The organism is Streptomyces malachitofuscus (assembly GCF_055571035.1).
In genome coordinates this window covers 1-369012 of sequence record NZ_JBVIGA010000006.1, presented here as the reverse complement: position 1 = coordinate 369012, position 369012 = coordinate 1, and the positions used below count along the sequence as shown (strand labels likewise).

Annotated in this window: 351 protein-coding genes, 3 tRNA genes, 6 pseudogenes and 1 riboswitch; of the genes and pseudogenes, 165 read left to right on the top strand and 195 right to left on the bottom strand. The window is 71.1% G+C overall.

Annotated elements, in window-relative coordinates; all coding sequences use genetic code 11:
- From ACZ44S_RS12075 to glgB, 3 genes are all read left to right on the top strand, one after another.
- The coding region (locus tag ACZ44S_RS12075) for an alpha-glucosidase C-terminal domain-containing protein (protein ID WP_356080066.1) at positions 1–254 on the top strand (254 nt) is incomplete at its 5' end.
- A gap of 112 nt (positions 255–366) precedes the next feature.
- Positions 367–1785: a maltokinase N-terminal cap-like domain-containing protein gene (locus ACZ44S_RS12070; RefSeq protein ID WP_466927452.1), complete on the top strand. Its 1419-nt coding sequence runs from the start codon at positions 367–369 to the stop codon at positions 1783–1785.
- Between the two features lie 31 nt (positions 1786–1816).
- Positions 1817–4363 carry a 1,4-alpha-glucan branching enzyme gene (glgB, locus tag ACZ44S_RS12065; RefSeq protein WP_466927449.1) on the top strand — a complete coding sequence of 849 codons (2547 nt, stop codon included), beginning with the start codon at positions 1817–1819 and terminating at the stop codon, positions 4361–4363.
- A gap of 15 nt (positions 4364–4378) precedes the next feature.
- Here the strand turns inward: glgB and ACZ44S_RS12060 are convergent, their stop codons facing one another.
- The 4 genes from ACZ44S_RS12060 to ACZ44S_RS12045 all read right to left on the bottom strand — a co-directional run bounded on the left by ACZ44S_RS12060 (position 4379) and on the right by ACZ44S_RS12045 (position 9130).
- Positions 4379–6658, bottom strand: a complete 2280-nt coding sequence (locus ACZ44S_RS12060; RefSeq protein ID WP_466927446.1) for a HelD family protein — start codon at positions 6656–6658, stop codon at positions 4379–4381.
- A 121-nt stretch (positions 6659–6779) separates the two neighbouring features.
- A complete protein-coding gene (locus ACZ44S_RS12055; RefSeq protein ID WP_466927443.1) occupies positions 6780–7103 on the bottom strand; it encodes a thioredoxin family protein in 324 nt (107 codons plus the stop codon).
- A complete protein-coding gene (locus ACZ44S_RS12050) occupies positions 7100–7528 on the bottom strand; it encodes a MerR family transcriptional regulator (protein ID WP_466927441.1) in 429 nt (142 codons plus the stop codon). The genes ACZ44S_RS12055 and ACZ44S_RS12050 overlap by 4 nt, the downstream gene beginning before the upstream one ends.
- 204 nt (positions 7529–7732) lie before the next feature.
- Positions 7733–9130 (bottom strand): cation:dicarboxylate symporter family transporter, encoded by a 1398-nt coding sequence (locus tag ACZ44S_RS12045; RefSeq protein WP_466927438.1) that lies wholly within the window; start codon positions 9128–9130, stop codon positions 7733–7735.
- A gap of 178 nt (positions 9131–9308) precedes the next feature.
- Here ACZ44S_RS12045 and ACZ44S_RS12040 point away from each other — a divergent pair, with 178 nt between their 5' ends.
- The 16 genes and pseudogenes from ACZ44S_RS12040 to ACZ44S_RS11965 all read left to right on the top strand — a co-directional run bounded on the left by ACZ44S_RS12040 (position 9309) and on the right by ACZ44S_RS11965 (position 25664).
- Complete coding sequence (locus tag ACZ44S_RS12040) at positions 9309–11051, top strand: sensor histidine kinase (RefSeq protein WP_466927435.1); 1743 nt, start codon at positions 9309–9311, stop codon at positions 11049–11051.
- Complete coding sequence (locus tag ACZ44S_RS12035; RefSeq protein ID WP_466927432.1) at positions 11048–11731, top strand: response regulator; 684 nt, start codon at positions 11048–11050, stop codon at positions 11729–11731. Before ACZ44S_RS12040 ends, ACZ44S_RS12035 begins: the two co-directional genes overlap by 4 nt.
- A gap of 30 nt (positions 11732–11761) precedes the next feature.
- Positions 11762–12504: pseudogene (locus ACZ44S_RS12030) on the top strand (carbohydrate ABC transporter permease).
- 293 nt (positions 12505–12797) lie between these two features.
- Positions 12798–13517, top strand: a complete 720-nt coding sequence (locus ACZ44S_RS12025; protein WP_466927429.1) for a helix-turn-helix domain-containing protein — start codon at positions 12798–12800, stop codon at positions 13515–13517.
- 485 nt (positions 13518–14002) lie between these two features.
- Positions 14003–15301, top strand: a complete 1299-nt coding sequence (locus ACZ44S_RS12020; RefSeq protein WP_466927427.1) for a sensor histidine kinase — start codon at positions 14003–14005, stop codon at positions 15299–15301.
- Positions 15298–15906, top strand: coding sequence for a response regulator (locus tag ACZ44S_RS12015; RefSeq protein WP_466927424.1), 609 nt, complete (start codon positions 15298–15300; stop codon positions 15904–15906). The genes ACZ44S_RS12020 and ACZ44S_RS12015 overlap by 4 nt, the downstream gene beginning before the upstream one ends.
- Before the next feature lie 295 nt (positions 15907–16201).
- A complete protein-coding gene (locus ACZ44S_RS12010) occupies positions 16202–17650 on the top strand; it encodes a phytoene desaturase family protein (protein WP_466927421.1) in 1449 nt (482 codons plus the stop codon).
- A gap of 425 nt (positions 17651–18075) precedes the next feature.
- Positions 18076–18246: a hypothetical protein gene (locus tag ACZ44S_RS12005; RefSeq protein WP_466927418.1), complete on the top strand. Its 171-nt coding sequence runs from the start codon at positions 18076–18078 to the stop codon at positions 18244–18246.
- A 42-nt stretch (positions 18247–18288) separates the two neighbouring features.
- A complete protein-coding gene (locus ACZ44S_RS12000) occupies positions 18289–18492 on the top strand; it encodes a hypothetical protein (RefSeq protein ID WP_190161679.1) in 204 nt (67 codons plus the stop codon).
- A 168-nt stretch (positions 18493–18660) separates the two neighbouring features.
- Positions 18661–20526, top strand: a complete 1866-nt coding sequence (locus ACZ44S_RS11995) for an alpha/beta fold hydrolase (protein WP_466927415.1) — start codon at positions 18661–18663, stop codon at positions 20524–20526.
- Positions 20523–21104, top strand: a complete 582-nt coding sequence (locus ACZ44S_RS11990; RefSeq protein WP_466927412.1) for a hypothetical protein — start codon at positions 20523–20525, stop codon at positions 21102–21104. The genes ACZ44S_RS11995 and ACZ44S_RS11990 overlap by 4 nt, the downstream gene beginning before the upstream one ends.
- A gap of 51 nt (positions 21105–21155) precedes the next feature.
- Positions 21156–21977, top strand: coding sequence for a nuclear transport factor 2 family protein (locus ACZ44S_RS11985; RefSeq protein WP_466927409.1), 822 nt, complete (start codon positions 21156–21158; stop codon positions 21975–21977).
- Positions 21978–22028: 51 nt separating this feature from the next.
- Complete coding sequence (locus tag ACZ44S_RS11980) at positions 22029–22784, top strand: class I SAM-dependent DNA methyltransferase (RefSeq protein WP_466927406.1); 756 nt, start codon at positions 22029–22031, stop codon at positions 22782–22784.
- 44 nt (positions 22785–22828) lie between these two features.
- A complete protein-coding gene (locus ACZ44S_RS11975) occupies positions 22829–23005 on the top strand; it encodes a hypothetical protein (protein ID WP_190161675.1) in 177 nt (58 codons plus the stop codon).
- On the top strand, positions 23002–24735 hold the full coding sequence (locus ACZ44S_RS11970) for an ABC transporter ATP-binding protein (protein WP_466927403.1): 1734 nt from the start codon (positions 23002–23004) through the stop codon (positions 24733–24735). The genes ACZ44S_RS11975 and ACZ44S_RS11970 overlap by 4 nt, the downstream gene beginning before the upstream one ends.
- A 74-nt stretch (positions 24736–24809) precedes the next feature.
- The gene (locus tag ACZ44S_RS11965; RefSeq protein ID WP_466927400.1) at positions 24810–25664 is read left to right on the top strand and encodes a M23 family metallopeptidase; all 855 of its coding nucleotides are present in this window, start codon (positions 24810–24812) and stop codon (positions 25662–25664) included.
- On the opposite strand, the gene ACZ44S_RS11960 is transcribed toward ACZ44S_RS11965, so the two are convergent.
- Positions 25661–26686 (bottom strand): ATP-dependent 6-phosphofructokinase, encoded by a 1026-nt coding sequence (locus ACZ44S_RS11960; RefSeq protein WP_466927397.1) that lies wholly within the window; start codon positions 26684–26686, stop codon positions 25661–25663. The genes ACZ44S_RS11965 and ACZ44S_RS11960 overlap by 4 nt on opposite strands.
- Positions 26687–26907: 221 nt before the next feature.
- On the opposite strand from ACZ44S_RS11960, the gene pta reads away from it, so the two are divergent.
- The 3 genes from pta (at position 26908) to pyk (ending at position 31722) form a co-directional block, all read left to right on the top strand.
- Positions 26908–29013 (top strand): phosphate acetyltransferase, encoded by a 2106-nt coding sequence (pta, locus tag ACZ44S_RS11955; protein WP_466927394.1) that lies wholly within the window; start codon positions 26908–26910, stop codon positions 29011–29013.
- Positions 29010–30221 carry an acetate kinase gene (locus ACZ44S_RS11950; RefSeq protein WP_466927391.1) on the top strand — a complete coding sequence of 404 codons (1212 nt, stop codon included), beginning with the start codon at positions 29010–29012 and terminating at the stop codon, positions 30219–30221. The genes pta and ACZ44S_RS11950 overlap by 4 nt, the downstream gene beginning before the upstream one ends.
- Positions 30222–30294: 73 nt before the next feature.
- Positions 30295–31722: a pyruvate kinase gene (gene pyk / locus ACZ44S_RS11945; protein ID WP_466927389.1), complete on the top strand. Its 1428-nt coding sequence runs from the start codon at positions 30295–30297 to the stop codon at positions 31720–31722.
- A 90-nt stretch (positions 31723–31812) separates the two neighbouring features.
- On the opposite strand, the gene ACZ44S_RS11940 is transcribed toward pyk, so the two are convergent.
- The 4 genes from ACZ44S_RS11940 to ACZ44S_RS11925 form a co-directional block, all read right to left on the bottom strand.
- Positions 31813–33168, bottom strand: coding sequence for a hypothetical protein (locus tag ACZ44S_RS11940; protein ID WP_466927386.1), 1356 nt, complete (start codon positions 33166–33168; stop codon positions 31813–31815).
- Positions 33158–33760, bottom strand: coding sequence for a DUF6114 domain-containing protein (locus ACZ44S_RS11935; protein ID WP_466927383.1), 603 nt, complete (start codon positions 33758–33760; stop codon positions 33158–33160). Before ACZ44S_RS11935 ends, ACZ44S_RS11940 begins: the two co-directional genes overlap by 11 nt.
- A 117-nt stretch (positions 33761–33877) precedes the next feature.
- On the bottom strand, positions 33878–34513 hold the full coding sequence (locus ACZ44S_RS11930) for a DUF6230 family protein (RefSeq protein ID WP_190161667.1): 636 nt from the start codon (positions 34511–34513) through the stop codon (positions 33878–33880).
- 656 nt (positions 34514–35169) lie between these two features.
- Positions 35170–36147, bottom strand: coding sequence for a tetratricopeptide repeat protein (locus tag ACZ44S_RS11925; RefSeq protein WP_466927380.1), 978 nt, complete (start codon positions 36145–36147; stop codon positions 35170–35172).
- Between the two features lie 236 nt (positions 36148–36383).
- Here ACZ44S_RS11925 and ACZ44S_RS11920 point away from each other — a divergent pair, with 236 nt between their 5' ends.
- From ACZ44S_RS11920 to ACZ44S_RS11900, 5 genes are all read left to right on the top strand, one after another.
- Complete coding sequence (locus ACZ44S_RS11920; RefSeq protein ID WP_466927377.1) at positions 36384–37010, top strand: TetR/AcrR family transcriptional regulator; 627 nt, start codon at positions 36384–36386, stop codon at positions 37008–37010.
- A gap of 203 nt (positions 37011–37213) precedes the next feature.
- Positions 37214–38026, top strand: coding sequence for an SAM-dependent methyltransferase (locus ACZ44S_RS11915; RefSeq protein ID WP_466927374.1), 813 nt, complete (start codon positions 37214–37216; stop codon positions 38024–38026).
- Between the two features lie 59 nt (positions 38027–38085).
- Positions 38086–38991: a LysR family transcriptional regulator gene (locus ACZ44S_RS11910; protein ID WP_466927371.1), complete on the top strand. Its 906-nt coding sequence runs from the start codon at positions 38086–38088 to the stop codon at positions 38989–38991.
- A 95-nt stretch (positions 38992–39086) separates the two neighbouring features.
- Positions 39087–39677, top strand: coding sequence for a cysteine dioxygenase family protein (locus ACZ44S_RS11905; RefSeq protein ID WP_466927369.1), 591 nt, complete (start codon positions 39087–39089; stop codon positions 39675–39677).
- A complete protein-coding gene (locus ACZ44S_RS11900; RefSeq protein WP_466927366.1) occupies positions 39677–40714 on the top strand; it encodes a YeiH family protein in 1038 nt (345 codons plus the stop codon). Before ACZ44S_RS11905 ends, ACZ44S_RS11900 begins: the two co-directional genes overlap by 1 nt.
- A gap of 69 nt (positions 40715–40783) precedes the next feature.
- On the opposite strand, the pseudogene ACZ44S_RS11895 reads toward ACZ44S_RS11900, so the two are convergent.
- The 8 genes and pseudogenes from ACZ44S_RS11895 to ACZ44S_RS11860 form a co-directional block, all read right to left on the bottom strand.
- A pseudogene (locus ACZ44S_RS11895) lies at positions 40784–40953 on the bottom strand (sugar ABC transporter permease); the annotation flags it as partial.
- Between the two features lie 103 nt (positions 40954–41056).
- Positions 41057–42757, bottom strand: coding sequence for an acyl-CoA mutase large subunit family protein (locus ACZ44S_RS11890; RefSeq protein ID WP_466927363.1), 1701 nt, complete (start codon positions 42755–42757; stop codon positions 41057–41059).
- A gap of 79 nt (positions 42758–42836) precedes the next feature.
- Complete coding sequence (locus tag ACZ44S_RS11885) at positions 42837–43169, bottom strand: DUF3817 domain-containing protein (protein WP_466927360.1); 333 nt, start codon at positions 43167–43169, stop codon at positions 42837–42839.
- A 102-nt stretch (positions 43170–43271) separates the two neighbouring features.
- Complete coding sequence (locus ACZ44S_RS11880; protein ID WP_466927357.1) at positions 43272–44378, bottom strand: methyltransferase domain-containing protein; 1107 nt, start codon at positions 44376–44378, stop codon at positions 43272–43274.
- A complete protein-coding gene (locus ACZ44S_RS11875) occupies positions 44375–44743 on the bottom strand; it encodes an MvdC/MvdD family ATP grasp protein (RefSeq protein ID WP_466927354.1) in 369 nt (122 codons plus the stop codon). The genes ACZ44S_RS11880 and ACZ44S_RS11875 overlap by 4 nt, the downstream gene beginning before the upstream one ends.
- Positions 44740–45351, bottom strand: coding sequence for an MvdC/MvdD family ATP grasp protein (locus ACZ44S_RS11870; RefSeq protein ID WP_466927351.1), 612 nt, complete (start codon positions 45349–45351; stop codon positions 44740–44742). The genes ACZ44S_RS11875 and ACZ44S_RS11870 overlap by 4 nt, the downstream gene beginning before the upstream one ends.
- A gap of 4 nt (positions 45352–45355) precedes the next feature.
- Complete coding sequence (locus tag ACZ44S_RS11865; RefSeq protein ID WP_466927348.1) at positions 45356–45631, bottom strand: hypothetical protein; 276 nt, start codon at positions 45629–45631, stop codon at positions 45356–45358.
- Positions 45632–45954: 323 nt separating this feature from the next.
- The gene (locus ACZ44S_RS11860) at positions 45955–46113 is read right to left on the bottom strand and encodes a hypothetical protein (RefSeq protein ID WP_466927346.1); all 159 of its coding nucleotides are present in this window, start codon (positions 46111–46113) and stop codon (positions 45955–45957) included.
- A 161-nt stretch (positions 46114–46274) separates the two neighbouring features.
- Between ACZ44S_RS11860 and ACZ44S_RS11855 the strand changes: the two genes are divergently transcribed.
- Positions 46275–47447: a helix-turn-helix domain-containing protein gene (locus ACZ44S_RS11855; protein WP_466927343.1), complete on the top strand. Its 1173-nt coding sequence runs from the start codon at positions 46275–46277 to the stop codon at positions 47445–47447.
- Between the two features lie 65 nt (positions 47448–47512).
- Here the strand turns inward: ACZ44S_RS11855 and ACZ44S_RS11850 are convergent, their stop codons facing one another.
- The 4 genes from ACZ44S_RS11850 to ACZ44S_RS11835 all read right to left on the bottom strand — a co-directional run bounded on the left by ACZ44S_RS11850 (position 47513) and on the right by ACZ44S_RS11835 (position 49178).
- Positions 47513–48022 (bottom strand): MarR family winged helix-turn-helix transcriptional regulator, encoded by a 510-nt coding sequence (locus tag ACZ44S_RS11850; RefSeq protein ID WP_466927340.1) that lies wholly within the window; start codon positions 48020–48022, stop codon positions 47513–47515.
- Between the two features lie 80 nt (positions 48023–48102).
- A complete protein-coding gene (locus ACZ44S_RS11845; protein WP_466927337.1) occupies positions 48103–48291 on the bottom strand; it encodes a GntR family transcriptional regulator in 189 nt (62 codons plus the stop codon).
- A 252-nt stretch (positions 48292–48543) separates the two neighbouring features.
- Positions 48544–48837: an MTH1187 family thiamine-binding protein gene (locus tag ACZ44S_RS11840; RefSeq protein WP_062715249.1), complete on the bottom strand. Its 294-nt coding sequence runs from the start codon at positions 48835–48837 to the stop codon at positions 48544–48546.
- Positions 48834–49178 (bottom strand): DUF3817 domain-containing protein, encoded by a 345-nt coding sequence (locus ACZ44S_RS11835; RefSeq protein WP_466927334.1) that lies wholly within the window; start codon positions 49176–49178, stop codon positions 48834–48836. The genes ACZ44S_RS11840 and ACZ44S_RS11835 overlap by 4 nt, the downstream gene beginning before the upstream one ends.
- Before the next feature lie 207 nt (positions 49179–49385).
- Between ACZ44S_RS11835 and ACZ44S_RS11830 the strand changes: the two genes are divergently transcribed.
- The 4 genes from ACZ44S_RS11830 (at position 49386) to ACZ44S_RS11815 (ending at position 52017) form a co-directional block, all read left to right on the top strand.
- Complete coding sequence (locus tag ACZ44S_RS11830; protein WP_466927493.1) at positions 49386–50018, top strand: AIM24 family protein; 633 nt, start codon at positions 49386–49388, stop codon at positions 50016–50018.
- A gap of 1 nt (position 50019) precedes the next feature.
- Complete coding sequence (locus ACZ44S_RS11825) at positions 50020–50670, top strand: AIM24 family protein (protein WP_190161655.1); 651 nt, start codon at positions 50020–50022, stop codon at positions 50668–50670.
- 20 nt (positions 50671–50690) lie between these two features.
- Positions 50691–51443, top strand: coding sequence for an AIM24 family protein (locus tag ACZ44S_RS11820; RefSeq protein ID WP_466927490.1), 753 nt, complete (start codon positions 50691–50693; stop codon positions 51441–51443).
- Between the two features lie 97 nt (positions 51444–51540).
- On the top strand, positions 51541–52017 hold the full coding sequence (locus tag ACZ44S_RS11815) for a MarR family winged helix-turn-helix transcriptional regulator (RefSeq protein WP_466927331.1): 477 nt from the start codon (positions 51541–51543) through the stop codon (positions 52015–52017).
- Positions 52018–52023: 6 nt separating this feature from the next.
- Here ACZ44S_RS11815 and ACZ44S_RS11810 read toward each other — a convergent pair whose 3' ends face one another.
- Positions 52024–53484 carry a sensor histidine kinase gene (locus ACZ44S_RS11810; protein WP_466927328.1) on the bottom strand — a complete coding sequence of 487 codons (1461 nt, stop codon included), beginning with the start codon at positions 53482–53484 and terminating at the stop codon, positions 52024–52026.
- Positions 53481–54197: a response regulator transcription factor gene (locus tag ACZ44S_RS11805; RefSeq protein WP_466927325.1), complete on the bottom strand. Its 717-nt coding sequence runs from the start codon at positions 54195–54197 to the stop codon at positions 53481–53483. The genes ACZ44S_RS11810 and ACZ44S_RS11805 overlap by 4 nt, the downstream gene beginning before the upstream one ends.
- A 115-nt stretch (positions 54198–54312) precedes the next feature.
- Here ACZ44S_RS11805 and ACZ44S_RS11800 point away from each other — a divergent pair, with 115 nt between their 5' ends.
- A complete protein-coding gene (locus ACZ44S_RS11800) occupies positions 54313–54921 on the top strand; it encodes a PepSY domain-containing protein (protein ID WP_466927321.1) in 609 nt (202 codons plus the stop codon).
- A 72-nt stretch (positions 54922–54993) separates the two neighbouring features.
- Positions 54994–55967: pseudogene (locus ACZ44S_RS11795) on the top strand (IS5 family transposase).
- 111 nt (positions 55968–56078) lie between these two features.
- Here the strand turns inward: ACZ44S_RS11795 and meaB are convergent.
- Together meaB and ACZ44S_RS11785 are read right to left on the bottom strand one after the other, a co-directional pair.
- Positions 56079–57083: a methylmalonyl Co-A mutase-associated GTPase MeaB gene (gene meaB, locus ACZ44S_RS11790; RefSeq protein WP_466927318.1), complete on the bottom strand. Its 1005-nt coding sequence runs from the start codon at positions 57081–57083 to the stop codon at positions 56079–56081.
- Between the two features lie 52 nt (positions 57084–57135).
- Positions 57136–58359: an acetyl-CoA C-acetyltransferase gene (locus tag ACZ44S_RS11785; protein ID WP_466927315.1), complete on the bottom strand. Its 1224-nt coding sequence runs from the start codon at positions 58357–58359 to the stop codon at positions 57136–57138.
- A 147-nt stretch (positions 58360–58506) separates the two neighbouring features.
- Here ACZ44S_RS11785 and mce point away from each other — a divergent pair, with 147 nt between their 5' ends.
- The 7 genes from mce (at position 58507) to ACZ44S_RS11750 (ending at position 68250) form a co-directional block, all read left to right on the top strand.
- A complete protein-coding gene (gene mce / locus ACZ44S_RS11780; RefSeq protein ID WP_466927313.1) occupies positions 58507–58947 on the top strand; it encodes a methylmalonyl-CoA epimerase in 441 nt (146 codons plus the stop codon).
- A 230-nt stretch (positions 58948–59177) separates the two neighbouring features.
- A complete protein-coding gene (scy, locus tag ACZ44S_RS11775) occupies positions 59178–63059 on the top strand; it encodes a polarized growth protein Scy (protein WP_466927310.1) in 3882 nt (1293 codons plus the stop codon).
- 183 nt (positions 63060–63242) lie between these two features.
- A complete protein-coding gene (locus tag ACZ44S_RS11770) occupies positions 63243–64181 on the top strand; it encodes a coiled-coil domain-containing protein (RefSeq protein ID WP_190161646.1) in 939 nt (312 codons plus the stop codon).
- A gap of 73 nt (positions 64182–64254) precedes the next feature.
- Complete coding sequence (locus ACZ44S_RS11765) at positions 64255–65223, top strand: ABC transporter ATP-binding protein (RefSeq protein ID WP_466927307.1); 969 nt, start codon at positions 64255–64257, stop codon at positions 65221–65223.
- A 5-nt stretch (positions 65224–65228) separates the two neighbouring features.
- Positions 65229–66002: an ABC transporter permease gene (locus tag ACZ44S_RS11760; protein ID WP_466927304.1), complete on the top strand. Its 774-nt coding sequence runs from the start codon at positions 65229–65231 to the stop codon at positions 66000–66002.
- 119 nt (positions 66003–66121) lie between these two features.
- Positions 66122–67381: an ABC transporter ATP-binding protein gene (locus tag ACZ44S_RS11755; RefSeq protein WP_466927301.1), complete on the top strand. Its 1260-nt coding sequence runs from the start codon at positions 66122–66124 to the stop codon at positions 67379–67381.
- Positions 67378–68250 (top strand): ABC-2 transporter permease, encoded by an 873-nt coding sequence (locus ACZ44S_RS11750; RefSeq protein ID WP_466927298.1) that lies wholly within the window; start codon positions 67378–67380, stop codon positions 68248–68250. The genes ACZ44S_RS11755 and ACZ44S_RS11750 overlap by 4 nt, the downstream gene beginning before the upstream one ends.
- Before the next feature lie 6 nt (positions 68251–68256).
- Here ACZ44S_RS11750 and ACZ44S_RS11745 read toward each other — a convergent pair whose 3' ends face one another.
- On the bottom strand, positions 68257–68589 hold the full coding sequence (locus ACZ44S_RS11745; protein ID WP_190161641.1) for an ATP/GTP-binding protein: 333 nt from the start codon (positions 68587–68589) through the stop codon (positions 68257–68259).
- Positions 68590–68832: 243 nt separating this feature from the next.
- Here ACZ44S_RS11745 and ACZ44S_RS11740 point away from each other — a divergent pair, with 243 nt between their 5' ends.
- Positions 68833–69861, top strand: coding sequence for an LLM class flavin-dependent oxidoreductase (locus ACZ44S_RS11740; RefSeq protein WP_466927295.1), 1029 nt, complete (start codon positions 68833–68835; stop codon positions 69859–69861).
- An 84-nt stretch (positions 69862–69945) separates the two neighbouring features.
- On the opposite strand, the gene ACZ44S_RS11735 is transcribed toward ACZ44S_RS11740, so the two are convergent.
- Positions 69946–70338 (bottom strand): SCO5389 family protein, encoded by a 393-nt coding sequence (locus tag ACZ44S_RS11735; RefSeq protein ID WP_466927293.1) that lies wholly within the window; start codon positions 70336–70338, stop codon positions 69946–69948.
- 300 nt (positions 70339–70638) lie between these two features.
- On the opposite strand from ACZ44S_RS11735, the gene nucS reads away from it, so the two are divergent.
- Positions 70639–71310, top strand: coding sequence for an endonuclease NucS (nucS, locus tag ACZ44S_RS11730; protein WP_466927290.1), 672 nt, complete (start codon positions 70639–70641; stop codon positions 71308–71310).
- 76 nt (positions 71311–71386) lie between these two features.
- Here the strand turns inward: nucS and ACZ44S_RS11725 are convergent, their stop codons facing one another.
- From ACZ44S_RS11725 to ACZ44S_RS11715, 3 genes are all read right to left on the bottom strand, one after another.
- Positions 71387–73918, bottom strand: coding sequence for an ATP-binding protein (locus ACZ44S_RS11725; RefSeq protein ID WP_466927287.1), 2532 nt, complete (start codon positions 73916–73918; stop codon positions 71387–71389).
- 260 nt (positions 73919–74178) lie between these two features.
- Positions 74179–74502: an STAS domain-containing protein gene (locus ACZ44S_RS11720; RefSeq protein ID WP_190161637.1), complete on the bottom strand. Its 324-nt coding sequence runs from the start codon at positions 74500–74502 to the stop codon at positions 74179–74181.
- Positions 74503–74666: 164 nt separating this feature from the next.
- The gene (locus ACZ44S_RS11715) at positions 74667–75515 is read right to left on the bottom strand and encodes a 3-hydroxyacyl-CoA dehydrogenase family protein (protein WP_466927284.1); all 849 of its coding nucleotides are present in this window, start codon (positions 75513–75515) and stop codon (positions 74667–74669) included.
- A 220-nt stretch (positions 75516–75735) separates the two neighbouring features.
- Here ACZ44S_RS11715 and ACZ44S_RS11710 point away from each other — a divergent pair, with 220 nt between their 5' ends.
- Positions 75736–76410 (top strand): maltokinase N-terminal cap-like domain-containing protein, encoded by a 675-nt coding sequence (locus tag ACZ44S_RS11710; protein WP_466927489.1) that lies wholly within the window; start codon positions 75736–75738, stop codon positions 76408–76410.
- Positions 76411–76416: 6 nt separating this feature from the next.
- On the opposite strand, the gene ACZ44S_RS11705 is transcribed toward ACZ44S_RS11710, so the two are convergent.
- Complete coding sequence (locus ACZ44S_RS11705) at positions 76417–77052, bottom strand: TetR/AcrR family transcriptional regulator (protein WP_466927281.1); 636 nt, start codon at positions 77050–77052, stop codon at positions 76417–76419.
- Between the two features lie 91 nt (positions 77053–77143).
- Between ACZ44S_RS11705 and ACZ44S_RS11700 the strand changes: the two genes are divergently transcribed.
- Genes ACZ44S_RS11700 through ACZ44S_RS11690 form a run of 3 tightly spaced genes read left to right on the top strand, consistent with a single transcriptional unit; the run spans position 77144 to position 79275 of the window.
- The gene (locus tag ACZ44S_RS11700) at positions 77144–77926 is read left to right on the top strand and encodes an ABC transporter ATP-binding protein (RefSeq protein ID WP_466927278.1); all 783 of its coding nucleotides are present in this window, start codon (positions 77144–77146) and stop codon (positions 77924–77926) included.
- 13 nt (positions 77927–77939) lie between these two features.
- Positions 77940–78689 (top strand): ABC transporter permease, encoded by a 750-nt coding sequence (locus ACZ44S_RS11695; protein WP_466927276.1) that lies wholly within the window; start codon positions 77940–77942, stop codon positions 78687–78689.
- A 13-nt stretch (positions 78690–78702) separates the two neighbouring features.
- Positions 78703–79275 carry a cob(I)yrinic acid a,c-diamide adenosyltransferase gene (locus ACZ44S_RS11690; protein WP_466927274.1) on the top strand — a complete coding sequence of 191 codons (573 nt, stop codon included), beginning with the start codon at positions 78703–78705 and terminating at the stop codon, positions 79273–79275.
- Positions 79276–79291: 16 nt separating this feature from the next.
- Here the strand turns inward: ACZ44S_RS11690 and ACZ44S_RS11685 are convergent, their stop codons facing one another.
- Positions 79292–79876 carry a hypothetical protein gene (locus ACZ44S_RS11685; protein ID WP_466927271.1) on the bottom strand — a complete coding sequence of 195 codons (585 nt, stop codon included), beginning with the start codon at positions 79874–79876 and terminating at the stop codon, positions 79292–79294.
- Positions 79877–80028: 152 nt separating this feature from the next.
- Here ACZ44S_RS11685 and ACZ44S_RS11680 point away from each other — a divergent pair, with 152 nt between their 5' ends.
- From ACZ44S_RS11680 to ACZ44S_RS11670, 3 genes are all read left to right on the top strand, one after another.
- A complete protein-coding gene (locus ACZ44S_RS11680; RefSeq protein ID WP_466927268.1) occupies positions 80029–81219 on the top strand; it encodes a sensor histidine kinase in 1191 nt (396 codons plus the stop codon).
- Positions 81219–81860 carry a response regulator gene (locus tag ACZ44S_RS11675; protein ID WP_190161632.1) on the top strand — a complete coding sequence of 214 codons (642 nt, stop codon included), beginning with the start codon at positions 81219–81221 and terminating at the stop codon, positions 81858–81860. The genes ACZ44S_RS11680 and ACZ44S_RS11675 overlap by 1 nt, the downstream gene beginning before the upstream one ends.
- Before the next feature lie 135 nt (positions 81861–81995).
- Positions 81996–83816 (top strand): glycosyl hydrolase family 18 protein, encoded by a 1821-nt coding sequence (locus tag ACZ44S_RS11670; RefSeq protein ID WP_466927264.1) that lies wholly within the window; start codon positions 81996–81998, stop codon positions 83814–83816.
- A gap of 71 nt (positions 83817–83887) precedes the next feature.
- Here the strand turns inward: ACZ44S_RS11670 and ACZ44S_RS11665 are convergent.
- From ACZ44S_RS11665 to ACZ44S_RS11540, 26 genes and pseudogenes are all read right to left on the bottom strand, one after another.
- Positions 83888–84013, bottom strand: a pseudogene (locus ACZ44S_RS11665) (nuclear transport factor 2 family protein); the annotation flags it as partial.
- 80 nt (positions 84014–84093) lie between these two features.
- Complete coding sequence (locus ACZ44S_RS11660; RefSeq protein WP_466927261.1) at positions 84094–84540, bottom strand: DUF2550 domain-containing protein; 447 nt, start codon at positions 84538–84540, stop codon at positions 84094–84096.
- A gap of 128 nt (positions 84541–84668) precedes the next feature.
- A complete protein-coding gene (locus tag ACZ44S_RS11655) occupies positions 84669–85046 on the bottom strand; it encodes a F0F1 ATP synthase subunit epsilon (protein WP_466927258.1) in 378 nt (125 codons plus the stop codon).
- Between the two features lie 128 nt (positions 85047–85174).
- On the bottom strand, positions 85175–86611 hold the full coding sequence (atpD, locus tag ACZ44S_RS11650; RefSeq protein WP_006130160.1) for a F0F1 ATP synthase subunit beta: 1437 nt from the start codon (positions 86609–86611) through the stop codon (positions 85175–85177).
- Positions 86611–87528 carry a F0F1 ATP synthase subunit gamma gene (locus ACZ44S_RS11645; protein WP_466927255.1) on the bottom strand — a complete coding sequence of 306 codons (918 nt, stop codon included), beginning with the start codon at positions 87526–87528 and terminating at the stop codon, positions 86611–86613. Before ACZ44S_RS11645 ends, atpD begins: the two co-directional genes overlap by 1 nt.
- Positions 87529–87549: 21 nt before the next feature.
- Positions 87550–89142: a F0F1 ATP synthase subunit alpha gene (gene atpA, locus ACZ44S_RS11640; protein WP_466927253.1), complete on the bottom strand. Its 1593-nt coding sequence runs from the start codon at positions 89140–89142 to the stop codon at positions 87550–87552.
- Between the two features lie 126 nt (positions 89143–89268).
- Positions 89269–90084, bottom strand: a complete 816-nt coding sequence (locus ACZ44S_RS11635) for a F0F1 ATP synthase subunit delta (RefSeq protein WP_466927250.1) — start codon at positions 90082–90084, stop codon at positions 89269–89271.
- Complete coding sequence (locus tag ACZ44S_RS11630) at positions 90081–90629, bottom strand: F0F1 ATP synthase subunit B (RefSeq protein ID WP_466927248.1); 549 nt, start codon at positions 90627–90629, stop codon at positions 90081–90083. The genes ACZ44S_RS11635 and ACZ44S_RS11630 overlap by 4 nt, the downstream gene beginning before the upstream one ends.
- 41 nt (positions 90630–90670) lie before the next feature.
- Positions 90671–90904: an ATP synthase F0 subunit C gene (atpE, locus tag ACZ44S_RS11625; RefSeq protein WP_466927246.1), complete on the bottom strand. Its 234-nt coding sequence runs from the start codon at positions 90902–90904 to the stop codon at positions 90671–90673.
- 75 nt (positions 90905–90979) lie between these two features.
- Entirely contained in the window at positions 90980–91750 is a 771-nt protein-coding gene (gene atpB, locus ACZ44S_RS11620) for a F0F1 ATP synthase subunit A (protein ID WP_466927487.1), read from the bottom strand.
- 273 nt (positions 91751–92023) lie between these two features.
- Positions 92024–92461, bottom strand: a complete 438-nt coding sequence (locus tag ACZ44S_RS11615) for a hypothetical protein (protein WP_466927243.1) — start codon at positions 92459–92461, stop codon at positions 92024–92026.
- 313 nt (positions 92462–92774) lie between these two features.
- A complete protein-coding gene (locus ACZ44S_RS11610; RefSeq protein WP_466927240.1) occupies positions 92775–94112 on the bottom strand; it encodes an MraY family glycosyltransferase in 1338 nt (445 codons plus the stop codon).
- Between the two features lie 137 nt (positions 94113–94249).
- On the bottom strand, positions 94250–95488 hold the full coding sequence (locus ACZ44S_RS11605; RefSeq protein ID WP_466927238.1) for a serine hydroxymethyltransferase: 1239 nt from the start codon (positions 95486–95488) through the stop codon (positions 94250–94252).
- Between the two features lie 248 nt (positions 95489–95736).
- On the bottom strand, positions 95737–96414 hold the full coding sequence (locus ACZ44S_RS11600; protein ID WP_466927236.1) for an arsenate reductase/protein-tyrosine-phosphatase family protein: 678 nt from the start codon (positions 96412–96414) through the stop codon (positions 95737–95739).
- Positions 96411–97058: an L-threonylcarbamoyladenylate synthase gene (locus ACZ44S_RS11595; protein ID WP_466927232.1), complete on the bottom strand. Its 648-nt coding sequence runs from the start codon at positions 97056–97058 to the stop codon at positions 96411–96413. The genes ACZ44S_RS11600 and ACZ44S_RS11595 overlap by 4 nt, the downstream gene beginning before the upstream one ends.
- 53 nt (positions 97059–97111) lie before the next feature.
- Complete coding sequence (prmC, locus tag ACZ44S_RS11590) at positions 97112–97957, bottom strand: peptide chain release factor N(5)-glutamine methyltransferase (RefSeq protein ID WP_190161617.1); 846 nt, start codon at positions 97955–97957, stop codon at positions 97112–97114.
- Between the two features lie 26 nt (positions 97958–97983).
- Complete coding sequence (gene prfA, locus ACZ44S_RS11585; RefSeq protein ID WP_190161616.1) at positions 97984–99051, bottom strand: peptide chain release factor 1; 1068 nt, start codon at positions 99049–99051, stop codon at positions 97984–97986.
- Between the two features lie 106 nt (positions 99052–99157).
- Positions 99158–99379, bottom strand: a complete 222-nt coding sequence (rpmE, locus tag ACZ44S_RS11580) for a 50S ribosomal protein L31 (protein ID WP_125504205.1) — start codon at positions 99377–99379, stop codon at positions 99158–99160.
- 171 nt (positions 99380–99550) lie between these two features.
- Complete coding sequence (locus tag ACZ44S_RS11575; RefSeq protein ID WP_466927229.1) at positions 99551–100690, bottom strand: LCP family protein; 1140 nt, start codon at positions 100688–100690, stop codon at positions 99551–99553.
- A 258-nt stretch (positions 100691–100948) separates the two neighbouring features.
- Positions 100949–103021, bottom strand: coding sequence for a transcription termination factor Rho (gene rho / locus ACZ44S_RS11570; RefSeq protein ID WP_466927226.1), 2073 nt, complete (start codon positions 103019–103021; stop codon positions 100949–100951).
- Between the two features lie 420 nt (positions 103022–103441).
- A complete protein-coding gene (gene thrB, locus ACZ44S_RS11565; RefSeq protein ID WP_466927223.1) occupies positions 103442–104359 on the bottom strand; it encodes a homoserine kinase in 918 nt (305 codons plus the stop codon).
- A gap of 397 nt (positions 104360–104756) precedes the next feature.
- Complete coding sequence (thrC, locus tag ACZ44S_RS11560; RefSeq protein WP_190161612.1) at positions 104757–105815, bottom strand: threonine synthase; 1059 nt, start codon at positions 105813–105815, stop codon at positions 104757–104759.
- Between the two features lie 6 nt (positions 105816–105821).
- Positions 105822–107114: a homoserine dehydrogenase gene (locus ACZ44S_RS11555; RefSeq protein ID WP_466927221.1), complete on the bottom strand. Its 1293-nt coding sequence runs from the start codon at positions 107112–107114 to the stop codon at positions 105822–105824.
- A gap of 214 nt (positions 107115–107328) precedes the next feature.
- Positions 107329–108720, bottom strand: a complete 1392-nt coding sequence (lysA, locus tag ACZ44S_RS11550) for a diaminopimelate decarboxylase (RefSeq protein WP_466927218.1) — start codon at positions 108718–108720, stop codon at positions 107329–107331.
- Between the two features lie 17 nt (positions 108721–108737).
- Entirely contained in the window at positions 108738–109775 is a 1038-nt protein-coding gene (nrtL, locus tag ACZ44S_RS11545; RefSeq protein ID WP_466927216.1) for an ArgS-related anticodon-binding protein NrtL, read from the bottom strand.
- An 87-nt stretch (positions 109776–109862) separates the two neighbouring features.
- The gene (locus tag ACZ44S_RS11540) at positions 109863–110345 is read right to left on the bottom strand and encodes a response regulator (protein ID WP_466927214.1); all 483 of its coding nucleotides are present in this window, start codon (positions 110343–110345) and stop codon (positions 109863–109865) included.
- A gap of 127 nt (positions 110346–110472) precedes the next feature.
- Here ACZ44S_RS11540 and ACZ44S_RS11535 point away from each other — a divergent pair.
- Positions 110473–110544 (top strand) — tRNA-Arg (locus ACZ44S_RS11535).
- A 592-nt stretch (positions 110545–111136) separates the two neighbouring features.
- A pseudogene (locus ACZ44S_RS11530) lies at positions 111137–111432 on the top strand (hypothetical protein); the annotation flags it as partial.
- A 118-nt stretch (positions 111433–111550) separates the two neighbouring features.
- Here the strand turns inward: ACZ44S_RS11530 and ACZ44S_RS11525 are convergent.
- Complete coding sequence (locus tag ACZ44S_RS11525; protein ID WP_466927212.1) at positions 111551–111979, bottom strand: winged helix-turn-helix transcriptional regulator; 429 nt, start codon at positions 111977–111979, stop codon at positions 111551–111553.
- A 63-nt stretch (positions 111980–112042) separates the two neighbouring features.
- Between ACZ44S_RS11525 and ACZ44S_RS11520 the strand changes: the two genes are divergently transcribed.
- On the top strand, positions 112043–112462 hold the full coding sequence (locus ACZ44S_RS11520; RefSeq protein WP_466927485.1) for a YybH family protein: 420 nt from the start codon (positions 112043–112045) through the stop codon (positions 112460–112462).
- Between the two features lie 148 nt (positions 112463–112610).
- Here ACZ44S_RS11520 and ACZ44S_RS11515 read toward each other — a convergent pair whose 3' ends face one another.
- Positions 112611–113021, bottom strand: coding sequence for an ATP-binding protein (locus ACZ44S_RS11515; protein ID WP_466927209.1), 411 nt, complete (start codon positions 113019–113021; stop codon positions 112611–112613).
- A 252-nt stretch (positions 113022–113273) separates the two neighbouring features.
- Between ACZ44S_RS11515 and ACZ44S_RS11510 the strand changes: the two genes are divergently transcribed.
- Both ACZ44S_RS11510 and ACZ44S_RS11505 read left to right on the top strand, forming a co-directional pair.
- Complete coding sequence (locus tag ACZ44S_RS11510; protein ID WP_466927207.1) at positions 113274–114125, top strand: helix-turn-helix domain-containing protein; 852 nt, start codon at positions 113274–113276, stop codon at positions 114123–114125.
- Positions 114126–114136: 11 nt separating this feature from the next.
- Positions 114137–114328, top strand: coding sequence for a hypothetical protein (locus tag ACZ44S_RS11505; RefSeq protein ID WP_466927204.1), 192 nt, complete (start codon positions 114137–114139; stop codon positions 114326–114328).
- A gap of 34 nt (positions 114329–114362) precedes the next feature.
- Here ACZ44S_RS11505 and ACZ44S_RS11500 read toward each other — a convergent pair whose 3' ends face one another.
- Positions 114363–115571, bottom strand: a complete 1209-nt coding sequence (locus tag ACZ44S_RS11500) for an HNH endonuclease (protein ID WP_466927202.1) — start codon at positions 115569–115571, stop codon at positions 114363–114365.
- Between the two features lie 160 nt (positions 115572–115731).
- Between ACZ44S_RS11500 and ACZ44S_RS11495 the strand changes: the two genes are divergently transcribed.
- The 3 genes from ACZ44S_RS11495 (at position 115732) to ACZ44S_RS11485 (ending at position 117032) form a co-directional block, all read left to right on the top strand.
- Entirely contained in the window at positions 115732–115995 is a 264-nt protein-coding gene (locus tag ACZ44S_RS11495; RefSeq protein ID WP_466927200.1) for a CopG family transcriptional regulator, read from the top strand.
- A complete protein-coding gene (locus ACZ44S_RS11490) occupies positions 115992–116405 on the top strand; it encodes a type II toxin-antitoxin system VapC family toxin (RefSeq protein WP_466927197.1) in 414 nt (137 codons plus the stop codon). The genes ACZ44S_RS11495 and ACZ44S_RS11490 overlap by 4 nt, the downstream gene beginning before the upstream one ends.
- A gap of 189 nt (positions 116406–116594) precedes the next feature.
- A complete protein-coding gene (locus tag ACZ44S_RS11485; protein ID WP_466927194.1) occupies positions 116595–117032 on the top strand; it encodes a DUF5980 family protein in 438 nt (145 codons plus the stop codon).
- A 52-nt stretch (positions 117033–117084) separates the two neighbouring features.
- On the opposite strand, the gene ACZ44S_RS11480 is transcribed toward ACZ44S_RS11485, so the two are convergent.
- Entirely contained in the window at positions 117085–117972 is an 888-nt protein-coding gene (locus tag ACZ44S_RS11480; protein WP_466927192.1) for a class I SAM-dependent methyltransferase, read from the bottom strand.
- A gap of 282 nt (positions 117973–118254) precedes the next feature.
- On the opposite strand from ACZ44S_RS11480, the gene ACZ44S_RS11475 reads away from it, so the two are divergent.
- Genes ACZ44S_RS11475 through ACZ44S_RS11465 form a run of 3 tightly spaced genes read left to right on the top strand, consistent with a single transcriptional unit; the run spans position 118255 to position 121276 of the window.
- Positions 118255–119472, top strand: a complete 1218-nt coding sequence (locus ACZ44S_RS11475; RefSeq protein ID WP_466927189.1) for a sugar ABC transporter substrate-binding protein — start codon at positions 118255–118257, stop codon at positions 119470–119472.
- Positions 119472–120419, top strand: coding sequence for a carbohydrate ABC transporter permease (locus ACZ44S_RS11470; protein WP_466927187.1), 948 nt, complete (start codon positions 119472–119474; stop codon positions 120417–120419). Before ACZ44S_RS11475 ends, ACZ44S_RS11470 begins: the two co-directional genes overlap by 1 nt.
- Positions 120416–121276: a carbohydrate ABC transporter permease gene (locus tag ACZ44S_RS11465; protein WP_466927184.1), complete on the top strand. Its 861-nt coding sequence runs from the start codon at positions 120416–120418 to the stop codon at positions 121274–121276. Before ACZ44S_RS11470 ends, ACZ44S_RS11465 begins: the two co-directional genes overlap by 4 nt.
- 76 nt (positions 121277–121352) lie before the next feature.
- On the opposite strand, the gene ACZ44S_RS11460 is transcribed toward ACZ44S_RS11465, so the two are convergent.
- The gene (locus ACZ44S_RS11460; protein WP_466927182.1) at positions 121353–121745 is read right to left on the bottom strand and encodes a hypothetical protein; all 393 of its coding nucleotides are present in this window, start codon (positions 121743–121745) and stop codon (positions 121353–121355) included.
- Between the two features lie 360 nt (positions 121746–122105).
- Here ACZ44S_RS11460 and ACZ44S_RS11455 point away from each other — a divergent pair, with 360 nt between their 5' ends.
- Genes ACZ44S_RS11455 through ACZ44S_RS11445 form a run of 3 tightly spaced genes read left to right on the top strand, consistent with a single transcriptional unit; the run spans position 122106 to position 124770 of the window.
- Positions 122106–122954, top strand: coding sequence for a lysostaphin resistance A-like protein (locus ACZ44S_RS11455; RefSeq protein ID WP_466927179.1), 849 nt, complete (start codon positions 122106–122108; stop codon positions 122952–122954).
- A complete protein-coding gene (locus ACZ44S_RS11450) occupies positions 122951–124111 on the top strand; it encodes a sensor histidine kinase (protein ID WP_466927176.1) in 1161 nt (386 codons plus the stop codon). The genes ACZ44S_RS11455 and ACZ44S_RS11450 overlap by 4 nt, the downstream gene beginning before the upstream one ends.
- A complete protein-coding gene (locus ACZ44S_RS11445; protein WP_466927174.1) occupies positions 124108–124770 on the top strand; it encodes a response regulator in 663 nt (220 codons plus the stop codon). Before ACZ44S_RS11450 ends, ACZ44S_RS11445 begins: the two co-directional genes overlap by 4 nt.
- On the opposite strand, the gene ACZ44S_RS11440 is transcribed toward ACZ44S_RS11445, so the two are convergent.
- Positions 124752–125588 (bottom strand): hypothetical protein, encoded by an 837-nt coding sequence (locus ACZ44S_RS11440; RefSeq protein ID WP_466927171.1) that lies wholly within the window; start codon positions 125586–125588, stop codon positions 124752–124754. The two genes, ACZ44S_RS11445 and ACZ44S_RS11440, sit on opposite strands and share 19 nt — an antisense overlap.
- Positions 125578–126093 (bottom strand): SigE family RNA polymerase sigma factor, encoded by a 516-nt coding sequence (locus tag ACZ44S_RS11435; RefSeq protein WP_190161591.1) that lies wholly within the window; start codon positions 126091–126093, stop codon positions 125578–125580. Before ACZ44S_RS11435 ends, ACZ44S_RS11440 begins: the two co-directional genes overlap by 11 nt.
- A gap of 104 nt (positions 126094–126197) precedes the next feature.
- Here ACZ44S_RS11435 and ACZ44S_RS11430 point away from each other — a divergent pair, with 104 nt between their 5' ends.
- The 3 genes from ACZ44S_RS11430 (at position 126198) to ACZ44S_RS11420 (ending at position 131103) form a co-directional block, all read left to right on the top strand.
- Positions 126198–127424: a sigma factor-like helix-turn-helix DNA-binding protein gene (locus ACZ44S_RS11430; RefSeq protein WP_466927167.1), complete on the top strand. Its 1227-nt coding sequence runs from the start codon at positions 126198–126200 to the stop codon at positions 127422–127424.
- 53 nt (positions 127425–127477) lie between these two features.
- A complete protein-coding gene (locus tag ACZ44S_RS11425) occupies positions 127478–129133 on the top strand; it encodes a transglycosylase domain-containing protein (protein ID WP_466927165.1) in 1656 nt (551 codons plus the stop codon).
- 200 nt (positions 129134–129333) lie between these two features.
- The gene (locus ACZ44S_RS11420) at positions 129334–131103 is read left to right on the top strand and encodes a beta-ketoacyl-[acyl-carrier-protein] synthase family protein (protein ID WP_466927163.1); all 1770 of its coding nucleotides are present in this window, start codon (positions 129334–129336) and stop codon (positions 131101–131103) included.
- Positions 131104–131501: 398 nt separating this feature from the next.
- On the opposite strand, the gene ku is transcribed toward ACZ44S_RS11420, so the two are convergent.
- Positions 131502–132503 (bottom strand): non-homologous end joining protein Ku, encoded by a 1002-nt coding sequence (gene ku, locus ACZ44S_RS11415; protein WP_466927161.1) that lies wholly within the window; start codon positions 132501–132503, stop codon positions 131502–131504.
- A gap of 62 nt (positions 132504–132565) precedes the next feature.
- Between ku and ligD the strand changes: the two genes are divergently transcribed.
- Complete coding sequence (gene ligD / locus ACZ44S_RS11410) at positions 132566–133447, top strand: non-homologous end-joining DNA ligase (RefSeq protein ID WP_466927158.1); 882 nt, start codon at positions 132566–132568, stop codon at positions 133445–133447.
- An 11-nt stretch (positions 133448–133458) separates the two neighbouring features.
- Here the strand turns inward: ligD and ACZ44S_RS11405 are convergent, their stop codons facing one another.
- A complete protein-coding gene (locus ACZ44S_RS11405; RefSeq protein ID WP_466927156.1) occupies positions 133459–134262 on the bottom strand; it encodes a nuclease-related domain-containing protein in 804 nt (267 codons plus the stop codon).
- 100 nt (positions 134263–134362) lie between these two features.
- Between ACZ44S_RS11405 and ACZ44S_RS11400 the strand changes: the two genes are divergently transcribed.
- The 9 genes from ACZ44S_RS11400 (at position 134363) to ACZ44S_RS11360 (ending at position 142337) form a co-directional block, all read left to right on the top strand.
- Positions 134363–134869 (top strand): protein-tyrosine phosphatase family protein, encoded by a 507-nt coding sequence (locus tag ACZ44S_RS11400; protein ID WP_466927154.1) that lies wholly within the window; start codon positions 134363–134365, stop codon positions 134867–134869.
- Positions 134870–134995: 126 nt separating this feature from the next.
- Positions 134996–135511, top strand: a complete 516-nt coding sequence (locus tag ACZ44S_RS11395) for an SH3 domain-containing protein (RefSeq protein WP_466927151.1) — start codon at positions 134996–134998, stop codon at positions 135509–135511.
- 40 nt (positions 135512–135551) lie between these two features.
- Positions 135552–136913 carry an FtsW/RodA/SpoVE family cell cycle protein gene (locus ACZ44S_RS11390; RefSeq protein ID WP_466927149.1) on the top strand — a complete coding sequence of 454 codons (1362 nt, stop codon included), beginning with the start codon at positions 135552–135554 and terminating at the stop codon, positions 136911–136913.
- Complete coding sequence (locus tag ACZ44S_RS11385) at positions 136910–138367, top strand: penicillin-binding transpeptidase domain-containing protein (protein WP_466927147.1); 1458 nt, start codon at positions 136910–136912, stop codon at positions 138365–138367. Before ACZ44S_RS11390 ends, ACZ44S_RS11385 begins: the two co-directional genes overlap by 4 nt.
- 66 nt (positions 138368–138433) lie before the next feature.
- Positions 138434–138937: a DUF3291 domain-containing protein gene (locus ACZ44S_RS11380; RefSeq protein WP_466927144.1), complete on the top strand. Its 504-nt coding sequence runs from the start codon at positions 138434–138436 to the stop codon at positions 138935–138937.
- Between the two features lie 111 nt (positions 138938–139048).
- Positions 139049–139987 carry an AurF N-oxygenase family protein gene (locus tag ACZ44S_RS11375; RefSeq protein ID WP_466927142.1) on the top strand — a complete coding sequence of 313 codons (939 nt, stop codon included), beginning with the start codon at positions 139049–139051 and terminating at the stop codon, positions 139985–139987.
- Between the two features lie 25 nt (positions 139988–140012).
- A complete protein-coding gene (locus ACZ44S_RS11370) occupies positions 140013–140666 on the top strand; it encodes a TetR/AcrR family transcriptional regulator (protein ID WP_466927139.1) in 654 nt (217 codons plus the stop codon).
- Positions 140667–140734: 68 nt separating this feature from the next.
- Complete coding sequence (locus tag ACZ44S_RS11365; protein ID WP_466927136.1) at positions 140735–141061, top strand: hypothetical protein; 327 nt, start codon at positions 140735–140737, stop codon at positions 141059–141061.
- Positions 141062–141164: 103 nt separating this feature from the next.
- Complete coding sequence (locus ACZ44S_RS11360; protein WP_466927134.1) at positions 141165–142337, top strand: C40 family peptidase; 1173 nt, start codon at positions 141165–141167, stop codon at positions 142335–142337.
- Here ACZ44S_RS11360 and ACZ44S_RS11355 read toward each other — a convergent pair.
- The 5 genes from ACZ44S_RS11355 to ACZ44S_RS11335 form a co-directional block, all read right to left on the bottom strand.
- A complete protein-coding gene (locus ACZ44S_RS11355; protein WP_466927131.1) occupies positions 142289–143563 on the bottom strand; it encodes a styrene monooxygenase/indole monooxygenase family protein in 1275 nt (424 codons plus the stop codon). The two genes, ACZ44S_RS11360 and ACZ44S_RS11355, sit on opposite strands and share 49 nt — an antisense overlap.
- Before the next feature lie 63 nt (positions 143564–143626).
- Positions 143627–144265 (bottom strand): GTP-binding protein, encoded by a 639-nt coding sequence (locus tag ACZ44S_RS11350; RefSeq protein WP_466927129.1) that lies wholly within the window; start codon positions 144263–144265, stop codon positions 143627–143629.
- A complete protein-coding gene (locus ACZ44S_RS11345) occupies positions 144246–144677 on the bottom strand; it encodes a DUF742 domain-containing protein (protein WP_190161574.1) in 432 nt (143 codons plus the stop codon). Before ACZ44S_RS11345 ends, ACZ44S_RS11350 begins: the two co-directional genes overlap by 20 nt.
- Complete coding sequence (locus ACZ44S_RS11340) at positions 144674–145177, bottom strand: roadblock/LC7 domain-containing protein (RefSeq protein WP_466927127.1); 504 nt, start codon at positions 145175–145177, stop codon at positions 144674–144676. The genes ACZ44S_RS11345 and ACZ44S_RS11340 overlap by 4 nt, the downstream gene beginning before the upstream one ends.
- Positions 145174–148455, bottom strand: a complete 3282-nt coding sequence (locus ACZ44S_RS11335) for a sensor histidine kinase (RefSeq protein ID WP_466927125.1) — start codon at positions 148453–148455, stop codon at positions 145174–145176. The genes ACZ44S_RS11340 and ACZ44S_RS11335 overlap by 4 nt, the downstream gene beginning before the upstream one ends.
- A 407-nt stretch (positions 148456–148862) precedes the next feature.
- Between ACZ44S_RS11335 and ACZ44S_RS11330 the strand changes: the two genes are divergently transcribed.
- The gene (locus tag ACZ44S_RS11330; protein WP_466927122.1) at positions 148863–149657 is read left to right on the top strand and encodes a protein phosphatase 2C domain-containing protein; all 795 of its coding nucleotides are present in this window, start codon (positions 148863–148865) and stop codon (positions 149655–149657) included.
- A gap of 22 nt (positions 149658–149679) precedes the next feature.
- On the opposite strand, the gene ACZ44S_RS11325 is transcribed toward ACZ44S_RS11330, so the two are convergent.
- Complete coding sequence (locus tag ACZ44S_RS11325) at positions 149680–150174, bottom strand: MarR family winged helix-turn-helix transcriptional regulator (protein ID WP_466927120.1); 495 nt, start codon at positions 150172–150174, stop codon at positions 149680–149682.
- 230 nt (positions 150175–150404) lie between these two features.
- Between ACZ44S_RS11325 and ACZ44S_RS11320 the strand changes: the two genes are divergently transcribed.
- Positions 150405–151229 (top strand): lysozyme, encoded by an 825-nt coding sequence (locus ACZ44S_RS11320; RefSeq protein ID WP_466927117.1) that lies wholly within the window; start codon positions 150405–150407, stop codon positions 151227–151229.
- 83 nt (positions 151230–151312) lie between these two features.
- Here ACZ44S_RS11320 and lon read toward each other — a convergent pair whose 3' ends face one another.
- Positions 151313–153727, bottom strand: coding sequence for an endopeptidase La (gene lon, locus ACZ44S_RS11315; RefSeq protein ID WP_466927115.1), 2415 nt, complete (start codon positions 153725–153727; stop codon positions 151313–151315).
- Between the two features lie 152 nt (positions 153728–153879).
- Between lon and ACZ44S_RS11310 the strand changes: the two genes are divergently transcribed.
- The 7 genes from ACZ44S_RS11310 to ACZ44S_RS11280 all read left to right on the top strand — a co-directional run bounded on the left by ACZ44S_RS11310 (position 153880) and on the right by ACZ44S_RS11280 (position 163111).
- Entirely contained in the window at positions 153880–154569 is a 690-nt protein-coding gene (locus ACZ44S_RS11310) for a spermidine synthase family protein (protein WP_466927112.1), read from the top strand.
- 125 nt (positions 154570–154694) lie between these two features.
- On the top strand, positions 154695–155435 hold the full coding sequence (locus ACZ44S_RS11305) for a response regulator transcription factor (protein ID WP_125504251.1): 741 nt from the start codon (positions 154695–154697) through the stop codon (positions 155433–155435).
- The gene (locus ACZ44S_RS11300; RefSeq protein ID WP_466927110.1) at positions 155432–156544 is read left to right on the top strand and encodes a HAMP domain-containing sensor histidine kinase; all 1113 of its coding nucleotides are present in this window, start codon (positions 155432–155434) and stop codon (positions 156542–156544) included. Before ACZ44S_RS11305 ends, ACZ44S_RS11300 begins: the two co-directional genes overlap by 4 nt.
- Positions 156545–156835: 291 nt before the next feature.
- Positions 156836–160624 (top strand): multifunctional oxoglutarate decarboxylase/oxoglutarate dehydrogenase thiamine pyrophosphate-binding subunit/dihydrolipoyllysine-residue succinyltransferase subunit, encoded by a 3789-nt coding sequence (locus ACZ44S_RS11295; protein ID WP_466927108.1) that lies wholly within the window; start codon positions 156836–156838, stop codon positions 160622–160624.
- Between the two features lie 82 nt (positions 160625–160706).
- Positions 160707–160886, top strand: a complete 180-nt coding sequence (locus ACZ44S_RS11290; protein ID WP_003992906.1) for a DUF6104 family protein — start codon at positions 160707–160709, stop codon at positions 160884–160886.
- Between the two features lie 289 nt (positions 160887–161175).
- Positions 161176–162048, top strand: a complete 873-nt coding sequence (locus tag ACZ44S_RS11285; protein ID WP_466927105.1) for a DUF4097 family beta strand repeat-containing protein — start codon at positions 161176–161178, stop codon at positions 162046–162048.
- A gap of 1 nt (position 162049) precedes the next feature.
- On the top strand, positions 162050–163111 hold the full coding sequence (locus ACZ44S_RS11280) for a helix-turn-helix transcriptional regulator (protein WP_466927103.1): 1062 nt from the start codon (positions 162050–162052) through the stop codon (positions 163109–163111).
- A 7-nt stretch (positions 163112–163118) separates the two neighbouring features.
- Here the strand turns inward: ACZ44S_RS11280 and ACZ44S_RS11275 are convergent, their stop codons facing one another.
- The 4 genes from ACZ44S_RS11275 to ACZ44S_RS11260 form a co-directional block, all read right to left on the bottom strand.
- On the bottom strand, positions 163119–163679 hold the full coding sequence (locus tag ACZ44S_RS11275; protein WP_466927101.1) for a Clp protease N-terminal domain-containing protein: 561 nt from the start codon (positions 163677–163679) through the stop codon (positions 163119–163121).
- Positions 163679–163888 (bottom strand): helix-turn-helix domain-containing protein, encoded by a 210-nt coding sequence (locus tag ACZ44S_RS11270; RefSeq protein WP_466927098.1) that lies wholly within the window; start codon positions 163886–163888, stop codon positions 163679–163681. Before ACZ44S_RS11270 ends, ACZ44S_RS11275 begins: the two co-directional genes overlap by 1 nt.
- Before the next feature lie 100 nt (positions 163889–163988).
- Positions 163989–164954, bottom strand: a complete 966-nt coding sequence (locus tag ACZ44S_RS11265; protein WP_466927095.1) for a zinc-binding dehydrogenase — start codon at positions 164952–164954, stop codon at positions 163989–163991.
- Between the two features lie 128 nt (positions 164955–165082).
- Positions 165083–166321 carry an NAD(P)-dependent malic enzyme gene (locus ACZ44S_RS11260; RefSeq protein ID WP_466927092.1) on the bottom strand — a complete coding sequence of 413 codons (1239 nt, stop codon included), beginning with the start codon at positions 166319–166321 and terminating at the stop codon, positions 165083–165085.
- Between the two features lie 580 nt (positions 166322–166901).
- On the opposite strand from ACZ44S_RS11260, the gene ACZ44S_RS11255 reads away from it, so the two are divergent.
- From ACZ44S_RS11255 to ACZ44S_RS11245, 3 genes are read left to right on the top strand one after another with little or no spacing between them, the layout of a single operon-like run.
- Positions 166902–167864, top strand: a complete 963-nt coding sequence (locus tag ACZ44S_RS11255; protein ID WP_466927090.1) for an ABC transporter substrate-binding protein — start codon at positions 166902–166904, stop codon at positions 167862–167864.
- 28 nt (positions 167865–167892) lie between these two features.
- Entirely contained in the window at positions 167893–168822 is a 930-nt protein-coding gene (locus tag ACZ44S_RS11250) for an amino acid ABC transporter permease (protein WP_466927089.1), read from the top strand.
- Entirely contained in the window at positions 168819–169619 is an 801-nt protein-coding gene (locus tag ACZ44S_RS11245) for an amino acid ABC transporter ATP-binding protein (RefSeq protein WP_466927086.1), read from the top strand. Before ACZ44S_RS11250 ends, ACZ44S_RS11245 begins: the two co-directional genes overlap by 4 nt.
- Positions 169620–169682: 63 nt before the next feature.
- On the opposite strand, the gene ACZ44S_RS11240 is transcribed toward ACZ44S_RS11245, so the two are convergent.
- A complete protein-coding gene (locus ACZ44S_RS11240; RefSeq protein ID WP_466927083.1) occupies positions 169683–170453 on the bottom strand; it encodes a class I SAM-dependent methyltransferase in 771 nt (256 codons plus the stop codon).
- A gap of 99 nt (positions 170454–170552) precedes the next feature.
- Between ACZ44S_RS11240 and ACZ44S_RS11235 the strand changes: the two genes are divergently transcribed.
- Positions 170553–171203, top strand: a complete 651-nt coding sequence (locus ACZ44S_RS11235; RefSeq protein WP_466927080.1) for a CGNR zinc finger domain-containing protein — start codon at positions 170553–170555, stop codon at positions 171201–171203.
- Here the strand turns inward: ACZ44S_RS11235 and sodX are convergent.
- Positions 171086–171520, bottom strand: a complete 435-nt coding sequence (gene sodX, locus ACZ44S_RS11230) for a nickel-type superoxide dismutase maturation protease (RefSeq protein ID WP_466927078.1) — start codon at positions 171518–171520, stop codon at positions 171086–171088. The two genes, ACZ44S_RS11235 and sodX, sit on opposite strands and share 118 nt — an antisense overlap.
- Positions 171521–171667: 147 nt before the next feature.
- Here sodX and sodN point away from each other — a divergent pair, with 147 nt between their 5' ends.
- The 4 genes from sodN to ACZ44S_RS11210 all read left to right on the top strand — a co-directional run bounded on the left by sodN (position 171668) and on the right by ACZ44S_RS11210 (position 173827).
- Positions 171668–172063, top strand: a complete 396-nt coding sequence (sodN, locus tag ACZ44S_RS11225) for a superoxide dismutase, Ni (RefSeq protein ID WP_255952223.1) — start codon at positions 171668–171670, stop codon at positions 172061–172063.
- Between the two features lie 166 nt (positions 172064–172229).
- The gene (locus ACZ44S_RS11220) at positions 172230–172652 is read left to right on the top strand and encodes a helix-turn-helix transcriptional regulator (protein ID WP_466927074.1); all 423 of its coding nucleotides are present in this window, start codon (positions 172230–172232) and stop codon (positions 172650–172652) included.
- A gap of 9 nt (positions 172653–172661) precedes the next feature.
- On the top strand, positions 172662–173087 hold the full coding sequence (locus ACZ44S_RS11215) for a VOC family protein (RefSeq protein ID WP_466927072.1): 426 nt from the start codon (positions 172662–172664) through the stop codon (positions 173085–173087).
- A complete protein-coding gene (locus tag ACZ44S_RS11210; RefSeq protein WP_466927069.1) occupies positions 173084–173827 on the top strand; it encodes a VOC family protein in 744 nt (247 codons plus the stop codon). The genes ACZ44S_RS11215 and ACZ44S_RS11210 overlap by 4 nt, the downstream gene beginning before the upstream one ends.
- Here ACZ44S_RS11210 and ACZ44S_RS11205 read toward each other — a convergent pair whose 3' ends face one another.
- From ACZ44S_RS11205 to ACZ44S_RS11180, 6 genes are all read right to left on the bottom strand, one after another.
- The gene (locus ACZ44S_RS11205; protein WP_466927067.1) at positions 173828–174097 is read right to left on the bottom strand and encodes a hypothetical protein; all 270 of its coding nucleotides are present in this window, start codon (positions 174095–174097) and stop codon (positions 173828–173830) included. It lies immediately after the preceding gene.
- A gap of 9 nt (positions 174098–174106) precedes the next feature.
- A complete protein-coding gene (locus ACZ44S_RS11200; RefSeq protein ID WP_466927064.1) occupies positions 174107–174322 on the bottom strand; it encodes a hypothetical protein in 216 nt (71 codons plus the stop codon).
- A gap of 26 nt (positions 174323–174348) precedes the next feature.
- Positions 174349–174933 (bottom strand): dihydrofolate reductase family protein, encoded by a 585-nt coding sequence (locus tag ACZ44S_RS11195; protein ID WP_466927482.1) that lies wholly within the window; start codon positions 174931–174933, stop codon positions 174349–174351.
- A 432-nt stretch (positions 174934–175365) separates the two neighbouring features.
- Positions 175366–176016, bottom strand: a complete 651-nt coding sequence (locus tag ACZ44S_RS11190) for a GNAT family N-acetyltransferase (RefSeq protein ID WP_466927062.1) — start codon at positions 176014–176016, stop codon at positions 175366–175368.
- Between the two features lie 191 nt (positions 176017–176207).
- Entirely contained in the window at positions 176208–177317 is a 1110-nt protein-coding gene (locus ACZ44S_RS11185) for a family 2 encapsulin nanocompartment cargo protein polyprenyl transferase (RefSeq protein ID WP_466927059.1), read from the bottom strand.
- Between the two features lie 133 nt (positions 177318–177450).
- Complete coding sequence (locus tag ACZ44S_RS11180; protein WP_466927057.1) at positions 177451–178860, bottom strand: family 2B encapsulin nanocompartment shell protein; 1410 nt, start codon at positions 178858–178860, stop codon at positions 177451–177453.
- A gap of 294 nt (positions 178861–179154) precedes the next feature.
- Between ACZ44S_RS11180 and ACZ44S_RS11175 the strand changes: the two genes are divergently transcribed.
- Both ACZ44S_RS11175 and ACZ44S_RS11170 read left to right on the top strand, forming a co-directional pair.
- Complete coding sequence (locus tag ACZ44S_RS11175; protein ID WP_466927055.1) at positions 179155–179745, top strand: N-acetylmuramoyl-L-alanine amidase; 591 nt, start codon at positions 179155–179157, stop codon at positions 179743–179745.
- A 74-nt stretch (positions 179746–179819) separates the two neighbouring features.
- Complete coding sequence (locus ACZ44S_RS11170) at positions 179820–180740, top strand: 1-aminocyclopropane-1-carboxylate deaminase/D-cysteine desulfhydrase (RefSeq protein WP_466927053.1); 921 nt, start codon at positions 179820–179822, stop codon at positions 180738–180740.
- Positions 180741–180759: 19 nt separating this feature from the next.
- Here ACZ44S_RS11170 and ACZ44S_RS11165 read toward each other — a convergent pair whose 3' ends face one another.
- The gene (locus tag ACZ44S_RS11165; RefSeq protein ID WP_466927050.1) at positions 180760–182352 is read right to left on the bottom strand and encodes a Na+/H+ antiporter; all 1593 of its coding nucleotides are present in this window, start codon (positions 182350–182352) and stop codon (positions 180760–180762) included.
- A 60-nt stretch (positions 182353–182412) separates the two neighbouring features.
- Here ACZ44S_RS11165 and ACZ44S_RS11160 point away from each other — a divergent pair, with 60 nt between their 5' ends.
- The 3 genes from ACZ44S_RS11160 to ACZ44S_RS11150 all read left to right on the top strand — a co-directional run bounded on the left by ACZ44S_RS11160 (position 182413) and on the right by ACZ44S_RS11150 (position 184490).
- On the top strand, positions 182413–182673 hold the full coding sequence (locus tag ACZ44S_RS11160; RefSeq protein ID WP_190161543.1) for a UBP-type zinc finger domain-containing protein: 261 nt from the start codon (positions 182413–182415) through the stop codon (positions 182671–182673).
- Between the two features lie 255 nt (positions 182674–182928).
- Positions 182929–183342 (top strand): ATP-binding protein, encoded by a 414-nt coding sequence (locus ACZ44S_RS11155; RefSeq protein ID WP_004925829.1) that lies wholly within the window; start codon positions 182929–182931, stop codon positions 183340–183342.
- A 17-nt stretch (positions 183343–183359) separates the two neighbouring features.
- Positions 183360–184490, top strand: coding sequence for an RNA polymerase sigma factor SigF (locus tag ACZ44S_RS11150; protein WP_466927479.1), 1131 nt, complete (start codon positions 183360–183362; stop codon positions 184488–184490).
- Between the two features lie 3 nt (positions 184491–184493).
- Here the strand turns inward: ACZ44S_RS11150 and ACZ44S_RS11145 are convergent, their stop codons facing one another.
- On the bottom strand, positions 184494–184937 hold the full coding sequence (locus ACZ44S_RS11145; protein WP_466927047.1) for a hypothetical protein: 444 nt from the start codon (positions 184935–184937) through the stop codon (positions 184494–184496).
- A 117-nt stretch (positions 184938–185054) separates the two neighbouring features.
- On the opposite strand from ACZ44S_RS11145, the gene ACZ44S_RS11140 reads away from it, so the two are divergent.
- Both ACZ44S_RS11140 and ACZ44S_RS11135 read left to right on the top strand, forming a co-directional pair.
- Entirely contained in the window at positions 185055–186023 is a 969-nt protein-coding gene (locus ACZ44S_RS11140) for a diacylglycerol/lipid kinase family protein (RefSeq protein ID WP_466927044.1), read from the top strand.
- Between the two features lie 317 nt (positions 186024–186340).
- Positions 186341–186598, top strand: a complete 258-nt coding sequence (locus ACZ44S_RS11135) for a WhiB family transcriptional regulator (RefSeq protein ID WP_037937783.1) — start codon at positions 186341–186343, stop codon at positions 186596–186598.
- A 213-nt stretch (positions 186599–186811) separates the two neighbouring features.
- Here ACZ44S_RS11135 and ACZ44S_RS11130 read toward each other — a convergent pair whose 3' ends face one another.
- The gene (locus ACZ44S_RS11130) at positions 186812–188287 is read right to left on the bottom strand and encodes a sensor histidine kinase (RefSeq protein WP_466927041.1); all 1476 of its coding nucleotides are present in this window, start codon (positions 188285–188287) and stop codon (positions 186812–186814) included.
- A gap of 517 nt (positions 188288–188804) precedes the next feature.
- Between ACZ44S_RS11130 and nagB the strand changes: the two genes are divergently transcribed.
- The 7 genes from nagB to ACZ44S_RS11095 all read left to right on the top strand — a co-directional run bounded on the left by nagB (position 188805) and on the right by ACZ44S_RS11095 (position 196865).
- Entirely contained in the window at positions 188805–189590 is a 786-nt protein-coding gene (gene nagB, locus ACZ44S_RS11125) for a glucosamine-6-phosphate deaminase (protein WP_466927039.1), read from the top strand.
- A 157-nt stretch (positions 189591–189747) separates the two neighbouring features.
- Positions 189748–190512 carry a GntR family transcriptional regulator gene (locus ACZ44S_RS11120; protein ID WP_466927037.1) on the top strand — a complete coding sequence of 255 codons (765 nt, stop codon included), beginning with the start codon at positions 189748–189750 and terminating at the stop codon, positions 190510–190512.
- Positions 190513–190705: 193 nt separating this feature from the next.
- Positions 190706–190972 (top strand): DUF3311 domain-containing protein, encoded by a 267-nt coding sequence (locus tag ACZ44S_RS11115; RefSeq protein WP_466927034.1) that lies wholly within the window; start codon positions 190706–190708, stop codon positions 190970–190972.
- The gene (gene mctP / locus ACZ44S_RS11110) at positions 190969–192600 is read left to right on the top strand and encodes a monocarboxylate uptake permease MctP (RefSeq protein ID WP_466927032.1); all 1632 of its coding nucleotides are present in this window, start codon (positions 190969–190971) and stop codon (positions 192598–192600) included. Before ACZ44S_RS11115 ends, mctP begins: the two co-directional genes overlap by 4 nt.
- Positions 192601–192678: 78 nt before the next feature.
- A complete protein-coding gene (locus ACZ44S_RS11105) occupies positions 192679–193185 on the top strand; it encodes a GNAT family N-acetyltransferase (protein WP_466927030.1) in 507 nt (168 codons plus the stop codon).
- Positions 193186–193200: 15 nt separating this feature from the next.
- A riboswitch (cobalamin riboswitch) is annotated at positions 193201–193370 on the top strand.
- Between the two features lie 124 nt (positions 193371–193494).
- The gene (locus tag ACZ44S_RS11100; RefSeq protein WP_466927028.1) at positions 193495–195858 is read left to right on the top strand and encodes a ribonucleoside-diphosphate reductase subunit alpha; all 2364 of its coding nucleotides are present in this window, start codon (positions 193495–193497) and stop codon (positions 195856–195858) included.
- Entirely contained in the window at positions 195858–196865 is a 1008-nt protein-coding gene (locus tag ACZ44S_RS11095; protein WP_466927025.1) for a ribonucleotide-diphosphate reductase subunit beta, read from the top strand. Before ACZ44S_RS11100 ends, ACZ44S_RS11095 begins: the two co-directional genes overlap by 1 nt.
- A gap of 36 nt (positions 196866–196901) precedes the next feature.
- Here ACZ44S_RS11095 and ACZ44S_RS11090 read toward each other — a convergent pair whose 3' ends face one another.
- Positions 196902–197126, bottom strand: coding sequence for a hypothetical protein (locus ACZ44S_RS11090; protein WP_466927023.1), 225 nt, complete (start codon positions 197124–197126; stop codon positions 196902–196904).
- Between the two features lie 92 nt (positions 197127–197218).
- On the opposite strand from ACZ44S_RS11090, the gene ACZ44S_RS11085 reads away from it, so the two are divergent.
- The gene (locus tag ACZ44S_RS11085; RefSeq protein WP_466927021.1) at positions 197219–198181 is read left to right on the top strand and encodes a GlxA family transcriptional regulator; all 963 of its coding nucleotides are present in this window, start codon (positions 197219–197221) and stop codon (positions 198179–198181) included.
- 21 nt (positions 198182–198202) lie between these two features.
- On the opposite strand, the gene ACZ44S_RS11080 is transcribed toward ACZ44S_RS11085, so the two are convergent.
- The 10 genes from ACZ44S_RS11080 to ACZ44S_RS11035 all read right to left on the bottom strand — a co-directional run bounded on the left by ACZ44S_RS11080 (position 198203) and on the right by ACZ44S_RS11035 (position 208230).
- Positions 198203–199573: a bifunctional albaflavenone monooxygenase/terpene synthase gene (locus tag ACZ44S_RS11080; RefSeq protein ID WP_466927019.1), complete on the bottom strand. Its 1371-nt coding sequence runs from the start codon at positions 199571–199573 to the stop codon at positions 198203–198205.
- Positions 199570–200655 carry an epi-isozizaene synthase gene (gene cyc1 / locus ACZ44S_RS11075; protein ID WP_466927017.1) on the bottom strand — a complete coding sequence of 362 codons (1086 nt, stop codon included), beginning with the start codon at positions 200653–200655 and terminating at the stop codon, positions 199570–199572. The genes ACZ44S_RS11080 and cyc1 overlap by 4 nt, the downstream gene beginning before the upstream one ends.
- Before the next feature lie 223 nt (positions 200656–200878).
- Positions 200879–201529, bottom strand: coding sequence for a peptide deformylase (gene def, locus ACZ44S_RS11070; protein ID WP_466927015.1), 651 nt, complete (start codon positions 201527–201529; stop codon positions 200879–200881).
- Positions 201530–201606: 77 nt separating this feature from the next.
- Positions 201607–202587: a hypothetical protein gene (locus tag ACZ44S_RS11065; protein ID WP_190161526.1), complete on the bottom strand. Its 981-nt coding sequence runs from the start codon at positions 202585–202587 to the stop codon at positions 201607–201609.
- 157 nt (positions 202588–202744) lie between these two features.
- Positions 202745–203992 carry an HD-GYP domain-containing protein gene (locus ACZ44S_RS11060; RefSeq protein ID WP_466927012.1) on the bottom strand — a complete coding sequence of 416 codons (1248 nt, stop codon included), beginning with the start codon at positions 203990–203992 and terminating at the stop codon, positions 202745–202747.
- Complete coding sequence (locus tag ACZ44S_RS11055; RefSeq protein ID WP_466927009.1) at positions 203989–205368, bottom strand: HD-GYP domain-containing protein; 1380 nt, start codon at positions 205366–205368, stop codon at positions 203989–203991. Before ACZ44S_RS11055 ends, ACZ44S_RS11060 begins: the two co-directional genes overlap by 4 nt.
- 143 nt (positions 205369–205511) lie before the next feature.
- Complete coding sequence (gene rsrA / locus ACZ44S_RS11050) at positions 205512–205823, bottom strand: mycothiol system anti-sigma-R factor (RefSeq protein ID WP_466927007.1); 312 nt, start codon at positions 205821–205823, stop codon at positions 205512–205514.
- Positions 205820–206506: an RNA polymerase sigma factor SigR gene (gene sigR / locus ACZ44S_RS11045; RefSeq protein ID WP_320588452.1), complete on the bottom strand. Its 687-nt coding sequence runs from the start codon at positions 206504–206506 to the stop codon at positions 205820–205822. The genes rsrA and sigR overlap by 4 nt, the downstream gene beginning before the upstream one ends.
- Positions 206507–206762: 256 nt before the next feature.
- Positions 206763–207413 (bottom strand): alpha/beta hydrolase family protein, encoded by a 651-nt coding sequence (locus ACZ44S_RS11040; protein ID WP_466927005.1) that lies wholly within the window; start codon positions 207411–207413, stop codon positions 206763–206765.
- Position 207414: 1 nt separating this feature from the next.
- Positions 207415–208230 (bottom strand): SOS response-associated peptidase, encoded by an 816-nt coding sequence (locus ACZ44S_RS11035; RefSeq protein ID WP_466927477.1) that lies wholly within the window; start codon positions 208228–208230, stop codon positions 207415–207417.
- A 180-nt stretch (positions 208231–208410) separates the two neighbouring features.
- Here ACZ44S_RS11035 and ACZ44S_RS11030 point away from each other — a divergent pair, with 180 nt between their 5' ends.
- The gene (locus ACZ44S_RS11030) at positions 208411–209199 is read left to right on the top strand and encodes an FHA domain-containing protein (RefSeq protein ID WP_466927003.1); all 789 of its coding nucleotides are present in this window, start codon (positions 208411–208413) and stop codon (positions 209197–209199) included.
- A 3-nt stretch (positions 209200–209202) separates the two neighbouring features.
- Here the strand turns inward: ACZ44S_RS11030 and ACZ44S_RS11025 are convergent, their stop codons facing one another.
- Entirely contained in the window at positions 209203–211137 is a 1935-nt protein-coding gene (locus ACZ44S_RS11025) for a serine/threonine-protein kinase (RefSeq protein ID WP_466927001.1), read from the bottom strand.
- A gap of 487 nt (positions 211138–211624) precedes the next feature.
- On the opposite strand from ACZ44S_RS11025, the gene ACZ44S_RS11020 reads away from it, so the two are divergent.
- The gene (locus ACZ44S_RS11020; RefSeq protein WP_466927000.1) at positions 211625–211963 is read left to right on the top strand and encodes a polysaccharide lyase family 7 protein; all 339 of its coding nucleotides are present in this window, start codon (positions 211625–211627) and stop codon (positions 211961–211963) included.
- 20 nt (positions 211964–211983) lie between these two features.
- Here ACZ44S_RS11020 and ACZ44S_RS11015 read toward each other — a convergent pair whose 3' ends face one another.
- Genes ACZ44S_RS11015 through ACZ44S_RS10990 form a run of 6 tightly spaced genes read right to left on the bottom strand, consistent with a single transcriptional unit; the run spans position 211984 to position 216961 of the window.
- Positions 211984–212868: a hypothetical protein gene (locus ACZ44S_RS11015; protein WP_466926999.1), complete on the bottom strand. Its 885-nt coding sequence runs from the start codon at positions 212866–212868 to the stop codon at positions 211984–211986.
- Positions 212869–212881: 13 nt separating this feature from the next.
- Positions 212882–213334 carry a hypothetical protein gene (locus ACZ44S_RS11010; RefSeq protein WP_466926997.1) on the bottom strand — a complete coding sequence of 151 codons (453 nt, stop codon included), beginning with the start codon at positions 213332–213334 and terminating at the stop codon, positions 212882–212884.
- Positions 213331–214041, bottom strand: a complete 711-nt coding sequence (locus ACZ44S_RS11005) for a vWA domain-containing protein (RefSeq protein ID WP_466926995.1) — start codon at positions 214039–214041, stop codon at positions 213331–213333. The genes ACZ44S_RS11010 and ACZ44S_RS11005 overlap by 4 nt, the downstream gene beginning before the upstream one ends.
- Before the next feature lie 12 nt (positions 214042–214053).
- Positions 214054–215136 carry a protein kinase domain-containing protein gene (locus ACZ44S_RS11000; RefSeq protein WP_466926993.1) on the bottom strand — a complete coding sequence of 361 codons (1083 nt, stop codon included), beginning with the start codon at positions 215134–215136 and terminating at the stop codon, positions 214054–214056.
- Complete coding sequence (locus ACZ44S_RS10995) at positions 215133–216206, bottom strand: serine/threonine protein phosphatase (RefSeq protein ID WP_466926991.1); 1074 nt, start codon at positions 216204–216206, stop codon at positions 215133–215135. Before ACZ44S_RS10995 ends, ACZ44S_RS11000 begins: the two co-directional genes overlap by 4 nt.
- Before the next feature lie 5 nt (positions 216207–216211).
- The gene (locus ACZ44S_RS10990; protein WP_466926989.1) at positions 216212–216961 is read right to left on the bottom strand and encodes a hypothetical protein; all 750 of its coding nucleotides are present in this window, start codon (positions 216959–216961) and stop codon (positions 216212–216214) included.
- 250 nt (positions 216962–217211) lie between these two features.
- Here ACZ44S_RS10990 and ACZ44S_RS10985 point away from each other — a divergent pair, with 250 nt between their 5' ends.
- The 4 genes from ACZ44S_RS10985 to ACZ44S_RS10970 all read left to right on the top strand — a co-directional run bounded on the left by ACZ44S_RS10985 (position 217212) and on the right by ACZ44S_RS10970 (position 220797).
- Positions 217212–217934 (top strand): M50 family metallopeptidase, encoded by a 723-nt coding sequence (locus ACZ44S_RS10985; protein WP_190161731.1) that lies wholly within the window; start codon positions 217212–217214, stop codon positions 217932–217934.
- 84 nt (positions 217935–218018) lie between these two features.
- Positions 218019–219335 (top strand): 3-phosphoshikimate 1-carboxyvinyltransferase, encoded by a 1317-nt coding sequence (aroA, locus tag ACZ44S_RS10980; RefSeq protein WP_466926987.1) that lies wholly within the window; start codon positions 218019–218021, stop codon positions 219333–219335.
- 9 nt (positions 219336–219344) lie between these two features.
- On the top strand, positions 219345–220355 hold the full coding sequence (gene rsgA / locus ACZ44S_RS10975) for a ribosome small subunit-dependent GTPase A (protein ID WP_190161512.1): 1011 nt from the start codon (positions 219345–219347) through the stop codon (positions 220353–220355).
- 118 nt (positions 220356–220473) lie between these two features.
- Positions 220474–220797 (top strand): DMT family transporter, encoded by a 324-nt coding sequence (locus ACZ44S_RS10970; RefSeq protein WP_125504317.1) that lies wholly within the window; start codon positions 220474–220476, stop codon positions 220795–220797.
- An 8-nt stretch (positions 220798–220805) separates the two neighbouring features.
- Here the strand turns inward: ACZ44S_RS10970 and ACZ44S_RS10965 are convergent, their stop codons facing one another.
- Entirely contained in the window at positions 220806–221426 is a 621-nt protein-coding gene (locus tag ACZ44S_RS10965) for a TetR/AcrR family transcriptional regulator (protein ID WP_466926983.1), read from the bottom strand.
- Between the two features lie 128 nt (positions 221427–221554).
- Between ACZ44S_RS10965 and hisN the strand changes: the two genes are divergently transcribed.
- The gene (hisN, locus tag ACZ44S_RS10960) at positions 221555–222355 is read left to right on the top strand and encodes a histidinol-phosphatase (RefSeq protein ID WP_466926980.1); all 801 of its coding nucleotides are present in this window, start codon (positions 221555–221557) and stop codon (positions 222353–222355) included.
- A 170-nt stretch (positions 222356–222525) separates the two neighbouring features.
- Positions 222526–222927, top strand: a complete 402-nt coding sequence (locus ACZ44S_RS10955) for a CBS domain-containing protein (protein WP_466926977.1) — start codon at positions 222526–222528, stop codon at positions 222925–222927.
- A gap of 71 nt (positions 222928–222998) precedes the next feature.
- On the opposite strand, the gene ACZ44S_RS10950 is transcribed toward ACZ44S_RS10955, so the two are convergent.
- Entirely contained in the window at positions 222999–224450 is a 1452-nt protein-coding gene (locus ACZ44S_RS10950) for a catalase (protein WP_466926975.1), read from the bottom strand.
- A 145-nt stretch (positions 224451–224595) separates the two neighbouring features.
- Here ACZ44S_RS10950 and ACZ44S_RS10945 point away from each other — a divergent pair, with 145 nt between their 5' ends.
- A complete protein-coding gene (locus ACZ44S_RS10945) occupies positions 224596–225012 on the top strand; it encodes a Fur family transcriptional regulator (RefSeq protein ID WP_190161507.1) in 417 nt (138 codons plus the stop codon).
- 101 nt (positions 225013–225113) lie between these two features.
- On the opposite strand, the gene ACZ44S_RS10940 is transcribed toward ACZ44S_RS10945, so the two are convergent.
- From ACZ44S_RS10940 to ACZ44S_RS10925, 4 genes are all read right to left on the bottom strand, one after another.
- Positions 225114–225187: transfer RNA gene (locus ACZ44S_RS10940), tRNA-Met, on the bottom strand.
- 213 nt (positions 225188–225400) lie between these two features.
- A complete protein-coding gene (locus ACZ44S_RS10935) occupies positions 225401–227218 on the bottom strand; it encodes a tetratricopeptide repeat protein (RefSeq protein WP_466926973.1) in 1818 nt (605 codons plus the stop codon).
- Between the two features lie 223 nt (positions 227219–227441).
- Positions 227442–227515, bottom strand: a tRNA-Met gene (locus ACZ44S_RS10930).
- 55 nt (positions 227516–227570) lie between these two features.
- Complete coding sequence (locus ACZ44S_RS10925) at positions 227571–230510, bottom strand: UPF0182 family membrane protein (protein WP_466927474.1); 2940 nt, start codon at positions 230508–230510, stop codon at positions 227571–227573.
- 163 nt (positions 230511–230673) lie between these two features.
- On the opposite strand from ACZ44S_RS10925, the gene ACZ44S_RS10920 reads away from it, so the two are divergent.
- Positions 230674–231216: a PPA1309 family protein gene (locus ACZ44S_RS10920; protein ID WP_466926970.1), complete on the top strand. Its 543-nt coding sequence runs from the start codon at positions 230674–230676 to the stop codon at positions 231214–231216.
- A gap of 36 nt (positions 231217–231252) precedes the next feature.
- Here ACZ44S_RS10920 and ACZ44S_RS10915 read toward each other — a convergent pair whose 3' ends face one another.
- The 4 genes from ACZ44S_RS10915 to ACZ44S_RS10900 all read right to left on the bottom strand — a co-directional run bounded on the left by ACZ44S_RS10915 (position 231253) and on the right by ACZ44S_RS10900 (position 234580).
- Positions 231253–232347 (bottom strand): YlbL family protein, encoded by a 1095-nt coding sequence (locus ACZ44S_RS10915; protein WP_466926967.1) that lies wholly within the window; start codon positions 232345–232347, stop codon positions 231253–231255.
- Between the two features lie 100 nt (positions 232348–232447).
- Positions 232448–232579, bottom strand: a complete 132-nt coding sequence (locus tag ACZ44S_RS10910) for a hypothetical protein (RefSeq protein ID WP_466927497.1) — start codon at positions 232577–232579, stop codon at positions 232448–232450.
- Positions 232580–232783: 204 nt separating this feature from the next.
- Positions 232784–233242, bottom strand: coding sequence for a molybdenum cofactor biosynthesis protein MoaE (locus ACZ44S_RS10905; RefSeq protein ID WP_466926964.1), 459 nt, complete (start codon positions 233240–233242; stop codon positions 232784–232786).
- A gap of 225 nt (positions 233243–233467) precedes the next feature.
- Positions 233468–234580 carry an SDR family oxidoreductase gene (locus ACZ44S_RS10900; RefSeq protein WP_466926961.1) on the bottom strand — a complete coding sequence of 371 codons (1113 nt, stop codon included), beginning with the start codon at positions 234578–234580 and terminating at the stop codon, positions 233468–233470.
- A 192-nt stretch (positions 234581–234772) separates the two neighbouring features.
- Here ACZ44S_RS10900 and ACZ44S_RS10895 point away from each other — a divergent pair, with 192 nt between their 5' ends.
- Together ACZ44S_RS10895 and ACZ44S_RS10890 are read left to right on the top strand one after the other, a co-directional pair.
- Entirely contained in the window at positions 234773–236212 is a 1440-nt protein-coding gene (locus ACZ44S_RS10895) for a zinc-dependent metalloprotease (protein ID WP_466926958.1), read from the top strand.
- Positions 236209–236736, top strand: coding sequence for an NUDIX hydrolase (locus ACZ44S_RS10890; protein WP_466926956.1), 528 nt, complete (start codon positions 236209–236211; stop codon positions 236734–236736). The genes ACZ44S_RS10895 and ACZ44S_RS10890 overlap by 4 nt, the downstream gene beginning before the upstream one ends.
- Before the next feature lie 63 nt (positions 236737–236799).
- Here ACZ44S_RS10890 and ACZ44S_RS10885 read toward each other — a convergent pair whose 3' ends face one another.
- From ACZ44S_RS10885 to ACZ44S_RS10870, 4 genes are all read right to left on the bottom strand, one after another.
- Positions 236800–237555: an AIM24 family protein gene (locus ACZ44S_RS10885; protein WP_466926954.1), complete on the bottom strand. Its 756-nt coding sequence runs from the start codon at positions 237553–237555 to the stop codon at positions 236800–236802.
- 17 nt (positions 237556–237572) lie between these two features.
- On the bottom strand, positions 237573–238253 hold the full coding sequence (locus tag ACZ44S_RS10880; protein WP_190161496.1) for an AIM24 family protein: 681 nt from the start codon (positions 238251–238253) through the stop codon (positions 237573–237575).
- Between the two features lie 11 nt (positions 238254–238264).
- Positions 238265–240001, bottom strand: a complete 1737-nt coding sequence (locus ACZ44S_RS10875) for a TerD family protein (protein ID WP_466926952.1) — start codon at positions 239999–240001, stop codon at positions 238265–238267.
- A gap of 136 nt (positions 240002–240137) precedes the next feature.
- Positions 240138–240731: a M48 metallopeptidase family protein gene (locus tag ACZ44S_RS10870; RefSeq protein ID WP_466926949.1), complete on the bottom strand. Its 594-nt coding sequence runs from the start codon at positions 240729–240731 to the stop codon at positions 240138–240140.
- 216 nt (positions 240732–240947) lie between these two features.
- On the opposite strand from ACZ44S_RS10870, the gene ACZ44S_RS10865 reads away from it, so the two are divergent.
- Entirely contained in the window at positions 240948–242213 is a 1266-nt protein-coding gene (locus tag ACZ44S_RS10865; protein WP_466926946.1) for a TOMM precursor leader peptide-binding protein, read from the top strand.
- A complete protein-coding gene (locus ACZ44S_RS10860) occupies positions 242206–243573 on the top strand; it encodes an ABC1 kinase family protein (RefSeq protein WP_466926943.1) in 1368 nt (455 codons plus the stop codon). Before ACZ44S_RS10865 ends, ACZ44S_RS10860 begins: the two co-directional genes overlap by 8 nt.
- A gap of 12 nt (positions 243574–243585) precedes the next feature.
- On the opposite strand, the gene ACZ44S_RS10855 is transcribed toward ACZ44S_RS10860, so the two are convergent.
- The 5 genes from ACZ44S_RS10855 to ACZ44S_RS10835 all read right to left on the bottom strand — a co-directional run bounded on the left by ACZ44S_RS10855 (position 243586) and on the right by ACZ44S_RS10835 (position 247476).
- Positions 243586–243792: a hypothetical protein gene (locus ACZ44S_RS10855; RefSeq protein WP_466926941.1), complete on the bottom strand. Its 207-nt coding sequence runs from the start codon at positions 243790–243792 to the stop codon at positions 243586–243588.
- 135 nt (positions 243793–243927) lie between these two features.
- A complete protein-coding gene (locus ACZ44S_RS10850) occupies positions 243928–244251 on the bottom strand; it encodes a hypothetical protein (protein ID WP_466926938.1) in 324 nt (107 codons plus the stop codon).
- Positions 244248–244616: a WhiB family transcriptional regulator gene (locus ACZ44S_RS10845; protein ID WP_125504338.1), complete on the bottom strand. Its 369-nt coding sequence runs from the start codon at positions 244614–244616 to the stop codon at positions 244248–244250. The genes ACZ44S_RS10850 and ACZ44S_RS10845 overlap by 4 nt, the downstream gene beginning before the upstream one ends.
- A gap of 173 nt (positions 244617–244789) precedes the next feature.
- Complete coding sequence (locus tag ACZ44S_RS10840) at positions 244790–245107, bottom strand: hypothetical protein (protein ID WP_361029182.1); 318 nt, start codon at positions 245105–245107, stop codon at positions 244790–244792.
- Positions 245108–245271: 164 nt separating this feature from the next.
- Positions 245272–247476: an ATP-dependent DNA helicase UvrD2 gene (locus ACZ44S_RS10835; protein ID WP_466926933.1), complete on the bottom strand. Its 2205-nt coding sequence runs from the start codon at positions 247474–247476 to the stop codon at positions 245272–245274.
- Between the two features lie 192 nt (positions 247477–247668).
- On the opposite strand from ACZ44S_RS10835, the gene ACZ44S_RS10830 reads away from it, so the two are divergent.
- Entirely contained in the window at positions 247669–247911 is a 243-nt protein-coding gene (locus tag ACZ44S_RS10830; protein ID WP_037937849.1) for a mycoredoxin, read from the top strand.
- Positions 247912–247987: 76 nt separating this feature from the next.
- Here the strand turns inward: ACZ44S_RS10830 and nudC are convergent, their stop codons facing one another.
- The 5 genes from nudC to ACZ44S_RS10805 form a co-directional block, all read right to left on the bottom strand.
- Positions 247988–248944, bottom strand: coding sequence for an NAD(+) diphosphatase (gene nudC / locus ACZ44S_RS10825; RefSeq protein ID WP_466926930.1), 957 nt, complete (start codon positions 248942–248944; stop codon positions 247988–247990).
- A 136-nt stretch (positions 248945–249080) separates the two neighbouring features.
- Positions 249081–250493 carry a dipeptidase gene (locus ACZ44S_RS10820; RefSeq protein WP_466926927.1) on the bottom strand — a complete coding sequence of 471 codons (1413 nt, stop codon included), beginning with the start codon at positions 250491–250493 and terminating at the stop codon, positions 249081–249083.
- Positions 250494–250503: 10 nt separating this feature from the next.
- Entirely contained in the window at positions 250504–253983 is a 3480-nt protein-coding gene (locus tag ACZ44S_RS10815; RefSeq protein ID WP_466926925.1) for a UvrD-helicase domain-containing protein, read from the bottom strand.
- Positions 253984–254084: 101 nt separating this feature from the next.
- Positions 254085–257408 (bottom strand): ATP-dependent helicase, encoded by a 3324-nt coding sequence (locus tag ACZ44S_RS10810; protein WP_466926923.1) that lies wholly within the window; start codon positions 257406–257408, stop codon positions 254085–254087.
- Between the two features lie 257 nt (positions 257409–257665).
- Complete coding sequence (locus ACZ44S_RS10805) at positions 257666–258052, bottom strand: MGMT family protein (RefSeq protein WP_190161484.1); 387 nt, start codon at positions 258050–258052, stop codon at positions 257666–257668.
- 186 nt (positions 258053–258238) lie between these two features.
- Here ACZ44S_RS10805 and ACZ44S_RS10800 point away from each other — a divergent pair, with 186 nt between their 5' ends.
- From ACZ44S_RS10800 to ACZ44S_RS10790, 3 genes are all read left to right on the top strand, one after another.
- Complete coding sequence (locus tag ACZ44S_RS10800; RefSeq protein ID WP_466927472.1) at positions 258239–260935, top strand: lysylphosphatidylglycerol synthase transmembrane domain-containing protein; 2697 nt, start codon at positions 258239–258241, stop codon at positions 260933–260935.
- A gap of 88 nt (positions 260936–261023) precedes the next feature.
- On the top strand, positions 261024–262583 hold the full coding sequence (locus ACZ44S_RS10795; protein WP_466926920.1) for an alpha/beta hydrolase: 1560 nt from the start codon (positions 261024–261026) through the stop codon (positions 262581–262583).
- A 150-nt stretch (positions 262584–262733) separates the two neighbouring features.
- On the top strand, positions 262734–264251 hold the full coding sequence (locus tag ACZ44S_RS10790) for an alpha/beta hydrolase (RefSeq protein ID WP_466926917.1): 1518 nt from the start codon (positions 262734–262736) through the stop codon (positions 264249–264251).
- Positions 264252–264327: 76 nt separating this feature from the next.
- On the opposite strand, the gene moeZ is transcribed toward ACZ44S_RS10790, so the two are convergent.
- The 7 genes from moeZ to ACZ44S_RS10755 form a co-directional block, all read right to left on the bottom strand.
- Positions 264328–265506, bottom strand: coding sequence for an adenylyltransferase/sulfurtransferase MoeZ (gene moeZ / locus ACZ44S_RS10785; protein ID WP_190161480.1), 1179 nt, complete (start codon positions 265504–265506; stop codon positions 264328–264330).
- Between the two features lie 63 nt (positions 265507–265569).
- On the bottom strand, positions 265570–266343 hold the full coding sequence (locus ACZ44S_RS10780; protein WP_466926914.1) for a spherulation-specific family 4 protein: 774 nt from the start codon (positions 266341–266343) through the stop codon (positions 265570–265572).
- The gene (locus ACZ44S_RS10775) at positions 266331–267377 is read right to left on the bottom strand and encodes an NAD-dependent epimerase/dehydratase (protein ID WP_466926912.1); all 1047 of its coding nucleotides are present in this window, start codon (positions 267375–267377) and stop codon (positions 266331–266333) included. Before ACZ44S_RS10775 ends, ACZ44S_RS10780 begins: the two co-directional genes overlap by 13 nt.
- Positions 267378–267728: 351 nt before the next feature.
- Complete coding sequence (locus tag ACZ44S_RS10770) at positions 267729–268844, bottom strand: hypothetical protein (protein WP_466926909.1); 1116 nt, start codon at positions 268842–268844, stop codon at positions 267729–267731.
- Positions 268841–270496, bottom strand: a complete 1656-nt coding sequence (locus ACZ44S_RS10765; RefSeq protein WP_466926906.1) for a DUF3492 domain-containing protein — start codon at positions 270494–270496, stop codon at positions 268841–268843. Before ACZ44S_RS10765 ends, ACZ44S_RS10770 begins: the two co-directional genes overlap by 4 nt.
- A gap of 258 nt (positions 270497–270754) precedes the next feature.
- Positions 270755–272248: a DUF3152 domain-containing protein gene (locus ACZ44S_RS10760; protein WP_466926903.1), complete on the bottom strand. Its 1494-nt coding sequence runs from the start codon at positions 272246–272248 to the stop codon at positions 270755–270757.
- A gap of 8 nt (positions 272249–272256) precedes the next feature.
- A complete protein-coding gene (locus ACZ44S_RS10755) occupies positions 272257–273312 on the bottom strand; it encodes an alpha/beta fold hydrolase (RefSeq protein WP_466926900.1) in 1056 nt (351 codons plus the stop codon).
- A 197-nt stretch (positions 273313–273509) separates the two neighbouring features.
- Here ACZ44S_RS10755 and ACZ44S_RS10750 point away from each other — a divergent pair, with 197 nt between their 5' ends.
- From ACZ44S_RS10750 to ACZ44S_RS10735, 4 genes are all read left to right on the top strand, one after another.
- On the top strand, positions 273510–273737 hold the full coding sequence (locus ACZ44S_RS10750; RefSeq protein ID WP_466926898.1) for a hypothetical protein: 228 nt from the start codon (positions 273510–273512) through the stop codon (positions 273735–273737).
- A 198-nt stretch (positions 273738–273935) separates the two neighbouring features.
- Positions 273936–274580 carry a TetR/AcrR family transcriptional regulator gene (locus ACZ44S_RS10745; protein ID WP_149547509.1) on the top strand — a complete coding sequence of 215 codons (645 nt, stop codon included), beginning with the start codon at positions 273936–273938 and terminating at the stop codon, positions 274578–274580.
- Positions 274581–274730: 150 nt separating this feature from the next.
- Positions 274731–274958, top strand: a complete 228-nt coding sequence (locus tag ACZ44S_RS10740) for a DUF3107 domain-containing protein (RefSeq protein ID WP_019522837.1) — start codon at positions 274731–274733, stop codon at positions 274956–274958.
- Positions 274959–275187: 229 nt separating this feature from the next.
- Positions 275188–275454 (top strand): hypothetical protein, encoded by a 267-nt coding sequence (locus ACZ44S_RS10735; RefSeq protein WP_466926895.1) that lies wholly within the window; start codon positions 275188–275190, stop codon positions 275452–275454.
- Positions 275455–275510: 56 nt separating this feature from the next.
- Here the strand turns inward: ACZ44S_RS10735 and ACZ44S_RS10730 are convergent, their stop codons facing one another.
- Complete coding sequence (locus ACZ44S_RS10730) at positions 275511–276266, bottom strand: ferritin-like domain-containing protein (RefSeq protein WP_466926892.1); 756 nt, start codon at positions 276264–276266, stop codon at positions 275511–275513.
- 306 nt (positions 276267–276572) lie between these two features.
- Between ACZ44S_RS10730 and ACZ44S_RS10725 the strand changes: the two genes are divergently transcribed.
- Entirely contained in the window at positions 276573–279047 is a 2475-nt protein-coding gene (locus tag ACZ44S_RS10725) for a DEAD/DEAH box helicase (RefSeq protein WP_466927469.1), read from the top strand.
- Between the two features lie 80 nt (positions 279048–279127).
- Positions 279128–280015: an alpha/beta fold hydrolase gene (locus tag ACZ44S_RS10720; protein ID WP_466926889.1), complete on the top strand. Its 888-nt coding sequence runs from the start codon at positions 279128–279130 to the stop codon at positions 280013–280015.
- Positions 280016–280079: 64 nt separating this feature from the next.
- On the opposite strand, the gene ACZ44S_RS10715 is transcribed toward ACZ44S_RS10720, so the two are convergent.
- The gene (locus tag ACZ44S_RS10715; protein WP_190161470.1) at positions 280080–280973 is read right to left on the bottom strand and encodes an NYN domain-containing protein; all 894 of its coding nucleotides are present in this window, start codon (positions 280971–280973) and stop codon (positions 280080–280082) included.
- A gap of 228 nt (positions 280974–281201) precedes the next feature.
- Between ACZ44S_RS10715 and ACZ44S_RS10710 the strand changes: the two genes are divergently transcribed.
- Positions 281202–281354 (top strand): hypothetical protein, encoded by a 153-nt coding sequence (locus ACZ44S_RS10710; protein WP_190161469.1) that lies wholly within the window; start codon positions 281202–281204, stop codon positions 281352–281354.
- A 115-nt stretch (positions 281355–281469) separates the two neighbouring features.
- On the opposite strand, the gene ACZ44S_RS10705 is transcribed toward ACZ44S_RS10710, so the two are convergent.
- From ACZ44S_RS10705 to ACZ44S_RS10690, 4 genes are all read right to left on the bottom strand, one after another.
- Positions 281470–282075 carry a MarC family protein gene (locus ACZ44S_RS10705; protein ID WP_466926885.1) on the bottom strand — a complete coding sequence of 202 codons (606 nt, stop codon included), beginning with the start codon at positions 282073–282075 and terminating at the stop codon, positions 281470–281472.
- Between the two features lie 49 nt (positions 282076–282124).
- A complete protein-coding gene (locus tag ACZ44S_RS10700; protein ID WP_466926883.1) occupies positions 282125–282982 on the bottom strand; it encodes a PHP domain-containing protein in 858 nt (285 codons plus the stop codon).
- Between the two features lie 117 nt (positions 282983–283099).
- The gene (locus tag ACZ44S_RS10695; protein ID WP_466926881.1) at positions 283100–283741 is read right to left on the bottom strand and encodes a DUF6758 family protein; all 642 of its coding nucleotides are present in this window, start codon (positions 283739–283741) and stop codon (positions 283100–283102) included.
- Positions 283742–283854: 113 nt separating this feature from the next.
- On the bottom strand, positions 283855–284439 hold the full coding sequence (locus ACZ44S_RS10690) for a suppressor of fused domain protein (protein ID WP_466926879.1): 585 nt from the start codon (positions 284437–284439) through the stop codon (positions 283855–283857).
- Positions 284440–284921: 482 nt separating this feature from the next.
- On the opposite strand from ACZ44S_RS10690, the gene ACZ44S_RS10685 reads away from it, so the two are divergent.
- Both ACZ44S_RS10685 and ACZ44S_RS10680 read left to right on the top strand, forming a co-directional pair.
- Positions 284922–286043 carry a magnesium and cobalt transport protein CorA gene (locus ACZ44S_RS10685; protein ID WP_466926876.1) on the top strand — a complete coding sequence of 374 codons (1122 nt, stop codon included), beginning with the start codon at positions 284922–284924 and terminating at the stop codon, positions 286041–286043.
- A gap of 23 nt (positions 286044–286066) precedes the next feature.
- Positions 286067–286582 (top strand): hypothetical protein, encoded by a 516-nt coding sequence (locus ACZ44S_RS10680; RefSeq protein ID WP_466926874.1) that lies wholly within the window; start codon positions 286067–286069, stop codon positions 286580–286582.
- A gap of 8 nt (positions 286583–286590) precedes the next feature.
- Here ACZ44S_RS10680 and ACZ44S_RS10675 read toward each other — a convergent pair whose 3' ends face one another.
- The gene (locus ACZ44S_RS10675; protein ID WP_466926872.1) at positions 286591–287355 is read right to left on the bottom strand and encodes a hypothetical protein; all 765 of its coding nucleotides are present in this window, start codon (positions 287353–287355) and stop codon (positions 286591–286593) included.
- A 215-nt stretch (positions 287356–287570) separates the two neighbouring features.
- Here ACZ44S_RS10675 and ACZ44S_RS10670 point away from each other — a divergent pair, with 215 nt between their 5' ends.
- Genes ACZ44S_RS10670 through ACZ44S_RS10660 form a run of 3 tightly spaced genes read left to right on the top strand, consistent with a single transcriptional unit; the run spans position 287571 to position 290629 of the window.
- Entirely contained in the window at positions 287571–288854 is a 1284-nt protein-coding gene (locus tag ACZ44S_RS10670; protein ID WP_466926870.1) for a magnesium transporter MgtE N-terminal domain-containing protein, read from the top strand.
- The gene (locus tag ACZ44S_RS10665) at positions 288844–289452 is read left to right on the top strand and encodes a DUF1003 domain-containing protein (RefSeq protein ID WP_466926868.1); all 609 of its coding nucleotides are present in this window, start codon (positions 288844–288846) and stop codon (positions 289450–289452) included. The genes ACZ44S_RS10670 and ACZ44S_RS10665 overlap by 11 nt, the downstream gene beginning before the upstream one ends.
- 43 nt (positions 289453–289495) lie before the next feature.
- Positions 289496–290629 carry an Mrp/NBP35 family ATP-binding protein gene (locus ACZ44S_RS10660; protein ID WP_466926866.1) on the top strand — a complete coding sequence of 378 codons (1134 nt, stop codon included), beginning with the start codon at positions 289496–289498 and terminating at the stop codon, positions 290627–290629.
- A gap of 55 nt (positions 290630–290684) precedes the next feature.
- Here ACZ44S_RS10660 and ACZ44S_RS10655 read toward each other — a convergent pair whose 3' ends face one another.
- From ACZ44S_RS10655 to sigE, 5 genes are all read right to left on the bottom strand, one after another.
- Positions 290685–291359: a hypothetical protein gene (locus tag ACZ44S_RS10655; RefSeq protein WP_466926864.1), complete on the bottom strand. Its 675-nt coding sequence runs from the start codon at positions 291357–291359 to the stop codon at positions 290685–290687.
- 225 nt (positions 291360–291584) lie between these two features.
- Positions 291585–292019 (bottom strand): sec-independent translocase, encoded by a 435-nt coding sequence (locus ACZ44S_RS10650; protein ID WP_466926862.1) that lies wholly within the window; start codon positions 292017–292019, stop codon positions 291585–291587.
- Between the two features lie 130 nt (positions 292020–292149).
- A complete protein-coding gene (locus tag ACZ44S_RS10645; protein WP_466926859.1) occupies positions 292150–293964 on the bottom strand; it encodes a S1C family serine protease in 1815 nt (604 codons plus the stop codon).
- Positions 293965–294066: 102 nt separating this feature from the next.
- Positions 294067–294975 (bottom strand): anti-sigma factor family protein, encoded by a 909-nt coding sequence (locus ACZ44S_RS10640; RefSeq protein ID WP_466926858.1) that lies wholly within the window; start codon positions 294973–294975, stop codon positions 294067–294069.
- Positions 294972–295631, bottom strand: coding sequence for an RNA polymerase sigma factor SigE (gene sigE, locus ACZ44S_RS10635; protein ID WP_190161454.1), 660 nt, complete (start codon positions 295629–295631; stop codon positions 294972–294974). Before sigE ends, ACZ44S_RS10640 begins: the two co-directional genes overlap by 4 nt.
- A gap of 276 nt (positions 295632–295907) precedes the next feature.
- Between sigE and ACZ44S_RS10630 the strand changes: the two genes are divergently transcribed.
- Positions 295908–296606, top strand: a complete 699-nt coding sequence (locus ACZ44S_RS10630) for an O-methyltransferase (protein ID WP_466927467.1) — start codon at positions 295908–295910, stop codon at positions 296604–296606.
- Positions 296607–296727: 121 nt separating this feature from the next.
- Here the strand turns inward: ACZ44S_RS10630 and ACZ44S_RS10625 are convergent, their stop codons facing one another.
- Positions 296728–296895, bottom strand: coding sequence for a DUF3117 domain-containing protein (locus ACZ44S_RS10625; protein WP_069086806.1), 168 nt, complete (start codon positions 296893–296895; stop codon positions 296728–296730).
- 380 nt (positions 296896–297275) lie between these two features.
- Between ACZ44S_RS10625 and chcB the strand changes: the two genes are divergently transcribed.
- Positions 297276–298079, top strand: coding sequence for a 2-cyclohexenylcarbonyl CoA isomerase (gene chcB, locus ACZ44S_RS10620; RefSeq protein WP_466926855.1), 804 nt, complete (start codon positions 297276–297278; stop codon positions 298077–298079).
- 34 nt (positions 298080–298113) lie between these two features.
- Here the strand turns inward: chcB and ACZ44S_RS10615 are convergent, their stop codons facing one another.
- A complete protein-coding gene (locus ACZ44S_RS10615) occupies positions 298114–298695 on the bottom strand; it encodes a DNA-3-methyladenine glycosylase I (protein ID WP_466927465.1) in 582 nt (193 codons plus the stop codon).
- A 32-nt stretch (positions 298696–298727) separates the two neighbouring features.
- Positions 298728–299084 (bottom strand): DivIVA domain-containing protein, encoded by a 357-nt coding sequence (locus ACZ44S_RS10610; RefSeq protein WP_466927462.1) that lies wholly within the window; start codon positions 299082–299084, stop codon positions 298728–298730.
- A gap of 139 nt (positions 299085–299223) precedes the next feature.
- On the opposite strand from ACZ44S_RS10610, the gene folP reads away from it, so the two are divergent.
- The gene (gene folP, locus ACZ44S_RS10605) at positions 299224–300084 is read left to right on the top strand and encodes a dihydropteroate synthase (RefSeq protein WP_466926852.1); all 861 of its coding nucleotides are present in this window, start codon (positions 299224–299226) and stop codon (positions 300082–300084) included.
- Positions 300085–300124: 40 nt separating this feature from the next.
- Here the strand turns inward: folP and ACZ44S_RS10600 are convergent, their stop codons facing one another.
- A complete protein-coding gene (locus ACZ44S_RS10600; protein WP_466926849.1) occupies positions 300125–300883 on the bottom strand; it encodes an LOG family protein in 759 nt (252 codons plus the stop codon).
- A 119-nt stretch (positions 300884–301002) separates the two neighbouring features.
- Positions 301003–302082: a succinyl-diaminopimelate desuccinylase gene (gene dapE, locus ACZ44S_RS10595; RefSeq protein WP_466926847.1), complete on the bottom strand. Its 1080-nt coding sequence runs from the start codon at positions 302080–302082 to the stop codon at positions 301003–301005.
- 84 nt (positions 302083–302166) lie between these two features.
- Here dapE and ACZ44S_RS10590 point away from each other — a divergent pair, with 84 nt between their 5' ends.
- Together ACZ44S_RS10590 and ACZ44S_RS10585 are read left to right on the top strand one after the other, a co-directional pair.
- Entirely contained in the window at positions 302167–303153 is a 987-nt protein-coding gene (locus tag ACZ44S_RS10590) for a VldE C-terminal domain-containing protein (RefSeq protein WP_466926845.1), read from the top strand.
- A gap of 191 nt (positions 303154–303344) precedes the next feature.
- Positions 303345–303677 (top strand): ATP-binding protein, encoded by a 333-nt coding sequence (locus ACZ44S_RS10585; RefSeq protein WP_466926843.1) that lies wholly within the window; start codon positions 303345–303347, stop codon positions 303675–303677.
- Positions 303678–303831: 154 nt separating this feature from the next.
- On the opposite strand, the gene ACZ44S_RS10580 is transcribed toward ACZ44S_RS10585, so the two are convergent.
- Both ACZ44S_RS10580 and fdxA read right to left on the bottom strand, forming a co-directional pair.
- Entirely contained in the window at positions 303832–304932 is a 1101-nt protein-coding gene (locus ACZ44S_RS10580) for a bifunctional succinyldiaminopimelate transaminase/glutamate-prephenate aminotransferase (protein WP_466926841.1), read from the bottom strand.
- A 115-nt stretch (positions 304933–305047) separates the two neighbouring features.
- Positions 305048–305365: a ferredoxin gene (gene fdxA / locus ACZ44S_RS10575; RefSeq protein ID WP_004926152.1), complete on the bottom strand. Its 318-nt coding sequence runs from the start codon at positions 305363–305365 to the stop codon at positions 305048–305050.
- A gap of 140 nt (positions 305366–305505) precedes the next feature.
- On the opposite strand from fdxA, the gene ACZ44S_RS10570 reads away from it, so the two are divergent.
- The gene (locus ACZ44S_RS10570) at positions 305506–306537 is read left to right on the top strand and encodes a GNAT family N-acetyltransferase (RefSeq protein ID WP_466926838.1); all 1032 of its coding nucleotides are present in this window, start codon (positions 305506–305508) and stop codon (positions 306535–306537) included.
- A 17-nt stretch (positions 306538–306554) separates the two neighbouring features.
- Entirely contained in the window at positions 306555–307415 is an 861-nt protein-coding gene (locus tag ACZ44S_RS10565) for a transglutaminase family protein (RefSeq protein WP_466926836.1), read from the top strand.
- Between the two features lie 57 nt (positions 307416–307472).
- Here ACZ44S_RS10565 and ACZ44S_RS10560 read toward each other — a convergent pair whose 3' ends face one another.
- The 6 genes from ACZ44S_RS10560 to ACZ44S_RS10535 form a co-directional block, all read right to left on the bottom strand.
- Positions 307473–309719, bottom strand: coding sequence for a hypothetical protein (locus ACZ44S_RS10560; RefSeq protein WP_466926833.1), 2247 nt, complete (start codon positions 309717–309719; stop codon positions 307473–307475).
- A gap of 194 nt (positions 309720–309913) precedes the next feature.
- Positions 309914–310327: a DUF6113 family protein gene (locus ACZ44S_RS10555; RefSeq protein WP_466926830.1), complete on the bottom strand. Its 414-nt coding sequence runs from the start codon at positions 310325–310327 to the stop codon at positions 309914–309916.
- Entirely contained in the window at positions 310324–311187 is an 864-nt protein-coding gene (gene mshB, locus ACZ44S_RS10550; protein ID WP_466926828.1) for an N-acetyl-1-D-myo-inositol-2-amino-2-deoxy-alpha-D-glucopyranoside deacetylase, read from the bottom strand. The genes ACZ44S_RS10555 and mshB overlap by 4 nt, the downstream gene beginning before the upstream one ends.
- Before the next feature lie 50 nt (positions 311188–311237).
- Positions 311238–311840, bottom strand: coding sequence for a Uma2 family endonuclease (locus ACZ44S_RS10545; RefSeq protein WP_466926826.1), 603 nt, complete (start codon positions 311838–311840; stop codon positions 311238–311240).
- A gap of 52 nt (positions 311841–311892) precedes the next feature.
- On the bottom strand, positions 311893–312780 hold the full coding sequence (locus ACZ44S_RS10540; protein WP_466926824.1) for a helix-turn-helix domain-containing protein: 888 nt from the start codon (positions 312778–312780) through the stop codon (positions 311893–311895).
- 228 nt (positions 312781–313008) lie between these two features.
- Complete coding sequence (locus ACZ44S_RS10535; protein ID WP_466926821.1) at positions 313009–313461, bottom strand: ATP-binding protein; 453 nt, start codon at positions 313459–313461, stop codon at positions 313009–313011.
- 154 nt (positions 313462–313615) lie between these two features.
- Between ACZ44S_RS10535 and ACZ44S_RS10530 the strand changes: the two genes are divergently transcribed.
- The 3 genes from ACZ44S_RS10530 (at position 313616) to ACZ44S_RS10520 (ending at position 315402) form a co-directional block, all read left to right on the top strand.
- Complete coding sequence (locus ACZ44S_RS10530) at positions 313616–314491, top strand: helix-turn-helix domain-containing protein (protein ID WP_466926819.1); 876 nt, start codon at positions 313616–313618, stop codon at positions 314489–314491.
- Complete coding sequence (locus ACZ44S_RS10525; protein WP_466926816.1) at positions 314488–314697, top strand: DUF397 domain-containing protein; 210 nt, start codon at positions 314488–314490, stop codon at positions 314695–314697. The genes ACZ44S_RS10530 and ACZ44S_RS10525 overlap by 4 nt, the downstream gene beginning before the upstream one ends.
- A 78-nt stretch (positions 314698–314775) precedes the next feature.
- Positions 314776–315402, top strand: coding sequence for a hypothetical protein (locus tag ACZ44S_RS10520; RefSeq protein WP_466926814.1), 627 nt, complete (start codon positions 314776–314778; stop codon positions 315400–315402).
- A gap of 10 nt (positions 315403–315412) precedes the next feature.
- Here ACZ44S_RS10520 and ACZ44S_RS10515 read toward each other — a convergent pair whose 3' ends face one another.
- Positions 315413–316864, bottom strand: a complete 1452-nt coding sequence (locus ACZ44S_RS10515) for an amidase (RefSeq protein ID WP_466926811.1) — start codon at positions 316862–316864, stop codon at positions 315413–315415.
- 86 nt (positions 316865–316950) lie between these two features.
- Positions 316951–317145, bottom strand: coding sequence for a hypothetical protein (locus tag ACZ44S_RS10510; protein ID WP_466926808.1), 195 nt, complete (start codon positions 317143–317145; stop codon positions 316951–316953).
- 174 nt (positions 317146–317319) lie between these two features.
- On the opposite strand from ACZ44S_RS10510, the gene ACZ44S_RS10505 reads away from it, so the two are divergent.
- Positions 317320–319458, top strand: coding sequence for a S9 family peptidase (locus ACZ44S_RS10505; protein ID WP_466926805.1), 2139 nt, complete (start codon positions 317320–317322; stop codon positions 319456–319458).
- Positions 319459–319592: 134 nt separating this feature from the next.
- Here the strand turns inward: ACZ44S_RS10505 and ACZ44S_RS10500 are convergent, their stop codons facing one another.
- Genes ACZ44S_RS10500 through ACZ44S_RS10480 form a run of 5 tightly spaced genes read right to left on the bottom strand, consistent with a single transcriptional unit; the run spans position 319593 to position 325117 of the window.
- Positions 319593–320615 carry an ABC transporter ATP-binding protein gene (locus ACZ44S_RS10500; RefSeq protein ID WP_466926803.1) on the bottom strand — a complete coding sequence of 341 codons (1023 nt, stop codon included), beginning with the start codon at positions 320613–320615 and terminating at the stop codon, positions 319593–319595.
- Positions 320608–321582 carry an ABC transporter ATP-binding protein gene (locus ACZ44S_RS10495; protein WP_466926800.1) on the bottom strand — a complete coding sequence of 325 codons (975 nt, stop codon included), beginning with the start codon at positions 321580–321582 and terminating at the stop codon, positions 320608–320610. Before ACZ44S_RS10495 ends, ACZ44S_RS10500 begins: the two co-directional genes overlap by 8 nt.
- A gap of 6 nt (positions 321583–321588) precedes the next feature.
- Complete coding sequence (locus tag ACZ44S_RS10490) at positions 321589–322569, bottom strand: ABC transporter permease (RefSeq protein WP_466926797.1); 981 nt, start codon at positions 322567–322569, stop codon at positions 321589–321591.
- Positions 322562–323485 (bottom strand): ABC transporter permease, encoded by a 924-nt coding sequence (locus ACZ44S_RS10485; RefSeq protein ID WP_466926795.1) that lies wholly within the window; start codon positions 323483–323485, stop codon positions 322562–322564. Before ACZ44S_RS10485 ends, ACZ44S_RS10490 begins: the two co-directional genes overlap by 8 nt.
- Positions 323486–323491: 6 nt before the next feature.
- Positions 323492–325117, bottom strand: coding sequence for a peptide ABC transporter substrate-binding protein (locus ACZ44S_RS10480; protein WP_466926792.1), 1626 nt, complete (start codon positions 325115–325117; stop codon positions 323492–323494).
- A 184-nt stretch (positions 325118–325301) separates the two neighbouring features.
- On the opposite strand from ACZ44S_RS10480, the gene ACZ44S_RS10475 reads away from it, so the two are divergent.
- Entirely contained in the window at positions 325302–325724 is a 423-nt protein-coding gene (locus ACZ44S_RS10475) for a YunG family protein (protein ID WP_466926790.1), read from the top strand.
- Positions 325725–325816: 92 nt separating this feature from the next.
- On the opposite strand, the gene ACZ44S_RS10470 is transcribed toward ACZ44S_RS10475, so the two are convergent.
- The 8 genes from ACZ44S_RS10470 to ACZ44S_RS10435 all read right to left on the bottom strand — a co-directional run bounded on the left by ACZ44S_RS10470 (position 325817) and on the right by ACZ44S_RS10435 (position 337385).
- On the bottom strand, positions 325817–326965 hold the full coding sequence (locus ACZ44S_RS10470; protein WP_466926789.1) for an ABC transporter ATP-binding protein: 1149 nt from the start codon (positions 326963–326965) through the stop codon (positions 325817–325819).
- Positions 326958–328016: an ABC transporter ATP-binding protein gene (locus ACZ44S_RS10465; RefSeq protein WP_466926787.1), complete on the bottom strand. Its 1059-nt coding sequence runs from the start codon at positions 328014–328016 to the stop codon at positions 326958–326960. Before ACZ44S_RS10465 ends, ACZ44S_RS10470 begins: the two co-directional genes overlap by 8 nt.
- An 11-nt stretch (positions 328017–328027) precedes the next feature.
- Positions 328028–328990: an ABC transporter permease gene (locus ACZ44S_RS10460; RefSeq protein ID WP_466926784.1), complete on the bottom strand. Its 963-nt coding sequence runs from the start codon at positions 328988–328990 to the stop codon at positions 328028–328030.
- Entirely contained in the window at positions 328983–329912 is a 930-nt protein-coding gene (locus ACZ44S_RS10455; RefSeq protein ID WP_466926782.1) for an ABC transporter permease, read from the bottom strand. Before ACZ44S_RS10455 ends, ACZ44S_RS10460 begins: the two co-directional genes overlap by 8 nt.
- Positions 329913–330045: 133 nt before the next feature.
- On the bottom strand, positions 330046–331662 hold the full coding sequence (locus ACZ44S_RS10450; RefSeq protein ID WP_466926779.1) for a peptide ABC transporter substrate-binding protein: 1617 nt from the start codon (positions 331660–331662) through the stop codon (positions 330046–330048).
- Between the two features lie 673 nt (positions 331663–332335).
- On the bottom strand, positions 332336–334243 hold the full coding sequence (gene typA, locus ACZ44S_RS10445) for a translational GTPase TypA (RefSeq protein WP_190161426.1): 1908 nt from the start codon (positions 334241–334243) through the stop codon (positions 332336–332338).
- Between the two features lie 150 nt (positions 334244–334393).
- Positions 334394–335035 carry a hypothetical protein gene (locus ACZ44S_RS10440; protein ID WP_466926776.1) on the bottom strand — a complete coding sequence of 214 codons (642 nt, stop codon included), beginning with the start codon at positions 335033–335035 and terminating at the stop codon, positions 334394–334396.
- 115 nt (positions 335036–335150) lie between these two features.
- The gene (locus ACZ44S_RS10435; RefSeq protein ID WP_466926773.1) at positions 335151–337385 is read right to left on the bottom strand and encodes an ABC transporter family substrate-binding protein; all 2235 of its coding nucleotides are present in this window, start codon (positions 337383–337385) and stop codon (positions 335151–335153) included.
- 290 nt (positions 337386–337675) lie between these two features.
- Here ACZ44S_RS10435 and ACZ44S_RS10430 point away from each other — a divergent pair, with 290 nt between their 5' ends.
- From ACZ44S_RS10430 to ACZ44S_RS10415, 4 genes are read left to right on the top strand one after another with little or no spacing between them, the layout of a single operon-like run.
- On the top strand, positions 337676–337969 hold the full coding sequence (locus tag ACZ44S_RS10430) for a hypothetical protein (protein WP_466926771.1): 294 nt from the start codon (positions 337676–337678) through the stop codon (positions 337967–337969).
- Between the two features lie 19 nt (positions 337970–337988).
- Entirely contained in the window at positions 337989–338825 is an 837-nt protein-coding gene (locus ACZ44S_RS10425) for a hypothetical protein (protein ID WP_466926769.1), read from the top strand.
- 16 nt (positions 338826–338841) lie between these two features.
- Positions 338842–340776 (top strand): fumarate reductase/succinate dehydrogenase flavoprotein subunit, encoded by a 1935-nt coding sequence (locus ACZ44S_RS10420; protein ID WP_466926766.1) that lies wholly within the window; start codon positions 338842–338844, stop codon positions 340774–340776.
- Positions 340773–341549 (top strand): succinate dehydrogenase/fumarate reductase iron-sulfur subunit, encoded by a 777-nt coding sequence (locus ACZ44S_RS10415; RefSeq protein WP_466926763.1) that lies wholly within the window; start codon positions 340773–340775, stop codon positions 341547–341549. Before ACZ44S_RS10420 ends, ACZ44S_RS10415 begins: the two co-directional genes overlap by 4 nt.
- 53 nt (positions 341550–341602) lie before the next feature.
- Here the strand turns inward: ACZ44S_RS10415 and ACZ44S_RS10410 are convergent, their stop codons facing one another.
- Positions 341603–342028: a MerR family transcriptional regulator gene (locus ACZ44S_RS10410; RefSeq protein ID WP_466927459.1), complete on the bottom strand. Its 426-nt coding sequence runs from the start codon at positions 342026–342028 to the stop codon at positions 341603–341605.
- Positions 342029–342098: 70 nt separating this feature from the next.
- On the opposite strand from ACZ44S_RS10410, the gene ACZ44S_RS10405 reads away from it, so the two are divergent.
- Positions 342099–343376: an MFS transporter gene (locus tag ACZ44S_RS10405; protein WP_466926760.1), complete on the top strand. Its 1278-nt coding sequence runs from the start codon at positions 342099–342101 to the stop codon at positions 343374–343376.
- A 99-nt stretch (positions 343377–343475) separates the two neighbouring features.
- On the opposite strand, the gene ACZ44S_RS10400 is transcribed toward ACZ44S_RS10405, so the two are convergent.
- The 11 genes and pseudogenes from ACZ44S_RS10400 to ACZ44S_RS10350 form a co-directional block, all read right to left on the bottom strand.
- Positions 343476–344771, bottom strand: coding sequence for a M48 family metallopeptidase (locus tag ACZ44S_RS10400; protein WP_466926758.1), 1296 nt, complete (start codon positions 344769–344771; stop codon positions 343476–343478).
- Between the two features lie 134 nt (positions 344772–344905).
- Positions 344906–346147, bottom strand: coding sequence for a glycoside hydrolase family 18 protein (locus ACZ44S_RS10395; RefSeq protein ID WP_466926756.1), 1242 nt, complete (start codon positions 346145–346147; stop codon positions 344906–344908).
- Between the two features lie 92 nt (positions 346148–346239).
- Positions 346240–346800 (bottom strand): GNAT family N-acetyltransferase, encoded by a 561-nt coding sequence (locus tag ACZ44S_RS10390; RefSeq protein ID WP_466926753.1) that lies wholly within the window; start codon positions 346798–346800, stop codon positions 346240–346242.
- Positions 346801–346833: 33 nt separating this feature from the next.
- Positions 346834–349473: a SpoIIE family protein phosphatase gene (locus tag ACZ44S_RS10385; protein ID WP_466926750.1), complete on the bottom strand. Its 2640-nt coding sequence runs from the start codon at positions 349471–349473 to the stop codon at positions 346834–346836.
- Between the two features lie 267 nt (positions 349474–349740).
- Positions 349741–350148 (bottom strand): ATP-binding protein, encoded by a 408-nt coding sequence (locus tag ACZ44S_RS10380; RefSeq protein ID WP_466927457.1) that lies wholly within the window; start codon positions 350146–350148, stop codon positions 349741–349743.
- Positions 350149–350332: 184 nt separating this feature from the next.
- The gene (locus ACZ44S_RS10375) at positions 350333–350746 is read right to left on the bottom strand and encodes a (deoxy)nucleoside triphosphate pyrophosphohydrolase (RefSeq protein ID WP_466926747.1); all 414 of its coding nucleotides are present in this window, start codon (positions 350744–350746) and stop codon (positions 350333–350335) included.
- 68 nt (positions 350747–350814) lie between these two features.
- Positions 350815–351036, bottom strand: a pseudogene (locus ACZ44S_RS10370) (hypothetical protein); the annotation flags it as partial.
- 330 nt (positions 351037–351366) lie between these two features.
- Positions 351367–352119, bottom strand: coding sequence for a GntR family transcriptional regulator (locus tag ACZ44S_RS10365; RefSeq protein ID WP_466926744.1), 753 nt, complete (start codon positions 352117–352119; stop codon positions 351367–351369).
- A gap of 147 nt (positions 352120–352266) precedes the next feature.
- Complete coding sequence (locus ACZ44S_RS10360; RefSeq protein ID WP_466926741.1) at positions 352267–353424, bottom strand: DUF4190 domain-containing protein; 1158 nt, start codon at positions 353422–353424, stop codon at positions 352267–352269.
- A 93-nt stretch (positions 353425–353517) separates the two neighbouring features.
- A complete protein-coding gene (locus ACZ44S_RS10355; RefSeq protein WP_466926738.1) occupies positions 353518–355098 on the bottom strand; it encodes a S8 family peptidase in 1581 nt (526 codons plus the stop codon).
- Between the two features lie 267 nt (positions 355099–355365).
- Positions 355366–356196, bottom strand: a complete 831-nt coding sequence (locus tag ACZ44S_RS10350) for an oxidoreductase (protein ID WP_466926735.1) — start codon at positions 356194–356196, stop codon at positions 355366–355368.
- Between the two features lie 90 nt (positions 356197–356286).
- On the opposite strand from ACZ44S_RS10350, the gene ACZ44S_RS10345 reads away from it, so the two are divergent.
- Entirely contained in the window at positions 356287–357201 is a 915-nt protein-coding gene (locus ACZ44S_RS10345) for a LysR family transcriptional regulator (protein ID WP_466926732.1), read from the top strand.
- 244 nt (positions 357202–357445) lie between these two features.
- Here the strand turns inward: ACZ44S_RS10345 and ACZ44S_RS10340 are convergent, their stop codons facing one another.
- Positions 357446–358864: an ATP-binding protein gene (locus tag ACZ44S_RS10340; protein ID WP_466927454.1), complete on the bottom strand. Its 1419-nt coding sequence runs from the start codon at positions 358862–358864 to the stop codon at positions 357446–357448.
- Positions 358865–359072: 208 nt separating this feature from the next.
- Between ACZ44S_RS10340 and ACZ44S_RS10335 the strand changes: the two genes are divergently transcribed.
- Both ACZ44S_RS10335 and ACZ44S_RS10330 read left to right on the top strand, forming a co-directional pair.
- Positions 359073–359324, top strand: a complete 252-nt coding sequence (locus ACZ44S_RS10335) for a hypothetical protein (protein WP_466926729.1) — start codon at positions 359073–359075, stop codon at positions 359322–359324.
- Positions 359324–359716, top strand: a complete 393-nt coding sequence (locus tag ACZ44S_RS10330; RefSeq protein WP_466926726.1) for a DNA-binding protein — start codon at positions 359324–359326, stop codon at positions 359714–359716. The genes ACZ44S_RS10335 and ACZ44S_RS10330 overlap by 1 nt, the downstream gene beginning before the upstream one ends.
- 229 nt (positions 359717–359945) lie before the next feature.
- On the opposite strand, the gene ACZ44S_RS10325 is transcribed toward ACZ44S_RS10330, so the two are convergent.
- Positions 359946–362129 (bottom strand): DEAD/DEAH box helicase, encoded by a 2184-nt coding sequence (locus tag ACZ44S_RS10325; RefSeq protein ID WP_466926723.1) that lies wholly within the window; start codon positions 362127–362129, stop codon positions 359946–359948.
- A gap of 108 nt (positions 362130–362237) precedes the next feature.
- Here ACZ44S_RS10325 and ACZ44S_RS10320 point away from each other — a divergent pair, with 108 nt between their 5' ends.
- Together ACZ44S_RS10320 and ACZ44S_RS10315 are read left to right on the top strand one after the other, a co-directional pair.
- Positions 362238–362507, top strand: coding sequence for a type II toxin-antitoxin system Phd/YefM family antitoxin (locus tag ACZ44S_RS10320; protein ID WP_060180502.1), 270 nt, complete (start codon positions 362238–362240; stop codon positions 362505–362507).
- A complete protein-coding gene (locus ACZ44S_RS10315) occupies positions 362500–362763 on the top strand; it encodes a type II toxin-antitoxin system RelE family toxin (RefSeq protein ID WP_030207783.1) in 264 nt (87 codons plus the stop codon). The genes ACZ44S_RS10320 and ACZ44S_RS10315 overlap by 8 nt, the downstream gene beginning before the upstream one ends.
- Before the next feature lie 84 nt (positions 362764–362847).
- Here ACZ44S_RS10315 and ychF read toward each other — a convergent pair whose 3' ends face one another.
- Positions 362848–363936 (bottom strand): redox-regulated ATPase YchF, encoded by a 1089-nt coding sequence (ychF, locus tag ACZ44S_RS10310; RefSeq protein WP_466926720.1) that lies wholly within the window; start codon positions 363934–363936, stop codon positions 362848–362850.
- Between the two features lie 366 nt (positions 363937–364302).
- Between ychF and ACZ44S_RS10305 the strand changes: the two genes are divergently transcribed.
- On the top strand, positions 364303–364776 hold the full coding sequence (locus ACZ44S_RS10305) for a DUF6542 domain-containing protein (protein ID WP_466926717.1): 474 nt from the start codon (positions 364303–364305) through the stop codon (positions 364774–364776).
- On the opposite strand, the gene ppgK is transcribed toward ACZ44S_RS10305, so the two are convergent.
- Together ppgK and ACZ44S_RS10295 are read right to left on the bottom strand one after the other, a co-directional pair.
- Positions 364773–365519, bottom strand: coding sequence for a polyphosphate--glucose phosphotransferase (gene ppgK, locus ACZ44S_RS10300; RefSeq protein ID WP_466926714.1), 747 nt, complete (start codon positions 365517–365519; stop codon positions 364773–364775). The two genes, ACZ44S_RS10305 and ppgK, sit on opposite strands and share 4 nt — an antisense overlap.
- 70 nt (positions 365520–365589) lie before the next feature.
- The gene (locus tag ACZ44S_RS10295; protein WP_466926712.1) at positions 365590–366615 is read right to left on the bottom strand and encodes a 4-hydroxy-3-methylbut-2-enyl diphosphate reductase; all 1026 of its coding nucleotides are present in this window, start codon (positions 366613–366615) and stop codon (positions 365590–365592) included.
- A gap of 66 nt (positions 366616–366681) precedes the next feature.
- Between ACZ44S_RS10295 and xseA the strand changes: the two genes are divergently transcribed.
- The 3 genes from xseA (at position 366682) to ACZ44S_RS10280 (ending at position 368899) form a co-directional block, all read left to right on the top strand.
- The gene (gene xseA / locus ACZ44S_RS10290; RefSeq protein WP_466926709.1) at positions 366682–367890 is read left to right on the top strand and encodes an exodeoxyribonuclease VII large subunit; all 1209 of its coding nucleotides are present in this window, start codon (positions 366682–366684) and stop codon (positions 367888–367890) included.
- Positions 367891–367900: 10 nt separating this feature from the next.
- Positions 367901–368155, top strand: a complete 255-nt coding sequence (locus ACZ44S_RS10285) for an exodeoxyribonuclease VII small subunit (protein WP_466926706.1) — start codon at positions 367901–367903, stop codon at positions 368153–368155.
- 153 nt (positions 368156–368308) lie between these two features.
- Entirely contained in the window at positions 368309–368899 is a 591-nt protein-coding gene (locus tag ACZ44S_RS10280) for a malonic semialdehyde reductase (protein ID WP_466926703.1), read from the top strand.
- Positions 368900–369012: the final 113 nt, after the last annotated feature.

The following is a 369012-nucleotide window of genomic DNA, read 5'->3' as shown; positions in this document are numbered from 1 at the left end:
ACACCGAGCTGCCCTCCTCCAACCCCGCGGTCCTCGCCTTCCTGCGCGAGTACGAGGACGACCTGGTGCTCTGCGTGAACAACTTCTCACGCTTCGCACAGCCCACGGAGCTGGATCTCAGCGCCTTCGAGGGGCGGCACCCGGTCGAGCTGTTCGGCGGGGTGCGCTTCCCGGCCGTCGGCGAGCTGCCGTATCTGCTGACCCTCGGGGGGCACGGCTTCTACTGGTTCCGGCTCCGCAAGGACGCCGCGTAGAACCCGGGGCGGGGCGGTTTTCACCGGCTCGCCCTGGGCACGCATCAGTAACACCCCGCCCACCGGCGGCGCCCCCTGCGGCGCGCCGAAAGAGGGGAAAGGACGCGACGCCATGTCGGAAGCCGTCACACGCACCGTCACGACACCGCCCGGCCTCCTTGCGTCACTGGATCCGCTGCTGAGGGAGTGGCTGCCGCGGCAGCGCTGGTTCGCGGGCAAGGGCCGTCCGGTCACCGGGTTCGACCTGGTCGCGGCCACCGAACTGTTGCCGCCCACCGCCAAGCTGGGCCTGTACCACCTGCTGGTGCGCGCCCACCAGCCGCTCCAGCCCGGCCACGGCGGCCACGAGTGGCCCGGCGACTGCTACCAGCTGCTCATAGGCGTGCGCGAGGCGCTGCCGCCCCGGCTGGCGCCCGCGCTGATCGGTCATGTGACCCGGGGCCCGCTGGCCGGACGGACGGTCTACGAGGCCCTGCACGACACCCGGCCCGCCGAACTGCTCCTGGAGGCCCTGCGCACCCAGGCCCGGATCGGCGGGCTTCGCTTCGAGCGGGACCCGCACCAGGAGATCCGCCCCGGCCTGGTACCGCGCCTGATGACCGCCGAGCAGTCGAACTCGTCGGTCGTCTACGGAGATACGTTCATTCTGAAACTGTTGCGCCGGGTCGTGCCCGGCATCAACCCCGATTTGGAGCTGCCGCTGGCGCTGGCCCGGGAGGGCTGCCCCCGGGTGCCGCCCCCGACGGCCTGGCTGGTCGCGGACCCGGACGCCTCCCCCGGTCCGCCGCCCTCGGCCGAGCCGTACGTCCTCGGGGTGCTGCAGCCGTTCGTGCAGGGCGCGACGGACGGCTGGGAACTGGCGCTGCGGGAGCTCGCCAAGGGCGAGGACTTCGTCGCCGAGGCGCGGGCCCTGGGGCGGGCCACCGCCGAGGTGCACACCGCGCTGGCCCGCGCGCTGCCGACGGTCACGCTCGGCCACACCCAGCTCCGCTCCATGGTCGACGGCATGCGGGAGCGGCTGGAGGCGGCGGTGCACGCGGTGCCGACGCTGCGGCCGTACGCGGACGGGCTCCGTTCCGCGTACACGGCGCTGGACGACCTGGCCGCCGAGGGCCGCACCTGGACGGCCCAGCGGGTGCACGGCGATCTGCACCTCGGGCAGTGTCTGCGCTCCCCGGCGGGGGAGTGGTCGCTGATCGACTTCGAGGGGGAGCCGGCCCGGCCGCTGGCCGAACGGCGGATGCCGCAGCCGGCGGTGCGCGACGTCGCCGGCATGCTGCGCTCCTTCGACTACGCGGCGCGTTCGGTGGACCCGCCGCAGCCGGAGTGGGCCGAGCACTGCCGGGCGGCGTACTGCTCCGGGTACGCGGAGGCCGCGGGCCGGGATCCGCGCACGGAACCGGTGCTGCTGCGGGCGTGCGAGACCGACAAGGCGGTCTACGAGGCGGTCTACGAGGCCCGGCACCGCCCCGACTGGCTCCCCGTTCCGATGGCCGCGGTGCACCGGCTCGCCGCGGCCGACCTGACCTGACCGTCCGACCTTCGCCCAGGAGGCTTCGCCCGTGACCCCCCGCCCCGAGTCCAGCGGTTCGCATCCGGAGCAGCCGGCCGAGCAGCGGCGCACCGAGCCGCCGGCGCCCGCACGGAAGAAGGCAGCCGTGAAGAAGGACAGCGCGAAGAAGACCCCGGCGAAGAAGAGCGCCGCGGCGGCGAAGGCCACGGCCAAGAAGGCGGCGACCGAGAAGACGACGGTGAAGAAGGCGACGAAGAAGGCGGCGAAGAAGGCAGCCGGGAGGACGGGCGCCGGGAGCCCGGTGCCGAAGGGCGCGACGAAGGCCCCGAGGAAGGCCGAGCCGGAGAGGACGGCCGTCGCCCCGGCGACCGCGGTGACGCAGTCCGCCCCGCCCGAGATGGAGATCGCGGTCTCCCCCGCCGTGGACGCGGCCGACCGTGAGCGGCTGCTGAACGGCACCCATCACGCCCCGCACTCCGTGCTCGGCGCGCATCCGGTGCCCGGCGGGGTCGTCTTCCGGGTGTTCCGGCCGTACGCCCAGGCGGTGACCGTGCTCTCCGGGGGACTGACCGTCGAGTTGCACGACGACGGTGACGGGTTCTTCTCGGGACTGCTGCCGCTGCGGGAGGTCCCGGCGTACCGGCTGCTGGTGACGTACGAGGGGACGGTCCAGGAGACCGAGGACGCCTACCGCTTCCTGCCGACGCTCGGCGAGCTCGATCTGCATCTGATCGGCGAGGGCCGGCACGAGGAGCTGTGGACGGTGCTGGGCGCGCACCCGATGACGCACCAGGACGTCACCGGCACCCGCTTCTCGGTGTGGGCGCCGAACGCGCGCGGCGTGCGGGTGGCGGGCTCCTTCAACTTCTGGGACGGCACCGGCTTCCCCATGCGGTCGCTGGGCTCGACCGGGGTGTGGGAGCTGTTCGTGCCGGGGATCGGTGAGGGCGAGCTGTACAAGTTCGAGATCACCCGCCCCGACGGTTCCCGTACCCTGCGCGCCGACCCGCTGGCCCGCCGCACGGAGGTGCCGCCGGCGACGTCGTCGGTCATCACCTCCTCGGCGTACGAGTGGGGCGACGCTCAGTGGCTGGAGCGGCGGGCGGAGGAGCCCGCGCACCGGGCGCCGTTCTCCGTGTACGAGGTTCATCTGCCGTCATGGCGACCGGGACTGACGTACCGTCAGCTGGCCGAGCAGCTCCCCGCCTACGTCAAGGACCTCGGCTTCACCCATGTCGAGCTGATGCCGGTCGCCGAGCATCCCTTCGGCGGCTCCTGGGGCTACCAGGTCACCGGGTTCTACGCGCCCACGGCCCGGCTCGGCACCCCCGACGACTTCCGGTACCTGGTCGACGCCCTGCACCGGGCCGGCATCGGGGTGCTGATGGACTGGGTGCCCGCGCACTTCCCGCGCGACGAGTGGGCGCTGGCGGAGTTCGACGGCCGGCCGCTGTACGAGCACGAGGATCCGCTGCGGGCCGCGCACCCCGACTGGGGCACCCTGGAGTTCGACTTCGGCCGGCGCGAGGTGCGCAACTTCCTGGTGGCCAATGCCCTGTACTGGTGTGAGGAGTTCCACATCGACGGGCTGCGGGTGGACGCCGTCGCCTCGATGCTCTACCTGGACTACTCGCGCGAGCCGGGCCAGTGGACGCCGAACGAGCACGGCGGCCGGGAGAACCTGGACGCGGTGGCGTTCCTGCAGGAGATGAACGCCACCGTGTACCGCAGGGTGCCGGGGGTCGTGACGATCGCGGAGGAGTCCACGGCCTGGGACGGCGTCACCCGGGCCACCCATCACAAGGGCCCGAGCGGCTTCGGCGGGCTGGGGTTCGGGCTGAAGTGGAACATGGGATGGATGCACGACTCGCTGCAGTACATGAGCCACGACCCGGTGCACCGCCGCCACCACCACGGCGAGATGACGTTCTCGATGGTGTACGCCTACAGCGAGAACTACGTGCTGCCGATCTCCCACGACGAGGTGGTGCACGGCAAGCGGTCCCTGGTGTCGAAGATGCCCGGCGACTGGTGGCAGCAGCGTGCGAACCTGCGCGCCTATCTGGCGTTCATGTGGGCCCACCCCGGCAAGCAGCTGCTCTTCATGGGGCAGGAGTTCGCGCAGGGAGCGGAGTGGTCGGAGGCGCACGGCCCCGACTGGTGGCTGCTGGACCCGCACTACGGTGCCGAGGCCGACCACCGCGGGGTGCGCGACCTGGTGCGCGACCTCAACACCGTCTACCGGAACACCCCGGCGCTGTGGCAGGGCGACACCGAGCCGTCCGGTTTCCGGTGGGTGACCGGGGACGCCGCCGAGGACAACGTGTTCGCCTTCCTGCGGTACGACGCGGACGGCTCTCCGCTGCTCGCGGTGTCCCACTTCGCGCCGGTGGTCCGGCAGGACTACCGGATCGGGGTGCCCGACGACGTTCCCGCCTGGCACGAGGCCGTGAACACCGACGCCGGCCGCTACGGCGGCGGTGACATCACGACCCCTGACCCGGTCAAGCCGGAGCCGCAGGGGTGGCACGGCTACCCGGCGAGCATCCGGCTGACCCTGCCGCCCCTGGCGACGGTGTGGCTGCGCCCGGCCTGAGTTCCGGGCTCCGGCTCAGCCCAGGGCCTCGGCCAGCGGCTCCGGCAGCGGCTCGGTGTGCAGGACGCCGAGCCGCTGGGTGGCGCGGGTGAGCGCCACGTACAGGTCGCTGGTGCCGTAGCGGCCCGGTTCCACCACGAGGACCGAGTCGAACTCCAGCCCCTTGGCCTGGCGCGGGTCGAGCAGGACGACGTCGTGGGTCAGATCCGGCTCGGCCCCGGCCGTGACGCCGTCCAGCCGCGCGGCCAGCGGCCTGTGCAGCTCCCGCGGGGCGATGACGGCGAGGCGCCCCTCGGCGGGGGTGAGCTCCGCGACGGCCTTGGCGGCGGCGCCGGGCAGGTCGTCGGTGGCGCGGGCCCAGGGGCGTACGCCGGTACTCCGTACCGAGCCGGGCGGCTCGAAGCCGGGGTGCTCGGCACGCACCACCGCGGGGGCGACGTCCATGATCTCGGCCGGGGTGCGGTAGTTGACGCCGAGCCGGGTGTGTTCCCAGCGGTCCTCGACGTAGGGGGTGAGGATGTCCGCCCAGGAGCCGACCCCACCCGCCTCCGAGGTCTGCGCCGGGTCGCCGACCAGGGTCATCGAGCGGGTGGGGCTGCGGCGCATGAGCAGCCGCCAGGCCATCGGGGAGAGTTCCTGCGCCTCGTCGACGATGATGTGCCCGAACGCCCATGTGCGGTCGGCGGCGGCGCGCTCGGCGGCGCTGCGGTGGTCGTCCTCCTCGTGCCGTTCGGCGAAGCGTTCCGCGTCGATGATGTCGTGCGCGGACAGCACCTCGGAGGAGTCGGGGTCGTCGTCCTCCTTGTCCTCGAACTCGAAGGTGCGGGAGGCGTAGGAGACGTCCAGCACGCCCTGGGCGTAGGCGATCTGCCGCTGCCGCTCGCGTTCGGCGCGCTCGCGGGCGAGCCGGTCGTCCTCGCCGAGGAGTTCGGCGGCCTCGTCGAGCAGGGGCACGTCGGAGACGGTCCAGTGCCGGGTGACGGGGCGGCGGATCGCGGCGGCTTCCTCCTCGGGCAGATGCCCCTCGGGGGCGGCGAGGAAGTCGGCGATCAGACGCTCCGGGGTGATCCGTGGCCACAGCCGGTCGATGGCGGACCAGACCTCGGGGTTCTCGGCGAGCTCGTCGCGGATCTGGGTGATGTCGCTGGGATCGAGCAGGTTGCTGCCGTCGTAGGGGTCGGTGCCGATGCGTTCGGCGACCATGTCGGTGAGCGCGTTGAGGATGTGGCCCTCGAAGTGCTCCCGGGCCACGTTGTGCGGCAGCTTGGCGGCGCGGGTGCGTTCCCGGGCGACGTTGACCAGGCCGTCGTCCAGCATGAGGATCTCGCGGTCGTGCTCGATCGCGATCACCGGATCGGGCAGCACCTGCCGGTCGCGTACGACGTCGGCGAGGACGTCGGCCATCCGCGCCGCGCCCTTGACGGCGGCGGCCTCGGGGGTGTCCGTGCGGGTGGTCCTCACGCCGGGGTACAGCTCGCCGACGGTGGCCAGCAGCACCCCGGTCTCGCCGAGGCTCGGGAGCACCTCGCCGATGTAGCCGAGGAACGCCGGGTTGGGGCCGACGATCAGGACGGCGCGGCGGGCCAGCAGCTCGCGGTGCTCGTAGAGCAGGAACGCGGCGCGGTGCAGGGCCACGGCGGTCTTGCCGGTGCCGGGGCCGCCCTCGACGACCATGACCCCGCGGTGCGGTGCGCGGATGATGCGGTCCTGGTCGGCCTGGATGGTGCGCACGATGTCGCCCATGCGTCCGGTGCGCGCGGAGTCGAGGGCGGCGAGCAGGACGGCGTCGCCGGTGGGGTCCTCGTGTCCGGTGCGGGTCTCGTCGCCGAGGTCGAGGATCTCGTCGTGCAGGGCGGTGACCCTGCGCCCCTCGGTGGCGATGTGCCGGCGGCGCCTGAGCCCCATCGTGGTGTGCCCGGTGGCCAGGTAGAAGGGGCGGGCGACCCGGGCGCGCCAGTCGATGAGGACCGGGGTGCGCTCCGCGTCGTCGGCGCGCAGTCCGATGCGGCCGATGTGGTGGGTCCCGCCCGAGGCGAGGTCGATCCGGCCGAAGCAGAGGGAGCCGTCCACCGCGTTCAGCGCGGCGAGCAGCCCGGAGCGCTCGGCGACCAGGATGTCCCGCTCCAGCCTGGCCTGCCGGGGGGTGTGGCCCTGCGCGAGCGCGTCCGTGACGCCGGCCTCGGCGTCACCGCGCAGGACGTCCACGCGTGCGTACAGTCCGTCGATGAATTCCTGTTCCTGCCGCAATTCATCGTCCGGAAATTCGGTGTTTGACAATTCCGCTCCCGCCCGCATATACTGTGCTCACTGAACTTCACCGCGCCTTCCTCCGTGCGAAGTCGCGAACCAATGAATATACGCAAGGAAAACCCCCGGACGCAATTGCCCGGGGGTTTATTCGTGTCCGGACCGCAGGTCAGAGCACTTCTTCCAGCTCCTGGCGCAGCCGCCGTCCGGGCCTGGCCCCCACCATCGACCGCAGCGGCTCGCCGTCGCGGAACACCATGAAGGTCGGCATCGACAGCACCTTGTACGCGTTGGTCGTATCGGGATTGGCGTCCACGTTCAGCTGGACGACCTTCAGCCGGCCCTCCTCCTCGGCGGCCAGCGCGCGGAGCACCGGGGCCATCTGCCGGCACGGCGGGCACCAGTCGGCCGTGAACTCCACCAGCACGGGCAGTTCCGCCCCGAGCACCTCTCGTCCGAAGTCCGCGTCGGTCACCTCGGGCACACCTCTCACCGCAGCTCCCCTCCCAGTTCGCACCCCGGCTCCGGACCTCCCGGAACCGCCGCGTCGGCGGCCAGCTCATCCCGGGCCCGCTCGGCCCGCGCCAGCTGCTCCCCGACCTTCTCCCGCACCGTCCGCAGCTCACCGATGAGCGCGTCGAGCTCGTCCAGCTTGCGCCGGTAGACCTGGAGCGAGGCGGGACACGAGTCGCCCTCGGGGTGCCCGGCGCGCAGACACTCCACGAAGGGGCGGGCCTCCTCCAGGTCGAACCCGAAGTCCTGGAGTGTGCGGATCTGCCGCAGCAGCTTCAGGTCGCCCTCGTCGTAGGTCCGGTAGCCGTTGGTGGCCCGCCGGGCCGGCAGCAGCCCGCGTGACTCGTAGTACCGCAGCGTCCGGGTGGTGGTCCCGGCCCGTGCGGCCAGCTCGCCGATTCGCATACCGACGAACGTAAGCCTTGACGTCGGCGTCAGGGGAAGGCCGACGGACGGGAAGGGCCGAGCGGCCGGTCTCACGGGGGAAGGAGCCCGGCCGCTCGGCCGTGGGGGGAGGCCCGGCAGCGTGTGCCGGGCCTCCGGTGCCGGGCGGCAGGGCTACGGGGGAGCGCCCGGCCGCCCGGGGTCCGCGGGGAGCGGTACCGGCCGTCAGGCCTTGGCCAGCTCCTTCTCGCCGCCCGGCTGGGCCGGCTCGGCGTGGGAGCCGTCGGCGTCGTCCGCGCCGTCGTGGTCGTCGAGGAGCGTCTGCTCGTCGAACGGGGCACGGCCGGTGAGGACCTCGTCCACCCGGTCCCGGTCGATCTCCTTGGTCCAGGTACCGATGAGGACGGTGGCGATGGCGTTGCCCGCGAAGTTGGTCAGGGCACGGGCCTCGCTCATGAAGCGGTCGATGCCGACGATGAGGCCGATGCCGTCCACCAGGGCGGGCTTGTGCGACTGCAGACCGCCGGCCAGCGTGGCCAGACCCGCGCCGGAGACACCGGCGGCGCCCTTCGAGGCGACCAGCAGGAAGAGCAGCAGCGGGATCTGCTCGCCGATCGACATCGGGGTGCCCATGGCATCGGCGATGAACAGCGAGGCCATGGTCATGTAGATCATGGTGCCGTCGAGGTTGAACGAGTAGCCGGTCGGGACGGTGATGCCGACCACCGGCTTGCTGACGCCCAGGTGCTCCATCTTCGCGATGAGGCGCGGCAGCGCCGACTCCGAGGAGGAGGTCGACAGGATCAGCAGGAACTCACGGCCCAGGTACTTGAAGAGCGAGAAGACGTTCACCCCTGCGATGACGCGCAGCATCGTGCCCAGCACCAGGAAGATGAACAGGACGCAGGTGACGTAGAAGCCGAGCATCAGCACGGCCAGGCTCTTGAGCGCGTCGACGCCGGCCGAGCCGGTGACCGCCGCGATGGCGCCGAAGGCGCCGACCGGCGCCGCCCACATGATCATCGCCAGGACGCGGAAGACCAGCCGCTGGATGTGCTCGATGCCGCGCAGCACGGGCTGACCGGCGGAGCCCATGGCCTGCAGGGCGAAGCCGCAGAGCAGCGCGATCAGCAGGGTCTGCAGGACCTCGCCCGCGGTGAAGGCGGAGACGATCGTGGTCGGGATGATGCCCATCAGGAAGTCGACGGTGCTCTTGGCCTCCGCGTCGACCTGCGCCTGGCCGGTCTCCTTGACGGCGTCGGTCACGGCGAGGCCCGTGCCCGGGTCCAGGATGTTGCCGACGATCAGACCGATGGCGAGGGCGACGACCGACATCACCAGGAAGTAGCCGAGCGCGATACCGCCGACGGCGCCGACCTTGGCGGCCTTCCGCACGGAGCCGATGCCCAGCACGATGGTGCAGAAGATGATCGGCGAGATCATCATCTTGATCAGGTTCACGAATCCGGTGCCGAGCGGCTTCAGCTCGGTCGCGAAGTCGGGTGCGATCAGACCGACGGCGATACCGAGGGCGACCGCGATGATCACCGCGATGTAGAGATAGTGCGTGCGGTCCCGCTTGGCTTTGGGTGCGGCAGGTGCCGTAGCGGCTGTGCTGGTCACGGCGGCCCTCCTTGACGACGTCGTCGGCATCACCGGCGTGCGGCTCACGTCCGGGGAGATGGGGGTCAGGGCCGGTGCTCGGGCCCTGGGGGAATGCCGTGACTATGTCCTGCCTTGTGAGCGCGGTCACCCTTCCGTTCATTTAGTTCATCGTGGAAGCGCCAGGCAGACTGACGGCATGCGCATCCCCCTCCCCCGGCCCCGCAGCCTCGCGGGACAGCTGTTCGCCATGCAGGCCGTGCTCATCGCGGTCGTCGTGGCCGGGTACGCGCTGTTCACCTACGTCGGCGACCGCAGCCAGGCCGAGGAGGCGGCGGGCCGCCAGGCGACCGCGGTGGCCCGTTCGGTCGCCGACTCGCCGTCCGTGCGGGAGGCGATCCGTACGCCCGACCCGTCGGCGAAGCTCCAGCCGTACGCGCTGGCGGTGGTGCGCGACACCGACGTGGACTTCGTCACCATCATGGATCCGCGGGGCATCCGCTGGACCCACCCGAACCCCGACCAGATCGGTCTGCTCTTCCAGGGCCACACGGCCCCGGCGCTGCGCGGCCGTACCTTCACCGAGACCTACACCGGTACCCTCGGGCCGTCGGTCCGGGCGGTCACCCCGATCCGGGACGGCGACCGCATCGTCGGCCTGGTCAGCGCCGGCATAAGGGTCGAGGAGATCAGCCAGCGCGCCCAGGGACAGCTGACCGCGCTGCTCGTGGTCGCGGCCGGAGCGCTCGGTCTTGGCGCGGTCGGCACCTACGTCATCAACGCCCGGCTGCGCCGTCACACCCACGGCATGAACGCGACCGAGCTGAGTCATATGCACGACTACCATCAGGCCGCGCTGCACGCCGTGCGCGAGGGTCTGCTGATGCTGGACGGCCAGTACCGGGTGGCGCTGATCAACGACGGCGGCCGGGAGCTGCTGGGCGTCGACCAGGAGGAGGACGTGGTGGGCAGGTCGGTGGCGGAGCTGGGTCTTCCGGCGCCGCTGACGGGTGCGCTGCTCGCCTCGGAGCCCCGGGTGGACGAGGTGCACCTGGCGGCGGACCGGGTGCTGGTGGTGAACACCTCGCCGGTCACCGGCGGCCAGCGGCGCGGCTCGGTGGTGACGCTGCGGGACGTGACCGAGCTCCAGTCGCTGATGGGCGAGCTGGACTCGGAGCGGGGCTTCACCCAGGCGCTGCGTTCGCAGGCGCACGAGGCGGCGAACCGGCTGCACACCGTGGTCTCGCTGATCGAGCTGGGCCGGGCGGAGGAGGCGGTGGACTTCGCGACGGCCGAGCTGGAGCTGGCGCAGGCGCTCACCGACCAGGTGGTCGCGGCGGTGAGTGAGCCGGTGCTGGCGGCGCTGCTCCTCGGCAAGACCGCGCAGGCCAACGAGCGGGGCGTGGAACTGGTGGTGTCGGCGGACAGCCGCCTGGACGACGGCCTGCTGCCGGACTCGCTGCCCGCCCGGGACCTGGTGACCATCCTCGGCAACCTGATCGACAACGCCGTGGACGCGGCGCAGGGCGGGGTGCGGCCCCGGGTGACGGTGACGGCGCTGACCGAGGAGGACGGCGCCGGGCTGGTCCTGCGGGTCTGCGACACCGGCCCGGGCGTCGATCCGGACCACGCGGAGGCGGTCTTCCGGCGGGGCTTCACGACCAAGCCGTCCGGCCCGGGCGGCCGGGGCCTGGGCCTCGCCCTGGTCCAGCAGGCGGTGGCCCGGCACGGCGGCGCCCTGTCGGTCACCTCCGGCGAGGAGGGCGGCGCGGTGTTCGAGGCACGGCTGCCGCTGAGGCCTCCGGCCCCGGGCACGCCGGCGGAAGAAGCCGAAGGGCCGGGACGCACGCCGGCCGGGACGGATGCGGGAAGCACGCGTGCCGACGCCGCCCGTGGCGTGGCTCCCGGCGCGGCCGCACAGGACCCAGGAGCCCGCACATGACCGAACGGCCCATCAGAGTGCTCGTCGTCGAGGACGATCCGGTCGCCGCGGACGCCCATGTGATGTACGTCGGCCGGGTGCCCGGGTTCGTCGCGGTCGGGAAGGCGCGCACGGGGACGGAGGCCCGCCGGGCCCTGGAGCGCACACCCGTCGACCTGCTCCTCCTCGACCTGCACCTGCCCGATGTGCACGGACTCCAGCTGGCCCGCTCGCTGCGGGCGGCCGGTCACCACGCCGACGTGATCGCGGTGACCTCCGCCCGGGACCTGGCGGTGGTGCGCGAGGGAGTGTCCCTCGGGGTCGTGCAGTACGTACTGAAACCGTTCACGTTCGCGACCCTGCGGGACCGTCTGGTGCGGTACGCGGAGTTCCACGCGGCCGTCGGCGAGGCCAGCGGCCAGGACGAGGTGGACCGGGCGCTGGCCGCCCTGCGCGCTCCCGGACCGGCCGCCCTGCCGAAGGGCCTGAGCGCACCGACCCTGGAGCGGGTGACGGTGGCCCTGCGGGACGCCGGGGAGGGCCTGACGGCCGCCGGCGTCGCGGAGGCGGTCGGCATCTCCCGCATCACGGCCCGCCGCTATCTGGAACACCTCGTCGACGCCGGCCGCGCGGCCCGCCGCCCCCAGTACGGGACGGTCGGGCGGCCGGAGTTGCAGTACCGGTGGGTGACCGGGAGCTGAGGCCCATCCTCGCGCCGCGGCACCCGGCGCCTGGCCGCCGACGCCGGGCTGCTCACCGTGGCCGCCGCGTTCGTCCTGCCGCTCGCCTGGGTGGTGCTCTCCGCGCTCGATCCGCACGCCGGTCTGCGGGTGCAGGCCCCCGACGGCCTGACCCTGGACCACTTCGACGCGATCCTCACCGACGAGATCACGTTCACCCCGCTGCTGAACAGCCTGATCCTGTGCGGGGGCGCGACCGCGCTCACCGTGGTGTGCGCCGCGCTCGCCGCGTATCCGCTCTCCCGGTTCCGTTCCCGGCTCAGCCGGCCGTTCCTGCTGACGATCCTCTTCGCGACGAGCCTGCCGATCACCGCGATCATGGTGCCGGTGTACGCGCTGTTCGTCCGGGTCGAACTGATCGACACCATGCGGGATGCGGGGCACGATCTTCTTCTTCGCCGCTTCCCAACTGCCGTTCGCCATCTGGCTGATGAAGAACTTCATGGACGGCGCTCCCAAGGAGCTGGAGGAGGCGGCCTGGACGGACGGGGCCTCGTCCCTGCAGTCCCTGGTGCGGATCGTGCTGCCGCTGATGGGGCCGGGGGTGGCCGGTGGTGACCGTCTTCTCCTTCGTGATGATGTGGGGAAACTTCTTCGGCAACCGCGGCATGGTGGCGTACGGGCAGCTCGCCGCGTTCTCGATCGTCTACTCGACGCCGGTGATCCTGCTGTACGTGCTGATCGCCCGACGGCTGGGCGGGGGCTTCGCGCTGGGCGGGGCGGTCAAGGGGTGAGCCGGGCGGTGGGTTTGCGCCGCGCGGGCGGCCGGTGCGCCGGCACTCGAGCGGGGCGTTTCTTCGTACGGAGGTTCGGACCCCGCACCTCCGCGCCCCAGCGACGGCTCACGCGACGTCAACGAGGGCTTACGCATATGCCCACTGAGCTTGCCGTTCACGGTCCGGCGGACGGCCGCCGCGCGGCGACTCCCCTCCCGCCCCCGCGCACCGACTCGCCGGTAGCCGTACCTTCCTACAATGAGTGATCCTGGCCGAACAGACCGTAGTCAGCCCCTGCGCGCGGGCCTAGCTTGTGGGCCGTGCACCGACGCTCCGCTCGTACCGACCGCCATCCGCCCCCGCCGTTCAACGCCCCCGCCGCACGCCGGCTGCGGGCCGCCCTGGGCATGGGCCCGGAGCATGTCGCCCACGCCCTGCGCGGCTCGTACGGGCTGCCGTACGTCACCCCGGCGCTCGTCGCCGCCTGGGAACGCGGGACCGCCACCCCCTCCCACCCCGAACTCACCGCCCTGGCCGGTGCGCTGTGGTGCTCGCCCGGCGAACTCATCGGCCGGCCACGCACCCTGCGTGAGCACCGGGTCGCGCGCGGCCTGGCGCCCGAGGACGTCGCCCGCACGGTCGGCCACGAACTGCACGCGTATCTGCGGATGGAGGAGACGGGCCAGTGGCACGGCACCGAGCGGCAGTCGGCCGCCCTGGCCCGGATGCTCGCCCTGACCCTGGCCGACGTCATCACCGTCACCGGCCGGGAGGAACGGCTCGCGGAGCTGCTCCGCAACGCGGCGACGACGCGCTGGCAGGCCTACGTCCGGCCGGTGTCGAAGATCGCCCCGCTGGAACGACGCGTGCTGGAGGAGGCGCTCCACCGCCTGCACCAGGACTACCAGGGCCACATGGCGGCCACCCTCAGCTGGGGCGGCGGCCACGGCGACGCGGGCGACAGCGGCCGCGAGTTCCTCGACCGCATCGTCGACCATTTCTGGACGGCGGTCGAGGAACACAGCCGGTGAACTCGCCGCTCCGGGGCAACGTCGGTAATCAGCCAAAGGGTTCACCCCCGTGTCCAGCGTGGACGGGCCGCCCTAGGATCAGTCTGTCACGGCCCTGACCAGACCACAGGTGTCCAGACGCTACGGGGGCATTATGCGAATCGAACCTGAACGACCGCACGCAATCCGGCCGACCCGCGCACTGCGCGCGCCGAGGACTCGCGAGACGGAAGCACCCTCTCCGCGGTGCCGCGCCCATCCGCCGGCGCACCGGCGCACCACCGCGCCGCAGCCCGTCCCGGCACGGCCCGTTCCTCCTCGCGGTTGAGCCGGCCGGCCAGCACCCGCGCAGTCACCCCCCCCCCACCCTCCCCCCACCCGCAGGGCGAGCGGCCCCACGCCTCTCACTGCCTCCAGAGCCGAGGCAGGCGACTGCCTGCACGCAGTCGCCGCAATGGGGCGGCCGAAACGTCCCTGCATGATGCACCCAGCTTGCGAGGCTCATCGTGCCCTACCTCTCCGAGTCCTTCCGGCACCCGCCCGCGGAGACTCCCGACTCCCCCCACCACGGCCTTCCGGCTCACGGGACCACCACGACACCGCCCGCCGCACCCTCCCACCGGGGGGCGCACCGGCCTACGCCGGGCTCCGCGCAACTGCGCGCCACGCGGCAGGACGCCGAGAAGCTCACGAGACAGACCCGGCGGCGACTGGCCGTGTGCCTGACCGCGCCCCCTCTGGCCTTCATCCTGCTCGCGGAAGTACCCGACCCGCACCCCGTCCTCGTCCTCGCGCTGGTCCTCTACGCCCTTCACCTGGGAGCGCTGCTGCGTCCGGTATGGACCGGACACCCGTACCCGGTCACGCCGTTCGTCCTGCTCGCCCCCGCCTTCCTGTGGCCGGCGTGCCTCTGGCTGCTCCCTTACGCCGGTGCGTTCGCACGGACGGAGGTCGTTCCGCTCGCCGGAATGGCCGTCGTGCCCGTGGCCCTCGTGGTGGCCGAGTCCGCGCTGCGCGTCCGGTCGGCCACCGCGGCCGTGTGCCTCGCGGTGGCCGCCGCCGTCAGCCCGCACGCGCCACTGGCCTCGGCCCTGACCGTCGGCGGGGTGTTCCTGGCCGTCGTCGCCGCCGTTCGCAGCGCGATGCGGCCGGTCTCCGTGATCTCCCGGCTGGAGATCGCCGCGGACGCGGCCGCCCAGCAGGCGGTGGCCGACGAGCGGCTGCGGATGTCCCGCGACCTGCACGACACGCTGGGACGGCATCTGGCCGTCATCGCGATCAAGTCCGAGCTCATCGCGCACACCGGAAAGCTGGAGGAGATAGAGCAGCTGCAGGTGCTGGCGAGAGCGTCGCAGAGCGAGCTGCGGGCGGTGGTGAACGCCGCCCGGACCACGTCGCTCGACGACGAGTTGGACGGCGCGCGCTCCCTGCTCGGGGCCTGCGGCATCCGGTGCGGGGTGACCTGGGAGAACCGCGGCCCGAGCCTGCCCCCGGAGGTGCGGGAGTCGCTCGGCTGGGCGGTGCGGGAAGCGGCCACGAACATCATGCGGCACGCCCCCGAGGCCACGACCTGCACCATCACGCTCACCAGGTCCGGCGCGGGCGGGGCGGACGAGTGCGTCCTGCGCGTGGTGAACGACGGTGTGCGCGATGTTCCGGGCCCGCGTCCGCAGTCCGGTACGGGCATGGACGGACTGGCGCAACGCGTCGCACCGCTGGGAGGACGGCTGGAGCACGGCCCCGGACCGCGCGGCACGTACCGCCTCCTGGTCACCGTCCCCCTCGCGCGGGGGAGGGCGGCGTGAGCATTCGGGTTCTCCTGTCGGACGACGAGAAACTGGTCCTCGGAGCGTTCTCCGTGCTGCTGGCTGCCGAGAACGACATCGACGTGGTCGGTGAGGCGGCCGGCGGCGTGGAAGCGGCCGAGCTGGCGAGGAATCTCGTCCCGGACGTCTGCGTCCTGGATCTGAGCATGCCCGACAAGAGCGGAATCAGCGTCATCCGCGACCTGCGGCTGACCCGGCCCTCCGTGCGGTGCCTCGTGGTCACCTCCCACACGGCGCCGGGGTATCTCACCTCGGCCCTGTCCGCGGGAGCCCGGGGTTTCGTGCCGAAAACGACGTCGGCGAAGGAACTGGCCGACATCATCAGGATGGTTCACCGCGGCGTCTCCTACGTCGATCCGGACGCGGCCGCACACGCGCTCGCTGCGGGAGAGTCCCCGCTGACCCGGCGGGAGGCGGACGTTCTGGCACTGTCCGCGGACGGGGCCCCCATCGAGACCGTGGCGCGGCGCGCGGTCCTCACCCCCGGGACCGTCCGCAACCACCTGTCGAGGATCGCCGGCAAACTGAAGGCGGCCAACCGGCACGAGGCCGCCCATGTGGCCCGCAAACAGGGCTGGATCTGACCTTGCGCGGCCTCGCGAGACGGTGTGACGTCGATCACACTTCTCCGGTCGGCCGCGTCCACGCACCGGTTCCGGCGGCGGATGCGCGGATCGAGGCGGGCAACTGCCCCACGGGCCATGGTGGCAACCGTCATGGGGGAACGGTGACGCATGTCAGCGGTTCGGAACGGAGAACTCCGATCACCGGTGTGATCCGCACCATATCGGTGGCTCCCGGGGGCTGTTTGTATCCACTGCGTGTGACCGACGGAGGCCTGTGCGCGAGTCTTCGTGAAACCGGCGGAAGAGGTGTCGCATGACGGACGCGGTGATCGTCGGTACGGGCCCCAACGGGCTCTCCGCCGCTGTCACGCTGCTACGGGCGGGCCTGAGCGTCGAGTTGTACGAGGCGCACGACACGTACGGCGGCGGCCTGCGCACCGAGCCGCTCTTCGACGCGGACGTGGTGCACGACATCTGTGCCGCCGTGCACCCCATGGCGGCCGCGTCCCGCTTCTTCCGGGAGTTCGATCTGCCCGCGCGCGGTGTCGACCTGCTCCAGCCCGAGATCCCCTACGCCCATCCGCTTCCCGGCGAGGACACCGTCCTCGCCCACCGCGATCTCGCCCGGACCAGCGCCGGACTCGGCGTGGACGGCGAACGCTGGCGGCGGCTCATGGCGCCGCTCGCCGCCCACAGTCAGGGCGTGGTCGATCTGATCCTGTCCGGTCAGCGCGCCGTTCCCGGAGATCTGGTGGCACCGCTGCTGATGGCGCCCAGAGTCCTCGCCCATGCCACCAGGCTGCCCTTCCGTACCGAGCGGGCCCGTGCCCTGCTCACAGGTGTCGCCGCGCACTCCGTCGGCAGACTCCCGTCGCTCGCCGCCGGCGCCGTCGCGCTGCTCCTCGGACACCTCGCCCACTCCACGGGATGGCCGCTGCCCCGGGGCGGCAGCGCCCGTATCGCCGACGCCCTCGCGGCCGACATCACCGCGCTGGGCGGCCGCATCCACACCGGGCAGCCCATCAAGGACCTCGGCGAACTCGGCGACGTGCCCCTGGTGCTGCTCGACACCAGCCCCAAGGGGCTCCTCCGACTCGCCGGGGACCGGCTCCCCGGGCGCTACCGCCGGGCCCTCGAGCGTTTCCGGTACGGCCCCGGGGCGTCCAAGGTCGACTTCCTGGTGTCCGAACCCATCCCATGGGCCGACCCCGCGACCGGCCGAGCGGGCACCGTCCACCTCGGCGGCACCCGCGCCGACATGTTCCGTACGGAGTCGGCGGCAGCGCGCGGCATCCAGGACCCCGAGCCGTTCGTGCTCCTCGTCGACCCCGCAGCGACCGATCCCGGCCGCGCCGTCGGCGGCAAGCGTCCCGTCTGGGCCTACGCCCACGTTCCTCACGGCGACCCGCGGGACCCCGTCGACCTCGTCCGTCGCCGGATCGAGCAGTACGCGCCCGGCTTCGGCGACACCGTCATCGCCGCGCGCGGCGTGAGCGCCGCGCAGTACGAGACGTACAACCCCAACTACGTCGGCGGCGACATCGGAGCCGGGGCCATGACCGTCCGCCAGTCGCTGCTGCGGCCCGCCGCGAAGTGGGATCCCTACCGGGTGCCGCTGCCCGGCCTGTACCTGTGCTCGGCGTCCACTCCGCCGGGTCCCAGCGTGCACGGGATGTCCGGCCATCTGGCCGCGCTCTCCGCACTGCGTCACGAGCACGGCATCCGTGTGCCCCCGCCGCTGGGCCCGCACAGCGGCAATTGAGCCCACAACGACAACAACGGACTTTTCTCCCTGCGCATCAGCCGTGACGTCGGCGGTCAAGGGTGCCCTGAGCCGTACGCCCGCCCGTCATGGTTGAATCCTGACCGAAATATTTGAGCCAGAGACACCTGCCTGAATTCCGCACCCCCCTCTTTGTTCTCACTGGTCAGCACAGAAAAGCATGACTTATGTCATCGTCATCTTGCGCCACCGTGTGATGCACGCCACATGAAATGTGCTTGATTTCAAGCTTCATATTATTCGTATAGTGATGCCCATGAGGGGGAGTCAATCGATCGTCGGCGGGGCAACAGCCGAGCAGCGAATTTCGCGCCCCGCCCATTTCATGGGCGGCCTTTCGTGAGCCTACCCCTTGTCCGACTGGAATCAGCAGGAGGAATGAAATGGGCAAGATCGCTTCGTTTATGAATCAGCAGGAGATGGGCTCGCTCGAGGACGGCATGACGAACACCAACGGTGTTCCCGTCATGGCCACCCCGGCCGTCGCGGTGCCGGTCTGCGTCAAGATCACGGCCGGGATCGTCGCCTTCACCGTTCCGGTGGGCGCGTACGTCGCCGGCCGGGTCGTCAACTAGCGGCCACCAGGCCTTTCGAAAATCTTCGAAGAGGGGATCAGGATGACTCACATCATCGACAGTGTGCGTGCGATCACGGAACCGGCTCTGACCGAGGGCCAGAAGGACCGGGTCACCCGCACCATGCCCGTCGCCTTCACTCCCGCCGTTCTCGTCACCTGCCCGTACGCGGGCGGGGGACTCGCGGCCGGCGCCGCCGTGGTCGGCGCCTACGAGCTCGGCCGGGCCGCCGGCGGCGGCAAGTAGGGAACACCGTCAGCAGCCCCTGACATGAGCGTGGGCTTCTGAACCCGCCCGGAGAGCGAAATCTGCGGGCATCGGGCGAGCTGTCGGGCCGCGCCGCAATCGCGGCCCGACAGCTTTCACATATTAGCTCACCCCATGGTTCATCGTGAGGAACCTTCTGTGAGACGAATGAAGAAACTTGTCTCGGCGCTTTTCTCCCCGATACCCATATCCCGGGACCGCGCCCTCGCCATATCCGAGCGACTTTCCGCGCTCACCACCCTCTCTTCCTCCCTCGAATATCTGCACCAGCACAAGCAGATGGATCCCGGTGGTCTCAACGACTGGGACATCATGAAGGAGGCGCCGGAGACCAAGAATCCGACGATCCGCCGTATTACCGAGGCTGTCAGCGGTAAAAAGGTGACGGTGGCGATACACGCCGCCCGGGCGGCTGTGAGTGTGGGACTTCTGGCCCCGGGAAACAGCAAATGGCGCGGGGCCGGAAGCCTTTTCCTCACCGCCTCCACCTCCCTGCTGCAGACCCGCCACCGTTATGGCACGGACGGTTCGGACCAGGTGGCCAATCTGGTGCAGACCGCCACCGGACTCGCTCGCCTCTCGAAGAATCCACAGACCAAGGACGCGTTCCTCTGGTACGTGGGAATGCAGGCGAGTCTGTCCTACGCGGCCTCCGGCTGGGTCAAGCTCCTCGGTGAGAAATGGCGTGACGGCTCGGCGCTTCCCGGGGTGATGCGCACCCGCACCTACGGCTTCGAGAGCGCCTACCGGCTCACCCAGCGCTACCCGCGGAGCGCGAAGTACCTGCAGCACAGCGTGCTCGCGATGGAGTGCCTCTTCCCCGTCGTGTACCTCGCCGGCGGCAGGCTCGCCCGCCCGATGATCGCGGCAGCGGGTGGCTTCCACGTCGCCAACGGCTTCGTCATGGGGCTCGGGCGCTTCATGACGGCGTTCCCCGCCATGCACCCCATGGTCGCCTACACCACGGCCCCCAGGTCGCACCCGCTGGTGGCGGGACGCGACGACCGCGCGGTGAAGGCCGCCGCCCTCCTGCTCGCCGGGGGCGTCGCGGCCGCCGCCGTGGTCGCCGCCCAGCGCCGCGCAGTGGTCCGCGAAGGCTGGCCCACGTCGCGGAAGTTCGTCACCCGGCACGGCAACGAGCTGGTGTACGAGACGGGCGGCCGTGACGACGGGACGGACGCCCCGGTGCTGGTCTTCTGCGCCGGACTCACCTCGACGTCCGAGCACTTCGCCTGGATCACCGAGCGGTTCGTGAACGACTCGGACTGCGCGGTCGTCTCCTACGCGCGAGCCGGGTACGCGGGCAGCGTCCGCCGGACCACCGCGCCCTTCACGCTGGACGAGTCGGTCGACGACCTGGAGGACCTGATCCGCGCCACGGTGCCCGGGCACCGCAAGGCGGTCCTGGTCGGCCACTCCCTGGGCGGCGAGCTGATCCGCCGGGTCTCGGCCCGTGTCCCGGACCGGATCGCCGGCCTCGTCTACCTCGACCCGTCCCACCCCGCCGAACTGCAGCGCTCCGAGCGCCAGAGCGACGGGGCGAAGGATCTGCGGGACAACATCGCGCACGCCGCCCGCTACATCTCCCTGGGCACCGGCATCCTCATGAGCCGCCCCGCGTGGCTCGACAGGCTCCCGGTGAACTACCGGGACAAGGTGTTCGCCCAGTACACCGACGCCCGGCTCTGGAAGGCCGGCAAGCGTGAATGGGCCGCGGTGGAGGAGGACTTCAGGTCCTTCGACGGCGACATGCCGCAGGTGGCGGCGCCCGCGCTGATCGTGGCCGCACAGCAGACCGTCGACCAGGACCCCGAGCAGCTTCTGATGTACAACGAGCTCGCCCGGGTCCACCCTCGCGGTGACGTCAGGATCGTCGAAGGGGCCGACCACGACTCCCTGCTGACCGACGTGCTGTTCGCCTACAGGACGGTGCAGCACATGACCGACTTCCTGCGCGCCACCGGCGGCGGGCACAGCGAGTCCGTCGCCGACGGGGAAGGAGCACAGAGGTGAATCCGACGGCCCTGTTCAAGGACACGTTCACCGGTCCCGGTTCCGTGGCGCGCATCGTGGGCGCGGGCATGCTGGTGGCGACCGTGGCCGCGCAGCACCCGCACCCGGCGTTCGACCGGGTCCGCTCCAGGGACCTGTTCTCCTTCGTCCCGAACTGGAAGTTCTTCGCCCCGAACCCGGCGACCCACGACTTCCACTACGTCTACCGCACCCTCGACCACGCCGGCGGGACGTCCGAGTGGAGCGAGATCGACATGATCGAGCCCCGCAGGATGTACCAGGCGTTCTGGTTCGCCACCCGCCGCCCGGAGAAGTCGGTGTTCGACCTGTGCACCGCCATCCTCCAGCAGGCCACCAAGTCCGGGGCGACGGAGGTGCAGAAGACGTCCTCCTACCGGGTCCTCGCCGAGTTCATCCGCAAGACGGTCCGGGAGCGGGAGGGCGCGGAACACGTCAAGGGCTTCCAGTTCGCGGTCGTACGCGCCGCGGGGCATGACACCAGCGAGGACCCCGAGCCCCTGTTCATCTCCCCGTACACCCCGATGCGCCCGGCCGGCCCCCACCTCACTCCGGCCTGAGCACCGCCGTCACACCGAGCACCATCCAGCACCAGTGTGGGAGAACGCACCATGACCATCGCCCCGAGGCCCGCCGACGACTTCGCCGGCTATCTCCGCACCTACACCGCCGACGCCTTCGCCGCCACGCAGAACCTCGAGGACGTCTGGGACCGCTACCACGTCCCGGACGCCACCCACCTGGTCAACCGGAAGCAGTGCGACCGGGCGACCGTGCTGAAGAACCTCGAGCAGTGGCGGGCGGACCGGACGCCGTACGAGCTGTGGATCCACGAGGTGGTGGTCGACGGCAACCGCGCCGCCGCCCGCTACACCGTCAGCAAGCCCCTGGTGATGCAGGTGCGGCACAACACCGAGTCGGTGATGTTCGCCGACCTCGCCGACGACGGACGTGTCGCGTCCACCGTCACCACCGCGCGGTCGACCTACGGATGGGGCGGCTCCGACTCCCCCACCTGGGACGGCGACGCGGGGTCCGCGGGCACACCGAACGGTGCGCCGACGGACCCCGCGGCCTACCTCACGACCTTCGCGGAGCTGGCCAACGACCCGGACGTGCCCCTCGAAGAGGCCTTCGACCGGTTCCACACCCCCGACTCCGTCCAGTACATCAACGGCACGCCGATGCAACGCCCGGCCGCCCTGCAGTCCCTCGCCGCGGCCCGCGGCAGCGGACCCGACTACGCCCTGGACGTCCACGCGGTGCTCACCCAGGGCAGCCGTTTCGCGGCCCGCTACTCCATGGTGCCCTCACCGCACGGACGCCGGGCGAGCGAGATGGAGGTCTTCACCTTCGGGGAGTTCGCCGACGACGGACGTGTGCGGCTCCTGCGCTCCGTGATGCAGACCAAGAGCGGCTACTGGCCCACCTGACCGGCCGGGCCCACCGCACCCGCACACCGCCAAAGGGAAGTGAGACCCCGCATGACCAGCGACGTCGCAGACATCGGTTACGGCACACAGTTCGCACAGTGGTACGACCGGGTCTTCCCCAAAGGCGCCGCCGGCCAGGCCGTGGCGGACGCCCTGGCCGGCCTGCACCCCGACCCCGACGCCGGCACCCTCGAGTTCGGAGTCGGCACCGGACGCATCGCCGTCCCGCTCTCCCGGAAGACCGGTCGGGTGACCGGCGTCGACTCGTCCCCGGAAATGCTCGCCCAACTGGCCGCCGCCCCGGGGAACGAGGACGTCGTCCCCGTGCACGCGGACATCCGCACCTACACCGACACCCGCGCCTACGGCCTGGTGTACATGGTGTGCGGGACGCTGTCGATGCTGCTCACTCCCGAGGACCAGGGGGAGGCGGTGCGCCGCGCCGCCGATCTGCTCGTCCCCGGCGGCCGGCTGGTGGTGGAGACCGGCAACCGGCCCGCGGTGGAGACGCTCCACGAGGGCCGGCTGCGCACCACCCTCTTCACGCCGTACCCCGAACCGGGGACGGGGCTCCAGACCCATTCCACGCTCACTCCCGAGATATGGCAGTGCTCCCACATCTGGTACGAGTCCGACGGCACCACCCGCGTGGGCACCGAACTGGCGCGCCTCACGGTCCCCGACGAGGTCGACGCGTACGCCACGGCCGCCGGGCTCACTCCCGAAGGCCGCTACGCGGACTGGAACCTGACCCCCTACGCCGAGCAGTACCCGATGTTCCTGACCACGTACACCAAGAGCGCCTGACGTCACCGCCGAGGTGAGCGAGCAGTTCGAAGGAGGAACCAGTCTTGACGGCTAACCGCGTGGTGTGGTTCGCGGTCGCGTTCGCCATCGCCGCACCGGGCATGTCCGCGGTGTTCCGCGAGCACGGACGGCTCACCGGACGAGCGATGGCCCTGGGCATCGTCTTCGCCACGAGCATCGCGGTGATCGTGGCCATCGCCGTCGGCCGGGGCGCGTCATGAACCTTTCCGCCATAGTCCGACGCCACCGGCTGCTCCTCGCCGTCGGCATCCTCCTCGGTCTCGGCGGCACCGCCGCGACCCTCGTACAGCCGCTCCTCATCGGCGACCTGATCGAGGCCGTCGCCCTCGACGAGTCGGTGGCCTGGCCGATCCTCTCGATCGCCGGCCTGTTCGTCGCGGACGCGGTGCTCGCCGCCACGCACTTCTACCTGATCGGCAAGGCGGGCGAGAACATCGTCCTCGACATGCGCTCCACGCTGACGGGGCGTCTGCTCCACTCCCGGATGCGGGCCTTCAACAAGCTCGAGCACGGTGACGTGTTCACCCGTACCGTGTCGGACACCTCTCTCGCCCGGATCGCCCTGTCCTCGTCCGTCGCCCAGATGATCACCTCCGGGTTCACCACGGTCGGCTGCGTCGCCGTCATGCTCTGGCTCGACTGGCGGCTGCTGCTGGTCACCGCGGGATGTCTCGGCGCCGCGTCCGCACTCGCGCTGTTCCTGGCCCGCGCGGTCCGCAGGGCGGCCGTCCAGAACCGCGAGGACACCAGCGCCTACGGTTCCGGACTCCTGCGGGTCCTCGGCGCGCTCACCACCGTCAAGGCCTCCGGCGCCGAGGGCCGGGAGGCCGAACGGATCGGGGCCCTCGCCGAGGCCGCACGCGGGAGCGGGATCAGGGTGACCCGGCTGTCGGCGATGCTGATGCCCGCGATGAACGTGGGCACCCAGGTGTCCCTCGCGGTGGTGATCACCTGGGGGATGGCCCGTACCGCCACGGGAGCCCTCCCGGCCGCGGACCTGACCTCGTTCATCATGTACCTCTTCTATCTCGTCTCCCCGCTGGTGATGTTCTTCATGTCGCTGGGCGAGTTCCAGCAGGGCCGGGCCGCCATCGACCGCGTCAGCGACCTCGCCGTCATCGACCAGGAGACCGTCCAGGCCCCGGCGGCGCCCGCGGCGGCCCCGGACCGGGACAGGGCGGAGGGCACCGCCGCCGTCGAGTTCCACCACGTCACCTTCGGTTACTCCGGCGCCGCGCCCCTCGCCCTCGACGACGTCACGTTCACGCTCCCCGCCACCGGTGTCACCGCGATCGTCGGGCCGTCGGGCGCGGGCAAGTCCACGCTGTTCCAGCTGATCGAGCGCTTCCACGACCCCGACGGGGGACAGATCCGGATCATGGGCGAGGACGTGTCCCGCCTGCCGCTGGCCGAGCTCCGGTCCCGTATCGGGCTGGTCGAGCAGGACTCCCCGCTCATGCGGGGCACGGTCCGCGAGAACCTCGTCTACGCCAGGCCCGGCGCCACGGCGGAAGAGATCACCCGGGCGCTGGAGGCGGCCCACCTCACCGACGTCGTCGCCGCCCTTCCGGACGGCCTCGACACCGATCTCGGGGAGGGCGGCATCGGCCTGTCCGGCGGTCAGCGGCAGCGTCTGGCCATCGCCCGGGCCCTGCTGACCCGCCCTGCCGTGCTCCTCCTGGACGAAGTCACGTCGAACCTCGACTCCGACTCCGAGACGGCGCTGCGTTCGGCCCTCACCACCATCGGCGCCCACTGTCAGGTACTCACGATCGCCCATCGCATCTCCACCACCGCGAGCGCCGACGACATCCTCGTGATGGAGGACGGCAGGCTGAGGGCCCGCGGCAGCCATCCGGAACTGATGGAGAGCGACGCCACCTACCGGCGCCTGGCCATCCAGCAGTTGACCCCTGTCGGCACCTCCTGAGGGCCGCCCCGGAGCGCACCGCTCCGGCGTGACAGGATGCGGACACCCCCACAACCGCCAGCGAAGAGGAACGCATGCACATGCTCACGATGCTGTGGAAGCGCTACGGCCTGGTGTTCGCCGCCGGCGCCCTGTGCATTGTGGTGAACGCGCAGGGAATAGGCCCCCTGTGGTACACCGGCGTGGCGCTGCTGATCGTCGGTCAGACCATGCGGGTGACGTTGATCCGCGCCCAGCGTCCGCCCCTGGACCGTGAACCGGTGCTCCTCCGCGTTCCCGTCACCGGGCGCTGGCTGGCGCTCAACGGGCCGGCCACGAAGGTCCCCAGTCACACCCACAGCCATGCGCAGACGTACGCCATCGATCTGAAGTACGTGCCCGCCGAGGACGGTGACGGCGAAGGGGCCGTGCCGTCGGCCCCGCCCTTCCGCTGGTTCTGGCCGCTCGCCAGAAGTGCCCGCCGCTACCCCACCTACGGCAGGCCGCTGCTCGCACCCGCCGACGGAGTGGTCGTCGCGACGGCGGAACGACAGCGGGACCATCTGTCGCGCATGTCCCTGCCCGCCTTCCTCTTCCTCTACCTGGAAGGCTTCGTCCGCAGTCTCGGCTGGCCGAGCCACCTGATGGGGAACCACATCGTCCTCGACCTCGGCAACGGCGTGTACGCGGCCTTCGCGCACCTGCGGCGCGGCTCGCTGAACGTGGCCGTGGGCGACCGGGTGTCGGCGGGCCAGAAGATCGCCGAGTGCGGCAACTCCGGCAACTCGTCCGAGCCGCACCTGCACTTCCAGCTCATGGACGGCCCCGACGTGATGACGGCACGCGGAGTGCCGTTCGCCTGGCACTACCGCGAGGACGACGGCGCGGAACGCACCGGTGTCCCCGAGGACACCACGCACTTCGTCGCCGTCGAGCCCCTGCCGGCCTAGAAGACCGACTCCGCCTCGTCCATCCGGTCCTTCGGGACCGTCTTCAGTTCGGTGACCGCCTCCGCCAGCGGGACCATCACGATGTCGGTCCCCCGCAGGGACGTCATCTTGCCGAACTCTCCCTGGTGCGCGGCCTCCACCGCGTGCCAGCCGAAGCGGGTCGCGAGGACGCGGTCGTACGCCGTCGGTACGCCGCCGCGCTGGACGTGGCCGAGGATGACCGGCTTGGCCTCCTTGCCGAGGCGGCGCTCCAGCTCGTGCGCCAGGGCCGTGCCGATGCCCTGGAAGCGCTCGTGGCCGAACTTGTCGATCTCGCCCTTGCCGTAGTCCATGCTGCCGTCGGCCGGGTGCGCGCCCTCGGCGACGCAGATCACCGCGAACTTCTTGCCGCGGGCGAAGCGTTCCTCGACCATCTTGACCAGCTGGGCCGGGTCGAAGGGACGTTCCGGCAGGCAGATGCCGTGGGCGCCGGCGGCCATGCCGGACTCCAGGGCGATCCAGCCGGCGTGCCGGCCCATGACCTCGACGACCATCACCCGCTGGTGGGACTCGGCGGTCGTCTTCAGGCGGTCCATCGCCTCGGTGGCGACACCGACCGCGGTGTCGAAGCCGAAGGTGCGGTCGGTGGAGGAGATGTCGTTGTCGATCGTCTTCGGGACGCCGACCACCGGCAGGCCCGCGTCGGACAGCATGTGGGCCGCGGTGAGCGTGCCCTCTCCGCCGATCGGGATCAGCGCGTCGATGCCGAAGTCACGGATCATGTCGGAGGCGTTCTCGCAGGCCTCGCGGAGCCGGTCGCGTTCCAGGCGGGCGGAGCCGAGGATGGTGCCGCCGCGGGCCAGGATGCCGCTGACCGCGTCGAGACCGAGGTCGCGGTAGCGTCCGTCCAGCAGGCCCGAGTAGCCGTCCTCGAAGCCGATGACCTCGTCGCCGTAGTTGTCGACCGCTCGGTGCACGACCGACCGGATCACTGCGTTCAGGCCGGGGCAGTCGCCGCCTGCGGTGAGAACTCCGATACGCATCGTGCTGTGTCTCCTGGTCCCTGTCGATACCGGTGAGCCAGTGCCGATTGTTTCACGTCCGCCGGAGCGGTGCCGACGCCGGACGGACGGGCGTCTTAGCCAGCGCCAGAGGTATTGTCAAGAGGGATCTGCTCACCTCGGTGGGCGATTTTTGTGGCCCCAGGGTGACATCTGCGGCCCGCCGACACCTCTTGCGGCCCCCGACGAAACGGAGAGCGCGCGTGACCCGCAGCGTGTACGTGACCGGCATCGACCGCGGCGACGGCCGGCAGGTCGTCGAACTCGGGGTCATGGAGCTCCTGACCCGGCAGGTCGACCGGGTGGGGGTGTTCCGTCCCCTGGTGCACGACGGGCCGGACCGGCTCTTCGAACTGCTGCGGGCCCGCTACCGGCTCACCCAGGACCCGGCGACCGTCTACGGCCTCGACTACCACGAGGCGTCCGCGCTCCAGGCCGAGCAGGGGACCGACGAGCTGGTGTCCACCCTCGTCGACCGGTTCCACCGGGTGGCCCGCGACTACGACGTCGTGCTCGTCCTCGGCACCGACTTCGCCGACACCCAGTTCCCCGACGAGCTGGCCCTGAACGCCCGCCTCGCCAACGAGTTCGGTGCCTCGGTGATCGGGGTCGTGGGCGGCCGCAAGCAGACCGCCGAGTCGGTGCGCGCCGAGACCCGCAACGCCTACCGTGCCTACGCCACCCTGGGCTGCGACGTGCTCGCCATGGCGGTCAACCGGGTCGCCCGCGAGGACCGGGACGACATCGCCGAGCGGCTCGCCAACCGGCTGCCCGTGCCCTGCTACGTGCTGCCCGACGAGCCGGCGCTCTCCGCCCCGACCGTCTCCCAGATCGCGCACACCCTCGGTGCCAAGGTGGTGCTCGGCGACGACTCCGGGCTCGCCCGCGACGCCCTGGACTTCCTCTTCGGCGGCGCGATGCTGCCGAACTTCCTCGCCGCGCTGACCCCGGGCTGCCTGGTGATCACCCCCGGCGACCGCGCCGACCTGGTCGTCGGCGCGCTGGCCGCGCACAGCGCCGGCACCCCGCCGATAGCCGGGGTTCTGCTGACCCTGGACGAGGTGCCGGCCGAGCACATCCTCACCCTCGCCGACCGGCTCGCCCCCGGCACCCCGGTGCTGTCGGTGCCCCGCACCAGCTTCCCCACCGCCGAGCAGCTCTTCTCCCTGGAGGGCAAGCTGAACGCGGCCACCCCGCGCAAGGCGGAGCGGGCGCTCGGCCTCTTCGAGCGGTACGCCGACACCGCGGAGCTCACCCGACGCGTCTCCGCGCCGAGCAGCGACCGGGTCACCCCGATGATGTTCGAGCACAAGCTGCTCGAACAGGCCCGCTCCGACCTGCGCCGGGTGGTGCTCCCCGAGGGCACCGAGGAACGGGTGCTGCACGCGGCGGAGGTGCTGCTGCGCCGGGGCGTGTGCGAGCTGACCCTGCTCGGCGACGTCGACCAGATCCGCAAGAAGGCCGCGGACCTCGGCGTCGATCTCGGCGACACCCAGCTGATCGACCCCGCCACCTCCGACCTGCGGGACTCCTTCGCCGAGCAGTACGCGGCGCTGCGCGCCCACCGCGGCGTCACCGTGGAGCTGGCGTACGACGTCGTCTCCGACGTGAACTACTTCGGCACGCTGATGGTGCAGGAGGGCCTCGCCGACGGCATGGTCTCCGGCTCGGTGCACTCCACGGCCGCGACGATCCGGCCGGCCTTCGAGATCATCAAGACCCGTGAGGACGCGCGGATCGTCTCGTCGGTCTTCTTCATGTGCCTGGCCGACAAGGTGCTCGTGTACGGCGACTGCGCGGTCAACCCGGACCCGGACGCCGAGCAGCTCGCCGACATCGCCGTGCAGTCGGCCGCCACGGCCGCACGGTTCGGCGTGGAGCCGCGCATCGCGATGCTGTCGTACTCGACGGGCACGTCCGGCTCCGGCGCCGACGTCGACAAGGTGCGCACCGCCACCGAGCTGGTGCGCTCCCGCCGGCCCGATCTGCGGATCGAGGGGCCGATCCAGTACGACGCGGCCGTGGAGCCGTCGGTCGCGGCGACCAAGCTGCCGGGCTCGGAGGTGGCGGGGCAGGCGACCGTGCTGGTCTTCCCCGACCTGAACACCGGCAACAACACCTACAAGGCCGTGCAGCGCTCGGCCGGCGCGATCGCGGTCGGCCCGGTCCTCCAGGGTCTGCGCAAGCCGGTCAACGACCTGTCCCGGGGCGCCCTGGTCCAGGACATCGTCAACACCGTCGCCATCACGGCGATCCAGGCCCAGTCCCCGGCCCCGAGTTCCCCGAGCGAGAAGGCAGCCGCCCCGTGAGCCCGTCCCGTGTCCTCGTCCTCAACTCCGGCTCCTCGTCGGTGAAGTACCAGCTGCTCGACATGGACGACAGCAGCCGGCTGGCCACCGGTCTGGTCGAGCGGATCGGCGAGCGGACCTCGCTGGTGCGGCACACCCCGCTCGCCTCCGGCGGGGAGACCCGGGAGCGGACCGGGCAGATCGCCGACCACGACGCCGCGCTGAAGGCGATGGCCGAGGAGCTGGCGGCCGACGGTCTTGGGCTCGACTCCCCCGAGCTGGCCGCGATCGGCCACCGGGTGGTGCACGGCGGGAAGCGCTTCACCGAGCCGACGGTGATCGACGGCCGGGTGCTGGCGGAGATCGAGCGGCTGATTCCGGTGGCGCCGCTGCACAACCCGGCCAACCTGACCGGCATCCGCACGGCCATGGCGCTCCGTCCCGACCTGCCGCAGGTCGCCGTCTTCGACACCGCCTTCCACACCTCGATGCCGGAGTCGGCCGCCCGGTACGCGATCGACGTGAAGACCGCCGACGCGCACCGCATCCGCCGCTACGGCTTCCACGGCACCTCGCACGCGTATGTCTCCCGGGCGACGGCGGCGCTGCTGGGCAGGGCGCCCGAGGAGGTGAACGTCATCGTGCTGCACCTGGGCAACGGGGCGTCCGCCTCGGCCGTGCGGGGCGGACGCTGCGTGGACACCTCCATGGGGCTGACGCCCTTGGAGGGGCTGGTGATGGGTACGCGGTCGGGAGACATGGATCCGGCCGTCATCTTCCATTTGATGCGTGTTGGCGGAATGTCCGCCGACGAGATCGACACTCTTCTCAACAAGAAGAGCGGTCTGGTCGGACTGTGCGGGGACAACGACATGAGGGAGATCCGGCGCCGGATCGACGAGGGCGACGAAGAGGCGCGGCTGGCGTTCGACATCTACATTCACCGTCTGAAGAAGTACATCGGTGCCTATTACGCCGTTCTCGGGCGGGTGGACGCGGTGGCCTTCACGGCCGGGGTCGGCGAGAACGCCGCTCCGGTGCGGGCGGCGGCCGTGGCGGGCCTGGAGGAGCTGGGCCTGGCGGTGGACGACGGGCGCAACGCCGTACGCGGCGGCGGACCGCGGCTGATCTCGCCCGAGGGCGCGCGGGTCGCGGTCGCGGTGGTACCGACGGACGAGGAAAGGGAGATCGCACAGCAGACATACGCACTGGTCGGAAAGAACAACTGAGCAGGGACTTCCTCATTTGTACATTCCGCCAGACGGAATATTCCGTAGCGAAACAAACCGATAGGATCGCCCCATGCGCCGTTCGAAAATCGTCTGTACTCTCGGCCCCGCGGTCGACTCCCACGAGCAGCTTGTCGCCCTGATCGAAGCCGGCATGAACGTGGCCCGCTTCAACTTCAGCCACGGCACGCACGCCGAGCACCAGGGCCGGTACGACCGGGTCCGTGCCGCCGCCAAGGAGACCGGCAGGGCCATCGGTGTCCTCGCCGACCTCCAGGGCCCCAAGATCCGCCTGGAGACCTTCGCCGAGGGTCCCGTCGAGCTGGTGCGCGGTGACGAGTTCACCATCACCACCGAGGACGTCCCGGGCGACAAGACGATCTGCGGGACGACCTACAAGGGCCTGCCGGGTGACGTCTCCCGCGGTGACCAGATCCTGATCAACGACGGCAACGTCGAGCTGAAGGTGCTGGACGTCGACGGCCCCCGGGTGAAGTCGATCGTCATCGAGGGCGGGGTCATCTCCGACCACAAGGGCATCAACCTGCCCGGCACGGCCGTGAACGTGCCGGCGCTGTCCGAGAAGGACGTCGAGGACCTGCGGTTCGCCCTGCGGATGGGCTGCGACCTGGTCGCCCTGTCCTTCGTCCGGGACGCCAAGGACGTCGCCGACGTCCACCGCGTGATGGACGAGGAGGGCCGCCGGGTCCCCGTCATCGCCAAGGTGGAGAAGCCGCAGGCGGTGGAGAACATGGAGGACGTCGTGATGGCGTTCGACGGTGTGATGGTCGCCCGCGGTGACCTCGCCGTCGAGTACCCGCTCGAGAAGGTCCCCATGGTGCAGAAGCGCCTGATCGAGCTGTGCCGGCGCAACGCCAAGCCGGTGATCGTGGCGACCCAGATGATGGAGTCGATGATCACCAACTCCCGGCCGACCCGCGCCGAGGCCTCCGACGTGGCCAACGCGATCCTGGACGGCGCCGACGCGGTGATGCTGTCCGCCGAGTCGAGCGTGGGCGCGTACCCGGTCGAGACCGTGCGGACCATGTCGAAGATCGTCCAGGCGGCCGAGCAGGAGCTGCTGTCCAAGGGCCTCCAGCCGCTGGTGCCCGGCAAGAAGCCGCGTACGCAGGGCGGTTCGGTGGCCCGTGCCGCCTGCGAGATCGCCGACTTCCTCGGCGGCAAGGGCCTGGTGGCCTTCACGCAGTCCGGCGACACGGCCCGTCGGCTGTGCCGCTACCGCGTCGCCCAGCCGATCCTGGCGTTCACCACCGACGAGTCCACCCGCAACCAGCTGGCGCTCAGCTGGGGCGTGGAGCCGCACGTCGTCCCGTTCGTGAACAGCACCGACGAGATGGTCGAGCTGGTGGAGCAGGAACTGGTCCGGCTGAGCCGGTTCAGCGAGGGCGACATCGTGGTGATCACGGCCGGCTCGCCGCCCGGCGTCCCGGGCACGACCAACATGGTCCGGGTGCACCACCTGGGCGGCGCGACCGCCTGACCCGCACCGCGCGTGCACGACGCCGAGGGCGCCCCCTGCGGAGGGGGGCGCCCTCGGCGCTGCGGCTCCCGGAAGGGTTCTGACGGGTGCTCAGTCGGTGACGTACTGGTGCAGCCCGGGCACGTGCAGGGTTCCGCCGAACTGGCCGGCCTGCTGCACCTTCACGTTGGTGAAGTAGATCAGCGGGATGTTGAGCGGCGGCGGGTGCTCCGGGTCGAACGTGATCGGGATCAGTCCGAGCAGGTTGCCGGAGATGCTCTCCGTGTACATCACGGTGTCGCCGTCGCGGATGGTGGACGTCGACCCCTTGGCGGCCTGCACGTGGTAGGTCTTGCCGGACTGCTCGTCCTTGACCGTCTGGTGCAGGTCCCCGATGTCGGTGCCGTCGGATATGACGTACTTCAGCACCTTCTTGACGGTGCCGTTGGCCGTCCGCACCTCGACGATGCCCTTGTAGTCGGCGCCCTTCAGCAGCAGCGAGCTGGCGTTCAGGAACCACGGGTCGTCGGGCAGCGGGACCTTGTTGTCGACGCCGCCCTCGGCGTCCGTGGCGACCGGGCAGTCCTCGAGGTCGACGCCGGGCGTCTCGGAGGGGCTCGGCGAGGCGGTGGCCCCCGGGGTGGCGGTCGCCTCCGCGGCGGGCTCCTCGGCCTGCTGCCCGGCGTCCTCGGCCGCCTGCGACGCCTTGTCGCCGGCGTCCTGCGCGACATCCTTCGCGGTGTCCGCCGGGGCCTCGGTGGCCGCCTTCCCGGCGGTCTCCTCGGCCGCGGCGGCCGTCTTGCCGGCGTCGTCGGCGGTCGGGGCGGAGGTGGACGGGGTGGGGCTCGGGGCCGCCTCCTGCTCCTGGTCCCCGGGCGTGAAGACGTCCTTGATGGCCTGCCCGATGTCCTCCAGCACATTGCCGTCGGTCTCCGAGGGGGCCGGCGCGGGCTCGGTCCGCTCCCCGGCGGCCTGGCCGCCCGCGGTCGCGGAGGGGCTCGGCGTGGGCTCGGGCTTGTCGTCGGAACCTGAATCCGGCGAAGAGTCCGAGCCGTTGTCCGTTCCCTGGTCCGATCCCGCGTCCGGGGCCTCCTGTGCGGGGGCCGAGGGGGTCGGCTCCGCCGAGGGCTTCTCGTCCGGCGAGGCGGTGTCGCTCGCCGTGGCGGACGGGGTGGGCGACGCGGTGGCGTCGTCCCCCTTCTCGGCCTTCTCGATGGCCTCCAGGCACTCCTTGAACTCGTCGGCCGTGAGGTTCTTGGACGACGGCTGGTCGTCGGCCTGGGCGAGCGTCGGGGTGAAGCCCATCCCCATGAGGACCGCGGTCGGCATCGCCGCGATGGCTATCGCCTTCCCGGCGGGCATGTGGAACCTGGTGAACAGCGGCTTCTTGGGTGCCGCGTGGCGCGGCCCGGTTCTCACACGGGACGTGTCCACCTCAGTCCCGTGGGTCACCTCGTCAGCCGGCACTGTGCCTCCCGTTCGCCCCGTTCGCCGGGCTCGTTCCTGACAGGTCGTTCTCTCCCGGCACCTTGGGGGCCTGGGAGTGATCCTCATCGCCCATCGGCGTGGTGCCGTCGACGGGGTCCAGGACCGTGGTGTCGGCGGTCGCGCCCTCCGGTGCCCCGCCGTGGCCGTCGCCGTCCGCCGAGGGCTCCTCGGCGGGCGGTGCGCCCGGCGCCCACGACACGGCCATCGCTCCGCCCACGAGGGAGAAGAGGAAGCCGATGAGGAAGCCGCCGAGGTTGGACACAGGGATGGACACGAGCGCCAGCAGGATCGCCGCGACACCCGCGAAGACCCGGACGTGCTTCTGGAACCAGAGGCTGACACCGAGGACGACGAGCAGCACACCGATGATCAGGGACCCGGCGCCCGCGGTGGTCGCCATGGCCAGCGTCAGATGCCCGATCTGGAGGTTCGCGTACGGGAAGTAGGCGATGGGGAGTCCGCCGAGCATGACGAACAGCCCGGCCCAGAACGGCCGCGCGCCCCGCCAGGCGCGGAACTGCTGCCTGCGGCGGGTGAACTGGCCGGAGGCGGCAGGAGTCTCGGCGCTCATGGAAAACAGCTCCCTGGTACGGCTTTGCTGTGGTGGTGATGTGCGCCGCGCGTGAAGGCGCGGCGGGAAGGTGGACGGGCGGGGGCGCCACCGGCTCCCCCGCCCGTCAGCGAGTGCTTAGTAGCACTCCTTGACACCCGTCGAGAGCGACATCTTCAGACCGCTGAGCTTGAAGGTTCCGGCGGTGGTCGCCCACGCCGTCTGCTTCACGTCCTTCAGCACGGCCTTGTCCGCCTGCTGGGCGAACCCGTAGGGGTTGGCCTGCTCGCCGCCGCCCTTCATGCCCGGACCCTTGTTGGCGTCCTTGGCGGCCACACCGATGTCGATGTTCGTGAACGTCGCGTCGGCGTTCAGGTCGGCGACGTCGATGTACAGGTTCTCGGCCTCGACCGGCTGGGCGCCGTCACCGGCGCGCAGGATCAGGCTGACGTTCCCGAGCACCGGAATGTTCGGGGTGACGACCGACTGGCACAGGCTCTTGATGGTCGCGGACTTGAACGCCGAGACCGCGACGGGGTGAACCGTCTTCTTGCCGGAGAGGGTGTACCCCTCGTCAAGGGCGCCGTACTGCGAGAAGCCCGTACCGACGAGCTCCTTCGTGGTGACCTTGAACGACTGCCCCGAAACGCTGAACGACGCCGCGAGGGCGCCCTGCGCGAGAGCGACGCCTATGCAAGCCGTGGCGGCAACGCTGGGCACCATGACCACAGCGAACCGCTTCCATCTGGTCCCGCCACGCACCTGGGACTCCATATTTCCTCCTTCTCGGACGTACATCTCCTGTCCTGACTCGCCGCCATGAACGGCGGACCGGCCGGGCAGGGATGGGAGAAGTGCTACGTCCTCGGGAAGGAGAGCGCCCGCACTCGGCGGCGCACACATGCGCCCGAATCACCGGCGATCACCCCCGAGCGACAACCACTGGTCGCGCCTGACACGCATCACGCACAACCCTGCTGGACAGGCTTCGCCGGGTGGGCGAAGACCCCCCTGTCCAAGAACCGGCGCCATGGGTGCCGGTTCTGCTCGGTGGGGACCCAGGAGTTCCCGCGGCCCGACCGGCTGTCGGGGTACGGGTAATGGACCGAGCGTCGCCGATCGTGGTGCATTCTCGCCGCCCGCACAAGGGGGTTCGTTACTCGCTAGTAACGGCCGGATAACCGTGCAACGACGCGCCGGCCCCACTCAGCGACGCTCGGTGCACCGAAGGGGCCGTACAAAACTATTGATCAGTGGACAGAATCCGACAGATCAACGCCTGCAACTTACTTGCAGTAACAGCGGCCGCGATTACCAAGATTTGGTAAAGCGCGGCCGCACCGGTCTCCATGAGCCAATCCGCAACTCGGGCACCACGCACCCGACCGACCGGCAAAACCGCCCGAATCAGGCACCCGCGCCCGGGGTGCTCAGAACAGGGCGCGCGCCAGCGCCCGGCGCGCGGCGATCACACGCGGGTCCTCGGCACCGACCACCTCGAACAGCTCCAGCAGCCGTACCCGCGCGGCGTCCCGGTCGTCGCCCGCGGTGCGCCCCACCGTCTCGATGAGCCGGCCGAAGGCGTCCTCGACATGACCGCCCACCAGGTCCAGGTCGGCGGCGGCGATCTGCGCGGCGGCGTCGTTCGGCTTCTCGGCCGCTTCTCCGCGCACCTTCGCCGGGTCCAGTCCCTGCACCCGCTGCAGCAGTTCGGCCTGCGCCAGGCCCAGCTTGGCCTCCGGGTTGCCCGGGTCGTCGGCGAGCACGTTCTTGTACGCCTGGACGGCACCGGCGAAGTCACCGCTGTCCAGCGCCTGCACGGCGGCCTCCAGCAGGGCGTCGTACGGCCCGGCGGCCTCGGCCGGGGCGGCGGCCGCGCCCCCGCCCGGCTCGGCGTCGGCGTCGACGGTGAGACCGGTCAGGCCGAAGCGCTGCTCGCCGACCTGCACCAGCTGGTCCAGGGTCTGGCGGATCTGCGCCTCGCCCGCGGCCCCCTGGAAGAGCGGCAGCGCCTGGCCGGCCACCACCGCGAAGACCGCCGGGATCCCCTGGATCCCGAACTGCTGCATCAGCATCTGGTTGGCGTCGACGTCGATCTTGGCGAGGAGGATGCGCCCGTTGTACTCGACGGTGAGCCGCTCCAGGAGGGGGCTCAGCTGCTTGCAGGGCTCGCACCACTCGGCCCAGAAGTCGATGACGACCGGGACCTCGGTGGACCGCTGCAGAACGTCGCGCTCGAAGCCGGCCTCGTCGACGTCGATAACGAGATCGGCCGGGGAGACGGCGCCCCCGCCGCCCTGCCGGGCCGTTTCGGCGCGCGCCTGCTCCGCCTTCGTCTTGGCCTCCTGGGCCGCCTTCACCGCGGCGAGGTCGACGACTCCGCTCATGGACATGTTCCGTGGCTGCATGCGCCTATCCTCCCCCGTACTCCGCGTGTGTGTGAAAAGCGCCCGGGAAACCCAGGCGTACGTGTGCGTTGGCGCCGGGTCCCCACCCCGCGCCGGTGGTCGTCGCTCGGGCACGCCGGTCACGCGTGCTTTCGCTACGAGCCGTAGCGTAATGCCGACCGGGGCTCCCGTGACATCCCGCCTCCGTGATCTCTCTCACCACGGACCGTCCGGTATCCGCCGGTTATGGTCGTGACATGCAGAGCCGCACCCCAGCCAGTCGCACCGGGCGCCCGCGCAGTGCCGCCGCGGACGCCGCGATCCTGGCCGCGACCCGTCAGGCTCTGGTCGAACTCGGCTGGTCCAAGCTCACCTTGGGAGACGTCGCGGTGCGCGCCGGGGTTGCGAAGACCACCCTCTACCGTCGCTGGGCGGGCAAGAACGAACTGGTCGTGGACGCGGTCGCGGAGCTCTTCGACGAGCTGAGCCTGCCCGACCGCGGCTCCCTGGCCGCCGACATAGAGGGTGTGGTGCTCCAGTTCGCCGCGATCCTGGCCCGTCCGGAGGCCAGGAGCGGGCTGATGGCGGTGATCGCCGAGGCCACCCGGGACGACCTCCTGCGCGAGCGCATCCGCGCCTCGATCGTCGAACGGCAGAAACGTCTCGTCCTCGCGGGCCGGGCCCGCGCCCAGGAGCGGGGCGAGCTGCCGCCCCAGCCCGACGCCGAGGCGGCGGCCCGCACGGTCGACCTGATCTTCGACATGGTGGCCGGCGCGGTGGTGCACCGCACGCTGGTCAGCGCGGAGCCGGCCGACGAGGAGTGGGCGCACGGCTTCACCCGCGTCCTGCTGTCGGGCCTCGCCGCCGCACCCGGCACCGTCTGACGCACGACGGCCCGCCCGACGCGATCGAGCCCGCCCGACCACGCACCCCAGCCCGACACGCGCCGGACCGCCCGACGCCGAGGCGGCCGCGAACCGGCCACGGTCGGCCGGTAGTCGCCTGTCGCCGCCCTTCGCGCCCTGCGAGGATCCTGATCATCCCCACCGGGGACATACGGGACACCGAGCGGCCAGGGAGGGCGCGCATGACCGGGACCGGACCCGTCACGGCACGGATCGACACCTCCAGGCCGCATCCGGCCCGGGTCTACGACTGGTTCCTCGGCGGCAAGGACAACTATCCCGTCGACGAGGAACTGGGCCGGCAGATCATGGGCGTCGACGGCACGGCCCGTCACATCGCCCGCACCAACCGCTGGTTCATGCAGCGCGTCACCCGGTGGCTGGCCGGCCCGGCGGGTGTTCGGCAGTACCTGGACGTCGGCACCGGCATTCCCACCGAACCCAACCTGCACCAGCTGGCCCAGCGCGTCGCGCCCGAGTCCCGCGTCGTCTACACCGACAACGATCCCATCGTGCTGAAGCACGCGGAGGCGCTGCTGCGCAGCACCCCCGAGGGCGTCACCGACTACGTCCAGGCCGATGTGCGCGAGCCGGAGCTCATCCTGCGCCGGGCCCGCGAGAGCCTGGACCTCGCCCGCCCCGTGGCCCTGTCCCTCGTGGCGCTGACGCACTTCCTCGGCGACGAGGACGACCCGTACGCCCTGGTGGCGCGACTCGTCGACGCCCTTCCCTCCGGCAGCTATCTGGTGCTGTCCCAGCTCACCGCCGACTTCGACCCCGAGGCGGTCGGCCGCGGGGTCGCGATGTACCGGGCGGGCGGTGTCACGCTCGCCCCCCGCGGCCGCGCGGAGGTCGCCCGCTTCTTCGAGGGGCTGGACTTCGTCGACCCCGGTCTCGTCCAGGTGACCGACTGGCATCCCGAGCTCGCCGTGGACGAGAGCACCGACGCCGGCGCCGTGATCTCGCTCTACGGGGCGGTGGCCCGCAAGCCGTGACGGGAACCGCCCCGGCGGCGGGCGACGGCGGCACCCCAAAAGCTGCTTATGATGCCCGGGTGTTCGATTCCCGGCACATCAAGACGTTCCACGAGGTCGTCAGGACCGGCTCCTACTCGGCCGCCGCCCGTGCCCTCGGCTACACCCAGCCGGCGATCACCCAGCAGATGAAGGCCCTGGAGCGGGACACCGGCTCCGCCCTGTTCGTCCGGGTGGGCCGCGGTCTGCGGCTCACCGAGGCCGGCGAGGCGCTGGCCCGGCACACCTCGGTCATTCTCGACGCCATGTCCGCCGCGCAGGAGCAGATGAACGCCCTCACGCGGCTGCGCGCCGGACGGGTCCGCCTGTGCGCCTTCCCGAGCGCCAACTCCACCCTGATCCCCGAGACCCTGGCCCGGCTGACCGTCGACCATCCCGCGCTCCGCGTCGACCTGCTGGAGAACGAGCCGCCCGAGTCGCTGCGGCGGCTCACCCGGGGCGAGTGCGACGTCTCGCTGGCGTTCACCTATCCCGGACTGCACGAACAGGTTCCGGAAGGGCTGGTGGAGATACCGCTGCTGGAGGACCAGCTGACCGTGCTGCTGCCGGCCGGGCACCCGCTGGCCCGTCGGCGGGCGGTCCGTCTCACGGATCTGGCCCAGGAGCGCTGGATCGCCGGCTGCCCGCGCTGCCGGGCCAATCTGCTCCACGAGTGCGCGGAGGAGGGGTTCGTCCCCGACATCGCGTTCATGACCGACGACAACCTCGCCGTGCAGAGCCTGGTCGCGGAGGGGCTGGGGGTCGCCATGCTCCCCTCGCTCGTCCTGAACTTCATGCGCCATCCGAAGGTCGCCGGCCGGCCGCTGCGGCCCGTCTCCCGGCGCAAGATCTCCGCCTACGTCCTGCCCGAGCACCTGCGGATACCGGCGACGGCGCGCGTCCTGGAGGGGCTGAAGGCGGTGGCGGCCGCGAAGGACGGCTGCTGAGTCCTTGCCGGACGGGCCCATCCATAAGCGGTGCTTGGGAAAGGCGAAGAAACTCGCGTTGGACGTGATGCGTCCTGGCGGCCGACGCTCCTGCCATGCCTCCCGCTCCCGGTGCCACGAGTCTCCCGGACGCCTTCACCGTCCCGCGCCCCACCGCACGCCTCGCCACCCTGATCGCGGACATCAGAGCCACCGTCGGCCGCGGACTGCCGCCCGACCCCACGGCCCATCTCGTCGGCGAGTGCCTCGCCCCGCACCTGGGCGCCCCCGACCTGCTCACCCCCGGGCAGTGCGAGAGCGACCCGGCGCACTACCGACAGCACCTGCTGCACGCCGAGCACGACGGCAGCTTCTCCGTCGTCGCCCTGGTCTGGCTGCCCGGCCAGGGCACCTCGGTGCACGACCACATCGCCTGGTGCACCACCGGCGTCCACGAGGGCCGGGAGCACGAGCGGCGCTACCGGCTGCTGCCCGCCGCCGGCCCGGACGACGGCGCACGGCTCGTCGCCACCGCCGACGTGGTCAACGAGCGCGGCGAGGTCTGCGGCTTCGCCCCGCCCGGGGACATCCACCGGGTCCGGAACGACGGGCCCGGCAGGGCGATATCCCTGCACGTCTACGGCGCCGACATATCCCGCTTCGGCACCAGCGTCCGCCGGGTCTATCCACAGCCGGCGGACCGCTGATGGCGCTGCTGGAGAAACGGCCGGCCGCACCCGCCCCGGGCGCCGCGGCCGCCACCCGCCGGCCCGGACTCGTCCTCGCGGCACTCGCGGTCGCGGCCGCCTGGTGCGTGCACCGGGTCCTGCCCGGCGTGCCGATGCTGACCGCCGCCGTCGTGCTGGGCGTCGTGGCCGCGCATCTGCCCCGGCTGCGGTCGGTCGTACGGACCTCCGCGCGGCCGGGGCTGTCGTTCGCCGGCAAGCGGCTGATGCGGGCCGGGATCGTGCTCCTCGGGCTGCGGCTCGCCTTCGCCGACATCCGCGCCCTGGGCTGGGCCGCCGTCCTCATGGTGCTGGGCGTCGTGACGGTCACGCTGCTGGGCACCTGGTGGCTCGGCAGACGCCTCGGCCTGCCCGGCGACCAGCCCCTGCTGATCGCCGCCGGGTACGCGGTGTGCGGGGCGTCGGCGATCGGCGCGGTGGGCGAGGCCCGCGGCAGCGACGAGCGGGACGCGGCCACCTCGGTCGCCCTGGTGACCCTCTGCGGGACGCTCGCCATCGCCGTGCTGCCGCTGCTGCAGGGCGTGCTCGGGCTGAGCGACGCCGAGTTCGGGCGCTGGGTCGGCGCGAGCGTGCACGACGTCGGGCAGGTGGTCGCCACCGCGCAGACGGCGGGCGGTGCGGCGCTCGGCGAGGCGGTGCTGGTGAAGCTGATGCGGGTGGCCCTGCTCGCCCCGATCGTCGCGGCGGTCGCCCTGGGCGTCCGGCGCGGCAAGGGCCGCGTCCCGGGTGCACCGCGTGTGCCGCTGGTCCCCCTGTTCGTCGTCGGCTTCCTCGCCGCCGTGGCGCTGCGCAGCACGGGCCTGCTGCCCGCACCGGCCCTGGAGGCGGCCCACATCGCCCAGGAACTCCTGCTCGCCGCCGCCCTGTTCGGCCTGGGCAGCGCGGTCGACCTGCCCGCCCTGACCCGCACGGGCGCCCGCGTCGCGGCCCTGGGCCTGGGGGCGTGGGTGGTCGTGGCCGGACTGTCGTACGCCGGGGTACTGCTGATCTCCGGCTGACCGACCGCTCCCACCCAGCGGCACGGCACCCTGCAACGGCGCACCGGCCGACGGCGGCTCGGCCGACCCGATACCCTGCGGGATCTCCCGCATCGCGGCCAGGTAGATCAGCGCGGTGCAGCCGGTCCAGCGCCAGATGCGTCCTGCCAGGCGATCGGGTCGACCCCGACGAAGTCCAGCGCCCAGTTGACACGGCCGTAGTCACGGCCGTGGAGCAGCACGAACACCAGCGTGGCGGCGATCTAGGTGGCGTACGGAGCGCCCGCACAACGCGGCCGGCAGGCACCGTGTCCGTCGACACCGTGCCTGCCGGGTTGCCGTGTGCGAGCCGCGTGCCGGGGTTCAGAAGCCGGCCGGCTCCGTGTACACGCCCCACTCGTCGCGCAGCACGCCGCAGATCTCGCCGAGCGTCGCCTCCGCGCGTACGGCGTCGAGCATGGGCTCGATCATGTTGGCGCCGGAGCGCGCCGCCGCGACCATGGCGTCGAGCGCGCCGCGCACCTTCGCGTCGTCGCGGGCGGCCTTGCGCTCGCCGAGCAGCCGGACCTGCTCGCGCTCCACCTCGTGGCTGACCCGCAGGATCTCCAGGTCCCCGGTGACCGACCCGGTGTGGACGTTGACGCCCACGACCCGCTTGTCGCCCTTCTCCAGCGCCTGCTGGTAGCGGAACGCCGACTCGGCGATCTCGCCGGTGAACCAGCCGTCCTCGATGCCGCGCAGGATGCCGGAGGTGATCGGCCCGACCGGGTGCTTGCCGTCCGGGTGGGCGCGCAGGCCCCGCTCCTTGATCTGCTCGAAGATCTTCTCGGCGTCCGCCTCGATCCGGTCCGTGAGCTGCTCGACGTACCAGGAACCGCCCAGCGGGTCCGCGACGTTGCCGACGCCGGTCTCCTCCATCAGCACCTGCTGGGTGCGCAGGGCGATCTCGGCGGCCTGCTCGCTGGGGAGGGCGAGGGTCTCGTCGAGGGCGTTGGTGTGCAGCGAGTTGGTCCCGCCGAGCACCGCGGCCAGCGCCTCCACGGCCGTGCGGACGACGTTGTTGTACGGCTGCTGCGCGGTCAGCGAGACACCGGCGGTCTGCGTGTGGAACCGCAGCCACTGCGCCTTCTCGCTCTGCGCGCCGTACACGTCCCGCATCCAGCGCGCCCAGATGCGCCGGGCGGCACGGAACTTGGCGATCTCCTCGAAGAAGTCGACGTGCGCGTCGAAGAAGAAGGACAGCCCGGGCGCGAAGACGTCGACGTCCAGCCCGCGGCTGAGCCCCAGTTCCACGTACCCGAAGCCGTCCGCCAGCGTGTACGCCAGCTCCTGCGCGGCCGTCGCCCCGGCCTCGCGGATGTGGTAGCCGGAGACCGACAGCGGCTTGTACGCGGGGATGCCGGCGGCGCAGTGCTCCATCAGGTCGCCGATGAGGCGCAGATGCGGCTCGGGCTGGAACAGCCACTCCTTCTGCGCGATGTACTCCTTGAAGATGTCCGTCTGCAGCGTGCCGTTGAGCACGCCCGGGTCGACGCCCTGCCGCTCGGCGGCGACGAGATACATGCAGAAGACGGGCACGGCGGGCCCGCTGATGGTCATCGAGGTGGTGACGTCACCGAGCGGGATGTCCCGGAACAGCACCTCCATGTCGGCCGCCGAGTCGATGGCCACCCCGCAGTGGCCGACCTCGCCCAGCGAGCGCGGGTCGTCGGAGTCGCGGCCCATGAGCGTCGGCATGTCGAAGGCGACGGAGAGGCCGCCCCCGCCGTTGCCGAGGATCATCTTGTAGCGCTCGTTGGTCTGCTCGGCGTTGCCGAACCCGGCGAACTGCCGGATGGTCCACGTCCGCCCCCGGTAGCCGGTCGGATACAGACCGCGGGTGAAGGGATACTCACCGGGCCAGCCGATCCGCTCGAACCCGTCATAGGTGTCCCCGGGCCGGGGACCGTACACCGGCTCCACGGGATCGCCGGAGAGCGTGGTGAAATCCGCGTCGCGCTTGCGTGCGGCGTCGTACCGGGCCTGCCAGCGTCGGCGGCCCTCGTCGATGGCGTCAGCGTCCATACCCTCGAATTTACTAGGACGTCCAAGTAAATGTCGATGGGAGACCGCCGTACGCTGCTCCGCACGGCGGTGAGACGCGTTACGCGACCGCGGGGGCCTCGTCGGCGACCTTGGCCTCCAGCTCACGGCTGACCTTGCGCTCCACGAAGAACGCGGCCGTGGGGACGGTCCCGGCCAGCAGCACCCAGAGCTGCTTCTTGACCGGCCACTTCGCCTTGGAACCGAGGTCGAACGCGAAGATCAGGTAGACGACGTAGAGCCATCCGTGGGCGATGCTGACCACCTGGGTGAAGTCGGCGGCCCCGCCCATGTCGAGCGCGTACTTGCCGATCATGCCAAAGGTCAACGCGACGAGGAGAACACCGGTCACGTAGGCCATGATCCGGTAGCGGGTGAACACGCTCTTCTTCATGCCTTTGAGCGTATCCGGCCGCTCCGGGAGATCTTGGCGGGGGTCGGCCCCGCTCCCGGAGCCGGCGGGTGGCACCCGAGCCCGCTCATGCACCTCCGAGGCTCAGGGCCGGCGACTCGGCCACTCCTGCGGCAGCCCCTGGCCGGGTTCGTCGAGCCAGTACGTCTGACCCTCGGGAGTGACGGTCACACCGAAACGTTCGCGCGAGGGGTGCCCGTGAGACTCGAACCACTCGTATGTGCGTTCGGCAATGTCCCACAGCCTGCGGGGACCGCTCTGGTGGACCGTGCCGTCCTGCACGTACGCCCACGATCCGTCGCCGGCCCACATGCGGTGGCCGGTGACCGTGCCGTCACTCATCTCCCGGGCTTCCCCGATCTCACCGACTACGAGGGAATGCACGAAGCGAAAACCGTCGTCGCCGAGATCGCGGGGGTCGACGACGGCGTTCCGGTGGGTGGGGTCGCCGGGCGGCCCCGGGTACGGGACGCCACCTGTGCCGTTCTCGTCGCGGGCCTTCATGAAGTAGGAGCCACCAGCAAGAAAACGCCCCAAGAGGGTGCCGTCCTCGCTGACGCTCATCCGAGCGTTGCCCCAGCCGAGGGGGCAGACGATGGCGCCTCCGGGCCTGACACTGCGCGCCAGAGCGTACGGGAAGGCGTCGAACCCGCAGGTGATGATCATCCGGTCCAACGGGGTGTCGGCCGGAAAGCCCGCCCGGGCGTCAGCCGTCCGCACCGTCGGGTGGTGGCCCACCTCGCCGAGGCGGGCCCTGGCCAGACGAGTGAGATGGGCGTCGACCTCCACGGTGATCAGGTTCTTGTCGCCCGACCGGTGACACATCAGGGCCGCGTTGTAGCCGGTTCCGGTGGCGACCTCCCCGATCGTGTCACCGTCCTCGACGCCGAGCGCTTCGAGCATCCGGAGCATGAGGCTGGGCTGGGACGAGGAGGAGGTGGCCACGCCGTCGGACACCTGCGTGGTCAGTGCGCGGTCGCTGTAGACCGCGTCGAAGTATCCGTCGTCGTCGGCCGTGACGACGGCCCACTCACCGTCCATCTGGCGGTGGAAGAGAGGGACGAACACATGGCGGGGCGTCTCGGCGACCGCTCTGTACCAGGCGGGATCGCGCAGGTGACCGTCGTCCGCGAGCCGTTGGGTCATGTCCTGTCGCAGGGCTTGTACGGCAGGAGGGTCCGCGTAGCTCAACTGATCGCTCCTCGCAGGAGAGAGGCGTGCGCCTCGGGGATGGGCAATCCGGTGGCCCGGGCGATGAACTGCCACTGGCCGGCCGGGTTGCACTCGTAGAAAACCCATTCACCGTCGGGCCGCACCGCGAAGTCGAAGGCCCCGTAGTTCATTTGGTAGAAGTTCATGAAGCGTCGCACTCGCCGGGCGACATCTTCGGGGATTCCGACAGGCTCGTACTCAAGGGCGTCGTAGTCGCTGCGCCAGTCGGCGCGTCCCCGTTCGCTCCTGGCATGAATGGCGACGGGGAACATGCGACCGCCGACGACGGTGAGGCGTACCTCGTACGCCTTGGGCACCCACTCCTGGAGATAGTGGGCCGTCAATTCCAGGGACTCGTCGAGGTCGCCGACGTCGAGCCTGCGGGTGGGATCATCAGAGCCGGGCGGCCGGCGAGGTCGAGAGAGGCTGCGGCGATGGGCTTGCACGCGAGTGGGCCACCGATGTCTTCGCCCCATGCACGTGCGGCGGCGAGGTCGTTGCCGATGTAGGACCGGGGCACGCGCAGGCCGCACACGGTGGCGGTGGTGAGCTGACCCGGCTTGTGGGCGGCGGCCCGGTAGACGTCGGGGTGGTTCATCCAGGTGACCGGCAGCGAAGTCAGGACTTGCACCATGCCGACGAGGGCCTGAGACAGCGCCCATTCGCGGTAGGCGTCATCCACCTGGGGAGAGAGGATGGGGAGGCCGGGCCGCCCGTAGTAGACGGCCCGGACCTCCTCCAACCGCACCGCGCGCCGGCTGGTCTCCAGTCTTCCGAGCCATCCGGGCGCCATGGCCCTGTGCTCGGCGGCCAGGACGACCTGCTGGGGAAACTCGGCCAGATCGAACCGCAACACAGGCGTTCCGCTCTCGGAGAGTGCGTGAACCACCAGGTCCGCGGTGGGATCGAGTTGCTCGGCGACGATCAGGACGTGCCCGCGCGGTGCAGTCACCGTGTTACCTCGCGACCTTGATCAGTCCGTGCCCGGCCGGTACCTGCTTGGGGTCTGGTTCCTCGAACAGGTACGGGTCCTTCGTCTCGTCCGCCGGCCCGTTGGAGTCGTTGTTGGTGCCGGTGGAGGAGGCCGCGATGGGCTCCAAGGCCCACAGCCCGCCGTCAGGAGTGACGTTGACCTGTCGGTCCGCGTCGTACCGGAACGAGTGGGGATCGATGGTGACGGTGTAGGCGGGCGCCGGTGCCTGAGCGCCGAGGGGTACGAGAGTCGTGGTCACGGATTGTCTCCTTGGGTGATGGATGTCGTCGTGCAGCCCGCCCCGGTGATGGTGCGAGGGGGAACCACCGAGACGGAAGTCGGGTGTTCAGGCGCGATCCCTCGCTGCGCAGTACTGCCACACCATGTGGTCCAGTTCGGCGATGCACATGGCGCAGCCGTATAGCGGCGCCTGTGCCCCGGACGAGACCACGGGACCGATCCAGGTCACGGTCACGTTCGAGCGACGGCAGTACAGCCAGCAGGTGCCGGTGATCCAAGGGCTGCCCGGGAGTCGGCGGCCCTCGGTGGCAGCGGGGTGGCACGCGATGTGCCCGTGAGTGCTCACCGGAGTGCGGCCGCGAGGTGACGGTGCCGAGTGCACCTGCACGGCGGCCAGTTGTCGGAGAGCGGGATCGTCCTGATCGGCGTCACCTCGTGCTCTTCGCGGATCACGATCTTCTTGCCGTCCGGAGTCACCCGGTACACCGTCATGGTCATCATGTCTGTCCTCAGCTCGCGGACATTCCCTTGTTCGCTGTCCGTAACCAGTCAACGACACTCCGCGTGAGCGAAGGTGCACAGGAAGTGCACAGGGCGGCGCGTGGGTAGTCGTGGACTGAGAGCATCAAGAGCAGGAGCATCCGACCGGGAAGACACCACGTATGAGCGCAGAGAGCACCACGCCCGGGCCGGGCGCCAACGTCAAGGTCCTGCGCGTGCAGCGCGGCTGGCTGCAGGACCACCTGGCCGCCAGGGCGGGCATGTCGAAGTCCATGCTCGGCAAGATCGAACGAGGTGAGCGCCCGCTGATCCAGGGCATGGGCGCGGCGCTGTCCAACGCTTTCGGAATCACGCTGGACGAATTGCTCGGACGGAGCCCTGTCGGCCCGGGTGACGAGGACCGGCTGAAGGAGCTGCGGAGTGCCATGCGGCGCTTCGATCTGCCTACGGATGAGCCGGTCCGCGGCGAGCTCCTGGAGCAGGACCTGACGGAACTCGTCCACCTTCGCGGCGACGCCGATCTGGCCGCCGTGACGCAGCGCCTGCCCGGCCTGCTGCGCCGGGCGCAGGACCGCGCGCACGCGACAGGTCTGCCGGAGCACTGGGCACAGGTGGCCGACGTCTACAGCACGACCTACTGGCTCGCCGCGCGGCACCGCTGGATGACGCTGGCGGAACTGGCGGTGGTCAAGCAGCAGCAGGCGGCGGAGCGGGCGAACCCGTTGACTCGCGCCGTCGCGGCCCGGGACGAGGCCGGTACGTTCCTCAACGGCGGAGACTTCGCGGGCGGTCTCGCAGTGGTGGACCAGGCGGTGGTGGAGGCCGAGTCGACCCTGTCGGGCCGGGCCCGCAGCCTCGGGCTCGGGCTGCTGCATCTGCGGGGGATGACGCTCGCCGGCCGGCTGGCGGACAAGAAGACGGCGCGGCGGCACATCGAGGCGGCGCGGAAGGCGGCCGAGGTCTTCGACACCGATGTGAACGTCAACGGTATCCATTTCGGGCCGGAGAACACGGCGACGCACGTGGTGGCGACCAACGCGGACCTGAACAGGCACGCGGATGCTCTGGAGGCCGGGGAGAGGTACCTACGAGAGGGCCCCACGCTGCCCGCCACGCGTATCGGACCACTGCACATGAACGTCGCACGCTCGAAGCTGGCGCTGGGCGACCGCGACGGGGCGGTGGACTCTCTCGCCGACGCGTGGAAGGCGACGCCGCAGATGGCGAAGGTGCACCCGACCTTCCAGGAACTGAGCCGGGTGCTCGTCTCGCTGCACAAGCGGAGCAACCCCAAGGTGACCGCGCTGGCGAAGCGGGCGGGGATCGCCCTGTAGGAGGCCGTCGCGCTCGCGCCCGCGCTTGGGCCGACCGGGGGGCGGCGCCCGCGGCCCGTCCGGCGTCAGCCCTCCTCGAAGTCTCCCGCCGCCAGGCGCAGGGGGCGGAGGATGGCGAAGAGTTCGGCGCATTCCTCGGCGTCGTAGGCGCCCAGGCCGAAGTCCATGGCCATCAGGTCGCGGGTGGCGGCCTCGACGACCTCGCGCCCCTTGTCGGTGATGGTCGCGAGGGTGCCGCGGCCGTCGTTGGGGTTGGGACGCTTGGCCACCAGGCCCGAGCGCACCAGGCGGTCCACGGTGTTCGTCACCGACGTGGGGTGCACCATGAGCCGCTCGCCGATCTTGGACATCGGCAGCTCACCCGACTTGGAGAAGGTCAGCAGCACCAGGGCCTCGTACCGCGCGAACGTGAGTCCGTACGGCTTGACCACCGCGTCGACCTCGGCCAGCAGGATCTGATGCGCCCGCATGATCGAGGTGATCGCGGCCATCGACGGCACACTTCCCCAGCGCTGCTTCCAGAGCTCGTCGGCGCGGGCGATGGGATCGAACGAGAGACTGAGCGGCTTCGGCACGGAGCAGACCCTACCGGCCGGTCATATGTCGGTCAGCCCTGTCTCACTCATCGGTACCGCCGCATTGCGCAGGGGAGCCGTCAGCGCAAGACATAGCTCCCCGCTCCCAGAACCGTACGCAGGCGTCCCTCCTCCCGGAGAGCGACGACGGCCTTCTGGACCGTCGACTGCGTCACCCCGTACTCCGCCGCCAGCGCGACCGTACCGGGGAAGCGCTCACCAGGCTCCCATTCACCCGAGTCCAGACGTCGACGGAGGTCGGCGGCCACCGCGACACCACCCAGCTTCGACGCCTGCCCCGGCGGGAGGGCGACCGGCCCGCGTTCGTCTCACCGGGCGACGGGATCGTCAACCGACTGGCCGACGCCCTGGAGGCCGAACTGATCGAGACCGCGCAGGCAGACGCCACTCGGGCACGAGGCCCGGCCGGTAGCAGCGGGCAGCGGATGCATGAAGGGACCCGGTGGGCCTGCCGGTAAACGCGGCGCCACTGGGTCCCGGGACGCGGCCCTTGCCCACGGCTACTCGGCCAGGTGCCGTTCCACCGTCTCCACCTTCGAGGTGAGGCCGTCCGTCACACCTGGGCGGATGTCCGCCTTGAGGACGAGCGAGACGCGCGGCGCGCGTGCCTCGACCGCGGCCACGGCGCGCTTCACCACGTCCATGACCTCGTCCCACTCGCCCTCGACCGAGGTGAACATCGCGTCGGTGCGGTTCGGCAGCCCCGACTCGCGGACCACCCGTACGGCGTCGGCGACGTACTCCCCCACGTCCTCGCCGACGCCCAGCGGCGTCACGGAGAAGGCGACGATCACGCGTTCACGACTCCCTCGGTGCGCGCACGGGAGGCGATCACCGCGTCCTCGGCCTCACGCTTGAGCCGGCGGTCGGCGAAGAAGCCGCCGGTGGGCAGGACCGACATGAGGAAGTAGAAGGCGGCGGTCTTCAACGGCCACTTGGCGCGGTTCCAGGCGTCCGCCCAGAAGAGCACGTACAGGACGAAGAGGAAACCGTGGACCGCGCCCATCACCGGGACGGCGTTGAAGTCCGTGGTCCGCTTCAGGACCGAGCAGACGAGCAGCAGCAGGAACGAGATCGCTTCGGGGCCCGAGACCAGGCGGAGTCGGCGGAGGGCGGTGGCGGTCTTGATGTCCACGGATCACCTTCGGTGGGAGAGACGTCGGCGTCGACGGTTCGGACGGCTTGTGAACACACGCACAAGCGCGCGTCCATTGTGGCAAACCCCGTACGCGATCACGGGAGGGGGTCCGTAAGGGGGACCATCGGGGTTCCCTCGGGGTGCGACTCCGCCTCGGGGATCTGTCGGCGGGGCAAAGGGGCCGCTACCGTCGCAACCGTGGCGATGTTCCGACTTCAGAGCAGCAAGGTGCTCGCCGTCGACATGACCGGGGATTCCGTGAAGGCGAAGAACGGCTCCATGGTCGCGTACGACGGCGAGATGGCCTTCAAGAAGCTCAGCGGTGGCGGTGAGGGCCTGCGGGGGATGGTGACCCGGCGGCTCACGGGTGAGCAGATGACACTGATGGAGGTGAAGGGGCACGGGACCTGCTTTTTCGCGGACCGGGCCTCCGAGATCAATCTGGTGGGGCTGCAGGGCGACAAGCTGTACGTGGAGTCCAGCAATCTGCTGGCGACGGACGGGGGGCTGCGCACCGGGACCACGTTCACCGGTCTGCGCGGGGCCTCGCAGGGCAACGGGCTGTTCACGACCACGATCGAGGGGCACGGCCAGGCGGCGATCATGTCCGACGGTCCGGCCGTGCTGCTCCGGGTCAGCCCGCAGTACCCGCTGACGGTGGATCCGGGAGCCTATGTGGCCCATCAGGGGAATCTGCGGCAGTCGTTCCAGTCGGGTGTGACCTTCCGCACGCTGATGGGCGAGGGCGGCGGCGAGGCCTTCCAGATCCGCTTCGAGGGCGACGGGGTGGTCTACGTCCAGCCCAGTGAGCGCAACACGATCGCGGGGGACGTCTGACATGGGCTTCCGGGAGATCAACTCCAAGATGATCGAGGCCACCGTGGCGCCCGGTCAGCGGCTGTTCAGCCAGCGCGGCGCGATGCTCGCGTACAAGGGCGAGGTCTCGTTCACCCCGAACACGGCCGGCGGCCAGGGCGGGGTGATGTCGATGATCGGCCGGCGCGTGGCCAACGAGGACACGCCCCTGATGACCGTCGAGGGCAGTGGCACGGTGCTGTTCGGGCACGGCGGCCATCACATCCAGGTGATCAGCCTCGCCGGGGACACGCTGTACGTCGAGGCCGACCGCCTGCTGGCCTTCGAGGGCACGCTGGAGCAGGGGACGGTGTTCCTCGGCTCCCAGGGCGGGGTGATGGGCATGGTCCGCGGGCAGGTCTCCGGGCAGGGGCTGTTCACCACGTCGCTGAAGGGGCACGGCGCCGTCGCCGTGATGGCCCACGGAGGAGTGATCGAGGTGCCGATCACCCCGCAGCGGCCCGTGCACGTCGACCCCCAGGCCTACGTCGCCCACCACGGCGACGTCCGCAACAAGCTGTCGACCGCCCTCGGCTGGCGGGACATGGTGGGCCGCGGCTCCGGCGAGGCCTTCCAGTTGGAGCTGAGCGGCAGCGGTGCCGTGTACGTCCAGGCATCGGAGGAGAAGCTGTGAGCAGCCCTGTGCACGACCCGATGACGCTGCCGTCCGACGACAACGTCGATCACTACACCTTCTGCGTGGAGCTCAAGGGCACCCAGTGGTTCATGCAGAAGGGGAAGATGATCGCCTACTACGGCTCGATCGAGTTCAACGGCATCGGACACGGGCGACTCGACCGACTTGTCCGTACGTCGTTCCATTCGCCTCTGCACGCGAGCGACTGGGTCGTGGCGGAGGGCTCGGGCAAGATGCTCCTCGCCGACCGGGCCTTCGATGTGAATTCGTACGACCTCGAGGACGGCAACCTGACCATTCGCTCGGGCAACTTGCTAGCTTTTCAGCCAAGTCTGTCGCTGAAGCAGTCGATCGTGCCGGGTTTTCTGACCCTGATCGGAACCGGGAAGTTCGTCGCCGCGTCCAACGGTCCGGTGGTGTTCATGGAGCCGCCGATCCGGGTGGACCCGCAGGCGCTGGTCGGCTGGGCGGACTGCCCGTCCCCGTGCCACCACTACGACCACGGCTACATGACCGGCGTCATGGGCGGTCTACGTGCGATGACGGGCCTGGGCGGGGCCTCCGGCGAGGAGCACCAGTTCGAGTTCGTGGGGGCGGGCACGGTGCTGCTCCAGTCGTCCGAGACGCTGATGGCGGAGCAGGCCACGGGCGTCACCCCGCACGAGCCGGGGGTACCCGGGAGCGGGGTTCCGGGCGGCCAGGGGCAGGGGGCAGGGGCACCGCGTCTTCCCGGACAGCTGGGAGACCTCCAGCGTCGCTTCGGGCTGTGAGCGGTAGTGTGCGGGGTGTGACATCGAACGCCTGACCGCGATGTCACACGGAAGCCCTATTAGTTCGCCTTTCAACTTCCTTAGGTAGACTTCATTCATGGAGACCGAGACGGCCACCCGCTGGCTGACCAATGCGGAGCAGTGCGCCTGGCGCACCCACCTGGAGGTCAACAAGCTGTTGACCTACCAGCTCGAGAAGGATCTGCAGCCGTTCGGCCTGACAATGAACGACTACGAGATCCTGGTGAACCTGTCCGAGTCGGAGGACCGGCGGATGCGGATGAGCGACCTCGCCTCCGCCACCATGCAGTCCAAGAGCCGCCTCTCGCACCAGATCACCCGCATGGAGAACGCGAACCTGGTCCGGCGCGAGAACTGCGAGTCCGACCGCCGCGGACTGTACGCGGTCCTCACCGAGCACGGCATGGAGACCATGCAGAAGGTCGCGCCGCACCACGTGGCGTCCGTGCGCCGGCACTTCATCGACCTGCTCGCCCCCGAGGCGCTCATCGAACTCGACAAGGCGCTGAAGCCCATCGCCGAGCATCTGCGGGGCCAGAGAGGGCGTTCCTGACGGCCCTCAGCCCGTGCGGGCGAGCGGCAGGCGGAGTTCGAACAGGGCTCCGCCGGCCGGCGCCGCACCCGCGGTGAGCGTCCCGCCGTGCCGTACGGCGACGTCCCTCGCGATCGCCAGCCCCAGTCCCGCGCCACCGTCGTCGCGACTGCGGGCCGCGTCCAGCCGTACGAACCGCTCGAAGATCCGCTCCCGGTCGGCCTCGGCCACACCCTCGCCGTCGTCGGCCACCCCGAGCACCGCCCACGCGCCCTCCCGCCGCACGGTCACGGTGACCCGCTCGCGGGCGTGCCGCCGGGCGTTGTCCAGCAGGTTGGCGAGCACACGGCCGAGCTGTCCCCGCGATCCGGTCACCTCCGCCGGCTCCGCGTCCACCGTCACACCCGGACGCCCGGCGGCCTCCTCACGGGCCAGTGCGGCCAGGTCCACCCGCGCGTCGGCGGGCCGCTCCCCCGCGTCCAGCCGGGCGAGCAGCAGCAGATCGGCGGCGAGCTGCTGGAGCCGCACGGTGTCCTCTACGGCGCCGTCCAGGTCGAGCAGCTCCGGGTGGGCCGCGGCCACCTCCAGCTGCGTCCGCAGCGACGCGATCGGGCTGCGCAGCTCGTGCGAGGCGTCGGCGACGAACCGCCGCTGCCGCTCCACGGACGCCTCCAGCGCGGTGAGCGTGGCGTTGGTGGTGCGGGCCAGGCGGGCGATCTCGTCGTGCGTCGCCGGTTCGGGCACGCGGCGGGCCAGATCCTCGGAGGCGGTGATCGCGGCCATCTCCCGGCGGATGCCCTCCACCGGACGCAGGGCACGCCCGGTGACCAGCCAGGTCACGCCGGCGACCACGCCGAGCAGGACGGGGAGGCCGATGAGCATCCCGGTCAGCGCGGTGCTCACCGCGCTGTGCTCGGCGGCGAGCGGGGCACCCGCGTGGACCGTCAGCCGGCCCCGGTCGGGGGTCTGCACCTCGACGGCGGCGAAGCGGTAGTCCTCGCTGTCGCCGTCGATCGTCGCGGAGCCGTTCTCGAAGGTGACCCCGCGGGCGATCTCTCCGACGTCCAGGGACTCGCCGGAGTCGTCGTCACCGGAGTCGTCACGCGAGTCGTCGCGGGAGTCGTCCGCGTCGTCGTCATCGTCGCCGTCATCGCCGGGCGGCGACGGCGCCGGCGTCACGTCTGGCGTCGCCGTGCCGGTGATCCGTTCCAGGTCCTCGGAGGCCGCGACCAGGGTGCCGTCCTCGTCGACGATCTGCACCGGCCGGCCCTCGGTGTCCAGGCCGGAGAGCTTGTCGTACGGCGTCCGGGCGGCGAGTTCGGCGGCGACCGCCCGCGCGGAGCGCTCCGCCTCGGTACCCGCCTCCCCGATCAGATTGGAGCGCAGCGACAGCAGCACGGCGGTGCCCGCCGCGACCAGGGCCACCGCGACGACGAGGACCGCACCGAGCGTCGCCCGTGCGCGGACCGAGCCGAACAGCCGGCTCACGGCGCCGACTCCAGCCGGTAGCCGGCACCGCGCACGGTACGGATGAGTCCGGCGCGCAGTTTGCGGCGCAGGGCGCTGACGTAGACCTCGACGATGTTGGGGTCGCCCTCATAGGCGAAGTCCCAGACGTGCTCCAGGATGTCGGCCTTGGACACCACCTCGCCGGCCCGCAGCACGAGGTGCTCCAGGACCGCGAACTCCTTGGCGGTCAGCGTCACTTCGTCCTCGCCCAGGTACACGCGGCGGGCGGCGGTGTCGACCTTGAGGTCGCCGTGCACATGGACCGGGGAGGCGCCGGGGCTCTGCCGGCGCAGCAGTGCCTTGATCCTGGCGACGAGGACGACGTAGGAGAACGGCTTGGTGAGGTAGTCGTCGGCGCCGGTGTCCAGGCCCTCGGCCTCGTCGTACTCGCCGTCCTTGGCCGTGAGCATCAGGATCGGCACGTCGTGTCCGGCGGCGCGCAGGGCGGCGCAGACGCGGTAGCCGTTCAGGCCGGGCAGCATGATGTCGAGGATCAGCAGGTCGTACGTGCCCTCCGTGGCCCGGTGCAGCCCCTCCCGGCCGTCGTGGACGACGTCCACGGCGTAGCCCTCGGCGGTGAGGCCCTTGGCCAGGGAGAGGGCGAGGCGTTTTTCGTCCTCGACGATCAAGAATCGAAAGGGGCGGCGCGAAGCGCCTCCGGCAGGGTGGTGGTGGGAGACGGGCGGGCGCATGGGTCCAGGGTGGCAAAGGGAAGCTGAAGATCACTTCAGGCGGCTTCAGGTTGCGCTCAGCGTCCGTCGGCGAGAGTGAAGTCGTCGAAAACCAAGCAGCTCGGGAGGAACCAGCATGAAGCGCAACATCGTGATCGCCGTCGTCACGGCCGCGGCTCTGGTCGGCGGCGGGACGGCGACAGCCATCGCGGTCTCGGGGGACGACGACACGTCGGCGCCTGTGACGCAGACGGAGACCCGGGCCGGGGACGACGACGCGCGGGACGACGACGGGCAGGACGACGACCGTGACGAGCGTGCCGTCTCCGGTGACGTGAGCGCCGCCGACGCCATCGCCGCCGCGCTGAAGCACACGCCGGGTACGGCCGTCTCCGCCGAGCTGGACGACGACGGAAGCTGGGAGGTCGAGGTTCTCGGCCGCGGCGACACCTGGCACAGCGTGCGCGTCGACCCGGGCAGCGGCAAGGTCCTCGGCGCCTCGCAGGACGACGAGGACGACGCCGGTGAGGTGCGGGCCGCGTTGAAGGGGGCCTCGGTGTCGGCCCAGGAGGCCGCGGAGGCGGCTGCCGCCAAGGGGACGGTGGTCTCCGTGGACCTCGATGACGACGGCGACCGGGGGTGGGAGGCCGAGACGCGGGCCTCCTCCGGTGACGAGCGGGACTGGCGGGTCGACGTGAGCAGCGGTGCGGTCAGCGCCGACCGGGGCGACTCCGACGACGACTAGGGCCTGTGTGGAGTTGTGATCTCGTGGGGCCCCGGCTCGGGAGGGTCGGGGCCTTTGGAGTAGAACGGTGGGGTGTCTCGACCTCAACTTTCGGATGCCGAGTGGGAGTTCATCTCCCCGTTCCTGCCGGTCGGTGAGTACGGGCCGTACCCGGAGAACCTGCGGGCGCACTTCGAGGGCGTCGTGTGGCGGTTCAGGAACGGGGCGAAATGGCGGGAGTTGCCCGAACGGTTCGGGCACTGGTCCACCGTTTACGGCCGGTTTCGGCAGTGGCGGGATGCCGGGGTGTTCACCGCGGTGTTCCAGGGGGCGATCGCCGAGGCGGCGAAGCGGGGCCTGGTGGACTTGTCGCTGGTCAGCGTGGACTCGACCACGGTCCGGGCCCATCATGATGCTGCCGGGATGATCGTGGAGCCCGAGACCCTTGACGCACTGGAGAAGGCCGCCGCGGAAAAAGGGGCGCCGGCCAGGAACAAGACGGGCAACTGGACCCGGAGCGGGAAGAACGACGACGCGTGAGGCGTCGCCGCCAGGCCCGACTCGCCGCCGCCGACCTGGGGCGTTCCCGCGGCGGACTGACCACGAAGACGCACCTGTCCTGCGTGCCGCAATGCCTGCCTCTCTCGCTGAAGATCACTGCGGGGCAGGCCGGGGACAGTCCGCAGTTCATCCCCGTCCTGAACAAGATCCGCGTCCCCGGCCCGGTCGGCCGGCCCCGCACCCGGCCGGTCGCAGTCGCGGGCGACAAGGCGTACTCGTCCCGCAAGAACCGTTCCCACCTGCGTAAACATGGAATCAAAGCGGTCATCCCCGAGAAGAAGGATCAGGCCGCCCACCGCAAGAACCGGGGCTCACGCGGCGGACGGCCCGTCACCTGGGACAAGCAGATGTACAAGCTCCGCAACAGCGTCGAACGCACCATCAACAAGATCAAGGACTGGCGTGGTCTCGCCGTCCGCTACGACAAGAAGCCTGAAAGCTACCAGGCCGGACTCGAATTATGCGCTGGCCTCCTCTGGATCCGATACCTCGGATCGCAGCCTTGATCACAACTCCACACAGACCCTAGGTGTTTTCGCCCCCGCCGCCCCTTCCCTCCCCTTCCGGTCCCTGGGGCTGCGCCCCAGACCCCCCTTTCGGCCCTTCGGGCCTCGTCCTCAGACGGACGGGCTGGGTGGGCCGGACGGGCTGGGTGGGGTGCCGGGCGGGGTGGTTGTCAGGCCCTCCACGAGCTCGTCCGCCGCGTGGTACGGGTCCAGCGTGCCGGCGATGATGCGTTCCGCCAGTGCGCCCAGGCGGCGGTCGCCGTGGAGGTCGCCGATGCGTTCGCGGAGGGCCGTGACCGCGATGGTCTCCACCTCGCGGGAGGCCCGGGCCAGCCGGCGCTCCGTCAGGACGCCCCGCTCCTCCATCCAGGCGCGGTGCTTCTCCAGGGCCTCGACGACCTCGTCGACGCCCTCCGCGCGGGCGGCGACCGTCTTGACGATCGGGGGGCGCCAGTCGCCCGGGGCGCGGGACTCGCCCAGGCCGAGCATGTGGTTCAGCTCCCGGGCGGTGGCGTCGGCGCCGTCGCGGTCGGCCTTGTTGACGACGTAGACGTCGCCGATCTCCAGGATTCCGGCCTTGGCGGCCTGGATGCCGTCGCCCATGCCGGGGGCCAGCAGCACCACGGAGGTGTCGGCCTGGGAGGCGATCTCCACCTCCGACTGGCCCACGCCCACCGTCTCCACCAGGATCACGTCGCAGCCGGCCGCGTCCAGGACGCGGATGGCCTGCGGCGCGGCCCAGGCGAGGCCGCCCAGGTGGCCGCGGGTGGCCATGGAGCGGATGTAGACGCCCGGGTCGGAGGCGTGCTCCGACATACGGACGCGGTCGCCCAGCAGGGCGCCTCCGGAGAACGGGGAGGACGGGTCGACGGCCAGGACGCCGACCCGCTTGCCCTGTTTGCGGTACGCGGTCACCAGGGCCGAGGTCGAGGTCGACTTGCCCACGCCCGGGGAGCCGGTGAGGCCGACCACGTAGGCGTTGCCGGTGAGCGGCGCCAGGGCCGCCATGACCTCCCTGAGCTGCGGGGACGCCCCCTCCACCAGGGAGATCAGCCGGGCCACGGCCCGTGGCCTGCCTTCCCTGGCCTGGGCGACCAGCGAGGAGACGTCCTGCATCACAGCTCCGTTCACGAGAGGAAACCAGAGGAAACCAGTAGGAAAACCGGGCTCAGGCCCTGGGTACCCGCACGATCAGCGCGTCACCCTGGCCGCCGCCGCCGCACAGCGCCGCCGCACCGACACCACCGCCGCGCCGCTTCAGCTCCAGCGCCAGGTGCAGCACGAGCCGCGCGCCGGACATCCCGATCGGGTGACCGAGGGCGATGGCGCCGCCGTTGACGTTCACCTTTTCGATGGAAACGCCCAGGTCCTTCATTGACTGGACGGCGACCGCGGCGAAAGCCTCGTTGATCTCGATGAGGTCGAGGTCGGAAACCTCCAGGCCCTCCTTCTTCAGCGCGTGCCGGATCGCGTTGGACGGCTGCGACTGGAGGGAGTTGTCGGGGCCGGCCACATTGCCGTGGGCGCCGATCTCGGCGATCCACTCCAGGCCCAGCTCCTGCGCCTTGGCCTTGCTCATCACGACCACGGCCGCCGCACCGTCCGAGATCTGCGAGGAGGAGCCCGCGGTGATGGTGCCGTCCTTCGAGAAGGCCGGGCGCAGCTTGCCGAGCGACTCGGCCGTGGTGTCGCCGCGGATGCCCTCGTCCTTGCTGAACAGGACGGGGTCGCCCTTGCGCTGGGGGATCTCGACCGGGGTGATCTCGGCCTCGTAGACGCCGTTCTTCTGCGCGGCGGCGGCACGCTGGTGGGACAGGGCGGCGATCTCGTCCTGCTCGGGACGCGCGATACCGAGACGGGTGTTGTGCTTCTCGGTGGACTCGCCCATGGCGATGTTCTCGAAGGAGTCCGTCAGACCGTCGTGCGCCATGGCGTCGAGCATCTGCACCGCGCCGTACTTGAAGCCCTCGCGGGACTTCGGCAGCAGGTGGGGGGCGTTGGTCATGGACTCCTGGCCGCCGGCGACGATCACGTCGAACTCGCCCGCGCGGATCAGCTGGTCCGCGAGCGCGATGGCGTCGAGACCGGAGAGGCACACCTTGTTGATCGTGAGCGCCGGGACGTTCATCGGGATGCCGGCCTTGACGGCTGCCTGGCGGGCCGGGATCTGCCCCGCCCCGGCCTGGAGCACCTGGCCCATGATCACGTACTGGACCTGGTCGCCACCGATCCCCGCACGGTCGAGGGCGGCCTTGATCGCGAAGCCGCCGAGGTCGGCTCCGGAGAATGACTTCAGCGAGCCGAGCAGCCGTCCCATGGGGGTGCGGGCGCCCGCGACGATGACGGAGGTCGTGCCGTTCGCTGCGGATGATGCGGAAGTTGCGGAAGACATGAGCTGCGATCCCCTTCCGGCTGCACAGCCGAGGAGTGAACGAGGGTTTACTTCGAATGTACTGACGTGCGGTGGACCCCGTCATCGGCCTTTCGGTGTGATCGCGCGCACGTTGCGTAACCGCCCCGGAGGCGCTGCACTGAATCCATGCTGACGCGAATCGACCACATCGGGATCGCCTGCTTCGACCTGGACAAGACAGTGGAGTTCTACCGGGCCACCTACGGCTTCGAGGTGTTCCACTCCGAGGTCAACGAGGAGCAGGGCGTGCGCGAGGCCATGCTCAAGATCAACGACACCCCGGACGGCGGGGCCTCCTACCTGCAGCTGCTCGAGCCGACCCGGGAGGACTCCACCGTCGCCAAGTGGCTGGCGAAGAACGGCGAGGGCGTCCACCACATCGCTTTCGGTACGGCGGATGTGGACGCGGAGTCGGCCGACATCAAGGAGAAGGGCGTACGCGTTCTGTACGAAGAGCCCCGGCGCGGCTCCATGGGGTCACGGATCACCTTCCTGCACCCCAAGGACTGCCATGGCGTACTGACAGAACTGGTCACTTCGGCGCCCGTTGAGTCGTCCGACCACTGACCCACGTACATAAGGGCCGGTAGGGTTGGGTCTGGTCGCCGCTCCATGCGTGGTGACCGAGTCCCGTCGTCCCTGACGGCGGGATCGCCGGGGTCCGGGTTTCGGGGGGCGAGCGCGGGGCAGCAGCCCATGCTCCGCCGTTGATCTGACACCATTCCCCCGGGGGCCCCGTTCGGCGGTTGGACGGAGCTCGGCCAAACTTGCGACCAGGGGACGGATGGGACCGCGCAGTGCGGGGCTACGAGAGCCAGGAGCGAGAGCCGGCGGCTGACGTCGACCACCTCTCTCGGTTCGAAGCCGAGATGAAGCGGCTGAAGACCGAGCGGGAAAAGGCGATCCAGCACGCCGAGGACCTCGGCTACCAGGTCGAGGTGCTGCGCGCCAAGCTGCACGAGGCGCGGCGCACCATCATGTCCCGGCCCGCGTACGACGGCGGCGACATCGGCTACCAGGCCGAGCAGTTGCTGCGCAACGCCCAGCTGCAGGCCGACCAGCTCCGTGCGGACGCCGAGCGGGAGCTGAGCCAGGCCCGGGCGCAGACCCAGCGGATCCTCCAGGAGCACGCGGAGCAGGCGGCCCGGCTGCAGGCGGAGCTGCACCAGGAGGCGGTGACCCGGCGCCAGCAGCTCGACCAGGAGCTGGCCGAGCGCAGGCAGACCGTCGAGTCGCACGTCAACGAGAACGTGGCGTGGGCGGAGCAGCTGCGGGCCCGCACCGAGGAGCAGGCCCGCCGGCTCATGGAGGAGACCCGCGCGGAGCGCGAGCAGGCCATGGCCGCCGCCCGCGAGGAGGCCGAGCGGCTGACGGCCGAGGCCCGTCGCCGGCTGCAGAGCGAGGCCGAGTCGGCCCGCGCGGAGGCCGAACAGCTGCTGCGCCGGGCCCGCGCGGACGCCGAACGGCTGCTGACCACCGCCACCACGGAGGCGCAGGAGGCCACCGAGCGCGCCGAGCAGGTACGGACGTCCACGGCCACCGAGTCGGAGTCGGCCCGCCGGGAGGCCCAGGAGCTCGCCAAGGCCGCCGAGCAGCGCATGACGGAGGCCGAGAGCGCGCTGCGCGAGGCGCGCGCCGAGGCGGAGAAGGTGGTCGCCGAGGCGAAGGAGGCCGCCGCCAAGGCGCTCGCCTCCGCCGAGGCCGCCAACGAGACCCGTACGCGCACCGCCAAGGAGCAGGTGGCCCGGCTGGTCAGCGAGGCCACCAAGGAGGCGGAGACCACCAAGGCGGACGCCGAGCAGCTGGTCGCCGACGCCCGCGCCGAGGCCGAGAAGATCGTCGCGGAGGCCGCCGAGAAGGCCCGCACGCTCACCGCCGAGGAGTCCGCCACCCAGCTGTCCAAGGCGGCCAAGACCGCCGAGGACGTGCTCAACAAGGCGTCCGAGGAGGCCAAGCAGACCACGAAGGCGGCGGCCGAGGAGGCCGAGCGCATCCGCAGGGAGGCCGAGGCCGAGGCCGACCGGCTGCGCGCGGAGGCGCACGACATCGCCCAGCAGCTCAAGGGCGCGGCGAAGGACGACACCAAGGAGTACCGCGCCAAGACGGTCGAGCTGCAGGAGGAGGCGCGCCGACTGCGCGGCGAGGCCGAGCAGCTGCGCGCGGACGCGGTCGCCGAGGGCGAGAGGATCCGCGCGGAGGCCCGCAAGGAGGCCGTGGCGCAGATCGAGGAGGCGGCGAAGTCCGCCGAGGAGCTCCTGGCCAAGGCGAAGGCGGACGCCGACGAGCTGCGCTCGACCGCGCAGACGGACAGCGAGAAGGTCCGCACCGAGGCCATCGAGCGCGCCACCACGCTGCGCCGGCAGGCCGAGGAGACGCTGGACCGCACGCGCAAGGAGGCCGAGCGGCACCGCGCGGAGGCCGTCGAGCAGGCCGACGCGCTCAGGGAGGACGCCTCGCGGGCCGCGCGCGAGCTGCGCGAGGAGACCGAGCGGGCCGTCGAGGCCCGCCGCGCGGAGGCCGCGGACGAACTGACCCGGCTGCACACGGAGGCCGAGGAGCGGCTCGCCGCCGCCGAGCAGGCGCTGAGCGACGCGCGCGAGGAGGCCGGCCGGATCCGCCGTGAGGCGGCCGAGGAGAGCGAGCGGCTGCGCGGCGAGGCCGCCGAGCGGATCCGTACGCTCCAGCAGCAGGCGGAGGCCGAGGCCGAGCGGCTGCGCGACGAGGCGGCCGCCGACGCGTCGGCCTCCCGCGCGGAGGGCGAGTCCGTCGCCGTACGGCTGCGTTCGGAGGCCGCGGCCGAGGCGGAGCGGCTGAAGTCGGAGGCGCAGGACAGCGCCGACCGGATGCGCGCGGAGGCGCAGGCCGCCGCCGAGCGGATCGGCGCGGAGGCGTCCGAGGCCCTGGCCGCCGCGCAGGAGGAGGCGGCCCGGCGGCGGCGCGAGGCCGAGGAACTCCTCGGCGCGGCCCGGCAGGAGGCCGACCAGGAGCGCGAGCGGGCGCGCGGGCAGAGCGAGGAGCTGCTGGCCTCGGCGCGCACCCGTGTGGAGGAGGCGCAGGCCGAGGCCGTGCGTCTGGTCGAGGAGGCGGACCGGCGCGCCACGGAGATGGTGTCGGCGGCCGAGCAGCACGCCCAGCAGGTGCGGGACTCCGTCGCGGGGCTGCACGAGCAGGCGCAGGAGGAGATCGCCGGGCTGCGCTCCGCCGCCGAGCACGCGGCGGACCGTACGCGCCGCGAGGCCGAGGAGGAGGCGGACCGGGTCCGCGCCGACGCCTACGCGGAGCGGGAGCGGGCGAGCGAGGACGCGGGCCGGCTGCGGCGCGAGGCGCACGAGGAGACGGAGGCCGCCAAGTCGCTGGCCGAGCGCACCGTCTCGGAGGCGATCACGGAGGCCGAACGGATCCGCGCGGAGGTGTCCGAGCACGCCCAGCGGTTGCGTACGGAGGCGTCGGACGCCGTCGCCGAGGCCGAGCAGGCCGCCGCGCGCACCCGGGCGGAGGCCCGCGAGGACGCCAACCGGATCCGTTCGGACGCGGCGACGCAGGCGGACACGCTCATCACGGAGGCCCGCGGCGAGGCCGAGCGGCTCACCGAGGACACCATCACGGAGACCGACCGGCTGCGGGCCGAGACGGCCGCCGAGGCGGAGCGGGTGCGCTCCGAGTCGGTCGCCAAGGCGGAGAAGCTGATCGCGGACGCGACCGGTGACGCGGAGCGGCTGCGGGCCGAGGCCGCGGAGACGGTGGGGTCGGCGCAGACGCACGCGGAGCGGCTCCGTCAGGACGCCGAGCGGGTCAGGTCCGAGGCGGAGTCGGACGCCGAGCGGCTGGTGGCCACCGCGCGCGAGGAGGCCGAGCGGACGCTGGACGAGGCCCGCAAGGAGGCCAACAAGCGGCGTTCGGAGGCGGCCGAGCAGGTCGACACGCTCATCACGGAGACCACCGCCGAGGCGGACAAGCTGCTCACCGAGGCGCAGCAGCAGGCGCAGAAGACGACGGCGGACGCCGAGTCGCAGGCGGACACGATGGTCGGTGCGGCCCGCACCGAGGCCGAGCGGCTGGTGTCCGAGGCGACCGTCGAGGGCAACGCGCGGGTGGAGAAGGCCCGTGCGGACGCGGACGAGCTGCTGGTCGGCGCGCGCCGGGACGCGACGCAGATCAGGGAGCGCGCCGAGGAGCTGCGCGACCGCATCACCGGTGAGATCGAGGAGCTGCACGAGCGGGCCCGCCGTGAGGCGTCGGAGACGATGAAGTCCACGGGCGACCGCTGCGACGCGCTCATCAAGGCCGCCGAGGAGCAGCTCGCCAAGGCGGAGGCGAAGGCCAAGGAGATCGTGTCCGAGGCCAACTCCGAGGCGGGCAAGGTGCGGATCGCCGCCGTGAAGAAGGCCGAGGGTCTGCTGAAGGAGGCGGAGCAGAAGAAGGCCACGCTCGTGAAGGAGGCCGAGGAGCTGAAGGCCGAGGCGGTCCGCGAGGCGCGGCGCACGGTCGAGGAGGGCAAGCGCGAGCTGGAGGTGCTGGTGCGGCGCCGCGAGGACATCAACGCGGAGATCTCCCGCGTGCAGGATGTGCTGGAGGCGCTGGAGTCCTTCGAGGCGCCGGCGGGCGGCAAGGACAACGGGGTCAAGGCGGGGGCCGCCGCGGGTGCTACCCGTACGAGTGGCAAGTCATCCGATAGCTAGCAAACCGGACCAAAACCCTTGTACGGTGAGGGCTTTGACCATGGCTTTGGCAAGCCTTCCGGCGGCGAGCCACTCAAAAGGGGTGTCATTCTCCGTATCAAACGTGCATCCGCTCGATGACACAGCGCTTCGGCCCCTAGGATTCCACCTATCACCTCACCGGTCTCATTCGACAGGAACCCCATGAGCGACACTTCCCCCTACGGCTTCGAGCTTGTGCGGCGTGGGTACGACCGCGCTCAGGTGGACGAACGTATCTCCAAGCTCGTCTCCGACCGTGACAGCGCTCTCGCCCGCATCACCGCTCTGGAAAAGCGCATCGAAGAGCTCCACCTCGAGACGCAGAACGCCCAGGCCCAGGTCAACGACGCCGAGCCGTCGTACGCGGGTCTCGGCGCGCGCGTGGAGAAGATCCTCCGACTCGCCGAGGAGGAGGCCAAGGACCTGCGCGAGGAGGCCCGGCGCGCGGCGGAGCAGCACCGCGAGCTCGCCGAGTCGGCCGCCCAGCAGGTGCGCAACGACGCCGAGTCGTACGCCGCCGAGCGCAAGGCCAAGGCGGAGGACGAGGGCGTCCGGATCGTCGAGAAGGCCAAGGGCGAGGCGTCCCAGCTGCGTTCCGAGGCGCAGAAGGACGCGCAGTCCAAGCGGGAGGAGGCGGACGCCCTCTTCGAGGAGACCCGCGCCAAGGCCGCGCAGGCCGCCGCCGACTTCGAGACGAACCTCGCCAAGCGCCGCGAGCAGTCCGAGCGTGACCTGGCCTCGCGTCAGGCCAAGGCCGAGAAGCGCCTGGCGGAGATCGAGCACCGCGCGGAGCAGCTGCGCCTGGAGGCCGAGAAGCTGCGCACCGACGCCGAGCGCCGCGCCCGCCAGACGGTGGAGACCGCGCAGCGCCAGGCCGAGGACATCGTGGCCGACGCCAACGCCAAGGCGGACCGGATCCGTTCGGAATCCGAGCGCGAGCTCGCGGCGCTGACCAACCGCCGCGACTCCATCAACGCCCAGCTGACGAACGTCCGCGAGATGCTGGCGACGCTCACCGGTGCCGCGGTGGCCGCGACCGGCGCGCCCGCCGCCGAGGACGAGCCGATCTCCCGCGGGGTTCCGGCCCAGCAGTCCCGGTAACGGCGACCGCACGTCGGCGAAGCCCTCTGCCACTGAGGTGGCAGAGGGCTTTGTCCCGTTCTAGCGTGGCCGCATGATCGAGCTCGAGGGGCTGACCAAGCGGTACGGCGAGAAGGTGGCGGTCGACGCCCTGACCTTCACCGTCCGGCCGGGCATCGTCACCGGCTTCCTCGGTCCGAACGGCGCCGGCAAGTCGACCACCATGCGGATGATCCTGGGCCTGGACCACCCGACCGCCGGGGATGTGCGGATCGACGGCACGCACTACCACCGGCTCAAGGACCCGCTGACGTACATCGGGGCGCTGCTGGAGGCGAAGGGCGTGCACCCGGGGCGCAGCGCCTACAACCATCTGCTGTGCCTCGCCCAGAGCAACGGCATCCCGCCGCGCCGGGTGCACGAGGTGCTGGACGCGGTCGGGCTGACGGCGGTGGCGCGGAAGAAGGCCAAGGGGTTCTCGCTCGGCATGGGCCAGCGGCTCGGCATCGCCGCCGCGCTGCTCGGCGACCCGCGCATCCTGATGTTCGACGAGCCGGTCAACGGCCTCGACCCCGAGGGCATCCACTGGATCCGCACGTTGATGAAGTCGCTCGCCGCCCAGGGCCGTACGGTCTTCGTCTCCTCCCATCTGATGAGCGAGATGGCGCTGACCGCCGACCACCTGGTGGTCATCGGGCAGGGCCGGCTGCTCGCCGACACCTCGATGGCCGACTTCATCGCGCGCAACTCACGCTCGTATGTGAGGGTGCGCAGTCCGCAGCGGGAGCGGCTGCTGGACGTGCTGCACGGGGGCGGGATGACGGCCGCGGAGAGCGGTGACGGGGCGCTGGAGGTGGACGGGTCCACGGCCGAGGCCGTCGGGGAGCTGGCGGCCCGCCACCAGCTGACGCTGCACGAGCTGAGCCCGCAGCAGGCCTCCCTGGAGGAGGCGTTCATGCAGTTGACCGCGGAGTCGGTGGAGTACCACGCGCACACCGGCACCGGCACCGGCACGCCCGCACCCCCGCAGCAGCAGTGGGGCGCGAGCTGGACGAAGGGCTGAGCGGCATGACGGCGACGCAGGTCGTACGGTCGGAGTGGACCAAGATCCGGTCGGTGGCGTCCACCGTGTGGACACTGTCGCTGGCTGTGGTGGTCACCATCGCGCTCGGCATGCTGATCTCGGCCCTGTCGAAGAACGAGTTCGACTCGCTGAGCGCGCAGGACCGGGCGGCCTTCGACCCGACGTTCATCAGCTTCGCGGGAATGAGTCTCGGTCAGCTGGCGATGATCGTGTTCGGGGTGCTGGTGGTCTCGAACGAGTACAGCACCGGCATGATCCGCGCCTCGCTGGCGGCCGTGCCGCAGCGCGGCACCTTCCTGTTCAGCAAGCTCGCGGTCGCCACCGCGCTCGCCCTCGTCGTCTCCATGGCCACCAGCTTCGCCGCCTTCTTCCTGGGCCAGGCCATGCTCGGCGAGCACAAGGCCTCCATCGGCGACGACGGGGTGCTGCGGGCGGTCATCGGCGGCGGTCTCTACATGACGCTGATCGCGCTGTTCTCCATGGGCGTCGCCGCGATGCTGCGCTCCCCCATGCTGTCGCTGGGCATCCTGATGCCGTTCTTCTTCCTGATCTCCAACATCCTCGGCAACGTCGACGCCACGAAGAAGGTCGGCCGGTTCCTGCCCGACCAGGCCGGCAGCAAGATCATGCAGGTGGTCCAGCCCCCGGACGACGACACCCCCTACGGTCCCTGGGGCGGGCTGGGCATCATGGCGCTGTGGGTGGCCGCCGCGCTCGTGGGCGGTTACGTGCTGCTGAAGAGGCGCGACGCCCAGTGAGTGACGCCCGGGGCCGGTTTTTACCCGGCCTTGGGCGGAACCGTCAGCGCCCGGATATCCTCCTAACCCTTACGGGGGCGTGCGCCCTGCTGTCCTGAACCTTTCGATGGGTGCGGAGCATGATCGAGGCAGTCGGCCTGACCAAGCGGTACGGCGACAAGACCGCTGTGTACAACCTTTCCTTCCAGGTGCGTCCCGGCGCCGTCACCGGTTTCCTGGGCCCCAACGGCTCGGGCAAGTCGACGACGATGCGGATGATCCTGGGCCTGGACAACCCCAGCGCGGGTCAGGTCACGATCGGCGGCTATCCGTACCGCAAGCTGCCCAACGCCCCCCGTCAGGTCGGTGCGCTGCTGGACGCCAAGGCGGTGCACGGCGGCCGGTCCGCCCGCAACCACCTGCTGAGCCTGGCCCAGCTGTCGGGCATCCCGGCCCGCCGCGTGGACGAGGTGCTGGGGGTCGTGGGCCTGCACGACGTGGCGCGCAGGCGGTCGAAGGGCTTCTCCCTGGGCATGGGCCAGCGGCTCGGCATCGCCGCCGCGCTGCTCGGCGACCCCCAGGTGCTGCTGTTCGACGAGCCCGTCAACGGCCTGGACCCCGAGGGCATCCTCTGGGTGCGCAACCTGATGAAGTCGCTGGCCGCGGAGGGCCGCACGGTCTTCGTCTCCTCCCATCTGATGAGCGAGATGGCCCTGACCGCCGACCACCTCATCGTCATCGGCCGGGGACAGCTGCTCGCCGACATGAGCGTGACGGACTTCATCTCCGCCAACTCCGCCGACTTCGCGCGGGTGCGCACGCCGGACTCCGAGCCGCAGCAGCGCGAGAAGCTGTCCGCCGCGATCACCGAGGCCGGCGGTCATGTGCTGCCGGAGCAGGACGGCGCGCTGCGGGTGACGGGACTGCCGCTGCCGCGCATCAGTGACATCGCCCACGACAGCGACGTACGGCTGTGGGAGCTGTCGCCGCACCAGGCGTCGCTGGAGGAGGCGTACATGCGGATGACGCAGGGCGCCGTCGACTACCGGTCGACCATCGACCAGAAGGCGGGGCTCCAGCAGCCCCTGCCGCCGGGCATGCAGCCGCCGATGCCGGTTCCGGGGCAGGGCCAGCCCGGCTGGTACGCGCCTCCTCCGCCGCCGCAGCAGGGCGGGCAGCCCTTCCCGGCTCCGGCACCGCAGGGCGCTCCGGTGCAGGCCCCCGCGGGCCCCTACGGCGCTCCGGGCGCCCCCGGGGCGGCCCCGGGCGTCCCCGCGCCCAACCCGTACGCGCAGTCCGCTCCGCAGGCGCCGCAGGGCCCGGCTCCGGCCGCGCCGCCGGCCGCCGCGCCCCCGTCCGCCCCCGCCGCCGACCTGACCAAGCCCGAGGACGCCCGATGAGCACGCCCCCGCCCCCGATGCCGCAGAGCGCCGCACCCGACTGGCAGGCGGCGCCCCACTCCCCGTACCCCGGTTACACCTCGCCGATCCCGGTGGTGCGCACGCACCTCGGGCACGCGCTCGCCTCCGAGTGGACGAAGATCAAGTCCGTGCGCTCCACGATGTGGACGCTGGGCGTGTTCGTCCTGCTGGTGGTCGGCATCGGTCTGCTGACCGGGCTCGTGGTCGCCAGTTCCGACCCGGACCTGGGCGGCGAGAGCCCGCTGTCCCTCGGCTTCTTCGGACTGTTGCTGGGCGCCATGTGCATCATCACGCTGGGCGTGCTGACCACCGCCTCGGAGTACGGCACGGGCATGATCCGCACCACGATGGTCGCCTGTCCCTCACGCGGACGCGTGCTGGCGGCGAAGGCCCTGGTGTTCTTCCTGATCGCCTTCGTGGTGACGCTGGTGTGCGCCACGCTCATCGGCTTCCTGCACGTGGCGATGCTGGAGGGGTACAACGCCAAGGACCCCTCCGGCGAGGAGTGGCTGAAGGGCACGGTCGGCGTCTCGCTCTACCTGGCGCTGCTCGGCACGCTGTCGCTGGCGATCGGCTCGGTCGTCCGGCACTCGGCGGGCGCCATCACCATCATGATCGGTGCCGTGCTCGCCCCGCTGGTGATCGCGCTGTTCATGTTCTCGTCCTCGCTCCAGGACGTGCAGCAGGCGCTGTTCGAGTACTCCATCCCGAACCAGATGAGCATCTTCTACGCCAATTCCCTCACCGAGTCCGGCCCGTCCGGCTGGGACCCGCTGTGGATCATGCTGGTCGTCACGGGGGCCGCGCTCGGCGGCGCCTTCGCGCTGCTGGAGAAGCGGGACGTCTAGGACCGGTCAGAACTTCGGCGCGTTACGGGACCGCTGCACCCGCGTGGTGCGGCGGTCCTTCGCGTTCCAGCACGCCTTGTGCCAGTGGCGGCGCTCGTCGACGCCCGAGTGCTCCGGCCAGGCCACCACGTGCGGCACTCCGTCCGGGATCAACTGGTCGCAGCCGGGGCAGCGGTAGGCCTTGCCCTGGGCGCTGGCGCCCGCCACGTGCCGCACGCTCCACTGCTCGCCCTGCCAGCTCTCCGCGGACTGCCAGCCGCCGTAGCGCCCGGAACGGTCCTCCTCGGCGCTCCGGCCGGACGAACCGGCTCCCTTCGGTCGGTTGCGACGCGGGGACACAGGACACCTCACGGGGCTATACAGGATGCTGGGGCCGCGTCCAGCCTACGCGGCACGGGCAGGGGTACGCGTACGCCACCAATCGTCACAAGTCCCCTTCGTGGCGATGCGGCGCCCCTCGGCAACGGCTCATTCTGCAGACAATCCGCAAAATCGCTCGCCCGGCCGTGTCCTCGGCACGTGTCGCGCGGTTATGCCCTGCGGGGGAGCTCCGCGTCGGAGCCAAGGAAGCAGGAAAAAGCAATGCGCGTTGGAAGTTTCGTGTTGGCCGCCCAGTTCCCCGGGCAGGGCGAGGGAGAGGCGCTGCACCGCGCGGTCCGCTCGGCGGAGGCCGCCGAGGAGGCGGGCCTCGACTCGGTCTGGCTGGCGGAGCACCACTTCGTGCCCTACGGCACGTGCCCGTCCGCCGTCACCCTGGCCGCGTTACTGCTCGGCCGCACCCAGAGGCTGCGCGTCGGTACGGCGGTCAGCGTGCTGCCCACCGTCCATCCCGTGGCCCTCGGCGAACAGGCCGCGCTGCTGCACATCGCGAGCGGCGGCCGGTTCTCCCTGGGTGTCGGGCGCGGCGGGCCGTGGGTCGACCTGGAGGTGTTCGGCGCCGGCCTCGAGGCGTACGAGAAGGCGTTCCCGGAATCACTCGATCTGCTGGTGCGCTGGCTGCGCGAACCGTCCGTCGGGGCGGACGGCGAGCGGTACCGCTTCCGTGAGGTGCCGGTCGTCCCGCGCCCGTCGGAGGCCCTGACCGAGACCGAGGGCCCGGAGGTGGTGGTCGCCTGCACCTCCCCGGCGAGCGTGCGGCTGGCCGCCGAGCGCGGGCTGCCGATGCTGCTGGGCATGCACATCGGGGACGAGGAGAAGGCCGAGATGGTCTCCCTGTGGCGGCAGCACGCGCGCGCGTGCGGACGGCCGGCCGGGGAGATCCACCGCGCGGCCCATGTCTCGGCCGGCGTCTGCCAGATCGCGGACCGGCGCACGGACGCGGCGGAGACCCTGCTGAAGGCCATGCCCGGCTGGCTGAAGCACGGGCTGGAGGCCCATGTCACCGTGGACGGGCGGCAGCGGCAGATGCGCGACCCGCTGGCGTACACCGAACTGCTCTGCGGGCTGCACCCGGTGGGCACACCCCGGCTGTGCGCCGACCGGCTCGCCGCGACCAGCGAGCGGACGGGCATCTCCCGCTTCGCCCTGCTCGTCGAGGGGTCCGGCGACCTGGCGGCCACGGAGGAGAACGTACGGCGGCTCGGGGCCGAGGTGCTTCCCCAACTCGCCTGAGCGAGCAGAGGTCCACGGAGGCTTGCCGCCCCGGTACAAAAACCGCACCTCCCGCGTACGGAGCGGCAAGCAAACGATGGCGCGTCAGCAGTCGCGCAGTTCCGGCGACTGGTTCAGCAGTTGATTGCGCACCGAGGTGAAGCGGGCCAGCGTCTCGTCGACCGAGGAGTCAACCGGGAACACGGCCACCCGGTGGCAGTTCTGGAAGGCCAGCCGTACACCGAAGTGCCGTTGCAGCGCGCCGCGTATCGCGTCACTCGCGAGCGCACGCAGCAGCTGACCGCGTGCCTGCTCGTCCGGCGGGGGCGTCTGGTTGTCGGCGAACTCGCCGCCGTCCACCTTCAGCTGGGCCACCAGGGAGCTGATCATCTCCCACGCGTAGGGCAGGGAGGTCCGGACGCAGTCGACGAAGTCAGCTTCGTCGACCTCGCCTCGCTCGGCCTGTTCGAGTAGGGCCGGTGAGACGTCGAGCGACATGGGTTCTCCTCTCGCACCCCCAACGAGCAGGGGTTGCCTGACAGATAGGGGAGTGCGCGACATCGGGCACGCTGCGTACACAGTTCGCGACCTCCCGTTCAATACCGTAAGCAACGGACCGTGACGGCACCAGGAGAATGCCCGGATGGGGAACTTCCTGTGGGCCGGTAATCGGCCACCGCCGAACACGCGTTTTCCAGGAGATTCAGGACGCGCCGCACGGGTCTCGGGGGGCTGCTGTGGAGGTGGCCCGGAGGGCGAATCGCCTCGACCCCGGTCGGTCGAGTAGCGTTGCCGACCATGCGTCTCGTCATTGCCCGCTGCTCCGTGGACTACGCCGGGCGGCTCACCGCGCACCTGCCGTCGGCACCCCGTCTGATCCTGGTCAAGGCGGACGGCAGCGTCTCGATCCACGCCGACGACCGGGCCTACAAGCCCCTGAACTGGATGTCGCCGCCCTGCACGCTGAAGGAGGGCACCGGCGAGGACGACGGCGTCTGGACCGTCGTCAACAAGGCGGGCGAGAAGCTCATCATCACGATGGAGGAAGTCCTCCACGACTCCTCGCACGAACTGGGCGTCGATCCCGGCCTGATCAAGGACGGCGTGGAAGCGCACCTCCAGGAGCTGCTCGCGGACCGTATCGAGATCCTGGGCGAGGGCTACACCCTCATCCGCCGCGAGTACATGACCGCGATCGGCCCGGTCGACATCCTGTGCCGGGACGCCGAGGGGCGGACCGTCGCGGTGGAGATCAAGCGGCGCGGCGAGATCGACGGCGTGGAACAGCTGACGCGCTATCTGGAGCTGCTCAACCGCGATCCCCATCTCGCCCCGGTGCGCGGTGTCTTCGCCGCCCAGGAGATCAAGCCGCAGGCCCGGGTCCTCGCCACCGACCGGGGCATCGGCTGCCAGGTGCTCGACTACGACGCGATGCGGGGCATCGAGGACGACAAGCTGCGCCTGTTCTGAGCGGTACGCCGCGGGGACATGGTCCGAGGGCCGGATTCCGTCACGGAATCCGGCCCTCGGGCATGACGGCGGCCGGTCACATCACCGACGGCGAGCCGCTGGGCGTCCCCGCGCCGCTGCTCTGCGGGGCACCGGCGGAGGTGCTCGTCTCCACGGGGGTGGAGGGGGCGGTGCCGCCGGCGGAGTCGCTGGTGGACGGCTCCTCGGGTGTCGTGGGCTCGGTCTCGGTCGGCTCCGGCGTGGGCTCGGTCTCGGTCGGCTCCGGCTCGGATTCGCTCGGATCGGGCGAGGTGGAGGTGGGCGGCTTCGTCGTCTTCGTGGGCTTCGACGTCGGGGACTTCGACGGCGACTTCGTCGGATCGCCCGGCTTCTTCGTGCCGCTCGGCTCGTCCGACGGCTCACCCGAGGTGTCGGCCGTGGGCGTCGGGTCGTCCGAGGTGCCCAGCGTGCCGTCCGGGCCCGGGTCGGTCGGCCGGCTGGTGGCCTCACCGGTGTCCCCCTCGTCCCCGGCCGCCGGGTCGGCGCCGAGGCTGCCGTCGTCGATGCCCTGGCTCGCGGACGGGTTGACGCCGACGTTCTCCGACGGCGTACCGGCGTCGTTCTCGGACGTGGCGCCCAGGGTGACCACGGTGCCCAGGACGGCGACGAGCAGCGCTCCCGCGCCGGCCGCCACCAGATTGCGCTTGGCCAGGCCCTTCAGGCCGCCGCCGGCCTTCGCCGCCGGCTGCGTGGCCGGCGAGGGCACCGTGCGGCTGATGATGTGGGCCGTGTCGGCGGGCGGCTGGAGTGCCGGGAACGCCGTGGGCACCCCGCGCGGCGGCGAGGCCGACTCCTCGACGTGGACCTCGGGCACCTCCTCCCCCGCGGTCGCCATGAGGGCCAGCGGGGTGCCGGAGCGGTCGGCGACCAGGGCGAGCGCCCTCCGCCCCGCCACGGTGCCGCGCTTGTCGGCGAGGGCGCCGCGCAGCCCGATCGACGCCTCCAGTTCGGCGCGCGACCGGTCGAGCTGTCCGGCGCACAGCGCGTGGATGCCGAGTTCGTGGTGGAAGTAGGCCTGTTCGCCGACGTCCCCGGCGAGCCGGGCGGCCTCCGCGCCGGCCCGCAGCGCCTTCTCCCAGGCGCTCCAGTGCAGCCCCGAGGCGAACGCGGGCGCGGCGGTGCGGGCGAGCTGCACGGCGGTGCTGGGCTCGCCCTCGGTGGTGGCCGAGGTGAGGGGCGACAGCACGGCGAGCGCGGCCAGTACCGCGTCGGCCTCGGCGCACACGCGTTCGGGGGTGACCGAGGGGTGCCCGGTCCACCAGGCGTAGTGCTGGGCGGCGGCGCGTGCCTGGGCCTCGGCCTCGGCGCCGTATGCGGCGGCCTCGAGCTGGGCCGGCACCCCGGCGGCGAGGCGGTAGCGGGCGCCGACCGGGGAGACCAGCCCGCAGGCGGCCAGTTCACCGAGGGCGGCGTCGGCATGGGTGTCGCCCACCAGGGCGGGCAGATGCGCCTGGTGGGGCACCTCGCCGCCGAGCGCGACGGCGAACCGCAGGGTGGCGCGGGCGGACGCGCTGAGCCGGGAGGCGAGCAGCGGGGCCGGCGCGGCGGCCTCGCCGAGCGAGGGCAGCGGCACCTCGTCGCCGTCGGCCGGGTCGAAGGGGGCCTCGTCGGGCCGTACGTCCTCGAAGACACCGAACTCGTCGACGGCGCTGGTGCCGGCCCGCAGCCGGTCACGCTGCCGGAGCAGGGCGCCGGCCTGGACGAAGCGCAGGGGCAGGCCCTCGGACTCGAACCAGAGGTCACCGGCCCAGTTCGACTCGTCCTCGGTGAGGCGGCGGCCCACGGCGTGCTCGAGCAGGTCGAGTCCGGCGGCGCGGTCGAGACCGGAGAGGGTGACCTCCTCGATGCCGGCGTCGGCGGAGGGCTCGGGCACGTCCGGGGTGGCGGCGAACAGGAACGCGCACTCGGGGGTGGCGTCCAGCAGCTCGTCGAGGGCGGCGGCGCCGAACTCCAGGTCGTCCACGACGACGACGGCACCGATCTCGCGCACGCAGCTGACGAGTTCGTCCCGCTCCGGGCGGTGCAGCGGCGCGCTGTACACGGCGTAGAAGAGGTCGTGCAGCAGGTCGTCGGCGGAGCGGCGGAGGCCGTTCAGCCGGACGACGCCGTCGGGCGCGAGGTCCGCGCAGTCCTCGGCGACGACGTCGAGGAGCCGGGTGCGGCCGGAACCGGCCGGGCCGACGAGGCGTACGGAGCGGCCCCGGGCGAGCAGCCGGACCAGCTTCTCACGCTCGTCCTGACGGGCGAGGAGCGGCAGCGTGGGCTGCGCGGGGCCCGGCGGGACGGGCGGCTGCGCGGCGCGCTCCACCTCGGCGCGCTCGGCCTCGGTCAGCTTCACCGGGCGGGCCGGCCGTTCGGCGGGCGGGCAGGGCTCGATCTCGCTGCCGTCGACGGGGTTGACGGTCAGCAGGAAGTCGCCGGAGACCAGCTGCACCGTGCGGGCGAGCGCGGGTGCGTGCTGTCCGAAGTCGGAGGTGAGGGATTCCCGGGGAGGACGCTGACGCGGCGCACTGCTGTCACTGTCGTGGCCGTGGCCGTACTCCTCGGGTCCCGTGTTGTTCGGGTCCATAGGTCCTAGCCCCCCAAAAGCGTCGTGGCTGAAGCCCTCCCCGGCCTCGCTGCACACCGCGCTGTCGCTTCTGGTCCGGGCCCGCTCGAGGGTTGCAAGGCAGCGGGCAGCCGAACCCTAAACCTTCGCTCAGTATCTACGACAGTCCGGGGTACCGCGCCGTCCGAGACGTCACAGTCTCGTGAGGATTGTGCACGCGTCGCACGGTTCGCCGAGGTCGGCACGGTTGTGCAGGCCGTCCGTCGCCCACCCGTACGGCCTCACACGCGGGGCAGCGTCTCCACCCCGATGCCCCCTTCGATCGCCAGGATCCGGTGCAGCCGGGTGGCCACCAACAGGCGCTGCATCTGCGGCGGCACGTCGCGCAGCACCAGGCGCCGGCCGCACCGGCCGGCCCGTCGGTGGGCTCCCATGATCACGCCGAGTCCGGTGGCGTCCCAGGAGTCCAGTTCGGACAGGTCCAGCACCAGGTCGCCGACTCCGTCGTCGACGGCCGAATGCAGGACCGTACGGGCGTCCGCCGCGCTGCGGACGTCGAGGCGGCCCCCGACGACCAGCTCGGCGTGGTCGCCCCTGATGTGCATATGCGCTCCCCGTGATACGTCTCGTGCTCCGCGTTTTCCGTGCTTTCCGTCAGGCCGGTGATGCAACCTCTGACTGCGTGGCACCCGCAGAGGTTGCTGCCTGTAAGCGAACCGATACCGAATTCACCCCGGCGTGTGATGCACGCCGGGGCGAGTGCGCGGTGTCAGTGCTCGTAGAAGCCCTGCCCGCTCTTGCGCCCGATGTCACCGGCATCAACCATCCGGCGCATCAGCTCGGGAGCGGCGAACTTCTCGTCCTGGGACTCGGTGTAGATGTTGTTCGTGGCGTGCAGCAGGATGTCGACGCCCGTGAGGTCGGCGGTGGCCAGCGGTCCCATGGCGTGGCCGAAGCCCAGCTTGCAGGCCAGGTCGATGTCCTCGGCGCTCGCGACGCCCGACTCGTGGAGCTTGGCGGCCTCGACGACGAGGGCGCAGATGAGGCGGGTGGTGACGAAGCCGGCGACGTCCCGGTTGACGACGATGCAGGTCTTGCCGACGGACTCGGCGAACTCCCGCGCCTTGGCGAGGGTTTCGTCGCTCGTCTTGTAGCCGCGGACCAGCTCGCACAGCTGCATCATCGGCACCGGCGAGAAGAAGTGGGTGCCGACGACCCGCTCCGGGCGCTCCGTCACGGCCGCGATCTTGGTGATCGGGATGGCGGAGGTGTTGGAGGCGAGCACGGCGTCCTCGCGCACGATCTTGTCGAGGGTGCGGAAGATCTCGTGCTTGACCTCGAGCTTCTCGAACACGGCCTCGACGACGACGTCCGCGTCCGCGCAGGCGTCCAGGTCGGTGGTCGCGGTGATCCGGGCCAGGGCGGCCTCGGCGTCCTTCGCCTCCAGCTTCCCCTTGTTCACGAACTTGTCGTACGACGCCTTGATCCCGTCGGTGCCCCGCGTCAGCGCCTCGTCGGTGACATCACGCAGAACGACGTCCCAGCCCGCCTGTGCGGAGACCTGGGCGATACCGGATCCCATGAGACCGGCCCCGATGACGGCGAGCTTGCGTGCCACTGTGCGACTCCCCTGATACGCGCTGTTGTTGTTCTCTACGGGCGGACACTAGCGGGCACCAGGGTCTCTGTGACTGACTTAGTAACGCGTTTCACGTCTCACGGAGTGAGACTCCCGTCACGTCCCGCATCCCACCCGCCTTGCGGAACACCAGGGTTGCGGGCACCGGCGGATGCCAGGGTGGGAGGGCATGACCGCCCGACCGGAGGAGACCCTCGGCATGGCCGTGATCCACCGCACCACCCTCGCACCCACCAAGCTGGAACTGCTGGCCTCCTGGCTGCCCTCGCGCCCCTGGTTCCACGGGGACGGCAAAGGGCCACGCCTGGCCAGGGCCGGCGGCTTCCGCCTCGACGACCCGAAGGGGGAGGTCGGCATCGAGTTCATGATTGTCACCGACTCCTCGGATCCCGGCTCCGGCTCCGCTCCGGACGCCTACCTGGTGCCGCTCACCTACCGCGGCGCTCCGCTCGCCGGAGCGGAGCACGCCCTGGTCGGCACCGCCGACCACGGTGTCCTCGGCCGGCGCTGGGTCTACGACGGCTGCCACGATCCGGTGGCCATGGTCGAGTTGGCCGCGCTGATCGAGGGCCGCGCCGAGGCCCAGGCCCAGAGCGTCAGCGACACCCCCGACCGGGAGGTCACCCACGCCTTCGCCGGTGAGGGCCCGGTCCCCGCCCACTTCGCCGCCGCCGAGGACACCCCGGAGCACACCGAACTGTCCGCGCCGGACGGCACGGCGCTGCGGGTCCTGCGCACGCTGCGGCCGGCTCCGGACGGCTCGCCGCTGCCCGGTCCGGGGGCGGCGGGTCATGTGGCGGGCGCCTGGGAACAGCCCGACGGCACCCGCGCCCGGGGCCTGCTGTGCGTCCTGCGGACCACTCCCGCGGCGTAGGCCGGCTCAGCCGCGCACCGCGTAGCCGAGCACCCGGTCGCTGAGCAGTTCCTCGATGTCGTCGACCAGGGTGAGCACCTCGCGCGAGACCTCGGCCGGTGCGCGGCCCTTCATCATCTCGCGGCCGATCGTGACGAACACGGTGCTGTGGATCCAGCAGATCTGACCCGCCACCAGCCCCGGCAGCGGGTCCTCGGGGGCGGCGCCCGTCTCCTCCCGGAGCGCCGTCTCCAGGGTGTCCTGGACCTCCTGCTGCAGGCTCCACAGGCGGGCGCGCAGCTGCGGGGAGTCGTGGATGACCCGCATGAAGCGGTCGTAGCCGTCCATGAGGCCGACCCGGGGGGACACCGCCTCGATGTCGGCGCGCAGTTCGCGCAGTACGGCATGAGCGGCCGACTCACCCGTGTCCCGGCCGCGGACCCAGCGGGCGAGCTGGTCGACGACACCGCTGGACCGGTCGAAGAAGAGGTCCTCCTTGGCCGGGAAGTAGTTGTAGACCGTGTTCACGGACACGTCGGCGGCCTCGGCCACCTCCGCCATCGTCACCGTCACGAAGCCGTGTTCCAGGAAGAGTCCGGTGGCGATGTCCGAGATCCGCTGCCTGGTCTCGCGCTTCTTCCGCTCCCTGAGTCCCTCTGCCATGGCCTCATCGTAGGCACGCCCGAGGACGAGTGACATCCATTGCAAACTTGGAGGCATTGAAAAATTTAAGTCCCTCTGTTTTTCTTGCTCCATGACCATCATCAGTACGGCCGGCCTGGCCCGTACCTTCCAGACCAAGCGCGGCCCGGTCGACGCGGTGCGCGGCATCGACCTGAGGGTTCGCGAAGGGGAGATCCTGGGCTTCCTCGGCCCCAACGGCGCCGGCAAGACCACCACCCTGCGGATGCTCACGACCCTGCTCGAGCCGACCGGCGGCGCCGCCACCGTCGCCGGCCACGACCTCGCGACCGACCCGGCCGGGGTGCGGCGCGTCTGCGGTTACGTGGCACAGTCCGGCGGCGTCGACCCGCAGATCACCGTGCGGGAGGAACTGGTCACCCAGGGGCGGCTCTACCGGCTCACCAGGGTTCGGGCAGCCGAGCGCGCGGAGGAGCTGGCTCGCGACCTGGACCTCACCGGACTGCTCGACCGCAAGTGCGCCGCGCTCTCCGGCGGCCAGCGGCGGCGCCTCGACATCGCGATGGCCCTCACCCACCGCCCGAAGGTGCTGTTCCTGGACGAACCGACGACCGGACTCGACCCCGGCAGCCGCGCCGACCTCTGGGCACTGGTGCGGCGGCTGCGCGACGAGCACGGCACCACCGTCCTCCTTACGACCCACTACCTCGACGAGGCGGACGCGCTCGCGGACCGGCTGGTCGTCGTCGACGGGGGCGTCGTGGTCGCCGAGGGCACACCGGCCGCCCTCAAGCTGCGGTACGGCGGCTCGGCCGACGCCTCGCTCCAGGACACCTTCCTCGCCATCACCGGGCGCAGCGCCTCCCCGGCCGACGCCGCCCCCGTAGCCGTATAGGACACCGACACCCATGCTGCTCCACGACACCGCGCTCATCTACGGGCGCTATCTGCGCCAGTCCCTGCGCTCCCGCTTCGCGCTGCTGTTCGGCGTGCTGATGCCGCTGCTGTACCTGCTGTTCTTCGGCCCGCTGCTGACCGGTCTGCCGCTCGGCGGGCAGGGCAGCTCCTGGCAACTGCTGGTGCCGGGGCTGCTGCTGCAACTCGGCCTGTTCGGGGCCTCGTTCGCCGGCTTCTCGATCATCATCGAGAAGGGCCAGGGGGTGGTCGAGCGGATGCGGGTCACGCCCGTCAGCCGCCTCGCCCTGCTGCTGGGCCGCGTCCTGCGGGACGCCACCGTGTTCGTCTTCCAGGCGGTGCTGCTGGTCCTGGCCGCGCTGGTGATGGGCCTGCGGGCTCCCCTCGCTGGGGTGCTGGTCGGCTTCGCCTTCGTCGCCCTGCTGACCGTGTCCTTGGCCGCGCTGTCCTACGCGCTCGCCATGCGAATGGACACCCCGCAGACGTTCGGGCCGACGATCAACGCCCTGACCATGCCGTCGATGCTGCTGTCGGGCCTCATGCTCCCCATGACGCTCGGTCCGGCCTGGCTCGACGTGCTGTCCCACCTGATGCCGTTCCGCTATCTGGTGGACGCGGTGCGGGACGCCTACGTCGGCATGTACGCGACGGCCCACATGCTGTACGGGGCGCTGGTGGCCGTCGCTTTCGCACTGCTCGCCGTGACAGTGGGCACACGCGTGTTCCGGACGGCCGGAGGATAACTAGGCTGACCTCATGGTCAACCTGACGCGTATCTACACGAGGACCGGCGACAAGGGCACCACCGCGCTCGGTGACATGTCCCGGGTCGCCAAGACCGATCTGCGGATCTCCGCCTACGCCGACGCCAACGAGGCGAACGCGGTGATCGGTACGGCGATCGCGCTGGGCGGTCTCCACGAGGAGGTCGTCGAGGTCCTCACCCGCGTGCAGAACGATCTGTTCGACGTCGGCGCGGACCTGTCGACCCCGGTGGTGGAGAACCCGGAGTACCCGCCGCTGCGGGTCGAGCAGTTCTACATCGACCGGCTGGAGGCGGACTGCGACCGCTTCAACGAGCAGCTGGAGAAGCTCCGCTCCTTCATCCTGCCCGGCGGTACCGCCGGTGCGGCCCTGCTGCACCAGGCCTGCACGGTCGTCCGCCGCGCCGAACGCTCCACCTGGGCCGCCATGGAGGCACACGGGGAGACCATGAACCCGCTCACCGCCACCTACCTCAACCGTCTCTCCGACCTGCTGTTCATCCTGGCGCGCATCGCGAACAAGGAGACGGGCGACGTGCTGTGGGTCCCGGGCGGGGAGCGCTGAGCCGGCGCTCCCCGGCTCAGCGCCGGACGCTCTCCTTCTCCCCCGCGGCCCGGCCCGCGAGCTCGCCGGCCGGGGCCCGCTTCGGCCAGATCCAGTAGGCCAGGGCCACCAGGCCGTGGATACCGGCCGCCCGCCAGGCCGTGAAGCGCCAGGCTTCGAGGGAGGTGGTGCGGCCCGGGTCGTCGACGTACCAGATGGCGAGCTGGAGCAGCACGGTCGCCACGACGGCGGCGGTCAGCGTGCCCAGCCAGACCTTGGTCTCGTGCCGGGCGCGCGCCATGCCGTAGCGCGGCGGGCCGAGCGGCTTGGGCGCACCGCCGAGGCGGTGGGCGGCGTGGCCGTCGAGCCACTTCACCGTGCGGTGGCCGTGGCCCACCGTGTAGCCGATGTAGAGCGCGGCCAGCCCGTGCGTCCAGTTCGGTTCCGCGCCGTTCTTCAGGTCGAGGGCGGTGACGATGAGCAGCACGACCTCCAGCAGCGGCTCGCACAGCAGCAGCGCCAGACCGGTGCGCGGCATCTTCAGCAGGTAGCGGCAGGCCAGTCCGGCCGCCAGCAGCACCCAGAAGCCGATCTCGCAGGCGGCGATCAAGGCGACGATCACGGTTCGCTCCTCTCGGTCACCCTTTCAGGCTCCCGTCCGGACCGGCCGGACGCGTCGCCCCCGCCGATGAACTCGCGGTACATCGAAAGATGCAGTCCAGGACCGTCCCCGCGGATCAGGCGCCGGGTGCGCGCACCGTGTTGGATGGTGCCATGGCCGTACGACTGCCCCGTCCTCCCCGCTTCGACGTGTGGGTCGCGCTCGCCGGGCTCGCCGGCGGGCTGCTGCTGTGGGGCTTCGGGCTGGGCGTGCGGCCGGACGACGATCCGGTCGTGCTCTTCGAAGGCCGCTGGCCGCTCCTCGTGCCGCTGGTGATGATCAGCGGCTGCGAGCTGCTGCGGCGCACCGCCCCGCGCACCGCGCTGGTGATCGGCACGTCGGCGCTGGCCGGGGACGTCATGACCCAGGGCAGTATCGCCACGATCGTGATGTACACCGACCTCATGTACGCCGCCGTCGTGTACGGCACGCCCGCCACCGCCCACCGTCTGCCACGGATCACGGGCGTCCTCACGGCCGCTGCGGCGCTGGTGCCCTATGCCGTGTGGCGAGTGCCGGAGGCGCTGCTGTTGGGTGTCGCCGTCGGGGCCGTGTCGTTCGCGCCCGCGTCGACCGGCCTCATCGTGCGCAACCACCGTGACGCCGCGGACGCGGCCCGGCTGCGGGCCGAACAGACCGCGCTGCTGGCGGAGATGGACCGCACCCAGGCGGTGACCGCGGAACGGGCGCGGATGGCACGCGAGTTGCACGACATGGTCGCCAACCACCTCTCCGCGATCGCCATCCACTCCACGGCCGCCCTCTCCCTGGACAGTCCCGGGACCTCCAAGGAGGCGCTCACGGTGATCCGGGAGAACAGCGTCCAGGGGCTGTCCGAAATGCGACGGCTCATCGGCATCCTGCGCGACGGGGCCGACGACCTGGAGCCCGCCGCGACCCCCACCCTCGACAGCCTCGCCACCCTGGTCGAGGGGGCCCGCGCCAACGGCCTCGACGTCACCCTGGACGCCGAGTACGACGCCGTCCCCGCGCCGGTCGGACTCGCCGCGTACAGGATGGTGCAGGAGTCGCTGACGAACGCGCTGAAGCACGGCGCGCCGGGGTGGGTCACCGTGTGGCTGCGCCGGCCGGAGGAAGCCCTGGTGCTCCGGGTGACCAGCCCCTACGGCGGCCGGGACACCCCCCGGGCGCCGGGGTCGGGGGCCGGTCTCGTGGGCATGCGGGAGCGGGCGGCCCTGCTGGACGGCACGTTCGAGGCCGGGCCGGAGAGCGGCCCGGAGGGCAAGCTGTGGGTGGTGCGTGCCACCCTCCCGGTCACCGACACCGTGCAAGGAGACACCTGATGATCCGCGTCCTGGTCGCCGAGGACCAGTCCGCAGTCCGCGCGGGACTCGTCCTGATCCTGCGCAGCGCGCCCGACATCGAGGTCGTGGGCGAGGCGGCGGACGGTGAACGGGCGGTGGCCCTCGCCCGCGAGCTCCGTCCCGACCTCGTACTGATGGACGTCCAGATGCCGCGGCTGGACGGGGTGTCGGCGACCCGGCAGGTGGTCGGGGAGGGGCTCGCCGATGTGCTGGTGCTGACCACGTTCGACCTCGACGAGTACGTGTTCGGGGCGCTCAGGGCGGGGGCCGCCGGATTCCTGCTGAAGAACACGGAGGCGAAGGACCTCATCACGGCGGTGCGCACGGTGGCGGGCGGCGAGGGCATCGTCGCCCCGGCCGTCACCCGGCGGCTGATCGCCGAGTTCGCCGCGAAGCCCGCACGGCCGGTGACGGGCGATCCGGCGGTGCTGGACTCCCTCACGCGGCGCGAGCGCGAGGTGTTGTCGTGTCTCGGCGAGGGGTTGTCCAACGCGGACATCGGCAGGCGGCTCGACATGGCCGAGGCGACGGTGAAAACGCACGTCAGCCGACTGCTGGGGAAGCTGGAGCTGCGCAGCCGGGTGCAAGCGGCGGTGCTGGCTCAGGAGTTGGGCGTCTAGCGGAGGACCGGGGAGACAACGAGGCAAGTGGTCCAGACCTATTGACCCGTGGTCCAGACCTTTCTATTCTCGCGGCACTGCGGATGTGATGGCTCAGTCGCATCCACAACGGCTTCTCCCCAAAGGAGGCGCAGCATGCGCTTCAGACACAGAGCCGCGGCGGGCTTCGCAACCCTGCTGCTCCCCCTCTCCGGCCTCGTCGCCCTCGCAACCCCCGCCCAGGCCGCGACCTCGGCGACCGCCACCTACGCCAAGACCCAGGACTGGGGCTCCGGCTTCGAGGGCAAGTGGACGGTCAAGAACACCGGTACGACGACGATCAACTCCTGGACCGTCGAGTGGGACTTCCCCTCCGGCACCAAGGTCACCTCCGCCTGGGACGCCACCGTCACCAACTCCGGTGACCACTGGACCGCCAAGAACGTCGGCTGGAACGGCACCCTCGCCCCCGGGGCGTCGGTCAGCTTCGGCTTCAACGGCAGCGGCTCCGGCTCCCCCTCCGGCTGCAAGCTCAACGGCGGCAGCTGCGACGGCACTTCCGTCCCCGGCGACGAGGCCCCCTCCGCGCCCGGCACCCCGACCGCCTCCAACGTCACCGACACGTCGGTGAAGCTGTCCTGGTCGGCGGCCACCGACGACAAGGGCATCAAGAACTACGACGTGCTGCGCGACGGCGCCAAGGTCGCCACGGTCACCGGCACCTCCCACACGGACAGCGGCCTGACCAAGGGCACCGACTACTCCTACACCGTCCAGGCCCGTGACACCGCCGACCAGACCGGTCCGGTCAGCGGCGCGGTGAAGGTCCGCACCACCGGTGAGACCGAGGAGCCGCCCCCCGGTGACAAGGTCAAGCTCGGCTACTTCACCGAGTGGGGCGTCTACGGCCGCAACTACCACGTGAAGAACCTGGTGACCTCCGGCTCGGCCGCCAAGATCACCCACATCAACTACGCGTTCGGCAACGTCGTGAACGGCCAGTGCAAGCTGGACGACTCCTACGCCGCCACCGACAGGGCGTACACCGCCGACCAGTCCGTCAGCGGCCAGGCCGACACCTGGGACCAGCCGCTGCGCGGCAACTTCAACCAGCTGCGCCAGCTGAAGGCGAAGTACCCGCACATCAAGGTGCTGTACTCCTTCGGCGGCTGGACCTACTCCGGCGGCTTCGGCCAGGCCGCGCAGAACCCGGCCGCGTTCGCCAAGTCCTGCAAGGCCGTGGTGGAGGACCCGCGCTGGGCCGATGTCTTCGACGGCATCGACATCGACTGGGAGTACCCGAACGCCTGCGGTCTGACCTGTGACACCAGCGGCCCCGCGGCCTTCAAGAACCTCTCGCAGGCCCTGCGTGCCGAGTTCGGCCAGGACTACCTGGTCACCGCCGCCATCACCGCCGACGGCTCGAACGGCGGCAAGCTCGACGCGGCCGACTACGGCGGCGCCGCCCAGTACCTCGACTGGTACAACGTGATGACGTACGACTACTTCGGTGCCTTCGACAAGGACGGCCCGACGGCGCCCCACTCGCCGCTGACGTCGTACAACGGCATCCCCCAGGAGGGCTTCAACTCGGCCGCCGCCATCGCCAAGCTGAAGGCGAAGGGCGTCCCGGCGAGCAAGCTGCTGCTCGGCATCGGCTTCTACGGCCGCGGCTGGACCGGCGTCACCCAGTCCGCCCCCGGCGGCTCGGCGACCGGAGCGGCCCCCGGCACCTACGAGGCCGGTATCGAGGACTACAAGGTCCTGAAGAGCTCCTGCCCCGCCACCGGCACCATCGCCGGCACGGCCTACGCCCACTGCGGCAACAACTGGTGGTCCTACGACACCCCGTCGACGATCGGCGGGAAGATGTCCTGGGCCAAGAACCAGGGCCTGGGCGGCGCCTTCTTCTGGGAGTTCAGCGGCGACACCGCGAGCGGTGAGCTGGTGAGCGCCATCGACAGCGGACTGAGGTAACCGGCACAGCCCCGCACCACCGTCACAGGACCGCCCCCGGACTCCTCCGTCCGGGGGCGGTTCCGTGTGCGTCAGAACATCCCGTTGGGGTTCGCCGAGGTGGCCGGAACGTCCTGGATGACGTCCCAGTGCTCCACTATTTTGCCGTTCTCCAGGCGGAAGAAGTCGGCGAGGGCGCGGCCAGGATCCACTGCCGTCCGGCAGCGATCTCCTGATGCACGGACGACCCCACCTCACCCCGGGGGTCACGCACGGTGCCCGGGACGGAGCCCCTGGCCTACGCCACGTTCACCCGCTGGCCGGGCGGTGCCGCCTCGAGCCAGGCGAGGAAACCGGTCAGCGCGTCCTCGCTCATGGCGAGCTCCAGACGCGTACCCCGGTGCAGACAGGCCAGGATCACCGCGTCGGACAGCAGCGCCAGCTCCTCCTCGCCCTCGGGGACGCGGCGGCCGGCCACCTCGATCGCGGAGCGCTCCAGGACGCGGCGCGGGCGGGGGGCGTAGGAGAACACCCGGAACCACTCGACCCGGTCACCGTTGTAACGTGCCACCCCGTACGCCCAGCCCTTGCCGCCGGAGTCGCCCGCTTCGGGGGCGTCCCAGCGCAGGCTGCAGTCGAACGTTCCGCCGGACCGCTGGATGAGGCGGCGGCGCAGACCGAAGACGAAGAGCCCCACCACTACGAGGGCCACGACGATTCCGCACACAGTCAGAGCGAGGACCATCGGCACCGACCTCCTCGTCTCCTAGATAACGGAACGGAAAAATCATCCAGATCTGCCTCAGCCGCGACCGGCTCCGGATCGCTCCGGTGCCGGCCGCGGCTGAGTGACGTCATCTCACCGCGCCGGAATCAGCGCCCCGCCGTCGCCGCCCGCAGACGGACATCCGCGCGGCGCTGGGCCTCGCTGTCGTCCTCCGCCTTCGCGCGGGCGAGTTCCTGCTCCGCCCGCTGGACGTCGATCTCGTCGGACAGCTCGGCGATCTCGGCCAGCAGCGACAGCTTGTTGTCGGCGAACGAGATGAAACCGCCGTGCACCGCGGCGACGACCGTCCCGCCCTCGCGCGTACGGATGGTCACCGGGCCCGACTCCAGCACACCGAGCAGCGGCTGGTGACCGGGCATGACGCCGATGTCGCCGGACGTGGTGCGCGCGACGACCAGAGTGGCCTCGCCGGACCAGACCTCTCGGTCGGCCGCGACCAGCGCGACGTGCAGCTCAGCAGCCAAGGTGGCTCCTCGGGTCACCACCCGGCGGTTGTGCCGGGTGTTGGTTACAAGTCTAGTAGTGGGAGAGGGGGCGGGACGCGCCCGCCCCCTCAAAGGTGAGCCGTGCGGCTCACATCAGAACCCGGGAGTCAGGAGACGCCCAGCTCCTTCGCGTTCTTCTTCAGGTCCTCGATGCCACCGCACATGAAGAACGCCTGCTCCGGGAAGTGGTCGTACTCACCGTCGCAGATCGCGTTGAACGCGGCGATCGACTCGTCCAGCGGCACGTCCGAACCGTCCACGCCGGTGAACTGCTTGGCGACGTGGGTGTTCTGGGACAGGAAGCGCTCCACGCGACGGGCACGGTGGACGACGAGCTTGTCCTCCTCGCCGAGCTCGTCGATACCGAGGATCGCGATGATGTCCTGCAGGTCCTTGTACTTCTGCAGGATGTTCTTCACGCGCATGGCCGCGTTGTAGTGGTCCTGCGCGATGTAGCGCGGGTCCAGGATCCGGGACGTCGAGTCCAGCGGGTCCACGGCCGGGTAGATGCCCTTCTCCGAGATCGGACGGGACAGAACCGTCGTCGCGTCGAGGTGGGCGAAGGTGGTGGCCGGGGCCGGGTCGGTCAGGTCGTCCGCGGGGACGTAGATCGCCTGCATCGAGGTGATCGAGTGACCACGGGTCGAGGTGATGCGCTCCTGGAGGAGACCCATCTCGTCGGCCAGGTTCGGCTGGTAGCCCACCGCGGAGGGCATACGGCCGAGCAGGGTCGACACCTCGGAACCGGCCTGGGTGAAGCGGAAGATGTTGTCGATGAAGAACAGCACGTCCTGCTTCTGGACGTCACGGAAGTACTCGGCCATGGTGAGGCCGGCCAGCGCGACGCGCAGACGGGTGCCCGGGGGCTCGTCCATCTGACCGAAGACCAGGGCGGTCTTGTCGATGACGCCGGACTCGCTCATCTCGTCGATGAGGTCGTTGCCCTCACGGGTGCGCTCACCGACACCGGCGAACACCGACACACCGTCGTGGTTGTTGGCGACGCGGTAGATCATCTCCTGGATGAGCACCGTCTTGCCGACGCCGGCACCACCGAACAGACCGATCTTTCCACCCTTGACGTACGGGGTGAGAAGGTCGATGACCTTGACGCCGGTCTCGAACATCTCGGTCTTCGACTCGAGCTCGTCGAAGTTCGGCGCCTTGCGGTGGATCGGCCAGCGCTCGCCGGTGTACTCCTCGTCGACGTTCAGCACCTCACCGAGGGTGTTGAACACCTTTCCGGTGGTGAAGTCGCCGACCGGCACGGAGATCGAGGCGCCCGTGTCGGTCACCGGGGCCTGGCGGACCAGACCGTCGGTGGGCTGCATGGAGATGGTGCGGACCAGGCCGTCACCGAGGTGCTGCGCGACCTCGAGGGTCAGCGTCTTGAGCTCGCCCTCCTTGGCCGGGTCGGCGACCTGGACGTGCAGCGCGTTGTAGATGTCCGGCATCGCGTCGACGGGGAACTCCACGTCGACGACCGGGCCGATGACCCGGGCGACGCGGCCCGTAGCCGTCGCGGTCTCAACAGTGGTGGTCATTAGTTGTCACTCCCCGCGTTCGCGTCGGCCAGGGCACTGGCGCCACCGACGATCTCGCTGATTTCCTGGGTGATTTCGGCCTGGCGGGCCGCGTTGGCAAGACGGGAGAGCGTGTTGATCAGCTCGCCCGCGTTGTCGGTGGCCGACTTCATCGCGCGCCGCGTGGCGGCGTGCTTCGAAGCGGCCGACTGGAGCAGCGCGTTGTAGATCCGGCTCTCCACGTACCGCGGCAGCAGGGCGTCGAGGACGTCCTCCGCCGAGGGCTCGAAGTCGTACAGCGGCAGGATCTCGCCCTTGGGGGCGCTCTCCTGCGCTACCTCTTCGAGACGCAGCGGAAGCATCCGGGAGTCGACTGCCGTCTGCGTCATCATCGAGACGAACTCGGTGTAGACGATGTGGAGCTCGTCCACGCCGCCGTCCGCCGTCTCGTTCCCGATGGCCTCGATCAGCGGGGCCGCGATCTTCTTGGCGTCCGCGTACGCCGGCTCGTCGGTGAAGCCCGTGAACGTCTCCGCGATCGTGCGCTCGCGGAAGTTGTAGTGGGCGACACCGCGCCGGCCGACGATGTACGTGTCGACCCGCTTGCCCTCGCGCTCCAGGCGCTCGGTCAGCTGCTCCGCCGCCTTGATGGCGTTGGAGTTGAAGGCGCCGGCCAGGCCGCGGTCGCTCGTGAGGAGCAGGACCGCGGCACGGGTCGGGTTGTCCGCCTCCGTGGTGAGCGGGTGCTTGGTGTTCGACCCGGTTCCGACCGCCGTGACCGCGCGGGTGAGCTCCTGCGCGTAGGGCGTGGAGGCCGCCACCTTGCGCTGCGCCTTGACGACGCGCGAGGCGGCGATCATCTCCATCGCCTTGGTGATCTTCTTGGTCGCGGTGACGGATCGGATGCGACGCTTGTAGACCCGGAGCTGAGCTCCCATGAGTCAGGTCCCTTCCTTACGTCACTTGGCGGCAGCGGCCGGGGCGTCCTCGCCGAGCAGCTTGCCGTCGCTCGTCTCGAACTGCTTCTTGAACTCCGCCACCGCGTCGGCGACCGCCTGGATCGTGTCGTCCGACATCTTGGCGCCCTCGCGGATGGAGGTCATGAGGCCCTGCTCCTTGCGGTGCAGGTACTCCAGGAGCTCCTTCTCGAAGCGGCGGATGTCGGCGACCGGCACCTCGTCCATCCTGCCGGTGGTGCCGGCCCAGATGGAGACGACCTGGTCCTCGGTGGCCATCGGCTCGTACTGGTTCTGCTTCAGCAGCTCGACCATGCGCTGACCGCGCTCCAGCTGCGCCTTCGACGCGGCGTCCAGGTCGGAACCGAAGGCGGCGAACGCCTCGAGCTCACGGAACTGGGCGAGGTCCACGCGCAGACGGCCGGAGACCTGTCGCATCGCCTTGTGCTGCGCGGAACCACCGACTCGGGAGACGGAGATACCGACGTTCAGCGCGGGGCGCTGACCGGCGTTGAACAGGTCCGACTCCAGGAAGCACTGGCCGTCGGTGATGGAGATGACGTTGGTCGGGATGAACGCCGAGACGTCGTTGGCCTTGGTCTCGACGATCGGCAGACCCGTCATCGAACCGGCGCCCATGTCGTCGGAGAGCTTCGCGCAGCGCTCCAGCAGACGGGAGTGCAGGTAGAAGACGTCACCCGGGTAGGCCTCACGGCCCGGCGGGCGGCGCAGCAGCAGGGACACGGCGCGGTAGGCGTCGGCCTGCTTCGACAGGTCGTCGAAGATGATCAGGACGTGCTTGCCCTCGTACATCCACTGCTGGCCGATGGCCGAGCCGGTGTACGGCGCCAGGTACTTGAAGCCGGCCGGGTCGGACGCCGGGGCGGCGACGATGGTCGTGTACTCCAGCGCGCCGTTCTCCTCCAGCGCGCGGCGGACCGACGCGATGGTGGAGCCCTTCTGGCCGATGGCGACGTAGATGCAGCGGACCTGCTTCTTCGGGTCGCCGGTGCGCCAGTTGTCACGCTGGTTGATGATCGTGTCGACGGCCAGGGCGGTCTTGCCGGTCTGGCGGTCGCCGATGATCAGCTGACGCTGACCACGGCCGATCGGGGTCATGGCGTCGACGGCCTTGTAGCCCGTCTCCATCGGCTCGTGCACCGACTTGCGCTGCATGACCGTGGGGGCCTGCAGTTCGAGGGCACGGCGGCCCTCGGTCTCGATCTCGCCGAGGCCGTCGATCGGGTTGCCGAGCGGGTCGACCACACGGCCGAGGTAGCCCTCGCCGACCGCGACGGACAGGACCTCGCCGGTGCGGGTGACCGGCTGGCCCTCCTCGATGCCGCTGAACTCACCGAGGACGATGGCACCGATCTCGCGCTCCTCGAGGTTGAGGGCGAGGCCGAGGGTGCCGTCCTCGAACTTCAGCAGCTCGTTGGCCATGGCCGAGGGAAGACCCTCGACCTTCGCGATGCCGTCGCCGGCAAGGGTGACCGTACCGACCTCCTCGCGCGAGGCCGCGTCCGGCTTGTACGACTGGACAAAGTTCTCCAGCGCGTCCCGGATCTCCTCCGGCCGGATCGTGAGCTCCGCCATCTGAGTTCCCTGCTCTCCTTGTTGGGCCCGAAGTTTCACTTGGGGGGTCTGGGGGCGACCCCCAGGAATCCTCTGCACGGCCCAACCAGGGCCGTAAGTACGTACTGCCTATTCAGATTGTGCTGCTCAGCTCGCCAGCCGGCGGCTCGCGTCCTCGAGCCGGTCCGCCATGGAGCCGTTGATGACCTCGTCACCGACCTGCACCCGGATCCCGCCGACGACCGCGGGGTCGACGTCGAGGTTGAGGTGCATCCGGCGGCCGTAGAGCTTCGCGAGGGCGTCGCCCAGGCGCTGCTTCTGCTGGTCGCTCAGCGGCACCGCGGAGGTGACGACGGCCACCATGCGGTCCCTGCGCTCGGCGGCGAGCTTGGACAGGGACTCCAGTCCCGACTCCAGGCTACGTCCCCGGGGCGCGCTCACAAGGCGCGTCACCAGACGCTCGGTGGCCGCGTTCGCCCTGCCTCCGAGCAGGCTGCGCAGCAGCTGGCTCTTGGAGGAGGCCGGGGCGCTCCGGTTGGTCAGTGCGGCGCGCAGCTCGGTGTTGGAGGAGATGATCCGGCCGAACCGGAACAGCTCGTCCTCGACGTCGTCGAGCGCGCCGGCCTTCTGGGCGGCGGTGAGGTCGGCGGTGCTCGCCAGCTCCTCCAGTGCGTCCACCAGGTCGCGGGACTGCGACCAGCGGGAGCGCACCATGCCGGCCACCAGGTCCACGGCCGGACCGCTGACCTGCGAGCCGAGCAGGCGCTGGGCCAGCTCCGCCTTGGCCTCACCGGCCTGCGCCGGGTCGGTGAGGACCCGACGCAGCGACACCTCGCGGTCGAGCAGCGCGGTGACGGCGGCCAGCTCGTCGGCGAGCGTCGCGGCGTCGACGGTCGTGCTGTCCGTCAGCGCGTCGAGACGCTCACGGGCGGCTGCCAGGGCCTCGCGGCTCGCTCCGTTCATCGTGCGGCCTCGGCCTTCTGGTCGAGGTCGTCCAGGAAGCGGTCGATCACGCGGCTCTGCCGGGCGTGGTCCTCGAGGGACTCGCCGACGAGCTTGCCGGCCAGGTCGGTGGCGAGCTTGCCGACGTCCTGACGCAGCGCGGACGCGGCGGCCTTGCGGTCGGCCTCGATCTGCGCGTGACCGGCGGCGACGATCTCCTCGCGCTGCCGCTGGCCCTCGGCCCGCATCTCGGCGATGAGCGCGGCACCCTGCTCCTGCGCCTCCTGGCGCAGACGCGCGGCCTCGTGCCGGGCCTCGGCGAGCTGGGCCTTGTACTGCTCAAGGACGCTCTGGGCCTCGACCTTCATGGTCTCGGCCTCTTCGATACCGCCTTCGATCGCCGCGCGGCGCTCCTCCAGAACCTTGTTGATGTTCGGAAGCAGCTTCTTCCAGAAGAAGAAGAACACGATGGCGAAGGCGATGGTGCCGACGAGCAGCTCGGGGCCCGGAGGAATAAGCGGGTTCTGCTTCTCCTCGGCCGCCAGCTGTACCAGGTTGGCGATCACATCAGTGCCTTTCGTCGAAAGGTTTGGCTCGTCGGGGTCCGTCAGTTGTAGACGAACGGCATGACGATGCCGATGAGAGCGAGCGCCTCACAGAAGGCGAAGCCGAGGATCTGGTTGGCACGGATCAGGCCGGCCGCCTCGGGCTGACGGGCGAGGGCCTGGGTGCCGTGACCGAAGATGATGCCGACGCCGACGCCGGGGCCGATGGCGGCGAGGCCGTAGCCGATGGAACCGATGTTGCCTTCGACGGCGGCGAGGGTCTCAAGGGCAGCCATGCTGATTCTTCCTTCTCTTTCAAGGACCGGCGGGGGTTGGCCGCCGGACGTTCATGGGGGTGCGGGCTGGGTGGCTCAGTGGTGCTCGGCGAGCGCGCCCTGGATGTACGAGCAGGCCAGCAGTACGAAGACGTATGCCTGGACGGCCTGCACGAAAAGTTCGAAGAGGATCATGACCATGGTCATGACGAAGGAGACTCCGGCTGCCGGAATCATCCAGCTGTTCAGCAGGTACCAGGAGGCGACAGTGAACATCACCAGCATGAGGTGACCGGCGAACATGTTGGCGAAGAGTCGTACGGCGTGGGTGAAGGGCCGGACCAGCAGGTTCGAGAAGAACTCGATGACCATGACCAGCGGCAGTACCGCGCCCAGCGACTTGTCGTAGCCGGTCACGTTCTTGAAGAAGCCGACGAAGCCGTGCCGCTTGAAGGTCAGCGACACCCAGAGCAGCCAGACGATCGCGGCGAGCACCATGGGGTACGCGATGATCGACGAGACCGGGAACTGGGCCAGCGGGATCACCGACCAGATGTTCATGATCCAGATGAAGAAGAACAGCGAGACCATGAAGGGGACGTACTTCTCGCCCTCCTTCTTGCCGAGGGTTTCGTAGACGATGCCACGGCGGACGAAGTCGTAACCCGCCTCACCGACCATCTGCATCTTGCCCGGGACCACCTTGGCCCTGCCGAAGGCCGCGTAGAACAGGCCGATGACGAGGACGGTGGTGATGAGGGCGAGAAGGATCACCTTGTTGAACTCGAACCCCCCCACCGTGGCGATCGGCTTGAAGAGGAACGAGTGGAGGCCCGGAGCCGGAAAGCCACACCCGTTGTCGGACATGATCCGACAGCTCCAGTCAAAGGCGAGCTGGGTCTGGTCAGCACTCACCGCGGGCTCCTTCGGCGTGACGCATAGGTTCGGCAACCTCGTTGTGTCGGCGCGGCACAATGCCGCGGGTCGGCACCGGACAGGTGTTACGGATGTGGGGGCGGCTGGGGGGCATCAAGCCTCGCGATTGAGCAGGCGTCAGCTCGGATGCCCGCGCCCGCGATGCCGCAGTTGGCACCGGACGATAGCAGGATCTCTCACGCGCCTTTATCCCGGGCCTACCCCTCACGACGAGTGCCCCGACTTGTCGGGCTTCCTGCCCGTCGTCGGATCGGGCTCGACGTAGAGGATTTTGGCCTTCATGTGAGCACGGGTCTGTGCGGCGATCCATGTCAAGGTGCCGGCGATCAGTGTGATCGCGAAGGCCTTCGGGTTGAAGAGCGTGGTGTCCTTGAACAACGTCAAGAAGATGAACAGCAGCAGGATCTGCGCCGCGTACAGCATCAAGCCCATCATCTGGAAGAGATGCGGAAGAGACCTGGCGGTGCGCTGCAGGACGTAGAGGCCGATCCCCATGAAGAGGATCACGACCGCGGTCGCGGCGACCGCCCCGATCGCCCCTTTGCCGCCGGCGACCACCGCGCTGACGACGGCGGCCACCGCACCGGCGGCAGCCGTGGGCACGGCGGCCTGGGCAAGGATCCGGACGTCGTTGGACGGCATGGCGGCAACTCCGCTTTTCACAGGGGGCAGGGGTGTCGTCATGGACGAGCGTAGACCCCCGGGCCGAGTGAGAATTCCTCGCACCGGTGAACCGTCGCACTGCGGTCCTTCGGCTCTATCCGGGGTTCTCGTGAACGGTATCACAAACTATTTGATGCAGTCTTTACCTGTCAGGTGTGCCCACGGTCACACATGAGAGTGAATCCGCGCGTCTGAGCAAGAAGCGGGCCGGTATGTCTGATATTGAGGCGCTTCGCACCCCCAACACCGTCCCATAGGGGACCCACGACTTGGCAATGCTCTAGTCGGATTCTTACCTTGACCGTGATCGGTCGGCCAGACGTGCGCGGGGGCCCACGGCGGTCGCTCCGTTGACGCCCGAGACACCGGCGGCCACCGGGGTCCGTTCGTCGTCCGGGGCCTGGGCGGGAGCGCCTCCGGCCGCCTCCGGCGCCGTTGCGTCCGCGACGGCCGCCGCGTCCCGGCGACGGCGGTAGCGCGGCGGCACGACCGCCTCCGCCCAGCGCGGGGCGCGGGGGGTGAACCGGGGCAGCAGAAGCAGGATGAGACCGAGCGTCGAGAGGATCACCACACTCAGCACGATCCACATCGACGCCGAGTTCACGGAGTACGTGAGCGCGCCGAAGGCGATCAGCGCCGACCAGAAGTACATGATCAGCACCGCCCGGCTGTGCGAGTGGCCGATCTCCAGCAGCCGGTGGTGCAGATGCCCCCGGTCCGCCGCGAACGGCGACTGACCGCGCCAGGTGCGCCGCACGATCGCCAGGATCAGGTCGGCGGCCGGCACCGCGATGATGGTCAGCGGCAGCAGCAGCGGGATGTACACCGGCACCGTCTGGTGCACGGCCTCCTTCTCCGAACCGGCGAACAGCTGCAGCGCGTCCGGGTCGACCTGCCCGGTGACGGAGATGGCGCCGGCGGCCAGCACCAGGCCGATGAGCATCGAACCGGAGTCGCCCATGAAGATGCGCGCGGGATGCATGTTGTGCGGCAGGAAGCCCAGGCACATGCCCATCAGGATGGCCGAGAACAGCGTCGCCGGGGCGGCCGCCTCGATGCCGTACGAGTACCAGATGCGGTAGGCGTACAGGAAGAACGCCGCCGCCGCGATGCACACCATGCCGGCCGCGAGACCGTCCAGGCCGTCCACGAAGTTGACCGCGTTGATGGTGATGACGACCAGCGCGACCGTGAGCAGCGTGCCCTGCCACTGGGTGAGCGCGACGGACCCGACGCCCGGGATCGGCAGCCACAGGATCGTCAGACCCTGCATGACCATCACACCGGCGGCGATCATCTGGCCGCCCAGCTTGATCAGGGCGTCGATCTCGAACTTGTCGTCCAGGACACCGATCAGCCAGATCAGCGCCGCCCCGGAAAGCAGGGCTCGCGGCTCGTTGGACTTCTCGAAGAGCTGGTTGAGGTTGGTGAGATGGTCGGCGACCAGCAGACCCGCGCACAGCCCGAAGAACATCGCGATACCGCCGAGCCGCGGAGTGGGTTCCCGGTGCACGTCGCGTGCCCGGATCTCCGGCATCGCCCCGGCCACGATCGCGAACTTCCGTACCGGCCCGGTCAGCAGGTACGTCACCGCGGCCGTGATGCAGAGCGTCAGCAGGTATTCACGCACGGGCTTCCCCACAGGTCTCGCTGGCCATCACAGCCCCACACCCTAGCGAGGCGCGCATACGAGTGGGGACTTCCGGGTAGCGACGATGGTTGCACGTGTGGCTGTGCATCCGGTGCGCCCACCCCCGTCCGGCCCGCTCAGCGCGGGTACGGCGGAAACGCCGCCGCCAGTTCCCGTACGTCCTCACGCGCCCGCGCGGGTTCCGTCCCGCCGCGCAGCACGCTCGCCAGCAGCCCCGCGACGAACGTCATCTCCCGGGCGCCCATGCCCTGCGTGGTCACCGCCGCCGTGCCCAGGCGCAGCCCGCGGTCGTCGTCGTGCGGCAGCGCGCAGCAGTCCAGCACGATGCCGGCCGCCGCGAGCCGGCCCCGCGCGGTGCGCCCGTCGACACCGAGCGGGGCCGGGTCGGCGGTGATCAGGTGGGTGTCCGTGCCGCCGGTGGTGACGATCAGCCCCTCGGCGGCCAGCGCGGCGGCCAGAGCCCGCGCGTTGACGACCACCTGGTGCGCGTACGCGGCGAACGCCGGGGTCGCCGCCTCCCCGAACGCGACGGCCTTCGCCGCGACGGAGTTCATCTGCGCGCCCCCCTGGGTGAAGGGGAACACGGCCCGGTCCACCCGCTCGGCCAGCTCACCGCCGCACAGGATCATCCCGCCGCGCGGGCCGCGCAGCACCTTGTGCGTCGTCGCGCACACGATGTCCGCGTACGGCACCGGGCTGGGCGCCACTCCCCCGGCGACCAGGCCCATGGGGTGCGCGGCGTCCGCGACGAGATGGGCACCGACCTCGTCGGCGACCTCGCGGAAGAAGGCGTAGTCGATGTGCCGGGGATAGGCGATGGAACCGCACACGATCGCCTTGGGGCGGTGCGCACGGGCGAGGGTGCGGACCTGCTCGTGGTCGATCAGACCGCTCTCCGCGTCCACGCCGTAGCCGACGAAGTCGAACCAGCGGCCGGAGAAGTTGGCGGGCGAGCCATGGGTGAGGTGACCGCCGTAGGGCAGGCCGAGGGCGAGCACGGTGTCGCCGGGGCGCAGCAGGGCGGCGTACGCGGCGAGCACGGCCGAGGAACCGGAGTGCGCCTGCACATTGACGTGCTCCGCGCCGAACAGTGCCTGCGCCCGCTCCACGGCGAGGCGCTCCGCCACGTCGACGATCTCGCAGCCGCCGTGGTACCGGTTGCCGGGGTACCCCTCGGCGTACTTGTTGGCGAGGGGCGAGCCGAGGGCGGCCAGCACGGCCGGCGACATGAAGTTCTCCGCGGCGATCAGCTGCAGCGTGCTCGACTGCCGCTCACGCTCCCCGAGCAGCACATCGGCCAGCTCGGGATCCTGCCGCCGCAGAACATCGGCCTCGAGGGCATGGCTGACCGTCATGATCCGCTCCCCGGCGTCGACACTGACGTACGCCCAATGTAGGCCGAACACCCCGAAAAGCGCCCCCGTTGCTGCGCCGCCCACCGCCGCGGCAGTCGTCCCGGCGTCGCCGTGGGCAGTCGTGCGGCGTCGCTGTGGGCAGTCGTTCCGCAGGGCGATGGGGGCACCTCCCATGCCTTTCGGGCAATGGGGGAGGGTGGGCACAGCGGAACAGCGCCGGGCGCCCTGAAAGCAACGCCCGCAGCCACCTACGTCCGCGCCGGAACCCCCGTCAGCGCCGTCACCACGGGATCCAGCGCCTGGTGTATCTCGTCCCCGATGGACCGGAAGAACGGCAACGGGGCCCCGTACGGGTCGTACACCTCGTCCGCCTCCGCCGTCGGCGCCAGCAGCCACCCGCGCAGCGCCGCGGCCGCCCGCACCAGCGCCCGCGCGCGCATCACCAGCCCCTCGTCCAGGGGCGGCAGCGTCGCGGGGTCGATCGCGTTGACCAGGCGGGTGAACTCCTTCAGCGTGAAGGTGCGCAGCCCCGCCGAATGCCCCATCGAGATGACCTGCGCCCGGTGGTCCCGCGTGGCCGTCAGCACCAGATCCGCCCGGATCACATGGTCGTCCAGCAGCTCACGCCCCACGAACCCGGAGGCGTCCGCACCGAACTCCGCCAGCACGGTCTCCGCGTGCGCCTCCATCGCCGCACCCTCGTGGCCCCACGTGCCCGCGCTCTCCACGATCAGCCCGCCGCCCAGAATGCCCAGCCGCTGACTCACGAAATGCCGGGTCAGCCGCTCGGTGATGGGCGAGCGGCACACATTTCCGGTACTGACGTGGAGGATGCGGAAGGTGTCGCGCGGAAACCCGAAGGTCGTCGTCGTCTCCGCGCTGGATTCCCCGTTGCCTATGCCACGCCCCGCCTCAGGGGCCGTCAATTCGCCACCTCGAGGTCGGGTACCACCTTGCGCAGCTCGTCCGGCGAGATCGCACCCTCGCGCAGCAGCACGGGCACGGGGCGCGTGACGTCGACGATGGAGGAGGGCACGTTCCCCGGGGTGGGCCCGCCGTCCAGGTACACGGAGACGGAGTCGCCGAGCATCTCCTGCGCGGCGTCGCAGTTCTCCGGCGCCGGATGACCGGTCAGGTTCGCCGACGACACGGCCATGGGACCGACCTCGGTGAGCAGCTCGATGGCGACCGGGTGCAGCGGCATCCGCACGGCCACCGTGCCCCGGGTGTCCCCGAGGTCCCACTGGAGCGACGGCTGGTGCCTGGCGACCAGCGTCAGCGCGCCCGGCCAGAAGGCGTCGACCAGTTCCCAGGCCATCTCGGAGAAGTCCGTGACCAGGCCGTGCAGGGTGTTCGGGGAGCCGATGAGGACGGGCGTGGGCATGTTGCGGCCCCGGCCCTTGGCCTCCAGCAGATCGGCGACGGCCTCCGAGGTGAACGCGTCGGCGCCGATGCCGTACACCGTGTCCGTCGGCAGCACCACGAGCTCGCCCCGGCGGACGGCGGACGCGGCTTCACGCAGACCGGTCGCGCGGTCGGTCGCGTCGTTGGTGTCGTATCGCCGAGCCATCTGGCGGGCCTCCTCGTACACGTGCTGCTGGGGGGATGAAGTATGCGGGACGCTCACGGCAGCGCCTTGCGGGCGGTGGCGAACCTCGGGCGGTTGTTCAGGTCGGGGTGGTCGGCGGCGTCCGCCCAGCCCCGTTCCTCGGCGAAGATCCACGGCACCTGTCCGCCCTGGGTGTCGGCGTGCTCCACGACGACCACGCCGCCGGGACGCAGCAGCCGGTGCGCGGTGCGCTCCAGACCGCGGATCAGTTCGAGGCCGTCCTCCCCGGAGAACAGCGCCAGATCGGGGTCGTAGTCGCGGGCCTCCGGCGCGACGTACTCCCACTCGGTGAGCGGGATGTATGGCGGGTTGGAGATCACCAGGTCGACCTGTCCGTCGAGGTCCGGGAAGGCCGTCAGGGCGTCTCCCTGGCGCAGTTCGACCCTGGACCCCTCCATGTTCTTGCGGGTCCACGTCAGGGCGTCCTCGGACAGCTCGACGGCGTACACGCGCGAACGCGGCACCTCCTGCGCGAGCGCCAGCGCGATGGCGCCCGAGCCGGTGCACAGGTCGACGATGCAGGGCTCGACGACGTCCATCGCGCGGACGGCGTCTATCGCCCAGCCGACGACCGACTCGGTCTCGGGGCGCGGGACGAACACCCCGGGGCCCACCTGGAGCTCCAGGTAGCGGAAGTACGCCCGCCCGGTGATGTGCTGGAGCGGCTCGCGGGCCTCGCGGCGGGCGATGACCTCCCAGTACCGGGCGTCGAAGTCGGAGTCCTTCACACCGTGCAGCTCGCCGCGCTTGACGCCGTGCACGAACGCGGCGAGCTCCTCCGCGTCGGTGCGCGGCGAGGGCACGCCCGCGTCGGCGAGCCGCTGGGTGGCCTGGGCCACCTCGGCGAGCAGCAGGTTCACTGGTCCTCCGGACTGTCTACGGGGGCTTACGCGGCGGCGAGCTTGGCGGCCGAGTCCGCGTCGACGCAGGCCTGGATCACCGCGGCGAGGTCGCCGTCCAGGACCTGGTCCAGGTTGTAGGCCTTGAAGCCGACGCGGTGGTCCGAGATGCGGTTCTCCGGGAAGTTGTACGTACGGATCTTCTCGGAGCGGTCGACGGTGCGGACCTGGCTGCGGCGGGCGTCGGCGGCCTCCCTCTCCGCCTCCTCCTGCGCCATGGCGAGCAGCCTGGAGCGCAGGATACGCAGTGCCTGCTCCTTGTTCTGCAGCTGGCTCTTCTCGTTCTGGCAGGAGGCGACGACTCCGGTCGGGATGTGCGTGATGCGCACGGCGGAGTCGGTGGTGTTGACGGACTGGCCGCCGGGCCCGGAGGAACGGTAGACGTCGATGCGCAGGTCGTTCGGATTGATCTCGACGTCGACCTCCTCCGCCTCGGGGGTCACCAGGACGCCCGCCGCGGAGGTGTGGATGCGCCCCTGGGACTCGGTGGCCGGCACACGCTGCACGCGGTGCACGCCGCCCTCGTACTTCAGCCGGGCCCACACGCCCTGACCGGGCTCGATCTGCCCGCGGGCCTTCACGGCGACCTGGACGTCCTTGTAGCCGCCCAGCTCGGACTCGGTGGCGTCGATGATCTCGGTCTTCCAGCCGACGCGCTCGGCGTAGCGCAGGTACATCCGCAGCAGGTCGCCGGCGAACAGGGCGGACTCGTCACCGCCGGCGCCCGCCTTGATCTCGAGGATGACGTCCTTGTCGTCGCTGGGGTCGCGGGGGACGAGGAGCAGACGGAGCTTCTCGGTGAGCTCCTCGCGCTGCTTCTCCAGGTCCTTGACCTCGGCGGCGAAGTCGGGGTCGTCGGCGGCCAGTTCGCGCGCGGTCTCGACGTCGTCGCCCGTCTGCTTCCAGGAGCGGTACGTGGCGACGATCGGGGTGAGCTCGGCGTAGCGCTTGTTCAGCTTGCGCGCGTTCGCCTGGTCGGCGTGGACCGACGGGTCGGCGAGCTTCTTCTCCAGGTCGGCGTGCTCGGCGACGAGTTCCTCGACGGCCTCGAACATCTTGGGCTCCTGCTGGTACGTGGGTGAAGGGGCGGGCGACCAAAAACGCCGGTCCCGGCCTGCCCCCGGGCGGGGGCGCGGCCGTGGACCGGCGGTTGGCGGCTCGCTACTTCTTGGAGCCGGCGGCCTTGCCGAAGCGGGCCTCGAAGCGGGCCACACGGCCACCGGTGTCGAGGATCTTCTGCTTGCCCGTGTAGAACGGGTGGCACTCGGAGCAGACCTCGGCACGGATGGTGCCGCCGGAGATCGTGCTGCGGGTGGTGAACGACGCGCCACAGGTGCAGCTGACCTGCGTCTCGACGTACTCGGGGTGGATGTCGCGCTTCAAGGTGTCTCCTAGGTTCGGGAGGGCGCCGGGTCGCTACCGCTGGGTGCGGGAGCGTGAACCGGGACCGACGTACCAGTCTGCCAGGACCGGCGTCTTCTCCCAAAACCGGGGGTTGCCGATTTTTGTTCCCTGCGGGCCCGGTGGGGGCCGGTCGCGCAGTTCCCCGCGCCCCTAGGCGGCGTTCACCACACCCCTGGCCTTACCGCTCGCCGTGTCTTCCGTGGCGCTCTCGGGAATCGGCCTGTCGTTCTTCAGGGCGTCCCAGACCAGCTGGGACTTGTCCTTCAGGGGGAGCACACGGTTGGCGTCGGCCGGGTCGTACTGGACCGGCATGGTGATCATGTGCATGCTGGACGGGCCGATGCCCTTCAGGCCGTTGGCGAAGGACATCAGGGAGTTCACCGAGCCGAGGTCGGAGTCGGTGGTGACGGCCTTGGTGGCGCTGTCGGCGAGGCTGTACAGCTTCTTCGGGCTGGTGAAGACGCCGACCTCCTTGACCTGCTGCACCAGGGCCTTGATGAACGCCTGCTGGAGCTGGATGCGGCCGAGGTCGGAGCCGTCGCCGACGCCGTGCCGGGTGCGGACCAGGCCGAGGGCCTGTTCACCGTCGAGGCGGTGGGTGCCGGCCGGGAGGTCGAGGTGGCTGTCGGGGTCCTTGATGTCCTCGGTGGTGGTGACCTCGACGCCGCCGAGTTCGTCGATCAGCTTCTGGAAGCCGGTGAAGTCGACCTCCAGGTAGTGGTCCATGCGCAGGGCGGTGAGGGACTCGACGGTCTTCACCGCGCAGGCCGCGCCGCCGGTGGAGTAGGCGGAGTTGAACATCACGCCGTTCGCGGCGGGGTGGGTGCCGCCCTCGGTGTCGGTGCACTCGGGGCGGTCGATGAGGGTGTCGCGCGGTATGGAGACGACGCTCGCCTTCTTGTGACCCTCGTACACGTGCACGATCATCGCGGTGTCGGAGCGGGCGCTGCCGTCGTCGGTGCCGCCGCCGAGGTCCTTGTTGCCGCCGGCGCGGGTGTCGGAGCCGAGGACGAGGATGTTCTCGGAGCCGTTGTCCGCCTTCTCGGGCCGGTCGGTGCCGAGGGCCTGGTCGATGTCGACGCTCTCGATGTTGCCGTTGAGCTTGAAGTACAGGTATCCGGCGCCGGTGCCGCCCAGCACGACGATGCCCGCCGCCGTCCAGGCCATGATCTTCAGGCCCTTGTGCCGCTTCTCGCGCGGTTTGCGGCGGTGCCCCTTGCTCCGCCCGCGTATGCCCGTTGGGTCGGACTCCCCCGGTGTCCCCGGGCCCGGTGTGCTGTCGGCAGACATGTGCTCCTCGGATCGTCTCCGGTCGGTTACCCCCTGTGCCCGGTGGCAGACATGGCCGTCACGGCCCGTACGCCACCATGGTCCCGCCGTCGGGTCAGACGGGGAAATCCGGCAAAGGGTTGCACAGCGCCCTTGTGGCAAAGATCTCGCTCACGCCCCGCCGGCCCCGGAACCACGCAAAGGGCCGCTTCCGTAACGGAAGCGGCCCTTTGCCACATCGGCCCTGCGTCGCAGCGACCTTGTGCAGGAAGCGGAACGTCAGTCGCCGTTGCCCGGCGTCGGCGTCGTCTTCTGGATCTGCATCAGGAACTCGGCGTTCGACTTCGTCTGCTTCATCTTGTCGAGGAGCAGTTCGACCGCCTGCTGCTGGTCGAGGGCGTGCAGCACCCGGCGCAGCTTCCAGACGATGGCGAGCTCGTCGCTGGCGAGCAGGATCTCTTCCTTACGGGTACCGGACGCGTCGACGTCCACCGCGGGGAAGATCCGCTTGTCGGCGAGCTTGCGGTCGAGCTTGAGCTCCGCGTTGCCCGTGCCCTTGAACTCCTCGAAGATCACCTCGTCCATGCGGGACCCGGTGTCCACCAGGGCGGTGGCGAGGATGGTCAGCGAGCCGCCGTCCTCGATGTTGCGGGCCGCACCGAAGAACCGCTTCGGCGGGTACAGGGCGGTCGAGTCGACACCACCGGACAGGATGCGGCCGGAGGCCGGGGCGGCGAGGTTGTACGCACGGCCCAGACGCGTGATCGAGTCGAGCAGGACGACGACGTCGTGACCCAGCTCCACCAGGCGCTTGGCGCGCTCGATGGCGAGCTCGGCGACCGTGGTGTGGTCCTCGGCCGGGCGGTCGAAGGTCGAGGAGATGACCTCGCCCTTGACCGACCGCTGCATGTCGGTGACCTCTTCCGGACGCTCGTCGACGAGGACGACCATCAGGTGGCACTCGGGGTTGTTGTGGGTGATCGCGTTGGCGATCGCCTGCATGATCATGGTCTTGCCGGTCTTCGGCGGGGCCACGATCAGACCGCGCTGGCCCTTGCCGATCGGCGACACGAGGTCGATGATCCGGGTGGTCAGCACGCCCGGGTCCGTCTCCAGACGGAGGCGGTCCTGCGGGTACAGCGGGGTGAGCTTGTTGAACTCCGGGCGGCCGCGGCCGTGTTCGGGCGCCATGCCGTTGACGGAGTCCAGGCGGACCAGCGCGTTGAACTTCTCGCGGCGCTCGCCCTCCTTGGGCTGGCGCACGGCGCCGGTGATGTGGTCGCCCTTGCGCAGGCCGTTCTTGCGGACCTGGGCGAGGGAGACGTACACGTCGTTGGGACCGGGCAGGTAGCCGGAGGTCCGGATGAAGGCGTAGTTGTCGAGGATGTCCAGGATGCCCGCGACCGGGATCAGGACGTCGTCCTCGGCGATCTGCGGCTCCTGCACGTCGTCGCGGCCACGGCGGCCACGGCGGTCGCGGTAGCGGCCGCGACGGCCACGGCGGCCGCCTCCGTCGTCGTCGTAACCGTCGTCCTGACGTCCGCCGCCCTGCTGGTTCTGCTGACGGCCGCCGCCCTGGTTCTGCTGGTCGTCGCCCTTGCTGCGGCGGTCGCCACGGTCGCCACGGTCACCGCGGTCGCCACGGTCACCGCGGTCGCCGCGGTCGCCGCGGTCGCCCCGGTCACGGTCGCGGCCGCGGTCACGGCGGTCGCGGCGACGGCCCTCGCCGCCCTCGTGGTCGGACTTGCCCTCGCCCTGCTGCGACTGCTGCTGGGCCGGGGTCTCGGCCTTGGAGTCCGTCTTCGCCTCGGCGGTGATCGTCTCGGTCGCGGCGGCCGGGGCTCCGGCCTCGGCGGTCGCGCGACGGCGGCGGCGCTCGGCGGGGGCGGCGTCCTCGGCCTGCTCGGCCGAGGCCTTCGGAGAGGGCTGGCCCGGGATCTCGATCTGCTGCTGGGCCGCGGCCTTCTCGGCGGGGGCCTCCTGCTCGGCCTTGGCGTCGGCCTTCTTCTCCGCGGTGTCACCCGTACGGGTCCGGGAGGTGGCGCGGCGCTTGGGCTTGGTCTCGGCGGCGGACTCGGCCTTGGCCGGGGCGGCTCCCCCGGAGGGGGCACCTCCGCCGGCGGCCTGCGCCTCCTTGATGACCTCGATCAGCTGGCTCTTGCGCATGCGCGCGGTGCCCCTGATTCCGAGACCGGATGCGACCTGTTGCAGCTCGGCCAGCACCATGCCCTCGAGGCCGGTACCGCGGCGCCGCCGGGAGCCGGCACCGGAGGCAGGCGCGGAAGCGTCCGTGGCGGGCGCGGCAGCGGTCTCCTCGACACGTGCGCCCATCAGATCGGTGGTGTCGCTCACGAAGGGTCCTTCCCTGGAGCGGACGTCGGCCTGTCTGGCTCGGCGACCGGTTGTGCTGTCCGGCATCGGTCCTTGCTGTGCGAACCGTGCCGGGGCGGTTGTCCGCCTGAGCGGCGGAAGAGATATCTGGTGATGGCGCTTCCTCGAGCCGTGGCACCCAGTGTCACGTGGCGTGGTCGCACCGGTTCCGGAGCTCCCCCAGAGGGGGTTGCCCCACCGTCGGGCCGTTCAGCGTCCGCGTACGACGTACTGCCCGCGTACGTAGCAGTGAACACAGTGCGGCTTGGGGGGCTCCCGGAAGAATGTCTGTCCCGGACGGGGACACGAGGCACCTCGCCATGGTGGGGTCGGGTGCAGACTTGAGGTTAACACTACCGGATCCAACAAACATTCCCCCTCTCCAAATCCGGCAACCGTGTGTCAGGTGGCGAGCGGAAGCACGCTCGCGCCCTGCACATCGAGACTGAGCCGATTGGCGGCCCAGTCGGTGCCGGCCAGTGCTTCGACCTTGTCGGCGCTGTCCGCGTCGGCCAGCGCCATGACCGTGGGCCCGGCGCCGGAGATCACCGCGGGGATGCCGTCCCCGCGCAGCCGCTCCACCAGGGCGGCGCTCTCGGGCATGGCCGGGGCGCGGTACTCCTGGTGCAGGCGGTCCTCGGTGGCGGGCAGCAGCAGCTCGGGGCGCCTGGTCAGGGCCTCGACGAGCAGGGCGGCACGGCCCGCGTTGGCGGCGGCGTCGACGTGCGGCACGGTGCGCGGGAGCAGTCCGCGCGCGGTCTCGGTGAGAACCGGCTTCCCGGGCACGAAAACCACCGGAACGATGGAATCGGCGGGCTCCATCCTGATCGCCCGGGCGGAGCCGCCCTCCATCCAGGACAGGGTGAATCCGCCCAGCAGACAGGCGGCGACATTGTCGGGGTGGCCCTCGATCTCGGTGGCCAGTTCGAGCAGTGCGGTGTCGTCGAGCTTGGCGTCGGCGCCTATCGTCACGGCGCGGGCGGCGACGATCCCGGCGCAGATGGCGGCGGAGGAGGAGCCCAGGCCCCGGCCGTGCGGAATCCGGTTGGCGCAGACGATCTCGAGGCCCCGCGGCTGTCCGCCGAGCAGGTCGAAGGCGGTGCGCAGGGACCGTACGAGCAGATGGCGCTCGTCGCGCGGGAGGTTCTCGCTTCCCTCACCGGCGATGTCGATGTGCAGCCCGGAGTCGGCCACCCGGACGACCACGTCGTCGTACAGCCCCAGCGCGAGGCCGAGGGCGTCGAAGCCCGGGCCGAGGTTGGCGCTGGTGGCGGGGACGCGCACCCGGACGGCGGCGGCTCGGAAGGCGGGACCGGCCATCGCTCGAAGACTCTCCTTGAGCTGCGTGACTGTCGAATGACATTCGAGGACATTCGACGACATCCGATGGACATTCGATGACGTACGAGACCCTGGGGCCGCCGCCGACCGGGGTGGCCGGCCGCTTTCCGGGTCGCTCCCGGCCGCTTTCCGGACCGTGGAGACGACGCACTGCCGCGGCATATGCGGCGGGCGGGTTCAGTACAGCCTATCGAAGGAAGGTTCAGTGGCGACATAGGGCGCACAGGCGGCGCACGATGCGTGTCGCGAGCCCCCTGTGCACCCCCTCCAGGTAACTTCCCCAGGTCGACGCGCCCTTACGCCGGTCCTGTGCATTCCGGCGGGCACTGGGATCCGTGACCGCCCCGGCCGTCCGGGGACCGGCCGGACCCGGCGGTCAGACGAGCCCGAGCCGCTGGGCGGCGGTCGCCGCGTCGACGGGAACGGTGACCGGCTGCGGCGCACCGGCGACGGCCCAGTCGGGGTCCTTCAGACCGTTGCCGGTGACCGTGCACACGATCTTCTGGCCCGGGTCGACCCTGCCCAGCTCGGCGGCCTTCAGCAGACCGGCCACCGACGCGGCGGACGCGGGCTCGACGAAGACGCCCTCCTGCGAGGCCAACAGCCGGTAGGCGCGCAGGATCTCACGGTCCGTCACCTCGTCGATGGCACCGCCGGACTCGTCCCGCGCGGCGAGCGCGAACTCCCAGGAGGCGGGGTTGCCGATCCGGATGGCGGTGGCGATGGTCGACGGGTCCTTGACGACCTCGCCGCGCACGATCGGCGCACTGCCGGAGGCCTGGAAGCCCCACATGCGCGGCGTCCTGGTGCTGACACCGTCGGCGGCGTACTCCTTGTACCCCTTCCAGTACGCGGTGATGTTGCCCGCGTTGCCCACCGGCAGCACATGGATGTCGGGGGCGTCACCCAGCATGTCCACGATCTCGAAGGCGGCGGTCTTCTGCCCCTCAATACGCACCGGGTTGACCGAATTGACCAGCGCCACAGGGTAGTTGTCGCTCAGCGCGCGGGCCAGCGTGAGGCAGTCGTCGAAGTTGCCGTCGACCTGGAGGATCTTCGCCCCGTGGACCAGCGCCTGGCCCATCTTGCCGAGCGCGATCTTGCCCTGCGGCACGAGCACGGCGGAGACCATGCCGGCCCGCACCCCGTACGCGGCGGCGGAGGCGGAGGTGTTGCCGGTGGAGGCGCAGATGACGGCCTTGGCCCCCTCCTCCTTGGCCCGGGAGATCGCCATCGTCATCCCGCGGTCCTTGAAGGACCCGGTGGGGTTCGCCCCCTCGACCTTGAGGTGCACCTCGCAGCCCGTGCGCTCGGAGAGCACCTGCGCGGGCACGAGCGGCGTACCGCCCTCACGGAGCGTCACGACCGGCGTGCTGTCGGATACCGGCAGCCGGTCCCGGTACTCCTCGATGATTCCGCGCCACTGGTGGGTCATTGCTGGTTACTCTCCTTCAACCCGCATGATGCTGGCGACACCACGCACGGTGTCGAGCTTGCGCAGCGCCTCGACGGTCCCGCCGAGGGCGGCGTCGGACGCACGGTGGGTGACGACGACGAGGGAGGCCTCACCGTCCTTGCCCGACTGGCGCACCGTGTCGATCGAGACACCGTGCTCCGCGAACACGGTCGCGACCTGGGCGAGAACACCCGGTTTGTCGGCCACGTCCAGGCTGATGTGGTAGCGGGTGACGACCTCGCCCATCGACGAGACGGGCAGCGCGGCGTACGCGGACTCACCCGGTCCGGTGGTCCCGCCGACCCGGTTGCGCCCCACGGCGACCAGGTCCCCGAGCACGGCGGAGGCGGTCGGCGCGCCGCCCGCGCCGGGACCGTAGAACATCAACTGCCCGGCGGCGTCCGACTCCACGAACACGGCGTTGTAGGCGCCCCGCACGGAGGCCAGCGGATGGCTGAGCGGGATCATCGCCGGATGCACCCGCGCGGTGACCGACGCCCCGTCCTCGGCCCGCTCGCAGATGGCGAGCAGCTTGATGGTGCAGCCCATCTCCTTGGCGGAGGCGAAGTCGGCGGCGGTGACCTCGGTCATCCCCTCGCGGTGGACGTCGTCGAGACGCACCCGCGTGTGGAAGGCGATCCCGGCGAGGATGGCCGCCTTGGCGGCGGCGTCGAAGCCCTCGACGTCGGCGGTCGGGTCGGCCTCGGCGTACCCGAGCGCGGTGGCCTCGTCGAGCGCCTCCTGGTAGCCGGCGCCCGTGGTGTCCATCTTGTCGAGGATGAAGTTGGTGGTGCCGTTGACGATGCCGAGCACCCGGTTGACCTTGTCACCGGCGAGGGACTCGCGCAGCGGCCGGATCAGCGGGATGGCGCCGGCGACGGCGGCCTCGTAGTAGAGGTCCTTGCCGTGCTCCTCGGCCGCGGCGTGCAGCGCGGCGCCGTCCTGGGCGAGCAGCGCCTTGTTCGCGGAGACGACGGAGGCGCCGTGCTCGAAGGCGGTGGTGATGAGCGTACGGGCGGGCTCGATGCCGCCGATGACCTCCACGACGATGTCGAGGTCGCCCCGTTTGACGAGCGCGGTGGCGTCGGTGGTCACCAGCTCGGGGTCGATCCCCTCACGCACCTTGTCGGGCCGCCGCACGGCCACGCCCGCCAGCTCCACCGGGGCCCCGATCCGGGCGGCGAGGTCGTCGGCGTGCGTCGTCATGATGCGCGCCACCTCTGAGCCGACCACTCCACAGCCCAGCAGCGCCACCTTCAGCGGACGCGTACGCATCATCCGACCTCGTTTCCTGATTACCGTCTCGGTTGCACCAGTCTCACTCACCGGACGGGAGTTTCTGCCCTTTGTCCGGATCGTGAGACATCTATTTCATTTACTCGGCCAGTAGGACCGAAGATCTTCCTGAGCTCTTCCCGAGTACTTCCCGAGACCTTCTGGAACGCCGACCACCTGGCCGGGGCGACGGGCGCCCCCTCCGACCAGCAGACCGCTACCCGACATCGAGCCGGAGCAGATCCTCCTCCGTCTCCCGCCGGACGATGACCCGCGCCTCGCCGCCGCGCACGGCGACGACCGGCGGACGGAGCACATGGTTGTAGTTGCTGGCCATGGACCGGCAGTACGCGCCGGTCGCCGGCACGGCGATGAGGTCGCCCGGCGCCAGGTCCCCCGGCAGGAAGGCGTCCTTCACCACGATGTCCCCGCTCTCGCAGTGCTTGCCGACGACCCGGCAGAGCATCGGCTCGGCGTCGGAGCTGCGGGAGACCAGGGAGACGCTGTACTGGGCGTCGTACAGGGCGGTGCGGATGTTGTCCGACATCCCCCCGTCGACGGAGACGTAGGTCCGCAGCCCGTCGAGCGGCTTGACCGTGCCGACCTCGTAGAGCGTGAACGCGGTCGGCCCGACGATGGCGCGCCCGGGCTCGACGGAGATCCGCGGCGTGCTCAGCCGTGCACTCTCGCACTCCCGGGTGACGATCTCGGTCAGCGCCTTGGCGATCTCGTGCGGCTCCCGGGGGTCGTCGTCACTGGTGTACGCGATCCCGAGGCCGCCCCCGAGGTCGATCTCGGGCAGCTCGACACCGTGCTCGTCACGAATGTCCTTGAGCAACCCGACCACGCGGTGCGCGGCGACCTCGAAGCCCGACATGTCGAAGATCTGCGACCCGATGTGCGAGTGGATTCCGATGAGCTCCAGCCCGTCGAGCTTCAGGGCCCGCCGCACGGCTTCGGCGGCCTGCCCGCCGGCCAGCGGAATCCCGAACTTCTGGTCCTCGTGCGCGGTGGCGATGAACTCGTGCGTGTGCGCCTCGACACCGACGGTGATACGAATCTGCACCCGCTGCCGCGTGCCGAGCTCCTGCGCGATGTGCGCGACCCGGACGATCTCCTGGAACGAGTCGAGCACGATCCGCCCGACCCCGGCCTCGACCGCCCGCCGGATCTCACCGACGGACTTGTTGTTCCCGTGGAAGGCGATCCGCTCGGCGGGCATCCCGGCGGAGAGCGCGGTGGCCAGCTCCCCACCCGAGCACACGTCCAGATTGAGCCCCTCCTCGTGCAGCCAGCGCACGACGGCCCGCGACAGGAACGCCTTGCCGGCGTAGAACACGTCGGCGTCGTTCCCGAACGCGGTGCGCCAGGCCCGCGCCCGGGCCCGGAAGTCGTCCTCGTCGAGGAAGTAGGCGGGGGTGCCGAACTCCTCGGCGAGCCGCTTGACGTCGATCCCGCCGACGGTGAGCACACCGTCGTCGGTACGGGTGACCGTCTCGGACCACACCTTGGGGTCGAGGGCGTTGAGATCGGCGGGCGGTGCGGAGTAGTGCCCCTCGGGGAGGACATCGGCGTGACGGGGCCCGGCGGGGTGTGCGGAACGGCTCATGACTGGTCTTGGGCTTCCTAGAGATGATCGGGTGCGTCGATGCCGAGCAGGGAAAGGCCACCGGCCAGCACCGTCCCGGCGGCTTCGGCGAGGGCGAGCCGGGCACGGTGGGCGGCCGAGGGTTTCTCCTCACCCAGGGGCAGCACGGCGGGAAGCAACGGCATGAGGGCATCGGCGACGGTGACGAGATGCCGGGCGAGCCGGTCGGGCGCACGGTGGGTGGCGGCGCTGAGAAGGACGCGGGGGTGGTCGGCGAGGGCCTGGTGCAGCGCGGACGCGTCGACGGCCCCCGGCTCGGGCCCGAACCCCAAATCTGCGGCATTACGCACCACCGCCCGGCTCCGGGCATGCGCGTACCGCACCCGGAACAACGGATTGCTCTCACGCTGCGCCAGATGCTCGTCCCCGATCCGGGGCCGGTCGTGGGGCGCGGGATGCAGCAGGGCCCAGCGGGCGGCGTCACGACCGAGGGGAAGCGGGTCGGAGGGCGCGGGAACGGGCCGAACGCCGACGTCGACGTTCGTCGCGTCGGAGACGCTGTCGACACGTACGCCCAGGACACTCTCCCACTCGGCGTGGAGCGGCCCCACGCACTCGGCGTGCACGAGGGCACCCTGCGACCGGAGAATCCGGGCCACAACATCGAGCTGAACGACAGCACGCACCTCGCGGGCCGCGACCAGCCGTACGACACCCTCCCCGGCAAGGGAGTCTCCGTGCCCGTACCGGCCCCCGCACCGCAGAACCTCACGCACGACCTCGACGGGCGCGGCACCCCCGAGGGAGATGTTGAGGAACCCGGGCCCGGTGACCACGACGTCGCTGATCCCGCCGGCGCCGAGCAGACGCTCGCGCAGCACTTCGGCGACGCGGTGCGCCGGCTTACCGGCCGGGCCGGCGAGCTGGAGGGCGACGTTGGTCGCGTAGTCCCCGCACCCCCCGGGCCCCGGAGGCGCGACGACGACCCGCTCGGGCGGCGCCACGTTCAGCTCTCCCTCGTCGACGGCACGGCGCACCGCGTGCAGCACGGTGCGGGAGAGCTCGACGGGGGTCACGGGACAAGCGTAGGGGAGGAGGGGGGTGGGTAGGCGAACGGGTTTGGCGGCGATTCCGGGATGTGGACGCCCGTGGACTGCCCGTCCTCACCCTCCGGCGTGCCCGGCGGCAGGGGCGGTGTCCCCTGGCCCGCGCACCCGCCCGTGAGGATCCACGATCAACCCCTGAACCAGCCGGACGAGTTCCTGAGGATCGAAGGGCTTGGCCAGCACGGCATCAACACCGACGTCCAGCCCCCTCTCCACCTCCTGCTGGGTGCAGGCACTGACGATGACGAGCGGAATGTCACGCGTCCGCGGATCGGCACGCAGCCGACCGGCGGTCCGCAGACCGTCGAGCCTCGGCATGACGACATCGAGGGTGACGAGGTCGGGCCGCACCTGATGAACGACTTCCAGACACTCGGCACCATCGGCCGCGGTCACGACCTCGATGCCCTCCAGCTCGAGGTTGACCCTGATCAACTGCCGGATGACCTTGTTGTCGTCCACAACAAGCACCCGGCCCGAAGTGCCTGGCACAACTCGAGAGTAGGTCGGGACCGGCCACCGCGTCCGGCGTTTCCCCACTTCCGCCCCGCACGAGCGACCCCCCGCCCTCCCGACCGACCCCGCCTGCTGCGAAAACGGGGTCCTGACCACCCCCGGGGAACTGGTAGTGTTCTACCCGTCGCCGCGATCACCGCGCGGGTGACACGCCCCCGTAGCTCAGGGGATAGAGCAACGGCCTCCGGAGCCGTGTGCGCAGGTTCGAATCCTGCCGGGGGCACACTGTGCAAGTGTGTCCAAGACCCCGTCACCAGCGGAACCCGCTGAGAACGGGGTCTTCGCGTATCTGCAGGCGTGTGGCGCTCGGTGCGGCGGTCGCAGGTGAGCCCCTACAGACAGGAAAGCTCCAGGCGTCGGGCACTCGGGTCGCTCGGAAGAGGGTGCGCTCGAATCCCGCCGTCGATTTCGATCTCTGCACACCCGGACGGGCGGCTTCGCTGTCATGCCAGAGCCTTCGCACCGCAATCCGGCTGTGCGAAGGCTCCGATAGCTAAGCAGTCCCCGGTAGTGCTGCACGTGTCCTGGAGTTCCAGTCGTCACCGTCACTCCGGTATCGCGCCGGCTTGCCGGGGGCCTACACCACATCCTGTCCAAGTCACTCCGCCGACTAGACGTCCTGATCGACTTTGTGGCTCTTCCGGTGTTATGGCTTACTCACCAGATTAATCCAGGTATGCACCGGGTCAATAGGTTTTGGACAAGATTCTCAGCATCCACCGCATGAAGGTGTGTGAGGGCCCCAAGGGTCCGGTGCGACAGCCACCCGGCAGGCAGGAGCCTGACGTCTCGGAGGCGTGCGCTTGGATGAGCGGGTGACCGTGCATGATGTTGCTCGACACCTGCCTGGGACAGCAGCCCTCCGGGAGCACTGCCGCTCCATGGCCGTCCTTGAGGCAGTCCTGAGCCCTGAGTGGGAGAGCCGTCGCCACTCCTTCGACGACCACTGGTCCCAGACGGAGTCGATGGCCGCGATGCCCAACGGATCGGGCGACGAGTACTCGATCGTATTCTCACCCGTCGGCGCCTACGTACGGGGATTCGATCACGCATCACCATGACCCCATACGCAGAGGGCGGTCCATGGCCCGGGGTGCTCGACGAGGTTCCTGTCCTACTGGATCTCTCGGAGGACATCGCAAAGATCGGCTATCCGAGGAGCTGAGACGCAGAGCACCAATGAGGCCTCAGGACGTGATAGCAGGAGCCTCTGAGGTGGGCAGGGGTGCCTATTCGTACTCGCGCCGCAAGTCTTCGATGCGCCGGTTGGCGACCTCCTGCCCGATGTCACGCGCCGACACCTCCGCTCCCCAGTCCCACAGAGCCTGGAGGACGGGGCCGAGGCGGTGGCCGCTCGGGGTGAGGGTGTAGCGCACTCGGGGTGGCCAGCCCGGTCGACGGTCGCGTTCGACGACTCCGGCCTCTGCAAGCTGCGCCAGGCGATCGGACAGCACCTTGTCCGACAGCGCGGGCAAGGCCGTACGCAGCTCGCTGTAGGAGCGGTCGCCACGCAGCAGTTCGCGGATTACCAGCGTCGTCCAGCGGCCTTGCAGTGCCGCCAGCGTGATCTCCACCGGGCACGCGGGGGTGGGTGCGGTGACATGCGCGCGCGGGTCGTCGGGCAGCCCTGCCGGGTAGCCAACCGTTCGGTGAGTCACGGAACCGCCTCCTAACGTGTGGGGCGCCTCGATTCTCCTGGCACGGAAGGACGTCTGTCGATCATGCGAACCTTGGCCGAACGGCCCGAAGAAGTGCCCGAGGTGTTCGCCGAGCGGTTCAACAGCGGTGACGCCGACGCACTCGCGCAGGTCTACGAGGAGGCGGCAGTGCTGGTGCCGCAGCCGGGAACACCTGCGACCGGTCCTGAACTGCATGCCGCAAACGGTCGGCTGCAAGAGCTCGGAGTGCCCATCGTGGTCCGTCCTCGACATGTGTATCAATGCGGAGACGTGGCGCTGCTGATAGTCGACTGGGTCATTGACGGGACCGGACGGCAGGGGCAGGCCGTGCATGTCGAGGGCACTGCCACCGACATCGCCCGGCGGGGTGCGGACGGCCGTTGGCGGTATGTCATCGACAATCCCTTCGGCACCGGCGCACAGCACCTCCCGACCGAGGACGCCGTGGAAGCGGGGTTCTGAGCGAGCTCGGGCACGGTCGGGTTGAGTACTGGCGCCGGATGGCTGAGCGGGGCCGCCGAGTAGGCCGGTGAAACCACTGCGGGTGTGGCCACGAGGCCGAGGCAGTGTCCACTTGAGTGAGCGGACTGGCTCGCGGTGGCCGGCCTGGTCATTTATGGCGGAAAGGGAGGCCCGCGATCACGGATGTTCCGCGGGTGGGGCGGGGACGGACGGTCCAGGCGGTGGCGAGGTGGTCGACGAGGAGCAGGCCCCGCCCGTTTTCGGAGTCCGTGTCCGGGTGGGTCAGTTCGGGCTTGCCGGTGCCGGGGTCGGAGACGGCCAGCCAGTAGTGTCCGTCGGCCGGCCACAGGACGAGTTCGATCAGGTCCTCGTCCTCCCGCAGGGTTCCGTGGCGGATGGCGTTGGTGACCAGTTCGGAGGTCAGCAGGCCCAAGTCGTCGCGCAGGTGCGGGCGGAGGGCGCGCGGCAGTGTTTCCGCGACGGCATGGCGGGCCCTCCGTACGGAGGTGGGGTGGGCGGGGAAGTGCCAGTGGGCGGGCACCAGGGGGATTTCGGCCATGGGGAACTCCAGTGCGGTGGGGAGGATTTGGGGAGCCGGTGGCCTGCCGCCCTGGTCGCGGGCGCACCCGTCCCAGGGCAGGCGGGCATGCTCGCGCGGTGCACTTCCGGCATCGCTTTGTGTAACTTGCGCGATACTGACAGTAGAGCAGGAGGGGCCACATTTGCCATGCGGCCCGAAATAATGGCCTCAGTGCGGTGCATTTGCGCTTATAGGACTTATCCGGACACCGCACCGTACGGAAGGAACGTCATGCCCCCGAGGACGATCCTCACTCAACGGCAAAAGCGTCTGGGTAGCGAGTTGCGCAGGATGCGCACCATGGCCGGCATGTCCGCGGAGTACGCCGCAGGGCTTCTCGGCGTCGACCGCAGCCGCATTTCCAACATGGAGTCCGGACTGCGCGGTATCAGCGCCGAACGGCTGCGCACGCTGGCCTGCAACTGCGACTGCACCGACGAGCGGTACCTCGATGCCCTCGCCGAGATGGCGGATCCCGGCCGGGCAGGATGGTGGGAACGCTACCGGGGCAGCTTGCCCCAGGGGTTACTGGACATCTCCGAGACCGAGGCCTACGCGGTACGTCTGCGGGGTGCGAACACCGTGCACGTACCGGGGCTGCTTCAGACGTCGGAGCACGCCATGGCCATCTTCCGCGCCGTGGTCCCGCAACTTCCGGAGCATGAGGTCGCTCTCCGTCTGGCCCACCGCTCCGAGCGCCAGAGTGTGATCACGCGCGACGATCCGGTGCCCTATGTGGCCGTGATCCACGAAGCGGCGCTTCGGATGCAGTTCGGTGGAGTGGATGTCGCCCGCGGGCAGTTGAAGTACCTGCTGGAAGTCTCCGAGTGGGACAACGTCACCGTGCTTGTGCTTCCCTTCGACCACGGCGCTTTCCCAGGAGCCGGGCAGACGGTTGTCTACGCCGAGGGGCCCGTGCCGCAGCTCGACACCGTGCAGATCGACAACTCCCATGGGCCGGACTTCCTCCACACCGACGGTCAGCTCGCGAAATACCGCGCCCAGCTCGACCTGTTGGAAGGTCTGGCACTGTCCCCGGAACGGTCCCGCGACTTCATCCGCGAGATCGCTCACCAACTATGAGGAGTGGCCACATGGCTGTCATCGCCTGGGAAGCCCCGTTCTGCGGCGAGGGAAGCTCCTGCTTCCGCCTCGGTATCGATACCGAGGGCAACGGGTACATAGCTGTTGCAGGTCAGGAGGAGAGCCCTCTTACCGACTCCCTCGAAGCCCTGCGCGCCCTCATCACCGACATCAAGGCCGGTAAGGCCGACCATCTGCTGTAGGGGCCTGTGACACTGCCGCCTGCGCATTCGGCGGTCAGCCACCTCGTGCATGGAGCATGCACAAGTCGCGGTGATAGCCGAAGTGCGCCTCGTCCAGCGGGTGTCCGGGGGCTCGGCGGAGGGGGAATGGGTCTCTGGCGTGGTTCGTCGCTCTCACCAGGCCGTCGGGGTCGACGTAGATCTCCAAGCCGTCGAAAGAGACATGGCAGTTGGCACACAGGCAGAGGAGGTTCTGTAGCTCGTCGGGGCCGTCGTGGGGTTTGCCCAGGCCTCTTATGTGCGCGGCCTCGCTGTACGGGCGGTTCAGGTAGCGGAGCGTCGTGTCGCAGATCTGGCACCGGTTGTCCTCGAGTTCCTTGACCTTCCTGGCCAGGTCCTCGTCGCGGACGATGACGGAGCGGGCCACGTCGCGGCGCGGTGCGGGGCCGCTCGCCCGCGCGTGCTCGTCCGGAGCGGCATCGGCGCTCTCCTCTGCCAGGCTGCCGGCTGTGGTGTATCCGGACAGGCCTATTCGCTTGAAGAGGGCCCGGCGGTCGACGTCCTCGAGATACGTCTCGCAGATCGTCGCGATGGCGTCGAGGCGGGTCACCGGGTCTCTGAGGAGGCTCGCGGTCCCTGCCGTGAAGCCGGCCTGTGGGTGGTGCGCGTCGAGGATGCCCATGTTCGGCATCTTCTTCGCCAGTTCGGTCGGGATGCCCTCGACCTCCCACAGTCCGCTGCCCCGGAGGTGCCAGAACGGGTACTGCGGTGTGGGCTTGGCGTTGGGAAGGCCGAAGTCGATCAGGAGCGGGCCGACCTCGTCGCGGAACTCCGGCCACGGAATCATGCGGGGTCGCTCGTCGACTTCGCGGGCTATCGCCCACAGGAGGCTCAACGGCTGGTGACGGCTCGGGGCCGGGTTGCCGGGGCCGCGGGAGACCTTGAGCTTACGGAGGCGCTCCATCAGGGCGGCACGGTTGCCGGATGGTTCCCCGGTCTCCACGATGAAGCCGAGCTCGCTCAGGCATCGCGCGACCGTGGCCGCTCCGCCGCTGAAGTCCCCCGCGCGCAGGAAGTCGCCGGTGGCGTAGCCGTGGGCCACACCGGCGATGGCCTTCGAGTCGTAGCGACGGCCGTCCAGGACCAACTCGTACGACGTGGCACGCCCGAAGCCGTACGTCTGGAGGAAGGTGTCCCGGCCCAGGCGGCGGAACTCTTCCGTCGCTGCGATGACGTCCTCATACCTGATGTCCCCAAGCCCCATACCCCGAAGGTTAGTCGGACAGTATGACAAGCCATGCGACACAGTGGGTGAGGGCGTTGAAGGCGTTCCCCCGCTCACCGACGAGGTCTGGCGCCCTGCTCCCTTCTCCCTGCGTACCGAGCCCGAGCATGGCAGTAGCATGAGAGGTAGCATGAAGGGCATGAGTGAGCCTACCCAGAAGTACTCGATCACGATGCCGCGGGACATCGCCGAAGCCGCTCGTGCCCGCAGCGGCCCTTCCGGCCTGTCCTCCTACGTCGCCGCAGCCGTTGCCCGCCAGATCGAGCGTGACAACCTCAACGACCTCATTCAGGTCGCCGAGGCGGAACACGGCCCCATCACCGAGGAGGAGGTCCAGGCCCTGCGCGATCAACTTCATGAGGCTCGCGCGCAGCAGACCGGTGATGAGGCGAGCGCAGCGTGACACGTTCCCCTGCTACACCCGGGGGCACCCTGGTACTCGACAGCGAGGGACTTGCCAAGGCTGTGCTCCGCGACCGTGCAGTCACCGCATGGCTGGCACTGGCGCGCGCCGATGACCAACGTGTCATCACGTCAGCGGCCACTCTGGTGGAAGTGGTGCACCCGCGCATCAACCGCCCAGCCCTGGAGTGGACGCTCTCCCGCCTGGTCGTGGAGCCCGTCACCGACGAGATCGCACGCCACGCCGCCGGCCTGCTCACCGACGCGGGCCTGCACGGCCACAAGTACGCCATCGATGCCATGCTCAGTGCGACCGCCCTCGCGGCTCCGGGACCCGTCACCGTGCTCACCTCCGATCCGGAAGACCTCATGACCCTGTGCGGAGCACGCGCCACCGTCATCAAGATCTGACACCGGGAGACAGCCCACCCAGCCGCAGTCACAGCCCCTGACAGCGTTATCAGGACACGGGTCTTTGAAAGTACAACAAGGCCTTGTTCGGGGGCGTAGGGCACGTGACACTCGTGGTGCTGCCGGTCCGCCGGAAGGACCGGGGGTTGTTTTCGTGCTGCCTTGTGTGCTTTCAACCAGGAGGTTTTCATGAGGAAGAGCTGCCGGAGGGCCGCGTTATTGGTCGGCCTGGTTTCCGCGGTCGCGCTGCCGCTCGTCGGTGCGGCGCCCGCGTCCGCCGACTCGGCGGAGGCGTGGACGCTGGCCGCCGAGGGGCAGCGGATCTGTGTGGATCCGGACCGCGGGTGGCCCTGGACGTATGCCTTCGCACCGGTGGAGGGGACCTGGTCCACCCCGATCGAGTACGGGATCCGGAAGTTGCCGCCCGGCTCGACCGGCCAGGGCGGCACGCTCGAGCCGGGTACCAATGAGCGCGACCCCGATGACGGTGGTCTGGCCGTCAACGGCTGGCTCGAGCTGTCGATCGCCCCTGCCCCGGCCGGTGAGTACCAGGCCGAGGTCTGGGCGTCCGACGGGAAGCAGACGGAGACCGATTCGTTGCTGCTCGTCTTCCGGGACGGGTGCTGACCTCAGCGTCTCAAGGGTCTCAAGCGTCTCGGCACGGTCGGTTTCCGTACGGTCATACGGCGTCCGCCACACCCGGCCAGGTGGCCGTGGCCAGCCAGTAGCGGGCCGTGAGGCGGACGCCGTCGTCCGTCGCGTAGGGGCGGAAGGCGTCGGCTGCCGCCTGACGGGCCCGGTCGACGGACTCCGGGGTGGCGTCGCGCAGCCAGTGGCGCATCGGGCCCCAGCCGAAGAGGAAGTCGGCGGCGTCCGTGGCGTCCGGGCCCCAGCGTTGGGACACCTCCAGCGGGGTGATGGTCACCTGCTCGAAGCCGGCTCCCGTCAGGACGCTCGTCGTGCGTTCCGGGTCCGCGAAGGCGGCGGGGCCGGTTTCGGTCTTCTCCGAGAAGTCCGGCAGGGTCACGTGCTCGGCCACGGCCTTGAAGATCGTCGACTGGTCCATCCTGTCGAGCGACTGGGGGCAGACGAAGGCCAGTCGGCCGCCTGGGCGGAGGGCGCGGCCCATGTTCGTGAACGCCGCCACCGGGTCGGCGAAGAACATGATGCCGAAGCGGCTCAGGGCGACGTCGAACGAGGCCGGTTCGAAGGGGTGGACCTGGGCGTCGGCCTGGATGTGGGTGACGTTGGTGAGGTGTTCCTCGGCGGCGGTCCGGCGGGCTCGTTCCAGCATGGGTGTGGACAGGTCGACGCCGACGGCCCGGCGTGCGGCGCGGGCGGCGAGCCTGGTCAGGCGGCCGTTGCCGCAGCCGATGTCCAGGACGCTGTCCGTGTCGTGGAGGCGTGCGGCGTCCAGGAGCGGGGCGTTGGCGGGGTCGTTGAGCGCGTCGTAGCGCGACTGGTGCTCGGCCCAGTGGCGGCCCTCGTAGCCGTTCCACGCCTCGAACTGGTGGGTGTTCGCGATCCGGTTCACGGTCGGGTTCACGATCTGGTTGTCGTCGGCCATGGGTTCCATGGTGCCGTGAGGGGCGCGTTCGTGGGGGACGAGCACCTCGTGTGTTCATGTATGTAAATTCTGTTCATTCTATTGATTCAGGCCATGTCTGTGCGTAGAGTCCGGCCACCTCGCCCGTACGCAATGGACGGAGCTCCCGTGTCGAAGCAACTCCGTAAATCAGAAGGAGCGCGGCGGTTGGGCGCCATCGCCGCCGTTCTCGCCGTAGCCGCCGCCACCGCCACCGCGTGTTCATCGGGTGGATCAGGTCAACAGCAGGATGATGCGCAGCCGTTGGAAGTCTGGATCCGGCAGGACGCCGGCAGTCCCGCCGCGGAGTCGGCCGAGGCACTCACCGAGGCGTTCACCAAGGAGAGCGGCATCGAGGCGAAGCTCGTCGCCGTCGGTGTGACGGACTTCGAGACCAAGCTGCAGCAGCGCACGGCGCAGAAGGACCTGCCGGACATCGTCATCAACGACACCGGTCAGCTGGGGAATCTGGTGACGCAGGGGCTGGTCCGTGAGGTGGACCGGGAGGGCGTGGCCGGGAGCGGTGACATCGCCGGCCGGGCGTGGGAGGCGGCGCAGGGGTACGACGGGAAGTATTACGGGGTTCCCTTCAATTCGCAGGCTTTCGCGCTGCTGATACGCAAGGACTGGCGGGAGAAGGTGGGGGCCGACCTTCCGAAGTCGTGGGACGAGTTGACGGAGCTCGCGGTCAAGTTCACCGAGGAGGACCCGGACGGGAACGGCAAGGACGACACCGCGGGCATGGTGGTGCCGGGGACCACGACGCGGGGATATCTGACCTGGTGGTTCTCGACCATGCTGTGGTCGGAGGGCGGTGACTTCGTCACGAAGCAGGGCGACGGTTACACGGCCGCGATCGACGAGCCCGGCTCGGTGCAGGCCGTCGAGAAGCTCCAGGCCATGTTCTGTGACTCCAAGGTCGTCCAGCCGGGGGCCAGTACGGCGGACTCCTCCACCACGCACACCGTCTTCGAGAGCGGCAAGGGCGGCATCTACCTGACCGGCCCCTACATGCTGCCGCGCTTCGACGGGACGCTCGGCAAGGACAAGTACGAGGTCGTCGCCGCCCCGCCCGGTGCCGAGGGGTCCGCTGCCCTCGCGGAGGGCGAGAACGTCTACCTGATGGCCGGCTCGGGGAATGAGAAGGGGCAGCAGAAGTTCGCGGAGTTCGCCGCCTCCCCGGCCGGGCAGAAGATCGGCCTCGGGGTCGACAACGGCGGCATCATCGTGCGGCTGCCGGTGAACACCACGGTGGACGGCGCCGCCGAGCGCAAGGACCCGCGCTGGGACGTCTTCCAGAAGGTGTACGACGACTCCGGACGCAACGCCCCCGCCCTGCCCAACTGGTCCACCGTCCGGCAGATCTCCTCCGAGGGCCTCAACGGCGTGGTCTCCGACTGCTCGCGCGACGTCGGCGACGCGATGGGCAAGCTCGCCGGGGAGATCGACGCCGAGCTCGAGAAGCAGGAGGCCAAGGGCTGATGGCGGTGACCGAGGCACGGGCGCCGCGCAAGGCGGACCTCCGGCGCCCGCCCCGTCGTACGGATCAGCCGGTGAAGACGCGGCTGCGCCGGGCCGCTACGCCCTGGTTGTTCCTGGCGCCCGCCCTGCTGCTCTTCCTCTACTTCAAGTTCATTCCCATGGCCCAGGCCGTGCAGATGAGCTTCCAGGAGGTCCGGCCGTTCCTCGGTAACACGTACGTCGGCGGTGAGAACTACTCCGAGATCGCGGGCAGCGCCGACTTCGGGGCGGCGGTGTGGCACACGGTGGTCCTGGCCGTGGCCACGACGGCCGGTTCGATCGTGCTCGGGCTGGCGCTGGCCCTGCTGCTGGAGGGCCAGAGCCGGTCCCTGTGGTTCATCCGGTCGGCGATCTTCCTGCCGGTGGTCACGGCCATGGCGGTGGTGGCCGAGGTGTGGCGGGTCATGTACTACCCGGCCGAGGGCGGTGCGCTGAATTCCGTGCTGTCCGTCTTCGGTATGGGGCCCAGCGAGTTCCTCAACTCGCCGGACAGCTCACTGGCGTCCATCGCCTTCGTCGGCATCTGGCGGGGCGCACCGTACGACATGATGATCTTCCTGGCGGGGCTGGCCGGTGTGGACCGGGTGCTCTACGAGGCGTCGGCGGTCGACGGTGCCTCGCGCTTCCGCCGGATCTGGCACGTCACGCTGCCCGGTCTGCGCCCGGTGTTCGCGATCCTGCTGACACTGGCCGCGATCCGGGGCCTGCGGATCTTCACCGAGGTGTTCCTGCTGACCAACGGTGGGCCCGACGGTTCCACGGAGGTGCTGTTGACCCTGACGTACAAGCTCGGTCTCGAACGCAACGAGCTGGGGGTCGCGGCGGCCGGAACCGTGTTGTTGTTCCTGATTCTGCTGGTGCTGACCATCGCGTCGCGCCTGCGCCGGAGGGAGGTGGGGGCCCGATGAGGAACGAGACGGCGCTCGGCCTCCAGGAAGCGCGCGGACCGTGGGCCCGGGTGCTGCGGTTCGTGCTGTACACCGCTCTGTTCGCGGTCTTCGCGGGGCCGCTGCTGGCGCTGATGATCGGCGCCTTCACCCCGACCGTGGACCCGACGCAGTTCACCCTGGTCCCCGACCGGCTGTCCCTGGACAACCTGGAACGGGCGATCGACCGGAACGTCCTGGACTATCTGCTGAACTCGTTCGTCGTGGTGGGCGGCGGGCTCGCCCTTCAGGTGCTGGTCAGTGTCTTCGCGGGGTACGCCCTGGCCCGCAAGAAGTTCCGCGGCTCGGCGGCGGTGCTGGTGCTCATCCTGGCGACGATGATGCTGCCGGAGGAGGTGCTGGCCGTACCGCTGTCGGTACTGCTGGCGGACCTGCCGGTGCTGCACATCAGTCTGGTCGGCTCGCTGGTCGGCATGATCGTGCCGGTGGCGGCGTGGGGCTTCTCCATCCTGGTGATGACCGAGTTCATGAAGGAGATTCCCAAGGAGCTGGAGGAGTCGGCGCGGCTGGACGGCGCGGGCGAGTTCCGTGTCTTCTGGCAGGTCGTCCTGCCGCTGTGCCGGCCCGCCCTGGGGGTGATCGGCATCTTCGGGTTCACGATGATCTGGGACCAGTACATGCTGCCGCTGCTGGTGGCCACCGACCCGGCGCAGTACACCCTGCCGCTGGCGCTGCGCTCCCTGCGCTCGGACGACCAGGTGGGCATCGGCGTGCTGCTCGTGGGCGCGTTCCTGGCGATGCTGCCTTCGGTGCTCGCCTTCCTGGCGTTGCAGCGCTCGTTCATCCGAGGACTGACGTCGGGGGCGGTGAAGGGATAGGAAGCGGTGAAGGGGTAGGGGGCGGTGAAGGGTAGGGGGCGGCGCAGGGACAAGGGGCGCCGGTTCCGGGGGTTTGTCAGCCCCCGACCAGGGCGACCAGCTTGATGAAGACCAGGTCGGGGGTCGCGGTGAGGTCCACGGTCTCGTCGAGGTCCTCGGCCTGGCGGTCGCCGGCCAGCAGGAAGAACGCGTTGGTCAGGAAGGCCCGCTCGGCGGTGTCCGCCTGGCGCCGCCAGTCGATCCGGCGGGGTTCGGGGAGGCGGTAGCCGTACGGGGCCGTCACCGCCTCGTCGGGGCGGACCAGCCCGTAGTAGCGGTCGCTCGGGCGGGCGTTGTGGCGGGCCACCTCCTCACGGACGCGCAGCCGGACGAGGTCGCGCACGGTCATGCGGTCGGGCAGTCCGGTGACCTGCCACTCGGTGAGGGTCCTGCCCGTGGCGGTCTCGTCCCGGAAGGTCACGGTGGCCATCAGGTACCTCGCTCGATCTGCGGAGTCCTCTGCCAGGTCGGGCTTCCCGACGGCGGCGGCGTCGCAGTGCGGGTCGGTCAGTGCGCGCATCAGGGCGGGCAGTGGGGGTCATCGGGTGTCCCGCTCGGCGCGGTGGTGGGTCCGGGCGTCGTGTGGCATGGCCGGATGGTCGCAGAGGGGTCCGACAACGCGGCCGGTTCCTCGGTGTCCCCCGTGCGAGCTACGTGGGGGTGTCCACCGTGAGGTGACGATTCCGGGGCGGCGGATCCGTAGCGTTCGGGACGGTCGCGGCAGGTCGCCGCGGGTCCTGAGGGTTCGGCGCGTTCGTCGCGTTCGGCGGGTTCGGTGGAGGAGTAAGTCGTGAGACTCGTCTGGCAGTTGCTGGCCGTGATGGTGGTGTCCATGATCGGCGGGCAGAGCGTCAACGCGGTGAAGGACAACCCGTGGCTCACCCTTGCCGTGGGTGCCCTGACGGTCGTGCTGTCCCTGCTGGCGTACGCCTGGGTGGTGCGGCGGACCGAGCGCCGGACGGTCACGGAGGTGGCCCGGGAGGGGGCGGTGTCCGCGGTCGTACGGGGTGTGCTGATCGGTGTCGTGATGTTCGGGTGCGTGATAGGGAACATCGCCCTGCTGGGGCACTACGAGGTCGACGGTCTGGGGGCGGTCACGGGTGCGGTGGGGCTGGCCGGGTTCATGGCCGCCGCCTCCGTCACGGAGGAACTGCTGTTCCGTGGCGTGTTGTTCCGGATCATCGAGGAACGGGCAGGTACGTGGCTCGCGCTGGTGCCGACCAGTGTGCTGTTCGGGCTGTGGCACATGGCCAACCCGGATGCGAGCCTGTGGGGTGTCGTGGTGATCACGCTGGGGGCCGGCACCATGCTGGCGGCCGCGTACGCCGCCACCCGCAACCTGTGGGTGCCGATCGGTGTGCACTTCGGCTGGAACTACGCCGCGTCCGGCATCTTCAGCACCGAGGTCTCCGGCAACGACACCCAGCAGGGGCTGCTGGACTCCGCGACGTCGGGGCCGACGCTGATCGGCGGCGGGGACTTCGGCCCCGAGGCGAGTGTGTACGCGCTGCTGTTCGGCGTGCTGTTGACGATCGCTTTCCTGTGGCTGGCCCGGCGGCGCGGGAACCTGGTGCCCCGTGGCGGGCGTGGCGGGCGTGACGGCCGGGTCGACTCCACCGTGGTTAGACTCCCTCGGTGATCAGTCTTCGGCGGGCCCGGGAGGCGTGGGGCCGATGGGACGTCACGCTCCGCGATCTCCCGCTCGGCGTGTTCTTCCTCGCCGCGTCGCTCCTGCCCGAGTTCCACAACCGTGGAACGCAGTTCGGCGGCCTGGCGGACCGTCCGTACGACGCGGTGGCCGTCGCCGCCATCGCGCTGCAGTCCCTTCCGCTGGCCGTGCGGCGGCGGCTGCCGGTGCTCTGCCTCGCCCTGGTGGCGCTCGGTTTCGCCGTGGACCAGCTGCGCGGCTACCACTCCCACGCGGGTACGGCCCTGCCCGTCGCGCTGCTGAGCGTGGGAGCGTATCTGGAACGGTACCGGCGGACGACCGCGGCCGGGTTCTCCGTGGCGTACGTGCTGCTGGTGGTCGAGTTCTTCCGGCGGGGGACGGAGGAGACGCCGGCCGACCTCGTGATGTTCTACCTGGCGATGTGCCTGGCGTGGGGCATCGGGGTGTGGCTGCGCTCCACGCGGCTCGCGGAGGCCGAACGGCGCCGCCGGGTCGCCGAGGAGACGCGTGCCGCCGAACGGTCGCGTATCGCCCGGGAGTTGCACGACGTCGTGACCCACCATGTGACGGCGATGGTCGTCCAGGCGGAGGCGGCACGGTATCTGATGGCCGCGCCCGACCGGCTCGACGAGACCCTGACCGCCGTCACCGACACGGGCCGGCGGGCCATCACCGATCTGCGCCATCTGCTCGACCTGCTCAACCCCGACCACGGCGGCGGCGACGCCAGGACACCACCCGTCGGCAGACTGCTCACGCTCGTGGAGCAGACGCGCCGGGCCGGCCAGCCGGTGGAGTTCACGGAGAAGGGAACCCCGGCGCCGTCGACCGGGAGCGCCGACCTCGTGGCGTACCGGGTGGTGCAGGAGGCTCTGACCAACGCGCTCAAGTACGCTCACGGCAGCCGTACTTCGGTACAGGTGCACCACAGCGAAAGGGACATCACCGTGGAGGTCAGCACGGACGGTGCCGGATCGCGGGCCGTCGGGTCGCCCGGCGGGAGCGGGCGGGGGCTCGCCGGTCTGCGCCAGCGGGTCGACGTCCTGGGCGGCGAGTTCAGCGCGGACGGACGTCCCGGCGGCGGCTTCGTCGTACGGGCGCGGATACCCTCCGGGAGTCCCGCGTGAGCGCGAGACCGATCCGGGTGCTGGTCTGCGACGACCAGATGCTGGTCCGCACCGGGCTGGTGACGATCATCGACGCCCAGCCCGATCTCGAGGTGGCGGGCGAGTGCGGGGACGGACGGGCCGCCGTCGACCTCGCCGCCACGGTGCGTCCGGACGTCGTGGTGATGGACGTACGGATGCCGGTGCTCGACGGCATCGAGGCCACCCGGCTGCTGGCCGGTGCCGGGGTGGCGGAGCCCGTCAAGGTGCTCGTGGTGACGACGTTCAACCTGGACGAGTACGTGTACGAGGCGCTGCGCGCCGGGGCGAGCGGGTTCCTGCTGAAGGACGCGCCGCCGGACCGGCTGCTGCACGGGATCCGGACCGTGGCCATGGGCGCGGCGCTGCTCGATCCGGAGGTGACACGGCAGCTCGTGGGCCGGTACGCCGCCCGGATCCGGCCCGCGGAGGGAGGGGCCCGGGAGATCCCGCTGACGCCGCGGGAGCTGGAGGTGCTCCGGCTCATCGCGGACGGGCTGTCGAACAGCGAGATCGCCGCGGCGCTGGTGATCAGCCAGGAGACGGTCAAGACGTTCGTCTCCCGCATCCTCACCAAGCTGCACCTCCGCGACCGGGTCCAGGCGGTCGTCTACGCCTACCGTCAGGGGCTGGTGACGTAGGGCTGCTCCGTCGGTGGGGTGGGTGTTCCCACAGCGGTGTCGTCGTCCTGCGGCGGGGTGGTCGCCGCCCCGGAGCCCGGTACGACGGCAGTGGCTCCGGAGCTCGGTACGGCGGCGCCGGCTTCCGCGCTCGGCACGGCGGCCGTGGCCCCGGCGTCCGGGGTCTCCGTCGACGTGAGTTCGATCCGGTCGCCCTCGCGGACCTGGTCGTGGAACCACCGCGCGTCCTCGAAGCTCATGCCGAGCCAGCCCGTGTCCTCCGACAGACCCGCGAGCACCTTGGCGTCGAACGCCAGGGCGCCCGCGTAGACGGGCTCCCCGTCGGGAGTGCGCAGCTCCACCAGGTACGGGACCTTGACCTCCTCGGTCTTCGGGTTGCCCTTGAGCGGCAGTACCGCGGTGTCGGCCTTGGAGACCACCGTCAGCGGGGTGCCGGGCGGGAACCGGCCGAAGGAGTGCGAGTCGACGCGCATCACCCGGTCCCGCACGGTGAGGGTGTGCAGGCCGAGGTCCAGCAGGGCGGACGGGGTGGGGGTGGGGGGCCGGGTCACCGCGCTCGGGGGCGCCGCGCTCGGAGCGGGCGTCCGCGAGGACGCGCCCGGCAGATGCCGCTTCCCGGCGGGGTGCTCGGTGTGCATCGTGAAGGCGGCCGCCGTCACCACACACACCGCCGTCGCCGCCGTGCCGAGGGCGACGGTCGCCCTGCGGCGGCGCGAGCGGCGCCGGGCGCGGGCTCGGATCTCCGCGGCGTCCACCCGCGGCGGGGTCTCGTGCTGTGCCGCCAACTCGCGTAGGGCATCGGCGAGTTCATCCGACACGGCCGCCCTCCCTCCAGGCCGGCTCCTCGGCCTCGTCCACCGCCAGCTGCCTGGCCAGTGCCGCCCGTCCGCGGGACAGTCTGGCCTTGACCGTCCCCACGGGCGCGCCGGTCTCGGAGGCTACCTGTTCGACACTGAGGTCGCACAGGTGGTGCAGCACGACCGCCATGCGCTGTGCCTCCGGGAGTTGCCGCAGGGCCGCGACGAGGGCGGCGCGGTCAGGGCCGGGGCCGGGCGTCGACTCGGGCGGCGGGGTGCGCCGTACCAGTTCCAGCCAGCGTCTCGCGCGACGCCAGCGGCTCACCGCCAGACGCATGGCGACGGTGCGTATCCAGGCCTCGGGAGCTTCGTCGGCCAGCAGCTTGTGGCGCCGGTCCCAGGCCCTCACGAACGCCTCCTGGACCACGTCCTGGGCCTCGCCGAGGTCCCCGGTGAAGGCGTAGAGCTGCCCGGTCAGACGGGGGAAAGCGGCCGCGTAGAAAGCGTCGAACTCGTCCTCGGTCATGCCCTCCACCGGAGTCTCGGATTTCCCCTGCAACCGGTCCGCCACCGCCACGCGTACAGGTTTCGCAGGTCGCGCACATCGAAGCACACCCCTGGAGGAAGACGATGAACACGGGTACCGGGATCCATCGACCCGTCGTGCGGGTGGGCGCGCACCGCAGAGGGACGGCGGCGAGAGAGGTGCGGTACCTCCCGCTCCGGTCGGGTTCCGCCTCCCAAGTGCGGGGTGTGGAGGGCGACTTCGACGTGTACGCCCGTGACGTGTGGCCGCGGCTGGTGGCCACCGCCCGGCTGCTCACCGAGGACGCCCGCGCCGGGGAGGAGTTGGCGCGGCGCACCCTGGTGCGGGTGTGTGCGCGGTGGCGGCGGATCCCGCGCAACGACGTCGACTTCCATGTACGGCGCTGCCTTGTCCGGGGTCATGTGCGGGCGCGTCGCATGGGCGGCCGACAGCGGGCGGTGCTGGTGCTGCGGTACTGGTCGGGGCTGGGAGAGCCCGAGATCGCGCAGGTGCTGGGGTGTTCGGTCGGTGCCGTGCGCGCGCTGCTGCGCCGGGCGGCGAAGGACGTCGCGCCCGAGGACAGGCAGGCGGGGTTCGCCGCGCTGATGGCCGGCTTCGTGCCGCCGGCCGTTCCGCTGGACGACATTCGGCGGGAGGGTGCTCGGCGGCGCCGCCGACGGGCGGGTGTCGTCGCCGCGGGGTGCGCGCTGCTGCTCGCGCCGCCCGCCGTGCTCGCCTCCGGTTCCCTCACGGGCGGTGACACCACCGGGGCGGCGGAGGCGCCCGACCGCACGGTGCCCGGCCCGGTGCGGATCGTCGCCCCCGGTGAGCGGGTGGCCGCCGCTCCGGGTGTGGAGGTCTGGCTGACTCCGGACGGCCACCACTGGTCCTCCGCGCAGACGCCGACCCGGTTCCGCCCGGTGAGCGACGGGAACCTGGATCACGGCAGGCCGGGGATCTCCGTCCAGGGCGAACAGTTGGACGAGGAGACGTACTTCCAGACGGGCGTGTACTACGGCCTGGACGGCGACCCCGCCCGCATCGAGATACGCACCGGCGGCCGGACCGTCACCGCCGATGTGCTGACGCTGGCGGGCAGTCCGGGGTGGGGGGTGTGGTATGCGAAGACGCCCGTCGGCGGGGGCGGGGGCGGGCAGGTTGTCACGGTGTACGACGCCGGTGGTGAGGTTCTGGTGCGGTCGGAGCTCGGGCCGGCGGTCGAGCGGGCGGTGCCCGTGGGGTCGGCGCCTGGGGGGACGGTGCCCGGGGGGACAGTGCCTGGGGAGACGGTGCCCGGGGAGACGGTGCCCGTGGGGGCGTGGCGGTCGTGAAACTGCCTTCTTTCGTCCGGTGGTTGCGTCGCCGGTCCCGGGAGCGGACTCGTGTGCCTCTTCGTGTCCGGCTCCGGCGCAACCGGGGGCGCTGGCTGCGGCGGCTGTTCGTGGCGTTCGTGGCGTTCCTCGCCGTCGTCTGCGGTGCGGCCGTGGTGGCGTACAAGCTGACCGTCATTCCCGAGCCGCATCCCGAGACGGTGGTGCAGAGCACGGTCTTCGTGGACGCCGAGGGCTCCTACCTGGGCCGGCGGGGTCCGGTGGACCGGCAGGAGGTGCCGCTGTCGCAGGTGCCCCGGCATGTCCAGGACGCGGTGATCGCGGCCGAGAACCGGTCGTTCCGTACGGACACCGGGGTGTCGCCGCGCGCCATCGCCCGCGCCGCGTGGGCCACGGTGTCCGGCGGCGCCCCGCAGGGCGGTTCCACCATCACGCAGCAGTATGTGAAGAACGCGCTGCTCAGCCCTGAGCGTTCGCTGTCCCGCAAGGCACGCGAGGCGCTGATCGCCATCAAGCTCGACCGCACGCGCGACAAGGACGAGATCCTCGAGGGCTACCTCAACACGGTGTACTTCGGCCGGGGGGCCGCCGGTGTCCAGGCCGCCGCCCGGAACTACTTCGACGTGGCGGCGAAGGACCTGAGCGTCTCCCAGGGCGCCGCGCTGGCCTCGATCGTCAACATCCCCTCGTACTACGAGAAGGCGGGCTCCGATCCGAAGGTGACCGCGAAGCTCCGGCACCGCTGGGAGTGGGTGCTCGACGCGATGGAGGCCGGCGGCAGCATCACGGCCGGGCAGAGGGCGGAGGCCCGTTTTCCGGCGTTCCGGTTCTATCCGCCGGGCGGGACGGAGGGGCAGCGGCAGTATCTGATCGACGTGGCGGCGAAGGAGGCCGCCGACCGGCTGGGGATCACCGGGGACCAACTGGCGCGCGGTGGGTACACCGTGCACACCACCTTCGATCTGGCGTTGCAGGACGCCACCGCCGAGTCGGCGAAGGAGCGCACGAAGGGCGGGAGCGGCAAGCCTGCGGGGGAGGGCGGGGTCCGGGTGCATACGGCCGTGGTGGGGGTCGAGCCCGGGGACGGGGCGGTGCGGGTGCTGTACGGCGGGGCGGACTACGCACGACAGCCGTTCAACGACGCGGTGAGCGGGGCGGTGGAGGCCGGTTCGGTACTCGATCCGTTCGCCGGGGTGCGGCTCGGGGAGCCGCTGCGCGGGCTGCGCGATGCGGCGGCGCCGACGCCGCTGCGGCTGGCGTCGGCGTACGCGGCGGTGGCCGCGGACGGGGTGCATGCGACTCCCCACACTGTGGCGCGGATCACTCGTGAGGGGCGGACGGTGCATACCGCGCGCCCGGAGACGCGGCGGGTGCTGGACGAGAAGGGCGCCTATGTGGTGACGGAGCAGGCGAAGGGGTCCGGCTTCGAGGGGTCGCCCGAGGGGGGATTTCCGGGCGTCGACCAGGCCGGCGTGCGGGGTGGGGGCGGCGCCTTCCTCACCGCCGGGGCCGGGGGTGGGATCACCCGGCGGACCGTGTGGTCCGTGGGGTACGACTCCCGACTCACGCTGGCCGTGGCGCTGTTCGCCGACCGGCCTGGTGCGAAGAAGGGCACCACTGTGCCCGCTCAACTGCCGAACGATCCGTCCCCGGCCGGGTATGCGGAGGAGCTGACGCGGCAGATCTGGGATCTGGCGGGGGCTTCGTGACGTTTTCCACATGGGGGATACGGGTGGGTAAGTGGGGTGGTTTGGTGATGATTTGGGGGTTGTGTCGCGTGTCACGTTGATGGTAGAGCGGGGCAAATCGGGCATGTCGTGGGTTCAACAATGGTCTGTTCGCTGTTCGTACAGAACACTCTTAAACGCCCTCAGTACGACAGTTCGGATCAAAGAGAGCATCCAGTCATATGACGCACGCCCCGGAAACTCCCGAAGTACCCATACGCCCGCACACGGTTACCGCCGCCGAGGTCGTCCCCGGCGACCTGTTCGCCCTGTCGCGCGAGGACGCGGAGCAGCACCGCTGGCATGTCGTCAAGCACACGCTGCCCGAGTCACCGGAGGTGATCCGGATCACCCTGCGTCCGCCACTCGGTGGCGTCGACCACGAGGAGGCGCTGCGGCGCGAGCAGCGGGTGACCGTCGCCGGGCGGCGGATGGACGTGGACGCGGTGCCGCTGGTGAGCTCGCCCGCCCTCGACGAGGTGGAGTTCCGCGACGGCGACCGGGTGCGCTCCCTGCGGGCGGTCGATCCGCTGGCCGAGGAGGTGACGTACGTCCGCCGCTGGGGTGCCTGGCACTGCGACGAGGACCCCGGCCTCGGCGGCGCGAGCGACGACGACGTGCGCCGCTGGGCCGCCGAGGCGGACCGTGCGGGCAACGTCGTACGGCACGAGCCGCGCCCCGTGCGGGCGGCGGAGGCGGCCGGGGCGCGGCGCGTCGTCGTCACCGGGCTCGGTGCCGTGACGCCGCTGGGTGTCGGTACGGGTGAGCTGTGGGACGGGCTGCTCGAAGGGCGGCACGGCATAAGGGAGTTGGCGGACGAGGAGTTCGACGGGCTGCCGGTGCGGATCGCCGGGACCGTGCCGGTGGACCCGGCCGGGCTGCTGCCCCGCCAGGCGGCGCGACGGATGAACCGGGCCGCGCAGTTCGCCGTGCTGGCGGCGCGGGAGGCGTGGGCCGACGCGGGGTACGCGGACGGCGGTACCCGCGAGAGCGGGCTGGACCCGGAGCGGGTCGGGGTGAGTCTCGGGGCGATTCTCGGAGACGCGTCGGTGCTGGTCGGGGGTGACCGGAAGCTGCGGGACCGGGGGCCTCGTGGGGTCTCGCCGCTGACGACGCCGATGACCGTGCCCTCGCAGGCGGCCTCTCAGGTCTCGCTCGACCTGCACATCACCGGTGAGGCGCGCACCGTCACCAGCGCCTGCGCCTCCGGGACCGAGGCGATCGGGCAGGCCGTCGACCGCATCCGGTACGGCCGGGTCGACGTGGCCCTCGCGGGCGGGGCCGAAGCCGTCGTGACGCCGGCGATCATGGCGTCCTTCGCGGCGATGCGGGCGCTGGCGGAAGGGGACCCTGCGGCGGGGTCGCCGTCGCATCCGTTTGCCAAGGACCGGGACGGGTTCGTCAACGGTGAGGGGGCGGGGGTGCTCGTCCTGGAGTCGGAGGAGCATGCGCGTGCCCGTGGGGCGCGGATCTATTGTGAGGCCGCCGGGTGGGGGCTGTCCGCCGACGCCCACCATGTCGCGGCGCCGGACCCCTCCGGGGACGGCATCGCGCTCGCGCTGCGGCGGGCCGTGCGGGACGCCGGGGGGCAGCCGGCGGACGTCGTCCACGTGAACGCGCACGCCACCGCCACGGTGGACGGTGACCTTGCCGAGGCACGGGCCCTGCGAGGCGTGCTGGGGCGGCGGGAGGTGCCGGTGACGGCGCTCAAGGGGCACCTGGGGCATCTCCAGGGTGCGGCGGGCGGGGTCGAGGCGGTCGCCGCGGTGCTCACGCTGCACCACCGGGTGGTACCGCCCACGGTGGGCTGCGCGGAGGTCGACGATGCGATCGACCTGGACGTCGTCCGTGACGCTCCGCGCGCGCTGCCGGACGCCGGTGACCTGGTCCTGAGCAACTCGTTCGGCTTCGGCGGGCACAACGCGGTGCTGGCACTGAGGCGCGTGGCGTAGGCGGCGGGCCCGGGGGTCGTATGCCTGCGGCGCCACTGTCCCTCCGGTGGGGGCTGGTGTAGCGCCCACGGTGGGTGGGTGGTGCGGGGCCGGGTCGGGGGTGTCCGTCCTCGGACTGGCGCGACTGCGTTTCTTGGTGGGGGTGGGGGCGCGGACGCGCCAGCCACTGCGGGCGAACACCCCCGCCCCGTCCCCTCCCGCAGACCGGCGGCTCTCCGCCGCTCCCGCGGGCAGTCGTGCTGCAGGGCGATCCCCCGCTCGAGCGAAGTCGAGAGTGGGGGAGGGTGGGCGACGGCACCCCGTTGGCGCCGGGCTGCGCAGACATCCCCCGGCCGGCCCCCACGCTGGCGCCGGTGGGGCGCAACCCACGCTCGGGCTCACCCGCACCGGTGCCCGTGTCAGGCCGAGCGTTTGCGGGACGCTGCCTTCTTCGCCGCCGTCTTTTTCGCGGGCGACTTCTTCGCCGTCGTCTTCTTCTCACCCTGCGCCGTCTTCGACGTCGACTTCCGGCTCGAGGATGCCTTCTTCTTCGCCGCCGTCGACGTCGACTTCTTCCCGCCCGTCTCCTTCGGCGCCGGACGCGACGTCTTGCGCTGCGGGAGGTCCTTGACCTCGGCCTCCTCGCCGCGGGACTCACGCGCCGCGCGGACGCTGTTCTCCAGCGCCGCCATCAGGTCCAGGACCTTGCCTCCCCGCTCCGGCTCGGGAGCCTCCGGCGGCGCCTCCCCGGAGGCCTTGGCCGCGATGACCTCCTCCACCGCCTCCCGGTACTCGTCGTGCAGGTCCTCCAGGTCGACCTCGCCGAGGGTGTCCATCAGGGCGTCCGCGAGGTCCAGCTCCTTGTCCCGGACCGTGACGTCCGCGTCGGGCGCGACCCCCTCGGGGGCGCGGACCTCGTCCGGCCAGAGCAGGCCGTGCATGGCGATCGCGTCACCGACCACACGGAGCATGCCCAGACGCTCCTTGCCGCGCAGGGCGAACTTCGCGATCGCCACCTTGTTGCTCCGCTTCAGCGCCTCCCGCAGCAGCGTGTACGGCTTGGCCGCCGGCGCCCCGCCCGCCGCCAGGTAGTACGCCGCGTCCATCTGGAGCGGGTCGATCCGGTCCTCGGGGACGAAGGCGACGATCTCGATCGTGCGTGCGGTCGGGATCGGCAGGCCGGCCAGGTCCTCGTCGGTGATCGGGATGATCGTGCCGTCCGCGTCCTCGTACCCCTTGCCGATCTCCTGGCCGGAGACCTCGCGGTCCTCCAGCTCGCAGAACTTGCGGTACCGGATCCGGCCGCCGTCCTCCGTGTGGATCTGGCGGAAGGAGATCGAGTGGTTCTCGGTGGCGTTCACCAGCTTGATCGGGATGCTGACCAGGCCGAACGAGATCGCGCCGTTCCAAATGGATCTCACGTGCAGCACCTCTCCGGTCACTGTCGGGGTGTTTGTCATGTTTTACGTGGGATTCTCATCGTATGGCGCCTATCACTGAGGTGGAGGGGCGACGGCTCGCGCTCAGCAATCTGGAGAAGGTGCTGTATCCCGCCACCGGTTTCACCAAGGCGGAGGTACTGCACTACTACGCGACCGTCGCCGATGTGCTGCTGCCCCATCTGCGGGAGCGGCCGGTGTCCTTCCTGCGGTATCCGGACGGGCCCGACGGACAGGTGTTCTTCACCAAGAACGTGCCTCCGGGTACGCCCGACTGGGTCACCACCGCCGAGGTGCCGAGGAGCGAGGGCCCGGCCCGCATGGTGCTGGTGCAGGACCTGCCGAGCCTGATGTGGGCGGCGAACCTGGTCGCCGAGTTCCATACGCATCAGTGGCTCATCGGGGACCCCGGGCAGGCCGACCGGATCGTGTTCGATCTGGATCCGGGGGCGCCGGCGACGATCGTGCACTGCTGCGAGGTCGCGGTGTGGCTGCGGGAGCGGCTGGCCGCGGACGGACTCGAGGCGTACGCCAAGACCTCCGGCTCGAAGGGGCTGCATCTGCTGGCGGCGGTGCGGGGCGCCTCCTCCGAGCAGGTGTCGGAGTACGCCAAGGCGCTGGCCGTGGAGGCGGAGAAGGCCATGCCCCGGCTGGTGCTGCACCGGATGACCCGGAGTCTGCGGCCGGGGAAGGTGTTCGTCGACTGGAGCCAGAACGCGGCCCGGAAGACCACGGCCACCCCGTACACACTGCGGGCGCGCGCCGAGCCGCTGGTGTCTGCGCCGGTGACCTGGGAGGAAGTGGAGGAGTGCCGGTCGCCGGACCGGATGGCGTTCCTGGCGCCCGACATCGGGCCGCGCGTGCAGGACTACGGCGATCTGCTGGCGCCGTTGTGTGAGCCGGGGAACGCGGGCCGGCTGCCGTAGCCGTCAGTTCCTCACAGGCGGGACCAGGTGTTCCGGTCCCTCGCCAGGGCGTGCAGGGCCTCGATGTCGGCCGGTTTCAGGACGCCGCCCGGGCGGGTGAGGGCGTCGAGGTCGCGGTCCGTCAGGACGCGCATCTCGAAGGGCGTGGCCTGGACGGTCACGGCCGACGCGCCGACCAGCACCAGGACCGCGCGGACCTCGGCCGTCAGGGCGTGGGAGGCGCGGTCGGCGTCGGCGCGGACGCGGTGGAGGAGGGTTACGGGTTCGTGGCGGCCGAGGGCGACCCGCGGGTCCGCGACCGTCACCCGCTGCTTGCGGGCGTACAGGGTGTGGACGGCGTACAGGCCGCCGTGCCCGATCAGCAGGTGATGGATGCGGTCGCCGCCGGGCAGCGGGATCGAGTGCAGGGTGTGCCAGCCGCCGCCCTCCAGGCGGTCCAGGGCCTCGCCCACCGTCTGCTCCGCGGCGAGCGCCCTGCGGCGCGGGTCGGGGCGGAGGCGGCGGACCGGGCCGGGATCGCGGTCGAGGGCGATCAGCAGCGCCTCGCCGGGACGGTTGGGCGCGAGGTCGTCGTCGGGGTGCAGGGTGAGGCGCGCCAGCTCGGCGGGGGTGGGGACCGGCGGCGGGCCGACCGAGACCGGGCCGGTGAGGTAGGGGCGCAGGGCAGTCAGCACCTCTTCCTCCTGGTCCTCACGGAGGAGGTTCACCCTGGCCGTCTCGCGGTCGTACCAGGCGAGGTTCCTGCCGTCCGGGAGGCAGACGTACAGCCTTTCCCGGCCGTGCTGCCAGGTCGGTATGACGCGCAGTCCGTTCATGCACCATCACCCCACGTCCATGGGAACAGGCGGGGTGCTCCAGGAGCAAGAAGCCGGTTACCTTGGAGAAGAGTTGGGCGGTGAGGGTGGGGAGGCGCCGTTGCGTACCCGCAGGAATCAACCCGACGTACCGGCTCCGGACGCTCCGTGGAACGAGGTCGTGCCCGGTCTGTGGATGGGCGGGCACGAGTTCCGGGGTCCGGCCGGGCAGCTGGAGTTCGCCGTGGTGGACCGGCAGTTCGATCTTGTGCAGACCCTGCTGCGGCTGCCCGGGCACGGCCCGGATCCCGGTGTCGAGCACCATGTCTGGCCCATCCCCGACGGACCCCTGGACGGGACGCAGCTCGCGGGCGTGATCCGGCTCGCCGAGGCGGCGTGCGAGGCGCTGGACGACGGCCGTACGGTCCTCGTCCGCTGTTACCACGGGTACAACCGTTCGGGTCTGGTCGTCGCGCACGCGCTGATGCGCCAGGGGCGCACCGCGGAGGCGGCGATCCGGCTGATCCGTTCCCGGCGGTCGTCGTGGGCGCTGCACAACGAGCTGTTCGTCGACTATCTGCGGGCCGGGCTCACCACGGCGCGGCTGCTGGAGGAGCTGACGGAGTAGCCGCCACCCGTAGGGCGGAGCGCCGTCCCCGATGGCGCAGCAGGGCGGGCGGGTGCCTGGGGGCGCTCCTAGTGTGGCGACAAGTCACCTTCGACCTGTTTTCTCCCCCTACATGGAGGTACTGCCATGGCTCCGCGTCCCCCGTTCTCCCACCGACTGCCCATAGCTCTCGCCGCCGGGGCCCTCGCGGTCGCGACCGCCGTCACTCCCGCCCTCGCCGCCGACGATCCGAACCAGGGCGACCAGGGGAACTGGAGCCAGCAGGGCGGAAACGGCGACAACAGCGGTGGCAACGGTTACGACTCCGGTGGCAACAACAGTGGCGGCAACGGCTACGACTCCGGTGGCAACGGCAACAACAGTGGCGGCAACGGGAATCAGCAGGCCGGCGGCGACCACGGCAACCAGGGCCGGTTCAAGGGCGTCGTCACGACGAACAGGCTCGCCCTGCGCACCGCCCCGGACCGGGGTGCGCGCGTCATCCGGTACGCCCACAAGGGCGAGGTCGTCTCGATCTTCTGCAAGGTCCCCGGCGACAGGGTGAACGGCAACCCCCTCTGGTACCTGCTCACGGACGGCACCTGGGCATGGGGCCCGGCCGCGCACATCGACAACATCGGCCCCGCGCCACGCTGGTGCTGATGAGCGAAACGCACACACCCCATATGGGTAAGTTCCGGACATGAGTAAGGCCGGTACCACCCTGGCGACGGCGGATCCGCCCACGCCCACCGTCCGCCTCCCCCGGCGCCGTGGCGTCGAGCTCGCCCTGATCGTCCTGGCCGTCCTGCTGTCGGTGTACGGATACTGCGCCGTCGGCCTCGCCAGGAACGGCACCGTCCCGCCCGGCGCCGCCGGTTACGGCGCCGGGCTCGGTGTGCTCGCCCTGGTCGCGCATCTGGCGGTGCGCTGGCGCGCCCCCTACGCCGACCCGCTGCCGCTGCCCATCGGGGTGCTGCTCAACGGCCTCGGCCTGGTGCTGATCTACCGGCTCGACCTGGAGGCGCCGGGCGAACCGGCCGCCCCCACCCAGCTGGTGTGGTCGACGCTGGGCGTGGCCCTGTTCACCGCGGTCGTCCTGGTGCTGCGCGACCACCGGGTGCTCCAGCGCTACACCTATGTGTGTGTCGTCGTCGCGCTCGTCCTGCTGACGGTGCCGATCCTCTTCCCGGCGGTCAACGGGGCCCGCATCTGGATCCGGGTCGCCGGATTCTCCATTCAGCCGGGCGAGTTCGCCAAGGTGCTGCTGGCGGTCTTCTTCGCCGCGTACCTCGCCGCGAACCGCAGCGCGCTCACCTACGCCGGCCGCCGGGTGTGGAGGCTGCAGCTGCCCACCGGGCGGGTGCTCGGACCGATCGTCGCCGTCTGGCTGGTCAGTGTGGGCGTCCTGGTGCTGGAGCGGGATCTCGGTACGTCGCTGCTGTTCTTCGGGCTGTTCGTGGTGCTGCTGTACGTCGCCACCGGGCGGACCGGCTGGATCGCGGTCGGGCTGCTGCTCGCCTCGCTGGGTGCGGTGGCCGTGGGCCGGCTGGAGCCGCATGTGCACCACCGGATCGAGACCTGGCTGCACCCCTTCGCCTCCATCGAGGCGGGCGAGGGCCCGAACCAGCTGGCCCAGTCGCTGTTCGCCTTCGCCGAGGGCGGCACCCTCGGCACCGGGCTGGGGCTCGGGCATTCCGTGCTCATCGGTTTCGCGGTCAAGTCGGACTTCATCCTGGCGACGGCCGGTGAGGAGCTGGGGCTGGCCGGGCTGTCCGCGATCTTCCTCCTGTACGGGCTGCTGGTGGAGCGCGGTTACCGGGCGGGACTCGCCCTGCGCGACCCGTTCGGGCGGCTGCTCGCGGTGGGGCTCGCCTCGATCGTGGCGCTCCAGGTGTTCGTGATCGCGGGCGGGGTGACCGGGCTGATCCCGCTGACCGGGATGGCGATGCCGTTCCTGGCACAGGGCGGTTCGTCGGTGGTGACCAACTGGACGATCGTGGCGCTGCTGGTCCGGCTGAGCGACAGCGCGCGGCGGCAGGGAGCCGGGGGTACCGCCCGGTGACCCGTCACATCCGGCACGCCGCGCTGTTCTGCGCCCTGCTGCTGGTCGCGCTGCTGGTCAACGCCGCCCGCGTGCAGGTCCTGCACGCCAAGGCCTACGAGGCGAATCCGGCCAACCGCCGTGACGTCATCTCCCGCTACCAGCAGCCGCGCGGCGACATCCTGGTCGGCGGCCGGCCGGTCACCGGCTCGCGGGACACGGGAGAGCATCTGCGCTACGAACGGACGTATCGCCACGGGCCGTTGTACGCGCCGGTGACCGGCTTCGCCTCGCAGGAGTACGGCACGACGCTGCTGGAGCGCACGGAGGACGGGCTGCTGTCCGGCGCCGCCCCGCTGCTGGCTCCGCTGCCGCTGTGGAACGAGTTCACCCGGTCCCGCAACGCGGGCGGACACGTGATGACCACGATCGACCCGGCGGCACAGCGCGCGGCGTACGAGGGACTGCGCTCGCGGAAGGGGGCGGTGGCGGCGGTCGAGCCGTCGACCGGCCGAGTCCTGGCGCTGGTGTCGGTCCCGTCGTACGACCCCGCGCTGCTGTCCGGGAACGGCAGGACGGCGCGGGAGGCCTGGGCGCGGCTGAACGCCGACCCGGACCGGCCGATGCTGAACCGGGCGGTGCAGCGGACGTACCCGCCGGGGTCGACGTTCAAGGTGGTGACGGCGGCGGCGGCGCTGGACGCGGGCGTGGTCAAGGGCCTGGACAAGCCGACGGACTCGCCCGACCCGTACACCCTGCCCGGCACGACGACCCGGCTGACCAACGGGTCCAAGGGCTGCAAGGACGCGACCCTGCGGGAGGCGTTCGTGTGGTCGTGCAACACGGTGTTCGCCAAGCTGGGGGTGTCCACGGGCGTGGCGAGCATGAGGTCGACGGCCGAGAGCTTCGGCTTCAACGACACCGGTGTACGGATTCCGTTCCGGGTGGCGCCCAGCACCTTCGACACCTCGGTGGACCGGGCGCAGCTCGCGCTGTCGTCGATCGGGCAGTACAACACCCGGGCCACACCGCTGCAGATGGCGATGGTCGCGGCGGCCGTGGCGGGCGGGGGGCAGGTGCGGGAGCCGTATCTGGTGGAGCGGACCACCCGGGCGGGCGGCGGCACGGTGTCCACGGCCGGCTCCCGTCCGGTGCGCCGGGCCATGCATCCGGCGACGGCGATGCGGATGCGGGAGCTGATGCGGGGCGTGGTGGAGGACGGCACCGGCAAGAAGGCCGCGATCCCCGGGGCCGTGGTCGGCGGCAAGACGGGCACGGCCCAGCACGGGCTGGGCAACTCCGGTACGCCGTACGCCTGGTTCATCTCCTGGGCGCAGGGCGGTGAGGACATGGAGGCGAAGGTGGCCGTGGCGGTGGTGGTGGAGGACGCGGCGGCGAACCGGCGGGAGATCAGCGGGGGCGGCACGGCGGCGCCGATCGCTCGGGCGGTGATGGAGGCGGTGCTGAAGTCGTAGTGGCGCGATACCACTTGGTGAGACGGGGGTGCCGGAGCGCCCCGTTCCCTACCTAACGTTCGGTACATGACCGAGACCGCGTACGAACTCGCCCAGGTGAACATCGCCCGCCTCAAGGCCCCGCTGGACTCCCCGCAGTTGAAGGACTTCGTCGACAACCTCGACCCGGTGAACGCGGACGCCGACGCCGCCGACGGTTTCGTCTGGCGGCTGCAGGGCGAGGAGGGCGACGCGACGGACATCGCCGTCTTCGGCGACTCCTGGCTGGTCATCAACATGTCGGTGTGGCGTGACACCGACGCCCTGACGGCCTACATGTACCAGGGCCGGCACCGGGAGATGCTGGCCCGGAGGAGGGAATGGTTCGAGCGGGTGGAGGAGGCGATGGTGGCCATGTGGTGGGTTCCGTCCGGCCACCGCCCGACGGTCGCGGAGGCCGAGTCCCGCCTCCTGCACCTGCGCACCAACGGTCCCACGCCGTACGCGTTCACCCTGCGCACCTCCTTCCCGCCGGGCGGCGCGGAGCCGCTGACCGGGGAGGTGCCGGCGGGGCTGGGCTGTTCGGTCTAGGCGGACCGGATTCAACAAGTCGGGTCGCAGGGATTGACGGGCTTGCTGACAGGCAGTCTCATAGCTGGGTGACCCGCTGGTAACCCGGACGCCCCATGAGGTGGAGCCGCCATGACGACCCTGTCGGAAGCCGAAGCCCTCGACGGTCTGCGGGACGCGCTCGGGCTGCTCAAGGACCGGGAGCAGGTGGCCCAGCGGCTGCTCGACTCCTCGGCCAGGCACTCTTTCGACCCGGACAAGGAGCTGGACTGGGAGGCGCCCTTCGAGGAGGGCAAGTGGTTCTGGCCGCCGGAGCTGGTGTCGCTGTACGGCACCCCGCTGTGGAAGCGGATGAGCGAGGAGCAGCGCATCGCGCTCTCGCAGCACGAGGCGGCGGCGCTGGCCTCACTGGGCATCTGGTTCGAGCTGATCCTGATGCAGCTGCTGGTGCGGCACATCTACGACAAGGCGGCCACGAGCGCGCATGTGCGGTACGCCCTCACCGAGATCGAGGACGAGTGCCGGCACTCGAAGATGTTCGCCCGGGTGATCACCCGGGGCGGCACCCCCTGGTACCCGGTGAGCCGGGTCCACCAGAACCTCGGCCGGCTGTTCAAGACGATCTCCACCACCCCCGGCTCCTTCACGGCCACCCTGCTCGGCGAGGAGGTCCTGGACTGGATGCAGCGGCTGACCTTCCCTGACGAGCGGGTCCAGCCGCTGATCCGGGGCGTCACGCGCATCCACGTGGTCGAGGAGGCGCGGCACGTGCGCTACGCCCGTGAGGAGCTGCGGCGCCAGATGGTGACCGCCCCGAAGTGGTCGCAGGAGTTCACCCGGGTCACCTCGGGGGAGTTCGCCCGGGTGTTCTCGGTGGCGTTCGTGAACCCCGAGGTGTACACGAACGTCGGTCTGGACCGGCGGGAGGCCGTCGCCCAGGTCCGGGCGAGCGGGCACCGGCGGGACGTGATGCAGCAGGGGTCGAAGCGGCTCACGGACTTCCTCGACGACATCGGTGTGCTGCGCGGCGTCGGGCGGCGGCTGTGGAAGTCGTCGGGACTGCTCGCGTAGCCGGACGGGCGGTTACCCTGCGGGCATGACCCCGCAGGCCCCCACCCCCGCCTACCGGCGGCTCAGTGTCGAGGAACGCCGCAGCCAGCTGCTCGAGGCCGCGCTGTCCCTCTTCGCCCACAGCGCCCCGGAGGACGTGTCCCTGGACGACGTGGCGGAGGCGGCCGGCGTGTCACGGCCGCTGGTCTACCGGTACTTCCCGGGCGGCAAGCAGCAGCTGTACGAGGCGGCCCTGATGTCCGCCGCCGACGAGCTGCGGAACTGCTTCGACGAGCCGCACGAGGGCCCGCTGCTCCCCCGGCTGTCCCGGGCGGTCGACCGCTATCTCGCGTTCGTCGACCAGCACGACGCCGGATTCAGCGCGCTGCTCCAGGGCGGGAGCGTGGTGGAGACCTCCCGGACGACCGCCATCGTGGACGGTGTGCGCCGGGCCGCCGCCGAGCACATCGTCAGCCATCTCGGGGTCACCGAGCCCGGGCCCCGGCTGCGGATGACGATCCGGATGTGGATCACCGCCGTGGAGGCGGCCTCGCTGATCTGGCTCGACGAGGACAAACAGCCGCCGCTGGAGGAACTGCGGGACTGGCTCGTGGAGCAGTTCGTGGCGGTGCTGGCGGTGACCGCGCGGCGCGACGCGCAGACCGATGCGCTGGTGCGGGTGCTGGCCGAGGATCTCTGACCGCCCGGCGCCGCCGGCACACCGCGGCCGGTTCCGCGCGCCGGTGCCCGGTGGCCGAGACTGGTGGTGTGAAGAGCGAAGACACCCCTTTCGAGGGCGGGCCCATGGACGGGCGCGTCCTGCCCGTGCTGCTGGGCATCACCGGGCATCCGCCCAAGACGTACCGCATCCCCGTCCCGGCTCCGGACGGCGGCCCGCCCACGGTGCTGGTCTACCGGCGGGTGCCCCGGGGCCGGAGCTCGCGGACCGGTCTGAACCGGGGGTGGAAGTACCTCCACGACCCGACGGGACAGGCCGGGCGCCGGCCCAGGTGGCCGTGGTCCAAGCCCGCGCCCGAGCCGGACGCCACGCCGGACGCCACGCCGAAGGGCAAGCCGGACGACGCCGACGGGTGACGCCGTTGCGCCGAACCGCGCACACTCGGCGAGCGGACCGCGCACACCCGCCGGATGCTCGCGATGCGGAGCGGACGGGCCGCCCCGCGTCGGAGGTGATGGTGTGTCAGGGATGCTCCTGCGTCTGGTGTGCACGGCGGCGCTGGCGGCCGGGACCGTGCTCGCGCCCGTGTCCGCGGCGGCCGTCCCGGAACCGGGTGGCGGCACCGCCGGGCCCGGCGGGCGTTCCGTCGCCGAGCTGCTGACGGAGCTTCAGACCCTGTACCGGCAGGCCGGGAAGGCCACCGAGGCCCACAACGCCATCGAGGAACGGCTGAAGAAGCAGCGCGCCGAGACCGTACGGCTCGAGCGCGCCCTCGCCCGCGCCCGGCTCTCCCTGCACGACAGCCGGGGCGCGGCCGGACGGCTCGCCCGCCAGCAGTACCAGAGCGTCACCGGCCTCTCCCCGTACGTGCGTCTGCTGCTGGCGCGCGATCCGCAGCGCGCACTCGAACAGGGACATGTGATCGGGCAGTTGGCGCGCGAGCGGGCGGAGACGGTGGGCCGGCTGACCGTCGGCGAGAAGGAGGCCCGCGAACTGGCGCGCCGGGCGCGCAAGGCACTCGCCGACCGGACGGCCCTCACCGAGCGGAGCCAGGAGCAGCGGGACGAGGTGCGACGACGGCTCCGTGAGGTGGAGGAGCTGCTCGCGTCGCTCACCGCCGAGCAGCTCGCCGCGCTGGCCGAACTGGAACGCGGCAGGATCGCCGAGGCACAGGAGGAGCTGATCTCCTCCGGCGCGCTGAGCAGCGGCAGCACTCCCCCGTCGGCGGCCGGCGAACGGGCCGTGCGGTACGCCGTGGAACAGCTCGGCAAGCCGTACGAGTGGGGAGCCGAGGGCCCGGCGACGTACGACTGCTCGGGGCTGACCTCCGAGGCGTGGGGTGCCGCCGGGACGCCGATCCCCCGGACCAGTCAGGAGCAGTGGGCCCGGCTGGAGCGGGTGCCGCTGGTGGAGCTGCGGCCGGGGGACCTCGTCGTGTACTTCCCGGAGGCCACGCACGTCGCCCTCTACCTCGGCGACGGCAAGGTGGTGCAGGCGCCCCGCCCGGGCGCCAGGATCAAGGTCTCCCCCATCGCGGCCAACCCGGTGCTCGGCGCCGTACGTCCCGATCCCGGCGGGGAGTCCCTGCGGCGGTTCGTGCCGCCGGAGCTCCCCGCGTGGGCCGCGGAGGGGTCCGACGCGGGCTACTCCGCCGCCGGTGCGCCGGCCGCGCCCGAGACCTCCGCCAGGTAGGCGCCGGTCTTCTCCGGGTCGTAGAAGAAGTTCTCGAAGTCCGCCGGGTCGTTGAAGCCGTTGGCGAAGCGGTCCGCGGCCGGCTGAAGCTGTCCGGCGGCGCCGATCAGGTTGAGGACGTGCTCGGGCGGCGGGGCGAGCATGGCGTTCGTCCACTTGGTGACGTGCCGGGCCGTCTCCCAGTAGCGGTCGAAGGTCGCCCGCATCCAGGTCTCGTCGAACTCCTTCTCACCGTGTTCGAGGATCGAGGCGAGGTAGGAGGCGGCGCACTTGGACGCGGAGTTGGAGCCCTGTCCGGTGATCGGGTCGTTGGCGACGACCACGTCGGCGACCCCGAGGACGAGACCGCCGGAGGGCAGTCGGCCGATCGGGTTGCGGACGGTGGGGGCGTAGCGGCCGGCCAGGGTGCCGCCGGCGTCGGTCAGTTCGACCTTGGTGGCCCGCGCGTACTCCCAAGGGAGGAACTTCTCCATGAGTTCCAGGGTCAGGGAGAGGTGCTCCGCCGGGTCCTTGACGTCCTTGAAGGCGTCCAGCGGGCCGCCGGGTATGCCCTCCCAGAACAAGATGTCGGCGCGGCCCGAGGTGGTGAACGTCGGCATGATGAACATCTCGCCGACACCCGGGACCAGGTTGCAGCGGACCGCCTCGGTGTCCGGGTGCTCCGGACGCGGTCCGAGCCCGTGGACGTAGGCGACGGCCAGGGCGCGCTGCGGCTCGCTGTACGGGGAGCGCTCCGGGTCACGGGCGAACATCTGCACGAGCTCGCCCTTGCCGGCCGAGACGAGCACGAGGTCGTACGTGCGGGAGAAGTAGTCGAGGTCGCCGACCGCCGCGCCGTGGATGACGAGCTGGCCGCCGCGCTGGGCGAAGGTCTCCATCCAGCCGGCCATCTTCACCCGCTGGTCGACCGACTGCGCGTACCCGTCGAGGCGGCCCAGCCAGTCGATGGCGCGCTGCGAGGGGCCCGGGTCGAAGGAGCCGGGGGCCGCGACCGAGACGCCGAGCCCCTCGATCTTCGGGGCCTGCGACTCCCAGAAGTTCAGCTGCAGGTCGCGCTCGTGCTGCAGGGCCGTGTGGAACATGCACTGCGTCGACATGACCCGCCCGGTACGGATCTCGTCCGCGGTCCGGTTGGACATCAGGGTGACCTCGTAGCCGTGCGACTGGAGGCCGAGGGCCAGCTGGAGACCGGACTGGCCGGCTCCGACGACGAGTATCTTCCGCATACGGGGGACGCTCCTAAGGGGACTGCTGGGGACTGCTGGGGAGTGCCGGGGACGGCTCGGGGACTACTCGGGGGTTTCGTCGAGCGCGTGGCCCACGAGGGACAAGAGGGTCTCGATGACCGAGATCCGGCGGCGCGCATCCATGATCATTACGGGTATGTGCGCGGGGATCGTCAACGCCTCCCGCACGTCCTCGGGGTCGAACCGCTCGCTGCCGTCGAAGTGGTTGACCGCGACGACGTACGGCAGTCCGCAGCTCTCGAAGTAGTCCAGCGCCGGCCAGCAGTCCTTCAGGCGGCGGGTGTCGGCGAGCACGACGGCACCGATCGCGCCGCGCACCAGGTCGTCCCACATGAACCAGAACCGCTGCTGCCCGGGTGTGCCGAAGACGTACAGCACCAGGTCGTCGTCGAGCGTGATACGGCCGAAGTCCATGGCCACGGTGGTGGTCAGCTTGCCCGGCGTGGCGGTGAGGTCGTCGTGCTCCTCGCTCGCCTCGGTCATCAGCGCCTCGGTCTCCAGGGGCGTGATCTCCGAAACGGTGGTGACCAGCGTGGTCTTGCCGACGCCGAAGCCGCCCGCCACCACTATCTTGGTGGCGATCGGTGCACGGGAGCGGTCCGTCTGCCAGGGCTGCAAGGGCTCGTCGTCCTCGACGAGCGGGGAGACACCGGGAGCGGCGTCAGAGACGACGGAGTCCACTCAGCACCCTTTCCAGCAGCGCACGGTCGGGCCGGCCCGTGCCGTGGCCGGTCCCCGTTCCATAGACACGGATCTTTCCCTGGTCCGCGAGGTCGCTCAGCAGGACGCGGACCACGCCGAGCGGCATCCTCAGCAGCGCGGCGATCTCGGCCACCGTCCGCATACGGCGGCACAGTTCCACGATGGCCCGCATCTCCGGCATGACCCGGGAGGTGAGGCCGCCGTTGGTCAGTTCCCTGCGCTCCTCGGCGGCGTCGAGCGCGGCGGTGCCGGCGGTGGCGCCGACGAACGTCTCGACGAGGAGGACGTGGCCGAAGCGGGTGCGGCCGCCGGTGAGCGAGTAGGGGCGGACCCGGGCGGGTCTGCGGTCGCCGCCACGGACCGGGAGGTGTTTCCTGGACGTGCTGCTCATGGGCGGCTCCCGGTGGGGTCGTTCTCCAGGTTCTGGCGCAGCTCGCTGCGGAGTTCGGGGGTCAGGACATGGCCGGCGCGGCCGACGAACAGGGCCATGTGGTACGCCACCACGCTCATGTCGCAGTCCTCGGAGCCGTGCACGCCGAGCAGCGAGCCGTCGCTGATCGACATCACGAAGAGGCTGCCCTCGTCCATCGCGACCATCGTGTGCTTGACCGGACCGGAGTCCATCAGCTTGGCGGCGCCGATCGTGAGGCTGCCGATGCCGGAGACGACGGTGGCGAGGTCGGCCGCGGAGCCGCGCGGGCCGGAGCGCCGGGCGCTCCGCGCGTCGCGGGCCTCGGTGTTGCGGTGGTCGTCGGAGGAGAGGAGCAGCAGGCCGTCGGAGGAGACCACGGCGACGGAGAGGATGCCGGGGACCTCCTCGACAAGGTTGGTCAGCAGCCAGTGCAGGTTGCGGGCCTCACTGCTCAGTCCGAAGGTACTGGGCGCGGTCAACTGCTTGCCTCCTCGACGGTGCCCCCCGTGGCTTCTTCGTTCTGTGCGCTGGTGGTGTCCGGGCCGGACGGTGTCCGGTGGTGGCCGGTCCGTTCGGCGATCTCCGCCTCGACGTCCCGGCGGCCGGCGTCCGCACCCCGGCGGAAGCCGCCGAGCCGCCGGCGCAGTGCCTCGGCGTCCACGGTCCCGGTACGCGGGCGCGGGACCTCGGCGGGCGCGGTGATCTTCGGCGTGCGCTTGGGCAGTCCCTTGGCGGTGACCTCTTCCTCGTCCCCGCCGCCGTCAGCGACGCGCGCGTGCTCGGCACCGGCGCCGTCCCCGGCGACCGGCCGGCGCGGCAGCACCCCCGGCGGGGGTACGGCGTCGGACGCGCCGACGACGGGTGCCTGCGGGCGGTCGGCGGGTGCCGACTCGGCACCGAAGGCATGGCCTGCGCCCGGCCGTGCGGCTTCGGGGTCCGGCAGGCCGGGGGTTCCGGACGGGTGCTGCCCGTGCCCGGACTCCGGCCGCTCGGGGGCCGGACGTGCGGGCGGCTCCTCCGCGCCGTCTGGCTGTGCCGGGATCAGCAGTTCCATGGTCGTCTCGGCGGGCCGCTCGGGCGGCACGTCCGCCGCCACGTTCCGTACGGTGCCGTCCGCGGACGATTCGGCATGACCGGCGACGGCGTCATCCGCGCGCTGTGCGTCCGCACCGGCGCCCTCGGGCTCGTCCCCACGTACCGCCGCGAGCCCGTCATTCCGGCCCGCCTCGGACACAGCCACGCCGCCGGAGGCCGGCGCGTCGCCGCGGCTCGGCCCGGACGGACCCTCGGGGCCCACCCCGGGCTCGTCCCCGTCGACCCGCTCGGGTGCGTCCGCGTGGGCGGAGGGCGGTGTGGCGACGTGGGAGGCCTCGGGGCGGTGGGCCGGGGCGGCGTCCGCGCCGTCGGCAGTGGGGGCCGGGTGGTCCGGAGTGGGACCGTCCGCGTCGTCGGCGACGGGCCGGCCGGTGAGGGCCGGCTCGGGCTCGTCCGTGTGGGTCGGGGTCGGGGCCGTCGTGGTGGTTGCGGCGTCCACCGCCTTCTCGGCCAGGGTGACCAGCGGGTCGCCGGCCTCCGCGCGGCCGTGCAGGACGTTGGAGTTGGCCTCGGCGTCGGCGCCCGGGAGGGAGACGGTGTGCGAGCCGGAGACCGACGCGGGCACGGCGGTGGGTGCGGCGGCGGCCAGCAGGGGGTCGGGGAGGACGACGACCGCCGCGATGCCGCCCTGCTTCTGCTCGCGCAGCTGGACCCGCACACCGTGCCGGTGGGCGAGCCGGGCCACGACGTACAGGCCGAGGCCGAGCCCGTCCTCGGCCTCCGCGTCGTACGTGACCTCCGGGTCGAACTCGGACAGGCGGGAGTTGAGCCGCTCCAGCCGGTCGGCGGCCATGCCGATGCCCTCGTCCTGGACGGAGAGCATGACCTCGCCGTTCTCCAGCAGCCAGCCGGAGATCTCGACGGGCAGGTCGGGCGGGGAGAACGCCGTGGCGTTCTCCATGAGCTCGGCCAGCAGATGGGAGAGGTCGTCCGCCGCGAACCCGGCGATGTGCGCGTGCGGCGGCAGCGCCGCGATCCGCACCCGCTCGTACCGCTCGATCTCGCTGACCGCGGCCCGTACGACGTCCACCAACGGCACCGGACCCGCCGTGTGCCGGCCGTGCTCGGCGCCGGCGAGGACGAGGAGGTTCTCGCTGTGCCGGCGCATGACGGTGGCGAAGTGGTCGAGCTTGAACAAGGTGGCCAGCCGGTCCGGGTCGTCCTCCCGCTCCTCCAGCCCCTCGATGACGCCGAGCTGCCGCTCGACCAGCCCGAGGGTACGCAGGGCGAGGTTGACGAACGTGCCGCCGATACCGGCCCGCAGCCGTTCCAGATGGGCCGCGGACTCGGCGAGTTCAGTGCGCAGTTCCTCGCGCGCGTCGGCCATCTTCTGCCGCTGGCCGACGAGATGCTTGCGGTCGGCCTCCAGCGTGGCGATCCGCTCGGCGAGTCCGGCGGCGTGCGCGTGCAGGGCGTTGACGGACCGGACGACCTGCGCGAACTCGTCGTTGCGGCCGGTGAAGGTGACCGGCTCCTGCGCACCGGGGTCCTCCGCCTCGGCGAGGCGGGCGGAGCCCCGGCGCAGCACCGACAGCGGCCGCGTGAGCGTGCGCGCCATCGCCGTGGCGATGCCGACGGCGAGCAGCATCAGGGCGCCGAGGACGGCGATCCGGATCTCCAGCTCGGTGACGTCGTCGTCGCGCAGCTGGGCGAGGTCCTTGGTGCGCTGGTCGAAGAGCGCGGACTCCACCCCGCGCATCGCGTCGATCCGCGCGGTGAGCGCGGCCGCGAGCTTCTTGGTGCTGGTGTCGAGTTCCCCGTCGGAGAGGGTCGGCTCGTCGGTGAGGCTCGCCAGGTACTTCTCGGCGGCGTCGACCTCGGGTCCGTTGACCGTGGAGTCGTAGGAGGCGCGGGCGGTCTCGGGCGCGCCCTCGCGGAAGTCGGCGAGGCCGGCGTCGGAGCGCAGCCGGGCCTGGAGGGCGGCGGCGGTGAGCTCGTCGCGCTGCCTGGTGTCGGCCTCCGAGGAGGTGGTGGACGTGGTCGGCAGGCCGGTGATCGGGTCGATCACGGTCTGCGTGGTGCGCGGCACGTTCAGCGCGGCGAGCAGCAGTCCCCGGGTGGCGGCGGCCTGCTGGACGGCGGCGTCCAGCTCGGCGAGCGCGTGGGCTCCGGAGCCGGCCCGGGGCGGGGTCCGCTCGGCGAGCTGTTCGGCGACCCGGTGCAGCTGGGTGATGGCGGTGGAGTACGCCCGATGCGCTTCGAGAGCAGTGCTCTTCCCGGAGAGCGCCGCTCTCCGTACGGCCGCGACGGCGTCGAGTTCGTCGCGCAGCGTCTGCGAGGTGTCGGTGTCGGCGCGCAGTTCCTCGACCTGCCGGTCGACCCGGGCGCTGTGCTGCTCGGAGGGCGCCTTGGACTTGGGGCGGCCGGCCGCGATGTAGGGGACGACCTCGTCGCGCTCGTCGGCGAGGGAGTGGGCGAGGGTGAGGGCGTCCTGGGTCTGCTCGGCGAGCGTCACCAGATCCTGCGAGTCGCCGAGCTGCCCGGAGGCGGCGACGACGGACGGGGCCCCGGCCCCGGCGATCGCGGCGGCCACCACGGCCACGGCGACGATCAGCCGGTTGCGTACACGGGTGGGGCGGCCCCTGCCGACGGTGGGCTTCTGCTCCGCGTCTCCCGTGGGGGCCGTCTGCTTGTCCTTGCGACGAGGCCGCGTCTTCTGCACCGGTGCTCGCATTCCTGACTCGTGTACCCGTGGGCCCGGGTGACGCTCCGTCAACGGGTGCGGGCGTTCACCCCGAGCCCGTGACCGTGCTCGGACAGCGAGGCGCCCCCAACGCTCCCCGACCCTCCCAGTGCCCGTGGACAGCGGATGCGCATCACCTGACCCGCCACTCGAAGGAGTGAACATCGGACGTGAGTTGGGGAGCAAGTCCCGCGAGGGCCCGCAGCCGCCGTGTGCGGCACGCCGGTTGGACGTCTGCGGCGGGCGGTGGCAGTATTCGCCGCCACGCCTTCCCGGAGGCCTGCAATCCCTCCCAAACCAGGCGCCTGACCTGCAAGGCTGCGGGGATCCGGCGACCGTTGCCGGTCTTTGACGGTCGTTGTGGAGGGCTCGTGCAGACTGGTGGGGTGCGTACTGAGCTGGTTTCGGAGCCGGGTGATCCGGGCCGCCCCAACGAGGACTTCGCGAGCGTCGGGCTCCCGGCCTCCGGGCAGGGCGGTTCGCTCGTGGTGCTGGACGGGGTCACACCACCGGGTGACGGGGGCGGCTGTCTGCATTCCGTGCCCTGGTTCACCGCCCGGCTGGGCGGCGCGCTGACCGAACTGACCGTTTCCCTCCCGGATGTTCCCCTCGCCGAGGTGCTGTCCCGCGCCCTCGCGCGTACCGCCGGGAGCCACGCGGCAACCTGTGACCTTTCTCACCCGCGCACACCGCAGGCAACGGTGGTGCTGGCCCGCTGGTCGCCCGACTCGGTGGAGTACCTGGTGCTGTCCGACTCGGCGCTGCTCGTCGAGGCGCCGGACGGCACGGTCACCGCGCTGCTGGACGACCGGCTGGACCGGCTGCCCCGCTCGGCCCTGGCCACCCACGCCCTGGTGGACAGCACGCTGCGCAACAAGGAGGGCGGCTTCTTCACGGCGGCGGCGGACCCCTCGGTGGCCTCCCGCGCGGTCACCGGTTCGCTGCCGCGTGGTGAGGTGCGCACGCTCGCCGCACTGACCGACGGTGCGGCACGCTGGGTGGAGAGGTTCCGGGAGGGCGACTGGACGGACTGCGTCACCCTGATCCGCAAGGAGGGCCCGCAGGCCCTGGTGGACCGCGTGCGTGCCCTGGAGCGGGCGGACGCGGACCGGGTGCCTGCGCGACGGGGCAAGACGCACGACGACGCCACCGTCGTCTACGTGGAGCTGTCACCCCGCTGACGAGGCCTCCGTCGCCCGCCGGTCACTTCTCCATCCCCCGGTTCAGCTGGTTGAGCAGCCGGGCGAGTTCCGTGACCTCGGCGGGGTCCCAGTCGGCCAGCCGGCCGGCGTAACGGGCACGGCGGGCCTCGCGGACCCTGCTCACCCGCTGCTGCCCCTCCTCGGTGAGGGCGACCAGCCAGGCGCGGCCGTCGGCGGGGTCCGGCTCGCGGCCGACGAGTCCGAGTTCCTCGAGCGCCCTCAGCTGGCGGGACATCGTGGCCTTGCCGACGCCGATGTAGGCGGCGAGCTCGGTCGCCCGCTGGCGTCCGCACTCATCCAGACGGACCAGCAGCCCGTAGGCGGACGGCTCCAGGTCGGGGTGGACCGCGCGGGCCATCTCCCCCTGGCTGGCGCGGGCGCGGCGCAGCAGCACCGTCAACTCGCGTTCCAGCGCGAGGAAGCCGGGCCGCTCCACATCGGACGCGGGCCCCGGGGAGGCGGCGGGTTCTCCGCCGCCGTTTGCGTCATCGTGCACGTCTGCCCCTGCCTCGGTTTCCCGTTCTGAAAGTTTCCCGCCAAGTGGCGACGTCGCCGCAGCTCCACCAGTATTTCGCAGGCGTAGACCAACGGCAGCGCGCGGCCCGGCCCGTGGCCGTCGTGGTCCGCGCGCACGATTTCTCTACCAGGCGATTACGTGGCATGCCCACTACATGCGATGTGGGTCACATTCCGGGTTCGCCCCCACCGACCTTTCGGAGATGCGTCATGCCTGTGCACAGATCCGGCCTCACCCGCATACCCGCGCTCGCGACCGCCGGGGCGGTCCTGCTCGCGGTCCTCTCCCTCCCCCGCGCGGCCGGCGCGGCCGAATCCGCCCCGACCGTCCCCCCGCGCGGCTCCGCCCACATGGGCATGGGCGTCGTCGCCCACGACGGCAGCGGCGGCCTGCCCACCTCACGCTCCACCCAGACGGAGGGCGTGGACGTCTCCAGTCACCAGGGCAACGTCGCCTGGCCGACGCTGTGGAAGAGCGGGGTCCGGTGGGCCTACGCCAAGGCCACGGAGGGGACGTACTACACCAACCCGTACCACTCCCAGCAGTACAACGGCTCCTACGACGTCGGCATGATCCGCGGTGCGTACCACTTCGCCACGCCCGACACGGCGAGCGGCGCCGCCCAGGCCGACTACTTCGTCGACCGGGGCGGCGCCTGGTCCGCCGACGGACGGACCCTCCCGGGCGTGCTGGACATCGAGTGGAACCCGTACGGCGACGCCTGCTACGGCAAGTCGCAGAGCTCCATGGTGAGCTGGATCCGTGACTTCCTGAACCAGTACCGGGCCCGCACCGGGCGAAGCGCCGTCATCTACACGGCCACGAGCTGGTGGAAGCAGTGCACCGGCAACTACGCCGGCTTCGCCGCCACCACTCCCCTGTGGATCGCCCGGTACGCCTCCACCGTGGGCGAACTGCCCGCCGGATGGGGGACGTACACGATGTGGCAGTACACCTCGACCGGTCCGACCGTCGGGGACCACGACCGCTTCAACGGCACCGTCGACCGGGTGCGGGCCTTCGCCCAAGGCTGACCGGCCCCGGCCGACCGGCGCGGGCACGGTGAAGGCCCGGGCCTCCCTCACGGGACCCGGGCCTTCCCCTCCGGCCACCTCCGTCACACGGCGACCGGAACCTCCGGCGCCGCGCCGTTCACGGCCGGCGTCAGCGCCAGCTCCAGGACCTGGCGGACATCGGTGACGGCATGGACGTCGAGCTTGTCCAGCACCTCCGCCGGGACGTCGTCCAGGTCGGGCTCGTTGCGCTTGGGGATGATCACGGTGGTGATCCCCGCGCGGTGCGCGGCGAGCAGCTTCTGCTTCACCCCGCCGATCGGCAGCACCCGCCCGGTCAGCGAGACCTCACCGGTCATCGCCACGTCCGTACGGACCAGCCGGCCGGAGAGCAGCGAGGCCAGGGCGGTGGTCATGGTGACGCCCGCGCTCGGGCCGTCCTTGGGCACCGCACCCGCCGGGAAGTGGATGTGCACGCCCCGGTCCTTGAGGTCGCCGACCGGGAGCTCCAGCTCGGCGCCGTGGCTGCGCAGGAAGCTCAGCGCGATCTGCGCCGACTCCTTCATCACGTCACCCAGCTGGCCGGTCAGGGTCAGCCCGGACGCGCCCGTCTCCGGGTCGGCCAGGGAGGCCTCGACGTAGAGGACGTCCCCGCCCGCGCCGGTCACCGCGAGACCGGTGGCGACACCGGGGACGGCGGTACGGCGCTCGGCCGGGTCCTGGGCGGACTCGGGCACGTGGTGCGGCCGGCCGATCAGGTCCCGCAGGTCACCCTCGGTCACGGTGAAGGGCAGTTCCCGCGCGCCCAGTTCGTGCTGGGCCGCGATCTTGCGCAGCAGCCGCGCGACGGACCGCTCCAGGGTGCGCACACCGGCCTCGCGCGTGTACTCGCCGGCCAGCTTGCGCAGCGCGCCCTCGTCGATCGTGACCTCGTCCTCGGCCAGTCCGGCACGCTCCAGCTGGCGCGGGAGCAGGTGGTCGCGGGCGATGACGACCTTCTCGTCCTCGGTGTAGCCGTCGAGGCGGACCAGCTCCATGCGGTCCAGCAGGGCCTCGGGGATGGCTTCGAGGACGTTGGCCGTCGCGAGGAACACCACGTCGGACAGGTCGAGCTCGACCTCCAGGTAGTGGTCACGGAAGGTGTGGTTCTGCGCCGGGTCCAGGACTTCCAGCAGGGCCGCGGCCGGGTCGCCGCGGAAGTCGGAGCCGACCTTGTCGATCTCGTCCAGCAGGACGACCGGGTTCATCGAACCGGCCTCCTTGATCGCGCGGACGATCCGGCCGGGCAGCGCGCCGACGTACGTGCGGCGGTGGCCGCGGATCTCGGCCTCGTCACGGACGCCGCCGAGGGCGACGCGGACGAACTTGCGGCCCATCGCGTGGGCGACGGACTCGCCGAGGCTGGTCTTGCCGACGCCGGGCGGGCCCACGAGGGCCAGTACGGCACCCCCGCGCCGTCCGCCGACGACCCCCAGACCCCGGTCGCTGCGCCGTTTGCGCACCGCCAGGTACTCGGTGATCCGCTCCTTCACGTCCTGCAGGCCCGAGTGCTCGGCGTCCAGTACGGCCTGGGCACCCTGGATGTCGTAGGCGTCCTCGGTGCGCTCGCGCCACGGCATCTCCAGGACCGTGTCGAGCCAGGTGCGGATCCAGGACCCCTCCGGGGACTGGTCGGAGGAGCGCTCCAGCTTGTCGACCTCCTTGAGCGCGGCCTCGCGGACCTTCTCGGGCAGGTCGGCGGCCTCGACGCGGGCGCGGTAGTCGTCGGACTCCTCGCCCTCCTGGTCGCCGTTCAGCTCGCGCAGCTCCTTGCGGACGGCCTCCAGCTGGCGGCGCAGCAGGAACTCGCGCTGCTGCTTGTCGACGCCCTCCTGGACGTCCTTGGCGATGGTCTCGGCGACGTCCTGCTCGGCGAGGTGGTCGCGCAGCTGCTGCGTGGCGAGCTTGAGCCGGGCCACCGGGTCGGTGGCCTCCAGCAGGGCGGTCTTCTGTTCGGTGGTGAGGAAGGGCGAGTAGCCGGAGTTGTCGGCGAGCGCGGAGACGTCGTCGATGGCCTGGACGCGGTCGACGACCTGCCAGGCGCCGCGCTTGCGCAGCCAGGCCGTGGCGAGCGCCTTGTACTCCTTGACGAGCTCGGTCACGTGCCCCGGCAGCGGCTCGGGCACGCTCTCGTCGATGCGGGTGCCTTCCACCCACAGGGCGGCGCCCGGCCCGGTGGTCCCGGCGCCGATGCGCACGCGGCCGCGGCCGCGGATCAGCGCGCCCGGGTCACCGTCGGCCAGCCTGCCGACCTGCTCGACCGTGCCCAGCACACCGGTACCGGCGTAGGTCCCGTCGACGCGCGGCACCAGGAGCACTCGTGGCTTTCCCGGTTCGGTACGGGCGGCGGCCTGGGCGGCCTCCACCGCGGCGCGCACCTCGGAATCGCTCAGGTCCAGCGGTACCACCATCCCGGGCAGCACGACCTCGTCGTCGAGCGGCAGCACAGGCAGGGCGAGCGGTGTGGACTCAGCAGCCATGATCTCCCCTTCGGCAGTCAAGTTGAGCTATGCCGACTCAATGCAGGGGAGCCGCCGAATGTTCCCGGTGCTCCGTTCGCTCTGAGCGATCACCGTCCCGGGGCCCTGAAGGACCGTGAACGGCACGGAAACACGGCTGTCAGGATGAACGCATGCCCACCCCGTACGACATTCCCGAAGCCCCCGAAGTCCTGGACCGCCGCGAGGGCCCGTACGGCGAGGTCGTACTGCGCAGGCACGGCGGCCTGCTGCAGATCATCGCCAACGGCTGCTTCCTGATGGACACCTCCGACGGCCGTTCGGAACGGCGGCTCGTCGACGCGGCCCTGGCCGCCCTCGGCGAGCGCACGGCTCACCCGCGGGTCCTGATCGGCGGTCTCGGGGTCGGCTTCTCGCTCGCACACGCCGCCGGCCAGTCACGCTGGGGAGGGATCACCGTGGTGGAGCGCGAACCGGCCATCATCGAGTGGCACCGCGCGGGGCCGCTGACCGGGCTCTCCGCGCGAGCCCTGGCCGACCCCCGCACGAAGATCGTCGAGGCGGACCTCGTCCGTTACCTCGCTGAGACGTCCGACACGTTCGACGCGCTGTGCCTCGATATCGACAACGGGCCCGACTGGACCGTCACCGAGGACAATGAAGGGCTCTATTCACCGGCCGGACTGGCAGCCTGCGCAAGGGTGTTGAAACCGCGCGGAGTGCTCGCGGTCTGGTCCGCAAAGCCCTCCCCGGAATTCGAGGGAACCTTGCGGAATGCCGGGTTCCGACAGGTGCGTACCGAAGAGATCCCCGTTGCCCGGGGCGTTCCGGACGTCGTGCACATCGGCGTCCGCCCTGGATAGCAAAGCCACGGTGAATCCCCGTACGCTGCTGCCCTGACGCCGATCATTCAAGCGTCAATCGCAGTGATGCGCAGACGACGGATCACCCCACGGATTCCGGAAAAAGCACACCTCAGGGGCGGGCGATGGAGCAGACACACACCTCCCACAACGGCACGGCGACGACCACCCCCGGCGCGCAGCGCCGGGTCCTGGTGGTCGAGGACGATGCGACGATCGTGGACGCCATCGCGACCCGCCTTCGCGCCGAGGGATTCCTGGTGCAAACGGCGAGCGACGGCCCGTCCGCGGTCGACACGGCGGAGGCCTGGCAGCCCGACCTGCTGATCCTCGACATCATGCTGCCGGGCTTCGACGGCCTGGAGGTCTGCCGCCGCGTGCAGGCCCAGCGTCCTGTGCCCGTGCTGATGCTCACCGCGCGGGACGACGAGACCGACATGCTGGTCGGGCTGGGCGTCGGCGCCGACGACTACATGACCAAACCGTTCTCCATGCGGGAGCTGGCGGCCCGCGTGCATGTGCTGCTGCGCCGCATGGAGCGCGCGGCGCTCGCCGCCACCACCCCGCGCAGCGGCATCCTGCGGCTGGGCGAGCTGGAGATCGACCACGCGCAGCGCAGGGTGCGCGTGCGCAGCGAGGACGTGCATCTGACGCCCACCGAGTTCGACCTCCTGGTGTGCCTGGCGAACACGCCCCGCGCGGTGCTCTCCCGTGAGCAGCTGCTGGCCGAGGTCTGGGACTGGGCGGACGCCTCCGGCACCCGGACCGTGGACAGCCACATCAAGGCGCTGCGCCGGAAGATCGGCGCCGAGCGCATCCGCACCGTGCACGGCGTGGGCTACGCCCTGGAGACGCCGACGCCATGAGCGAGGGTCCGGCCGGACGCAGAGGCCCCGGGGGTGCACAGCCCTGGGGCGGTGTACGCCCGTTCTCGATCAAGACCAAGCTGGGTGCGCTGGTCGTCGTCTCCGTGCTGATCACCACGGGACTGTCCGTGATCGCGGTGCACACCAAGACGGAGCTGCGCTTCATCACGGTCTTCTCGATGATCGCCACGCTGCTCATCACGCAGTTCGTGGCGCACTCGCTCACCGCGCCGCTGGACGACATGAACGCCGTGGCCCGGTCCATCTCGCACGGCGACTACACCCGCCGGGTGCGGGAGAACCGGCGGGACGAGCTGGGCGACCTGGCCCAGACGATCAACGTCATGGCCGACGAGCTGGAGGCCCAGGACCTCCAGCGCAAGGAGCTGGTGGCCAACGTCTCGCACGAGCTGCGCACCCCGATCGCGGGCCTGCGCGCGGTGCTGGAGAACATCGTCGACGGCGTCACCGAGGCCGATCCCGAGACGATGCGCACGGCCCTGAAGCAGACGGAGCGGCTCGGACGCCTGGTGGAGACGCTTCTGGACCTGTCCCGCCTGGACAACGGGGTCGTCCCGCTGAAGAAGCGCCGGTTCGAGGTGTGGCCGTATCTGTCGGGCGTGCTCAAGGAGGCCAACATGGTCTCCTCGGCCCGCGCGGGCATGGCCTCCGGATCCGGCAGCCACACCCGGACGGACGTACATCTGCACCTCGACGTGTCGCCGCCCGAGCTCACCGCGCACGCCGACCCCGAGCGCATCCACCAGGTCGTCGCCAATCTCATCGACAACGCGGTCAAGCACAGCCCGCCGCACGGCCGTGTGACGGTCCGGGCGCGGCGCGGCGCCCAGCCGGACTCGCTGGAGCTCGAGGTGCTGGACGAGGGCCCGGGCATTCCGCGGACGGAGTGGCGGCGGGTCTTCGAGCGGTTCAACCGCGGCAACGTCAACCGCCCGCACGGGCCGGGCAGCGACGGCGGCACGGGTCTCGGCCTGGCGATCGCCCGCTGGGCCGTCGATCTGCACGGCGGCCGGATCGGAGTGGCCGAATCCGAGCGGGGCTGCCGGATTCTGATCACTCTTCCGGGAGCACCATCCGTACCAAGTTGACGTAAAGTTCGAAGCGGAGCCGCAAGATCCAAACGTGTCGGCGCTGACGGACACGTGTGATCAGGCACAGGCCCGCGCGCACCGCGCGCCAGGCCGTGGCCGAGCGATGCCCGATGCCACCGGAAGTACCGGAACCTCGCTTGTTTCCCGCCATTTCCCGCGCCGAAACACGCGTGGGGATGTGACTTACACGACGATGAACGGGCCCGGCCTGACCTTCTCGCTCCGGGGGGCGTAGCCTTTATTTCCGCTGTCCATCATCTTGCGAAGCGGAAGAGGGCGGTTGACGCCGTGTCGCCACAGTCCCCCAGTAACTCGAGCATCTCGACCGACACCGACCAAGCGGGCAAGAACCCCGCTGCGGCCTTCGGTGCCAACGAATGGCTCGTCGACGAGATCTACCAGCAGTACCTCCAGGACCCGAACTCGGTGGACCGAGCCTGGTGGGACTTCTTCGCCGACTACAAGCCGGGCGCGCCTGCGACCTCGGCTCCGGCGGGTACCGCGGCCGCGGGGGCCGCGGGAACCACCACCCCCGCGGCCCAGCCCGCCGCGCCCGCCCCTGCGGCCGCGCGGCCCGCTGCCGCGGCACCGGCACCCGCCGCCCGGCCGGCCGCCGCCAAGGCCCCGGCGCAGGCCGCCGCGCCGGCGCAGGCCGCCGCGCCCGCCGCGAAGCCGGCTCCCAAGGCGGAGCCCGCCGGCGAGGCGAAGACCGGCCCCGAGCAGGTGACCCTGCGCGGTCCGTCCGCCGCCGTGGCGAAGAACATGGACGCCTCCCTGGAGCTGCCCACGGCCACGTCCGTGCGCGCGGTCCCGGTGAAGCTGCTGTTCGACAACCGCATCGTCATCAACAACCACCTCAAGCGGGCGCGCGGCGGGAAGATCTCCTTCACGCACCTCATCGGCTACGCCATGGTGCAGGCCATCAAGGCCATGCCGTCGATGAACCACTCGTTCGCCCGCGTGGACGGCAAGCCGACCCTGGTCAAGCCGGAGCACGTCAACCTCGGTCTGGCCATCGACCTGGTCAAGCCCAACGGCGACCGCCAGCTGGTCGTCGCGGCGATCAAGAAGGCCGAGACGCTGAACTTCTTCGAGTTCTGGCAGGCCTACGAGGACATCGTCCGTCGTGCCCGCGACAACAAGCTGACGATGGACGACTTCACCGGCGTCACGGTCTCCCTGACCAACCCCGGCGGCCTCGGCACCGTCCACTCCGTGCCGCGCCTGATGCCCGGCCAGTCGGTGATCCTGGGCGTCGGCTCGATGGACTACCCGGCGGAGTTCCAGGGCACCAGCCAGGACACCCTGAACAAGCTCGGCATCTCCAAGGTCATGACGCTCACGTCGACCTACGACCACCGGGTGATCCAGGGCGCCGCCTCCGGCGAGTTCCTCCGCTCGGTCGCGAACCTCCTCCTCGGCGAGAACGGCTTCTACGACGAGATCTTCGAGGCGCTGCGCATCCCCTACGAGCCGGTCCGCTGGCTCAAGGACATCGACGCCTCCCACGACGACGACGTCACCAAGGCCGCGCGGGTCTTCGACCTGATCCACTCCTACCGGGTCCGCGGCCACGTCATGGCCGACACCGACCCGCTGGAGTACAAGCAGCGCAAGCACCCCGACCTGGACATCGTCGAGCACGGCCTCACCCTGTGGGACCTGGAGCGCGAGTTCGCCGTCGGCGGCTTCGCCGGCAAGTCCCTGATGAAGCTGCGCGACATCCTGGGCGTGCTGCGCGACTCGTACTGCCGCACCACCGGCGTCGAGTTCATGCACATCCAGGACCCCAAGCAGCGCAAGTGGATCCAGGACCGCATCGAGCGCTCGCACACCAAGCCGGAGCGCGAGGAGCAGCTGCGCATCCTGCGCCGGCTGAACGCGGCGGAGGCCTTCGAGACCTTCCTGCAGACCAAGTACGTCGGCCAGAAGCGCTTCTCCCTGGAGGGCGGCGAGTCCGTCATCCCGCTGCTCGACGCGGTGCTGGACTCGGCCGCCGAGTCGCGTCTGGACGAGGTCGTCATCGGCATGGCCCACCGCGGCCGGCTGAACGTGCTGGCCAACATCGTCGGCAAGTCGTACGCGCAGATCTTCCGCGAGTTCGAGGGGAACCTCGACCCGAAGTCGATGCACGGCTCCGGCGACGTGAAGTACCACCTGGGCGCCGAGGGCACCTTCACCGGCCTGGACGGCGAGCAGATCAAGGTCTCGCTGGTCGCCAACCCCTCGCACCTGGAGGCGGTGGACCCGGTCCTCGAGGGCGTCGCCCGCGCCAAGCAGGACATCATCGGCAAGGGCGGCACGGACTTCACCGTCCTGCCGGTGGCCATCCACGGCGACGCGGCCTTCGCGGGCCAGGGCGTGGTGGCCGAGACCCTGAACATGTCGCAACTGCGCGGCTACCGCACCGGCGGCACGGTCCACGTCGTGATCAACAACCAGGTCGGCTTCACCGCCGCCCCGGAGTCGTCGCGCTCGTCGATGTACGCCACCGACGTGGCCCGCATGATCGAGGCGCCGATCTTCCACGTGAACGGCGACGACCCGGAGGCGGTCGTGCGCGTCGCGCGCCTGGCCTTCGAGTTCCGCCAGGCGTTCAACAAGGACGTGGTGATCGACCTCATCTGCTACCGCCGCCGCGGTCACAACGAGTCGGACAACCCGGCCTTCACCCAGCCGCTGATGTACGACCTGATCGACAAGAAGCGCTCGGTGCGCAAGCTCTACACCGAGTCCCTCATCGGTCGCGGCGACATCACCCTGGAAGAGGCCGAGCAGGCGCTGCAGGACTACCAGGGTCAGCTGGAGAAGGTCTTCACGGAGGTCCGTGAAGCCACCTCCCAGCCGACGACGGTCGAGCCCTCGGAGCCGCAGGCGGAGTTCCCGGTCGCCGTGAACACCGCGGTCACCACGGAGGTGGTCAAGCGGATCGCCGAGTCCCAGGTGAACATCCCCGACCACATCACCGTCCACCCGCGTCTGCTGCCGCAGCTGCAGCGCCGGGCGTCGATGGTCGAGGACGGCACGATCGACTGGGGCATGGGCGAGACCCTCGCGTTCGGCTCGCTGCTCCTCGAGGGCGTCCCGGTACGCCTCGCGGGCCAGGACTCCCAGCGCGGCACCTTCGGCCAGCGTCACGCGGTCATCATCGACCGCAGCACGGGCGACGAGTACACCCCGCTGCAGTACCTCTCCGAGGACCAGTCGCGGCTGAACGTCTACAACTCCCTGCTGTCCGAGTACGCGGCGATGGGCTTCGAGTACGGCTACTCGCTGGCCCGTCCCGACGCGCTCGTGCTGTGGGAGGCGCAGTTCGGCGACTTCGTGAACGGCGCGCAGACGGTCGTGGACGAGTTCATCTCGTCGGCGGAGCAGAAGTGGGCCCAGACCTCCGGTGTGGTCCTGCTCCTCCCGCACGGCTACGAGGGCCAGGGCCCGGACCACTCCTCGGCCCGTCCGGAGCGGTTCCTGCAGCTCTGCGCGCAGAACAACATGACGGTCGCGATGCCGACCTCGCCGTCGAACTACTTCCACCTCCTGCGGTGGCAGGTGCACAACCCGCACCACAAGCCGCTGGTCGTCTTCACCCCGAAGTCGATGCTGCGCCTGAAGGCCGCGGCCTCGAAGGCGGAGGAGTTCACCACGGGCCAGTTCCGCCCGGTGATCGGCGACGCCTCGGTCGACCCGGCCGCGGTCAAGAAGGTCGTCTTCACGGCCGGCAAGGTCTACTACGACCTCGAGGCCGAGCGGCAGAAGCGCGGCGCGACGGACACGGCGATCATCCGCATCGAGCGCCTGTACCCGCTTCCGGGTGCGGAGCTCCAGGCGGAGATCAAGAAGTACCCGAACGCCGAGAAGTACCTGTGGGCCCAGGAGGAGCCGGCGAACCAGGGTGCCTGGCCGTTCATCGCGCTCAACCTGATCGACCACCTCGACCTGGCGGTCGGCGCCGATCTGCCGCACGACGAGCGTCTGCGCCGCATCTCGCGGCCGCACGGCTCGTCCCCGGCGGTCGGCTCCGCGAAGCGCCACCAGGCCGAGCAGGAGCAGCTGGTGCGCGAGGTCTTCGAGGCCTGACCGGCGGCAGTACGCGCGCGGGCCGCACCCCTCTCACGGGGGGTGCGGCCCGCCCCGTTTTCCGGCACATATCCTTGTCCTCATGTACTTCACGGACCGTGGCATCGAGGAACTGGAGAAGCGGCGCGGCGAGGAGGAAGTCACATTCGAGTGGCTGGCCGAGCAGCTGAGGACGTTCGTCGACCTCAACCCCGACTTCGAGGTCCCGGTGGAACGCCTGGCCACCTGGCTCGCCCGCCTGGACGACGAGGACGACGAGTAGGCGGTAACTGCGGGCAGTCCTGCCGCTCCCGGCGCTCCCGCGGGCAGTCGTGCCTCCCCCAGTGCTGAAAGGCCTGGGAGGTGCCAGCACCAGCACCAGCACCAGCACCAGCACCAGCACCAGCACCAGCACCAGCACCAGTGCACATCACCTCGGCGCGCTCCCCATCCCAGCCGACGGATCCCCCGAACGAGTGTCTTGACTTTCCCCTGCCGCGATATATCGTGAATCACGAAAGACGCGATATGGCGCGTCGTCGGGGTACGCCCGTTCCCAGGAGGTCGTCACCATGCCCGAGTCGTCCGTGGCGGAGCCCACAAAGCTCACCTTCGACGCCCCCGTGACCGAACTCCACGTACGCATCGTCAACGGAACGGTGAACGTGGTGGGGACCGACGAGAGTTCCGCCCGCCTGGAGGTCTCCGAGATAGACGGACCACCCCTGGTGGTGACCCACAAGGACGGCACCCTCACGGTGGCCTACGAGGACCTGCCCTGGAAGGGCTTCCTCAAGTGGCTGGACCGCAAGGGCTGGCGTCGCAGCGCGGTCGTCTCCCTGGCCGTACCGGCACGGACCCGCGTCGAGGTCGGCGTGGTCGGCGCCGCCGCCGTCGTCTCCGGCATCCGGGGTCCCGCCGCCGTGAAGGGCGTCGCGGGCGACACCACCCTCGTCGCCCTCTCGGGGCCGGTCCGCGCGGACACCGTGTCGGGGAACGTGGAGGCCCAGGCCCTCACCGGCGACCTCCGCTTCGCCTCCGTCTCCGGCGACCTCACCGTCGTCGAGGGCTCCGGCTCCTCCGTACGGGCGGACACGGTCAGCGGTTCCATGATCGTGGACCTGGACACCGACGGCCCCACCGACGTGAAGCTGACCAGCGTCTCGGGCGAGATCGCCATCCGACTGCCCGACCCGGCGGACGCGGAGGTCGAGGCCAACACCGCCAGCGGCGCGATCTCCAACGCCTTCGACAACCTCCGTGTGCAGGGCCAGTGGGGCGCCCACAAGCTCACCGGCCGTCTGGGCACGGGCAGCGGCAAGCTGCGCGCCACCACCGTCTCCGGCTCCATCGCCCTGCTGCGCCGCCCGCCCGGTGAGGACCAGCCGGACCCTCGGGACGGCACGGGAGACAACGCCGGTACGACCGACAAGAAGGTGCTCTGACATGCCCCCCGTCTTCGCCCACGGACGCCTCCGCCTGTATCTGCTGAAGCTGCTGGACGAGGCACCGCGTCACGGTTACGAGGTGATCCGCCTGCTGGAAGAGCGCTTCCAGGGGCTGTACGCGCCCTCCGCGGGCACGGTCTACCCGCGGCTGGCCAAACTGGAGGCGGAGGGCCTGGTCACCCACACCACCGAGGGCGGCCGCAAGGTGTACTCCATCACGGACGCGGGCCGGGCCGAGCTGGCCGACCGCAGCGGCGAACTGGCCGATCTGGAGCTGGAGATCCGGGAATCGGTCGCCGAACTGGCCGCCGAGATCCGGGCCGACGTCAGCGGCGCGGCGGGCGATCTGCGCCGCGAGATGCGGGCCGCCGCCGGCAAGGCCCGCCAGTCCCGCGGCACCGGTACCGGCACCGGCACGTCCGACGACGAGGGTGGCCTGGGCGACTTCGCGGTCTTCGGCGACAAGGACGCCTGGCGCGCCGCCAAGGAGGAGATGCGCCGCGCCAAGCAGGAGTGGAAGGAACAGGCCCGGCGCGCCAAGGACGAGAGCCGGCGCTCCCGCGAGGAGGCCCAGCGCGCCCGCCGCCAGGCCAAGGAGGCCCAGGACAGGGCCCAGGAGGAGGTGCAGCGGATCATGCGCCAGGTCCAGGAACAGGTGCAGGACCACTTCGCCCGCGGTGACTGGCCGACCGGGCTGCGCGAGGGCCTGGGGGAACTGGCCAAGGGGATGGGTGAGTTCGGCAAGGACTTCGGTTTCGGCCGCACCGGCACGGGAGCCTCCGGCCCGGGCTCCTCCGGTGCCGGCTCCGAGCCGTCGTACTCCCGGACGCCCGAGGACTTCCCCGCCGAGTACGCCCCGGCGTGGGCCCACGAGGACGCATCGGACTCCACCGGTGACCCGGCGCGTGATCTGGACCGGCTGCTGGACCGCTTCCGGGACGACATCCGGGACGCGGCCCGCGACCACGGCGTCACCGGGGACCAGCTCCGCGACGCCCGCCGCCACCTGTCGACGGCGGCGGCGCACATCGGGGCGATATTGCGCGCCCCGAAGGCCTGAGCCGTCGTCAGCCCGCCTTGGCCTGTCCGCCGTTGCCGTAGAGCACCCGCGTCACGGACTCGTACGTCACCCCGTGGTCGGCGAGGACCTCGGCGGGGACGCCGGGGCGGACGGTGAGGGCGAGCAGGATGTGCTCGTCGCCGATGTGACGGTCCCTGCGGGCGGTGGCGGCGCGCAGGGCCCCGGTCAGGACGTCCTTGGCCCCCTGCTCGAAGGGACGGTGCCCCGGCCACCGGACACCGTCCTTCCCGCCGCGGGACAGGGCGTCGGCCCCGTGCGCCTCCTCCACCCGGGCGACGACCTCCGGCACGTCGATCCCCAGCCCGGCGAGGGCGTCGGTCTCGGCCTGGGTCAGTCCGCCCCGCCGCCGCGCCTGTTCCAGCGCCGCCCGGACCGGCTCCCGCCGCTCGGCGAGTACGCTCAGCGCGAAGGAGGCCCTGCTTCCCTCACTGTCGAGCAGGGCCAGCAGCAGATGCTCGGTGCCCACGCTGTGCGCACCCGCCCGCTGCGCCTGGGCGACCGCCCCCTTCACCACATCCCTGGCGTCCTGCTTGAACCGCTCGAACATCACTGCCTCCCGTACTTCTTGTGCACGGCCTGCCTGCTGTCCCCGAGCTCGGTGGCGATCTCCTGCCACGACCAGCCCTGCCGACGCGCTTGGCGCACCTGCACGGTCTCCAGTCGCTCCAGCAGCCGGCGCAGCGCGGCGACGGCCCGCAGGCCGACCCGCGGGTCGCCGTCGCCCGCCCGCTCGGCGAGGTCGGTTGCATCAGTCATATTGTCAACGTACATTGACATACCACTGACGTCAACTCCGGTTGACATGCCGACGGCCGGCCCGGAGACCCGGACCGGCCGTCGACGCGCTTCCCGCTCCTCAGGAACCGGTGAGCACGATCTTCCCGAACTGCCCCCCGGCCTCCATCCGTTCGAAGCCCTCCCGGGCGCGGTCCATCGGCAGCACCTCGTCGATGACGGGACGCACCCCCGTGGCGGCGCAGAAGGAGAGCAGGTCCTCCAGTTCGTCCTTGGTCCCCATCGTCGAACCGACGATCCTGAGCTCCAGGAAGAAGACGCGGGTCAGCTCGGCGTGCGAGGGGCGGTCACCGCTGGTGGCTCCGGAGATCACCAGCGTGCCGCCGGGGCGCAGCGACTTCACGGAGTGGGACCAGGTGGCGGCGCCCACCGTCTCGATGACGGCGTCGACCCGCTGCGGCAGCCGCGCCCCGGGCTCCACCGCCTCCACGGCGCCGAGCTCCAGCGCCCGCTTGCGCTTGGCCTCGTCCCGGCTGGTGGCGAAGACCCGCAGCCCCGCGGCCTTGCCGAGCACGATGGCGGCGGTCGCGACACCGCCCCCGGCGCCCTGCACCAGTACGGAGTCACCGGGCCGGACCCCGGCATTGGTGAACAGCATCCGGTAAGCCGTCAGCCAGGCGGTCGGCAGACAGGCGGCCTCCTCGAAGGAGAGCTCCTTCGGCTTGGGCAGGATGTTCCAGGTGGGTACGGCGACCTGCCCGGCGAAGGTGCCCTGGTAGCGCTCGGTCAGGATGGACCGCGGCTCCTTGGGCCCCACTCCGTGACCGCTCTGTCCGATCACCGAGTGCAGGACGACCTCGTTGCCGTCCGCGTCGACACCGGCGGCGTCGCAGCCGAGGATCATCGGCAGCTTGTCCTCCGCGAGGCCGACGCCCCGCAGGGACCAGAGGTCATGGTGGTTGAGGGAGGCGGCCTTGACCGTGACGGTGCTCCAGCCGGGCCGGGCCTCGGGAGCGGGGCGCTCCCCCAGCTCCAGACCGTTGAGCGGCTGGTCGCGGTCGATTCGGGCGGCGTAGACAGCGAACATGACCTTGACGATAGGTTCCCCGCCCCGCCGGGGGAACCGGGCCCCGCTGTGACACACACCCTCTTGCCACGCGCCAACGCCGTCGGCCCCGTCCGCGGGGACGGGGCCGACGGGGAAGCCTGTGCGCCTCAGCGGCGGGCGACACCCTCCGCCCGGGCGGCCGCGGCCACGGCCGCCGTCACCGCGGGGGCGACCCGCTCGTCGAACGGGGACGGGATGACGTAGTCGGCGGCGAGATCGTCGCCGACCACCGAGGCCAGCGCCTCGGCCGCCGCCAGCTTCATCCCCTCGGTGATCCGGGAGGCCCGCACCTGCAGGGCACCCGCGAAGATCCCGGGGAAGGCCAGCACGTTGTTGATCTGGTTCGGGAAGTCCGACCGCCCGGTGGCCACGACGGCCGCGTACTTGTGCGCGACCTCCGGGTGCACCTCGGGGTCGGGGTTGGCCATGGCGAAGACGAACGCGCCCTCGGCCATCGACGCCACCGCCGACTCCGGCACCGTGCCGCCGGAGACACCGATGAACACGTCGGCCCCGGCCAGCGCCGACTCCAGCGGCCCCGAGAGACCGGCCTTGTTGGTGAACGACGCCAGCTCCGCCTTGATCGGCGTGAGGTCGTCGCGGTCGCGCGACACGACGCCCTTGCGGTCGGCCACGGCGACATCCCCGATGCCGGCCTCCACCAGCATCTTGGCGATGGCGACGCCCGCGGCGCCCGCGCCCGAGATCACGGCCCGCAGCTCGCCCAGCGTGCGCCCGCTCAGCCGCGCCGCGTTCCGCAGCGCCGCCAGCGACACGACCGCCGTGCCGTGCTGGTCGTCGTGGAAGACCGGGATGTCCAGCCGCTCCTGCAGCCGGCGCTCGATCTCGAAGCACCGGGGTGCCGAAATGTCCTCCAGGTTCACTCCGCCGAAGGACGGCGCGAGCCGGACCACGGTCTCGACGATCTCGTCGACGTCGGTGCAGGCGAGGGCGATCGGCACCGCGTCCACACCGCCGAACTGCTTGAAGAGGATGGCCTTGCCCTCCATCACCGGGAGGGACGCCTCGGGACCGATGCCCCCGAGGCCGAGCACGGCCGTACCGTCCGTCACGACGGCGACGACCTGCGACTTCCACGTGTAGTCGTGGACGAGTTCCGGCTGCTCGGCGATCGCGCTGCACACCTTCGCGACCCCGGGCGTGTAAGCCAGGGACAGATCGTCCTTGTCGCGGACCGGCACGGTGGCCTGCACAGCCATCTTGCCGCCGCGGTGCAGCGCGAACGCCGGGTCGAAGGAGTCGAGGGGCTCTGCCCCGCTCTCGTGCTCCGTAAGACCGTTCCGGCTTTCGCTGTCGCTGCGAGGATTGACAATCTCCGCTGCCACTTGGTTTTACCCCTTAATTGTTCATGGTTTGAGGGTTGCCACTCCTGGTGAGGGGTGGGCGGGACCGCGCAAGGCCCGGAGGGTTGATGCGTTCGGGCCAAACACGACGGGCGCGCCGCACACGCGCCCTGAGCCCCGGATGAGGGGTGTAAAGAACCTTCTTACCGGACGGACGCCGTCGGCGACGAGTCCATAACGCGAAGGTCACATGCCGACACCCTGAACCATCGCCTGATAACAGGACAAGGCCTCGAGGAACTCCCAGCAAGCCCACAATCACAGCAAAGGCCACGGCGGCCACGGCCATAGCACGGGTCCAGCCGAAGATCTTCCGGCCAGAATGGAGGATTCCCGCAACCTGTCCGGCCATGGTGGAGCGGATTGGGCCGGTTCGAGTGCCACCTGTTATCCGATTTTGACATCGCCGCCCCCCTGAGTGGCGCAGTCCGAATGGCAAGATGCGGTAATCACACGAGGTCGCGACACTCGAAGGCGTGTGCTCTCGTCGACCCGCGGCGATGCCGTCCAGGCAGTCGCCGGCCCCATCGGCAACTCCACCCATCCGCCGGAGGAACCCACCATGACCGCAAGCACCACCCGTCGTACCACCGCCGCACGCTCCCGGATTGCAGCGGTCGGCGCGATCGCGGTCGCAGGCGCACTGATTCTCACCGGCTGCGGTGACCAGACGGACAAGAGCAGCAGCGACAGCAACACCGCCGACTCGTCCAACGCGCCGCTCGCCGACAAGCTCCCGGCCGACATCCGCAAGGCGGGCGTCATCAAGGTGGGCTCCGACATCGCGTACCCGCCGGTCGAGTTCATGAAGGACGGCAAGGCCGTCGGCATCGACCCCGACATCGCCGAGGCCCTCGGCAAGCAGCTCGGGGTGAAGTTCGACTTCCAGAACGGCAAGTTCGACCAGCTCATCGTGGGTCTGCAGTCCGACCGCTTCAACGTGATCATGTCCGCGATGAACGACACCAAGGACCGCCAGAACGGCATCGACTCGGACACCGGCAAGAAGGCCGGCGACGGCATCGACTTCGTCGACTACTTCACCGCCGGTACGTCGATCCTCGTTCAGAAGGGCAACCCCAAGGGCATCAAGTCCCTGGACGACCTCTGCGGCCAGGTGGTCGCGCTGCAGCGCGGCACCACCTCCGAGGGCATCGCCAACGCGCAGAACAAGAAGTGCACCGACGACGGCAAGCCCGCCATCAAGCTGCAGACCTACGACACCGACCCCGAGGCGCTGCTGCGTCTGAAGCAGGGCGCGTCCGTCGCCGACCTCAACGACTTCCCGGTCGCGGCCTACAACGCCAAGACCTCGGGCGGCGGCAAGGACTTCGAGGTCGTCGGCGAGCAGATCGAGGCCGGCCCGTACGGCATCGGCGTCAGCAAGCAGGACACCCAGCTGCGGGACGCCCTCCAGGCGGCCATGAACGCCATCATCGAGAACGGCGAGTACACCAAGATCCTCGAGAAGTGGAACGTCACGGACGGTGCGGTGACCGAGGCGAAGATCAACGGCGGTTCCTGAACCTCGGCAACACTGAAGGGCAGTCGCTGTGACAGACACGGTGGACAAGACTCCGGCGCCATCGGTGCCGCCGGAGCAGATCAAGGCGATCCCGGTGCGCCACTACGGCCGCTGGGTGGCCGGCGCGGTGGTCATCGCCATCCTGGTGCTGATCGGGATCGCCTTCTCGAACGCCAACATCAACTACGGCATCATCCCCGACTACCTCACGGACGGGACGATCCTGTCCGGCGCCTGGCACACGCTGTACATCTCCGTGCTGGCCATGGTGCTGGGTCTCGTCCTGGGCGTGATCCTCGCGGTCATGCGGATGTCGTCCAACCCGGTCACCAGCACGGTGGCCTACTTCTACGTCTGGTTCTTCCGCGGCACGCCGGTCCTGGTCCAGCTGCTCATCTGGTACAACATCGCGCTGGTGTTCCCCGTCCTCAACCTGGGGTTCTACAAGGACGAGATGAACCAGGTGATGACGCCGTTCCTGGCGGCACTGCTGGGTCTGGGCCTCAACGAGGCCGCGTACATGTCCGAGATCGTCCGCGCGGGCATCCAGTCCGTCGACGAGGGGCAGACGGAGGCGTCCCACGCCCTGGGCATGACCCAGTCCAAGACGCTGCGCCGGGTGGTGCTGCCGCAGGCGATGCGGGTGATCGTGCCGCCGACGGGCAACGAGTTCATCAACATGCTCAAGACCTCGTCGCTCGCCTACGCGGTGCAGTTCAACGAGCTCATCAAGCGGTCCACCGACGTCTCCAGCACCTCGCTGGCGGTGGTCGAGATGTACTTCGTGGCGTCCATCTGGTACCTGGCCCTCACCAGCGTCTTCAGCGTCGGCCAGTACTACCTGGAGCGCCGTTACGCCCGCGGTTCGACGCGTAACCTGCCGCCGACGCCGCTGCAGCGCCTGAAGAAGAACCTCCGCCTGTTCAACTCCTTCGGCCGCCCGGAGGTGACCCGATGAGCAAGATCAGCAAGGACGTCGTGAGCGTCCCGAGCGGTCAGCCGATGGTCAAGGCGGAGGGCGTGCACAAGTCCTTCGGTCTCGCGCACATCCTCAAGGGCATCGACCTGGAGGTGAACGCGCGGGAGGTGTTCTGCCTGATCGGCCCGTCCGGTTCCGGCAAGTCCACGTTCCTGCGGTGCATCAACCATCTGGAGAAGATCAGCGCCGGGCGGCTGTCCGTCGACGGTGAACTGGTCGGCTACCGGCAGAAGGGCGACAAGCTCTACGAGCTCAAGGAGAAGGAGGTCGCGGCGCAGCGGCGGGACATCGGCATGGTGTTCCAGCGCTTCAACCTCTTCCCCCACATGACGGCGCTGGAGAACGTCATGGAGGCTCCGGTCCAGGTCAAGCGGGAGACCAAGGCCGTGGCCCGGGAGCGTGCGGAGCGGCTGCTGGACCGGGTCGGTCTCGGCGACCGCCGGGGCCACTACCCCGCCCAGCTCTCCGGCGGTCAGCAGCAGCGCGTCGCCATCGCCCGGGCGCTGGCGATGCAGCCCAAGCTGATGCTCTTCGACGAGCCCACCTCGGCGCTCGACCCGGAGCTCGTCGGCGAGGTCCTCGACGTCATGCGCGACCTCGCCGAGGACGGCATGACGATGATCGTCGTCACCCATGAGATGGGCTTCGCCCGGGAGGTGGGCGACTCGCTGGTGTTCATGGACGACGGCGTGGTGGTCGAGTCCGGCCACCCGCGCGAGGTGCTCACCAACCCGCAGCACGACCGCACCAAGTCGTTCCTGTCCAAGGTGCTCTGACCGCGGTCCCGCGCACGGCGAGGGGGCGGTACGGATCTTCCGTACCGCCCCTTCGTCCGTGTGCTACTTCAGCGCCAGCAGCAGGGTGTCCGACGGCGAGCACCACACCGGCCGTGCCTCGCCGAACCCCTTCTCGCGCAGCACGCGCGCGTGCCACGCCGCCGACGGCATGTCGCCGTCCGCGTGCTCGCCGTAGATCTCGAACCGGCGGGCCGTCGGTCCGGCGAGGACCGGGTCCTTCGCGGCGAGCTGCCACCACTGTGCCCAGTCCAGGGCGCCGTCCGACGTGGCCTGATCCATACGGGCGTGCCGCTGGGACCGCTCCGCCGCGTTGATCCGGGGCGTCGAGTCGTCGATCATGTGGTCCGCGTTCATGAAGACACCGCCGTCGCGGACCAGGCCCGCGATGTGCCCGTAGAGGTCCGCGAGGGGTTCCCGGTGCAGCCAGTGCAGGGCCGTCGCGGTCAGGACGGCGTCGTAGGAGCCGTACGGCAGCTCCCGCGTCCACGCGGGGTCCTTGAGGTCGGAGGTGACGAACGAGACCCGCTCGTCGCCCGCGAAGGTGCCCTCGGCGATCGCGAGCAGCGCCGGGTCGAGATCGACGCCGGTGCTGGTGGCGTCCGGGAAGTGGGCGAGCAGCCGGGCGGTGATGCTGCCGGTGCCGCAGGCCAGGTCCAGCACGCGCGGGGCGGTGCCGACGAGCGCCTCGACCATGTCCAGCATGACCCGGAACCGCTCCTCGCGGTCGGGCATGTACCACTCCTGCTGCCGGTCCCAGCTCTCCTGCCAGGCGTGCCAGTCGGCGCCGGCCGTGGTGGTGTGCGCGTCCGTCATGAAGCCCTCCCTCGCCTACGTCACGTAATACCCTTGCAGCACGACCGTCTGTTACCCGACCGCATGCACGACCATAGAGCCCTTGCGTAAGGACTACAAGTGGAACTGGCCTATTACTCGGACTATGCCGTACGCCTCGTCAACACCGAGGAACCGGCCCGGGGGAAGGACACGCTGACCTCGGTCGAGGCCGTCCGCGACCTGTTCGGCGCGAACCAGTCGGCCGCCCGGCGCGCCACCGAGGCCGATGTGACGCGGTTCCGCTCGGTCCGGGCCAGGCTCCGCTCGGTGTTCGAGGCGGCGGACGGCGGCGACGAGACACTCGCCGTCGACCTGCTGAACTCGCTGCTGCTGGAGTTCCCCGTCAGCCCGCAGGTCTCCGGCCACGACTTCCGCGACGACGACGGCCGCCCGCTGTGGCACATGCACCTGGCCGACCACCCCTCCAACGCGACCGCCGGCTACGCCGCCATCGCCGCGATGGGCCTCGCCTTCCACCTCACGGAGTACGGCGTGGACCGACTCGGCCTGTGCCAGGCGGCGCCCTGCCGCAACGCCTACCTGGACACCTCGACCAACCGCTCCCGCCGCTACTGCTCCGACCGCTGCGCCACCCGTGCCAACGTGGCCGCCTACCGGGCGCGCAAACGCCTGGAGGCCGACCGGCCGGAGAGCACGGGCCGCGCCGCCGACAACGCCCAGGCCACCACCGCCAGCGGCGACCGCCGCTCGGAACTGCGCGGCCGGTAACGGAAGCGGACCCGGCCGAGCACCAGTTCGTCGGGCACCACCCCGTAGTCGGTGCTGTCCCCGCCCGCGTACGCGTTGTCCCCGAGCACCCACCAGCCGCCGTCGCGCCGCTCGGCGGCCCGCTTGACGACCAGCAGGTCCTGCTGGAACGGATGCCGCAGCACGATGACGTCACCGCGCCTGACACGGGCGCCGTAGTGCACCAGGAGCCGATCCCCGTGGTGCAGCGTGGGCACCATGGACGGCCCGGTCACCTCGGCCACCCCGAAGGGCAGCGGCGCCCTCGCCCGCTCGGCGTCCTGCGACAGCTCCGGCATCTCCCGGCACCTCCCCGGTTCCATCCTCCACCAGTCTCAGTCTGACCCCGGACTTTTGTCCTAAGCCCGTGGGGGCACCCGCGAAAAGCCGTCCGTCACGGAGTAATGTCCAGTGTGAGAAGACGATCACGAGGAAGGAAACGCTCCATGCTTTCCCGCCTGTTTGCCCCCAAGGTCAAGGTCAGCGCCCACTGCGACCTGCCCTGCGGCGTGTACGACCCGGCCCAGGCCCGCATCGAGGCGGAGTCGGTGAAGGCCGTCCAGGAGAAGATGGCCGGCAACGACGACCCGCACTTCCAGACCCGCGCCACGGTCATCAAGGAGCAGCGCGCCGAGCTGGCGAAGCACCACGTCTCCGTGCTGTGGAGCGACTACTTCAAGCCCCCGCACTTCGAGAAGTACCCGGAGCTGCACCAGCTGGTCAACGACACCCTGAAGGCCCTGTCGGCCGCCAAGGGCTCCACGGACCCGGCCACCGGCCAGAAGGCCCTGGACTACATCGCCCAGATCGACAAGATCTTCTGGGAGACCAAGAAGGCCTGACCCTTCACGCCTTCCGACCTGCGATTCCTCACGTTCTGCAGCGTCTCCCCCCACCGCACCCGGCCCCCGCGGACCGCCTCCCACGGCGTCCATGGCGGGCCGGGTGCGGCCCTTTTCCGGTCCTGCGGGAGCTCATGGACGGGGCGGGCCATGGGATGCTGGGCGGATGGAGCTGGAGGATCTGGTGCGGCTGCGGCGGGCCCGGGACCGGATGGACCGGGAGTACGCCGAGCCGCTCGACATCACGGAGCTCGCGCGGACCGCGCTGATGTCGGCCGGCCACTTCCAGCGCAGCTTCCGCGCGGCGTACGGGCAGACGCCGTACGCCTATCTCATGACCCGGCGCATCGAGCGGGCCAAGGCGCTGCTGCGGCGGGGCGACCTCTCGGTGACCGAGGTGTGTCTGGCGGTCGGCTGCACCTCGCTCGGCTCGTTCAGCTCGCGCTTCACCGAGCTGGTCGGAGAGACACCGAGCGCGTACCGGGCCCGGTCGCACGACGAGAGCGCGGTCATCCCGCCGTGTGTCGCGCGGACGTACACGCGCCCGGTCCGGGGCCGCCCCCGGGTCAACCCGAGCGAGACCTTCTAGCGTGGGCGTATGGATACAGGAACGGACGTGAAACTCGCCCAGTGCTTCATCGCCGTCGACGATCACGACAAGGCACTGGCCTTCTACTGTGACGTCCTGGGGCTCGAGGTCCGCAACGACGTGGGGTTCGAGGGGATGCGGTGGGTGACGGTCGCCTCGCCGGAGCAGGACGTGGAGATCGTGCTGGAGCCGCCCGCGGCGAACCCGGACGCCTCCCCCGGTGACAAGCAGGCGATGGCGGAGCTGCTGGCCAAGGGCATGCTGCGCGGCGTCAACTTCACCACCACCGACTGCGACGCCCTCTACGAGCGAGTGCTGGCCGCCGGCGGGGACGTACTCCAGGAGCCCACGGACCAGCCGTACGGGGTGCGCGACTGCGCGTTCCGCGACCCCGCGGGGAACATGCTGCGCTTCATGGAACGCCCGGGACGGTGAGCGTCCGCTGGACGTACGCCTTCATCGACCGGCCGGCCGCGGTGGCCGACCGGGCCGGAGACTTCTGGACGGCCGTCACGGGGACCCGGCTGTCCGAACCCACGGGTGACGACGGGGAGTTCGCGGTCCTGACGGCGGAGGGCGCCGACGCCTGCGTGGGGATGCAGCGCATCCGGTCCGGGGAGGGCGGCGTGCACCTCGACTTCTCCGTGGACGACATCGCGGGGTTCGCCTCGGCGGCGCGACGCCTGGGCGCGGAGACGGTCACCGAGCAGGAAGGGCTCCGCGTACTGCGGTCGCCCGCGGGGCAGTTGTTCTGCGCGGTGTCCTGGCAGGGGGAGTCGGTCCGGCCACCCGTCGTGGACGGCAGCCGGCTGGACCAGGTGTGCCTCGACGTGCCGCCGTCCCGCCACGAGGCCGAAGTCGCCTTCTGGAGCGGTCTGCTGAGCGAGTGGGACTCCGTGCCCGGCACCCTGCCCGAGTTCCATGTGGTGAAGCCGCCGGCCGGGCTGCCGGTACGCATCCTGCTCCAGCGCATGGCGGAGGAAGGCCCGGTGTCCGCACACCTGGATCTCGCCTGCGCCGACATCACAACGGTCAGGGCGCGGCACGAGGGGCTCGGGGCCGTGTTCGTGGCCGCGTTCGACCACTGGACGGTGATGCGGGACCCCACTGGTGGCGTCTACTGCCTCACCGGCCGCGACCCGGAGACGGGTGGCGTGCGGCGTCCGCCCAACTAGTCAGTCGGTGATGACGAGGCAGGCGGTGGCCACCAGCCCGTCCTCGACGCCCGGCGGGATCTCGGGAGGGGGACAGCGCGTTTCCCAGTCCGACGGGAGGCCGGGAGTGGGACTGGGCCGGGCGTCCTCCCAGCCGATCGGTGACGGCGGCTCGGCGGCGTCCCGCAGCCACAGCGTCAGCCCTCCGCCGAGGACGACGGCGGCCGTCCAGATGCCGATGACCCACCGCGTCCATAACGGGCGGCGGCGTCCGTCTCCCCTGCTCTCCATGCCGCAACGCTAGCGTGCCGTGGGGGCCTCGCCCTCGGTGGTCTCCGCGGACCCCGGAGGCACCGTGCCGGCTACGGCTTCATGGTCCGGGCACTTCTCGCACTCCCGGTTGCGGCATGGGCCGTGCACCCATACCGGGACCCAAGCGCCCAGCGTCTTGTGGCGCCGGACGACCGTCTCCACGGGCTGTCCGCAGGCGGGACAGACCGGTTGTTCGCTGCCCATGCCTTCAGGGTAGGCCCGGTGGCGGGTCAGCGCTTCCTGCTGTACGTCCGCACCACGACGCCGTTGCCGAACGTACGCACCGACTCCAGTGCGAAGTCCGTGATCGAGAAGCCGGCCTCGAACATCGGCATACCGGACCCCTGCACGATGGGGTACGTCTTGATGATCATTTCGTCGATCTCGTCGACCAGCGCGCCGGCGAGCTTGGCACCGCCGCACAGATAGATGTCGTGCGCGCTGTCCTCCGCCTTCAGCGCGCGCACCCGGCCGACCAGGTCGTCCGCGATGATCTCGACGTTCGGGTCGGGCGACTCCCCCAGTGTGCGGGAGGCGACGTATTCGCGCAGGTGTGCGTAGGGGCTGGTGATTCCCTCCTTGAGGGCCAGGTCGTAGCTGGCCCGGCCCTGGATGATCGTGTCGAACCGCTTGTTCGGCAGATCGTCCAGACCGAGCGGGCGGCGGCCGTGGGTGGGCAGGGTCTCCGGGTATTCCGTCGCGAGGAACTCCAAGAGCTCCTCGTCGACCAGGGAGATCATGGCCGACGCGTCGCCCTCCGGGTCACCGATGAAGCCGTCGATGGAGCAGGCGATGAAGTACGTGAGCTTTCGCAACGCGGTCTCTTCCCGTAGGTGGCACTCGTTTGAACAACTCCAGTTGTAGTACTTCATGCGTAGTGGTTGCAAGGGATTATCGGAACCGGGGCACAAGTGAGCAGCGAGGCTCCGGATGCTGCCCGGGCGGGGCACGCCCGGCCGCTGTCCGACGGGCAGTCCGCGGGAGGCGAGCGTGAGGAACAGGGCCGCCACCGTGACGGCGGCGGTGCCGCCCACGGCCGCCAGGGCGCCCGGCAGCCACCACACCGTGGCCACCATCAGTCCGCTCCGGCGCGCAGATCGGCGAGGGCCGGCAGGTACCGGACACAGCCGGCGCCGGTCACCGCCGCGCACCCCAGGGCGAGCACCGGCTGCGGCACGGCTCACCTCTCCGTCTCGAGCGCCGCGATCTCCTCCGGCCGGGGCGGCCGGACGTCCCCCGCCGAGGTATCAGCTCCGCGGGCCGGTCCGTGAGGTGGCGGGCGTGGCACGGGGCTCGCGCCACATGGGCCACATGGACGGACCGTCCGGAAGAGCAAGGGGCTCACCGGCCGCCTCGAAGCCGAGACGTGCGTACAGCAGGCGGCTGCGCTCGCTGCTCGCCTCGAGATACACCGCCCGCCCCTCCCGGTCGCAGCGCTCGAGGACGGAACCGATCAGCGCGGTGCCGAGCCCTTCGCCCTGCCGGCCGGGAACGACCCCGATCATCCACAGGTACTCATGGGCCCGGCCCGAGGGGTGGATACCGGCCGTGAGCCGCCCGATCAGCTCGACGCGCTCGTTGTCCGGGTCGACGGCCTCGCGCATCCGCACGAAGTCGTCGCCGTGCTCCTCGTCGGGGTGCCGGTCGTCGTGACCGGGGTCGTCCGCCGGTACGGACATCCACAGCGCGCAGGCCGAGCCGTCCTCGGTGATGTCGACCCGCCCGTCGGCGAGGACGACATCGGTGAAGGCCGCCATGAGCCGGTGATGCGTGGTGCGGCGGTACTCCTCGCCGGGGAAGACCCAGCCACTGACCGGGTCGTCCTGGAACGCCTGGTCGAGAAGCCGGACTATCAGCTCCCGGTCGTCGTCCCCAGCCGTCCGGATCGCCACTCCCATGTCCGCCCCTTCGTCCCAACCGTCGTTTTCCGTACGGGCGTTGACCCTATCGGGGGACGGTCTTGGGGAGGGCGGGCCCCGCACATCGTGGGGAAGTGCGGGACCCGCCGGCCGGAGCCACACGTGCCGCGCGGGTCAGGGTCCGCGCGGCTCGACGTGGCACCGGGGACACGGGGACGGCCGACGGGCCGTCAGGTGTTGCGCCGGGTCACGAACTCGGCCAGCGCCAGCAGCCCGCCCGCCGCCTCCGGGTCGGGCACCGCGCGGGCCACCTCCTGCATCGCCCGGGCCATCCGGTCGGCCGCCTGGGTCTGCGCCCAGTCACGGCCGCCCGCCCGCTCCACGATCCGCGCGATGTGTTCCAGGGTCTCCTTCCGGTGCGGAACGGCGTACAGCGCGGCGAGTTCCGCGGCCGCCGGCGTGCCGGACGTGAGCGCGGCGACCACCGGCAGTGACTTCTTGCGGGCGGCCAGATCCGCGCCGGCGGGCTTGCCGGTGCGGCGGGGGTCGCCCCATATGCCGATCACGTCGTCGATGAGCTGGAAGGCCAGCCCGGCCGCCCGGCCGAACGCGTCCATCGCCGCCACCTCCGCGTCCCCGGCGTCCGCGTACAGCGCCCCGATCGCGCAGGCGCAGCCGAGCAGCGCGCCGGTCTTGGCCTCGGCCATGGCGAGCGTCTCGGCGAGGGTGACCTCGCCGGGGGCGCTCCGCTCCATAGCCGTGTCCGCGTGCTGGCCCGCGCACAGTTCGATCACGCAGTCCGCGAGCCGGGCCACCGCCGCCCTGCCCGCCGGATGGGGGTCCTCGGCGAGCAGTCGCAGCGCGAGCGCCTGAAGGGCGTCCCCGGCGAGGATCGCGTCGGTGTCCCCGAAGACCGTCCAGACGGTGGGCCGGTGGCGGCGGGTGGTGTCCCGGTCCATCACGTCGTCGTGCAACAGCGTGAAGTTGTGGACCAGTTCCACGGCCGCCGCCGCCCGTACGGCCGCCGCGCGGGCCGCGGGACCGCCCGTCGCGGAGGCCGCGGCGAGCACCAGAGCGGGGCGGATCGCCTTGCCCGAGCCTCCCTGGGCCGGAGTGCCGTCCGCGTGTTCCCAGCCGAAGTGGTAGAGCGCGATCCGGCGCATCGGGTCGGGCAGCGAGCCGATGGCCGCCCGCAGCACCGGGTCGACCGCCGCCCGCGCCCGCTCCAGCAGTATCGTCGCCTCGTGTCCGTCACCGGGGCGCGGCTCCGGCTCCGTCGTGGCCCTGGTCGTGCGCTCCGTCGTACGCCCCGTCTTCGGCTCCGTGATGGACTCCGTCATCGGCTTCCCCCTGGGTACGACTCGGTGGAGGAGCGGAGGGATGGCGCTTCCGCACCCGTCGAACACGTACGTCCGAGGTGTACCCGCCCGGACGGGCGGGGACACGGCATGCGGCGAGGGAGCTCGCGAGCGGTCACCGCCAGCGGCCGATCTCGACGTTCTCCAGGACGCCGAGCGCGTCCGGTACCAGGACCGCGGCCGAGTAATAGGCCGTGACCAGGTACTTGATGATGGCCTGTTCGTTGATGCCCATGAAGCGCACGGACAGACTCGGCTCGATCTCGTCGGGGATGCCGGCGGCCCGCAGACCGATGACGCCCTGCTCCTCCTCTCCCGTTCGCAGGGCGATGACGGAGGTCGTCCGGGCGTCGGTCACCGGGATCTTGTTGCACGGGAAGATGGGCACGCCACGCCAGGTGGGAATGCGGTTGCCGCCCATGTCGACGGTCTCCGGGACCAGGCCCCGCTTGTTGAGCTCGCGGCCGAACGCGGCGATCGCGCGCGGGTGGGCGAGCAGCAGCCGGGTCCCGCGGCGCCTGCTGAGCAGCTCGTCCATGTCGTCGGGGCCCGGTACGCCGTCGTGCGGCTGGATCCGCTGGTCGTACTCGCAGTTGTGGAGCAGGCCGAAGTCGCGGTTGTTGACCAGTTCGTGCTCCTGGCGCTCCTTCAGCGCCTCCACGGTCAGCCGGATCTGCTGTTCCGTCTGGTTCATGGGCTGGTTGTAGAGGTCGGCCACGCGGGTGTGGATGCGCAGCACGGTCTGGGCGACGCTGAGTTCGTACTCGCGCGGCCTGGCCTCGTAGTCGACGAAGGTGTGCGGGATGTCCGGCTCGCCGCTGTGCCCGGCCGCGAGGTCGATCTCCTTCTCGCCGTACTTGTTGGTGCGCTGCCCGGGGACGGAGACCCTCCGGCTGCTCAGGTGCTCACGCAGGGTGTCCGACCGCTCGGCGACCTGTTCGACGGCCTCGCGGGGCAGCACCAGCACGGTGCACGCGGTGAGGGTGCGGGCCGTGTACTCCCAGATCGCGTCCTCACCCATCAGGGCCTGCTCGCCGAAGTAGGCGCCGTCGGCGAGGACGCCGAGGGACTCGTCGTCACCGTAGGGGCCGGTGCCGACCCGCTCCACCCTGCCGTGCGCCAGGAGGTACACCTCGTCGGCCGGGCTGCCGAAGGAGGCGATCACCTGGCCGGCCCCGATCTCCCGTTGGCGGCAGCGAGAGGCCAGTTCGGCCAGCACCTCCTCGTCCTCGTACGACCTCAGCGCCGGCAGCTCGCCCAGCTCCGCCGGGATGATCTCGACGCGGTCGCCGGTCTTCACGAACGTCATCCGGCCATCACCCACGGCGTAGGTCAGGCGGCGGTTGACCCGGTACGTACCGCCCTGCACATCGACCCAGGGCAGCATGCGCAGCAGCCAGCGTGAGCTGATCTCCTGCATCTGCGGCACGGACTTGGTCGTGGTGGCCAGGTTCCGCGCGGCGGCCGTACCGAGACTCTGCTGCTGCCTGGCCTGCTCCGTGCGGACCTCTTCGCCTACCGACATAGAGAACTGCCCTCCCCAATGGTGATCGAAAGCCCGGCCGCGCCGGGCATCGCTCTGCGTGATCAAGCGTTCCTCACCCAGCGTGCCCGCGCCATTACCCGATCGAGCGGGGTTGGATCTTGGGAGGGCTGGGCACACATGGGGCGCCGCCGAACGGCGCCATGGCGGAAGGAAGTTGTCCGGATCGGCTCGCACAGGGCCCGAACGAGTAGTTGAACTCCGTCCTTTTAGGTATAGGCCATGTACCAGGCGGTCGCGGACGGCGGCCGCCGTCCTGCACGAAGGAGGGCGGTCATGGCCCCACCCATGTCCGCAAGCGCGTTCCTGCGCGCTCTGAAGGCGGAGGGCCTCAAGGTCGTCGAGGTCGGCGACTGGCGCGACCACAACCGGAACCACAAGGGCCCCTGGGGCCCGGTGCACGGCGTGATGATCCACCACACGGTGACCAAGGGCAGCGCCAGAACGGTGGAGATCTGCCGCAAGGGCTACGAGGGTCTGCCGGGGCCGCTGTGCCACGGCGTGATCACCAAGGACGGCCGGGTCCACCTCGTCGGCTACGGCCGGGCCAACCACGCGGGGCTCGGCGACGACGACGTACTGCGCGCGGTGATCGCCGAGCGGAGCCTGCCGCCGGACAACGAGGCGAACACCGACGGCAACCGGCACTTCTACGGCTTCGAGTGCGAGAACCTCGGCGACGGCGAGGACCCCTGGCCGGCGGCCCAGCTGGAGGCGATCGAGAAGGCAGCGGCCGCGGTCTGCCGCCACCACGGCTGGAACGAGCGGTCCGTCATCGGGCACCGGGAGTGGCAGCCGGGGAAGGTGGACCCGCGCGGGTTCTCGATGACGTCGATGAGGAATCGGATCGGCGACCGGCTGAGGTGAGGCCCCGCCGGCGGCGCCGGACGCCGTGCCGGCCGCCGGTGCGGGGTGCGTGAGCGACAGGGGACAATGGCCCCGTGACCAGCTCCGACGCCCCCGGCTCCGACGCCCTCGCGGGCCTGCGGCCGCGGCTGCCCTCGCCGCTGCGGGAGGTCACGGACGAGCGGTTCGGCCGGCGCGGGGTCCGGCTCCTGCTGAAGCGGGACGATCTGATCCACCCGGAGCTGGTCGGCAACAAGTGGCGCAAGCTCGCGCCGAACCTCGCGGCGGCGGCCGGGCGGACCGTGCTCACCTTCGGCGGTGCCTACTCCAACCATCTGCGGGCCACGGCCGCCGCCGGCCGGCTGCTCGGCCTGCCCACGGTCGGCGTGGTGCGCGGCGAGGAACTCGCCGGCCGCCCGCTCAATCCGTCGCTGGCCCGCTGCGCGGCCGACGGCATGCGGCTGCACTTCGTCGAACGGTCGGCGTACCGCCGCAAGAGCGACCCGCAGACCCTGGCCGCCGTCCTGCGCGCGGCGGACGCCGTGGACGCGTACGTGGTGCCCGAGGGCGGCAGCAACTCCGCCGCGGTGCGCGGCTGCCGGGCCCTCGGCGAGGAACTCGCCGGTCACGCGGACGTGGCCGCCGTAGCCTGCGGCACCGGCGGCACGCTCGCGGGGCTGGCCGCCGGGGCCGGAGCCGGCATGCGCGTGCTGGGCATACCGGTCCTCAGGGGCGGCTTCCTGGCCGACGAGATACGGGCCCTGCAGACCGGGGCGTTCGGGGGTCCGCGCGGCGACTGGAGCCTCGACGACCGCTTCCACTTCGGCGGCTACGCGCGCACCACGCCCGAACTCGCGGCGTTCGCCGAGGACTTCGAGCACCGTCACGGTGTCCCCGTGGAACGCGTCTATGTCGCCAAACTGCTTTACGCCCTTGTCGCCCTGGCCGAGGAGAACGCCTTCCCGCGCGGGAGCACGGTCACCGCGGTGATCACAGGCCGGCCGTTCCCCGCGTGACACCCTCGAACGACAGGCCTCAGGTCGTCTCCCGGTACGCCGCCGCTTCCTCCAGGTCCAGGCGGCGCAGCAGGGTCCGGAGCATTTCGTCGTCGATGTAGCGGGCGTCGCGCAGCGTGACGAACACGTCTCGCTCCGCGCCGATCACCTGCCGGGACAGCCGCCGGTAGGTGTCGTCGACCGACTCCCCGGTGACGGGGTTGACCTGGCCGAGCCGTTCCCAGACGGCGTTGCGGCGGCGTTCCAGGACGGAGCGCAGGCGGTCGGCGAGCGGTCCCGGCAGGGCGTTGCGCTCGTCGGAGAGGAGCTCGTCGAGGCGTTGCTCGGCGGCTCTGGAGGCCTGCGCCTGGGCGTTGGCCTCCGCCAGGGTCTCGGCGCGCGTGTCGCGCCCCGGGAGCTTCAGCAGGCGGATCAGCGGGGGCAGTGTCAGGCCCTGCACGACCAGGGTGCCGATGACGGTGGTGAAGGTCAGGAAGAGCAGCAGGTTGCGGTGCGGGAAGTCCTCGCCCTCGGCGGTGAGGGGGATCGAGAAGGCGATGGCCAGCGAGACCACACCGCGCATGCCTGCCCACGCGATCACGAACGGGCCCTTCCAGCCGGGTTTCCCCTCGCGTTCGCGGATCCTCGCCGAGAGCATCGGCGGCAGCCAGGTCGCCGGGTACACCCAGAGGAACCGTACGGCGACGACCACCACGAAGACGACGAGGGCATACCAGGCGGAGTCCGCGCCCGCGTGCGGGCCGAGCCCTCCGAGGACGACGGGCAGTTGCAGCCCGATCAGCGCGAACACCGCGGACTCCAGGACGAACGCGACCATCTTCCACACCGCCTCCTCCTGGAGCCGGGTGGCGAAGTCGACCTCCGACGCGCGGTGCCCCAGGTAGAGGGCGACGACCACGACGGCGATCACACCGGAGGCGTGCACCTGCTCGGCGGTGGCGTACGCGACGAACGGGATCAGCAGGGAGAGCGTGTTCTGCAGCAGCGCCTCCTTCACATGAACGCGCAGCCAGTGCAACGGTGCCATCAGCACCAGGCCGACGGCCGCCCCGCCGACCGCCGCGAGCAGGAACTCCCCCACTCCCCCGGCCCAGGTCGCGCCCTCGCCGACGGCCGCCGCCAAGGCCACCCGGAACGCGGTGATCGCTGTGGCGTCGTTCAGCAAGGACTCGCCCTGGAGGATGGTGGTGATCCGGGACGGCAGGCCCACCCGGCGGGCCACCGCCGTCGCCGCGACCGCGTCCGGCGGGGCCACCACGGCGCCGAACACCAGCGCCGCGGTCAGCGGCAGCGCGGGCACCAGGAGATACAGCACCCAGCCGACGGCGAAGGTCGCGAACAGCACGTACCCCACGGACAGCAGCGCCACCGGCCGCAGCTGCGCCCGCAGATCGAGGTAGGAGCTCTCGGTCGCCGCCGTGTACAGCAGCGGCGGCAGGATGAGCGGCAGCACGATGTGCGGGTCGAGGGTGTACTCGGGCACACCCGGGAGATAGCTGACCGCCAGGCCGGCCGCGACCAGCAGCAGCGGCGCCGGTACCGGAGTGCGCCGGGCGGCGGCCGCGACCGCGGCACTGCCCGCCACCAGCAGCAGAAGGGGCATCACATCCATGTCCGGCCCACCCTCGTTTTTCCGCGCGGTCGCCCACGGGCGCGTCGTAATCTGGCAATCATGAAACAGTGCACGCACGCCGACGCGCTGCCGCACCCGGAACCCGTCCCGCTCGGTGAGACGTGTCCCGAGTGTGTGCGCGACGGTACCGATCCGGTGCAGCTGCGCCTCTGCCTCACCTGCGGCCACGTCGGATGCTGCGACTCCTCGCCGCGCCGGCACGCCACGGAGCACCACAGGGAAACCGGCCACCCCGTGATGCGGAGCCACGAGCCCGGCGAGGACTGGCGCTGGTGCTTCGTCGATCACGTACTGGTGTGACCGGAGGCGGTCCCGGTGCCGGACGGTTCGACCGTCTGACGTCTGGGTACGTCAATGCGGCGCGCGCTCTTCCCATTTGGGAGCCGCAGACCCCTAGCCACGGAGCGTATCCGTAGTTTTACTATGAGTGACAGCAACGGGTCGGGGTCCCGGGACAGGAGCGCCCGGAGCGCGATAGCGTCACCGCTGAACCACGTAGCGCGTTACCCGGGGGCGAACCGGCCCTGAAACGCTTGTACCACCTTGGAGGTGAGGGTGTCCCAGATCGCAGGCGAGCCCGCGACCCAGGACTTCGTGGAAGTCCGGCTGCCGGCCGCGGGGGCCTACCTGTCGGTGCTGCGTACGGCCACGGCCGGCCTCGCGGCCCGTTTGGACTTCACCCTCGACGAGATCGAGGACCTGCGCATCGCGGTCGACGAGGCCTGCGCGATCCTGCTGCAGCAGGCCGTGCCGGGGTCGGTGCTCAGCTGTGTCTTCCGGCTCGTCGACGACTCGCTCGAGGTGACCGTCTCGGCGCCGACCACGGACGGTCACGCGCCTTCGCGGGACACGTTCGCCTGGACCGTCCTGTCCGCGCTCGCGGGCAAGGTCTCCTCGGCCGTGGACGAGGACAAGACGGTGTCGATCAGCCTCTACAAACAGCGCGGCGCGGGACCCGGGCCGGCGTGAGGAGCGAGGACGGGCCGGTGCGGGACGACGAACGCGGCACACGGGAGCTGCCGGCCGAGCGGGTGCCGGACGGCATCGACGGCATCCCCGAGCAGGCCCGGCCGCATCCGGAGGACGACTCCGCGGAGACCGTCCTCCCGGGCGGCGGGCAGCCCGGCGGTGCCGTGCTGAACACGCCTCCGGCCGGGCATGCCGGGGCCGGTCCGGGCCACGGGGGCGCCCCCGCGCGGGCGACGGGGGACGAGGCGAGCGCTCGGGGAAGGGCGACGGGCGGGACGATGAGCGAGCACGAGCGACACGCCGAGGACGAGGCGCCGCAGGCGTCCGGCGCCCCGGGCGCGCGGAGCACACCGGGCGGGCGGGGCACTCACGGCGCGCACGCGCACCACGACCCGCAGGACCGCAGCGGGGCGCGCGCCCTGTTCCTCGAGCTGCGCACGCTGCAGGACGGCACTCCGGAGTACGCGGAGCTGCGCAACCGGCTGGTGCGCATGCATCTGCCGCTCGTCGAGCATCTGGCGCGCCGCTTCCGCAATCGCGGCGAGCCGCTGGACGATCTCACCCAGGTCGCCACCATCGGGCTGATCAAGTCGGTCGACCGCTTCGACCCGGACCGGGGCGTGGAGTTCTCGACGTACGCCACGCCGACGGTCGTGGGCGAGATCAAGCGGCACTTCCGCGACAAGGGCTGGGCGGTGCGGGTGCCGCGCCGGCTCCAGGAGCTCCGGCTGGCGCTGACCACGGCGACGGCGGAGCTGTCCCAGCTGCACGGCCGCTCCCCCACGGTGCACGAGCTGGCCGAGAAGCTGGCCATCTCGGAGGAGGAGGTCCTGGAGGGCCTGGAGTCGGCGAACGCCTACTCCACGCTGTCCCTGGACGTCCCCGACACCGATGACGAGTCCCCGGCGGTCGCCGACACCCTCGGCGCGGAGGACGAGGCACTGGAGGGCGTGGAGTACCGGGAGTCGCTGAAGCCGCTGCTGGAGGACCTGCCGCCGCGCGAGAAGCGGATCCTGCTGCTGCGCTTCTTCGGCAACATGACCCAGTCGCAGATCGCGCAGGAGGTCGGCATCTCGCAGATGCACGTCTCCCGGCTGCTGGCCCGCACCCTGGCCCAGCTGCGGGAGAAGCTGCTCGTGGAGGAGTAGGCGCTACTTCCCGGCGTTTCCGGGGCCCCGGATGCCGAGCGCCCGGGTCGTCTCCGCGTTGATCAGCAGGATGAGCGCGGTGACGGCCACGACGGCGAGCACGATCCCGGCGGGGATGGCCACACCGTCGGACCGCAGCATGTTGTAGGCCACCGGAAGCGCCATGAGCTGCGTGATGACGGCGGGCCCGCGGCTCCAGCTCCGGCAGGCGAACAGCCCCCGCGCGGCGAGCAGCGGCAGCAGGGCGAGCACGATCAGCGTCACTCCGCCGGTGACGGCCTGCCCGCGGTCGTCCGGTTCGCCGGCGAGTCCGAGGACCAGCAGCCACACCCCGCCGGCCACCAGGGCGAGCCCTTCGAGGGCGGCGAGCGCCGCGGCGTACGTCAGGCGGCGCGGGCGGGGGCCGGTGTCGTCCGAGGTGGTGGTGGGGGTCTGCTCACTGCTCACCCCTGAAGGGTAGCCGTCGCCGTACCGACCTCCCGTGGCGAGGTTCACGCCCCCGGTTCCCGCTCCGGTTCCGCCTCGGTCTGGGCCAGGTACCGCTCAGTAGGTACCCTGCACGTCATGCGTGCTCTTCTCGTGGTCAATCCGGCGGCAACCACCACAAGTGCGCGCACGCGCGATGTGCTGATCCACGCCCTCGCCAGCGAGATGAAGCTGGAGGCGGTCACCACCGAGTACCGCGGGCACGGGCGCGACCTGGGCCGGCAGGCCGCGGAGAGCGACGACATAGACCTGGTGGTGGCCCTCGGCGGGGACGGCACGGTCAACGAGGTCGTCAACGGCCTGCTGCACGCGGGCCCCGACCCGGAGCACCTGCCCGGCCTCGCCGTGGTGCCCGGCGGGTCCACCAATGTCTTCGCCCGCGCGCTGGGCCTGCCCAACCAGCCCGTGGAGGCCACCGGCGTCCTGCTGGACGCGCTGCGCGAGGGCCGGGAGCGCACCGTGGGCCTGGGTCTGACCTCGGGCACGCCGGGCTCGGAGGACGAGGCCGTGCCGTCCCGCTGGTTCACCTTCAACGCGGGGCTGGGCTTCGACGCCGGTGTGGTCGGCCGGGTGGAGCAGCAGCGGGAGCGCGGCAGGAAGTCCACGCACGCGCTGTACATGCGCCAGGTCGTCCGTCAGCTGCTCGGCGATCCGCACCGCCGGCACGGGGTGATCACCCTTGAGCACCCGGGCGAGGAACCGGTCACCGATCTGGTGCTGTCCATAGTCTCGAACACCTCGCCGTGGACGTTTCTCGGCAATCGCCCGATCTACGCGTCACCTAAGGCCTCGTTCGATACGGGCCTCGATCTCTTCGGCCTGAGCCGGATGTCCACCGCCGCGGTTGCCCGGTATGGCACGCAGTTGCTCACTTCGTCCCCGGAGCGCGGGCCGCGCGGCAAGCACGCGGTCTCCCGGCACGACCTGACCCGCTTCACCTTGCATTCGAAGGTGCCGCTGCCCCTCCAGATGGACGGTGACCACCTGGGGCTGCGAACCAGCGTGACGTTCACAGGCGTACGCCGTGCACTGCGTGTGATTGTGTGAGCAGAAAGGGCCAAAGTCCTTTCACTCGAACGTTTAGGCCAGGGTCCACCCCATGGAAGTACGGCTGTGACCTAGTCGACACCGAAGAATCAAAAAAAACTTTTCGGAAGGGGTTGTATCCGCCGCCGAGGTTTGCGAGTCTCTACATGGCGATCGGGACGGCCCGCAACACCGGCCTCCACAGATCACCGGAACCCCTCTTCAAACCCAAGGACCACGCCGGGCAACCTGGCGGTCGGCCCTTCCCTTGTTGAGGGATTCGTGAAAGCGTTCACATTCACAAGCACGTGCAGTTATACCAAGGAGAGGTAGCAGCCATGGACTGGCGTCACAACGCCGTTTGCCGCGAGGAAGACCCCGAGCTCTTCTTCCCCATCGGCAACACCGGTCCCGCGCTGCTGCAGATCGAGGAAGCCAAGGCCGTCTGCCGTCGCTGCCCGGTGATCGAGAACTGCCTCCAGTGGGCGCTCGAGTCCGGTCAGGACTCCGGCGTCTGGGGTGGTCTCAGCGAGGACGAGCGTCGCGCGATGAAGCGCCGCGCCGCCCGCAACCGGGCCCGTCAGGCCTCCGCCTGACACACCCCCTGCTGACAGCCTGAGCTTGGCGGCGCATACATCGCGTATGCATCTCCCGCCCCCGAGCCGCAGCGCGCAGTTCCCCCGCAGTGCTCGGCACAGCTCGAGCCGGGGGACCCCGAGGAACGAGCATCAGCCCCGGACCGCTTACCGGTCCGGGGTCTTTTGCTGTGCCGCGGATGCGACCGGTGCGCTCCGTGTGCGACCCCTGCGCTACTTCTGCGACCGCACCGGGATGTCCAGGATCACCCGGGTTCCCCGGTCCGGGGCCGGGACCATGTCGAAGGTGCCGCTCAACTCGCCCTCCACCAGCGTCCGCACGATCTGCAGGCCGAGGTTGCCCGCGGTGTGCGGGTCGAAGCCCTCGGGCAGACCCACGCCGTCGTCCTGCACGGTGACCAGCAGCCGGGCCTCCTTCGAGGTGCCGCCGCGGACCGCCGACACCTCGACGGTGCCGGTCTCCCCCTCGCCGAAGCCGTGCTCCAGGGCGTTCTGCAGGATCTCCGTCAGCACCATCGACAGCGGGGTGGCGACCTCGGCGTCGAGTATCCCGAAGCGGCCCGAGCGCCGGCCGGTGACCTTGCCCGGTGAGATCTCGGCGACCATCGCGAGGACCCGGTCCGCGATCTCGTCGAACTCCACCCGCTCGTCCAGGTTCTGGGACAGCGTCTCGTGCACGATCGCGATGGAGCCCACCCGCCGGACGGCCTCCTCCAGCGCCGCGCGGCCGCGCTCGGAACCGATGCGGCGGGCCTGGAGGCGCAGCAGCGCCGCGACCGTCTGCAGGTTGTTCTTCACCCGGTGGTGGATCTCCCGGATGGTCGCGTCCTTGGTGATCAACTCACGTTCACGGCGGCGAAGTTCCGTGACGTCCCGGAGCAGGACCAGCGACCCGATGCGGGTGCCCTTCGGCTTGAGCGGGATCGCCCGGAACTGGATCACCCCGTCGTGCGCCTCGATCTCGAACTCGCGCGGCGCCCAGCCGCTGGCCACCTTGGCCAGCGCCTCGTCCACCGGGCCGCGGGAAGGCGCCAGTTCGGCGGTCGTCCGCCCGAGGTGATGCCCCACCAGGTCGGCGGCGAGTCCCATGCGGTGATAGGCGGACAGGGCGTTCGGCGAGGCGTACTGGACGATGCCGTCGGCGTCGAGGCGGATCAGCCCGTCGCCCACGCGGGGCGATGCGTCCATCTCCAGCTGCTGGTTCGCGAACGGGAAGGCGCCGGCCGCGATCATCTGCGCGAGGTCGGAGGCGCTCTGGAGATAGGTGAGCTCCAGCCGGCTCGGGGTGCGCACGGTGAGAAGGTTGGTGTTGCGCGCGATGACGCCGAGGACGCGCCCCTCACGGCGTACGGGGATCGACTCGACCCGTACGGGCACCTCCTCGCGCCACTCCGGGTCGCCCTCGCGCACGATGCGGCCCTCGTCCAGGGCCGCGTCCAGCATGGGCCGTCGGCCGCGCGGCACGAGATGACCCACCATGTCGTCCTGGTACGAGGTCGGGCCGGTGTTGGGACGCATCTGGGCCACGGAGACGTAGCGGGTGCCGTCCCGGGTGGGGACCCACAGGACCAGGTCGGCGAAGGAGAGGTCGGAGAGCAGCTGCCACTCCGAGACCAGCAGATGGAGCCACTCGAGGTCGGTGTCGTCGAGGGCGGTGTGCTGGCGTACGAGCTCGTTCATGGAGGGCACGTCAGCGAGCGTACCCGGGGGTCGCCACCGCCCCGGAAAACACCCGCGGGCCGCGGCGCCTGAGAGGGACCCTCAACCCTCTTCGGCACCGCAGCCCGGAGCAATATCGGCCGTGGGGTGTGCGGTCCCGGTCGGCCGAAGGATGAGGAACCGGGGCAGTCAGGGCAGAGAGCTCCGGATCCTCGGTCCGCCTTCCTGTGCGGGGAAGGCAGGCTTACTGTGTCCCGCTACGCATTGTGGACTAGACCACTGCCCGTGTAAATGCGTCGGGACGCCGTTCTTTGCTGTCACTTCGGCGCCCACCCGAAGGCACAGGCGTCCACCGGGCAGCCTAACCCGTAGGAGTCCCCCGCGGGGACCGGACGGCCGGGGCAATTCGGCGGGCGGCTTCCGGGGCGGCGGCTTCGCCTGGGAGGGCGGGGACCTCTCTGCTAGATTGAGATTGGTCTAAACCACATGCCCCGGGGACCGGGGCGCCAGAACCAGTCGAGACCTCCTGAAGATCGGCAGGCCCACCGTGGAAGTTGTCATCGTTGCGGACGCCAAGGCGGGTGGCGAGCTCATCGCCGAGGCCATGGCACAGCTCCTGCGGCGCAAGCCCGGCGCCCTGCTGGGCGTCGCCACGGGTTCCACGCCGCTGCCCGTCTACGAGGCGCTGGCACACCGGGTGAAGTCCGGCACCGTGGACACCTCGCGCGCGCGGATCGCCCAGCTCGACGAGTACGTGGGACTGCCCGCCGATCATCCCGAGTCCTACCGCTCGGTGCTCCGACGCGAGGTCCTGGAGCCGCTCGGGATCGGGATGGACGCCTTCATGGGCCCGGACGGCACGGCCCAGGACGTACAGGGGGCCTGCGAGGCGTACGACCGGGAGCTGGCCGAGGCCGGCGGTGTGGATCTCCAGCTGCTCGGGATCGGCACGGACGGGCACATCGGGTTCAACGAGCCGTGCTCCTCGCTCGCCTCCCGGACCCGGATCAAGACGCTGACCGAGCAGACCCGGGTGGACAACGCGCGCTTCTTCGACGGCGACATCGAGCAGGTCCCCCACCACGTCATCACCCAGGGCATCGGCACCATCCTGGAGGCCCGCCACCTCGTGCTGCTGGCCACCGGCGAGGGCAAGGCCGACGCGGTCGCCGCGACCGTCGAGGGGCCGGTGGCGGCGGTGTGCCCGGCCTCCGCGCTGCAGCTGCACCCCCACGCCACGGTGGTCGTCGACGAGGCCGCCGCGTCCAAGCTGAAGCTCGCCGACTACTTCCGGCACACCTACGCGAACAAGCCGGGGTGGCAGGGCATCTGACCACCACCCGTGGTCTGGACCAGCCCCTTCCCCAGGGGTATACAAAGGGGATCACGGAGCGTGCGGGGCACACACCCGTCCCGAGCCGTGCCACGATGTCAGCCGTGGCCGATGGGGATGTCGGTCGTTTCGGCAGCCGGAGCCGGGAAGGCAGAGCATGAGCACCGACGTCAGCAGTGCGGAGAACGAGGGTGGGACTACGGTCCGTACGGCGCGTGTGCCCAAGTACTACCGGCTGAAGAAACACCTGCTCGACATGACCGAAACGGCGCCGCCCGGCACACCGGTCCCGCCCGAGCGCACGCTGGCGGCCGAGTTCGACACCTCGCGCACCACCGTGCGCCAGGCGCTCCAGGAGCTCGTGGTCGAGGGGCGCCTCGAGCGCATCCAGGGCAAGGGCACGTTCGTCGCCAAGCCCAAGGTCTCCCAGGCGCTCCAGCTCACCTCGTACACCGAGGACATGCGCGCCCAGGGGCTTGAACCCACCTCGCAGCTGCTCGACCTGGGCTACATCACGGCCGACGACCGGCTCGCCGGGCTGCTCGACATCACGACCGGCGGCCGGGTGCTGCGCATCGAGCGGCTGCGCATGGCCAACGGTGAGCCGATGGCCATCGAGACGACCCATCTGAGCGCGAAGCGCTTCCCCGCGCTGCGCCGCAGCCTGGCGAAGTACACCTCCCTCTACACCGCCCTCGCCGAGGTGTACGACGTCCATCTGGCGGAGGCCGAGGAGACCATCGAGACCTCCCTGGCCACCCCGCGGGAGGCCGGCCTGCTGGGCACCGACGTCGGTCTGCCGATGCTGATGCTGTCCCGGCACTCGCGGGACCGCGACGGCCAGCCGGTGGAGTGGGTGCGGTCGGTGTACCGGGGCGACCGGTACAAGTTCGTCGCGCGCCTGAAGCGCCCCCAGGACTGAGCCGCGGGACCTCTCGGAAGTGCTTCTATATCCAGACAAATTGGGTGGTTGACAAGGTTTTCGTTGCTGTTGCCTCTCGGTTGGGCGGCGCCTGAGTACCGCTCTGCGGGCGAGGGGTTACGACCGCGCCGCGCCCTGACCTACATTTCCGCGCATTACCGCCGGTGATCAGTGAGGGGACGGTAGCCGTCTGATGTCGCAAGCTCCAGAGAACCCGGGAGGGCCGGTGGTGACGCCCATGCGCGTCGTCATCGCCCTCTGTCTCGTCGCACCGTTCGTGGCCATGCTGTGGGTCGGTTCGTACGCGAAGACCGACCCCGTCGTCATCGGCATCCCGTTCTTCTACTGGTACCAGATGCTGTGGGTGCTGATCTCCACCGTGCTGACGATGATCGCCTACAAGCTGTGGCAGCGTGACCAGCGCGCCCGTTCGGCCTCGAAGGGCGGTGCGTCGCGGTGAACGACGGCGTGAACGGCGTGGCACTCGCCGTCTTCATCTTCTTCTTCCTGCTCGTCACGGCCATGGGGTTCATGGCCGCGCGCTGGCGCAAGGCCGAGAACGAGCACAGCCTCGACGAGTGGGGTCTGGGCGGCCGCTCCTTCGGAACCTGGGTCACCTGGTTCCTGCTCGGCGGCGACCTGTACACCGCCTACACCTTCGTCGCCGTACCGGCGGCGATCTACGCGGCGGGCGCGGCCGGCTTCTTCGCGGTGCCGTACACGATCCTGGTGTACCCCCTGATCTTCACCTTCCTGCCCCGGCTGTGGTCGGTGTCGCACAAGCACGGCTATGTGACGACATCCGACTTCGTGCGCGGCCGGTTCGGCTCGAAGGGCCTGTCGCTGGCCGTCGCGGTCACCGGCATCCTGGCGACGATGCCCTACATCGCGCTCCAGCTGGTCGGCATCCAGGCCGTGCTGGACGTGATGGGCGTCGGCGGCGGCGAGGACACCAACTGGTTCATCAAGGACCTGCCGATCCTGATCGCCTTCGGTGTGCTGGCCGCGTACACGTACTCGTCGGGTCTGCGCGCTCCCGCTCTGATCGCCTTCGTGAAGGACACGCTGATCTACATCGTCATCGCGGTGGCGATCATCTACATCCCGATCAAGCTGGGCGGCTTCGACGAGATCTTCGCCTCCGCGCGGGAGGCCTACAGCCAGACCAACCCGGCCACGGGCGCACCGCGCGGTGCGCTGGTACCGGGCGAGGCGAGCCAGTGGACGTACGCCACGCTGGCGCTCGGCTCAGCGCTCGCGCTGTTCATGTACCCGCACTCGATCACCGCGACGCTGTCCTCGCGCAGCCGTGAGGTGATCCGCCGCAACACCACGATCCTGCCGCTGTACTCGCTGATGCTGGGTCTGCTGGCGCTGCTCGGCTTCATGGCCATCGCGGCCGGGGTCAAGGTCAGCAACGGCCAGCTGGCCATTCCGCAGCTGTTCGAGAACATGTTCCCGGCCTGGTTCGCGGGCGTGGCCTTCGCGGCGATCGGCATCGGCGCACTGGTGCCGGCGGCGATCATGTCGATCGCGGCGGCGAACCTGTTCACCCGCAACATCTACAAGGACTTCATCAAGCCGGACGCGACGCCCAAGCAGGAGACCCAGGTCTCCAAGATCGTGTCCCTGCTGGTGAAGGTGGGCGCGCTGCTCTTCGTCCTGACCATGGACAAGACGGTCGCGATCAACTTCCAGCTCCTCGGCGGCATCTGGATCCTGCAGACCTTCCCGGCGCTGGTGGGCGGCCTGTTCACCCGCTGGTTCCACCGCTGGGCGCTGATCGGCGGCTGGGCCGTCGGCATGATCTACGGCACGGCCGCCGCGTACGGGGTGGCCTCGCCGACGCAGAAGCACTTCGGCGGGTCGTCGAAGGAGATCCCGGGCATCGGCGAGATCGGCTACATCGGTCTCACCGCCTTCGTGCTCAACGTCGTGGTCACGGTCGTCCTGACCTTCGTCCTGCGGGCCCTCAAGGCGCCCGAGGGCATCGACCAGACCAAGCCGGAGGACTACACGGCGGACGCGGGCGACCCCGGAGTCCAGGTGGAGCTTCCGCCGGCCACGGCCGGCAGCAGCAGCCACTGACGCCGTAGTCGCATCCGAGGACGGGCCGCCGGAGAAATCCGGCGGCCCGTCCTCGTACCCGTCCGGCACACTCCCCCCATGGACATCGTCATCAGGCCGGTGCAGCCCGGCGAGTACGAGCAGCTGGGTGAGATCACCGCGGGGGCCTATCTGCTGGACGGACTGCTGGACTTCGGGGAGAGCGACGCGTACCTCGGTGAGCTGCGCGACGTGGCGAAGCGGGCGGCCGCGGCCGAGGTGCTGGTCGCCGCGGAGCACGGAGTGGTGCTGGGCGGGGTGACGTTCGTGCCGGGCCCCGGGCCGATGGCCGACATAGCGGGGCCGGGCGAGGCGGAGATCCGGATGCTGGCGGTGGCCCGCGCGGGCCGGGGCCGCGGGGCCGGGGAGGCTCTGGTGCGCGCCTGTGTCGACCGGGCACGGGGGATCGAGGGGTGCAGGCGGATCGTGCTGTCGACCCAGCGCACCATGCACTCCGCCCACCGCATCTACGAACGGCTGGGCTTCACCCGCACCCCGGACCGGGACTGGAACCCGCTGCCGGAGCTGGACGACATCATGCTCCTCACCTACGAGTTGACGCTCTGACACCGGTCCGACACAACATATGGGGGTGCTGGCGGCACCCGGCACAAGATGTATGCTCATGCTCGCTGTCGCCGCAGGGGAATCCGGTGCGAATCCGGAACTGTCCCGCAACGGTGTACCCATGCCTGCCCGCCCGCGGGCGCATGGGCGTCAGTCCGAGGACCTGCCGACAGTGCGCCCGGCCGTCCGGTCCGGGTGCCCTGACGTCCGGGCCTCGCGGAATGGGCCGGTGGACGCGACGCCGCGTGCGCTCGTGTGCTGCCCCCTGCGCTCTTCGAGGCCCCCGTGCCGAGCGAGGGAGAGCCCCACGTGACCATCGCGCCAGCCGATCCGGCTTCAGCGATCGACGTGACCGAGGAGGGCGGCGGCCCCGGTGCCGCGCTGCTGCGGACCCTGACGGAGCTGACCGCCGACCTGCCCGACGCCGACCCCGGCCGGGTCGCCGCCGCGGCGCTGCGCGGCCGGTCCGCGGACGCCGACGAGGCGGAGCTGCGGGAACTGGCCACCGAGGCGGCGGCCGGGCTCATCTCCGAGGACCCGGCCTACTCCCGGCTGGCCGCCCGGCTGCTGACCATCGCCATCCGCGCGGAGGCCGCCTCCCAGGGCGTCACGTCGTTCACCCGGTCCGTCGCGACCGGGCACCGCGAGGGTCTCATCGCCGACCGGACCGCCGCGTTCGTCCGGCTGCACGGGGACCGGCTCGACGCGCTGATCGACACCCGCGCCGACGACCGCTTCGGCTACTTCGGCCTGCGCACCCTGCACAGCCGCTACCTGCTGCGGCATCCGGTCACCCGCAAGGTCGTCGAGACGCCCCAGCACTTCCTGCTGCGGGTCGCCGCCGGTCTCGCCGAGGACGACGGCGCCCGCGCGGTGGAGGAGGTCGCCGCGCTGTACACGCTGATGAGCCGCCTGGAGTACCTGCCCTCCTCCCCCACCCTGTTCAACTCCGGTACCCGGCACCCCCAGATGTCGTCCTGCTACCTGCTGGACTCCCCCAAGGACGAGCTGGACTCCATCTACGACCGCTACCACCAGGTCGCCCGGCTCTCCAAGCACGCCGGCGGCATCGGGCTGGCCTACTCCCGCATCCGCTCGCGGGGTTCGCTGATCCGCGGCACCAACGGGCACTCCAACGGCATCGTCCCGTTCCTGAAGACGCTGGACGCCTCGGTCGCGGCCGTGAACCAGGGCGGGCGGCGCAAGGGCGCGGCGGCGGTCTACCTGGAGACCTGGCACTCCGACATCGAGGAGTTCCTGGAGCTGCGCGACAACACCGGTGAGGACGCCCGCCGTACGCACAACCTGAACCTCGCGCACTGGGTGCCGGACGAGTTCATGCGCCGGGTTGACGCCGACGGGCAGTGGTCGCTCTTCTCCCCGGCGGACGTGCCGGAGCTGGTGGACCTGTGGGGCGAGGAGTTCGCTGCGGCGTACCGGGCCGCCGAGGCGAAGGGTCTGGAGCGCAGGACGCTCCCGGCGCGGGAGCTGTACGGCCGGATGATGCGCACCCTCGCACAGACCGGCAACGGCTGGATGACGTTCAAGGACACCGCCAACCGGACGGCCAACCAGACGGCGACCGCGGGCCACGTCATCCACTCCTCGAACCTCTGCACGGAGATCCTCGAGGTCACCGACGACGGGGAGACGGCGGTCTGCAACCTGGGGTCGGTCAACCTCGGCGCCTTCGTGGAGCGGGGAGACATCGACTGGGAGCGCCTCGACGCGACGGTGCGCACGGCCGTGACGTTCCTCGACCGGGTCGTCGACATCAACTTCTACCCGACCGAGCAGGCGGGCCGTTCCAACGCCAGGTGGCGCCCCGTGGGTCTCGGCGCCATGGGCCTGCAGGACGTCTTCTTCCGGCTGCGGCTGCCCTTCGACTCCCCGGAGGCGAAGGCCCTGTCCACGAAGATCGCCGAGCGGATCATGCTCGCCGCCTACGAGACCTCCGCCGACCTGGCCGAACGCGACGGCCCGCTGCCCGCGTGGGAGAAGACCCGCACCGCGCGGGGCGTGCTGCACCCCGACCACTACGACGTCGAGCCGGCCTGGCCGGAGCGGTGGGCGGCGCTGCGGACGCGGATCGCGGCCACCGGGATGCGCAACTCGCTGCTGCTGGCGATCGCGCCCACCGCCACCATCGCGTCGATCGCGGGGGTGTACGAGTGCATCGAGCCGCAGGTGTCCAACCTGTTCAAGCGCGAGACGCTGTCCGGGGAGTTCCTCCAGGTCAACTCGTACCTGGTGAACGATCTGAAGGCGCTCGGCGTGTGGGACGCGCGCACGCGCGAGGCACTGCGCGAGGCGGGCGGCTCGGTACAGGACTTCGCGTGGATCCCCGAGGAGGTGCGCCGGCTGTACCGCACGGCGTGGGAGATCCCGCAGCGCGGTCTGATCGACATGGCCGCCGCCCGCACCCCGTATCTGGACCAGGCGCAGTCGCTCAACCTGTTCCTGGAGACGCCGACCATCGGCAAGCTCTCCTCGATGTACGCGTACGCCTGGAAGCAGGGCCTGAAGACCACGTACTACCTGCGGTCCCGCCCGGCGACCCGGATCGCCCGGGCGGCGCGCGCCTCCGTCCCCGTCCCCGCCCGGCAGACGCCCGATCCCGAAGCGGTCGCCTGCTCCCTGGAAAACCCCGAGTCCTGCGAGGCCTGCCAGTGATGACCGACAAGAACCTGCTCGACCCCGGCTTCGAGCTGACTCTCCGCCCCATGCGCTACCCGGACTTCTACGAGCGCTACCGGGACGCCATCAAGAACACCTGGCACGTGGAGGAGGTGGACCTGCACTCGGACGTCGCCGACCTGGCGAAGCTCAGTCCGGAGGAGCAGCACCTGATCGGACGGCTGGTGGCGTTCTTCGCCACGGGCGACTCGATCGTGGCGAACAACCTGGTGCTGACGCTGTACAAGCACATCAACTCCCCCGAGGCGCGGCTGTATCTCTCGCGGCAGCTGTTCGAGGAGGCGGTGCATGTCCAGTTCTATCTGACGCTGCTGGACACCTATCTGCCCGACCCGGACGACCGGGCGGCGGCCTTCGCGGCCGTGGAGAACATCCCGTCCATCCGGGAGAAGGCCGAGTTCTGCTTCAGGTGGATGGACTCGGTGGAGAAGATCGACCGGTTGGAGACGCGCGGGGACCGCCGCCGCTTCCTGCTGAACCTGATCTGCTTCGCCGCCTGCATCGAGGGGCTGTTCTTCTACGGCGCCTTCGCCTACGTGTACTGGTTCCGCGGGCGGGGCCTGCTGCACGGGCTGGCGACCGGCACCAACTGGGTGTTCCGCGACGAGACGATGCACATGTCCTTCGCCTTCGACGTGGTCGACACCGTGCGCAAGGAGGAGCCGGAGCTCTTCGACGAGGAGCTCGGCCGGCAGGTCACCGACATGCTGCGCGAGGCGGTCGAGGCGGAACTGCAGTTCGCGCGCGACCTGTGCGGGGACGGGCTGCCGGGCATGAACACCGAGTCGATGCGGCAGTACCTGGAGTGCGTCGCCGACCAGCGGCTGGTGCGGCTGGGCTTCGCGCCGGTCCACGGCTCGGAGAACCCGTTCTCCTTCATGGAGCTCCAGGGCGTCCAGGAGCTCACCAACTTCTTCGAGCGGCGTCCGTCCGCGTACCAGGTCGCCGTGGAGGGCACGGTCGACCTGGACGAGGACTTCTGACGAGGACGTCCGGGGAACCGGGCCCCCGGTGCCGCCTCACGCCGCCCTTGCGGTGCGGTGTGAGGCGGCACCCTGCGCCGGGCGGGCCGGCGTCCGGTCGGCGGGGCGCTCGGCGGCCGCGCGGGCGGCCTCGGCACGCGCGATCTGCCGGTCGATCCGGCGGTCGTGCGCGATGCCGATCAGGGCGGGGAGGGTCACGAGGACGAGCAGGCCGAGAACGGCCACCAAGGCGATCAGCGCTTCCGTCTGGTTCGTATCCATGTCACCACTGTCGCGCGGAACACTCCTTACTGGCAGTGGCAGGACTGCCGTAGACCCTCGATTTACTGCCAACGTCGAGGCACACTGGAGCCATGCTGAAGAACGTGGCCGCCGTCCTCCTCGACGGCGTGAACCCCTTCGAACTCGGCGTCGTCTGCGAGGTCTTCGGCGTCGACCGCAGTGACGACGGGCTGCCGGTCTACGACTTCGCCGTCGTCTCGGCCGACGGCCCTACCGTGCGCAGCAACACGGGCTTCGCGCTGCAGCTCGAGCACGGCCTGGAGCGTCTGGAGACGGCCGACCTCGTGACCGTGCCCGCCGGTTCCTCCTACGTCTCCCGGGAGTTCCCGCCCGAGCTGCTGGACGCCCTGCGCCGGGCCGTGGACCGGGGCGCCCGGGTGCTCAGCGTCTGCTCCGGGGTGTTCGTCCTCGCCGCCGCCGGGCTCCTCGACGGCCGGCGGGTCACCTCCCACTGGAAGCACGCGGAGGAGCTGACCAGGCGGTATCCGCATCTGACCGTGGAACCGGACGTGCTCTACGTCGACGAGGACCCGGTGATCACCTCCGCCGGCACCGCCGCCGGGATCGACGCCTGTCTGCATCTGGTCCGCAAGGAGCAGGGTCCGGAGGTCGCCAACAAGATCGCCCGGCGTATGGTGGTCCCCCCGCACCGCGACGGCGGCCAGGCCCAGTACATCGAGCGCCCGCTGCCCCGGCCGGGGGGCGACACCGTCTCCGAGGTGCTGGTGTGGATGGAGCGGCACCTCGACGAGGAGGTCACCGTCGAGCAGCTCGCCGCCCGCGCCCACATGTCCCCGCGCACCTTCGCCCGCCGCTTCCAGCAGGAGACAGGCACCACGCCCTACCGCTGGATCCTGCGCCAGCGGGTCCTGCTGGCCCAGCAGCTGCTGGAGGCGACGGACGAGACCGTGGACGCGATCGCGGGCCGCACCGGCTTCGGCAACGCGGCGGCCCTGCGCCACCACTTCGTGCGGGCCGTGGGCACCACCCCGCAGGCCTACCGGCGCGCGTTCCGGGGCCCGGAGGCCGCCTGAACGCGCGCCGGTACGGGACGGTCAGCGGGGCAGCGCCCGCAGCATCAGCCGGCGTGGCCGGAGCGTGATGCCGATCCGGGGCCGGGCGTCGGAGCCGTGCGCGTGCTCGAACCGGTAGGCGGAGGCGACCGCCGCGGTGATGAGGGTGAGCTCGGCCATCGAGAAGTGGTCACTGGGGCACTTGCGGTTGCCCACGCTGAACGGGCTCATCGCGTACTTGGGCACGTCCTTGGCCCGTTCGGGAAGCCAGCGGTCCGGATCGAACTCCTCGTTCCGCTCGTAGGACCGCCGGTCGCGCTGGACGGCGTACGGGCTGTAGATGAGGTCCGCCCCCTTGGGAATGCGGTATCCGCCGAGTTCCGTGTCGGCCACCGCGCGGCGCGTCAATATCCAGACGGCCGGATGCAGGCGCAGGGTCTCGGTGACGACATTCGCGGTGTACGTCAGCTTTCGGACGTCCTCGAATGCGACGGGGCGGTCACCGACGACGGTTTTCACCTCGTCGCGGATCTTGTCGCCCAGTTCCGGGTGCTCGGTGAGAACCAGGAGGAGGGACATGACAGTGGATCCGACGGTTTCAGCGCCGGGGGTAAGGATGGCGATGACCTGATCGTGCACCTCCTGTTCCCCTATGGGCTCGCCATTGTCGTCCTTCGCCTCCAGCAAAGCCGTCAGCAAATCGTTCGGCTTTTGACCGCTTGCCCGTCGGTCGGCGACGATCTCGTCCACCAGGACATGCAAATCGGCCAGAGCCCGGTTGAATTCCCGGTTGGCCGGTAGTGGCACCTTGTAGAGCGGTCCGAGGGGCACCACCATGCGCTGGTACATGCCGCTGAACAGCGTGGCGAGGTCGGTGCAGATCCGCTCCGCCCGGTCGTCCATGTAGCTGCCGCGCATCAGGCAGCGGGCGGCGACCCGGACGGCCACACGGAAGGACTCCGCCGTGATGTCCAGCACCTCGCCCGAGCGCCAGCGCTCCACCAGCGCGTACGCCTCCTCCGCCATGATCGGCCCGTAGGCGGGGATCGCGTCGAGCCGGAAGGCGGGCTGGATGGTGCGGCGCTGGCGCCGGTGGAGCGGGCCGTTGGCGGTGGCGACGCCCTCCCTGCCGAGCAGGTCCTCCAGGGACTCCCACAGCGGTCCGGCGATGATGTAGTCGGGACTCAGGGCCACCGCCCCGGTGAGGGCGGGGGTGGTGACGGCGTACACCGTCTTCGGTCCCAGTTTCAGGCGCACGACCTCGCCGTGGTCGCGCAGCCCGGACAGGAAGGCCAACGGATCGCGGGCCAGCTTCCAGCCGTGGCCGAGGAGGGGGACTCCCCCGCCGGCCAGGGGCGGTTCGGACAGTGCGGTCGTCGCGGACGTCTCGGGTTTCACCGACTCGACGGTCATTTCCCACCTGCCGCTTCGTTGTTGACGTACGGGGGCGTGGACCGGTCGTCCCAGCTGTCGACCCGGTACCGGCCGGACTCGTGGTGGAACCAGTAGACGGAACTGAACCAGTTCCGCATGTTGCCGACACAGGTGCGAACGGCGGCGCTCGTTTCCTTTCCTCCGACGGTGCCGTCGTCGAGGGCGTCGGCGAATCGCAATGCATCGTGTTCCGCATTCTGGAATTCGCGGATGCATTCCTCGACGCGATTCCTCATCTCGACGATCGCCTCTTCGAGTGTCAGTCCCTCATGGGTGACGAGACTGATGCCGAGATTGTGCACCTCGCTGCCCGCGATTTCCTTCGGCAGCGAGCAGAGGTCGTTGTACCAGGCGGCGAATTCCTGACTGAGCAGCGCCGACTTCCGGTACGCCGGGTTCTTCCGTACCGGGTCCGGAAGTTCACTTCCCGCACTCGGTTCCAGGAGATCCGTCCAGATCCAGTGCGCGAAGGTGAGCCGGCGCAGTTCCAGGTATTCCTCCACGGTGGGGACGATTCCCTCCGTACGGTTGTGGAATTCCCGGTCGTACGCCTCGATCACCGCGTGGAAGTGCCGCGCGAACCGGGCGTTCCAGCTGCCCGGCAGGAAGGTGTAGAGCCGTCGCACGCTGTCCGCGAGCCCCGCGACCACCGGATCCTCGTGACGCAGGTGATCGGTGGGACTGTCGAGGGCCCTGTGCAGCAGGTCCTTCAACCGCCGCCAGGCGGTGGGCCGGCCGTGCACGATGTCGCGGTCGTGCCGGTCGTCCCAGACGAAGAACCACGCGCTGTAGTCCGCTATCGCCTGCAGGACCTCGTCGGGGGCGCCAATGTAGTACCCCGCCATAAGGTCGGTGTAGCACAGGCCATCGGCATATTCCTCCACCTTGTCCGCCGGCATGAGCCGCTTTTCGAGCAGCCACGCCCTGGTCGTTTCCTGAAGCTTCGGCCAATACGGGTGGAGTTGCCGGGGAAACGCCGTCTCGATCACCGGAAGAGACAGCGCCGGTGGAACCGCGATGGTGGTCGGTGTCGATGTGGTGCCGTGTGACAAAGCATGCACGAACAATCCCCTCTCAGCCGCCAGTTGGCGTGCGCCCGCCCCCCGAGCCGGGCGCACGCCGTGCGTATCCCCGCACCTCCATTCAGCACCACAACTGACCGTTCTGGGAACGGATTTGCTTCTTTCACTACCTTTCGGCACGCACAGACGAACGGCGCCCGACCGGAGAGGTGTCCGGTCGGGCGCCGTTCGGGAGGAAGCGGAAGGGCTCCGTCAGGGGCGGTCAGTCGTTGGCGACCACGGGGTAGCGCGGCTCGTTCTCGGCCATCTGCCGCAGCGCCGCCTTGCGCTCCCGCTTGGACAGCCGGTCGATGTACAGGTAGCCGTAGAGGTGGTCGGTCTCGTGCTGCAGACACCGCGCGAAGTAGCCGGTGCCGCGTACCCGGACCGGGTTGCCCTTCTCGTCCTGTCCGGTCACTTCGGCGTAGTCCGGGCGGGCCAGGGAAGCGTAGGCGGTCGGCACCGACAGACAGCCCTCGCTGCTGTCGTCGAGCCGGCGCTGCTCGGCGGGCAGTTCGACCGGCTTCGGGTTGCAGACCACGCCGACGTGGCGCACGCCCTCGTCGTCCGGGCAGTCGTAGACGAAGACCTTCAGGTCGACGCCGATCTGGTTGGCGGCCAGGCCCACGCCCTCGGCCGTGCGCTGGCTGGCGAACATGTCGGCGACCAACTGCTGGAACTCCTCGCCGAAGTCCGTGACGTCCTTGCACTCCTTGTGCAGCACCGGGTTGCCGACCACCGTGATCGGACGCGAGGTGCCACGCTCGCGCCAGGCCGCCTCGCGCTCCTCGCAGTCCTCCGTGTCGATGACGAACCCCTCGTCGTCGACGGGGAGCACGCCCGCCTGCTGCTGATCGGTGTCCTGCTGAGCCATGACCGAGGTGTGCCTTCCTGGGAAAATCCGGGGGTGATGCTGATACAGGGTACGGGGAACGATCTGCGCGCCCGCCCCTAACAGACCTCTTCGAGATCCCGCCAGTCCCGCGAGTCAGGGCTGTCCGCAACCCACCCGTCCAGTAGCCCCCGCACCAGCGAAGCCGGCGCAGCAAGACCGCACTCGCGCTCCGGGACCCACAACTGCCCGTCCGTGCGATGGCCCAGGGGACCGGGGTGCCCCGGCTCGCTGTGGTCGTGCGGGTCCAGGTGCTCGCCCTCGCCCTCGTCGGACGGCATCCGGGACTCGGAGCACATCCGGCACAGCAGCCGCACGGACGAGGACCAGTCCTCGGCGGCGAAACCGGCGTCGGAGGCCAGCTGTTCCAGGGCGTCCCGGTCCGTCTCGGACGCGGCCTCCAGCAGCACCACCCACGTCGGCACCGGCGACGGCGCCCACAACTCGATCTCGTCGAACACCGGGTAGGTGTGCCCGGCGGCGGTGCTGCGCTCGCCGTGCGGCACACCGTCGTGCAGGACGACCTCGCCCCAGCGGCGTCCGGAGGACGGCAGCGGAATGGACAGCACCTCGATCCGGGCGGGGTCCAGGCGCCGCCCCCACACGACCTCCGCCTCCCCCTCCGGGGACAGCCGTACGGCCGCACTGCCCAGGTCCATGCCGAGCGGCTCACCGGAGTCGGTGGCCGGTCCTGGCACCTTCAGCCCGTAGGCCTGCCAGGCCCGCCGGGCCAGCGGCCAGTCCTGCAGGGCGGTGGCGGCGATGCCGACGTTCCACCAGTCGGGAGCCCCGGTGTCGCGGTCGAGCAGCGCCACGGCGCGCAGGCCCGCCGACCGCGCCTGCTCCCAGTCGTGCCGGAACTTGTGCAGCAGCGCCAGATTGAACCAGGACTCCGAGAGCCAGGGCTCCAGATCGGCGGCACGTGTCAGCAGCGCGCCCGCGTCCTCGTACCGGCCGTCGCCGATGAGCGTGAACGCGCGATCCGTGGCCTGCCGCCAGGAGGCGGAGGGCCGGTGCCGTCCCTTGCCGAAGATCCTCACGATTCCCGCCTGCCAGTTCCGTTCGGTGGGCCGGCTGTACCGATCCGCGCCCCCGGACACCCTCTCCTTCGCATCCAACCACGTACGGCCACAAGGACGCTCATTACCCATGGGTTACCCAGCCTCGCACGGGGTCAGACAGTCCCGTGCGAGGCTCTCACCACGACCGGTCTCCATCCGCACGCGCCCCCTCCGTGTTCCGTGACAGCACCCGGGCCAGCGCCTCGACGACCTCCGGCGCGTACTCCCCGGCGGTAGCGAGCCGCAGTTCCTCCAGTGCGGTCAGCGGCCCGCCGGGACCTCCTTCCCGGGACTTCTCCTCGTACGCGTTCACCACCCGGACGATCCGCGCGGCGAGCGGCTGCTCCGGATGCGGGTCGGCCTGGCGTTCGACGATCCCGGCCACCCGGGGGTCGACCCCGGTCTGCCGCACCACGGCGCCGCCGAGCAGCGCGATCCGCCGCTGCTCGGAGACCGGCAGGCCGGCGGTGGCACCCGCGGGGACCGGGTCGACGAGGCTGAGCTGGCCGATGTCGTGCATCAGCGCCGCGTACTCCAGCACGGTCAGCTCGGGCTCGGTCAGCCCGAGGTCCCGGCCCACCGCCTGGCTGAGCGCGGCGACCCGGCGGGCATGGCCGGCGGGGGTGCACCCGGCGATCTCGGTGGCCCGCGCCAGGGACGCGATGGTCTGCCGGTAGGTGGCGCGGACGGCGGCGTACCGCCGGTAGGACAGCTGGGCCAGCAGCAGGGGCACGGAGAAGACGGGCAGCGCCCACAGCCCCACGACGGCGACCCCGAGCGCCATCACGGCACCGGTGGCGATGACGGCGGCCCCGATGCCGGGAACGGCCCGCAGTTCGTCACGGAGCATCGGCAGGAAGGGCCAGCCGGTGCGGGAGTGGGCCAGCGCGGCGGCGAGCACGGCGTCGCACAGAGCGGTGAGGGACAGCAGGGCGAGCAGCAGCATCGCGTGGGCGGAACCGCCCCAGTCGTCGAAGACCCCCCGGTTGTTGAGGGGCTGGAAGCACAGGGCGACGAAACCGACGGTCAGCACCCGGCGGGCCGCCGGGTCGAGGGCGGGTCCGTCGCCGCGCCCGACGTGCGGCACGCTGCCGAGCAGGGACGCGGCGAGCACCACGGTGACGACCTGGGCGGCGCCGTGGTGGGTGGGCCGCCCCGCGGTCTCGGCGAGCAGCGCGTACGACAGCGAGCCGGCGGCGGCCAGCGGAGCGGCCTGACGGATCCGGGTCCCGTTGCGCCGGGTGAGCTCGCCGACCGTGACGAGCACCCCGAACGCCAGGGCGGCTCCCCGTTCCTCGACGCCGTTGTAGAGGGTGCTGCCCAGGGAGCCCGTCGCGAGGACGGCGGCACAGAGGTGCACGACGGTGTGCAGCCGCGGCCTCACCGGCGCGCCCCGGACCGGTCGGTGAGCGGCGCTGCGGGCCCCGGAAGGGCGGTGGAGCGGTGGTCGTCGGCGGTCACCGCCGGGTGCCAGCCGGACCGGCCGATGGCGCGTACCAGTGCGCCGACCATCCGCGGGTCGAAGTGGGTGCCCGCGCACCGGCGGAGCTCCTCGAGCGCCGCGGGCACGGGCCGTGCCCTGCTGTAGGAGCGGTTGGAGGTCATCGCGTCGAAGGCGTCGGCGACCGCGACCACCCGGGCGGGTTCGGGGATCTGACCGCCCGCCAGCCCGTAGGGGTAGCCCGAGCCGTCCAGCCGCTCGTGGTGGTGCAGCACCGCCGCGCGGGCCTCGCCGAGGAAGGAGATGCCCCGCACCATCTCGTGCCCGTACTCGGGATGGAGTTCGATCACCCGGCGTTCCTCGGCGGTCAGCGGGCCGTTCTTGGTGAGCAGCCGGGTGGGGACACCGAGCTTGCCGACGTCGTGCAGGATGCCGGCGAAGCGCAGCATCTCGACCCGTTCGTCGTCCAGGCCCAGTTCCCGGGCGATCATCATCGACGCCCGTCCGACGCGCTCGCTGTGTCCGCGCGTGTAGCCGTCCTTGATGTCGACGGCCTGGACGAGCGCGCGGATCGTGGCCTGGTGGGCGGCCCGCTCCCGGTGGTACTGGGCGAACGCCCACCACGAGACGCCCATCGGCAGCAGCACCGGCAGCGCCGCCATGGGGCCGTAGGCGCTGCGCCACAGCAGCGCCATCATGAGCCCGGCCAGACCGTGCACGGTGAGCGGTGCCAGAGACCGCAGGAAGTGCCGCCACCACGCGGCGAGGGCCGTCATCGGCCGCCCGCGCGGGGATCTGCGGGACGCCGTCGCCGGGATGCCGCCGTCGAGCAGGGTGAGCACCAGGCAGAACGCCAGGACCGCGGCCCCGGCCGTCGCCAGCGCGCCCGGTACGTCGCAGTCCGCCACCGCGCCGGGCCCCCCGGCCGCCGCGTGGACCCGGCCGGCCGCCCACACGGCGAGCACCAGCTGAGCGGCCCGCCAGAGCCTGTGCGCCGGGTACGGCCGCTGCTCCACGGGAAGCAGAAGCGCCCCGGGCAGCGCGACCAGCGCGGCGGCGTACGGCGGCAGCAGGAAGGCCCCGGCGAGCAGAACGGGGTGGAAGGTGCCGCCCGGGTACGGGGCGGCGACGAGACGTGACCGGGCGAGGCGCTCGCATCCGGCGTACAGCGCGGCGAGCAGGACGACCGGCCACCAGGGGACGGGGACGTCCGGGAGGACTCCCGGTGCCGTCAGCACCGGCGGCGGAACCAGACAGAGCAGGCCCAGCAGGGTGACACCGGCGACATACGCCCTGGCCCGCGCCGGTAACGCCTCCATGAGCCCCACCCCCGACCGTGCCTGCGGCACTCGTCCGCCGTCTGCCAGGATCTGGAGCCTAGGCCGCAGGCAGGTGCCTCCACGGGCCGATAACCCGCGGATTAGCACGTACGAGTGACACGCGCCGGGAACACGGTGAGGTGTCAGGACTCCTGCGGCGTGGCCCCCGAGGCCGTGACGTCCTGGTCGGGCACGGCCTGGCCGGAGCGGATCAGGTCGATCCTGCCCATGACCTTGGAGCGCAGGTCACCGGGTACGTCGTCCTGCCCGCAGCAGCGCTTGACCAGCTTCTTCACCGCCTGCTCGAGCCCGTACTTCTCCAGGCACGGCGAGCATTCCTCGAAGTGGTGCTCGAACTTCACACAGTCGGAATCCGGCATCTCACGGTCGAGGAACTCGTAGAGATGATCGAGGATTTCGCTGCAATCCGTCTCGTGCGGCTCTCCGCAGCTCATGACCCCGAGCCTTTCGCTTCGTTCGACTCTCCGGCACCGGCCGGGACCAGTCCGCGCTCACGCGCGTAGTCCTCGAGCATGCCGCGCAGCTGGCGGCGGCCCCGGTGCAGCCGGGACATCACCGTACCGATGGGTGTCCCCATGATGTCCGCGATCTCCTTGTAGGCAAAGCCCTCGACATCGGCGAGATACACCGCGATGCGGAACTCCTCGGGGATCGCCTGCAGCGCTTCCTTGACGTCCGAGTCGGGCAGGTGGTCCAGCGCCTGCGACTCCGCTGAGCGCAGACCCGTGGACATGTGCGACTCGGCACGGGCGAGCTGCCAGTCCTCGATCTCCTCGGCCGCGCTGCGCTGGGGTTCGCGCTGCTTCTTGCGGTACGAGTTGATGAAGGTGTTGGTGAGGATCCGGTACAGCCACGCCTTGAGGTTGGTGCCTTCGCGGAACTGGTGGAAGGACGCGTACGCCTTGGCGTACGTCTCCTGCACCAGGTCCTCGGCGTCGGCCGGGTTGCGCGTCATGCGCAGCGCGGCCGAGTACATCTGGTCGAGGAACTCGAGCGCGTCCCGCTCGAAGCGCGCGCTGCGCTCCGCGGTCGACTCCGCGCCCGTGCCGCCCTGGCCCTCGGGCTGCTCCGCCTGGCCGTGTTCGGTCCCTGCGTCGGTACCGGGAACCGGACCCACCTCCTCCAGTGTTGTCGCGAGACCGAAACCGGTCTCGCCCGAATCGGAGGATAGACGACGATCCGGTCCGCCCGCCGCCCGAATCGGGGCGGTCTTGGCCGCGTGCAGCACCGTCCAGTCCAGGTCGGCGCGGGCACTGCGGCTCGGGCAGAACGTGGAACCCATGCGGCGGACTTCCTCTCCTACGACGGCGGTGCCGTTGACCGGCACATACGTCCGTCCCAACAGCGGAGGCCGCCCGGGCATTCCCGGCGTCTCAGCCGAGCGTGCCGGTCCACCGCACGACCGCGTCCGTGACGACCGCCACGGCCTCCTCCTGCGTGAGGCCCGCCCGTTTGGGCACGGCGAGGCCGTGATCGCCGTGGGGCACCTCCACGAGTTCGTAGGTCCCCTCGGGGAACTCCGCGGGCGTGCCGAACGGGTCGTTGCCGCCCTGGACGACGAGGGTGGGCACTCCGGCGCCCAGCAGCTCGTCGGCCCGGGACTTCTCCGGCTTCCCGGGCGGATGCAGGGGGAAGCTCAGGGCGAGCACCGCGTGGGCGCCGAGTTCCCCGGCGGTGCGGCAGGCCACGCGGGCGCCGGCGCTGCGTCCGCCCGCGATCACCGGCAGGCCGGGCCCGGTCAGGGCGGGCCAGACGCCCCGCCAGCCGGTGTCCAGGGTCTTCGGGGCGGGGGCGACCTTCTTGCCGGCCACCCGCCAGGGCTGCTCCACGAGGGCGACGGTCACGCCGTGGGCGGGCAGCTCGGCGGCGAGCGCCTGGAGGTCCCTGGCGCCGATGCCGCCGCCGGCGCCGTGGCTCAGCGCGAGGACGAGGCGGGCGCGGCGCACGGCGCGGTGCCAGGTGATGCGGGCGGTGCCGGCGTCCGTCTCGACGCTCTGCACCGTGTCTGTCGTGTCGGAGGTCACGTCAGAAGAGTGTGCCCTCTTCCGGCGCGGCCAGCTCCTTCAGCAGCTCCGGCCCGTTGTTGCGGACGTTGCTGACGGCCGTGGTGACCGGGTAGGCGCGCATCAGGCCCGGGGGCGGCGGGGCGAGCAGTGCGCGGAGCTCGTCGGCGTCCGTGCGGGACGGGTCCAGCCAGGCGTCCCAGCGGTCCGGGGTCAGCATCAGCGGCATCCGCGGGTGGATCTCGGCCAGGGCGTGCGGGCCGTCCGCGGGGGACACGGCGAGCGGGCCGGTCTCCGCCTCGGTGGTGATGACGGAGCATGTCACCCACCAGGCCCCCGGGTGGTCGTCCGGCAGCGTCCGGTCCCGCCAGAACTCGTACAGCCCGGCCATGGCGAAGACCGAGCCGTCGGCCGGCGTCACGAAGTAGGGCTGCTTGCGGGGCCGCTTCTTCTTCCCCTCGGCCTCCAGCTCCCGCTCCTGCTTGCCGGTGACCCACTCGTAGTAACCGTCGGCCGGGAGGATGCAGCGCCGGGAGGAGAAGGCGCGGCGGTAGGACGGCTTCTCGTGGACGGTCTCCGCGCGGGCGTTGATCATCCGGGCGCCGCCCTCGGGGGTCTTGGACCACGAGGGCACCAGTCCCCACTTCAGTTTCCGCAGCTGGCGGACCGGGCGCGGGTCCTGCGAGTCCTTCAGGGCGCGGTCGAGTACGGCGTAGACCTCCTTGGTCGGCGCCACGTTGTAGTCGGGCTCCAGGGTCTCCTCGGGCTCCCACTTCTCGATCTCGAAGATTCCGGCGAGATCCTCGGGCCTGCGACTGGCCGCGTACCGTCCGCACATGTCCATCCCCGTCCGCACCTGTGAAGCGACCCTCCTACCCTACGGAAGCGGCGTGGGCGATCCGGGGGGCGGCCGTGTTCCCGGTGCCCGTCCCGCGCGCGGACGTGGCCGGGGAGGGGTCCCGCGCCGGTCGCGGACACTGGTCAGTCGTACACGAGCACCGGACCGAGGAGACCAGCGATGCCCCTCTCCGCCAGCCTCGCGCGTGGTGTCGCGTCCGCCGCGCCGGGGACCCTGCATGCCCGTACGGTCACCGGGGAGCTCAGCGCTCCGCCCCGTCAGGGGCTGACGGTCCGCTTCGGGCGCGGTGAGGAACCGGACGTGGACCTCGGAGTGGGCGTGGACGACCTGCGGGTCAGCCGGCGGCACGGCGAGCTGACGTACCGGCGGGGGATGTGGTGGCTGCGCAACACCGGGCAGCAGCTCGTGCGGCTGCCCCGGGGCCGGATGCTGCACCTGAGCACCGAGCCGGTCCCGCTCGCCACCGGCTACACCCCGTTGTTCGTGAAGGGCTCCGGCTACCGGGAGCACCTGGTCGAACTGTATGTGGCCGGCCACGACGACCAGGGGCCGGTGTCGCGGCGGCGGGCGGAGACGGTCCGGCCGGAGACGTGGGCCCTCGACGACGACGAACGGCTGCTGCTGATCGTCCTCGGGCAGCGCTATCTGCTGTACGAGGAGGATCCGCGTCCCCTGTCGTACGCCATGGCCGCCAGGCAGCTCGCCTACCTCCGTCCGGACGACAACTGGACCGAGCGCAGGATCGAGCACCGGATCGAGGCCGTGCGCCGACGGCTGCATCACACCGGTTTCCGGTACCCGTTGCTGCACGACAAGTCGCAGGGCCGGCCCGCCGACAACAGCCTGCTGCACAACCTGATCAAGGGGCTGGTGGAGTCGACCACGCTGGTGCCGCCGGACCTGGACCTGATGGAGGACGACGCCGACTGGCCGGACTGCGCCCCCTGAGGGTCAGCGCGTGCGGAGTCCGGCGGCCGCGGAGCCGGCCAGGTCCTCCGCCGTCGCGCAGAGTTCGCCCGTGGGCCTGCGCCCGCCGACGTCCAGCCGCACCATCTCGGCCGCCGTCCGGGCGTCCTGGCCGCTGTATCTGCGGTACTCGACGAAGGCGGTGCACGAGTCGCCGTCGTCGTCCGGTGCGATGACCGTGCGGTAGCCGTTGAGTCCGACGGCCGTGGCGCCGTCCACCGCGGACTTGGGCTGATCGCGGAAGAAGCTCACCTCCGCCTCCAGCTCGTCGACGTCGCTCGACCACGCGCAGCTCCAGTTCGCGATGCCCACCTCCGGCACGTCGGCCTTGAGGCCGGGAACGGCGGACAGCGCCTCCGCGTCGAGCAGTGCGCAGGCGTCCGCCCAGGCCAGCGAGGTGCGCGGGTAGCCGGGCGAGCGGCGGGGGACGGGACCGGAGTCGAGGACCTCCGCCGCACTCCCGGCCGCCTCATAGGCGACCGTGCACAGCGTGGCGTTGCCGCCGACCACAGTGCCCTTGCCCATGTTGGCGCGGACCTCGACCAGTGCGTCCTCGGTGTCGCGGTCGGACGTGAGCAGCAGCTTGCACTCGTCGCTCTCCGCCTGCTCCTGGCGGATGCCGATGCTTCCGATCGTGCGGGAGGGCTCCGAGCCCTCGGGTCGCGGTCCGCGCAGCAGACCGACGGAGACGTCGATCCGCGTTTCGTCGTCGATGCCGACGAGCACGTCGCAGCGGTCGAAGTTCCCGTAGTCGACGTCCACGCGCACGTCGCCGTTGCCGAACCGGTCGAGGGCGGCGGGGTCGGTCAGGGCACACACGTCGGCCGTGTGCGGATCTCCGATGAGGGCCTGCGCTTCCCCGTCGGAGGCGTTCTCGTCCTGCCGGCTCTGGCCGGGCGGGGAGCCGGCCGCCGTCCCGTCGTCGCCGCGGCCGGGGAGGACGGCGAGGCCGAGGGCCAGCACGGCGCTGACGCCGAGCGCGCCGGCGATCAGGGGCCGGCGCCGTCTGCGCGGCCCGGGGACGGTGCCGGTGGCGGCCGGTCCGCGAGCGGGGTCCGGGCCGGTCCCGGCCGCTTCCTCCAGGAGCCGCTGGGCCTCGGCGTCGTCCGGGCGTTGCCGGGGGTCGCGGTGGAGCATGGCGGCGAGCACGGGATACAGCGGTCCCAGGGCGTCGGCGTCCAGCTCCACGACGCCGTGCTCGGCCTTCCAGTACCTCAGCCGCTCGGTGTCCGCGCCGTCCTCGCCCAGGGCGGGACGGGCGGCGTCCTCAGCCGCGTCACCGCGCGGCGGCGCTCCGGTGACCAGCGCGTGCAGGGTGGCGCCGAGGCAGAACACGTCCGAGGCCGGCCGTGGCACGTTGCCCCGGGCCAGTTCGGGGGCGGCGTAGTCCGGGGTGAAGCTGAACGGGCCGCCGACCGTGATCGTCTCGCTGCCGCCGACCCGGTGGGCGGCGCCGAAGTCCAGTAACTTCGCGGCCCCTTGCCGGGTGAGGCCGATGTTCGCGGGCTTGACGTCGCAGTGGACGATGCCCGCCTCGTGCAGGGCGCTCAGCGCGTCGGCGAGCTGGACGCCGATCCGGGCCGCCCGCGCGGGAGCGACCGGCGGCTGCCGGTCCAGGCCCCCGCCGGGCACGTACTCCATGACGAACCAGTACGTCCTCGGCCCGTCCCCGTCCTGCTCCACGGCCACCACGTCGTACAGCGTGACGACATGAGGATGCTCCCGGAACTTGGCCATGGCGCGCGGTTCGCCCAGCAGCCGCCGCACCGCCGCCTCGTCCGCGCTGTCCGTCCGCTCCCGTTTGAGTGCGACGTCCTGGCCCACCACCGTGTCGTGGGCCAGCCACACGTCGCCGCCGCGTCCCGCGCCGACGACCTCCTTCAGGACATAACGGCCGGCGAACAGCTCCCCCGAACGCACGGATCTTCCCCCCTCGGTCGGGTCCGGAACGCACACGGCGCAGGGCCGCGCTCAGGGACGAACCTACTGGGGCCCGCGGACCCTGTGCAGGCTCTCCCCAGAGCCTTCATCAGTCGCACGCGTGCGCGGAAGAGGGTGACGCCGCGAGGCTGCCGGGACCGGTCCCTGTGGCGGCGCCTACGGTACGCGCCGCCCCACCCCCCAACGAGGAGAGCCGTCATGCCGCGCACCCGGACCGTCGTACTCGCGGGCGTCACCGCCGCCGTCTCGGCCGCCGCGTTCACGCTGTCCGCCCGGGCCGTCACTCCGGCCCCGGACGAACGGACGGCCACCCGCTGCGCGTACCCGTCCGAGGTGCTCGACCTGACCGACTGGAAGCTGACGCTGCCCACCGGCGAGGAGGAGGACCCCACGGAGATCACCCAACCCGCTCTGGCGGCCTTCTCGCAGGGAGGCGTTCACGGCGCTGCCCGAGGCACGGCCGTACGTGGTCGGCGCCCAGGTGCACGGCGGGGACGACGACGTCACCGTCTTCCGTCTCGAGGGCCGCAGCCTCTACATCACCGACGGCGACGACCGTCATCACCACCTCGTCACCGACGACTACATGCTGGGCACGGAGTTCGAGGCCCGGTTCGTGGCGGGCGGCGGAAAGATCGACGCGTACTACGACGGCCGGCTCGAGACGACGATCCGTCACGAGGGCGCCACCAACTACTTCAAGGCGGGCGCCCATACGCAGGCCAACTGCGACAACTCCGAGCCGTGCGACGGCGACAACCACGGCGAGGTCCGCATGTCCCGCATCACGGTCACCCACTCCTGACCGCGGACCCGGCCGGGCCGTCACTCGACGGTCGCCTCGGGGACCAGGTCGCCGTTCCAGACCTCCTTGCCGTCCTCGTCGTAGGCCTTCAGCTCGCCGTCGCCGAAGTGGTAACTGGTCTTCTGGGGGAAGAAGTCGACCACGTAGGCCCCTTCGGACCTCTTCACCTCCGTGGGGTTGCCGTACGGCTCGCCGTTCTCCGGCTTGAAGAAGTAGTAGATCTTCCCCGTCTTCGCCCGGCAGAAGGCGTACCGCTCCTCCAGGTCCTCCCGGCTGTAGGCGGCGACGAGCGTCGCCCCGGCCCCCTCCGGGATCATCCCGGTCAGTTGCTTCGGGCAGGGGCCGCCCCAGGTCGGTGCCGGGGAGGGTTCCGAGGAGTCGGAGCCGGTCACGAACGATGTCACGGACGACCAGTTGGCGATCAGCAGGACGATGAGAGTCACCACGGCTGCCGCGAGGAACAGCAGACAGCCGCATGCCGTCGCGATCTCCCCTCGGGTCGGCTCCGGGGCGGTGGGCCGCACGGTGCCCGGCGCGCGCGGGGCGCCTCCGTGCACGGGGCTTCGGGTGGTCGTGGCGGAGCGCGACCAGAGCGTGCCGCAGGTGTCGCACCGGATCTCCTCGACCACGTAGCGGTGGCACACCGGGCACATCCACTCCAGTCCCGGCGCGTGCAGCCGGGGCAGTGGCGTGCCGACGACGCTGCCGGCGGCGGGGGTTGTGGTGGCCGGGGCCTTCTTGGCGGGGGTCGGCTTCTTCGCGGGGGTCGGCTTCTTCGGGGCGGTCGGCTTCCTGCCCGGCGGTGGTTCGGACGCGCCCCGTGGTGTGTCGCAGACGGTGCACACCCGCGCCCCGGCACCGTTGAACGTGTCGCAGTCCGAGCACTGCCACGTCGGCCCGGTCACACTGCCTCCCCGGTCACCCGTCCGCGGCGGTCAGGCGGGCCATGACCGAGCGGAAGAGGGTTTGTGTGGTCGGCGGGACGGGAGCGCTGAGCCAGTCCCGGGCCTCCTCCCGCTCCGCGGTGGCCGGCTCGGCGTCCCGCCAGGAGGCGGAGAGGTCCCCGACGCGGTACTCGTGCGCGAACCACTCGGCGGACCGCCAGGCCGCCTCCGCCCGTTCCGCGTCGACGACGATCTCCGCCACCACGTCGGCGCCGCTCCTCCCGCCGGGCCGGAACCGGAACGCCAGGCGCAGGCCGCCGTCGCGGGCGGACAGCCGGCCCCTGACCGAGACGCACCACTCGGGCGGCAGGTACAGACGGCCGCCGTGACCGGACGCCCGGTCGTTCCGGCGGCGCCACCAGGAGAACACCAGCCACGGCCCGTCGAAGTCGATCCGGGCGCCCGTGCCCTGGAGCCAGGGAGTCACAGACTGTTCGCGATCGTCTCGATGATCTCGTCCATCTCGAACTCCTCCAGGCCCTCTCCGGCCCTGGAAGGAAAGTGCAGGGTGAGATCCCACTCCTCCCCGATGGTCTCCTTCCACGGCTCCTCCTCGGGCGCGAAGAGGACCAGCCGCTTCGCCGACTGCTCCATCACCGCGGTCTGGCTGCGCGCGTATCCCCACTGCTCGAAGAGGTCGTCCATGGTGCGCGGGATGTTGCGCGGATAGGTCTGCGCGGCGACGCCCACCGTGCCGAGGGGGTGCGCGGGCGCGTCGGTGAACATGACGATGACGTGGCGCCGCCGGTCCAGCCCCTTCTCCCAGGGGGAGTTGATCGCCAGGGCCAGGGCCTCCAGGCCGGACTCGGGGATGTCCCCGCCGCCGCCCGCCTCGAGTCCGGTGACGAATCTCTCGAACTCCGCCACCTGCTGGGGCAGGCGCAGGAACTCGGTCTGCTCGATGGCGTCGGAGGGGTCGTCGCCGAAGTCCCGGAAGGCGATCACCTTCAGCCGCAGCTGGCTGATCTCCTTGCTCTTCCTGCCCATCACCTCGTTCAGCCGCTGGTGGAACTGCAGCGAGCTGTTCTTCACGAGGTCCAGAACGGGGTGCATGCTGCCCGTGGCGTCGATGCACATCACGATGTCGACGGCATACCGCAGATTCCCCTGGTACTTCTCGATCTCCGTGCTCATGCGTCTCCTCGGTTACGGGGTGGGACGGTCGGCGGCAGGGCCGTCTCGGCGGGGACCGAGATTGATCCTGACCCTGGACTTCCTCGGTTCGTCGCCGGCGGCGGCCGGCCGGTGGGCCGACCGGTCCGGCGGGGCCCCGGACCGGTTCGGCGGGTTGAACTGGACCCGGCTTCTGCCGGTTGTCGGGCGGGGCTGCGGTGTGCCGTGGAGGGTGCACGCCCCGGGGTCCTTCAGCGCCGTCAGGAAGTCGGCGACGGTGGGGCGGGCCGCGGGATCGGCGGACGTCGCGGCTGCGATCAGGGCCTGCGTCGCCGTGCCCAGCCGCTCGTCGACGGCCAGTGGCTCACCCGCGTTCACCGCGTCCGCCGGTGATCCGAAGCGGTCGGCGTGGGCGGGCAGCGCGCCGGTGAGGTACAGGTGCGTCATCAGCCCCAGCGCGAACATGTCCACGGCCGTCGTCAGGTCCCCGCTCGCCACGGACTCGTCGCCCTGCACATAGCGCCGCCATTCCGGCGCGCCGTACAAGGAGTCGCCCGCGACGTCCTCCCGGGCCGGCGGGCTGCCGGAGAGGTAGGAGTCGTCGAAGTCGATGAGCTTCGCCGTGTGGAACGCGGCCCCTTCGCGCTTCTGGACGAGCACGTTGGCCGGTTTCAGGTCGCCGTGCACCACGTCGATGTCGTGCAGCAGCCGCAGGCTGGTCGCCAGAGTCCTGAGCAGCACCGTCCTCTGTTTCGGGGCGAGCGAGTGGGGGCTGTCCAGACCGGCGGTGTCGATGCGTTCGGTGACCTTGTAGTAGGTGCTGCCCGCGTGGAAGAAGTCGGTGGCGAGCACCAGGTTGCCGGCACCGTCGGCGTCGGGCCGGAGCAGCTTCATGATGCTCCTGTGCCGCTCCTCGAACTCCCTGCACGTCTCCAGCCTGATGCGCCGGCTCGTCGCGCTGCCGGAGCCCTCACGAGGGCGCTTGGGTTCGAGGAACCGCTTGAGGAAGTACTCCTTGCCGTCCTTCTCGGCGAAGGCCCACATGCATTTGCCGCCGTCGGCGTTGGTCGGCTCGCTGACGACCCGGTACCCGCCGATCACGTCACCCGGCTTCACTCCCCCACCCCCGGCATGAACTTCTCGTACGCGTCCCGATAGGCCTGCCATGTCCGGTCCTGCCAGCCGCGCATCCCCTCCTGGTCGTCGTCCGGCGGTACGTCGAGGTACTCGCCCCCGGCGATGTCGGCGTACCGGCCGGCGAAGGCGGCACGCAGCCGGCCGAAGTCCTCGAAACCCAGCGCCGCCAGGGAGAGCGACGCGTCGTCACCCGTGGCCGGCTGGATCGCCCTGCGCAGCCTCTCGGCCCATTCGGCCACGTCGCCCGACTGCCCGAGCGTTTCGAGCAGGACGCACTCGAACTGCGCGGGCGTGTGCACATAGCCGAAGAAGCCGTCGGTGGCGGAGAGCAGGACGCAGGGCGCGCGGAACGCGCCGCGGTGGGTGGAGAGGGTGAAGTCGCGGTCGGCGCAGATGACGTTCGTCATCGGCGGGTCCTGCCGGAGCTGGGCGAGGGTGTCGTCCTCGTGCGTGTCGTCGCGGGTGAGCGCGTGCAGTCCGCTTCCGGGCAGCAGGGCGTACGACCGGGAGTCGCCGGCCCAGACGGCCTCCCAGCGGACGTCCTCGTCGACCGTGCGGTACCGGATCGCGGCCAGTGTCGTGGGCAGGACGCGGCGCATGGACCCGGTGATCTTGCTCCGGACCGTGGTGGGGGTGGCGTCCAGCATCCTCCGCAGCCAGCGCTTCAGCCGCTCGGGGCTGTCCGCCGTCCCCGGCCCGTTCCCGTGGGACGGGTGCTCCCCGGACGCGACGATGTGCTGGAACCAGCATTCCGTGGCCAGCCGGGCGATCCGGGCGCCGGTCCAGGCACTGGTGTACGTGGTGCCGTCGGGCGCGCGCCAGCCGGGAGCGGCTCCGGAGCCGCCCGAGCCGTCGAACACGGCCAGCAGTCCGTGCCCGGTGGGCCGGTGGTGGGCCGCGAGCGGTTCGGCGTCCTCGCCGTGGCCGGGACGGCACTCCGTCCACACCGCGAGGGCCTGGAGCCCGTCGTCCGCGGCCGACCAGGTCAGATGGCCGGGCCGGGAGAGCGGACGCTCCGGCGGACGGGCGGGTTCCGGCGGGATCGTCATGTCGTTCACCGCCTCCCCCCACCGTGTCGCCCGTCGCCCGGCGTCCCGGTGCCGCGGACCCTGCTGACCCGGCGCCCGGGCGCGGGCGGCGGCACTTCGGGAGGGCGGGAGGGCTTCGGCGGCAGCGGCTCCTCCTTGCGTGCCACCACCTCCCCCACAAGCACCTCCGACCCGTCATCCGCGGCCGCCGTTCCGGGCCGGAGCCGGGCCCCCCGTACCCGGCTCCGGCCCGGATTCCGGGAGGACCCGTCGTGGCCGAGCAGTGCGGCCCGGGCGCCGTACAGCCGGACGGCCGCGTCCCCGGTGACGTCCCGCAGCGCGGCGTTCAGCGCCCGCTCGGCCTCGCGGAGCTGTCCGGCGCCGTATCCCCGCGACACGTTCCGCAGCCGTTCCTCCAGGAGGCCGTGCCAGGCGGCACCCATGTCGCGGATGCCCCGTGCCACCACCGCGGCGGGGTCGGTGACCCGGCACATCAGCTCGACCCGGCAGCGCCACGAGGCGGACCCGTCCCGGCCGGGCGGCCGGAGGTCGAACACGAGCCGGTGCTCGGTGGTGTCCACCAGGAACAGCATCCGGTGCGGCCCGAACCAGCCGTCGGGCACCTGCTCGCCCGAGCGGACCGTTCGCACCGGCCCGGCGTCCGGCACCAGCACCAGCGCCCTCCCCAGGGGCGCGCGCAGAGGGCTCGGCGGCGGGACCGGCGGCAGCGGGCGGACGTCGACCACGGGGTCGTACGTCGACGGGTGCGTCGCCATCCTCTATTCCCCCTCTCGGTGCCGATCGCCGCCCTCCCCGCGCAGCGGGTCTCACGAACGGGCGGGTTCCTGAGTACCAGCGGCCGGCCGGGACCCCTCCCGAGGGCGTCGCAGGCTCCGCCCCCGGCCCGCCCGTTCGCCGTGCAGGAACGATCGCCGCTCCGCCGGCGTCTCAGACACCGACCGCACATTCGTGCAACACTGCTGGACCCCGTACGCCCAGAGGAGCGATCCGAAACGCATGGACAGCATGGTCAGCACCGCGGCCGCCTCGCTCGGCTCCCTCTGGGACGAGGTCTCCGGCACCCAGCCCGACCCCGACATGTGGGTGGTCGTCGCCACCCTGGTCGCCGCTGCCGCCGTCGTCGTACCGCACGGGCCGTGGCGGATCTCCCGCAACGCCATCACCATCGCCCACGAGGGCGGGCACGGCCTGGTGGCCCTGCTCACCGGCCGCACCCTGACGGGGATACGCCTGCACTCGGACACCAGCGGCCTGACGGTCAGCCGGGGCAAGCCGACCGGCATCGGCATGATCCTCACCGCCGCCTCCGGCTACACCGCACCTCCGCTGCTGGGCCTCGGCGGCGCCGCGCTGCTCGGCGCCGGGCGCATCACCCTGCTGCTGTGGCTGGCCACGGCGCTGCTCGTGGCGATGCTGGTGATGATCCGCAATGCCTACGGCGCGGTGACGGTGCTCGTCACGGGCGGCACGTTCGTCCTGGTGTCCTGGCTGGCCGGGCCCCAGGTGCAAGCGGCGTTCGCCTACGCCGTGGTGTGGTTCCTGCTGCTGGGAGGGGTGCGCCCGGCGTTCGAGCTCCAGTCCAAGCGGGCACGCGGCGGCGCGGGGGACTCGGACGCGGACCAGTTGTCACGGCTGACGCACGTCCCGGCGGGCCTGTGGCTGTTCCTCTTCCACGCGGTGTCGCTGTGCGCACTGCTGGGCGGCGGCAGGTGGCTCCTGGGGCTGTAGCTCCTGGACTGCGGGGCGACCAGCCGTGGCGCAGCCGCACCCGAAGGACGGCCTGTCCCCGGGCCTCCTTATAAAGTGGGCCCCATGGCCCCGAACACCGCACACACCGCCCTCTGGCCCGCCCCGCACGCGAGCGGAGCCGTCGACGCGACGGTCCACGTGCCCGGGTCCAAGTCGGTCACCAACCGTGCCCTCGTGCTCGCCGCCCTCGCCTCCGAGCCGGGCTGGCTGCGCCGCCCGCTGCGTTCCCGCGACACCCTGCTGATGGCGGGCGCCCTGCGCGCCATGGGCATCGAGATCGAGGAGGGCGTGGGCCCCGACGGCACCGGCGAGGCCTGGCGGGTGCTCCCCACGGGACTGCACGGCCCGGCCACCGTCGACGTCGGCAACGCCGGCACGGTGATGCGGTTCCTGCCTCCGGTCGCGACGCTGGCCGACGGCCCCGTCCGGTTCGACGGCGACCCCCGCTCCTACGAGCGTCCCCTGAACGGAGTCATCGACGCGTTGCGTCGGCTGGGCGCCCGGATCGACGACGACGACCGCGGCACGCTGCCGATGACGGTGCACGGCGGAGGCGCCCTGGACGGCGGCACGGTCGAGGTGGACGCGTCCTCGTCCTCCCAGTTCGTCAGCGCGCTGCTGCTCTCCGCGCCCCGGTTCAACCAGGGCGTCGAGGTCCGGCACACCGGTGCGACGCTGCCGTCGCTGCCGCACATCCGGATGACCGTCGACATGCTCCGCGCGGTGGGCGCCCAGGTCGACACCCCGGAGTCGGGCGGCGAGCCCAACGTCTGGCGGGTCACCCCGGGTGCCCTGCTGGGCCGGGACCTGACCGTCGAGCCGGACCTGTCCAACGCCCAGCCGTTCCTGGCGGCGGCGCTGGTGACCGGCGGCAAGGTCGTGATCCCGGACTGGCCGGCCCGCACCACCCAGCCCGGTGACCGGCTGCGCGAGATCTTCACCGAGATGGGCGGTTCCTGTGAGCTCACCGAGTTCGGGCTGGTGTTCACCGGCTCCGGGTCGGTCCACGGCATCGATGTGGACCTCGGCGAGGTCGGCGAGCTGACGCCCGGCATCGCGGCCGTCGCCGCGCTCGCGGACTCCCCGTCGACGCTGCGGGGCGTGGCGCATCTGCGGCTGCACGAGACGGACCGGCTGGCCGCGCTCACCAAGGAGATCAACGAACTCGGCGGCGACGTCACGGAGACCGCCGACGGTCTCCACATCCGCCCGCGCCGGCTGCACGGCGGGGTCTTCCACACCTACGAGGACCACCGCATGGCCACCGCCGGCGCGGTCATCGGCCTGGCGGTCGAGGGCGTGCAGATCGAGAACGTGGCGACCACGGCGAAGACGCTGCCGGACTTCCCCGACCTGTGGACCGGGATGCTCGGGGCGTAGGGGTCCGCCATGCGCCGCTACGGCAAGCACACCGACGAGGACGACATCCGTTCGCGCCCCAACCGCAAGGGCAACCGGCCGCGCACCCACATCCGGCCCAAGCACGAGGACGCCGCCGAGGGACTGGTCCTCACCGTCGACCGGGGCCGGCTCACCTGCCTCGTCGAGGACCGCACCGTGATCGCGATGAAGGCCCGCGAGCTGGGCCGCAAGGCGGCGGTGGTCGGTGACCGGGTGGCGATCGTGGGCGACCTGTCCGGGAAGAAGGACACCCTCGCGCGGATCGTGCGGATCGAGCCGCGCACCTCGGTGCTGCGCCGTACCGCCGATGACGACGACCCCTACGAGCGGGTGGTCGTCGCCAACGCCGACCAGCTCGCCGTCGTGACCGCCCTCGCCGATCCCGAACCCCGCCCGCGGCTGATCGACCGCTGTCTTGTCGCGGCGTTCGACGGCGGGCTCGAGCCGCTGCTGGTGCTGACCAAATCGGACCTCGCACCGGCCGACAAACTGCTGGAGCTGTACGGCGACCTGGACATCCCCTATGTCGTCACCAGTCGTGCGGAGCTGGAGAGCGGTGCGGCGGCGGACCGGGTGCGGGAGCAACTGGACGGCCGGATCACGGCGTTCGTCGGGCACTCCGGAGTCGGCAAGACGACCCTGGTGAACGCGCTGGTACCGCTGGAGCGGCGGCGCACGACCGGTCATGTCAACGCCGTGACCGGGCGGGGGCGGCACACGACGACCTCGGCGCTGGCGCTGCCGCTCTCGGGCGCGGAGGGCTGGGTGATCGACACCCCGGGAGTGCGGTCGTTCGGGCTCGCCCATGTCGACCCGTCCCGGGTCATCCACGCCTTCCCGGACCTGGAGCCGGGCACGGAGGGCTGTCCGCGCGCGTGCAGTCACGACGAGCCGGACTGCGCGCTGGACGCCTGGGTGGCCGACGGTCACGCGGACCAGGCCCGGCTGTACTCGCTGCGCCGGCTGCTGGCGACGCGGGAGCGGACGGAAGGCGACTGACCCTCGCGTGTTTGTCGTGGCGCGCGGACGGTAAGTGCATAATCGCACCGAGCCGGACCCGAACCTGCCGAACCTGGCGAAGCGGTCACTGTACGTGGGGAATGCGGGAGGACTACACATGGCGTGGCTGCTGGTCATAGTGGCCGGGTTGCTCGAGACCGGTTTCGCCGTGTGCCTGAAGCTGTCGCACGGCTTCACCCGGCTGTGGCCGACCGTCGCGTTCTGCGCGTTCGCGCTGGGCAGCTTCGGGCTGCTGACCCTGGCGCTGAAGAAGCTGGACGTGGGGCCGGCGTACGCGGTGTGGACGGGCATCGGGGCGGCGGGTACGGCCATCTACGGGATGGTGTTCCTGGGTGACCTGGTCTCGACGCTGAAGATCGTGTCGATCACTTTGGTGATCGTCGGGGTGATCGGGCTGCAGCTTTCGGGGTCGGCGCACTAGACGTTCCGCTACGGGACCCACCACGGGGCCGGCTGGCGGTGCAGGGCGCCGCGCACCAGGTCGGCGACACCGTTGTCGGCCGGTGGTGCGGCGACGCAGGACAGGGCGAGGCGGACCACGAGCTCGCAGGAGCGGGCCAGGTCGGCGGTGTCGTTCCTCGGGACGCCGGGGCCGGCCAGGACGGCGACGGCGCGGTCGCGGACGAGGGCGACGAAGTCGGCGGGTGAGGGCAGCGGGCCGTCGGCGCGGCGCTGGGCGGGCACCACGGAACCGGACGGTACGGCCGCGAGGGTCGGCATGGGCAGGCGTTCGCTCCAGCAGCCGGTGAGCATGGCGCGGACCAGGGCGTTGTCGCGGGCGCTCGAGGTCGTCCACTCGGCGGTCGCGGTCAGGCGCTCGCGGGGGTCGGTGGGGCCGGTGAGGGCGCGGTCGACGCCGGCCAGATAGCCGTCGGCCTCTCTGCGCACGAGGGCCCGGGCGAGGCCGTCCTTGCTGCCGAACTCGTTGTACAGCGTCTGCCGGGAGACCCCGGCCGCGGCGGCCACGTCCACCATGCGGACCGCGGACCACGGCCGACGTGCCAGTGCCGTGTAAGCGGCGTCCAGCAGAGATTCCCGCGCTGCAGGCATCTTCGCCTCCCTCGGGGCGAGCGGCCGGTCCTGCGGTTCAGATTTGACGCGGCGTCGGGCACTGTCAAGGGGTCTCGGGGCCCGCCCCCGGTAGCCCCGCACCGACCTCGGCAGATACCGTTCGTTGCATGCCCGACTACCTCAACGACCTGCGTCTGGCCCATGTCCTCGCGGACGCCGCCGACGCCGCGACGATGGACCGGTTCAAGGCCCTCGACCTCAAGGTGGAGACGAAACCGGACATGACGCCGGTGAGTGAGGCGGACAAGGCCGCCGAGGAGCTCATCCGCGGCCATCTGCAGCGCGCCCGGCCGCGGGACGCGGTCCTCGGCGAGGAGTACGGGGTGGAGGGCACGGGCCCGCGGCGCTGGGTGATCGACCCGATCGACGGGACCAAGAACTACGTCCGCGGTGTTCCCGTCTGGGCCTCGCTGATCTCGCTGATGGAGGCCGGTGAGGGCGGGTTCCAGCCGGTCGTGGGAGTGGTCTCGGCGCCCGCTCTCGGCCGCCGCTGGTGGGCCGCGCAGGGGCATGGCGCCTTCGCGGGCCGCAGTCTTTCGTCGGCCTCCCGGCTGCAGGTGTCGCGCGTCTCCACGATCTCCGACGCCTCCTTCGCGTACTCCTCGATCAGCGGCTGGGAGGAGCAGGGGCGGCTGGACGGCTTCCTCGACCTCACCCGCGAGGTGTGGCGCACGCGCGCGTACGGCGACTTCTGGCCGTACATGATGGTCGCCGAGGGGTCGGTCGACCTCTGCGCCGAACCCGAGCTCATGCTCTGGGACATGGCGGCCACCTCGATCGTGGTCACGGAGGCCGGCGGCTCGTTCACGGGCCTCGACGGCCGCCCGGGACCGCACAGCGGCAACGCGGCGGCGTCGAACGGGCTGCTCCACGACGAGCTGCTGGGGTACCTCAACCAGCGTTACTGAGCGGCGGAAGATCCGCGCGCACGCCCCCAACCCGCCGCACGCGCCCTCTTGTTGACCCCCGCTTTGCCTGCCACTCTGAGAGTCCCCCCACTTGTGAATTTGTGAAATCGCGAACGAGCGGGCACCGACGCCCGTGACCTCGCGTTTTCCGCTAGGAGGTGGCTCCATCCATGCTCGTCCGTGACGCCATGAGCACCGTGGTCCTCACCATCGGCCCTGCCCACACCCTCCGACAGGCCGCCGCCCTGATGTCCGCCCGCCGGGTGGGCGCGGCCGTGGTCCTCGATCCCGACGGCACCGGCATCGGCATCCTCACCGAGCGGGACGTCCTCAACTCCGTCGGGCTCGGCCAGGACCCGGACGTCGAGCGCGCCCACGCCCACACCACCACCGACGTCGTCTTCGCCACGCCGGCCTGGACCCTGGAGGAGGCCGCTGTCGCCATGACCCACGGCGGTTTCCGCCATCTGATCGTCCTCGACCGGGGCGAGCCCGCCGGCATCGTCTCGGTCCGCGACATCATCCGCTGCTGGGCACCGGAGCGGCAGCGGGCCCAGCAGGTACCGGCGTAGTGATACGCGGGACGGGCCGGACCCCCGAGGGGAGTCCGGCCCGTCGATCGACAAGCGGTCCAGCGCTGGAGTCAGCCGCGCAGGGCCTGGACCGCGGCCTCCAGCCGCTTGCCGAAGTCCTCGTCCGCCTGACGGAAGTTGTTGATCGCGCGATCGGCGATGTCGTCGCGCGTCACCCCGGAGATGGCGTTCGCCAGGTTGTTCACCAGGCGCTCCTTCTCGTCCTCCGACATCAGCCGGTACAGGTTGCCCGCCTGCACGAAGTCGTTGTCCTCGGCGTGGACGGGCGTGACCGACTCGCCGGTGACACCGCTGACCGGGATGGGCTGCCACGGCGAACGGTCCGTCTGGAACGGGCCGCCGAAGCTGTTCGGCTCGTAGTTCTTCGCGCCCTTGTGACGGCCGTCGTACAGGTAGCCGTCACGGGAGTGGGTGCGCGCCTCGGTGGCGTGCGGACGGTTCACCGGCAGGTGGTCGGCGTTGATGCCGACGCGGTAGCGGTGGGCGTCGCCGTACGCGAAGAGGCGGCCCTGGAGCATCTTGTCCGGGGAGGGACCGATGCCCGGCACGAAGTGCGCGGGGCTGAAGATCGACTGCTCGACCTCGGCGAAGATGTTCTCCGGGTTGCGGTTGAGCTCCAGCTTGCCGAACTCGATCAGCGGGTAGTCCGCGTGCGGCCAGACCTTGGTCAGGTCGAACGGGTTGAAGCGGTACGTGGCCGCCTCGGCCGCCGGCATCACCTGGACGTAGACGGTCCAGGACGGGAAGTCGCCGCGCTCGATGGCCTCGCGCAGGTCCCGCTGGTGGGAGTCGGGGTCCTTGCCCGCGAGGATCTCGGCCTCCTCGGCGGTCAGGTTCTTGATCCCCTGGTCCGTCTTGAAGTGGTACTTGACCCAGAAGACCTCGCCGGCCTCGTTGTTCCACTGGTAGGTGTGCGAACCGAAGCCGTCCATGTGGCGGTACGACGCCGGGATGCCGCGGTCGCCGAAGAGCCAGGTCACCTGGTGCGTGGACTCGGGCGACAGACCCCAGAAGTCGAAGACGTTGTCCGCCTCCTGCGAGCCGGTGTACGGGTCGCGCTTCTGGGTGTGGATGAAGTCGGGGAACTTGATCGCGTCCCGGATGAAGAAGACCGGGGTGTTGTTGCCGACGAGGTCGTAGTTGCCCTCCTCGGTGTAGAACTTCAGCGCGAAACCGCGCGGGTCGCGCACGGCGTCCGCGGCACCGAGGTTGCCGGCCACCGTGGAGAAGCGCAGGAAGGTCTCCGTCTCCTTGCCGACCTCGGAGAGGAACCTGGCGCGCGTGTACTTCGTGACGTCGGCGGTCACCGTGAAGGTGCCGTACGCACCGGCACCGCGGGCGTGCACCACACGCTCCGGGATGCGTTCACGGTTGAAGTGGGCCAGCTTCTCCAGAAGGAGCTGGTCCTGCACGAGGACCGGGCCACCGACGCCCGCGGTCTCGCTGTTCTGGTTGTCGGCAACCGGAGCACCGGCCTCCGTAGTAAGCGGTCCCTGCGTCACGTACGCCTCCTGCGTCATCTGCTGACCAACCTGTCCCTTGGCTAAAGCCGATCTCGATCCTACAATGGACATTGTCTAAGTCAAGTAAGGCTCCAAAGTCACACCCGTTCGGGACCTGGTTCCCCCTGCTGTTAGGCTGGTGCCTATGAGTGACCTTTTGGATCGGCTCCGCGGACGTGGATGGCGGATGACCGCGCAGCGCCGTGTCGTGGCCGAGGTCCTCGACGGCGAACACGTCCACCTGACGGCCGACGAGGTGCACGCCAGGGCTGTCGCCAAGCTGCCCGAGATCTCCCGGGCGACCGTCTACAACACGCTCGGCGAGCTGGTCTCGCTCGGCGAGGTGCTCGAGGTCGCCACGGACAAGCGGGCCAAGCGCTACGACCCCAACGCCCACCGCCCCCACCACCACCTGGTGTGCGCGCAGTGCGGGGCGATCCGCGACGTCCACCCGACCGGCAACCCGCTGGCCGACCTCCCCGACACGGAGCGCTTCGGCTTCACGGTCTCCGACGTGGAAGTGACCTACCGCGGCGTCTGCCCGAACTGCGCGGCGGCCTAGCGACGATCCCCGGCGGCGCCCGCGCCGGCCGGGGACGAGGAAAACACACAGCGAAAACACCGAGGGCCGGAACCCTTTCGGATTCCGGCCCTCGGTTTCAGTAGCGGGGACAGGATTTGAACCTGCGACCTCTGGGTTATGAGCCCAGCGAGCTACCGAGCTGCTCCACCCCGCGTCGACAACCGAAACACTACGTCAAGCACAACGACAGAAGCAAATCACGTCCGCGTAGCTGCGGGCACCGACGCCGCGTAGCTGCGGGTAGTCGTGCCTCCCCCAGTGCCTTGAAGGCCTGGGAGGTACCCCCAGCGGCACGGGTGGGCGCAGCGGCACCCCGCCAACGCCGGACTGCGCACCCACCCCCGCCCAGCCACCGCACCCCGCGGCGTCACGCCGACAGCTCCTCCCGCAACGCGTCCCGCAACCGCACAGCCCGCTCCGTCACCGCCGGAGGCCCCAGCACCGCCGCCCGGTCCGCCCACCGCTGCCCGTCCGCCAGCTCCCCCCGCCGCGCACAGACCAGCGCGAGCCGCAGCGCCGCACGCCCGTGCCCCGCGTCCGCCGCCCGCGTCCACCACACCGCCGCCTCGGGCTCGCTCCCCTCCCGCGCCAGCAGCAGCCCCAGATTGAACGCCCCGTTCCGCGACCCGGCCTCCGCCGCCTCCCGGTACCACCGCGCCGCCTCGACGACATCGCCCCGAGCCGCCGCGAGCATCCCGACCCGCACCTGCGCCCGCCGGTGCCCCTGCGAGGCCGCGCGCTCGTACCACTCCTCGCACTCGCTGCGCCGGTTCACCGGCTCCCCCAGCTCATGCGCCGGCTCCGGCGGCCTGCGGGCATCCAGCACCGTCGCCAGCCGGTACGCGGCCTCGGCGCTCCCGCCGCCCGCCGCACACCGCAGGAACCGCTCGGCCTCGCCCTCCTCGCCGTCCCGCAGTCGCGCCATACCGACCTGGAGCGCCGCCTCCGTGTGCCCGGCCGCCGCCGCCCGCTCGTACCAGCGCAGCGCCGCGTCGTCCTCGCCCCGGCCCGCGTGCAGGATGCCGAGGTTGAACGCGGCGTCCACGCTGCCGGCCTCCGCGGCCTTGGAGAACCACGGCTCGGCGCCGGTCTCGTCCCCGGCCCGCAGCAGCAGGATCGCCAGCGCGTTCGCCGCCTCGCGGTGCCCGGCATAGGCGGCCCGGCGGTACCACTGCTCGGCCGGGGCCGTGCGGCCCTGGTCGGCGCAGAGCAGGCCGAGGTTGTAGGCGCCGTTGATGTCACCGGCGTCCATGGCGGCCCGGTACCAGCGTTCGGCGGTCTGGGTCTCGCCCCGCTCGGCGTGCAGCGCGCCCAGCGCGTTGGCGGCGTTGCCGTCACCGTCCTGCGCGGCCCGCAGCCACCACACGGCGGCGTTCTCGGTGTCCCCGGCGTCGCGCAGCAGGAAGCCGAGCGCGCAGGCCGCCCGGGCCTCACCGTCCTTGGCGGACGTCAGATACCAGCGGCCGGCCTCCTTGAGCTCGCCGCGCTTCTCCAGGATCGCCCCGAGGTGCAGCGCGGCCCGGCGGTGTCCGCGCGCGGCGGCCTGCCGGTACCACTGCTCGGCCTCCTCCAGCAGCGGGGCGCCGCCGTCGTCGGACTGCCGCGCGGCCTTGCGGTCCAGCGCGCGGGCCAGCCGGTAGGCCCCTTCCCGGTGCCCCCGCTCGGCGGCGGCCCGCATCCAGCGCTCCGTCCCGGCCGTGTCCCCGCGGTGTTCGAGCAGGTCGGCAAGGGCGTAGGCGCCGAGCGCGTGCCCCTGCTCGGCGGACTGGCGCAGCCAGTACTCGGCGGCGGGCTCGTCGCCGCGCTCGCGGTGGTGACGGCCGAGGGCGTGCGCCGCAGCGGTGGAGCCGGCGACGGCGGCGATCCGCCACCAGCCGGCGGCCTCGTCGGCGTAACCCCGCTGATGCAGCAGGACGCCGAGGTTGTTGGCGGCGGCGCGGTCGCCCGCGGCGGTGGCGGCACGGAGATGGGGTTCGGCTCCGTCGAGATCACCGCGGCGCAGCAGCATGGCGCCGAGGACGCTCATCGCCTCGACGTCGCCGGCCTCTGCGGCGAGCCGTTGACGCAGCTCCTCCGCCGCCTCGTCGGCGGCCTCCCCCACCTCGTCGCGAGGTTCCTCCCGGCGGGAGGACTGCACAAAACGCCCTGTCTCGAACAGAGTTGCCTTGTCCCCCATACCATCCATCGTCGCACCACCTGCAACCTGGGTACACCTGGTATACCGCAGTCAGTGAGGTCACTACAGCGTTTTGTCGACATGCCCACAGAGAGACAAGTCAAACACACATCCCCCAACTCCCGTCGGCGGCACGACCGTCGCCCGTCCGGGCACATGCGTTCGCACACCACAAAGGCCCGGATTCCGTGAGGAATCCGGGCCTTTGGCGTCGCCTACTGCGCGACTTCAGTAGCGGGGACAGGATTTGAACCTGCGACCTCTGGGTTATGAGCCCAGCGAGCTACCGAGCTGCTCCACCCCGCGCCGTTGTGCTGCAACCGTAGCACGGCGCGGGGGGAGCCACTGACCAGCCTGGTCGTTAACTGCTCGGGCTCTCGTCGGGCTCGCGACCGTTCTCCCCGCCGCCGGCGCCGCCGCCTCCCGCGTCCGCCTGGGCCTCCTCGGCCTTGCGGAGCGCGTCCTCGAGGTCCTTCTGCGCCTTGCCGTAGGCCTCCCAGTCGTTGTTCTTCAGGGCTTCCTGTCCGGCCTCGAAGGCCTTCTGGGCGTCGTTCAGAGCCTCCTGGACCGTGGGGTTCTCAGTTGCGGGCGGTGGCTGGGTGCCCTCGTCCTCACCCGTTCCCTCGTCCTCGCCCGGTGGCGGCTCGACGGGCGTGCCCTCTCCGCCGAAGACCTTGTTCAGCGCCTCCTCGAGGGTGTCCTCGAACGCCGTCTGGCCGCCGTAGGTCACCAGCACCTTCCGCAGCAGCGGGTACTTCAGCCCACCACCGCGTACGTAGACCGGCTCCACGTAGAGCAGTCCTCCGTCGAGCGGCACGGCCAGGAGGTTGCCGTACTCGACCTCCGAGTCGCCGCCTCTCAGCAGCCTGATCGACTCGGCGATGTCCTGTTCGGAGTTGAACTGGCTCTGCACCTGTTTGGGCCCGGCGACCGTCGTACTCGTCGGCAGCTTCAGCACTCTGATCTTGCCGTAGTCGTCGGTGCCGGGATCGGCGTTGACCGCCATGAACGCGCTCAGGTTGTCACGTCCGTTGGGGGTGAACGTCGTGGTGAGCGAGAAGACCTGGTCCTGCTGGTCCGGCATCCTCATGCTCAGGTAGTACGGAGGCACCGCGTCGCCCGTCTTGTTCGTCGGGTCGTCCGGCACCTGCCACACCTCGCTGCCGCTCAGGAACGTGTTGGCGTCCTTGACGTGGTAGCGGGTCAGCAGCTCGCGCTGCACCTTGAACAGGTCCTGCGGGTACCGCAGATGTGCCATCAGGTCGTTCGAGATCTCACTCCTCGGCTCCACCGTTTCCGGGAACGCCTTCATCCACGTCTTGAGGACGGGGTCCTGCGTGTCCCACTGGTAGAGCTTGACCTCGCCGCTGTACGCGTCGACGGTCGCCTTCACCGAGTTGCGGATGTAGTTGACCTGGTTCTGCTGGGCCACCACCGCGCGCTGGTCGTTGGTGGCGGTCAGCGAGTCGGCCGTGGTGTCGCCGAGGGTCGTCCGCGACGCGTACGGATAGCCGTTGGTCGTCGTGTAGGCGTCGACGATCCACTGGATCCGGCCGTCGACGACCGCCGGGTAGGCGTCGCCGTCGATGGTCAGCCACGGGGCGATCGCCTCGACGCGCTCCTTGGGCGTGCGGTTGTACAGGATCCGCGAGCCCTCGCCGATCGCGCCCGAGTACAGGATCTGCGGCTCGCTGAACGCGAGCGCGTAGGCGGCCCTGTTGACCGGGTTGGCGAGGTTGACCCCGCTGTCGCCCTCGTAGCTGTACGTCTTCTCACCACTGTCGTCGGAGTAGTCGATCTCCTTCTGGGGACCGCCGACGATGGAGTACGTGGTCGTCCGCTCGCCGTAGTAGACGCGCTGTTCGTATGTGCCGAGCTCGCCCTTGGACGGCAGGTCGGACTCGGTGAACTCCGGACGGCCGCCGGATCCCACGCTGGTGCCCTCCGCGGCGACGACACCGTACCCGTGGGTGTAACGGAAGTGGTCGTTGATCCAGTTCCGCTTGGGGATGCCGTTCAGGTTGAGCTCACGCAGACCGATGACCGTGTCCTGGTCCTCGCCGTTGTTGGTGTACCGGTCGACGTCCAGGTTGGTCGGGAACGCGTAGTAGTTCCTGATCTGCTGGAGCTGCTGGAACGTCGGCGAGACGATGTTCGGGTCCATGATCCGGATGCTCGCCGTGTCGCTGACGTCGTCCCGCAGCCGGGTCTTGTCCTCGGTCTGGCTGGTGCCCGGGTAGTCGGCGACGTCGGCGTCGTCGATGCCGTACGCCTCACGCGTGGCCTTGAGGTTCTTCTCGACGTACGGCGCTTCCTTGGCCTGCTCGTTCGGCTGGACCTGGAACTTCTGCACGATCGCCGGGTAGAGGCCGCCGATGAGGATCGCCGACAGGACCATCAGACCGAAGCCGATCACGGGCAGCTGCCAGGTGCGCCGCCACAGGGTGGCGAAGAACAGCAGCGCGCAGATCACCGCGATGCAGAACAGGATCGTCTTGGCCGGCAGATAGGCGTTGGCGTCGACGTACCTGAGGCCCGTCCAGCTGTCGGTCGCCTTGAAGTCGCTGGACTTCACCGCGAGACCGTACCGGTCGAGCCAGTAGGCCACCGCCTTCAGCGCGACGAAGATGCCGAGGAGCACCGAGAGGTGTCCGGTGGCCGCGGCCGTGGCGCGCGCGCCCGGGCTGGTGATGCGCAACCCGCCGTAGAGGTAGTGGGTGAGCGCGGCGGCGATCAGCGCCAGGATCGTGGCGGCGAAGCCGAAGCCGAGCAGGAACCGGTACCAGGGCAGGTCGAAGGCGTAGAAGGAGACGTCGAGCTTGAACTGCGGGTCCTTCTGGCCGAAGGGCACACCGTTGACCCACATCAGCCAGGTGCGCCACTGGCCCGACGCCGAGGCACCGGCGATCAGGCCCACCAGGGCGGTGATGCCGAGCAGCAGCCACTTCTTGTACGGGGCGATGCTCATCCGGTACCGGTCGAGGTTCTGCTGCTCCATGGACATGGCGCTCAGCGGCGGCCGCATCCGGTGGGCCAGCCAGATGTTGAAGCCGACCGCGAAGGCCATCAGCAGACCGAAGACGAAGAACAGCCCGATCTTGGTCCACAGGGTCGTCGTGAAGACCGAGGAGTAGTTGACCGAGCGATACCACAGCCAGTCGGTCCAGAACCCCGCGAACATGGTGAACACCATGCCGAGGACGGCCAGGACGCCCAGTGTCATGAGCAGGGTCCGGACCCGCCGGGACGGGCGGCCCACTCTGATCCGTGGCCCCGTCGGGCCTCCGCCGCGGTCCGGCATCTGGAAAGCCAAGGTAGGCACCTCGAAGTTCGCTGTTGATTCGTCGGGCCCGCGGTTTCACGGACCGTCGTGGCCCCCCGTGATCGTGGGCCCACACCTATGCAACTTACTCACGCTTTACTCGGTTCCCGATTCCGGTGAGGAACGAGAGAGGATTGTGACCATGTCCAACACACCCATGGCCGCCACCCCGCTCACCCGGGCCGTCCTCGAGATCGACGAGTACGCCTCCGGACTCGGCTGGGACCAGCCCGCCCGACTGTTCGCCCTCGTCGACACCGCCCGGCTGCGCGCCGAGCAGCCCTCGCTCGCGGGCCGGCTCGGTCCGGACGGCGAGCAGGAGACCACCGCCTTCACCCCGATCGAGCAGGACGAGATTCCAACGGGCAAGCCGCTGGACGAGTTCCTGGGCACCATCGCCTGGCCCGAGGCGGTGGCCGGCTGCGCGCTGACCGTGGAGCGGCTGATGCTGCCGCCGTCCGCCGAGGCGCAGGTCCCGAAGGATCTGGACGAGGCAGCGCTGACCAAGTGGGTGGCCGAGCACCCGGAGCGTCAGGAGGTCCGGATGACGGTCGCGGTGCTGCGCGACGGCGCCCGCGAGTCCGCGCTGCGTCTGCGCGCGAAGGACTCGCCCACGGAGGTGCTCACCGGTTCCGACCTGGTGCCGGGGCTGGCCGAGGCGTTGACGGCGACGTTCGCGGAGTAGCCGCCGACGGCGGATCGGGGCGCCGCCGGGAGCCGGTCAGGACGCCGTGCACTGCGGGAGGCCGGCGGTGTCGCCGGAGCGGATGTCCGCCAGGGCGCCCAGGGCGTCGTCGATGGTGTCCACCTTCACCAGGGTGAGGCCCTCGGGGGTGTCCTTGGCGGCGGACGCGCAGTTGTCGGCCGGGGTGAGGAAGTACTCGGCACCCTTGTTGCGCGCGCCGACCGTCTTCATCTCGATGCCGCCGATCGGACCGACCTCGCCGTTGTCGTCGATGGTGCCGGTGCCGGCGACGAAGGCGCCGCCGGTGAGGCTGCCGGGCGTGAGCTTGTCGTAGATGCCGAGGGCGAACATCAGGCCCGCGCTCGGACCGCCCACATCGGCGAGCTTGATGTCGATGCTGAACGGGAAGGTGTGGTCGGTTCCGGCGGAGATCCCGACTATGGCGCGCTTCTCGCCGGCGTCCTCGGAGGTCGTGGTGGTGATCGTGACCTTCTCGGTGTCCGTCGCCGTCCGCTTCTCCTTCTCGGCGGCGGCCTGCTCCTTGGCGGGCACGATCGTGAAGACGACGTCCTCGCCGGGCTTGTGCTCGGTCACCAGTTCGGCGACATCGGCCGGCTTCTTCACCGGCTTTCCGTCGACCGCCTTGATCACGTCACCGGCGTGCAGCCGGCCCTCGGAAGGAGACCCCTTGACGACCGTGGAGACGATCACCCAGGACCTGACGGGGACGTCGAGCTCCTTCAGGGCCGCGACCTTGGCGCTCTCCTGGGACTGGCTGAACTCCTCGGCGTTCTCCTGGGTGGACTCCTCCTCCGTCTTGCCGTCGGGGTAGAGCGTCTCGTGCGGCACGACCTTGTTGTCGTGCGCGAGCCATCCGTAGACGGCCTCGACCAGGTTCATCCGGTAGTCGGCACTGGTGACCCGCACCGTGGTCATGTTGAGGTGGCCGTCCGTCGGATAGGTCTTGCGCCCGGCGATCTGCAGCACCGGCTCGCCGTCGTGCTCGCCCAGCGTGTTCACCGTCGGCCCCGGCGACATCTCCGCATAGGGCACGGGAATGAAGACTCCCGCGCACAGGAGCGCGATCAGCATCAGGGTGGAGGCGAGCATCGTCGCGGTGCGGCGTGGCATGACTCGACAGTACGGGACAGGCCTGTCAGCGCACCGTCAGGGCCGCCCGGACGGGCGGCCCTGCTCGCGTTCTCGGCCGTGACCTGCTGCTTCGTGTGCTTCAGCGGTCCGTGCGCGGCTTCTCCATGGCCTCGCGGAACCGGGCGTAACCGATGAGTTCGGGACCATCGCCCCGTACCTTGCGGGTCCGGTTGGCCCAACTACCCCACAGCCCCGCTCCGACAGCGGCCACAAGCGGAATCAGCAACCAGGCAAGCGCCGCCATGCCGACCTCCCAACCCCATGAGCGTCCGCACCATTGACTGATCAGCAGATTAACCATCCGCAGTGACAACGCTCACGCCAGGGGTACGGTTACGCAACCGGAGTCCCGGGTCCGCTCAGCGGGCGCCCACCCGCCCTCCCGTCTCCCGACCGCCACCCCTCAACGACGGCGCTACGCGCCGACCCATTCATCGGTCCCGTCGGCGAACCGCTGGTGCTTCCAGATGGGCACCTCGTGCTTGAGGTCGTCGATCAGCTTCCGGCAGGCTTCGAAGGCCTCCCCCCGGTGCGGGCACGACACGCCGACGACCACGGCGAAGTCGCCGACCCGGAGATCCCCCACCCGGTGGACGGCGGCGAGCGCCCGTACGGGGAACTCGGTGGCGACCTTCTCGGCGATCCGCCGCATCTCGTCCTCGGCGCTGGGGTGGCACGAATAGCCGAGCGCGTCGACGTCGGCGCCCTCGTCGTGATTGCGCACCGTCCCCACGAACAGCGCCGTCCCGCCGGCCGCGTCGTCCCCGACCGCGCGGAGGACCTCGTCCACCGACAACGGCGTGTCACGGATCGCGATCAGCTTGATCGGGTCCTGTGCGGCCTGCTCACCCGGGTGATCGTGCGTGGATGCCATGTCCCCATCGTGCCCCACCGCGACGACAACGCGGAATGGAGCTATCGCCCGGTACGCGCGCGTGCCCTTCGGAGCCTCCTACAGAGCGCCGCCCGCGTGAGACACGCCCGGGCCGCCCGGTGCCCGGTACCAGGGGGTGTCTGACACATGAGCGCGGGAGAAGGAGCGGCGTCCGGTGCATGCGAGCGTGCGTGCCGGACTCCGCGGGCATGTGTCAGACACCCCCTAGATGCGCCGGCGCGCCTTCCGGGCCCTGCGCACCACCGCCGCCGCGCCCAGCAGGGCCACCGTCGCGCCCGCGGCACCCGCCGCCGTGGCGTCCTTGCGCCCCAGCCGCCGGCCGGCCACCGTGTGCCTGCCGGACACCTCCTCCAGCAGCTCCGCGAGCACCTCCTCGTTGGTGTGCGCGGGCCGCCACCCGGCGTCGTGCAGCCGGCTCCCGCTCACCACCCACGGGTACATCGTGTACGCCAGGTCCCCTGCCGGGGACGGGGTGAGCCCGATCCGGTGCAGCCGGGCCGCCGCGCCGAGCGCGACGGCCGACGGCAGCTCCATCCGCCGGATCCCGCTGAGCTCCTCGACCTCCTCCTGCTCCAGCCATCCGTCGCAGCCGACGGCCAGCTCGCCGTCGACCTTCTCCAGCACGGCGTACTCCATCGCGCTGCACAGATCGTCGACGTGGCAGAACTGCCACGCGGGCCGCGATCCGGCCACCACCAGCAGCCGAGGCGACTCGAAGTACCTGGTCAGCGCCGTGTCGGTGCCGCCCACCAGCACGGCGGGGCGGACGACGGTGACATTGAGGCCGGGATGCGCGCGCGGCGCCCTGCGCGCGAGGCGCTCGATCTCCAGGAGGTCGCCGACGCCCGTGGCCTCCGCCGTGGCACGCAGTTCCGCGTCCTCGGACAGCGGCAGCTCGTTGTCGGGCAGCGCCCCGTAGACCATCGTCGACGTGCACAGCACCACGCGGTGCACCCCGGCGGCCGCGGCGGCCGTCAGCACCGTCTGCGTGCCCCGCACGTTGTAGGCCGTCCGGGCGGCGCCGTCGGTCTCCAGATCGAGGTCGAGCGCCAGATGGACCACCACGTCGGCCCCGCGCAGCTTCTCCGCGATGGCCGGATCCCGCACGTCCAGGATGTGCCAGCGTGCCTCGGCGCACTCGCCGCGCCGCTCGTCGATGGCGATGACCTGCTTGACGTCCTGAGAGGCGGCCAGCCGCGCGGTGAGCAGCGCGCCGACGCCGGACGCGGCTCCGGTGACCGCTACGACGGGCCCGCGCGCCGCGGGACTGGTTGAGTTGTTTCGCGCTGCGCGAACCTGCGGATCTGGGGAACTCACCGGGCGTCTCCAGCGGTTGTCTTCAGTACGAGCGCAAGCGACGCGTACGTACCAGGTGGCATCCATCCTGCCGCAGGCCTTCTGTCGGCGAAGCACCGAGGCCCGATCCGCTTCAGGTGTCTACGCTGGGTGGTGTTGTCGGGCAGCCGTGCCGCCGGAAAGAACCGGCGGCCCTACAAGCCGAGGAATCCCGTGAGTGACACCCCATTCGGATTCGGCCTTCCGCCGGAGGAGCCGGACGACGGCGACGAGGGCAAGAAGAAGGACCCGCAGAGCGGCGGTGGTCAGGGCCCGGCCAACCCGTTCGGTTTCGGCGTGCCCGGAGCCGGAGGCTTGGGCGGCCCGGGCGGTGCGGACAATCCGTTCGCCGCGATGTTCGGGTCGCTGAACCCCAACGACCTGGGCGCCGCGTTCCAGCAGCTCGGCCAGATGCTCTCCTACGAGGGCGGGCCGGTGAACTGGGACATGGCCAAACAGATCGCGCGGCAGACCGTCTCCCAGGGCACCGCGGAGGGGTCCAAGGACGCGAGCGTCGGCCCCGCCGACCGCAAGGCCGTGGAGGACGCCGTCCGCCTGGCCGACCTGTGGCTGGACGACGCCACCTCGCTGCCGTCGGGCGCCAACTCCGCCGTGGCCTGGAGCCGCGCGGAGTGGGTCGAGGCCACCCTGCCGGCCTGGCGGGAGCTGGTCGACCCGGTCGCCGAGCGCGTCGGGAACGCGATGGGCGATGTCCTGCCCGAGGAGATGCAGGCCATGGCCGGCCCGCTGATCGGCATGATGCGCTCCATGGGCGGCGCCATGTTCGGCACGCAGATCGGCCAGGCCGTCGGCGTGCTCGCCGGTGAGGTCGTCGGTTCTTCCGACATCGGTCTGCCGCTGGGCCCGGCCCGCCGGGCCGCGCTGCTGCCGCTGAACATCGAGACCTTCGGCAAGGACCTGGGCGTCCCCCAGGAGGAGGTGCGGCTCTATCTCGCCCTGCGCGAGGCCGCCCACCAGCGCCTGTTCGCGCACGTCCCGTGGCTGCGCTCGCATCTCTTCGGCGCGGTCGACGGCTACGCCCGCGGCATCAAGGTCGACACCGGCAAGCTCGAGGACGTCGTCGGCCAGTTCGACCCGCAGAACCCCGAGCAGCTGCAGGAGGCTCTCCAGCAGGGCATGTTCCAGCCGGAGGACACGCCGGAGCAGAAGGCCGCCCTGGCCCGTCTGGAGACGGCGCTGGCACTGGTCGAGGGCTGGGTGGACGCGGTGGTGCACGCGGCGGCCAAGCCCCGGCTGTCGTCGGCCGACGCGCTGCGCGAGACGCTGCGCCGGCGCCGCGCCTCGGGCGGCCCGGCGGAGCAGACGTTCGCCACTCTGATCGGTCTGGAGCTGCGTCCGCGCCGGCTGCGTGACGCCTCGCGTCTGTGGGCCTCGCTCACCGACGCGCGCGGGGTCGACGGCCGGGACGCGCTCTGGGCGCACCCGGACATGCTGCCGACGGCCACCGACCTGGACGACCCGGACGGGTTCGTGCACCGTGAGCAGATCGACTTCTCCGAGCTGGACAAGATGCTCGGCGAGGCGGCCGACAAGCCCGACCTCAGGAAGAAGGACGAGGGCGAGGGCAAGAACGAGGGCGACGGCACCGAGTGAGCCTGTACGACGACGCGGTCCTCGTACTCAAGGGGTACGAGGACCAGGCGGAGCTGCGTCAGGACTATCTGGAGCACCTCGCCGCCCATCCGGACGGCGTGTGGAAGGCCTGCGGCGCCGGCCATGTAACGGCGAGCGCCCTGGTGATCGACCCGGAGCGCGGCCGGGTGCTTCTGACCCTGCACAGGAAGCTGCGCATGTGGCTCCAGATGGGCGGCCACTGCGAGCCCGGGGACTCCTCGCTCGCCGCCGCGGCCCTGCGCGAGGCGACGGAGGAGTCGGGCATCCCCGGCCTGACGCTGCTGCCGGGTGGGCCCGTGCGCCTCGACCGGCATCCGATCCCGCCGCCCTGCCACTGCCACTTCGACGTCCAGTACGCGGCCGTGGCCCCACCGGACGCCGTGCACGCGATCAGCCACGAGTCCCTCGACGTGCGCTGGTTCCCCTACGACGAGGTCGCGGACGTGGCCGACGCGTCGGTGCTCCGGCTGCTCGGGGCGACCCGGGCCGGACTCGGCGTCTGAGAACACGTGTAAGGGGCGACCGCCCTGGCGGCCACCCCTTACTCCTGTCCCGGTACGATCCGGTCAGCTCCAGACGTTGCCCTGGTTCTGGCCGCGGGCACCCTGCTGCCCCATGCCGTACTGCGCGGAGAGCCCCGAGCCGATCTGGGCGTTCTGCGGCGGCAGCAGCTCGCTGGGCTGGACGAGCGCGAAGCCGCTGCCCATGAAGCTGAGCTCCCAGCCCTCACCGGTGTTGCCGCGGCGCCGCCATACCCCGGAGGAGTGGGTCTGGGCCTGCATCTGCACCCGCAGGGAGGTGGACCAGGCGACGATCGCGTCGGCGTCGCAGTTGACGTACTTGTCCGGCGTCACCTGCATCAGCAGCGGCATGCCGGACGTCATCAGGGCGACCTTGCCGCGGCCGGTGATGTTGAGCTGATACTTCCCCGAGCCGGAGATGCCGTACAGGCTGTCGACGGCGATGACCTCGTGGTGCAGTGAGGAGTCCATCGCGAGCACGTAGCTGCTGTCGACCGTCAGCCCGTCGCCCTCCACCTCCATGATGTGGATGCGCTGGGCGAGGTTGGCGAGGTAGACGGTGCCCTGCCCGTGGCAGCGCATCAGGTCGAGTCCCTCACCGGTGTGCGCACGCGCGCGTGACGCGCCGCTGCTCTGGAACTCGGCGTCGAACTCGACGAGTCCCTGATAGGCGACCATGGTGCCCTTGCGGGCGAGGACGTCGTCGTGGCCTTCGAGACCCACGCGGAGCATCTGCTGGTTCTGCAGGCTCCAGCGCTCCTGGGTCTGCTGCTCGTTGAAGGCGAAAAGCGGGCTCTGCATGATGTGGTTGCTCCCCCTCAGCCCCGGACCCGGAGACGGTCGGTGCTGTCCTCACTGGGCTGGACGACGACGATGCCCTGACCGGAGAAGGCCATCTGGTAGGCCTCGCCGCTGCCGCGGCCGATCAGCGACTGGGCGCGGAAGCTGCGCTTGCCCTTCACCTTGAGGTTCGGGGACCAGGCGACCAGGGCGTCGGGGTCGACGTACGTCTCGTCGTCACCACCGCCGCAGTCGACGACGATCGGCTTGCCGCGCGAGGTCAGCGCGACCCAGCCCTGCCCGGAGATCTTGGTGTTCCACAGGCCCTGTCCGGCGAACTTCGCCAGGCCCTTCACCCGCTCCACACCCCAGGTCAGATGGGCGTCGAAGGCGAGCAGATTGGTGGCGTTGACAGAGATGCCGTCGCCGTTGAGGTTGATCACGACGACGTTGGCGCCGTAGTCGGCGAGGTAGAGCAGGCCGTCGCCCGAGCACTTCATCAGGGGCGCGCCCTCACCGGTGAGCCAGTCCTTGGCGATCTGGCGGACGGCCGGCGGGTTGGGTTCGTACTGGACGAACCCCTCGTAGGCGACCATCGAGCCCACGCGCGCGAGGAGGTCGTGGCCGGTCTGCATGGCGACCTTCAGCATGTGGTTGCCGTGGTTCTCCATGCGGGCGGTGACGGGGGCGGGGGCGTAGCCCGCGAGTGGCTGGTTCATGACGGGCTCCCTCAGATCTCGTACGGCTGGACGACGATGAAGTTGCCGGGTGCGCCCCGGAACTGCAGGTTGACGCTCTCCCCGGTGTCGCCGGGGTAGGAGTTGCGGCGCATCCTCACCTGGCTGGAGACGACCACCTGGGAAGCGGCCGACCAGGCGACCACGGCGTTGCAGTCGGCGAACGTGGTGGGCGTGACCGGCAGCACCACGGGCGTGCCGTGGGTCTTCACGACGATCGTGCCGGTGCCCTGGAACTGCATCGTGAACAGCGCGCCGCCGGGGATGCCGTGCCCCTCGATGCGGCGGACCTCGTACTGGAGGGTCTCGTCGAAGGCGAGGACGTTCTCCGCGGAGACGCACACGGCGTCGCCCTGGAGCTCGATCGGGTGCAGCATCGTGGAGCTCTCGGCGAAGAACACCTGCCCCTGGCCGGTGCAGCGCATCAGCTGCATCTCCTGGCCGGTGGCGTTGCCCACGATGCGGCCGGAGAACCCGGCGCCCTTGTAGCTGAAGTCGACCTTGCCCTGGTAGAGCACCATGCTGCCCTGCCGGGCCAGCACGGGCATCCCGCCGATGCCGAGGTCCGCGCGGACGAGCTTCTTGTTCTGCTGCGTCCAGCGCTGTCCGGTGGGCGTCTCCTTGAACTGCTGGAGCGCGCCCATGACACCGGGGCCCTGCGGTGCGCCCTGGGGCATGCCTTGGGGCGCCCCCTGGGGAGCGCCGTAGGGGGCCTGCTGAGGAGCGCCGTAGGGGGCCTGCTGGTGGGGCACCTGTCCGGGCGGGGGCTGCTGTCCGTAACCGGGAGGGGGAGTGGGCTGCCCGTAGCCGGGCGGCGGGGCCGGGGTCTGCGGTGCCTGGGGCTGACCGTAGCCGGGCGGCGGCGGGGCAGGCTGACCGTACGGCGGCTGCTGGCCGGGAGGCGCGGGTGCCGGTGCCGGGGGCGGTACCGGGGAGCCGCCGGGCGGGGTGCCCATGGGCGCGACAATCGTCGGTGCTGAGTGCACCGGCGGGGCGGAGGGCGCGGGCGCCGGAGGCGGAGTGGCACCCGGAGGCGGCGCGAAACCCTGTGCGGCGGGCTGGGGCGCGGGCGCCGGGGCCGGAGCGGGTGCGGGGGCACCGGCGGGCGCGCCGAACGCGGGCGGCGCGGCGGCCTGGGCGGGCGGCGCGAAGCCGGGCGTGGCTCCGCCGGCCGCCGGCTGCTGCGCGGCAGCCGGCTCGTCCTCGGCCACCTCACCGCCGAAGTTCCTCAGCAGCGCGTCGAGCCCGCCGTCGAAGCCCTGCCCGACGGCGGCGAACCGCCACACGTCCTTGAAGTAGAAGTCGCCGAGCATCACGGCCCGCTCGGTGGAGAACTCCGACCCGCTGAACGGGTACCGGGCCACTTCCTCGCCACCCGCGACGATGCGGATGTATCCGGGGCCGACCTGGGACATCTGCCCGGCGCCGTCGATCGTCGCCGTGAAGGACAGCTTCTTGATCTGCTGCGGGATCCGGTCCAGCGTCACACGGAAGGACTCCGTGTCCCCGGCCTGGGCGCCCAGAAGCTGAATGGACTCCTCAGGAGACTTCGGCTGGTTGAAGAAGACGAAGTAGCGGTCGTCCGAGAGCCGTTCGTCGGCGTCGAGGCCGAAGCAGCTGATGTCGAAGGTCAGCCCGGGGCCGGAGATCTGCACACCTACGTACAGATCCGTGCCCGCGGTGAGGTCACTGATCCTGGCCTTGTGGCCGCGTTGGAATTCCCTGGCCATACGTACGACCGTCCCCCATCCCGAATGTGAGTGCGTCGCGCCAGGCTAACGGCAATCTCCGACACCGGATGAAGTCGGTACAGACCCGGTACACAACGCGTGCACGGGCCTACGGTGCGTTCACCGAAGGCGCGGCTCACGCATCGCGCGCACCGGGCACGTGCGGCAGCCGGTCGGCCGCGACCACACCTTCGAGATAGCCGCGGGCCCGTTCCGTTCTGGGGTACGCCTCCAGCAGCCGCCAGAAGCGGGGCCCGTGCCCGGGCACCAGCAGATGCGCCAGCTCGTGGCAGAGGACGTAGTCGACGACGTAGTCGGGCATGCCCTGGAGCCGGTGCGACAGACGGATGCTGCCCTCGGACGGGGTGCACGAGCCCCAGCGCGTGTTCTGGTTGGTCACCCAGCGCACGGAGGCCGGCCTGGCCCGCCCGTCGAAGTACTGCTCCGACAGCCGCCTGGCACGCTCGGCCAGCTCCGTGTCCCCGAGCGCGCGTTTGCTCTCCTGGGCGGCCAGCTTGTCGAGCATGACGTTCACCCAGCGCTGCTCCTCCGCCTCGGACATCCGGGCGGGGATGAGCACCACGGTGCGATCGCCCTCGCGGTACGCGGAGACCGTTCTGCGTCGACGGGCGCTCCTGCGGACCTCGATCGCGCTCGCCCGTGAGCCGTTCGTCGGCTGGCTCGTGCTGCGCTGTGACTTTCCAGGGCGGTGCAGTGGGTCGGCGGGCACGCCCCGACCGTACCCGCTGTCCACGGGGAAGTCTTGACTCCGGGACGGTTCCATGTCGATCCCACCACCGTGCGCCGGATTTGTACGACGAATTCCGGCACCTGTGGACAACTTTCGGCGGCCTCGGCCGGGTCCCGGCATGCTGGCATGTGTCGGCCGGAGCGCGACCGGGCACGGCCGGCCACGGGGACGATCCAGCAGATACGGGGGCCTGTCATGCATCCGATGGTCAAGCCCGCGCTCAGGCGCGGGTGGCGCGATCTCAACACCGTTCAATTCGGGATGACTCCGGCCCACGCGCTGACGCTGGGTCCGATGGACACGGCGACGGGCAGCTTCCTGGACCTGCTCGACGGCACCCGCGGCCTCGGTCTCCTGCGCGAGGAAGGGCGTCGCATGGATCTGCCCGAGGGTCATGTCGACCTGCTCGTACGGCGGCTGTCGCGGGCCGGGCTCCTGGACGACTCCCGGGGCGGCGGACCGGACGCCGACGCCCTGCGCGAGACGCCCGAGGTCCTCGACCGGCTCCGTCCCGACCTGGCCTCCCTCGCCCTGACCACCTCCGAACCGGGCGATCCGCTGCGCCGGCTGGCGGCCCGCCGCAGCACGCGGGTGCGGGTGCGAGGTGCGGGCCGGGTGGGTGGGGTGCTCGCGGCACTGCTGTCGGGAGCCGGAGTGGGCGGGGTGGAGGTGCGTGACGTCGGGCGGGTCGAGCCGTGGGACGTCGCGCCGGGCGGGCTGCCCGCCGAAGCCGTCGGCGACCGCAGGGACGAGGCGGCCCGCGGCGCGGTGCGCCGGGCCGCACCCGGCCGGCCGCCGCGCCGGACCGCCCGGTCGCCCCACGACGAGAGCGACCCGGGGTTCTCCCTGGTGATCCTCGCCCCACGGGACGACGTCGCCGTGTACGCGCCCGATCCGTCCTCCGCCGAAGGTCTTGTGTCCTCGGGCACTCCGCATCTTCACGTCGGTGTGGTGGAGGGAACCGGTGTGGTCGGCCCGCTCGTCCTGCCCGGCGAAACGGGCTGTGCCGGCTGTCTTCAGCAGGACCGCGTCGACCGGGACCCGACCTGGCCGCGACTGATCGCCCAGTGGCGCTCCGGCCGGCAGCGCAGAGTGGGAGCCTGTGATCTGGCCCTGGCCACTACGGTGGCGGGACTGGCGGCCGCGCACGCGCTCGCCTTCCTGGACGGCCGGATTCCGTCCAGCGCCGGTGCACGCTGGGAGGTGTCCGTTCCCGGTCTGCACTGGCGGGCGCGGCCGGTGTGGCCGCATCCCGCCTGCGCGTGCGGGGCCGCCGGGCGGACCGCGGAGAAGGACGAGGGACGAATCCCGGACAAAAGGTGCCGGGAGAAAGGTAAGGGAGAACACACCCCCGGAGGCGGGGGGTCGCACGAGACAATGGCCGTGCAGGGGTCGTCGGAGACGGTGCGCCGACAGGCGGACACGGAGCGGCCGGCAGGTACTTGGAGGGCGCATGTCTGATCTTCCGCGGAAGGCGGTCACCCGAACCGCCAAGCTGGCCGCGCTCCCGCTCGGTTTCGCCGGGCGGGCGACATGGGGGCTTGGCAAGCGGATCGTGGGCGAGTCCGCGGAGATCGTCGGCCGCGAGCTTCAGCAGCGCACCGCCGAGCAGCTCTTCAAAGTGCTCGGCGAGCTCAAGGGCGGCGCGATGAAGTTCGGCCAGGCCCTGTCGGTCTTCGAGTCGGCCCTGCCGGAGGAGGTCGCCGGCCCCTATCGCGCGGCGCTGACCAAGCTTCAGGAGGCGGCCCCGCCGATGCCGACCCGTACCGTGCACGCGGTGCTCGACGAGCGTCTGGGGGAAGGCTGGCAGAAGCTGTTCCTGGAGTTCGAGGACAAGCCCTCCGCGGCGGCCTCCATCGGCCAGGTGCACCGGGCGGTGTGGCACGACGGCCGCGAGGTGGCGGTCAAGGTGCAGTACCCGGGCGCCGGCGAGGCCCTGCTGTCCGACCTGAACCAGCTGAGCCGCTTCGCCCGTCTGCTGGGCCCGCTCGTCCCCGGCATGGACGTCAAGCCGCTGATCACGGAGCTGAAGGACCGAGTCTCGGAAGAGCTGGACTACGAGCTGGAGGCTCAGGCGCAGCGGGCCCACGCCGAGGAGTTCGGCGGCGACCCCGATGTCGTCGTGCCGGACGTGGTCCATCAGTGCGAGCAGGTGCTGATCACCGAGTGGATGGACGGCATCCCGCTGTCGGAGATCATCTCGGACGGTACCGAGGCGCAACGCGACCGGGCCGGCCAGCTCCTGGCGCGCTTCCTGTTCTCCGGCCCCGCCCGCACCGGTCTGCTGCACGCCGATCCGCATCCGGGCAACTTCCGTCTGCTGCCCGGTGGTCCTCAGGGCGAGGACGACTGGCGCCTCGGCGTACTGGACTTCGGGACGGTCGACCGCCTCCCGGGTGGTCTGCCCGAGCCCATCGGCGAGGCCCTGCGCATGACGCTGGACGGCGAGGCCGAGGCGGTCTACGAGATGCTCTGCACGGAGGGCTTCGTCAAGGAGTCCATAGAGCTGGACCCCGACGCCGTCCTGGAGTACCTCCTGCCGATCATCGAGCCGGCACGGGCGGACGAGTTCACCTTCAGCCGCGGCTGGATGCGGAGCCAGGCGGCCCGGGTCGCCGACCCCCGCTCCCCCGCCTCCCAACTGGCCAAGCAGCTCAACCTTCCCCCGGCCTACCTGTTGATCCATCGGGTGACCCTGAGCACCATCGGTGTGCTCTGTCAGTTGGGGGCGACGGTGCGGCTGCGGGAGGAACTGGAGGGGTGGCTGCCGGCGTTCCTCCCGGAGGAGCCGACGGAGGAAGAACCGGCCGCCCAGGCCTGACCGGTACGGCCGCTACCACCACTGCGCGTCCAGGCGTCCCTCGATCGCCCGCAGATAGTCGCGGGAGCACTTCTCGCAGTAGTGGCGCGGGGTGCCGTTCTCCAGGGAGAAGGTCCAGGTCGGCTGCGGGCCCTCGGCGCGGGTGCCGCAGCGGGCGCACACCAGCGCCTCCGGCTCCGCCGTGCGCCCGTCGTCATCGCCACCGGAATGACTCGTCACCCGGTGACGATAACGCCGCGGCGGACGGCCCGCCCGTCGCAACGCACCGCGGGGGCCGGTCCGTTCGCACGGACCGGCCCCGCGGGGAAGAGCTGGGCCTCCGGCTGGGCGAGGCCACCGCTTCTTCTGGGTCGGCTACTGCATGACCGCCATGGCGAGCGCGCGGCGGGCGCGCCGGGAGGCGCGCTCGGCCCGGCGCTGCATCCGGCGCGCGTTCACCAGGCGTACGGCCTGGCGCTCCTGTTGCGCCTCGTGCAGTCGGTCGTGCATATGCGCGCGAGCCAGGGCTTCTGGGATGAGTTGCATCTCTCGGGTCCTGTTCTGGCGCGAGTCGTTCGCGCCGCTGGTGGTGAAGTCTTCGGTCGCGGAGCCGGCGGGCTCGTGAGTGGACGGCATCATCGGGGCCTGCTTCTGGGGGTCGTGCGTGAGGGGGCGGTCGATCGTTCCTGGGGTGTTCATGCCGTGACCGGGTTCTTGCGCGGACGGCCGCGCGGCCGCTTCCGGGCGACGACAACTCCCTGGACGAACAGCTCGCCACCCCAGACGCCCCAGGGCTCACGCCGCTCCTTGGCGCCGGCGAGGCAGGCCTCGATCAGCGGGCAGGTGCGGCAGAGGGACTTGGCGTACTCGACGTCCGCGGGCGACTCGGCGAAGAAGACCTCCGGGTCGTAGGAGCGGCACGGGACGGGCACGCCGAGGTTCTCGATGGCGTCGTCGAGCGCGGTGAGCGCGGTGAGCGGAGTCAAGGTCGGGTCCTCCGTGGAGCCGGGCTTGGGGATCGTGTCGGAAGGCGGTACGGACGGGGCGTGCGCTTCGAGTTGCACGGTTCGTCTTCCTCGTCTGGTCGTTTCCGGTCGGTTGACCGGGTGGCGGCTGGTACCGGGTTCTTTTCTTGTCCCGAGGCGCCTTCGCTTCGTCGTCCACGTTGCTGGACAAACAGAAGGGCCGCGGATCCCGGATGGGGTTCCGCGGCCCTGAAGGCGCCGGCCTGATCGCATCAGGCTGGATCACTCCAGGGTTCTGGCCCACGGAAGGCCCACATCAGGTGGTGCTGCGTCGTCTGCTTCCGGAATCCGGCACCGGCCGCCGCAAAGGCATAGGCCTGCGCCTGTGCCACTACTGCTGCTTCCAGTGCCTTGGTCGGTCGCTCATCGCGCTCACGGACGACAAGGCCCGCGGGAGCGACGGAGGACGCCGGCCGCACGGCACGGAGGCCGGACAGACCGGTGCCCTGGTTCGAGGCGCCGGGAATGCACAGGGAGACGGCCGAGCGATCGGTCAGTTTGACGATGGAGCTGGTGTTGATGCTGATCACTGGACTCGCCTCCTCTCGGCGTCTCGGGGGACTGGGGTGAGCCAGTCCGCGGATATGCAAGTACAACATGGATCCAGGGCCTTCGAGAAGGCCGCTGTCCCCGTGCCTAAGAACCTATGGGGATTCCCGGGGCATGCGCAAACTATTTTTTCGACGAGTTCGCATCAGTCCGGATCTTGCTCCTCGGCGATGTCACGGCCTGCGCAGATGGCCAGAACATCGGCCCCGTAGCGGCCCAGCTTGCGCATCCCCACCCCGGGGATGCGCGCGAGACCCTGCTCGTCGTCGGGGGCCGTCTCGGCGATGGCGATCAGCGTCTTGTCGGTGAAGACGCAGAAGGCCGGCTGTCCGCTGCGACGCGCCTGGTCGGCGCGCCACTCCCGCAACCGCTCGTAGAGCCCCTCGTCCATGTCGGAGGGGCAGTCCTCGCAGCGCATCAGCTTCATCTCGCCCGCGTCGGTCAGCGTGCGACCGCAGACCCGGCAGCGGGCGGGGCTGCGCCGGCCCCGTCTCGGCCTCGGTGCGGCCGGGGCGGGCGCAGCGCCGAAGGAACCGTGCTCCACACCTCCCGCCCCGGCCGCACCGCCACGGCCCGCGGCGGTCGACCCCGGGCGCAGCCCGGCGAGGAAACGGCTGGGACGGCGGTTCGGCCGGCCACCGGGCGAGCGGGACAGCGCCCAGGAGAGATGGAGGCGCTCGCGGGCGCGCGTGACGCCGACATAGAGGAGACGGCGCTCCTCCTCGATCTGCTCGTCCGTCTTTGCGTAGGTGATCGGCATCATCCCCTCGGCGACGCCGACCAGGAAGACGACGTCCCACTCCAGGCCCTTGGCCGAGTGCAGGGAGGCGAGGGTGACCCCCTGCACCGTCGGGGCGTGCTGGGCGCCGGCCCGTTCGTCGAGTTCGGTCACGAGGTCGGCGAGCGTGACGCCGGGCCGGGCGCGGGCGAAGTCCTGCGCCAGATGCACGAGGGCGGCCAGTGACTCCCAGCGCTCCCGGACCGCTCCCGAGCCGGCCGGCGGCTCGGTGGTCCAGCCTTCGCCGGAGAGCACGGCACGCACCTGGGAGGGCAGGTCGGGGGCGTCGTCGAGGAGTGCGTCGTTGCCGCCGAAGCGGGCCGCCGCGCGCAGGGCGACGATCGCCTTGCGCACCTCGGGACGGTCGAAGAAGCGCTCGGCGCCCCGCAGCTGGTAGGGCACCCCGGCGTCGGCCAGGGCCTGCTCATAGGTCTCGGACTGGGAGTTCGTGCGGAACAGGACGGCGATCTCGCTCGCCGGGACGCCCGCGTCGATGAGCTCTCGGATGCGGCGCGCGGCGCCCTCGGCCTCGGCGGGCTCGTCGGCGTACTCGGTGAAGACCGGCTCGGTCCCCCCGGCGCGCTGCGAGACGAGTTCCAGCCGGTGGTCGGCGGCGCGGCCGCGGGCCTGGGCGAGCAGCCCGTTCGCCAGACGGACGACCTGGGGGGTCGAGCGGTAGTCGCGGACCAGTTTGACGACGGTGGCTCCGGGATGGCGGGTGCGGAAGTCGAGCAGATGGTCGGGGGTTGCTCCCGTGAACGAGTAGATGGTCTGGCTGGCGTCGCCGACCACGCACAGGTTCTCCCGGCCGCCGAGCCAGAGTTCCAGCAGGCGCTGCTGGAGCGGGCTGACGTCCTGGTACTCGTCGACGACGAAGTGCTGGTACTGGGCGCGGACCTGCTCCGCGATGTCGTGCCGGTCCTGGAGAACGGCGACCGTCAGCAGCAGTACGTCCTCGAAGTCGATGACCGTGCGCTCACGCTTGATGTCCTCGTAGGCGGAGTAGAGCTGGGCGATCTCGGCCGGATCGCGGGGGGTCTCCCGGCCGGCCTTGTCGGCGGCGGCCGCGTAGTCCCCCGGGACGGTTTGGGTGACCTTGGACCATTCGATCTCGGCGGTGACGTCCCGCAGCTCCCCGCGGTCGAGCCGGATGCGGCAGGCGGCGGCCGCGTCGGCCACCAGCTGGATCTTGCGGTCGACGAGCCGGGGCAGGGAACCACCGATCGCTTTCGGCCAGAAGTACTGGAGCTGGCGCAGCGCCGCGGAGTGGAACGTGCGCGCCTGCACGCCGACCGCGCCGAGCTGGCGGAGCCTGCCGCGCATCTCCCCGGCGGCACGGTTGGTGAAGGTGACGGCGAGCACACTGGAGGGCTGGAGGATCCCGGCGCGCACCCCGTAGGCGATCCGGTGGGTGATCGCCCGGGTCTTGCCGGTGCCCGCGCCCGCCAGTACGCACACCGGTCCGTGCAGGGCGGTGGCCACGGCCCGCTGCTCGGGGTCGAGCCCTTCGAGCACCGCGTCGGCCGAGTCCGGTACCTGCGGGAAGAGGGGGGAGTGCGTTGCTGCTGTCACATGGCCATGCTGCCAGGTCCCCGGAGACAGGTGAGCAGGTTGTCCACAGGGAGGGCACTGCGGTCATATCAATGCGGCAGGCGTCACTCCCGGGACGGCGGCGGCGCACCGGCTTTCGGGAATGCCTGCGCTTTCAAGTACGTTCCCCCCACGACGAGGACTTCCCCGAGCCGCCGAAGGAGCGCGAGAGGTATGCAGGGCACTGTGACGATGTACAGCACCACGTGGTGCGGCTACTGCCGCCGGCTGAAGAGCCAGCTGGACCGTGAGGGCATCGCGTACACCGAGATCAACATCGAGCAGGACCCCGAGTCCGCCGCGTTCGTGGAGAAGGCGAACGGCGGAAACCAGACGGTTCCGACCGTGCTCTTCGCCGACGGTTCGACGCTGACCAACCCGTCGCTCGCGCAGGTCAAGCAGAAGGTCGGCGTCTGAGCGGACCGACCCCGGAGCGGGGTGGCCGTCCCCCGCAAGGGACGGTCACCCCGCTTATTGTCGTGCGGGCGCCGGGTCAGAAGGCGCTGCGGGTCGGGAGTTCCCTGCCGTACCAGCGTTCGATCAGCCGGGCCGCGATCGAGATGCCGTACGGCGGGAGCACCTCGCCGGACTCGAAGGCGGCGGCGAGTTCGTCGCGGGAGAACCAGCGGGCCTCGTGGATCTCGTCGCCGTCGACGTTGATCTGGGTCGTGGTGGCGCGGGCGGTGAAGCCCAGCATCAGGCTCGACGGGAAGGGCCAGGGCTGGCTGGCGATGTACTCGACCTCGCCGACGGAGATGCCGACCTCCTCGTGCACCTCGCGGCGCACCGACTGCTCGATGGACTCGCCCGGCTCCACGAATCCGGCGAGCGTCGAGAAGCGGCCCTCGGGCCAGTGGACCTGGCGTCCCAGCAGGATGCGGTCGTCGCCGTCCACGACCGCCATGATCACCGCGGGGTCGGTGCGCGGGTAGTGCTCGGCACCGCAGGCCGGGCAGCGCCGGATGTGGCCGGCGGCGGCGATGACGGTGCGCTCGCCGCAGCGGGAGCAGAAGCGGTGCAGCCGCTGCCAGTTCTCCAGGGCGACCGCGTGCACCATCAGGCCCGCCTCGCGCGGCGACAGCAGAAGCCCCGCCTCGCGCAGGCCCGCCGGGCGGGCGGAGTCGTCCATGCGGCCGGGCAGTGAGTCCTTCTGGAGGGCGAAGTAGCTGACGCCGTCCTCGTCGATGCCCAGAAAGTAGCGGTGTGCCTCGGTGAGCGGGGCCTCGAAGGACGGCGTCATGAGGAGTTCGGTGCGCCCGTCCGCCGTCTCGTCGATGAGGACCTGGCCGCCGGAGACCACGAAGCAGCGGGTCGAGGGGTGGCTCCATGCCGCCGCGAGCCAGGCCTCGTCGAGCCGGTGGTGGGCGGCGCGGTCGATGCCGCTCGGCACGGTGAGCGAGATGGGGCGGTCGGCGGTGTGGTCGGTCCAGGTGGTCACGGGTGCTTCCAACTCCCCCGGTGGAACGGATTGGGTCGGCGGGCGGTTCGGCGGAACATGCGGTGGGAGGGACCGGATCCGGCGGGGCGTGGCGAAGGCCCCTTCCAGTGTGCCCCGCGCGGGCGTCGGTTCCGGACGGCTGCGGTGGTCAGGGGGCGTGCCGCCAGTGCTCGGCGAGGTCGCCCCACAGATACGCGCTGGTCTCGACGCCCTTGAGGAGCAGGTCGAGCTCGACCTTCTCGTTGGGGGCGTGCCAGCCGTCGGACGGGACGGAGATGCCGAGGAAGAGGACGGGTGCGCCGAGTACGTCCTGGAGGTCGGCGGCCGGGCCCGAGCCTCCCTCGCGCGTGAACAGGACGGGCCGGTCGAAGGCGCGGCCCATCGCCCGGACCAGGGACTGCAGGGCGGGGTGGTCCAGGGGGGTCAGACAGGGCCGGGTGGCGGGGCTGAAGGAGATCTCGTGGCGGATGCCGTCGGGAACCTGTTCCGGCACCCAGGCGCGGACGGCCTTCGCCACATGCTCTGGGTCCTGGCCGGCGACCAGCCGGAAGGACAGCTTCACCATGGCGGAGGAGGGGATGATCGTCTTGCTGCCGGGTCCCTGGTAGCCGCCGCCGATGCCGTTGACCTCGGCGGTGGGGCGCGCCCAGACGCGCTCCAGGGTGCTGTATCCGGTCTCGCCCCGGGTGCCGTGCGACTTCGCGGTGCGCAGCCACTGCTCCTCGTCGAAGGGCAGCGCGGCGATGAGTTCGCGTTCCCGGTCGGTGAGCTCCACCACACCGTCGTAGAAGCCCGGGATCGCCACGCGCGCGTGGTCGTCGTGCAGGGCGGCCACCAGGCGTGCGGCGGCGGTGGCCGGGTTGGGGACCGCGCCGCCGAAGGAACCGGAGTGGATGTCCTGGTCGGGGCCGTACAGCCGGATCTCGCACTCGGCGAGGCCACGCATGCCGGTGCACACGGTGGGGGTGTCCTCGGACCACATGCCGGTGTCGGACACGATCACGGCGTCGGCGGTGAGCCGGTCCGCGTGCTCCTCGACGAGCGCCCGGAAGTGCGGGGAGCCGGACTCCTCCTCGCCCTCGATCAGCAGCTTCAGATGGACGGCCGGGGTGGTGCGGCCGGTGGCGGCGAGGTGGGCGCGGACGCCGAGGGTGTGGAAGAGGACCTGGCCCTTGTCGTCGGCCGCACCGCGCCCGTAAAGACGGTTGCCGCGGACGACGGGTTCGAAGGGCTCGCTGTCCCAGCCGTCCTCGCGGGCGGCGGGCTGTACGTCGTGGTGGCCGTAGACCAGCACGGTGGGCGCCTCGGGATCGGCGGAGCGCCACTCGGCGTAGACGGCCGGGGCGCCGGGGGTGTGCCACACCTCGGCGGTGGGGAAGCCGGTCTCCTTGAGCTTCGCGGCGAGCCAGTCGGCGCTGTGCCGCACGTCGGGCGCGTGGTCGGGCTGGGCCGAGACGGACGGGATGCGCAGCCACTCGGTGAGATCGTCGAGGAAGGTGGCGCGGTGCTGTGCGATGTACGTACGGACGGCGCTGACGGCACTGTCAACGGGCTGGCTCATGCCGTCGAGCCTAGCGGTCCCCGCCGGTGTCCTCGGAGTGCGGTATCTCACCGGGCGGCTCCTCGACCAGGAGCCGCTCCAGCTCCGCGCGGCCGGGCAGGACCCCGGGTCGGACCACTTCTCCGGTGCGTACGTACAGGAACGCGGCCCGGACGGATTCCAGGGGAACGCCCTGCTGCTCGGCCCAGGCGAGCCGGTAGACGGCGAGCTGGAGGGGGTCGTCGGTGCGGCCGCGGCCGGTCTTCCAGTCGACGATCTCGTACGTCGTCCCGTCCGCCTCGTCGGTCCGGTAGACGGCGTCGATGCGGCCGCGGACGACGCGGCCGGCGATCGTCAGCTGGAAGGGCGCCTCCACGCGGTGGGGCGTACGACGGGCGTACTCGGTGCGTTCGAACGCCTCCTTCAGGGCCTGCAGGTCACGCTCGTCCTCGATCTCGGCGTCGCTGCCGGGCAGCTCCTCCGGATCGAGCATGGGCAGCGTCAGGGCCTCGAAGCGTGCCTCGACCCAGGCGTGGAAGCGGGTGCCGCGGCGTGCCGCGGGCTGCGGGGGGCGGGGCATGGGGCGGGCCAGCTCCTGGGCGAAGCCGTCCGGGTCCTCCGCCAGGCGGAGCAGCTCGGAGGCGGTCAGGGAGGCGGGCAGCCGGACCTCGGTGACGCTCGCGCGGGTGCGCAGCAGCTCGCCGGCGAGGGCGTCGAGGTCGCGGTCCCAGGAGGCGACGGTGCGGGCCTCCTCGGGGGTGAGGCGGGGCGCGCCGGGCTGCCGCGGCGGGTGGGCGCGGTCCGCCTCGCGAGGCTGTCCGGTGGCCTCGGGGGCCGTCGCCTGGTGCGGGACGGTGGGACGGTCGGCGGTCCAGGACTCCCAGTCGCCGGGGTCGTCGTCCGCGAAGGGGTCGTCCTCGGGAGGAAGTTCCTCGTCCTCGGGCGGCGCCGGCCAGTCCGGATCGTCGTAGGTGTCCGGGTCGTGCACGGCGGTGCCCGGGCCGTCCGGGTGGGCGGCGAGGGCGTCGAGGTGGGCGAGGACGGTTTCGGCGGCCGCGCGGCGACGGGTGAGGGCGGCATCGTCCAGGGGGAGGGGCCACACCTGGCCGTCGGTGGCCCCGTGCAGGGCGGGGTTCTCCTCGTCCTCGGCCGGCTCGTCCGCCCACGCCTCGATCTCGCCGTGCCCGGCGGCGCAGTGCTCGTAGAGGGCCTGGAGGAACGCGGAAGGACCGCGCGGCCTCTTCTGGCTGGGTCCCCACCAGTGGCCGGAAGCGAGGAGCAGGGAGCGGGGGCGGGTGAAGGTGACGTAGCCGAGACGGAGCTCCTCGGTGTGCTGGTGTTCCTTCATGGCCTCGTGGAAGGCCTTGAGCCCCCGGGAGTCCCAGGACACGACGTCGGGCAGGGTGTCGGCGTCACCGCGCAGTGCGTGCGGCAGCACCTTGCCCTGGGCGGTCCACTTCTCGCGGCCCTGGGTGCTGGGGAAGGTGCCGGTGACCAGTCCGGGAACGGCGACGACGTCCCATTCGAGGCCCTTGGACTTGTGCGCGGTGAGCACCTTGACGGTGTTCTCACCGCCGGGCAGGGCGTTGTCGAGGCCCTTCTCGTACTGGGCGGCGGTGCGCAGGAAGCCGAGGAAGGCGAGCAGGGTGGCCTCGTTGTCCCCGGCGGCGAAGGAGGCGGCGATGTCGAGGAAGTTGGACAGGGTTTCGCGTCGGCGGGCGGCGAGGGCGTGCGGGGAGGCGGACAGCTCGACCTCCAGGCCGGTGACGGCGAGGACGCGGTGCAGGACGTCCATGAGGGGGTCGGCGAGGGAGCGGCGCAGGTCGCGCAGTTCCGTGGCCAGGCGGGCGAAGCGCACGCGCGCGTCGGGTGAGAAGGGCAGACCGTCGTCGTCGCCGTCGAACGGTGTCTCCAGGAAGGTGTCGAGGGCGTCGGCGAGGGAGATCACCTCGGCCGGGTCGACGCCCTCCACGGCTTCCGCGAGCCGCCGGTCCGGGTCGTCGTCGCCGTCCACCCGCGCGTGGGAGACGAGCCGTCGTGCGCGGCGGCCCAGCAGGGCCAGGTCGCGGGGGCCGATGCGCCAGCGCGGGCCGGTGAGCAGACGGACGAGGGAGGCGTTGGCCCCCGGATCCTGGAGAACCTCGCAGACGGCGACGAGGTCGGCGATCTCGGGGAGGTGCAGCAGCCCGGACAGCCCCACCACCTCGACGGGGACGTCCCGGGCGACCAGGGCGGCCTGGATCCCGGCGAAGTCGCCGGCCGTGCGGCACAGTACGGCGATCTCGCCGGGCGCCTTGCCGGTGCGGACGAGATGGGCGACGGAGTCGGCGATCCAGTCGATCTCCTCCGCGTGGCTGGGCAGCAGGGCACAGCGGACGGTGCCGTCGCGTTCGGCGCCCGGGGCCGGACGGAGGGCCTCGACACCCGCGTGCATGGCGCGCAGGGGTTCGGCGAGGCCGTTGGCGAGGTCCAGCAGGCGGCCACCGCTGCGGCGGTTCTCACTGAGCGACTGGCGGGTGGCGGGCCGGCGGTCGGCATGGGCGAAGTGGTCGGGGAAGTCGTCGAGGTTGGCGACGGAGGCGCCGCGCCAGCCGTAGATCGCCTGGCAGGGGTCGCCGACCGCGGTGACCGGGTGGCCGGTGCCGCCGCCGAACAGTCCGGCCAGCATGACCCGCTGGGCGACAGAGGTGTCCTGGTACTCGTCGAGCAGGACCACGCGGAACTCGTCGCGCAGGACGCGGCCCACCTCGGGGATGGCGGCGAGCCGGGCGGACAGGGCGATCTGGTCGCCGAAGTCGAGCAGGTCGCGCTCACGTTTGGCGGCCCGGTAGCGCAGCACCAGGTCGGCCAGTTCACGCCGCGCGGCGGCCGCTTCGGGGACCTTGCGCAGGTCGGCGTTGGTGAGCTTGGTGTTCTCCAGGGTGCGCAGCAGCTCGGCGTCGCGGGCGCGCAGGTCCTCGGGCTGGACGAGGTGTTCGGAGAGCTCCGCGTCGAGGGTGAGGAGGTCGCCGACCAGGTCGGGGAAGGAGCGGGTGAGCGCCGGGTAGGGACCGGGGGCCTCACGCAGGACGCGTGCGGCGAGCTGGTAGCGGGTGGCGTCGGCGAGCAGGCGGGAGGCCGGCTCCAGCCCGATGCGCAGTCCGTGGTCGGTCAGCAGACGGCCCGCGAAGGCGTGATACGTGGAGATCACCGGCTCGCCCGGCGGATTGTCCGGGTCGATGGCGTCGGGGTCGGTGACACCTGCCTTGATCAGCGCCTTGCGCACGCGTTCGGCGAGCTCGCCGGCGGCCTTGTTGGTGAAGGTGAGACCGAGGACCTGTTCGGGGGCGACCTGGCCGGTGCCGACCAGCCACACCACGCGTGCCGCCATCACCGTCGTCTTGCCCGATCCGGCTCCGGCCACGATCACCTGCGGGGCGGGCGGCGCGGTGATGCAGGCCGTCTGCTCCGGGGTGAACGGGATGCCGAGGAGCTCCTTGAGCTGATCGGGATCGGTGATACGGGCGGGCACACGGAGAATCTAGCGGCGCGCACTGACAGCGACATGCGCCGACCTGTGACGGAAGGGAAGAACCGCAGGTCGGATCGGGTGGTGCGATGCGCCACGCCGGTTCACTCGACGACGTGCCCGCCCTCGGGCCGGGCACTGCACGAGGAGCGGAAGGCGCAGTGGGCGCAGTGCTGGCCCGCCGTCGGGGTGAACCGTTCGTCGAGGACCTTGCCGGCGGCCGTGGCCAGCAGGTCGCCGACCCACTCGCCCTCCAGCGGTTCCTGGGCCTGCACCTTGGGCAGGGCCTCCCCGCCGTCCCGTCTGGCGGCGCCCTGGCGCAGCTGGACGAGCTCGGCACCGCCCGGTTCGGGGCGTACTCCGTCGAAGGCCCCGTCGACGGCACCCTCGCGGACGGCGAGCTGGTAGACGGCGAGCTGCGGGTGGCGTTCCACCTCCTTGGCGCTGGGCGCCTGCTTGCCGGTCTTGAAGTCGACGACGTACGCGCGTCCCTCGCCGTCGGCCTCGACGCGGTCCATCTGGCCACGGATGCGCACCTCGTAGTCGCCCGCCCCGAGGGTGACGTCGAAGTCGTGCTCGCTGGCCACCGGGGTGCGTCCCGTGCGGTCCATGACGTGCCACTTCAGGAAGCGTTCGAGCGCCACGCGGGCGTTCTCCTTCTCCTGCGCCGACTTCCACGGCGCGTCGAAGGCGAGCGCGTTCCACACGGAGTCGAGGCGCTCCATGAGGACGGCGAGGTCGGCCGGGGTGTGCCCGGAGGCCACCTCGTCGGCCAGGACGTGCACCACGTTGCCGAAGCCCTGGGCGGCGGTCGCGGGCGCGTCGGCCTTCACCTCTCGGCCGAGGAACCACTGCAGGGCGCAGGTGTTGGCGAGCTGGTCGAGGGCGCTGCCTGAGAGCACGACGGGCTGGTCGCGGCTGCGCAGCGGCACCTTGCTCTCCGTCGGTTCGAACATGCCCCACCAGCGGTAGGGGTGCGCGGACGGAACCAGCGGGCGGCCGTCGTCGTCGGCGAGCGCGGCGAGCCGGGCCAGCCGCTGGGCGGCGGCCTCCCTGAGGGTGTCGGAGACCCGGGGGTCGACCGTCGTGGCACGCAGTTCGGCGACGAGCGCGGCGACGGACAGGGGGCGGCGGGGGCGGCCGGTGACGTCCTTGGGCTCGACGCCGAGTTCGGTCAGGAAGCGGGAGGGCTGGTCGCCGTCGTCGGCGGGTGCCTTCACCGCCGTCACGACGAGGCGTTCCCGGGCGCGTGTGGCGGCGACGTAGAACAGGCGGCGTTCCTCGGCGAGGAGTGCGCCGGGGGTGAGGGGTTCGGCAAGTCCGTCGCGGCCGATGCGGTCGGCCTCCAGCAGGGAGCCGCGGCGGCGCAGGTCCGGCCAGAGTCCCTCCTGGACTCCGGCCACGACGACCAGGCGCCACTCCAGACCCTTGGAGCGGTGGGCGGTCATCAGGCGTACGGCGCCGGGGCGGGCGTCGGTGCGCCGCGTGAGGGTGTCGGCGGCGATGTCCTCGGCCTCGATCTCCTCCAGGAAGTTCAGGGCTCCCCGGCCGCCGGTGCGCTCCTCCGCGCGGGCGGCGGTGGCGAACAGCGCGCACACGGCGTCGAGGTCCCGGTCGGCGTTGCGGCCGGCCGCGCCGCCGCGCCGGGCGGAACGTTCCAGGCGCTGGGGCCAGGGTGTGCCGTCCCACAGGTCCCACAGGGCCTCTTCGGCCGTACCGCCGTCGGCCAGACGGGCGCGGGCCCGGCGCAGCAGGGAGCCGAGCCTCTGGGCGCCCCGTGCGTAGACGGGGTCGTGCACGGCGAGGCGCTCCGGTTCGGCGAGCGCACGGGCGAGCAACTCGTCCGAGGGCGGTGGCAGCGCGTTGCCCGCGGCCCGCTCCTCCTCGCGCAGGGCCCGGCCGAGGCGTCGCAGGTCGGCGGCGTCCATGCCGGCGAGGGGGGAGGTGAGCAGGGTGAGGGCGGTCTCGGTGTCGAGCCAGCACGCCTCCGCGCCGGCGTCGGGCGCGGTGTCCGTGCCGGTGCCTTCCCCCTCCTCGGCCTCCGCCGTGGCCACCGCGCGCAGGGCGGTCAGCAGCGGGGCCACCGCGGGCTCGTGGCGCAGGGGGAGGTCGTCGCCGTCGACGTCCACAGGGACGCCCGCCGAGGTGAGCGCGCGGCGGACGGTGGGGAGGGTGCGGGAGCCGGCGCGCACCAGGACGGCCATCTCGCTCCAGGGGACGCCGTCCTCCAGGTGCGCCCTGCGCAGGATGTCGGCGACGTTGTCCAGCTCCGTGCCGGCCGTCGGGTAGGTGTACACCTCGACGCGCCCGCCGTCCCGCGCCGGCGTGAGCTCCCGGTGGGCGCGCACCTTCTCGGCCGGGAGCCGGGGCAGCGGCATGCGCCGGGTCACCCGCCGGGTGGCCTCCAGCAGGGCGGCACCGGAGCGCCGGGAGGTGCGCAGCACCTCGACCGGGGCCGGACGGCCGTCCGCGCGGGGGAAGGCGTACGGGAACTCCAGGATGCCGCCCACGTCCGCGCCCCGGAAGGCGTAGATCGACTGGTCGGGGTCGCCGAAGGCGACGAGGGTGCGTCCGCCCGCCAGTGCGTGCAGCAGCCGCACCTGGGCGGGGTCGGTGTCCTGGTACTCGTCGACGTAGACGGCGTCGTACCGCGCGGCGAGCTGCCCGGCGATCTCGGGGCGGCGGGCGAGGAGCACCGCGCGGTGGACCAGTTCCGCGTAGTCGAGCACACCCTGCAGGTCGAGGACGTCGAGGTACTCGGCGAGGAAGGCCGAGGCGGCGCGCCAGTCGGGGCGCCCGATGCGGCGGGCGAAGGCGTCCAGGGCATCGGGGCCGAGGCCCAGTTCCCGGCTGCGGGCGAGCACCGCGCGGACCTCGTCGGCGAAGCCGCGCGTGGTCAGGCAGGCACGCAGTTCGTCCGGCCAGCGCACATGGGCGAGTCCGAGCCGCTCCAGGTCCGCCTGGCCGGCGAGCAGCTCGCGGACGGTGACGTCCTGCTCGGGGCCGGACAGCAGCCGTAGCGGTTCCACGAAGAGGCCGCTGTCCTGGTGGGCGCGGATCAGGGCGTAGCAGAACGAGTGGAAGGTGGTGGCCTGCGGGGCGTGGGCGGTCCCGATGCGCAGCGCCATGCGGTCACGCAGTTCGACGGCCGCCTTGCGGCTGAACGTCAGCACCAGGATGCGCTCGGGGTCCCCGCCGCGGGCGATCCGCGCGGCCACGGACTCGACGAGTGTGGTGGTCTTGCCGGTGCCCGGACCTGCGAGAACGAGCAGCGGACCGGTGGTGTGCTCAACCACGGAGCGCTGTGCGGCGTCCAGATCAGGGGGGTTCACGCGAGCCGGCGGGGTACGCACCAGTCGATAAGCGCCACGGTTCCCCCGCCGCACCGGAGGGTGCGACAGGCCGCTGGTGGAGGAAGAGGAGCTCACGTGGTTCGCCGGTCCTGGTGGGTGTGCTGTGGGGCCGTTCGCCGCGCGTGCGGGGCGGTGGGCAGGAGGTGAAGGGGGCACGCGCAGCCGACGCTACGCCGGTGAAAACGGCGGAAGCAGGCCTTCCGCTTCTTCCCTCCGGGCGCTTGTGCCGCACATGTCCCTCACCTCACGAACGTACGTCATGCCACGCCTGTGCCCGTACTCCCCGGGAGGCATCACAGGTCACACGCCGGCGGGCACGATGGCGGAAGCTGTCAGGTGTGACCCTCGGTGTGCCCACCGCCGTCCCACCGCGCGCGTCTCATGTCGAGGCGCGGCACATGGCCCTCCGCGGCCCGGCCCGCCTCCTTCAGGGGCGTGCCCTCCGCGCGGTAGTGACCGAGGGCCCTCAGCTCGTGGCCCGGCAGCAGCACACCGTCCGCGCGGACGACGCGCCACCAGGGGACCGCGCCCCCGTACAGGGCCATCACGCGCCCGACCTGACGGGGACCGCCCTCCCCCAGCCACTCGGCCACGTCCCCGTACGTCATGACCCGCCCCGGCGGGATCAGCTCGGCCACCTCGAGGACCCTCTCGGCGTACTCGGGCAGCGCGTCCGGATGCTCCGGGGGACCGTCGGACGGAAGGCTCTCCTGGCTCATCCGGCCCATCCTGCCCCACCCCACCGACAACGCGACGCGCTCGCGCGCGTGCGCACGGCTCGCCCCGGAGAGGCCCTTCGGGCAGACTGTGCCGCCCCGCTTTTCGACCCTGATGCCCCCTTGTGCCGGAACGGCATGCCACCATCGTGCGGGCGGTGACCGGTGATACGAGATCGAGAAGAGATGATGAAGCAGCAGGGTGCGCACCCCGAGGACACGGAGGGCAACCCTGACGCCTCGTCGCGCCCGGACACCCCGGACACCGGCCCCACGGACCCCGACACCGCGCACATCGACGAGGTGGAGGGCGACGAGCCCCTGCTCCCCGCGCGGGTGCACCGCCCCTCCGATCTCATGCGGCTCCTGGGCGGCGTGCTCGCCGTCGTGCTGCTGCTGGCGATCGCCGCGTTCGCCCACGGCACCACCTCGGGGCTGGAACAGGACATCACCAAGGGCACCGGACAGGCACCCGACCTGCTCATCAAGATCGCGGGCCTGGCCTCCAGCATCGCGATCCTCCTGGTACCGGTCGCCTTCGCCATCGAGCGGCTGATCAAGAGGGACGGACTGCGGATCGCCGACGGTGTGCTCGCCGCCGTCCTCGCGCACGGTGTGACACTGGCCACCGATCTCTGGGTGGCACGTGCTGCCCCGGACTCGATCCAGGACGCGCTCACCCAGCCCTCCCCGGGTGACATCCACGCGCTCACCGACCCGGTGCACGGCTATCTGGCGCCGGTCATCGCGTACATGACGGCCGTCGGCATGTCCCGCCGGCCACGGTGGCGCGCGGTGCTGTGGGTCGTGCTGCTCCTCGACGCCTTCTCGATGCTCGTCACCGGGTACACGACCCCGTTCTCGATCATCCTCACGGTGCTGATCGGCTGGACCGTCGCCTACGGCACCCTCTACGCGGTGGGCTCGCCCAATGTGCGTCCCACCGGACGCACCCTGATGGCGGGCCTGCGCACCGTCGGCTTCCGGCCCGTGACCGCGTCGCGCGAGGAGGCCCCGGACGCCGCCGAGACCGGCGACCGGGGACGCCGGTACTTCGTCACCCTGGAGGACGGCCCACCGCTGGACGTCACGGTGGTCGACCGCGAGCAGCAGGCGCAGGGGTTCTTCTACCGCGCGTGGCGCAATCTCGCCCTGCGCGGCTTCGCCACCCGCAGCAGCCTCCAGTCGCTGCGCCAGGCGCTGGAGCAGGAGGCGCTGCTGGCGTACGCGGCCATCGCGGCCGGCGCCAACGCGCCGAAGCTGATCGCGACCTCCGAGCTCGGTCCCGACGCGGTGATGCTCGTCTACGAGCACACCGGCGGGCGCACCCTCGACTCGCTGCCGGACGAGGAGATCACCGACGACCTCCTGCGGGACACCTGGCACCAGGTACGGGCCCTGCAGTCCCGCCGGATCGCCCACCGCAGGCTGGTCGGTGACGCCATCCTGGTGGATCGTTCCGGCACGGTGATCCTCACCGATCTGCGCGGCGGGGAGATCGCGGCCGGCGATCTGCTGCTGCGCATGGACATCTCACAGCTGCTGGTGACGCTGGGGCTCAGGGTCGGCGCCGAACGCGCGGTGGCCTCCGCGCTGGGCGTCCTCGGCCCGGACACCGTGGCGGACTGTCTGCCGATGCTCCAGCCCATCGCGCTGAGCCGCTCCACGCGCGGCACGCTGCGGAAGCTGGCCCGCGAGCGGGCGGAACGCGAGCGCGAGGCGGTTCTGGAGGCCTCCCGGCAGACGAGGCCCGCCCGCGCGGAGCACGGGGCCGACACGCGCCACGCGGTGCTCGAGAAGGCGGACAAGAAGGCCGTACGCGCGGAGCAGCGGGCCGAGAAGCGGGCCATCGACGAAGCGCTGGACGAAGCGCGCGAGGAGGACCTGCTCACCCAGATCCGGCACGAGGTGCTGCGGATCAGGCCGCAGGCGCCGGTCGAGCCGGCCCGGCTGGAACGGGTGCGGCCGCGCACGCTGATCAGTTTCATCGCCGGGGCGATCGGCGCGTACTTCCTGCTCACGCAGCTCACGCACATCGAGTTCGGCCCGCTGATCTCGAACGCGGAATGGGGCTGGGTGGCCGCGGCCGTGCTGTTCTCGGCGGCCAGCTATTTCGCGGCGGCCATGGCCCTGCTCGGGTTCGTGCCGGAGCGGGTGCCGTTCGCGCGGACCGTGGCGGCGCAGGTCGCCGGGTCGTTCGTCAAGATCGTCGCCCCTGCGGCGGTGGGCGGTGTCGCCCTGAACACGCGGTTCCTGCAGCGCGCGGGGGTGCGGCCGGGGCTCGCGGTGGCGAGCGTCGGCGCGTCGCAGCTCTTCGGGCTCGGCTGCCACATCCTCATGCTGCTGGCGTTCGGCTATCTGACCGGTACCGAGAAGACGCCGTCCCTGTCACCGTCCCGCACGGTCATCGGCGGCCTGCTGACGGTGGCGGTGCTGGTGCTCGTGGTGACCTCGGTGCCGTTCCTGAGGAAGTTCGTCGTCACACGCGTGCGGTCGCTCTTCGCGGGTGTCGTGCCGCGCATGCTCGACGTGCTGCAGCGCCCGCAGAAACTGATCACCGGCATCGGCGGCATGCTGCTGCTGACGGCCTGCTTCGTGATGTGCCTGGACGCCTCGATCCGCGCCTTCGGCGACGAGACGACCTCGGTCAGCATCGCCGGCGTCGCCGTCGTCTTCCTCGCCGGCAACGCGCTGGGGTCCGCGGCGCCGACGCCGGGCGGCGTGGGCGCGGTCGAGGCGACCCTGACGGTCGGTCTCATCGCCGTCGGTCTCCCCAAGGAGGTCGCCGCGCCAGCGGTGCTGCTCTTCCGGCTGCTGACGCTGTGGCTGCCGGTGCTGCCCGGGTGGATCGCCTTCAACCACCTCACACGCAAGGCGGCTCTGTAGGCGGGCAGCCGTGCGCGGCACCCGTGTGCCTTACCTCGTACGGCCCGCGTCCCGCGCGAGGGGCCCCGGGCAACCGCAGGATGGGAGCATGCCCCAGCCCTTCGGCCTCCGCCTGCGCGCCGCCGCCCTGACCGCCTGCGCCGTCCTGCTGCCCGCACTGCTGGCGGGCTGCGGCGAGGACGACGAGGACCAGGACCGAAACCTCACGCGGCAGGAACTCGACTGGAAGGACTGCCCGGCCCCGTCCGAGGCCCAGGGCGGAGGCCCGGCCCCCTCCCCGCTGCCGGGCGCCGGGGGCGAGTGGAGCTGCGCCACCCTGAAGGCGCCGCTGGACTGGGAGGATCCCGCGGGCGACACCATCGACCTCGCGCTGATCCGGGCCAGGGCGAGCGGCCCGTCCGGCGAACGCATTGGCTCCCTGATCTTCAATTTCGGCGGCCCGGGCGGCTCCGGTGTCACCACGCTGCCCGCCTTCGGCGAGGAGTACGCGACCCTGCGCACCCGCTACGACCTGGTGAGCTTCGATCCCCGCGGGGTGGGCCGGAGCGCGCCCGTGAAGTGCCAGGACGACCGGCAGCTCGACGCGCACCTCCAGCAGGACGCCACCCCCGACGACGACGCCGAGCGCGCGGAACTCCTGAGCGGCACCAAGGAGTTCAACGCGGACTGCGAGGAGAACTCCGAGCGGATCCTGCCCCATGTGGGCACCACGGACGCCGCCCGGGACCTCGACCTGATGCGTGAGGTCCTCGGCGACGAGAGGCTGCACTACTTCGGCATCTCCTACGGCACCGAACTCGGCGGCGTCTACGCCCACCTGTTCCCCGAGAAGGTGGGGCGGGCCGTGTTCGACGCGGTCGTCGATCCCACGCAGACCGCGGAGGAGGGATCGCTCGGACAGGCCCGCGGATTCCAGCTGGCGCTCGACAACTACGCCGAGGACTGCGTCTCCCGGACCGAGGAGTGCCCCGTCGGCGACAGCACCCAGGACGTGAAGGACCGCATCGCCCGGTTTCTGAAGGATCTCGACAGCAGGCCGATTCCCGGGATCTTCCCGCGGGAGCTGACCCAGACCTCGGCCACCAGCGGCATCGCACAGGCCCTGTACTCGCAGGACTTCTGGCGGTTCCTCACCGACGGTCTCGAGCAGGCGTACGACGGTGACGGAACGATTCTGATGCTGCTGTCCGACTCGATGAACGGGCGCAGCGAGAACGGCGAGTACAGCAACCTCGTCGCGGCCAACACCGCCATCAACTGCGCCGACGACAAGCCGCGCTACGGCCCCGAGGACGTGGAACGCGAACTGCCCGCCTTCCGGGCCGCGTCCCCGCTGTTCGGCGACTATCTGGCGTGGGGGATGACCGACTGCGCCGACTGGGCGGTGCCAGGGGCCGCGGACCATCCCGACGTGAGCGCTCCCGGGGCGGCCCCGATCCTGGTCATCGGCAACACCGGCGACCCGGCCACTCCGTACGAGGGGGCGCGCAGGATGGCGGAAGCCCTCGGTGAGGGCGTCGGGGTGGAGCTGACGTTCCGGGGGCAGGGGCACGGTGCCTACAGCAGCGGCAACCGGTGCGTGCAGGGCGCGGTGCACGGCTATCTGCTGGACGGAAAGGTGCCGGCGGCCGGGACCGTCTGTTCCTGAGCGGAGAGCTGACACACGGCATCGTTTCCGTAGTGTTCGCAGGTCAGGGCGTTATCCACAGGCCGCCCCGGCCGGCGGTGAAACTGCCTACCATGGCCTGACCGCCATCCGTGGCACAGCGCGGACGGCCAGCGAGGGGGGAATTGACACATGACCCGTTTCACACGGTGGACGGCCCTGACGGTCGCCGCCGCGCTACTGACGGCGGGCTGCAGCGGCTCCGGCTCGTCGGACGACGACTCCGGCGACAAGGGCGGGAACGGCAACGACGGCAAGGGCGGGGCGGCCGCGCTCGAGTGGGGGGAGTGCAAGGCCTCCGGCGACGCGCCCGCACCGGGCGACGAGTGGCAGTGCGCCACACTGAAGGTGCCGCTGGACTGGTCGAAGCCGGAGGGCTCGACGATCGGGCTGGCCCTCATCCGGGCCAGGGCGACCGGGGACGACCGCCTCGGCTCCCTGCTGTTCAACTTCGGCGGGCCCGGCGGCTCGGGCGTCGCCATGATGCCGTCCTACGCCTCCACGGTCTCCAAGCTGCGCGAGCGGTACGACGTGGTCAGCTGGGACCCCCGCGGGGTGGCCGCCAGCGAGGGCGTCCGCTGCCGCGACGACAAGAGCATCCAGGCCGCCGAGTCGTCGGTGGACGGCACCCCGGACACCCCGGCCGAGGAGCAGACGTTCCTGCGGGACGCGGCCGACTTCGGCAAGGGCTGCCAGGAGAGCGCGGGAGAGCTGATGGCCCATGTCTCGACCACCGACACCGCCCGCGACATGGACCGCATCCGGCAGGCCCTCGGCGACGACCGGCTGAACTACTTCGGCATCTCCTACGGCACCGAACTCGGCGGCGTCTACGCCCACCTGTTCCCGAAGAAGGTGGGCCGGATGACGCTCGACGCGGTGGTCGATCCGACCGCCGACACCGTGGGGCACGCGAAGAACCAGACGCGCGGCTTCCAGACGGCCCTCAACAACTATCTGAAGTCCACCGGCCGGGACCCCGAGCAGGGCTCACGGGAGATCGCGGAGCTGCTGGACCGGATCGACTCCGAACCGCTGCCGACGTCCTCCTCCGGGCGTGAGCTGACGCAGTCGCTGGCGCTGACCGGCATCGTCCTGCCGCTGTACAGCAAGACCAGCTGGCCGGTGCTGACCAGTGCGCTGGAGGCCGCGGAAGAGGGGGACGGTTCGGAGCTGCTGGCCCTGGCCGACGGGTACAACGAGCGTGACGCCTCGGGCCGCTACGGCACGACGACCCACTCTCAGCGGGTCATATCGTGCCTGGACGACAAGCAGCGGCCGACGGTCGAGGAGACGAAGAAGCTGCTTCCCGAGTTCGAGAAGCTCTCGCCGGTGTTCGGCTCCTTCCTCGGCTGGGACACCGCCGGCTGGTGCCATGACTGGCCCGTTCCCGGCCAGTTCGACACCCCGGAGGTGAGTGCGCCCGGCGCGGCACCGGTCCTGGTCGTGGGCAACACGGGCGACCCGGCCACACCCTACGAGGGCGCCCGGAAGATGGCGGACGAGCTGGGCGAGGACGTCGGGGTGGTGCTCACCTGGAAGGGCGAGGGCCATGGCGCGTACGGCAGCGGCAGCGACTGCGTCGACTCCACGGTGAACGCCTATCTGCTGGACGGCACGGTGCCGAAGGACGGCAAGGTCTGCTCGTGACGACGGCGGGGGCTCCGCGCACTCGTGGTGCCCGGAGCCCCCGCGTCGGCTCGGCTCGGCGCTTCCGCGCGGCCGGTCAGTAGACCGGCTTCTCCGGCTCGATCTGGTTGACCCAGCCGATCACGCCGCCGCCCACGTGGACGGCGTCGGCGAAGCCCGCGGACTTCAGGACCGCGAGGACTTCCGCACTGCGGACACCCGTCTTGCAGTTCAAGACGATCTTCTTGTCCTGCGGCAGGCTCTCCAGGGCGTTGCCCATGAGGAACTCGTTCTTGGGGATCAGGCGGGCGCCCGGGATGGAGACGATCTCGAACTCGTTCGGCTCGCGCACGTCGATGAGCTCGATGCTCTCACCGTCGTCGATCCACTCCTTGAGCTGCTTGGGAGTGATCGTGGAGTCGGCCGCCGCGGCCTGGGCCTCCTCCGACACGACGCCGCAGAAGGCCTCGTAGTCGATGAGCTCCGTGACGGTCGGGTTCTCGCCGCAGATCGCGCAGTCGGGATCCTTGCGGACCTTGACCTGGCGGTACTGCATCTCCAGGGCGTCGTAGATCATCAGACGGCCGACGAGGGGCTCACCGATGCCGGCAAGCAGCTTGATGGCCTCATTGGCCTGGATGGAGCCGATGGACGCGCACAGCACGCCGAGGACGCCGCCCTCGGCGCAGGAGGGGACCATGCCCGGGGGCGGGGGCTCCGGGTAGAGGCAGCGGTAGCAGGGGCCGTGCTCGGACCAGAAGACGGACGCCTGGCCGTCGAAACGGTAGATCGAGCCCCATACGTACGGCTTGTTCAGCAGCACGCAGGCGTCGTTGACCAGGTAGCGGGTCGCGAAGTTGTCCGTGCCGTCGACGATCAGGTCGTACTGGCTGAAGAGGTCCATCACGTTGTCGGCCTCGAGCCGCTCCTCGTGAAGGATCACGTTCACGTACGGGTTGATGCCCTTGATCGTGTCCCGCGCGGACTCGGCCTTGGGGCGGCCGATGTCGGACTGGCTGTGGATGATCTGGCGCTGCAGGTTCGACTCGTCGACCTCGTCGAACTCCACGATGCCGAGCGTGCCCACGCCCGCGGCGGCCATGTACATCAGCCCCGGCGAACCCAGTCCGCCGGCGCCCACGAAGAGCACCTTGCTGTTCTTCAGCCGCTTCTGCCCGTCCATCCCCACATCGGGGATGATCAGGTGGCGGGAGTACCTGCGGACCTCGTCTACGGTGAGCTCGGGGGCCGGCTCGACCAGGGGTGGCAGCGACACGGGGACTCCGTTGGTCGGTCAATCACTACGGTTGTTCTCCGCTTAACACTGCCATGGCCTTTTTCATTCCGAGACACCCGTCCCAATAAGCGAGACGATGTCGTCCCAGTAGCCGGGCATGGGCTCCCAGGGGTCGGCGGGATGGACGGGGGCTCCGGGGGTGTGAGGGGTGTGGGGGGTGTGGTCTGTGAAGTAGATCGTGGCCGCCCCCTGCCAGCGGGCGATGCGTAAGGCCTCGTCCAGATGCGGCCGGGGTACTCCGTACACGAAGTGGCAGAAGCGTTCGGGCGGGTGGTCGGCGGTCCACTCCGCCACCTGCGACCAGCGGTAGTCGCTCCACGCACCGGAGAAGGTGACCAGTTGGTCGCCGTGCTCGGCGTAGCCGGGGTACGGGTGGGTGCCGTGGCCGAGGACGATGTGCGCGCCCTCATGGATCACCCGGAGCGTGGCCACGGTGCGCCGCACCTCGGGGAGCGCGGCACGGTCGGCGGGGCAGCGGTCCAGGAGGAAGCCGTCGACCTGGTACCAGTCGAGGAAGCGGTGCGCGTCCGAGATCGTCTCGCCGAAGGTACGGAGGCCGTGGGCGGTGTCGAGGTGGCCGAGGACGCGGACACCGGCGTTGCGCAGGCGGCCGGCCGCTTCCAGGCAGTGCGGGTCGGGCTGCACGCCGGGGCCGTCGGCCACGTTGAGCACCACCCAGTGAAGGGGGGTGCCCGGGCAGGCGAGTCTGCTCCACTCGGTGGGAGCGAGGAGGGGGTGCGCGAAGCCGGGGATGCCGAAGCCGGTGCGGACGTCCGTGCTCGCGGTGCCGGGTTTTGTACTGGTCAGATGCGGCATGCCGCCTCCATCCAGATGTCGGCCAGGGACTCCTCGAGATTGATGCGGGGGCGCCAGCCGAGGCGGTCCCGGGCGGTGCGGACGTCTGCCTGCTGCCAGGTGCCGCAGCCGTCGGGGTACGGGAAGGCGGTCGGGCCCGTGCCTGCGGTGGCGGTCGCGGTCGTGGCGGTGTGGTGGTGGTCGGAGTCCGGGCGGGGGTGGCCGATGGAGGGCCTCAGGTGCGGACCGTGTGAGGTGTGGGTGGTGTGGGTCAGGTGGGTGGGGTGGTGCATGCCGGGCAGCGTGTCGAGTTCGTTGAGAGCGCCGCCGTAGCCGGCCACCCGGGCGAGGATTCCGGCGGCGTCACGGAGGCGGACGGCGCGGCCCGAGCCGATGTTGATGACGCCCTGCGCGGCGGAGAGCGAGGCGGCGTGGACGGCGCGGGCGACGTCGCGGACGTCGACGAAGTCCCGCTGTGCGCCGAGGCCGCCGAGCTTGAGCTCGCCGTCGCCGGACTGCATGGCGCGGCGCATCGCCTCGGCGAGGCGGCCGAGGGGGGAGCCGGCGGGGGTGCCGGGGCCCACGGGTGAAAAGACCCGGAGGACCACGGCGTCCAGTCCGGAGCCGAGGACCAGTTCGGTGGCGGCGAGCTTGCTGACGCCGTACGGGCCGCCGGGGCGGGGGACGGCATCCTCCGCCGTGGAGGAGCCGGGCTGGCTGGGGCCGTACTCCGAGCCGCAGCCGATCTGTACGAGCCTTGCGCCGCAGCCGCTGCGGCGGAGAGCCTCACAGACGGTGGCCACGGCGACGGTGTTGTGGCGGGTCAGTTCGCGCGCGCCGCCTCTGGTGGCGCCGGCGCAGTTGACGACCACGCCGGGGTGGACGGCGTCGAGGAAGCGGGTGAGGGCGCCGGGGCTGCCGGTGGCGAGGTCGAAGCGGACGTCGGCGTCGTCGCCGCGGCCGAGGGCGGTGAGCTGGACGGCGGGGTCGGCGAGGAGGCGGTCGGCCACGAAGCGGCCGATGTAGCCGTTGGCTCCGATCAGCAGGACTCTCATCGGACGGCTCCTTCGGTGTGCGGAGCTGCTGGGCGGGGGGTCATGTGGGGTTCTCCTTCGTGCGGGTGGTGGTCGTATGCCTGCGGCGCAGCGTCCGGTGGGGTGGGGTGCGCGTGGCGCCTACGAGGGGCGGGGGGGGTGCGGGGGTGGGGGTGGGGGCGCCGCCGTCCCGCAGGCAGTCGCTGCCGCCATCCGCGGGCCGTCGTGCCTCCCCCAGTGCCTTGAGGGCCTGGGGGTACCCACAGGGGCGATGGGGGTCCCCCGCTCGAGCAAAGTCGAGAGTGGAGGGAGGCACCCCGCACGCGCCGGGCTGCGCAAACCGCCCACGGTCCACGTCAGCGCGTCGGCCCGTCACCGTGGGTGCTCCGCAGGGAGGTGCGCCGAGGCGCGGGTGAGCGTGCGGGAGGCGTGGATCAGGAGAACGAGTGCCGCCGCACCGCACGTGAGCGTGGGGACGGCCGCGGGGCTCCAGGCCGTGGTCAGGGTCTCCACCGGTGTGGACAGCGCGCCGAGACCCGGCAGGCGGGCCGCGAAAACCGTCGCAAGGGCCGTTGCCTGGGCGATCGCCGCGACCGAGAGCATCACCTTCGGCGCGTGGGTGAAGCCGTGCACCGTGAGGAGGCGTGCCAGCAACAGCAGGGCGCCCAGGGCGAGCGTCCCGGCAAACGCCAAGGGCTCGTCGAGGACGGCGGACGCCATGCCGAGCAGGGCCGCCAGCGCACCCAGGAAGAGCGCGAACGCACCGAGCAGCGCGGGGCGTGCCGACGCGGAGAAGTCCTCCAGGCCACGGCTGGACCCGAGCCTTCGGCGGGCGTGGGCGGTGAAGAGGTGGGCGGTCCAGGCGGCGGGTGCGCAGGCCAGGGCGAGGGCCAGGGCCGGGACGGCGGCGAGCGGCCAGTGTCCGTGGTCCGTGCCGTCGGGCAGACCGTCGGGGCCACCGGTGATCGCCGCGTGCAGCAGCCCGTCGCCCAGGAGGGCGTAACCGATGAGCCAGCAGACCCAGGGCGTCGTGGCCGGGCGGTGCCGGTGGCCGGGCGCGCTCAGCGGGCCTCGGCGTAGTACCGCACGGAGGGCCAGGGCGACGGCGAGGATGCCCGTGGCCGCCGCGTAGAGGCGGTTCTCGCCGTGGGTCCGGTGCAGCGCGAGCACCGCTGCCGCGCACAGGACGCCCGGGAGGAGAGGGAGGAGGAGCGTCGGGATGCTGATGCGGTTGATGTCGGTGCGGTGTGGGGTGAGAGGCGGAGGGTCGTCGTCGCGGGGAACCCGGGCGTAGAGCTCTTCGGCGAGGGAGAAGACGTCGCGGTGGCGGAAGCGCGCTGCGGTCCGGTCGGTGATGCCGTGCGCCTCGAGGCCCGCCGCGATCTCCAAGGGGTCCACCGCCCGGAGACACAGGTCGTTGTGGCGGTGCAGGAGTGCCTTGACGGGGTCGGCCGCACCCGTGCGGTTCCGTTCGTCCAGGTCGGTCATCGGGTCGTCTCCGTTGCGGGTACCGGGGTGTCCATGGCCCACGTGGGAACGGCGCGCGGGGTCGGCTCGGTCCAGTGGCCGGGGAGGTGGGCCTCGGCGGGGGCGGCGAAGGGCAGGGGCGTGCCGGTGTCACCGAGGAGGGGGCGGCGGACCGGGGTGCGCGCGACGATCTCCAGGTAGAGGCCGTGGAACGCCGAGATGTTCTGGTCGACGGTGAACAGCTCGAGCGCGCGGGCGCGTGCGGCGGCGCCGAGGCGTGCGCGGCGCTCGGGGTCGCGCAACAGGGAGACGCACGCCTCGGCGAGCGCCCGCGGATTGCGCGGTGGTACGACGAGGCCGGTGCCGCCGATGGCCTCCACGACGGCGCCGACGTCCGTGGAGACGGTCGCGCGCCCGCAGAACATCGCCTCGATCAGCCCCGCGGGGAACCCCTCGACGACGCTGGACAGGACCGTCACGGCCGCGCCGGCGTAGGCGTCGGCGGAGGTCCGCAGACCGGGGCCGCCGAGCTCCTCGAAGGACACCGGGTTGTCGCCGACGGCGTGCGGGCCGTCGGCCTCGTCCGGGAAGAGGTGGGCGGCGAGCGCCTTGCAGTGGCCGAGGTAGTCGGCGCCTTCCGGGCCCGTCGGGCCGCCGATGATCCGCAGGCGGGTCGTCGGCTCCTGCGTGCGGATCTCCGCGAAGGCGTGCAGCAGCGAGACCAGGTCCTTGGCGGGCTCCACGCGGCCGGCCCAGACGAGGGTGTGCGGGTCCGCGCGCTCCGGGGACTCCCCCACCTCCGCGAAGGGCGCGGCGTCCATGCCCGGGTACACGGTGCGCAGCTTCGCCCGGTCGGCGCCGCAGCGTTCCTGCCAGCGGCGGGCGTGGGTGTTGCCCGGTGTGATGAACGCGGCGCGGCGGTAGGTCTCGGCGGCGAGCCTGCCGTGGAAGGCGGCGAGCAGGGAGCGGACGGCGGGCGAGGAGTCCGGGCGGGTGAGGTAGTGCGTCCGCAGACGTACGCCGTACTCGGTGACGAGAAGCGGGATGCCGAGGAAGTGGTGGGCGAGCAGGCCCGGAAGGGCCGTCACTCCGCCCGCGGTGGCGTGGCACAGGTCCACCACGCCCAGCCCGTCCTCTTCGTACCAGTCGAGCGAAAGGGGGCGCAGGGCGCGTTCCAGGTGGGAGGCGACGGCCAGCAGATCCGGGACGCGCGCCTCGCGCGCGGTGCGCCGGGCACCGGGCGCACGGCAGGCGCGCTCCAGGGCGCGTACGGCCGTCTCGGAGCGGAGTGCGGCCACCAGGCCGCCCTGGTCGCGGGCGAGTTCGGCGAGGCCGTGCAGGGCGGTGGCGAAACGGTCCGCCTCGGTGGTGGAGGAGTCCGCCGGGGCGCAGAGAGCGGCGGCCAGTTCCCCGTAGTGCTCCGAGAAGAGCCGGCGGGCGCGACGGCCGTACACCACCCCGTCGTCCTCGGCGGTCCACAGCGGTGCGGTGCGCACCCTGCCGACCTGCGGCGGGAGCGGGACCCAGCCCGCGTCCTCCTGGGCTTCGTCGCTGCTGAACGCATAGACGTCGAACTCGTGCCGGTCGAGTCCGCGCACCAGACGGTCGCACCAGAGCCCGCCCTCACCGCCCACGTACGGATAACCACCCTCCGTAAGCAGTCCGATGCGCACGTGTGCACCCCCGATCTCCCGTGTGGGGAGCCGCCGTTGGCCCGGCGGCTCGCAGCGGGACGAACGTATGCGGAACAGGCGGTGGGGGGGGGGGGGGGGGGGGGGGGGGGGGGGGAAGGAGGGGGGGGGGGGGGGGGGGGGGGGTGTGTGGGGGGGGGGGGGGGGGGGGTTTTTCCCCCCCCCCCCACCAAAAGGGGTGAACGGGCGTAACTTTCCCGTGCGCGGCGCGTTTGGGCCCGCCAGGCGATCAGCCGATCATCAGCTGTTCGGGTACGCCCATGGATTCGGGCGGCAGCTGATTCCGTCGTGGTCGAGGAACTTGGTCTGCTGCTGCATCACCGGGGCCAGGTCGCCGTCCTTGTCACATGTGACGTGGCCGAAGCCCAGGCGGTGGCCGATCTCGTGGTTGATCAGCATCTGCCGGTAGGCGTGGATCTCGTCGCCGTAGGTCTCGGAGCCCTGCGCCCACCGGTACGCGTTGATCATCACACGTTCGGTGGCCGCGGAGTCGCAGGAGACGTTGTCCTCGGTGGTGTCCAGGCCCGACTTGGCACACCAGTCGGCGGTCGTCGCGGGGCTGGCGAGGGTGATCACCCAGTCGACCCGGCCGGAGTGGACGCGCTCGAAGGTGCGGGCGCCGTTGTGCGCCCAGCTGCGGTCGTCGTTGAGCGTCCTGTGCACGGCCTCCGCGAAGAGCTCACCGTCGAGGCCGAGTCCCTGCTCGACGTCCACCCGGTAGGTGATCTTCTGCCCCTTGCCGGGCGCCTTGTCGATGCCGGTGATCGCCTCGAACTTCCCCGTGCCGGCGCGGGTCTGGCCGAGCGGGTACGTCCTGTCCATCTTCTGCTGGTACGTCAGCGGCTCGGTGGAGGGAGCGGCGGGCGTCTCCCGGTCGTCACCGCGCGAGGCGGGGTCCCGGACGTCGCGGGCCTGCTCTCCGGCGGACTGCGCCTGCGCGCCGGGTGCGTCGCGTTCCTCGGCGACCTGGCCGGCCACGACGACGGCCAGGACCGTGGTGACGGCTGCGGCGGCGATCCCGGTGAACGCCCGCCCCTTGCCGCCTCGGGTCTGTGACGGCTCTCCGGCCGGCGGGTCGTTGTCGTCGTCGGCGTCGGACGGGATGCCGGTGACCGGTTCGCTGCTCCAGTCGGTGACGGCGGCGTACGGGTCGGCGGGGTGGGCGGCGGCGGGCTGCCGCGGTGCCGGGGTCCGCGTGCGCGGGGTGAAGAGGTCGGTCTCCTCGGCGAAGGCGTCGAGGTAGTCCTGGCGCGGCCCGCCCCGGGGCGCCTGCCGCTGCCGCGGGAAGGGCACACCCCGCCCGGCCGTGGGCACCGGCCCGCTCGGTCCTGGGCCGGCCATCGATCCTGGTCCGGTCGGAGGCATGCCGCCGTAACCGGCCCCGGCCGTCGTCCGGCCGTTCAGCGTCCCCCAGCCGCCGCCGGGCTCGCGCTGCTCGGGGTGCCCGCCACGCGCCTGGGGCACACCGCGTGCCGGGGTGCCGTCGGGAAGCCGCGGCACACCGTGAGCCGGCGTGCCCTCCGGCAGCCATCCGTCCGGGAGGCGCGGCACACCGTGCGCGGGAGTCCCGGGCGGGTACAGGTAGGGGTCCCCGTACCGCCCGTCCCCGCCCATGTGCGGGTCCGGACGGGTGTCCCGCCGGTCACTCCGGCGGGATTCACGGCTGTTGCGTACCGCGGTCGTGTCCGCGCTGTCGCCCTTGGGGGCGGGTCCACGGCGGCTGTGGCGTCCCACGTCGCGCCTCAGCCCCTCGTGTCGTCGGCGGTGGTTCCGCCACCTGTTTCGGCGGAGGAACCCGGAGCGCCCTGCGCGCCCGGCTCCCCAGTATCCCCTTCATCGGCCGAATGCGGTGCATCCCTGAGGAGTTCGCGGAAGGCGAGGGCCACGGTCTCGGGATACTCCATCATCGCCACGTGCCCCGCGTCGGGGATGGTCACCAGCCGGGAGTGCCGGAACGCGCGCGCCGACCGCTGGGCCATGCGGAAGCCGACGAGCTGGTCCCGGCCGCCGTAGACGAGCAGGGTCGGCGCGAGCACCCGCTCGGCCTGGCGCCACAGTCCCTGCTGGCCACCCAGGGTGTAGGCGTTGACGAGCCCCCGCGCGGAGCGCGCCATCGCATCCCAGAAGTACGGCAGCCCCAGACGTCGCTCCATCTCCTGCACCGCGTTGCGGAACCCTTCCTGCGACACCCGCGCGGGATCCCCGTAGCAGAGCTGCAGCACCCCGCGGACCCGCTGCTCCGCCGTCCACTCCCGGGTGATGCGGGTGAACAGGGTTGCGACCCCGGGCACCGCCAGCAGCCCTGTGGGGACGGCGGTGCGCTGCACCCGCAGCTCCGGCAGGGCCGGCGACACGAGGGTGAGGGTGCGCACGAGGTCGGGACGTACGGCGGCGACCCGGGTCGTGACCGCGCCGCCGAGCGAGTTGCCGAAGAGGTGTACCGGGCCGCGGCGGGTGGCGTCGAGATAGCGGATCACCGCGCGTGCGTGCGCGGTGATGGAGTAGTCGCCGTCGTCGGGTGGCGGGGAGTCGCCGAAGCCCGGCAGGTCGACGGCCTCGCTGTCGACCACGTCGTGCAGCAGCGGCATGAGGGCCGACCAGTTCAGCGAGGAGCCGCCGAGTCCATGGACGTAGAGAGCGGGCGGCAGACCCTTGCGCGCGGGCGGTCTCGACCGCACGGAGAGCGTGACGCCCGGGAGCCGTACCGACCTGAGCCGCTCGCCCTCGGCGACCCTGACGGCTGCCACTTCGGGAAGCACGTTGGCGGGCGGCACGGACGGCAGCTCGGTCGAAGACATGCGGGCAATGTTACGAGACGATCACGCGGCAGCTCATGTGTTCGGCGTCACAAGGCGCTCCGACGGGATGCGCAGCCTGTCACGTCACCGTCGCGCATCGCATAGCGTCCGGATCGAGTGTCTCCTAGTCTCGTACAGAGGGCACCCGCATGTGGCCCCTGTACTCATCAGGGACGTTCGTAGGAAGGGAGCCCAGCATGGCCGTAGACCCGACCGACCCGGAGACGTTCGAGGAGAACGAGGACGTCCGCGAGGGTGAGGAGTACGACGTCGAGGCGCCCGTGGTCGACGCGGCCGAGCAGCAGACGGAGGTGGCGCCGGACCGCGACGACCCGCTGACCGGCGTCGATCCCGACCGCGCCAACGAGGCGGACCTGGTGGAGCAGGCCCGGGTCGTCGCCCTCGACGAGGACGACTACCGGTGAGGAGTGCGCCGTCCAGGGCACCGTCGCCCGGAGAGGGGGACTCTTCTTGCCCGCTCTGACAGTTTTTGAAACCGTCCGTACGGCTTTCGCCGCCGTCCGGTCCGTGAAATTCTGCGCTCTCACCGCGCACACCACGGTTACCGAAAAGTACGATGGCGGCGCGGCTCACACCGCATATGGACGACAATGGGAGGCGGCGTGACAGCCATCGAGCAGACGGACGCGGTACGCCCGAGGGGTACACGCCTGCCGCGCCGTGCCCGACGGAACCAGTTGCTGGGCGCCGCCCAGGAAGTCTTCGTCGCGCAGGGTTACCACGCGGCCGCGATGGACGACATCGCCGAGCGCGCGGGCGTCAGCAAGCCGGTGCTGTACCAGCACTTCCCGGGCAAGCTCGACCTGTATCTCGCCCTGCTGGACCAGCACTGCGAGGCTCTGATCCAGTCCGTGCGCCACGCGCTGGCGTCGACGACGGACAACAAGCAGCGCGTCCGCGCGACCATGGACGCGTACTTCGCCTATGTCGAGGACGACGGCGGCGCGTTCCGTCTGGTCTTCGAGTCGGACCTGACGAACGAGCCCGCCGTGCGCGAGCGCGTCGACAAGGTGACCAACGACTGCGCGGAGGCGATCTGCGACGTCATCGCCGAGGACACCGGGCTGTCGCGGGCGGAGTCGATGCTGCTCGCCTCGGGGCTCGGCGGCCTCGCGCAGGTGGTGGCGCGGTCGTGGCTGCACAGCGACCGCAGCGTGCCGCGCGACCAGGCGGTGCAGTTGCTGACCTCGCTGGCCTGGCGGGGCATCGCCGGATTCCCGCTGCACGGCAACGAACAGCACCACTGAGCGCGCGGGGCGGGGACCGGCCGTTTGTTCCCGTCGGCTGTTCGCTCCTGGCGTGGCCGGGCACGGCGTGCGCGTCCCCTCACCGGGCTAATGTGTGCTGGTACGGCGCGGAAGGTCGCGCACTTCACTGACCGTCGGAGGGACATAGCCGTGGAGGTCAAGATCGGCGTGCAGCACGCGCCCCGCGAGATCGTTCTGGAGAGCGGTCAGAGCGCCGAGGAGGTCGAGCGCGTGGTGGCCGAGGCGCTGGCCGGGAAGTCGCAGCTGCTGAGCCTCGTGGACGAGCACGGCCGCAAGATCCTGGTCCCGGCCGACCGTCTCGCCTACGTCGAGATCGGCGAGCCGGCCCCGCGCAAGGTGGGCTTCGGCGCGCTCTAGGCGGCGACCGGACGTCGCGAGAAGGCCCGGCGGTCTCGTACCGCCGGGCCTTCTGCCGTTCTCGTTCCCGGCGTCACCCGCCGGGCCGTCGCGTGGTGGTGTGAGCCATCCGGGCACCGTCACGGACGGAGCACAGGTCCTTCCCAGGGGAGGATTGGATTCCGCAGGTCAGGGGTAAGACGGGCTAGGACCGATATGAGCAGGCCGGCCATGTGGGAGGGACCCCGACATGCTCTTGGAAGCGCTCAGCTCCGCCATCCTCGGCCTGGCTCTCGCGTGGGCGGCGTATCACCGCCTGTCGCACCGTCTTCCCGCCCCTGCCCTGGTCCTGCCGACCGGGGTGGCCGGAGCCCTGTTCGGCGCCTTCGTGATGAACACCGCGCTGGACGGCAACCTGCTGACGATCCTGGTCGGCGCGGTGATCGTGTCCGTGGCGTCGCTGTCGCTGCTGCTGCGCCCCGCGGGAAGACTGCGCCGCCGCTCGGCGACCGCCTGACCGGCCGCCGATGGTGGCGCAGGCGCTGAACCGGGCCGGGCGGCCCGGAGCGCGCGTCAGGCCGCCAGTCCCAGGGCAGCCATCCGCTTGGTGTGGGCCTCGGTGATCCGGGAGAACATCCTGCCGACCTCGGCGAGGTCGAATCCGTCCGCGACGCCGCCCACGAGCATCGTCGACAGCGCGTCCCGGTCGGCGACCACCCGCTGGGACTGCGACAGCGCCTCACCCATCAGCCGCCGCGCCCACAGCGCGAGCCGCCCGCCCACGCGCGGGTCCGCGTCGATCGCCGCGCGCACCTTCTCCACGGCGAAGCCGCCGTGTCCCGTGTCGTCGAGCACGGCCAGCACCAGGGCACGGGTGTCGGAGTCCAGCCGGGCCGCGACCTCACGGTAGAAGTCGCTGGCGATGGAGTCGCCGACGTAGGCCTTGACCAGGCCCTCCAGCCAGTCGGAGGGCGCCGTCTGCTTGTGGAAACCGTCGTAGGCGGCGACGAAGGGCTCCATCGCGAACGTCGGCTCCTCACCGATCTCGGCGAGCCGGTCGCGCAGGCGCTCGAAGTGGTGGAACTCGGCCGAGGCCATCTTCGCGAGCTCGGCCTTGTCCGCCAGCGTGGGCGCCAGCTTGGCGTCCTCCGCGAGCCGCTCGAACGCCGCCAGCTCCCCGTACGCGAGCGCGCCGAGCAGATCCACGACAGCGGCACGGTACTGGGGGTCGGCGGAGGCGGCCGCCCAGTCCATGGCGGCGACGCCGGTGTGTCCGGGGGAGGTGTCGGGGGTGTCCGCGGCGTTGTCAGGCTTGTCAGAGCTCGTCATGAAGCGCACAATAGCCCGCTTGTCGCGCACCGGAAGTCCCTGGTCAGTCAGTGTGACGACGACTACGTGACCAAATCGGCCATGGCATGTGCGCGAATCCGGGGTATGGTGGTAATGCGCCTGCTGAGCACTTCTGACGTACTCGACAGGCCGTATGTATGAGGATGCCCGGTCGGTGGCCCGATCGGCTCCGACCCGACAGCCCTCTCGCCGTCCGCCACAGTGCGTACGGAACCCGGAGGGACACCTCAGCGGTACGAACGCTCGAGCGTGGGCAGTGGTCCCGTGTCCTACGGCTCCGCCCGTATGGCAGCCGACGTCCCCGGCACGGTCCCTACACGACCCCCCGCGTTCGCCTCGCACCGCGTACACAGAAGAGGCAGCACCCTGACTACGACGTTCCGAGAGCTCGGGATCCTCCCCGAGACCGCCGAGGCCCTGGAGGCCGTCGGCATCATCACTCCCTTCCCCATCCAGGAGATGACGCTCCCCGTGGCCCTGTCGGGCACGGATGTCATCGGCCAGGCGAAGACCGGCACCGGCAAGACGCTGGGCTTCGGCCTTCCGCTCCTCGAGCGCGTCACCGTTCCCGCGGACGTGGAGGCCGGCCGGGCGAAGCCCGAGGACCTCACCGACGCGCCGCAGGCGCTCGTCGTCGTCCCCACGCGTGAGCTGTGCACCCAGGTCACCAACGATCTGCTCACCGCCGGCAAGGTGCGCAATGTGCGCGTCACCGCCATCTACGGCGGCCGGGCCTACGAGCCCCAGGTCGAGGCGCTGAAGAAGGGCGTCGACGTGGTCGTCGGCACCCCGGGCCGGCTGCTCGACCTCGCCGGGCAGAAGAAGCTGAACCTGAAGCACGTGAAGGCGCTCGTCCTCGACGAGGCCGACGAGATGCTCGACCTGGGCTTCCTGCCCGACGTCGAGAAGATCATCAACTTCCTCCCGGCCAGGCGCCAGACCATGCTGTTCTCGGCCACGATGCCGGGCGCCGTGATCGGTCTCGCCCGGCGCTACATGTCGCAGCCGACGCACATCCGCGCCACGGCTCCGGACGACGAGGGCGCGACGGTCGCGAACACCACGCAGTTCGTCTACCGCGCCCACAACATGGACAAGGCCGAGATGGTCGCGCGGATACTGCAGGCCGAGGGCCGTGGCCTGGTGATGGTCTTCTGCCGCACCAAGCGCACCGCGGCCGATCTCGCCGACCAGCTCAAGCAGCGCGGCTTCGCCTCCGGCGCGGTCCACGGCGACCTCGGCCAGGGCGCCCGTGAGCAGGCGCTGCGCGCGTTCCGCAACGGCAAGGTGGACGTGCTCGTCTGCACCGACGTCGCCGCCCGCGGCATCGACGTCGAGGGTGTGACCCACGTCATCAACTACCAGTCCCCCGAGGACGAGAAGACGTATCTGCACCGCATCGGCCGCACCGGCCGCGCGGGTGCGAAGGGTACGGCGATCACGCTGGTCGACTGGGACGACATCCCGCGCTGGCAGCTGATCAACAAGGCGCTGGACCTGGGCTTCGGCAACCCGCCGGAGACGTACTCCACCTCGCCGCACCTGTTCACGGACCTGAGCATCCCCGAGGGCACCAAGGGCATCCTGCCGCGCTCGGAGCGCACGCGCGCCGGGCTGGACGCGGAGGAGCTGGAGGACCTGGGCGAGACCGGCGGCCGTGGCGGACCGCGCGGACGCGGTGGCCGGCGCGGTGACTCCCGTTCCGAGGAGCGGGAGACCTCGACCCGTACGCCGCGACGCCGCCGCCGTACGCGGGGCGGTACACCGCTGGACGAGGCGGCGCAGCAGCCCGCGAGCCCGGCCGGTGAGCCGGAGGACGGCACTGCCGCGCGCACTCCGCGCCGTCGTCGCCGTATGCGCGGCGGGGTCCCGGCGGAGGCGCCGTCGGCCGCGGCGCCCGCGGCGGAGTCCGCCGTCGACACGGCCGAGGGCCCGGCGGTGGACGCCGCCGAGACCCCCGCGAAGCCGCGTCGCCGGCGCACGCGCAGGTCGGCGGAGACGGCGGCGGTGGACACTGCGGCCGTCGTGACCGAGTCGCCGGCCGAGGAGCCCGCGGTGGCCGCCCCGGTCGTCGCGGAGCCCGAGGCCGCCGCGGCCACGGAGCCGCGCCGCCGCACCCGCAAGGCGGCAGCCGCCACCGAGGCCGTGGACACGGCGGAGGCCGCCGAGGCCACGCCGCGCCGGACACGGAAGACGGCCGCCAAGAAGGCCGAGGCCGCCGTCGACACCGCCGAGGCGGTCGAGACCAAGCCCCGGCGCACCCGCAAGACCGCGGCCGCCGCCGAGGCTCTCGACACCGCGGAGGCCGCCGAGGCCAAGCCCCGCCGCCGCACCCGCAAGGCCGCCGAGCCGGCCCCGGACGTCGCTGTCGACATCCCGGCGCAGACGGTGCCGGAGGAGGCCGAGGCCGCGGAGACCAAGCCGCGCCGGACACGGAAGACCGCGGCCAAGAAGGCCGAGGCCGCCGTCGACACCGCCGAAACCGTCGAGACCAAGCCCCGGCGCACCCGCAAGACCGCGGCCGCCGCCGAGGCTCTCGACACCGCGGAGGCCACCGAGGCCAAGCCCCGCCGCCGCACCCGCAAGGCCGCCGAGATCCCGGCGCAGGCCGCGCAGGAGCCGGAGGCCACCGAGGCCAAGCCGCGCCGGACCCGCAAGGCCGCTGCGGCCGCGCAGGAGCCGGAGGCCGCGGACGGGGCGAAGCCCAAGGCCCGCCGCACCCGCAAGGCCACGGCCGCCGCGGAGTCCGCGGAGGGCTGAGGCACTCACGCCGACGGCCCGGTCCCCCGCCCGCCCGGGGGCCGGGCCGTCGGCGTGTCCGCACCCATTACGCTCACCCTGTGACCGGCCACTCCGCCTCCGCCCCGCCTCCCGGCGCCGCCCACGCCCGCCGACTCCGCACCTCCCGCGGTGAGTTCGCCGTCGTGGACGTGCCACCGGCCCCTGGAGTCGCCCCGAAGGGCGTCGTCCTGCTGCTGCCCGGGTACACCGGCAGCAAGGAGGACTTCGCGCTGATCCACGAGCCGCTCGCCACGCGCGGATACCGCACGGTCGCCGTGGACGGACGGGGGCAGTACGAGTCGGACGGGCCCGCCGACGACGAATCGGCCTATACGCGTGAAGAGTTGGCGCGGGACGTGCTCGCGCAGGCGGAGGCGCTCGACACGCCCGTGCATCTCCTCGGCCACTCGCTCGGCGGCCAGATCGCCCGTGCCGCCGTCATCCTGGACCGCACTCCCTTCCGTTCGCTGACGCTCATGTCCTCCGGGCCCGCCCGGATCTCCGTCTCCCAGGAGCAGCGGGTGAAACTGCTCAGGGACGCGCTCGCGGTGATGTCGATGGCGGAGTGCTGGGAGGCGATCCTGGCCATGGGACCGCCGGAGGAGGTGGGGGGACCGGCCCGCGGGATCGGCGGTCCGGAGCTGCTGCGGCGCCGCTGGCTGAGCACGAAGCCTGCGCAACTGCTCGCCACGGGCCGTCAGTTGTGCACCGAGCCGGACCGGGTGGCCGAACTGACCGCCGTGCCGCTGCCGTTCCACGTGCTGTCGGGCGAACGCGACGACACCTGGCCGGTCCCCGACCTCGACGAGATGGCCCGGCGGCTGGGGGCACACCGCACCGTCATCGGCGGGGCCGAGCACTCCCCCGCCGCCGACCGGCCCGCACCGACCGCCCGCGCGCTCGCCGACTTCTGGGACCTCTCGAGCCAGGGGCTGTCTGACACATGAGCGCGGGAGAAGGAGCGTGCGTGCCGGACGCCGCGAGACGCCGCGGGCATGTGTCAGACACCCCCTAGTACTGCCCCTGCAGGTGGTCCCAGAAGCCGTCGCGCAGGGCGCGGCGCAGGTCCGCCTGGCCGCGCAGGGAGTACTGGAGCAGGCCTTCCGCCTCGACCAGCAGGTCCTGGTCGACGGAGCCGGGCAGATAGGGGTGGCCGGGGAGAAGCTCCACCATGGTCTCCCGGCCGCGTGCGACCAGCCACTTCGCGGCGATCTGCGCGCCGACGAACCGGACGTCCTCGCGGGTGGGCCGCCCCGTGGTGGCCTCGTAGGCCGGTGCCGTGCGCCGGGAGACGTAGGGCTTGAAGAAGTCGAGGTCGAGGGTGCGCTGGCTGTCGACCTCCCAGAGCAGCGGCTCCGCCTGGTTGCGGCCCTCGGGCGCCTCGATGCCCCAGAGGTGGACCCGGGCGCCGTACCCCTGGGCGGCCTCGACCGCCGAGACGAGGTCCTCGTCACCGCCGAGCAGGGCCGCGTCGCTGATGGCCCGGTGCCGGGCCAGTGACTCCAGATCGGTGCGGATCAGGGAGTCGACGCCCTTTTGCTGGTTGTTGGCGTTGAGGTTGCCGAGGCGGACCTTCACGTCGGGGAGTTCGGCGATGGTCTGCTGCTCGGCGGTGTGGATACGGCGCCTGGCCCCGTCGTACCAGTAGACGCGCAGCAGCCTGCTGTCGGCGAAGATGGTGCGGGCCCGGTCGATGAGCGCGTCGATGAGCCCCTCGGCGTCGAGGTCGAAGGCCCTGCGGTCCTCCGTCCCGGCCACCAGCCGCCCCGCGGCGGCGTACAGATAGCCGGCGTCGACGAAGATCGCATGGGTCGAGGGCGTCTTCGCCACCTCGGCGAGCATGCGCTGGAGCAGCTCGTTCGTGCGGTCGATTCGGGCGTGCAGTCCCGCGAGGTCTTCGTTCATCTCTTCCATTGTCCCGGTGGTCACGCTGCGAACACAACCGGTCCCGGTCGGTCTCCTTCGAAACCCTTACTGGTCAGTATTTAGTCGATCGAAAAATTTCTTTAGCGTAGGGAATGTTTGCACGGCGCATCCCGTTGAACCCGTCATGGACCGCGGGCCCGACTGGCCCGGGGGCCGCCCACCGAGTAGTTCTCCTTCAGGAGGATGACCAGACGAAGGGAGAAGCCCATGCGCTTCGAAATCATGCGACTCGACGACGTCGACGGCACACCCGTGGACACGACCGTCGTGGACGCCGCCTCCGTCAACCGCATCGTTCAGCAGGCCGCCGCCATCGGACAGCGCCTGTGGATCCGGCCGGCCGACAGTCCGGCCTCATAACGCCGATCACGCGGGACACCGGCCACACGGGCCAGGTCCCGGCACGCATGCTTCGGAGCCCCCGTACCGCCATCGGTACGGGGGCTCCGCGACGTCCGCGGGGAGACCGGGACCGTCAGCCGCCCCGGATCACCTGGGTGACGCCGTTGATGATCTGCTGCACGGCGATCGCGGAGAGCATCATGCCCGCCAGCCGCGTCACCAGGACCACTCCGCCGTCCTTGATGACCCGGATGATCAGCAGCGAGTACCGCATGACCAGCCACAGCACGACATGGATGGCGAGGATCGCCGCCCACACCGAGACCTGACCGGTGACCCCCTCGGCCTTCTGCACGGCGAGGATGACCGACACGATCGCTCCCGGCCCCGCCAGCAGCGGCATGCCCAGCGGGACCAGTGCCACGTTGACGTCCTTGGTCTGCTTGGGCTCGTCGGTCTTGCCGGTGAGCAGGTCCAGCGCGATCAGCAGCAGGAGCAGCCCGCCCGCGATCATCAGGGCGGGCACCGACACATGCAGATAGGCGAGGATCTGGTGACCGAGCAGGCCGAACACGGTGATCACACCGCCGGCCACACACACGGCCTGGAAGGCCATCCGCTTCTGCGCCTTGGCCGGCCGGCCGGCGGTGAGGGCGAGGAAGATCGGGGTGATCCCAGGCGGATCCATGATGACAAAAAGGGTCAGAAAAAGAGAGCCGAAAACGGCGACGTCGAGCATGACTGCCTTGCTGGGAACGAAGTGAACTGGGGCGGGTCGGAGGCGGGTCTCAGACTCCGCCGGCCCCCGGCACCGGGAACGCCCCGGTCGCGCGCCGCGTGATCTCGCCGTACACCTCGGGGTCCGTCATGAACTCGCCGAGGACACAGGTCTTGCGGCTGCCGTGGTAGTCGCTGGACCCGGTGACCAGGAGACCCAGTTCCTTCGCCAGGCCGCGCAGCCGCGCCCGGGTGTCGGGGTCGTGGTCCATGTGGTCGACCTCGATGCCGTCGAGTCCCGCCTCGGCCAGCCGGGCGATCGCGGACTCCGGCACGGTCCTGCCCCGCTTGCTCGCGGCGGGGTGCGCGAAGACGGCGACACCTCCCGCGTTCCTGACCAGCCGCAGGGCCTCGAAGGGGTCGGTCTCGTGCTTCTCCACGTACGCACGGCCGCCGTCGGCCAGCCACTGCGGGGTGAAGGCGTCGCTCACGCTCGGCACCACGCCCAGTTCGACGAGCGCGGTCGCCACGTGCGGGCGGCCCACCGACCCGTCACCGGCGATCCGCTCGACCTGCTCCCAGGTGACCGGCACCCCCAGGTCGTTCAGCCTGGCGATCATGCCCTTGGCCCGCGGCACCCGGTCGTCCCGGACCAGTTCCCGCTCGGCGAGCAGCGCGGGCTCCTCAGGGTCGAACAGATAGGCCAGCATGTGCATGCTGATGCCGTCGAGCCGGCAGGAGAGTTCGGCGCCGGTGACCAGCGTGAGCCCCGTCGGCAGCACCGAGAGCGCCTCGGCGTGTCCGCGGGTGGTGTCGTGGTCCGTCAGCGCCACGACGTCGAGACCGGCGGCGGCGGCCTTGCGGACCAGCTCGGCCGGGGTGTCCGTACCGTCGGACGCGGTGGAGTGGGTGTGCAGATCGATGCGCACGACGCGTTACTCCAAGCGGTGACGGACGGAAGGGGACGCTCCAGGATAACCGGATTTTCGGCCATGCCGGTCACACCCGAACCGGCCGTGCGCCCCCTACCGATCGCCGATCGGCCCTCACGCCTCCAGCAGTCGCGGCGACAGCGCCCCGCAGGGCACCAGCTCCACCTCCGCCCCGGCGTCCCGCAGATCGGTGAGGACCAGCTCGTCGTACATCAGCAGGCCGGACTGCTCCGGCCACACCACCGCCCACAGCCACATGCCGAGCGCCTCGCCCGCGAACACGGCCCGGTCGTCCGGCGTCTTGGAGACGTGCCAGAGCGGGGTGGGGCGGCCCGCGGCCAGCACCTTGGCCTGCGGCGGCTTCTCGACGTTCATGTACGGCCCCGGATCCGGTCCGTCGATGCCCGCGTACCGCGCGCCGAGGCCGACGCCGAGCTCCTCGGCGACCAGGATCAGCTCACCCATTCCGCCCAGCGGTCCGGGACCGGTGCACGCGACGGCCGTCGCCCGGCCCCCGCTGCGGTCGTCACCCGCACAGGCCACTCCCGTGAAGAGCCAGCCCACCGGCAGCGGCCACGGCATCCACACCGGCACCCTGGTGCGGTGCACGACGACTTCGAGGGCCTCGACGCTCGGCGGTATCACGGGCTGCAGCGGGTGCACGGCGCCGTGCACATCGCATTGCCAGGCATCCGAGAAGAGGCCGGGAGCCCTGACCCGGCCACCGCACTTCGGGCAACTGGGTTCGCCCCTCATAGAGCTCCACGGTCCTAGCTCGGGCGCGTCACGTCAAGGACGATCACCCGCCCGGCGCAGTCATCTTGTGGAACGAGCAGGATGTTCACACCGATGAGTTCCGGACAGCGGGCTCAGTCGAGGGAAGCGGACCTGCGGGACGGGTCCCTGAGGTCCGTGCCCTGAGTCAGCCAGCGTTCCTGAAGGGCCTGGGCGCCGTGCACGCGCTTCCAGGCGGCCTCGTTCGGGGTCATCGGCAGCAGCGGCAGGAACCGCACGGGGTCCAGGGGCTCGTCCAGCTCCAGGTCCTCCACCAGGCCGCCCGGCTCGGCGACCAGAACCGAGGTGAACGGGGCCCCGGGCCACAGCGGTTCGCCCACGTCGAGGGAGGCGCCGGGGGCCACGACCACGCCCTCGACCTGCGGGGAGGCGGCGAGTACGGCGAGCGGGCGGAGCACCTTGTCGGTGTCGGCGACGCCGCCCCGCACCGACAGCACCAGCTCGACACGCGGGCCCTTGACCTGGTCCGCGATCACCGCCGTGGGGTCGGTCATGGGCTGCGCGGACATGCCGAGGGTGGCGTAGCGCACGATGTCGCCCTCGTGGAAGCGCAGCACCTCGATACGGTCCGTGCCCAGGAAGGTGACCGCCGCGCGTGCGTCCGGTTCGCCCAGTGCCGTACGCAACCGGGCCTCGACCAGAGGAAGAACATCAGCCATGCGGCGAGCATAGAACTCGTCAGTACCGGGCAAAGCAGAGCCTTGACAGGCCAGTCGGCTGATACGCTTGGTCGGCGGTTCGGGCAGCACGCGGAAGCGTCCCATGGCCCGGACGCCTGGTGTGTCGCTCCCCGCTCACGGGGATGGTGGATCGTCCCTCACGAGGGACCGGCCGGAGGAGGTGGGGCTGGCATGGACCGAAGTCGACCGTGCAGTAGCACCCGCTCTTCCGCCCGCTGATGTAGCTGCTCCCTGTCTGGCTGCCGCCTTTCGCCTGCGCGTCTTCATCGGAAGAGCACTTCGTTTCGTTCTGCCTGATCTGCCCCAGTAGCTGTATCAGCGACGAAGCTCGCCACCGCGACGGTGCGGTGCTCCCCGCTTTGTGGACGTGCCAAACATCCGCAGTCCAGGACGTCCTCATTCCGGGTTGTTCCACCCGCCGCCCCGGCGCCTTTCGTTGCATGAATGCGAAGGAGCCCGCCATGTCGATGATCCGCGACCTGCGCGCCGTGGTCCGTCCCTCCTCCCGTGTCTCGCTGCGCAAGGAGAGCGGCCCGTACGACACCACCCGCGATCCCGTGACGGCCACCGCCGTCGTCGACTGCGCCGTCTACCGCGACGGCCGGCGCCTGGAGACCGAGGGCGGCCAGCTCACCCCCCAGGAGGCGATGCGCCTGGTGCGTCGCGACGGGGGCTTCGTCTGGATCGGCCTGCACGAGCCGAACGAGGCCGAATTCGCGGGCATCGCCGCGGAGTTCGGGCTGCACCCGCTGGCCGTGGAGGACGCCGTCCAGGCCCATCAGCGGCCCAAGCTGGAGCGTTACGACGACTCCCTGTTCACGGTCTTCAAGACCATCCACTACGTCGACCACGACCGGCTCACCGCCAGCAGTGAGGTCGTCCGGACCGGCGAGGTGATGTGCTTCACCGGCCGGGACTTCTTCATCACCGTCCGGCACGGTGGGCAGGGTTCCCTGCGGGCCCTCAGGCACCGCCTCCAGGACGACCCCGAGCTGCTGGCCAAGGGCCCCTCGGCCGTGCTGCACGCCATCGCCGACCATGTGGTGGACGGCTACATCGCGGTCGCCGACGCGGTGCAGGACGACATCGAAGAGGTCGAGACGCAGGTGTTCTCGCCGGGCCGCAAGGGCACGCCGCGCGGCACGGACGCCGGGCAGATCTACCAACTCAAGCGCGAGGTGCTGGAGTTCAAGCGGGCCGTGGCGCCGCTGCTGCGGCCGATGCAGTTGCTGAGCGAGCGGCCGATGCGGCTGATCGACCCGGACATCCAGAAGTACTTCCGGGACGTGGCCGACCATGTGACGCGGGTGCAGGAGCAGGTCATCGGCTTCGACGAGCTGCTGAACTCCATCCTTCAGGCCAACCTCGCCCAGGCCTCCGTGGCACAGAACGAGGACATGCGGAAGATCACCTCGTGGGCCGCGATCATCGCCGTGCCGACGATGGTGTGCGGGGTGTACGGGATGAACTTCGACTACATGCCCGAGACGCACTGGAAGTACGGCTACCCGCTGGTCCTCGGTGTCACGGTGGCCATCTGTCTGGGCATCCACCGGACGCTCAAGCGCAACGGCTGGCTCTGAAGGGGCCTGGATAGGCTGGGCGCATGACAAGCGAGCTGCTCGACCGTGCCCTCGTCGAGGAGGCCACGAAGAAGTCCGGCCTCATCTGGGTCAAGGGCCCCGGGGACCCGGCCCGCGCGCTGTGGCACGTGTGGCACGAGGGTGCCGCCTGCGTGATCGGTGACGGGCCCGGGGAGCAGCCGCTGCCGGGGCTGTCCGACGGCGGGCCGGCCGAGGTCACCGTGCGGAGCAAGGACAAGGGCGGCCGGCTGGTCTCCTGGTCCGCGAAGGTGGTGGAGCTCCCGCCGGGGTCCGAGGCCTGGGAGGCGGCCGTCGCCGAGCTCAAGGGCAAGCGGCTCAACGCGCCGGACGCCGAGACGATGCCCGAGCGCTGGGCCCGCGAGTGCCGGGTGCTGCGCCTGGAGCCGACCGGGGCCACCTCCCCGCTTCCCGACGGCTCGCTGGCCGAGGCCCCGCTGCCGACCCCGGTGACGACGCGGCGGCCGGTCCCGGCGGGGCTGCCGAAGCTGTTGCTGAAGAAGAAGCGCCGGAAGCGCTAGCGGCAGGCCTACGACGTCGGGAGCTGCTTGCCGTAGTCGAGGGTCTCGTCCTTGGCCGGCTTCTTCAGGGGGAAGTCGGCGCCCCAGCCCGAGAAGGTGAGGGTGCCCGCCTTGCCGGCCCGCACCAGGCGCACCGGGTACGGCTCGCCCTCGAGCGAGACGTCCAGGGTGCCGCCGGAGCCCTTGTCGCCGGTGACGCGGATGGTACGCAGGCCCGACTGCTCGTGGTGGCCGTCCGTGGCCAGTTCGCCGTGCAGCGTCAGCAGACCACTGAGCAGCACACTCTTATCGGTGAAGCCGATGAACTTTTTGTACGACGGATCACCCTGCGGCACCTTCACATACTTCTCGGCGAGCTTGCCGGCCGCCGCCGCGTCCGCCTCGCCGCCGTCCTTGCCGCCGTCCTCGCCGGCCCCCTGCCCCCAGAACTCGGCACCGGCCTTCAGATACAGCTCGTCGTCGATCCGCAGCAGGCGAAACGTCTCCCCCTTGGTGGTGACCGAGCCGATGCCGCCCTTCTCCTTCAGCCGCATGTCCAGCGTGTACGTGCGTCCGCTGGTGACCACGGTGCCGTGCAGCCGCACCGTGCCCACGGACTTGGCGGCCTGCTGCGCTCTGCTCTGGATCTGGTCGGCGGGCAGTCGCCCGACACCGTTGGTGCCCTCGTTCGGATCCTCGGAGCATCCCGTGAGCGCCGTTCCCGTCACGAGCAGTGCGCACACGGCGCCGGCCAGCACGGCCCTGCGGGAACGGCCCTGGGAGATCGGAATCACAGGTGGGCTGCCTCTCTGACGGGGGACCTGAACGGCGTACCGCAGAGTACCGGGGCCCGGAGGGCCGGGCGGAGCCAGTCCGTCCGGACCGGCCGCGGGCGCACGGCCGATCGGGACGGGCTAGCCTGAAGCCCACCCGAGCGGGCAATCCGGAAAACGAACGCAGCAGGCAGTACACGGCAACGAAAGACCCCGCACGCAAAGGAGCCGCCGCCATGGCAGCCGGTGCCCCCCGGTTCTTCGTCTCCCACGTCTCCGGTGTCGCCGTCTTCGATCCGGCCGGCGACCAGGTGGGGCGCGTGCGCGATCTGGTGGTCATCCTGCGGCCCGGCCGGCGTCCGCCGAGGCTGCTGGGCATGGTCGTGGAACTCTCCACGCGGCGGCGCATCTTCCTGCCCATGAACCGGGTGACCGCCGTGCAGGCCGGCCAGGTCATCACGACCGGGGTGCTCAATGTGCGGCGCTTCGAGCAGCGGCCCACCGAGCGGCTCGTCTTCGGTGAGCTCCTGGACCGCCGGGTGACGATGGTGGAGACCGACGAGGAGGTCACCGTCCTCGACCTGTCGGTGCACCAGCTGCCGGTCCGCCGCGAGTGGGAGATCGACCGGGTCTTCGTGCGCAAGGGCAAGAAGGGCGGAGCGTTCCGGCGCGGCAAGGGGGAGACGCTGACCGTCGAGTGGTCCGCGGTGACCGGGTTCTCCCTGGAGGAGCACGGGCAGGGCGCCGAGAACCTGCTCGCCACCTTCGAGCAGCTGCGCCCCGCCGACCTCGCCAACGTGCTGCACCACCTCTCGCCCAAACGGCGCGCGGAGGTGGCCGCCGCGCTCGACGACGACCGGCTCGCGGACGTGCTGGAGGAGCTGCCGGAGGACGACCAGATCGAGATCCTCGGCAAGCTGAAGGAGGAGCGGGCCGCCGACGTGCTGGAGGCCATGGACCCCGACGACGCGGCCGACCTGCTCGGTGAGCTGCCGGAGGCGGACAAGGAGCGGCTGCTGAGCCTGATGCAGCCCGGGGACGCGGCCGACATGCGGCGCCTGATGTCGTACGAGGAGCACACGGCGGGCGGTCTGATGACGACCGAGCCGATCGTGCTGCGGCCCGACGCGACCGTCGCGGACGCCCTCGCCCGGATCCGCGAGCCCGACCTCTCCCCCGCGCACGCCGCGCAGATCTACGTCTGCCGTCCGCCCGAGGAGACGCCGACCGGCAAGTACCTGGGCACCGTGCACTTCCAGCGCCTGCTGCGCGACCCCCCGTACACGCTGGTCGGTTCCATCCTTGACGACGACCTCCAGCCCCTGGAGCCGGACGCGACGCTGCCCGTGGTCGCCGGGTTCTTCGCCACGTACGACATGGTGGCGGCGCCGGTGGTCGACGAGGCGGGGTCGCTGCTGGGCGCGGTGACCGTGGACGACGTGCTCGACCACATGCTCCCGGACGACTGGCGGGAGACCGAGTTCCACCTCGACGACGAGGTGGTGCCCGATGGCTCCTGAGCGCGACGGCGCACGCGAGCGGCTGCCGGCCGGTGCCACCGCCGCCGGGCGGCCGCGCACGCCCCGGCTGGACCAGCCGCGGCCGCCCAGGCGCCGGTTCCTGCCCGAGTGGGACCCGGACGCCTTCGGACGGCTGTCGGAGCGGATCGCGCGCTTCATCGGCACCGGGCGGTTCCTCGTCTGGATGACGGTCGTCATCATCCTGTGGGTGCTGTGGAACGTGTCCGTGCCGAAGGATCTGCGCTTCGACGAGTACCCGTTCATCTTCCTGACGCTGGCGCTGTCCCTTCAGGCGTCCTACGCGGCCCCGCTGATCCTGCTGGCGCAGAACCGGCAGGACGACCGCGACCGGGTGAACCTGGAGCAGGACCGCAAGCAGAACGAGCGGTCGATCGCCGACACCGAGTATCTGACCCGGGAGATCGCCGCGCTGCGGATCGGACTCGGGGAGGTGGCCACCCGGGACTGGATCCGCTCCGAGCTGCAGGACATGGTCAAGGAGCTGGAGGGACGGCAGAACGGGCACAAGGACCATCACGGCCCTTTCCCGGCGATGCGGGCGGAACGGCCTCCGGGACGTGACGCAGAAGACCGCTGACGTCCTTACCGGCGGGTGTACCCGGCGCCGTACCATCGTCCTTATGGCTACGGAAGACGCGGTGCGCGAAGCACTGGCGACGGTGAACGACCCCGAGATCAACCGGCCCATCACCGAGCTGGGGATGGTCAAATCGGTGGAGATCGGTGCGGACGGTGCGGTCGCGGTCACCGTGTACCTGACGGTCTCCGGCTGTCCCATGCGGGACACCATCACGCAGCGCGTGACGGACGCGGTCTCCCGGGTCGACGGTGTCACCCGGGTCGACGTCACGCTGGACGTCATGAGCGACGAGCAGCGCAAGGAGCTGGCGAACGCCCTGCGCGGCGGCCAGACCGAGCGCGAGGTGCCCTTCGCCAAGCCGGGCAGCCTGACCCGGGTGTACGCGGTGGCATCCGGCAAGGGCGGCGTCGGCAAGTCGTCGGTGACGGTGAACCTGGCGGCGGCGATGGCGGCCGACGGGCTGAAGGTCGGTGTCGTCGACGCCGACATCTACGGCCACTCCGTCCCGCGCATGCTGGGCGCCGACGGACGTCCCACCCAGGTCGAGAACATGATCATGCCGCCGTCGGCGAACGGCGTGAAGGTGATCTCCATCGGCATGTTCACCCCGGGCAACGCGCCGGTGGTGTGGCGCGGCCCGATGCTGCACCGCGCGCTCCAGCAGTTCCTCGCGGACGTGTACTGGGGCGACCTGGACGTGCTGCTGCTGGACCTGCCGCCCGGCACGGGCGACATCGCGATCTCCGTCGCCCAGCTGGTCCCGAACGCCGAGATCCTGGTCGTCACCACGCCCCAGCAGGCGGCGGCCGAGGTGGCCGAGCGGGCCGGGTCGATCGCTGTGCAGACGCATCAGAAGATCGTCGGCGTGGTCGAGAACATGTCCGGGCTGCCCTGCCCGCACTGCGGCGAGATGGTCGACGTGTTCGGCACGGGCGGTGGCCAGACGGTCGCCGACGGCCTGACCCGGACGACCGGTGCGACCGTGCCGGTGCTCGGCGCCATCCCGATCGACGTCCGGCTGCGCGAGGGCGGCGACGAGGGCCGGCCCGTGGTGCTGTCCGACCCGGAGTCCCCGGCGGGCTCGGCGCTGCGTTCGATCGCCGGCAAGCTGGGCGGGCGGCAGCGGGGTCTGTCGGGCATGTCCCTGGGCATCACGCCGCGCAACAAGTTCTGATCACATACGAAGGGCGCCGTCCGGTGCGGACGGCGCCCTTCGTGTGCTTCTTCGCTCAGGCGTCGTACGCGGCGATGTCCTTGACCACGGAGAAGCCGAGGCCGTAGGCGCTCATGCCTCTGCCGTACGCGCCCACGTGCACGCCCGCCTGAGTGGAACCGGCGAGCACCCAGCCGAACTCGGACTCCCGGTAGTGGAACGGCGTCGGTACCCCGTCCACCGGCAGGGACAGCGTCGACCAGTCCTCGCCCTCCAGGTCGTCGGCGAGGACCCAGGCCGTCTCCGTCTGCTGCTCCAGCCAGTCGTCGCGCAGGGAGTGGTCCATCTGGCCGGGCCAGGTGAAGGAGAGCAGCCCCACACCGGCGAGCCAGGCGGCGGAGGAGACCGAGGTGGCCTCCAGCAGACCGGTGCCGTCGGCGCTGCGGCGGACCGGGTTGGCGGCCACGGTCACCACGACCGCGAACTTCTCCTTGGCGTCCTGGTCGGACCCGGCCGCGAACTCGCTGCGCACGGAGGGCTCGTCGCCGTGCCCGACCGATCCGTGCTCGACGGCCCCGTCGGCCGCCAGTCCGACCTGCATCAGCCAGCGCGGTCCCGTGAAGGCCTCGTCCAGGCCGTACCACGGGAAGGGCGCGCGCAGGTAGCCGTCGACGGTACGCCGGGCGGAGGGGACCTGTTGTCCGTCCTCCGCGGCCGGCGCCTGCGCGACTGCCGAACTCGTCGTCTCCATGTGCCCGGACGCCTCCTCGCTCTCGTCGGACCGGGCGGCCCGCCCCCCTTCGGGCGTACTCGTCCGTTCCGCACAACAACTCGGCAGCATAGCCACCCTGCGGGCACAGGCCGCGAAACCGCCCGGCGCGTGGGCCGCCCGGAGGGCCGTATCAGGCCGTACGAGGCCCGGGTGGAGTATGAAACGCGTCACGTGCGCGGGGGCGTGCGCCCCCGCGCTCCGGGCTCAGGTGGCGTCCGCGTCGAAGGGCGGACGGTCCTCGGCCGCGGCGATCTCCGGCTTCTTGGTCATGTCGACGCGGCCGCCTGAGGAAGGCGGGGGCGTGGCCGCATCCGTCTCACGGCCGTGGACGGCGTCCGCGACCTCGGCCATCTCCTTCTTCAGGTCGAAGCCGTTGCGGATCTCCTTCAGCCCGAGATCGTCGTTGTCCAGCTGCTTGCGGATGAACGTCTTCGGGTTGAGGTCCTCGAATTCGAAGTCCTTGAACTCCGGGCCGAGCTCCTGCCGGATGTCCTGCTTGGCGCTCTCCGAGAAGTCCCTGATCTTCCGGATCGTGCGGGTCACGTCCTGGATGACCTTGGGCAGCTTCTCCGGACCGAAGACGAGCACGGCGAGGACGATGAGCGTCACCAGCTCGAGCGGTCCTATGTCATTGAACACCTGAAGCTCCTCGCGATGCCTTCGGTCCTCGGCCCTCGGTGCCGGCCTGTGGTCCTCCGTGGTCCGGGCCGGGTCCACGGTACCCGGCCATCCCGTACGACCGGTACTGTGCCGGGCGCCCGCATCCCGCTCAGCCGCCGTCCGAGGAGCCCAGCACCAGCGACACCGTCCGCTCCTTCCCGTCCCGCTCCAGGGTGAGCTCCAGCCGGTCGCCGGGGCGGTGGGCGCGGGTCTTGACGATGAGTTCCTCGCCGGAGTGGACGCGCGTGCCGTCGACCTCGGTGATGACGTCGCCGGGCTCGATCCCGGCCTTGGCTCCGGGGCCGCCGGTGCTGACCGGGGGGCCGCCGTCATTGCCCTTGGCGGCGACCCGGGCGCCGTCGCCGCCGTACTCCATGTCGAGGGTGATGCCGATCACGGGGTGGGCCGCCTTCCCGGTGTTGATCAGCTCCTCGGCGACGCGCTTGCCCTGGTTGATCGGGATGGCGAAGCCGAGTCCTATGGAACCGGCCTGTCCGCCGTCGAGTTCCGCGCCGTCGCCGGCGGACCGGATGGCGGAGTTGATGCCGATCACCCGGGCCTCGGCGTCGAGCAGGGGGCCGCCGGAGTTGCCGGGGTTGATCGGCGCGTCGGTCTGCAGGGCGTCGACGTACGACACGTCACTGCCGTCGCCCTTCTCGCCGCCCGCGGTGATGGGTCGCTCCCGGGCGCTGATGATGCCCGACGTGACCGTGCCGGCCAGGTCGAAGGGGGCGCCGATGGCGACGACGGGGTCACCGACGCGCACGTTGTCGGAGTTGCCGAGGGGCAGGGGCGCGAGCCCGCGCACGCCCTTCACCTTCACGACGGCGAGGTCGTAACCGCTGTCCCGGCCCACGACGGTGGCCTCGGCGGTGTCCCCGCTGTGGAAGGTGACGGTGATCTCGCCGTTGTTTCCGGCGGGTTCGACGACGTGGTCGTTGGTGAGGATGTGGCCGCGCTCGTCGAGCACGAAGCCGGTGCCGGTGCCGGCCGATCCGGCGCCGCTGACGTGCAGGGTGACGACGCTGGGCAGGGCGCGGGCGGCGATTCCGGCGACGCTGCCGGGGTCCCGTCCGGTCGTCTCCTTCTCCGCCTGCGGCAGGGTCACGGTGCCCACGCCGCCGTTGCGCTCCAGGTACGCGCCGACGATCCCGCCGAGGGCGCCCGACACCAGCGCGAGCAGCAGGGCGCCCCCGATGATCGCCCGTCGGGCGCGTCCGCGACGCCGCTTCCCGTCCGGCAGCGCGGGGCCGGTCTGCTGCAACGGCGCGCCCGCCGCGGCCGCCGCCCAGGGGTCGTAGCGCCCCCAGGGGTCGGCGGGCGGGGCGTCCGCGACGTCGGAGTGGGCCGGGGCGGGGACGGACGGGGCCGCCGTGTCCGTGACCGTGGGAGGTGCGGCGCTCGCCATCCCGTGCGCCGGAGCGCTCGCGGGGTGCTGCACGGGCGGCGCGGGCGCCCAGGGGCCCGGCTCCCCGTACGGCGGAGTGCTGTAGGCATCGGGCTCGTGCAACGGCCGCGCCTGCCCACCGCCGGCCATGTGCGCCTCCCCCGGTGCCCCGCCGACGCCGTCGACACAGGCCCCGGGGCCACCCGGCCCACCGGCCCTGTCGTCGCCGGGCGCGCCGGCACCGGACCCGTCCACACCGGACACCGGGACGGCCGAGGACACAGCGGCCTCGGCCGACGCGCCCCCCACAGCACCCGCGGCCTCGGGGGAGGTGCTGTCAGGTGCGGGGGCGGGGGAGGCGGCCGGTGCGTCCTCGTCCGCCGCAGGGGCGGGCCGGGGGCGGTCCAGTTCGTAGTCGCCCTCGTGGTCGGTGGTGACCGGTGCCCGGACCGGGCTGGCCAGTTCGAAGTCCCCCTCGGGTCCCTCCGAGCTCACGGTCGGCTCCTCCCCCGGTGGGCCCGGCTTCCCCTTGTTCATGCTCTCCCCACAGCTGGACACTGGCTCGGCGCCCGTCCGCGTGGGCAGGGGCGCGCCGCCTGGAATTCAATCAGGTTCGCGCGCCCTTGCGCAGTGGACAGGTCAGCGGGATGTGCTGGTGGGCGTAGGGGTGACGAGGCCGGAGGCCCTGAGCCCGGCGGTGGTGGTCCAGGCCGTCAGGGTGAGCGGCGGGGCGGATTCCAGCGGGCGTATCAGCGGGGACACCGCCGTGGCACCGCCCTGGGAGGGCGGCGGAACGCCGGGCAGCAGCGGGGCGGTCACCCCGGCCGGCGCGACAGGTGTGTCCTTCCGCGCGCTCTGCCCCGTCATCTGGCCCAGCAGCGGTCCGGCCCCACGGCGCCGCGATTCGGGCGCCGTCGCCGCGCCGGCGCCCTGCGTGCGCATCGGCGTCACGTTGCTGCCCTTCCCCGAGCCGCGCGCCTCCGTGTCGGCGGGCCCCGTCGCGGTGACTCCGCCCAGGGCGATCGCGGCCAGCGACACCGCTCCGGCGGCGACGAACGCGAACCGCAGCCCGCGCGAGGCCGGCCGGTCGGTCTCGTGACGGCTGACGTCGTGGACGGCGAACCCGCGGCCGGCCACTCCGGCCGCCGGGGCCGGGTCGTGCCGCCGCACGGGGGTGTAGGCGAACTCGAAGCGCTCGCGCCGGTTCCCGAAGACCCCGGAGGAGCCGAACCGTCCGGACGCGCCGCCCGGCAGCCCTCCGCCGCCCAGCGGCGGGCCGCCGTCGCCGAGGTCGCCCCCGGCCGGCAGCCCTTGCAGGCGGGCCAGGAAGCTCTCGGAGGGCGGCGGTGGGGCCGCCTCCGCGAAGACGTTCTTCAGGCGGCGCTGCGCGTCCACCTCCGCCTTGCACTTCGCGCAGGTGGCGACGTGCGCCAGTACGCGCTCACGCGCGTCATGACCGAGCTCTCCGTCCACCAGGGCGGAGAGTCGGTCTCCCAGGTGCTGCTCTGCGAGGTGTCCCTCGAAAGACTTCGGCTGTGAACCGCTCACGCGCTCGCGCCCCCTCCTCCCAGTGCGGGGACACGCGGCATGAAGGAGCGGCGGTCCGCGCGCGCCTGGGGCGAGCGGTGCGCGAGGGCCTTGCGCAGCTGGGAACGGCCGCGGTGGATCCGGGACCGGACGGTGCCGAGCTTGACGCCCAGGGTGGCCGCGATCTCCTCGTACGACAGGCCCTCGATGTCGCACAGGACGACGGCGGCGCGGAACTCCGGCGCGAGGGTGTCCAGGGCCTGCTGGACGTCCGCGTCGAAGTGGGCGTCGTTGAAGACCTGCTGCGGCGTGGGCTCCTTGCTGGCCAGCCGCTCGGCCGCGTCGTCGCCCAGCGCGTCGAAGCGGATCCGCTGCTTGCGGCGGACCATGTCCAGGAAGAGATTGGTGGTGATCCGGTGCAGCCACCCCTCGAAGGTGCCGGGGGTGTACGTCGACAGGGAGCGGAAGACGCGGACGAAGACCTCCTGGGTGAGGTCCTCCGCGTCGTGCTGGTTGCCGGTGAGACGGTAGGCGAGCCGGTAGACCCGGCCGCTGTGCATGCTGACGATCTCCTCCCAGGTGGGCGGAGTCCACGCCTGCCCGTCCGCGTCGCTGGAGAAGGTCGCGGTCTGGGCCGGGTCGCCGGCGCGGTGGTGGTCAGCAGCGGTGTCGTTCACGGATTTCGGCCTGCCCGCCGATCCGAGGATGCGCCGCAGCACTCCTCCGCGATCCACAGGTGCAGCCGCACCTCCCCTGTCGGCTCTGGTGGTGTCCAGTGGAGCCCCTACCATAGCCACCTCGCCCGTTAGCTCCGGATAAGCGGTTTTACGAGAATTTGATCTGGGCTGCCATGGCTCGTACGACTGCGTCTGCACTTGCTCGGCGTCCTCGTCCACTCCCCACCCCCCGTCACGGCACGCACCACTTGCTCATCCCTTTGAACGACCGGTCCCATCAGCAGGTTCCCGACGCCAACGGATACAGTCACGCCCAGGCAACCACGGGGACAGGAGAGGGTCATTACCGCCAACCGGCAGACGAGCTGGGCGTTCGCCGACGCCTATGTCGCCGAGGACGAGGCGCTGCACTGGGCCCGGGACCGGGCGCGTGCCGCGGGCCTGCGCTCGGTGTCGCCCGGCACGGGCGCGGCCCTGCGGTTGCTCGCCGCCAGCGTGGACGCCAAGGCGGTCGCGGAGATCGGCACCGGCTGCGGGGTCTCCGGGATCCATCTGCTGCACGGGATGCGGCCGGACGGGGTGCTGACCACGGTCGACCAGGAGCCGGAGCACCAGCAGTCCGCCCGGCAGGCGTTCCGCGACGCCGGTTTCGCCGGCAACCGGGCCCGTTTCATCCCGGGCGGCGCGCTGGACGTCCTGCCGCGCCTCGCGGACGCCGGTTACGACCTCGTCTTCTGCGACGGCGACCGGCAGGAGTACCAGGACTACCTCGCTGAATCGTTGCGCCTGCTGCGCCCCGGAGGCCTGGTCGCCTTCGAAGGCGTCTTCGCGAACGGACGCACGGTGGACTCCGGTCCGCAGCCCTCGGAGGTGCTGCGGCTGCGGGAGCTGGTGCGGACCGTGCGCGAGAGCCAGGAGCTGGTGTCGTCACTGCTGCCCGTCGGGGACGGGCTGCTGTGCGCCGTGAAGCGGTGACCGGAACGCCGGCGAGGTGACCGGAGACGCCGGCACCGACGATGCACCGCCCCCGCGCAAACAGCCGCCCCGGCACCGCGTGCGGCGCCGGGGCGGCTGAAAGGGTATGGTCGCTTGCGCGTCAGCCGACGACCTTCTTGAGGGCGTCGCCGAGGGCGCCGGCCTCGTCCGGGGTCAGCTCGACGACGAGCCGACCGCCGCCTTCGAGCGGAACGCGCATGACGATGCCCCGCCCCTCCTTGGTCACCTCGAGCGGGCCATCACCCGTCCGCGGCTTCATGGCCGCCATGCTCGTTCCCCTTCCTGAAACCCAGCTAAACCGTCTGAGCCGACGGCCCACTGAAGGGCACCTGCGGTCCCTGAAGCAGGACACACGCCACCGGCATCGAACACATTGCTTCCAGGCCATTATCCCGCATCGCAGGACCCGATGACCAACATCAGTAGGCATCGCTTGGGCAACGCGCGCGAGCAAAACCACTCAATTCGGCGATGTGACTGCGATACTGCGCCACCGCACACACGTTCGTGGACCGGAATCCGCCGAGAATTGTTTGACGCAGGTCACACGCGGGCCGCGCTCCCGGGCCGGTGATCTCCGTCATGCTGTCCTGCAGACAGGGACGTACCCGCCGGTAGGTCCCGAGCCGCGACACGGAGGGATACGCCATGGCCGACACCGTGCTCTACGAGGTGAGCGACGGACTCGCGACGATCACGCTGAACCGCCCGGAGGCGATGAACGCGCTGAACGTGGCGGCGAAGGTCGCCCTCCGGGACGCGGTCAGGTCCGCCGCGGACGACGACGCCGTACGGGCCGTGCTGCTGACGGCCGCGGGTGACAGGGCGTTCTGCGTCGGGCAGGACCTCAAGGAGCACATCGGGCTGCTGGCCGCCGACCGGGAGACCGGTTCGGGGCAGACGATGAGCACGGTGCGCGAGCACTACAACCCGATCGTGAAGGCGATCGCCGGGGCCGCGAAGCCGGTGGTCGCGGCGGTGAACGGGGTCGCGGCGGGCGCCGGCTTCGGCTTCGCGCTGGCCGCGGACTACCGGATCGTCGCGGACACGGCGGCGTTCAACACCTCGTTCGCCGGTGTCGCGCTGACCGCGGACTCCGGGATCTCGTGGACGCTGCCCCGGGTGATCGGCCCCGGCCGCGCCACCGACCTGCTGCTCTTCCCGCGCAGCATCTCCGCCCAGGAGGCGTTCGAACTGGGCATCGCCAACCGGCTGGTCCCGGCGGCGGAGCTGCGTGCCGAGGCCGAGAAGGTGGCCCGCGCGCTGGCCGAGGGCCCGACGGTGGCGTACGCGGCGCTGAAGGAGTCCGTGGCGTACGGGCTGAGCCACTCGCTGGAGGAGTCGCTGGAGAAGGAGGACGAGCTGCAGACCCGGGCCGGTTCGTCGGAGGACCACGCGATCGCGGTGCAGGCGTTCGTCAACAAGGAGAAGCCGAAGTACCTGGGCCGGTGAGCCCTCGCCGGGACGGGCGGGCGAGGCGTTCGGCTCAGCCGCGCCTCGCCGCGCACGCTTCCAGGTGGTCGTTCACCAGCCCGCAGGCCTGCATCAGGGCGTACGCCGTGGTGGGGCCGACGAAGCGCAGGCCGCGCTTCTTCAGGGCCTTGGACAGCGCCGTCGACCCGGGCGTGACCGCGGGGACGTCGGCGAGGGTCTTCGGCGCCGGGCGGTCCGCCGGGTCGGGGGCGTGGGACCAGATCAGGGCGTCCAGGTCGCCGGGCGCCCACTCGGCCAGCACGCGTGCGTTGGCGAGGGTCGCGTCGATCTTGGCGCGGTTGCGGATGATGCCGGTGTCGGCGAGCAGGCGCTCGCGGTCGGTGTCGGTGAACTCCGCGACCGTGGCGATCTCGAAGTCGGCGAAGGCGGCGCGGAAGCCGGGGCGGCGGCGCAGGATGGTGATCCAGGACAGGCCGGACTGGAACGCCTCCAGGCTGAGGCGTTCGAAGAGGGCGTCGTCGCCGTGGACCGGGCGGCCCCACTCCTCGTCGTGGTAGGTCACGTAGTCCGGGGTGGACAGTGCCCAGGGGCAGCGCGGGAGGCCGTCCGGTCCGGCCGGGGCGGCATCGCTCACCGCTGCGGCACCGCTCGTGGCTGCTGCGTCGCTCACGGCTGCTCGTCCTCCCGGTGCGGGGCCGCCTTGTCCATGGAGAGGTGGGCCGCGGCGGCCCGGGCGCCGGCCAGCGCGGACTCCAGGTCGGCGATGCGGGCGTCGCGCTCGGCGAGTTCGGCGCCGAGCCGGCCGAGGGCGTCGTCCACGTCCGCCATGCGGTAGCCGCGGGCGGCGAGCGGGAAGCGCAGGCCGTCCACGTCGGCGCGGTTGAGCGGTCGGTCCGGCGGGAGGAAGTCCACCAGGCGCTCGGGGGCCGCGTCGGGCAGCGGGCCGTTGTCACCGCCGCCCACCACGGCGAGGGTCACCGCGGCGACCACGACGGCGAGCGCGACGACCAGGAACAGGAACATAACCATCGCCGGGGCCCCCACGGTCGGATTGAGTCGGAGTCGGATGTGTGGCTCCGATCGTGCCATGCGAGTCTGACAGTCGTGACCGCCGGGCGGACGGAGGCGGTCAGGACGGACGCACGAGAAGAGGTCACAGGGGATGCTCAGGCTGGGCAGGCGGGAATTCGCACCGCACGAGCGGGTGATCATGGCGATCGTGAACCGGACCCCGGACTCCTTCTACGACCAGGGCGCCACGTTCCGCGACGAGCCCGCGCTCACGCGCGTGGAGCAGGCGGTGGCCGAGGGCGCCGCGATCATCGACATCGGCGGGGTGAAGGCCGGTCCGGGCGAGGAGGTCACGGCCGAGGAGGAGGCGCGGCGGACGGTCGGCTTCGTCGCCGAGGTGCGGCGGCGCTTCCCCGACGTCGTGATCAGCGTGGACACCTGGCGGCACGAGGTCGGCGAGGCCGTGTGCGAGGCGGGCGCGGACGTGCTGAACGACGCGTGGGGCGGGGTCGATCCGCGGCTCGCGGAGGTCGCCGCGCGGTACGGCGCGGGGCTGGTGTGCACCCACGCGGGCGGCACGGAGCCGCGGACGCGGCCGCACCGGGTCACGTACGCCGACGTCATGGCCGACATCCTCGACGTGACCGTGGGGCTGGCGGAGCGGGCGGTCGCGCTGGGGGTACCACGGGAGTCGGTGATGATCGATCCGGGGCACGACTTCGGGAAGAACACGCGGCACAGCCTGGAGGCGACCCGGCGGCTGGACGAGATGGTGGCCACCGGCTGGCCGGTCCTGGTGTCGCTGTCCAACAAGGACTTCGTCGGTGAGACGTTGGACCGGCCGGTCAAGGAGCGGGTGGTGGGGACGCTCGCGACGACCGCGGTGTCCGCGTGGCTGGGGGCGCAGGTCTACCGGGTGCACGAGGTCGCCGAGACGCGGCAGGTGCTGGACATGGTGTCGGCGATCGCCGGGGAGCGGGCGCCGGCTGTGGCTCGGAGGGGGTTGGCGTAGGGCTCCTTTCGCCCCCGCCGCCCCTTCCCTCCCCCACCCCCTACCGGCCCGCTTCCTTCGACACCAGGGCGACCGCCTCGTCCACGTCGTCCGTGACGTGGAACAGGAGCAGGTCCTTCTCCGACGCCTTGCCCTGGGCGATGACCGTGTGGCGGAGCCAGTCGACCAGGCCGCCCCAGTAGTCCGTACCGAACAGGACGATCGGGAACTGGGTGACCTTCTGGGTCTGGACCAGGGTCAGGGCCTCGAAGAGTTCGTCCAGGGTGCCCAGACCGCCGGGCAGCACCACGAAGCCCTGGGCGTACTTCACGAACATCATCTTGCGGACGAAGAAGTACCGGAAGTTCAGGCCGATGTCGACGTAGCGGTTCAGCCCCTGCTCGAAGGGCAGCTCGATCCCCAGGCCGACCGAGAGGCCCTTCGCCTCGAGCGCGCCCTTGTTGGCCGCCTCCATGGCCCCCGGACCGCCCCCGGTGATCACCGCGAAGCCGGCCTCGACCAGGCCGCGCCCGAGCCGCACGCCCGCCTCGTACTCGGGCGAGTCCACCGGCGTGCGCGCCGAGCCGAAGACGCTGATCGCGGGCGGGAGTTCGGCCAGGGTGCCGAAGCCCTCGATGAACTCCGACTGGATGCGCAGCACCCGCCAGGGGTCGGTGTGGACCCAGTCCGAGGGGGCGCGCTCGTCCAGCAGTCGCTGGTCGGTCGTGCTCGCCTGCACCTGGTCCCGCCGGCGGAGGACCGGCCCCAGACGCTTCTCATGTGGCGGCTGCCGCTTCCCCACCGGGTTGCCCGTAGCCATGTGCGCTCCCTCCGATTGCCAGGTCGTACCGCCTCAGCGTAGATCTACGCGGGTTACGTACGGGGGACGTCAGCATGTCCACGGGAGAGCGTTCCAAACGCGCCGGCGGCGCGCCGCGCTCAGGCCGTCAGCCAGGACCGCAGCCGCTCCTCCCCCGCGAGGATCTTCGCGGTGTCCACACGCTCGTCCCGCCGGTGCGCCAAGTGGGGGTTGCCCGGGCCGTAGTTGACCGCCGGGACGCCGAGCGACGAGAAGCGGGCGACGTCCGTCCAGCCGTACTTGGGCTGCGGTGTGCCGCCCACCGCCTCGATGAAGGCCGCCGCGGCCGGGTGGGACAGGCCGGGGAGCGCCGCGCCGCTGTGGTCGTCGACGACGAGATCCGTCACCCCGCAGTCCGCGAAGACCTCGCGGACATGGGCCAGCGCCTCCTCCTCCGTCCGGTCCGGGGCGTAGCGGAAGTTCACGGTGACGACACACGCGTCGGGGATGACGTTGCCGGCCACTCCGCCGGAGATGCCGACCGCGTTCAGACCCTCGCGGTACTCCAGGCCGTCGATGACCGGGTGGCGGGGCTCGTACGCGGCCAGGCGGGCGAGGATCGGGGCGGCGGCGTGGATCGCGTTGGAGCCCATCCAGCCGCGTGCGGAGTGGGCGCGCTCGCCGGTCGTCTTCAGCAGCACCCGCAGGGTGCCCTGGCAGCCGCCCTCCACCTGCCCGTCGGAGGGCTCGAGGAGCACCGCGAAGTCGCCCTCCAGCCATTCGGGGTGGGCGTCGGCCACGTGCCCCAGGCCGTTGAGGTCGGCGCTGACCTCCTCGTTGTCGTAGAAGACGAAGGTCAGATCGCGGTTGGGGGCGGGGACGGTGGCCGCGATCCGCAGCTGGACGGCCACGCCCGCCTTCATGTCGCAGGTGCCGCAGCCCCACAGCGTGCCGTCTGCGTCGAGCCGGGAGGGGACGTTGTCCGCGATCGGGACCGTGTCGATGTGACCGGCCAGGATCACCCGCTCCGCGCGCCCGAGCCGGGTGCGGGCCACGACGTTGTTGCCGTGGCGGTCGACAGTGAGGTGCGGCAGGGTCCGCAGCGCGGTCTCGATCGCGTCCGCGAGCGGCTTCTCGGTGCCGCTCTCGGAGGGGAAGTCGACGAGCTGCGCGGTCAGGCGCGCGGCGTCCAGCGTGAGGTCAAGCGGGGTGTCGGCCATGCTCTCGACCCTAGCGCGCCGGGGGTTGGGACCACTGTCCGCACCTGGCTCACATGGAACCGTACTCTCCAGTACCTTGTACGCGTGCCAGAGCCGTCCCTTCCTTCCCAGCGCACGCGTCGCGGTCGTTTTCTCCGCTGGAGTGCGGGTCTTGCGGTGCTTTCCGCGGTCGCCGGTTACGTCGTGGTCCAGTACGACACCGGGGGCACCGGCGGGCCCGGCTGCAAGGTCGTCTCCGGCAAGGACGACGGGGCGACCTACGAGTTCACGCCCGAGCAGGCGGTGAACGCGGCGACGATCACCGCCGTGGGCACGGCGCGCGAACTGCCCGAGCGGGCCGTGACGATCGCGCTGGCGACCGCGCTGCAGGAGTCGGCGCTGCGCAACATCGACTACGGCGACCGTGACTCGCTGGGTCTGTTCCAGCAGCGTCCCTCGCAGGGCTGGGGCACGCCGAAGGAGATCATGGACCCGGCGTACGCGGCGGGGAAGTTCTACGAGCACCTGGAGGAGGTGCCGGGCTACACCCGGCTGCCGCTCACCGTCGCCGCGCAGCGGGTGCAGCGCAGTGGCTTCCCGCAGGCGTACGCCAAGCACGAGCCGGACGCCGCGCTGCTGGCCGCCGCGCTCACCGGGCGCTCGGCGGCCACGCTGACCTGCGAGGGACGTCCCGCGGCGACCCGGGCGACGGGTGCGGACGCGGTACGGGCCGCACTGGCCCGGGACTTCGGACGGGACGCGCTGGAGCCGGCCGGCGCGGAGGTGGACGCCTCGGCGTCCCCGGCGGACGCGGACGGCTCCGGCGTCGGTGGTTCCGACGGGCGGACGGTGACGGTTCCGGTCACCGCCGGGAGCGGAGCGGACGCCGGGAGGCGTGCCGGGCCGCGGGGGTGGCAGCTGGCGCACTGGGCCGTGGCCAACGCCTCCGAGCTGCACATAAAGCGGGTCTCCTACGCCGGGCGGGAGTGGACCGCCGGGCACACCGACAGCGAGTGGCGGTCGGCCGACGGCAAGGGGTCCGCGGACACCGACGGGGGCGCGGGGGCGGTGCGGATCACGACCGCGCAGTAGTACGGGCGCTCACCCGCGGGGATGGCAGGTGGCCGGACAATGCGACGCATTGCCAACTCTTTACGGGGACACGCCGCAACCTTCGCGGCGGTCGAGCGGTAGTCACTGCGTCCGAGCCCGGTGGTCGACAGCCGGTCGATCTCCTGCCGGGCGGCCGGACACCCATCGTTGTCTGCCGTCGAAGGAGCACCATGTCCCTCCCCCTGACCCGTCGGATCGCCCGTGCCGCGCTGCTCGTCGCTGCGGGAGCGGCCGCCGGGGTCGGTGCGGCCGGTACCGCGAGCGCGGCTCCCGAGCTGCCGTCCGCCCCGAACCTCGGGCTGACCGCCCTCGACGGGGCGCCGGGCAGCACCGTGGACAACGTGTCGAAGGGTGTCGGCAAGGCCACGCCCTCTGCTGACGAGGTGACGCCGGCGGCGGGTACGACCGTGAAGAAGGCCGTGCCGGTGGTGAAGCAGCTGCCGACGGACTCGGTGGCCAAGGGTGGCGTGCCCGCGCCGGTCAAGGGCCTGCCGCTCGGCTAGGCGCCCGGCCTGCACCGTACGGCGACGGGGCCTGGGGTGTTCCCCAGGCCCCGTTCCCTGTCTGCGCCGGAAGGTGTTCCGCAGCCCGGCGTTGGCGGGGTGCCGCTGGGCACCGTTCAACCCACGGCCACTGCACCCGGGCCCGGCTGCCGGGTCACGTTGCGGTCAGGCGGTGGGCGGCGGCCTGGACTCGGGCGTCCGTGGCGGTCAGGGCGACGCGGACGAAGTGCGCGCCGGCGGGGCCGTAGAAGTCGCCCGGCGCCACCAGGATGCCCAGGTCGGCGAGGTGGGCGACCGTGTCCCAGCAGGACTCGTCCCGCGTTGCCCACAGGTAGAGGCTGGCCTCGCTGTGCTCGATGCGGAAGCCGTGGGCGAGCAGGGCCTCGCGCAGGGCGGTGCGGCGGGCCGCGTAGCGCTCCCGCTGGACGCGGACGTGCTCGTCGTCGCCCAGGGCCGCCACCACGGCCGCCTGCGTCGGCGCGGAGGTCATCATCCCGCCGTGCTTGCGGATCTCCAGCAGCGGACCGAGGACCGCAGGGTCACCGGCCAGGAAGGCCGCGCGGTAGCCGGCGAGGTTGGACCGCTTGGACAGGGAGTGCACCGAGACGATGCCGTCGTAGGAACCGCCGTTGACGTCGGGGTGCAGCACCGAGACCGGGTCCGCCTCCCAGCCGAGTTCGATGTAGCACTCGTCGGAGAACACGAGGACACCGTGCTCACGGGCCCAGGCGACGATCCGGGTCAGCTCCTCCTTGGACAGCACCCGCCCCGTCGGGTTGGACGGGGAGTTCAGCCACAGCAGCTTCAGGCCGGCCGGGTCCAGCTCGGTCGGATCGTCGTACGACACGTGATCCGCGCGGGCGAGGCGGGCGCCGACCTCGTAGGTCGGGTAGGCCAGGCGCGGGTGGGCGACCTTGTCGCCGGGGCCGAGTCCGAGCTGGGTGGGCAGCCAGGCGACCAGTTCCTTGGAGCCGACGATCGGCAGGACGTGCCGGTGGGTGACCTCACGGGCGCCCAGCCGGTGCTCCACCCAGCGGGTGATCGCGTCGCGCAGCTCCGTCGTGCCCCAGACCGTGGGATAGCCCGGCGAGTCCGCCGCGGCGATCAGGGCCTTCTGGATCGGCTCGGGCACCGGGTCGACGGGCGTGCCGACGGAGAGGTCGACGATGCCGTCGGGGTGCGCGGCGGCCGTCTTCTTGTACGGCTCCAGCTTGTCCCAGGGGAAGGTGGGCAACCGGTCGGAGACTGCGGACACGGGTAGGGCTCACTTTCTGGTACGGCGAACGCCTCGGCCCCGCACGGCGGTCCGGAGGGACCGGGCCGTACGGGACCAAGGCGGCACGTCGGTGCGGGGGCCGCTTACGGGACGGCTACGCCTGCGGCGGCAGCGCGGCGATGAACGGGTGGTCCCGCTCGATCAGACCCAGCTTGCTGGCGCCGCCGGGCGAGCCGAGCTCGTCGAAGAACTCGACGTTCGCCTTGTAGTAGTCCTTCCACTCCTCGGGAGTGTCGTCCTCGTAGAAGATGGCCTCGACCGGGCAGACCGGTTCACAGGCGCCGCAGTCGACGCATTCGTCCGGGTGGATGTACAAGGACCGCTGGCCCTCGTAGATGCAGTCGACCGGGCACTCCTCGATGCACGCCTTGTCCTTCACGTCGACACAAGGCTGCGCGATGACGTAGGTCACGCTGTCGTTCCTCCTCGATAGGGCGCTGGCGGGCCTCCTCAGGCTCCGCCGCCTGGCGCGCGGGAGCGCGGCGTCGTCGATGCCCGCCCCTAGTATCTCCGTTCCTGGGCATGATCCGAACAGGAGGGGTGAACTGACCTGTGGAAATCTCTGCCGCCGGGCGCCTCGAGGTCCGCATCACCACTGCTGACGTGGGGAAACGGGTCTCCGTACGGCGCTTGATCGAACATGGTCCAACGGGTGAGAAGTTCACCGACACGGTCGGCGTTCTCACATCATGGGACAACGGTGTGCTGCGGATCACAAGGAAGGACGGGGAAAGTGTCCGCGTCGCGGAGTCCGCGCTGGTCGCGGGCAAGGTGATTCCCTCCGCACCGGCGCGTCGGCGTGGCCCCGCGGCGTCGTACGAGGAGCTGGCGCGGGTCTCCGCGCGGGCGTGGCGGCCCGTGGAGAGCGAGCGGCTCGGCGCGTGGGAGCTCAGGAGCGCGGGCGGCTTCACGCGGCGGGCCAACTCCGTGCTGCCGCTCGGTGACCCGGGCATGCCGCTGGACGACGCGCTGACGGCCGTACGCGGCTGGTACACGGCCCGCGGGCTGCCCGCCTATGTCCAGACCGCCACCGGCGCCGAGGGGACGCAGGAGGTGCTCTGTGCGGAGCTGGAGCGGCGGGGATGGGTGCGGGAGGTGACCGCCGAGCTGTGGGTGGGCGCCCTGGCGCCGGTCGCCGACCTCGGCGGGGAGCCGTCCGGGGTGACGCTGGCGCGGGAGGCCGACGAGGCGTGGCTGGCCCGGTACCGGCGCAAAGGAGTGAGCGAGGTGGCTCTGCGGGTGCTGGGGAGCGGGGCGTCGGTGTGGTTCGCCACGGTGCCGGGCCGGGAGGCCCCCGCGGCCATCGGGCGGTGTGTGGTGGACGGCCGGTGGGCCGGGTTCGCCGCGGTCGAGGTGGACCCGGAGCAGCGGCGGCGGGGGCTGGCGACCGCCGTGATGGCCGCGCTGGCCCGGCGGGCGCTGGACGAGGGCGCCTCGGCGGCCTGGCTCCAGGTGGAGGACGACAACGCCGGCGCGCGGGCGCTGTACGAGCGCATGGGGTTCGCCCCGCACCACGCGTACCACCACTACCGCGCCCCCGCATCGCCGGAATCGTCGGCTCCGGCAGGTGACGGAGCGCCGTGAGCGGGCACGAACCGGGTATGCGTTCCCCGTACCCCCCGCCGCCCGGACGCTCCGCGGAACTGCGCGAGCGGTTCGCCGAGGAGGCCCGCTGCGAGCGGCCGGGCCTGTCCACGCTGTGCCTGCTGGTGGGCGCGGAGGCGGACGGCACGCTGGACGAGGCCGGGATGGACACCGTGGAGGTGGAGCTGGACCGGCTGGCCGGCGAGCTGCCCTACCGGCCCGGCTCGCCGCGCGCGTGGGCGCTGGCGCTGCGGGACCTGCTGGGTGAGCGGTACGGCTTCCACGGCGTCCCGGGCGACTACCAGCGGCTGGAGTCCTCGCTGCTGCACGAGGTGCTGCGGCGGCGGCGCGGGCTGCCGATCCTGCTGTCGGTGGTGTGGATCGAGGTGGCCCGGCGGGCGGGGGCGCCGGTGTACGGGGTGGCGCTGCCGGGGCATTTCGTCGTCGGGTTCGGGGAGCCGGGCGCGAGGGCCGGGCAGGTGCTGGCCGACCCGTTCGACGGGGGGCGGGTGCTGAGCGGGGCGGATGCGGAGCTGCTGGTCGCGGGGGCGACGGGGGCGCCGCTGGACGCGTCGATGCTGGCGCCCGCGGGGGTGCTGGACGTCGTCCTGCGGATCCTGAACAACGTACGGGCGTGGGCGGCGGCCCGTCCGGAACGGTCGGACGTATCGCTGTGGGCGGTGGAGCTGTCCCTGCTCCTCCCCTCACACGCGGCGCGGCTGCGCTACGAGCGGGCGCAGCTCCTGGTGCAGCGCGGTGACTTCCAGGACGGCGCGCGGGAGCTGGAGGCCTACGCGGAGGTGGTGGCGGCGGTGGACGAGCCGACGGCGGAGCAGGTGCGCGGACAGGCCCGGGCGGCCAGGGCCCTGCTGAACTAGGCGAGACCGTGCGCGGGCACCCGGTGGGTCATCGGGTGCCCGCGCACGGAGGTCGCGTCAGCTGGGGTCGGTCTCGATGACGGCGACGCGGTCGGTCTTGCTGGTCAGTGCCTGGCGGAGGGCGACGTAGACGTCCTGGGGGGTGACGGCCGTCTTCTTCCCGTTGCCCCGGGTGATGAGCACACCGTCGAACGTCTGGCCGTACAGCTCCTTCAGGGCGTTGAGGTCGGGCTTGTCGACGAGCTTGTCGTTGACGGGCACCACCCGGAGGAACTTCCAGAGCGACTTCTCGGGGCTCATCGGGATCGAGTGCGCCGGATCGGTCTGCACGGTCACGATGTCCGACATCGCCGGCTCGGCGAACTCCTTCATCATCCGGTCGACCTCGGCCTTGGAGACCTTGGGCTGCTGGACGGTGGTCGGGACCTTCACCGCGGTGGAGGTGCCGGTCTCCACGAGGGTCCGGTACGCCTCCGTCACCACGTCGGACGCCTTGGCCACGTCGATGCCCTGGCCCGCCTTGGGATAGACGGGAACGGCCTTGCCGGACTCGAACGTGATCGAGCCCTCGGTCACCGAGCCGGAGCCGCCTGCGGCGTTCTCCAGGGCGGCCTGCAGCTTCTCCTCGTCGACGGGCATGTGCGGTTCGACGACGCGCTGCTGGCCGAAGAGGGAGCCGATCACGTTGACCGGGTTGTAGTCGCTCGTGGCGGCCGCGCCGACGGTGGCGTCGGCGTCGAACTGCAGGCCCGCGTTGTCCGGCTGCAGCTCGACGGTACTGCCGTCGACCGACAGCTTCAGCGGCTTGTTCAGCCGGTCGCCGAGGGCCGCGTTCAGCTTCTTCACCGCGTCGTCGCGCGTGCCGCCGCCGATGTCGACGCCGAGCACGGTGGTGCCCTTGGGCACGTCCGAGCTGTTCATCAGCAGACCGGCGCCGTAGGCGACACCGGCGAGGAAGAACACACCGCCGCCGAGCAGGGCGAGCTTGTTGCGCCCCTTCTTCTTCGGCGGCTTCGAGGAGCTCGCCGGGGGCGGGGAGACCGGCTCGGGCAGCTTGGGGGGCGTGTGCGGACGGGGGCCGTCCGTGCCGGGGCGGCCGGGCGCGTCGAAGGCCGCGCTCGGCGGGACGACGGGGATGCCGCTGGTGACGGTGTGCCCGGAGACGTTGTCGTGGCGGGGACCGTAGCCCGGGGTGCCCGGTTCGGCGGGCTGCTGGGGCGTGAGGATCGCCGTGTCGTCGCTGAGGCCGGCGCCCGGGGCGCCGGGCCGGCCCTGCTGCGCACCGCCGGGGCCGGGAGCGCCCGGAACGCCGGCGGGCGGCATGGTGGGGGCGTCGCCGGTCACCGGGCCGCCGGTGGGACCGGCGGGGTTCTGCGGGCCGCCGTACCCGGGCCGGGTGTCCTGACCCGGCACGCCGGCCGGACCGCGCTGCCCGGGGGCGCCGCCGGGTCCTTCCCCGGTGAAGAACGGCAGGTCGTCGCGGCGGGGCTCGCCGCCGGGGTGCCCGCCCGGGCGGGTGCCGGGGCCCGCCGGCGGGCCGGCCAGCGCCTCGGTCACGTCGAAGGAGCCGGTGCCCCCGCCGTGCCCGGGGGCCACGGGCCCGCCGGTCGCACCGGTCGCGCCGGTGGGTCCCGGACGCGTCGTACCGCCGGAGCGGGGGCCGCCCGGCGCGCCCATGGCGCCGACCACACCGCCGGGACGTCCGGCGCCGGTCCGCGCGCCACCGGGGGCACCCGGCGCGCCACCCCGTGTCGCGGGTCCCGCACCACTTTGCGCACCGCCACTCGCGGCGGGGCCCGGACCACTCGGCGCACCGCCACCGGTCGCGGGACCGGAACCGCTCGGCGCACCGGCCCCGTTGGCGGACGAGCTACCCGTACCGCCCTTGCCCGCGCCCGACTTGCGGGGCGCGAACCAGTCACTGGCCGGCTTCTCCTCCGCCGCCGGGGCGGCGGGCTGGGCCGGCGGGGCGGGCCGACCGGGAGGCTCGACCGCGGCGGGGGACGGAGCCGACGCCGGGGACGGAGCCGACGCCTCGGCGTCGGTACGGCCCTTCTTCTCCGCGTCCTTGACGGGCTTGCGCACGACGACCGGCGGAATGGGCCGCGATCCGGGGATGTTGATCCGGATCCGGGTGGTCAGCGTGGTCTCGGTCTTGCGTTCCTCCGGCCGCGGGGCCGAACGGCCCGCGTCCGTACCCGCGTCCGGAATCGCCGGAATTCCGTAGGGCGGCGTGCCCGACGGGTAGGCGGCTCCACCGTGCCCGTTGGGCCCGGAGGACGGAGTGTCAGTTTCACGACTCAAGGCAGGTTCTCCCGGTTGGCTCCGCCGCCCGTCACGACCTCACGGTGGGGGTCCCCCCTGCTCGGGCGAGGCCGAGAGTTCGAGGGAGGCTCGGCGGCGCGCACCACCTTACTGGCCGCATCCGGCCCGTATCCCAGTACCGCCGGGGAAACCCACACCGGACCCGCACGCCCATGACACGGCGAAGTGGTACGTCACTTGCCAAGTCGGGCGGGGCCGCCGTCCGGTTGCCGCCCGCCACCGAGGGTGGCGCAGATCACAGCGACCCCGATGCCGCCGAGCAGGAAGAGATAGGAGCCGGCGCCCGCGGCGAACAGGAAGTCGCCTTCCGGACGGCTGGCGGTGAGCAGGATGACGACCAGCATCCAGCCCGCCGCGACCACCGCACCACCGGCCCGGCTGCGCATCACCCGCGCCGCGCCCAGCACCAGTCCGGCCTCGCCCGCGAGGGCCAGCAGCAGCCCGCCGGGGAACCACGCGGGCTGGATGAGCGTGCCGGCCACACCGACCACCGCACCGAGCACGAACAGCCCCAGGAAGGCGCCGACCCGACCGGCGGAGGGCGGACGCAACGGCTGCGCCATCATGGGCGCCCGCTCCCCGCTCATGACGCCTCCCCGCCGCCGATTCCGGCGAACAGGTCGCTTTCCCGGCTTCCGGGGCGTTCCCCGCGTACCAACTCGTAGTACTCGGTGGTGAACAGCGGCTGCGCGAGTTCGTTGGACAGCACGAAGTAGGGTTCGGCGACGGTGATCTGAGTGGCGTGCGCGCGCATGGCGGCGGCCTTGGCGGCCGCGTACGCGGTGCCGTCGACGGCGGTGGTGACCTGTGCGTCGTCCACCACACCCGGTACGTCGTCCACGGCGCCGGCCTTCTCGAAGGGCAGCTCGGCGAGGTCGCCGCCCAGCCGGGCGAAGGACTCCTCGGCCACGGACCGGGGCACGCGGTTCCAGTAGACCTTGGGAACGCCCCACCCGGCCCCGGCGGCGAGCTCGACGGCACGCATGGCGACGCGGTGGGTCTGGATGTGGTCCGGGTGCCCGTAACCCCCGTTCTCGTCGTACGTGACGAGGACCTGCGGCCGCACCTCCAGGATCACCTCGGCGAGCATCCCGGCGGCCTGGTCGACGGCGGCCTGCCAGAAGCAGCCGGGGTCGTCGTTGTCGGGCAGCCCCATCATCCCGGAGTCGCAGTACCGCCCGGCCCCGCCGAGCAGCCGGAAGTCCGTGACGCCGAGCGCGCGCATCGCTTCCCTGAGCTCCCCGAGCCGGTGCCCGCCGAGTGCGGCCCCGCTCAGATGCCGCAGCCCGGGCGGAATGACCTCGCCCCGCTCACCGAGCGTGCAGGTGACCAGTGTCACATGGGCACCCTCGGCGGCGTACCGCGCCATGGTCGCGCCGTTGTTGATCGACTCGTCGTCCGGGTGGGCGTGCACCAGCATCAGACGCCGGGAGGGCAGTTCCGTCATGGGGTCCACCCTATGAGGCGCGGACGGTCACTCCTCGCGCCCCGGGCCCCTCATCCCTCGTCGTCCTGGTAGCGCGGGAGGCCGCTGGTGGAGATGGTCCACTCGCCGATGGTGACGTCCTCGCCGTACACGAAGTCCTTGCGGGTGGCGTACCGGGGGCCGTCCGGCGTGGGGTGGATGTCGGTGAGAACCGCGCCGGTGCCGGTACGGGGATCGAAGATCGCGTAGACTGGGATGCCCAGTAGCGGATAGTCACGCATCTTGCCCACCCAGTCGTTCCGCGGATTGGACCGGGAGACGACCTCGATCGCCGCGATGAGCGTACGGGCGTCGAAGGAACCGTCGATGTCCATGTCCTCTTCGGCGATCACCATGACGTCAGGTCGGCGCATGACGCCCTCGGGCTCGTCCTCCACATCGGGCTCGCCCGTATGGGCCACAAGCTCTTCCGGCATCACCTTCTCCAGGCGCTTCCGGAGCCGCAGTGTGGTCAGCTCATGCCGACCGCTGGGCGACATCATGTCGTGGACGATCCCTTCCTTGGTGATCTCGAATTTGCCCGGCAACGTGTCGTCCGTGGACTGAACGAAGTCGCGCATGGCCCGGTACATGTGGGAGGCGCTCTGGTGCGCGCCGTCAGGTGCGATGGTCATGGCGCTCGCTCCTCGTCGTCTGTGCCCAGGGGCAAGGATCGTCACGTTCATGCTAGGCGGCCTCCTGGAGGTCGGTTCGGCAGTCGCGGCAGCGGCCTGGGTGCGGTGCGCGGAAGCCGCGGTCGCAGCCGTCGCAGTTCTGCATCGGAGGTCGGCGGGGCGGCGGCGTCGTGGCGGCCGGTGCGCGTCGCGGAGCCGGGGGCGGCAGCTGGGCAGTGAGGCGGTGGGCCAGGAAGGCGGCGAGGTGGCGTACGCCCTCGGGTGGCAGGTCCGCGGTCAGGGCGCGGCGTACGGCGTCGGGGGTGACGTTCCTCTCCAGCCAGGCGGCTACGCCGGGGGCCAGGTGGGCCGTGTCGGTGGCGGACAGGAGCATCTGCGGGTGGTGGCGGTGGAGGCTTGCGAGGATGCCGGCGGCGGCCCGGAAGAGGGCGGGGACATTGCATTCGGGACGCGGTACGGCGGGGAGCGCCTTGCGCTCGCGTGCGCTTGCCTGCGGGCGCGGCTGCGGCTGCGCTTGCGGTTCCGCCGCCAGGGGCTCGGGGTGGGGGCGCCGGACCGTCGCCGGCTGATTGCAGGAGACCGTACGGCTCACGATGCGGCCGGTGGACGTGCGGTGGCGTTCCCGGCGCAGGTAGCCGTGGCACTCCAGCTCGCGCAGGGCGGCGGCGATACGGGTGGCACCCTCGGGAAATCGCGCCGCAAGGCTCTTGATGTCGGCCGGGGCGCCCTTGGGCAGCGACTGGAGGTGCACGCCGAGCCCGATGGCGAGAAGCGAGAGCTCCCGGTGCTGGGCGAGGTGATTGCCGATCACCGTGAAGCGGGTGGTGTGGCGGGTGTTGTCGTGGTGCAGCCCACCGGTGCGGTGACCCCGGTTCGGGTGCTTGTCGCCCGCAACGCGGGCCTGGGCGTGCGGGCGCACGCTAGGGTTCTGGGTACCCATCGGGAAGCTTCCTCTTCCTCGGTGGTGAGGCCCTCGCACCGGGATTGCCGTCCCAGCGGGGGCCGTCTCATGTCTGCGGATGCGGTGGTGCGTTCGTTGCGCTGAGCGTCGGGCCTCGGCGACCCGAAAATCCAGCCGGACCGGCGATGTTCACCCGCCCGAGTGAGTACGGCCACGGGCGGGAGGGTCGGGTTTGGTGGGGGTGTTTTCACCGGAATTCTTTTTCTTTCAGTCGTCGGCGACACCGGAGCACGAAGATGCGGGTCCCGGTGGCGAGAAGGCCAGTTCGGCCCAGACGGTCTTGCGGGGGAACCACCCCTCGGTCACGCCCCAGCGGTCGGCCAACGCCTCCACGAGTTGCAGCCCTCGCCCCGATTCCGCGCCCGGGTCCGGCACTTGAGGCTGGGGCATCCGCTCACCGCGGGTGTCGGTGACTTCAATGCGGAGCGTGTCCCCGATCACGTAGAGCGTGAGCCGGAAGCTGCGTCCGGGGAGACGGCCGTGGGTGGCCGCGTTGGCCGCCAGTTCCGCGATGACGTGGCTCGCCCGCTCGTGCGGGAGCCCCCAACTCCGGAGCGTGTCCACGGCGAGCAGGCGGGCCAGGCGAGCGCCTCGCGGGGTGGACGACAGCAGCGTGCTGAAGTTCTGAACGGTGACGTCGGCCTGAGTTTGCTGATTCACATCACCGAGCGTGGCCGACTGGACATACTGATTTACGTAGTTGAGCTGTTACGTAGAGCGACGGTCCAGGATTCAGCGAGCCCTGTCCAAGCTGTCGAAGTCGCTCCTGCGAACAGGTCGGAACAGTACGTCGCGGCATCACGGAGGGGCACACATGTCGGTGAGCGGTGAGGCGGTGCGGGTCGGTACCGAGACGGACGAGCCGGGCTGGGAAGTCGACCCGGACGACGACTGGGCACTCGCCGTAGTCAGCACGGTAGGGCGGCAGTTGAGGCTCCGCAGGGAAGCGGCGGGGATGCGGGTCAATGACTTCGCAACGGCGGCCGGGTACGGAGCGGATCTCGTGTACAAGATCGAGACGGGCAAGCGGATCCCGAGGCCCGAATACTTGGACACGGCAGACGAGGTGTTGAACGCCGGCGGACTCATCGCGGCGATGAAGGAGGACGTCAAGAAGGTCCGATATCCGAAGAAGGTTCGGGATCTGGCGCAGTTGGAGGCCCGGGCGGTGGAGCTTCAGCTCTACGATCCCGTGAACTTCCATGGGCTCCTGCAGACACCTTCCTACGCTCGTGCGTTGTTCCGCATGCGGCGACCTCGATACGCCGAGGAAGAGATCGAACGCGGGGTGGCTGCCCGTACGGCCCGCAAGGCCGTCTTCGACCGCGACTCGGCGCCCGAACTCAGCTTCGTCCAAGACGAGTGGACGCTTCGACGACGCCTCGGTGGGAGCGACATCGTCCGCCAGCAGCTTGAGCACCTGTTGGTGGTCGCGCAATTGCCCAATGTCGAGGTCCAGGTGATGCCGATGGACCGAGAAGAGCACGCGGGTGTGGACGGTGCGATCGAGGTATTGAAGTTCGATGACGGGACGGCGGTTGGCCGTTCCCCGGGAGTCGCCGGCGGCCGTCCGGTCACCGATCCCCGGCAGCTCCGTATCCTTGAACTGCGCTATGGCATCATCCGGGCGCAGGCGCTCACTCCGAGTGAGTCGACTGCTCTCATCGAGCGGCTGTTGGGGGAGACATGATCCGCAAATCTTTGTCCGGGGACGCCTCCGGCCTCGCGTGGTTCAAGAGCAGCTACAGCAGCGGAGCCGAGACCGACTCCTGTGTCGAGGTCGCCACCCGACCCGGCACCGTCCACGTCCGCGACTCCAAGAACGTCGACGGCCCCCGGCTCGCCTTCGCCCCCGCCGCGTGGGCGGACTTCGTCCCGTACGCCGTCCGGGACTGATACAGCGGGCCTGCACCCGTGAAGAGAACCAGGCGAACGGCCAGACAAGCAGGCGGGCTTCTGGCCGCATTCGTCCTCATGGGAATCTCGGCGTGCGCGGGCGGTGGCGGTCCCTCGAAGCATGAGCTGAAGAAGATCGCCACGTCCGCCGCGGTGCAGACGAAGCGGGAGGCGGCCGAGAAGGACCTGCGGGAGCGCGTACGGGCGATCGAAGCGGGCCTCCGCTGGCTGAAGCCGCTCAGCGTGATCACCTACGACCAGTGTCAGCACACACGCGGCAATGCCCACCTGTTCGACCCGAACCCACCGAGGAAGACGTGGATGACGTGCCATATGTCCGCGTACATTTTCTTCTCGACGGACCGGAGCCCCGAGGACGTCGCGGCGGACATCCGCCGCAGCGGAGTCACGGAGTGGACCGAGAGCTCGGTCAACAATCTCCTCACCTACTACGGCTCGGACACGGGCCGGCAGCTCTCGGACCGATACGTTCCGAGGTTGACGAGCTACTCCGTGGACGGCATCCGCGAGTGGCTGCGCTGGGACACGGAGGAGGAGAAGGTCGCCCCGAACTACCCGCAGGACGCCCTGTGGGATCGCACCACCTATCGCTACAGCGAGAAGTCCGTGGATCAGCTCAGGCGGGAGAACGGCGTCCTCTACATGTGGTCGCTCCACACCAACGCGTACCACACGGCCTCCTGACGGGCACCGATCAGACGTCCTGGATGCGCCGGAACGGCTGGTCCGCCTCCAGTTCGAAGGCCAGTTCCAGCAGCGTGCGTTCCGCGCCCGGGCGGGCGGAGAACATCACGCCGATGGGGAGGCCGTCCGACGTCGTGGCCGTGGCCGGGACGGAGAGGGACGGGGTGCCGACGATGTTGTTGACCGGGGTGAACGCCACGTAGTGCACGAGGCGTTCGATCAGGGTGGCGTACGGGACGGTCGGGTTGAGGTGGCCGAGCGGGGGCGTGGTGTGGGCGAGGACCGGGGAGAGGATCAGGTCGAGGCCGCGGAACCCGGCCGCGTACGCCTCGCGCGTGCGCCTGAGCCGGCGCAGCACGCCCGGCGTGGTCCGCCAGTCCCGGACGTACGACGCGCGCAGGCCCCGGCTCAGACCGTCCATGCGGCGGCGGTCGAAGTCCGTGCCGAGCCTGCGGCCGGTGACGCCGATCAGGAACGACAGCAGGCCCCAGTAGGTGAGGAAGTCCTCGGTGAAGCGCGGGTCGATGGCCAGTTGCACGGGTTCCACGGTGTGGCCGAGCCGCTCCAGGCGCCGGGCCGTCTCCTCGACGGCCGCGCGGGTGTCGGCGTCGGAGCGGACGCCGTTCGGGGAGTCCAGCAGGAATCCGATGCGCAGGCGTCGGTCCGAGGGGCCCTCGACGATGCCCACGGGTGGCAGCTTCGGGTTGCGCCAGTGCTGCTCCGCCGCGGCGAAGAACGCGGCGCTGTCGCGTACCGAGCGGCTGACCACGCCGTCGGTGACGATGTCGATGGGCAGTTGGCGGCTCTGCGCGTTCGACACCATGCGGCCGCGGGTCGGCTTGAGACCGACGAGTCCGCAGCATGCGGCGGGGATGCGGATGGAGCCTCCGCCGTCGTTGGCGTGCGCGAGGGGCACGGCTCCGGCGGCGACGAGGGCCGCGCTGCCGCCCGACGAACCGCCGGCCGAGTGGCCCGTGTGCCACGGGTTGCGCACGGGCTCGCCGGTCTCGTACTCCGTGGTGGCGTTGAAGCCGAACTCCGGCAGCCGGGTCTTGCCGAGCACGGTGACCCCGGTGCTCAGGAACTGGCGCGCGAACGGGGCGTGCCGCCGGGCGGCGCGGGGGGCGAACGCGACGCTCCCGTGGCCGGTGGGCAGGCCCAGGTAGTCGGTGTTGTCCTTGACGAAGGTCGGCACCCCGGCGAGGGCGCCGGTGGTCCCGGTGCCGTGTGCCGGAATGTCGAGGTGCACCTGGACGGCGTTGAGCCGGTCCTCGACGGCCCTGACCCGGGCCGCGGCGGCACGGGCGGCCTCCTCGGCGCTGACCTCGCCCCGGCGGATCGCCCGTGCGAGGCCGACCGCGTCGTGGTCGCCGAGGGCGTCGTCCCGGAAGACGTGCACCCCAGGCCGCGCCTCGCGCCGCCCCTCGCTGCGTCCCTCGCTCTGTTCCTCGGAAGTCGTCACCGTCGGCTCCGCCCTGAACGCGTGGATGATTGCCCCGCCATCATTGCTTACCGACGAGTAACACGCGAGGGTTCCACGGGCACGGCTCAGAAGTTGATGCTGCTGATCATCCCCGCGATGTTGTTCGTCACCTCACTGATCGTGGGCGCCATCGTCGACGAGGCGAGGTAGAAGCCGAGCAGCATGCACACGACGGCGTGCCCTGCCTTCAGGCCGGACTTCCTGATCAGCAGGAAGACGATGATCGCCAGCAGCACCACCGCCGAAATCGAGAGTGCCACGGCGGCTCACCTCCAAGGATCCCAGGACGCGGGGGTAGGAATTGGGGGCAGATCAATCCACACAGCAGCCAGCAGGTTCATACCCACTATGCGCTAACGATCATAACTATCCGTACGTGCGCATCGATCGGCGCACTGCCGCACAAGGGGGCGCATGGCCAATATGGTCAGGGCATGACGACCGAGGCTGACTCCTTCCCCCGACGGCACGCCCGCACCCTGCGTTTCACACTCGGCGCGCCGCGTTCGTTCAGCGTGGCTCCCGACGGTTCGCGTGTCGTGTTCCTGCGCTCGGGTTCCGGTACGGACCGGGCCCATTCGCTCCGGGTCCTCGACACGGAGGGGGGCGGGGAGCGCGTGGCGGCCGACCCGCGCGCCCTGCTGGGCGGGGCCCTGGAGAACCTCTCCGCCGAGGAGCGCGCGCGGCGCGAGCGGAGCCGTGAGGGCGGTGCCGGCATCGTCGGCTATGCCACCGACGCCGCGGTCGAGTTGGCGTCTTTCGCCTTGTCAGGGCGGCTCTTCACGGCCGAGCTGCGGGCGGGGACGGCGCGTGAACTGCCCGCGCCGGGACCGGTGATCGACCCCCGCCCGTCGCCCGACGGACGGCACGTCGCGTACGTCGCCCGGGGTGCGCTGCGGGTGACGGGGGCCGAGGGCGAGGACGACCGCGCGCTCGCGACACCCGAGTCCGAGGAGGTCACCTACGGTCTGGCGGAGTTCGCCGCGGCCGAGGAGATGGGGCGTTCGCGGGGCTTCTGGTGGTCGCCGGAGTCGGACCGGCTGCTGGTGGCGCGCGTGGACGACACGCCGGTGCGGCGGTGGTGGATCTCCGATCCCGCCCACCCGGATCGGGAGCCGCGCCCCGTGCGCTACCCGGCGGCGGGCACACCGAACGCGGATGTCCGGCTGTTCGTGTTCGGCCTCGACGGTACGCGCACCGAGGTCTCCTGGGACCGCGCGCGGTATCCGTATCTGGCACATGTGCACTGGTCAGCGGCGGGAGCCCCGCTGCTTCTCGTACAGGCGCGCGACCAGCGCGCCTCGCTCATCCTGGCCGTGGACGCGGACACCGGAGCCACCCGGATGGTGCACGCCGACGAAGATCCAACTTGGCTGGAACTTTTCCCCGGTGTGCCCTGCTGGAGCCCCTCGGGTCAGCTGGTGCGGATCGCGGACGAGGGGGGCGCGCGACGACTCGCCGTGGGTGAACGGCCGCTCACGGGACCGCAGTTGCACATCCGTGCGGTACTCGACGTCTCGGACGACGACGTGCTGGTCTCGGCGTCGGCGGGCGAGGAGGCGGCCGATCCGGAGATCGGCGAGGTGCACGTGTACCGGGTGAACGAACTGGGCGTGGAGCGCCTCTCGCAGGAGCCCGGCGTGCACTCCGCGGTGCGCGCCGGAGGCGTGACCGTGCTCGTCTCCGCGACACCGGACCGGCCAGGTTCGCGGGCTCAGGTGCTGCGTGACGGGAAACCGACGGCGACTGTCCCCTCGTACGCCGAAGACCCTGGTATGTCCCCCCGCGTGACCCTGACCCAGGGGGGCGCACGCCGCATCCCGTGCGCCGTGCTTATGCCTCGGGACTACGCCGGTGACACCCTTCTGCCGGTGCTCATGGACCCCTACGGCGGTCCGCACGGCCAGCGGGTGGTCGCCGCCCACAACCCGCATCTGACCTCGCAGTGGTTCGCCGACCAGGGCTTCGCCGTGATCGTCGCGGACGGGCGCGGCACCCCGGGCCGCTCGCCCGCCTGGGAGAAGTCCGTCCGGGACGACATCGCCGCCGTCGTCGTCCAGGACCAGGTCGACGCGCTCCAGGCGCTCGCCGCCGACTTCCCGCTCGACCTGGACCGGGTCGCCGTCCGGGGCTGGTCCTTCGGCGGCTATCTGGCGGCCCTCGCGGCCCTGCGCCGCCCCGACGTCTTCCACGCGGCCGTGGTGGGCGCCCCCGTCACCGACCTCCGTCTCTACGACACCCACTACCAGGAGCGCTACATCGGCCACCCGGACGAGCAGCCGGACGTCTACCGCCGCAACTCGGTGATCGACGACGCGGGTCTGGTCGACGCCGCCGAACCGCACCGGCCGATGATGGTCATTCACGGGCTGGCGGACGACAACGTGGTCGTCGCGCACTCCCTGCGGCTGTCCTCGGCGCTGCTGGCGGCCGGCCGACCGCACGAGGTGCTGCCGCTGTCGGGCGTCACGCACATGACCCCGCAGGAGGAGGTCGCCGAGAACCTGCTGCGGCTCCAGCTCGACTTCCTCAAGCGCGCCCTGGGACTCGCAAACGGGGACGAACCGCGTTAACACGCAGGCAACTTCACGGAAGCGGTTCCGATATACGGACACGGAACGCTGAACAGCGTACGGCCGTGCGGGTGCCGTAAACGGGCCGGGGTGCGCCATGTCACCCCGGCCCGTCACCGTTCCTGAGGCCCTCCTCACGGCACCACGTGCTTCTCCGCGGCGAAGTGACAGGCCGACGCGTGCGCCGCAGGACCCCCGCCCGCCCCGAACCACGCGGGCACCGCGAGCGCCGGGACCTCCAGCGCACAGCGCTCCTGTGCCTTCCAGCAACGGGTCCGGAAGCGGCAGCCGGAGGGGATGTTCGTGGGGGACGGGACGTCGCCGCTGAGGATGATCCGCTCCCGGCGCTCCCTGGCCTCCGGGTCCGGCACGGGGACGGCGGAGAGCAGCGCCTGCGTGTAGGGGTGCGTCGGATGGTCGTAGATCTCGGTGTCGGTGCCGGTCTCCACGATCCGGCCGAGGTACATCACCCCGATCCGGTCCGAGATGTGCCGCACGATCGACAGGTCGTGCGCGATGAAGATGTAGGCGAGGTCGAACTCGCTCTGCAGCCGGTCCATCAGATTGATGACCTGGGCCTGCACCGAGACGTCCAGTGCGGAGACCGGTTCGTCGGCGACGATCACCTCAGGCCGCAGCGCCAGCCCCCGCGCGATGCCGATGCGCTGCCGCTGGCCGCCGGAGAACTGGTGCGGATAGCGGTTGATGTACTCCGGGTTCAGGCCGACGACGTCCAGCAGTTCCTGCACCTTCCGGCGCCGGTCGCCCTTGGGCGCCACCTCGGGGTGGATGTCGTACGGCTCCCCGATGATGTCGCCCACCGTCATCCGGGGGTTGAGGGAGGTGTACGGGTCCTGGAACACCATCTGGATGTTGCGGCGTACGGCCTTCAGCGCGCGCCCGGACAGCCGGGTGATGTCCTCGCCCTTGTAGCGGATCGAACCGGCCGTCGGCCGCTCCAGGTTGACCAGCATCTTCGCGACCGTCGACTTGCCGCAGCCGGACTCGCCGACGATGCCCAGCGTCTCGCCCCGGCCGAGGCGGAAGTCCACGCCGTCGACCGCCTTCACGGCGCCGACCTGCTTGCGGAAGACGACGCCCCGCGTCAGCGGGTAGTGCTTGACCAGGTTGCCGGCCTCCAGGACCGTCTCAGCCATTGAGGCACTCCGTCCAGAAGTGGCAGGCACTCCCCCGCGTCCCCGAGACCTCGTACAGCGGGGGCTCGTGGGTGCGGCAGACGTCCCGGGCCAGCGGACAGCGCGGGTGGAAGGCACAGCCCGGCGGGATGTGCAGGAGGTTGGGCGGCAGGCCCTTGATGGCGTAGAGCTCCCGCCCCTTCTGGTCCAGACGCGGGATGGAGTCGAGCAGGCCCCGGGTGTACGGGTGCGCCGGGGCCTTGTAGATGTCGTGCACGGGTGCCGACTCGACGATCCGGCCCGCGTACATCACGGCGATGCGGTCGGCGACGTCGGCGACCACGCCCAGGTCGTGGGTGATGAGGATCAGGCCCATCCGGTACTCGCGCTGCAGTTCCGCGAGCAGCTCCATGACCTGGGCCTGGACGGTGACGTCGAGGGCGGTGGTCGGTTCGTCGGCGATGATCAGGGCGGGCTCCAGGGCCAGCGCCATCGCGATCATGATGCGCTGGCGCATGCCGCCGGAGAACTGGTGCGGGTACTGCCGGACCCGCTCCCGGGCGGCGGGGATGCGCACCCGGTCCATCAGCTCGACCGCCTTGGCCCGGGCGTCCTTGCGGGACATGCCCCGGTGCACGGTGAACATCTCACCGAGCTGGTCGCCCACACTGAGCACGGGGTTGAGGGACGACAGCGCGTCCTGGAAGATCATCGCCATCTCGGCGCCCCGGACGCGCCGGCGTTCGTCCTCCTTGAGCCGCAGCAGGTCCCGCCCCAGGAAGACGACCTCGCCGCCGGTGATCCGGCCGGGCGGCATGTCGAGGATGCCCATGACGGCCTGCGCGGTCACGGACTTGCCGGAGCCGGACTCGCCCAGTACGGCGAGTGTCTCGCCGGCCTCCACGCCGTAGCTGACGCCGTTGACGGCCTTGGCGACCCCGTCCCGGGTGTGGAACTCCACGTGCAGGTCCCGCACTTCGAGCAGCACGGCGGATCACCTCAGTTTCGGGTCGAGGGCGTCGCGCACCGCGTCGCCGAGCATGATGAACGCCAGAACGGTGATCGCGAGGGCTCCGGAGGGCCACAGCAGCGCGTGCGGGGCGTTGCGGATGTACGGGGAGGCGGCGGAGATGTCGATGCCCCAGGAGACGCTGGGCGGCTTCAGACCGACGCCGAGGTAGGACAGGGTGGCCTCCAGCGCGATGTAGGTGCCGAGCGCGATGGTCGCGACGACGATGACCGGCGCGACGGCGTTGGGCGCGATATGGCGGAGCACCAGGCGTGAGTTGGAGGCGCCGAGCGCGCGGGCGGCCTGGACGTAGTCGTTCTGTTTGGCGGTGATGACGGCGCCGCGGGCGATGCGGGAGATCTGCGGCCAGCCGAGCAGCACGATGAAGCCGATGACGGGCCAGATGGTGTTGCTGGTGATGACGGACAGCAGCACCAGTCCGCCGAGGACGACCGGGATGGCGAAGAAGACGTCGGTGATCCGGGACAGGACGGAGTCCCAGAAGCCGCCGAAGAACCCGGCGAGGGCGCCCAGGACGCTGCCGAGGACGGCGACGCCGAGGGTGGCGAGGACGCCGACCGCCACGGAGGTACGGGCGCCGTAGACGGTGCGGGTGTAGACGTCGCAGCCCTGGCCGTCGAAGCCGAAGGGGTGTCCGGACTGGGAGCCCTGCTGGGCCTTGGACAGGTCGCACGCGAGCGGGCTGCCGGAGGCGATCGCCGAGGGCCACAGGGAGATGAAGAGCAGGAAGAGGATGACCAGGGCCGAGACGATGAAGACGGGGTTGCGGCGCAGGTCCCGCCAGGCGTCGGACCACAGGGAGCGGGGCCGCTCCTGCGGCCCGGCGCCGTCCGGGCCCTCCGGCCGCTTCTCCAGGGTCTCCGCCTCGTCGACGCCCAGGTCCATGGTGCCGCCCATGGAGGTCCCGGCGATGGCGCGCTCGGGTTCGTGGTGGTGGTCAGGCATAGCGGATCCTCGGGTCGAGCACGGCGTAGAGCAGGTCGACGACGAGGTTGGCGACCAGGAACACCAGCACCAGCACGGTGACGAAGCCGACGACGGTCTGGGTGTTCTGCCGGAGGATGCCCTGGTAGAGCTGGTAGCCGACGCCGTGGATGTTGAAGATCCGCTCGGTGACGATGGCGCCGCCCATGAGGAAGCCGATGTCGGCCCCGATGAAGGTGACCACGGGGATCAGCGAGTTGCGCAGCAGGTGCCGGACCACCACCCGGTGCCGGGGCAGGCCCTTGGCGACGGCGGTGCGGACATAGTCGGAGCGGCGGTTCTCCGCGATGGAGGTGCGGGTGAGCCGGGTGACGTAGGCGAGGGAGACCGAGGCCAGCACCAGGCCGGGCAGCACCAGTTCCTCGAAGGTCGCCTCGGAGGAGACCGAGGGCCGGATCCAGCCCCACTTCACACCGAGCAGCAGCTGGAGCAGCAGGCCGGTGACGAAGGTGGGCACCGAGATGACGACGAGGGTGAGCAGCAGGACGCCGGTGTCGACGGGGCGGCCCCGGCGCAGTCCGGTGACCACGCCGAGGACGACGCCGACGACGATCTCGAAGAGGATCGCGATCAGGGTGAACCGGATGGTGACGGGGAACGCCGTCGACATCAGCTCGGTGACCTCCTGGCCGTTGAAGGCCGTGCCGAAGTCGCCGGTGAAGACGTTCCCCATGTAGGTCAGGTACTGCTGCCAGACGGGCTCGTCGAGGCCGAACTCCTGCTCCAGCCGCGCGGCGGTCGCCGGATCGCACTGGCGTTCGCCGCACAGCCCGGCGATGGGGTCGCCCATCACGTTGACCATGAGGAAGATCAGCAGCGTGGCCCCGACGAACACCGGGATCATCTGGAGCAGCCGCCGGACGACATAGCGCCCCATGGCGGATCAGCTCACCTTGATCTGGTCGTACACGGGGACGCTGAAGGGGTTGAGCTTGACGTCGGACAGCCGCTCGGACCAGCCGGCGCTGCCGTTCTGGTACCAGAGCGGGATGGCGGCCATGTTGTCGCGGACGACCTCCTCGGCCTGCTGGAACAGGCCGATCGCCTTGGCGGTGTCGGTCTCCTGGTTGGCGCGGTCGACGAGGTCGTCGAACTCCTGGTTGGACCACTTGCCGTCGTTGGAGGAGGCGTCGGTGTAGTACAGCGGCTGGAGGAAGTTCTGGATGAGCGGGTAGTCCATCTGCCAGCCCGCCCGGAACGGGCCCGTCATCTTCCGGTCGGTGATCTCGTTGCGGAAGTCGGCGAAGGTGCCGACCGGGTTGGCGGTGCAGGCGCGTTCGTCGTCCAGCGCGTTGTTGATGGAGTTGCAGACGGCGTTGACCCATTCGCGGTGGGATCCGGTGTCCGCGTTGAAGGTGATCGTCACCTTGCCGCCGGGCAGGCCGCCGCCCTCCTCGATGAGCTTCTTCGCCCCGTCGGGGTCGTACGCGCAGGCCTTTCCGCACAGGCCGTCCTGGAAGCCGCCGTCCTCGCCGAGGACGGGCGAGGTCCAGTCGGTGGCGGGGGTGCGGGTCTTCTGGAAGATCGTGTCGGTGATCTGCTCGCGGTCGATCGCCATGGACAGGCCCGTGCGGACCTTCTCCGAGCCGGCCTTGTTCCAGTCCTCGTCGTAGAAGGGGAAGGCGAGGGTCTGGATGATGCCGGCGGGGGTGTTGAGGTAGCGGTCGCCCAGGTCGTCGCGCACGTTCCTCAGCTGGGCGGCGGGGACGTCGTCGACCAGGTCGAGGTTGCCGGCGAGGAGGTCGGTGTAGGCGGTGTTGTTGTCGGTGTAGACCTTGAGGTCGACGCCGCCGTTCTGCGCCTTGTCGGGGCCGGGGTAGTCGTCCCATGTGCGCAGCGACATCTGCGAGCCGCGGGTGTAGGAGTCCACCAGGTACGGGCCGTTGCCGACGGGCTTCTTCACCCAGGCGTCGTGGTCGTCGAAGAAGGCGCGGGGCAGCGGGGCGAAGGCGTTGTAGCCCAGGGTGTCGGGGAAGGTGGAGAACTTCTGGGTGAGCGCGACGGTGAAGGTGCGCTCGCCGGTCACCTTCAGACCGGACAGGGTGTCGGCGGTCTGCTCGCCCTCCTCGGGGTGGACCTCGTCGTAGCCCTGGATGTAGCCGAAGAAGTACGAGTTGCGCTGGTTGTTCCGCAGGCTCGCGCCGTAGTTCCAGGCGTCGACGAAGGACTGGGCGGTGACCTGCTCGCCGTTGCTGAAGGTCCAGCCGTCCTTGACGGTGATGGTGAAGTTCTGCGAGTCGGAGGTCTCGATCTTCTCGGCGAGCATGTCCTGGGCCTCGCCGGTCTCCGGGTGGTACCGCTTCAGGCCCCGGAAGATCATGTCGAGGACCTTGCCGCCCTGGACCTCGTTGGTGTTCGCCGGCTCCAGCGGGTTCTGCGGGTCGCCCCAGGAGGCGCTCAGCACGGCCCCGGCGTCGCCGCTGCCGCCTTCCCCGCCTCCGCAGGCGGTCGCGGCGAGGGCGACCGCCATCGCGCATGCGGCCCATCTGGCGTGCGTGGCTCCGCGCATGGGTGCCTCCTCGTGGGTGAGCCGGGTGCGTACGCCGATCCTTCACGCCAATATCGCCGCAAAAGGCGCACCGGGCTCATTCGGTTCCACCGTCGGGGTGCGGTGGGACTCCGAACGGATGACCCGCGCGGGGCCACCGCGGAAACCGGCCCGTGTGTCAGTGCCCTCCGGCACGATCATTGGCATGACACCGTTGCTTCTCACCGACATCGAACAAGCCGTCCGCGACAGCTGGAGTGCCGAGACGTGCACCCCCGAGTACCGCTCGCGCTGGACCGGGGACAACCCGGCCCGGGACCAGTGCGGGGTGACCGCGATGGTGCTCAACGACCTGCTGGGAGGTGAGCTGATCCGGGGGGAGGTCCACGTCGACGGGGAGCGGGTGGACTACCACTGGTGGAACCGCCTGGGCACGGGCGTCGAGATCGACCTCACCCGCGAGCAGTTCGGACCTCACGAGAACGTCGTCTCAGGCGTCGTCATCCCCCGCCCGTCCGAGATACGAAGGCTCCGCGAGGAGTACGAGCTCCTGCGCGACCGCGTCCTGGACAAGCTCGGCCGGCGGCCGACGACGGCCTCCGGCGCCACGCCCGGTCAGCCGGCCTGAACCCGTTCGGCCACAGGCGGCCGAAACCGCACGAGCCGGTTCCCGGTACCCGCGCGGGGTACCGGGAACCGGCTCGTGTTGCCGTGATGCGGTCAGGCCGCGTGGACGACGTCCTTCTCCTCGGCGAAGTGGCAGGCCGACTCGTGGGCGGCCAGGGAGTCCGAGCCCTTGAAGCGCTCGGGAATCGCCAGCAGCGGGACCTCCTCGGCGCACTTGTCCTGGGCCTTCCAGCAACGGGTGCGGAAGCGGCAGCCCGAGGGCGGGTTGGCCGGGGACGGCACGTCGCCGGTGAGGATGATCCGCTCGCGGCCCTCGCGGGACTCCGGGTCGGGGACCGGGACCGCCGACAGCAGCGCCTGGGTGTAGGGGTGCGTCGGGTGGTCGTAGATCTCCGTGTCCGTGCCGATCTCGGCCATCTTGCCGAGGTACATCACGCCCACGCGGTCCGAGATGTGCCGGACGATCGACAGGTCGTGCGCGATGAAGAGGTAGGAGAGGTTGAACTCGTCCTGCAGCTTCTCCATCAGGTTGACGACCTGCGCCTGGACGGACACGTCCAGCGCGGAGACCGGCTCGTCGCAGATGATGATCTCGGGGTTGAGGGCCAGGCCGCGGGCGATGCCGATGCGCTGGCGCTGACCGCCCGAGAACTGGTGCGGGTAGCGGTTGATGTACTCGGGGTTGAGACCGACGACGTCCAGCAGGTCCTGGACCCTCTTGCGGCGGTCGCCCTTCGGCGCCACCTCGGGGTGGATCTCGAAGGTCTCCCCGATGATGTCGCCCACCGTCATACGGGGGTTGAGCGAGGTGTACGGGTCCTGGAACACCATCTGGATGTTCCGCCGGACCGCCTTCAGCGCACGCCCGGACAGCTTGGTGATGTCCTGGCCCTTGTAGAAGACCTCGCCCGCGGTCGCCTTCTCCAGCATCATCAGGAGCTTGGCGACCGTGGACTTGCCGCAGCCGGACTCGCCCACGATGCCGAGCGTCTCGCCCTGGTAGAGGTCGAAGGAGATCCCGTCCACGGCCTTGACCGCGCCGACCTGGCGCTTGAACAGGATGCCCTGGGTCAGCGGGAAGTGCTTCACCAGGTTGCGCACCTGGAGGATCGGCTCACCGCGCTCGACGCGCGCGTCGAGCGCCGCCACCGCCTCCTCCTCGGTCGCGGCGTCGACCGTCTCGACCTCGGCGGTGTGGGGGGTGGCGTCCATGGACTCGTCCGTCTTCTTCAGCTCAGCCATGGATCGTCTCCTTCCAGAAGTGGCACGCGCTGCCGCGGCCGGCCAGCTCGCCGCCGTCCCGCTCGGTGACGGGGAACAGCGGCGGGATGTCCGTACGGCAGATGTCCTGCGCCTGCGGACACCGCGGGTTGAAGGCGCAGCCGGACGGGATGCGCGTCAGGTTGGGCGGCAGTCCCTTGATCGCGTACAGCTCCTGGCCCTTCTGGTCCAGGCGCGGGATCGAGTCGAGCAGGCCCTTGGTGTAGGGGTGCGCGGGCCGCTTGTACAGCTCGTGCACGGGCGCGGTCTCCACGATCCGTCCCGCGTACATCACCGCGATCTTGTCCGCGACGTCGGCGACGACACCGAGGTCGTGGGTGATCAGGATCAGGCCCATGTGGTACTCGCGCTGGAGCTCCGCGAGCAGGTCCATGACCTGGGCCTGGACGGTCACGTCGAGGGCCGTGGTGGGCTCGTCGGCGATGATCAGGTCCGGCTCCAGGGCGAGCGCCATCGCGATCATGATGCGCTGGCGCATACCGCCCGAGAACTGGTGCGGGTAGTCGTTGACCCGGGCCGCGGCGGCCGGGATCTTCACCCGGTCCATCAGCTCGATCGACTTGGCCTTGGCTTCCTTCTTGGACAGGCCCCGGTGGACGCGGAACATCTCGCCGAGCTGGTAGCCCACGGAGAGCACCGGGTTCAGCGAGGACAGCGCGTCCTGGAAGATCATCGCGATCTTGTTGCCGCGGATCTTCCGGCGCTCCTCGCCGGACATCTTCAGCATGTCCTGACCGCGGAAGAGGATTTCGCCCTGGGGGATACGGCCGGGCGGCATGTCGAGGATGCCCATGACGGCCTGGGCGGTGACGGACTTGCCGGAGCCGGACTCGCCGAGCACGGCGAGCGTCTCGCCTGCGGCGACGGAGTAGTTGACGCCGTTGACGGCCTTGGCGACCCCGTCGCGGGTGTGGAACTCCACGTGCAGGTCGCGGACTTCGAGCAGCGGACGGCCGGCGTCCTGCGAGCCGTCCGGCCCGGGGCTCTCGGCCGTTTCATCGATGATGGTCACGTACGCCTCCCTCAGCGCAGCTTGGGGTCGAGGGCGTTGCGTACCGCATCGCCGAACATCAGGAACGAGAGCACCGTGATCGAGACCATCACCGACGGGACGATCAGGGTGTGGGGGGCGATACGGAGCTGCTCACGTCCACGCGCCACGTCGCCGCCCCAGGAGACGGCCGTGTCGCCGAGCCCCACGCCCAGGAAGGACAGGGTGGCCTCGGCCGCGATGTAGCCGCCGAGCGCGATGGTCGCCACGACGATGATGGGTGCGACCGCGTTGGGCAGGATGTGCCGGAACATGATCCGGGACGTCGAGGCGCCGAGCGCCTTGGCGGCCACCACGTAGTCGGACTGCTTGATGGTGATCACGGCGCCGCGGGCGACACGGGCGATCTGGGTCCAGCCGAGGAAGGCGAGGGCCAGGATGACGACCAGGACGGTGCGGTCCTCGAAGGAGTTGAGGATCACCAGGGCGCCGAGCAGGAACGGGATGCCGAGGAAGATGTCGGTCATCCGCGAGAGCAGGGTGTCGGTCCAGCCGCCGAAGTAGCCGGCGATCATGCCGATGACCGTGCCGAGGACGGTGACGGCGAGGGTGACGCCCACACCGACGGTGATCGAGGCGCGGGCGCCGTAGACGACCCGGGCGTAGATCGAACGGCCCTGGACGTCGTAGCCGAACCAGTCCGGAGCGAAGAAGTGGCTCCAGTTCGGCTTGCCCAGGTAGTGGTTGGCCAGGTCGGCGTCGCGCGGCGAGGCGCTGGTGAACAGTCCCGGCCAGGCCGCCATCACCAGCAGGAACACGATCAGCAAGGCCGAGACCAGGAACAGCGGGTTGCGCCGCAGATCGTGCCAGGCGTCGGACCAGAGGCTGCGCGCCTTGTCGGGAGCCGGGCCGGAGTCAGTGACGACGACGCCTGCGGTGCTCGCGGTGTCCCCGGGAAGGGCGTCGACCGTCTTCTCGATGGTCTTGTCAGGCATATCGGATCCTCGGGTCCAGGACCGCGTAAAGCAGGTCGACGATCAAGCTGGCGGCGAGGTAGATGAGCACCATCAGCGAGGCGATACCCACGACCGTGGCGCCCTCGCGCCGGGTGAGCGCCTCGTAGATCTCGACGCCGATACCCCGCACGTTGAAGATGCCCTCGGTCACGATGGCGCCGGTCATCAGGCTGCCGATCTCGATGCCGAGGAAGGTGACCACGGGGATCAGCGAATTGCGCAGCAGGTGGACACCGATGACGCGGCGACGCGGCAGCCCCTTGGCGATGGCGGTGCGCATGTAGTCGGAGCGCAGGTTCTCCGCGATCGATGTACGGGTCAGCCGGGCGACATAGGCGAGGGAGAGCGAAGCGAGCACGGTGGCGGGAAGCGCCAGCTGGGAGAAGTCCGTCGAGTCGGTCACCGTGGGCGTGGTGAGGTCCCACTTGAACGCGAGCAGGTACTGCAACAGGAAGCCCAGCACGAAGGACGGCATGGAGACGAGGAACAGGGTCAGCGTCAGCAGTCCGCGGTCACGCAGCGTGTCGGGGCGCAGGCCGGCGGCGACACCGAGGCCGATGCCCACGAGCGTGACAAAGGTGAAGGCGAAGATCGTCAGTCTGACGGTCACCGGGAACGCGTCGGCGATGATGTCGCTGATGGGTCGCTGACTGGCGATCTGGGTACCGAAGTCGCCCTGGACCAGCCCAGTCATGTAATTCACGTACTGCTGCAGAAGCGGCTGATCTAGACCCAGATCCTTCTTGATGCTCGCGACCACCGCCGGGTCGTACGCCTGATCCCCCATCATCGCCCGGACGGGGTCGCCGGGAAGGGCGTACATCATACAGAAGATGATCAAGGTTGACCCGATGAAGACCGGGATCATCTGGAGCAGTCGTCGTGCGACATAGCGCCCCATAGGTGCCTCCGTGAGGGGTTAACGCAGGTGGGGGGCCGTCTCCTGGTGACGAGACGACCCCACGCACCTCCCACTGCCGCCTCAGCGGCGGCAGTGGGTTTACGGCCGAATGGGAAGAGCCCTTGGGTTCCTCTTACTTGGTGGTGACGGCCCACACTTCGAGGTCACCGTGGAAGTCGACATTGACGTTGTCGACGTTCTTACCGTGGCCGCCGTTGATGCGGTAGTACCAGAGCGGGATGGCCGGCATGTGCTCGACCAGCTTCTTCTCGACCTCCTGGAAGGCCTTCACCGACTCCTCAAGGGAACTGGCCTGGTCGGCCTCGTTCATCAACTTGTCGATCTCCTTGTTGGAGAAGCGACCGTTGTTGGCCTCGGCGGTGGTGTGGTAGAGCTCCTTCATGAAGTTGGCGTTGACCGGGTAGTCGGCGACCCAGCCACCGCGGTACATGCCCTTCACCTGGTCGTTGTCACGGGCCTCGAGGTCCGTGGCGAAGTCCGGCTTGGGGTCGCCGACGCAGTCGACGCCGGTGGCGTTGCGGATGGACTCGCAGACCGCGGTCACCCACTCCTTGTGCCCACCGTCGGTGTTGTACTGAACGGTGAACTTGTTGCCCGGAACGCCGCCGCCCTCTTCGACGAGCTGCTTGGCCTTCTTCGGGTTGTACGTGAACACGTCGGTGTCCAGGTCCTGGTTGCCCTTGACGCCGGGCGGGGTGAAGGACTTGGCCGGTGTACGGGTGTTGTTCAGAACCGTCTTGGTGATCGTCTCACGGTCGATCGCCATCGACAGGCCCTGCAGGACCTTCGGGTCGATGTCCTTGAAGGTCTTGGAGTAGAACGCCGGGGTCAGCGTCTGGATGGCCGCGTACGGCTGCTCGATGGCGCCGTCGCCGAGGTCCTGCTTGTACTTCGGCAGGTCCGTCGGGCCGACCTGGCGGATCATGTCCAGGTTGCCGGAGACGACGTCCTTGTAGGCGGCCTCGAGCGTCGTGTAGGCCTTGAACTGGACGCCCTTGTTCTTCGCCTTGTTCGGGCCCTGGTACTCGTCCCAGGCCTTGACCTGGATGAGCTTCTTGTGGTCCCACTTCTCGAACGTGTAGGGACCGTTGCCGATCGGCTTCTGGCCGAAGGCCTTCGGGTCGTCGTAGAAGACCTTGGGCAGCGGGGCCCACGTGGCGTAGCCGAGCTTGTAGTTGAAGTACGGCATCGTGTACTTCAGCTCGATGGTGAAGGTGTGGTCGTCCACGGCCTTCAGACCGGACATGGTCTCGGCCTTCGGGTCACCCTTCTCCGGGTGGACGTCGTCGTAACCCTTGATGTCCTGGAACCAGAAGGAGTTCTGCTGGTTGTTCTTGATGTTGGCGTACCAGTTCCACGCGTCGATGTACGACTTGGAGGTGACCTCTTCGCCGTTGTGGAACTTCCAGCCCTTCTTGAGCTTGACCGTCCACGTCTTCGAGTCGTCGGTGGTGACCGACTCGGCGTTCGTGTAGACGATCTCGCCCTGGGCGTCGAAGTCGAGCAGCTGGGTGAACAGGGACTGGATCACGTACGAGCCGTTGGACTCGTTGGTGTCGGCCGGGATCAGCGGCTTCTGGGGCTCGCCGACGTCGATCGAGACGTAACCCTCGGGCCCCGAGCCCTTCTTCTGCCCCTCGTTGTCACTGTCGCTGCCTCCACAGGCAGTAGCAGCCAGCGCGACGACTATCGCACCCGCGACCCACTTGGCGCTCTTGGCACCGCGCATGGGTTCCTCCTCATGAGTCCATTGGTTCACCGCAAAGGGGAGCACACGACAGCCCACCGTCCACCGCCCGTCGTCGGTGTAGGAGATCGTCAGGTGCCCCCGCGCTCGTGAGCTGCGCCGTCAGCGCGCGGCTCGTTGATCCGAGCTCTACCGGCCTAACTATCTGCCATGCACCGTGACCGAACCACACCCCCGAGGTATCGGTTCGATCACAGATGGGGCCTACATCTTCCAAAATCCGGACAAACCCTTTGGTGAAAGATCCTTACGAAACGGACTTGTTACACACCTATCGGGATCGCCTGTCCGAATATCGGACACTCTCCGGGGGAAATCCGATTGCGAGTAGCGTGGCCGCCGTGCATGGCACCTTCGGGGCTGCTGCGTGCTCAGCACGCCTGGCCGGCAAGGCCTTTGGTCATGCCCGCGGGCCCGGATGCGCCGGCGCAGATCGCGCCGTTCCCTGAGGAGGGTAGTGCGATCGAACCGCTTCGACGATGCGTCCCGGCCAGATCAAGGGTTTTCCCCCTACCGAGTCCGGCCTGGTCCCTTTACCGCGTTTCCTCGATGCGTCCGCCGACGTCCTCGGCTCCCTGACACCAACGGCGCCGGCCAACCCGTGCAACGGGTGACCGGCGCCGTCGTCCGTGCCGCAGAAAGTCTCCTGCCGCCCTCAGCCGTGCTTGGCGCGGCTCGCGGCGCGGGCGCGCTCGCGGGCGTCCAGGTTCACCTTGCGGATGCGGATGGCCTCCGGGGTGACCTCCACGCACTCGTCGTCACGGCAGAACTCCAGGGACTGCTCCAGCGACAGCTTGCGCGGCGGAACGATCGACTCGGCCACGTCGGCCGTGGACGACCGCATGTTGGTGAGCTTCTTCTCCTTGGTGATGTTGACGTCCATGTCGTCGGAGCGGGAGTTCTCGCCGACGATCATGCCCTCGTACACCTCGGTGCCGGGCTCGACGAAGAGCACGCCGCGCTCCTGCAGGTTGGTCATCGCGAACGCGGTGACCGCGCCGGAGCGGTCGGCGACCAGGGAGCCGTTGTTGCGGGTGGTCAGCGTGCCGAACCAGGGCTCGTGGCCCTCGTGGATGGAGTGGCCGATGCCCGTGCCGCGCGTCTGGGTCAGGAACTCCGTACGGAAGCCGATCAGACCGCGGGAGGGCACCACGAACTCCATGCGCACCCAGCCGGAGCCGTGGTTGGACATGTTGTCCATGCGGCCCTTGCGGACGCCCATGAGCTGCGTGACCGCGCCCATGTGCTCCTCGGGGACGTCGATGGTCATGCGCTCGACGGGCTCGTAGACCTTGCCGTCGACCTCCTTGGTGACCACCTGCGGCTTGCCGATGGTGAGCTCGAAGCCCTCACGGCGCATCTGCTCGACGAGGATGGCCAGCGCCAGCTCGCCGCGGCCCTGCACCTCCCAGGCGTCGGGGCGGTCGGTGTCCAGCACGCGGAGCGAGACGTTGCCGATCAGCTCGCGGTCCAGACGGTCCTTGACCTGGCGGGCGGTGACCTTGCGGTCCTTGACGGCCGCCTTGTTGTCCGCGCCCTTGCCGGTGCCGCCGCGGCCGACCAGCGGGGAGGTGTTGGTGCCGATGGTCATGGAGATCGCCGGCTCGTCCACCGTGATCAGCGGCAGCGGAACCGGGTTCTCCGGATCGGCCAGGGTCTCACCGATCATGATGTCCGGGATGCCGGCGACGGCGCAAATGTCACCGGGCGCCGCCTTCTCCGCGGGCTTGCGGGTGAGCGCCTCGGTCATCATCAGCTCGGAGATGCGCACATTGGCCACGGAGCCGTCGCGCTTCATCCAGGCGACCGTCTGCCCCTTCTTCAGCTCGCCCTGGTGGACGCGGAGCAGGGCGATACGGCCGAGGAAGTTGTCGGCGTCGAGGTTGGTGACGTGGGCCTGGAGCGGGGCGTCCTCGTCGTAGGTCGGCGCCGGGATGTAGTCCAGGATCGTCGAGAAGAACGGCTCCAGGCTGGTGGAGTCCGAGGGGACCGTGCCGTCCTCCGGCTTGGTCAGGGAGGCGACGCCGTCGCGGCCGCAGGCGTAGACGATCGGGAACTCGATCTGCTCCTCGTCGGCGTCCAGGTCGAGGAAGAGGTCGTAGGTCTCGTTGACGACCTCGTCGATCCGGGCGTCCGGACGGTCCGTCTTGTTGATGCAGAGGATGATCGGCAGCCGCTGCTGCAGCGCCTTGCGCAGCACGAACCGGGTCTGCGGCAGCGGGCCCTCGGAGGCGTCCACGAGCAGCACCACACCGTCGACCATCGACAGGCCGCGCTCGACCTCGCCGCCGAAGTCGGCGTGGCCGGGGGTGTCGATGATGTTGATCGTGATGGGCTCCCCGCCGTCCTTGGGGTGGTACTTCACCGCCGTGTTCTTGGCGAGGATCGTGATGCCCTTCTCACGCTCCAGGTCGTTCGAGTCCATCATGCGGTCGTCGACCGAGTCGAGCTGGTGGGCGGCGAAGGCGCCGGCCTGCTTCAGCATGCCGTCGACGATGGTGGTCTTGCCGTGGTCGACGTGGGCGACGATGGCGACGTTGCGGATGTCGTGGCGCGTGGCCATATAAGGCGTACTCCCGGAGTGCTGAGGAATGCCCCGCACGAGCGTCTGTGGTGTGCGGGCCCTGCCGGGCTGAACACGCCACGGCCTCACCCCATGGTACGGGTGCGTCGACCCCGGCACAGTCCCGAAGGTGTCTGCGCAGCTCAGCGGTCAGGCAGCCGTCTCCGCCGCGACGGATCCGGCCGGGCACCTCTCCCGGGCGGCGGTGCGGCCGGCCGTGGCGTCGGCGGCCTCCTCGGAGCAGGGCAGGAAACCGGTGCCGGTCCCCTCCCAGGTCCGCACCCGGCCCCGGACCGGCTCCGCGCTCCCGCAGGTGTACGTGAAGTCGGCCTCCACCAGGTCGACCCAGCCCCACGCGTAGTACGCGCCCTTCAGGTCGCCGGTCGCCGCCTCGAAGAAGTGGTCCTCGTCCGCGCGCTCGGTCTCCGAGGGGCCCGCGAGGGGCTCCTCGGCCTTCAGGTGGGTGCCCAGCGCCTCGATCACCACGGCCGCGCCGACGCCCCGGGGCGCGCCGGTCACCGAGGGGCGGTGGACGAGGTCGCCGACGGGCTCGAGGCGGGCCTCGTAGGAGTCGGTCCTCTTCTCGAACCGGATCGGGTCGGCCAGCCCGGTCAGTTGTTGCGTCCGCCGGATCCCGGACCACGTGTAGGCGGGGTCCGCGCACGCCGTGGCCGCGGCCGTCGTCTTCCCGTCCGCCCCGCCGTCCGGGTCCCCCGTGCATCCCGCGAGGCCCGCCACCAGGGCAGCGGTGGTCAGGCCCGCCACCATGAGACGTCGTACGGCACCGCGCATCCGCCGGCCCCTTTTCCCCCCGTGCACGGCCGCCCCGCGTCCGCACTGTGATCGTGTCGGTACTCATCGTGCGGGCGCCGGACGGGGGTGGCAAGCCAATTGAGCGTTCGCTGAGCTAACCGGCGGACGGGGCCCCGGGCGACGGGCCCGCCGCCGGCTTCGCCCCCTTCTTCAGGAAGCCCATGTCCTCGTACACCGGCGTGCGCAGACCGAAGGCGCCGACGTTGGCCAGGTTCTTGCGGGCCGCGGTGAGCTGGGGGCGCTGGTAGAGGGGGATCGAGCCGGCCGCCGCCCAGATGCGGGAGTCGGCCTTGCGGAGCAGGGCGTGCCGCTCGGAGTCGTCGAGGGTGCCGATGGCCTGGTCGAAGAGCTGGTCGACCTGGTCGGTGCCGACGCGGGTCCAGTTCTGCTCGACGTTCAGGGAGCCGTCGGCGGCAGGGACGGGCTTGGAGTGGACGGGGCGGGCGTCGGTGGCGGGGAAGGCGGTCGCGGGCCACGAGTACAGGGCGAGGTCGTACGCGCCGGAGGCGATGTGGTCCTTGAAGTAGCTCTCGTCGTCGACCTTGCTGATGTCGGTGCGGATGCCGATCCTCTCCAGCATCCCCGCGATCCGGCCGGCCACGGTGGCCAGCATGTCCGAGCCCGGCCCGGTGGGCAGGACGAACCGGAGGGTGAGCGCCTTGCCGTCCTTGGCGACGGGGGCGTCCTCGGCCCGGGCCGGGGCGGCGGTGCCCTTGGGGGCGTAGGCCCCGGGGGCGCCGCCCTGCCGCAGGGGCTGGGTGCCGGTGCCGGAGTCGCGCGGGGCCTTGTTGTCGCCGCCGTCCCCCTCCCCGTCCCCTTCGTCGCCCCCGTTGTCCTCGCCGACGATGTACGTGCCGTCGTCGCCGCCCTCCGACTCGCTCCCGGAGTCCCCCTCGGCGGAGGCGTCCTCGGAGGCGTCCTCCCCCTCCGCGCCGGCCGCCTCCTCGCCCTCGTCCTTCTTCTTCTCCTCCTTGACCGGACCGCCCGGCACCCAGCCGGCGTCCGCGAGCAGGGCCCGCGCCTCCTTGGCGTCCTGCTTGCCGAGGGCGCCGCTGTTGTCGGCGTAGGCGGCCTGGCCGGCCAGCGCGAGGTGGCTGCCGACAGGCTCGGCGGGAAGGCCCAGCGGCTTCAGCACCGCCTCGGCGAGGGCCCGGCGGTCCAGGGCGCGGGCCACGGCGCGGCGGACCCGCTCGTCGGCGAGGGGACCGTCGGCGCCGTTGAGGGCGAGCTGGGTGTAGGCGGGCTCCAGTGACTTGCGCACCTCGAAGCCGGTGAGGGCCTTCTGCTGACGGGCGTACTTGGCGGCCTTCTTGCGGAGCTTCTTGCGGGCGGAGATCTCCTCGTCGGCGGCTTCCTCGTCGGAGCCGTTGGCGACCGCCCAGGAGCGCAGCGCGTCCGCGGCGGAGCGGTCGGCGCCGGGGCCCGCGAGGGGGCTGCTCTCGCTCTGCGGAAGGGCGGCGACGGTGATGCGGCGGGCGGCGGAAGGATCGATCTCGGCCAGGTCGAGGGTGCCGGCGCTGAGCGCGGAGATCCGCTTGTCGCGGGGTACGGCGCGCAGCACGATCCTCGAGAGCCTCGCCGGGTCGCCCCACCAGCGCGTGTTGCGGGTGAGGGTGACCTCGTCCTCCTCGGTGTCGACCTTCTGCACCGTGAAGGGGCCGGCGGTGACCTTCAGCTTCTTGCGCGCCCCGTCGTTGAAGGAGTCGGGCGTGCCCATGACCTCCTTGGGGTAGAGCGGGGTGAACAGTGACCTCCAGTCGGCGTAGGTGCGCCGGAAGGTGACCTTGACCTCGAGGTTGTTCTTGCCCCGCTCGATCTTCTCGATGCGGTCGTAGCCGGCGTTGCGGGCGGTCCAGTAGGCGGTGTCCTTGCCGGACAGGGCGCGCCACTGGGCGGCGAAGTCGGCGGCGCCGATCTCGCGGCCGTCGCTCCAGACCGCCTGCTGGTTGAGCTTGTAGACGACCACCTGCCGGGGCTCGGTGTCGACGACCTCGGCGGACTCCAGATAGTCGGGGTTGCGCACCACCCGGCCCCGGCCGTCCATCCGGTACAGGGACGGCAGCACGGCCTGGGCGATCCGGGAGGTGGTGGCGTCGGCGTCCGCCTGGAAGGTGTTCAGGGTGTCGGGGACGGTGTCCACGGCCCAGCGCAGGGTGCCCCCGTCCGCGATCTTCGCCCGGTCGGCGCGTGCGATGTCCGCTCCCGCCGCCGGCTTGCCCGCGGGGTCGTCGGACCCGCATCCGGCCAGCGCGGGCACCGCGAGCAAGCCGGCGGTGAGGAAGGCGACCGAGCGCAGAGCCGCGCGCGGGCCGATGCCGTCGTGGGACATCTCTGGGTACCTCCGGAAAGCCGCGGGCGTTACGATCACTTTTGGTGGTATTTGGAGCTCATCCGATGTATGCGGCCCACTGAAGAGGAAAGGGTTCGGCAACTCGGGGCGACACGGCGGCCACGGGTGACAAGCCCACCCGTGCGGCGCAACGCACCGTGCGGTGCACCCATACGCCTCGGCCAATCGATGCACATCCCTTCACAGCGCAAGGTGTGACGCGCAACACTCGCAGGCGCATGAACGTTGCCGCCTTGGGCCAGAGGGACCCGTGGAAGTGAGGGCAAGTCATGTCCGTGCACGACGAACTGACATCCGTCCAGCGCTGTCTCGACGACCTGATCCGGTCGGTGGGGCGCCTGGAGAAGCAGATGGGCAGCGGCGGCCTGGAGATGCGCCGCGTCCGCGCCGACACCAATCACCTGCGCGAGAGCGTCGCGCTGCTGCGGGAGACGGCCGCCGCCACCGCGGCACCGCAGAAGCGGCCCGATCTCGTGACCATCTCCGACACGCCGTACGACCCCACGCTGTGGGTGGACACGGACGACGAGGGTCTCGGCGCCCGCAACCGTCACGCCCCCTGACCCCTACCGGAGTGGACAAGTGGCCACTGGCACGGAACCTCCTGCCACAGAACCCCATCACCCGAGCGGCGGCGTGAGAACCGGCACGCGCGCCGCGATCGCCGCCCCGCACCTGCGGACCGACCGCTGGTGGCTGGCCCCGGCCGCCACCGCGGCCGGGCTGCTCGCCTTCATCGTCTACTCGACCTGGCGGGCGTTCGCAGACGCCGACTACTACGCGGCGCCCTATGTCTCGCCGTTCTACTCGCCGTGCCTGGCGGAGAACTGCGAACCGATGAAGGCAGGGCCGAACTGGGAGCTCTTCGGTAGCTGGTGGGGCATCTCGCCGGCGATCATCATCCTGATCTTCCCGCTCGGCTTCCGGCTGACCTGCTACTACTACCGCAAGGCCTACTACCGGGGCTTCTGGGCGTCCCCGCCGGCCTGCGCGGTGGCCGAGCCGCACACCAAGTACACCGGGGAGACCCGCTTCCCGCTGATCCTGCAGAACATCCACCGGTACTTCTTCTACGCGGCGATCCTGGTCGCCGGCATCCTGACCTACGACACCGTGCTCGCCTTCCGCGACGAGGACTACAACTGGGGCCACATGGGTCTGGGCACCCTGGTCTTCCTGGTCAACATCGCGCTGATCTGGGCGTACACCATCTCCTGTCACTCCTGCCGGCACATCGTCGGCGGGAAGCTGAAGCACTTCTCCAGGCATCCGGTGCGCTACCGGATGTGGCAGTGGGTGGGCCGGCTGAACGCACGGCACATGCAGCTCGCCTGGGCGTCGCTGCTGAGCGTGGCGCTCGCCGATTTCTACGTGTATCTCGTCGCGTCCGGTGTCTTCGACGATCCGCGCTTCTTCTAGCTGGGGGCCTTCACTGATGTCCGTGGTCGACCGACAGGAGTGGGACGTCGTCGTGGTCGGGGCCGGCGGCGCCGGTCTGCGCGCCGCGATCGAGGCGCGCGAGAGGGGCGCCCGTACGGCCGTGATCTGCAAGTCGCTGTTCGGCAAGGCGCACACCGTGATGGCCGAGGGCGGCATCGCGGCGGCGATGGGCAATGTCAACGCCGGTGACAACTGGCAGGTCCACTTCCGCGACACCATGCGCGGCGGGAAGTTCCTCAACCAGTGGCGGATGGCCGAGCTGCACGCCCAGGAGGCCCCGCAGCGGGTGTGGGAGCTGGAGACCTGGGGCGCGCTGTTCGACCGGACGAAGGACGGCCGGATCTCGCAGCGCAACTTCGGCGGCCACGAGTACCCGCGCCTCGCCCACGTCGGCGACCGTACGGGTCTGGAGCTGATCCGCACCCTCCAGCAGAAGATCGTCTCGCTCCAGCAGGAGGACTTCCGGGAGACCGGGGACTACGAGTCCCGGCTGAAGGTCTTCCAGGAGTGCACGGTCACGCGCGTGCTGAAGGACGGCGAGAAGGTGAGCGGCGTCTTCGGGTACGAGCGCGAGACCGGCCGGTTCTTCGTGCTGGAGGCGCCCGCCGTGGTGATCGCCACCGGCGGGATCGGCAAGTCGTTCAAGGTGACGTCGAACTCGTGGGAGTACACCGGCGACGGGCACGCGCTGGCGCTGCTGGCCGGGGCCCCGCTGCTGAACATGGAGTTCGTGCAGTTCCACCCGACGGGGATGGTCTGGCCGCCGTCGGTGAAGGGCATCCTCGTCACCGAGTCGGTGCGCGGGGACGGCGGGGTGCTGCGCAACTCCGAGGGCAAGCGGTTCATGTTCGACTACGTCCCGGACGTCTTCAAGGAGAAGTACGCGGAGTCCGAGGAGGAGGGCGACCGCTGGTACGACGACCCGGACCACAACCGGCGCCCGCCCGAACTGCTCCCCCGCGACGAGGTGGCCCGCGCGATCAACGCCGAGGTGAAGGCGGGACGCGGCTCCCCGCACGGCGGGGTGTTCCTGGACGTGTCCACGCGGATGCCGGCCGAGGTGATCAAACGGCGGCTGCCGTCGATGTACCACCAGTTCAAGGAGCTGGCGGACGTGGACATCACGGCGGAGGCGATGGAGGTCGGGCCGACCTGTCACTACGTGATGGGCGGTATCGCCGTCGACTCCGACTCGGCGGCGGCGCGCGGGGTGCCGGGGCTGTTCGCGGCCGGTGAGGTGGCCGGCGGGATGCACGGCTCCAACCGGCTGGGCGGCAACTCCCTCTCGGACCTGCTGGTGTTCGGGCGCCGGGCGGGATGGCACGCGGCCGAGTACGCGGGCTCGGCGGGGGGCGTGCGGCCCCGCGTGGACGACGTACAGGTCGACACGGCCGCCGCGGAGGCCCTGCGCCCGTTCTCCGCGGAGGGCGGGGAACCGTCCGAGGGCCCGCCGGAGAACCCCTACACCCTGCACCAGGAGCTCCAGCAGACGATGAACGACCTGGTCGGCATCATCCGCCGCGAACGCGAGATGGAGCGGGCCCTGGAGAAGCTCGCCGAGCTGCGGGTGCGGGCCGGCCGGGCCGGGGTCGAGGGGCACCGGCAGTTCAACCCGGGCTGGCACCTCGCCCTCGACCTCAGGAACATGCTGCTGGTCAGCGAGTGCGTGGCCCGCGCGGCACTGGAGCGCACCGAGTCGCGCGGCGGCCACACCCGCGAGGACCACGCGGGGATGGACCGGTCCTGGCGCAACGTCAATCTGCTGTGCGCGCTCGCCGACGGCGCGGACGCTCCCGCGGCCGACGACGCGGCACGCGGCCGGATCGCCCTCACCCGTGAGACCACCGAACCCATCCGCCCGGACCTGCTCGCCCTCTTCGACAAGGAGGAGCTGGTCAAGTACCTCGCCGAAGAGGAGCTCTACGAGTGAGCAGCTACGAGGCCCGCTTCAAGGTGTGGCGGGGGGACGTGCAGGGCGGCGGCCTGGAGGATTTCAAGGTCGAGGTGAACGACGGCGAGGTGGTTCTCGACATCATCCACCGCCTCCAGGCCACCCAGGCCCCCGACCTCGCCGTGCGCTGGAACTGCAAGGCAGGCAAGTGCGGATCGTGCTCGGCGGAGATCAACGGGCGTCCGCGGCTGCTGTGCATGACCCGCATGTCGGTGTTCGACCGGGACGAGACCATCACCGTGACCCCGCTGCGGGCCTTCCCGGTGATCCGGGACCTGGTGACGGACGTCGGCTTCAACTACACCAAGGCCCGGCAGGTTCCCTCCTTCGTGCCGCCGGAGGGGGTCGGTCCGGGCGAGTACCGGATGATGCAGGAGGACGTGGACCGGTCACAGGAGTTCCGCAAGTGCATCGAGTGCTTCCTGTGCCAGGACACCTGCCATGTGGTCCGTGACCACGAGGAGAACAAGCCGGCGTTCGCCGGACCGCGTTTCCTGATGCGGGTCGCGGAGCTCGACATGCATCCGCTGGACGCGGCCGAGGACACCGGCCTGGACCGCAAGCGCACGGCCCAGGACGAACACGGCCTCGGCTACTGCAACATCACCAAGTGCTGTACGGAGGTCTGCCCCGAGGGCATCAAGATCACGGACAACGCGCTTATCCCGCTGAAGGAACGGGCGGTGGACCGCAAGTACGACCCGCTCGTGTGGCTGGGCAACAAGATCCGGCGCCGCTCCTCGGCGGGCTGAGTGCCCCACGGTCCCGGTCACGGCCCGTCCGGGCGGTGCCCGGCTGTTGCGGGTCATGACGTTGCTGACACCACCGACGGGGAGTTCGGTGTCCCGTGAGAGCTGGCGGGCGGCAGCGCTCGACATCGTCCGACTTCGGTCAGGTACTCGCTCATCGCATCACGGTTGCGGATGAGTACGTCGATCCGCTCGGTGAGCCGGTCCCGCTCGGCGGCCAGCAAGGCCAGCATCTCCGGTGTTGCATCGGGAAAGTGGATCGATCGAGGTTTGTCCAGGCATGGAAGTATCTGCTTGATGATGCGGGTGGGGAGTCCCGCATCCAGCAGGCCACGGATTTGGTTGACCCTGTCCACGTAGCGGTCGTCGTACTCCCGATACCCGTTCGCGCCCCGGTCCGGGACAATCAGCCCCTGCTCCTCGTAGTAGCGAAGTAGTCGACGGGACGCACCTGTACGTCGCGACAGTTCACCGATCCTCACGCCCGTCGAAGCTACTCGGCGCACCTCGACTTGACCATCACATCTATGTGAAGGTTTGAAGATTCGGTCCATGACCACCACGTCTTCTGACACACAGTCTCGTACGCGACAGGTCGGCCTGCCATGGTCGGCGCTGTTGGCACTGGGGACTGCCGTCTTCATCACGAGCTTGACGGAGACTCTGCCTGCCGGTGTACTGCCCGAGATGTCGGCCTCACTGGGCACCAGTTCAGGTGCTACCGGCCAGGCCGTCACCGTCTATGCGGCCGGTACGGCATTGACCGCGATCCCGCTCGCCTCGGCGACAGCATCTGTTCCGCGGAAACCACTGCTGCTCGGCGCCATGGCCGTCTTCCTGGTGGCCAACACGCTGACTGCGGCTGCACCGGCATACATCGTCCTGCTTGCGGGCCGGTTCCTCGCCGGTGTGGCCGCGGGCCTGGCGTGGGCGATCCTCGCCGGCTACGCCCGTCGTATCGCACCAGTCGGCTTGGAAGGCCGCGCCATCGCAGTGGCGATGACCGGGATCCCTGTGGCGTTGTCCTTGGGGGTTCCGGCCGGCACGCTGATCGGTGAACAGGTCGGATGGCGGGCGGCGTTCGGCGCTGTCTCCCTGGTCACTCTTGCCGTCATCGGCTGGATCAGCGTGTCCGTCCCCGGCGTGGAGCAACCCGCCGTTGAACAGGCTGACACCAACCGTCCGGACCCCGCACCAGAATCAGCGAAGTCGTCCCTGCGGCAGACCCTGGCAGTGCCCGGTGTCGCGGCGATCATGGTCACTGTCACGACGTTCGTTCTCGGGCACACGATCATCTATGCCTACATCGCTCCCTACCTGCAGCACGCCGGGCTCGGGTCGGCGACCGACGCGGTTCTCCTTGCTTTCGGTGTCGCATGCCTGGTGAGCATGTGGTACGTCGGACGCCATGTCGACCGCCGGCTACGGGCGCTGATGGTCACCGGTGCGGTGCTTTTCACTCTCGCCACCGCGGCCCTTGCCGTCACCACAACACACGCCATCGTCTGGGTCGCGGCTGTTCTTTGGGGCCTGGGGTGGGGCGGTGCCCCGACCTTGCTGCAAACCGCAGCCGGACAAGCCGGAATGCGGCGCAGCAGCATGGCCGCTGACACCGCGCAAGCCGTCCTCGTCACCCTCTGGAACGCCGCGATGGCCCTTGGCGGCATCGTCGGTGGTCTCCTGCTGCAGAGCTCGGGCGTCACCGTGGTCGCCGTGTCAGCCGCCACCCTCGGAGCAGTCAGCCTGCTCATCGTCGCCTGGGCCCGACACCACGCATTCCGCAACACTCAGGACACGCCATGGCACACGCCAACGCACCCCAGAGCTTGAAGGACGTCGGTGGGCATCTCCAGGGCGACCGCATCGAAGTAGGTCAATCGCTACCGCCACCACGGCGAGCTTGGGCTGCACGACAGAAGCTCGACGCCGCTACATCCAGCCGTCGAAACCGTGCCGGACGATGGTGCGGGTCATGGCGGTGCGAGCCGCGGCGAGTTCGGAGGTGATGCGCCGTTCCCGGTCGGTGTCCATCGTCACGGCGGCGGGCACGGACGGGCCGGTCAGCAGGCACCTGCGCCTGAGGTGGGTCGGTGGATGGGTGGAGTCGACGCTGTGCCCCCGGCGAGCGCCGACGCGACGCCGCCGTTCGTACTCGTCCTCGGGAACGGACGCCGCATAGGCGCCGAGCCGCTCCCAGATCCCCTCCGCACCCGCCTCGGCCGCACGGATGCCGCGACTTCCCCCGGCGGCCGCCTTGTTGGCCTCGCTCCGGAGGAGGACCTCGATCGAGTCCGTCACCAGGAGCCGGTCCATCAGCTCGACCGCCGCCTCGGTGGACCCGGCACGGGCGGCCGCACGGTCGGCCAGGTACTCGGCTCGCCGGCCGGCCCGCAGCATCAGGTGGTCGAGCAGGAACAGCACTCCTCGCAGGAGCAGGCGCGGTACGGCGTAGAACAGGTTGACGAGCAGTTCGACAGCGTCCGGGTGGGGGGTCGGGGCGAGGTAGTAGTACCAGGTGGTCAGCGAGCGGTACGCCGTCGCCACGACGAAGCCGTGGCGGGTGTCGCCGTTGCTGTAGTGGCCGAGTTCGTGGCCCAGCAGCGCGACCTTCTGCTGCGGCGTGAGCATCTCCCACAAGGGCAGCCCCAACCGCAGTGCCCGCCGTCCGCGGAGACCGACCTCCTGGACCCCCGCGTTGATCTCCGTCTCGATCGCGATGCGGTCCACCCCGCGCGTACCCACCACCTCGGCGATCTCGTCGATCAGCGCATAGAGCTCGGGCGCGTCCTCGCGCAGCAGGACCGGGGCCGTGTCGCCCAGTCTCGCCACGCGCGGCCTGAGCGTCCAGGCGATCAGCAGGAGGAGGGCTCCCAGCACCGTTCCGAAGCCGCCCCACCCCGCCACAAGACACCAGATCCCGCCGAGGGCCAGGGCCGCGGTCACTCCGTGCACGACGAGCGCGAGGGCGTAGGCGAACAGCGAGGAGGCGTCACGCCGGGCGCGCAGAGTCCCGCCGGCCGTCACCTCGGCCAGCAGTTTCTCGCCGTACCGCCGGGCCAGGGCACGGCGAGCACGGTGCAGCCTGTCCCCTTCCCCCTGCTCCGGGCCCGGATCCGGGTCCACGTTCCAGTCGCAGGCACGGCACCACGTGACGAATGTGGTGTCCGTGCTGACGGCGGCACCGCACTCCGGACATGAGCGGACCTTCTCCTCGGTGGTGCGCACGGCCGCGCCCTCCCCCCGACACCGGCCCCTCCCCAGAGGCCGCCTGTTCATGACAGCCAGAGAAGATCACGCCGTCCGGCCGGCGTAAAGATCTTCCCGAGCCGAAGGCCGAACCGTGATCCCAAAGAGACCGCTCAGTTCACCCAGCCCTCCCGGTACTCCTTCCAGTTCGTCTCCGTCGCCGCGAAGTCGATGTACGGGGCGACGCCGAAGAGCTCACGGTCGGGGTCCGTCCGGGAGAGGCCGAGGCGGGCGCCGCGGACGGCGGCGGCGACGGTCTCGGCATGGCCCCAGTGGTCGAAGTTGCTCTCGTGGTAGAACGGCAGACCGATCAGCAGGTGGGTGGTGGGCGGGGTGACCTCCAGCGCGAGGGAGGTCTGCTGGGCCACGAAACCGCCGTAGGTGCCCTCCAGTGGCTGGGCGGTGTCGTACGTCATCACGGCGATCTGGTCGACGCGCCGGGCGACCTGGCCGAAGAACTCCTGCGACCACCACTTGGGGTGTGCGGTGAAGAGGCCGAAGACGGAGTGCAGCGCTGGGAGCGGGTCGATCTGGTGGGCGGCCACGGACAGCTGCGCGTCCTCGGCGCGGGTGACGGCGCGCAGGTCGTCCAGGAGGGAGAGGTAGTCCCGGTCGCCGGAGTGCAGGGGCTCCAGGTCGAGGTGGACGCCGTCGTAGCCCACGTCCAGGACCTGGCCGGCGCTGCGGACGACCTCCGCGCGGGTGGCGGCGCGGTCCAGGTGCAGGCCGTCGGGACCCCCGTTGGCGAGGACGTCCCCGAGGAAGGCCTGGACGCGGACGCCCGGCAGCTCCCGGTGGACGGCGTCGATCAGCCAACGGGCGCGGGGGTAGGCCGACTTCGGCAGGGTTCCGTCGTGCTCCAACGGTCCGGAGTGGACGTACAGGTCACGGATCCCGGTGTCCGCGAGGCGGCGGGCGAGCGCGGTGACGTCGGCGTCCTTCTTGCGCCCGTCGACCCAGGCGTGCCCGAGCCACAGGGCGTCCCGGTCACGGGTGTACGTCCCCCCCGCCGGGTCTCCCATGTAGTTGACGCGCAGGGCCGTCCCGGCGGCGAGCAGCGGCACGAGCAGCACGAGGGCGACGGCCAGGGCGACACGTCTGGTCCGGCGGACCCAGGGTCTGCGACGCCGGCCGGCCGGGTCGCCGGGGGCGGGCGCGGCCGGGTCGCCGTCGGCCGGCGCCGGCGGGGAAGCCTCACCGACGGGCTCTCGTCGGGGAGCCTCGGCCCCTGCGTCGTCCGGGGCACTCGCTCCAGCGGACTTCGGCGAGGACGCCCCGCCCTCCGCGTCGACCGCCTCCGCCTCGGCCGGCTCCGGGGACGAGGTCGCCGGTTCCTGCGGGTCCGTACGTTCCATGCCGGCTCACCCCTCGCCCGGCGACTCCCTCGGGGCCGTCGCGTTGTTGATGTTGAGGGGGAGGACGAGGGGAACGGGCGTTCCGGTTGCGATCACCCGGCGGCGGGAGCCCGGCGTATGTGCTGGTGGCCGTCGAGGGGGAAGGCCGGCGGGGCGGCGGGGAGCACACCGGACAGCGCGAAGCCGCTCTTCTGCGCGACGCGGCAGGAGGCCGTGTTGTCGACCTGGTGCAGCAACTCCAGGCAGGTCAGGCCCTGGTGCGCGAAGGCGTCGAAGGCCCAGTCGGCCAGGGCCGTCAGAGCGCGCGGGGCCACTCCCCTGCCCCGCGCATGGGCCGCCGTCCAGTAGCCGACCTCGGCGGAGGAGGAGGGCGTGGTCGCGCGCTTGAGGACGACGTCGCCCGCCGGCCGGGCGTCGGATGCCCCTGTCTCCCGCACGGCGAACGCGAAGCGCTCACCGGCCTCCCAGCCGCGCTGCTGCTCGGCCACCCAACGCGCCGCGCTCGGCTCGTCGTGCACGGGCGCGGCCGCCCAGCGGCGCAGGGCCTCGTCCCGGTACAGCTCGGCGAGGACCGCCGCGTCCTCCGGGGCCCAGGGACGCAGAACGAGCGCGCCGGCCTCCAGGCGTACCGGAGTTGCCGGGGTGAGGTGCATGGCGCACAGCGTACCCACCCCGTCGGCGCCCCCTCAGAACAGGCTCAGCAGGGCCTCCGCCGGGTCGGTGAGGGTGGTGTCGGCGCCGGGGAGGGGGAGTTCGAACCACACCGTCTTGCCGCGGGGGGTGCGGCGGGAGCCCCAGGCCGCGCTGAGCAGGCCCACGAGCTGGAGGCCGCGGCCGCCCTCGTCGGTGTCCCGGGCCCGCCGGCGGCGGGGCTGGACCAGGCCCGCGTCCCAGACCTCGCAGACCAGGGTGCGGTCGAGCAGGAGCCGGAGTCTGATCTCCCCCTCGCCGTACCGCAGGGCGTTGGTGACGAGTTCGCTGACCAGGAGTTCCGTGGTGTCGATCAGGGGTTCCATGTCCCAGGCCGTCAGCCGCGCCCGGGCGTACTCCCGGGCCCGGCCCACGCTGCGGGGCTCACGGGGCAGGGTCCAGTCGCCGACGGAGTCGGCGGGCAGTCCCTGGACGCGGGCCATCAGCAGGGCGATGTCGTCCTCGCCGTGGTGGGTGTCCAGGGTGTTGAGGACGTGGTCGCAGACGTCCTCCAGGGGGGCGGAGGGATCCGTCAGGGTGCCGACGAAGGCTTGGAGGCCCTCGTCGAGGGGGTGATCGCGGCTTTCGACCAGTCCATCCGTGTAGAGCGCGAGCAGGGCGCCTTCGGGCAGTTCGACCTCGACCTCCTCGAAGGGCTCCCCGCCGACGCCGAGCGGCATGCCGGGCGGCACGTCCAGCATCAGCGCGGGCTCGCCGGGTTCGACCAGGACGGGCGGCAGATGGCCCGCGTTGGCGAAGGTGCAGCGCCGGGTCACCGAGTCGTAGACGGCGTAGACGCAGGTCGCCAGGTAGACCTCGGACAGGTCCGCCTCGCGGGGGCGGCGGGCGGCTCTGGTGGCCTGCTGGACGCCTCCCGCGAAGGCCTGGGAGGGGCCGCCGGGGGCGCCGAGCCCGCGGGCGATCTCGTCCAACTGGGAGAGCACCTCGGCGGGTTCCAGGTCGAGCTGGGCCAGGGTGCGTACGGCGGTGCGCAGTTCGCCCATCGCCACGGCCGCGCGCAGCCCGCGTCCCATGACGTCACCGACGACCAGCGCGGTGCGGTGGCCGGGCAGTTCGATGACGTCGAACCAGTCGCCGCCGACCTCGCTGGGCCGTCCGGTGGCCGCGTTGCCGGGCAGGTAGCGGCAGGCGATGTCGAGGCCGGAGGCCTCCGGGTCGCCGGGCGGGAGCAGGGACCGCTGCAGTATCAGCGCGCGTTCGTGCTCGCGCCGGTACAGGCGGGCGTTGTCGATGCAGACGGCGGCCCGGGCCGCGAGTTCGACCGCGAGGTCGCGGTCGCGGTCACCGAACGGTTCGCTGCCCTTGGTGCGGGCGAACTGGGCGAGACCCACCACGGTGTCGTGGGCGACCATCGGCACCGCGAGCGTGGACTGCACCAAGCCGCCGTCCTCGCCGGGGACGGTCTGCGGGCGGGCGGTGCGCAGGGCGTCGGCGCAGGGCGAGTTGAAGGCGTAGTGGTGAACGGCGCCGAGCTTGACCGGTTCCCCGGTGCCGCTGAACGGCGCGTCGGAGACCGCGCTGGCGAAGGCGACCCTGCGCACCTCGGCGCTGCCGTCGGCGAGCCCGGGCGGGGTCTCGTCGCCGGCCAGCAGCCCCTGGTAGAGGTCGACGGTGGCCAGGTCGCAGAAGCCGGGGACGACGACGTCGAGGAGTTCGCGGGCGGTGGTCTCCAGGTCGAGGGAGTTGCCGATCCGGGCGCCCGCCTCGTTGAGGAGGGCGAGATTGCGCCGCGCGGCTGCGGCCTCCCGGGCGGCGGCGCGGCGGGCGGTGATGTCGGTTCCGAGCCAGGCGATGCCGATGGGCCGGCCGCTGCCGCTGTGCACGCGGTAGAGGTTGACGGACCAGTGGCGACGCTCGTCGGAGCCCGGGACGAAGCCCGTGACGTGCATGTCCGTGATGGAGTCGCCGGATTCGAGGACCCGGCGCAGGGTCGCCGCGACCCGCTCGGCCTCCCCGCGCAGCAGATAGTCGTGGACGCCCTTGCCGCGGTGGTCGTCGGGGGTGCCGCCGAAGATGGACGCGAACCGCTGGTTGGCGCGGCGTACCCGCAGGTCGGGGTCGATCAGCAGGAAGCCGAACGGAGATTGGCCGAATATGGCCTGCGAGGCGGCGAGGTCGGTCTCGATGCGGCGCAGGGTGCGGACGTCGACGACGATGCAGACGGCGGCCTTCTCGCCCTCCTCGGTCCGCGTCGGCATGACGTAGACCTCGGCGAGGCCCTCCCGGTCGCGCTCGTCGGCCACCAGCGTGTCCGGCAGCCGGAAGGGCACCACTCCGGTCCACTCGCGGCCGTCGAGGATCTCGGCCATCTTGCGCTGACCGCGCTCGCGCCGGACGGGTTCGATGAACGCCTCGATGGGGTCCACGCCGACGGCCCGTTCCGCGGGGATGCCGAAGATCTGCTCGGCGCGCAGGCTCCACTGGTCGACCAGCCCGTCCGGGCCGATGGAGAAGGAGGCGACCTTGATGTAGTCGTACATGGAGCCGGGCGGACTGCTCTGCCACATGCCGTCGCCGGACGGAGCGTCGCCGGGGAGGGGGCCGTCGGCGGCCCTTCCCCTCGCGCCGCCCTTCGAGTCCTCGGACTCCGTGGCCTTCGCTGGTATCTCGCTCACGCGAACCGTCCCCTCCAGCTCACCGCGTCCGGCACCGGTCACCGGGGGCGGCTGCCCGCAGTATCCAGCACTACGGCGCCGCACGACACGGTGTTCACGATCACAGCACGGTCCCGATGCTTTTCGGTCCGCGCCGTGAGAACACTTCCAGTCTTCTAACCAGCGGACACGTCGTCGAATCCCCCTCTTCGACAACCTCCACAGGCCTGAACCGGTCACTCGACGGAAGGTTGCGGCGCGTACACCGGTGAACGCCCGTGCGAGGTCTCATCCGGGCACCGCCAGTTCGAACCACACGGTCTTGCCGGCGGCGCCGGGCCGGGTGCCCCAGCGGCGTGAGGCGGAGGCCAGGAGCTGCAGTCCCCGTCCGCCCTCGTCCTCCGGCCGGGCTTCACGTTCGCGCGGGGGGTCGGGGAGCGGGTCGGAGACCTCCACGAGGAGGACTTCGCCGCGTTCGGAGGGGCGTACCAGGCGCACGCCCACGGGGCCGGTGGCGTGTCGCAGGGCGTTGGTGACGAGTTCGCTGACCAGGAGGGCGGCGAGGTCGCCGATGTCGTCGAGGTCCCACAGCCGGAGCTGGTCGCGGACGGCGGAGCGGGCGGCGCGCACCGCTCCCGGGTCCGCGTTGAAGGTCCACGCGGCCCAGTCGCCGTCGCTGTCGGTCACGCGGATCACTTCCCCGCCGAGGGAGTGAGGGAGTTCCGTGAGGAGGTCCACCCATGTCCGGTTTCATGGGGTTAATGGGCACATACCCGATATCCCGGACGGAGTACCCCGTTCGACGGCGCATCGTGGCGCGCACGGCGCGGGAGGGCGCCCACGCTCCGTCACCCCCGCGTCCGCACGCCGGAGTCACGCTTCACACGCCCTCGCGGAGGCCGAGGTGGGCAAGGGTGTCCCGGACGGCCGGCACGTCGTGGTCGAGCCAGTCGACGTCCCAGATCCGCTCGGGGGTGAGCCAGCGCAGCTCGTCGTGGTCCTGGAGGGGTTCGGGGGCGGCGGACCCGGGGCGCAGCCGCGCCGTCCACACCTGCATCACATACGGCGCCCGCAGCGCCCACTCCCCCGGTACCCGCTCGGCCGCCTCGGCGTCGACCCCGAGTTCCTCGCGCAACTCCCGTACGACGGCGGCGTCCGGGGCCTCTCCCGGTTCGACCTTGCCCCCGGGCAGCTCCCAGCGCCCGGCCAGCTCGGCGGGCGCACTCCGCCGGGCGGCGAGCAGCCGCCCCTCGTGCCACAACGCCGCCCCGACCACCACGACCCGCTCACTCATGCGCCGGAGCCTACGGGAGACGCCGGAGCCTACGGGAGACACGGGCCGGGACCCGTCGGCGGCCGGGGTCAGTCCGCGGAGGTTCCGTTCTGGCTGATCCGCTCCACCCAGTAGAGCTGTTGGTGTCCTCGCCCGTCGAGGCTGTCCGCGATCCTCTCCGCCTCGGCGCGGGTCGCGTACCTGCCCACCCGGTAGCGATTGCCGTTGTCGTCCTGACGCACGACGAGCCAGGGAAGTGTCACCGTGCCGTCGTTCATCGCTCCCCTCCACTTGCCGCCCGCGGCCTGTGCCGCGCCCCGCCCGGTAAGGAAACCGCAGTCCGCATATGCCCGAGCCTACGCCTTGCCTTCACTGAGCGAATACGCCTTTTCACAAAGAGGTACGCAACCGGCCAGTACGCAGGGGGCGCACGGTGGTCACTGCGCCGTGCGGGAGGGTCGACGCATCCGGTCAGCGGCATACCGCCCGGCGTGCCCCGCTCCCGGGACGACCTGCGAGAACGGCCAGATTGCTACGGCTGCGGGGCAGCGGTGAACCGCCCCGCGCGCCGGGGCGGGCGGGGAGCCGGGGGCGCGGAACGGGCGCGAGGGGGTGGTGGAGCGGGAGCGGGGCGGGCGGGGCTACTTCACCGGAAGGTGGTACGCGGCCCGGTAGCGGTCGGCGGGGATGACCACGTCCGCCGTCTCCACCGGCCGGCCGGAGGCGAAGTACGTGCGCTGGATGACCAGGACGACATGCCCGGGCACGCCGCCCAGCAGGACCAGTTCCTCGGCGAGCCCAGGACGGGCGCCGACCTCCTCCGTGACGTTGTCCACGATCACGTCGATGGCGCGCATGCGCTCGACGACGCCCATGCCCCCCAGCGGCCCCTCCTCGGGGAGCATCACGGGGGTGCGGCCGGTGAGGGCGAGCGGCTCCCAGGACGTGGAGAGCATCATCGGCTCGCCGGCCTCCCGGAAGAGGTACTTGGTGCGCATCACGCGGTCACCGGGCTCGACGGCGAGCCGGCCGGCGATGGCGGCGCAGGCGTCGGTCTGCTCGCTGCTGGACTCCCAGGTACCGCGGACGCCCGCGTCGGCCTGTTCCTGACGGAAGGGCGTGGCCCCCCGCTCCGGACGGAACCCGGAGCGGGCCACGCGCCGGGGCACCGGGCGCTCCCGCACATACGTCCCCGACCCGGATCGGCCCTCGACGAGGCCCTCCGCCATGAGCACCTTGCGCGCCTCCAGCGCGACCGTGTCCGAGACGCCGTACTCCTCGCGGATCCTCGCCTGGGAGGGGAGCCGGGTGTGCGGGGGCAGCCGGCCGTCGACGATCTTCTTGCGGAGATCACCCGCGACGCGCAGGTACGCCGGCTGCTCACCGAATGTCACGGGCCACTCCCATCAGGTTGTACAGACAGCAACAGGGTGGCAACCGTAGGTTGTGCCAGGCAAGCAAAGGCCAGAGAATCACTCGATGTGATGACATCTACCGCGTGAGGGCTTTACCCAGGCACTTTCTCCCCGGTATGGGGCCCGTCACACCTTCATGGCACCGCTTTCCGGCGCGCGCTCCGCCTCCTCGTCGTACGCGGGCGGCGTGTCGGTCAGGCCGAGAGCGTTGCGTGCGGTGACCGCGATGGAGGGATCGGTCACGTACCGGCCCGCGTCGGTGTACTCGACGTAGGTGTCCGCGTCGGCGGCCCCGGCGGCCTTCGTCCACTCCTCCTCCGCCGCCGCCAGCTCGGCGGCGAGGTCGCCCACCGGCCCTTCGGCACCGACGGGCCACGCGTGCTCGCGCAGCAGCCGGGACTCCTCGGCGAGGGCGTCCGCGACCTTCGCCGCCCACTCCTTGTGTCCCGGCAGATCGTCCTCGGGGTGGTCCGACCCGGGGGCCTCGTCCAGTGCCGCGCCGAGGATGCCCTCGGCCTCGAGATACGCCACCTGGTGCGCGTCCAGCGTGGTCGCGTCCCGGCGGAGCGACCCGGTGAGGCCGGCCTGCGCGTCACGGTTGCCCAGGACACAGGTGATCTCGCGGTCGCCGAAGTCCCAGCCCTCCTCGGACGGGGTGAGGTGGTAGACGTCCACATGGCCGGGCAGCGCCCAGGTGTCCATGACGTAGGCCCGAAGGAGGCCTTGGCACCGTTCGGCGGCGGTGCCGGTGAGGCGGGCGGCGCCCGGGTAGGCACCGTCGGGCAGGGGGACGACGGCGAAGACCTCTCCGTCGTGCTCACGCGTGCAGGGCAATCGGTCGGCGTCGGTGGCCCAGCCCTCCAGTCCGCCGGGCGAGTTGAAGCAGTCGCCCTTGCGCAGGGCGAGGATGCTGTTGCCGCGCGCACCCTCCTTGACGTCCTCCCAGAAGTCGGCCGCGGCCCCGGTGATGAGCGCGACCGTCCACAGGGCGAGCCCGAGCGACGACAGCAGGGACCCGGCGACCGCCATGCCCCGTCCGCGCTCTCCCCGCCGTTTGATCCGGCCCAGGGCGATCAGACCCAGCACCAGCCCGAAGGCGGGCAGGAAGCACAGGACACCGAAGACCAGCGAGGCGATGGCGACCCCGTTGACCGCGGCGGGCGGCCGGGGACCGTAGGGCCCGTACAACCCGTACGGCGCGAAACCGGGCTGCCCGCCGTGGGGGAACTGCGGCGGTGGACGACCGCCGTGGTGCTGGGGCCCGTGGGGCGGAGGTATGGACACGAGCCGCATCGTAGGCGCGCGGTGACGGGCCCGCCCCCGGGGAGCCCTCCCCGGGGGCGGGGGTGTGCCGGGCGGATCTACCTCGGATCCACGTCAGAACTGCAGGGCCCAGCCGTTGAGCCGGCCGGAGTCCCACCAGGCGTTGTCGCTGACGCGCAGCTTCCAGGTGCCGTTCGCCGACTCACCGGAGGCGTCGACGGTGTAGGTGGTGCGGATGTCGTTCGCGCTGCCGCCGGTGCCGTACGACTTCAGCGTGTACGCCGTGCCGTCGGGGGCGATCAGCTGGACCTGGAGGTCGCCGATGTAGGTGTGGGTGATGTCCACCTCGACGGCCAGGTTCGAGGGCGCGTTGCCGGAGACGCCGGAGACGGTCACCGGGGACTCGACGGTGGAGTTGTCGGCGATGGTGTAGTCGCTCGTGTTCTCGAAGCGGTCACCGGTCGGGGGCGGGGTGGTGTCCCCTTCGCCCACGTGCAGCAGGCGGTTGGGCGATCCGCTGCCCGGGTTGCCGACGACGCCGGTGGTGGCGGCGGAGGTCAGCGCGGAGGAGACCTGGGCGGGGGTGGACGAGGGGTTGTCGGCCAGGTGGAGGGCGGCGGCGCCGGCGACGTGCGGGCTCGCCATGGACGTACCGGAGATGGTGTTGGTGGCCGTGTCGCTGGTGCGCCAGGCGGAGGTGATGGAGGAGCCCGGCGCGAAGAGGTCCAGGACGGAACCGTAGTTGGAGTAGCTGGCACGTGCGTCGCCGGAGGTGGTGGCGCCGACGGTGATCGCCTCCGTCACCCGGGCCGGGGACTTGGTGGAGGCGTTGGTGGACTCGTTGCCGGCCGCGACGACGAAGGTGACGCCGGAGGCGATGGCGTTGCGTACGGCCGTGTCGAGGGCGCTGTCCGCACCGCCGCCGAGGGACATGTTGGCGACGGCCGGCTTGACCGCGTTCCGCGCCACCCAGTCGATGCCGGCGACGACCTGGGCGGTGGTGCCGGAGCCGGAGTCGTTCAGTACCCGGACGCCGACGACCTTGGCCTTCTTCGCCACGCCGAAGGAACCGCCCGCGACCGTGCCGGCGACGTGCGTGCCGTGGCCGTGGCCGTCCTGGGCGGTGTTGTCGTTGTCGATGGCGTCGTAGCCGTAGGAGGCCCGGCCGCCGAAGTCGCTGTGGGTGATGCGGACGCCGGTGTCGATGACGTACGCCGTCACGCCCTCCCCGGCCGAATCCGGGTAGGTGTACGAGTTGTTGAGCGGGAGATCGCGCTGGTCGATGCGGTCCAGGCCCCAGGAGGGCGGGTTGGGCTGGGTGCCGGTGACGTGGAAGGTGCGGTTCTGGACCACGGCGGCGACGGCCGGGTCGGCGGCGAGACGTTTCGCCTCGGTCTCGGAGGCCTCGACCTCGTAGCCGTTGAGCGCCTTGGTGTAGGTGCGCTCGATGTCGGCGCCGTACTTCTCGGCCAGGGCGCGGCCCTCGGCGGAGCCGGAGCGGGCCTCGTCGGCCTTCAGGGTCACGATGTAGCTGCCGGCGACGGCGTTCGCGGCGCCCGCGTACTGGATGCGGCCTTCGGGGGCGGCCGGTGCCGCGCCCGCGGGGAGAGCGGAGACCAGGCTCGCGACCAGGGCCGCGGTGGTCGCGGCGCCGAGGGTGGCCAGTCTTCGCCGGGGGTGACGCATCACTGCCATGTGAGGGTTCCTCCTCAGTCGGTGGTGCGTGTGCTGTGGGGGTGTGGTGCGGTCGACGCACGTGCTGCACGTGTGGCGCAACGAATCGGCCACTGACAGGATCATGTCAATAGCGGTGGCCAAGACCGTGCGTCAGCCGAAAGATTGAGGGTTCCACAGGATTTGCACAAGGGTCCTGCACGAACGTATTGGGCCGGGAGGACGACAACACGACACCGGGCGGCCCGCCGTGCACGGCGGGCCGCCCGGTCGGGCACGGGGTGGCCCTCAGTCGTCGAAGGCCGTGGCGCGGGTGCGCTTCTCCCACGCCAGGACGTCCTCCCGGACCTGGTCGAGATGGCCGAGGACCGCGCCGACGCCGTCGTCGCCGAGCGGCAGCCGCAACGGCGCGTCCTGCGCCTCCAGAGCGGCCAGGATGAGCGCCGCCGCCTTCGCGGGATCGCCGGGCTGGGTGCCGTCACCGGCCGCGACCGCCGCACGGGTCTCGCCGACCTTGGCGTACACGCCGCTGTCGGGGCTGACCCCGGCCCTGCGGGTGTCGAACAGCGACGTCCGGAAAGAGCCCGGCTCGACGATCAGCACCCTGATGCCGAACTCCCGCACCTCGTCCGCGAGCGCCTCCGACATGCCCTCCAGCGCGAACTTGGTTCCGCTGTACGCCCCGAAGCCGGCGAAGGACATCTGCCCGCCCATGCTGCTCATCTGCACGATCGCCCCGGAGCGCCGCTCGCGCATGCCCGGCAGCGCGGCCCGCACCAGCGCGGCGGGACCGAAGACATGGACGTCGAACAGCTCGCGCAACTCGTCGTCGGCGGTCTCCTCGAACGCGCCCACATGGGTCCGGCCGGCGTTGTTGACCAGTACGTCGATCCGCCCGTGCCGCGCCACGACGTCCCGCACGACGGCCTCGGCGTCCTCGATGTCGGCGACGTCCAGGCGCAACGCCTCCACCTGGTCGGGGTGGGCGGCGACCAGGTCGTCCAGTGCCTCGGGCCGACGCAGCGCGCCGACCACCACATCGCCGTCGGCGAGGGCCGCCTCGGCGATCGCCCGCCCGAACCCGCTGCCGGCTCCCGTGATCAGCCACACCTTGTTCATCTCGGCTCCTCGTGCCTCGACTGCCCTTCGTCTCGCGAACCACCCTGCCGTCACGCCCCCTTGCCCGTCCAAGACCTACGCTGATAACCGATGGCTATGAAGACGGACGTTCACCTGAGGGATCTGCGCTACTTCCTGGCCGTGGCGGAGGAACTGCACTTCACCCGTGCGGCCGAGCGCCTGTACGTCTCCCAGCCCGCCCTGAGCAAGCAGATCCGGGCGCTGGAGCGGCAGCTGGGTGTCGCCCTGTTCCTGCGCGACCGGCAGGGCGTGGTGCTCACCCCCGCCGGGACGGAACTGCTGCCGCACGCCCGGCGCGTGCTGGCGGTCTGGGAGGAGGGGGCCGCCGCGGTGGAACGGGCGCGGGCGGCGCAGCGCAGCACCCTGGTCGTCGGGATGAGCACGAGCCCGGGCCGCGGGGGTCTGCTCCCGGCGATCCGTTCCCGCTTCACCGCCGCGCACCCCGACGCCGCGGTCCGGCTGCGGCAGGTCAGCTGGGAGGACCCCACGGCGGGGCTCGCGGACGGCGAGGCGGACGTGGCGTTCGTCTGGCTGCCGCTGCCCGACGCCGACCGGTATTCCTGGACGGTGGTCGCCGAGGAGCCGCGGCTGGTCGCCCTGCCCGACAGCCACCCGCTGGCCGCCCGCACGGACCTCACCCTCGCGGACCTCGCCGACGAGCCGTTCCTGGCCCTCCCCGCGGCCTCGGGCGTCCTGCGCGACCACTGGCTGGCCCTCGACGAACGCCCCGGCGGCCCGCCGCGCATCGGCGCGGAGATCGCGGGCACGGAGGAGACCTACGAGGCGCTGGTCGCGGGCCTCGGCATCTGCCTGGTGGCCCTCGGCAACGCCCCCCTGATCACCCTCGGCGGGGTCACCACCCGCCCGGTGCACGGCCTCTCCCCCACCCGCTACGCCCTGGCCTGGCGAGCGGAGGACTCGACCCGCCCCCTGGTCCGGGGGTACGCCCAGGCCTGCCGAACAGTGGCCCAGCAGGCCTCCTAGCCGTCACCCGCTGCCGTCCACGACTGGGTGAACTGGGCGCGGACCTGCGCGTCGGCCACCCGGAACCGCTCGACCCCGCCTGGCGCCCCATCGACCTGACGCTCGACTCCTTCCAGGACCGGGGCGCCGGGGACCGGGCCCCGTGGCCCGACGCCCGCTCGGTGCCCTGCTGATGGCTCCCTCCTTCCGGCGCCGGGACCATCCATGACCACCCGCATCGGGAGACTCCTCACCTGCCGGCCGCTCACAGCGGCCAGGCGGTCAGCAGATCGCCGGGGCCGTAGGAGGTGTCGAGCCCCGAGCAGTCGACTCCGCTGCGCGAGACCGCCATGACGGGAACAGGTTCGCCGGTGAGGGCGGCCCGATGCCGATGGAGGGCTGCCAGGTCATGCCGGTCGAAGGGCGACTGCTCCAGCCACTTGATGGAGCCGACGAAAAGCAGTTCCCGGGCGACGGGGGCGCGGTCCGCCCCGACGATGTCGATCTCGACATCGTTGGTGCGGGTCCAGTAGCCGCCCACTGCGGGGGCCGCGGGCAGCCTGTCATCCGGCAGTATCCGCGCCAGGGCCTCGCGGACAAGGGGCTCGACAGCCCGGCCGCGCCAACTGGTCCAGTTCTCCCGGATGCGTGCCAAGGTCAGGTCGCCCCGGCCCCGTTCGATCTCTTCCATGGACGGGCCGAGCAGGTGCAGCCAGAAGCGCAGGTAGGGATCTGCCACCCGGTAGCGGCGATCCTTTGAAGGACGCGGCGACACGGGCAGCTCCGCGGCGACGATCCGCTTGTTCGTGAGCAGTTCCAGGGCTCGCTGCAGCGGCGTGGCCCCGATTCCGCCGGCCGCACGGGCGATGTTGGTGAAAGTCCGCTCGCCACTGCCGATGGCCGCCAGCACCGTACGTGCCTGAGCCTGCGGGGGGAATTCGGCAGCCAGCGACCGCTCGGCCGACACCAGCAGGGCCGAGACCGGGTCACTCAGCGCCTCTCCGAGGAAGTCCCACAGTCCCGCGCCTCGCGGCCACTCCGCGCAGATCAGCGGCAGCCCGCCGGTGACCAGCGCGGCATCGAAGGCTTCCGCCGGTTCCAGCCCGAGCATCTGCCCCACCTCGGCGGGGTTCATGGGCCCCAGCACCATCTCCCGGCCGCGCTGATGGAAGGGGCGCCCGTAGCTGTTCAGGGCCTCCATCATCGACAGATCGGAACCGATGAGGACCAGCAGCACCGGCTTGGTCTCCAGCACCCGGTCCCAGGCCCGTTGCAGCATCCCCTCGAAGGCGCCACCGGCATCCATCAGGTACGGCACCTCGTCCATGACCAGCACACTCACCCGGTCGGCGGGCAGCGCCGCTGCCAGCACATCGAACGCGGCGTCCCAGCTCTCCGGCCGCGCGGCGGCCACGAGCCGCGCCATCGGCAGCGTCGATGCCCGGGCGTCCCGGGCGAGCCGTGCGAGATCGTCATCAGGGGACGCGCCGGTCGCCGCGTAGAACAAGAACGGGGCCCCGGAGCGCTCGGCGAACCGCTCGACCAGCCGCGACTTGCCCACCCGGCGCCGCCCACGCAACATCACGCACCGGCCGGGCCGCTCCCCGCCGATGCCTGCCGCCACCTTCCGCAGCTCACGCTCCAGCGCCGCCAGCTCCTGCCGACGACCCACAAAGTCCACCACGCCACCCACCTCCACGCATGTAACTAACGCAAATGTTAGCAACATGCTTGTTGGTTACCTCGCGGAGCGGCAGGAGTCCGCCACTCCACGCCCCAACGCTTCCCGCCCCTCTTGCACCGTCCCCGCATCCCCCCATCGCGGGCACCGATCCATGACGGGTAGCCGTCCACAGTCCCGACCTCCTACGACCGCCGGTAGGATCGGCACCATGAGTGGTAGCAGGAAGTATTCGATCAGCCTGCCCGAGGACCTCGCCGAGGCCGTACGCGCCCACGTGGGCCCCGGCGGCTTCTCCGCCTACGTCGCCGAGGCACTCGAACAGCGGGTCGCCATGGACAAGCTCCGGGAGATCGTCGTCGACTTCGAGACCGACAACGAAGCCCTCACCCGCGAGGAGGTCGAGGCCGCCCGGGCGCTGCTGCGCCACGACCACCAGCAGGCCGGCGGGGCCGCCGCCTGATGCCCGGCACCCTCCTGCTCGACAGCGAAGGACTCTCAAAGCTCTGCCGCAAGGACCGTACCGTCGTAGCTCTGGTCCAAGCGGCGTCGGAAGAGGGCATCCGCGTCGCCACCAGCGCCATGACCACTCTCGAGGCGGACTGCGAGCGCATCCACCCCGCCCGCATCAAGTGGGTCCTCTCCCGCGTCGACGTTCACGACGTCACCAAGGAGGTCGCCGACCAGGCCGCCGCGCTTCTGCGCACCCATCACCTCCACGGCCACGAGTACGCCATCGACGCCGCCTTCGCCGTCATCGCCCGCAACGCACCCCGGCCGGTCACGGTCCTCACGTCCGACCCCGAGGATCTGACACTCCTGTGCGGCCCTTCCGTGGAGGTCGTCAAGGTCTGAGGCAGTCTCACGCCGACCAGACCTGTCAATGCCCCACATCGCGGGGCGAGGACTCCCGCGGACAGAAGCGTGTGCCCGGCCCGCCAACAAGCGGGTCGGGCACAGTTTTTGACGAGAGTCACACGTTGAAGCGGAATGCCCGAGCTCCGCCACTGACCTGCGACGGAGCCGCGCACAACGCCCTGACCAGGCATTTCCCCGTTGGCGCGCGTTGGGTCCCGACGGTCACTTACGGGTGTCCTGCGGACTCTTTGCGGACCGCTCCCAGCCTCGCCTGCTCCTCCTCGACGATCTGGCGGGCCATCGCCGTATCCGAAACGTCGACCGCGTCCGGCGTCGACTCGGCGACCGCGCTGCGACGCGCGTACGCGTCGAACAGGCGGGTCTTGTTCTTCAGCATCTCCACCATCCGCTCGTCCACCCCACGGGTGGCGAGCAGCCGGTGCACCCGGACCGAACGCACTTGCCCCATGCGGTGGGCCCGCCCCACCGCCTGGTGTTCGATGGTCGGTTTGACCTGAGGCTCACAGATGATCACGACGGACGCGGCCTGCATGTTGAGCCCCACCCCCGCCGCCTGGATCTGTGCCATCAGCACCGCGTGACCCGGGACGGCGGCGAACTCGTCCACCAGCTGCTGACGGCGAGCGGGCGGCACACTTCCCGAGATCGGACCGAACACCTGACCGCCACCCTTGCTCCGTGCTCCATCCAGCGTGTCCTTGACCGTTCCAAGGACATCCCTGAAGTTGGAGAACACCACCACCTTCAACCCGTTCTCGGCGGCGTCCTCGACAATCTCTCGCAGCCGGTTCAGCTTGGCCGACTTCTCGGGGCGCGCGTACGCAGCTCTTCGCATCGCCATGAAGTTGCCGGCGCGCACGGCCTCCCGGTAGGCGTCTTCGTCCGACGCGCTCAGCTCCTCCCACTCGTCCGTCTGCTGGAGCACGGGCAGTTCGGTCAGCACATCCTGCTGATTGCGGCGCAGATAGACCGGGGCGACGGCCTTCCGGAATGCCTTGGAACCGGCCACACCGTCTCGGTCACCGACAGCCTCCGCCAGGTGCGGCTGGAGAATCTGCACAAGGCTGCGAAACTCAGCGACCCGGTTCTCCATGGGCGTGCCGGTCATGAAGAGAACACGTTCGCAGTGCCCGGACCATTCGGTCACGGCATGGGAGCGACGCGTCTTCGGATTCTTCACATAGTGCGCCTCGTCCACGACCAGCATCCCCACCTCGCCTCCTTCGGGGGCCGGGAAACCGCGCAAGGCGTCGAAGGTCGTCACTCCTACACCGCCCCGGCCCTTCCAGTCGGCGAACGCTTCCTGCCTGTCGGGGCCGTGAAGAGGCATCACGCGCAGCCTGCTGCGGGCCTCGATCTCGCGTGTCCAGTTGATCAGGACGCTGGCCGGGCAGACGACCATGAAGTGGCTCTGCCCCTCCGCAGCGAGATGAGTCAGAGCGGCGATGGCCTGGATGGTCTTGCCGAGCCCCATCTCGTCGCCGAGGATCACCTTGCGTTGCGCCAGGGCGAAACGAGCCCCAAAGGCTTGATAGCCGCGCAGCGACACCCGCCGGTGAGTGTCGTCAAGCATCTGGTCGCGGACCCGCTCGGCAACTTCGTCGGGCAGGAACCCCTCGGCAGCGGCAGTATCGGGTCTGCGGCCGGAGATCTCCGCGAGCAGGCTGTAGTACTCGGCGGAACGCAACTCGAAGTCGACCCAGGCCGCAACCTCGGTCGGGGTGCCGCGCAGCAGATCGACAGACGCCTGTGCGAGCAGCTCCGGCACACCGCCCTGCGTTGCTTCCTCGGTCAGCCTGCGGACCTCTGCGACGGCCTCCAGCGCCCGAACTCGTTTGGCCTGCCCCACCAGCAGCATCCGCAGCCGCCCGGCGGCTGGCTTGGCTTCGGCCAGCAGCGGACCGAGCCGCTCCGCGAGAGCCACGGCCGTGTCGGCGGCTCGCCGCGCATCGGGACCCGCTTCCACCAGCACATGCAGGGCCATGACGAGTGCGGTGGTTCGCGGCTCCGGCCGATCCACGTCGATGTGGACGGCGATGGTCTCCCGAACGGCGTCGGCTATCTGGCGTGCCGCCGCGATGACCTGATCAGCGGTCCGCTGTCCCACGCCGGGAATCTGCCGCAAACGGTAGGACCCGGCGTCAAGCACCTGCCGGACCGACCGCAGCCCGCTCCTCTCGACCTCCCCGAGCCTCAGCCGCCCCTCGGTGATCTCCTTCAGCCGGGCCACTGGGATGGCGTCGAGCGCCTGTTCCGCCGCCGTATCGCAGATCGGCTTCAGCGCCGCCCGAACTACCTCGACAGCCCGCCCGTGGTCACCGGCTACCGCCTGCGCCGCCTCGTACAGCCGCGCTCCCGCAGCAACCGCCTCCCGCTCACTGCGCCCCATCCCGCCCCGGCCCCTCTCGCTGCGTCCCCGCATACTGCCACCGGTGCCCCTGCACCGACCGGGACCGCAGACATTGTGTACACATGGCACACTCGGTACCCTTGGGTCATGACTCAGCCGCTGCCCATAGAGTCCATCCGCGACGTACGCGCTCACTTGGCCGAAGTCGTCGAACGGGCCGACCGCGACGACGTGCCCACTGTCATCACCCGTCGCGGCAAGCAGGTAGCCGCCGTTGTCTCGATCGAGGTGCTGCGCAAGTACCAGGAGTGGGAAGAGCGCGAGATCAACCGCATCATCGACGAGCGCATGGCGAGCCCGGCCGCCGGCGTCCCGATCGAGGACGTGATGAGGGAGACGCTGGCACGCAGTGAGTGACTACCGCACGGTGTTCCGGCCCGAGGCCCAGGCCGAGCTGCGCAAGATCCCGCGTGACATGGCGCTTCGTATCCTGGCCAAACTGACAGAGCTGGAGAGCGACCCCTTCGGCTTCAACACCACCGCACTCGTATCCCAGCCCGAGCGCCGCCGCCTACGGGTCGGCGACTACCGTGTCGTCTACACGATCGACAACGGGGAGCTGGTGGTGTGGGTCGTACACGTCGGACACCGTTCCACGGTCTACGACACGTAGCCGCTCCAGGTTCTGCGGACTACTGCGGACAGCACAACGGCCTGACCTGCATCGCCGCAGGTCAGGCCGCCTCTAGGTACGCGATCAGACGTTGAAGCGGAACTCCACCACGTCGCCGTCCTGCATCACGTAGTCCTTGCCCTCCATGCGGGCCTTGCCCTTGGCGCGGGCCTCGGCCACCGAGCCGGTCTCGACCAGGTCGGTGAAGGAGATGACCTCCGCCTTGATGAAGCCCTTCTGGAAGTCGGTGTGGATGACTCCGGCGGCCTCGGGGGCGGTGGCTCCCTTCTTGATGGTCCAGGCGCGGGACTCCTTCGGACCGGCCGTGAGGTAGGTCTGCAGGCCGAGGGTCCGGAAGCCGACGTGGGCGAGGGTGGCGAGGCCGGGCTCCTCCTGGCCGACGGACTGGAGGAGTTCGAGGGCCTCGTCCTCGTCCAGCTCGGCGAGGTCCGCCTCCAGCTTGGCGTTGAGGAAGATCGCCTCGGCGGGGGCGACCAGGGCGCGCTGCTCGTTCTTGAAGTCCTCGTCGGTCAGCTCGTCCTCGTCGACGTTGAAGACGTAGAGGAAGGGCTTCGTCGTGAGGAGGTGCAGGTCGTGGAGGAGCTCCGCGCGCTCGCTGCCCTGGACGATGCCGTGGGCGAAGAGGGTGTCGCCCTTCTCCAGGATCTCCTTGGCCTCCTCGACCGCCTTGACCTTGGGCGCGATGTCCTTCTTGATCCGCGACTCCTTCTGCAGGCGCGGCAGGACCTTCTCGATGGTCTGGAGGTCGGCGAGGATCAGCTCGGTGTTGATCGTCTCGATGTCGTCCTTCGGCGAGACCTTGCCGTCGACGTGAACGACGTTCTCGTCCTTGAAGGCGCGGATGACCTGGCAGATCGCGTCGGACTCGCGGATGTTCGCGAGGAACTTGTTGCCCAGGCCCTCGCCCTCCGACGCGCCGCGCACGATGCCCGCGATGTCGACGAAGTCGACGGTGGCCGGAAGGATGCGCTGGGAGCCGAAGATCTCCGCCAGCTTCGTCAGGCGGGGGTCGGGAACGCCGACCACGCCGACGTTCGGCTCGATCGTGGCGAACGGGTAGTTGGCCGCCAGCACGTCGTTCTTGGTCAGGGCGTTGAACAGGGTCGACTTGCCGACATTCGGCAGGCCGACGATTCCGATCGTGAGCGACACGTTGCGACTTCCCGTACGTGAGGATGGGGGACGAGGACCGGCCCTGCGGGGCCGTGTGGACCGATCCACCAGTCTACGGCGTGCCCGCACGCGCCCGGCCGACGCGTCGGACGTCCGGGCAACGTCCGGTTCCCGGCGTGTCTGACGGACCGTTCGGCACATAAAACGACCTAAGTTGGTCCAGTGGAGCAACACAGGACGCGACCCGCGCAGCACGGACCGCGACGTGACCCGGCGCCCGGGCCGCCGGGGCCGTCCAGAACTCCCAGGCCGTCCCGCCCGGTCAAGCCGCCGCTGCCGCCGCAGGCGGGCCGGACGGCGAGCGGCGGGGTCGCACGGTCCGCGCGGCCGGACCGGCCCGCCCGTGTGCCACAGCGCCGGCCCGCTCCCCCGGCCGCGGCCGGCAGGCCGCCCGGCCCGAAGCTCACCGGACTGGGCAGCGGGCTGTTCTGCGGGGCCGTGATGCTCGTCCTCGGACTGCTGACCGAGGCACTGTTCGGGGCGTCCCAGACGGTGTACGGCGTGCTGTACCTGCCGGTGTGCGTGCTGACCGCGCTGTGGGTGCGCGAGGGGGACCTGTTCATCGCGCCCGTCGTCGTGCCGATCGCCTTCGCCGTGGGGATGGTCCCGGTCGCCGACGAGGGCGAGGGCGGCGCCGTCGACCGGCTGATGGGCATGGTCACGGGCCTGGCCACCCAGGCCGGCTGGCTCTACGGCGGCACGCTCGCCACGTGCGTGATCGTGCTGGTCCGCAGAGTGCGCCGGGTCCGCGCGATCAACCGCCGCCTCGCCCGCAACCGCCCCCGTCCCCAGGGCCAGGGGGCGTCAGACACCCCCTAGACGCCCGTAGCCGCCCGCATCGCCGCTCCGACGATGCCCGCGTTGTTCTGCAGCTGGGCGGGGACGATCTCCGCCTTGATGCCCTTGATGTGGTCCAGGAACTTGTGGGACTTGCGGCTGACGCCGCCGCCGATGATGAACAGATCCGGCGAGAAGAGCATCTCCACGTGCGCCAGGTACTTCTGCACCCGGTGCGCCCACTCCTCCCACGACAGGTCGTGGTCCTCCCTGGCCTTGCTGGAGGCCCGCTTCTCCGCGTCGTGACCGTGCAGCTCCAGATGGCCCAGCTCGGTGTTGGGGACGAGGACGCCGTCCACGAAGAGGGCGCTGCCGATGCCGGTGCCGAAGGTCAGCAGGATCACGGTGCCCCGGTGGTGCCGTCCGGCGCCGAAGTGCATCTCGGCGACGCCCGCCGCGTCCGCGTCGTTCACCACCGTCACCGGCAGGCCGCCGAGGCGGTCGCCGAGCAGCACGCGCGCGTCGGTGTCGACCCAGCCCTTGTCGACGTTGGCCGCGGTACGGATCGTGGTACCGCCGGTGACCACACCGGGGAAGGTGATGCCGACCGGGCCGGTCCAGCCGAAGTGGTCGACGACCTGCTTGACCCCGTCGGCCACCGCGTCCGGCGTGGCCGGGTGGGGGGTGAGGACCTTGCAGCGCTCCTGCGCCAGGTCCCCCTTGTCCAGGTCGACCGGGGCACCCTTGATCCCGGATCCGCCGATGTCCACGCCGAAGATCTGCATGTCCCCACGTTACGACGAACGACGGACCGTCACGAAAGGCGGCCGCGCGACCGCCGTCGTCCCCTCACCGTCACTCCGCGGAACCGGCACCCGTCCCCCTGCCGCCGCGCTCGGCCACCAGGGCGGCGGCCTCGTCGCGCAGATCACGGCGGAGCTCCTTGGGCAGGGAGAAGACGATCGACTCCTCGGCCGCCTTGACGATCTCGACGTCCTCGAAGCCGCGCCGCGACAGCCACTCCAGGACCTGTTCGACCAGGACCTCCGGCACCGAGGCGCCCGAGGTGACGCCGACCGTGGTCACGCCCTCCAGCCAGGCCTCGTCGATCTCGTCGGCGAAGTCCACCAGGTACGCCGCGCGGGCGCCCGCCAGCTTGGCGACCTCCACCAGCCGCTTGGAGTTGGAGGAATTGCGCGAGCCGACCACGATCACCAGCTCCGCCTCGGCGCCCATCTGCTTGACCGCGAGCTGACGGTTCTGCGTGGCGTAGCAGATGTCGTCGCTGGGCGGGGAGATCAGCTGGGGGAACTTCTCCTTGAGGGCGTCGACGGTCTCCATGGTCTCGTCGACGGAGAGGGTGGTCTGGGAGAGCCAGACGACCTTGGAGGGGTCGCGGACCTCGACCTTCGCGACGTCGCCCGGCCCGTCGACGAGCTGGATGTGGTCGGGGGCCTCGCCGGAGGTGCCGATGACCTCCTCGTGGCCCTCGTGGCCGATCAGGAGGATGTCGTAGTCGTCGTTCGCGAAGCGGACGGCTTCCTTGTGGACCTTGGTGACCAGCGGGCAGGTGGCGTCGATGGTGGCGAGCCGGCCGCGCTCGGCCTCCTCGTGGACGACGGGGGCGACGCCGTGCGCGGAGAACATGACGATGTTGCCCGGGGGCACCTCCTCCGTCCGTTCGACGAAGATCGCGCCCTTCTTCTCCAGCGTCTGCACCACGTACTTGTTGTGCACGATCTCGTGCCGGACGTAGACGGGGGCCCCGTACTGCTCCAGGGCCTTCTCGACGGCGATCACGGCGCGGTCCACACCCGCGCAGTAGCCACGGGGGGCGGCGAGCAGGACACGGCGGCCAGGCGAAGCGGTCATGCCTCCCATCGTAAGGGCCGCGTCCAAGGGGTCCGGTCACGGTGCGTTGTCGGTGGGGCGCACTACTCTCGCGGCATGGCTGTCAACACGTCTGCGGAGGCTCCCATCCCGGTCGGGGAGGTGTCGCGGCTCATCGGCGGGTGGATCGACCGGCTCGGCGCGGTGTGGGTGGAGGGGCAGATCACCCAGCTGTCGCGGCGGCCCGGCGCCGGGGTGGTGTTCCTGACGCTGCGCGACCCCTCGTACGACATCTCGGTGGGCGTGACCTGCTACCGGCAGGTGTTCGACGCCGTCGCGGACGTCGTGAGCGAGGGCGCGCGGGTGGTGGTGCACTGCAAGCCGGAGTGGTACGCGCCGCGCGGGCAGCTGTCGCTGCGGGCGGCGGAGATCCGGCCCGTGGGGGTCGGGGAGCTGCTGGCGCGGCTGGAGCAGCTGAAGAAGAGCCTCGCGCGGGAGGGGCTGTTCGCGCCGGAGCGGAAGAAGCCGCTGCCGTTCCTGCCGCAGCTGATCGGACTGGTGTGCGGGCGGGCGTCGGCGGCCGAGCGGGACGTGCTGGAGAACGCGCGGCACCGCTGGCCCGCCGTGCGCTTCGAGGTGCGCAACGTGGCCGTGCAGGGGGTGCACGCGGTGCCGCAGGTGGTCCAGGCCGTGAAGGAGCTGGACGCGGTCGACGAGGTGGACGTGATCGTCGTGGCGCGCGGCGGCGGCAGCGTGGAGGACCTGCTGCCGTTCTCCGACGAGCAGCTGGTGCGGGCGGTGGCGGCGTGCCGGACGCCGGTGGTGTCGGCGATCGGGCACGAGCCGGACAATCCGCTTCTCGACCATGTCGCCGACCTGCGCGCCTCCACGCCCACCGACGCGGCGAAGAAGGTGGTGCCGGACGTGGGCGAGGAGTACGAGCGGGTGCGGATGCTGCGCGACCGCGCGCGGCGCTGCGTCCAGGCGCTGCTGGACCGGGAGGAGCGCGGGCTGGCCCACGCGCTGGCCCGGCCCTCGATACAGGATCCGCACCGGATGATCGACACCCGGGCCGAGGAGGTCACCGCGCTGCTGGAGCGGGGGCGGCGCTCGCTGCGGCACCAGCTGGACCGGGCGGACTCCGAGCTGACGCACACGCATGCGCGCGTGGTGGCGCTGTCCCCCGCCGCGACGCTGAAGCGGGGGTACGCCGTGCTGCAGCGGGCGGACGGGCACGCGGTGCGGGCTCCGGGCGAGGTGGAGGCCGGTGAGGAGCTGCGGGCACGGGTGTCCGAGGGCGAGTTCACGGTACGGGTCGATGCGTAGGGTGGGCGGAATGACCAGCAAGACGGAAACCGGGCAGCCGGCGGGAGCGGCCGAGGCGCTCGGGTACGAGCAGGCGCGGGACGAGCTGATCGAGGTCGTACGGCGGCTGGAGGCCGGCGGGACGACGCTGGAGGAGTCCCTGGCGCTCTGGGAGCGGGGCGAGGAGCTGGCCAAGGTGTGCCGGCGCTGGCTGGACGGGGCACGGGCGCGGCTGGACGCGGCGCTCGCGGAGGAGGCCGGGGCGGAGGATCCCGAGGAGGGCTGAGCCGGCGCAGGATGCCGTCCGTCCGTGAAGTGGATCACCACGCTCCGGATTTAGTTGAGTGTTGAACTTCTCGGGTGTACGGTCGTGCTCATCCATCGGCCCGTGGCCCCTACACGGATACCGGGACGACACACCCCCCGAGAAGGTTCACGCATGTCTCTCGCCCTTGACCCCGCCGCCCAGGACCTGCTGTTCCGCGAGGCGCGCACCGCCAACACGTTCACCGGCGAGCCGGTGACCGACGAGCAGGTGCGGGCGATCTACGACCTGGTCAAGTACGGCCCCACCGCCATGAACCAGTCGCCCCTGCGCATCACCCTGGTCCGCTCCCCCGAGGCCCGCGAGCGCCTCGTCCGGCACATGGCCGAGGGCAACCGGCCCAAGACGGCCACGGCCCCGCTGGTCGCGATCCTCTCCGCGGACAACGAGTTCCACGAGGAGCTGCCGCACCTCTTCCCGCACTTCCCGGGGGCCAAGGACGCCGTCTTCGGCGAGCGTCCCGTGCGGGAGGACGCCGCCGCGCTGAACGCCGCCCTCCAGGCCGCCTACTTCATCGTCGGCGTGCGCGCCGCGGGCCTGGCCGCCGGCCCGATGACCGGCTTCGACGTCGAGGGCGTCCGCAAGGAGTTCCTCGACGACGACCACACCCCGCTGATGGTCGTCAACATCGGCCGCCCCGGCCCCGACGCCTGGCACCCCCGGGGCCCGCGCCTGGAGTTCGAGCAGGTCGTCACCACCGTCTGAGACCACACGGCTCAGGGGGCGGGGGGGGGGGGGGGGGGGGGGGGGGGGGGGGGGGGGGGGGGGGGGGGGGGGGGGGGGGGGGGGGGGGGGGGGGGGGGGGGGGGGGGGGGGGG

Excerpts from the sequence above, each read along its gene's own strand:
- ACZ44S_RS10540 (WP_466926824.1), bottom strand. The coding sequence starts at position 312,780 with ATGGGTACCCAGAACCCTAGCGTGCGCCCGCACGCCCAGGCCCGCGTT.
- ACZ44S_RS11460 (WP_466927182.1), bottom strand. The coding sequence starts at position 121,745 with ATGGCCACCGTGACCTTCCGGGACGAGACCGCCACGGGCAGGACCCTC.
- ACZ44S_RS10455 (WP_466926782.1), bottom strand. The coding sequence starts at position 329,912 with ATGGGGCGCTATGTCGCACGACGACTGCTCCAGATGATCCCGGTCTTC.
- ACZ44S_RS11930 (WP_190161667.1), bottom strand. The coding sequence starts at position 34,513 with ATGGAGTCCCAGGTGCGTGGCGGGACCAGATGGAAGCGGTTCGCTGTG.
- ACZ44S_RS11140 (WP_466927044.1), top strand. The coding sequence starts at position 185,055 with ATGCGTGCTCTTCTCGTGGTCAATCCGGCGGCAACCACCACAAGTGCG.
- ACZ44S_RS11965 (WP_466927400.1), top strand. The coding sequence starts at position 24,810 with ATGCACATGCTCACGATGCTGTGGAAGCGCTACGGCCTGGTGTTCGCC.
- ACZ44S_RS12050 (WP_466927441.1), bottom strand. The coding sequence starts at position 7,528 with ATGCGAATCGGCGAGCTGGCCGCACGGGCCGGGACCACCACCCGGACG.
- ACZ44S_RS11675 (WP_190161632.1), top strand. The coding sequence starts at position 81,219 with ATGATCCGCGTCCTGGTCGCCGAGGACCAGTCCGCAGTCCGCGCGGGA.
- meaB (WP_466927318.1), bottom strand. The coding sequence starts at position 57,083 with ATGCAGGACGTCTCCTCGCTGGTCGCCCAGGCCAGGGAAGGCAGGCCA.
- ppgK (WP_466926714.1), bottom strand. The coding sequence starts at position 365,519 with ATGCAGATCTTCGGCGTGGACATCGGCGGATCCGGGATCAAGGGTGCC.
- atpB (WP_466927487.1), bottom strand. The coding sequence starts at position 91,750 with ATGTCCGACAACGGGTGTGGCTTTCCGGCTCCGGGCCTCCACTCGTTC.
- ACZ44S_RS10325 (WP_466926723.1), bottom strand. The coding sequence starts at position 362,129 with ATGGGGCGCAGTGAGCGGGAGGCGGTTGCTGCGGGAGCGCGGCTGTAC.
- ACZ44S_RS10335 (WP_466926729.1), top strand. The coding sequence starts at position 359,073 with ATGAGTGGTAGCAGGAAGTATTCGATCAGCCTGCCCGAGGACCTCGCC.
- ACZ44S_RS11660 (WP_466927261.1), bottom strand. The coding sequence starts at position 84,540 with ATGGTCCTCGCTCTGACTGTGTGCGGAATCGTCGTGGCCCTCGTAGTG.
- ACZ44S_RS11190 (WP_466927062.1), bottom strand. The coding sequence starts at position 176,016 with ATGGGAGTGGCGATCCGGACGGCTGGGGACGACGACCGGGAGCTGATA.
- ACZ44S_RS11645 (WP_466927255.1), bottom strand. The coding sequence starts at position 87,528 with ATGGGAGCTCAGCTCCGGGTCTACAAGCGTCGCATCCGATCCGTCACC.
- ACZ44S_RS10545 (WP_466926826.1), bottom strand. The coding sequence starts at position 311,840 with ATGACCATCGCACCTGACGGCGCGCACCAGAGCGCCTCCCACATGTAC.
- ACZ44S_RS10420 (WP_466926766.1), top strand. The coding sequence starts at position 338,842 with ATGTCCGTGGTCGACCGACAGGAGTGGGACGTCGTCGTGGTCGGGGCC.
- ACZ44S_RS11980 (WP_466927406.1), top strand. The coding sequence starts at position 22,029 with ATGACCAGCGACGTCGCAGACATCGGTTACGGCACACAGTTCGCACAG.
- ACZ44S_RS11520 (WP_466927485.1), top strand. The coding sequence starts at position 112,043 with ATGCGAACCTTGGCCGAACGGCCCGAAGAAGTGCCCGAGGTGTTCGCC.
- ACZ44S_RS10395 (WP_466926756.1), bottom strand. The coding sequence starts at position 346,147 with ATGGAACGTACGGACCCGCAGGAACCGGCGACCTCGTCCCCGGAGCCG.
- ACZ44S_RS11805 (WP_466927325.1), bottom strand. The coding sequence starts at position 54,197 with ATGCGCCCGCCCGTCTCCCACCACCACCCTGCCGGAGGCGCTTCGCGC.
- ACZ44S_RS10665 (WP_466926868.1), top strand. The coding sequence starts at position 288,844 with ATGGCTCCTGAGCGCGACGGCGCACGCGAGCGGCTGCCGGCCGGTGCC.
- ACZ44S_RS10440 (WP_466926776.1), bottom strand. The coding sequence starts at position 335,035 with ATGCGCGGTGCCGTACGACGTCTCATGGTGGCGGGCCTGACCACCGCT.
- ACZ44S_RS10525 (WP_466926816.1), top strand. The coding sequence starts at position 314,488 with ATGATCCGCAAATCTTTGTCCGGGGACGCCTCCGGCCTCGCGTGGTTC.
- ACZ44S_RS11420 (WP_466927163.1), top strand. The coding sequence starts at position 129,334 with ATGACGCACGCCCCGGAAACTCCCGAAGTACCCATACGCCCGCACACG.
- ACZ44S_RS11205 (WP_466927067.1), bottom strand. The coding sequence starts at position 174,097 with ATGGAGAGCAGGGGAGACGGACGCCGCCGCCCGTTATGGACGCGGTGG.
- ACZ44S_RS10800 (WP_466927472.1), top strand. The coding sequence starts at position 258,239 with ATGAAGCAGCAGGGTGCGCACCCCGAGGACACGGAGGGCAACCCTGAC.
- ACZ44S_RS11985 (WP_466927409.1), top strand. The coding sequence starts at position 21,156 with ATGACCATCGCCCCGAGGCCCGCCGACGACTTCGCCGGCTATCTCCGC.
- ACZ44S_RS11765 (WP_466927307.1), top strand. The coding sequence starts at position 64,255 with ATGATCGAGCTCGAGGGGCTGACCAAGCGGTACGGCGAGAAGGTGGCG.
- xseA (WP_466926709.1), top strand. The coding sequence starts at position 366,682 with ATGGCTGTCAACACGTCTGCGGAGGCTCCCATCCCGGTCGGGGAGGTG.
- ACZ44S_RS11815 (WP_466927331.1), top strand. The coding sequence starts at position 51,541 with ATGGAGACCGAGACGGCCACCCGCTGGCTGACCAATGCGGAGCAGTGC.
- ACZ44S_RS10905 (WP_466926964.1), bottom strand. The coding sequence starts at position 233,242 with ATGGCATCCACGCACGATCACCCGGGTGAGCAGGCCGCACAGGACCCG.
- ACZ44S_RS10405 (WP_466926760.1), top strand. The coding sequence starts at position 342,099 with ATGACCACCACGTCTTCTGACACACAGTCTCGTACGCGACAGGTCGGC.
- ACZ44S_RS12000 (WP_190161679.1), top strand. The coding sequence starts at position 18,289 with ATGACTCACATCATCGACAGTGTGCGTGCGATCACGGAACCGGCTCTG.
- ACZ44S_RS11505 (WP_466927204.1), top strand. The coding sequence starts at position 114,137 with ATGGCTGTCATCGCCTGGGAAGCCCCGTTCTGCGGCGAGGGAAGCTCC.
- ACZ44S_RS11165 (WP_466927050.1), bottom strand. The coding sequence starts at position 182,352 with ATGGATGTGATGCCCCTTCTGCTGCTGGTGGCGGGCAGTGCCGCGGTC.
- ACZ44S_RS11750 (WP_466927298.1), top strand. The coding sequence starts at position 67,378 with ATGAGCACGCCCCCGCCCCCGATGCCGCAGAGCGCCGCACCCGACTGG.
- ACZ44S_RS10725 (WP_466927469.1), top strand. The coding sequence starts at position 276,573 with ATGGCAGCCGACGTCCCCGGCACGGTCCCTACACGACCCCCCGCGTTC.
- ACZ44S_RS11735 (WP_466927293.1), bottom strand. The coding sequence starts at position 70,338 with ATGTCGCTCGACGTCTCACCGGCCCTACTCGAACAGGCCGAGCGAGGC.
- ACZ44S_RS11595 (WP_466927232.1), bottom strand. The coding sequence starts at position 97,058 with ATGGCTCGGCGATACGACACCAACGACGCGACCGACCGCGCGACCGGT.
- ACZ44S_RS10345 (WP_466926732.1), top strand. The coding sequence starts at position 356,287 with ATGGCTATGAAGACGGACGTTCACCTGAGGGATCTGCGCTACTTCCTG.
- ACZ44S_RS10625 (WP_069086806.1), bottom strand. The coding sequence starts at position 296,895 with ATGGCGGCCATGAAGCCGCGGACGGGTGATGGCCCGCTCGAGGTGACC.
- ACZ44S_RS11710 (WP_466927489.1), top strand. The coding sequence starts at position 75,736 with ATGGCCGTGATCCACCGCACCACCCTCGCACCCACCAAGCTGGAACTG.
- ACZ44S_RS11380 (WP_466927144.1), top strand. The coding sequence starts at position 138,434 with ATGACCGAGACCGCGTACGAACTCGCCCAGGTGAACATCGCCCGCCTC.
- ACZ44S_RS10585 (WP_466926843.1), top strand. The coding sequence starts at position 303,345 with ATGTCCCTCCCCCTGACCCGTCGGATCGCCCGTGCCGCGCTGCTCGTC.
- ACZ44S_RS10670 (WP_466926870.1), top strand. The coding sequence starts at position 287,571 with ATGGCAGCCGGTGCCCCCCGGTTCTTCGTCTCCCACGTCTCCGGTGTC.
- ACZ44S_RS11270 (WP_466927098.1), bottom strand. The coding sequence starts at position 163,888 with ATGACTGATGCAACCGACCTCGCCGAGCGGGCGGGCGACGGCGACCCG.
- ACZ44S_RS11390 (WP_466927149.1), top strand. The coding sequence starts at position 135,552 with ATGAGTAAGGCCGGTACCACCCTGGCGACGGCGGATCCGCCCACGCCC.
- atpA (WP_466927253.1), bottom strand. The coding sequence starts at position 89,142 with ATGGCGGAGCTCACGATCCGGCCGGAGGAGATCCGGGACGCGCTGGAG.
- ACZ44S_RS10355 (WP_466926738.1), bottom strand. The coding sequence starts at position 355,098 with ATGGCAGTGATGCGTCACCCCCGGCGAAGACTGGCCACCCTCGGCGCC.
- ACZ44S_RS10995 (WP_466926991.1), bottom strand. The coding sequence starts at position 216,206 with ATGACGATCCCGCCGGAACCCGCCCGTCCGCCGGAGCGTCCGCTCTCC.
- def (WP_466927015.1), bottom strand. The coding sequence starts at position 201,529 with ATGGCTCAGCAGGACACCGATCAGCAGCAGGCGGGCGTGCTCCCCGTC.
- atpD (WP_006130160.1), bottom strand. The coding sequence starts at position 86,611 with ATGACCACCACTGTTGAGACCGCGACGGCTACGGGCCGCGTCGCCCGG.
- prfA (WP_190161616.1), bottom strand. The coding sequence starts at position 99,051 with ATGTTCGAGGCCGTCGAGGAACTCGTCGCCGAGCACGCCGACCTGGAG.
- ACZ44S_RS10555 (WP_466926830.1), bottom strand. The coding sequence starts at position 310,327 with ATGAGCGGGGAGCGGGCGCCCATGATGGCGCAGCCGTTGCGTCCGCCC.
- ACZ44S_RS11680 (WP_466927268.1), top strand. The coding sequence starts at position 80,029 with ATGGCCGTACGACTGCCCCGTCCTCCCCGCTTCGACGTGTGGGTCGCG.
- ACZ44S_RS10875 (WP_466926952.1), bottom strand. The coding sequence starts at position 240,001 with ATGGCCAGGGAATTCCAACGCGGCCACAAGGCCAGGATCAGTGACCTC.
- ACZ44S_RS11290 (WP_003992906.1), top strand. The coding sequence starts at position 160,707 with ATGTACTTCACGGACCGTGGCATCGAGGAACTGGAGAAGCGGCGCGGC.
- ACZ44S_RS10860 (WP_466926943.1), top strand. The coding sequence starts at position 242,206 with ATGTCTGATCTTCCGCGGAAGGCGGTCACCCGAACCGCCAAGCTGGCC.
- ACZ44S_RS11970 (WP_466927403.1), top strand. The coding sequence starts at position 23,002 with ATGAACCTTTCCGCCATAGTCCGACGCCACCGGCTGCTCCTCGCCGTC.
- ACZ44S_RS11305 (WP_125504251.1), top strand. The coding sequence starts at position 154,695 with ATGGAGCAGACACACACCTCCCACAACGGCACGGCGACGACCACCCCC.
- ACZ44S_RS11200 (WP_466927064.1), bottom strand. The coding sequence starts at position 174,322 with ATGGGCAGCGAACAACCGGTCTGTCCCGCCTGCGGACAGCCCGTGGAG.
- ACZ44S_RS10295 (WP_466926712.1), bottom strand. The coding sequence starts at position 366,615 with ATGGGAGGCATGACCGCTTCGCCTGGCCGCCGTGTCCTGCTCGCCGCC.
- ACZ44S_RS11740 (WP_466927295.1), top strand. The coding sequence starts at position 68,833 with ATGCGCGTTGGAAGTTTCGTGTTGGCCGCCCAGTTCCCCGGGCAGGGC.
- ACZ44S_RS11310 (WP_466927112.1), top strand. The coding sequence starts at position 153,880 with ATGCCCACCCCGTACGACATTCCCGAAGCCCCCGAAGTCCTGGACCGC.
- mshB (WP_466926828.1), bottom strand. The coding sequence starts at position 311,187 with ATGACGGAACTGCCCTCCCGGCGTCTGATGCTGGTGCACGCCCACCCG.
- ACZ44S_RS11905 (WP_466927369.1), top strand. The coding sequence starts at position 39,087 with ATGCCTCCCGCTCCCGGTGCCACGAGTCTCCCGGACGCCTTCACCGTC.
- ACZ44S_RS11405 (WP_466927156.1), bottom strand. The coding sequence starts at position 134,262 with ATGAACGGACTGCGCGTCATACCGACCTGGCAGCACGGCCGGGAAAGG.
- ACZ44S_RS11635 (WP_466927250.1), bottom strand. The coding sequence starts at position 90,084 with ATGAACGGAGCGAGCCGCGAGGCCCTGGCAGCCGCCCGTGAGCGTCTC.
- ACZ44S_RS10750 (WP_466926898.1), top strand. The coding sequence starts at position 273,510 with ATGGCCGTAGACCCGACCGACCCGGAGACGTTCGAGGAGAACGAGGAC.
- ACZ44S_RS11515 (WP_466927209.1), bottom strand. The coding sequence starts at position 113,021 with ATGGCCGAAATCCCCCTGGTGCCCGCCCACTGGCACTTCCCCGCCCAC.
- ACZ44S_RS10460 (WP_466926784.1), bottom strand. The coding sequence starts at position 328,990 with ATGCCTGACAAGACCATCGAGAAGACGGTCGACGCCCTTCCCGGGGAC.
- ACZ44S_RS11085 (WP_466927021.1), top strand. The coding sequence starts at position 197,219 with ATGCTGAAGAACGTGGCCGCCGTCCTCCTCGACGGCGTGAACCCCTTC.
- ACZ44S_RS11280 (WP_466927103.1), top strand. The coding sequence starts at position 162,050 with ATGCCCCCCGTCTTCGCCCACGGACGCCTCCGCCTGTATCTGCTGAAG.
- ACZ44S_RS11160 (WP_190161543.1), top strand. The coding sequence starts at position 182,413 with ATGAAACAGTGCACGCACGCCGACGCGCTGCCGCACCCGGAACCCGTC.
- pyk (WP_466927389.1), top strand. The coding sequence starts at position 30,295 with ATGCGCCGTTCGAAAATCGTCTGTACTCTCGGCCCCGCGGTCGACTCC.
- ACZ44S_RS11785 (WP_466927315.1), bottom strand. The coding sequence starts at position 58,359 with ATGTCTTCCGCAACTTCCGCATCATCCGCAGCGAACGGCACGACCTCC.
- ACZ44S_RS11240 (WP_466927083.1), bottom strand. The coding sequence starts at position 170,453 with ATGACGGACGCGCACACCACCACGGCCGGCGCCGACTGGCACGCCTGG.
- atpE (WP_466927246.1), bottom strand. The coding sequence starts at position 90,904 with ATGGCTGCCCTTGAGACCCTCGCCGCCGTCGAAGGCAACATCGGTTCC.
- ACZ44S_RS11370 (WP_466927139.1), top strand. The coding sequence starts at position 140,013 with ATGACCCCGCAGGCCCCCACCCCCGCCTACCGGCGGCTCAGTGTCGAG.
- ACZ44S_RS10280 (WP_466926703.1), top strand. The coding sequence starts at position 368,309 with ATGTCTCTCGCCCTTGACCCCGCCGCCCAGGACCTGCTGTTCCGCGAG.
- ACZ44S_RS10485 (WP_466926795.1), bottom strand. The coding sequence starts at position 323,485 with ATGGGGCGCTATGTCGTCCGGCGGCTGCTCCAGATGATCCCGGTGTTC.
- ACZ44S_RS10500 (WP_466926803.1), bottom strand. The coding sequence starts at position 320,615 with ATGGCTGAGACGGTCCTGGAGGCCGGCAACCTGGTCAAGCACTACCCG.
- ACZ44S_RS11900 (WP_466927366.1), top strand. The coding sequence starts at position 39,677 with ATGGCGCTGCTGGAGAAACGGCCGGCCGCACCCGCCCCGGGCGCCGCG.
- ACZ44S_RS11185 (WP_466927059.1), bottom strand. The coding sequence starts at position 177,317 with ATGACGGAGTCCATCACGGAGCCGAAGACGGGGCGTACGACGGAGCGC.
- typA (WP_190161426.1), bottom strand. The coding sequence starts at position 334,243 with ATGGCCACGCGCCACGACATCCGCAACGTCGCCATCGTCGCCCACGTC.
- ACZ44S_RS11890 (WP_466927363.1), bottom strand. The coding sequence starts at position 42,757 with ATGGACGCTGACGCCATCGACGAGGGCCGCCGACGCTGGCAGGCCCGG.
- ACZ44S_RS11395 (WP_466927151.1), top strand. The coding sequence starts at position 134,996 with ATGGCTCCGCGTCCCCCGTTCTCCCACCGACTGCCCATAGCTCTCGCC.
- ACZ44S_RS12010 (WP_466927421.1), top strand. The coding sequence starts at position 16,202 with ATGACGGACGCGGTGATCGTCGGTACGGGCCCCAACGGGCTCTCCGCC.
- ACZ44S_RS11555 (WP_466927221.1), bottom strand. The coding sequence starts at position 107,114 with ATGATGCGTACGCGTCCGCTGAAGGTGGCGCTGCTGGGCTGTGGAGTG.
- ACZ44S_RS11705 (WP_466927281.1), bottom strand. The coding sequence starts at position 77,052 with ATGGCAGAGGGACTCAGGGAGCGGAAGAAGCGCGAGACCAGGCAGCGG.
- ACZ44S_RS11105 (WP_466927030.1), top strand. The coding sequence starts at position 192,679 with ATGGACATCGTCATCAGGCCGGTGCAGCCCGGCGAGTACGAGCAGCTG.
- ACZ44S_RS11800 (WP_466927321.1), top strand. The coding sequence starts at position 54,313 with ATGAAGCGCAACATCGTGATCGCCGTCGTCACGGCCGCGGCTCTGGTC.
- ACZ44S_RS10330 (WP_466926726.1), top strand. The coding sequence starts at position 359,324 with ATGCCCGGCACCCTCCTGCTCGACAGCGAAGGACTCTCAAAGCTCTGC.
- ACZ44S_RS11485 (WP_466927194.1), top strand. The coding sequence starts at position 116,595 with ATGAGGAAGAGCTGCCGGAGGGCCGCGTTATTGGTCGGCCTGGTTTCC.
- ACZ44S_RS10680 (WP_466926874.1), top strand. The coding sequence starts at position 286,067 with ATGACAAGCGAGCTGCTCGACCGTGCCCTCGTCGAGGAGGCCACGAAG.
- ACZ44S_RS10470 (WP_466926789.1), bottom strand. The coding sequence starts at position 326,965 with ATGGCTGAGCTGAAGAAGACGGACGAGTCCATGGACGCCACCCCCCAC.
- folP (WP_466926852.1), top strand. The coding sequence starts at position 299,224 with ATGCTCAGGCTGGGCAGGCGGGAATTCGCACCGCACGAGCGGGTGATC.
- aroA (WP_466926987.1), top strand. The coding sequence starts at position 218,019 with ATGGCCCCGAACACCGCACACACCGCCCTCTGGCCCGCCCCGCACGCG.
- ACZ44S_RS10320 (WP_060180502.1), top strand. The coding sequence starts at position 362,238 with ATGACTCAGCCGCTGCCCATAGAGTCCATCCGCGACGTACGCGCTCAC.
- ACZ44S_RS11220 (WP_466927074.1), top strand. The coding sequence starts at position 172,230 with ATGGAGCTGGAGGATCTGGTGCGGCTGCGGCGGGCCCGGGACCGGATG.
- ACZ44S_RS11830 (WP_466927493.1), top strand. The coding sequence starts at position 49,386 with ATGTTCCGACTTCAGAGCAGCAAGGTGCTCGCCGTCGACATGACCGGG.
- ACZ44S_RS11480 (WP_466927192.1), bottom strand. The coding sequence starts at position 117,972 with ATGGCCGACGACAACCAGATCGTGAACCCGACCGTGAACCGGATCGCG.
- ACZ44S_RS10965 (WP_466926983.1), bottom strand. The coding sequence starts at position 221,426 with ATGCCTGCAGCGCGGGAATCTCTGCTGGACGCCGCTTACACGGCACTG.
- ACZ44S_RS11430 (WP_466927167.1), top strand. The coding sequence starts at position 126,198 with ATGAACACGGGTACCGGGATCCATCGACCCGTCGTGCGGGTGGGCGCG.
- ACZ44S_RS10865 (WP_466926946.1), top strand. The coding sequence starts at position 240,948 with ATGCATCCGATGGTCAAGCCCGCGCTCAGGCGCGGGTGGCGCGATCTC.
- ACZ44S_RS10430 (WP_466926771.1), top strand. The coding sequence starts at position 337,676 with ATGTCCGTGCACGACGAACTGACATCCGTCCAGCGCTGTCTCGACGAC.
- ACZ44S_RS10475 (WP_466926790.1), top strand. The coding sequence starts at position 325,302 with ATGACACCGTTGCTTCTCACCGACATCGAACAAGCCGTCCGCGACAGC.
- mce (WP_466927313.1), top strand. The coding sequence starts at position 58,507 with ATGCTGACGCGAATCGACCACATCGGGATCGCCTGCTTCGACCTGGAC.
- ACZ44S_RS10450 (WP_466926779.1), bottom strand. The coding sequence starts at position 331,662 with ATGCGCGGTGCCAAGAGCGCCAAGTGGGTCGCGGGTGCGATAGTCGTC.
- ACZ44S_RS11885 (WP_466927360.1), bottom strand. The coding sequence starts at position 43,169 with ATGAAGAAGAGCGTGTTCACCCGCTACCGGATCATGGCCTACGTGACC.
- ACZ44S_RS10990 (WP_466926989.1), bottom strand. The coding sequence starts at position 216,961 with ATGGCGACGCACCCGTCGACGTACGACCCCGTGGTCGACGTCCGCCCG.
- ACZ44S_RS10770 (WP_466926909.1), bottom strand. The coding sequence starts at position 268,844 with ATGACCGACCTGGACGAACGGAACCGCACGGGTGCGGCCGACCCCGTC.
- ACZ44S_RS11435 (WP_190161591.1), bottom strand. The coding sequence starts at position 126,093 with ATGACCGAGGACGAGTTCGACGCTTTCTACGCGGCCGCTTTCCCCCGT.
- ACZ44S_RS10715 (WP_190161470.1), bottom strand. The coding sequence starts at position 280,973 with ATGAACGAAGACCTCGCGGGACTGCACGCCCGAATCGACCGCACGAAC.
- ACZ44S_RS11825 (WP_190161655.1), top strand. The coding sequence starts at position 50,020 with ATGGGCTTCCGGGAGATCAACTCCAAGATGATCGAGGCCACCGTGGCG.
- ACZ44S_RS11255 (WP_466927090.1), top strand. The coding sequence starts at position 166,902 with ATGACCGCAAGCACCACCCGTCGTACCACCGCCGCACGCTCCCGGATT.
- ACZ44S_RS11095 (WP_466927025.1), top strand. The coding sequence starts at position 195,858 with ATGACCGACAAGAACCTGCTCGACCCCGGCTTCGAGCTGACTCTCCGC.
- rsgA (WP_190161512.1), top strand. The coding sequence starts at position 219,345 with ATGCGCCGCTACGGCAAGCACACCGACGAGGACGACATCCGTTCGCGC.
- ACZ44S_RS10885 (WP_466926954.1), bottom strand. The coding sequence starts at position 237,555 with ATGCAGAGCCCGCTTTTCGCCTTCAACGAGCAGCAGACCCAGGAGCGC.
- ACZ44S_RS11720 (WP_190161637.1), bottom strand. The coding sequence starts at position 74,502 with ATGCACATCAGGGGCGACCACGCCGAGCTGGTCGTCGGGGGCCGCCTC.
- ACZ44S_RS10390 (WP_466926753.1), bottom strand. The coding sequence starts at position 346,800 with ATGCACCTCACCCCGGCAACTCCGGTACGCCTGGAGGCCGGCGCGCTC.
- ACZ44S_RS11670 (WP_466927264.1), top strand. The coding sequence starts at position 81,996 with ATGCGCTTCAGACACAGAGCCGCGGCGGGCTTCGCAACCCTGCTGCTC.
- ACZ44S_RS10375 (WP_466926747.1), bottom strand. The coding sequence starts at position 350,746 with ATGAGTGAGCGGGTCGTGGTGGTCGGGGCGGCGTTGTGGCACGAGGGG.
- ACZ44S_RS11265 (WP_466927095.1), bottom strand. The coding sequence starts at position 164,954 with ATGTTCGCTGTCTACGCCGCCCGAATCGACCGCGACCAGCCGCTCAAC.
- ACZ44S_RS11605 (WP_466927238.1), bottom strand. The coding sequence starts at position 95,488 with ATGACGGTCAGCCATGCCCTCGAGGCCGATGTTCTGCGGCGGCAGGAT.
- ACZ44S_RS11615 (WP_466927243.1), bottom strand. The coding sequence starts at position 92,461 with ATGCCGTCCAACGACGTCCGGATCCTTGCCCAGGCCGCCGTGCCCACG.
- ACZ44S_RS11300 (WP_466927110.1), top strand. The coding sequence starts at position 155,432 with ATGAGCGAGGGTCCGGCCGGACGCAGAGGCCCCGGGGGTGCACAGCCC.
- ACZ44S_RS12040 (WP_466927435.1), top strand. The coding sequence starts at position 9,309 with ATGCGCATCCCCCTCCCCCGGCCCCGCAGCCTCGCGGGACAGCTGTTC.
- ACZ44S_RS10755 (WP_466926900.1), bottom strand. The coding sequence starts at position 273,312 with ATGTCTTCGACCGAGCTGCCGTCCGTGCCGCCCGCCAACGTGCTTCCC.
- ACZ44S_RS11820 (WP_466927490.1), top strand. The coding sequence starts at position 50,691 with ATGACGCTGCCGTCCGACGACAACGTCGATCACTACACCTTCTGCGTG.
- ACZ44S_RS10690 (WP_466926879.1), bottom strand. The coding sequence starts at position 284,439 with ATGGCTGATGTTCTTCCTCTGGTCGAGGCCCGGTTGCGTACGGCACTG.
- chcB (WP_466926855.1), top strand. The coding sequence starts at position 297,276 with ATGGCCGACACCGTGCTCTACGAGGTGAGCGACGGACTCGCGACGATC.
- ACZ44S_RS11275 (WP_466927101.1), bottom strand. The coding sequence starts at position 163,679 with ATGTTCGAGCGGTTCAAGCAGGACGCCAGGGATGTGGTGAAGGGGGCG.
- ACZ44S_RS11215 (WP_466927072.1), top strand. The coding sequence starts at position 172,662 with ATGGATACAGGAACGGACGTGAAACTCGCCCAGTGCTTCATCGCCGTC.
- ACZ44S_RS11115 (WP_466927034.1), top strand. The coding sequence starts at position 190,706 with ATGTCGCAAGCTCCAGAGAACCCGGGAGGGCCGGTGGTGACGCCCATG.
- ACZ44S_RS11960 (WP_466927397.1), bottom strand. The coding sequence starts at position 26,686 with ATGCGTATCGGAGTTCTCACCGCAGGCGGCGACTGCCCCGGCCTGAAC.
- ACZ44S_RS10505 (WP_466926805.1), top strand. The coding sequence starts at position 317,320 with ATGACGACCGAGGCTGACTCCTTCCCCCGACGGCACGCCCGCACCCTG.
- ACZ44S_RS10285 (WP_466926706.1), top strand. The coding sequence starts at position 367,901 with ATGACCAGCAAGACGGAAACCGGGCAGCCGGCGGGAGCGGCCGAGGCG.
- ACZ44S_RS11055 (WP_466927009.1), bottom strand. The coding sequence starts at position 205,368 with ATGGAGGCGTTACCGGCGCGGGCCAGGGCGTATGTCGCCGGTGTCACC.
- ACZ44S_RS11500 (WP_466927202.1), bottom strand. The coding sequence starts at position 115,571 with ATGGGGCTTGGGGACATCAGGTATGAGGACGTCATCGCAGCGACGGAA.
- ACZ44S_RS11080 (WP_466927019.1), bottom strand. The coding sequence starts at position 199,573 with ATGACCGTCGAGTCGGTGAAACCCGAGACGTCCGCGACGACCGCACTG.
- ACZ44S_RS10685 (WP_466926876.1), top strand. The coding sequence starts at position 284,922 with ATGTCGATGATCCGCGACCTGCGCGCCGTGGTCCGTCCCTCCTCCCGT.
- ACZ44S_RS11180 (WP_466927057.1), bottom strand. The coding sequence starts at position 178,860 with ATGTCGGTAGGCGAAGAGGTCCGCACGGAGCAGGCCAGGCAGCAGCAG.
- ACZ44S_RS11925 (WP_466927380.1), bottom strand. The coding sequence starts at position 36,147 with ATGCAGCCACGGAACATGTCCATGAGCGGAGTCGTCGACCTCGCCGCG.
- ACZ44S_RS10490 (WP_466926797.1), bottom strand. The coding sequence starts at position 322,569 with ATGCCTGACCACCACCACGAACCCGAGCGCGCCATCGCCGGGACCTCC.
- ACZ44S_RS10710 (WP_190161469.1), top strand. The coding sequence starts at position 281,202 with ATGCGCTTCGAAATCATGCGACTCGACGACGTCGACGGCACACCCGTG.
- ACZ44S_RS11855 (WP_466927343.1), top strand. The coding sequence starts at position 46,275 with ATGAGCGCAGAGAGCACCACGCCCGGGCCGGGCGCCAACGTCAAGGTC.
- ACZ44S_RS11495 (WP_466927200.1), top strand. The coding sequence starts at position 115,732 with ATGAGTGAGCCTACCCAGAAGTACTCGATCACGATGCCGCGGGACATC.
- ACZ44S_RS10480 (WP_466926792.1), bottom strand. The coding sequence starts at position 325,117 with ATGCGCGGAGCCACGCACGCCAGATGGGCCGCATGCGCGATGGCGGTC.
- ACZ44S_RS10730 (WP_466926892.1), bottom strand. The coding sequence starts at position 276,266 with ATGACGAGCTCTGACAAGCCTGACAACGCCGCGGACACCCCCGACACC.
- ACZ44S_RS10830 (WP_037937849.1), top strand. The coding sequence starts at position 247,669 with ATGCAGGGCACTGTGACGATGTACAGCACCACGTGGTGCGGCTACTGC.
- ACZ44S_RS10705 (WP_466926885.1), bottom strand. The coding sequence starts at position 282,075 with ATGCTCGACGTCGCCGTTTTCGGCTCTCTTTTTCTGACCCTTTTTGTC.
- ACZ44S_RS11760 (WP_466927304.1), top strand. The coding sequence starts at position 65,229 with ATGACGGCGACGCAGGTCGTACGGTCGGAGTGGACCAAGATCCGGTCG.
- hisN (WP_466926980.1), top strand. The coding sequence starts at position 221,555 with ATGCCCGACTACCTCAACGACCTGCGTCTGGCCCATGTCCTCGCGGAC.
- ACZ44S_RS10780 (WP_466926914.1), bottom strand. The coding sequence starts at position 266,343 with ATGCCGCATCTGACCAGTACAAAACCCGGCACCGCGAGCACGGACGTC.
- ACZ44S_RS11175 (WP_466927055.1), top strand. The coding sequence starts at position 179,155 with ATGGCCCCACCCATGTCCGCAAGCGCGTTCCTGCGCGCTCTGAAGGCG.
- ACZ44S_RS10565 (WP_466926836.1), top strand. The coding sequence starts at position 306,555 with ATGCGTTCCCCGTACCCCCCGCCGCCCGGACGCTCCGCGGAACTGCGC.
- ACZ44S_RS11935 (WP_466927383.1), bottom strand. The coding sequence starts at position 33,760 with ATGAGCGCCGAGACTCCTGCCGCCTCCGGCCAGTTCACCCGCCGCAGG.
- ACZ44S_RS10645 (WP_466926859.1), bottom strand. The coding sequence starts at position 293,964 with ATGAACAAGGGGAAGCCGGGCCCACCGGGGGAGGAGCCGACCGTGAGC.
- ACZ44S_RS11860 (WP_466927346.1), bottom strand. The coding sequence starts at position 46,113 with ATGATGACCATGACGGTGTACCGGGTGACTCCGGACGGCAAGAAGATC.
- ACZ44S_RS11245 (WP_466927086.1), top strand. The coding sequence starts at position 168,819 with ATGAGCAAGATCAGCAAGGACGTCGTGAGCGTCCCGAGCGGTCAGCCG.
- ACZ44S_RS11755 (WP_466927301.1), top strand. The coding sequence starts at position 66,122 with ATGATCGAGGCAGTCGGCCTGACCAAGCGGTACGGCGACAAGACCGCT.
- ACZ44S_RS10805 (WP_190161484.1), bottom strand. The coding sequence starts at position 258,052 with ATGAGCCAGGAGAGCCTTCCGTCCGACGGTCCCCCGGAGCATCCGGAC.
- ACZ44S_RS11345 (WP_190161574.1), bottom strand. The coding sequence starts at position 144,677 with ATGAGCAGCACGTCCAGGAAACACCTCCCGGTCCGTGGCGGCGACCGC.
- lon (WP_466927115.1), bottom strand. The coding sequence starts at position 153,727 with ATGGCTGCTGAGTCCACACCGCTCGCCCTGCCTGTGCTGCCGCTCGAC.
- ACZ44S_RS10655 (WP_466926864.1), bottom strand. The coding sequence starts at position 291,359 with ATGGAGACGACGAGTTCGGCAGTCGCGCAGGCGCCGGCCGCGGAGGAC.
- dapE (WP_466926847.1), bottom strand. The coding sequence starts at position 302,082 with ATGGCCGACACCCCGCTTGACCTCACGCTGGACGCCGCGCGCCTGACC.
- ACZ44S_RS10350 (WP_466926735.1), bottom strand. The coding sequence starts at position 356,196 with ATGAACAAGGTGTGGCTGATCACGGGAGCCGGCAGCGGGTTCGGGCGG.
- ACZ44S_RS11770 (WP_190161646.1), top strand. The coding sequence starts at position 63,243 with ATGAGCGACACTTCCCCCTACGGCTTCGAGCTTGTGCGGCGTGGGTAC.
- ACZ44S_RS10435 (WP_466926773.1), bottom strand. The coding sequence starts at position 337,385 with ATGTCCCACGACGGCATCGGCCCGCGCGCGGCTCTGCGCTCGGTCGCC.
- ACZ44S_RS10945 (WP_190161507.1), top strand. The coding sequence starts at position 224,596 with ATGAGTGACCTTTTGGATCGGCTCCGCGGACGTGGATGGCGGATGACC.
- ACZ44S_RS11920 (WP_466927377.1), top strand. The coding sequence starts at position 36,384 with ATGCAGAGCCGCACCCCAGCCAGTCGCACCGGGCGCCCGCGCAGTGCC.
- ACZ44S_RS10660 (WP_466926866.1), top strand. The coding sequence starts at position 289,496 with ATGGCTACGGAAGACGCGGTGCGCGAAGCACTGGCGACGGTGAACGAC.
- ACZ44S_RS10795 (WP_466926920.1), top strand. The coding sequence starts at position 261,024 with ATGCCCCAGCCCTTCGGCCTCCGCCTGCGCGCCGCCGCCCTGACCGCC.
- ACZ44S_RS11510 (WP_466927207.1), top strand. The coding sequence starts at position 113,274 with ATGCCCCCGAGGACGATCCTCACTCAACGGCAAAAGCGTCTGGGTAGC.
- thrC (WP_190161612.1), bottom strand. The coding sequence starts at position 105,815 with ATGACCCACCAGTGGCGCGGAATCATCGAGGAGTACCGGGACCGGCTG.
- ACZ44S_RS10610 (WP_466927462.1), bottom strand. The coding sequence starts at position 299,084 with ATGTTCCTGTTCCTGGTCGTCGCGCTCGCCGTCGTGGTCGCCGCGGTG.
- ACZ44S_RS10600 (WP_466926849.1), bottom strand. The coding sequence starts at position 300,883 with ATGGCTACGGGCAACCCGGTGGGGAAGCGGCAGCCGCCACATGAGAAG.
- ACZ44S_RS11355 (WP_466927131.1), bottom strand. The coding sequence starts at position 143,563 with ATGCGGAAGATACTCGTCGTCGGAGCCGGCCAGTCCGGTCTCCAGCTG.
- ACZ44S_RS11035 (WP_466927477.1), bottom strand. The coding sequence starts at position 208,230 with ATGTGCGGACGGTACGCGGCCAGTCGCAGGCCCGAGGATCTCGCCGGA.
- lysA (WP_466927218.1), bottom strand. The coding sequence starts at position 108,720 with ATGAGCCGTTCCGCACACCCCGCCGGGCCCCGTCACGCCGATGTCCTC.
- ACZ44S_RS11465 (WP_466927184.1), top strand. The coding sequence starts at position 120,416 with ATGAGGAACGAGACGGCGCTCGGCCTCCAGGAAGCGCGCGGACCGTGG.
- ACZ44S_RS10935 (WP_466926973.1), bottom strand. The coding sequence starts at position 227,218 with ATGGATGGTATGGGGGACAAGGCAACTCTGTTCGAGACAGGGCGTTTT.
- ACZ44S_RS11135 (WP_037937783.1), top strand. The coding sequence starts at position 186,341 with ATGGACTGGCGTCACAACGCCGTTTGCCGCGAGGAAGACCCCGAGCTC.
- rsrA (WP_466927007.1), bottom strand. The coding sequence starts at position 205,823 with ATGAGCTGCGGAGAGCCGCACGAGACGGATTGCAGCGAAATCCTCGAT.
- ACZ44S_RS10970 (WP_125504317.1), top strand. The coding sequence starts at position 220,474 with ATGGCGTGGCTGCTGGTCATAGTGGCCGGGTTGCTCGAGACCGGTTTC.
- ACZ44S_RS10880 (WP_190161496.1), bottom strand. The coding sequence starts at position 238,253 with ATGAACCAGCCACTCGCGGGCTACGCCCCCGCCCCCGTCACCGCCCGC.
- sodX (WP_466927078.1), bottom strand. The coding sequence starts at position 171,520 with ATGCCGGAGCTGTCGCAGGACGCCGAGCGGGCGAGGGCGCCGCTGCCC.
- ACZ44S_RS11320 (WP_466927117.1), top strand. The coding sequence starts at position 150,405 with ATGCCTGTGCACAGATCCGGCCTCACCCGCATACCCGCGCTCGCGACC.
- ACZ44S_RS10915 (WP_466926967.1), bottom strand. The coding sequence starts at position 232,347 with ATGCCACGCCGCACCGCGACGATGCTCGCCTCCACCCTGATGCTGATC.
- ACZ44S_RS11030 (WP_466927003.1), top strand. The coding sequence starts at position 208,411 with ATGCCCCTCTCCGCCAGCCTCGCGCGTGGTGTCGCGTCCGCCGCGCCG.
- ACZ44S_RS10520 (WP_466926814.1), top strand. The coding sequence starts at position 314,776 with ATGGGAATCTCGGCGTGCGCGGGCGGTGGCGGTCCCTCGAAGCATGAG.
- ACZ44S_RS11575 (WP_466927229.1), bottom strand. The coding sequence starts at position 100,690 with ATGTCTGCCGACAGCACACCGGGCCCGGGGACACCGGGGGAGTCCGAC.
- ACZ44S_RS10925 (WP_466927474.1), bottom strand. The coding sequence starts at position 230,510 with ATGCCGGACCGCGGCGGAGGCCCGACGGGGCCACGGATCAGAGTGGGC.
- ACZ44S_RS10735 (WP_466926895.1), top strand. The coding sequence starts at position 275,188 with ATGCTCTTGGAAGCGCTCAGCTCCGCCATCCTCGGCCTGGCTCTCGCG.
- ACZ44S_RS11005 (WP_466926995.1), bottom strand. The coding sequence starts at position 214,041 with ATGAGCACGGAGATCGAGAAGTACCAGGGGAATCTGCGGTATGCCGTC.
- thrB (WP_466927223.1), bottom strand. The coding sequence starts at position 104,359 with ATGGCCGGTCCCGCCTTCCGAGCCGCCGCCGTCCGGGTGCGCGTCCCC.
- ACZ44S_RS10820 (WP_466926927.1), bottom strand. The coding sequence starts at position 250,493 with ATGAGCCAGCCCGTTGACAGTGCCGTCAGCGCCGTCCGTACGTACATC.
- ACZ44S_RS12060 (WP_466927446.1), bottom strand. The coding sequence starts at position 6,658 with ATGCGGGCGGGAGCGGAATTGTCAAACACCGAATTTCCGGACGATGAA.
- ACZ44S_RS10530 (WP_466926819.1), top strand. The coding sequence starts at position 313,616 with ATGTCGGTGAGCGGTGAGGCGGTGCGGGTCGGTACCGAGACGGACGAG.
- ACZ44S_RS10775 (WP_466926912.1), bottom strand. The coding sequence starts at position 267,377 with ATGAGAGTCCTGCTGATCGGAGCCAACGGCTACATCGGCCGCTTCGTG.
- ACZ44S_RS12035 (WP_466927432.1), top strand. The coding sequence starts at position 11,048 with ATGACCGAACGGCCCATCAGAGTGCTCGTCGTCGAGGACGATCCGGTC.
- ACZ44S_RS11995 (WP_466927415.1), top strand. The coding sequence starts at position 18,661 with ATGAAGAAACTTGTCTCGGCGCTTTTCTCCCCGATACCCATATCCCGG.
- ACZ44S_RS11120 (WP_466927037.1), top strand. The coding sequence starts at position 189,748 with ATGAGCACCGACGTCAGCAGTGCGGAGAACGAGGGTGGGACTACGGTC.
- ACZ44S_RS12070 (WP_466927452.1), top strand. The coding sequence starts at position 367 with ATGTCGGAAGCCGTCACACGCACCGTCACGACACCGCCCGGCCTCCTT.
- ligD (WP_466927158.1), top strand. The coding sequence starts at position 132,566 with ATGGCGCCTATCACTGAGGTGGAGGGGCGACGGCTCGCGCTCAGCAAT.
- ACZ44S_RS11695 (WP_466927276.1), top strand. The coding sequence starts at position 77,940 with ATGCTGCTCCACGACACCGCGCTCATCTACGGGCGCTATCTGCGCCAG.
- ACZ44S_RS11285 (WP_466927105.1), top strand. The coding sequence starts at position 161,176 with ATGCCCGAGTCGTCCGTGGCGGAGCCCACAAAGCTCACCTTCGACGCC.
- ACZ44S_RS10790 (WP_466926917.1), top strand. The coding sequence starts at position 262,734 with ATGACCCGTTTCACACGGTGGACGGCCCTGACGGTCGCCGCCGCGCTA.
- ACZ44S_RS11090 (WP_466927023.1), bottom strand. The coding sequence starts at position 197,126 with ATGGATACGAACCAGACGGAAGCGCTGATCGCCTTGGTGGCCGTTCTC.
- ACZ44S_RS11915 (WP_466927374.1), top strand. The coding sequence starts at position 37,214 with ATGACCGGGACCGGACCCGTCACGGCACGGATCGACACCTCCAGGCCG.
- sodN (WP_255952223.1), top strand. The coding sequence starts at position 171,668 with ATGCTTTCCCGCCTGTTTGCCCCCAAGGTCAAGGTCAGCGCCCACTGC.
- ACZ44S_RS10920 (WP_466926970.1), top strand. The coding sequence starts at position 230,674 with ATGTCCAACACACCCATGGCCGCCACCCCGCTCACCCGGGCCGTCCTC.
- ACZ44S_RS10985 (WP_190161731.1), top strand. The coding sequence starts at position 217,212 with ATGGTCAGCACCGCGGCCGCCTCGCTCGGCTCCCTCTGGGACGAGGTC.
- ACZ44S_RS11700 (WP_466927278.1), top strand. The coding sequence starts at position 77,144 with ATGACCATCATCAGTACGGCCGGCCTGGCCCGTACCTTCCAGACCAAG.
- ACZ44S_RS11725 (WP_466927287.1), bottom strand. The coding sequence starts at position 73,918 with ATGGACCCGAACAACACGGGACCCGAGGAGTACGGCCACGGCCACGAC.
- ACZ44S_RS10695 (WP_466926881.1), bottom strand. The coding sequence starts at position 283,741 with ATGAGGGGCGAACCCAGTTGCCCGAAGTGCGGTGGCCGGGTCAGGGCT.
- ACZ44S_RS11470 (WP_466927187.1), top strand. The coding sequence starts at position 119,472 with ATGGCGGTGACCGAGGCACGGGCGCCGCGCAAGGCGGACCTCCGGCGC.
- ACZ44S_RS10955 (WP_466926977.1), top strand. The coding sequence starts at position 222,526 with ATGCTCGTCCGTGACGCCATGAGCACCGTGGTCCTCACCATCGGCCCT.
- ACZ44S_RS12005 (WP_466927418.1), top strand. The coding sequence starts at position 18,076 with ATGAATCAGCAGGAGATGGGCTCGCTCGAGGACGGCATGACGAACACC.
- nucS (WP_466927290.1), top strand. The coding sequence starts at position 70,639 with ATGCGTCTCGTCATTGCCCGCTGCTCCGTGGACTACGCCGGGCGGCTC.
- ACZ44S_RS10850 (WP_466926938.1), bottom strand. The coding sequence starts at position 244,251 with ATGAACACCCCAGGAACGATCGACCGCCCCCTCACGCACGACCCCCAG.
- ACZ44S_RS11690 (WP_466927274.1), top strand. The coding sequence starts at position 78,703 with ATGGTCAACCTGACGCGTATCTACACGAGGACCGGCGACAAGGGCACC.
- ACZ44S_RS11375 (WP_466927142.1), top strand. The coding sequence starts at position 139,049 with ATGACGACCCTGTCGGAAGCCGAAGCCCTCGACGGTCTGCGGGACGCG.